Annotated in this window: 437 protein-coding genes, 2 tRNA genes, 12 pseudogenes and 1 other annotated feature (2 of these 452 running past the window's edge); of the genes and pseudogenes, 221 read left to right on the top strand and 230 right to left on the bottom strand. The window is 37.6% G+C overall.

The features are described 5' to 3' along the window. Positions 1–393, top strand: the 3' portion of a protein-coding gene (locus tag K2F26_RS19645; protein ID WP_220609145.1) for a putative toxin-antitoxin system toxin component, PIN family. It extends 12 nt beyond the left edge of the window; the window shows 393 of its 405 coding nt (coding positions 13–405); the start codon falls outside the window, past its left edge; its stop codon occupies positions 391–393. Positions 394–410: 17 nt separating this feature from the next. Here the strand turns inward: K2F26_RS19645 and K2F26_RS19640 are convergent, their stop codons facing one another. The 8 genes from K2F26_RS19640 to K2F26_RS19605 form a co-directional block, all read right to left on the bottom strand. Further along, a complete protein-coding gene (locus tag K2F26_RS19640) occupies positions 411–1,766 on the bottom strand; it encodes a MurL-like N-terminal domain-containing (protein WP_220609144.1) in 1,356 nt (451 codons plus the stop codon). A 190-nt stretch (positions 1,767–1,956) separates the two neighbouring features. Beyond that, complete coding sequence (locus tag K2F26_RS19635) at positions 1,957–2,454, bottom strand: DUF427 domain-containing protein (protein ID WP_220609143.1); 498 nt, start codon at positions 2,452–2,454, stop codon at positions 1,957–1,959. A gap of 124 nt (positions 2,455–2,578) precedes the next feature. Continuing rightward, a complete protein-coding gene (locus tag K2F26_RS19630) occupies positions 2,579–4,108 on the bottom strand; it encodes a radical SAM protein (RefSeq protein ID WP_220609142.1) in 1,530 nt (509 codons plus the stop codon). Between the two features lie 247 nt (positions 4,109–4,355). Then, entirely contained in the window at positions 4,356–5,939 is a 1,584-nt protein-coding gene (locus K2F26_RS19625) for a mechanosensitive ion channel family protein (RefSeq protein WP_220609141.1), read from the bottom strand. An 81-nt stretch (positions 5,940–6,020) separates the two neighbouring features. Further along, positions 6,021–7,136, bottom strand: coding sequence for a mechanosensitive ion channel family protein (locus K2F26_RS19620; RefSeq protein WP_220609140.1), 1,116 nt, complete (start codon positions 7,134–7,136; stop codon positions 6,021–6,023). 151 nt (positions 7,137–7,287) lie between these two features. Then, on the bottom strand, positions 7,288–8,280 hold the full coding sequence (egtD, locus tag K2F26_RS19615; RefSeq protein ID WP_220609139.1) for an L-histidine N(alpha)-methyltransferase: 993 nt from the start codon (positions 8,278–8,280) through the stop codon (positions 7,288–7,290). Positions 8,281–8,395: 115 nt separating this feature from the next. Continuing rightward, positions 8,396–9,760 (bottom strand): 5-histidylcysteine sulfoxide synthase, encoded by a 1,365-nt coding sequence (gene ovoA, locus K2F26_RS19610; protein WP_220609138.1) that lies wholly within the window; start codon positions 9,758–9,760, stop codon positions 8,396–8,398. 298 nt (positions 9,761–10,058) lie between these two features. Then, the gene (locus K2F26_RS19605) at positions 10,059–11,243 is read right to left on the bottom strand and encodes an FtsW/RodA/SpoVE family cell cycle protein (protein WP_220609137.1); all 1,185 of its coding nucleotides are present in this window, start codon (positions 11,241–11,243) and stop codon (positions 10,059–10,061) included. 641 nt (positions 11,244–11,884) lie between these two features. Here K2F26_RS19605 and K2F26_RS19600 point away from each other — a divergent pair. From K2F26_RS19600 to K2F26_RS19575, 6 genes are all read left to right on the top strand, one after another. Next, positions 11,885–12,178 (top strand): hypothetical protein, encoded by a 294-nt coding sequence (locus K2F26_RS19600; protein WP_194051019.1) that lies wholly within the window; start codon positions 11,885–11,887, stop codon positions 12,176–12,178. Beyond that, positions 12,159–12,533 carry a type II toxin-antitoxin system PemK/MazF family toxin gene (locus tag K2F26_RS19595; protein ID WP_194051017.1) on the top strand — a complete coding sequence of 125 codons (375 nt, stop codon included), beginning with the start codon at positions 12,159–12,161 and terminating at the stop codon, positions 12,531–12,533. Before K2F26_RS19600 ends, K2F26_RS19595 begins: the two co-directional genes overlap by 20 nt. A 219-nt stretch (positions 12,534–12,752) precedes the next feature. Further along, positions 12,753–13,505 carry a hypothetical protein gene (locus K2F26_RS19590; RefSeq protein WP_220609136.1) on the top strand — a complete coding sequence of 251 codons (753 nt, stop codon included), beginning with the start codon at positions 12,753–12,755 and terminating at the stop codon, positions 13,503–13,505. 33 nt (positions 13,506–13,538) lie between these two features. Then, positions 13,539–13,943, top strand: a complete 405-nt coding sequence (locus K2F26_RS19585; RefSeq protein WP_367890345.1) for a TerB family tellurite resistance protein — start codon at positions 13,539–13,541, stop codon at positions 13,941–13,943. 35 nt (positions 13,944–13,978) lie between these two features. Next, positions 13,979–14,200: a type II toxin-antitoxin system HicA family toxin gene (locus K2F26_RS19580; protein WP_096567347.1), complete on the top strand. Its 222-nt coding sequence runs from the start codon at positions 13,979–13,981 to the stop codon at positions 14,198–14,200. Next, positions 14,200–14,421: a type II toxin-antitoxin system HicB family antitoxin gene (locus K2F26_RS19575; RefSeq protein ID WP_187040351.1), complete on the top strand. Its 222-nt coding sequence runs from the start codon at positions 14,200–14,202 to the stop codon at positions 14,419–14,421. Before K2F26_RS19580 ends, K2F26_RS19575 begins: the two co-directional genes overlap by 1 nt. Here the strand turns inward: K2F26_RS19575 and K2F26_RS19570 are convergent, their stop codons facing one another. From K2F26_RS19570 to K2F26_RS19525, 11 genes are all read right to left on the bottom strand, one after another. Next, positions 14,422–14,670, bottom strand: coding sequence for a hypothetical protein (locus tag K2F26_RS19570; protein ID WP_194051013.1), 249 nt, complete (start codon positions 14,668–14,670; stop codon positions 14,422–14,424). Between the two features lie 136 nt (positions 14,671–14,806). Next, complete coding sequence (locus tag K2F26_RS19565; protein ID WP_096567343.1) at positions 14,807–15,013, bottom strand: phycobilisome linker polypeptide; 207 nt, start codon at positions 15,011–15,013, stop codon at positions 14,807–14,809. Between the two features lie 328 nt (positions 15,014–15,341). Beyond that, positions 15,342–15,827, bottom strand: a complete 486-nt coding sequence (apcB, locus tag K2F26_RS19560) for an allophycocyanin subunit beta (RefSeq protein ID WP_015213876.1) — start codon at positions 15,825–15,827, stop codon at positions 15,342–15,344. Between the two features lie 68 nt (positions 15,828–15,895). Next, on the bottom strand, positions 15,896–16,381 hold the full coding sequence (apcA, locus tag K2F26_RS19555; protein WP_220609134.1) for an allophycocyanin subunit alpha: 486 nt from the start codon (positions 16,379–16,381) through the stop codon (positions 15,896–15,898). Positions 16,382–16,742: 361 nt separating this feature from the next. Continuing rightward, the gene (locus tag K2F26_RS19550; RefSeq protein ID WP_220609133.1) at positions 16,743–20,132 is read right to left on the bottom strand and encodes a phycobilisome rod-core linker polypeptide; all 3,390 of its coding nucleotides are present in this window, start codon (positions 20,130–20,132) and stop codon (positions 16,743–16,745) included. A gap of 735 nt (positions 20,133–20,867) precedes the next feature. Next, complete coding sequence (locus K2F26_RS19545; protein WP_220609132.1) at positions 20,868–21,470, bottom strand: hypothetical protein; 603 nt, start codon at positions 21,468–21,470, stop codon at positions 20,868–20,870. A 599-nt stretch (positions 21,471–22,069) separates the two neighbouring features. After that, positions 22,070–22,264: a transposase family protein gene (locus K2F26_RS25375; RefSeq protein ID WP_367890312.1), complete on the bottom strand. Its 195-nt coding sequence runs from the start codon at positions 22,262–22,264 to the stop codon at positions 22,070–22,072. After that, the gene (locus tag K2F26_RS19540) at positions 22,242–22,973 is read right to left on the bottom strand and encodes a transposase family protein (RefSeq protein WP_367890311.1); all 732 of its coding nucleotides are present in this window, start codon (positions 22,971–22,973) and stop codon (positions 22,242–22,244) included. Before K2F26_RS19540 ends, K2F26_RS25375 begins: the two co-directional genes overlap by 23 nt. 239 nt (positions 22,974–23,212) lie before the next feature. Beyond that, complete coding sequence (locus K2F26_RS19535) at positions 23,213–25,138, bottom strand: WD40 domain-containing protein (protein WP_220609131.1); 1,926 nt, start codon at positions 25,136–25,138, stop codon at positions 23,213–23,215. 426 nt (positions 25,139–25,564) lie between these two features. Then, the gene (locus K2F26_RS19530) at positions 25,565–26,359 is read right to left on the bottom strand and encodes a PP2C family serine/threonine-protein phosphatase (protein WP_220609130.1); all 795 of its coding nucleotides are present in this window, start codon (positions 26,357–26,359) and stop codon (positions 25,565–25,567) included. A 112-nt stretch (positions 26,360–26,471) separates the two neighbouring features. Next, a complete protein-coding gene (locus tag K2F26_RS19525) occupies positions 26,472–27,128 on the bottom strand; it encodes a vWA domain-containing protein (protein ID WP_220609129.1) in 657 nt (218 codons plus the stop codon). Between the two features lie 224 nt (positions 27,129–27,352). On the opposite strand from K2F26_RS19525, the gene K2F26_RS19520 reads away from it, so the two are divergent. The 4 genes from K2F26_RS19520 to K2F26_RS19510 all read left to right on the top strand — a co-directional run bounded on the left by K2F26_RS19520 (position 27,353) and on the right by K2F26_RS19510 (position 29,500). Continuing rightward, positions 27,353–27,616 carry a prevent-host-death family protein gene (locus K2F26_RS19520; RefSeq protein ID WP_220609128.1) on the top strand — a complete coding sequence of 88 codons (264 nt, stop codon included), beginning with the start codon at positions 27,353–27,355 and terminating at the stop codon, positions 27,614–27,616. After that, entirely contained in the window at positions 27,613–27,741 is a 129-nt protein-coding gene (locus tag K2F26_RS25240) for a hypothetical protein (protein ID WP_302850028.1), read from the top strand. Before K2F26_RS19520 ends, K2F26_RS25240 begins: the two co-directional genes overlap by 4 nt. Next, positions 27,742–28,053: a PIN domain-containing protein gene (locus tag K2F26_RS19515; RefSeq protein ID WP_220609127.1), complete on the top strand. Its 312-nt coding sequence runs from the start codon at positions 27,742–27,744 to the stop codon at positions 28,051–28,053. Between the two features lie 265 nt (positions 28,054–28,318). Next, positions 28,319–29,500: a class I SAM-dependent methyltransferase gene (locus K2F26_RS19510; RefSeq protein WP_220609126.1), complete on the top strand. Its 1,182-nt coding sequence runs from the start codon at positions 28,319–28,321 to the stop codon at positions 29,498–29,500. A gap of 128 nt (positions 29,501–29,628) precedes the next feature. On the opposite strand, the gene K2F26_RS19505 is transcribed toward K2F26_RS19510, so the two are convergent. Both K2F26_RS19505 and K2F26_RS19500 read right to left on the bottom strand, forming a co-directional pair. Then, positions 29,629–30,039 carry a type II toxin-antitoxin system VapC family toxin gene (locus K2F26_RS19505; RefSeq protein ID WP_220609125.1) on the bottom strand — a complete coding sequence of 137 codons (411 nt, stop codon included), beginning with the start codon at positions 30,037–30,039 and terminating at the stop codon, positions 29,629–29,631. Position 30,040: 1 nt separating this feature from the next. Beyond that, on the bottom strand, positions 30,041–30,271 hold the full coding sequence (locus tag K2F26_RS19500; protein WP_220609124.1) for a type II toxin-antitoxin system Phd/YefM family antitoxin: 231 nt from the start codon (positions 30,269–30,271) through the stop codon (positions 30,041–30,043). Between the two features lie 578 nt (positions 30,272–30,849). Here K2F26_RS19500 and K2F26_RS19495 point away from each other — a divergent pair. The 8 genes from K2F26_RS19495 to K2F26_RS19460 all read left to right on the top strand — a co-directional run bounded on the left by K2F26_RS19495 (position 30,850) and on the right by K2F26_RS19460 (position 37,156). Beyond that, positions 30,850–31,311: an ATP synthase subunit I gene (locus tag K2F26_RS19495; RefSeq protein WP_220609123.1), complete on the top strand. Its 462-nt coding sequence runs from the start codon at positions 30,850–30,852 to the stop codon at positions 31,309–31,311. A 51-nt stretch (positions 31,312–31,362) separates the two neighbouring features. Beyond that, positions 31,363–32,118 carry a F0F1 ATP synthase subunit A gene (gene atpB / locus K2F26_RS19490; RefSeq protein ID WP_220609122.1) on the top strand — a complete coding sequence of 252 codons (756 nt, stop codon included), beginning with the start codon at positions 31,363–31,365 and terminating at the stop codon, positions 32,116–32,118. A gap of 187 nt (positions 32,119–32,305) precedes the next feature. Next, a complete protein-coding gene (gene atpE / locus K2F26_RS19485) occupies positions 32,306–32,551 on the top strand; it encodes an ATP synthase F0 subunit C (protein WP_193941814.1) in 246 nt (81 codons plus the stop codon). A 146-nt stretch (positions 32,552–32,697) separates the two neighbouring features. Beyond that, positions 32,698–33,189 (top strand): F0F1 ATP synthase subunit B', encoded by a 492-nt coding sequence (locus K2F26_RS19480; protein WP_096572350.1) that lies wholly within the window; start codon positions 32,698–32,700, stop codon positions 33,187–33,189. Between the two features lie 170 nt (positions 33,190–33,359). After that, positions 33,360–33,917, top strand: coding sequence for a F0F1 ATP synthase subunit B (locus tag K2F26_RS19475; RefSeq protein WP_220609121.1), 558 nt, complete (start codon positions 33,360–33,362; stop codon positions 33,915–33,917). Between the two features lie 5 nt (positions 33,918–33,922). Beyond that, the gene (gene atpH / locus K2F26_RS19470; protein ID WP_220609120.1) at positions 33,923–34,477 is read left to right on the top strand and encodes an ATP synthase F1 subunit delta; all 555 of its coding nucleotides are present in this window, start codon (positions 33,923–33,925) and stop codon (positions 34,475–34,477) included. A gap of 118 nt (positions 34,478–34,595) precedes the next feature. After that, positions 34,596–36,116 carry a F0F1 ATP synthase subunit alpha gene (atpA, locus tag K2F26_RS19465; protein WP_220609119.1) on the top strand — a complete coding sequence of 507 codons (1,521 nt, stop codon included), beginning with the start codon at positions 34,596–34,598 and terminating at the stop codon, positions 36,114–36,116. Positions 36,117–36,208: 92 nt separating this feature from the next. Beyond that, positions 36,209–37,156 (top strand): F0F1 ATP synthase subunit gamma, encoded by a 948-nt coding sequence (locus K2F26_RS19460; RefSeq protein WP_220609118.1) that lies wholly within the window; start codon positions 36,209–36,211, stop codon positions 37,154–37,156. Between the two features lie 177 nt (positions 37,157–37,333). Here the strand turns inward: K2F26_RS19460 and K2F26_RS19455 are convergent, their stop codons facing one another. The 15 genes from K2F26_RS19455 to K2F26_RS19385 form a co-directional block, all read right to left on the bottom strand. Further along, positions 37,334–37,789, bottom strand: a complete 456-nt coding sequence (locus K2F26_RS19455; RefSeq protein ID WP_220609117.1) for a type II toxin-antitoxin system VapC family toxin — start codon at positions 37,787–37,789, stop codon at positions 37,334–37,336. 17 nt (positions 37,790–37,806) lie between these two features. Further along, a complete protein-coding gene (locus tag K2F26_RS19450) occupies positions 37,807–38,145 on the bottom strand; it encodes a hypothetical protein (protein ID WP_220609116.1) in 339 nt (112 codons plus the stop codon). Between the two features lie 82 nt (positions 38,146–38,227). Next, positions 38,228–38,494, bottom strand: coding sequence for a hypothetical protein (locus K2F26_RS19445; RefSeq protein WP_220609115.1), 267 nt, complete (start codon positions 38,492–38,494; stop codon positions 38,228–38,230). Between the two features lie 29 nt (positions 38,495–38,523). Next, a complete protein-coding gene (locus K2F26_RS19440) occupies positions 38,524–38,937 on the bottom strand; it encodes an HNH endonuclease (protein ID WP_220609114.1) in 414 nt (137 codons plus the stop codon). Continuing rightward, the gene (locus K2F26_RS19435) at positions 38,927–39,304 is read right to left on the bottom strand and encodes a hypothetical protein (RefSeq protein ID WP_220609113.1); all 378 of its coding nucleotides are present in this window, start codon (positions 39,302–39,304) and stop codon (positions 38,927–38,929) included. Before K2F26_RS19435 ends, K2F26_RS19440 begins: the two co-directional genes overlap by 11 nt. Before the next feature lie 20 nt (positions 39,305–39,324). Continuing rightward, positions 39,325–39,543: a DUF2281 domain-containing protein gene (locus tag K2F26_RS19430; RefSeq protein ID WP_220609112.1), complete on the bottom strand. Its 219-nt coding sequence runs from the start codon at positions 39,541–39,543 to the stop codon at positions 39,325–39,327. Between the two features lie 125 nt (positions 39,544–39,668). Further along, entirely contained in the window at positions 39,669–40,616 is a 948-nt protein-coding gene (locus tag K2F26_RS19425; RefSeq protein ID WP_220609111.1) for a ribonuclease Z, read from the bottom strand. Between the two features lie 37 nt (positions 40,617–40,653). Further along, positions 40,654–41,583 (bottom strand): sensor histidine kinase, encoded by a 930-nt coding sequence (locus tag K2F26_RS19420; RefSeq protein WP_220609110.1) that lies wholly within the window; start codon positions 41,581–41,583, stop codon positions 40,654–40,656. Between the two features lie 86 nt (positions 41,584–41,669). Continuing rightward, positions 41,670–42,347, bottom strand: a complete 678-nt coding sequence (locus K2F26_RS19415) for a response regulator transcription factor (protein WP_220609109.1) — start codon at positions 42,345–42,347, stop codon at positions 41,670–41,672. Positions 42,348–42,489: 142 nt separating this feature from the next. Then, positions 42,490–43,131, bottom strand: coding sequence for a hypothetical protein (locus K2F26_RS19410; protein WP_220609108.1), 642 nt, complete (start codon positions 43,129–43,131; stop codon positions 42,490–42,492). 234 nt (positions 43,132–43,365) lie between these two features. Beyond that, on the bottom strand, positions 43,366–44,760 hold the full coding sequence (locus K2F26_RS19405; protein ID WP_220609107.1) for an HlyD family secretion protein: 1,395 nt from the start codon (positions 44,758–44,760) through the stop codon (positions 43,366–43,368). Between the two features lie 28 nt (positions 44,761–44,788). After that, positions 44,789–46,939, bottom strand: a complete 2,151-nt coding sequence (locus tag K2F26_RS19400; protein ID WP_220609106.1) for a peptidase domain-containing ABC transporter — start codon at positions 46,937–46,939, stop codon at positions 44,789–44,791. A gap of 136 nt (positions 46,940–47,075) precedes the next feature. Further along, positions 47,076–47,384 carry a hypothetical protein gene (locus tag K2F26_RS19395; RefSeq protein ID WP_220609105.1) on the bottom strand — a complete coding sequence of 103 codons (309 nt, stop codon included), beginning with the start codon at positions 47,382–47,384 and terminating at the stop codon, positions 47,076–47,078. 368 nt (positions 47,385–47,752) lie between these two features. Beyond that, positions 47,753–47,977 carry a CTB family bacteriocin gene (locus K2F26_RS19390; RefSeq protein WP_220609104.1) on the bottom strand — a complete coding sequence of 75 codons (225 nt, stop codon included), beginning with the start codon at positions 47,975–47,977 and terminating at the stop codon, positions 47,753–47,755. A gap of 269 nt (positions 47,978–48,246) precedes the next feature. Beyond that, the gene (locus tag K2F26_RS19385; RefSeq protein WP_220609103.1) at positions 48,247–48,471 is read right to left on the bottom strand and encodes a CTB family bacteriocin; all 225 of its coding nucleotides are present in this window, start codon (positions 48,469–48,471) and stop codon (positions 48,247–48,249) included. 540 nt (positions 48,472–49,011) lie between these two features. Between K2F26_RS19385 and K2F26_RS19380 the strand changes: the two genes are divergently transcribed. From K2F26_RS19380 to K2F26_RS19365, 4 genes are all read left to right on the top strand, one after another. Further along, the gene (locus tag K2F26_RS19380; protein WP_220611956.1) at positions 49,012–52,125 is read left to right on the top strand and encodes a plasmid replication protein, CyRepA1 family; all 3,114 of its coding nucleotides are present in this window, start codon (positions 49,012–49,014) and stop codon (positions 52,123–52,125) included. Between the two features lie 213 nt (positions 52,126–52,338). Further along, positions 52,339–53,241, top strand: coding sequence for a tetratricopeptide repeat protein (locus K2F26_RS19375; protein ID WP_220609102.1), 903 nt, complete (start codon positions 52,339–52,341; stop codon positions 53,239–53,241). A gap of 400 nt (positions 53,242–53,641) precedes the next feature. Further along, on the top strand, positions 53,642–54,724 hold the full coding sequence (locus tag K2F26_RS19370) for a class I fructose-bisphosphate aldolase (protein ID WP_220609101.1): 1,083 nt from the start codon (positions 53,642–53,644) through the stop codon (positions 54,722–54,724). A gap of 254 nt (positions 54,725–54,978) precedes the next feature. Further along, on the top strand, positions 54,979–55,458 hold the full coding sequence (locus K2F26_RS19365; RefSeq protein WP_220609100.1) for a hypothetical protein: 480 nt from the start codon (positions 54,979–54,981) through the stop codon (positions 55,456–55,458). Positions 55,459–55,623: 165 nt separating this feature from the next. Here the strand turns inward: K2F26_RS19365 and K2F26_RS19360 are convergent, their stop codons facing one another. Next, positions 55,624–56,430 carry a hypothetical protein gene (locus K2F26_RS19360; RefSeq protein ID WP_220609099.1) on the bottom strand — a complete coding sequence of 269 codons (807 nt, stop codon included), beginning with the start codon at positions 56,428–56,430 and terminating at the stop codon, positions 55,624–55,626. 157 nt (positions 56,431–56,587) lie between these two features. Here K2F26_RS19360 and cobU point away from each other — a divergent pair, with 157 nt between their 5' ends. Together cobU and K2F26_RS19350 are read left to right on the top strand one after the other, a co-directional pair. Beyond that, positions 56,588–57,136 (top strand): bifunctional adenosylcobinamide kinase/adenosylcobinamide-phosphate guanylyltransferase, encoded by a 549-nt coding sequence (gene cobU, locus K2F26_RS19355; protein ID WP_220609098.1) that lies wholly within the window; start codon positions 56,588–56,590, stop codon positions 57,134–57,136. A gap of 56 nt (positions 57,137–57,192) precedes the next feature. Continuing rightward, the gene (locus K2F26_RS19350; RefSeq protein WP_220609097.1) at positions 57,193–57,621 is read left to right on the top strand and encodes a hypothetical protein; all 429 of its coding nucleotides are present in this window, start codon (positions 57,193–57,195) and stop codon (positions 57,619–57,621) included. A gap of 109 nt (positions 57,622–57,730) precedes the next feature. On the opposite strand, the pseudogene K2F26_RS25490 reads toward K2F26_RS19350, so the two are convergent. Then, positions 57,731–57,931, bottom strand: a pseudogene (locus K2F26_RS25490) (alpha-2-macroglobulin family protein); the annotation flags it as partial. An 883-nt stretch (positions 57,932–58,814) separates the two neighbouring features. Here K2F26_RS25490 and K2F26_RS19345 point away from each other — a divergent pair. The 4 genes from K2F26_RS19345 to K2F26_RS19330 all read left to right on the top strand — a co-directional run bounded on the left by K2F26_RS19345 (position 58,815) and on the right by K2F26_RS19330 (position 61,412). Continuing rightward, positions 58,815–58,964, top strand: a complete 150-nt coding sequence (locus K2F26_RS19345) for a hypothetical protein (RefSeq protein ID WP_220609096.1) — start codon at positions 58,815–58,817, stop codon at positions 58,962–58,964. 220 nt (positions 58,965–59,184) lie between these two features. Next, entirely contained in the window at positions 59,185–60,105 is a 921-nt protein-coding gene (thyD, locus tag K2F26_RS19340) for a thylakoid membrane protein ThyD (protein ID WP_220609095.1), read from the top strand. A 195-nt stretch (positions 60,106–60,300) separates the two neighbouring features. Next, positions 60,301–60,993, top strand: a complete 693-nt coding sequence (locus tag K2F26_RS19335) for a DUF433 domain-containing protein (protein ID WP_220609094.1) — start codon at positions 60,301–60,303, stop codon at positions 60,991–60,993. Continuing rightward, positions 60,990–61,412: a PIN-like domain-containing protein gene (locus tag K2F26_RS19330; protein WP_220609093.1), complete on the top strand. Its 423-nt coding sequence runs from the start codon at positions 60,990–60,992 to the stop codon at positions 61,410–61,412. The genes K2F26_RS19335 and K2F26_RS19330 overlap by 4 nt, the downstream gene beginning before the upstream one ends. Before the next feature lie 6 nt (positions 61,413–61,418). On the opposite strand, the gene K2F26_RS19325 is transcribed toward K2F26_RS19330, so the two are convergent. The 3 genes from K2F26_RS19325 to K2F26_RS19315 all read right to left on the bottom strand — a co-directional run bounded on the left by K2F26_RS19325 (position 61,419) and on the right by K2F26_RS19315 (position 62,738). After that, positions 61,419–61,670 (bottom strand): DUF8620 family protein, encoded by a 252-nt coding sequence (locus K2F26_RS19325; protein ID WP_220609092.1) that lies wholly within the window; start codon positions 61,668–61,670, stop codon positions 61,419–61,421. Positions 61,671–61,784: 114 nt separating this feature from the next. Next, positions 61,785–62,207 carry a tetratricopeptide repeat protein gene (locus tag K2F26_RS19320; RefSeq protein ID WP_220609091.1) on the bottom strand — a complete coding sequence of 141 codons (423 nt, stop codon included), beginning with the start codon at positions 62,205–62,207 and terminating at the stop codon, positions 61,785–61,787. Between the two features lie 174 nt (positions 62,208–62,381). Beyond that, on the bottom strand, positions 62,382–62,738 hold the full coding sequence (locus K2F26_RS19315) for an iron-sulfur cluster assembly accessory protein (protein WP_220609090.1): 357 nt from the start codon (positions 62,736–62,738) through the stop codon (positions 62,382–62,384). Positions 62,739–63,076: 338 nt separating this feature from the next. Here K2F26_RS19315 and K2F26_RS19310 point away from each other — a divergent pair, with 338 nt between their 5' ends. The 4 genes from K2F26_RS19310 (at position 63,077) to K2F26_RS19295 (ending at position 67,695) form a co-directional block, all read left to right on the top strand. Next, positions 63,077–64,711 carry a DUF6930 domain-containing protein gene (locus K2F26_RS19310; RefSeq protein ID WP_220609089.1) on the top strand — a complete coding sequence of 545 codons (1,635 nt, stop codon included), beginning with the start codon at positions 63,077–63,079 and terminating at the stop codon, positions 64,709–64,711. Positions 64,712–65,320: 609 nt separating this feature from the next. Beyond that, positions 65,321–65,494 (top strand): ribbon-helix-helix domain-containing protein, encoded by a 174-nt coding sequence (locus tag K2F26_RS19305; protein WP_194051188.1) that lies wholly within the window; start codon positions 65,321–65,323, stop codon positions 65,492–65,494. Positions 65,495–65,696: 202 nt separating this feature from the next. Further along, complete coding sequence (zds, locus tag K2F26_RS19300; protein WP_220609088.1) at positions 65,697–67,148, top strand: 9,9'-di-cis-zeta-carotene desaturase; 1,452 nt, start codon at positions 65,697–65,699, stop codon at positions 67,146–67,148. Between the two features lie 97 nt (positions 67,149–67,245). After that, positions 67,246–67,695 carry an SRPBCC family protein gene (locus tag K2F26_RS19295; RefSeq protein ID WP_220609087.1) on the top strand — a complete coding sequence of 150 codons (450 nt, stop codon included), beginning with the start codon at positions 67,246–67,248 and terminating at the stop codon, positions 67,693–67,695. A 71-nt stretch (positions 67,696–67,766) separates the two neighbouring features. Here the strand turns inward: K2F26_RS19295 and K2F26_RS19290 are convergent, their stop codons facing one another. From K2F26_RS19290 to K2F26_RS19275, 4 genes are all read right to left on the bottom strand, one after another. After that, complete coding sequence (locus tag K2F26_RS19290; protein WP_220609086.1) at positions 67,767–67,970, bottom strand: hypothetical protein; 204 nt, start codon at positions 67,968–67,970, stop codon at positions 67,767–67,769. A gap of 520 nt (positions 67,971–68,490) precedes the next feature. Next, positions 68,491–68,730, bottom strand: a complete 240-nt coding sequence (locus tag K2F26_RS19285) for a 2Fe-2S iron-sulfur cluster-binding protein (RefSeq protein WP_220609085.1) — start codon at positions 68,728–68,730, stop codon at positions 68,491–68,493. Positions 68,731–68,822: 92 nt separating this feature from the next. Further along, on the bottom strand, positions 68,823–70,295 hold the full coding sequence (gene cobQ / locus K2F26_RS19280; protein ID WP_220609084.1) for a cobyric acid synthase CobQ: 1,473 nt from the start codon (positions 70,293–70,295) through the stop codon (positions 68,823–68,825). A gap of 343 nt (positions 70,296–70,638) precedes the next feature. Then, entirely contained in the window at positions 70,639–71,043 is a 405-nt protein-coding gene (locus tag K2F26_RS19275; RefSeq protein ID WP_194051200.1) for an Npun_F0494 family protein, read from the bottom strand. A gap of 137 nt (positions 71,044–71,180) precedes the next feature. Between K2F26_RS19275 and K2F26_RS19270 the strand changes: the two genes are divergently transcribed. Next, positions 71,181–71,618, top strand: a complete 438-nt coding sequence (locus K2F26_RS19270) for a peroxiredoxin (protein WP_220609083.1) — start codon at positions 71,181–71,183, stop codon at positions 71,616–71,618. Between the two features lie 68 nt (positions 71,619–71,686). Here the strand turns inward: K2F26_RS19270 and K2F26_RS19265 are convergent, their stop codons facing one another. Continuing rightward, positions 71,687–72,082 (bottom strand): hypothetical protein, encoded by a 396-nt coding sequence (locus K2F26_RS19265; RefSeq protein ID WP_194051203.1) that lies wholly within the window; start codon positions 72,080–72,082, stop codon positions 71,687–71,689. 43 nt (positions 72,083–72,125) lie between these two features. Further along, entirely contained in the window at positions 72,126–72,995 is an 870-nt protein-coding gene (locus tag K2F26_RS19260) for an ABC transporter permease (RefSeq protein ID WP_220609082.1), read from the bottom strand. A gap of 413 nt (positions 72,996–73,408) precedes the next feature. Here K2F26_RS19260 and K2F26_RS19255 point away from each other — a divergent pair, with 413 nt between their 5' ends. The 5 genes from K2F26_RS19255 to K2F26_RS19235 all read left to right on the top strand — a co-directional run bounded on the left by K2F26_RS19255 (position 73,409) and on the right by K2F26_RS19235 (position 78,988). Continuing rightward, on the top strand, positions 73,409–74,425 hold the full coding sequence (locus K2F26_RS19255) for a methyltransferase (RefSeq protein WP_220609081.1): 1,017 nt from the start codon (positions 73,409–73,411) through the stop codon (positions 74,423–74,425). A 252-nt stretch (positions 74,426–74,677) separates the two neighbouring features. Beyond that, positions 74,678–76,156 (top strand): Asp-tRNA(Asn)/Glu-tRNA(Gln) amidotransferase subunit GatB, encoded by a 1,479-nt coding sequence (gene gatB / locus K2F26_RS19250; protein ID WP_220609080.1) that lies wholly within the window; start codon positions 74,678–74,680, stop codon positions 76,154–76,156. 656 nt (positions 76,157–76,812) lie between these two features. Further along, the gene (gene argJ / locus K2F26_RS19245) at positions 76,813–78,054 is read left to right on the top strand and encodes a bifunctional ornithine acetyltransferase/N-acetylglutamate synthase (protein WP_220609079.1); all 1,242 of its coding nucleotides are present in this window, start codon (positions 76,813–76,815) and stop codon (positions 78,052–78,054) included. A 197-nt stretch (positions 78,055–78,251) separates the two neighbouring features. Further along, entirely contained in the window at positions 78,252–78,698 is a 447-nt protein-coding gene (locus K2F26_RS19240; RefSeq protein WP_220609078.1) for a VOC family protein, read from the top strand. 8 nt (positions 78,699–78,706) lie between these two features. After that, positions 78,707–78,988, top strand: coding sequence for a hypothetical protein (locus tag K2F26_RS19235; protein ID WP_220609077.1), 282 nt, complete (start codon positions 78,707–78,709; stop codon positions 78,986–78,988). Between the two features lie 233 nt (positions 78,989–79,221). Here the strand turns inward: K2F26_RS19235 and K2F26_RS19230 are convergent, their stop codons facing one another. The 4 genes from K2F26_RS19230 to K2F26_RS19215 all read right to left on the bottom strand — a co-directional run bounded on the left by K2F26_RS19230 (position 79,222) and on the right by K2F26_RS19215 (position 83,593). Next, positions 79,222–79,962: a class I SAM-dependent methyltransferase gene (locus K2F26_RS19230; RefSeq protein ID WP_220609076.1), complete on the bottom strand. Its 741-nt coding sequence runs from the start codon at positions 79,960–79,962 to the stop codon at positions 79,222–79,224. Then, entirely contained in the window at positions 79,926–81,494 is a 1,569-nt protein-coding gene (locus K2F26_RS19225; RefSeq protein WP_220609075.1) for a metallophosphoesterase family protein, read from the bottom strand. Before K2F26_RS19225 ends, K2F26_RS19230 begins: the two co-directional genes overlap by 37 nt. 33 nt (positions 81,495–81,527) lie before the next feature. Then, positions 81,528–82,757 carry a damage-control phosphatase ARMT1 family protein gene (locus tag K2F26_RS19220; protein WP_220609074.1) on the bottom strand — a complete coding sequence of 410 codons (1,230 nt, stop codon included), beginning with the start codon at positions 82,755–82,757 and terminating at the stop codon, positions 81,528–81,530. A 251-nt stretch (positions 82,758–83,008) separates the two neighbouring features. Further along, on the bottom strand, positions 83,009–83,593 hold the full coding sequence (locus K2F26_RS19215; RefSeq protein ID WP_220609073.1) for a Uma2 family endonuclease: 585 nt from the start codon (positions 83,591–83,593) through the stop codon (positions 83,009–83,011). A gap of 239 nt (positions 83,594–83,832) precedes the next feature. Here K2F26_RS19215 and K2F26_RS19210 point away from each other — a divergent pair, with 239 nt between their 5' ends. The 7 genes from K2F26_RS19210 to K2F26_RS19180 all read left to right on the top strand — a co-directional run bounded on the left by K2F26_RS19210 (position 83,833) and on the right by K2F26_RS19180 (position 87,437). Then, positions 83,833–84,969 (top strand): amidohydrolase family protein, encoded by a 1,137-nt coding sequence (locus tag K2F26_RS19210; RefSeq protein WP_220609072.1) that lies wholly within the window; start codon positions 83,833–83,835, stop codon positions 84,967–84,969. Between the two features lie 60 nt (positions 84,970–85,029). Further along, positions 85,030–85,308, top strand: coding sequence for a hypothetical protein (locus K2F26_RS19205; RefSeq protein WP_220609071.1), 279 nt, complete (start codon positions 85,030–85,032; stop codon positions 85,306–85,308). Next, a complete protein-coding gene (locus K2F26_RS19200; protein WP_220609070.1) occupies positions 85,305–85,739 on the top strand; it encodes a type II toxin-antitoxin system VapC family toxin in 435 nt (144 codons plus the stop codon). The genes K2F26_RS19205 and K2F26_RS19200 overlap by 4 nt, the downstream gene beginning before the upstream one ends. A gap of 33 nt (positions 85,740–85,772) precedes the next feature. Further along, complete coding sequence (locus K2F26_RS19195) at positions 85,773–86,123, top strand: hypothetical protein (protein WP_220609069.1); 351 nt, start codon at positions 85,773–85,775, stop codon at positions 86,121–86,123. 64 nt (positions 86,124–86,187) lie between these two features. Beyond that, positions 86,188–86,637 (top strand): hypothetical protein, encoded by a 450-nt coding sequence (locus tag K2F26_RS19190; protein WP_220609068.1) that lies wholly within the window; start codon positions 86,188–86,190, stop codon positions 86,635–86,637. Positions 86,638–86,710: 73 nt separating this feature from the next. Further along, a complete protein-coding gene (locus K2F26_RS19185; RefSeq protein WP_220609067.1) occupies positions 86,711–87,184 on the top strand; it encodes a hypothetical protein in 474 nt (157 codons plus the stop codon). After that, positions 87,126–87,437, top strand: a complete 312-nt coding sequence (locus K2F26_RS19180) for a TIGR02391 family protein (RefSeq protein ID WP_220609066.1) — start codon at positions 87,126–87,128, stop codon at positions 87,435–87,437. Before K2F26_RS19185 ends, K2F26_RS19180 begins: the two co-directional genes overlap by 59 nt. A 49-nt stretch (positions 87,438–87,486) precedes the next feature. Here the strand turns inward: K2F26_RS19180 and murJ are convergent, their stop codons facing one another. From murJ to K2F26_RS19165, 3 genes are all read right to left on the bottom strand, one after another. Continuing rightward, positions 87,487–89,094, bottom strand: coding sequence for a murein biosynthesis integral membrane protein MurJ (gene murJ, locus K2F26_RS19175; RefSeq protein ID WP_220609065.1), 1,608 nt, complete (start codon positions 89,092–89,094; stop codon positions 87,487–87,489). Positions 89,095–89,238: 144 nt separating this feature from the next. Continuing rightward, positions 89,239–89,745: a pentapeptide repeat-containing protein gene (locus tag K2F26_RS19170; RefSeq protein ID WP_220609064.1), complete on the bottom strand. Its 507-nt coding sequence runs from the start codon at positions 89,743–89,745 to the stop codon at positions 89,239–89,241. A gap of 112 nt (positions 89,746–89,857) precedes the next feature. Next, positions 89,858–91,378, bottom strand: a complete 1,521-nt coding sequence (locus tag K2F26_RS19165; RefSeq protein ID WP_220609063.1) for an LCP family protein — start codon at positions 91,376–91,378, stop codon at positions 89,858–89,860. A gap of 257 nt (positions 91,379–91,635) precedes the next feature. Between K2F26_RS19165 and K2F26_RS19160 the strand changes: the two genes are divergently transcribed. The 4 genes from K2F26_RS19160 (at position 91,636) to K2F26_RS19145 (ending at position 96,602) form a co-directional block, all read left to right on the top strand. After that, complete coding sequence (locus K2F26_RS19160) at positions 91,636–92,700, top strand: mannose-1-phosphate guanylyltransferase (protein ID WP_220609062.1); 1,065 nt, start codon at positions 91,636–91,638, stop codon at positions 92,698–92,700. Between the two features lie 195 nt (positions 92,701–92,895). Continuing rightward, a complete protein-coding gene (locus K2F26_RS19155; RefSeq protein WP_220611955.1) occupies positions 92,896–94,539 on the top strand; it encodes an ABC1 kinase family protein in 1,644 nt (547 codons plus the stop codon). 213 nt (positions 94,540–94,752) lie between these two features. Continuing rightward, positions 94,753–95,733 (top strand): ABC transporter ATP-binding protein, encoded by a 981-nt coding sequence (locus K2F26_RS19150; protein WP_220609061.1) that lies wholly within the window; start codon positions 94,753–94,755, stop codon positions 95,731–95,733. Positions 95,734–95,813: 80 nt separating this feature from the next. Beyond that, positions 95,814–96,602, top strand: a complete 789-nt coding sequence (locus tag K2F26_RS19145; protein ID WP_194051303.1) for an ABC transporter permease — start codon at positions 95,814–95,816, stop codon at positions 96,600–96,602. A gap of 81 nt (positions 96,603–96,683) precedes the next feature. Here K2F26_RS19145 and K2F26_RS19140 read toward each other — a convergent pair whose 3' ends face one another. From K2F26_RS19140 to K2F26_RS19130, 3 genes are all read right to left on the bottom strand, one after another. After that, positions 96,684–97,550, bottom strand: a complete 867-nt coding sequence (locus tag K2F26_RS19140; RefSeq protein WP_220609060.1) for an RpnC/YadD family protein — start codon at positions 97,548–97,550, stop codon at positions 96,684–96,686. Positions 97,551–97,605: 55 nt separating this feature from the next. Then, entirely contained in the window at positions 97,606–99,315 is a 1,710-nt protein-coding gene (locus K2F26_RS19135; protein WP_220609059.1) for a serine/threonine-protein kinase, read from the bottom strand. Between the two features lie 139 nt (positions 99,316–99,454). Beyond that, on the bottom strand, positions 99,455–100,291 hold the full coding sequence (locus K2F26_RS19130; RefSeq protein ID WP_220611954.1) for an alpha/beta fold hydrolase: 837 nt from the start codon (positions 100,289–100,291) through the stop codon (positions 99,455–99,457). Between the two features lie 217 nt (positions 100,292–100,508). Between K2F26_RS19130 and K2F26_RS19125 the strand changes: the two genes are divergently transcribed. Then, a complete protein-coding gene (locus K2F26_RS19125) occupies positions 100,509–102,041 on the top strand; it encodes a SagB/ThcOx family dehydrogenase (protein WP_220609058.1) in 1,533 nt (510 codons plus the stop codon). An 85-nt stretch (positions 102,042–102,126) separates the two neighbouring features. On the opposite strand, the pseudogene K2F26_RS19120 reads toward K2F26_RS19125, so the two are convergent. Further along, positions 102,127–102,558 (bottom strand): annotated as a pseudogene (locus tag K2F26_RS19120) (Uma2 family endonuclease); the annotation flags it as partial. Positions 102,559–102,618: 60 nt separating this feature from the next. Next, entirely contained in the window at positions 102,619–105,126 is a 2,508-nt protein-coding gene (locus K2F26_RS19115) for a DUF3769 domain-containing protein (RefSeq protein ID WP_220609057.1), read from the bottom strand. Between K2F26_RS19115 and K2F26_RS19110 the strand changes: the two genes are divergently transcribed. Then, a complete protein-coding gene (locus K2F26_RS19110; RefSeq protein WP_220609056.1) occupies positions 105,105–105,329 on the top strand; it encodes a hypothetical protein in 225 nt (74 codons plus the stop codon). The genes K2F26_RS19115 and K2F26_RS19110 overlap by 22 nt on opposite strands. A gap of 22 nt (positions 105,330–105,351) precedes the next feature. On the opposite strand, the gene K2F26_RS19105 is transcribed toward K2F26_RS19110, so the two are convergent. From K2F26_RS19105 to K2F26_RS25230, 4 genes are all read right to left on the bottom strand, one after another. Further along, on the bottom strand, positions 105,352–105,468 hold the full coding sequence (locus K2F26_RS19105) for a photosystem II reaction center protein I (protein ID WP_013190888.1): 117 nt from the start codon (positions 105,466–105,468) through the stop codon (positions 105,352–105,354). Positions 105,469–105,973: 505 nt separating this feature from the next. Next, positions 105,974–106,666 (bottom strand): acyltransferase, encoded by a 693-nt coding sequence (locus K2F26_RS19100; RefSeq protein ID WP_220609055.1) that lies wholly within the window; start codon positions 106,664–106,666, stop codon positions 105,974–105,976. A gap of 547 nt (positions 106,667–107,213) precedes the next feature. After that, positions 107,214–107,411, bottom strand: coding sequence for a hypothetical protein (locus tag K2F26_RS19095; protein WP_220612025.1), 198 nt, complete (start codon positions 107,409–107,411; stop codon positions 107,214–107,216). Between the two features lie 198 nt (positions 107,412–107,609). Beyond that, positions 107,610–107,741 (bottom strand): hypothetical protein, encoded by a 132-nt coding sequence (locus K2F26_RS25230; RefSeq protein WP_302850027.1) that lies wholly within the window; start codon positions 107,739–107,741, stop codon positions 107,610–107,612. Positions 107,742–107,805: 64 nt separating this feature from the next. On the opposite strand from K2F26_RS25230, the gene K2F26_RS19090 reads away from it, so the two are divergent. Then, positions 107,806–108,135: a hypothetical protein gene (locus tag K2F26_RS19090; protein WP_220609054.1), complete on the top strand. Its 330-nt coding sequence runs from the start codon at positions 107,806–107,808 to the stop codon at positions 108,133–108,135. Positions 108,136–108,889: 754 nt separating this feature from the next. Beyond that, on the top strand, positions 108,890–111,454 hold the full coding sequence (gene glgP, locus K2F26_RS19085; protein ID WP_220609053.1) for an alpha-glucan family phosphorylase: 2,565 nt from the start codon (positions 108,890–108,892) through the stop codon (positions 111,452–111,454). Positions 111,455–111,722: 268 nt separating this feature from the next. Here the strand turns inward: glgP and K2F26_RS19080 are convergent, their stop codons facing one another. Further along, entirely contained in the window at positions 111,723–112,043 is a 321-nt protein-coding gene (locus K2F26_RS19080) for a DUF5615 family PIN-like protein (RefSeq protein ID WP_246605422.1), read from the bottom strand. 12 nt (positions 112,044–112,055) lie between these two features. Then, positions 112,056–112,271: a DUF433 domain-containing protein gene (locus tag K2F26_RS19075; protein ID WP_194051323.1), complete on the bottom strand. Its 216-nt coding sequence runs from the start codon at positions 112,269–112,271 to the stop codon at positions 112,056–112,058. 450 nt (positions 112,272–112,721) lie between these two features. Between K2F26_RS19075 and K2F26_RS19070 the strand changes: the two genes are divergently transcribed. From K2F26_RS19070 to K2F26_RS19060, 3 genes are read left to right on the top strand one after another with little or no spacing between them, the layout of a single operon-like run. Next, positions 112,722–115,628 (top strand): CHAT domain-containing protein, encoded by a 2,907-nt coding sequence (locus K2F26_RS19070; RefSeq protein WP_220609052.1) that lies wholly within the window; start codon positions 112,722–112,724, stop codon positions 115,626–115,628. Positions 115,629–115,634: 6 nt separating this feature from the next. Further along, entirely contained in the window at positions 115,635–116,003 is a 369-nt protein-coding gene (locus K2F26_RS19065; RefSeq protein ID WP_220609051.1) for a hypothetical protein, read from the top strand. Then, entirely contained in the window at positions 116,000–117,409 is a 1,410-nt protein-coding gene (locus K2F26_RS19060; protein ID WP_220609050.1) for a hypothetical protein, read from the top strand. Before K2F26_RS19065 ends, K2F26_RS19060 begins: the two co-directional genes overlap by 4 nt. A gap of 115 nt (positions 117,410–117,524) precedes the next feature. Here the strand turns inward: K2F26_RS19060 and K2F26_RS19055 are convergent, their stop codons facing one another. Both K2F26_RS19055 and K2F26_RS19050 read right to left on the bottom strand, forming a co-directional pair. Then, the gene (locus K2F26_RS19055) at positions 117,525–118,268 is read right to left on the bottom strand and encodes a DUF429 domain-containing protein (RefSeq protein WP_220609049.1); all 744 of its coding nucleotides are present in this window, start codon (positions 118,266–118,268) and stop codon (positions 117,525–117,527) included. 69 nt (positions 118,269–118,337) lie between these two features. Then, positions 118,338–119,777, bottom strand: a complete 1,440-nt coding sequence (locus K2F26_RS19050) for a GTP-binding protein (protein ID WP_220609048.1) — start codon at positions 119,775–119,777, stop codon at positions 118,338–118,340. Between the two features lie 267 nt (positions 119,778–120,044). Here K2F26_RS19050 and K2F26_RS19045 point away from each other — a divergent pair, with 267 nt between their 5' ends. The 4 genes from K2F26_RS19045 to folP all read left to right on the top strand — a co-directional run bounded on the left by K2F26_RS19045 (position 120,045) and on the right by folP (position 122,917). Continuing rightward, positions 120,045–120,866: a class I SAM-dependent methyltransferase gene (locus K2F26_RS19045; RefSeq protein ID WP_220609047.1), complete on the top strand. Its 822-nt coding sequence runs from the start codon at positions 120,045–120,047 to the stop codon at positions 120,864–120,866. A gap of 153 nt (positions 120,867–121,019) precedes the next feature. Then, the gene (locus K2F26_RS19040) at positions 121,020–121,166 is read left to right on the top strand and encodes a hypothetical protein (protein WP_220609046.1); all 147 of its coding nucleotides are present in this window, start codon (positions 121,020–121,022) and stop codon (positions 121,164–121,166) included. Between the two features lie 11 nt (positions 121,167–121,177). Then, positions 121,178–121,903, top strand: a complete 726-nt coding sequence (gene tpiA, locus K2F26_RS19035; RefSeq protein WP_194051422.1) for a triose-phosphate isomerase — start codon at positions 121,178–121,180, stop codon at positions 121,901–121,903. A 156-nt stretch (positions 121,904–122,059) separates the two neighbouring features. Then, positions 122,060–122,917, top strand: coding sequence for a dihydropteroate synthase (gene folP, locus K2F26_RS19030; protein WP_220609045.1), 858 nt, complete (start codon positions 122,060–122,062; stop codon positions 122,915–122,917). An 81-nt stretch (positions 122,918–122,998) separates the two neighbouring features. Here folP and K2F26_RS19025 read toward each other — a convergent pair whose 3' ends face one another. Both K2F26_RS19025 and K2F26_RS19020 read right to left on the bottom strand, forming a co-directional pair. After that, the gene (locus K2F26_RS19025) at positions 122,999–123,841 is read right to left on the bottom strand and encodes an SPFH domain-containing protein (protein ID WP_220609044.1); all 843 of its coding nucleotides are present in this window, start codon (positions 123,839–123,841) and stop codon (positions 122,999–123,001) included. A 236-nt stretch (positions 123,842–124,077) separates the two neighbouring features. Then, positions 124,078–124,518, bottom strand: coding sequence for an NUDIX domain-containing protein (locus tag K2F26_RS19020; RefSeq protein WP_220609043.1), 441 nt, complete (start codon positions 124,516–124,518; stop codon positions 124,078–124,080). 557 nt (positions 124,519–125,075) lie between these two features. On the opposite strand from K2F26_RS19020, the gene malQ reads away from it, so the two are divergent. Beyond that, positions 125,076–126,584, top strand: coding sequence for a 4-alpha-glucanotransferase (gene malQ / locus K2F26_RS19015; RefSeq protein ID WP_220609042.1), 1,509 nt, complete (start codon positions 125,076–125,078; stop codon positions 126,582–126,584). Positions 126,585–126,811: 227 nt separating this feature from the next. Here malQ and K2F26_RS19010 read toward each other — a convergent pair whose 3' ends face one another. Next, positions 126,812–127,630, bottom strand: a complete 819-nt coding sequence (locus K2F26_RS19010) for a helix-turn-helix domain-containing protein (protein ID WP_220609041.1) — start codon at positions 127,628–127,630, stop codon at positions 126,812–126,814. A 180-nt stretch (positions 127,631–127,810) separates the two neighbouring features. Next, the gene (locus tag K2F26_RS19005) at positions 127,811–128,581 is read right to left on the bottom strand and encodes a pseudouridine synthase (RefSeq protein ID WP_220609040.1); all 771 of its coding nucleotides are present in this window, start codon (positions 128,579–128,581) and stop codon (positions 127,811–127,813) included. 176 nt (positions 128,582–128,757) lie between these two features. Here K2F26_RS19005 and K2F26_RS19000 point away from each other — a divergent pair, with 176 nt between their 5' ends. Next, positions 128,758–129,471, top strand: coding sequence for an LmeA family phospholipid-binding protein (locus K2F26_RS19000; protein WP_194051349.1), 714 nt, complete (start codon positions 128,758–128,760; stop codon positions 129,469–129,471). Positions 129,472–129,553: 82 nt separating this feature from the next. Here K2F26_RS19000 and K2F26_RS18995 read toward each other — a convergent pair whose 3' ends face one another. Both K2F26_RS18995 and cbiT read right to left on the bottom strand, forming a co-directional pair. Continuing rightward, positions 129,554–130,441, bottom strand: a complete 888-nt coding sequence (locus K2F26_RS18995) for a phosphatidate cytidylyltransferase (RefSeq protein WP_194051351.1) — start codon at positions 130,439–130,441, stop codon at positions 129,554–129,556. Positions 130,442–130,508: 67 nt separating this feature from the next. Further along, a complete protein-coding gene (gene cbiT / locus K2F26_RS18990; RefSeq protein WP_220609039.1) occupies positions 130,509–131,111 on the bottom strand; it encodes a precorrin-6Y C5,15-methyltransferase subunit CbiT in 603 nt (200 codons plus the stop codon). A gap of 307 nt (positions 131,112–131,418) precedes the next feature. On the opposite strand from cbiT, the gene K2F26_RS18985 reads away from it, so the two are divergent. Then, positions 131,419–132,846 (top strand): serine/threonine protein kinase, encoded by a 1,428-nt coding sequence (locus tag K2F26_RS18985; protein ID WP_220609038.1) that lies wholly within the window; start codon positions 131,419–131,421, stop codon positions 132,844–132,846. A 176-nt stretch (positions 132,847–133,022) separates the two neighbouring features. Here K2F26_RS18985 and K2F26_RS18980 read toward each other — a convergent pair whose 3' ends face one another. Together K2F26_RS18980 and K2F26_RS18975 are read right to left on the bottom strand one after the other, a co-directional pair. Beyond that, a complete protein-coding gene (locus K2F26_RS18980) occupies positions 133,023–134,732 on the bottom strand; it encodes a diflavin flavoprotein (RefSeq protein ID WP_220611953.1) in 1,710 nt (569 codons plus the stop codon). A gap of 290 nt (positions 134,733–135,022) precedes the next feature. Then, positions 135,023–136,771 (bottom strand): diflavin flavoprotein, encoded by a 1,749-nt coding sequence (locus K2F26_RS18975; RefSeq protein WP_220609037.1) that lies wholly within the window; start codon positions 136,769–136,771, stop codon positions 135,023–135,025. Between the two features lie 164 nt (positions 136,772–136,935). Between K2F26_RS18975 and K2F26_RS18970 the strand changes: the two genes are divergently transcribed. Next, positions 136,936–137,691 (top strand): pantothenate kinase, encoded by a 756-nt coding sequence (locus K2F26_RS18970; protein WP_246605621.1) that lies wholly within the window; start codon positions 136,936–136,938, stop codon positions 137,689–137,691. A 1,358-nt stretch (positions 137,692–139,049) separates the two neighbouring features. Here the strand turns inward: K2F26_RS18970 and rplL are convergent. From rplL to K2F26_RS18920, 10 genes are all read right to left on the bottom strand, one after another. Beyond that, positions 139,050–139,442 (bottom strand): 50S ribosomal protein L7/L12, encoded by a 393-nt coding sequence (rplL, locus tag K2F26_RS18965; RefSeq protein WP_220609035.1) that lies wholly within the window; start codon positions 139,440–139,442, stop codon positions 139,050–139,052. Between the two features lie 98 nt (positions 139,443–139,540). Next, positions 139,541–140,086: a 50S ribosomal protein L10 gene (rplJ, locus tag K2F26_RS18960; RefSeq protein WP_220609034.1), complete on the bottom strand. Its 546-nt coding sequence runs from the start codon at positions 140,084–140,086 to the stop codon at positions 139,541–139,543. A gap of 104 nt (positions 140,087–140,190) precedes the next feature. Next, positions 140,191–140,358 (bottom strand) — a sequence feature (ribosomal protein L10 leader region). A 69-nt stretch (positions 140,359–140,427) separates the two neighbouring features. Next, positions 140,428–141,144, bottom strand: a complete 717-nt coding sequence (rplA, locus tag K2F26_RS18955; RefSeq protein ID WP_220609033.1) for a 50S ribosomal protein L1 — start codon at positions 141,142–141,144, stop codon at positions 140,428–140,430. Between the two features lie 158 nt (positions 141,145–141,302). Continuing rightward, entirely contained in the window at positions 141,303–141,728 is a 426-nt protein-coding gene (gene rplK / locus K2F26_RS18950; RefSeq protein WP_096566811.1) for a 50S ribosomal protein L11, read from the bottom strand. A 6-nt stretch (positions 141,729–141,734) separates the two neighbouring features. After that, positions 141,735–142,361, bottom strand: a complete 627-nt coding sequence (gene nusG / locus K2F26_RS18945; protein WP_220609032.1) for a transcription termination/antitermination protein NusG — start codon at positions 142,359–142,361, stop codon at positions 141,735–141,737. After that, positions 142,361–142,582, bottom strand: a complete 222-nt coding sequence (gene secE, locus K2F26_RS18940; RefSeq protein ID WP_190561408.1) for a preprotein translocase subunit SecE — start codon at positions 142,580–142,582, stop codon at positions 142,361–142,363. Before secE ends, nusG begins: the two co-directional genes overlap by 1 nt. A gap of 198 nt (positions 142,583–142,780) precedes the next feature. After that, positions 142,781–142,853: transfer RNA gene (locus K2F26_RS18935), tRNA-Trp, on the bottom strand. Positions 142,854–143,005: 152 nt separating this feature from the next. Next, positions 143,006–143,368, bottom strand: coding sequence for a 50S ribosomal protein L19 (rplS, locus tag K2F26_RS18930; RefSeq protein WP_220609031.1), 363 nt, complete (start codon positions 143,366–143,368; stop codon positions 143,006–143,008). Positions 143,369–143,484: 116 nt separating this feature from the next. Beyond that, a complete protein-coding gene (locus K2F26_RS18925) occupies positions 143,485–146,703 on the bottom strand; it encodes an efflux RND transporter permease subunit (protein ID WP_220609030.1) in 3,219 nt (1,072 codons plus the stop codon). Positions 146,704–146,764: 61 nt separating this feature from the next. Further along, positions 146,765–148,153 (bottom strand): efflux RND transporter periplasmic adaptor subunit, encoded by a 1,389-nt coding sequence (locus K2F26_RS18920; RefSeq protein WP_220609029.1) that lies wholly within the window; start codon positions 148,151–148,153, stop codon positions 146,765–146,767. A gap of 449 nt (positions 148,154–148,602) precedes the next feature. Between K2F26_RS18920 and K2F26_RS18915 the strand changes: the two genes are divergently transcribed. The 8 genes from K2F26_RS18915 to K2F26_RS18880 all read left to right on the top strand — a co-directional run bounded on the left by K2F26_RS18915 (position 148,603) and on the right by K2F26_RS18880 (position 154,270). Further along, a complete protein-coding gene (locus K2F26_RS18915) occupies positions 148,603–149,139 on the top strand; it encodes a phycobiliprotein lyase (protein WP_220609028.1) in 537 nt (178 codons plus the stop codon). 482 nt (positions 149,140–149,621) lie between these two features. Beyond that, the gene (gene rbp, locus K2F26_RS18910) at positions 149,622–149,933 is read left to right on the top strand and encodes an RNA-binding regulator (RefSeq protein WP_220609027.1); all 312 of its coding nucleotides are present in this window, start codon (positions 149,622–149,624) and stop codon (positions 149,931–149,933) included. 164 nt (positions 149,934–150,097) lie between these two features. Beyond that, positions 150,098–151,492, top strand: a complete 1,395-nt coding sequence (locus tag K2F26_RS18905) for a serine/threonine protein kinase (protein WP_220609026.1) — start codon at positions 150,098–150,100, stop codon at positions 151,490–151,492. Positions 151,493–151,532: 40 nt separating this feature from the next. After that, complete coding sequence (tatA, locus tag K2F26_RS18900; RefSeq protein ID WP_220611952.1) at positions 151,533–151,700, top strand: twin-arginine translocase TatA/TatE family subunit; 168 nt, start codon at positions 151,533–151,535, stop codon at positions 151,698–151,700. Between the two features lie 360 nt (positions 151,701–152,060). Continuing rightward, a complete protein-coding gene (locus K2F26_RS18895; protein WP_220609025.1) occupies positions 152,061–152,882 on the top strand; it encodes a dynamin family protein in 822 nt (273 codons plus the stop codon). Between the two features lie 37 nt (positions 152,883–152,919). Next, entirely contained in the window at positions 152,920–153,435 is a 516-nt protein-coding gene (locus K2F26_RS18890; RefSeq protein ID WP_220609024.1) for a hypothetical protein, read from the top strand. A 149-nt stretch (positions 153,436–153,584) separates the two neighbouring features. Then, positions 153,585–153,872 carry a type II toxin-antitoxin system HigB family toxin gene (locus K2F26_RS18885; protein WP_220609023.1) on the top strand — a complete coding sequence of 96 codons (288 nt, stop codon included), beginning with the start codon at positions 153,585–153,587 and terminating at the stop codon, positions 153,870–153,872. Then, positions 153,860–154,270: a helix-turn-helix domain-containing protein gene (locus K2F26_RS18880; protein ID WP_220609022.1), complete on the top strand. Its 411-nt coding sequence runs from the start codon at positions 153,860–153,862 to the stop codon at positions 154,268–154,270. Before K2F26_RS18885 ends, K2F26_RS18880 begins: the two co-directional genes overlap by 13 nt. Positions 154,271–154,493: 223 nt before the next feature. Here the strand turns inward: K2F26_RS18880 and cphA are convergent, their stop codons facing one another. Continuing rightward, positions 154,494–157,196 carry a cyanophycin synthetase gene (gene cphA / locus K2F26_RS18875; RefSeq protein WP_220611951.1) on the bottom strand — a complete coding sequence of 901 codons (2,703 nt, stop codon included), beginning with the start codon at positions 157,194–157,196 and terminating at the stop codon, positions 154,494–154,496. Positions 157,197–157,367: 171 nt separating this feature from the next. Continuing rightward, positions 157,368–158,231, bottom strand: a complete 864-nt coding sequence (locus tag K2F26_RS18870; RefSeq protein WP_220611950.1) for a cyanophycinase — start codon at positions 158,229–158,231, stop codon at positions 157,368–157,370. Positions 158,232–158,987: 756 nt separating this feature from the next. Between K2F26_RS18870 and trmD the strand changes: the two genes are divergently transcribed. The 7 genes from trmD to argH all read left to right on the top strand — a co-directional run bounded on the left by trmD (position 158,988) and on the right by argH (position 165,792). Further along, complete coding sequence (trmD, locus tag K2F26_RS18865) at positions 158,988–159,698, top strand: tRNA (guanosine(37)-N1)-methyltransferase TrmD (protein WP_220609021.1); 711 nt, start codon at positions 158,988–158,990, stop codon at positions 159,696–159,698. Between the two features lie 358 nt (positions 159,699–160,056). Further along, on the top strand, positions 160,057–160,539 hold the full coding sequence (gene ispF / locus K2F26_RS18860) for a 2-C-methyl-D-erythritol 2,4-cyclodiphosphate synthase (RefSeq protein WP_220609020.1): 483 nt from the start codon (positions 160,057–160,059) through the stop codon (positions 160,537–160,539). A gap of 19 nt (positions 160,540–160,558) precedes the next feature. Next, the gene (locus K2F26_RS18855; RefSeq protein ID WP_220609019.1) at positions 160,559–161,104 is read left to right on the top strand and encodes a hypothetical protein; all 546 of its coding nucleotides are present in this window, start codon (positions 160,559–160,561) and stop codon (positions 161,102–161,104) included. A gap of 94 nt (positions 161,105–161,198) precedes the next feature. After that, positions 161,199–162,986, top strand: coding sequence for an ABC transporter substrate-binding protein (locus tag K2F26_RS18850; RefSeq protein ID WP_220611949.1), 1,788 nt, complete (start codon positions 161,199–161,201; stop codon positions 162,984–162,986). 79 nt (positions 162,987–163,065) lie between these two features. Then, on the top strand, positions 163,066–163,851 hold the full coding sequence (gene larB / locus K2F26_RS18845; protein ID WP_220609018.1) for a nickel pincer cofactor biosynthesis protein LarB: 786 nt from the start codon (positions 163,066–163,068) through the stop codon (positions 163,849–163,851). 210 nt (positions 163,852–164,061) lie between these two features. Then, the gene (locus K2F26_RS18840) at positions 164,062–164,295 is read left to right on the top strand and encodes a hypothetical protein (RefSeq protein WP_220609017.1); all 234 of its coding nucleotides are present in this window, start codon (positions 164,062–164,064) and stop codon (positions 164,293–164,295) included. A 108-nt stretch (positions 164,296–164,403) separates the two neighbouring features. Continuing rightward, entirely contained in the window at positions 164,404–165,792 is a 1,389-nt protein-coding gene (gene argH, locus K2F26_RS18835; protein WP_220609016.1) for an argininosuccinate lyase, read from the top strand. 268 nt (positions 165,793–166,060) lie between these two features. On the opposite strand, the gene K2F26_RS18830 is transcribed toward argH, so the two are convergent. Beyond that, the gene (locus K2F26_RS18830; protein WP_220609015.1) at positions 166,061–166,231 is read right to left on the bottom strand and encodes an Asl3888 family RNA-binding protein; all 171 of its coding nucleotides are present in this window, start codon (positions 166,229–166,231) and stop codon (positions 166,061–166,063) included. 393 nt (positions 166,232–166,624) lie between these two features. On the opposite strand from K2F26_RS18830, the gene K2F26_RS18825 reads away from it, so the two are divergent. Together K2F26_RS18825 and K2F26_RS18820 are read left to right on the top strand one after the other, a co-directional pair. Next, a complete protein-coding gene (locus K2F26_RS18825; protein WP_220609014.1) occupies positions 166,625–167,119 on the top strand; it encodes an NUDIX domain-containing protein in 495 nt (164 codons plus the stop codon). A gap of 267 nt (positions 167,120–167,386) precedes the next feature. Further along, positions 167,387–169,258 carry a bifunctional serine/threonine-protein kinase/formylglycine-generating enzyme family protein gene (locus K2F26_RS18820; RefSeq protein WP_220609013.1) on the top strand — a complete coding sequence of 624 codons (1,872 nt, stop codon included), beginning with the start codon at positions 167,387–167,389 and terminating at the stop codon, positions 169,256–169,258. Between the two features lie 816 nt (positions 169,259–170,074). Here K2F26_RS18820 and K2F26_RS18815 read toward each other — a convergent pair. The 7 genes from K2F26_RS18815 to K2F26_RS18785 form a co-directional block, all read right to left on the bottom strand. Further along, positions 170,075–172,000 carry a serine/threonine-protein kinase gene (locus K2F26_RS18815; protein WP_220609012.1) on the bottom strand — a complete coding sequence of 642 codons (1,926 nt, stop codon included), beginning with the start codon at positions 171,998–172,000 and terminating at the stop codon, positions 170,075–170,077. A gap of 130 nt (positions 172,001–172,130) precedes the next feature. After that, positions 172,131–172,751 (bottom strand): 2OG-Fe(II) oxygenase, encoded by a 621-nt coding sequence (locus K2F26_RS18810; RefSeq protein WP_220609011.1) that lies wholly within the window; start codon positions 172,749–172,751, stop codon positions 172,131–172,133. Positions 172,752–172,878: 127 nt separating this feature from the next. After that, positions 172,879–173,748: a fructosamine kinase family protein gene (locus tag K2F26_RS18805; protein ID WP_220611948.1), complete on the bottom strand. Its 870-nt coding sequence runs from the start codon at positions 173,746–173,748 to the stop codon at positions 172,879–172,881. Positions 173,749–173,901: 153 nt separating this feature from the next. Continuing rightward, the gene (locus tag K2F26_RS18800; protein WP_220609010.1) at positions 173,902–175,188 is read right to left on the bottom strand and encodes a M16 family metallopeptidase; all 1,287 of its coding nucleotides are present in this window, start codon (positions 175,186–175,188) and stop codon (positions 173,902–173,904) included. A gap of 167 nt (positions 175,189–175,355) precedes the next feature. After that, positions 175,356–175,943 carry a hypothetical protein gene (locus K2F26_RS18795; RefSeq protein WP_220609009.1) on the bottom strand — a complete coding sequence of 196 codons (588 nt, stop codon included), beginning with the start codon at positions 175,941–175,943 and terminating at the stop codon, positions 175,356–175,358. Then, positions 175,933–177,324 (bottom strand): AAA family ATPase, encoded by a 1,392-nt coding sequence (locus tag K2F26_RS18790; RefSeq protein WP_220609008.1) that lies wholly within the window; start codon positions 177,322–177,324, stop codon positions 175,933–175,935. Before K2F26_RS18790 ends, K2F26_RS18795 begins: the two co-directional genes overlap by 11 nt. A 76-nt stretch (positions 177,325–177,400) precedes the next feature. Beyond that, the gene (locus K2F26_RS18785; protein WP_220609007.1) at positions 177,401–178,123 is read right to left on the bottom strand and encodes a hypothetical protein; all 723 of its coding nucleotides are present in this window, start codon (positions 178,121–178,123) and stop codon (positions 177,401–177,403) included. A 186-nt stretch (positions 178,124–178,309) separates the two neighbouring features. Here K2F26_RS18785 and crtD point away from each other — a divergent pair, with 186 nt between their 5' ends. Genes crtD through K2F26_RS18770 form a run of 3 tightly spaced genes read left to right on the top strand, consistent with a single transcriptional unit; the run spans position 178,310 to position 180,300 of the window. Next, on the top strand, positions 178,310–179,824 hold the full coding sequence (crtD, locus tag K2F26_RS18780) for a C-3',4' desaturase CrtD (RefSeq protein ID WP_220609006.1): 1,515 nt from the start codon (positions 178,310–178,312) through the stop codon (positions 179,822–179,824). An 11-nt stretch (positions 179,825–179,835) separates the two neighbouring features. After that, positions 179,836–180,075, top strand: coding sequence for a type II toxin-antitoxin system HicB family antitoxin (locus K2F26_RS18775; protein ID WP_220609005.1), 240 nt, complete (start codon positions 179,836–179,838; stop codon positions 180,073–180,075). 3 nt (positions 180,076–180,078) lie between these two features. Then, positions 180,079–180,300 (top strand): type II toxin-antitoxin system HicA family toxin, encoded by a 222-nt coding sequence (locus tag K2F26_RS18770; protein WP_194057622.1) that lies wholly within the window; start codon positions 180,079–180,081, stop codon positions 180,298–180,300. Between the two features lie 254 nt (positions 180,301–180,554). Here K2F26_RS18770 and K2F26_RS18765 read toward each other — a convergent pair whose 3' ends face one another. Then, positions 180,555–182,657: a coiled-coil domain-containing protein gene (locus K2F26_RS18765; RefSeq protein WP_220609004.1), complete on the bottom strand. Its 2,103-nt coding sequence runs from the start codon at positions 182,655–182,657 to the stop codon at positions 180,555–180,557. A gap of 160 nt (positions 182,658–182,817) precedes the next feature. Beyond that, positions 182,818–183,723 carry an Hsp33 family molecular chaperone HslO gene (gene hslO, locus K2F26_RS18760; RefSeq protein ID WP_220609003.1) on the bottom strand — a complete coding sequence of 302 codons (906 nt, stop codon included), beginning with the start codon at positions 183,721–183,723 and terminating at the stop codon, positions 182,818–182,820. A 431-nt stretch (positions 183,724–184,154) separates the two neighbouring features. Between hslO and K2F26_RS18755 the strand changes: the two genes are divergently transcribed. From K2F26_RS18755 to K2F26_RS18740, 4 genes are all read left to right on the top strand, one after another. Then, positions 184,155–184,541, top strand: a complete 387-nt coding sequence (locus K2F26_RS18755; protein ID WP_220609002.1) for a hypothetical protein — start codon at positions 184,155–184,157, stop codon at positions 184,539–184,541. 897 nt (positions 184,542–185,438) lie between these two features. After that, positions 185,439–185,747 carry a FitA-like ribbon-helix-helix domain-containing protein gene (locus K2F26_RS18750; protein ID WP_220609001.1) on the top strand — a complete coding sequence of 103 codons (309 nt, stop codon included), beginning with the start codon at positions 185,439–185,441 and terminating at the stop codon, positions 185,745–185,747. Beyond that, on the top strand, positions 185,737–186,189 hold the full coding sequence (locus K2F26_RS18745; RefSeq protein ID WP_246605421.1) for a PIN domain-containing protein: 453 nt from the start codon (positions 185,737–185,739) through the stop codon (positions 186,187–186,189). Before K2F26_RS18750 ends, K2F26_RS18745 begins: the two co-directional genes overlap by 11 nt. Before the next feature lie 71 nt (positions 186,190–186,260). Beyond that, entirely contained in the window at positions 186,261–186,821 is a 561-nt protein-coding gene (locus tag K2F26_RS18740; protein WP_220609000.1) for a hypothetical protein, read from the top strand. Between the two features lie 303 nt (positions 186,822–187,124). Here K2F26_RS18740 and K2F26_RS18735 read toward each other — a convergent pair whose 3' ends face one another. Further along, positions 187,125–187,553, bottom strand: coding sequence for a universal stress protein (locus K2F26_RS18735; protein ID WP_220608999.1), 429 nt, complete (start codon positions 187,551–187,553; stop codon positions 187,125–187,127). 176 nt (positions 187,554–187,729) lie between these two features. Continuing rightward, the gene (hisD, locus tag K2F26_RS18730; RefSeq protein WP_220608998.1) at positions 187,730–189,031 is read right to left on the bottom strand and encodes a histidinol dehydrogenase; all 1,302 of its coding nucleotides are present in this window, start codon (positions 189,029–189,031) and stop codon (positions 187,730–187,732) included. 841 nt (positions 189,032–189,872) lie between these two features. Here hisD and rpsT point away from each other — a divergent pair. The 7 genes from rpsT (at position 189,873) to K2F26_RS18695 (ending at position 203,170) form a co-directional block, all read left to right on the top strand. After that, positions 189,873–190,166 carry a 30S ribosomal protein S20 gene (gene rpsT / locus K2F26_RS18725; protein ID WP_096566773.1) on the top strand — a complete coding sequence of 98 codons (294 nt, stop codon included), beginning with the start codon at positions 189,873–189,875 and terminating at the stop codon, positions 190,164–190,166. An 82-nt stretch (positions 190,167–190,248) separates the two neighbouring features. Further along, on the top strand, positions 190,249–191,043 hold the full coding sequence (locus K2F26_RS18720; protein ID WP_220611946.1) for a TatD family hydrolase: 795 nt from the start codon (positions 190,249–190,251) through the stop codon (positions 191,041–191,043). An 829-nt stretch (positions 191,044–191,872) separates the two neighbouring features. After that, positions 191,873–195,241: a DNA-directed RNA polymerase subunit beta gene (gene rpoB / locus K2F26_RS18715; protein WP_220608997.1), complete on the top strand. Its 3,369-nt coding sequence runs from the start codon at positions 191,873–191,875 to the stop codon at positions 195,239–195,241. 166 nt (positions 195,242–195,407) lie between these two features. Then, positions 195,408–197,285, top strand: a complete 1,878-nt coding sequence (locus tag K2F26_RS18710) for a DNA-directed RNA polymerase subunit gamma (protein WP_220608996.1) — start codon at positions 195,408–195,410, stop codon at positions 197,283–197,285. Further along, positions 197,282–197,431 carry an alpha/beta hydrolase gene (locus K2F26_RS18705; protein ID WP_246605420.1) on the top strand — a complete coding sequence of 50 codons (150 nt, stop codon included), beginning with the start codon at positions 197,282–197,284 and terminating at the stop codon, positions 197,429–197,431. The genes K2F26_RS18710 and K2F26_RS18705 overlap by 4 nt, the downstream gene beginning before the upstream one ends. Continuing rightward, positions 197,424–201,590, top strand: a complete 4,167-nt coding sequence (locus tag K2F26_RS18700) for a DNA-directed RNA polymerase subunit beta' (RefSeq protein WP_220608995.1) — start codon at positions 197,424–197,426, stop codon at positions 201,588–201,590. The genes K2F26_RS18705 and K2F26_RS18700 overlap by 8 nt, the downstream gene beginning before the upstream one ends. A 1,034-nt stretch (positions 201,591–202,624) precedes the next feature. Further along, entirely contained in the window at positions 202,625–203,170 is a 546-nt protein-coding gene (locus K2F26_RS18695) for a GIY-YIG nuclease family protein (protein WP_220608994.1), read from the top strand. A 373-nt stretch (positions 203,171–203,543) separates the two neighbouring features. Here K2F26_RS18695 and K2F26_RS18690 read toward each other — a convergent pair whose 3' ends face one another. From K2F26_RS18690 to K2F26_RS18680, 3 genes are all read right to left on the bottom strand, one after another. Further along, entirely contained in the window at positions 203,544–204,713 is a 1,170-nt protein-coding gene (locus K2F26_RS18690; RefSeq protein ID WP_220608993.1) for a beta-ketoacyl-ACP synthase, read from the bottom strand. A 272-nt stretch (positions 204,714–204,985) separates the two neighbouring features. After that, positions 204,986–205,678, bottom strand: coding sequence for a peptidylprolyl isomerase (locus K2F26_RS18685; RefSeq protein ID WP_220608992.1), 693 nt, complete (start codon positions 205,676–205,678; stop codon positions 204,986–204,988). Positions 205,679–205,839: 161 nt separating this feature from the next. Next, the gene (locus K2F26_RS18680) at positions 205,840–206,409 is read right to left on the bottom strand and encodes a photosystem I assembly protein Ycf4 (RefSeq protein WP_194058234.1); all 570 of its coding nucleotides are present in this window, start codon (positions 206,407–206,409) and stop codon (positions 205,840–205,842) included. A gap of 857 nt (positions 206,410–207,266) precedes the next feature. Between K2F26_RS18680 and psbD the strand changes: the two genes are divergently transcribed. From psbD to K2F26_RS18665, 3 genes are all read left to right on the top strand, one after another. Next, a complete protein-coding gene (psbD, locus tag K2F26_RS18675) occupies positions 207,267–208,322 on the top strand; it encodes a photosystem II D2 protein (photosystem q(a) protein) (RefSeq protein ID WP_096566291.1) in 1,056 nt (351 codons plus the stop codon). After that, entirely contained in the window at positions 208,306–209,691 is a 1,386-nt protein-coding gene (gene psbC / locus K2F26_RS18670) for a photosystem II reaction center protein CP43 (RefSeq protein WP_096566293.1), read from the top strand. Before psbD ends, psbC begins: the two co-directional genes overlap by 17 nt. A gap of 347 nt (positions 209,692–210,038) precedes the next feature. Next, the gene (locus tag K2F26_RS18665; RefSeq protein ID WP_246605419.1) at positions 210,039–211,007 is read left to right on the top strand and encodes a hypothetical protein; all 969 of its coding nucleotides are present in this window, start codon (positions 210,039–210,041) and stop codon (positions 211,005–211,007) included. Between the two features lie 116 nt (positions 211,008–211,123). On the opposite strand, the gene K2F26_RS18660 is transcribed toward K2F26_RS18665, so the two are convergent. The 4 genes from K2F26_RS18660 to fabI all read right to left on the bottom strand — a co-directional run bounded on the left by K2F26_RS18660 (position 211,124) and on the right by fabI (position 215,584). Then, positions 211,124–212,554 (bottom strand): polysaccharide biosynthesis/export family protein, encoded by a 1,431-nt coding sequence (locus tag K2F26_RS18660; RefSeq protein WP_220608991.1) that lies wholly within the window; start codon positions 212,552–212,554, stop codon positions 211,124–211,126. Between the two features lie 438 nt (positions 212,555–212,992). Next, positions 212,993–213,967, bottom strand: a complete 975-nt coding sequence (locus tag K2F26_RS18655) for an ABC transporter ATP-binding protein (RefSeq protein ID WP_220608990.1) — start codon at positions 213,965–213,967, stop codon at positions 212,993–212,995. Positions 213,968–214,112: 145 nt separating this feature from the next. Continuing rightward, positions 214,113–214,709 (bottom strand): imidazoleglycerol-phosphate dehydratase HisB, encoded by a 597-nt coding sequence (hisB, locus tag K2F26_RS18650; protein WP_220608989.1) that lies wholly within the window; start codon positions 214,707–214,709, stop codon positions 214,113–214,115. 98 nt (positions 214,710–214,807) lie between these two features. Further along, positions 214,808–215,584: an enoyl-ACP reductase FabI gene (fabI, locus tag K2F26_RS18645; protein ID WP_220608988.1), complete on the bottom strand. Its 777-nt coding sequence runs from the start codon at positions 215,582–215,584 to the stop codon at positions 214,808–214,810. Between the two features lie 483 nt (positions 215,585–216,067). Between fabI and ntcA the strand changes: the two genes are divergently transcribed. The 3 genes from ntcA to K2F26_RS18630 all read left to right on the top strand — a co-directional run bounded on the left by ntcA (position 216,068) and on the right by K2F26_RS18630 (position 218,999). After that, positions 216,068–216,739, top strand: a complete 672-nt coding sequence (ntcA, locus tag K2F26_RS18640; RefSeq protein WP_096566305.1) for a global nitrogen regulator NtcA — start codon at positions 216,068–216,070, stop codon at positions 216,737–216,739. Positions 216,740–216,918: 179 nt separating this feature from the next. Continuing rightward, positions 216,919–218,409, top strand: coding sequence for a DUF3084 family protein (locus tag K2F26_RS18635; protein ID WP_220608987.1), 1,491 nt, complete (start codon positions 216,919–216,921; stop codon positions 218,407–218,409). Between the two features lie 152 nt (positions 218,410–218,561). Beyond that, positions 218,562–218,999, top strand: coding sequence for a pre-16S rRNA-processing nuclease YqgF (locus K2F26_RS18630; RefSeq protein ID WP_220608986.1), 438 nt, complete (start codon positions 218,562–218,564; stop codon positions 218,997–218,999). 124 nt (positions 219,000–219,123) lie between these two features. Here the strand turns inward: K2F26_RS18630 and K2F26_RS18625 are convergent, their stop codons facing one another. Both K2F26_RS18625 and K2F26_RS18620 read right to left on the bottom strand, forming a co-directional pair. After that, positions 219,124–219,387: a DUF3146 family protein gene (locus K2F26_RS18625; RefSeq protein WP_096566311.1), complete on the bottom strand. Its 264-nt coding sequence runs from the start codon at positions 219,385–219,387 to the stop codon at positions 219,124–219,126. Between the two features lie 292 nt (positions 219,388–219,679). Further along, a complete protein-coding gene (locus K2F26_RS18620) occupies positions 219,680–221,836 on the bottom strand; it encodes a polyribonucleotide nucleotidyltransferase (protein WP_220608985.1) in 2,157 nt (718 codons plus the stop codon). A gap of 383 nt (positions 221,837–222,219) precedes the next feature. Between K2F26_RS18620 and K2F26_RS18615 the strand changes: the two genes are divergently transcribed. From K2F26_RS18615 to K2F26_RS18600, 4 genes and pseudogenes are all read left to right on the top strand, one after another. Beyond that, complete coding sequence (locus K2F26_RS18615) at positions 222,220–225,477, top strand: sll1366 family intein-prone helicase (RefSeq protein WP_220608984.1); 3,258 nt, start codon at positions 222,220–222,222, stop codon at positions 225,475–225,477. 179 nt (positions 225,478–225,656) lie between these two features. Beyond that, entirely contained in the window at positions 225,657–226,583 is a 927-nt protein-coding gene (locus K2F26_RS18610; protein ID WP_220608983.1) for a DUF4351 domain-containing protein, read from the top strand. Between the two features lie 154 nt (positions 226,584–226,737). Then, positions 226,738–227,583 (top strand): SWIM zinc finger family protein, encoded by an 846-nt coding sequence (locus tag K2F26_RS18605; protein ID WP_220608982.1) that lies wholly within the window; start codon positions 226,738–226,740, stop codon positions 227,581–227,583. Positions 227,584–227,657: 74 nt separating this feature from the next. After that, positions 227,658–228,149 (top strand): annotated as a pseudogene (locus K2F26_RS18600) (RidA family protein); the annotation flags it as partial. Positions 228,150–228,263: 114 nt separating this feature from the next. Here the strand turns inward: K2F26_RS18600 and K2F26_RS18595 are convergent. The 4 genes from K2F26_RS18595 to htpG form a co-directional block, all read right to left on the bottom strand. Beyond that, the gene (locus K2F26_RS18595; protein WP_220608981.1) at positions 228,264–228,995 is read right to left on the bottom strand and encodes a Uma2 family endonuclease; all 732 of its coding nucleotides are present in this window, start codon (positions 228,993–228,995) and stop codon (positions 228,264–228,266) included. A gap of 96 nt (positions 228,996–229,091) precedes the next feature. After that, the gene (locus K2F26_RS18590; protein ID WP_220608980.1) at positions 229,092–229,469 is read right to left on the bottom strand and encodes a type II toxin-antitoxin system VapC family toxin; all 378 of its coding nucleotides are present in this window, start codon (positions 229,467–229,469) and stop codon (positions 229,092–229,094) included. Next, the gene (locus K2F26_RS18585) at positions 229,459–229,749 is read right to left on the bottom strand and encodes a hypothetical protein (protein WP_220612024.1); all 291 of its coding nucleotides are present in this window, start codon (positions 229,747–229,749) and stop codon (positions 229,459–229,461) included. The genes K2F26_RS18590 and K2F26_RS18585 overlap by 11 nt, the downstream gene beginning before the upstream one ends. Before the next feature lie 194 nt (positions 229,750–229,943). Further along, positions 229,944–231,911 (bottom strand): molecular chaperone HtpG, encoded by a 1,968-nt coding sequence (gene htpG / locus K2F26_RS18580; RefSeq protein ID WP_220608979.1) that lies wholly within the window; start codon positions 231,909–231,911, stop codon positions 229,944–229,946. A gap of 297 nt (positions 231,912–232,208) precedes the next feature. On the opposite strand from htpG, the gene K2F26_RS18575 reads away from it, so the two are divergent. Beyond that, on the top strand, positions 232,209–232,640 hold the full coding sequence (locus K2F26_RS18575; protein WP_194055476.1) for a DUF29 family protein: 432 nt from the start codon (positions 232,209–232,211) through the stop codon (positions 232,638–232,640). Between the two features lie 869 nt (positions 232,641–233,509). Here K2F26_RS18575 and K2F26_RS18570 read toward each other — a convergent pair. From K2F26_RS18570 to gloA, 3 genes are all read right to left on the bottom strand, one after another. Next, the gene (locus tag K2F26_RS18570) at positions 233,510–234,085 is read right to left on the bottom strand and encodes a Uma2 family endonuclease (protein WP_220608978.1); all 576 of its coding nucleotides are present in this window, start codon (positions 234,083–234,085) and stop codon (positions 233,510–233,512) included. A gap of 347 nt (positions 234,086–234,432) precedes the next feature. Further along, positions 234,433–237,120: an ATP-dependent chaperone ClpB gene (gene clpB / locus K2F26_RS18565; protein WP_220608977.1), complete on the bottom strand. Its 2,688-nt coding sequence runs from the start codon at positions 237,118–237,120 to the stop codon at positions 234,433–234,435. A gap of 146 nt (positions 237,121–237,266) precedes the next feature. After that, a complete protein-coding gene (gene gloA / locus K2F26_RS18560; RefSeq protein ID WP_096566329.1) occupies positions 237,267–237,701 on the bottom strand; it encodes a lactoylglutathione lyase in 435 nt (144 codons plus the stop codon). 152 nt (positions 237,702–237,853) lie between these two features. On the opposite strand from gloA, the gene K2F26_RS18555 reads away from it, so the two are divergent. From K2F26_RS18555 to K2F26_RS18545, 3 genes are read left to right on the top strand one after another with little or no spacing between them, the layout of a single operon-like run. Further along, positions 237,854–238,075: a PDDEXK family nuclease gene (locus K2F26_RS18555; RefSeq protein WP_220608976.1), complete on the top strand. Its 222-nt coding sequence runs from the start codon at positions 237,854–237,856 to the stop codon at positions 238,073–238,075. 59 nt (positions 238,076–238,134) lie between these two features. Next, entirely contained in the window at positions 238,135–238,719 is a 585-nt protein-coding gene (locus K2F26_RS18550; RefSeq protein WP_220608975.1) for a Uma2 family endonuclease, read from the top strand. A gap of 56 nt (positions 238,720–238,775) precedes the next feature. Further along, on the top strand, positions 238,776–239,234 hold the full coding sequence (locus K2F26_RS18545; protein ID WP_220608974.1) for a DUF29 domain-containing protein: 459 nt from the start codon (positions 238,776–238,778) through the stop codon (positions 239,232–239,234). A gap of 272 nt (positions 239,235–239,506) precedes the next feature. Here K2F26_RS18545 and K2F26_RS18540 read toward each other — a convergent pair whose 3' ends face one another. From K2F26_RS18540 to K2F26_RS25480, 4 genes and pseudogenes are all read right to left on the bottom strand, one after another. Next, positions 239,507–239,947 carry a DUF6036 family nucleotidyltransferase gene (locus K2F26_RS18540; RefSeq protein ID WP_220608973.1) on the bottom strand — a complete coding sequence of 147 codons (441 nt, stop codon included), beginning with the start codon at positions 239,945–239,947 and terminating at the stop codon, positions 239,507–239,509. Further along, positions 239,901–240,080: a toxin secretion, membrane fusion protein gene (locus K2F26_RS18535; protein ID WP_220608972.1), complete on the bottom strand. Its 180-nt coding sequence runs from the start codon at positions 240,078–240,080 to the stop codon at positions 239,901–239,903. The genes K2F26_RS18540 and K2F26_RS18535 overlap by 47 nt, the downstream gene beginning before the upstream one ends. A gap of 154 nt (positions 240,081–240,234) precedes the next feature. Then, on the bottom strand, positions 240,235–241,143 hold the full coding sequence (locus tag K2F26_RS25485) for a TaqI-like C-terminal specificity domain-containing protein (RefSeq protein ID WP_437441060.1): 909 nt from the start codon (positions 241,141–241,143) through the stop codon (positions 240,235–240,237). Between the two features lie 90 nt (positions 241,144–241,233). Beyond that, positions 241,234–243,999: pseudogene (locus tag K2F26_RS25480) on the bottom strand (DUF7149 domain-containing protein); the annotation flags it as partial. Positions 244,000–244,438: 439 nt separating this feature from the next. Here K2F26_RS25480 and K2F26_RS18525 point away from each other — a divergent pair. Both K2F26_RS18525 and K2F26_RS18520 read left to right on the top strand, forming a co-directional pair. Further along, a complete protein-coding gene (locus tag K2F26_RS18525; RefSeq protein ID WP_194055465.1) occupies positions 244,439–244,723 on the top strand; it encodes a hypothetical protein in 285 nt (94 codons plus the stop codon). A gap of 5 nt (positions 244,724–244,728) precedes the next feature. Further along, a complete protein-coding gene (locus tag K2F26_RS18520) occupies positions 244,729–245,019 on the top strand; it encodes a type II toxin-antitoxin system RelE/ParE family toxin (RefSeq protein ID WP_220608971.1) in 291 nt (96 codons plus the stop codon). Here K2F26_RS18520 and K2F26_RS18515 read toward each other — a convergent pair. Next, a complete protein-coding gene (locus K2F26_RS18515) occupies positions 245,012–245,317 on the bottom strand; it encodes a DUF433 domain-containing protein (protein WP_220608970.1) in 306 nt (101 codons plus the stop codon). The two genes, K2F26_RS18520 and K2F26_RS18515, sit on opposite strands and share 8 nt — an antisense overlap. A gap of 736 nt (positions 245,318–246,053) precedes the next feature. Here K2F26_RS18515 and eno point away from each other — a divergent pair. After that, positions 246,054–247,343 (top strand): phosphopyruvate hydratase, encoded by a 1,290-nt coding sequence (eno, locus tag K2F26_RS18510; RefSeq protein ID WP_220608969.1) that lies wholly within the window; start codon positions 246,054–246,056, stop codon positions 247,341–247,343. Between the two features lie 129 nt (positions 247,344–247,472). Here the strand turns inward: eno and K2F26_RS18505 are convergent, their stop codons facing one another. The 3 genes from K2F26_RS18505 to argC all read right to left on the bottom strand — a co-directional run bounded on the left by K2F26_RS18505 (position 247,473) and on the right by argC (position 249,344). Then, positions 247,473–247,805, bottom strand: coding sequence for a transcriptional regulator (locus K2F26_RS18505; protein WP_194055452.1), 333 nt, complete (start codon positions 247,803–247,805; stop codon positions 247,473–247,475). After that, entirely contained in the window at positions 247,777–248,121 is a 345-nt protein-coding gene (locus tag K2F26_RS18500; protein WP_220608968.1) for a type II toxin-antitoxin system RelE/ParE family toxin, read from the bottom strand. The genes K2F26_RS18505 and K2F26_RS18500 overlap by 29 nt, the downstream gene beginning before the upstream one ends. A gap of 164 nt (positions 248,122–248,285) precedes the next feature. Beyond that, positions 248,286–249,344, bottom strand: a complete 1,059-nt coding sequence (gene argC / locus K2F26_RS18495) for an N-acetyl-gamma-glutamyl-phosphate reductase (protein ID WP_220608967.1) — start codon at positions 249,342–249,344, stop codon at positions 248,286–248,288. Between the two features lie 510 nt (positions 249,345–249,854). Here argC and K2F26_RS18490 point away from each other — a divergent pair. Then, a complete protein-coding gene (locus K2F26_RS18490; protein ID WP_220608966.1) occupies positions 249,855–250,406 on the top strand; it encodes a hypothetical protein in 552 nt (183 codons plus the stop codon). A 122-nt stretch (positions 250,407–250,528) separates the two neighbouring features. Here K2F26_RS18490 and K2F26_RS18485 read toward each other — a convergent pair whose 3' ends face one another. Beyond that, entirely contained in the window at positions 250,529–250,801 is a 273-nt protein-coding gene (locus tag K2F26_RS18485; RefSeq protein WP_220608965.1) for an AbrB/MazE/SpoVT family DNA-binding domain-containing protein, read from the bottom strand. A 331-nt stretch (positions 250,802–251,132) separates the two neighbouring features. On the opposite strand from K2F26_RS18485, the gene ribBA reads away from it, so the two are divergent. Then, on the top strand, positions 251,133–252,806 hold the full coding sequence (gene ribBA, locus K2F26_RS18480; RefSeq protein WP_220608964.1) for a bifunctional 3,4-dihydroxy-2-butanone-4-phosphate synthase/GTP cyclohydrolase II: 1,674 nt from the start codon (positions 251,133–251,135) through the stop codon (positions 252,804–252,806). 178 nt (positions 252,807–252,984) lie between these two features. Here ribBA and K2F26_RS18475 read toward each other — a convergent pair whose 3' ends face one another. The 3 genes from K2F26_RS18475 to K2F26_RS18465 all read right to left on the bottom strand — a co-directional run bounded on the left by K2F26_RS18475 (position 252,985) and on the right by K2F26_RS18465 (position 255,666). After that, positions 252,985–253,866, bottom strand: coding sequence for an Rpn family recombination-promoting nuclease/putative transposase (locus K2F26_RS18475; RefSeq protein ID WP_220608963.1), 882 nt, complete (start codon positions 253,864–253,866; stop codon positions 252,985–252,987). 251 nt (positions 253,867–254,117) lie between these two features. Then, on the bottom strand, positions 254,118–255,017 hold the full coding sequence (locus tag K2F26_RS18470) for an N-acetylmuramoyl-L-alanine amidase (protein WP_220608962.1): 900 nt from the start codon (positions 255,015–255,017) through the stop codon (positions 254,118–254,120). A gap of 211 nt (positions 255,018–255,228) precedes the next feature. Further along, positions 255,229–255,666, bottom strand: a complete 438-nt coding sequence (locus K2F26_RS18465; protein WP_220608961.1) for a type II toxin-antitoxin system Phd/YefM family antitoxin — start codon at positions 255,664–255,666, stop codon at positions 255,229–255,231. Positions 255,667–255,764: 98 nt separating this feature from the next. Here K2F26_RS18465 and metH point away from each other — a divergent pair, with 98 nt between their 5' ends. Next, entirely contained in the window at positions 255,765–259,286 is a 3,522-nt protein-coding gene (gene metH / locus K2F26_RS18460; RefSeq protein WP_220608960.1) for a methionine synthase, read from the top strand. 71 nt (positions 259,287–259,357) lie between these two features. Here metH and K2F26_RS18455 read toward each other — a convergent pair whose 3' ends face one another. After that, entirely contained in the window at positions 259,358–259,621 is a 264-nt protein-coding gene (locus tag K2F26_RS18455) for a type II toxin-antitoxin system Phd/YefM family antitoxin (RefSeq protein WP_220608959.1), read from the bottom strand. A gap of 51 nt (positions 259,622–259,672) precedes the next feature. Here K2F26_RS18455 and K2F26_RS18450 point away from each other — a divergent pair, with 51 nt between their 5' ends. From K2F26_RS18450 to K2F26_RS18415, 8 genes are all read left to right on the top strand, one after another. Continuing rightward, a complete protein-coding gene (locus K2F26_RS18450) occupies positions 259,673–260,458 on the top strand; it encodes an Rpn family recombination-promoting nuclease/putative transposase (protein ID WP_220611943.1) in 786 nt (261 codons plus the stop codon). Positions 260,459–260,830: 372 nt separating this feature from the next. Further along, complete coding sequence (locus tag K2F26_RS18445) at positions 260,831–261,808, top strand: phosphate/phosphite/phosphonate ABC transporter substrate-binding protein (protein ID WP_220611942.1); 978 nt, start codon at positions 260,831–260,833, stop codon at positions 261,806–261,808. Between the two features lie 79 nt (positions 261,809–261,887). Further along, positions 261,888–262,619: a phosphonate ABC transporter ATP-binding protein gene (locus tag K2F26_RS18440; protein ID WP_220608958.1), complete on the top strand. Its 732-nt coding sequence runs from the start codon at positions 261,888–261,890 to the stop codon at positions 262,617–262,619. Between the two features lie 187 nt (positions 262,620–262,806). Then, positions 262,807–263,601, top strand: coding sequence for a phosphonate ABC transporter, permease protein PhnE (phnE, locus tag K2F26_RS18435; protein WP_220608957.1), 795 nt, complete (start codon positions 262,807–262,809; stop codon positions 263,599–263,601). A gap of 126 nt (positions 263,602–263,727) precedes the next feature. After that, entirely contained in the window at positions 263,728–263,997 is a 270-nt protein-coding gene (locus tag K2F26_RS18430) for a colicin E5-related ribonuclease (protein WP_194055415.1), read from the top strand. 29 nt (positions 263,998–264,026) lie between these two features. Further along, positions 264,027–264,314 (top strand): hypothetical protein, encoded by a 288-nt coding sequence (locus K2F26_RS18425; protein WP_220608956.1) that lies wholly within the window; start codon positions 264,027–264,029, stop codon positions 264,312–264,314. 188 nt (positions 264,315–264,502) lie between these two features. Next, positions 264,503–264,772: a hypothetical protein gene (locus K2F26_RS18420; RefSeq protein WP_220612023.1), complete on the top strand. Its 270-nt coding sequence runs from the start codon at positions 264,503–264,505 to the stop codon at positions 264,770–264,772. Then, positions 264,756–265,142, top strand: a complete 387-nt coding sequence (locus K2F26_RS18415) for a type II toxin-antitoxin system VapC family toxin (RefSeq protein WP_220608955.1) — start codon at positions 264,756–264,758, stop codon at positions 265,140–265,142. Before K2F26_RS18420 ends, K2F26_RS18415 begins: the two co-directional genes overlap by 17 nt. A gap of 435 nt (positions 265,143–265,577) precedes the next feature. Here K2F26_RS18415 and K2F26_RS18410 read toward each other — a convergent pair whose 3' ends face one another. Beyond that, positions 265,578–265,862, bottom strand: coding sequence for a type II toxin-antitoxin system RelE/ParE family toxin (locus K2F26_RS18410; protein WP_194055407.1), 285 nt, complete (start codon positions 265,860–265,862; stop codon positions 265,578–265,580). Then, a complete protein-coding gene (locus K2F26_RS18405) occupies positions 265,862–266,098 on the bottom strand; it encodes a hypothetical protein (RefSeq protein WP_194055405.1) in 237 nt (78 codons plus the stop codon). Before K2F26_RS18405 ends, K2F26_RS18410 begins: the two co-directional genes overlap by 1 nt. Positions 266,099–266,158: 60 nt before the next feature. Here K2F26_RS18405 and K2F26_RS18400 point away from each other — a divergent pair, with 60 nt between their 5' ends. Continuing rightward, positions 266,159–266,305 (top strand): hypothetical protein, encoded by a 147-nt coding sequence (locus tag K2F26_RS18400; RefSeq protein WP_220608954.1) that lies wholly within the window; start codon positions 266,159–266,161, stop codon positions 266,303–266,305. A gap of 273 nt (positions 266,306–266,578) precedes the next feature. Here K2F26_RS18400 and K2F26_RS18395 read toward each other — a convergent pair whose 3' ends face one another. Continuing rightward, positions 266,579–268,750: a hypothetical protein gene (locus tag K2F26_RS18395; RefSeq protein WP_220608953.1), complete on the bottom strand. Its 2,172-nt coding sequence runs from the start codon at positions 268,748–268,750 to the stop codon at positions 266,579–266,581. Positions 268,751–269,280: 530 nt separating this feature from the next. On the opposite strand from K2F26_RS18395, the gene K2F26_RS18390 reads away from it, so the two are divergent. The 4 genes from K2F26_RS18390 to K2F26_RS18375 all read left to right on the top strand — a co-directional run bounded on the left by K2F26_RS18390 (position 269,281) and on the right by K2F26_RS18375 (position 274,698). Then, positions 269,281–273,267 (top strand): magnesium chelatase subunit H, encoded by a 3,987-nt coding sequence (locus tag K2F26_RS18390; RefSeq protein ID WP_220608952.1) that lies wholly within the window; start codon positions 269,281–269,283, stop codon positions 273,265–273,267. Positions 273,268–273,333: 66 nt separating this feature from the next. Further along, on the top strand, positions 273,334–273,612 hold the full coding sequence (locus K2F26_RS18385) for a type II toxin-antitoxin system RelE/ParE family toxin (RefSeq protein WP_220608951.1): 279 nt from the start codon (positions 273,334–273,336) through the stop codon (positions 273,610–273,612). A gap of 74 nt (positions 273,613–273,686) precedes the next feature. Continuing rightward, positions 273,687–273,998, top strand: a complete 312-nt coding sequence (locus tag K2F26_RS18380) for a HigA family addiction module antitoxin (protein WP_220608950.1) — start codon at positions 273,687–273,689, stop codon at positions 273,996–273,998. A 124-nt stretch (positions 273,999–274,122) separates the two neighbouring features. Then, positions 274,123–274,698, top strand: a complete 576-nt coding sequence (locus tag K2F26_RS18375; RefSeq protein ID WP_220608949.1) for a Uma2 family endonuclease — start codon at positions 274,123–274,125, stop codon at positions 274,696–274,698. 32 nt (positions 274,699–274,730) lie between these two features. Here the strand turns inward: K2F26_RS18375 and K2F26_RS18370 are convergent, their stop codons facing one another. Next, entirely contained in the window at positions 274,731–275,876 is a 1,146-nt protein-coding gene (locus K2F26_RS18370; protein ID WP_220608948.1) for a DUF6602 domain-containing protein, read from the bottom strand. A 143-nt stretch (positions 275,877–276,019) separates the two neighbouring features. Next, positions 276,020–276,529, bottom strand: a complete 510-nt coding sequence (locus K2F26_RS18365; protein ID WP_220608947.1) for a heavy metal-binding domain-containing protein — start codon at positions 276,527–276,529, stop codon at positions 276,020–276,022. Between the two features lie 152 nt (positions 276,530–276,681). On the opposite strand from K2F26_RS18365, the gene K2F26_RS18360 reads away from it, so the two are divergent. Continuing rightward, positions 276,682–277,005 carry a hypothetical protein gene (locus K2F26_RS18360; RefSeq protein ID WP_220608946.1) on the top strand — a complete coding sequence of 108 codons (324 nt, stop codon included), beginning with the start codon at positions 276,682–276,684 and terminating at the stop codon, positions 277,003–277,005. A gap of 81 nt (positions 277,006–277,086) precedes the next feature. On the opposite strand, the gene K2F26_RS18355 is transcribed toward K2F26_RS18360, so the two are convergent. Together K2F26_RS18355 and K2F26_RS18350 are read right to left on the bottom strand one after the other, a co-directional pair. Then, a complete protein-coding gene (locus K2F26_RS18355) occupies positions 277,087–277,287 on the bottom strand; it encodes a phospholipase D-like domain-containing protein (protein WP_220608945.1) in 201 nt (66 codons plus the stop codon). Then, the gene (locus K2F26_RS18350; RefSeq protein WP_015212917.1) at positions 277,284–277,583 is read right to left on the bottom strand and encodes a BrnT family toxin; all 300 of its coding nucleotides are present in this window, start codon (positions 277,581–277,583) and stop codon (positions 277,284–277,286) included. Before K2F26_RS18350 ends, K2F26_RS18355 begins: the two co-directional genes overlap by 4 nt. A 104-nt stretch (positions 277,584–277,687) precedes the next feature. On the opposite strand from K2F26_RS18350, the gene K2F26_RS25225 reads away from it, so the two are divergent. Continuing rightward, positions 277,688–277,819, top strand: a complete 132-nt coding sequence (locus tag K2F26_RS25225) for a hypothetical protein (RefSeq protein ID WP_302850026.1) — start codon at positions 277,688–277,690, stop codon at positions 277,817–277,819. A gap of 8 nt (positions 277,820–277,827) precedes the next feature. Further along, positions 277,828–278,073: pseudogene (locus K2F26_RS18345) on the top strand (element excision factor XisH family protein); the annotation flags it as partial. A 51-nt stretch (positions 278,074–278,124) separates the two neighbouring features. On the opposite strand, the gene K2F26_RS25220 reads toward K2F26_RS18345, so the two are convergent. Genes K2F26_RS25220 through K2F26_RS18335 form a run of 3 tightly spaced genes read right to left on the bottom strand, consistent with a single transcriptional unit; the run spans position 278,125 to position 278,833 of the window. After that, positions 278,125–278,247: a hypothetical protein gene (locus K2F26_RS25220; RefSeq protein ID WP_302850025.1), complete on the bottom strand. Its 123-nt coding sequence runs from the start codon at positions 278,245–278,247 to the stop codon at positions 278,125–278,127. An 8-nt stretch (positions 278,248–278,255) separates the two neighbouring features. Beyond that, positions 278,256–278,585, bottom strand: a complete 330-nt coding sequence (locus K2F26_RS18340) for a type II toxin-antitoxin system RelE/ParE family toxin (protein ID WP_220608943.1) — start codon at positions 278,583–278,585, stop codon at positions 278,256–278,258. Between the two features lie 5 nt (positions 278,586–278,590). Then, positions 278,591–278,833, bottom strand: coding sequence for a ribbon-helix-helix domain-containing protein (locus tag K2F26_RS18335; protein ID WP_220608942.1), 243 nt, complete (start codon positions 278,831–278,833; stop codon positions 278,591–278,593). A 225-nt stretch (positions 278,834–279,058) separates the two neighbouring features. On the opposite strand from K2F26_RS18335, the gene K2F26_RS18330 reads away from it, so the two are divergent. The 7 genes from K2F26_RS18330 to K2F26_RS18300 all read left to right on the top strand — a co-directional run bounded on the left by K2F26_RS18330 (position 279,059) and on the right by K2F26_RS18300 (position 282,641). Beyond that, positions 279,059–279,319 (top strand): type II toxin-antitoxin system HicA family toxin, encoded by a 261-nt coding sequence (locus K2F26_RS18330; protein ID WP_220608941.1) that lies wholly within the window; start codon positions 279,059–279,061, stop codon positions 279,317–279,319. Positions 279,320–279,369: 50 nt separating this feature from the next. After that, entirely contained in the window at positions 279,370–279,708 is a 339-nt protein-coding gene (locus K2F26_RS18325; protein ID WP_220608940.1) for a type II toxin-antitoxin system HicB family antitoxin, read from the top strand. 181 nt (positions 279,709–279,889) lie between these two features. Then, entirely contained in the window at positions 279,890–280,156 is a 267-nt protein-coding gene (locus tag K2F26_RS18320; RefSeq protein ID WP_220608939.1) for a type II toxin-antitoxin system HicA family toxin, read from the top strand. Beyond that, positions 280,140–280,352 (top strand): type II toxin-antitoxin system HicB family antitoxin, encoded by a 213-nt coding sequence (locus K2F26_RS18315; RefSeq protein WP_220608938.1) that lies wholly within the window; start codon positions 280,140–280,142, stop codon positions 280,350–280,352. The genes K2F26_RS18320 and K2F26_RS18315 overlap by 17 nt, the downstream gene beginning before the upstream one ends. Positions 280,353–280,374: 22 nt before the next feature. Continuing rightward, complete coding sequence (locus K2F26_RS18310) at positions 280,375–280,950, top strand: Uma2 family endonuclease (RefSeq protein ID WP_220608937.1); 576 nt, start codon at positions 280,375–280,377, stop codon at positions 280,948–280,950. Between the two features lie 87 nt (positions 280,951–281,037). Next, positions 281,038–282,207 (top strand): DNA cytosine methyltransferase, encoded by a 1,170-nt coding sequence (locus K2F26_RS18305; RefSeq protein ID WP_220611941.1) that lies wholly within the window; start codon positions 281,038–281,040, stop codon positions 282,205–282,207. A 200-nt stretch (positions 282,208–282,407) separates the two neighbouring features. Continuing rightward, positions 282,408–282,641: a hypothetical protein gene (locus K2F26_RS18300; RefSeq protein ID WP_220608936.1), complete on the top strand. Its 234-nt coding sequence runs from the start codon at positions 282,408–282,410 to the stop codon at positions 282,639–282,641. Between the two features lie 106 nt (positions 282,642–282,747). On the opposite strand, the gene K2F26_RS24940 is transcribed toward K2F26_RS18300, so the two are convergent. Then, positions 282,748–284,076 (bottom strand): tetratricopeptide repeat-containing S1 family peptidase, encoded by a 1,329-nt coding sequence (locus K2F26_RS24940; RefSeq protein WP_246605414.1) that lies wholly within the window; start codon positions 284,074–284,076, stop codon positions 282,748–282,750. Positions 284,077–284,224: 148 nt separating this feature from the next. Between K2F26_RS24940 and K2F26_RS18290 the strand changes: the two genes are divergently transcribed. Both K2F26_RS18290 and K2F26_RS18285 read left to right on the top strand, forming a co-directional pair. After that, positions 284,225–285,928, top strand: coding sequence for a serine/threonine-protein kinase (locus tag K2F26_RS18290; protein ID WP_220608935.1), 1,704 nt, complete (start codon positions 284,225–284,227; stop codon positions 285,926–285,928). A 1-nt stretch (position 285,929) separates the two neighbouring features. Further along, entirely contained in the window at positions 285,930–286,508 is a 579-nt protein-coding gene (locus K2F26_RS18285) for a Uma2 family endonuclease (protein ID WP_220608934.1), read from the top strand. Between the two features lie 256 nt (positions 286,509–286,764). Here the strand turns inward: K2F26_RS18285 and K2F26_RS18280 are convergent, their stop codons facing one another. Together K2F26_RS18280 and K2F26_RS18275 are read right to left on the bottom strand one after the other, a co-directional pair. Next, on the bottom strand, positions 286,765–287,010 hold the full coding sequence (locus K2F26_RS18280) for a type II toxin-antitoxin system VapC family toxin (RefSeq protein ID WP_246605413.1): 246 nt from the start codon (positions 287,008–287,010) through the stop codon (positions 286,765–286,767). A 14-nt stretch (positions 287,011–287,024) separates the two neighbouring features. Continuing rightward, on the bottom strand, positions 287,025–287,249 hold the full coding sequence (locus tag K2F26_RS18275) for a hypothetical protein (RefSeq protein ID WP_220608933.1): 225 nt from the start codon (positions 287,247–287,249) through the stop codon (positions 287,025–287,027). Between the two features lie 317 nt (positions 287,250–287,566). Here K2F26_RS18275 and K2F26_RS18270 point away from each other — a divergent pair, with 317 nt between their 5' ends. Both K2F26_RS18270 and K2F26_RS18265 read left to right on the top strand, forming a co-directional pair. After that, on the top strand, positions 287,567–287,968 hold the full coding sequence (locus K2F26_RS18270; protein WP_220608932.1) for a hypothetical protein: 402 nt from the start codon (positions 287,567–287,569) through the stop codon (positions 287,966–287,968). Beyond that, positions 287,968–288,324, top strand: coding sequence for an HNH endonuclease (locus K2F26_RS18265; RefSeq protein ID WP_220608931.1), 357 nt, complete (start codon positions 287,968–287,970; stop codon positions 288,322–288,324). Before K2F26_RS18270 ends, K2F26_RS18265 begins: the two co-directional genes overlap by 1 nt. Here K2F26_RS18265 and K2F26_RS18260 read toward each other — a convergent pair. Further along, positions 288,213–288,830 carry a hypothetical protein gene (locus tag K2F26_RS18260; protein WP_220608930.1) on the bottom strand — a complete coding sequence of 206 codons (618 nt, stop codon included), beginning with the start codon at positions 288,828–288,830 and terminating at the stop codon, positions 288,213–288,215. The genes K2F26_RS18265 and K2F26_RS18260 overlap by 112 nt on opposite strands. Before the next feature lie 6 nt (positions 288,831–288,836). Between K2F26_RS18260 and K2F26_RS18255 the strand changes: the two genes are divergently transcribed. After that, a complete protein-coding gene (locus tag K2F26_RS18255) occupies positions 288,837–289,400 on the top strand; it encodes a hypothetical protein (protein WP_220608929.1) in 564 nt (187 codons plus the stop codon). Between the two features lie 80 nt (positions 289,401–289,480). Here the strand turns inward: K2F26_RS18255 and K2F26_RS18250 are convergent, their stop codons facing one another. After that, a complete protein-coding gene (locus tag K2F26_RS18250) occupies positions 289,481–291,121 on the bottom strand; it encodes a WD40 domain-containing protein (RefSeq protein ID WP_220608928.1) in 1,641 nt (546 codons plus the stop codon). A 60-nt stretch (positions 291,122–291,181) separates the two neighbouring features. Here K2F26_RS18250 and K2F26_RS18245 point away from each other — a divergent pair. Continuing rightward, a pseudogene (locus K2F26_RS18245) lies at positions 291,182–292,242 on the top strand (IS630 family transposase). 103 nt (positions 292,243–292,345) lie between these two features. On the opposite strand, the gene K2F26_RS18240 reads toward K2F26_RS18245, so the two are convergent. From K2F26_RS18240 to psaC, 4 genes are all read right to left on the bottom strand, one after another. Continuing rightward, positions 292,346–293,230, bottom strand: coding sequence for a S1 family peptidase (locus tag K2F26_RS18240; RefSeq protein ID WP_246605412.1), 885 nt, complete (start codon positions 293,228–293,230; stop codon positions 292,346–292,348). Positions 293,231–293,259: 29 nt separating this feature from the next. After that, the gene (locus K2F26_RS18235; RefSeq protein ID WP_220608927.1) at positions 293,260–293,784 is read right to left on the bottom strand and encodes a COP23 domain-containing protein; all 525 of its coding nucleotides are present in this window, start codon (positions 293,782–293,784) and stop codon (positions 293,260–293,262) included. A gap of 229 nt (positions 293,785–294,013) precedes the next feature. After that, on the bottom strand, positions 294,014–295,891 hold the full coding sequence (gene glmS / locus K2F26_RS18230; protein WP_220608926.1) for a glutamine--fructose-6-phosphate transaminase (isomerizing): 1,878 nt from the start codon (positions 295,889–295,891) through the stop codon (positions 294,014–294,016). 280 nt (positions 295,892–296,171) lie between these two features. Beyond that, positions 296,172–296,417 carry a photosystem I iron-sulfur center protein PsaC gene (gene psaC, locus K2F26_RS18225; protein WP_010997613.1) on the bottom strand — a complete coding sequence of 82 codons (246 nt, stop codon included), beginning with the start codon at positions 296,415–296,417 and terminating at the stop codon, positions 296,172–296,174. Between the two features lie 784 nt (positions 296,418–297,201). Between psaC and K2F26_RS18220 the strand changes: the two genes are divergently transcribed. Continuing rightward, positions 297,202–297,564: a DUF6464 family protein gene (locus tag K2F26_RS18220; protein WP_220608925.1), complete on the top strand. Its 363-nt coding sequence runs from the start codon at positions 297,202–297,204 to the stop codon at positions 297,562–297,564. A gap of 94 nt (positions 297,565–297,658) precedes the next feature. Here the strand turns inward: K2F26_RS18220 and fmt are convergent, their stop codons facing one another. Further along, a complete protein-coding gene (fmt, locus tag K2F26_RS18215) occupies positions 297,659–298,660 on the bottom strand; it encodes a methionyl-tRNA formyltransferase (RefSeq protein ID WP_220608924.1) in 1,002 nt (333 codons plus the stop codon). A 1,086-nt stretch (positions 298,661–299,746) separates the two neighbouring features. Here fmt and K2F26_RS18210 point away from each other — a divergent pair. Beyond that, the gene (locus K2F26_RS18210) at positions 299,747–301,072 is read left to right on the top strand and encodes a hypothetical protein (RefSeq protein ID WP_220608923.1); all 1,326 of its coding nucleotides are present in this window, start codon (positions 299,747–299,749) and stop codon (positions 301,070–301,072) included. Positions 301,073–301,198: 126 nt separating this feature from the next. On the opposite strand, the gene K2F26_RS18205 is transcribed toward K2F26_RS18210, so the two are convergent. Further along, positions 301,199–301,972 (bottom strand): hypothetical protein, encoded by a 774-nt coding sequence (locus tag K2F26_RS18205; RefSeq protein ID WP_220608922.1) that lies wholly within the window; start codon positions 301,970–301,972, stop codon positions 301,199–301,201. 771 nt (positions 301,973–302,743) lie between these two features. Between K2F26_RS18205 and K2F26_RS18200 the strand changes: the two genes are divergently transcribed. Continuing rightward, positions 302,744–305,701, top strand: coding sequence for a DUF4114 domain-containing protein (locus K2F26_RS18200; protein WP_220608921.1), 2,958 nt, complete (start codon positions 302,744–302,746; stop codon positions 305,699–305,701). A 66-nt stretch (positions 305,702–305,767) separates the two neighbouring features. Here K2F26_RS18200 and K2F26_RS18195 read toward each other — a convergent pair whose 3' ends face one another. Then, positions 305,768–306,187 (bottom strand): NUDIX hydrolase, encoded by a 420-nt coding sequence (locus tag K2F26_RS18195; protein ID WP_220608920.1) that lies wholly within the window; start codon positions 306,185–306,187, stop codon positions 305,768–305,770. Positions 306,188–306,506: 319 nt separating this feature from the next. Between K2F26_RS18195 and K2F26_RS18190 the strand changes: the two genes are divergently transcribed. From K2F26_RS18190 to K2F26_RS18180, 3 genes are all read left to right on the top strand, one after another. After that, the gene (locus K2F26_RS18190; RefSeq protein WP_220608919.1) at positions 306,507–306,719 is read left to right on the top strand and encodes a hypothetical protein; all 213 of its coding nucleotides are present in this window, start codon (positions 306,507–306,509) and stop codon (positions 306,717–306,719) included. Between the two features lie 12 nt (positions 306,720–306,731). Next, positions 306,732–306,893 carry a hypothetical protein gene (locus K2F26_RS18185; protein ID WP_496560035.1) on the top strand — a complete coding sequence of 54 codons (162 nt, stop codon included), beginning with the start codon at positions 306,732–306,734 and terminating at the stop codon, positions 306,891–306,893. A gap of 111 nt (positions 306,894–307,004) precedes the next feature. Then, positions 307,005–307,835 (top strand): SDR family oxidoreductase, encoded by an 831-nt coding sequence (locus K2F26_RS18180; protein ID WP_220608917.1) that lies wholly within the window; start codon positions 307,005–307,007, stop codon positions 307,833–307,835. Positions 307,836–308,186: 351 nt separating this feature from the next. On the opposite strand, the gene K2F26_RS18175 is transcribed toward K2F26_RS18180, so the two are convergent. Together K2F26_RS18175 and K2F26_RS18170 are read right to left on the bottom strand one after the other, a co-directional pair. Continuing rightward, on the bottom strand, positions 308,187–308,648 hold the full coding sequence (locus K2F26_RS18175; RefSeq protein WP_220611938.1) for a cupin domain-containing protein: 462 nt from the start codon (positions 308,646–308,648) through the stop codon (positions 308,187–308,189). A gap of 133 nt (positions 308,649–308,781) precedes the next feature. After that, the gene (locus tag K2F26_RS18170; RefSeq protein ID WP_220608916.1) at positions 308,782–309,570 is read right to left on the bottom strand and encodes a cysteine hydrolase family protein; all 789 of its coding nucleotides are present in this window, start codon (positions 309,568–309,570) and stop codon (positions 308,782–308,784) included. A 92-nt stretch (positions 309,571–309,662) separates the two neighbouring features. Here K2F26_RS18170 and K2F26_RS18165 point away from each other — a divergent pair, with 92 nt between their 5' ends. After that, a complete protein-coding gene (locus K2F26_RS18165; protein WP_220608915.1) occupies positions 309,663–311,060 on the top strand; it encodes an amidohydrolase in 1,398 nt (465 codons plus the stop codon). A gap of 203 nt (positions 311,061–311,263) precedes the next feature. Here K2F26_RS18165 and K2F26_RS18160 read toward each other — a convergent pair whose 3' ends face one another. Both K2F26_RS18160 and K2F26_RS18155 read right to left on the bottom strand, forming a co-directional pair. Further along, positions 311,264–312,349, bottom strand: a complete 1,086-nt coding sequence (locus K2F26_RS18160; protein ID WP_220608914.1) for a hybrid sensor histidine kinase/response regulator — start codon at positions 312,347–312,349, stop codon at positions 311,264–311,266. Positions 312,350–312,382: 33 nt separating this feature from the next. Beyond that, positions 312,383–312,700, bottom strand: coding sequence for a response regulator transcription factor (locus K2F26_RS18155; protein ID WP_220608913.1), 318 nt, complete (start codon positions 312,698–312,700; stop codon positions 312,383–312,385). A gap of 463 nt (positions 312,701–313,163) precedes the next feature. Between K2F26_RS18155 and K2F26_RS18150 the strand changes: the two genes are divergently transcribed. Next, entirely contained in the window at positions 313,164–313,694 is a 531-nt protein-coding gene (locus K2F26_RS18150) for a PM0630 family protein (protein WP_194055303.1), read from the top strand. A gap of 202 nt (positions 313,695–313,896) precedes the next feature. On the opposite strand, the gene recA is transcribed toward K2F26_RS18150, so the two are convergent. Together recA and moeB are read right to left on the bottom strand one after the other, a co-directional pair. Continuing rightward, the gene (recA, locus tag K2F26_RS18145) at positions 313,897–314,973 is read right to left on the bottom strand and encodes a recombinase RecA (protein ID WP_194055302.1); all 1,077 of its coding nucleotides are present in this window, start codon (positions 314,971–314,973) and stop codon (positions 313,897–313,899) included. Between the two features lie 288 nt (positions 314,974–315,261). Further along, positions 315,262–316,434 (bottom strand): molybdopterin-synthase adenylyltransferase MoeB, encoded by a 1,173-nt coding sequence (gene moeB, locus K2F26_RS18140; RefSeq protein ID WP_220608912.1) that lies wholly within the window; start codon positions 316,432–316,434, stop codon positions 315,262–315,264. 44 nt (positions 316,435–316,478) lie between these two features. On the opposite strand from moeB, the gene K2F26_RS18135 reads away from it, so the two are divergent. Further along, on the top strand, positions 316,479–316,634 hold the full coding sequence (locus tag K2F26_RS18135) for a hypothetical protein (RefSeq protein WP_220608911.1): 156 nt from the start codon (positions 316,479–316,481) through the stop codon (positions 316,632–316,634). 101 nt (positions 316,635–316,735) lie between these two features. Here the strand turns inward: K2F26_RS18135 and K2F26_RS18130 are convergent, their stop codons facing one another. From K2F26_RS18130 to K2F26_RS18095, 8 genes are all read right to left on the bottom strand, one after another. Continuing rightward, positions 316,736–317,224 carry a M67 family metallopeptidase gene (locus K2F26_RS18130; protein ID WP_246605411.1) on the bottom strand — a complete coding sequence of 163 codons (489 nt, stop codon included), beginning with the start codon at positions 317,222–317,224 and terminating at the stop codon, positions 316,736–316,738. After that, positions 317,208–317,933: an ABC transporter ATP-binding protein gene (locus tag K2F26_RS18125; RefSeq protein WP_220608910.1), complete on the bottom strand. Its 726-nt coding sequence runs from the start codon at positions 317,931–317,933 to the stop codon at positions 317,208–317,210. The genes K2F26_RS18130 and K2F26_RS18125 overlap by 17 nt, the downstream gene beginning before the upstream one ends. Positions 317,934–318,048: 115 nt before the next feature. Then, positions 318,049–318,276 carry a ferredoxin family protein gene (locus tag K2F26_RS18120; RefSeq protein WP_220608909.1) on the bottom strand — a complete coding sequence of 76 codons (228 nt, stop codon included), beginning with the start codon at positions 318,274–318,276 and terminating at the stop codon, positions 318,049–318,051. A gap of 187 nt (positions 318,277–318,463) precedes the next feature. Beyond that, complete coding sequence (locus tag K2F26_RS18115) at positions 318,464–319,675, bottom strand: ATP phosphoribosyltransferase regulatory subunit (protein WP_220608908.1); 1,212 nt, start codon at positions 319,673–319,675, stop codon at positions 318,464–318,466. Continuing rightward, positions 319,675–320,613: a J domain-containing protein gene (locus tag K2F26_RS18110; protein WP_220608907.1), complete on the bottom strand. Its 939-nt coding sequence runs from the start codon at positions 320,611–320,613 to the stop codon at positions 319,675–319,677. The genes K2F26_RS18115 and K2F26_RS18110 overlap by 1 nt, the downstream gene beginning before the upstream one ends. An 86-nt stretch (positions 320,614–320,699) precedes the next feature. Beyond that, positions 320,700–321,509: an inositol monophosphatase family protein gene (locus K2F26_RS18105; protein ID WP_220608906.1), complete on the bottom strand. Its 810-nt coding sequence runs from the start codon at positions 321,507–321,509 to the stop codon at positions 320,700–320,702. A 124-nt stretch (positions 321,510–321,633) separates the two neighbouring features. Continuing rightward, entirely contained in the window at positions 321,634–322,272 is a 639-nt protein-coding gene (locus K2F26_RS18100; protein ID WP_220608905.1) for a thermonuclease family protein, read from the bottom strand. Between the two features lie 16 nt (positions 322,273–322,288). Continuing rightward, positions 322,289–322,657: a 2Fe-2S iron-sulfur cluster-binding protein gene (locus tag K2F26_RS18095; RefSeq protein WP_194059825.1), complete on the bottom strand. Its 369-nt coding sequence runs from the start codon at positions 322,655–322,657 to the stop codon at positions 322,289–322,291. Between the two features lie 107 nt (positions 322,658–322,764). On the opposite strand from K2F26_RS18095, the gene K2F26_RS18090 reads away from it, so the two are divergent. From K2F26_RS18090 to K2F26_RS18065, 6 genes are all read left to right on the top strand, one after another. Then, positions 322,765–322,851: transfer RNA gene (locus tag K2F26_RS18090), tRNA-Ser, on the top strand. Positions 322,852–322,985: 134 nt separating this feature from the next. Beyond that, on the top strand, positions 322,986–323,573 hold the full coding sequence (locus K2F26_RS18085) for an rRNA large subunit pseudouridine synthase E (RefSeq protein WP_220611936.1): 588 nt from the start codon (positions 322,986–322,988) through the stop codon (positions 323,571–323,573). 445 nt (positions 323,574–324,018) lie between these two features. After that, positions 324,019–325,449 (top strand): dihydrolipoyl dehydrogenase, encoded by a 1,431-nt coding sequence (gene lpdA / locus K2F26_RS18080; protein WP_220608904.1) that lies wholly within the window; start codon positions 324,019–324,021, stop codon positions 325,447–325,449. A gap of 131 nt (positions 325,450–325,580) precedes the next feature. Then, positions 325,581–326,465 carry an indole-3-glycerol phosphate synthase TrpC gene (gene trpC / locus K2F26_RS18075; protein ID WP_220608903.1) on the top strand — a complete coding sequence of 295 codons (885 nt, stop codon included), beginning with the start codon at positions 325,581–325,583 and terminating at the stop codon, positions 326,463–326,465. Between the two features lie 176 nt (positions 326,466–326,641). Continuing rightward, complete coding sequence (locus K2F26_RS18070) at positions 326,642–326,893, top strand: DUF5340 domain-containing protein (RefSeq protein WP_220608902.1); 252 nt, start codon at positions 326,642–326,644, stop codon at positions 326,891–326,893. A 204-nt stretch (positions 326,894–327,097) separates the two neighbouring features. Beyond that, entirely contained in the window at positions 327,098–328,246 is a 1,149-nt protein-coding gene (locus K2F26_RS18065; RefSeq protein ID WP_220608901.1) for a pyridoxal-phosphate-dependent aminotransferase family protein, read from the top strand. Between the two features lie 340 nt (positions 328,247–328,586). Here K2F26_RS18065 and K2F26_RS18060 read toward each other — a convergent pair whose 3' ends face one another. The 6 genes from K2F26_RS18060 to K2F26_RS18040 all read right to left on the bottom strand — a co-directional run bounded on the left by K2F26_RS18060 (position 328,587) and on the right by K2F26_RS18040 (position 334,055). Then, entirely contained in the window at positions 328,587–328,814 is a 228-nt protein-coding gene (locus K2F26_RS18060) for a DUF2949 domain-containing protein (protein ID WP_096566475.1), read from the bottom strand. A 545-nt stretch (positions 328,815–329,359) separates the two neighbouring features. After that, a complete protein-coding gene (locus tag K2F26_RS18055) occupies positions 329,360–329,878 on the bottom strand; it encodes a DUF192 domain-containing protein (RefSeq protein ID WP_096566477.1) in 519 nt (172 codons plus the stop codon). A gap of 339 nt (positions 329,879–330,217) precedes the next feature. Further along, the gene (locus tag K2F26_RS24935; RefSeq protein ID WP_367890309.1) at positions 330,218–330,349 is read right to left on the bottom strand and encodes a hypothetical protein; all 132 of its coding nucleotides are present in this window, start codon (positions 330,347–330,349) and stop codon (positions 330,218–330,220) included. A 278-nt stretch (positions 330,350–330,627) separates the two neighbouring features. Next, complete coding sequence (locus K2F26_RS18050; RefSeq protein WP_220608900.1) at positions 330,628–331,236, bottom strand: class I SAM-dependent methyltransferase; 609 nt, start codon at positions 331,234–331,236, stop codon at positions 330,628–330,630. A gap of 442 nt (positions 331,237–331,678) precedes the next feature. Further along, positions 331,679–332,278: an MBL fold metallo-hydrolase gene (locus tag K2F26_RS18045; RefSeq protein ID WP_220611935.1), complete on the bottom strand. Its 600-nt coding sequence runs from the start codon at positions 332,276–332,278 to the stop codon at positions 331,679–331,681. A gap of 187 nt (positions 332,279–332,465) precedes the next feature. Then, positions 332,466–334,055: a glycoside hydrolase family 57 protein gene (locus K2F26_RS18040; RefSeq protein WP_220608899.1), complete on the bottom strand. Its 1,590-nt coding sequence runs from the start codon at positions 334,053–334,055 to the stop codon at positions 332,466–332,468. 433 nt (positions 334,056–334,488) lie between these two features. Between K2F26_RS18040 and K2F26_RS18035 the strand changes: the two genes are divergently transcribed. The 5 genes from K2F26_RS18035 to K2F26_RS18015 all read left to right on the top strand — a co-directional run bounded on the left by K2F26_RS18035 (position 334,489) and on the right by K2F26_RS18015 (position 339,747). Further along, positions 334,489–334,650, top strand: a complete 162-nt coding sequence (locus K2F26_RS18035; RefSeq protein WP_220608898.1) for a hypothetical protein — start codon at positions 334,489–334,491, stop codon at positions 334,648–334,650. 34 nt (positions 334,651–334,684) lie between these two features. Beyond that, entirely contained in the window at positions 334,685–336,049 is a 1,365-nt protein-coding gene (locus K2F26_RS18030; protein WP_220608897.1) for a sedoheptulose 7-phosphate cyclase, read from the top strand. A gap of 239 nt (positions 336,050–336,288) precedes the next feature. Then, positions 336,289–337,122 (top strand): O-methyltransferase, encoded by an 834-nt coding sequence (locus tag K2F26_RS18025; RefSeq protein WP_220608896.1) that lies wholly within the window; start codon positions 336,289–336,291, stop codon positions 337,120–337,122. Positions 337,123–337,340: 218 nt separating this feature from the next. Further along, on the top strand, positions 337,341–338,669 hold the full coding sequence (locus K2F26_RS18020) for an ATP-grasp domain-containing protein (protein ID WP_220608895.1): 1,329 nt from the start codon (positions 337,341–337,343) through the stop codon (positions 338,667–338,669). Positions 338,670–338,724: 55 nt separating this feature from the next. Beyond that, a complete protein-coding gene (locus K2F26_RS18015; protein ID WP_220608894.1) occupies positions 338,725–339,747 on the top strand; it encodes a D-alanine--D-alanine ligase family protein in 1,023 nt (340 codons plus the stop codon). Positions 339,748–339,896: 149 nt separating this feature from the next. Here K2F26_RS18015 and rsgA read toward each other — a convergent pair. The 5 genes and pseudogenes from rsgA to grpE all read right to left on the bottom strand — a co-directional run bounded on the left by rsgA (position 339,897) and on the right by grpE (position 346,027). After that, positions 339,897–341,086: pseudogene (gene rsgA / locus K2F26_RS18010) on the bottom strand (small ribosomal subunit biogenesis GTPase RsgA). Next, positions 341,083–341,340: a sulfurtransferase TusA family protein gene (locus tag K2F26_RS18005; protein WP_096566493.1), complete on the bottom strand. Its 258-nt coding sequence runs from the start codon at positions 341,338–341,340 to the stop codon at positions 341,083–341,085. The pseudogene rsgA and the gene K2F26_RS18005 overlap by 4 nt, the downstream one beginning before the upstream one ends. Then, entirely contained in the window at positions 341,337–342,464 is a 1,128-nt protein-coding gene (dnaJ, locus tag K2F26_RS18000; protein ID WP_220608892.1) for a molecular chaperone DnaJ, read from the bottom strand. Before dnaJ ends, K2F26_RS18005 begins: the two co-directional genes overlap by 4 nt. A 682-nt stretch (positions 342,465–343,146) precedes the next feature. After that, positions 343,147–344,982 (bottom strand): annotated as a pseudogene (gene dnaK, locus K2F26_RS17995) (molecular chaperone DnaK); the annotation flags it as partial. Positions 344,983–345,280: 298 nt separating this feature from the next. Then, entirely contained in the window at positions 345,281–346,027 is a 747-nt protein-coding gene (grpE, locus tag K2F26_RS17990; RefSeq protein ID WP_220608891.1) for a nucleotide exchange factor GrpE, read from the bottom strand. Between the two features lie 407 nt (positions 346,028–346,434). On the opposite strand from grpE, the gene K2F26_RS17985 reads away from it, so the two are divergent. The 5 genes from K2F26_RS17985 to K2F26_RS17965 all read left to right on the top strand — a co-directional run bounded on the left by K2F26_RS17985 (position 346,435) and on the right by K2F26_RS17965 (position 351,985). Continuing rightward, the gene (locus K2F26_RS17985; RefSeq protein WP_220608890.1) at positions 346,435–348,453 is read left to right on the top strand and encodes a GspE/PulE family protein; all 2,019 of its coding nucleotides are present in this window, start codon (positions 346,435–346,437) and stop codon (positions 348,451–348,453) included. 146 nt (positions 348,454–348,599) lie between these two features. Then, on the top strand, positions 348,600–349,700 hold the full coding sequence (locus K2F26_RS17980; protein ID WP_220608889.1) for a type IV pilus twitching motility protein PilT: 1,101 nt from the start codon (positions 348,600–348,602) through the stop codon (positions 349,698–349,700). 76 nt (positions 349,701–349,776) lie between these two features. Next, positions 349,777–349,848 (top strand): hypothetical protein, encoded by a 72-nt coding sequence (locus K2F26_RS25370; RefSeq protein ID WP_220611934.1) that lies wholly within the window; start codon positions 349,777–349,779, stop codon positions 349,846–349,848. A gap of 15 nt (positions 349,849–349,863) precedes the next feature. Then, entirely contained in the window at positions 349,864–351,081 is a 1,218-nt protein-coding gene (locus K2F26_RS17970; protein WP_220608888.1) for a type II secretion system F family protein, read from the top strand. A 343-nt stretch (positions 351,082–351,424) separates the two neighbouring features. After that, a complete protein-coding gene (locus tag K2F26_RS17965; protein WP_220608887.1) occupies positions 351,425–351,985 on the top strand; it encodes a hypothetical protein in 561 nt (186 codons plus the stop codon). Positions 351,986–352,062: 77 nt separating this feature from the next. Here the strand turns inward: K2F26_RS17965 and bioU are convergent, their stop codons facing one another. Next, positions 352,063–353,058 carry a (S)-8-amino-7-oxononanoate synthase BioU gene (gene bioU / locus K2F26_RS17960; protein WP_220608886.1) on the bottom strand — a complete coding sequence of 332 codons (996 nt, stop codon included), beginning with the start codon at positions 353,056–353,058 and terminating at the stop codon, positions 352,063–352,065. A gap of 452 nt (positions 353,059–353,510) precedes the next feature. On the opposite strand from bioU, the gene K2F26_RS17955 reads away from it, so the two are divergent. Then, entirely contained in the window at positions 353,511–354,488 is a 978-nt protein-coding gene (locus K2F26_RS17955) for a restriction endonuclease (RefSeq protein WP_220608885.1), read from the top strand. Between the two features lie 108 nt (positions 354,489–354,596). On the opposite strand, the gene K2F26_RS17950 is transcribed toward K2F26_RS17955, so the two are convergent. From K2F26_RS17950 to K2F26_RS17940, 3 genes are all read right to left on the bottom strand, one after another. Then, positions 354,597–355,247: an NYN domain-containing protein gene (locus K2F26_RS17950; RefSeq protein ID WP_220608884.1), complete on the bottom strand. Its 651-nt coding sequence runs from the start codon at positions 355,245–355,247 to the stop codon at positions 354,597–354,599. Between the two features lie 360 nt (positions 355,248–355,607). Beyond that, positions 355,608–355,799 carry a hypothetical protein gene (locus tag K2F26_RS24930; protein ID WP_246605410.1) on the bottom strand — a complete coding sequence of 64 codons (192 nt, stop codon included), beginning with the start codon at positions 355,797–355,799 and terminating at the stop codon, positions 355,608–355,610. A 1-nt stretch (position 355,800) separates the two neighbouring features. Next, positions 355,801–356,019 (bottom strand): DUF433 domain-containing protein, encoded by a 219-nt coding sequence (locus tag K2F26_RS17940; protein ID WP_220608883.1) that lies wholly within the window; start codon positions 356,017–356,019, stop codon positions 355,801–355,803. 103 nt (positions 356,020–356,122) lie between these two features. On the opposite strand from K2F26_RS17940, the gene K2F26_RS17935 reads away from it, so the two are divergent. After that, positions 356,123–356,377: a hypothetical protein gene (locus tag K2F26_RS17935; RefSeq protein ID WP_137667314.1), complete on the top strand. Its 255-nt coding sequence runs from the start codon at positions 356,123–356,125 to the stop codon at positions 356,375–356,377. A 3-nt stretch (positions 356,378–356,380) separates the two neighbouring features. After that, complete coding sequence (locus K2F26_RS17930) at positions 356,381–356,758, top strand: type II toxin-antitoxin system VapC family toxin (RefSeq protein ID WP_220608882.1); 378 nt, start codon at positions 356,381–356,383, stop codon at positions 356,756–356,758. A gap of 52 nt (positions 356,759–356,810) precedes the next feature. On the opposite strand, the gene tatC is transcribed toward K2F26_RS17930, so the two are convergent. Both tatC and K2F26_RS17920 read right to left on the bottom strand, forming a co-directional pair. Beyond that, positions 356,811–357,605 carry a twin-arginine translocase subunit TatC gene (gene tatC, locus K2F26_RS17925; protein ID WP_220608881.1) on the bottom strand — a complete coding sequence of 265 codons (795 nt, stop codon included), beginning with the start codon at positions 357,603–357,605 and terminating at the stop codon, positions 356,811–356,813. A 281-nt stretch (positions 357,606–357,886) separates the two neighbouring features. After that, positions 357,887–360,076, bottom strand: a complete 2,190-nt coding sequence (locus K2F26_RS17920) for a lytic transglycosylase domain-containing protein (RefSeq protein WP_220608880.1) — start codon at positions 360,074–360,076, stop codon at positions 357,887–357,889. Between the two features lie 597 nt (positions 360,077–360,673). On the opposite strand from K2F26_RS17920, the gene K2F26_RS17915 reads away from it, so the two are divergent. From K2F26_RS17915 to K2F26_RS17905, 3 genes are all read left to right on the top strand, one after another. Continuing rightward, positions 360,674–361,192: a hypothetical protein gene (locus tag K2F26_RS17915; protein WP_220608879.1), complete on the top strand. Its 519-nt coding sequence runs from the start codon at positions 360,674–360,676 to the stop codon at positions 361,190–361,192. Positions 361,193–361,590: 398 nt separating this feature from the next. After that, a complete protein-coding gene (locus tag K2F26_RS17910; protein WP_220608878.1) occupies positions 361,591–362,355 on the top strand; it encodes a fimbrial biogenesis chaperone in 765 nt (254 codons plus the stop codon). A gap of 200 nt (positions 362,356–362,555) precedes the next feature. Beyond that, a complete protein-coding gene (locus K2F26_RS17905; protein WP_220608877.1) occupies positions 362,556–365,096 on the top strand; it encodes a fimbria/pilus outer membrane usher protein in 2,541 nt (846 codons plus the stop codon). A gap of 285 nt (positions 365,097–365,381) precedes the next feature. On the opposite strand, the gene K2F26_RS17900 is transcribed toward K2F26_RS17905, so the two are convergent. Beyond that, positions 365,382–365,966 (bottom strand): hypothetical protein, encoded by a 585-nt coding sequence (locus K2F26_RS17900; RefSeq protein ID WP_220608876.1) that lies wholly within the window; start codon positions 365,964–365,966, stop codon positions 365,382–365,384. Positions 365,967–366,143: 177 nt separating this feature from the next. Then, entirely contained in the window at positions 366,144–367,409 is a 1,266-nt protein-coding gene (locus K2F26_RS17895) for an FAD-dependent hydroxylase (protein ID WP_220608875.1), read from the bottom strand. Between the two features lie 94 nt (positions 367,410–367,503). Between K2F26_RS17895 and K2F26_RS17890 the strand changes: the two genes are divergently transcribed. Together K2F26_RS17890 and K2F26_RS17885 are read left to right on the top strand one after the other, a co-directional pair. Then, the gene (locus K2F26_RS17890) at positions 367,504–368,127 is read left to right on the top strand and encodes a hypothetical protein (RefSeq protein WP_194054547.1); all 624 of its coding nucleotides are present in this window, start codon (positions 367,504–367,506) and stop codon (positions 368,125–368,127) included. A gap of 93 nt (positions 368,128–368,220) precedes the next feature. Beyond that, on the top strand, positions 368,221–368,667 hold the full coding sequence (locus K2F26_RS17885) for a DUF29 domain-containing protein (protein ID WP_220608874.1): 447 nt from the start codon (positions 368,221–368,223) through the stop codon (positions 368,665–368,667). Between the two features lie 88 nt (positions 368,668–368,755). Here K2F26_RS17885 and K2F26_RS17880 read toward each other — a convergent pair whose 3' ends face one another. The 6 genes from K2F26_RS17880 to K2F26_RS17855 all read right to left on the bottom strand — a co-directional run bounded on the left by K2F26_RS17880 (position 368,756) and on the right by K2F26_RS17855 (position 375,133). After that, positions 368,756–369,514 (bottom strand): YebC/PmpR family DNA-binding transcriptional regulator, encoded by a 759-nt coding sequence (locus K2F26_RS17880; RefSeq protein ID WP_220608873.1) that lies wholly within the window; start codon positions 369,512–369,514, stop codon positions 368,756–368,758. Between the two features lie 21 nt (positions 369,515–369,535). Then, positions 369,536–370,189, bottom strand: coding sequence for a Uma2 family endonuclease (locus tag K2F26_RS17875; protein WP_220608872.1), 654 nt, complete (start codon positions 370,187–370,189; stop codon positions 369,536–369,538). Between the two features lie 47 nt (positions 370,190–370,236). After that, complete coding sequence (locus K2F26_RS17870; protein ID WP_220608871.1) at positions 370,237–370,932, bottom strand: hypothetical protein; 696 nt, start codon at positions 370,930–370,932, stop codon at positions 370,237–370,239. After that, positions 370,922–372,415 (bottom strand): AAA family ATPase, encoded by a 1,494-nt coding sequence (locus K2F26_RS17865; protein ID WP_220608870.1) that lies wholly within the window; start codon positions 372,413–372,415, stop codon positions 370,922–370,924. Before K2F26_RS17865 ends, K2F26_RS17870 begins: the two co-directional genes overlap by 11 nt. Positions 372,416–372,513: 98 nt before the next feature. After that, the gene (locus K2F26_RS17860) at positions 372,514–373,749 is read right to left on the bottom strand and encodes an LL-diaminopimelate aminotransferase (protein ID WP_220608869.1); all 1,236 of its coding nucleotides are present in this window, start codon (positions 373,747–373,749) and stop codon (positions 372,514–372,516) included. Between the two features lie 373 nt (positions 373,750–374,122). Then, a complete protein-coding gene (locus K2F26_RS17855) occupies positions 374,123–375,133 on the bottom strand; it encodes a sodium:calcium antiporter (RefSeq protein WP_220608868.1) in 1,011 nt (336 codons plus the stop codon). Positions 375,134–375,317: 184 nt separating this feature from the next. Between K2F26_RS17855 and K2F26_RS17850 the strand changes: the two genes are divergently transcribed. Beyond that, a complete protein-coding gene (locus tag K2F26_RS17850; RefSeq protein ID WP_220611933.1) occupies positions 375,318–376,034 on the top strand; it encodes a TIGR04283 family arsenosugar biosynthesis glycosyltransferase in 717 nt (238 codons plus the stop codon). Between the two features lie 19 nt (positions 376,035–376,053). Here the strand turns inward: K2F26_RS17850 and K2F26_RS17845 are convergent, their stop codons facing one another. Together K2F26_RS17845 and K2F26_RS17840 are read right to left on the bottom strand one after the other, a co-directional pair. Then, positions 376,054–376,425 (bottom strand): hypothetical protein, encoded by a 372-nt coding sequence (locus tag K2F26_RS17845; RefSeq protein WP_220608867.1) that lies wholly within the window; start codon positions 376,423–376,425, stop codon positions 376,054–376,056. Between the two features lie 155 nt (positions 376,426–376,580). Continuing rightward, positions 376,581–376,811, bottom strand: a pseudogene (locus K2F26_RS17840) (glycosyltransferase); the annotation flags it as partial. Positions 376,812–376,967: 156 nt separating this feature from the next. Here K2F26_RS17840 and K2F26_RS17835 point away from each other — a divergent pair. Both K2F26_RS17835 and K2F26_RS17830 read left to right on the top strand, forming a co-directional pair. After that, positions 376,968–377,675, top strand: a complete 708-nt coding sequence (locus K2F26_RS17835) for a sensor histidine kinase (RefSeq protein WP_220608866.1) — start codon at positions 376,968–376,970, stop codon at positions 377,673–377,675. A 463-nt stretch (positions 377,676–378,138) separates the two neighbouring features. Continuing rightward, positions 378,139–378,852, top strand: a complete 714-nt coding sequence (locus tag K2F26_RS17830) for a rubrerythrin family protein (RefSeq protein ID WP_220608865.1) — start codon at positions 378,139–378,141, stop codon at positions 378,850–378,852. A 1,205-nt stretch (positions 378,853–380,057) separates the two neighbouring features. On the opposite strand, the gene K2F26_RS17825 is transcribed toward K2F26_RS17830, so the two are convergent. Then, the gene (locus K2F26_RS17825) at positions 380,058–380,549 is read right to left on the bottom strand and encodes a hypothetical protein (RefSeq protein WP_220608864.1); all 492 of its coding nucleotides are present in this window, start codon (positions 380,547–380,549) and stop codon (positions 380,058–380,060) included. Between the two features lie 360 nt (positions 380,550–380,909). Between K2F26_RS17825 and K2F26_RS17820 the strand changes: the two genes are divergently transcribed. After that, the gene (locus K2F26_RS17820) at positions 380,910–382,595 is read left to right on the top strand and encodes a potassium channel family protein (protein ID WP_220608863.1); all 1,686 of its coding nucleotides are present in this window, start codon (positions 380,910–380,912) and stop codon (positions 382,593–382,595) included. A 131-nt stretch (positions 382,596–382,726) separates the two neighbouring features. On the opposite strand, the gene K2F26_RS17815 is transcribed toward K2F26_RS17820, so the two are convergent. The 5 genes and pseudogenes from K2F26_RS17815 to K2F26_RS17795 form a co-directional block, all read right to left on the bottom strand. Then, positions 382,727–383,476: a phycobilisome rod-core linker polypeptide gene (locus tag K2F26_RS17815; RefSeq protein ID WP_220608862.1), complete on the bottom strand. Its 750-nt coding sequence runs from the start codon at positions 383,474–383,476 to the stop codon at positions 382,727–382,729. A gap of 681 nt (positions 383,477–384,157) precedes the next feature. Further along, a complete protein-coding gene (locus K2F26_RS17810; protein ID WP_220611932.1) occupies positions 384,158–384,880 on the bottom strand; it encodes a Uma2 family endonuclease in 723 nt (240 codons plus the stop codon). A 173-nt stretch (positions 384,881–385,053) separates the two neighbouring features. After that, a complete protein-coding gene (locus tag K2F26_RS17805; protein ID WP_220608861.1) occupies positions 385,054–386,022 on the bottom strand; it encodes an ROK family protein in 969 nt (322 codons plus the stop codon). Positions 386,023–386,086: 64 nt separating this feature from the next. Further along, complete coding sequence (locus tag K2F26_RS17800; RefSeq protein ID WP_437441059.1) at positions 386,087–386,200, bottom strand: Mut7-C RNAse domain-containing protein; 114 nt, start codon at positions 386,198–386,200, stop codon at positions 386,087–386,089. 157 nt (positions 386,201–386,357) lie between these two features. Then, positions 386,358–386,451: pseudogene (locus K2F26_RS17795) on the bottom strand (Mut7-C RNAse domain-containing protein); the annotation flags it as partial. A gap of 770 nt (positions 386,452–387,221) precedes the next feature. Between K2F26_RS17795 and K2F26_RS17790 the strand changes: the two are divergent. The 3 genes from K2F26_RS17790 (at position 387,222) to K2F26_RS17780 (ending at position 390,570) form a co-directional block, all read left to right on the top strand. Next, positions 387,222–388,205: a ferredoxin family protein gene (locus K2F26_RS17790; RefSeq protein WP_220608860.1), complete on the top strand. Its 984-nt coding sequence runs from the start codon at positions 387,222–387,224 to the stop codon at positions 388,203–388,205. A gap of 325 nt (positions 388,206–388,530) precedes the next feature. Beyond that, the gene (locus K2F26_RS17785; protein WP_220608859.1) at positions 388,531–390,243 is read left to right on the top strand and encodes a pentapeptide repeat-containing protein; all 1,713 of its coding nucleotides are present in this window, start codon (positions 388,531–388,533) and stop codon (positions 390,241–390,243) included. Beyond that, positions 390,244–390,570 carry a hypothetical protein gene (locus tag K2F26_RS17780; protein ID WP_220608858.1) on the top strand — a complete coding sequence of 109 codons (327 nt, stop codon included), beginning with the start codon at positions 390,244–390,246 and terminating at the stop codon, positions 390,568–390,570. Between the two features lie 164 nt (positions 390,571–390,734). On the opposite strand, the gene K2F26_RS17775 is transcribed toward K2F26_RS17780, so the two are convergent. Together K2F26_RS17775 and K2F26_RS17770 are read right to left on the bottom strand one after the other, a co-directional pair. Beyond that, on the bottom strand, positions 390,735–391,601 hold the full coding sequence (locus K2F26_RS17775; protein WP_220608857.1) for a zinc metalloprotease HtpX: 867 nt from the start codon (positions 391,599–391,601) through the stop codon (positions 390,735–390,737). Between the two features lie 294 nt (positions 391,602–391,895). Next, positions 391,896–393,044: a Fic family protein gene (locus K2F26_RS17770; protein WP_246605409.1), complete on the bottom strand. Its 1,149-nt coding sequence runs from the start codon at positions 393,042–393,044 to the stop codon at positions 391,896–391,898. A gap of 378 nt (positions 393,045–393,422) precedes the next feature. On the opposite strand from K2F26_RS17770, the gene crcB reads away from it, so the two are divergent. Then, positions 393,423–393,821, top strand: a complete 399-nt coding sequence (crcB, locus tag K2F26_RS17765; RefSeq protein WP_220608856.1) for a fluoride efflux transporter CrcB — start codon at positions 393,423–393,425, stop codon at positions 393,819–393,821. A 310-nt stretch (positions 393,822–394,131) separates the two neighbouring features. Here crcB and K2F26_RS17760 read toward each other — a convergent pair whose 3' ends face one another. After that, on the bottom strand, positions 394,132–395,736 hold the full coding sequence (locus tag K2F26_RS17760) for a peptide ligase PGM1-related protein (protein ID WP_220608855.1): 1,605 nt from the start codon (positions 395,734–395,736) through the stop codon (positions 394,132–394,134). Between the two features lie 814 nt (positions 395,737–396,550). Between K2F26_RS17760 and K2F26_RS17755 the strand changes: the two genes are divergently transcribed. Further along, positions 396,551–396,808 (top strand): hypothetical protein, encoded by a 258-nt coding sequence (locus tag K2F26_RS17755; protein ID WP_220608854.1) that lies wholly within the window; start codon positions 396,551–396,553, stop codon positions 396,806–396,808. 76 nt (positions 396,809–396,884) lie between these two features. On the opposite strand, the gene K2F26_RS17750 is transcribed toward K2F26_RS17755, so the two are convergent. From K2F26_RS17750 to K2F26_RS17730, 5 genes are all read right to left on the bottom strand, one after another. After that, complete coding sequence (locus tag K2F26_RS17750; RefSeq protein ID WP_220608853.1) at positions 396,885–398,432, bottom strand: mercuric reductase; 1,548 nt, start codon at positions 398,430–398,432, stop codon at positions 396,885–396,887. Positions 398,433–398,573: 141 nt separating this feature from the next. After that, on the bottom strand, positions 398,574–399,323 hold the full coding sequence (locus K2F26_RS17745) for a TVP38/TMEM64 family protein (RefSeq protein ID WP_220608852.1): 750 nt from the start codon (positions 399,321–399,323) through the stop codon (positions 398,574–398,576). A gap of 320 nt (positions 399,324–399,643) precedes the next feature. Further along, positions 399,644–400,843, bottom strand: a complete 1,200-nt coding sequence (locus tag K2F26_RS17740) for a hypothetical protein (protein WP_220608851.1) — start codon at positions 400,841–400,843, stop codon at positions 399,644–399,646. A gap of 278 nt (positions 400,844–401,121) precedes the next feature. Beyond that, positions 401,122–402,390: a proton extrusion protein PcxA gene (locus K2F26_RS17735; protein WP_220608850.1), complete on the bottom strand. Its 1,269-nt coding sequence runs from the start codon at positions 402,388–402,390 to the stop codon at positions 401,122–401,124. 188 nt (positions 402,391–402,578) lie between these two features. Then, the gene (locus K2F26_RS17730) at positions 402,579–403,670 is read right to left on the bottom strand and encodes a nucleotidyltransferase domain-containing protein (RefSeq protein ID WP_220608849.1); all 1,092 of its coding nucleotides are present in this window, start codon (positions 403,668–403,670) and stop codon (positions 402,579–402,581) included. Between the two features lie 426 nt (positions 403,671–404,096). Between K2F26_RS17730 and rplU the strand changes: the two genes are divergently transcribed. Together rplU and rpmA are read left to right on the top strand one after the other, a co-directional pair. Continuing rightward, positions 404,097–404,504, top strand: a complete 408-nt coding sequence (gene rplU / locus K2F26_RS17725) for a 50S ribosomal protein L21 (protein WP_220608848.1) — start codon at positions 404,097–404,099, stop codon at positions 404,502–404,504. A gap of 37 nt (positions 404,505–404,541) precedes the next feature. After that, on the top strand, positions 404,542–404,820 hold the full coding sequence (gene rpmA / locus K2F26_RS17720) for a 50S ribosomal protein L27 (RefSeq protein ID WP_194054445.1): 279 nt from the start codon (positions 404,542–404,544) through the stop codon (positions 404,818–404,820). Between the two features lie 137 nt (positions 404,821–404,957). On the opposite strand, the gene K2F26_RS17715 is transcribed toward rpmA, so the two are convergent. Further along, positions 404,958–405,389 carry a hypothetical protein gene (locus K2F26_RS17715; protein WP_194054447.1) on the bottom strand — a complete coding sequence of 144 codons (432 nt, stop codon included), beginning with the start codon at positions 405,387–405,389 and terminating at the stop codon, positions 404,958–404,960. Between the two features lie 222 nt (positions 405,390–405,611). On the opposite strand from K2F26_RS17715, the gene cruF reads away from it, so the two are divergent. Then, entirely contained in the window at positions 405,612–406,532 is a 921-nt protein-coding gene (cruF, locus tag K2F26_RS17710) for a gamma-carotene 1'-hydroxylase CruF (RefSeq protein WP_220608847.1), read from the top strand. A 151-nt stretch (positions 406,533–406,683) separates the two neighbouring features. Beyond that, positions 406,684–407,853: a 2'-O-glycosyltransferase CruG gene (cruG, locus tag K2F26_RS17705; RefSeq protein ID WP_220608846.1), complete on the top strand. Its 1,170-nt coding sequence runs from the start codon at positions 406,684–406,686 to the stop codon at positions 407,851–407,853. An 87-nt stretch (positions 407,854–407,940) separates the two neighbouring features. Here cruG and rnhA read toward each other — a convergent pair whose 3' ends face one another. Continuing rightward, a complete protein-coding gene (gene rnhA, locus K2F26_RS17700; RefSeq protein WP_220608845.1) occupies positions 407,941–408,849 on the bottom strand; it encodes a ribonuclease HI in 909 nt (302 codons plus the stop codon). Positions 408,850–409,508: 659 nt separating this feature from the next. Between rnhA and K2F26_RS17695 the strand changes: the two genes are divergently transcribed. Then, positions 409,509–409,988: a DUF1499 domain-containing protein gene (locus K2F26_RS17695; protein WP_220611930.1), complete on the top strand. Its 480-nt coding sequence runs from the start codon at positions 409,509–409,511 to the stop codon at positions 409,986–409,988. 79 nt (positions 409,989–410,067) lie between these two features. On the opposite strand, the gene K2F26_RS17690 is transcribed toward K2F26_RS17695, so the two are convergent. After that, positions 410,068–410,631, bottom strand: a complete 564-nt coding sequence (locus K2F26_RS17690; RefSeq protein WP_096572608.1) for a pyridoxamine 5'-phosphate oxidase family protein — start codon at positions 410,629–410,631, stop codon at positions 410,068–410,070. Between the two features lie 69 nt (positions 410,632–410,700). On the opposite strand from K2F26_RS17690, the gene K2F26_RS17685 reads away from it, so the two are divergent. Beyond that, positions 410,701–411,633, top strand: coding sequence for a 1-aminocyclopropane-1-carboxylate deaminase/D-cysteine desulfhydrase (locus K2F26_RS17685; RefSeq protein WP_220608844.1), 933 nt, complete (start codon positions 410,701–410,703; stop codon positions 411,631–411,633). Positions 411,634–411,808: 175 nt separating this feature from the next. On the opposite strand, the gene K2F26_RS17680 is transcribed toward K2F26_RS17685, so the two are convergent. Then, the gene (locus tag K2F26_RS17680; protein ID WP_220608843.1) at positions 411,809–412,231 is read right to left on the bottom strand and encodes a hypothetical protein; all 423 of its coding nucleotides are present in this window, start codon (positions 412,229–412,231) and stop codon (positions 411,809–411,811) included. A gap of 415 nt (positions 412,232–412,646) precedes the next feature. Between K2F26_RS17680 and K2F26_RS17675 the strand changes: the two genes are divergently transcribed. Continuing rightward, the gene (locus K2F26_RS17675) at positions 412,647–413,405 is read left to right on the top strand and encodes a Uma2 family endonuclease (protein ID WP_220608842.1); all 759 of its coding nucleotides are present in this window, start codon (positions 412,647–412,649) and stop codon (positions 413,403–413,405) included. Between the two features lie 193 nt (positions 413,406–413,598). Continuing rightward, the gene (locus tag K2F26_RS17670) at positions 413,599–414,381 is read left to right on the top strand and encodes a Uma2 family endonuclease (RefSeq protein ID WP_220608841.1); all 783 of its coding nucleotides are present in this window, start codon (positions 413,599–413,601) and stop codon (positions 414,379–414,381) included. A 283-nt stretch (positions 414,382–414,664) separates the two neighbouring features. On the opposite strand, the gene K2F26_RS17665 is transcribed toward K2F26_RS17670, so the two are convergent. The 8 genes and pseudogenes from K2F26_RS17665 to K2F26_RS17630 all read right to left on the bottom strand — a co-directional run bounded on the left by K2F26_RS17665 (position 414,665) and on the right by K2F26_RS17630 (position 423,783). Continuing rightward, complete coding sequence (locus tag K2F26_RS17665; protein ID WP_220608840.1) at positions 414,665–415,987, bottom strand: CO2 hydration protein; 1,323 nt, start codon at positions 415,985–415,987, stop codon at positions 414,665–414,667. Between the two features lie 245 nt (positions 415,988–416,232). Beyond that, a complete protein-coding gene (locus K2F26_RS17660; protein ID WP_220608839.1) occupies positions 416,233–417,729 on the bottom strand; it encodes an NADH-quinone oxidoreductase subunit M in 1,497 nt (498 codons plus the stop codon). A gap of 86 nt (positions 417,730–417,815) precedes the next feature. Beyond that, complete coding sequence (locus K2F26_RS17655) at positions 417,816–418,526, bottom strand: carbonic anhydrase (RefSeq protein ID WP_220608838.1); 711 nt, start codon at positions 418,524–418,526, stop codon at positions 417,816–417,818. A 73-nt stretch (positions 418,527–418,599) separates the two neighbouring features. Further along, positions 418,600–420,462: an NAD(P)H-quinone oxidoreductase subunit F gene (locus K2F26_RS17650; protein WP_220608837.1), complete on the bottom strand. Its 1,863-nt coding sequence runs from the start codon at positions 420,460–420,462 to the stop codon at positions 418,600–418,602. Positions 420,463–420,797: 335 nt separating this feature from the next. Beyond that, positions 420,798–420,974 (bottom strand): hypothetical protein, encoded by a 177-nt coding sequence (locus K2F26_RS17645; protein ID WP_220608836.1) that lies wholly within the window; start codon positions 420,972–420,974, stop codon positions 420,798–420,800. Between the two features lie 9 nt (positions 420,975–420,983). Next, positions 420,984–421,307 (bottom strand): annotated as a pseudogene (locus tag K2F26_RS17640) (EAL domain-containing protein); the annotation flags it as partial. A gap of 111 nt (positions 421,308–421,418) precedes the next feature. Then, on the bottom strand, positions 421,419–422,486 hold the full coding sequence (locus tag K2F26_RS17635; protein WP_302850066.1) for an RNA-guided endonuclease InsQ/TnpB family protein: 1,068 nt from the start codon (positions 422,484–422,486) through the stop codon (positions 421,419–421,421). Positions 422,487–422,586: 100 nt separating this feature from the next. Beyond that, positions 422,587–423,783, bottom strand: a complete 1,197-nt coding sequence (locus tag K2F26_RS17630; protein ID WP_220608834.1) for an AI-2E family transporter — start codon at positions 423,781–423,783, stop codon at positions 422,587–422,589. Positions 423,784–423,901: 118 nt separating this feature from the next. On the opposite strand from K2F26_RS17630, the gene K2F26_RS17625 reads away from it, so the two are divergent. Both K2F26_RS17625 and K2F26_RS17620 read left to right on the top strand, forming a co-directional pair. Further along, the gene (locus tag K2F26_RS17625) at positions 423,902–424,285 is read left to right on the top strand and encodes a hypothetical protein (RefSeq protein WP_220611929.1); all 384 of its coding nucleotides are present in this window, start codon (positions 423,902–423,904) and stop codon (positions 424,283–424,285) included. 317 nt (positions 424,286–424,602) lie between these two features. Continuing rightward, on the top strand, positions 424,603–426,018 hold the full coding sequence (locus K2F26_RS17620; RefSeq protein ID WP_220608833.1) for an LCP family protein: 1,416 nt from the start codon (positions 424,603–424,605) through the stop codon (positions 426,016–426,018). A 170-nt stretch (positions 426,019–426,188) separates the two neighbouring features. On the opposite strand, the gene K2F26_RS17615 is transcribed toward K2F26_RS17620, so the two are convergent. Continuing rightward, positions 426,189–426,341, bottom strand: coding sequence for a nicotinate phosphoribosyltransferase (locus K2F26_RS17615; protein ID WP_096566607.1), 153 nt, complete (start codon positions 426,339–426,341; stop codon positions 426,189–426,191). A 370-nt stretch (positions 426,342–426,711) separates the two neighbouring features. Between K2F26_RS17615 and K2F26_RS17610 the strand changes: the two genes are divergently transcribed. From K2F26_RS17610 to K2F26_RS17585, 6 genes are all read left to right on the top strand, one after another. Next, positions 426,712–428,103 carry a nicotinate phosphoribosyltransferase gene (locus K2F26_RS17610; RefSeq protein ID WP_220608832.1) on the top strand — a complete coding sequence of 464 codons (1,392 nt, stop codon included), beginning with the start codon at positions 426,712–426,714 and terminating at the stop codon, positions 428,101–428,103. 100 nt (positions 428,104–428,203) lie between these two features. Further along, the gene (locus K2F26_RS17605; protein ID WP_220608831.1) at positions 428,204–428,767 is read left to right on the top strand and encodes a nicotinate-nucleotide adenylyltransferase; all 564 of its coding nucleotides are present in this window, start codon (positions 428,204–428,206) and stop codon (positions 428,765–428,767) included. Next, positions 428,768–429,514 carry an NUDIX hydrolase gene (locus tag K2F26_RS17600; RefSeq protein WP_220608830.1) on the top strand — a complete coding sequence of 249 codons (747 nt, stop codon included), beginning with the start codon at positions 428,768–428,770 and terminating at the stop codon, positions 429,512–429,514. It begins immediately after the preceding gene. An 84-nt stretch (positions 429,515–429,598) separates the two neighbouring features. Beyond that, positions 429,599–431,272 carry an NAD+ synthase gene (locus K2F26_RS17595; protein ID WP_220608829.1) on the top strand — a complete coding sequence of 558 codons (1,674 nt, stop codon included), beginning with the start codon at positions 429,599–429,601 and terminating at the stop codon, positions 431,270–431,272. A 108-nt stretch (positions 431,273–431,380) separates the two neighbouring features. Then, positions 431,381–431,626, top strand: coding sequence for a helix-turn-helix domain-containing protein (locus tag K2F26_RS17590; RefSeq protein WP_096566619.1), 246 nt, complete (start codon positions 431,381–431,383; stop codon positions 431,624–431,626). A gap of 6 nt (positions 431,627–431,632) precedes the next feature. Then, positions 431,633–432,373, top strand: a complete 741-nt coding sequence (locus K2F26_RS17585; protein ID WP_220608828.1) for a restriction endonuclease — start codon at positions 431,633–431,635, stop codon at positions 432,371–432,373. On the opposite strand, the gene K2F26_RS17580 is transcribed toward K2F26_RS17585, so the two are convergent. The 3 genes from K2F26_RS17580 to K2F26_RS17570 all read right to left on the bottom strand — a co-directional run bounded on the left by K2F26_RS17580 (position 432,330) and on the right by K2F26_RS17570 (position 435,609). Beyond that, on the bottom strand, positions 432,330–433,523 hold the full coding sequence (locus tag K2F26_RS17580) for a DNA cytosine methyltransferase (protein ID WP_220608827.1): 1,194 nt from the start codon (positions 433,521–433,523) through the stop codon (positions 432,330–432,332). The genes K2F26_RS17585 and K2F26_RS17580 overlap by 44 nt on opposite strands. A 103-nt stretch (positions 433,524–433,626) precedes the next feature. Continuing rightward, the gene (locus K2F26_RS17575; RefSeq protein ID WP_220608826.1) at positions 433,627–434,820 is read right to left on the bottom strand and encodes a DUF4336 domain-containing protein; all 1,194 of its coding nucleotides are present in this window, start codon (positions 434,818–434,820) and stop codon (positions 433,627–433,629) included. A gap of 102 nt (positions 434,821–434,922) precedes the next feature. Next, positions 434,923–435,609, bottom strand: coding sequence for a tetratricopeptide repeat protein (locus K2F26_RS17570; protein ID WP_220608825.1), 687 nt, complete (start codon positions 435,607–435,609; stop codon positions 434,923–434,925). 339 nt (positions 435,610–435,948) lie between these two features. On the opposite strand from K2F26_RS17570, the gene K2F26_RS17565 reads away from it, so the two are divergent. Continuing rightward, entirely contained in the window at positions 435,949–436,275 is a 327-nt protein-coding gene (locus tag K2F26_RS17565) for a YbjQ family protein (protein ID WP_220608824.1), read from the top strand. Between the two features lie 223 nt (positions 436,276–436,498). Beyond that, a complete protein-coding gene (locus K2F26_RS17560) occupies positions 436,499–437,134 on the top strand; it encodes a hypothetical protein (RefSeq protein WP_220608823.1) in 636 nt (211 codons plus the stop codon). 147 nt (positions 437,135–437,281) lie between these two features. On the opposite strand, the gene K2F26_RS17555 is transcribed toward K2F26_RS17560, so the two are convergent. The 9 genes and pseudogenes from K2F26_RS17555 to sufR form a co-directional block, all read right to left on the bottom strand. Further along, positions 437,282–437,740: a YbhB/YbcL family Raf kinase inhibitor-like protein gene (locus K2F26_RS17555; RefSeq protein ID WP_246605407.1), complete on the bottom strand. Its 459-nt coding sequence runs from the start codon at positions 437,738–437,740 to the stop codon at positions 437,282–437,284. Between the two features lie 131 nt (positions 437,741–437,871). Then, positions 437,872–438,132 (bottom strand): NDH complex assembly factor CRR9, encoded by a 261-nt coding sequence (locus tag K2F26_RS17550; RefSeq protein ID WP_194054493.1) that lies wholly within the window; start codon positions 438,130–438,132, stop codon positions 437,872–437,874. Positions 438,133–438,324: 192 nt separating this feature from the next. Continuing rightward, positions 438,325–438,723, bottom strand: a complete 399-nt coding sequence (locus K2F26_RS17545; protein ID WP_220608822.1) for a type II toxin-antitoxin system PemK/MazF family toxin — start codon at positions 438,721–438,723, stop codon at positions 438,325–438,327. Next, a complete protein-coding gene (locus K2F26_RS17540) occupies positions 438,708–438,989 on the bottom strand; it encodes a hypothetical protein (RefSeq protein ID WP_220608821.1) in 282 nt (93 codons plus the stop codon). Before K2F26_RS17540 ends, K2F26_RS17545 begins: the two co-directional genes overlap by 16 nt. Positions 438,990–439,027: 38 nt before the next feature. Next, a complete protein-coding gene (locus K2F26_RS17535; protein WP_220608820.1) occupies positions 439,028–439,810 on the bottom strand; it encodes a hypothetical protein in 783 nt (260 codons plus the stop codon). Positions 439,811–439,850: 40 nt separating this feature from the next. Then, positions 439,851–441,272 (bottom strand): serine/threonine protein kinase, encoded by a 1,422-nt coding sequence (locus tag K2F26_RS17530; RefSeq protein WP_220608819.1) that lies wholly within the window; start codon positions 441,270–441,272, stop codon positions 439,851–439,853. Between the two features lie 74 nt (positions 441,273–441,346). Next, positions 441,347–441,589 (bottom strand): hypothetical protein, encoded by a 243-nt coding sequence (locus K2F26_RS17525; RefSeq protein ID WP_220608818.1) that lies wholly within the window; start codon positions 441,587–441,589, stop codon positions 441,347–441,349. A gap of 26 nt (positions 441,590–441,615) precedes the next feature. Next, positions 441,616–441,723, bottom strand: a pseudogene (locus tag K2F26_RS17520) (type II toxin-antitoxin system HicB family antitoxin); the annotation flags it as partial. A 51-nt stretch (positions 441,724–441,774) separates the two neighbouring features. Beyond that, positions 441,775–442,446, bottom strand: a complete 672-nt coding sequence (sufR, locus tag K2F26_RS17515; RefSeq protein ID WP_220608817.1) for an iron-sulfur cluster biosynthesis transcriptional regulator SufR — start codon at positions 442,444–442,446, stop codon at positions 441,775–441,777. Between the two features lie 229 nt (positions 442,447–442,675). Here sufR and sufB point away from each other — a divergent pair, with 229 nt between their 5' ends. From sufB to hflX, 16 genes are all read left to right on the top strand, one after another. After that, complete coding sequence (sufB, locus tag K2F26_RS17510) at positions 442,676–444,115, top strand: Fe-S cluster assembly protein SufB (RefSeq protein ID WP_194054504.1); 1,440 nt, start codon at positions 442,676–442,678, stop codon at positions 444,113–444,115. Positions 444,116–444,206: 91 nt separating this feature from the next. After that, entirely contained in the window at positions 444,207–444,992 is a 786-nt protein-coding gene (gene sufC / locus K2F26_RS17505; protein ID WP_220608816.1) for a Fe-S cluster assembly ATPase SufC, read from the top strand. Between the two features lie 2 nt (positions 444,993–444,994). Beyond that, positions 444,995–446,365 carry a Fe-S cluster assembly protein SufD gene (sufD, locus tag K2F26_RS17500; protein ID WP_220608815.1) on the top strand — a complete coding sequence of 457 codons (1,371 nt, stop codon included), beginning with the start codon at positions 444,995–444,997 and terminating at the stop codon, positions 446,363–446,365. Positions 446,366–446,557: 192 nt separating this feature from the next. Continuing rightward, positions 446,558–447,823: a SufS family cysteine desulfurase gene (locus K2F26_RS17495; RefSeq protein ID WP_220608814.1), complete on the top strand. Its 1,266-nt coding sequence runs from the start codon at positions 446,558–446,560 to the stop codon at positions 447,821–447,823. Positions 447,824–447,873: 50 nt separating this feature from the next. Beyond that, positions 447,874–448,062: a hypothetical protein gene (locus tag K2F26_RS17490; RefSeq protein ID WP_194054513.1), complete on the top strand. Its 189-nt coding sequence runs from the start codon at positions 447,874–447,876 to the stop codon at positions 448,060–448,062. A gap of 13 nt (positions 448,063–448,075) precedes the next feature. Next, positions 448,076–448,333, top strand: a complete 258-nt coding sequence (locus K2F26_RS17485) for a hypothetical protein (protein WP_194054515.1) — start codon at positions 448,076–448,078, stop codon at positions 448,331–448,333. A 38-nt stretch (positions 448,334–448,371) separates the two neighbouring features. After that, entirely contained in the window at positions 448,372–448,971 is a 600-nt protein-coding gene (locus K2F26_RS17480) for a hypothetical protein (protein WP_194054516.1), read from the top strand. Between the two features lie 9 nt (positions 448,972–448,980). Further along, on the top strand, positions 448,981–449,613 hold the full coding sequence (locus K2F26_RS17475) for a Uma2 family endonuclease (RefSeq protein WP_220608813.1): 633 nt from the start codon (positions 448,981–448,983) through the stop codon (positions 449,611–449,613). Between the two features lie 194 nt (positions 449,614–449,807). Next, entirely contained in the window at positions 449,808–450,044 is a 237-nt protein-coding gene (locus K2F26_RS17470) for a hypothetical protein (protein WP_194054518.1), read from the top strand. A 212-nt stretch (positions 450,045–450,256) separates the two neighbouring features. After that, the gene (locus tag K2F26_RS17465; protein WP_220608812.1) at positions 450,257–451,828 is read left to right on the top strand and encodes a CPBP family glutamic-type intramembrane protease; all 1,572 of its coding nucleotides are present in this window, start codon (positions 450,257–450,259) and stop codon (positions 451,826–451,828) included. A 529-nt stretch (positions 451,829–452,357) separates the two neighbouring features. Beyond that, complete coding sequence (locus K2F26_RS17460; protein WP_194054520.1) at positions 452,358–452,633, top strand: TM2 domain-containing protein; 276 nt, start codon at positions 452,358–452,360, stop codon at positions 452,631–452,633. A 653-nt stretch (positions 452,634–453,286) separates the two neighbouring features. Continuing rightward, positions 453,287–455,701 carry a heavy metal translocating P-type ATPase gene (locus K2F26_RS17455; protein WP_220608811.1) on the top strand — a complete coding sequence of 805 codons (2,415 nt, stop codon included), beginning with the start codon at positions 453,287–453,289 and terminating at the stop codon, positions 455,699–455,701. A 634-nt stretch (positions 455,702–456,335) separates the two neighbouring features. Beyond that, positions 456,336–457,913, top strand: a complete 1,578-nt coding sequence (locus K2F26_RS17450; protein WP_220608810.1) for a tetratricopeptide repeat protein — start codon at positions 456,336–456,338, stop codon at positions 457,911–457,913. A 240-nt stretch (positions 457,914–458,153) separates the two neighbouring features. Beyond that, entirely contained in the window at positions 458,154–459,479 is a 1,326-nt protein-coding gene (locus K2F26_RS17445) for an AAA family ATPase (protein WP_220608809.1), read from the top strand. Beyond that, the gene (locus tag K2F26_RS17440; protein ID WP_220608808.1) at positions 459,476–460,075 is read left to right on the top strand and encodes a hypothetical protein; all 600 of its coding nucleotides are present in this window, start codon (positions 459,476–459,478) and stop codon (positions 460,073–460,075) included. Before K2F26_RS17445 ends, K2F26_RS17440 begins: the two co-directional genes overlap by 4 nt. An 82-nt stretch (positions 460,076–460,157) precedes the next feature. Continuing rightward, a protein-coding gene (gene hflX / locus K2F26_RS17435) for a GTPase HflX (protein WP_220611927.1) crosses the window boundary here: on the top strand, positions 460,158–461,373 show its 5' portion. Its footprint extends 521 nt past the window's final position; only the first 1,216 of its 1,737 coding nucleotides appear in the window; it begins with the start codon at positions 460,158–460,160; its stop codon lies off the right edge, out of view.

Raw genomic sequence — 461,373 nt, 5'->3', positions numbered from 1 at the left:
ATAGATACTAATATTCTCATATCTGCTGCTCTGAAAAATAAAGTCCCTGAACAAGTAGTTTTATTTGTTGCCTTTAATTTAGAGTATACTTGGTTAGTCTCAGAAGAAATTCTTGAAGAGTATCAATCAGTATTAAATAGAGAAAAGTTAAACATTAATTTAGATAGACGCAATCTTTTTCTAAAATGTGTAAAAGATGTTACTACTTTAATTAAAGTTGATAATACTATTGAGTTTAAAAGAGATAGAAAAGATGCCAAGTTTCTTAGCTGTGCTATAGCGTCTAAAGCTGATTTACTGATTACTGGGGATAAAGATTTTAGCGAAGCACAAGCACTAATTGAGACTAAAATTATCTCAGTTTCTCAGTTTAAGGAAACATATTTGTCTTGATGGGAATTTACTTTCAATTACAACTGTTCCTTGATTTTCTCAAATATCCAATCTGGTATAGCGTGTTCTGTACTATAAACAAAGTTATATTTCTGTTCTATTTCCTGCCACTTAATTCTCCTATCTGATAAAATTTCTTCAGTAAATATATCTAAAGCTTTACCTGTTAAACCTCGTTCTAAACATCTTTTCATCAATAACCGACTTTCCTCAATTTCTCCAATACATTCAAATGGTGTATGTTCACCTAAACCTACCATTTCTCGGAAAGTAGGAAGTAAGTCTACATCATCAAATAAGTTGTTTTTAAAAACTTCATTAACAATACTTTGTTGAGAAAATGCCATTAAACCTAACCAAACATAAGCACATTTAGGACATTTCTTACACCAAGGTTTCTGCACATTACAAGAATGTATTTTAGAGATAAATTCAGGGTATTTACTAAAGTTTTGAAAGATGCGATAATCATAAATTGGTTGTAAAATACTGAAGTATTTAAAGTTAGTTAATAGATGTTCTCTAATAAATTGATCTAAAATCTGTTCTGCTGCTAAACCTTTACCCCATTGATGATTAACTTCTTTATCTATTTCATCCCAAAATAAATTACCTGTATTTGCACTTTTTTCATGGGCTAAACATAGATAATTATATCCTTGATCTAACATTAAAATCAAAGATTCAAAAATAGAAACTGGTGTTTCTGGTGCAGTAATACCAGAATTTTCAGGAAAATATAGTTTCAGAAATGGAAAGTCTGTAAAATCATCAAAAATAGAGATTTGATGTTTAGAGGTAGGTTTAACACATTCTAAAACTTGGGAAATTAAATGATGTTGAAAATCAGCTTTTCCATAAACACTATGGGAATATTGCATAGAAGCAAAAGGAATACCTGCTTCCTCTAACATTTTCATAGCTAAAATGCTATCTTTTCCACCACCACAACCAGCGAGAATAGTTTGATGATTTCCTAAAATTTCCGCAGGTTGACTTACTCCTAATTTTTGAGAAGTGATAATTTCTGGTTGTTGATAGTCAGTGATATTATTTTCATACCAATGTTGTCCAAATACTCCTTGATAAATTTGCACAAATAAATCTAAAACCGCAGGTTCTAAATATTCAGCAATGACAGAAATATCATAATATTCAGGAAATAAAGAACATAATTTCATACCTTCAAATAAAGCAATATGAGAAACTATGCGCTGGATAAAAGGTTGAGAATATTTTTGCATCAACCCAGAAAAAGAAACATCATGATAGAAAATCTTTGTGGAAAATTGAAATTTATCTGCACTGTAGATAATTTCTAGATGATGTTCATGAACTTTCAAACTGTCAATTTTTATAACTGATATTTTCATGATTATAAAGTTATTTTTGATTTCATAATGTAGGTTGGATTGACATTAGGAAACCCAACATTGATCAGATGATTAACTTTTGTTGGGTTTCACTTTGTTCAACCCAAACTACGAAATTTACTATGGTTTAACCCAACCTACAAAATTAACTTTTGTTGGGTTTCACTTTGTTCAACCCAACCTACGAAATTTACCATCCCCAAGTACCTGGTTCACCTTTAAATGGTCCAACAATATCCGCAGTGATCCATCCGCCATAAAAATCACCAGATTGTGGTTTTACTAGCTCATCATTGACATAACAAGCATCCATTAAAGCTGCGATAAAACCATAGTATTCTTGAATGGGTAGAAAATCTGGTGTGGGGTTAAAATATCGCCAAGATGCAAAATTGATATACTTATCACCAATCTTGATATCATAATATTGATATGCACCTTTCCATTCACAAAGATTTTTCTTTGGTGTTTCTATTAAATGTTCTAGTTTGATGTCTTCTGGGGGGAAGTAATAGGTGGGAGGATGACTGGTTTCTAAAACTCTTTTTCCTCTGGTGGTTTCTGCTAAAACAATACCATTACAAATTACTTTCAGATGTTTGTCGGTATCTTGTAAAATTGCTGGACGGGGATAGTCCCAAACTGATTCTTGTCCTGGTTTTGGTGGTATAGGTTGTGGTCTGATCATTGTTAAATTACTTAATTAATGGGATATTTTTTTCACGCAGAGGCGCAGAGGCGCAGAGAGAAATAGAGTTATTGTTTAATGATTTTATCCCGGAGTTAAGCAACGCCGGAATTTTTATCATTACTTAGTTTACACTAGCAGAAAGTTTTGTGAGTCCTCCATGATAGTTGATGATTTTAGATTCTGCTTTACCGATTTGAGCTAGTCTAAATTGCCAATCGGAAATATCTTCATAGCTGAGATGGTGGGTGTCACAACTAGGAGTCCAGAAACCACCAATGATAGATGGATCATCAAAACGTAGTAGTCCTGATTTACGAATGTTTTCTCCTTGGGGTGTTCCGGGTATGGGAGAAATAGCGTAGGAAGCTACTTGAAATTCTAAGTCTGGGTTAATTTCTCTAAGTTGTTGATGAAGTTCTAATACTGCTTCTTCGAGACGAAGTAAACTATCTTGAGTATCATCAGGAAAACCAATAATTAAACCATAAACGATGACAGGAAGACCTACTCTGACGATCGCTTTCATCATTTCACAATGTTGTTGCCAGGGCAGGAGTTTTTTGTAAGATCCTGTACCGAAAACGGGACGTTCTGCGGGAATATAACCTAAAAATCCGCCAGCTTTGCCATCCCATCCCCACAGTGCTTCGATCAGTTCTTCGTCGGGTGTGAGGTCTGTGTTTTCGTAGTTGCGTCCTCTTCCTAATGTGGCTTTTCTCAGTTCTAAACCGTTAGGCCATAAAAGGGGCATTCCCATTTCTCTCGCTGCTGTGGTGATTTCGATAATTTCTTCTCTTCCGCCTGGAAATAAGACGCGGCCAAGAAATTGATCTGAACCCATGACTGTGCATTTTGCGCCGGCTTCTTTTTGTCGAGCAATCCAATTGATGGTAGTTTGGGGTGACATCCGGCGATAACCTGATGTGTAGGTGGGAGTTTGGCAAAAGTCACATTTGCGATCGCACCCAATGTCAGGATACACCGAACCTATGGGTACGAGGTCTTCTACAAAGGGTTCTTCTGAATATTCTTGTCCTAAACATTGTCTGGCTACATCTACCGATGGTAATGCCCATTCATCGGGACTCATGGCTTGTGGGCGTGTGGGATGATAAGTACCATCGGCTAATATTACTCCTGTGAGTTTTTCCCTGGGAGTTTTACCGAGTACATAGTCAAAAATCGGCCAGTTAGCTGCACCAGATTTATCAATTACTATTGCTGTTGCACCTGCGTCTAAATAATATTTGGGTTCTGCGATCGCATCTGAACCACCAACTACAACGGGTTTTCCTTTACTGGCAAAATGGGCGATCGCCATACAAGTTACTTGACGTTCTTGGGTATAATTAACAGTGATTCCCCAAGCATCATAAGTTTCAGGATCTATATCATAAATCCTTTGACCTACATAGGCTTTAGTCAAATTCATCCCTTTCCAAGTTACTTCTCCAAAGGGTTCTTTTGAATCACCGGCTTTGAGATTTACCAGTTGAGCATCAAAACCACCCGCTTGTAAATCTGCCATTAATACCTGTTTACTTAATAAGGTATTACGTCTATATAATGCCGTCCAATTATGTCCTTCTTCGTCATACAATCCCAAGGCGGGTACTTCAACTAATCCGATGCTTGGATTTTTTAATTTCATAAGAATCCTCTGTTAATCCTTGATAGTTTCAATTATTGATAACGGAGTTTCGCAACAGTGAGATTTATATTTTGATTCAACTTTTGTAGATTATCATTATTTTATACTGTGGGAGGAAAACTAACAACAAAACTTAATTAACTGCTTAATTTGCCTAAAATTCCTAAAAATGAGGTTTTGATATGTCAAGAACTTCAATAATGGACAATTATCAATTATCAATTGTCAATTGTCCATTGATAAAATACTAATCCTCACTCTTGGGAATAGTCGCCGGCAGTAAAATACCTTGGTTTTGAAAATTATCCATATAAAGTTTACGCAACACACGCTGAATATGCAGATGTTTTCCCGGTTTTACCTTAGTTAAGGTTCGTAATAACAAGTGAGATTCACTCAAACTTTCTACACCTTCTACAAAAGTTGCTTCCAGGACATCTAGATCACTGGCTTTTAATTGTTGTCCTATTTCCCCAATTACTTCATATATATGTGATAAATTAGAATCACAAGGTACATTGACTTCCACAACCGCAAATATATACTGTTTAGAATAATTAGTAATTGAACCAATATCACCATTACGAATAATATGTAATTGACCATTAGGATGTCTAATGCGGGTGGTTCTCAGTTCTATTGCTTCCACAGTACCCTCTACTGCTTTTTCTTCAGCTTTCCCAGCTTCAATATAGTCACCTACCAAATAGTAATTTTCAAAAAGAATAAAAAAGCCACAAACTATATCATTAATTAATGTCTGTGCGCCTAACCCCACAGCAATACCCACAATCCCCGCACCAGCTAAGATAGGAGTAGGATTAATATCAAGAATATAGAGAATAGAAACCGCAACACTAAAGTAGATAAAATATTGCAACAAACTCCGAAACAAAGGAATCAAAGTTAAACGTCTACTTCTTTGGGTTTCAGTCAAATTCTGGTTTTTTAACAGCACCTCCTCTAATAGTAAGTAAACCACCTCAAACATCACACGACTGAAGAAGATGATAGCGATGATTTGGATAATTTTTAGACCAAAGGTAGCCAATTTAGCTATTAACTGAACTTGCTGAATAACTAATGTGACTGTACAGACGTAAATCACAAATTCCAAACACCGCTTCAAAAAGGGAATCAGGTGTTGGAGTCGATCATAAAATCTCAGCAGGTTATCAGGACTGGAATATCTGACACTCAGAACATCTAGAGTATCAACAATTGCGGCCACTGCTTTGAGAATGAGTAATCCGACAGCAATAATCAGATAGATTCGGAGTCCAATATATAGATATTCTGAAACTACTGTGGGTAGTTTGAGAAATTGGGTACAAGCAATAATCACCCATAACCAAATTCCACCTCTAATCCTTTGATTGAGGGAGGTAAAAAAAGCATCTATACTTTCATCATCAGCTGTATTTTGGTCTAAGTTCTTGGCGCGATTACTAGCTATTTTTAACCAATGTTTAATAACTTTTAGAGCGATCGCCGCAGCAATTATCACACTAATACTTTGAGCAATACCAATTCCTAATGCCAGCCAAAATCCTGATGGAATACGACGGATCAGGGCTATTTTATATTGTTGGAGGTCTTCACCCTGATAGATCAGAAAACCATTAAAACCAACAATGAAAACACACAATAATATACAAATAAGCAATAACAAACCAGTAATATTGCGGCGCAGAATTTTGATTTTTATATCGTCGCCCTTCAATATTGATAATCTAACCAATAGCTTAAATAACTTACCTACAAGCCATCTGAATATTATAAAAACAATTATTAAAATACTGACTTCAGCTAAAGTAATTAATATGTTCATAATCAGGTAATTTGAGTATTATTTATGATGTCCAAATACCCAAATTTTCACAAAATTCGGGTATATCCATAACTGATTTTTTCAATTATTGCTGTTTGGCATCGGTTTGTATTTTTCTGGTTCTGTTCTCAACTCTACATACAGAGAATCAATACCCTCTTGCTCCAAAAGTTCCAAAATAGCTAAATTTAAGTTTTTCTCAGCATCAAAATACAAGTTATCATCATTTACAAATGCCATCAACTCAATTACACGGGCATTTTTTTCAATGTTTTTGAAACGCACGGTACACTTAGGAGACAAACCAGGAATAGATGTTGGCATTTGTTCAATAGCATCACAAATTCTCTCTGTTTGTTTTGCAGAAATACCATCTATTTTGAGAATTAAATTTAGACCCCACTTTAATTCTTCCCCTGGATTTTGTGACCAATTTTCTACAATTCCAGAAATCATGCGAGAATTGGGCATTTTCATGATTGAACCCCATTTAACTATATGTAATGTTGTGGTTCTAAATCCAATATCCAGTATTTGCACAAAACCATCTACCCCTGATATTCCTACCCAATCACCTTCACGATACAGATTATCAGAGTAGATAATCACTGTACAAAACCAGTCATAAACAATATCTTTGAACAGTAAACCTAAAGTGATACCAGCACCACCGAGTAAACCCACAAGTGCAGCAGCTGATTGTCCTAAAAATATTTCACTGATTTTAATTACTAATACAATAATTGCCGCTGATTGAAAAATTTTCGGCATCAAAGGTCTGAGTAATTCATCAAGCTCAGTCTCGGTTTGCAGGACAACATTAGCAATTAATTGACCTAAAATTGACGAAGCACGATAAACAACATAGCCAACAATGAAAATAACTATTAGGTTCAGACTCTTACCAATAGTATCCGTTAATTTAGAACCTAATTCCTCGGAAAGAATTTCCTTAATCAACCAAAATCCACCAATGAGAATTAGCCAGTTTAAAGCTGGCTTAATAATCGCAATTAATTCATCATCAAGGGTAGTTTCTGTTTTGCTTGTGAACTTTTCAATGGTTTTAATGATAACCGCTAAAACAAATCGTCTTAATGTTTGTGTAATCGTCAGTATGACAATAACAGCAGCAATTTTAGCTATGGGGATATTGGAATAGTTGATACTTTGTAAGGCATTTAATACAGTTTCCATGTGTGCCTCTTTTGGCTAAGTTAAATCTTGGATAAATATTTGAGTCGGTTAATTTTATAACATAGATAAATTCTCAGCACTCAAAACTTTATAAAAATTACAGATATATCTATCTATTTGTAATCTTGATTTATGAGTGCTGATATCAGCCTTATTCAACCTGACAAAGAATCAATCCAAACCATCCCTTTTCGTCTGTACAAGTTTTGATAGTTTTTAATCCTTTACTTTCTAGTTGTTGTGACATCTTTGTTAAATTAAACTTGCGAGAAATTTCTGTAAGTATGCTTTCTCCTCCTTCAAAAAATACTTTTAAATCCAAAGCTTCCAAAGTTACCCAATGGCTTTTTTGACAATGTAAATACATTTCAATTTGATTTTCTACCTCATTGTAAATTGCTTGATGTTTAAACAAACTAATGTCAAAATCACCTTGAAAACGCCAATTTAAATGAGAAAGCATATTCAAATTAAAAGCAGCAGTCACACATTGACTATCGTTATAAGCTGCTTCTAAAATATCCTTGGGTTTTTGTAAATCAATTCCTAACAAAAAGTAATCACCACTTTGTAAAGTGCGAGAAATTTGATTTAAAAAGCGATCGCATTCTTCTGGGTTAAAATTCCCTAGCGAACTTCCCAGAAAAAACAACATCCGCGACTGTAAATAATTACTTTCTAAATGCACCAAAGCTTGATCATAAGTTCCTAATAAACCATGAATTGCAATATCAGGATATTTCTCTTGTAACTGTAAAACGCTGGTTTTGAGAATACCCCCACTGACATCAATAGGAAGATAACGACAATTATCAGCTATTTTTTGATAAGCGTCTAATAAAAGTTGTGTTTTTGTAGAACTTCCACTTCCTAATTCTATCAACTCACAACAATTTGTAATTTCTGCAATTTCATCAGCATATTGTTGTAAAATCCATGCTTCTGTGCGGGTGGGATAGTATTCTGGTAAATCACAAATTTCTTCAAACAACAAAGAACCACGATCATCATAAAAGTATTTTGGTGGTAAAGTTTTTTGTTTTTTACTTAATCCCTCAATCACATCTTTACCATCAATAGCTAACTCTTGATAATGATGATCTAAAACTGTTAAAATTTGTGGGTTCAATGTTTCTGCAATCATGGTAAATATCCTGGGAGTTAACTGTTTACAATTTTTATTTTTCGTAATTTTGCGGTGTTTCAGACATATCTAAACAGTTTTCTATAACTGTCACCTGTCACCTGTCACCTGTCAACTAATTCAAACTTTCAGCAATTCTAAAACCAACGTGCTGATAGAAAAAAGGACGAAACCAATTTCGATAACATGGTAAAGCCATAGTACCATTAGTTGCCCAAGAACCACCTAACATCATTTGATGTCTATTATCAAAAAATGGCGCTGATTGATCTTCATACAGATAGTGGTTTTGAAATCCTGGTAAGGGGTAAAATATACTAGACAACCATTCCCAAACATTCCCCCGTAAGTCAAAAATACCTGATTTATTGTTTTTTGAACACATTCCTACTGGTGAAGGTGAAATATATTGTAAATTGAGATTGTACTTATTTTCTAAACCATCACCCCCAGAAAATTGTAAAGCTTGATTCCATTCTGCTTCTGTCATTAACCGAGTATTACCACCTTTCCAGCAACAGTAAGCTATAGCTTCATAATAATTGACTTCCACAGGCCAATCTAATGGTAAATCTATTTCATCAAAGGTAGCACGATAGCGGTATTTACCATTGTTTTTGTCCATAAAATCTGGTATCCAAAATTTTGGATGTTGCACATTATAGAGTTTCTTCCAATCCCTAGCTTCCAGCATCCAATATTCTAAATTTTCATAACCACCAGCTTGAACAAATTCTAAAAATTCCCCATTGGTGATTAAATTTTGACTGGCTAAAAACGGTTCAACTCCAATTTCTAAACTACCATATTCACTGTCCCAACCGAAAGTTAAATCATCATCTTTTTTACCTAATTTTACCACACCACCGGGAATTTTCATCATTTTATTATTAGGAGTTTTCCCATTTGTAGGCGCATAATTCCAACCTTGGGGGCGTTTTAATTGATCAACAGGTAATTGACGCAGTAACATGGATGAAGTTTCAAAATGAATGCGACTGTGTTCAATTCCCATTAATAAAGCCCATAAAGGATGTTGTTGATCAATGGGCAGATTTAAAGGTGTATTTTTGATAATGTTTGTAATTGCGGTTTTGGCTTTTTCTCGATATTGCCAAACTTGATCTACATCAGGCCAGACGATATCTTTTGTTGCTGCTTCTAGTTCATCTGGTGTTTCTGGATCAACACCAATTTCAAACAGAATTTCAAATTGAGGATGAATGCGCTTTTCTAATAAACCAACCCGAATTAATTTGTTGATGTAAAAAACTGCCGAATGTCCCAGATAAAAGATTAATTTGTTTCTTAAAGGATCAGGACAGCGGTAAAATGTATCTGTGCTAGTTATGCTTTTGAGTAGGGTTGCTTCTAGTTCCCAAGAATTTTCAAAATAGTTGAGCAGGTTTTCGGTACTACAATGATCTAGCTTGGGTATTTGAGTAGATGCTAAGTTATTCAGCCTGGGAATTGTTTGCATTTTATTATCTTGAGTTCTACCAAGGTGCGATGCACAACTTTTTATTATCCTTATTTTTAAATACCGCACATCGGTACATTTTTTTCATTGTTAACCAAAATTTAACTTTTTTGACATTTTTGCTGAAGAAAAGTTAAAATATCTTGTTTTGCGTAACATTTTATGGTCAAGTTTTCCGAATAACTACTAGTATATATACTTATTTGCCAAATTTTGTATTAATTACAAGAATATCTTGTTTCATTTACTCTACTTTTATCTATTAATAATCTGGTGGGAATTACCCACCAAGAAAAATCTAAATTCTTTTTCTACGTTTAGTTTCTGGTGTATTAATTGGTAAAGGTAAAACCTCAGCTTCACTGCTTTCTCTAGCAACACGAATTAATAATCCAGAAGCCACCAAACTAGCAATCATAGAATTACCACCATAACTAAACATTGGCAATGGTAAACCCGTTGTTGGTATCGCCCCCGTAGCCACACCAATATGTAATAATGATTGTCCAATAATCACCACAGTAATACCTATTGCCACCAGCCGATGGATAGAACTTTTTGCTTTCATGGCTACAATTAATCCTAAAGTAGCGAAGACAGCTAAAAGTAACAAAAATAGCATACTACCCACAAAACCAAATTCTTCAGCGAAGATGGCAAAGATAAAATCAGTATCTTGAATAGGGAGATAAAAAAGCTTTTGTTGAGAAAGTCCAAAACCCACACCCCAAGTTTTCCCTGTACCTACAGCTAATAAACTTTGTACCAACTGATAACCATCTCCGCTAGGATCTGCCCAAGGGTTAATGAAAGACATCACCCTTCGGCGTTGATATTCTTTGATAGTAATACTTAATAGGGCTAATAAAAATCCACCAATAGCTGTTCCTCCTAAGTATTTGTATGGTATTCCACCAGCTAGGGCAATTAACCAAACTGTGATTCCACAAAGTGCAGTTGTACTGAGGTTTGGTTGAGCTAAAATACCCAATAGCACCAGACAGAACACACCTAACCAGGAAAAACGAATTTCCCACGTTAATCTTTCCCAATGGCCAAACAGCCGCGCACTTTGCAATACTAAAAAGGGTTTAATCAATTCTGATGGTTGCAGGGGAATAGGACCGATCGCTATCCATCGTGCTGCGTCAAATGCTTTTTTTCCCACTCCGGGAATAAGAGTCACGAAAATTAACAACAAAAACAGAAATAAAAACCAATGAGATACCGCCAAAATTTTCCGTAAGGGAAGATTGACAATGATGTTGAATAGTATTAATGAAACTAATACCCAAATAATTTGACGCTGAAAATAATACATTCCATCACCCTGACGAGCATCAGCCACGGGATAGGATGCAGAAAAAAGTACAATTAAACCAACAGACAACCACACAAAGGTTAACCAGCGTAATAAACGCGCTTCCAAAGCCCAGCTGGCAACGGAACTATCAAAAATAGGGATTAATTGGCGTAAATTCACAAGTTACAGGAATAGCAACATAAGCTATTGTAGGTTTTAAGGTTTCATTTAGTCTAAAATAATTAGGACTTACGCAGGATTGAACTCAACACCTGATTCTTGCGTAGGGGTAATTCATGAATTACCCCTACTTTCGTTTTCTTTTGCGTAAGTCCTGATAATATGTAAAATTATAGGAAAGCTGCGATCGCCTCATCAAAATTGAGTCATCAATTAGACTAATCACCTACCATAACTTTAACTTCTTGCTAATTGCCTTCAATAGACTTCTCCAAAATAGAATGTATTAATTTGTCATAAGTTGTAGGGGCGACGCTTATGGGCGATAATTTAACGGAAAAATCAGACATTTAGATATCCCATAAGCTTCGACCTGCCCCCATAAATAGGTTCCATAATTTCTTTTCTGGAGATATCTAATTACCAATTAGATGGTTTTCGGAGATGTCTAATGTACAGATGTTATTTTAATGTCTGTACATTTTATTTTTTTCTTCCGTCTATTATTGGCGTAGTATAGGGTAAAAGATATCTACGATGAGCTACGCTAAGGCTTATCATTGATACTATAAACTATGCCTACAGTTTTATAAATTTGCTACTATTAAATTATTGAAACTGCTGAAGGGTAATTTTCACCTGTGAAATCAACTTTATATCTCAAAGCCAAAGTTCTGCCAGGAAACAAAATTGAAATTGAAACTCCCAACCTTGTAGTGGGACAAACAGTGGAAGTAGTGATTTTAGTTTCTGAAAATACTCCTGATTCTGGAGAAAATCAATCTCTTTCTTTAGAGCAACGTTTGGCTTTTTTAAAGTTACCAATGGCTGAACGCAGACGCATTTTAGAAAGTCAGGCTGAAACAATGATTTCTCATTATGAAGAAGATTCTGAATGGAAGGAGTTAATGTCAGGTGACATCGTGGACTACTAACCGTGACATACCTAAGCGGGGAGAAATTTGGTTGGTTAATTTTGATCCTACTATTGGTGCAGAAATTAAGAAAGTCCGTCCTGCTGTTGTCATTAGTTCTGATGCAGTAGGTAAACTTCCTATCAAACTTATTGCTCCTATTACAGACTGGAAACCATATTTCTCACAAGATTTCTGGCACGTAAAAATTGAACCTGACACTACAAATAGTTTAGCGAAAGTTTCAGCAATTGACGCTTTACAACTGAGGGGTGTAGATTTACAAAGATTCATTCGCAAATTGGGTAATGTGTCTGACGTTACAATGTCAGAAATTGCTGCTGCCATTCTTGGTGTAATTGAATGGGAGTTTTGATTCTATCGGCGATCGCTCTCTCACCTGCATACCACAAATAATTATTAATCAGTATAGAAGACCATAGGAAGCGATATCTACGATGAGCTACGCTAACGCTCATCATGGATACTTGATGTAATACGTAAACTTTTGTAAATTTGCTACTATTCAATATTGCGACCGAGTAAAATTATACTGAATAAATAAGTAGGTAAGATACAAGCGGGAAAAGTTTTTATGATCAACCAACAAAATACAAGTAATAACGTTATTCAAGAACTACAAAACCAAATCGGTGAAAAAATAATTACTTCTTTTGATATAGTTGCCCAAGATAGAAGTAATTATTTTGCTAAAAATCCTTATCAACATCAAAGACCTTCCATAGAATCAGCTAATTCAATTGTCAATGGCTATGCAAAATGTAATGGAGGGATATCAGTAGCAGCTAATTTAGTACCGGGTCCATTGGGAATGTTAGCAGTTGCTCCAGAAATTATCACAGTCATGCGAAACCAAATTGCCATGATTTATGATGTGGGTGTAGCTTATGATAAGCAGCAATATTTAAACAAAGAACTATTAGCAGGTGTCTTAATTTCTGCATTGGGTACAAAATTAATCACACCCGGCATCAATGCAGTAGCAAATAGAGTTATTATTGCTCAAGGCAGTAAAATTATTGCTCGAAAAGTAAGCACTCCAATATTTCAAGACACGGCTCGTTGGATAGCAGGAAAATATGCCCAACAGGTATTAAAATCAAGCGTTAGCAAATGGTTGCCTGGAGTTGGTGCTACTGCTATGGGTTTATGGTCTGCCTATTCAACTAAACAAGTAGGTAATAAGGCTATTCAAATATTTGAAAAAGAAATTGAGATATTAGATGAGACTCAATCATTAAGTGAATGTAGCATTGAATACACTGATCGTCTTCTTCCTCCATCTGATATAGAAGAAAATAATACAGCACTTTGCACGTCTATCTAGTACAGTTCATATCCTATTTTCTAGCTTGATGTAATAATTCTGTCTTATGTTTTTGTACCTAAACGTTACGCAAAGTGCTGTATAACAGGAGAAAGACTAGAATTATTAAAGATTAAAACCCTGATTAATTTAATGAAAGTTGATGGTAGTATTGAACCTGAAGAGAAAGAATATCTCAAGACGATTATTACCAATGCTAATTTAACAGTGGAAGAAATTAAGGAAATTAAAAATTTATTATCTGCCCAGAGAATAGAAGTAGATTATTCATTAATAGCTAAATATCCCGATGATGCTTTAGGGTTATTAATTGATTTGATCGCTCTTGCCAAGCGTGATGGAGATTTTCACATAACGGAAAAAATGTACATTAAACAAGTGGGAAAATTAATGGGATTTTCTGAGGTAGATATTGCAGAAATGATGTTAGCTTATTAAAGTTCAGACCAAGAATAAATCAATATTCAGCATAAATGCCCAGAAAAATTCGGGAACTAAAAGCCGAGATTGCACGTAAAGGGTTTGTGTATCTACCAAAGCGTGGGAAAGGCAGTCATGAAAGATGGAAACATCCTTTACTGAGGAAAACATTAACAATTCCAGGTAAAGATGGAGATGATGTTCCACTTTACTTAGAAAAGCAATTAGCAAAATTATTAACTGAACTGGAAGAATTAGGAGAGGAGCAAAATTAATGAGTCAATACAGTATGATTATTCAATGGTCAAAGGAAGACCAACTTTTCCTAGTTACAATTCCCGAATTTAGCCATCTTGTGATTATGCCTTGTACTCACGGAAAAACTCGTGAAGAAGCAATTAAAAATGGAGAAGAAGTAATCGAAATGTACCTAGAAGCTTGGGAAGCAGAAGGTGAATCTATCCCTGAACCTAACACATTGCAAATTGCATCTTAATTACCAAATACCCAAACGTTTACGCGCTTCCTCTAAAGATACTCGTTGATCAGATTGAGAACGTCGGGCTAAAAAGTCCATAAATTCCTGATTTTCTTGCAGTGCTTTAACTTCAGCAGCAAAATCATCAACCACACACAAAACAAACTCTCTCCCATCAGCTTTCTTAATAATTACAGTATCATTTTCCGCTAATTCTAATAATTCAGATATTGTTAATGTAGATTGGGAAAGCTCAATAGTTCTCATAAATTTTCATCCTGTTCATCCTTTAATCCTGGACATCCTGATTCAGACATCCCTATTCCCTGCTATCAATAAAAAAAGAGGTCATCACTGACCCCTGAAAAATCTACCAAAATAATCTCTGATGTATGTATAGAAATTAAGCCAAACCAGTGTTTGTACCTTGCTTACCAGTTGCTAATTCTACCTTAACAATCTTACCGCCCATTTTTTGAATCCGTTGTTGTTCACGGAACCAGTTTTCATAAGGAACTAACTTAGTGAAGTAAGTATTTTGTAATTCGCGTTGGGTGCGAGTGCGAGTTAAGCTGGGAACACAAGCAGTCACTTTAAATAAACGAGCCATTTTTTTCTAAACTCCGTATTTGTTTGGAAAAACTTTTTTATCTCAAAAATCTTGAGTACAACTCTTTAATTTATTTGTAAGGATTTAAATGATTTAGCCGTCAGTTGTCAAATCTCCATCTACCAAGCCAAAATAAATAAATAAATATTAATTATTCTGACTCCTGACTCCTGACTCCTGACTCCTTACATTTCAAAGCCTGGAAATCAAACATCAACACTAGACCGCTAATACTCATGTTTAGTAAGCAATAGAACGACCTAGAACTCATGGTTGATTTCCAGACCTTAATCAAGCCGCACCTAAATTATAAGTGCAAAGCTAACTCCTAGCTCAAGCCAGAGGAGATATAGTCGAAGTAAACGCCCATTTCTTTACCAGCGTCAGGACCAACCAAGCTTGCAGTTACTTCTTTCATAGCTTGGATAGCTTGAACGGTAGCGCCTACGGGTACACCCAAGGAGTTGTAGGTTTCTTTCAAACCGTTTAATACACGCTCGTCGAGGATGGAAGGATCTCCAGCCAACATAGCGTAGGTGGAATAACGCAAGTAGTAATCCAAGTCACGGATACAAGCTGCGTAACGACGAGTGGTGTACATATTACCACCGGGACGGGTGATGTCAGAGTACAACAAGGATTTAGCTACAGCTTCTTTAACGATCGCAGCAGCGTTAGCACTGATGGTTGTAGCTGCACGAACGCGCAGTTCACCAGTAGCGAAGTAACCTTTGAGCTTTTCTAAAGCAGCGGTATCAAGGTATTTACCTTGAACGTCAGAGGAATTAATTACAGAGGTAATTGCGTCTTGCATTGTTGTTATTTCCTTATTTCCAGATTGATTGCAACAGTTTTCAGTTTCAGCAGTTAATTAGCTGTAACCTATGACATTGCACCAACAACGTAGTCGAAGTAAGCGCCAGCTTCAGCTGCGTCTTCAGCAGACAACAAGGTAGAAGCAACAGCTTTCATAGCAGCAACGCCACCAGCAACAGCGTCAATGGGAGTACCCAAGGACTTGTACATTTCACGTACACCAACGATACCGATTTCTTCGATGGGGGTTACATCACCAGAAACGATTCCGTAGGTTACAAGACGCAAGTAGTAGTCTAAGTCACGAAGACAGGTAGCTGTCATTTCTTTACCGTAAGCGTTACCACCGGGAGAAACAACATCAGGACGCTTTTGGAACAATTGATCGCCAGCTTGCTTAACGATGCGCTCGCGGTTGTCGGTCAATACTTGAGCGATGCGGAGACGTTGTGCGCCACCAGAAACGAAGCTCTTAATGCGATCTAATTCACCGGGGCTGAGGTAGCGAGCTTCTGCATCAGCATTCACGATGGACTTCGTGACGATACTCATTAATGGATTCCTCCAAAACTAATGACACCAGTTTTTAAACTGGTAAGACTTTGATTTGATTGATAACTGTTTTGCATCTTAGTACAAAGTGAGTCACATTTACTCAACAAAAGTACATAAGTTGAAAAACTTAATTATCCTTCCGCAAAATATTCTCCGGCATTATGTTGAGCATTTATTACTGCTCTTAATACTTTGTAATATTTTCTTTCAGAAATGCTCATTTTGAGGGAACAGGGAACAGGGAACAGAAGGCAAGAGGCAAGAGGCAAAAGGCAAAAGTTAATATTCTCTCCCCCCTGCACCCTGCCCCCTGCACCCCTGCTTTCTTCACTGTCACCTGTCACCTGTCAACTGTCACCTATCTACCACCGCGACCGGTTAAAACAGAAGGAGACAAGCTAGACCAAGATTGTTTTACTAGGTCAGCTTCAGCTTTCACGCTACCCAAGTAGTTACCCGCAGGTAAAGATGGGAAGCGGTTGTAAGGTACAACATCTTCACCGAAGTAACGAGCGTATTCTGGGCTATTCACCATAGTTTCCACAGCCGCCCTTAAACCGCTATCAGCCAATATTTTGTTATATTGACGGATTTCGCCTTGAGTTGCGGGTGCGCGTCCCAAAATGTGACGGAATAAAAATTCAATCACTTTGGTGTTGGGATAGGGTGTGTAGAACCGCTTGCGGTAAATTTCTGAACTTGCCAACTCTAGGACAAACTCACGCACGGTAATTTCACCGTTACGCAGTTTGCTATCTAAATCACTGCGGCGTAAATACTCAGGAATTTGACCACTAAATACGTCCATCACCTGAACATAGATAGCGTTAATTACCTGATTGGTTTCAGTTGAATTTGTACCAGTGGTAGCGCGGAAAATACGGGCAGGTTTGCGGCGACTTGTACCAACACCAACTTCTACCGACTGACCACGACCATCGTTAAAAGAACGACCTAACTCGATGAACAAGGGTTTGGTCTTGTCCATTTGTCTAGCTTGAGCCGCCAAATCTGCGATCGCATTCGCTAACATTGGCGTATTCTCAGTCTTAATCCGGGGCTTCACTGTTTCAAAGCTAGGTACAACCAAATCATCATTTTGCTTAGTTAGCTGGTTGTAAAGCTTCTCGGTATTGGGGAAGTTAGCCGCAGGTAAAGTTGGGAAGCGACGGTAAGGAACAGTATCTTCACCAAAAGCCTGAGCATACTCAGCACTATTCACCATTGCACCGATAAAGGCTTTAATACCTTGAGTAGCCAGAATTTGGTTATACTTACGGATTTCTGCCTGATCCATTGGCGCACGGCCTAAGAAATGCTTAGTACCCATCTCAATCACTTTCGTGTTGGGATAAGGTGTATAGAACTCCTTCAGGTACAAGTTAGAGTAACCCAAACCTTCAATAAATTCCTTAACAGTGATTTCTCCGTTACTCAGCTTACTTTCTAAATCAGTAAACTCGTTACCAGCAACATAAGGAGCAATATCACGCTCGAAAATTTGACGGTAAGCAGCACCAATTAAAGTTTTTACCGCAACCTTATCACCAATACCAGCGATCAGTTTGAAGACCTTGGTTTGCTCACGCTGCTTAGTAACACCTTGGTTAATGCGGAAATCAATATCTGGTTGGGTCCGCATTTCCTTAACTTCACCCAACTCCACAAAGCGAGGAGTTTCTTCCTTCTCAACTTTGTTGATATCTTCGCGGATAGTTCCCACACGCAGTTGACGCAAGGATACACCAGCAGGTGTTAAATAACGCTCATAAGGAACAGTATCTTCACCGAAAGCTTCACTGTACTCTACAGTGTCAAGGATGGCATCAACAACAGCATAAAAGCCTTTCTTAGAAGCAATATCAAAATACTTGTTGTTTTCTTGACGACCATAGGTAGGACGACCTAACAAGCGACGGTGAATGTATTCAATCGCTTTACAAACATACAAGGAAGTCCAGTACATTTTGCGGAATAAATCAGACTTCGCCAACATCCGCACAAACTCGCGGACGGTGATTTCGCCGTTTTCCAGTTTGATTTCCGCAACTTTCAGGCGTTGACCTTCGTAAACATCACGACCGAATACTTGCAGGTAACAAGCTTTGATTACCGCTTGGGTAGAGCTTTCAGAGAATTTGACACTTGTACCCTTACCAGCATTTCTGCTCATAGTACCGGGTAACTGGTCTAATTTGAACACTTTCGCGCCCAAAGTACCAGGAGCAACACCACGCGCACCGGGTTTACTGAGTTGATTATTGATACCAGGTCCTTGGTGAATCAAGATCCGACGGGTATCTTTACCGAAAGGTGCAGGACTGCTGCTGGGGTTGCGGGTTTCTTTCGGGAAAATCGCGCCAAATTGAATTTCTAACGGATCATTACCAGAACCGTAGGGATGTTGATCAGGTAATGGTTGTTCGTAAGCTGCAAAGGTGGTAATAAATTGAGGAACTTTGCGGAAAGGCGCACTGTATTTGAACAGGTCTTGCTGTGGTCCCCAGTTGCGACACTCTTGAGCTTCTTGACCCAGCCCCCGGATGTAGGGAACGGTTTCTTCACCAAAGTAATCTGCGTATTCTTTGGAGTCTACCAAAGCATCTACTAAAGCGGGTAAACCACCGTTAGAAATAATTGCAAAGTATTTTTGCACTTCTTCCCGGCTGCTTGGTCCACGTCCCAAAATGTGACGGAAAGCAAGTTCTATTACCCGGCTGTTAATAAAAGGCTGGTAAAACTGTTTTTGGTAAAGAGGAGATTTAGCTAAACGGCGAATAAACTCCTTCATGGAGATATCGCCATTTTTAACTTTTGATTCTAAGTCAGAGATGGATAAGCTGTAAGCACGGGTAATATCGCGCTCAAATACTTGGCGGTAAGCAGCTTTGACTACTTCAGTTTTTTCGCTAGAAGACAAACCAGGCTTCATAGCGTACTTGGGACGGCGTTCTGCGGCGTTGAAGTAAATTTGAGGTAGTTGTAAACCTTGTTGATCGCCGGAAGGACGTTGACGGACTTTGGTGGATGGTGTAGGTGCTTTGAACTCAGTCAGCAACACATCCATGTACTGAGTCACGATTTCTGTTGCTTCAGGGTCTTTGCGGAAGAATGACAAGGAAGCAGTTTTGATTTCTTGTAAAGCCACAATGGTAGCTTCACCAGAACAAGCATTTTCAATGATTTCCCGCAAACCTCTGGTATTTACAGAGATGATATTGGGGTCGCCGGCAACAATGGCATAGGTAGCATAGCGCAAGAACCAGGACAAGTCCCGCAAGCTCTTGGACATATTGCCAGGACCATAACGAGCAACGTTAATGGGTCTAAAACCAGGAGGTGTGGGACCACCTGCGGAAGTGTTGAAGATGGAACGGAGGTTTTCAAAGAAGCCACCACGACTTTCAACGTAGGTGACTGTTCCTAGTTTCATGCCTTCTTGGACATTAGCACCAGCGCCCACCATTGCCATTTCCGGTTCTTGGGGCTTTTCTAAGAAAGCCATTGGTGAACCACCAACGAAGATCCGGTTAGCCGCACGAGAAACAATGATCTCAGAATTTTCGGTGAGGATCTGGGCGATTTCTAAACGTTTTGCACCAGAAGCAAAATAGCTTCCCAGTTCACTGAGTTCACCTTTTCCCAAAAAGCGGTCTTGTTGTTCTGCTTGGGAAATGGTCGCTACAGGTAAGGTTTGATATAGTTGCGGACGCGCAACTGAGCTTCCACCACTTGCCTTAACACTCATCGGATTTTTTAAACTCCTATAAATAAGTTTATGTGTTAAGTCTGGGTTGCTTTTTGGCTTGACATATTGGTGTATTTATGTATAGTACGCCAGTCAAACTGCCAGTAAATTAACCCAGTTCAGTTTTTAGATTAGAACGTTTTGCGGTAACGCTGCTAATTTATTAAGAAGTATGTCAATTCTGTAATCTAAATCTGCCTATTGGCATAAGTACCTACTGTGGACAGGCTGTGGAATGTTGAAGTTTTGTATCTATATGCTACATTTGCTTTCAGCATATTTTGTAGCTGATTTATCTCTATTTTAGATTTTTTTCATGTTTTTGGGATTAGTAATGGAATGTAAATAAAACTTGATTTGTTTATATGAATTTAAATGTAGAAACAAACGTTAAGGTATGAGTATTGTTGGTATGATAGGTCTAAATAGGCTTTCCTGAAAAAGTCTTTCCAGATTAAGGATTTCAATGATTCAGGAGTTCAAGGATATCAATTGAATGGGGTGAAATGTGGTAGATACCGTAGGCAGCAAGATGCTCCCACTACAGGATGAAAAAATTAAAACCTATCCCATAAGAAAGGATATTCATCAGGAGTAAAGGATATTCATCAGGAGTATTTGATAACCCAGCTTTTACAGGATTTGGCAAAATATATTCTCATTTATTCATAAATTCTTGGTTATAATAGGTTTTATTTTCAAATTGCAGGCAAGATGCCCGCACTACATTAAAAATTATTCCTGCTTAATTGCACTGATTAAAATTCCTAAAATCTTTTTCACATCCTTGATATAATATTCACTTAAATCAATGGAAACAAGTTTATCTTCTAACTTCAAAAATTGCCAAATAGTACCAATAGTTACAGCACCATAAATAGTCCTAATATTATTTTCGTTTTTCTCGTTAAATAACTGAGCAGCAATCATTTCTGCTATACATTGAGCCAAACCTGATTTCAAGTTTTCATTTTTGGTTTCTACCAATGTAATTACAGGTGCGCGAACAAAAAGCTGTTCTTTGGAAAGAGAAATCAGGAAATCACAAAAACCATTTAAACCTTGTTGATTATCAACATTAAAATCTACCCCTGAAAATAGACTGATTTGATTATTTAACTTTCTTCTTACTTCTAGTAAAATTGGACTAATTATCATTTCAGAACGGGCTTTTTCAGTGTTAATCGAAACAGCTAAATCAACATTCTCTTTGAGAATTGTTGTTAGTAAATCACTGGGTTCTTCTTCCGTTGTATCTGCAAATAACGCTGATACTTCATTTAGTGTCAACTCAAATTTCTGGATAATTTCACTTAATTTAAAATCACTGTAAGCCATGTTTATTACCTTTCAAAACAAAATCAACAGTCATCAGTCAACAAACCTCAGTCTCCTAATAAGCTGTTGTGCATTTAATTTGTATAAGTGGAACAGGCAAGATGCCTGTTCCACAAGAGTTCAGAATATTAGGATTATGGTTCTTCAGTACCTAGTACCGCTTCGCGGAAGTCAAAAGTCAAAAGTCAAAACCAAGACAGCATAGGATTGTCGGAGATTTAGAATGGTTGGTTTATTTACGCCGTACTGTACTAGTATGCCAAACTATTAATTAAACATCAAAAATGTGTTTAAAAATCAAGGCAAAAAGCCATATCCCATGAAAAATACTTAAAATGTTAATAAATAATGCCCGTATTTATTATAGCATAAGGGTTTTATGGTTTTTGTGAAGGCAATCTAGCATAATATATAATGAAGACCCAAGATTATACAATAGACCTGTCCGAAAATTAAAAAGGCAGTCTGTGTCGGGCTTTGAGGATGTTTTCATGTGAGCCAGACTTGACGTAATCATCAGGGCTAGAGATAGTTACTGTTAATATAGCCCGGAAAAAATGCCGATGGTTATTTCATCATCTGCATACTTTTAACACATATCATAAATTTGGTAAAACTAGAGAATCAATTCGTAACCTCACCAATCCACAAATCGTCAATATTACTTTTTCATAAGTATCTTTATGAAGACGAAATCTTGATGATGCTATGCGAAATATTTTAATAATTCTGATAATATGCTCTACAAAAATTCGTTTACTAGTCAGCTTTTTATTTGCAACTTTTAAGTTCATCTGTTAATTCTTTATTTCTGGGCTTTTTCTTAGGTGTAGTCATATTATCTCCACCTGTATAAGCTTTATCTCCTTGAAATCTCTGTCCAGAATCAAATTTTTCTTGTTGACCTCTAAACAAAGAAATATCGCTAGTCGGTCCTGGCTTTCCTACCGTCACATCTACTATATCTTTACCTTTTGGCATGGAGACAACTTGATTTTTAAATGAGTGATATTTCTTCTTTCCCGAATAGTATCTTTTTTGCTCATCATTGTCTTCCGGTCTTTCTATAGCTTGCTCAAAGCTATCTACGATTAACTCAAAATCCTGTAATAGTTCCTTAACAATTGCATAATCTCCCTCCTGATTTTCTAATTGTTCTAGCATACTAGATGGTAAAATCTTCCTCAATATTCCTAGCCAGTAATGAAATGTATCATTTGCTTTTGTCTTGGAAATACCAAACTGTAATCCTAATACTTCAAATGTTGGCATTTGCCTGAGATAAAATAGTGTCAGGCATATTTCTTCTTCAATTGTTAATTTTGGTTTACGCCCGCCACCAGGCGCATTAACACGCCTTTTATTTTTTTCTACCTGAGCTTTTTGCTCCTGATGAGTTAACTTAGCCACCTCCATCAATGAAATCAATTTATCATAGCTAATTCCCAGTATACCCCTAGCGCGTTTTGGGTACGAATGTATATAATGGATAATATTTTTCATGTTGGGTAGATTCACGGTATATCTTCAATTTACCGTTCTACCATTTTTTTGTATATATTTCGGACAGGTCTAATGTTAACTTGTGGTATTCCACTCATTATAGATACTTTTTTTGATTTTATCTATCCTTAGCTGAATGTATAGAAGTACAACAGCTTTTTCTGGTATGTTGTTTTTGTCATGTTAGTACAAGTGATGACTACAAGGAAGATTTAGTTAAATTAAATACATTTTATAATTCACCTTAACCGCCATATCTTGATAGTCTTGTCACCACTCCCACTAGCAAGGGTTTGACCATCAGGGCTATATGCTACTGACGTAACCCAGTGAGAATGACCAGTGAAGATTTGTAGGAGGTTTCCCGTTTTTACATCCCACAGTTTGATAGTCGTGTCATTACTTGTACTAGCCAGAGTTTGACCATCAGGGCTATATGCTACTGACATAACCCAGTGAGAATGACCAGTGAAGATTTGTAGGAGGTTTCCCGTTTTTACATTCCACAGTTTGATAGTGTTGTCACGACTTCCACTAGCAAGGGTTTGACCATCAGGGCTGTATGCTACTGACCAAACCGAGTTAGAATGACCAATGAAGGTTTGTAGGAGGTTTCCCGTTTTTAAGTCCCACAGTTTGATAGTGTTGTCATTACTCCCACTAGCTAGAGTTTGACCATCAGGGCTGTATGCTACTGACCCAACCCAGTCAGAATGACCCGTGAAGGTTTGTAGGAGGTTTCCCGTTTTTACAGCCCACAGTTTGATAGTGTTGTCATTACTCCCACTAGCCAGAGTTTGACCATCAGGGCTGTATGCTACTGACCCAACCCAGTAAGAATGACCCGTGAAGGTTTGTAGGAGGTTTCCCGTTTTTACTTCCCACAGTTTGATAGTGTTGTCATTACCCCCACTAGCCAGAGTTTGACCATCAGGGCTGTATGCTACTGACGTAACCAAGTTAGAATGACCAGTGAAGGTTTGTAGGGGGTTTCCCGTTTTTACTTCCCACAGTTTGATAGTCTTGTCACCCCCACTAGCCAGAGTTTGACCATCAGGGCTGTATGCTACTGACGTAACCAAGTTAGAATGACCAGTGAGGGTTTGTAGGGGTGATTCCACAACAAGAGATGGTTTTACCTTAACAACACCAGCAAAAATATCAACACCCAACTTTGTAGAGCGATCGCACCAATAACAACTACCATAAGTTCTACTATAAAAATGACTATCTACCCTATCACATACAGTTAAGTTATCATTTCCTATTCTTAAAACCTCTAACCACTCCTTAGCAGTCGGACGTAAATGAGGATTTTTATACCCATCATTAAAACATCTGAGAAAACATTCCCGAATTGCAGGATGAACAATTATCATAGGAATTGTTCTCTCTACATGCTCAATCAAACTATTTTGAGAATACAACCATATACCATGCTTAATAAGTTCATTAACTTCTGGAGTTTCTCCCCCACCTGTCCATATTCCCTGAAAAGGACTATTACCACCAAATAACAATTGATAAATAATTACTGCTAATCGAAATCTATCATGTATTTCCGTTTGTTCAATCCTAGAAAAATCTTCACCAATTAATTCCGGTGGTGTATATCCTTCTGAACCAACTAAACAACGATAAACTTTACCATTTTTGGGATTTTTCACCTGAAAAGAATCTGTGTCAATAATCGAAGGTAAAGCACGATTATTAACTAAAATGTTTTGTGGTTTAATATCACCTAATACATAACCAGCTTCATGTAATGCTGCAATAATTGAGGCAATATTTAAAGCCGTAGTGTGTAGAAAACGCCAATTAATCTCAAGCTTTAAGCTCTTACGAAGCTGGGGGTTATAAATATTAATAAGCTCTTTTCCACCTTTAACTTCTGGCATTAAAAAACCTACATAATCACCTTGATCATCTCTTAATGATGAATTAGGCCAAGCAAAAGAAATATGATTAAGATGGGAATTTGGCTCTTTTGGTGCGTGCGCTATCATTGCCGCTAATTTTTCCATTCTTTCAGGTGTTGGTGAATGGTAAATTTTAGCTAAATAACCATGATGATTAGTTCGCCAAACTTTAGCTTCTCCACTAGCAGCTATTTCATTTAACAAAGTAATTCTTTCACTCGTACTATCACAAATTAGAAACGTCATATAATTTTTCAGTAAATGGGATGAAATCAATATCAAATAGTATTGTTTACTAGGACAGGCTAGAAGCCCATCCCACAATCAATATATAACCGACTTTCCGCACTTCAAAATGTCATACGTTAATACTTCAATAAATTTTACAAAAAATGTTGATATTATTCAATATTTAAACGTATTAATTATAGCCATTCGGAGATCGCTATTCAACCACCATTAACCGCAATTTTCGTAATCTTCATGTATTACAAAGCGAAGTTCGGAATGTGGGATATACAGCAGATTCCATTGCTATGAGGTACAAATTTTAATAATAAAACTCTTGTGGGGTGGGCATCTTGCCCGCCCGTGGTGTAGCTCATAACACCAGAAAGTGCTGTCACTTTTGTGGGCTGGGCATCCTGCCCGCCCATCATTTAATTGAGTCTACTAAATCTCTTTTTCAAACAAACATAAAACCAAAGTTTTATCATCATCAGTACGAGCATTTAACCTATCAGACTCAAGAAAATCCATAATATAATTATCTCCATCACATCCAGGATTTTCTGTTTCTCGCAAATATGCCTCTAAAGGTTTAAAAAATGGCAGGAAAGGTTGCCAGTCACTAAATCTAATTGCTACTTTTTCTAGTCCATCAGTAGCAGCACAAATAAATTCTTGCTTTCCTGAAAATACCTTTACCTGCATTTCCTCCAGTCCACTAACTGAAGTGACAAAAGTTGTCTCGTTGAAAAATTCCCCCTTATCTGGTTTAAACAACATTTGATATTCTGTATCTTGAGAACTCATGACAATAAACCCGTCTCCAATTTGCATAGCTGCAACCCATTCAGGAGTTGCTACAAAAACCAATAATGTACAAGCTAAATCATTAACAGAATAATCTTTATTTGCTGCTTGTTTTGTTAAATCTGAAATTACATGATTAACGGTTTTAGTAAAAAGCTTTTTTGCTTCTTGTTCTGAAAGTGGTTGAGAAACCTTCTGCCAACATCGTTTTCGCTGCTGAAGATACTCACTAATTGTAGAAAGATATTTGAGCGTAGTTTCTACCGCTACTTTAGAACCAATATGAGAATATTTAGCACTTCCAGCACCATCAGCAACCGCACCCACAATCACATCATTAAAAATGCGATAATGTCCGTAATCTTGACAAGGTATTTTTTGCTCTTGATGACTCGTTCCCACCGCAAAACGCGCTATAGCTTTCCAACCCACAATAAATAAATCCTCAAAATCTAATTTAATAGCTAAGATCCCCGACTTCTTTTTTCATCATGTCAATAAATAATCAACTTATGTTAGAAGTCGGGGATCTGGTTTCTACAAATTAACTTGTAATTTGCCCCCATCCCACTGGAGGTAATGCTACAACTTCCCCAACTTTGCCACTAGAAACCCGTTTCATAGAAGTAGAAAGCCAAACAAATAAAGAACGAAAATCTAAACCATTTAACATCACTAGAGGCCGTCCAGGTGGTGCAATTTCTCTGAGTTTATTCATATACGCACCTTGCACAGCAACAGTAAAAAACAACATTCGGCGCTGTTCTTCTTCTTCCCTCACCCTTTGCGCTGCATTTTGCCAATAGTCTGTAGGCGCACCGTCAGTAATTAAAAATACCCAAGGACGATAATAGAGAATACCATTATCTTTATAAGTCTGTTTACGTTTTTCCACTAAATTTAAAGCATATTCTATCGCCTCACCCATTGGTGTTCCACCATCTGCTTCTAGTTTGGGCGGTGTAAAATGGTCTATGGTGACAAAATCTTGTATCAGTCGCACAGGTCCAAAAGTAACTATAGCCACTTCCACACTTAAAGAAGCATGAGCATCCTTTAATACATCTTCCTTGAAAGCCGCCAAACCTGTATTTAACTCCTGTATAGCTTGACCTGACATTGAACCAGAAGTATCTAATAACAGAACTACCGGACAACGATTTTCAGGGTTTTCAACAAACTCAGGTAAACCAAGCGCCATTATTTATACTCCTGGTTAATCAAATGGTAAATAACAAATGGATGCTAAATACATATTATAGTTTTTTTAGATTTTCAATTATAAACGTCAATATCCATCTTAACATGAGTGGTTTCACGGAATCAACTTAAATTTATGCTATTACGCTGATTATTTAATTTGATTATGATTTATGCTATAGTGTACTCAGGTGTACATATTTTATTTTCACTCAATTTACTATCATGAAAATTCAATCTGTAGGCATCAAAGAATTTCGTGCCAACTTACATAAATACACACAACCAAATTCCGAACCAATCGCAATTACTTCTCATGGTGTACCAATAGGTTATTACATACCGACACAACCAAATCCACAAAAACAAGATTTAATTGCCTTGCAGGAAGCAGTACAAAAAATTAAACATTTACTAGAAACAAAAGGTATTAGTGAAGATGATTTATTAGCCGATTTCCAGAATGCTAAAAATAGTAAGCAACAATGAGAAAGTTAATTATCCTTGATACTAATATTCTCATTCGCGCAGTTTTAGGAGAACGAGTTAGCAATTTATTTGAGAAATACAACTATAACTGTAGTTTTGTGACTCCCGCTTCATGTTATGATTAATTGAATGAACACTTGCCCAAAATTTTAAAAAAGCGGAATATTCCTTTAGAACCATTTTTAAATGCTATTGATAAACTTCAAAAAGTAGTCATGCCAATAGATGAAGAAATTTATCTTGAATATGAGGAAGATGCTAAAAAGCGAATGGAAGAAAGAGATATTAAAGATGGGCAAATAGTAGCTCTCGCTCTAGCGTTAAATTCTCCAATATGGACAGAAGATCAAGATTTTTTTGGGATTGGTATTGCAACATGGAATACTAGAAATGTAGAGATTTATTTAGAGGATGTTTTAAAAGCCCAACTAGGGTGATTAGAAATCACATCTACACAGACAAAACCCAGATGGTGCGTGGGTTAAAAAACCTTAATTTTTCATTAGTCCACGCAGGTGGACTTTACTTGTGTAGTAGCGAATTATATTCGCCCAAAACTTTTAAAACATCCTCTTAGGTAGCAATTAATTTTGTGCTTGTCAGATAGGTATTTTCAACCTAAAATCCAAAATCTAAAATTAAATCACCTTCCCCAAAATCCCCCCATCCGCTAAACTCAGAAATGCTGCGTTAATCCCGATCATGTCCGACTCCCAAGTAAGTGCTGCTGTTGCGAAACTCTACGATACCTACCCTTTCCCCCCCGAACCCATCCTGGACGAACCACCACCAGGATATAATTGGCGTTGGAATTGGTTAGCTGCTTACAACTTCTGCACAGGGAGAAAACCACAAAACCAAAATATCCGCATTTTAGATGCTGGTTGTGGTTCAGGAGTCGGTACAGAATATTTAGTACATCTCAACCCCCACGCGCAGGTAGTCGGAATTGATTTAAGTGCGGGTACACTAGAAGTAGCAAAAAAACGCTGTCAAAGTTCCGGTGCTGATCGTGTAAAATTTCATCACCTGAGTATTTACGATGTGGAACAAATACCAGGACAATTTGATTTAATTAATTGCGTTGGTGTGCTTCATCATCTACCAGATCCCATTCGTGGTATTCCAGCATTAGCGAAAAAACTCGCTCCTGGTGGGTTAATGCACATTTTTGTCTATGGAGAATTGGGAAGATGGGAAATACAACTAATGCAAAAGGCGATCGCCCTTCTCCAAGGTGATAAACGCGGTGACTATCGGGATGGAGTGCAAGTTGGTAGAAAAATCTTTGCCTCTTTACCAGAAAATAACCGACTTGTCAAGAGAGAAAAAGAAAGATGGGCAATGGAAAACCAGAGGGATGAATGTTTTGCGGATATGTACGTACATCCCCAGGAAACAGACTACAATATTGATACCTTGTTTGAATTAATAGACGCTTCAGAATTAGACTTTGTAGGATTTTCCAATCCAGGATTTTGGGATTTAGACAGACTATTAGGTAAAGCACCAGAGTTAATAGAGAGAGCAGGAAATTTGAGCGATCGCCAAAAATACCGCCTGATAGAATTACTGAATCCAGAAGTAGCCCATTACGAATTTTTCCTCACTCGTCCCCCATTAACCAAACACGACTGGACAGACGAAAACAGCTTATTAGCAGCAATACCAGAGCTTAACCCCTGCATAGATGGGTTTCCCAGCAAATGTATATTTAACTACGATTACCAAATCATCAATTTATCAGATGCAGAATTTGAATTTATGCAGAAATGTAATGGTTCTGCCAAAATAGCCGATATTATCAGCCAAACCGAGTTAGACTTAAACGGAGTCAGAAAAATAATAAAACAGCAATTACTCTTATTAACACCTGGAGATTAGGTTTAAAAAGTATGTTGTAGAAATTACTTAGGTTGGGTTGAGGAACGAAACCCAACATTTACCAGGGTTAGTTGGGTTTCACTTTGTTCAACCCAACCTACAAATTTTATTTTAAACTACCTCTTTTCTCAATTAGTGTTCAGCCAGTTTTCCACCCGCAAATTAGGAACACGAGAAAATTCGCGGACATTATTTGTAACAACTGTAAGATTTAAAGTGATAGCATGAGCAGCAATTAACAAATCATTACTACCAATGGGTGTTCCTTGTTGTTCTAAATAAGCACGGATTTCTGCGTAATTGTCATCTACATTGGGTGTTAAGTATAATACAGGAATTATCTCAAAAGCGAGGGAAATACGCTGTTTCAATTTTACAGATTTTTTCTTTTCTGCCCCAAATCGTAATTCACAGGCAACAATGATACTGGTACAAATTTTTTCTTCTCCAACTTCTTGAATTTTAGAAAAAATTTTCCCTGTGGGATGTTTAATAAAGTCTGATAATGTATTAGTATCCAGTAAATAAGAGTAAGACATTTTAAATTTCTATATCATCTAAAGGTAATAAACCTTCGTCAACATCGGGAAAATCTTCATCAATATCTTCCAGATTAGCAAAGACTTCTAGGAGGGATTTTTTCTTAACAGGAGAAATAATAGCCAAGGGAATACCATTGTCAGTGATAGTTAGAGTTTCACCTGTTTTTTTAGCTTGGTTAATTAAAGTTTGTAGGATAGGGGGGAGTTCTGAAAGAGTAATTTGTGTCATAGTTATTTTTGGAGATGATAAGTAAGTAGGCTTAATTAATTGTTAGATAGTGGAACAGGCTTCTAGCCTGTTGACGGGCAAGATGCCCATCCCACATTTTATATTTAATTGCAGCCAGCTACTTAAGACTTTAATTTATATTTTTTGTTATATATTATTCCTATATTTTCAGGTAAATAAAACACATCTTGATTCAGGGCGTAATCTCCGTCAGGAGAACCCCAGAGTAGAGTTCATGGGAAAATGTAACATTTGTGCCAGATTGACCAATATTTTAGCCCAAGTCGAGCTAGACTTAAACGGAGTCAAAACCCTTATAAAAAAGCAACTACTCTTACTAACACTTAGCGAGAGAGTGTAGAAGAGGCAGGGGAAGCAGGGGAAGCAGGGGAAGAATATTAACTTTTGCCTCTTGCCTTCTATTCCCTATTCCCTATTCCCTATTCCCTATTCCCTATTCCCTATTCCCTAAAAAATAAGATAATTGTTTTTTTCTAAAGTATTGTTACCAGAGCGTGATATGATTCAACTGACTGAATGTGCAGTCACCCTATTTAGCTGTACTGGTTTCAAGTCCCGTGAGCTTGTCAGAAGAACAAATTGTACCCACTCCGACAACAGAACAAGATACTCAAGCTAGTTCTGAAGAAAAACAGCCAGCAAGCTCCTCCATGCAGGAGTTTTATCAACTCTACCAAGAGTTGTTGGTAATCACGCTTGTGTTAACAGGGGTCATTTTCATCTCTGTTTGGGTTTCCTATTCCCTCAACATTGCTCTAAATTATTTATTAGGGGCGTGTGCAGGTGTGCTTTACTTGAGGATGTTGGCCAAAGATGTAGAGCGATTAGGCAGAGAGAAACAACAGCTGAGTAAAACCAGGTTAGCTTTATTAGTCATCCTGATTTTGTTAGCATCAAAGTTGAACCAGTTGGAAATCATGCCCATATTCTTGGGATTTCTCACCTACAAAGCCACACTCATCATCTATGTAATTAGAGTGGCGTTTATCTCTGACTCCACAAAGCTCCGGCAACCTTAAAACGCTCTGTTTCTCCAGTAAGATGAGAGAAGCGATCCCACTAACAAGAAAATGCTGAATTTTCTGAACTTTTACTCCCTTCCATTGGCAGAATTGGAAGTGGGTAAACATCTGTACTGGCAAATAGGCAACTTAAAGCTACATGGACAGGTGTTTCTCACCTCCTGGTTTGTAATTGGCGTATTAACACTAGCTTCCATCTTGGCAAGCAGCAACGTTAAACGCATTCCTAGCGGCATTCAAAACTTGATGGAATTTGCCCTAGAATTTATTCGGGACTTAGCAAAAAACCAGATCGGCGAAAAAGAATATCGCCCCTGGGTGCCATTTATCGGCACATTGTTTTTGTTTATTTTCGTGTCCAACTGGTCAGGGGCATTAGTTCCATTTAAACTAATTCATTTGCCAGAAGGTGAACTGGCCGCTCCCACCAGCGACATTAACACAACAGTTGCCTTAGCACTGTTAACTTCATTAGCTTACTTCTATGCTGGATTCAGCAAGAAAGGCTTAGGGTACTTCGGCAACTACGTGCAACCAGTTTCCTTCATGTTGCCCTTCAAAATTATTGAAGATTTCACCAAGCCTCTTTCCCTAAGCTTCCGTTTATTCGGTAATATCTTAGCTGATGAATTGGTCGTAGGCGTGCTAGTGTTGCTAGTGCCTCTATTTGTGCCATTGCCAGTAATGGCCTTGGGATTATTCACAAGTGCTATTCAAGCCCTAATTTTTGCCACCCTCGCAGCCGCCTATATTGGTGAAGCGATGGAAGATCATCATGGCGAAGAGCATGAGGGGCATCATTAAACCCCTCAGATGACAAAAGTCAGAAATAGGGAATAGGGAACAGGGAATAGGGAATAGGGAAAAGAGTAAACAAACAATTAGTTATAAACTCTTGCCTCTTGCCTCTTGCCTTTTGCCTCCTCAAGCTGACTACTAAACAACTCTACAAGTTCAACAACTAACCACTGTAAAAGTAAGGAAAAATATCATGAATCCATTAGTTTCTGCTGCTTCCGTATTAGCTGCTGCTCTCGCTGTTGGTTTGGCTGCAATCGGCCCTGGTATTGGTCAAGGTAACGCAGCAGGACAAGCTGTAGAAGGTATTGCTCGTCAGCCTGAAGCTGAAGGCAAAATTCGCGGTACATTGTTGCTCAGTTTGGCGTTCATGGAAGCGTTAACCATCTACGGTCTAGTAGTTGCTCTCGTACTGTTGTTTGCTAACCCCTTCGCATAATTAGTACACAGTCTGAGTGCTGAGTGACAAAAATTAGGAGTTAGGAGTTAAGAGTTAGGAGTTGAATTAATGACTCACTAACTCATAACTCATAACATCCACATATCATAACTCAGGACTACAACCATAGATAGGAACAAGCAACAATGACACACTGGATCACCTTATTGGCAGTAGAAGAAGTTGCCAAAGAAGGGGGCTTGTTTGACTTAGATGCGACTTTGCCCTTGATGGCAATCCAGTTTCTAGTTTTAGCCCTGATATTGAACGCAACTCTCTATAAACCATTGGGTAAAGCGATTGATGGACGTAATGAATATGTCCGTAACAATCAATTGGATGCCCAAGAACGCTTGTCAAAGGCGGAAAAATTAGCCGAGCAGTATGAGCAAGAACTAGCCGGTGCAAGAAGACAAGCTCAAGCGATTATTGCCCAAGCTCAAGCAGAAGCGCAAAAAACAGCGGCTCAGAAAATAGCTGCCGCGCAGCAAGAAGCCCAAGCACAAAGAGAAAAAGCAGCTGGTGAAATTGAGCAGCAAAAACAACAAGCTTTAGCTTCCTTAGAAGCTCAGGTAGATGCCCTCAGTCGCCAAATACTAGAGAAGCTGTTAGGTGCTGACTTAATAGGCCAACGCTAACTCGCAGAATTGTCATTGTAGGTGACAGGTGACAGGTGACAGATAAGAGGTGACAGGTAAGAGGTGATAGAAAATAGTTAACCAAAAGCTGACCACTGACTACTGACCACTGACCACTGACTACTGACAATAGATTTTGAATTTGGCAGCGCAGTTGTGGATAGAAAAACATGGGGACTTTTGTACTATTGATGGCGGAAGCAGCCGCCGTCGGAAGTGAACTGGCAGAGGGAGCAGAACATAGTGGTTTTGGTCTAAATACTAATATTTTAGAGACCAACCTAATTAACCTTGCCATTATTATTACTGTACTGTTTGTTTTCGGACGTAAAGTTTTGGGTAATACCCTCAAATCTCGTCGAGAAAATATTGAAACAGCAATTAAGAGTGCAGAGCAAAGAGCAGCGGAAGCTGCCAAGCAATTGCAAGAAGCGCAACAAAAGCTGACGCAAGCTCAAGCTGAAGCTACCAGAATTAAAGCTGATGCGGAAGTAAGTGCAAAAGCTGCTGGTGAGGCAATTTTAGCCCAAGCTGCTGCTGACATTGAGAAAATGCAAGCTGCTGGTGCGGCTGACTTGAATGCAGAACTAGAGCGCGTAATTTCTCAATTGCGTCAAAAGGTAGTAGCTCAAGCATTACAAAAAGCGGAAGCTGAACTGAAAGCTGGCATTGCTGAGGATGCTCAAAAAACTATTATTGACCGTAGCATCGCTCAATTGGGAGGTTAGAAACCATGAAAAGTAATGCAGCTACAGCAGAAGTAGCCCAACCTTATGCACAGGCTTTATTATCTGTTGCTCAAGCAAATAATTTGACAGAAGAGTTTGGTGCAGATGCACGGACTCTCATTAGTTTGATTTCTGGTTCTGGGGAATTGCAAAACTTTTTGGATAACCCCTTTATTCAACCAGAAAACAAAAAGAATCTCCTCAAACAATTGTTAGGGGAAGGTGTTAACCCCTATCTGAGAAATTTCATTTTGCTGTTGGTTGATAGAAGACGGATTTCTTTTCTAGAGCCAATTTTACAGCAGTATGTAAACCTGTTGCGGGAATTGAATCAAACGGTTTTAGCGGAAGTTACTTCTGCTGTTCCTTTGACAGATGCACAACTGCAAACAGTAAAAGAAAAGGTTCTTTCTATTACCAAAGCACGGGAAGTAGAAATCGTAACCAAAATTGACACCGATTTAATTGGTGGTGTGGTGATCAAAGTCGGTTCTCAAGTAATTGATGCCAGCTTACGTGGTCAACTACGTCGCCTTTCTTTGCGCTTAACTAATGGTTAATGTTGGATAGGTGACAGGTGACAGGTGACAGGTGACAGTAAAAGTTACTGTACAACTCACTAATCACTAATTACCAGCAACTTATTCCGTCTTGAAAGAACACTGAACAATAGGCATAATGAGCATTTCAATTAGACCTGACGAAATCAGCAGCATTATCCAACAACAAATCGAGCAATATGACCAGGAAGTCAAAGTTGCTAATGTTGGTACTGTACTGCAAGTTGGTGACGGTATTGCCCGGATCTATGGCTTGGAAAAAGCTATGGCTGGGGAACTTTTAGAATTTGAAGATGGTACTGTTGGTATCGCCCAAAACTTAGAAGAAGATAACGTTGGTGCGGTATTGATGGGTGAAGGCCGCAATATCCAAGAAGGCAGCACCGTTACTGCTACTGGTAGAATCGCTCAAGTAGCTGTAGGTGAAGCTTTAATCGGTCGTGTTGTTGACGCTTTGGGTCGTGCTATTGATGGTAAGGGCGAAATCAAAACTGGCGAAAGTCGTTTGATTGAATCCCCAGCACCCGGTATTATTGCACGTCGTTCTGTACATGAACCCATGCAAACCGGTATCACCGCGATTGACTCGATGATTCCCGTAGGTCGGGGTCAGCGTGAGTTGATCATTGGTGACCGCCAAACTGGTAAAACTGCGATCGCAATTGACACCATCATTAACCAAAAAGGTGAAGATGTAGTTTGTGTATACGTAGCCGTTGGTCAAAAAGCTTCCACCGTTGCTAACGTTGTCCAAACTTTACAAGAAAAAGGCGCGATGGACTACACCGTAGTTGTCGCCGCTAACGCCAGTGACCCCGCAACTTTACAATTCTTAGCTCCCTACACAGGTGCTTCTATTGCTGAATACTTCATGTATAAAGGCAAAGCTACCCTGATTGTATATGATGATTTGTCTAAGCAAGCTCAGGCTTATCGTCAGATGTCCTTGTTGTTACGTCGTCCACCCGGACGGGAAGCGTACCCCGGAGACGTATTCTACATTCACTCTCGCTTGTTGGAACGTGCTGCTAAACTCAGCGATGAATTAGGTAAAGGTAGCATGACTGCATTACCTATCATTGAAACCCAAGCTGGTGACGTATCCGCTTACATTCCTACCAACGTAATTTCTATTACTGACGGTCAGATTTTCTTATCCTCTGACTTGTTCAACTCTGGTATCCGTCCTGCGGTTAACCCCGGTATCTCCGTATCCCGTGTAGGTTCTGCGGCACAAACCAAGGCGATGAAGAAAGTTGCAGGTAAGATTAAACTGGAATTAGCACAGTTTGACGACTTACAAGCGTTCGCGCAATTTGCTTCTGACTTAGATAAAGCTACTCAAGATCAGTTAGCTCGTGGTGTACGTTTACGGGAATTGTTGAAACAGCCCCAAAACGATCCTCTATCTGTTGCTGAACAAGTAGCGATTCTTTACGCTGGCATTAACGGTTATTTAGATGACATTGCTGTGAACCAAGTTACCAGCTTTGTTAGAGGTTTCCGTGAATACTTGAAGACTGGTAAGAACTCTTACTACTCAGCAGTACAAGGCAGCAAAGTGTTGGGAGATGCTGAAGAAGCAGCACTCAAAGAAGCTTTAGCTGATTACAAGAAGACCTTTTTAGCTACAGCGTAACAATTTTGGATTTTGGATTTTGGATTTTGGATTAAATCTAAAATCTGAAATCTAAAATCTGAAATCTAAAATCTAAAATCTAAAATCGGATTATGCCTAATCTCAAAGCAATACGCGATCGCATTCAGTCGGTCAAAAATACCAAAAAAATCACCGAAGCTATGCGGCTGGTGGCTGCGGCGAGAGTACGTCGCGCTCAAGAGCAGGTAATTGCCACCCGTCCCTTTGCTGACCGTTTGGCACAAGTATTATTTGGTCTACAAACTCGCTTAAAGTTTGAAGATGTAGACCTACCTCTACTAAAAAAACGGGAAGTTAAATCTGTCGGTTTGTTGGTAGTTTCCGGTGATAGAGGTCTGTGTGGCGGTTACAATTCTAACGTGATCCGTCGTGCAGAAAACCGCGCTAAGGAACTCAAAGCGGAAGGTTTAGATGTAACTTTTGTGATCGTTGGTCGCAAAGCTACTCAATACTTCCAACGTCGTGGTTACAAAATTGATGCTAACTACACTGGTTTAGAACAAATCCCCACAGCAGCAGAAGCTACTAATATTGCTGATGAACTGCTTTCTTTGTTCTTGTCAGAAAAGGTAGACAGAATTGAGTTAATTTATACTCGGTTTGTGTCTTTGGTTAGCTCTCGTCCTGTGGTGCAAACTTTGTTACCTTTGGATACTCAAGGTTTGGAAACCGCAGATGATGAAGTTTTCCGCTTAACTACTCGTGGTGGTCAGTTCCAAGTGGAACGGGAAAAGGTAGCTAGTACAGTTCGCGCTTTACCCCGTGACATGATTTTTGAACAAGACCCTGTACAAATTTTAGATTCTTTGTTGCCTCTATATCTGAGCAATCAGTTATTGAGAGCTTTACAAGAGTCCGCAGCTAGTGAACTGGCGGCGCGGATGACTGCGATGAGTAATGCTAGTGATAATGCTGGTCAACTCATTAGCACTTTGACTCTTTCTTACAATAAGGCGCGTCAAGCAGCTATTACTCAGGAACTTCTGGAAGTTGTGGGTGGTGCGGAAGCGCTTAGTTAATTTGGTAATTGGTGATGGGTGATGGGTAACATTATTACTTATCACTTATTGCCGATTACTTGATGAGGGTTAGGAAGGAACGAACCGCAGAGGCGCAGAGGACACAGAGAAAGAGATTTTGAGAGAGATTTTAAGTTAGCGTTGATAGTTTTTAAGTTTGAAAATTTTATATTCAATTTAATTAATCATTTGCCATTCATGAGCATCTACAAATAAGGATAAATGTTTAACATTAGTAGTAGCAACAATCACTTGATTTCCATTTAATTCTTCTATTTTCGCTTGTGCTGCTAAAATGACATCACCATCAAGAGATTTAGGATCAGCAGTTGCTTTTCCTGTGTTTCTAACTTCTGCCCAAAATTGTGCTGCTAAAAGCATGGTAGCAGTAGTAATAGGTAAGTAAGTAATCGCTTGTTTGAGTTGATCTAAACGTTTAATTCCTTTTGTTTTTCCTGCTCTTAGCAATTCTCGTCTCACTTCATAATCAGCAATTTCTGGTAAAATTACTTGATAATTTTTTAAGGGTATTTCATCTAACCATTCTTTGCACTGTTGACAACTGGAATTAGAACTTTTAGGATTTGTTACCATTCCTAAAATGTTTGTATCGAGAAATATTAATCTGTTCATATCAAGTAAGATTGATCTTAAAAAGGATTATCATCAATTTCTTGTTTTTGGCGTAAATATTCCCAAGTTTCTGTTTGTTCTTCTTCTTCTCCTTCTTCTAACCACTCTTTGGTTAATTCTTTGAGTGCTTGATGTTGTTGATTTAAAATTTTTTGTTGTGCGTCTATTTCTGATTGTGAATGATTAGAAAGTTCGGGTTTAAAAGTAACACTTTCTCGAAATACTCGCATCATTTGTAATAAATTTTGCCAATATTCTTTAGGTGTTGCTTGAATTTCTCGTAAAATTTCTGTGAGATGATTTTCTGCAACATTGTTACTTAATTCTGGTTTATTGATTAAATCAGATTGAGACATAATTATTTATTCCTCATAATGTAGTTGTGATATCATACACCTATACACTCATTAATTACAATTTAAAATATTATTTATTTTATCATATATTAAAAACATCCTGTAAATCCTTAAATCCTGGACTACGATCTCTCAGATTCGCAAAATCTTCATCTGTAAATTCAATTCCTTCTCTTTCAATTGTTTCTCTAAATTTTAAAACTCCCTGCCAAAAACTATCTCCTTTATTCTGTGAGCGTTTTTCCTGTTCTTTGATTTGGAATAATTGAGACTCAATAATTTTCAACAAAGAAGTTTTATCTTCTATAGATAAATCATCCAGAGATTTAATTATTTCTTGTAATGTCATGGTCAAACCTCCTGTAAAACTCATCTAAATTAAGGGTACAAATTTTGAGCAATTAATGATTTACGCGATCGCACTCTACTGGAAGTATTAAACATCAATAACCGTGATGTAGCTCTACCAATAGCAGTAGTACCAATAATTTCTGCATTTTTTAAAGTAAAATGTTCATTCCAAATTTGTAATCTGGGATGAAATAAACGAATAATTTCCCCATTACTTGAATCAAGAGTAGCAAAATCAGATCCTTTATGACGATTACAAGGTAAACAAGATAAAGCCAGATTTTCCTCTAAAGTTTCACCTCCATGTTTAACAGCAATAATATGATCAATTTCGTGTGTGTAAATAGAAAAGTCTTGATGAATTAAACAATATTCACAACGTCCTTTAGCACGTTCTATGACTAATTGACGTAAACTAGCAGAAATGGCATTATTTGTCATTTTTAATTACACTGTAAGCTCTAGCTTTAAGTAAAATCATTAATTGATCTAGCTGTTCATAAATATCTAACTCACTGCTTTCAGTTTCGGAAATTGTACCCCTACGGTTTTTTTCTAATAACTCTTCTAGCCTTATTTGTGCGTGGCTAGAAACTTTGAATTTAGCTATTTGTTCCGGTGTTGGTTGTTTAATTAAAAAGTCCAAAACCTCAGTATAAGTTGCAGGAGTATCGCTAGAATTATTTAAAGTTAATGTTTCTGGTGTATATGTTTCTAGCAGTTGTGAAAGCAGTTCTGGAAGACGATGTAATATAGGTTGTAAACGGGTTGCTAGTTCATCCGGTACTTGAATTGTTAGTTGCGCCATTTTGGTTAAACAGGGTATGTTTATTTATAGGTTAGCGTGAAACACATTTCTTGGCGAATTTCTGTAATATCTTGTTCTGTAATATTTAGATCCAAGTCACTCCATAACCCGTAAAAACTAGGACTTGGTTTTTTTGGTGGTAATTTATGTTTGAGAAATTGAATAAAATCTAAAACTTCTTGTTGTTTATCGGTTGGTAATTCTCGCAAATTTTCTAACACTGCTTGTTCAAGGTTCATAGTTTGACCTCTACTATTAGGAATCAATTATATTAATATTATAAATTGGGTCAGTATTAATTTTAATTTAATGATATCAATCCTGACTCCTGACTCCTGACTCCTGACTCCTGCTGTACTAAATTCTAATTTTTCACAACTTCTCGCCTTCTAGGTATATCATAAATCATAAAATCATGCGCCATGATAGTATTAGGAAAAATCGCACGGGCTTCCTTCAACAAATCTTTTAACTCAATAGCATTACCAGGAGTATAACGAGGACTAAAATGAGTCATAATTAATTGATTTACCCCAGCGACATAAGCTGTTTGTGCTGCCATTGTGCTGGTAGAATGTAATCGTTGAAAAGCCATATCTGCATCTTGATGGGCAAAGGTAGCTTCATGAATTAATACATCTGCATCCTGGGCTAATTTGACAGCACCATCACAATAAACAGTATCTGTACAATAGGCAAATTTGCGGCCAATTTCCGTAGGTCCACATAATTCACTACCATTAATTACTCTTCCATCTTCCAGGGTTACGGTTTCACCACGTTTGAGTTTGCCATAAATAGGACCAGAAGGAATTTGTAGAGTTTTAGCTTTTTCCACATCAAAGCGTCCGGTTCTGTCTTTTTCTTCTACACGATAACCAAAAGCTGTAATGCGGTGATGTAACAAACCACAGCTAACAATAAATTCATCATCTTCGTAAATTACCCCTGGTTGAACAGTATGTACTTTGATGGGGTAAGAAAAATGGGTGTGTGAGTAACGTGAGGCGCTTTGCAGATATTCATTTAACCCAGCAGGACCATAGATATCAACTCGTTCCACATTACCAGCTAAACCACAACTGGCTAAAAGTCCCATCAAACCAAAAATATGATCTCCGTGGAGATGGGTGATAAAAATTCGGGAGAGTTGGCTAATTTTCAGATCACTCCGCAAAATTTGATGCTGTGTACCTTCACCACAGTCAAACAACCATAGTTCTGCCCGTTGTGGTAATCTCAGTGCCACACTGGAAACATTACGTGATCTTGTAGGTACACCAGAACTTGTTCCTAAAAATGTTATCTGCACAGCGTTTTCTAGCCTTCCTCTAACTCAAAATGAGGATTTATTTATCATAACTCACAAGATAACCAGGCCAAGATAACTCACAAATAGTTCCTTGAGGATACATGGGAAGGCGTTGAAATTTACCTTTAATTTGTCGGGCTAAATTTTTAAACTGTTTTGTTCCCTGACCTTCCCTCCTAGATGAGTTAACAGATGAATTAACGCCTAAACCATCATCTACAATACTGAGTGTGTACCAACCCATAGATAAAGAGCAAGTAACTTTGAGACAGGTTGCTCCCATAGCATATTTACCGACATTACACAAAGCTTCCTCCAAAAATCTGCAAATTCCTCGTTTGTCTTCAATAGTTAAACAGTGTTCGTCTATAGGTTCAAAATTACGAATTTTTAATTTGATGGTTCTAAAGCAAGGAAAATCTCTTTCTAAGGTGTGACTATAAACTTGATAGAGAATTTCGTGCAGAGGTTCTTGTAAATTGATAATTATACTGTTTCCTAAGTAAAGGTTTATTTCTTGATGTGTGAGGTTTTCCTGTTGCCAAAATTCATAAATTCCCCTTAATTCTTGGTTTAAATTTTCTAGGTCTTTTTCTAACTCCGGTAGCATTTTCTTAATTGATAAATCTTGTAACTTCACCAATCTTAAAACCCTATTGAGAGTTTGTAGTGGTCCGTTATGGATGGTTTCAAATGCAACTTCAATCATCGCTTTTCTAGCTTTAATTCCCGATTTAACGATTTGGCTATAGTGATATATACCTGTGATAGCTATAGCATTTAAAGCTAAGACTATAATTGCGGAAAATTTTGGAATTAAGCAACCCCAAGTTAATAGTACATAACTGGCACTGACTAAGTTAGAGATGACAATACTAATCACTATAATATTTGTGACTGGATATGTGTTTAACATCCAGATATTTTGCCATCCCGATTTCATTTTCATCCAAAATTTAGACTGCATAAGCTTTAAATATTAATTGACAATTGACAATTGAAAATTGACAGAATTGAAATGGTTATTTGTTAGTATTCAGCTATCAGTAATCATTAATCAATCAACCCTTCTGATCTCGCTTTATTTTCTGTTTGAATACGGATATTTTTACCTTCCTCTGGGTAAACGTTTAAAGCATCTTGTAACTTACTCCAATAATGACGCACCATGCGCTCAGATACACACATTTTTTCAGCAATTGCTTTATCTTGTAATCCTTCTTGAAAAGCCAAATTTAGGACTTTTAACCATTCGGGTTTTACTTCTAATCCTGAGTAAATTCCTTTGATATCTTTTGTATGAGTTAATCCTTGTAATGCCCAATCTACTCTTGTTAACATTTCCTGGGTTGAGAGGCTTTTATCAGCAATAGTAAAACCTCCTTTGTGACTATCAATATCCAAACGAATACGTACCAATGTCCTCGCATGGGCGCTTTGGACAACAATATTTAAGTGAGGATATTTTTGCATCAAAATTTTTAACAGTTGGATACCGTTGTCAGGTCGCGCAGTCAGTCCTTTTTCTTCGGGAATTGAAAGATCCATAACTATCAAATCAGGCTGAAAACTGGTAAGTTCTTCAAGAGTATTATTGACATTAATTGCGGTTATAAATTCAGCACTAGGATAGTTTTTTTTGAGAATGTCAATTGTTCCACTTAACACTGATTCGTGATCATCAATTACCAAAATTTTCAGCAATTTATTGGCTGATAAAATTTGTTCCATCTTCAATACTGAATAAAAATTAGCTTTTCCTAAATTGTATTTATGTTGGTTTAGTTGCTATGAGGGATGTCACCCTTACCCCGGATAATTTTACTGAATTAATATAATTATTTTGGTGAAAATATTGGCTAGACAATAACACTTACCAACAAAAATACCAAGCTATCCTAAGATTGCTACTGTTGTAAAAGCATTGCCCAGACATTAAAAATTCTAGGCTATCACTCAGATAATTTAATTCCGGTAGATAGGAATACGATGTTAGGTTAGATAGATCAGAATAGGTGATTCTGACAGTTAATTTTTTTGTATTTTCTTTGAGTTGTAAACTGATATAAATTGCAATAGGTGTAGAATTTTCTCGCAAAGTTATTATTAATAATTCTTCTAAAGCTCGTAGAATTATGAGACTACTTTCTACAGACTCATGTTGCCAATATGCTGGCATATCAATATGAAAATAGACATGAGAATAAGATGCTACCCAGGGAGCTAATAAGCACTGGATTGAGAGTGGTAAACTCTCTTGAATATACACTGGAGACAAGCGATCGCTCAATTGAACTAAAGAATGATGAAAATTATCAATTTTTTTGGTGTGTTCATAGCAATTCTGAATTAATAAATTTGGATGATCTATTTTTAATACATCTAAACTGCGACGAATGGTGAAAGTTTCTTGTAACAAACTGTCCCGGATTTTTTCTGCTTCCTGAAACAGTTTTATGGATTGTCTATAAGACCACCATTGTAATGCTTCTTTAATTCTTTGTTCATAGGTCATAAACTTGACAATTTTTATGACTTGAGTAACTGTAATGCAATACTGTTCGGTTAACAAAAATTACGTATTTGAGATCCCCCTATATCCCCCTTAAAAAGGGCGGTTGGGGGAATGCACGCTATGCGAACAAAATCTTAACCGAAAAGTATTGGCTACAAACAAATATTCTGACTCCTGACTCCTGACTCCTGACTTCTTACGTTGCATTTTTATTCTTTGCTTCCATCTACCTGCTTATAAATCAGTAATTAATCTTGCTTTTCTCAGCATAAATTGTAATGCTGTTTCTTCTCTGGAAATAATATCAGCTTTTACTTGCATTCCTGATTGGATATAACATTGGTGATTACTATTCCCAAATTGAAGAGTTTCCGGTTCAATTGTTGCCTCAAAATAATTACTAGCTGTTGCTATACCTGTGTTATTATTTTGGGTTGTAATTACGTCAGGAGAAATGGTTTTAACCACACCTTTAAGAGTCCCATAATCAGGATATGGACAGGCATTAACACGCAATTGGACTTTTTGCCCAACGGCGACTTTTTTAATTTCATTCGTAGGAATCATAGCCTTAATAAAGAGAGAAGAATTATTAGGAACAATTTCAGCAATAGATTCACTAGCACGTATTACTTGACCAGGATTGCGTAAATTGAGTTTAAGAATAATACCGTTACTGGTGGCAACAATAATGCTTTTGCGGATTTGATTTTCTATTTGTTGTAGTTCTTTTTGAGATTGCTGAATTTGGGTTTGTAATTGCACTCGACGCTCAATTAATGCTTGTTTTTCTTTATTTAAACTAGCAATATTAGCTTGACCTTTAGCAGTTTCCTGGGCAATACGTTCTTTTGCCATTACTAATATTGCTGGTGTTGGGTTAACAGCAGCTTTCGCTGAAGTCATTTTAATTTTGGCTATGTCAAAAGATTTTTTTTCAGATGCTAATGTTAATTGTGTTTGTTGCACAACCAATTGTTTTTGCTCAAATTCCCGTCGGCCAATTGCACCGATTTGTGATAATTGTTCATAGCGATCGCGGTCTAATTTAGCAAATTCTAAATCAGCTTGAGCTTTTTGTAAACCTGTCTGGGCTTTTTGCAAATTTGCCTCAGCCGCAAGAAATTCACCTTTAGTATTAATTTGCCGTTCTTGATATTCTCTTTCGTTGCGTAACAAATCCGCCTTTGCCGCAGCAACTACTTTTTCTGTAACTTGTTTTTCAGCCAAAATCTGATTATCTAAAATACGGATTTGGGCATTTATTTGCATTATTTGTAAGTTACCTTGTTGTATATTACCTTGCAATTCACTTTTTTTAATGAGCAATTTATCAGTTTCAATATGAGCAATAACATCACCCGTTTTCACAACTTGATTTTCCTTTACAAAGATACTTTTAATAGTTCCTTCCATCTCTGATTGCACCACACGAATTTCTCCTGTAGGACGGACAATAGCATCCACTTTGACCGTAACATTATATTTAATCCATGAAGATAACGTAATCCCAGTAACAACAGTACCAATGAGAAATATTCCTGCTAAAGATGTCCAACGACTAATAGGAGGAAGAAACTCATCATTTTCTCCTGAAGGAATAAATTTTTGATTATGAGTGTAGAGCATAAGTACCTGATAATTTAATTATGTTGAATTAGGGAATTAAAAAATCTAAATGCTCCCCTGTTTTTACTTTTAACTCCTGCAAAAAACCGTGTATTTTTAACCTTCCCTGATCTAGTAAAACAACCCAATCAGCACGATTAATTACCTGGGGACGATGACTAATTAAAATTGTTGTTTTACCCAGGCGATGTGCAAATAATTGATCCAAAACTTGCCCTTCACTCACAGGATCAAGTCCACCTGTAGATTCATCTAAAATTAAAATTGGTGGGTCTGTAACAATAGCTCTAGCGATAGCTAATCTTTGACGTTGACCACCGGAAATATTAGCGCCAAATTCCCCTAAAATAGTTTGATATTTTTCCGGTAATTTACTAATAAATTCATCAGCACCTGCAATTTGACAAGCTCTGACAATTTGCTCAAATGTAACGTAGGGCGAACCTAAACGGAAGTTTTCCACAATAGAACGACTCCAAAAATGGGCATCTTGGGGAACAAGTACCACCTGTTGACGCAGACTTTCTAAAGAAAGGTCTTGGAGGTTATAAAGTCCAATGCGGATATTGCCAGACTGGAGAGGATATAAACCAGCAATTAATTTAGCCAGGGTACTTTTACCACATCCAGATTTACCAATTAAAGCCACAACTTTACCACCAGGAATGGTTAAAGAAAAATCTTCTAAAAGGTCAATTCTTCCGGCATAATGAAAATTAACATTGGTACAAATGATGTCATAATTATCCAGGATTTTCGCAAAAGGCTTTTTACCATCTCCTTCATTTTCTGGAGTGGCATCAATAACTTCCGTTAACCTTTCTACAGAGGTTTTCGCACGAGTAAATTCTTCAACAAAACTGATTAAAGTACCAATCAAACCCAAGAAGTTACCATTCATTGAGTTAAATGCAAGTAGTTTTCCAATACTCAGATTTTCTGCTGGTTCAATAACTAAGTAGCCACCAAACCAAAGTAGAATCACGCCACCAATACCAGCTATAAAACCAGAAAAAGTATTATTGATGATGCCAATTTGGATAGTACGATATGTGAGTTTAGCTAAACGACCAAAACGGCTTTCTAATTCATCCCAAAACTGTGGTGCTGCTGTAGTTGTTTTCAGGGTTAATGCACCTTTAAAGGTTTCTACTAAAACACCTTGATTTTCTGCATCTTGAACTAACAGTTCACGGGTTTTTTGCTGTAAAGTTGGCTGGAAAACGATTGTAGATAAAGTCATTATCACAGAAATCAATAAAGCTACTGTGGTCAGCTTCCAGCTATAAAAAATCATGAAACCCAAGGAAATTAACGCTATAAAAAATTGGCTGGGTAGACTGACAACTAATTGAGTAACTAATTGATTAATTTGCTGAATATCTTGCAAACGGCTGACAATTTCTCCACTGCGTCGAGCTTCGTAATAACTCAGAGGTAAACGGAGAATTTGCCGACCAAAATCTAAAACTAATCCTAATTGTAAGCGTTGAGCAAAGTGAGCAATTAAGTTAGATTGTACAAATGCCAGGCTATTAGAAATAAAGTTCATTACTACTACAGAAATTGCTACAGTAGTAAGTAATTTTGTGTCACCTCTGACTAACACATCATCAGTGAGAATTTGCAGTAAGAAAGGAGAAGCTAAAGATAGCAAACCCAAGAGTAAATTTAGAGGTAAAGCTTGGACTAAAATGGCGCGATAAATCCAAATTCGTCGGAAGAAACGCCAAAATCCTCCAGTTTTATCACTTTCCTGTTCAAAAAAGCGGACTGGATCAGGTTCTAGTAAAAGAAGTAACCAATCTTTCCAACCATCAATTAAGTCTTTTTTAGAAAGATGTCGAACCCCAACTGCGGGATCGGCAATGAGATAATTTTTGCCCTTTTTACCGTATAAAACAACCCAATGATTTCCTTTCCAGTGAATAATGGCTGGTAAGGGTGCTTCATTCATTCTATCTAGAACTTCTGGTGAAGTTTTAACTGGATTAGCTTTAAAACCAAGAGTTTCTGCACCTCGTCTTAAACCTAATAATGTAGTTCCCGTTTGTCCTGTTCCTACCGCTTCACGAATGCGACTGATGGTAAAATTATGACCGTAATATTTAGCAATTGCCGCCAAACAGGCTGCACCACAGTCTTCTTCACTGTGCTGTTTAACAAATTGGATTTTCATAATTTCATTAAAAACTATAGAAAAAATGAGAAATAATATATTGTCATCTTTTCTGAATGTGTGGTAAACACTGGCAAATATAAATAATCAAAATTTTGTGATTACAATAATGTGATCATCATCATTCTGATTTGTATTAGAAAAACCTCAATATTCTTGATAAGAATCCGCCACTGTTTATTAGGTTATTAAACTGAATGCCATCACCCAATAATGAAAATAAAACAAAAGTTGTTCGAGAAAATTGATATTCAGTTTCATTCCTTGAATTACCGCTAAAGTTGTCTTGAGAAATATTCACATCACTCATGCCCTTGGTATAGATATTCGTATCTTCATAAAACATATACAATATAGATGATCTGCCTCCAGATGCAGACTCCATTTCCTTTTCTGAGATACCTATAAATAGGTCTGAGTTGTTGGTTTGTATGTGATCAGACATGGTAAAACCTCTTTTTGATGAAAAATAAGATTTATGTATCACAAAAATCATACATAAATCTTGTTGTAAATTTTTATTAAAAGTGGTAGGGTTAAAACAGTGAACCTCATCTCATATAATTGGATGATTTGATGTTTTTACCACTTCTATTTAACAGGTGAAAAAAGTAAATTCCAGTAGATTTATCAATCGAGAAATAAGAGGATGTCTGAAAACTATTAAGTGTGGTATGCAACACTTGTAGACCACCCTAAATCCTCCTTAAAAAGGGGGAATTTGAGGAGTTAAGCCCCCCATTTTTTAAGGGGTTGGGGGTAGCTCAATCAATTCTGATGCTGCTCAGACATCCTCTAACGAAATAATACACTCTATCCAGGGAAAGGAGCATTAGCTCTCAGAAGAGTTAGAGCATTAGTTCTTACATTCTCATTAGCTTGTCCACCTTCTGCAATGCTACCATCGAAGCCTGAAGCAGCTAGACCAGCTTGGATAGTGCGACGACCACGAAAACGAGTTTCAAAACGTGCAGTTTCCACACCACCAGCTACGATTTCTTGTTGTTCAGCGGATACTGCGGTAAATAAGTTAGCCATGATAGAAATCTCCTTGATCTTGATCTGAATTATCGCGTGGAGTTGGTTTCTTTCTGCTTATTCCTCAACCCCTCGCTTGCTCATACAATATTGAGAAATAAGAGGATGTCTGAAAACTATTAAGTGTGGTATGCAACACTTGTAGACCACCCTAAATCCTCCTTAAAAAGGGGGAATTTGAGGAGTTAAGCCCCCCATTTTTTAAGGGGTTGGGGGTAGCTCAATCAATTCTGATGCTGCTCAGACATCCTCTAACGAAATAATACACTCTATCCAGGGAAAGGAGCATTAGCTCTCAGAAGAGTTAGAGCATTAGTTCTTACATTCTCATTAGCTTGTCCACCTGCTGCAATGCTACCATCGAAGCCTGAAGCAGCTAGACCAGCTTGGATAGTGCGACGACCACGAAAACGAGTTTCAAAACGTGCAGTTTCCACACCACCAGCTACGATTTCTTGTTGTTCAGCGGATACTGCGGTAAATAAGTTAGCCATGATAGAAATCTCCTTGATCTTGATTTGAGTTATCGCTGGGAGTTGATTTGTTTTTGTGTGTTCCTCAACCCCTCGCTTGTTAATACAATATCGAGAACTAACCTTTGAAGTCATGCTCAATTTCTGCAAACTTAATTTCCAAATTTAGAAATCCATATTTCCGAAAAATACACCCATCAATGCAAGAATAATAAAGATAAAAATTCAATCTTATAGACTTTATTAAATGCTTCACTACCCAGCCAACTCCTAAATACTCTATATATTTAACCAATTCCGGTATCTAAACAGTATATGTTTACTATTTAAACCCAAAATTTACTGATAAATAAAAATTAATCATGCACAAATATCACAATACAAAAATATTATTTCTACCATCTCACAAGAAAAATCAGCTATTTCTGTAATCACCGAAGTATTGCCATAAACAAAGTATAAAACTTTTGCCATTTTGGCACAAAGTTTTTATCAAAAATCAGCAGATGCGTGTTAAGGTTTTATTTCCTTACCCCATTTCTTCTTTTAGTGCCTCTGCCCATGTTAGATTATTTACACCCCCAGCACCTTGAAGAATTAGTCCAAAATAGCTGTATTGATTTACACTTAACCCGTCTAAATTTTATATCGCTCCAAGGTACGATCGCCTATCAGTACCTACTTATATCAGAACAAATACCACGCACCAATACTGGCATGGTAAAAAGTTCGTGGTTGCAGCGTTACAGCCATATTACAGCAGGTGGTTGGTGGTGTTCTGGAAGAGATCCCCTAAATAATTGGCAAAAAATGGAATGGGGATGTTTTAAACCATCCCAACCCCGACAAAATAAAAAAGGCAAGTCTATTAAATATGAACATCCTCCCAGCACACCAACGCGGGTATTTTGTTTGCGGGTGACATTGAAAATTTGGCAGCAAGTTGCCCAGCGTTACAATATGGATATGCCTCAAAATATCACCATTGCTGATGATGGTGAAGCGGAAGGTTTTTGGCAATGGGTGACGGAATGTAATATCTCAATAATTATTTGTGAAGGTGTGAAAAAAGCCGCAGCTTTATTAACACAAGGATATGTTGCTATTGCTATTCCAGGAATTACTAGCGGTTATCGCGTTGTTAAAGATAACTCAGGTAAAGTTACCTCTCGTCAACTCATACCTGACTTAGCAGTATTCGCTACCAAAAAACGCAATTTTTATATATGTTTTGATTTTGAAACTCAAACAAATAAAATCGCCGCTGTCAATAATGCTATTTCCCAACTTGGTTGTTTATTTCAACAACAAAACTGTCCGGTAAAAGTTGTGGAACTGCCAGGAACAGAAAAAGGCGTTGATGAATTTATTGCTGCTAAAGGTGCAGCTAATTTTGATAAAGTTTATCGTCAAAGTGTAGATTTAGAAATTTATCTGGCTCAAACTAAACCTCACACTGAATTAACAATTTCTCCCGCACTGAATGTTAACCTGGCTTATTTAGGAGAAATACCTTTTCCCTCCTCTGGTTTAGTAGGAGTAAAATCCGCTAAAGGAACTGGAAAAACTACCGGACTGGAAGCTATAGTTAATCAAGCAAAAAGTCGTAATCAACCAGTTTTATTAATTACTCATCGCATCCTTTTAGGAAAATTTTTATGTGAAAAAATAGGCATTAAATGGGGAATTAACCATGAAGCATGGAGTATAGAAGAACATCCCCTACCAATTACCAAATCTTTCGGTTTATGTGTTGATTCCCTTTGGAAATTAAATCCTCAAGATTGGCAAGGGGCTATAGTAATATTAGACGAAGTTGAGCAATCTTTATGGCATTTACTAAATAGTAATACTTGTAAAAATAAACGGGTGAAAATTCTTGGAGTCTTCCAACAATTAATTGCTACAGTTATAAAAACTGGAGGTTTAATAATTGCCCAAGATGCTGATTTATCAGATGTTTCTCTAGAATATTTACAAGGTTTAGCAGGAACTAAAATTACTCCTTGGGTAGTTGTCAATAAATGGAAACCCCAAAAAGGTTGGGATGTAACTTTTTATGATTCACCTAACCCAACACCACTAATTCATCAATTAGAATTAGATTTAATTGCCGGACGTAAATGTTATGTAACTACTGATAGTCGCACTGGACGTTATAGTTGTGAAACCATTGAAAGTTATCTTAAAGAACGTTTACAGAAATTGAGAAAGCAGTTTCCTGATACTTTGCTTGTTAGTAGTCAAACTACTAATACTCCTGGCCATGCAGCAGTTGATTTTATTGCGGCTATTAATCAAAAAATTACTGATTATGATACTGTGTTTGTTACTCCTAGTTTGGGGACAGGAATTAGTATTGATGTCCAACATTTTGACCGAGTTTATGGCATTTTTCAAGGGGTAATTCCTGACGCGGAAGCACGTCAAGCATTAGCAAGAGTGCGGGATGATGTTCCCCGTGTTGTCTGGTGTGCTAAACGCGGTATCGGTTTAATTGGTAGTGGTAGTACCAATTATCAATTACTATCTCATTGGTATCAAGAAAACCAAAAAGAAAATCTCGCTTTGCTTAGTCCTTTACATAAAATAGATGTAGATTTACCAGCAGTTTATGATCCAATTCATTTAAGAACTTGGGCAAAATTATCTGCTAGGGTAAATGCTTCTATTAGTCTTTATCGTCAATCTTTACAAGATGGATTAATAGCTGACGGGCATAAAATTATTATGCGAAGTAATGCTGTACAAAATAATATTCTGCGGGATTTACGCTTGGCTTTTTTTGCCACTGATGCCCAAGATGTAGAAACTCGTAAAAGATTAATTATGGAAATTTTTAAAGTCCAAAAAGATTGGGCGCAAAGTCGTCAAAAGGCTAAAGATATTAAAGGTAAAATTAAGGAAATTAAACAAGAAAATCAATTAATAGCTGCTAATGCTGTGGCTACAGCTAAGAAAATTGATTATGTTGAATATGAACAGCTATTAGCTAAACATTCTCTCGGTGACGAAGAACGTAATCAAATTAATAAATATATTCTCAGAGATAGATATGGAATTGAAGTAACTCCTTGGTTAAAATTGCAGGATGATAAAGGATATTATGGACAATTGTTAATTCATTATTATCTCACTCATGAAAGTGAATATTTTCATGGTAGAGATCAGGAAGAGTGGCAAAAACAATTATCTTGGGGTGAGGGTAAGGTTTTCTTACCTGATATCAAGACTTATACTCTCAAGGTTGAAGCTATGAGAGCATTGGGTATGTTACAATTCCTGGAATCAGGAAGAGTATTTAGTGAAAATGATAGTGATATTATTTGGTTAAAAAATGTTGCTATTCACAGTAGTAAACATATTAAACGAGCCTTGGGTATTGATGTGGTGAAAGAGAAAATATCTCAAGAGAAAACATCTGTTTCAGGAATTAAGATACTTAATCGACTTTTAAGTTTATTGGGTTTGAAGTTGCAACAGGTAAATAATGTTGATAAACGGGGTTATAAAGTCTATAAAATTGATATGGCAACTCTTAATGATGGGAGAGATAAAATCTTTGCAGTTTGGCAGCAACGTGATGAGTTGAGGTTGTATCATTTACATGGTGTGAATACGGAAATTATTGATTATTCTTTAAATTCTCAGTTTATGGAACAGCCAGTAATGTAACTTATATGTAAGAAGTCAGGATATCAAGGAGTCAGGAGTCAGGAGTCAGGAGTCAGGAGAATGGCTTCGCCACGCTTCGCGAACAACAGAAGTACGTTTTTTGATCAATTATCAAGAATAACTGGAAAACTCTAATTCATACTGAATCCTTTATTCTGTATCCTGAATCCTTACACTTATATTTTGAAATAAAGTTAAAGATAGAAAAATTACATGAATGCTGAAGAGTTGATTAAACAGGGAATAAAGAAGAATTTACAGGGTGATTATGAAGGTGCGATCGCATTTTTTCAGCAAGCAATACAACTAAATCCTAACTTAGCTGAAGCATACCATAACCGTGGTCATGCCTACCTGGGATTAGAGAAATTTGAACAAGCGATCGCAGATTATCAACAAGTCATAAACATCATCAAAAATTCTCTCCCCTTACCGCAAAATCTTACTCAAAATATCACTCAAAATATCAATTTTGACATAGCTAAAGCATTTCATAACCAAGGTTTAGCTCGTTTTAGAGGCGGAGATGATCAAGGTGCTATTGTAGATATCAACCAGGCTTTACAATACTATCCTGATTTTGTTGCCGCTTACAGTAATCGTGGTAATATTCTGCATATTCTTGGTAATTACAAAGAAGCAATTGCTGATTATAACCAAGCAATAAAGTTAAATCCCAACCTAGCAGCAGCTTATCATAACCGTGGAAATAGTCGCTATGCTCTCCAAGACTATCAAGGTGCAATTACAGATTATAATCAGGCATTAGAAATTAATTCCCACTTTGCTGAAGCTTATTATAATCGTGGTTTAGTAATGTCTCACCTGGAAGACTATCAAAAAGCGATCGCTGATTTTAATCAAGCAATAAAACTCCATCCTGATGATGATCAAGTCTATTATCAACGAGGTTTAGTTTATAGCAATTTAGGAAACCATGAAAAAGCAATTGCAGATTATAATCAGGCATTGCAAATTAACCCTATCCTCTCCATAGTTTATGGCTTGCGGGCTAATGCACGTTACCATTTAGGAGACTATGAAGGAGCAATTGCCGACAGCAACATACTACTACAACTCAACCCTCAACTAGCAGAAAAAATTACTAATGGGTAATTGATGATTGGTGATTCAATAGACCTCTCCAAAATAGAATGTATTAATTTGTCATAAGTTGTAGGGGCGAAGTATTTCGGCGATAATTTAACGGAAAAATCAGACATCTAGATATCCCATAAGCTTCGACCTGCCCCCATAAATAAACCATAATTTCTTTTCTGGAGATGTCTAATATAAAAGTTTTGGACATATTTGCTTTTCCCTATTCTCTATTCCCTATTCCCTGCCCCAACAGATATCGTAAGTGTTCCACTGGACATGATATAATTTGTCAACTCTTTCTATTTATATATGTCTTGGGAAAGTAGACAAAATCATCATTTAAAAGCAATAAATAGTAATAGTATTTAACCAAAAATATTTCTAAGTTCTCTGGTTGTGTACGTGAGAAAAAAATATGACTACAACCTTATTACAAACCAATTCCTTGGAATCATTGCTAGGTAAAGAAGCAGAAGATTTGCTAACATATAAAGCCAAGGTTTCTTCAGATTTGCTGCATTTACCAGGAGCAGATTTTATAGATCGAGTGTGGATTAATAGCGATCGCTCTCCCCGTGTGGTACGAAATTTACAACAAATCTATTCTACCGGACGTTTAGCCAATACAGGCTATCTTTCTATCCTCCCTGTAGACCAAGGTATTGAACACTCAGCCGGGTCCGCTTTTGCACCTAATCCAATTTATTTTGATCCCGAAAATATTGTGAAATTAGCAATAGAAGCAGGTTGTAATGCTGTGGCTACAACTTTAGGTGTATTAGGCAGTGTGTCCCGCAAATATGTCCATAAAATCCCCTTTATTGCCAAAATAAATCATAATCAATTGTTGACTTATCCCAATCAATTTGACCAAATTATGTTTGCAGATGTTTGGCAAGCTTGGCATTTGGGAGCAACCGCAGTCGGAGCAACAATTTATTTTGGTTCACCAGAGTCTGATAGACAAATTCAAGAAGTAAGTCAAGCTTTTAAACACGCCCATGAATTGGGTATGGCAACTGTGCTTTGGTGTTATTTGCGAAATAGCAATTTTCAACAAGATCAAGATTATCACCTAGCTGCTGATTTAACTGGACAAGCAAATCATTTGGGTGTCACCATTGAAGCAGATATCATTAAACAAAAATTACCAGAATGCAATCATGGTTATGAAGCAATTGCTAAAGCTACAGGTAAAAGTTACGGTAAAATTGATGAGCGAGTTTACACAGAATTAACCACAAAACACCCCATAGATTTAACTCGTTATCAAGTATTAAATTGTTATGCTGGCAGGGTAGGATTAATTAATTCTGGAGGTACTTCTGGTAAAAATGATTTTGCTGAAGCGGTACGAACTGCTGTAATTAATAAACGTGCTGGTGGTACAGGATTAATTTCTGGCAGAAAGACTTTTCAGCGTCCGTTTGAGGAAGGGGTGCGCTTGTTTCACGCTATTCAAGATGTTTATTTATCACATCAGGTAACTATAGCTTGATTTTGCAGCTTGATTTTTTTTGTTGCAAATACCTGATGTATGAAATGGTTTTTTGATACCGCAGCATGGCGTAAGCCATAAAAGTCTCATCATGGGGATAGCAAACCTGTAGGGGGTTTAGCATTGCTTTACCCCTACCCCTGTATTTACATTACTTTTTATATACATTTAACCAACCCCAGGTAAGACGTTAGTTACAGGATATTTTTTTAATATTTAGGTATTTGTGAAATATTCAAAAGGACATTTGTCTAATGTGGGAAATAAAGAGATTATTTAATCAAATTCACCGCCAACTTGCTATATTCATGTTAGCTGGTTTAATCTGGTTAATTGGCTTACCTATGCTTTCGGCTCAGGCTGCTGGTTATTATTCCCTGAAAAACCAAAAGCCCGAAATAACTCGACCATATTATTCTAATAAAGCTGGGAGATTAGTGAGAACTGATGTTGTTAGACCTTTTTACTCAACTAAAGAAAGGGGGAAAGCCAAGGTATATACAACACCAGAAATAGGTGATGATTATATCGAAAGTGGCAAGCGTGCAGGTGAAGTAATTCCTAAAGATTTGGGAACTGGAAGTAGACAAAAAAATCCTCTTAATATGCTCAAACGTGCGGGGGAAGAGTTGGGTAATGAACCCCTAAAACGAACTTTTGGCGCACAGGATTATGAAAGGAGTGAAATTGAACAGGAGTTAATCAGAAATAAAGCTGCAAGAGGAGATTATTAATTAAAAATTGACAATTGACAATTGACAATTGATAATTGTTTCATTCAACGTTTAAAACCTGCCCTTTCCAGGGTAAAAAAGCAAAAAATTCCGCAGAATAGGCTTCTTGCCTTCTGCCTTCAGCCTCCTGCCTGATCATAACGACAATTTTTAACGCTTACCTACTTATACCTGTTGAATATGGCTGTGTAAAGCCACAAGAGTTTCCGCTAATTGGCTTAAACGAGTTTCTAGGTATTGTTTTCGTCCAAAAAGCTGACGTAATTTTTGGTAACGGGCAATAGCCATACTGACTTGAGGAACTTGATCAACTGGACATTGACGAGACCAGACTTTACCAGTAGCATCAATTCCACAAAGGCGGTAGCCAGTACGGGATGATTGATCAGTTACTTTGTCTCCAGGGGAGCAAATTTCTTGTACATAATCCATCAGTCGTTCAACTTCCCCTTGACGCAGGGTTGCAGTTCCCCCTGGTTCTGGTTCTTGGGGATTCGACTCTAACCAGCCATTAATCACTGGACCTTCTAAATAAATATCCTGAATTTGCTGGAGAATTGATTGTAATTCTGTTTGCCATCCTGCTACAATTTCTTGAATCTCTTGTAAAAGATTCATCGCTAATGCTGGATTTGCACCGTGACGATGGTTACTAAAGCTCGGTGTTTTAAACTTGGGTAAGCTAGGTGTTTTGACTTGAGTTTCTTGGGCTGGGAAAGTTTGTACGGAATTATGTTTAGAAAATAAATGTGGCTGTGATTGGGGATTGGTTTCTTTATTGGTATTTATATCAACTGTGTTAATGTCTTGATTGGCTGAATTTTCTTTAACTTCTTGGCTTTTTTTAGCTCCGACGCTAATTCTAAAGGAGAATGGGCGTTTTGTCCCATCACTGGTTTCTAGTGGTAAGTCGGTACTACGTATCCCTAAATCATGTAGAGTTGCCTCAATGCGTTTTAAACCTGGTTTCATAAACAGATCCTAAAGCTGTGCTGCTGATATGTTTTGACTATTGGGAGTTTGTCAAGAGTGCAAAATTATTGAGAAACCTGTCTTTATTGTATAGGTAATTATAGTAATTGATAAGAATCTTAACCGGAAATCTGGCTTTTTTATTGGCAATATAATTATGAGTAGAGTTATTTTAGTAACAGGTCCAGCACGTTCAGGAAAAAGTGAATGGGCAGAAAATTTAGCAATTCAGTCCGGGAAACAGGTTATTTATATAGCAACAGCTATGGAAAATCCCCAGGATCAAGAGTGGCAAGAACGCATTGAAAAACACAAGCAACGTCGTCCACAAGATTGGGTAACTCTGTGTGTACCTGTGGAACTGGCGCACACTCTCAGCAATGCCAAATCTGATACTTGTATTTTGATTGATTCTTTGGGAACTTGGGTAGCTAATTTTTTGGAAGAGGACGATTTAAGCTGGGAAAACACCTTAGCAGAATTGTTAGAAGTAGTACGTTTAATTGATGCTGATTTGCTGTTTGTTGCCGAAGAAACTGGTTGGGGTGTAGTTCCAGCTTATCCTATAGGTCGAAAATTTCGCGATCGCTTAGGTAGTTTAGTCCGTCAGTTAGGTGCAATATGTGAGACGGTTTACTTAGTAACTGGTGGTCATGTTCTGAATCTCAGTCTTCTCGGTTTTCCCTTACCACCAAGCAAATCTTAATGCAAAATTAAGGATTCATGTCCTCAGATTCCCTCATTTAAATCTACAATTAATATATGGCAAACAAACAAGACGTAAAAAAATATCTTGCTCACTGGTTTCAATTAGGGAAGAAAGTGATAGTCGGTCATAGTAATCAAAGTTTCTTGCCTAACCCAGTGCTAAAGGGCGATAACTATAGTCCAGAGTTTGAAGAGTGTTGGCAAGAAATTCTTGCCTTAGAAACCCGTGATTGTTATTTAGAAGATACTCAAGAAAACATAGCCGAACTGCTAACCCCAACGTGGGAAGTGCTGCCTTGTGGACGCTGCGCGATGCCAGTACCTGTTAAAACTATGGGACTGCCGTCAATATTGTGTCCTTGTTATTATTTGCCTACTTGGCCTAATAATGAACTGCCAGCACCAAGATGTCCAGTTAATACTCAAGAACAATTGACAGAAATTCGCGATCGCTTGCTGGAAAAGGTGTTTTCATCCATGTAACAATTTGTTCACAAAATAAGTTGTTAAATTATTTTTTGAAATTATTTTTGATTTTCACTCATAATTGCAGAGATCCCCGACTTCTTTAAAAAGTCCGGGATCTTTTTGTTTACTTGCTTTCTTCCAAAATCAAAATCGAATCCGCACTGCGTCCAAACTCTTCTGGTGTATATGGCAGATATGCTTTTGCACCAGTCCAAAGAAATGTTTTCAGAGTCACAGAACGAACTAAATAATGTAAACTATAAAATCTAGTTTCCAAATGATCTGCATAAGAAATAATCCGATCTTTATAAATATTTTTATATCCTCATGTAATCTTATTATGTTACATCTATATGAAAATCAGCCCCCCGCAGACTTTTCACCACCAAGAGGGTTTGTGCAATTACCCATCTGTGTCAACCGATTTTGGATTTTGGATTGACTCCACCCTAAAGTGTGGAGCTTGAAAATTTTGGATTTGGGATTTACGTTAGCGAAGCGTACGCAGCGCAGCGAGTATTTTTCCGTCCTGAAGGACGGGGCTTGTACCAAATGTTTTTAATCTAAAATCTAAAATCTAAAATCTAAAATCTAAAATTCCCGGTCAACATTTAGCTTCAAACTACACCTGATGTAATTCAGTATTTCAGGAAGATTTTTCACTAAAAGATAAAATTGCTTACGAAAATTCTACTGATTTCCATTTATCGTCTGTGTATGATGAATGGTTAGCAAAACAGCCAACATCAAATTTTGTATCTGATCAGTTAAGAATTTTATCTCCCCGTGATGGAGATTTATTTCTGATCTATCCTGGTGCAGAAACGCAATAAAAATTAGCATTTAAAGTTACAATAAATTCTCATCAGCCTGTAGAGTCGTAGCTGAATAGGCAAAGGTTATCTTCACCATCAAACACAAAATCAAATAATGAGATTTTTAAATAATGAGATTTTTTGGCATTTACACTCTGGTAATTGTAGACTGTAACCTAGAATTAGTAAGCTTTCTAGCCAAATCAATTTTCAAGTTTTGGTAGGAGATAAAAACCCTATAAGACCAGGTTTTTCTGTAATTAAACCCACCATTTCTCAAGTTTATTATCATTAAACAATTTTGCCAAAAAATAAAATCTTTCTTCCGGAATGTGTCTAAAAAAAAGTGATGTTATAAATTAGGACTGAAGTTTTTATCCAAGGTATCGGACAATGACAAACGCACCAGAAAACAAATCTGCTAAAAAGGCAAAACAGTCTTTTATTCGTGTTGATATTGGCGCTCCTAAAGTGCCAGTCCGTAAAAACAACGCCAAAAAACAGCAACGTGAATTACTCAGTGACTGGGAACACGCCAGTTAATAAGATTTTGGATTTTGGATTTCGGATTTTGGATTTTAGATTGTTGAAGGCTTGCTAGATAAGCTTTTAATCTGTCGCCATCATTTTTTCACCTGGTATAATTTGCAAAATACAGGTGACAGAAAAGAAATTAACTAAACAACAAGACAGTACAGGCGGAAAAATTGTTAAATTAAGTTAACAGTAAAGACTGTACAATGTGCTTGAGTTTAAGTTAACAATGAAAGTAGCAATCACGGGAGCAACAGGTTTTGTCGGTAGTCGTTTAGTAAAACGTCTACAGGATGAAGGTAATAGAGTATTGGTGTTAAGTCGAAATACCAATTCTGCCCATCAGGTTTTTCCTTCTGAAGCTTTCCCCAATGTAGAAATTAGGGCTTATACACCAGGTGTATCTGGTGCTTGGCAAGATGCAGTGGCTGGTTGTGATGGTGTGGTAAATTTGGCAGGAGAACCCATTGCTGAGGAACGTTGGACACCAGAACGTAAGCAAGCTATTCTCAACAGCCGCAAACTCGGTACACAAAAAGTTGTGGAAGCTATAGCTACGGCTAACCCTAAACCATCGGTATTGGTCAACGCTTCGGCTATTGGTTATTATGGAACTAGCGAAACCGCCAGTTTTGAAGAAAATAGTCCTTCAGGTCAAGATTTTTTAGCTCAAGTTTGTCAAGAGTGGGAAGCGGAAGCACGAAAGGTAACTGACGCTGGTGTGCGTTTGGTAATTTTGCGCTTTGGCATTGTTTTAGGTCACGGTGGCGCTTTAGGGAAAATGATTACTCCCTTCAAACTATTTGCAGGTGGTCCCATTGGTAGCGGTCGTCAGTGGTTTTCGTGGATTCACATAGACGATATTGTGAACTTAATTATCCAAGCTTTAACCCAGCCCAAAATGCAAGGTGTATACAATGCCACTGCTCCCAATCCTGTGCGGATGAGCGAGTTAAGTAATACAATGGGACAGGTGATGAATCGTCCTTCTTGGTTGCCTGTTCCTGGTTTTGCTTTAGAAGCTCTTTTGGGTGATGGGGCGGTTGTGGTTTTAGAAGGACAAAAGGTTTTACCTCAACGCACTCAAGCATCAGGTTTTAGCTATCAATATCCTAATTTGCAGTTAGCATTGACGCAAATTTTGAAATAATTGGTAATGGGTAATGGGTAATTGGTAATTGGTAATTGGTAATTGGTAATTGGTAATTGGTAATTGGTAATTGGTAATTGGTGATTAAATTACTATTCCCTATTCCCTATTCCCTATTCCCTGAGCTAACTGATATTATTGATATCCCAAACATGATATAAATAATAAACAAGAACATCTCTGGTAGGTAAGTTTATGAAAAACCTTTATGGAGAAGTTGATCCTAGATATATTCCTGCCTATTCTATTAGCGATGCAGCTAAATACCTACGTATACCAGCAGGTACTATTCGATCTTGGATAGCACCAATATCAAATGGTTCTCAATTCTCCAAACAACTAATTGTAACTCAAGATATTAAACCAAAACTCCTTTCATTTATCAACCTCGTTGAAATTCATGTTCTTAGAGCTATTCGTAAACACCACCAAATGCAACGCGATAAAGTAAGAATTGCTCTTGATGAACTTGAGGCTCAGTTTCAAGTATCACACCCGTTAGCTCATGAAAAATTCCAATCTCATGGAGTTGACTTATTTATAGAAAAATATAGTTCTCTGATTAATAATGCCTCAGAATATTGGCGAACATATTTGAAAAATGCTTTTAATACTCATTTTCAACGCATTGAGTTTGACAAGAATGGACTTGCTATTAAACTTTTTCCATTTACTTATTCTCAAGAAGAAGATAACCCACGCATTGTTGTCATTGATCCCAGAATTGCTTTTGGTCGTCTTGTAATTGCTGACACAGGAATACCTACTACGGTTTTAGCTGAACGATTAAAGGCTGGTGAATCAATTGAGGATCTTGCCTTTGATTATAAGTGCGATCGCCTGAAAATTGAAGAAGCTATTCGCTGTGAATTACCTGTTGTTGCATGACCACACCTGAGTCAATTACCTTTTTTATTGATAGATGTTTAGGTACAGGAACTGTTCCCGAAAAACTACGCAATGCAGGTATTTTAGTGGAAATTCACGATGAACATTTTGGACAAGGAACTCAAGATGTAGACTGGCTACCAGAGATAGGTAAAAGAGGTTGGGTTGTTTTGACTAAAGATGTTAGAATCAGTAGAAACAAGTTAGAAAGAATTGCTGTTGCTCGCGCTCAAATAAAAATGTTTATTTTGACTTCCCAAGGTTTAAAAGGCGAAGAAATGGCAGAAATTTTTATTAAAGCAATTGACAAAATGGAAAAGTTTGTTCGCAAGCATCCTGCTCCATTTATTGCGAAAATTTCTCGTGATGGTAAGATAAATCCTTGGAAAGACAGTCAGATGTTATTAGCAGAAATTTAGTAGTTTTTATCTTAACTCATTTTTACCAAATTTCTTAGACACCCAACCACTAATACCACTAATTAACGCCCCTCCCATTAAAAGACCAATGGCTGGGTTAAATAAGGGTTGCCATAATTTATGCCATAAATCTAAACCTAAGTTAATTCCTGAAGCATCACCGACAACAGCGACAGCAAACCAACCAAATCCTAAAATTACTAGGAAAAAATCAGCAACTAATATTGTGTTTATCCAATTTAATATTTTATCTTTCATAATTAAAGGGAACAGAGAACAGGGAATAGGGAACAGGGAATAGGGAATAGGTGACTGGGGACTGGTGACAGTAAGAGATTTACCAATTACCAATTACCAATTACCAGTCACCTATTATTCTTCAAACAGCCATTTTTTGACTTTAGCCAAACTTTGCCAATCGAGTTTTCTAGTTAAACCGTCTTCAATGCTGTTTTTTACTTCTTCTTCCCATTCTTGATTGACAAAAATCAATTGTTTTGCTATGTCGATATGTTCTCGCAAACCTTTCTGACCGGTTTCTAACATGGCTACAGCGAGATTAATTCGACCTTGTGGATCTTGGGGATTAATTTTTACGGCTTTGCTGGCAGCTTTATAGGCTAACTGTGCTTTACCTTCTAGAAGATATAACCAAGATAAGCAAATCCAAGCTGAACTAGCTCTAGGAGAGCGATCGCATACTTCTTTAAATACAGGGATGAGGGTTGCTGCTGATTCACCGTCTTTGTAGCGTTGTAAACCTGTATCAAATAATTCTTCAACTGTAATCGTCATTTGTTATTTGTCGTTAGTCATTAGTTATTTGTCATTGGTCAGTCGTATGGTAATGGGTCATGGGTAATGGGTAATGGGTAATTGATAATTGGTAAGAATAAACTTTTGCCTCTTGCCTTCTTACTGTAACCTGTCACCTGTAACCTGTCACCAGTCAACTGACCATTGACTATCTTACACTCCGAAGGATTTACCACAACCGCAAGTTTGGGAAGCGTTGGGGTTGGTAAATTGAAAACCACCACCAATCATGGCATCACTGTAATCGAGCATCAAACCATAGAGATATAATAAACTCTTGCGATCGCAAACAATTTTAAAGCCGTCATAATCAAAAACGTCATCCTGGGGAGTGATCTTGCTGATATCCTCAAAATCCATCATGTAAGACATCCCAGAACAACCACCTTGACGAACTCCAACCCGTAAACATAAATCTTGACCTTGTTTAGCTTGGAGAGATTTTACTTGACGCAATGCTGCTTCACTGAGCATAATACCGCGTTCTTGAGTTTGGGTTGCTTGTGTCATCTGCTGTTTACACTCCTTAATTAGTCTAAATATTAACTGGTATATGCCGTTGATAGCCTGGAGGCTGATTTTTTGATTTTTGTTCTATTTTAGCGGCCTTGGTGAGGTGAAGACGCTAAAATCTCAACACTTTGTCAACAGCAGCTAAGGATTTTTATTCTAAAATTGAGAAGTTCGGTGTATTTAGAGATGGGGTCTTGTTCGAGTTTCAGCCACAAGCAGTCTGAGTAGCAATCACTCTTCAGGTACAGCAGGGTTAATTAACAGAAAACTTGAGCCGAATTTTAGCCATTCCCCACATTTGACTTGCAAATTGCTTTTTTTGATTAACTTATTCTATGACAAGTTTTAATCGCTCTACCAGTCGTCGGTTGAAGAAATTAACCCAAATTCCTTCTATATGGGAGGGCGATCGCCGTCCGTTGTCATCACCAGTGTCATCCAGAGATTCCCAAGAGTCCCAAGGGGAATGTATCCTTTGGGTGGATGGCTCTCAAGGTATTGTTAGAGGTATGGATATGGTATCTCCCGACCTTGGACCAGAAGCAATAGTTCGCACCTTAATGCGAGCAATGGAGCATCCCCACAGTCCCGCTAAACCTGCTCGACCTCAAAGAATTGTGGTCAAAGACAGGGAAATTCAATTTTACCTGCGGGGAGTTTTGCAAGATTTGGATATTGCTATTGACTACGCACCAGAATTACCTTTAATTGATGAACTATTTCGCTCTTTTGCGGATATAGTTGATAGTCAAATTCCTAATTTACCTCCACAATATGCAAAAATTCTGAATGAAAAGGCTTTTGCAGTTTGGGAAGCAGCACCTTGGGATTTTCTGGAAGAACAGCAAATCTTGTCTATAGAAATAAATAAATGGGATGTGGGGACACTCTATGTCTCAGTCATGGGAATGCTGGGGATGGAGTATGGTGTTTTGTTATATCGTTCAGAAGAATCTCTCAAGCGGTTCCGTGCAGATATTTTAGAAGATGAAGAATCAGAGCAAGGTTTAGAAGCAGCTTTCTTAAAGCAAGATTGCTTATTTCTCACCTTTGATCAAGTGGATGAAGATGAAGATGAAGATTTAGCGGATTTACCCCTATCGGAAATTGAACCTACTTTTGGTAATATTCACCCCTTAGAAGGATTACGCTCGATTTTATATGAGGAAGAAGCACTTGTAGTATTTGTGGCACTAGAAAGTTTTATCCGTTTTATCCGTGATTATCGTCATAAATTATACGAAGAAGACTTCCCCCCCATCAATCGACGCTATCGCATTTCTCTGCCCCATCCCGATGAAACAACTAAATCAGTTTCTGTCACTGTTTCGACTATGCCAGAATTGGCAGCAGAGTTAGAGGAAATGGCAGGGTTTGATCTTTCAAATGAAGATGAGTTGGATGAGTGGGATGAGGATACCGAGGTTCGCACATTGCGGGATGATTTGATCCCAGAAGATTCATTTTTGAGTTTAGGAGTAATTTCTTGGGAGATGTTAAATTCTCTACGTCAGGAAGTGAATTATCATGCAGGACAAGAAATTCAACCAGTCGGTGATGGCTTACCCGTGATTTTAATTCAAACTTCCCGCCCCAAAGCTAAAACGGTGATTGAAAATATTCAAGCTGCTGGAGGATTGAAAGCTATATGCTTTAATCCAGGTGCTAATCCCTTAGACGGTGAACGATATGATTTAGGTTTGTTACAAACAGAAAATGGGGATCTGTTCCTGTTTGGGGAATTTTCAGAGGATGATCCCACTCACGTTGAAGCCAAGAAAAAATGGAATCAGCGGTGTCAGCAAACTAATGGATATTGCGGTTTGATCATTGCTAAGGGATTGACAGGTGCTGCTCGTGGTAATCCAGGGTTAAAAGATATGATGGCTTTGTTTGAAGCGCGATCGCTCTCTGCTCAAGATTTAGGTATTGGTACTCTCCAACTTATGCCCCAACTGGAATTTGAATAATGCTCTATGTAGGAGGTCAAGGAGATCGAGGAGTCAGGAGATCGAGGAGTTTTAGGAGTTTTATGAGTGAGGAGGAATACCAGCATGATTTAAACCTTGAACAAGTGTTGTAAATATTCATGGAATTTCTAGCCAAATATACTCATAAATGGTAGAATATGCTCACATTTAGGGAATATACATGAAATTAGTTGAACGTCACATCATCAAAAAAACTCATCAATTCTATCAACAGATAGATGAGTTGTATTGGCGTTCCCAAAATCTCTACAATTACGCTAACTGTGTAATATTTTAGGATAAGTCCTTATTCAGCAACCCCTATGTAGTTGCCACAGATAGTCATCAGACCCTAGTCATCAAATCCACACTGAGTTCAATTATTTTGGTTTGATCTGTGGTTTTCTACAATGAAGTCTTATCATAATTGCTGCATAATTTGTTGTTAAAAAGATCAACTTGGTTCGTTTAGTTTATCTATATTCTTGACGACGAATTTTTAGTTATATTTTATGATCTTCCTGTTTATTTGAGGAAATCTCTGATAGTATCATTTTTTCCTTTTACTTTTGGATTCATTTTGACAACCGTTAACACATAGCAAGTTGCATGATAATGACTAATAAAAAATGGGCTGTTAAACGCATAACCGTCAACCTAGCAACTCAGGAAGCGGAAAAATTAGAAAAATATTGTCAACAGACTGGTAGACCCGCTACTGATGTGATTCGTGAGTTGATTAGAAGTTTACCTCTTTCTGAAGATAGTAAGAGTAATGTTTAATGAGGCATTGGGCATTGGGCATTGGGCATTGGTAAAAATCTTTTCCTCCCCTGCCTCCCCTGCCTCCCCTGCTCCCCCTGCTTTCTTCCCAGTCACCAGTCCCCAGTCCCCATTACCCATTACCTATTCCGACACCAACCCAGTTAGAATTTGTAAAGAAACTTATAGCGCAGCTTGGCGTAAGCAATAAAGGAACTTGGGAATGCGTGTTGCAATTGTAGGAGCAGGATTAGCTGGGTTGGCTACTGCGGTAGATTTAGCTGATGCGGGTTGTGAGGTACAAATCTTTGAATCTCGCCCGTTTGTAGGCGGAAAGGTCGGCAGTTGGGTGGATGGCGATGGCAACCACATAGAAATGGGGTTGCATGTATTTTTTGGCTGCTACTACAATCTGTTTGAGTTGATGGAAAAGGTGGGAGCAGGGAATAATTTACGCCTGAAAGAACATACCCACACTTTTATCAATAAAGGAGGACGCACTGGGGCTTTAGATTTTCGTTTTATCACCGGTGCGCCTTTTAATGGCTTAAAGGCATTTTTCACCACTTCCCAACTTTCAGCACTGGATAAACTGCAAAATGCGATCGCTCTGGGAACTAGCCCCATTGTCCGGGGTTTGGTAGACTTTGAAGGCGCAATGAAAACCATCCGCGATTTAGACAAAATCAGTTTTTCTGACTGGTTCTATAGTCACGGAGGTAGTAAAGGCAGCATCAAACGGATGTGGAATCCTATCGCCTACGCTTTAGGCTTTATTGACTGTGATCATATTTCCGCCCGTTGTATGTTGACAATCTTCCAGTTTTTTGCAGTGAGAACAGAAGCGTCTATTTTGCGAATGCTGGAAGGTTCACCCCATGAATATTTACATAAACCAATTATTGAATATTTAGAAGCCAGAGGCACAAAAATCTATACCCGTAGACAGGTGCGGGAAATTCAATTTACTGAATCTAATGTTCTTGGGGAAGCAGAAACCAAGGTGACAGGTATAGTAGTTGCCCAAGGTGATACAGAGGAAGTTATCACGGCTGATGCTTATGTTTGCGCCTGTGATGTACCAGGGATTCAGAGAGTTTTACCCCAAGCATGGCGAAAATGGTCTGAATTTGACAACATTTATAAATTAGATGCTGTACCTGTAGCTACAGTACAGTTAAGGTTTGATGGTTGGGTGACAGAACTACAAGATGCAGAAAAACGGAAACAGTTAAATCATGCTGCGGGGTTGGATAATTTGTTATATACAGCAGATGCTGATTTTTCTTGTTTTGCGGATTTGGCTTTAACCAGTCCCGCAGATTATTATCGTCCTGGGGAGGGTTCATTGTTGCAACTGGTGTTGACACCGGGAGATCCGTTTATTAAAGAAAGCAACGAGGCGATCGCCCAGCACGTTTTAAAACAAGTCCATGAATTATTCCCCTCATCCAGAGAATTAAACATGACTTGGTACAGTGTAGTTAAACTAGCTCAATCTTTATACAGAGAAGCGCCAGGAATGGACGTTTATAGACCGGATCAAAAAACACCAATTCCTAACTTTTTCTTAGCAGGAAGTTACACCCAACAGGATTATATTGACAGTATGGAAGGTGCAACAATTTCTGGACGACGTGCTGCAAAAGTCATTCTAGAAAGTGTGAAGAATTAGGTGACAGGTGACAGGTGACTGGTGACTGGGTAAAGGTTATTCCGAATTACCAATCACCAATTATCAATTATCAATTATCAATTATCAAACAAATCTAATGGCTGACTGGTTAGAACATAGCGTACAGGTAGAAGTAGAAGCTCCCATAGAATTAGTATGGGGGTTGTGGTCTGATTTAGAACAAATGCCGAACTGGATGAAATGGATTGATTCGGTGAAAATTTCCCCCGATGATCCAGAAATTTCTTTATGGAAATTAAGTACAGGGGGTTTAGAATTTACCTGGAAATCTCGGATTCTTAAAACTATTTCTCATCAAATTATTCAATGGGAATCTGTGGATGGTTTACCCAATCAAGGGGCAATTCGTTTTTATGATCGCCATGCAGGTGGTAGTATTGTGAAGATGACTATTTCCTATGCTATTCCTGGTTTTTTGGGTAAGTTGATGGATAATTTGTTTTTGGGAAAAGTGGTAGAGTCAACGATTCAAGCGGATTTAGAGAGGTTTAGGGAATACGCTTTGAATGCGAAGGGTGATGGATAGAGATGGGAAAAATTGGCAGTAAGTTTTTTATTTACTGCTAATTTCGTTTTAAGAAGAAGCGGAAGGAATTTTTACAGGTTCGATAAATTGGAAAGTTTATAAATCAGAATTTCTTCAGATTTTTTCATCATTGTTTGTGAAAGAGAATCCTTTTCTAGATAATCATTTTTCCATTTATTTACAGGTCCAACAATCCAACAATGGTAGTCGTTTTGACTATTATAAATTTCTCCACCATATCTAAACCAAGGTGATTCCTGAGTTTTATCCCACATTCCGCACCCCAAACTGTCCCAGAGGGAAATTACGGAGATGAAAAATCAAAGTTAGCATAAAAACAGACATATACAGTGAAAAAAGGCATTTGAGAAACAGTAAATCACCAAAAATGTCATCAAAACCTATTCTCAATAATAAGCAATAAGAATGAACACCACCTGGAGAAGTCAACAGATAAATAAAAAAAGATATTCAAGAGAAAAATTATAAATTAGACTAATATTTACAGGATAAAAATGAAATTATAGACATAGTAAAATGGAGCTATACATCAAAAGGATTAGCTCATTTTCACTCATAGAAATTGAATTGATAGAGATAATAATTAGGTGACTAATTGATAGTAACGTAAACAATCATCTGGTAAAAGACGCAAGATAAAATCTCTGTCCTTATTCCAATTAGAAATACAGCACTTCCCGGTGTAATGAGGTACACTTTATTTCAAGACAGAAGGCAAAAGTCGAAAACCAAGAAAATTAGACTGTACCTCATAACAAAGGAATCTGCTGTAACTTACCAAGTTGGATCACTAAAAAGATGTATGGTTAATTCCTCTTTGTCAGGAGGAACAGGAGTTAAACAAGCGCGGATCACTTCCCCGTCATCTAATTCCACAGTGCAAGCGTGACAAGTTCCCATTAAACAACCAGTAGGAATTGATACCCCTGCCCTATCTGCTACATCTAATAAAGGTTCTCCAACTTCAGCCTTGACGGTAACATTGTCTGGTAGAAAACGGATCTTCATAGTCATTGCTTATGGATAATTAATGTCAGAAAAAACGTAGATATTCAGATTTTTGCTGAATGCTGAATGCTGAATGCTGAATGCTGAATGCTGACTGCTTACAAAAAAGGCGTTAAATCTAAATGAGTTTCTACTTCGGTAGCTAAAGAATCTAAAATCTGTTCTCGCTGATCCCGATAATTAGCAACACCTGTGGGTAAAGATTTTAAACCTCTTTGTTGACGTAAACGATTTAACCATGCACGTCTCCAAGGACCGTTATCAAAAAGCCCATGTAAATAAGTACCCCAAACAGATTGACAATTATCAACTAAGCCTAAATTAACATCGTCAAATAAAGGTTGACATACGGTTTTATCTGTTGGTTGTTCTATGCGCGATCGCCCTTGATGAATTTCAAACCCATTCACCGGTAAACCCAACTGGGGATAATTAGAAGTCACCTGACGCTGACGGGCTATTTTCTGTCCTGTAATCACAGTTTTCATGGGTAATAAATTTAACCCTGGATATCTGCCGGCTTGCCCCTCTACTCCTTCTGGGTCAGCTACCATTTGTCCTAACATTTGGAAACCACCACAGATGCCTAAAACCGTTCCCCCAGAAGCAGCATAATTTTGAATTGCTTCCGCCATGCCACTTTTTTGTAATAGCATTAAGTCGGCAATTGTGGTTTTTGTCCCTGGAATAATTACTGCATCAGGGTGTCCTAAATTTTGCTTATGACTCAGGTATTTTACTGATACTGTTGGTTCTGATTCCAATGGATCAAAGTCGGTAAAATTGGCAATTCTGGGTAAGCGGATAACAGCAATATTTAATTCAGCTTGACTTTTATAAGATTTTCTCTCTAACAAGTCCAGTGAATCTTCTGCTGGAAATACCTGTTCTAGATAAGGTATGACACCAACCACGGGAATACCAGTCCGTTCTTCTAACCATTTAATTCCAGGTTCAAGGATGGAAAGCTGTCCTCGGAATTTATTAATTACTACCCCTTTCACCAATGCTCGTTCATCAGGTTCTAATAACTCTAATGTTCCTATTACATGAGCAAAAGCTCCTCCCCGGTCAATATCAACTACTAACAGAGTCGGTGCATTTAAATATTTTGCCACCCTCATGTTAGTTAAATCGCGGTGCTTGAGGTTAATTTCTGCTGGACTTCCCGCACCCTCACAAACGAGTAAATCAAATTCTGTCTCTAGCTGTTTTAGGGATTCCTGAATTGTGCGCCAACCGAGTTCAAAATATTGCTCGTAATAATCCCTAGCACTAACTTGACCTACCGCTTTACCTTTAAGAATGACTTGAGAAGTCATATCCCCTTGGGGTTTGAGTAAAATGGGGTTCATTTCCACTAAAGGCGTTACTCCCGCAGACCAAGCTTGCACTGCTTGAGCGTAGCCTATTTCTCCGCCATTGGCGGTGACATAAGCATTTAAAGCCATATTTTGACCTTTAAAGGGAGCCACTCGCCAGCCTCGCCGTGAGAGAATGCGGCAAATAGCTGTGGTTATCAGTGATTTCCCTGCGTGGGATGTTGTTCCCACTACCATAATTGATTTCATAGACTGACTTGTTTGTTTTTTGAGTGTCACTGTAATTTTTGAGTTAAAGGTTTTTCAATAATGGACAATTGACAGTGAACAATTGACAATTACCTCTCTCTGGAAAGGAGAGGGTTGAAAAAGCGGAATTTTTGGCTTTTTTGCCCCTTGAAAGGGGAGGTTTTAAACCGGAAGCCTTGAATGAAACAATTGTCAATTATCAATTGTCAATTATCAATTGATAATCTGCTAATCTACTCATTAAATTGGAAAAAAGCAGATTAAAAAACTAGGTTAGAGCTTATTGTTCCCTTAACCTAGTTTTCACTTTGACTTGCTTATCTAAAGATGTCAATTTTTTCCGCTAAAAAGGTAGTCGAAACCAACGAGTAATGGCATCATTTAAGCGATCGCCCCATGATGGACTAGGTAAGTCTGTATCCAAGAATTTTTCTACCAACTGATAACCCAGGGGTGTGAGGCGAAAACCGTCGGTTATTCCCTGGCCATCGACTTCTCTGCGTAGTATCCCCACTTCGATTAACCAACCTAAAGCGTTATCACAGGCTAATTCTGATAAGGGGCGTTTGCTATAACCTTGCTTAAAGCCATTTTCTGTAGCGATCGCACCCAAGGCAATACTTTGGCTTTGCATAGCTTTCCATAAACTCAGATAGAAGGGTGAACAGATCAGCGATCGCTCGGCTCTTAGGAGTGTTTTCTGAGTATATACAAAAGGTTTAATGTTTGGGGAATTTATTGTACGCATAGGGCATAGGGCATAGGGCATAGGGCATAGGGTGGTGGGGAAGTTAACAACCCAATCACCAATCACCATTCCCTAACAATTGTAAATTATTGTAAAATTTCCAGAGCATCAATATTCTGAAACAGGAAAGGTTAATTATGGCACTAGCAGTTGGTACAGATGCACCTGCATTTACCACCAAAGATACAAACGGCAATACAGTATCATTATCCGATTTTGCGGGTAAAACCGTGGTTCTGTATTTTTACCCCAAAGATGACACTCCAGGTTGTACCAAACAAGCTTGTAGTTTCCGGGATGCTCAACCTGAATATCAAGGTAAAGATGTTGTAGTTTTGGGAGTAAGTGCTGATGATGAATCCTCCCATCAAGCATTCACCGCTAAATATAATCTGAATTTCCCCTTATTGGCTGATACTGATCAAGCCTTAATTAAAGCTTACGATGTTGATGGCGGTGGTTATGCCAAGCGCGTTACCTATGTCATCGATCCTAACGGTAAAATCATTCATGTTGATGGTGCTGTTAACACAACTACCCATGCTAGTGATGTTTTAAATGCACTTGGTTTGTAACTGATAATTTTTCACAACCTCAACTTCAAACCAAACCAGGATGAGAAGTTGAGGTTTTGACTTTTCATTTATTTCTCTGAACCAGGTAAAATCATCAACGGTGCTGCATTTTCACCGGATGTATTTGGTGAAGTAGTAGTTGGTGAATTTGGGTTTGGTTGTTGCTGACTTTGCAGAAGTTTTTGTTGTCTGGCTTTAAACGCTGCTGCTGCGTCATTTAGCTGTTGATTTTGTTGTTCAGAATTCCAGTTGAGAGTGCCGAAATTTGCCTGATGAATCAGGTTAAACATATTGAAATCTGAACCATTACCGAACATTGAATTGCTATTTTTATCAGTCTCCAAAGTAGCAAAAGGTTGATTTGGATCAGCTAAACTCGGTTGTGCTACTAGGAAGGAAGCGAAACTAATTCCTGCGAAAGTGGCAACTAAGATTTTTGGAACTGGTAAAAATGGTTTTTTCATGAGATTTCCCCTCACATTTTGCCAATTTAATCATGCTTCTATATTAAGCCAGTGTCTTGCGTAGTTGGGGTTGAATGCTGAGTAAAGCCACTACAGCAAATCCCAGTAATACTAACAATGCTCCCCCAAAAGTAACATCACCCCAGAAAGCGTGCATGACGACATCACTTAATCCCCAATTACTGTTTAGATATAAGTAGCGTATGGGTTCAATAGCATAGCTGAGGGGGTTGAGGGTAGCGATCGCCTGTAACCATCCTGGCATAAAGGATAATGGTGCTAAAGCTGTGCTGGCAAATAATAAAGGTAGGTTAGTAACGAAAATTACCGCTATCAATTCAATGTGTCCTGGTAATGCAAAAGCTAAACCCAGGGAAATAGCGGTGACACCTAAAGCCAGTAGAAATACTATGAGAGCGATCGCACCTAAACCAGCCGCATCCGGTAAACCTGCACCTAAAAACGCCGCTGCACCCACAATTACAGCCGCTTGCAGTAAACTTTGGCTAATAATAAAGATAGCAGAAGCAAACACAATTGAGAAACGAGAAGCCAAAGGTGCAACCAGTAAACGGTTTAAAAAGCCAAATTCCCTGTCAAACATCACAGGTAAACCAGCATTCAACGCCCCAGCAAAAGCGGTAAATACAATTACACCAGCCGCTAAAAATTGTCCGTAATTTGTCGTACTACCAAATAAACCCTTGGGAGCATTTTGGAATAATGCACCAAACAACACCAACCACATCACCGGTTGAATAATCCCTGCTGCTAAAGTAGAAGGACGGCGTTGTAATTGAATAAATAGACGACGGGTTAAAGCTAGGGTTTCTTGGACGATTTCACCAAAGAAGTTAGGTGTAGTTTCTGTAACTACGGTTGGTGAGTTTAGCCAATTGATATCTGTCTTCATAGGGATTTTCAGATTAGATATACAGTAGATATACAGGGTGTAAAATTAAAGAGTCCAAATTATAAACATTTTTGCACTTGGGAATTAGCCCAGAATGACAATAATATTTATAATTCTTAATATTACATTATATCAAAAAGTGATGTTAAATAATGTTGACATTGATGAGGATTTAGCTATGGATATCCATTTACTCAACGTGGTTACGCCTTAAAAGAAGAAGAGTATGAAAATTAATTACATCAATACCCGCAAAATTCTCATCTTGTTTCATAATAGATAGCAGTGCAAAAACAAAATAATTTAAATGGAAGAATTTAGGATCAGAAGTCACTTAATTCTTACCTACATTGTTTATTTTGGATTCTGACTGATTACCGTCCAACCAATATCAATATAGTGGTAAACTGCAAATGAATGAAACTCAACTTTCCCTACATACTCAATTAACACAAATGATTAGCGGTTATTGGGTAGCTCAAGGTATCTCCACTGCTGCTAAATTAGGCATTGCTGATATTTTGCAACAAGGTGAGCAAACCTGTCAAGAATTAGCTGAAAGTACAAAAAGTGATCCTAGTGCTTTATATCGTCTCATGAGGGCTTTAGCAAGTATCGGTATTTTTCAAGAAACAGATAATCAAAACTTTATCCTCACTCCTTTAGCTGAATATTTATGTAGTGATCATCCGCAATCAGTCAAAGCAACTGCTATTATGCTAGGAGATGCACCCCATTATCAACCTTGGGGGAAAATGTTTTATAGTGTGAAAACCGGAAAACCAGCATTTGATCATCATTTTGGGATGGGTGTATTTGAATATTTTAAATCCCACCCTCAAGATGCTGAAATTTTTGAGCAAAGCATGAATTCTTTTTCTTTAGTCGAGGAAACAGCTATCCTCGATGTTTATGATTTTTCCCCCTTTAAAACCTTGGTAGATGTGGGTGGAGGATATGGAGAAATGTTAGGTAAGTTTTTACAACAATATCCCCATCTTCAAGGTATTCTGTTTGATGAAGAATATGTAATTTCTCATTGTCAACCAACATTAGAAAAACATGATATAGTTAGTCGTTGTCAACCTGTGAGTGGTAGTTTTTTTGAATCAGTTCCATCAGGAGGAGATGTTTATCTTTTAAAGCATATTGTTCATGACTGGGATGATGAAAGAGCAATTAAAATTCTGCAAAATTGTCGAAATGCTATGGATGAGCATAGTAAAATATTGGTTTTAGAAATGATTGTTGAACCTGGTAATATTCCTAGTGCTGCAAAAATGTTAGATTTGAATATGTTGGTGATGTGTCCTGGTGGTAAAGAAAGAACAGCAGCAGAGTTTCACGAATTATTTACGAAAGCTGGTTTAAAATTAACTCAGATTATTCGTACTGCTGATGATATTTGTATCATTGAAGGTTGTAAATAAACTCTCTAAAAATCTCTTACCTTTGTGTACTTTGCACGCCAGTTGCTACAAGTCGGCAGAGCCGCCCAACGCACTGGCTCGTCTTTGCGGTTCAATTAAATTAAGTCTGGGATAATTTTCTATTGTTAGATAAAACGAAACTTTCATCAATCTGCAAATCTAAATTTTTCAGTTAAACCTCATCTCATCCTTTAGCACGACTCCCGACAACGCTAAAATAGTACCCTAAAGCAAAATCATCAAAATGATAATATGACCACAGCTACACCCGTAAAAACAGAATACGAAGCAATTATTGGTTTAGAAACCCATTGTCAACTTTCTACAAACACCAAAATCTTTTCTAGCAGTTCCACCGCTTTTGGTGCAGATCCCAACACCAATATTGACCCGGTGTGTATGGGTTTACCAGGAGTTTTACCCGTACTTAATGCCAAAGTTCTAGAATATGCAGTCAAAGCAGGTTTAGCGTTAAATTGTCAAATCGCTAAATATAGTAAATTTGACCGTAAACAGTATTTTTATCCTGATTTACCGAAAAACTATCAAATTTCTCAATATGACTTACCCATAGCTGAACATGGTTGGTTAGAAATAGAAATGGTAGATGATGCGGGAAACCCCACCCGTAAACGCATCGGTATTACTCGTCTGCACATGGAAGAGGATGCAGGAAAACTTGTACACGCAGGAAGCGATCGCCTAGCAGGTTCTAGTTATTCTCTGGTAGACTATAACCGCGCTGGTGTCCCTTTGGTGGAAATTGTTTCTGAACCAGACCTGAGAACAGGCCAAGAAGCTGCGGAATATGCCCAAGAACTACGTCGCATTATGCGTTATCTTGGTGTCAGTGATGGCAATATGCAAGAAGGGTCTCTGCGTTGTGATGTGAATATTTCCGTCCGTCCTGTAGGACAAGAAAAGTTTGGTACAAAGGTGGAAATTAAAAATATGAACTCCTTTAGTGCCATTCAAAAAGCGATAGACTATGAAATTGAGCGTCAAATAGCCGCTATTGAAGCAGGGGAAAAAATAATTCAAGAAACCCGACTTTGGGAAGAAGGTTCACAACGTACTAGCAGTATGCGGGTTAAAGAAGGTTCTAGCGATTATCGTTATTTTCCTGAACCTGATTTAGCGCCTATTGAGGTTTCTGATACACAGTTAAAAAATTGGAAAAGCGAATTACCAGAATTACCTGCACAAAAACGCCATCGTTATGAAAACGAGTTGGGTCTTTCTGCCTATGATACCAGGGTTTTAACAGAAGATAGTTCTGTCGCTGGATACTTTGAAAGTGCTATAAACGCTGGTGCAAATCCCAAAGCTGCTGCAAACTGGATCACCCAAGATATAGCAGCCTACTTAAACAAACAAAAACTCACCATTTCCGAAATTAAACTGAAACCGGAAAGTCTGGCAGATGTAATTACCAGAATTGAAAATGGTAAGATTAGCAACGCCCAAGCAAAAGAAAAGCTAGTAGATTTACTGAACGAATTAGAACCAGAAAAAGCCTTTGCAGGTCAGGAATTAATCAGCGATCCGGCTGTTTTAGGACAAATAATAGATGAAATCATTGCGGCAAATCCGCAACAAGTAGAACAATACCGGGGAGGAAAAACCAACCTCAAAGGTTTCTTTGTGGGACAAGTGCTGAAAAAGACCAACAAACGTGCTGAACCTAAACTGACTAACGAGTTAGTCGAAAAGAAACTGAACGGAAATTAGTATATTAGGAGTTCAGGAGTTCAGGAGTTCAGGATAATAACAATAAATTTCTTCCCTGTTCCCTGTTCCCTGTTCCCTATTCCCTATTCCCTATTTGTTAAATTTCCTCAAAAAAATCTCAAAAAGGGGTTTCACCCCTCACGGTAAAAATGTTATACTGTGATAAGTAGATGCACCCTGATGATTTGGAGAGCTATGTTAATGGCTCTCTTTTTTAGTTTGATTCTAGGTGACAGGTGACAAGTGACAGTGCTGAAAAGAATGTGAATTTCTTGCTTCTACAGATATGTTTTAGTTTTATGTTAGTGTAATTTTGGTTTTAATCTGTTTAGTATTCAATATTTATAGTAATTCCCATTCAAGTGAGGTACAAGCAATAATAATGGAACGCAGATAGACGCAGATAAACGCAGATGATTTTGTACCTCATGAGACTAGGAAACGCTATATCTATAAAAAAGAACCGCAGAGGACGCAGAGAACGCAGAGAGAGGAAGTAGGTTTGTTTTCTGATATTTTTTGATTGGTAAGACCTGATTACAGATAAACTCACAATAAAGATCAATTCAATACTGACTGATAGTTTATTGATGGTAGCAAACCGTCTGATCTATTGGTTTCATCAATCCAAAATCTAAAATCTAAAATCCAAAATTATGGCAGACTGGAAAGAAATTACAGGTGGTGTGACAGCAGCAAGGGGATATCGTGCAGCAGGTATTAAAGCTGGTTTGAAACCTTCGGGATTGCCGGATTTAGCGTTAATATTATCAGATGTGGATGCGATCGCGGCTGGTGTATTTACCACAAGTCATGTGAAAGCCGCTTGTGTAGATTATTGTCGTCAACGTTTACAAAGCAAGCATACCACTAGAGCTATACTGTGTAATGCCGGTCAAGCTAACGCCGCTACAGGAAGTCAAGGTGTCAAAGATGCGTTAGAAAGTGCAGACTTATTAGCGAAAGAGTTGAACATTTCCCCAGAATCAATTTTACTCGCTTCCACTGGGGTAATAGGTCAAAGAATTAAAATGGATGCTTTGCGAAATGGGATACCTAAGTTAGTTGCAGAACTTTCCGAAACTGGATCGGATGCTGCTGCCGGAGCTATTATAACCACAGATTTAGTCACAAAATCCATTGCTTTAGAAACAACTATACATGACCGACCGGTGCGAATTGGTGGTATTGCTAAAGGTTCGGGGATGATTCATCCTAATATGGCCACCATGTTAGCTTTTGTTACCTGTGATGCAGCGGTGTCATCTACATTATGGCAACAAATGTTAACACGGGCTGCTGATAGAAGTTTTAATTCGATTACAGTTGATGGAGATACCAGCACCAATGATAGTTTAATAGCCTTAGCTAACGGTGCATCTCGTACTCCTGCTATTACCGAACCCGGACCAGAAGCGGAAAAATTAGAAGCAATGTTAACCGCAGTGTGCCAACATTTAGCCAAGGCGATCGCCCGTGACGGAGAAGGTGCAACTTGTTTAATAGAAGTGCAAGTCAGTGGTGCAAACGACGAAACCGCAGCGCGACAAATAGCCAAAACCATTGCTGGATCATCCTTAGTTAAATCTGCAATCTTTGGACGAGATCCCAACTGGGGAAGGATCGCCGGTGCTGCTGGCCGTGCAGGAGTACCCTTTGAACAAGATAACCTGAAAATTAAAATCGGCGATTTTGTACTCATGGAAAATGGGCAACCTTTACCTTTTGATAAAGCTGCTGTTAATGCTTATTTGAAACAAACGTCCGCAGGTGCTTATCTCAAAGAAGACACAGTATTAATTGCCGTTAGTGTAGGTCATGGCCACGGAACAGGTACAGCTTGGGGTTGTGATTTGAGTTATGACTACGTGAAAATTAACGCCGAATATACAACTTAGAGTTTGCTGGAAAAGTCTTTTCGTGAGGATAGGTGACTGGGGATTGGTGATTGGGGACTGGGAACTGGGGACTGGGAACTGGGGACTGGGGACTGGTGATTGGGCATTGGGGGTTGGGGGGATCAATCAGTGTCATTGATGACAATAAAAAACTTTTGAAACAACCTCTAAATTAAAAACCCATAAATTAAAAACCCATGAATAATCAACAAAATATTCCCACCGGCTACCTACGCAAAATCCATCATATTGCTTTAAACGTTGCGGATATGCAAGCATCACGCCATTTTTATGGACATATTTTAGGATTACACGAACTCACAGGAGAAGAAGTTCCCGAAACATTAAAACAACTCGTTGCTGAAGGAAAAGTTGCTAATTTCATCACCCCAGATGGAACAATATTAGACTTATTTGGAGAACCAGAATTATTACCACCAGACCCTGACCCCAGTAAATCCTTTACTAGAGCATATCATTTAGCATTTGATATTGATCCCCAATTATTTGATCAAGCTGTATCCGTGATCAGGGAAAATAATTTAGTCATAGCTTATGGACCCCTTACCCGTCCTACAGGTAGAGGGGTGTACTTTTATGACCCCGATGGGTTTATGATAGAAATTCGTTGTGATCCTCATTAAATAGAAACATGGAAAAAGTTTTAAAATTTATCAACGATGTCATTACAAATCCACCTATTCCCCATGAACCCCATAAACAATCTTTAAAAAATTGGTCAATGTATTGTTTACGGGATAGAGGTTTAATTGTTGTTTATGCCCAAAAAGGTGATTTTGCTGTAGAATTAAAAGGAGGAGAAAAGTTGTATTTTAAAGTTACGAATAATGCAGTTGATTTGGATGATAATATCAATTGGATAGTTTGGGATAGTGCAGCTAAAAAAGCTAGTTTGATTCCGCAAATGTTATAAGTTACAGTAGGTTGGGTTAAGCGACAGCGCAACCCAACAAATTATTTATATTTTTCAGAAACTTCTTTTTAACGTTCGCGAAGCGTGGCGTTAGCCATACCACGAAGACACGAAGAAACGAAGGGAAGAAAGAGAAGAGAGAAAAGAGAGAAAAGAGAGAGATTTTTTTTAATTATATCAAAACTCTTGCGTTCTTCCCCTGTTACTCTGCGTCTCTGCGTGAAATAAAAAAATCATGGTTTAGCAAATACCAGAAAATGCTGCTGCGGTAATGTATTTTTCGTTTCTTGATAAACTAAACCCACTGCTTGCATTTCTTTTTTCACTTGTTTCTGTGTCATTTTGTGCAAACCTTTAATCATAATAAAGGGGTTTTCTCCCCGATATTCGACTAACACGACTCTCCCACCTGGTTTTAATGCTTTAACAATTTCTGTCATGACTTCTTGGGGATATGCTAACTCATGATAAGCATCTACAAAGATTGCTAAATCTATGCTTTCTGGTGGTAAGTTAGGGTTAGTTTCTGTTGCTAAAATTGGTTCTACATTATGGATATTTTTCTCTTGTTTAAAATAGTCAATTATCTCCAACATTTGCGGTTGAACATCAACTGCTAAAACCTTTCCTTGGGTTAATAATGGTGCTATTAAAAAGCTTACATATCCCGTACCAGCACCAATATCTGCAACTACATCATCAGGTTTTAAGTTGAGAAGTGGGACTATTTGACTGGGTTTTTCTTCTGTTTCTCTGCTAGGTCTTTCTAACCAACCAGCACCTGTATAACCCATTACTTGAGCAATTTCCCGACCCATGTAGTATTTACCGATACCATCAGGACTGTGATTTTGTCGCTGTTCGTAAACGGGTAACGCTGCTGCGGGAAGGTTGGAGAAAGTTAGTAATATTCCCCAACCGAGAAAAAGAATGAGTATTAAATGACAATAGGTTCTAATTGGCGATCGCACCATTTTCCCTCTACTTGCTCTGTAACTAATGGTGTAATAATAAACTTAGCCGGAAAACCGTCTTTCACATCAACCCGCAAGCAGGAATAAGGTTTTTTCCTTTCTAAACCGTAACCACTGCGTCCCACATACAGCAGAGACTCAGCGACTTTCTGAGTATAATTACTATTACCATCGGTAAAAGTTTCTACTAATTCTGTTCCTTCTTGTCGTTGCCGACGGGGACGGCGACCACTGCCACCACAAACTATATAATTAATGTGTGAATCGGCATATCCTGTATCCACCGTCCGCAGATATTCCAAACAGTGCGCGTGGCCATTGAAAACCACATCCACAAGCGGTCTACCTTGATTTATATTACCTAAAGCAGCCGCAACTTGCTCAAAAACTCCCCGCAACCGATGACGTACAGCTAAGGTTTGTCCCTGATGCCATTTGGTAGCTTCTGTTACATAGGGAGGATGATGGAAAAATATCACCCGTCCCCGCACTTCTGAATTTTGCCAAGATGCAATTAATCTATCTTTTAACCAGTCAAGTTGCTCAAAATCCACATCTGCACTGGTGTGAATTTCTAATTGTTTTTCAATGTCAAGTTTGACTTCGTTGAGTTGGTCTACCTTAGCACCTAAATCAGCTAATTGTTCTGATTCTTCGGGATTTTCAGAGTTGAGTTTATCACATTCTGCCAAAATTTCTAACTCTTCTTGTTCCAACTTTTGACGACGCTGTAACAACTCCCTGCGAATATCTCCCGCTTGGTTTTCTGGTAACGGTTCTGGAGTATTAAAAGTATTAGAATCCAGGGCAAAAAAATCAATTCCCCCATAATTAAAAGTATAATACCTATTAGGTAAACGGGTAAAATTTCCCGGTTGATAACGCAAACATCGCCCCGTATTACTTTTGGCAGTGTAATATTTATCTAAATGAGATTCTAATTCATGGGGAGAAATAGCGGCTAAATAATCTATAAAAGCCCTTGTATAAGCATCTCCTTGATTTGAACCATGCCAACCAATTTCAATATCTTTGTAACGCAACATTCGCCGTAAAGGTAAAGTCGAACCAGTGATTAAACGATAAACCAAAGGCACATCATAATAGTCATGATTACCTAAAACTGGCAAAATTGGCAACTTAAAAACCATTTGGTCATAAGCAATATTTTCGGGGTTTTCACCACCTACCAAAAATTCCCGATAAGGTTCAATAAAATTAGGCGGATAATACTCACGAGAACCCACCACATAAACAACATCACCAGTATGCAAAATAAAACGGCAATCATCACTATGATTTAACATCATTTCGGCAACTTGACGCTGAGGATGAGAACCATAATGAGACTTAGTACCGCTATCACCGATGACCATAAAGGAGAAATTTTGATTTTTCTCCCTGCCATTATCATCTAAAATCATCGAGGTTTGGTCAATTCCTCGTTGCTGAATACTGGGATGCTGCGATCGCACCCTTTGGTTCATTTTTTGGATTTTTACCGGAACTGATGGTTCAGAAATCAATTTCATAGCTGAAATTAGCTAACGTCTCTACTAAATACCTTAACTTACCAACTGAATTACTCCCCACTGTCCATTTGTCAACCACTTAGGGTCTACTGTTGCTAATTCCTGTAAAACTTCTGCTTTCAGACCTGCGGCAACCTCTGATTTTAATGTGCGTAAAGCTACCATCGGTGCAGGTAAATAAGCAACTATATCGGCAAAATTTGTAGTATAATCCCAGTGTACATCTCCTAACAACCGCCGATAATTAGCATCACCTTTAACAACTATTAAATTCGATTTTCCTAGTTCATCTTTCAGTGATTGGGGAATTTGCCAAAATGGTAAAGGTGAAGTCCAAAAATAATTTTCTGTTAAAATCAATTTTCCTGAATCCAGATTTTTACTTAATCTTTGCACAAATGATTTAACATCAGGATGGCTACCTGCTGCTAAAAAATCTCTAGTTGCATAGACATCCTTAATCATTGCATCTGAGACAAAAGTGGGATGGGGTTTCAAATGTAAATAAACCTGATTTGCAAAACCACTACCTAAGAGAAAATCAACTAAACATAAATCACAAATTAACTCAAAACCTGCATTATCAATGACAAAATCAATGCGGTTATTTTCTGACTTAGTTAATAGCTTAGTAACTGCAAATGAATCATCTATCAAAATATTATTTAATTGAGTTTGAATATCAAAATTGCTTCTGTTATCTTCAAAAGCAGACCATAAACTCAAATCAACTCTATTTCCCCATAATGCGAAATACAATAAAGCAATGAGAGAAGATTTACTAGGTTTACCTGCTTTTTTTGATTCATTTAACCATTGCTGTACTTGAGTACATAAAGAAATAATCGCATCAATGGAAGCTTCTAAACCTTGTTCTTTTTGTGATAAAAATGGATCAACACCTTGCCATTTCCCTGGTTGAAAGTAATTAGTAATATTGAGAATAAGACGATAAAAATAAGTTTCCGCAAAAAACCAAGGTACATCTACCCAACGTTGATTTATATAAGGTTCTAAATATTTCTCCCAGTTATGAAAATCTGCACCTGTGTCATTTTTTAAATGTTGTAAATATCCGTTGGGAAGTTCTGCTGCTAATTTTTCCAAGCTTTGATTTATCTCAGTGGGAAATTTATTTTCTTTAATGACACGACGTGCAATATTTGGCATTCTTTGAGTTACTGTAAACTCAGTAAAAGAACCAACTTCAGAACCTAAAAGCGGTAATGGTAAGGGTAAATTAGGAAGTTGAAAATTATTCATTATAAATATATATTTTTCACTTTGTAGTCATTCTCAGAGGTTGTTTGAAAAGTCATGATTGATGTATCAAATATTTTTTACCCCTCCCTAACCCTCCCCTTGTTAAGCGAAGGGAACTTTATGTTCGTGTTCCCTTGATAAGGGGAGATTAAGGGGGGGTAAAAATGTGATTAAAATCACGGAATACCACTTTTAAAACATCCTCTCAACCTAATTTATCAGAAATACTAGATTTTGTATAGATTAATTATTTATTCATCAACACTTTTCTGAAAATCAACCTGTTCATATAAATCCTGAAAATCAATTTGAAAATCTAGATTTTGCAGTGTTAAAGTATCTGATTCAGATTCCAATTCTGTAAATATCCATTTCCCATCATCTGTTTTTACATAGTGCATGACATGATATTGATATTGATTGATTAAAATATATTCTTTAAATTCAGGAATTGAGCGATAATAAAGAAATTTATCACTTTGGTCATAATTGCTTGTGGATTTAGATAAAACTTCAGCAATTAATAAAGGATTCATCACAGTAGTTGTATTTGCATTTTGATAAATAGGTTCACCTTCAATTACCATCACATCAGAGTAAGTATATTGACGATAACGGGGTATCCACAACCTGACATCACCAATATAAACATCATAATTTTGCTTTTTTAATCCGTATTTTAAAGCCGCAGCAAAATTTAAAGCAATTTTATTATGATTTGTTGTTCCTCCAGCCATAGCTATAATTTCTCCATCACGGTATTCATTTTTATATTCTGCTTTTTCTTCCAGTTCTAGATATTCTTCTGGTGTATAGGTTCGGGTTTGTGTTTGCATAAGATATAATATTGTTAACTATAATTCAAGTATAACAAGATTATCCAAATATTTTGAAAACATAGCATATTTAAAGTAGATTTATTTACAAATTTTTATCAAAAATAGTTAAATATTCTAACTTCATGTTTGGAAAGATCGATATTAAATGTAAAATTAATCCAATGTCAGAAACTGTAAAAAGCTGACACAGAAACCCAGATACCTGAATACTTACATCTCAAAAATCTTAACCATCCATGAATCTCTCCGAAATTCCCCTCATTGAACAACACGCCCACAACATATTAAAATCAGAAGTAGCTGTAAATTATCCATTTGCAGCCGCTTTTACAGAAGGTTATGATCCAGAAATCATTAATTATCACGCCAAACATACCTTATTTTATCGCCGCAGTTTACGAGAAATTGCTACATTATTAAACTGTGAACCCAAAGAAACAGCAATTTTAGCACATCGGCAAAATTTAGGACTAGAAAATTTAACCAGAATATATTTTGACGCTGCTAACTTAGAAGCAATATATTTAGATGATGGCTTAACACCAGAAAATATATTACCAATTTCCTGGCATCAACAATTTACCACAGTCAAAAGAATTTTACGCTTAGAATTATTAGCCGAAAAACTACTTTCACAAATTGACGAATTTCACACTTTTGTTAATGCTTTTATCAAAGAAATTGATCCGCCATCTCCTGATATTGTCGCTTTCAAAAGTATAGCTTGTTATCGTAGTGGTTTAGATATTCGACCAGTTGCACCTGCGGTAGCTGCTGTGCATTTTTACGATTTAAAAAAGCAACATAAAAAAAATGATCTGCCTTTACGATTAAATGATAAACAATTAATAGATTTTATTTTACAACAAACTTTGATAATTGCTGCTAAATATAAAATACCTGTACAACTACACACAGGTTTAGGTGATCCAGATTTAGATTTAAGATTAGCAAATCCTTTAAATTTACGATATTTGATAGAATGTCCTCAATATAAAAACGCGCCTTTAGTTTTACTTCATGCTTCCTATCCTTACATGAGAGAAGCGGGATATTTAGCATCAATGTATCCCCAAGTTTATTTAGATTTTGGTTTAGCAGTTCCTTTTTTAAGTGTATCAGGAATGCGAAATACAATTAGGCAACTTTTGGAATTAATACCCACAACTAAATTAATGTATTCCTCTGATGCTCATTCTATCCCAGAATTGTATTATTTAGGTGCAAAATGGGGTCGTCAATTGTTAGGTAAAGTGTTAGATGAGGCAATTAAAGATACAGATATTACTGTTAAAGAAGCGGAAGAAATAGCATTGGCAATTTTACGAGAGAATGCTTTAAGTTTGTATGGGAGGAGGTTAAAAGGGGAGTAAAAGATTATAATAGTAATATGTTGGTAAAATTATACTGTTAAGCAGTTTGCATTTAATCCTATGAACTTTCCTTTACAAATACAACAAGAGATAGAAAAATTGGCAGGTAGTCAGGGAATATCAACTGAGCAATTTATTTTGCAAGCAGTTACCGAAAAAATTGATGCCTTGACTCAAAAAAAGGTTAAAGCATGTGAAGTAGTTTCTTCTAATCTAGCAAAGGTATATCGAAAAGATGGGATTTTGGTTGTAGATGCAGAATTACCAGAAAACTTTGATGTTAATACCTTCATAGATGAGTTGAGAGAAGAACGCATTGGGGATCAGATGGGTTTATGAAAGTTTTGTTTGATACATCTGTCTTAGTAGCTGCATTCGTTATCAGTCACCCCAAGCATTCTGTATGTTTTTCATGGTTGAAGTCAGCAGAATCTAGAAAAATTCAAGGCTTTATTTCGACTCACAGTTTAGCGGAAACTTATTCTGTAATCACCCGCTTACCTATTCAACCACGTCTTACTCCCGAACAAGCTCAACAAATAATATTAGATATTTCTCAGTATCTTGAAGCTATTCCATTACTATCTAATGATTATCAAACAGCGATCGCACAAATGGCACATTTAAACCTTCCTGGTGGTGGTATTTTTGATGCGTTAATCGCTCAAGCTGCTATCAAAGCAAAAGTAGATGTTCTCCTAACACTTAATCCCAATCATTTTAATCGTTTGGGAGATGAGTTAGCAAAGCTTGTGCAAGTTCCTGAGTAAGTAAAGTAATTATTTAATAACGAGGTAAAAATTATGGTGACAGTTTCAATTAAAGATGAATATATAGAAGTTTTATCAGCACTGGGAGATTTACAAGAGTCAATGGATTTAGCACTTAAACAATATACTCTTGATAAAATTTCCTTAAAAATTGCTGAACTTCGTCAACGAGATGTTAAATATCAAGAAAAATATCAGCTTGATTATGCTACCTTTTGTCAGAAAATATATGAAGATGAAGAATTTATCAAACAAATAGAAAATTCAGTCAGTAAAACATGGGAGATTGATTTAGCTGATTGGGAGTTTTTTCATAGAGGAGTTGAAGATTGGATACAAAAATTACAGACTATTTTGCTTATAACTCTATCAGACTTGGTATAATTAGCAAATATCATGTTATAATAACTCAAAATTATACATTTAAACACGGGACGGGGCTTCACCAATGAATTTACGTAAATTTCAGTCACGATGGTTCACTGAAAATGAGGATGAATCTCTCGAAGACTTGTGGGTAGCAGACTTGACTGATGAGATGCAGTTTCTGGAAAGCCTGAAATACTGGCGTGTTGGTACGGACAATTTTAATCACATTTATTTAGTCAGTCTCGATTCGGATTATCAGGTTAGCTTTTTTGATTTTATTTGCTTAACGGATAGGATTTTTAGCATATACAGATGGACTACACCAGAAGCTTTTTATGAACTTGTAGGATTGGTATTATGTTTATCATCAATACAAAAAAAGTATATATTACATAAGCAAGACCCTGCACGTATTCCCTTGATATCAGAATTACCACAAGAGTTATTAGACGAATTATTACTTGTACATAAAAAGTTATTAAAATTGTCTGAAAAAAAATTATCTGAGAAGAAAAGATCCACCGATTGATATATATATATGATGGCATCCAACCACAATTATTTGAAATAAACACCTATATTTGTGACAGAGTAAAAATTAAATGTATAACTTAACAGAGACACAAAAAATAATAGCAAAGTGGCTAGTCCAAAGTGTTAGAGATAAGAAACTAGAAGAAGAATTTACAATATACTGGATCGAAACATTTGAAACATCATCCCCTCAAGCAGTATTGTTCGACTGGAGGGGAACTAAGGATGAACTTAAAGAAGTAGATTTGAGTCAGGGTGCTTTAAATGCGCTAAATGCCAATGATTTACTATACATTGAAAATATCTCTAAAAACTGGAAATGTACTCTAACAGGAAAAATTTATGAAGCCGTAGATAAAGACTTTAACGCTCCAGATACATCATTTCTAAAGTACCTAAGTCCCTTGACTGATATCAGTGGGTTTGATAAAGAGTTAAAACAAAGATGTTTACCTATTTTAAGTGCTGGAGGATTCAGATCCTATGTTGTGGGATTCTGCTGTAAGAACAGCAGGAGTAATTTTAGAAGAAAGGTTACGTGATGTGGGTTCTATATCTGACCCTAATAAAACAGGTCGTAACCTTGTCAATGATGTATTTGGAAATAATGGAACTTTAGCATTAAAATTTACTGTCTCTTCAGAGAGAGATGGTTATCGAGAACTATATTCTGGTGTTGTAGGTGCTTTCCGAAATCCATCTGCTCATCGTTTAATTGATCCTTCTCCAGAGGAAGGAGGTGCTTTCATAATTTTTGTAAACCTTTTATTAGCAAAACTTGAGGCTCTTAGATAACTTAAAAATAAGATCAATTATCTAACGAGTTAATAAAATTTAAGTACATTTACCTCTTCAAAAACTTCTGCCGCATCTTCACCACAAAACTATTAACCTCCGGTATTCTCATCATCCCCGCAATCACAGAAAATACAAAAATTCCCACCGCACCAGAAACACACAACTCAATTATTAAAATAACTAAACCCTGATTCCCCAACACCTGCTGACAACCCACCAAAGTCCCATAACTCGCAACACCAGCAACCACACTACCCGCAGTTAAACCGAAAATTGGTAAACTCCATTCCCGCAAAGGTAAACCATTTAATTTGCGATTTAATAACCACAATAACATCAACATTGAACTACAATTTACACCCACTGTAGCTAACACTAAACCAGGCGCCCCAAAAGGTTTAACCAAAATAAAATCTAAAACCGCATTCAATAAAATATTAAAAGTGCTAATTTTAAAAGGTGTTTGTCCATCACCTAAAGCATAAAACACCCTCACCAAAACATCACGCCCTAAATAAACAAACATCCCAATTCCATAGGCAATTAATAAGGAGGAAACTAACTCAGTTGCTTCTTGTTTAAATGCTCCCCGTTGATAAACTACCTGGACAATTGGCTTAGATAAAGCTATCATTAATGCCCCTAAAGGTAGCATTGTCACCGCAGTTAATAACAGTCCTTGACGAATGCGTAATTTTAAATCTGGCCAGTTTTCTGGTTCTGCTAATTTGGCAAATATCGGTAATAAAGGCAGTAAAATAATATTAGAAATAATTCCTAATGGAGTTTGTACTAATAAATTAGCATAGTTAAAACCTGCGGCTGCGCCTTTAATGGGACTGGCAAAAAATAAATCTGTTGCCACATTTATCGGCATCATTCCCGAAGAAATTGTTGCCGGAGTCATGATTTTAATTACTTCTTGAACTGCGGGAGATTTAAAATCAAATCTCAGTTTTAATGTTCCTAAACCTAAACGCCATTGTACAATCAATTGTACTGCCCATTGCAAAATTGCACCGGCTAAAGTACCAATTGCTAAAACTATTCCTCCAATAAATGCAAATTCTGGCTGAATTATTTCCTTGCCATATTGTAAAGCTAAAATACCAATACCAATAACAACGGTAACGCTAGATAATAAAGGACTAATTGATAATAACCAATATTGATTTGCTGCATTGAGAGTACCGAACCCAATGCCAATTAAACCGGAAAATAACGCCATTGGGGACATTATTTGTAATTGACGAATGGCAATTTCTCTGGTTTTAGCATCTAAACCATAACCAACAATATCTATTAAAGGTTCTGCTAAGAAAATCTGAGCAACTGTGACTATTAACAACAACCCACCCACTAAGGTTGTGACTGTTTCTACTAAAGGTGCTGCTTCTTCTTTTTTCCGCTTGGCTAAAACACTGACAATGGCACTATGTAAAGGACCATTGACACCACCGAGTAATATTAATAAAAAACCAGGGATAATATAGGCGTAACTGTAAGCAGTAGCAGCAGCACCCACACCAAAAGCAGCTGCGATCGCCTGTTGTCTAATTAAACCAAATACTTTACTAATTAACGTTGCTGCGGCAACTATACCAGCAATACCAGCAAAGGAACGAGAGGGTTTTTGATCTTGTTGTTCAGTCACGAATATCAGTTATCAATTATTAATTAAAATAATATACTTTGAGTTTACATAATTAGAACGGGCAAGATGCCCATCCCACAAAATGTTTATTTTTTAATAATCAGCAGGTTCAATTTTCAACAGATGATTACTGTCACCTGTCACCTACCTACACCCCAAACTATCCCGTGTAGCCACACCAGTTACAGGGTTAACACCTTCAGCCCGTTCACATAATAATGAAACCTGATAACGATCAATCAAAGCGTCTGTAAAATCAGCCCCAGTGATATCCGCATCATAAAAGCGGCTACGGGTTAAAGTCGCTTCTGTGAAAATAGCGTTCTTTAGATTAGCACCATCTAGCGTCACACGATCAACTAACGCACCAGTTAAATTAGCATCTTGTAAATTGGCTTTTAATAACACACCTTTAGTTAACATGGCATTAGTTAAATTTGCTCCTTGAAAATTTGCCCCGCGCATTTCCGCAGCTACGAAATTGACTCCTGATAAATCCGTGTTAGAGAAATCACGATTTTCTAAAGAAGCATTGTTATAGTTAATGGTATTGATTTGCCCGAAAGCAGGTTTAGGATTAATCATTATCCACAACCAAGCTAACAGCAAAATCAACAGTAAACTTAATATTCTCAACAAACTTTTTTTCATAATTTTAATAATCGTTATTTGTAGTTATGTGTAGGGGTTTAGCATTGCTAAACCCTTACCGTCTCATTTATGTTTTACCAATCACCAATCACCAGTTACCAATCACCAATCCTTATTTCCAATCTTTCCCAATGCGAATAGTCAAATCAGCACCTAAATCACCTTGAGCAGAAACTTCAACTTGGCCTAATCCTAGAATTTCTTGCAGTTCCGCCCCTGTTTGGGGATTTCCTTTCTGGGAAATGATCTGAGTTTGCCGCAAAGTATCAGGCCAATCGGGAATTGTGTAAATATTAGTAAAACCTTTGGATTTGAGATAGCTAATAACTTGTTCCGTTAATTGAGGTTGATTGGAAGCATTTTGAATAGCAATTTTGAGGCGAGAAACTGGACGGGAATCTGATTTTAAACCAGGTATATCCACCCCAACATAATCATTCAATAAGCTTTGTTGTCCAGTCAAATTCAACCAGTAACTATCTGGGTCTTTACTAAACTTACTAAACGTACCAGGTAGCATGGCCATTTGGAAATTATCCCGTTCTACATTCACAGAAAAATTCGCCAAAGCCATCATTTCTTCCATTTTCAGGTTAGTGTCAAAATACTTCCGCATAATGCGAGTAATTTGGGGCAACCTGGGTAAAACGGTGGGACTATTTAAACGCTGAACCAAAGCGGTTATTAGTGCTTGTTGTCGTTGCACCCTGGGCAGATCCCCTACATTTGATTCCCGAAAACGAGCAAAAAGTTCTGCTTGTTCACCGTTAAGAGTTTGCCAACCGTTAACCAAATTCATCGACAAACCACCAGCATTGTCTTGATAATTCATCGTTTGGGGTACAAATACATCTACCCCACCCAATTGATCAACTAATTGCCGCAAACCGCTAGTAGAAATGCGAATATAGCGATCTATGGGAGCATTGCTTAAAGTCCGACTAACTACCCGTGCAGCTAATACTGGACCACCTTTAGCATTTGCTTCTGAAACCTTGGTTAATCCCTCATCTGGGAGGGCGATCATTGTCCCTCTGGGGATGGAAAGCACACGAATAGATTTATCACTAGGATTTAACCGAATTAATAACATCGTATCGCTGCTACCAGCAAAACTTTCTGGAGAACCGTCAACAGTACCCTTCACTGGTTCAATGCCCATGACTAAAATATTCATGGGTTTTGATAGTTGGTACTGAGAAAGTTTATTCCATAAATCCCCAGGTACTTTTACCTGATCTTTACTGGTAGTAGATCCAAAATCATCATCTTTGGCTTGCTCTAAATTACTCCAGAGGGGAGTCCATAACGCCAAAGTTGACACCAATAAACCTGATAAAATAATACCAATAACAAAAGTTAATATCCACAATAGCCAGCGGGGCATTGTTAACCCTAAGCGATCGTAGAGTTCATTAGGGATAGCACCTACTGACTCAACGACTTGACGTGGATTATTTATTGACTGTGTTACCGGCTGTTTTGGTTGAACCTCTGTCCCTGATCCTGGTACTGGGGTAGGTATGACCTGATTTTCTACCCTTTGAAATTGTTGCGGTTGTGCCTCTTGATCTAAAGCTGTTGTTTGTTGAGGTATAACTTGATTTTTGGACCATTGAACTTGTTTTATCACAATTGTCTCCCCACTCAACCACTCCCTAAAGGTATGTTAATGCAAGCTACAAATTCTTGTTGCTAGAGTTAGAGCTATCTATGCAGATTTTAGATTTTAGATTGTTGATTTTTAGATTTTGTTTTTCTCATTACCCTCGCATTTTCCACTAAGTTATAAATCCAAAATTCCCCAACACTCAGATTGATCAGTGAAGATTATCCCAAATTGAATGAATGTACACTTAATATTGTTAAGCAGTAAGTGTATATAACAACATGAGTCATTCATTGATCCCTGTTATTTTGGCAGGTGGTAAAGGTGAGCGTTTTTGGCCTCTTAGTCGCCGGGACAGACCTAAGCAATTTTTAAGTCTCGATGGCAGTTCTCGAAGCCTACTACAAGCCACCGCTGATCGACTGCTAACACTCGCAGGTGGTTGGGATCACCTGTGGGTGATTACTTCTAGTCAAATAGCTCAAGGGGTACGACAACAACTACCCGATCTGCCAGAGCAAAATTTGCTGATTGAATCAGAGGGTAGGGATACAGCCGCCGCCGTTGCTTGGACAAGTTTGGAAATTAACAAGCGTTACGGAGAAGACGCTGTTATTGGCTTTTTTCCCGCTGATCACTGGATTGCTGATCAAAAGGTATTTGCAAATACCTTGAGTGCTGCTACCCAGTTAGCGACTAACACAGCAGCGATTGTCACTTTGGGGATCAAGCCTACTTTCCCCTCCACCGGTTACGGCTACATTGAACAAGGTGAAAAGATTGGTAGCTTTAATGAGTTGCCAGCTTATCACGTTCACCGCTTTACTGAAAAGCCCAACCGGGAAACGGCTGAGAATTTTTTAGCAACGGGACGGTTTAGCTGGAATAGCGGTATGTTCGTGTTTCGGGCTGGGGTGGTTCTCAAAGAACTGCATACCCATGCCCCAGAAATTATCCAACCTCTAGAACAACAAGGACCTGATGTTTACCCTCAGTTGCCTAAGAAAAGTATAGATTATGCGCTGATGGAAAAGACAAGTCTAGCATACGTTTTACCGGTGGAGTTTGGTTGGGATGATTTAGGTGATTGGAATGCGATCGAACGTCTACTGAAAAAAGACGATAATCCTAATGTTGAATTAGCTACCCATGTAGGGCTAGACACCCAAGGGGCTATTGTTTATGCTTCTAATCCAGATGATGTGGTTGTTACTATTGGGTTAGAGGATGTGGTGATTGTGCGCGATCGCAATGTTACCCTAATAGTAAACAAGGAACGCACTCAAGAAATTAAACAGATCCTCAAAACCCTGCAAAGTGATCCCCGGTTTACTGACTTGCTGTAAAAGTTAAAACTGTTGGTAGATACCCACAATCATTGTTTTTAATTATAACTGGTGATTGGGGATTGGGGACTCTTGACTGGTGACTGGGTAATCAATTTTATGTTTTATAATCACCAATTACCAATTACCAATTACCAATCACCAATTACCAATCACCAATTACCAATCACCAATTACCAATTACCAATTACCAAAATGTTCTTAACCCAAACTGTGCCTCGACAACGGGAAATTATTGAAGTATTCCTTCGCAATGGTTGGGACTATATGCGAAGGTTGTTGACTGGTGGTAAAACCGATGAACCTCAACTACCTACACCTGCGGTATTAAAAAATGTTTTGGTGGATTTGGGTCCGGTTTATGTCAAACTCGGTCAGCTTCTTTCTACCCGTCCAGATTTATTAAGTGCTGCTTATATTGAAGAACTATCAACCCTGCAAGATGAAGTACCCGCAGTTCCTTGGAGTGAAGTTGAAGTTGTGATCCGCAAACAGTTAAAACGCCCACTGGAAGAAACTTTCCAAACTATTAATCATATACCAGTAGCAGCGGGATCAATTGCCCAAACTCATCGCGCTACTCTCAAAGATGGAAGGGAAGTTGCTTTGAAGGTTCAAAGACCAGGAATTGATGTCACCACTGCCCAAGATATATCCTTAATTCAAGGTATTGCGGATTTGGTGGCGAGAACTGATTTTGGACAAATTTATGACATCAAATCTATTGCGGAAGAATTTACTAAAGCTTTAGAAGCTGAATTAGATTTTACAAGAGAAGCCGGTTATACAGACCAACTGCGGCGTAATTTATCCCAAGGTCGTTGGTATGATCCAACGCAAATTGTAGTTGCAGAAATTTATTGGCATTTGACTACAGAAAAATTATTAGTGATGGAATGGTTGGATGGTGTTCCGCTGTTAACAGCAGATTTAAATCCCGAAAATGCTCAAGATTCTATTGTTAAAAGAAAAGGAATCACTACTTTATTATTTAGAATCTTTTTTCAACAATTATATATTGATGGCTTTTTTCATGCTGATCCCCATCCTGGCAATTTATTTTATCTGACGGATGGGCGTGTTGCTCTTTTAGATTGTGGCATGGTGGGTAGACTTGATCCCCGCACTCAACAAATTCTTACAGAAATGTTATTAGCAATTGTTGATTTGGATGCTCAAAGGTGCGCTCAGTTAACTTTGCAACTTTCTGATTCTGCTCAACCTGTGATTTTATCTCGCTTAGAAAATGATTATGATCGAATGTTACGAAAGTATTATAATGTCAGTTTAACTGAGATCAATTTCAGTCAAATAATCTATGAAATTTTACAGGTTGCTCGTAATAATAAAATTCGCTTACCCAGTAATATGGGTTTATATGCCAAAACTTTAGCAAATTTAGAAGGGGTAGCACGTACCTTTAACCCAGAAGTTAATTTATTTGATGAAATTCAACCATTAATTACTGATTTGTTTCGTCGTCAGTTATTAGGAGATAGTCCTGTTCGTTCCCTTTTACGGACTGCTTTAGATATTAAAAGTCTCTCTTTACAATCTCCCCGGCAAATTGAACTATTATTAGACAGAGTAACATCAGAAACTCTACAATGGAATTTATCATTAAGAGGATTAGACGGTGTGCGCCGCACAATGGATGATGCAGCCAACCGTCTTTCTTTTAGTATTTTAGTAGGTTCTCTGATCATGGGAGCAGCTATTATTTCTAGTAAAGCTCAAACTTCTCAATTATCTTTTCTGAGCAGCTTGTTATTTGCTGCTGCTAGTTTATTAGGTTTATGGTTAATTATTAGTATTTTACGTTCAGGCCGTTTAAAGTAATTTATCTAAAGTGAGCGACATCGGACTGAAAATTGTGAATTTTTTAGGACTTACGCAAAAACTCTCCGACACTCCTATTCCTCAGTCCAGTCAGACCCCAAATTGAATAGACTCAAGTGTACTTTATTAGACTGGGAAACGCTATATTAGTAGTATGCAGCAACCAAAAAGCCGAAAGAATACAATATATAAAATACAAGGAAATAATTTTTTATGTCAATAATTATAGCAGAAAACCTTTGTAAATCCTATCCAGTCGCCATTAAAGAGCCTGGAATTATTGGGACAATTAACCACTTTTTCCGTCGTAAATATCGTAATATTAACGCGGTTCAAGATGTTACCTTTACCATCGAACCAGGGGAAGTAGTCGGTTTTTTAGGACCTAATGGCGCAGGTAAAACCACAACTTTAAAAATGCTCACCGGTTTAATTCATCCTTCTAGTGGAAAAGTCAAAGTTGCGGGTTTAACTCCCTTTCATCGTCAAGAAGCATTCCTACAAAAAATCACCCTAGTCATGGGACAAAAACAGCAATTATTGTGGGACTTACCAGCAATAGATTCCTTAAAAATTAATGCCGCAGTTTACAACATTTCTGATAAAGAATTTCATCGTCGAGTTGGTGAGTTAACAGAAATGTTATCACTAGGAGGTAAACTAAATCAACCCGTCAGAAAACTTTCATTAGGTGAAAGAATGAAAGCAGAATTGTTAGCTGCACTTTTACATCGTCCCCAAGTTTTATTTTTAGACGAACCAACTTTAGGACTAGATGTAAATGCTCAAGTAGGAGTGCGTGACTTTTTACGAGAATATAATCAACTTTATCAAGCCACAGTATTATTAACTAGCCATTACATGGCAGATATTACCGCTTTATGTCAAAGAGTGCTACTAATTCATCAAGGAAAATTAATGTATGATGGTAGCTTAGATGGACTCTTAGAAAAATTCGCACCCTATCGAGAAATTGATGTAGAATTATCCCAACCATTACCAGCAGAAAAATTAACTCCTTATGGTGATATTCAACTTTTAGAAGGGAGAAAAGTTAAATTTATAGTTGAAAGAGAAGCACTGACTCGCACCGTTTCACAAATTTTAGCTGATTTAGAAATCATTGATTTAACAGTCACAGAACCACCAGTAGAAGAAGTCATTGGTAGAGTTTTTCAAGCAGGTGTTGTTTAATAGCTGACAGGTGCTACGCCACGGTGACAGGTGACAGTTTAATAGGGAATAGTTAATAATAAAATTTGAGTAAAATATCTATGAAAAAACCTTTAAAAAAAATCCAAACCTTGCTCACTGTATATTATGCCTATATGGTAGAATATCGCTCAGAACTCATATTATGGATATTATCTGGTTCTTTACCAATTATTCTCATGGGAGTCTGGATAAAAGCCGCCGCAGGAGGAAATTTTAGTTTAAATTCATTAGATTTTGCCCGTTATTTTTTTGCAGTATTTCTAGCTAAACAACTTACAGTAGTTTGGGTGATTTTTGAATTTGAAAAAGAAGTAGTAGAAGGTAAACTTTCACCTCGCTTATTACAACCCATAGATCCAGTATTTCATCATCTCGCTGGCCATATTTCTGAAAGATTCGCTCGACTTCCTTTTGTATTTCTATTAATAGGATTCTTTTTTATCTTATATCCTCAAGCTTTTTGGATACCGACTTTACCTAACTTATTGTTATTTATCTTAGCTGCATTGCTGGCTTTTGCGTTAAGATTTTTAATTCAATATACCTTAGCAATGTTAGCATTTTGGACAGAAAGAGCTACAGCTTTAGAAAACTTTTGGTTTTTATTTTTTCTGTTTTTATCAGGCATGATTGCACCTTTAGAAGTATTTCCCGAAGCGGTGCGAAACATAGCCATGATGACACCATTTCCTTATTTAATTAATTTCCCTGCTAGTATTTTAGTAGGTTTACCTGTAGATTTAACCAGAGGATTTTTATCAATTATAGCTTGGTTTATGATATTTTTAGGTGCAAATCGCTTGTTATGGCGTGCAGGTTTAAAGCGTTATTCGGGAATGGGAGCATGAAAAATTGAAAATTGAAAATTGAAAATTGAAAGTTAAATTAATTGTAGGGTGGGCAATGCCCACCTAAGATATTAAAGACTGCTAAATACTCTGCATAAATTCCCGTAATTCATCAACATTGTTTACAGTCATAATGCCTCTTTGAATATTTTTTAACTGTTCTAAATCAGCAATTTGTGATATTTTTGGCATTAGCTGTAAACCTTCTTGACCAAATTTTATTTCTAAACTTAGTTCAATAGCTGACACAATACCCCTGTTTTCACCCCTTTTTTCACCTCTGATTTCACCTTCTTTCAAAATCTGTTGATACCAGGGAGACTCACGTAATACCACCATATCCCACCTCATAATTTGCTGAACTAAAACGCTATCTAATACGAAGGTAGCAAAAAAAGCCATTACTGTTTCTAATTGGCTTAATTGTTCATCCGCTCGCAGCATTTGTAATGCTTGTCTAACTATTGCTTCTTCACCACCATGTTTGAGAATTGGTACAAAGGGAAGCAGTGAAGGAATGGGTTGACTTAAAGCTATTTCTACATCAACTTCCCAAAGGTTTATCACCCGGTAATCTTGACGTGCTTGTAAACCAGCAAATTCTGATTCATAGCGGTGAGGAATTTCTTCCTCGCTTTCTTTGAGAATGTTAATTAATACGGGGTATGTGGGAAGGTTATATTTTTCCTCCGCTAATGCCGCATAAGCCCGCATTCGTTTGGGCATTTCTAGCTTATATCTTAATTGTAACTCATTGAGTACCAGAAATTCGCCGTACTGTGGACTGGTGGCTTTAACTAATACATCGCTTTCTCGACTTATCCATTGAAATTCTGAATTTATGATTTCTCCGGTAATAATGTCGGGAATTTGTGTCACCCATTTTAGCCAGTTTTCGGGAGCGATGCTGATAAGTTTTTTGGTGCTAATATCTGCTTTTTTGACCATGATATTGATAAGATTTATTTCACGCAGAGACGCAGAGAACGCAGAGGAAGAAAGATTATAAATTACTAGGAACAGTTTTAAATTTATCTGCTGCACCTAATGAATAATCTTCTAGTTTAAAATCAGCAAAGGGTTTTTTCTCTAATCTATCTCTTAAAGCTTCATCTAATATTACTCCCTCGTCTTGTTTTTTGACTCCAATGATAATGATACTGCGTTGATAGGCTGTAGAATCTTGATTTGATTGACAGTCTTTACCTTGAAATTGTCCTAAGTTTAATAGTCTATAACCTTGCACACTTGATGTATTACTAAATAATTGTTTTGCCAATAATTGAATCTGCTTAGAACGTTCTAATGCTCTACTTTGTTCGGTTGTAACATTACCTTCACAGGAAGCAGTACCTACAGAAATAATCTCACTGGGATTTTCCATTATTTTCTGTATTCCTTCTGCTTCTAACCGAGTTTTTAAAGCCTCAAGGTTAATAATTTCATCGTTATGTTTAATTTGATAAGTGCTGCCTAATTGCCATTTATATTCTACTGATAAAACTGCTATGTTAAATTCTGCTACTTTTCCTTGACTATCTTTACCTTCTTCGTAGGGAAAATAATCAACTTGTCCTTTTTTAACTGGTGCTTGTCCATAGTCAGCAGGAACAACGGTAAATTTATTATTGCGGTTTGCTAGTGCTACTGTCCACAATAATAATAAGGAACATATTAAGGCGGTAAATAAGGCTAATAATGGTAATTTTTCTGGTTTTTTTTCTTGCGGTTTAACTGTATTTTTGGTTGTGGTTGTTGGTGTGACTATTGCTGTGTTGACATCACCTCCTACATCTACTGTAGCTACATTACTTCCTGTATTAATATTTTCTAATTCTGTTAATTTATCTAATATTTCTCTAGCATTTTCAGGACGTTGATTAACCTTATTTGCCATTAACCAATCAATAAAATTTAACAAAGATGTAGAAACATGATTTGCTAAATGTCGCCAATTTAAAATATCTAAATTAGGATCATATAATTGAGCAGGTTGACATCCTGTTAATAAAAATACAAAGGTGCGTCCTAATGCAAAAAAATCTGATTGAGGTAAAGCTTGACCATTCATTTGTTCTCTGGGACTATATCCAGATGAAGAAATAGATGTCATCCCACCACTATTAGCGAGATAGGTTTTAGTAATTTCTCTCGCTCTGCCAAAATCAATTAATACTAATTGTCCATCTGGACGAATCATTATATTAGATGGTTTAATATCTCTATGTAAATATTGTTGGTTATGTACTAATAATAAAATTTCCGCTAATTGTTTTAACCAAGCTATAGCTTGTCCTTCAGAAATAGGGCGGTTTTGTTGTTGTTTTAACCATTGTTCTAAATTCGGTCCTTCGATTTTTTCCATTACCATACAATGCAGGGTTAAACCTGCTCTGGTGTGATAGGGAAAATATCCTTCTGCTTGGGGAATACCAGGATGTTTTAATTGTCCTAAAACATTGACTTCTTGTTGAAATAAAGAAACCGCTTTGCTATCGTTAGCTAATTCTTCTTTGAGGATTTTGAGAATTTTTGGTGTGTCTTGTTGGTAAGCTTCATAAACTTTACTAAACCCAGTTTTATCACTTAGTAAACGTAAAACTCGATAACGTCCTAATAATTCTAATTGAGAACCACAACTTTGACAAAAACGGTTTTCATCATTATCTGGGTGGTTGGGTTGAGGACAAACTGGGTTTATACAGAGACTCATGATAGGTGACAGTGAACAGGTGACAGGTGACAGTGAACAGGTGACAGTGAACAGGTAAGAGTTTTTCTTAATGACTAATGACAAATTATCAATTACCCATTACCAATTACCCATTACCAATTACCAATTTGAGATTATCTCATTTTTGCACTGCTAAAAATTCGGCTATGGTTTGATTAAATTCTTCTGGTTTAGTTAGAAATGGCCAATGATTTCCAGGTAATTTTTTAAAGGTGAGGTTTTTCAGGTTGGTTTTGTAGGGTTGAATTTGCCAATCTTGGCGGTTTACTCCTTTTTCTGGTTGAATAAAGAGGGCAGGTATATCAACAGGAGTAATAAAACCTGGTACTTCTAAAACTGCATCAAAAATCCCATCACGGGCAGAAATTGTAAATTTACTACCCCAAGTTCCATCGGGTTTTTGTTCTATTCCCGCTTGAAAAACTTGCTGTTGTAAAGGAGTCCAGTCTTGAAATTGACTTAGTTGTTTGATTTGTTGTTCCGCTTCTTCATAACTGGTAAATGGTCCCATAGTTTTCAAGAATGGTAGAACTTTATACAACAAAGGAAAAGTTAATTTGAGTAAACTGGGCATTTTCCAGATGAAAATTGGATCAACTAAAGTAATACTTTTTAAGCGGTTGGGGTTTTTTCTTGCCCATATAGCAGCTAGTTTACCTGTCCAAGAATGACTAACAACATGAGCAGCAGACCATTCCAGTTTATCCATTAATGCTTCTAGGTCAGCGATCGCACTCTCAAAACTATGATCTTTCTCTGGTTTACTACTCTCACCATGACCACGCATATCCGGGGCTACTATATAGTAATCAGCCGCTAAATATTCTCCTAAGCTAGACCAAACCCAGGCATTATCCGCCATACCATGTAATAACAGTAATGGTTTTTGGCCTTTGTTCCATTCCAAGTAAGAGATTTCAACGTCAGATTTTGACAGTGTTTTGCGTACAGGCATCATTTGGTAATTCATAATTCATAATTTGTAATTCATAATTAGGGAATAGGGAATAGGGAATAGGGAATAGGGAATAGGTTAACAATTGTACCCAATCACCAATCACCAATCACCATCACCAATAACTGATACTAGATTGTACTTGCTAACACGAAATAATAAAGTCAATAAATGTCAAGATCAAAAAATAGAATTTTCTGAGGATATTAAAAATACTATGCCAGAAATATACCAATCAATTGCCCAACATTACCACGAGCGTACTAAATACGACCCGGAGACATTAGCCGGGAAAAATCAGGAGTTAGACTGGGCTAAACAACCAGTACCATTTAAAGAATACAAAATTGGCGCTGATTTTGACCTTAAACCCTATTTGCAAGAACCACCAGAGGCTTTTACCCATAATCCTGATGCTAGATGGTGGCGGAGACTTTCGCAACTGTTATTTCACAGTTATGGACTGACTGCGAAAATTCCTTCTATGGGTAGTGCCGTTTATTTGCGCTCTGCTCCCAGTGCAGGAGGTTTATACCCGGCTGAAGTATATTTAGTTTCCCGTGGTACACCTTTGTTACCTGCTGGACTTTATAACTATCAATGTCGTACTCATTCTTTAAAACAATTTTGGGAAAATGATGTTTGGACAGCTTTACAAGCTGCTTGTTTTTGGCATCCTAGTTTAGAAAATACTCAACTCGCTATTATTACTACTGCGGTTTTTTATCGTTCTGCATGGCGTTATGAAGATCGAGCTTATCGTCGCATTTTTCTGGATACTGGACATCTTTTAGGTAACATTGAATTAGCAGGATCAATCACTGATTATCGTCCTCATTTAATTGGTGGTTTTGCAGATGAAGCTATCAATAATCTACTTTATATTGATCCAGAACAAGAAGGTGCAACTGTAGTGATGGCATTGGCAGATTTATTAGATATTAAACAAAATTTGCCTTTAGGAAAAACCGCCTTACCTTCATTAACAGAAACTAATTATCCTTCGATTCCTGATGGAAAACTCTTAAAATATTTTCATGTTCACACCCAAATTAAATCTGATGAAACCAGTAAAAAAAATGTAGCAGTCACCAAACCAGACAAAACTTTAGATGATAAATATAATTTCCCTTTTTGCGACAAATTTTCTACTGTGACTACACCAATTGACTGGGGTAAAAATTTGGTAGATTTAGAAAATACTATCTATAAACGTCGTTCTACTCGCGCTTATAGTGGTGAAAAATTAACTTTTGATGAACTGAAAGCTTTACTCGATTTTACCTATCAACCACAAAATTATCTGGATCAAAATTTAGATACTGCACCTGATTATTTTGACCTGAATTTAATTGAAACATTTATTGCTGTTTCTGGTGTTAAAGGTTTAGAATCTGGCTGTTATTATTATGCACCAAAAGCCCAAGAATTAAGACAAATTCGTTTTAAAAATTTTCGCCGAGAATTGCATTTTCTCTGTTTGGGACAGGAATTAGGCAGGGATGCAGCAGCAGTAATATTTCATACCGCTGATTTAAAAACAGCTATAGGACAATATGGAGACAGAGTTTACCGTTATTTACATCTCGATGCCGGTCATTTAGGACAAAGGCTTAATTTAGCAGCTATTCGCTTGAATTTAGGTGTGAGTGGTATTGGTGGTTTCTTTGATGATCAAGTAAATGATGTATTAAGTATTCCTGCTGATGAAGCAGTTTTATATATCACGACTTTGGGAAGATCAAGGTAAGGCAATTTTGGATTTTGGATTTTGGATTTTGGATTACAAAAAATTAGACCCCCGACTTACTAAAAAATTGGGGATCTAAATTTCATTAAACTTCCGGTTCAACACCTAAAGCACGCAATTGGGCAATTAAACGTTCATTTTTTAGTCGTTCCTGTTACGCCCTTTGATATTCCTGTTCTGCTCGTTCTTCTCCACTTAATAACAAATTACCATCTAAATCCCACCAACGTAACCAAGGTAAATCTACATTTTGATATTCACTTTGCCAAATTCCTAACTCAACACCTAAAGCTGGAAGAGGATAATGTCCCCGTTCATTTTCTGGTAATAATTGGTATTTATTTTCAACTAAATGATAAACTTCCACACTGGCTTTATTCACTTCATAAATACCATAAAAAGCTGGATGAATTACTTGTTCATAAATCCAAAATTTTCCTTTCCACGGTGTTTGATCCCGTTCTTCATCGCCATTCCCAGAAACAAATTCTAGAACAATTAATGGTGAAATATACTCATCAGATTAACAGCCCAAAAATCCCAAAAATCCCAAAAATCCCAAAAATTTAGCAGTTACCTAATTATCTTGTTGCACTCCACCCACAACAGGTTTCACTTCATCTGAAGAAAATGGATCAGTACCACCTGTCCAGTTAAAATCACTAATACGAATACTAAAACCACCTAATTCTAAAACTGGATTATAACGCAAGGTTATACCATAAGTGCGGCGGTTATATTCCACAATATAATCTGTACTACTTTCTTTACCTGTATCTAGGTTAATTGATGTTTGAAAGCCTAAACGAAACGGTCCATATATTTGTTGGGAAATACCAGCACTCAAAACTTTGTTATCAACAGAACGATCAAACAAAAATGGTGATAATCCGCTGTTGAAACCTTGGGAATAACTCACATTAAAGGCAGTATAATCAAAAAATGGGCGAGAAAAATGACCCACCTGCCCAACTAAACCCACAGTACCAATTAAGGTACTTTGATTATCGCCACTGGTGTAATAACTGGTTGTACCCGTCACACCCGCGATCGCTTGCAAGTAAGGTACTACAGGATTAGGTGTATATTTTAATCCTTCATTAGCAGTAGCTGGTAATGGTTTTCCCTGCCATAACAAAAAACCAGTACCAAGAGAAACACTACCTTGTAACCGACCTAAAGAAACACGGTCATTTTTCCGGTTTGGCTCTAGTAAATCAGCGCGATCTGTATTAGAATTAATATACTGTGCGCCTCCTTGATAGCTAAGATTAATCCCACTTTTTCCCAAAGGAATAATTGGAGAAGTGATCACACCACCTAAACTACTCTGCACAGTTTGAAAACCAAGAGTACCATTGTAAAGGCGATCGCGGTAGCTATATTCTAAATTCAATGTATGGGGATTGATATCACCCAAAGCCTGACGTAACCGTAAACTCCCCCGCAAATTATCTTCTACTTTATTGACATCTAGACTTGTTAATTCTCCCTTACCTTCAACCGTAGTTTTCGGACTCAAAACACTATTCAGCTTGGTTTTTACACCAAACAAATCTGCAAAATTACTACCATCTTCAAAAGCCTTCTGCACAAAAAATTGCGGTGTAATAATCCAGCGGGTTTTGTCTGTATTAACTGCTCTAAAATTGCGTTCCACATACAAACCGCCCCGTTTACCATTATCATAACCAGGAGAAACAATAAAAGGATTAATATCCTTTTCTCGACGGTCAATTTTTTGGTTATCAATGGGGATAGGTAAGACAAAATTCTGGTCAAAAACTAAACGTTGACGCTGAGTAGTTACCCGATCTACCAAAGGTGCTTCTCTCGTTACAGTCACCTTAGATGCTCGTAACTCTAATTCTGGTGGTGAAAAAGGATCATTAGTAATCCGCACATCCTCAGCTTGCCAACCACGGGGATAAAAATCAATGCGTTGGGCTTCAAAACGCAACCTTTTGACCATACCACCTGACTTGGTTACGGGAATATTTCTGGCATCCGCTTGACCTGCAAAATTCACATCAATACCACCGGTACTGCTTACACCAGTAACAGGTTGATTAGCACGAATCCGGTCACTAGGTGGACGACTAGGTACACCACCTGCGGTAATATTTGTACTTGGGGAGGGAGAAAAAGCAAAATCAGTTTGAGTTGTGGGGATGTAAATTTCGCCGCTGCCATTTTCCAGATCCCCACTATCCTGAACAAAATTATAAGTAAAGCGTTCTCCTCGTAATACCTGATTACCCCTAGTTAAAGCCACATTACCTTCACCCACAGCAATTAAATTATCCAAATTTACTTGTAGGCGATCGGCATCTACCACAGCCCCATCAAATCTAACCACCACATTACCTTCTGCGGTAACAATTCGCCTTTGCTCATCATATTCTTGGCGATCGGCAATTACTTCTATAACTCGTTGTCTTACTTGTGGAGTATTCCCAGCAGGTTGATTTGGCGGGGGAAATTCTACAGTAGTAGATTGTTGGTTATTTGAATTACGTGGCTTAAACTCAATAATATTTTGTACTAGAAGAGAACTGGACGTATTTTCTCCCGTCTTTGTAGAGGCAGAAATATTAATCTTTTCCCCTGATTTGTATATATTTACAGGATTTTCATATTGATTTTTATGTTTTACTGGGGCTGAAGTTTTGATAATAACTGGTGACTCAGCCAACCATATATTGTTTGTATTGGTAACTTCACTAGAAATCTGTGGAAATGTAGCTGGCGGTGTGTTGTCAGCATCCGCATTTTCCTCTTGGGAAGTACCAACTGTCAAAGATTTTCCCAAAAGCCCCGCACTTCTAGAAACAGTCAGAGGGGAAAATTTTGGCGGTACAGTTTCTGGAACAGGATTTGAAGATAAGCTTTTGCTAATTACTGCATTATCTTGATTAGTTTGTGTAGGAGTTACCAGACCATTAGCAGTCTCGATATTTCCTGAAGTCGCAAGTTGCTGCGTCCCAGTTTGCTCTTCTACCACAGAAGCAGAAGCGAGAAGATGGCCAGGTTGGATGTATTCTTGAACAGGAGGTGAGTCAGGTGGCAAAACTGGATGAAGCATATCTTGTGGAAAATCGACCTAACAAAAAGCCAGATATGAAAAACCAAATATTCAGCCGGAAGGATGATTTACACTTAACCTTCCGACTTTTGCCTTCTGCTGACTTGCAGCAAGCCGCCAAAAGGATGACACAGTATCATTTTCCAGATTTGTGCCAGTTTTTAGGCATTGAGTGTCTTCCACCTTCCAGCAGTTGCAGTTGATAACAGATGATTTGTTGTGTTCCTATTCTAAATCCCGACGGCCAGGGTTGCGAGCAGGGTCATTTGACAAAAATCCAAACACAAAAATTCCTACAAAGAAGGCAACAACAATATAAACAGCGATTTTTAAAGTCACCATCGAATTATCTCCCAGGGGTAAGACAAAAAACTTTTCAGCAATCTGCTATATAAAACCTAGACAAAACTAGACTTTACTTTCTACTTCAACGGGAGCATGGGAGCAGTTATCCCTCTGTAGACTTTCACGCTGTAGCCCAACGCGATTGTGTTCCAATTAAGTTTCTGAAAAAGACTACCACCATCATTGCTTGGTTTTCGCGTCGGCAATAGTCTCAATTCAATACTTGATATCACCGTATTATATATCAAGTAGTTGATTTTTTCCTGAAAATATATTGATTTTTGTCAATATAAGTATAGTTTTGTCTATAAAATTGTCAACTTAGGACAAGCTCTATCTTACTCACATCTGGTTCTTTTTTGGAGGGCAGTAGTTCAGGAGGCAGGAGTTCAGGTGTTTTTTAGTTTGGATTTTGGATTTTGGATTGTTTTTGTTAACTCCAATCTAAAATCTAAAATTTTTCTCCCCTGTTCCCTATTCCCTACCTCCCTACACCCTAAATTTAAGAATACTGCACCATTTCTGTAGCTGTCCGGCTTTTAATCACTTTTGCAGGTATACCAACAGCGACAGAATAGGGAGGAATATCTTTAGTGACTACTGCTCCTGCACCAATTACGCTACCCTTACCAATAGTTACACCATCTAATACAGTAACTCCATGTCCTAGCCAACAATCATCCTCAATCACAATTCCATGACGGGTAACGCCCTGTCTTTGCATTGGCAATAATGTGTCTGCGAAATTGTGATTATTTGCATATATGCCAGATTGAGATGCAATCATACATTGCTTACCAATTCTAATATTTCCAGGTCCGGCAATACAGACATTTGGTCCAATGAATGTATCTTCCTCAATGTGTATGCAAGTATTTTCCAAACAGCCTATATCTACGTTACGCTCAATTGCTACTCCATTTCCTAAATAAATTTGATTATTTGGGTGTCCTTTGGCATCTAAACGCACATTTTTAAAGATGTGTACTCCATTACCAATTTCAATAGAGGTGGTAGAGAGAAATTCTGCACCATGCTGAATGTACACCCTCTTACCCATAGCTGCAAAAAGATGGCGATATACTAATCTTCTAAGTTGTGGACCAAAAAAAATTGCCGGAATATCACCTAATAAGGTGGTTAATAAAAGTTCTGGTAGTCGCTGTAATTTGTCAGAATATAGTTGGTTAATCATGGCTACAAATATCTCACATAAGTTTTGTGTGACAGGAAAATATTGTCTTGTTGCTTAACAGACAATGTAATTTTTATGGCGAGTATTTAGTAATCAGTTATCAGTTATCAATACCTTCCCCAAAATCAAAAATATCTTGATTTGTAGGTTGGGTTGAGGAACGAAACCCAACAAATACGTTGATTTTACGTTGGGTTTCCACACGGTAAACCCAACCTACGGGAAAATGGCAAAGGTATTGAGTTATGATCTGGAATTTATGAGCATTTTTAGCGAAATTTTTAGAGAATAATTAGCAATTGATTTTGGTATCAGTCTGCTCTAAAAATTACGTAAAATTAGTCTGAAAAGCAGTTTTATCTGACTGCTGATTGCTGAATGCTTACTTTCTAGATTCAGGATTCAGGATACAGAATATACAGGACTTCAAGGATGATGCTGGAAATGTTTGACAAAATCTTGAATCTGTCAATTCTGAATTGTAAAATTTTTCTGAATCCTGAATTTTGACAATAAAGACAATAAATTAGTATTTTTTTATAAAAGTTTATGGTGGAGTATCTCCCACCTCTGCCATGATATTGAAGTTGACCATCGGTGCAAACAAGTAAGCACTTCCCCGATTGCTATGACGGCTTTCTGGTAATGAATTTGTAGAGTATAATGCTCTAATCATGCTGCACACAAAGGACTTATAGGCTAGGGAAATCACGCTTTCAATAACATTAGCGATTTTGAATGACAATTGATCTTCACAATAACATAATTTATTTTTAATGAACAACTTTAAACAAAAAATCCGTTTATTCTCTATGATTTGTATCTGTAAAAATTGTGATATTGCACATTTTTATACTGCTATAAATAGTAATTTATGACTCAGATTTCATGTTTGATAGCTGGCTTTCTGTGGTCTTACTCACTACTATTAATTGATCATCCGCTAGGATTTTTCAACGGCTGACTGCTGATATAGGACTTTTATTTGATTTTGGCGATCGCTAGGTACACCTTGATTGCTTCTTCCCCGTTCTCTTTTCCCTGTCACCTTCCCTAAATCACTTTTTTGCACCATCCACAGGACAAAAATCCACTTACAGAGTAAAATATTCCTTTTAAGTAACACCTACGGTTAAATCATGATTACAATTAAAGAAATTGTGCAGCAAGCTTTAACTACTGGCTATTTGAGTGCTACAGCACAACACCAGATCCATAAACTTCTGCAAAAAAATTATGACTCGGAAGACCTAGATGCATTGATTATTTTACAACGTTCTATTGTGGCGGGTGCAGTTAACCAAGAGTCACTTCGTAAAAAAAATTACTCTGACAGAGATACCAGAAATAATGATACTTCCCCAAACATCAAACTGGCTTATCAAATAGCTGCTGAAATGGCTTTTGCGGCGGCAATAGCCTTAACTATGCCACATAATCCCCAGGATCAGCCTTCTATCGGTACATAGGTAAATCAATGATCACCTAGTTCACTTTTTCCTGAGCAGAATATTAATAAAATATTAATAAAATATTAATATTAATAAAATATTAATAAAATATTAATTTTACAAAGCTGGGTGTACTCGCAGTTGTTCACTCTTGGGAAGAATTTGGTGGAGAAAATTTGTTTGTTCTCTGTTGAATTAGACAAATTTTAGGGATTTATGTGCAAATAAACTAGAAATTACACAAATTACAAATTTTTGTGGTAGATTACTTTACTGCTAAAAATATTAAGAAATAATTAAAAATTATCCGGTTGGTTGATGTGGTGGATAGTATTTTTGGGCTAAAGTGTTGATAAATTTAATGATAACTATCATTTTTTCAAACAAATCGGTTATACAAGTCAATATCTTTGCCATTTTCCCGTAGGTTGGGTTTACCGTGTGGAAACCCAACGTAAACTCAACGTATTTGTTGGGTTTCGTTCCTCAACCCAACCTACAAATCAAGATATTTTTGATTTTGGCGAAGGTATTGACAAGTAGCACTCAGAAAATGAATTTGATGTCAATAGGATATTCAGGAATGGAAACCTATAGGCCAAGAACGTTGTTTGGTGTAAACTTTAGCAAAGTATAAGAAAATTATTCTCAATGCTTAACAAAGTCATCAGACGTTCACAAACATAGTATAAAGAATTGGCAACACCAAGTAAAAACAGTAAACAATAACAGTAAACAATAACCATAGCAGAATTAGAACTTTTGCCATACTATGCAGCCAATTCGCACATTTAACGTTTCTCCTTCACTACCGCAGCGACTAGAACCACTGCGAAAACTAGCATACAATCTACATTTTGATTGGAATGTTGAGAGCAAAGACTTATTTCGCCGTTTAGACCCAGATTTGTGGGAATCTAGCCATCATAACCCAGTTTTGATGCTGGGAACTATTAGCCAAGGGCGATTATTGGAAGTTGTCGAAGATGAAGGTTTCCTGGCACAAATGGATCGTGCTGCTCGACAACTAGAAGATTATTTGCAAGAGCGCACTTGGTATAACAAACAACGCGGATCAACCCAAAAGGAATGTTACGCTTATTTCTCCGCTGAGTTTGGATTAGTAGATTGTTTGCCGATCTATTCTGGCGGTTTGGGTGTTTTGGCGGGAGATCACCTCAAATCTGCCAGTGATTTGGGATTACCTTTGGTTGGTGTGGGTTTACTCTACCAACAAGGTTATTTTGCCCAATATCTTAATGCTGATGGTTGGCAACAAGAACGTTACCCCATCAACGATTTTTATAATATGCCTTTGCACTTGGAACGTAATCCCGATGGGTCTGAGTTACGAATTGAGGTAGATTATCCAGGACGCAAGGTATATGCTAGGGTGTGGCGTGTCCAGGTGGGAACAGTTCCCCTGTATATGCTGGATACCAACATTGAACCTAACAAAGCTTATGATCATGACATCACCGATCAGTTATATGGTGGTGATATTGATATGCGTATCCACCAGGAAATGATGCTGGGGATCGGTGGTGTGCAGATGTTAAAAGCCTTGGGTTACAAGGTGACAGCTTACCACATGAATGAAGGTCACGCGGCTTTCTCAGCTTTGGAACGCATTCGGATGTTAATCCAGGAAGACGGTTTAAGTTATTCTGAAGCTAGACAAGTGGTAGCTTCCAGCAATATCTTTACCACCCATACCCCTGTACCCGCTGGTATTGATTTGTTTGCTCCCGATAAGATTTTGTATTATCTGGGATATTATGCAGATATCTTTGGCTTGCCCAAAGAACAGTTTTTAGGTTTGGGACGGGAAAATACTGGTGATTTATCCGCGCCTTTTAGTATGGCGGTGTTAGCTTTGAAAATGGCGACATTTTCCAATGGTGTGGCACAGTTGCACGGTGTGGTATCTCGGCAAATGTTCCAAGGTTTATGGAAGAAAGTCCCCGTTGATGAAGTGCCAATCACTGCTATTACTAATGGTGTTCATGCTCGCAGTTGTGTGGCTAAATCAACTCAGGAGTTGTACGATCGCTATCTTGGTCCAAACTGGTCATCAGTACCACCAGATAATCAGTTATGGGAACGGATGGACGCGATCCCCGATGAAGAACTATGGCGCAACCATGAACGCTGTCGCCTGGATATGATTTTGTATGTGCGGGATCATTTGGTTAAGCATTTACGCGATCGCGGTGCTTCAGCTTCTGATATTGCCCAAGCTCAAGAAGTTCTTGATCCTAATGTCTTAACCATTGGTTTTGCTCGTCGTTTTGCTACCTATAAACGCGCAACTCTTTGGATGCGTGATTTAGAAAGGATCAAGAAGATTTTATCAGGACATAAACACTGCAAGGTACAGTTTGTCATTGCCGGTAAAGCACATCCGAAAGATATTCCTGGTAAAGAACTGATTCGGGATATTAACCATTTCATCCGCGAAAACCATCTGGAAAAACAAGTGGTGTTTGTTCCCAACTACGATATTCACATCGCCCGCTTGATGGTAGCAGGTTGTGATATTTGGTTAAATACACCACGTCGCCCCCGTGAAGCTTCTGGTACTAGCGGGATGAAAGCCGCTATGAACGGACTACCTAATTTAAGTGTACTTGATGGTTGGTGGGATGAAGCTGATTATGTCCGCACTGGTTGGGCGATCGGACATGGGGAAAATTACGAAGATCCTAACTATCAAGATGAGGTGGAAGCTAACGCTCTCTATGAGTTGTTAGAGAAGGAAGTTGTACCTTTATTCTATGATCACCGGGATGGGGATGGTTTACCCCGTCGTTGGGTAGCAAAAATGAAAGATGCTATCCGGTTAAATTGTCCGTTCTTTAATACAGCGCGGATGGTGCGAGAATATGCAGTAAGAGCTTATTTTCCTGCCAGCGATCGCTATCATACCCTCACCGCTAATAATTACGCACCAGCTAAAGAATTAGCAGCTTGGAAAGCAAATCTTGGTGAACATTGGTTTAACATCAAAATCAAAGATATTGATGTCGGAGCAGCTTCAGAAATTGAAGTTAATCAAACTGTGACAGTGAAAGCTAAGGTTGATTTAGCAACTTTAACAAATGAAGATGTGCAGGTAGAATTATACCAAGGTGCTATTGACGCTAACGGCGAAATTGTTAACGGTGTACCTGTGGTGATGGATTATCAAGGACAAGATGACCAAGGTTTAAGTGTCTATACGGCGGATATCACCTACACTACTTCTGGTTTGCAAGGTTTATCGTTGCGGGTGTTACCACAAAACCAATACCTTTCTAATGCTTATGAACCCAGGTTAATCGCTTGGGCGGAATAAGGTAATTTTGGATTTTAGATTTTGGATTTTGGATTATTTTTCTAAAGTCTAAAATCTAAAATCTAAAATTTTTCTCCCTATTGCCTATTTCTTTCTTACTGTTACCTGTCACCTGTCACCTGTCACCTAATTTTGTCAGAATCAGGATGTCCAGGATTTGAGGATTTCCAGGATGTGATTGTCAAATGTTACCACAGTAAATTAGACTAGATTCTAGTCGGTTTTAACCGACTTTAGCTATTAGACAGGGAATTTATTCCCTGGATTTCTAGATGATAGAAATTTCTTGATAATCACCCAATTTAGTTGTATTGATAACAGCACAAATTTTATCAACTTGTGTCCGAATTTTTGGCCATGAAGTTGACAGTAAAACCACAATTGCAATTTGACGTTCACTCAAATTCTGTTGATAACGCAAATTCTGATCTGTTGTAACAAGTATTTGATATCCTTTAGATTCAGCAGCTTTTAATAAATCTCCATTTGATAAATTAGACCATCCTTCTTCATAAGCTGTCGTTACAGAATGGTCTGTTAAATATTTCCGTAATGGTACAGGAGTTCCCTGATCGAAAAGAATTTTCATCTCTAATTATATCTAAGCAGCTAATTTTTCAAGCTCATAATTAAGTACATCTTCAACTTGTGATCTTTGCACAGGTGGAAACCATTCCAAAAATTCATCTACTGTTGCACCATCACGCAAATTTTCAAATAATGCAGCAACGGGAACTCTCGTTCCTCGAAATACCCATGCACCACTTAATTTATCAGGTTGTCTTTCTATAGCATCTAAATTTTCCCATCCGTTCATTACTTATTCCTCTTTGGTAAATGGAAAAGTTACACTTAGATTAATTATAAACTAGCAATTGTCAGAATCAGGATGTCCAAGATTTAAGGATTTTCAGGATTTGAGGATTTACAGGATGTGATGGTCAAATATTCCCTCAGTAAATTAAACTACAGCAGATTTCATTGCTATGAGGTACAAATCATAATAATAAAACTCTTGTGAGGGGCATCTTGCCCGCCCATAGTGTACCTCATTACACCGGAAAGTGCTGTATATTCCAGTCGGTTTTAACCGACTTTAGCTATTAGACAGGGAATTTATTCCCTGGATTTCTTGGTGATGATTTTCAGGATGTGGTATTTTGTCTGCATCAGGATTTTCGGGATTTAAGGATTTTCAGGATAAAATGATCCGAAATAGGGGAAAATACTATTGAAGCATCTTTTAAAGTCTACCCCACCCTAACTTATGGATAAACAGCGTCTACAGGCATATTATCAGCTAATTCAACAACTACTTAGTTGTGCAGATGGGGAAGAATCGGCAATATTACAAGCTAATACCGAATTACTAGATGCTGACTTTTTACAATTGCTGAAGGAAGGAGTAGCACAAATGTCCACCCAGGAAGGACAAGAAAATCGTGCTAATAAGTTGATGTTTCTAGAATCTCAACTGAGTGAATATCTAAATATATCCCTAGAGGAAAATACTCCAGAAACAGAAACCCCGGTTAATGAAGCAGATATAGAAACTTATTTACCATTTTTACAACAAGTATTAAAAACCACCGCAGAAAGTAGAGGCAACCCCCAGGAAGTTTACCCCTTACTGGCTGCAAATACAGATAAACTCAATCTCACTTTTGCTAAAGTATTACAGGTTTGGGCAACCACAACAATAGCGGAAGCAAAACCAGACACAGCAAAAGATATTTTTAGATTTAGTAATAGAATCCAAGAATTTCCTTTAGGCAACAAAGCCAATAATCTGGAAATTGCTATAACTGGCTATGAAATATGCTCTACTGTTTTTACTCGGAATAGTTCTCCAGAAAGTTGGGCTGCTGTAAAAAATAATCTAGCGACTGCCTACTCTGACAGAATCAGGGGAGATAAAGCCGAGAATCTGGAATATGCGATCGCAGCTTATAAAGAAGCTTTAGAAGTAAGAACCCGCAATGATTTTCCTGTAGATTGGGCAATGACGCAAAATAATCTAGGGAATGCCTACTCTGACAGAATCAGGGGAGATAAAGCCGAGAATTTAGAAAATGCGATCGCAGCTTATAAAGAAGCTTTAGAAGTTTATACCCGCAATGATTTTCCTGTAGATTGGGCAATGACGCAAAATAATCTAGGGAATGCCTACTCTGACAGAATCAGGGGAGATAAAGCCGAGAATTTAGAAAATGCGATCGCAGCTTATAAAGAAGCTTTAGAAGTAAGAACCCGCAATGATTTTCCTGTAGATTGGGCAATGACGCAAAATAATCTAGGGAATGCCTACTCTGACAGAATCAGGGGAGATAAAGCCGAGAATTTAGAAAATGCGATCGCAGCTTATAAAGAAGCTTTAGAAGTTTATACCCGCAATGATTTTCCTGTAGATTGGGCAATGACGCAAAATAATCTAGGGAATGCCTACCTTAACAGAATCAGGAGAGATAAAGCGGAGAATCTGGAATATGCGATCGCAGCTTATAAAGAAGCTTTAGAAGTTTATACCCGCAATGATTTTCCTTTAAATAATGCCGGAACTTTATTAAATTTGGGTATTGCCTATCAAGATTCACAACAATTAAATTTAGCTTACGATACTTTTACTGAAGCTATTATCACGGTTGAAAATATACGCGGTGAAATTATTTCTGGGGAAGAAAGTAAACGCAAACAAGCTGAGGAATGGAATAAGTTATATAGAAGGATGGTAGAAGTTTGTTTAGGTTTGAGTAGAGAAACAGAAGCCATCAGTTATATTGAACGCAGTAAAACCCGCAATTTAGTAGAATTGATTTTCAATCGTGACTTAAAAACTATTTTTCCTGCTGAGATTGTTCCTCAACTAGAAAAACTTCGAGATGAAATAGCCACCAAGCAGAATTTACTGCAAACTGGTAAAGCTGAAAATACCACATCTTTAGTGCAACATCTCCAGCAATTACGACAAAAACTCCAAAAATTGCAAGATGAATATTTACCGATTGGTTCTAGTTTTGAATTCACATCATTACAGAAAATAGTTGATCAGAAGACGACAATTATTGAATGGTATATTGCCATTAATAAATTTTTTGCTGTTGTGATTCAACCAGGAGGTAAACAAATCAAAATTTGGCAATCTTCATCAGCAGATTTTGATTCTCTATTTAATTGGAATGAGAAATATGTAAATGATTATAAGGAAAACAAAGAACTATGGGAAAATGAATTAGATGATAATTTACAGAACCTAGCCCAAATATTACATCTGGAAGAAATATTAAATCTAGTTCCATCAGAATGCGAAAAACTGATTTTAATTCCCCATCGTTTCTTACACCTTTTCCCTCTCCATGCGTTACCTGTAAGAAATTCCTATTTAATGGATTTATTTCCTCAAGGTGTGGGTTATGTTCCCAGTTGTCAATTATTACAACAGTTACAACTGCGTCAATGTAATGATTTTCAGTCTTTATTTGCTATGCAAACACCCACAGAAGATTTATATGAAAAAGATTTAGGTGCAGTTGCAGCAATTAAACAGCAATTTAAAAAAAGTGATATTTTCAAAAAAGACAAAGCCAAAAAATCAGCAGAATCAGCAATTATTCAAAATCCTGAAAACCTGAAAACAGCGCATAATCTCTTTTTCTTCTGTCATGGTTATTTCAATTCCAATTCTCCCCTAGATTCGGGTTTAATACTAGCAGATGAAGTTCTCACTTTAGCCGATATCATTGCTCACATTAAACTAGAAAACTGTCGTTTAGTTACCCTTGCTGCTTGCGAAAGCGGCATGATAGATGGTTATAATATTAGTGATGAATATCTTGGTTTACCTAGTGGTTTCTTGTTAGCTGGTAGCACCAATGTAGTCAGCAGTTTATGGACTGTTAGTATAATATCTACGGCTTTATTAATGGTGAGATTTTATGAAGAGTTGAAAGAGCAAAACAATATAGTATTAGCTTTAAAAACCGCCCAAATTTGGTTAAGAGATACAAGTATTACAGGTTTTAAACAATGGTTACAAACATCATCATTAAGTTTCGTTTGGCAAGTAGAAATAAGCAAACATTTTGATATAATTGAACAAAACAATGGTGAAAATCATCAACCTTTTTCATCACCTGTTTATTGGTCTGCTTTTTGTTGTATTGGTAAAGGAGTTTAATTAATCATGTCAATTAATAAAAAAGCCGTGCTTGCGTTTAACGCAATTCTCAAAAAGCCTAGTGATTTACTAACTAATGAAATTTGGCAAGAATTAGAACAATTATCTAGTGAATTACCAAAAGATGATGATGAAGAAATAACCAAAAAAATAGAAGATTGGTTAAAATCTTATCCATCACTTTTGCAATTATACAACCAAAATTTAGAAGCGATGGATTTATCTCTAACAGCAGATGGTAATATAGGTCCAGGTGGTGCTAAATTGCCAACATCAGCCACCCAACCCAGCGAATCTTCTAAAGAACTGATTCAAAATGCTATCAAAGAAAATTCACCTTTATCTAATGATAAAAAATCCCAACCAAAACCGTGAAGAATTTTAGTATTACCGTCTATCCTTTTCATTTGCGACATACTCTCGCACACACACCTGATCAAGTTGTCAAAGATGCCGATCTTTTATGGGATAAATTAACCAAGATTGGTGTAGATTCATTTCCTTCTACCAGTTTAAAAGATATCAAATCTCAATTAATCTGTTATGAAAATGGTAACTATGCACCTCAAAAGGAGGTAGGAAGAAAAACCGAATGGTTAACTAATTCCAGAGATTTAGATTTAGGAAGTTTATCAACTACAGACGGATTTAAAATTAATGGTAATTTACAACCATTTTTATTTAATGATACCTACACAGTTGATTTAACTTTTGTTCCAGAATCAGCAAATATTGATATTAATGTACCCCAAATCCAACATTTTAAACCCAGTTGTTTTGTACCTTCCCAAATTCAAGCATCTTTAGGACAAACTTTATGGATTTATGGAGAAGTTGACGCAAATGAAGATTGTAATTTATTAGCTGAAAAAATTGCTAATGCTTTAGTTGCTGGTACAAACTTAAATCCTATTTTTACCGACTCAGGAGAATTATTTGCTAGTCAATTATTTATCTATCAAGCAAATGAACCAAATGAACCGAATAATCCTGTTAAACAATGTCAGATTTTGATACTTTTAAATAATCAACCTTTAAATAATCAACAAGCTAACACTGTCCAATTGATTGTAGATGCTTATGAGTGGTTATTAAATTTATTATGCTGTTATCATAAAATCTTATTTATTAATTACCAAGCAAGTCAAAGTTACAGCAATGCAAGAAGCATTTATAGTTATTTAGAGAATAAAATTCAAGAATTTCAAACTTTTACATCTAACCCGAAAACACAGATATCTGATTTAAAGAAACTCTTATCAGAAATTCCGCAAAAAAGCTTTGATTATACCCGATGTTTACAAGATTTACAAACTCATAATACATCAATTCAGACAAATATTAAAAATTACCGAACTTGCTTAAATAAAATTACAGCCATAAATAATCAAACAAGTCCCCAATTTTGGCAAGACTTCCTAGATAAAGAATGTCAAAAATGGCAAGAACAAATTCAAACTGATATTAATTATCTCACACCAGGACAAGAATTATTTAGTCAATTAATTGATACAATTCGTGGTATAGTAGAGGCAGAACAAACAGAAAGAGATAGATCCTTAGAAACAACAGTACAAATATTAGGAATCGGTTTTGGTGGTGGTGCAATAGTTTCCGGTGTCATAGTTCAACACATTGATAAGATTAACCAACCCATACCGATAATATCCCCTCAAACTACCCTAAATCCCTTTTTAGCATCTTTAATTTTAAGCATTATTGCTACCATTGGCTGTACTTTTCTCGCTATGTTAGGTATATGGATTAGTAAACGGAAATAACATGATATTTTTGGCATATTTCCTGACAGATTTATAAGAAATAATATCTCTCAAACTCTCATTACTCTGTGTACTCTGTGCCTCTGTGGTTCGTTTATTCCATAATCTAGAAAACTTAACTACAAATCCTTTCAGGTATAACAATATAACCTGTACTTTCATCTCCTAAAACTAGGTTTTTTTCTGTTCCCCAAAACCACCAATAAGCACCAACATAAGCACAAATTAAACTATCTAATTTATCTTCTGTTTCTTTGAGTTGTCTTCCTGTGTTGGGTATTTGTTCAGGAAATAAACCGCAGATGAACGCAGATGAACACAGATGTGGTGAAATGGAAGGTAGGATTTCTTGGATGTAATTTTGTAGTTTAATTAATTCTAACCGCCGTTCTGGGATTTTTCCTTTTTTATATTTCAAGATTTTTTCTAATCCGAATAAGTTAACTATTGCTGGGTGGGGAAATACTTCTATTTGATATCTTCCGGGTTTTTGAGGTTCAATTTTAGGTGCATGAACAAATTCCCGTGATTCTAATTCTAAACCAAAATTAATAGTGCGTTCTGCAAAAGCTAGGTTTTGATTTGCTGGGTAGCATCCCGCATGATATTTACCAAAGTATTTATGACTGAGTTTATCTGGTAAGCGACTACCTGTAGAATTTGGTATTAATGTGGGTGCATCTACAGCAATTATACCCGGTTCTTCTGGTTTTATAATCTGATCAATCCAAGTTAATATATCTGCAATGGATTCTTGGCGATCTAAATCCAAAAGTTGCAGTTTTTCATCTTTTAATTCTAAACAACATAGTCCACTTGGTTGAGATTTCCAGCCTAAATCAATACCGATAAATTTCATAATTGGTTGATTGTTGATTGGTTTATTTGTATTTCCTCCTGACTCCTGACTCCTGACTCCTGAAAACTTTCACTTTCTTCTAATTTTTATCAACAACTCATCTTTAATGCGGTTTAAAATTGATGTTTCATCTAAGCTGGATAAAATTTTACTAACTACTGCTTTTGGTCCTTCCGGTCCCCAGGTTGCCCCATTGGCTAAATACGCTTTGGTGACTTGGCCAATACCATAGGATGATACCCCCGCTACTCCTGCTTGGGTGATGGCTACGGATAAATAAGGTCCTATGGCTACTCCAGCGGTAGCTGATGCAGAGATACCCAGTAAGGTTTTTAAACCACTTAAACCTAAATTTGCCAGCAGTTCACTAGCACCTATTCCGCCCATACTCAGGGCGATTTTTTGTAGTAGTTGTACTGCTCCCTTTTCTGTCATTTGGATACCGTAGAGTTTAGATAAACCTAAAATCAAAGAAATATCAATAACGATACTGCTAAGGATATCAACTACAGTCACAGGATTAAGGGCGATCGCCAATGCTTTAGTCATCACCCCTTTCCAAATTAAATCATTAGCGTTCTTTTCCCGAATCTCCAATTTTCGCTGGACAACTTGCTCATTCACTGTGTCAGCATAAAGCATGGTGTTGAGCGCCACTAACGCTTTACCTTCTCGTTGCAAAATCTCTAAAATCTTGAGTTTTAGTTGATCTACTTGTGCTTGACCAGAGCGTAATTGTATACCTCTACTACCATCAGCACGAACTACGGCAGTTTTAACTAAAGGTGAAGCCGCAGACATGACTATTTCATCAGGTGAAAGTAATTCTCTGACTCTATCATCGCGGATTTTCTCGTAAATAGCGATCCGGTCTGTTTCTGGATATTGATCTACTTTATTAAACACTAAAATGATTGGTTTACCGACTTCTCGCAACTGAGAAAGCGCCATCTGTTCAATTTTGGTCATATCACCAGAAATCACAAACAAAATTAAATCAGCTTGTTTTGCTACCTGTTGAGCTAACGCAGCGCGGGTTTCTCCATCTACTTCATCCAATCCCGGTGTGTCAACTAATTCTACCTGAGATTGTCCAGTTGAGGGAAAGGTGGCTTTTAATGTACCAATAGCTTCTTGACTAATACTCCAATTTACCTTTTGTTCTGTACGAGTAACTCCGTGTAATGGTCCTGTTTCAAATACCTGCTGGCCTACTAAAGCATTAAGTAGAGAAGATTTACCCCTTCCTACCATGCCAAAAGCTGCTATTTGCACTACCATACTTTCTAGTTTGCCCAGCATGGTTTCTAAGTCGGAAATTTCCGCTTCTAATCCAGATTTTTCTTGGGTGGTAAGATCAAGATTGTTGACTAAATTTCTCAGTGCTGTTTTTGCTTGTGTATAGTTAAGTTCTGCTTGAATATCTTTAAAGGTGAAAATGGCGCTATCTAGTTCTTCTTCCCAGTTGGGTGTATGACTGTTTTCAGGTTGAGGTAATGTCGATGTCATGGGATTTTAGATTTTAGATTTTGGATTTTGGGCAAGGATTCAGAATACAGAATTCAGAATGAATTAGAGTTTTCGAGTCATTGGTTTGAACAATAGCAGTTTTCAGTTCAGCCTAAGTGAGAGTAGTTGCGGGAGGCAGCATTTTTTGAATGAATAATGAATATAGAATATATTTATTTTTAATTTGTGTAATTGCTCTTAAAATAATCGCACTATAATTAGCACGACTACTTAATTTCTCAAATAGTTATTATCATAACATAGATCATGAAAGAATTAGAACAACTCAAAAATTTATATCCCCAAGACTTAGAACTGAGACAAAACTGGTATTCTCCTGTAGCAGCAGCTTATAACAAAGTCAGACCACGTTATCCCAAAGAAATAATTAACCGAGCTATAGAAATAGCTAAACTAACTCCTGAAAGCAAGATTTTAGAACTAGGATGTGGTCCTGGAAATGCAACTGTATCTTTTGCGAAATTAGGATTTTCAATGGTTTGTTTAGATCCCAGTCAAGCAGCTTGTCAGTTTGCTAGAAAAAACTGTGCAGCATATCCCAATGTAGAAATTCAACAAACGACATTTGAAGAATGGAAATTAACACCAAATAAATTTAATGCTGTGTTAGCAGCAACTTCTTTTCATTGGATGAACCCAGAAACAGCTTATGAAAAAGCCGCTGCTGCTTTAAGAGATGATGGGGCTTTAATTTTGTTGTGGAACATGACACCCCAACCTGATTATGAAGTATACCAAAATTTGCATGAAATTTATAAAATTTATGCTCCATACTCAGCCAGATATGAAGATGTAACAGATCAAGAAAAAATAGTTAAATCCTTTGGAGGAAAAGCCATTGATTCAGGAAAATTCACAAACTTAGTTTCTGGTCATATAATCTGTGAAGTAACTTATAGTGTTGACGATTATTTATTATTGTTAGGTACGCTTTCACCTTATTTAAAATTAGAAGCTGGAATCAGAGAAGGTTTATTTACGGGGTTAAAACAAAAGATTGATCAGCTTTATGGAGGAAGGATTAATATTTCTTATATTTCAGCTTTTCAGGTCATGAAGAAAGTTTAGAGGATTTTTGTGTGAGAGGATGTTTGAAAAGTGGTATCCCGTGATTTTAATCACATTTTTACCCCCCTTAATCCCCCATTATCAAGGGGGGAAACAAGAAAATCCAGTTTCCTCCCCTTCACAAGGAGAGGGTTAGGGAGGGGTAAAAAATATTTGATACACTCTCAGGGACTTTTAAAACATCCTCTTATAGCGATTACGCCTTTGCGCGAAACCACAGCACTTTCCCCTATCGGTGGACAAGGAATGTCCGAAAAAGTAGTACAGTTAAAAATTGATCTAGTAGCGTTAGCATCTTGACAAAATCACCTGTGCGAAAAATAGTTATTGCCGGCAACTGGAAAATGTTCAAAACCCAGGCAGAATCAGAAAACTTCCTACGCGGATTTCTGCCTCACCTAGAGGAAACACCCTCAGAAAGAGAGGTAATATTGTGTCCTCCCTTCACAGATTTAAGTGTAATGTCCAAATATTTACACGGTAGCCGTGTCAACTTGGGCGCACAAAACGTTCACTGGGAAGAAAATGGAGCCTACACGGGTGAAATTGCTGCTCCCATGCTCACAGAAGTCGGTGTGCGATATGTCATCATTGGACACAGCGAAAGACGACAATATTTTGGTGAAACAGATGAAACAGTAAATCTCCGCCTCAAAGCAGCCCAAAAATACGGACTTACACCCATTCTCTGCGTTGGTGAAACCAAACAGCAACGAGACGCAGGGGAAACCGAAAAACTGATTAGCACCCAGTTAGAAAAAGACTTAGTAGATGTTGATCAAACTAACTTGATTATTGCTTATGAACCAATTTGGGCGATTGGTACTGGTGACACCTGTGAAGCCACAGAAGCAAATCGAGTCATAGGTTTAATTCGCTCTCAATTAACGAATCCTCACGTATCAATTCAATATGGCGGCTCAGTCAAGCCCAATAATATTGATGAAATCATGGCACAACCAGAAATTGACGGCGCTCTCGTCGGCGGTGCAAGTTTAGAAGCTGATAGTTTTGCCAGAATTGTCAATTATCAATAACCAAGGCAAAAGGCAAAAGGCAGAAAATTTTAGATTTTAGATTTTAGATTTTAGATTTTAGATTGAAGATAATCAAAACAATCCAAAATCCAAAATCCAAAATCCAAAATTGAATCGCCCAATGCCCAATGCCCAATGCCCAATTTTAGGTAAATAATGTTGAATCAATTAATTATTAGAGAACGTTGCTTTACTTGGGGACAACAGACCTATTTAATGGGAATTTTAAATGTCACCCCAGACAGTTTTAGTGATGGTGGTCTATTTAATACAACTTCAGCCGCTTTAGCTCAAGCGCAAACAATGGTAGACGCTGGTGCTGAAATTATTGATATCGGTGGTCAATCAACCAGACCAGGAGCAGAACAAATCACCCTCACAGAAGAACTTGATCGGGTGCTGTCGGTTTTGCAAGTCATTAGACCAAAAATTACTATTCCCATTTCTGTAGACACAACTAGAGCAGAAGTAGCTCAAGCTGCTGTAGAAGCTGGGGCAGATATTGTTAATGATATTTCTGGTGGTACTTATGATCCAGAAATGTTGCCAACAGTAGCCAAATTAGATGTACCAATCATGTTAATGCACATTCGGGGAACTCCCCAAACAATGCAACAACATACAGATTATCAAGATTTGATGGGGGAAATTTATAGTTTTTTATCCCAACAAATAAAAGCCGCAATTACAGCGGGTATTCAACAGGAAAAAATTATTATTGATCCAGGTATTGGTTTTGCGAAAAATTATGATCAGAATTTAGAAATTATTCGCAGTTTGCCAACATTCAAAACCCTAAAGTGTCCCATCTTAGTGGGAGCATCCCGCAAAAGTTTTATTGGCAAAATTTTAAATCAACCAGAACCAAAAGCCAGAGTTTGGGGAACAGCAGCAGCCTGTTGTGCTGCCATTTTTAATGGTGCTGATATCCTCCGAGTTCATGATGTTGCCGAAATGCGTGATGTCTCCCTAGTTGCTGATGCTATCTATAGGAAGGTGACAGGTGACAGGTGACAGGTGACAGGTTACAGGTGACAGGTGACAGTGAGAGAGTGATAAATGATAACTGATAACTGATAACTGATAACTTAATTATTAATTCTTGCCATTACCAGAAGTTTTACCATCATCTTCTTTAGTAATAGATTCAGCAATTAATTCTTGGAACATATCTGTAGAATTAGCTGGATCTACAAACACAATTTTAGCGTTATTACTTTCGCCCAATTTTTGACTGGCTTGTACATAATCTTGAGCTACAAGATATCTTAAAATATCTTTGCTTTCGGGATGGGAACGTATAGCTTCAGAAATAATTTCCATTGAAGTCTTAGTTCCTTCCGCTTTCTTAATAGCTGCTTGTCTCTCACCTTCAGCAGCAGCGATTACCGCCCGTTTTCTAATTTCTGCGGCTCTTTCCTCTTCCATTGACTTCTGTACACTTTCAGGGGGTGTAATTCGCTGAAAATCCAACCGCAGAATTTCGACTCCCCAAGTCCGTGAAGTTGGATTTAATTGATCTAATATGCTTTTGTCCATATCTGCTCTAGACATATTAGTTTCCTCTACAGTTTTCTGGGCTATAATTTCCCTCACTGTAGTTGTAGCTAAATTTGAAAGTGCCTGTTGCAAATCATCAACTGCATAAAAGCTTTTTTCTATCTCGACAATGCGCCAGTAAACGACTGCATCTATTTCCATGTAAATACCATCTTTAGTAATGACATTCTGGGGCTTAACATCTAAAATCTGTTCCCTGGTGGTATCTTCCATGACAATTTGATCAAGAAAGGGAACAATGAAATTAAGTCCTGGTTTCAGTTTTCGATGATATTTTCCCAATCGTTCAACTAGAGCTTCATTACCTTGATTAACCAGTTTTGCAGATCCTAAAGCATAACCTATGAGTGCTAAAACTATAGCAATAATTGGCTCCATATATACTCCTATTTAGGGTTGGAGAGAATTGAGTATAAAACAGTCTGGTAAGGAGTCAGGAGTCAGGAGTCAGGAGTCAGGAGTCAGAATATTTGTTTGTAGCAAGAAACCTCCAGAAGCAAGTTTTTTTATCAACAACCAATAACTCGAAAACTCTCATTTGTTCTGAATCTTGTATTCTGTATCCTTAATCCTTACACAGCATGATATTTTACAATAATTATCCGATACGTGGTTCATTTCCCAAATCCCAACCGTGGACGAATCCCATAATTACGATACCGGAAATAATCCCGCAAAATCCGGTCATGGTCAAAACATAAGTTAATCGGTAGACACCAAGGCTCAAAAACACCTACACCCTTAGCATCATCACCCGCTACAGGTTCACCCGTCGCAGTTGCCAAAAATACAATACTAATTGTATGTTGACGAGAATCACGACTAGGATCAGAATAAACCAAAAACTGCTCAATTAACTCTATTTTTAAACCTATTTCTTCCTCAGCTTCCCTGCGTGCTGCCACTTCCACAGGTTCACCATAATCTACAAACCCTCCGGGAATAGCCCATCCTAAAGGTTCATTATGTCTTTCAATCAGAATGATCGGGCGATGAGGTCGATCAATTAATTCAATAATAATATCAACGGTAGGAGCAGGATTTCTGTAAGTCATTGTCAATTTTTAAGTAGCTTCATCTAATATGAACTACCCCAGCCTCCACGATGTCGGCTGGGGTTTATACATCCCCAGCAGTACGTTTATTGAGATGCTTAGGATTGAATTTCATCTTTTTTTGCCGTTTTTGTCTCAGAAAGGCACTCATTTTTTGATCCTTATCTTTGATGTGATGAATCAGCCAATCTGTCAAAAAATGGGATACGCTTGCCTGTTTCATACTCAGGTCGCCATTGTGCGATTTTAATACTCATAAATCAGTCCTCGACAAAGAATCAATTGTAACTGCTGAGACAGAAACTTAACTGTAGAAATTATTGCTGTGTCAAGCCGACAATGAAAATTTTTCGATTTTTTGATAAGTTGTCTGTTTATTTTATACTCTAATTTTTATGTATTAACTATTATACTACGATATATTTTATTACCGTCCTTGAGATGCAATAAATTGTTAAGAATCAACATATTTTTCCTTGAGTGTCGCTAAAAAATCAATTAAATGTTAAATCTAACATTTATGTAAGTAAACAATCTACTCATCTTGACTATTAACTATGCCTTTTCCTAGATCAAGCGGAATTTTACTGCATCCAACTTGTTTCCCCAGTCGTTTCGGGATTGGGGATTTAGGTGATAAAGCTTATCATTTTATTGATTTTCTCAAAGATAGCTACCAGCAATATTGGCAAGTTTTACCTTTAGGACCTACTGGTTATGGTAATTCTCCTTATATGTGCTACTCAGCAATGGCGGGAAATCACTTACTGATTAGTCCAGATAAGCTGGTAAATGAAGGTTTGTTATCTGAAGAAGATTTTGCTAATTTACCAGAATTTCCCGCTGATAAGGTGGATTTTGAGCGAGTTATTCCCATTAAAACCAATCTGCTCAAAAAAGCTTGCGAAAATTTTAAACATCACGCCACCGCTATTCAAAGAAAAGCTTTTCACACTTTTTGCAACACCAGAGGCTATTGGCTGAATAATTACGCTTTATTCATGGCGCTCAAAGATGCCCACAATGGAGCAAGTTGGTACACTTGGGAACTAGAACTGGCAAAAAGAGAACCCACAGCATTAGCTCGGATGGAACACGAGTTAACACAAGAAATATTTTATTACAAGTTCATTCAGTATGAGTTTTTCCGTCAATGGTCAGAACTCAAGAACTATGCTAATCAAAATGGTGTAGATATTATTGGTGATATCCCCATTTACGTCGCTCATGATAGTGCTGATGTATGGGCAAATCCTGAGTTTTTTGCTGTGGATGAAGAAACAGGTGCGGCGGCTTTAATGGCAGGAGTTCCACCAGATTATTTTAGTGCCACCGGTCAATTATGGGGCAACCCGGTTTACAACTGGGAAGAGTTGCAAAAGCAGGACTTTAAATGGTGGGTGGAACGTTTTGAGGCTATGCTGGATTATGTTGATATCATTCGGATTGACCATTTCCGAGGGTTTGAGGCTTATTGGGCTGTACCCCAAGGAGAAGAAACCGCTATCAATGGAGAATGGATCAAAGCACCAGGGGGAGAATTTTTTGCAGTTATTAAACAAAAACTGGGAAAATTACCCATATTAGCCGAAGATTTGGGGATTATTACAGAAGAGGTGGAAGCACTACGAGATCGCTTTGAGTTTCCGGGGATGAAGGTATTACAATTTGCCTTTGGTTCAGATCCTGGTAATCCGTTTTTACCTTTTAACTATCCCCGTAATGCTGTAGTTTACACTGGCACTCACGACAATGACACAAGTCTAGGCTGGTTTAATACTACGAATGATTACGAAAAGCAAAATTTATTGTTATATTTGGGAAATATCAGCCCTGATGGTATAAACTGGGATTTAATTCGTCTAGCTTTGAGTTCCGTCGCTAATCAAGCGATTATTCCTTTACAAGATGTTTTGGGATTGGGAACTCAAGCCAGAATGAATTATCCCAGTACGGCTGAGGGTAATTGGGAATGGCGTTATCAGCAAGAGGTTTTGACCAAGGAATTAAGCGATCGCTTGAAAATTCTCACCAATCTTTATGGACGCGCTCCCATAAGTTCATGATTAACTTTTCCTGATGAACTTTTTCTGGGTGCGTAGTATAAAGCAGGAATTTCCATTCCGTACTCAAAACCTCATGGTTAGTAGGGATTGGTTTAACCTAATTAGCAGTCTCAAGGAAACATAGCTATTTTTAGTTATGTGTAGTAGATGACATTGGCAGATAACAGCAATGTTTCTTATATTGTGTTGTATGCCACTGATAAATTTAATACTTGGTTAAACCAGCCCTACTGGCGCACGACGTTTCCAGACCTGACCTGAGCGGCAATGCTGACTTCCTGAAATTTCCCTGGTTGTCCCATTTGTTTCGGTTGTTGCTGATTAACGCTCATCAACACACCCCCGGCATTGTCAGTTTTTACGGTCAGTTCTTCAGCAGCTTTCCATTTGCGGTGAGATCCTTTTGGTAGAACTCCCTCAAACGCAGTTTTACCATCAGCGACAATACGAATCCAAGATGAGGACTGCAAGGTAACACCAATTTCTACAGTTTCAGTTTCTGAACTGTTGATATCAGATGGAATTGCCTTTAAATCCTTGGCTTGCAGTTTCTGAGGTGTTAAATTGTCACCTGTTGGCGTTTTTGGTTGATTTTGGCTATTGTTTGCTTCTACAGTAGTTTGATTCAATAACTGAGATAACCCAGTTACAGAGCATACTATGACGAAAATGTAAAGCAGGTAAAGATGAAGAGGACGTAGTTGAAACAAAGGTTGAGGTTGCCAGTTGCTTTGAAAACTGACTTTTTGAGAACCAAGAGGAAAATGGCTGGCAAATTCTGCCCCCTTCACCCCCAGTGCATCAGCAAATTGCCTGATTAAACCCTGAATATAAATAGGTTCTGGTAAATCGGTTAAATCACCTGATTCAATCGCTGTTAATAGTCTGCGAGGAATTCTAGTGGTTAACACAATTTCATCCATAGATAAACCCTTTTGTTGACGTAAAGCGGCGAGTTTAGCCCCCATTTGCGCTAATTTTTCCGCCTGTTGTTGTTCTATGGATGGTTGACTGGGCTGGTTGTCTTTTTTTCTTAACCATTTCATAATTTTTATTCCACTCCTTAACTCAACTTAATCATTAATAGGTATCCGCTTTATCAATTGATAATTAACAATTGACAATTGATAATTGTGTTATTCAAGGTTGAAAATCCCCCATTTCCAGGTTAAAAAAGCCAAAAATTCCGGTTTTTCAAGATTCTGACTTTTAGGAAGAGGCAATTGTCAATTGTTCATTGTTAATTGTCCATTATTGAACTGATTCTTTAAAAAAATAATTTCCTCTGGGGTGAGATGACGATAGTCACCAGCACCGATAAAACCAGCTTTTGGTATTTGTAATTGAATTGAACCGATTGCAGTGCGATGCAGTTGGATTACAGGATATCCTAACTGTTCAGCTACACGGCGAATCTGACGATTTCTACCCTCTTGCAAAATTATTTCTAATTTGCTTTGGTTTGCCAAACGTTCAATCAAACGTACTTTAGCAGGTCGTGTTTTTCTCCCTTCTAGTACAACACCTTCACGCCACATCTTCAGAACTGCTTCTGGGGGATGTCCTTTAACCACAACATGATATGTCTTAGAAATATTATGACTAGGATGAGTTAGCGCAAATGTCAAGTCCCCATCATTTGTTAATATTAATGCCCCGGTAGAGTCAGCATCTAAACGCCCCACTGGGTGAATACCAGTACCCTTGTGTAAATTTTCGGGTAATAGATCCAAAACCGTAGTTCTGCCGTGGGGATCATCACAAGTGGAAACCACTCCAGCGGGTTTGTTGAGTAACAAATAGATTAAAGCTGGGCGATCGCTGTGAGAAACAGGTTTACCATCAATGCAAATAGTGTCTCGTTGGGGATCGACTTTTTGACCTAAATGTGCCACAATCCCATTTATCTTCACTCGTGATTGCTTAATCATCTCCTCAGCTTCACGACGTGAGGCTATACCCCATTGAGAAATAATTTTTTGTACCCGCGCCTCCATGTATAAATTTTGTATAATTTGTTAATTGAGACTATTATTAATTGTTCCAAGTTTTGTGGAGTTGATACCTAAAAGTGAATCTTGCCATGTTTCAGTCAATAGTGATCACTATTACAGTTAAGAACTGTTTAAGATTTCGTGATTTTTGAGCAAATATTAAGCAATAACCTTGTTCAATGACAGATAAAAACCCCCCATCCGCCAATAGTAAGAAAATAAGATTAATTACTCAAGCCCTGACCACAGCAATTAAGCTATGGCTAAAAACACAATTAACTCAAGTATCGCAGATTGAGGTAGAGATTGGAGCAAGCGATCGCCAACTCCTTTCTGGCTGTATTCCTGTGGTATCTATTTTTGCTACTAATGCAGTTTATCAGGGTATCCATGTTACACGCATTCAACTTTCAGCCGAAAATATACAGATAAACATTGGTTCTATAGTCAGGGGTAAACCCCTTAAATTATTGGAAATAGTTCCCGTAGTTGGTGAACTGGTGGTAGATGAAGGGGATCTGAATAAATCTCTTTCATCGGAATTATTGTCAACTGGCTTAAATGATGTACTGTTTAAACTATTACCAGAATCATGGGAAAAATACAAGCCTATTTGTTGGCAGAAAATTACACTTGACAATCAGCATTTAATACTGTACGGACTGGTAGCAACTGACAGAGAACCTATATCTTTAGAAATTTCTTTAGGTCTAGAACTGCTGAACAGTCAAGAACTACAATTAACACAGATTAAAATTCTGTATAATCAAGAACCGATATTAGAAAATCATTCTGGATACAATTTAGACCTTGGCTCAGATGTTGACCTGCAAGAATTAACTTTAGAATCTAGCCAAATCTTATGTCGTGGACGCATCAACGTCAACCCATAATAAATAATTGACAATTGATAATTGACAATTGATAATTGGTTATTTTCACCTATTCCCTGTTGCCTGTTGCCTTATTTACCAATTACTTTAACAAAGGCAAAATTAGAGTTACAAAATAGTAAACTAAAGGGGCGGTAAAAATATAACTATCAGTCCGGTCTAATATACCACCGTGACCGGGTATCAATTGTCCTGAATCTTTTACTCCTGCATCTCGTTTTAACATAGATTCAGTTAAATCGCCTAAAAGACTGGCAATACCTATAAATAAACCCAAGGTTATACCAGTAATCAGGGAGTAAGGTAAATGCAGAAAATAAGCACCGGCTACTGCTACTATGAGACTGCCGCTAATACCAAAAATTGCCCCTTCTACAGTTTTTTTCGGACTGATATTTGATAAAGGAGTTTTACCGAAAAATTTACCAAAAAAATAAGCACCAATATCAGCAGCCCAAATACATAAAAAAGTTAAAACTGTAAATGTTAAACCTTCGGGTAAACCAGTTATATTTTCTGGGGTAAAAATTTGATTCCAGTTTTCAGGCCAATAACCACCAAAGGGAAGATTGCTAATAATATTTGTACTATTGAGATTTCGCAAACGTACCCAGTAACTAGGTAAATAACCGACATAAAACAGCCCCATAATAGAAGCGGAAATATCGGCAATGGTAGCAAATTTGGGTTGAAAAAGCAGGTAAAAACAGATAAAAGTTCCTGCTATGGGCATGATAGCATCCGCTAAACTGGCATTGAGAGTACAAATAGCCAGTAAAATTAAACTGACAAATATAGTAGTTTTAGCTGCGGGAGCAATACCTCTGGATCTAACTAAATTAAAATATTCTTGTTGACCTAAAAAGACAACGATCGCCATAGCTAAGGTAAAGTACCAACCACCTAAAAGGGTAGAAGATAAAGCAAGGGCGATCGCAATAATTCCACTAATAATTCTTGACCAAGGCATAATAATAGTATTTTGGATTTTAGATTTTGGATTTTGGATTGAATCCAAAACCGAAAACCGAATAGATTCAATCTAGTTTTTCACCACTGAGAATAAAAATCGGATCAGTAGCAACAAAGGTTTGGGAAAAACCGCGAGTTTCTAAGCGGTTAACAGCAGACTGTACAACCTCGATATTTCTGGCTCTTAACTGAGAAAAGCTTTGAGAAATAGCATACAGACTTTCTAGATTAGCAGCTGTTGCGACAACTCGACCGGATAAAGGCAAATAAAGCCAGACAGCTTGTAAAATTTCCTGGATAGCTTTTGCTCCTTCTATACAAACCCGATCAGGGGTGGGTTGTATATCATGTAAACACTCTGGGGCGCTGCCCTTAATTACTTTTACATTTTTGACCTCAAAGCGATCGCAGTTACGTTTAATCAAATTAGCCACTTCTTCATCTCGTTCTACCGCAATAACTCTTCCTTGGGGACACAATAACCCCACCTCTACAGGAATTGTACCTGTTCCTGCACCAATATCCCATAATACCGAATCTGGTTGTAGTCGCAGTTGGGAAATTAACAACAATCTTAATTCTCGCTGAGTTAGGGGTATACCTGGTAAGTTCTCAAATAAGTCATCAGGAATACCAGGAGTAACATAAGGCCAAAGTTGGGAAGGCATAAGCAATTAAAAATTCAAAGTTTAAAATTCAAAGTTTAAAATTCAAAGTTAAAATTCAAACTTAAAAATTACAGCGGATTCCTGTGTTATAAAGTACATAATAGCGCCCTCATCGGTTGCGGGGAGGGAGTTGGGGATGGGGTTCTTGTACCTGATGACACTGGGAAGTGCTGCATCAGCAGAAGTAGGAAGTAGTAACAATTAGTAAAACTATTCACCGAAAACTTTTAAAACATCCTGACAGTCAACAGGAATAAAATAGAGAAAGTTTAACAACATAATTTTCTAAGTGATCTAGGTGATGCTGATGAATAGGGAAATATTGGGCGATCGCTACGAAGTTCAACAGCAGTTAGGTAAAAAGTCAGCCCGAAGGACTTTTTTAGCCCGTGACACCATAAATAATAACTTAGTAATTGTCAAGTTACTTGCTTTTAATAGTGACTTTGAATGGGATGATTTGAAACTGTTTGAACGGGAGGCGGAAACCTTACAATCTTTATCTCATCCCTCTATACCCCGCTATCTTGACTATTTTGAAGTAAAAGAATCCAATTATCAAGGATTTGCCCTGGTACAAACTTACATCCCAGCGAAAACCCTAAAACAATACTTACAAACTGGGAGAAAATTTGCAGAAAATGAAGTTCAAGAGATAGCTAAAGCAGTTTTAGAGATATTGGTTTATTTTCATGAGTTACACCCACCTGTGATCCACCGTGATATTAAGCCTAGCAATATTTTATTAGGAGAGCGATCGGGGAATAGTGTGGGAAAAGTTTATTTAGTAGATTTTGGTTCTGTGCAAACTGTTTTAGCCTCAGAAACAGGTACTAGAACCATTGTAGGAAGCTATGGTTATATGCCACAAGAACAATTTGGGGGGCGTACAGTTCCCGCTTCTGACCTTTATAGCTTAGGTGCAACTTTAATTTATTTAATCACAGGTACTCAACCGGCAGATTTACCACAAAAGAATTTTCGCATTCAATTTGAACAAGTGGCAAATCTGAGTCCGGGCTTAACTAACTGGTTAAAAAAGATGATAGAACCAGATTTAGCAAAGCGGTTTACATCTGCAAAAACAGCACTACAAGCTTTAGAAACACCGGAAAAAACTGATATTACAAATTCAACAATTGCTAAACCAGCAGGTAGTCAAATTCGACTAATTGAAGATGAGGAATATTTAGAAACTACCCTTCCTGCTGAGGGATTAACTTTGAATAGTTTATTGGGAATTCCATTTATGATCTTTTGGAATTCCATGACTTGGTTGTTTATCGTTGGCGCGTTTAATACCTTTATTTCTAATCCTTTTGATTGGGGAACAATCAGAAATGCTATATTCTTAGCGTTCCTTCTATCACCTTTTCTTGTCACTGGTTTAACTATGATATATGGTATATTAAGTTCATTTTTTGAATGTAAAATTAGCATAAATCAGCAACAAATATCCCATAGTCTTTATCTTTGGGGTATGAAAATTAAACATACTTCTGCACCGAGAGAAAACATTAATCAATTAGTTTATATACCCCAACATTTGACAAAAGATAGTGAGTGTGGTGAGTCTGTAGTCAAAGCAAAGTTTGTAATTTGGATAGGGGTAGAAAAATTGGAAATAAAAGTTGGTGACTATATCATCAAGTCTGAATATGAATTAAAATGGTTAGCTGATGAGTTAAGTAATTGGTTAGGGATAGAACTTGAAATAACCAAAAACTCAAGTTAATGTTTCAGATATCTGTTGAAAATTATCCTGGAAGCAGAAATAAATAGGTTTAAGTTTTCTCGTTCCTAGTCTCTGACTCCGAATGGAGTTGTTGATTACTAATGAAGCAGAAAACGCCTCTTTATAGCCTAAATTACCCCTCTATTTCATGTTAGAGGGGTTAATGTATGGGGTGATTAATAATAACTTGCCGATTTCCGATGATGCACAGCCGTTACATTATCTTGGTTTAACACTTTGCCATTATCCACAGTTGCATAAACTAACCAATGATCGCCTACTTCCATCCGGTTTTTTACTGTACACTCTAAGTAAGCTAAAGCACCATTTAAAATCACACCACCATTATTAGCTTCTGCGGTGTCTAAACCTTGAAATCTATCCTGTCCAGGGGCGTAAACCTTCATAAAATGTTTACGTATTTCCCGACCTTCTGCCAAAATATTAACGACAAAATTATTACCTGTGTAAGTCATGTTTTCCATTGCCCGATCTTTAGCAACTGCAATGGTTAACCCAGGAGGGCTAAAGCTGGCTTGTGTAACCCAAGATGCTAACATTCCAGTTTTCACTTCGCCTTGAGTTGCTGTAACCACACACAAAGATCCAACAATCCGTCCTACTGCTTGTTCAACATTAGTTGCAGGTTGTCTAGCAACCACGGCTTTTTTAGCAGCGCGTTTTAATGCTTGAGCAAAATCTGTACCTGCTTCCTCACAGGTTTGTAAGGTGACTTCATTAGGTTTGAACTTAACGCGGATGGTTTCAAAACCAAAACGATAACCTGCATCTTTCAGTTTACCTTCAATTAAATCCACTGCTTCCCCACTCCAACCAAAAGAACCAAAGACACCAGCTAATTTATTATTAGTTGCAGTTGATAGAACAATACCTAAAGCTGTTTGTACGGGTGTGGGTGCATGACCGCCTAAAGTGGGCGAACCGATTACAAAACCAGCGGATTTTTCGATCGCCGTTTTAATTTCTTCAGGATCAGCAAATTCGCAGTTAATAGATTCTACGCTAACACCTGCTTTAGTAATACCACGAGCGATCGCACTAGCTAAAGTTGCAGTATTTCCATAGGCAGAAGCATAAATCAAAGCTACGCTCATTTCCGCGTTAGTTTGTTGCTTGATCCATTCTCGGTAAGAGTGGGTAAGTTCCTGTAAAGCATATCTTACCAAAGGACCATGACCAGTAGCATACAACCTGACTGGCAAATCTGCCAACTTATCCAAAGCTGTTTCTACTTGTTTGGCATGGGGAGCCATAATACAATCGAAATAATAACGGCGATCTTCGTTAAAAACTTCCCAACCTTCATCAAATACTTGATCACCACAAATGTGCGCCCCAAATAACTTATCAGTAAACAAGATATTTGTTTGCGGATCGAAAGTACAAAGTTCATCAGCGTAACGGGGGTTAGGAGTAGGAATAAATTGTAAATGATGTCCTTTACCTAAATCTAAAGTTTCATCACCCCGCATTACCACAATCGGTAAATCTTCATTTTCTAAAGCTGCACGTAAATTTATCGCCCCTGGGTTAGAACAAACAAAAGTAATTTGAGGCGCAATTTCTGTTAATATTTTTAATGTTGCTGCCCGGTTAGGATTGACATGACCAAGAATTACATAATCAATATTTTTGATATCTATTCTTTTTTGTAAAGCCTGTAAATAAATTTCCGTAAAAGTTTCCCCAGGTGGATCAATTAAAGCGATTTTATCACCTTGAATAATAAAAGAATTAGCTGTTGTTCCCTTAGCTAAAGCATATTCAATTTCAAATCTTAACCTTGCCCAACTGCGCGATCTGATGATTGTTGTATCAGTACCAATAGGCAATATTTGGACATCACGGGGTTTAGTATTTGACATAACTGACATAAATTTAAGCTCCTGTTTTTAAATAAATTCTTTTTTGTTCCCCAGGCGAAACGCATCTAAATTTTATTGACAAAACACCATTTTTATGTATAAACGAAGGAATCCTTATTTATCGTTTGATTGATTTTTTCAGAGTCATCGTGATGGTTTAAATTATTGTCAATAAGTAGACGTTAATGCGAATTTTCAGGTCATTATTGAGATTAAATTGTCCTTATTGATAAGATGCGTTTCCCCTGTCTTGTTCCCCTCCTCGCTTGCGGGGAGGGGGAAAAGAGATTTTAATAATGGTTTCCTACTTTGCGATGGTGTACTGCTGTTAATGATTCAGGTTTAGATACTCTACCTGCATAAACCGTACTATACACCGCCCAATGATCGCCGCAGTCCATCCGGCTAACTACTTCACATTCCATGTAAGCTAAAGCATCACCCAAAATAGGCGCTCCATTTTCCGCTGGTTGGGTTTTCACTCCTTCAAAACGATCCGCGCCGGGACTAAAACGTTTTAAGAAGTGTTTCATCAATGCTTGATAGTTGCCTTCTTCTAAAACATTGAGAACAAAGCGATCGCCTACTTGCATCAATGATTCTATCGCCCGATCCTTAGCTACTGCAATAGAAAAACCCAAAGGTTTAAAACTCGCTTGACTTACCCAAGAAGCTAACATGGCGCTGGAAACATCGCCTTTTTTGGCTGTGATGATATACAAACCGCCGCTAATTCTTCCTAGTGCTTTATCTAAATCAGCACTTAAAGATTTCATAGCTTTGATACTTTTTTCTTTTGTCACCAACTGTCCCAAATCTGTTCCCGCTTCTTCACATTTTTTATAGGTGTTTTCTGTGGGTGTTTCCCGAATCTCAATCACAGGAAAAGCTACAGTTAAACCCGCAGAGCGGAATTTATTTAACAGTGGATAGGTAGGTTCATCATCTCCACCACCGGTTTCAAAAATACCAATGGCTTGTTTTTCCGTAGCAGATCCTAGAACTGTACTCAATGCTGTTTGAATGCTTGTATTACTAGATATAGGATTCATCCCTACTACCAAGCCTTTACAGCGTCCTACAAGCTCCCGTAACTCTTGTAAATCAACTGTTCCAGATAAATCAACTACTTCCACAGCTACCCCGGTTTTTACGATACCGTTGGTAATAGATTGAGCTAGGCGATCGCTATAACCATATTCAGAAACGTAAAATATACCCACAGTGGTTTCTGCTTTGGTTTGGTTTTGACTCCAATTGAGGTAACGTCCTGTTAATTCTTGGAGATTGTGATATAGTAAGGGTCCGTGACCTGTAGCGATCATTTTGATGGTTTTTAATTCTGCCATGCGCTTCATTGCAGAAAGCACAGAACGGGCATTAGGACCCATCAAGCATTCATAGTAATATTGAAAGTCTTTTTCAATGGCAGATAAATCATCATCAAAAGTGCTATCTGTACAGTAATGCATTCCAAAAGCATCACAGGTGTAAAGAATTTGGGTTTTGTGGTCAAAACTGAAAATAGTATCAGGCCAGTGTAAATTAGGAGCAATCACAAATTCAAACTCATGGCCATTACCGAGATCCAGGCGATCGCCATTTTTCACAATACGACGTTTAAAAGGCTGATGTACCAAATCTTCTAAAAATTGAATTGCTACCTTAGAACCAACAACGGTAATATCAGGAGCTTTTTGTAGTAAATCTTTAACTAAACCACTGTGGTCTGGTTCTGTGTGGCTAATAATTAAGTAATCTATATCTTGCGGATTAATTAAACCAGTCAGTGTATCAAAATATAGCTGACGGAACTTTTCATGGGAAGTATCAACCAGGGCTGTTTGTTCACCGCAGATCAGAAAGGAGTTGTAAGTTGTACCATTTTGCAAACCAAACTCAATATCAAAGCGATCGCGATCCCAATCCAAAGAACGAATAGCCGTGGTATCGTGATCAATTTCTACCGTTTGTATAGTTAGCCGTTTTACTGGGGTTGTACTTTCCTGTCCTTGATTTTTATCGGTGAGCAATACCATAACGCCCCTCCTTAACTTTTATTGAGTATTTATTCCTCTGCCTTATATTGTGACACGGGTTGAATATAACTTTTTATTAAAAAACCTATCATTCAATTAAGAAACTTAAAACTGTGAAACAAAATATCCCACCGCAACAGACAAACAACCCTTGGTTAGCGTTAATGGTTGGTAACTCCCGGCTACATTGGGCTTTATTTATAGATCAAGCTCTCCACTCTACCTGGGATACACAACATTTATCAGAGTCTGATATAGAACAATTAGCAAAAACAAATACTCTTCCTCTTTCCCCATCTTCCTCTTCTCCCATCTTCCTCTCTCCCAATCTGCCTATTACTCTCCTTTTAGCCTCCGTAGTTCCCAGTCAAACACAACTATGGCAAACTTACCCCAATCATTGCCTGATCACCTTAAATCAAGTTCCTATTTTGGGAATGTATCATACATTGGGCATTGATCGCGCTTTAGCTTTATTGGGTGCTGGTAAAACTTATGGTTTTCCCATGCTAGTAATTGATGCAGGAACAGCATTAACTTTTACAGGTGCAGACTCCAATCAGCGACTTATTGGTGGTGCTATTTTACCAGGTTTAGGTTTACAATTTACCAGTTTAGGACAAAAAACCGGACAATTACCATTGTTAAAAACTAGGGAAATTATAGAATTTCCACCACGTTTTGCCATGAACACACCCCAAGCCATTCACAGTGGTATCATTTACACTTTATTATCAGGAATAAAAGACTTTATTGATAATTGGTTGTTGTTATTTCCTAATAGTAAACTTGCCATTACTGGAGGAGATAGTGAGTTATTGATAACTTATTTAAAACAACAATTTCCAGAAATAGGTGAAAAGATAATTTTAGATAATAATTTGATATTTTGGGGAATGCGAGAAGTTAATTTTGTCTGAATCAGGATGTCCAGGATTTGAGGATGTACAGGATTTTTTTTACTGATTTATTTTAATCAATATAGCACTTAACAATTATCTCAACTTCTGATTTATTTTCTCTAAAAAGTACGAACCGCTGAAGACGCAGATAACACAGATCAATTCAATTTTAATCAACAGTTTTTAGGGCATTTTAGTCATCTTTAGATGACTTGTGCTATCAGACTAGGAATTCATTCCCAGTCGGGTTATTAACAATAACGAAAAATGAATTAATATCTCGTTATTTGTCAGAATCAGGATATCCAGGATTTGAGGATTTACAGGATAGGAAAGCAGATTGTCTGAATCAGAATTTCATGATTTAATGATGGTTGGTTACGCACAAGTCACTAAGGAATGAACCGCAAAGAACGCAAAGGACACAAAGGTAAGAGGTTTTAGAGCGATTTAATGATTTCATCCTCTACATTCTCTAATCCTAGTTATCCTGATTCTGACAAAATCTATCTCTGATTTCGCGCAAAGGCACAAAGGCGCGATCGCCAAAATCCTGAAGATCCTGATTTTCACTATCTGCGTCGATCTGCGTTCATCCGCGTTCCCAAAATTCCAACCCAGGCTGTTAAAAACCCTATATATATTGCGCCCACAGATTCCCACTCATAACATTAGTGTACAACAGCATTTACAGCTTGTCAAGTCAAAAAACAAAAAAATCAAAAAAGATGCGATCGCCAAAATCCTGAAGATCCTGATTTTCACTATCTGCGTCGATCTGCGTTCATCCGCGTTCCCAAAATTCCAACCTCAGCAGTTAAAAACCCTATATATATTGCGCCCACAGATTTCCACTCATAACATTAGTGTACAACAGCATTCACGGCTTGTCAAGTCAAAAAACAAAAAAATCAAAAAAGATGCGATCGCTTCCTGTACATTCTTGAATCCTGGTTATCCTGATCATGTATAACTCCCAGTCCCCAGTCTCTGACTGGAAATGTAATTCTAGAGGTTCTACCTCTCACCCAACACCTTAACAATTCTTATTGTAATTTTCCCCCAAAAATCCCAAAAAAGTTTCAACACCGTTTTTTACTCCTAAATTATTGAGAATACTTGCGAATGACTCAACGTATTTTCAAGGGTCTTGACTTCTGACAGGGTTGTATTATGATAGGTTTTAAAATAATCCAAGGGTCAACTGTTTCTAAAAATCAAAATCACCAATAATGAAATATTAAAATATTGTAACTATACGCAAGCAAGAACCTTAATAACAGCCTAACAATTTTGACAAAACATAGAATAATTTTTAACCAATTATTAGGGCAAGCTAAAAGAATAGCTCACCCTAAATAATTCACAATTACGAATTACTTAATGGTTACAGTACCACCAGCTTCAGCAATGCGTTTCTTGATGTCTTCGGCAGCTTCCTTATTAACACCTTCTTTGATGGGTTTAGGAGCAGCTTCTACTAAGTCTTTAGCTTCTTTTAGACCCAAACCAGTGATTTCACGGACAATCTTCAGAACTGCAATCTTCTTATCAGCAGGTACAGATTCGAGAATAGCATCAAATTCGGTTTTCTCTTCAGCAGCTTCAGCAGGAGCAGCAGCACCAGGAGCAGCCATCATCATCATGCCACCAGCAGGAGCAGCAGCACTTACACCAAAAGCTTCTTCAATTTGCTTAACTAATTCCGCAGCTTCTAGCAAAGTCAAAGATTTTAACTGTTCTAAAATTTGATCGGTTGCAGCAGACATTGATATAACTCCTAAAGAATTTTGATTTGTTTTTTGTCAGTTGTCATTAGTTATTAGATACTGGTTTTAACTAACAGCATTTAACTAATGAAAAATTGTTATTCAGCAGCAGTTTCAGCGCCGTCTTTGTCTTTGTCAGAGACAGCTTGAATAGCACGAGCCAAAGAACTGGGAACTTCGTTGATACCCACAGCCACTTTGGTAGCCAAAGCGTTGATAGCTCCAGCAATTTGCGCCATAAGTTGTTCCTTAGATGGCAAGTCTCCTAAGGCCTTGACATCCGCTTCTTTCAACAAGCGCCCTTCCATGACACCGCCACGAAGTTCTGTCTTCTTGGTGGCTTTTTGGAATTCTTGGTAGGCTTTAATTGCTGATAAATCATCTTTAACTAACACAAAGGCTGAAGAACCTTTGAGCAGTTCTGACATTGGTTTCCATTGCTCATCTTCTTGAATGGCAATGCCCATGAAGGTGTTTTTAGTCACCTTACAAACAGCGCCACTAGGACGTAAACGCCGTCTCAAGTCAGTGATTTCAGCAACTGTTAGACCTTGGTAGTCAATTACCAGTGCTAAAGTTGACTCACTTAGCGTCCCTTTGAGGTCAGCTACTATTTCTTTTTTGTTTTCTAACGTTCTACCCATGCTCATTTCACCTCCCAGGGCAAAATCTTAATTAGTGATCAGTGGCAAAAGGCAGGAGTCAGGAGTCACCAGTCCCCAGTCCCCAGTCACTTGTTTACTGACGCGCCAAAAACAACAAACCCCAGCTATTTTTGCCGGGGTGTCACAGTAGTAGTTTTAATGCTGTAGTTCTCAAAAATTTGTTGAGTAAACTTCAGTGACTTAAAATTACAACCTCGGCAGGATATTAAGCTATTAGCACCTGCTGTCTCCGGCTTTATTTAATTTTGGTTATTGGTATTTAGTCATTGGTCATTGGTTTATATTCACCTATTACCAATTACCAATTACCAATTACCTAATTATGCAGCGTCAGTTACTTTTAAATCTCTTAGGGCGTTAATGTCAATTCTGATTGACGGACCCATTGTGGCAGAGACGTAGAATGTACGCCAATAACGGCCTTTTGCTCCTGAAGGACGGTTACGGTCAATTGTCTCTTGCAATGCTTTGAGGTTGACTAACAAATCTTCAGGGGTAAATGATGCTTTACCAAACATAACATGAACAATGCCTGTCCGATCAGCACGAAATTCTAATTTACCAGCTTTAAATTCGGCGATCGCACTGGCAACGTCAAATGTGACTGTACCACCTTTGGGTGATGGCATCAAACCACGAGGACCAAGCAATTTACCTAATTTTGCTACCTGTGGCATCACATCAGGAGTAGCAATTAGCTTGTCGAAGTCCATCATGCCTTTCTGAATGTCGTCAATCAGTTCTTCAGAACCAGCGATATCCGCACCAGCATTAGTGGCTTCTGTTACTTTTTCGCCTCTAGCGATTACTGCTACACGCACTACCTGACCCGTACCTTTGGGCAGTGCTACCGTTGTCCGCAGTTGTTGGTCTGTATACTTGGGGTCAATACCTAGCCGGATATGTGCTTCTGCGGCTTCGGGAAATTTTGCTGTTGCTGTTTCTTTTAACAGAGCTAAGGCCTCTAAGGGCGCATAATCCCTATCTTCTACTTTTTCTAGCAACGCCTGTAAACGGCGTGATATTTTCTTGCCCATTTTTTGCTCCTGGGGTGTTCTCGAAGTTTCTCACCTCTCCCCCGATACGATTTTAGATTTTGGATTTTAGATTTTGGATTTTGTTATAGGTCAGATGCTAGTTATCAGGTTTAATTACTCTTTTTTACTGTCACCTGTCACCTGTCACCTGTCACCTATTAATCTGTGATGGTAACACCCATGTTTTTGGCTGTTCCCGCCACAATATTCATTGCTGCATCAATGTCGTTAGCATTGAGGTCAGGCAGTTTAGTTTGGGCAATTTCTCTTAACTGCGCTTTGGTAATACTGCCAACTTTTTTCTTGTTGGGTTGTTCCGAACCGCGTTCAATTTTCGCTGCCTTGCGAATTAAAACTGATGCTGGGGGTGTTTTGAGTACAAATGTAAAACTCCGGTCTTCAAACACGGAAATTTCTACAGGAATCACCATTCCAGCTTGGTCTGCTGTTTTGGCGTTGTACTCTTTGCAGAACATCATGATATTAACACCATGTTGACCCAGTGCGGGACCAACTGGTGGTGCTGGGTTGGCTTTTCCAGCGTTTAAGGCCAATTTAATGACCGCTACTACTTTCTTCGCCATTTGGATTTAGCTCTGTTTTTGTACCTGATTAAATTCCAATTCTACTGGTGTATCTCGTCCGAAAATCGAGAGTAGAGCTTTTAGTTTACTCCGTTCTGGCGAAACTTCGATCACCTCGCCTTCAAAATCCTTGAACGGACCAGAAAGCACCATTATCTTATCACCTGTAGCCATATCAATTTTGACTACTGGTTCTTGTTCTGTCGTTTGTTTGAATATACGTTCTACTTCTGAATGACTTAAAGGTACTGGCTTGACGTGACCACGACCACGGCCGCTGCCTCGTTTTTGCTCTGCACCGACAAAGTTAATTACATGGGTTGTGTTTCTTACCACTTGCCATGTATCGTCACTCATTACCATCCGAACTAAAACATAACCCGGAAAAACCTTCTCTTCTGATGGCTGACGCTTCCCGTCTTTGCGGATCTTTACCGTTGGTGTATGGGGTATTTCCACTTGGATAATTTTATCAGCTACATCAAAAGTTTGGATACGTTGCTCTAAATTTGTTTTCACGCGCTTCTCACAGCCAGAGGCTACTTGCACTGCATACCAGCGGGCTTCTTTTTGCGCTGTTCCTAGTGCTTCCTCTGTCTGCAAATTTCGTGGTTCGTCTGTTGCAGAATTCATCAGAATACCTGTTTTGCTGCCCAAGCAAACAATCCATCGACCAAATATATCAAAGACGCGGAGAGTGTCACCATTAATAACACAGCTGCTGATTCACTCACCAACTGCTTCCGACTTGGCCAAACTACTTTGTCAAGTTCTTCTTTTGTTCCTTGGAAGAAGTTGTTTAAGCTAAAACCATTGCCTGTTTCTGGCATTTCTGCTTCGTTTTTTTTGGCCACGGTCGTTATACCCCCCGTTTCTTACATCGCTTCACCTTGCTATTTTGCACCAAGGCTGACAATTATTCACCGCTTTGACCCAATTTACAGGAAACAAATTCAGCTATCAGTAAAAAATAATTAGACCCGAAATAATCGACGCTGGCTGCTATGGTAGCAGATGCGTTTTTGTTTCGGGCTATATTTTTTGCTTTTGAGCGCGCCCTGGAGGACTTGAACCCCCGACATCAGGTTTTGGAGACCTGCGTTCTACCAACTGAACTAAGAGCGCACAAGCTATCTTTGTTTCAGGGATTGCGCTGAACTTTTTTTAGTTTAACACAATTCCTTTTTTAGTGTAACTTAATTTTTTCAGAAAGTCAAGTCAGCGGCAGATGCCGCTTTTGGCTTGAGTTTCCTGGTTTTTTCCCAGGATCAACTGCATCACAGGGCGCGGTCAAACCGTTGTTTAATCCGGGTAGCTTTACCAGATAATTGACGCAAATAGTATAGTTTAGCGCGTCTGACTTTACCACGACGCACTACTTTGATGTTATCAATGCGGGGTGAGTGCAGCAAAAATACTCGCTCAACGCCTATACCTTGAAATACACGACGCACGGTAATTGTTTCGTTGATTCCGCCATTGCGTTTACCTATTACCACTCCTTCATAGGGTTGGACGCGGTATTTATCGCCTTCTTTAATTTTCACTCCTACCCGCACTGTATCACCTACATAAATTTCGGGCAGATCGGATTTTAGGTGTTCCGCTTCTATAGAGCGAATTACTTCTTGTACGTTCATAGTTTAGTTATTTTCTGAAAAAAACCCACGATCATCAATCATAAATCTATAACTGCCTGAGAGTCCAGATATTTAGTGTAATTTCCCAGCCAGCAGTTCTGGGAGGTAGGAGAGTGTTAAGCTTTCTTGAAATTTTTTCTCCAGATCCGCAACTTGATAACTACAGGTTTTGCCCAACTGCCACCAATTAAATCATGTAATAGAGTGTAAAAACAGGGAATAATAAACAAGGTGAGCAGTGTTGCTAAAGACAAGCCAGAAAAGACTACTACCCCTAAAGGTTGCAGAAATTCTGAACCTTCCCCAACTCCTAAAGCTAGGGGAAACATCCCTAAAACTGTGGTAATTGTTGTCATTAAAATCGGACGTAACCGTTGAGGTGCAGCTTTTAAAATTGCGGTGCGACGATCAACTTGTTCACGTTCCCGAATTTGATTTGCTAATTCTACCATGATAATGGCGTTATTAACCACAATACCTACTAATAAAACTGCACCCACAATTACTGTTGCACCAATGGCAGTTTCGGTGATGTAAAGTCCAAAAATCCCCCCAGCTAAAGCAAGAGGAATAGTAAACAGAATTACTAAAGGATCAACAAGAGAATTATATTGTACAGCCATGACTACAAAAACTAAAAATATTGCTAACCCTCCTAAAAGTTGCAACGAGTTTTGTAATTGTTGATTTGATTCTGCTGCTGCACTGGGTAAGCGACTTACACCTTCAGGGAAATTGGCATTTTTAATTACTTCATCTACTTGCTCTAATGCTTGACTCAGACTTGCTCCTTCTGCTAAATTACCTGCAATTAAAAAGACTTGACGCTGGTTAATTCTTTGAATTTCTCCTGGTGCTTTTCCTTCAACAATTGTCGCTACATCACTTAATCTAATTTGTTGATTACCTTCTACAAATAAGGGTAATCTTTCTAACTGAGAAGTTGTTTTGACTGCATCTTCATTTAACTCAACTCGCACATCTACCAAGCGGTTATTCCGCTGTAGTTGTGTGGGTACACTACCTGTAATTGCGGTTTTAATTGTTTCGCCAATATCTTGAGTATTTAAACCGACATTTGCTACTCGTTCCCAGTCAGGTACAATCTGAATTTCAGGTTGACGTGGATCTGCATCTGGACGAAATCTCACTGAGGTGATTTTTTCTTCTAAAGTTGCTAATAGTTCTCGTCCTGCTTTTTCTAAAGTATTGGTATCATTTCCCTGCAAAATTATATCAACATCAGCACCACGAATAGGAGAGTTATTAAGAAATAAACCCCGTACTTGTCCAGGTGCTAAACGCAGTCGAATATCTACTAAATTCAGTTTGCTAAATTCTTTGGTGACACGCTCAATATAAGTCTCTATATCTGAGTTTGGTTTGAGGGTAATGGTACTAGAACTTCGCAAAGGATTAGGATTACTATTACCACCAAACAGAAAACCACCAACTGTAGAAAAGACATATTCTGTTTCTGGTTGTTGAAGCAGAATGTCATCTACAACTTGCATAACTTTTTGGTTAGTTTCTAATGGTGTACCGGGGGGAAATTGAGCAAATAAACTCACTTGTCCGGTGTTTATTTGAGGAAGAATTTCTTGGGGAAGTTGGGGAGATATCCATAAACTACCACCACCAAAGAATATGATAGCGATCGCAATTGTTAATAACCGCAAACGCAATATTCCAGATAAGAAACTGCTGTATAATCTTGTTGCTCCCTCAAAATGGCGATTAAATTCTTGGAAAAACCAAAAATTACTTAAAGAACTAGAAAAGGGTAAAGCTAATAATCGTGATGTCAACATGGGAACAACAGTAACAGCAATTAAAATTGAAGCTGCTACCGCAAAACTGATCGTGATAATTAATTCATTAAATAATAATGATATAAAACCACCAATTAATAAAAATGGTAATACTGCAACTAAGTTTGTACTGGTGGAAGCTAGTAAAGCTGATTCAACTTCTCTACTGCTTGTTTCTGCTTGTTGAATAATTGCTGATCTTGATAATTTTGATGTGTGATTTTGGAGTTTAGTTTGATTAATTCCTTCGGCAATATTTTCTAACATAACGATGGAATTATCAACCACAATTCCCACGCCTAATGCTAAACCACCTAAGCTAAAAATATTCAGGGATAAGCCGAACATTCCCATCATAATGATAGCTGCTAATGTGGCTAAAGGTATAGATAAAACAATAATGAATGTTTGACGTAAAGAACCAAGAAAAAGTAATACAGCTATAGCAGCTAAACCTGAACCAATTAAACCAGAAGAAGTCACATTCGCTAAGGAATTACGAATAAATATTGACTCATCTAAAGTTGCTGTGAGAGTTGCTTCCGCAGAAATAATACCCGCTTCTTTCAGTTCTTGTAATCTTTTTTTAACTCCATCAACAACGTTGACACTATTAGCATCTGCTTGTTTTTGAATGCTGACTTTTACTGCTTCTTGACCATTGAGTAAAACGTACAATCTTTGTTTTTCTGATCCGTCAATAACTTGGGCAAAGTCACGCAAATAAACACGATTTTTGATATTTGAATTAGGTGCAGATACTTCAAAGGAAATATTATTAATTTCTTCTGCATTTTTAAAGCGTCCCACTGTCCGGGTTAACGGTTCAGAATTGGGTCCTAAAATTCTTCCCCCAGATATATCTTGATTACGATTTTGCAGTTCGTTTAACACATCAGTCAAACCGATACCAATAGCTTGGAGACGATCTAAATCTATATTTACTCTAACTTCTTCTTGCACTCCTCCTGATACATCTACAACTGCAACTCCTGGTACTACACCTAATTCACGGGCTAATTCTTCTTCGGCAAAAACGCGCAAATCAACATTTTTCAGTGTAGGTGAAGTGAGCGCAAATTCATAAACAGGTAGTTGGGAAGGATCGAATTTAAAGATTCGTGGTTCTTCTATGGTGTCTGGTAATCTATTTCTCGCTCGGTTAAAAGTAGCGGTAGCATCATTTAGTGCTTGATCAATATTTCCGCCTGGTTGAAAATATAAATTTAAACTGACTTGACCTTCACGAGTCTGGGAAAAAACTTGAATTACTCCTTCTGTGGCTGAAAAAGCTTCTTCTAGTGGTTTTGTAATTTCATCAACTGCTACTTCTGGCGAAATTCCCGGTGCTTCTATTCTTACACCAATGCGTGGATAGGTAATAGATGGCAGTAAATCTACAGGTAAACGAATAATGAAAAATACACCAATGACAATTACTGCTAAGGTCAGCATTAAAGTACCGATGTGCTGACGGATAGAAAGGGCGCTGATACTAAAGCCGTTGTTGTTTGTGATTTGCATTTTTATAGCAGGTGACAGTTTACAGGTGACAGGTGACAGAGTTGAAACTGCTAACAAAAACTTACAAGTTATTTCTTTGAGGTTTGTTTAAATCTTTTTCTGACAAAATTGATAATTTGACAACTTCACCATCTTTTAATGGCTTACTACTGCGAACAACATAACTTTCTCCTGGTTGTAACCCTGAAAGAATTTCGACGTTACCATCAACTTTTTTACCCAATGTTACCGATTTTTCTTTTACCTTGGTTTTACCGTCAGTTTCTTGTACAACAAAAATTGTGCCGTTGTTATTTTCTGCTGATGTTTCTTTGTCTTTGCTATTAATTGCTGTTTGTGATACTACTACTCGCTGTGGTGTCTGGGTTGTAAAATTCACTCTTGTTAGTAGTCCGCTACCTATTTTCCCGCCACTGTTGGGAATGACTACTTCTATGGGTACTAAACGGGCTGTAGGATCAGCAGATGGAGAAATACGCGCTACTCTACCAATGATGTTTTGATCGGGGAAGGCATCTAAACGCACTTGTACAGATTGTCCTACTTGAATTTTTGCTAGTTCTAATTCAGAAACTTGAACTACTACTTTAATTCGACTCAAGTCAGCAATTTTTAAGACTTCGCTTCCTGGTTGTAGGAGATTACCGGGTTCTGTGACTTTTTCTGTAACTACGCCGGTGATGGGGGAGATTAAACGAGAGTAGGAACGGCGTTCTTTGGCGGCTTTGACTACTGCTTGTTGGGCAAATACTCTACCTTGGGCGGCTGCTACGGCTTGTTTTTCTGTACGGACTCTTTCAATAGTCGCTTGTAGGGCTTTTTGGGTTGTTTGGGCTTTGGTGCGAGCTTGTTGGGCTGCTTGTTCGGAAATTGCTCCTTCTTTGAATAATTGTTGCTGTCTTTGGGAGTCTGATTGGGCTTGGATGAGTTCTAACTTTGCTTTTTCTACTTCCGCTTGAGCGTTACTTACTTGGGTCATTTCCCTAGCTACTTCTGATTGGCTGGTTGCTAGTTCTGCTTCTGCTTGCTGTAATGCTGTGAGCAATAGAACATCATCTAACTGGCCGATGATTTGCCCTTGTTTGACTGTATCACCAACATCCATATTTAAGGATATTAGTCTTCCTTCTACTTGCGATCGCACGGATACTGTCCTATATGGAGTGGTGTTCCCAATATAATCCGCTGGGGGGCGTAATTCTTGTGTGCGGGCGATCGCTACATCTACAGATGTTTCTCTATTTCTTCTTTCTCCACCACCAGGCCGCTTTGATTGGGCTTCGGCTGATTCTTTTGGTAATGAACCACAACTGGCTGTTAGTAATCCCAGTAACAGCATACAGAATATGAATAAATTATGCTTATTCATCAGCTTTTTCATCACTGGGCTGACAACTATAGGAGTTGATGTTTTCACCTGTTTTTGTGACTTATTTGCGTCCAAAACCATGAATTTTTCTCCAATTGGGCAGTATTTGCACTCTTACAGCCATTTATTAGCCAATACTTTGGAATAGGTATGAATAATAAAAAATAGCAATCAAAATTCAGCTATTTATTTATGTATTCCAAATAACTTTTTTTGCTAAGTAAAACTGACATAATTCTCACCATATCCTGTGGATATAGATGTATAGAATTGCTGACAATTCTAGAAATTATAAAGTTAGTATAAAGATTTTGCCACCAATAAGTAATAGGAAATTAGTCATGATTTATCTCTGGGAGTTTTCCATTACCCAGCCATTTATGAAAAATGTGCTAAAAGAATTGGTATTTTTCAGGTTTTTGTGTATATATTAAGAATATTAAACAAACCTTGCTTTTATATCCCAGATGGAATATGGCAGGTGCAACCACCAAAGCAACACATTGACTTTTAGGTGAGGAAAGTAACAAGTGACATCACTGCTGAAAATTGCCCAAACTGCTGATGAACAGCAAATTGCTGAGTTTTTCCAAGCTTCTGTAGGTGAATGGCGCTCTGAAAGACGCTATTACACCCTACCCCAAGGAGAAACCAAGGAGATGGTAAGTATTATTACCATTCATTTTTTGCAACAAGGGGATGATGAATTGCAAAAGCTGGCTCAGTTACATGATTTGCAGGATTTAGCAAGCTTAACTTGTGGTGCAAAAGTTACTTGGGAAAGTACAAACTTACACAACGCTAAAAAAGAAGCCAGTGGTGTTACCGTGTTTGGTGCTTGGGGAAATATTTTGTATCGCGATCGCGGTTTTGCAACTACTAAACCAGTCACAGCACAATATTATTTCCCCAGTCGGAAAACTCTGTGTTTGCGAACTGAGTACAATAATTCCGTATTTGAGGAAGAAATTAAACTCATTGGTGATAAATATCGCACCAGACAAAGTATAGTTTCCCGTGCTGGTGAGCAGTTGATGATTGGGCAATACTTGGAAAAGCGAGTTTAAACTAATTGATTTGTTGTCGGCTTGGTGATGTCGGGAGCATCCCAAATGTGTAAGTTTATTTTTATCTAACAACAGACAATTATCCCAGGGTATGATATGATTGAACCGCAAAGGACGCAAAGGACACAAAGGTAAGAGAGTGTAAGAGAGTTTTCGCAGTGGCCACGTTGATTTTTTCTTTCATTGGGATGCTCCCGGTGATATCAAGTATTGTAGTCAGGATTTTCTTATAACCATCAGTTATCAGCTTGAAGAACCAGCCTCTACCCAAACTTAAACGGCTGACAAAGGTTTTGATAAAATTTATAAAAATTTTGTAAATTCTTGTCCCAAAAACTTGATTTATGTGTAATGATAAGGGAGAGAGTTAATTCGGCGATTAGTGTTTTGTTGTTAGTATTGACAGGCTTTTTACTTGTGGTATTTACAGACTGCTCTCCGAAATCTAAATCTCTACAAACTCGTGATTTTGGAGACATAATATGTCAGTTTATGTAGGCAATCTTTCTTATGAAGTTACACAGGATGCTTTGACACAAGTTTTTGCAGAATATGGTTCTGTAAAACGAGTTCAAATTCCTACTGACAGGGAGACAGGCCGTGTACGTGGTTTTGCTTTCGTAGAAATGAGTTCAGACGCTGAAGAAACAGCAGCTATTGAAGCTCTTGATGGTGCTGAATGGATGGGTCGTGATTTAAAAGTTAACAAGGCTAAACCCAAAGAAGACCGTGGCGGTTACGGTGGTGGTGGACGCGGTGGATACGGTGGTGGTGGCGGTCGCAATCGCTACTAAGTTTCCTCTAGATTCTTAATTCGTGTTAAATAAAAGTAACCCATTCCAACTGCGGAGTGGGTTGCTTTTTGGTTTTTCGGTTTTTAACTAACATACTTGGCGTTTACCAGTTTCCTAAGCCATGATAGATTTGTTACAACAACTGGGGTGTAAACCATAAAGTTATGGGCGATATCTTAGCCAATCGCTATGAAGTTCAACAACAGTTAGGCAAAAAGTCAGGCCGCAGAACTTTTTTAGCTGGTGACAGAGTTACTGATAACCTAGTAATAGTCAAATTACTGGCTTTTGGTAGTGACTTTGAGTGGGATGATCTCAAACTGTTTGAGAGAGAAGCCCAAACCTTAAAATCATTATCTCATCCATCCATACCTCACTATCTTGACTATTTTGAGGTAAAAGAATCCAATTATCAAGGATTTGCTCTAGTACAAACTTACATCCCAGCCCAAACCCTAGAACAATATTTACAAACTGGAAGAAAGTTTCCAGAAAATGAAATTAAAGAAATCGGGAAAGCAGTTTTAGAGATTTTAATTTATCTCCATGAGTTGCACCCACCAGTTATCCACCGTGATATTAAGCCTAGCAATATTTTATTAGGAGAAAGATCCGGTAATAGTGTGGGAAAAGTTTATTTAGTAGATTTTGGTTCTGTGCAAACCGTTTTAGCAGCAGAAACAGGCACTAGAACTATTGTAGGGACCTATGGTTATATGCCACAAGAACAATTTGGAGGCAGAACTGTTCCCGCTTCTGATCTTTATAGTTTAGGTGCAACTTTAATTTATTTAATCACAGGTACTCAACCGGCAGATTTACCACAAAAGAATTTTCGCATACAATTTGAGCAAGTTGCAAATCTGAGTCCCAGCTTAACTAACTGGTTAAAAAAAATGATAGAACCAGATTTAGCAAAGCGGTTTACATCTGCAAAAGAAGCACTGACAGCTTTAGAACAGCGAGAAAATACTGTTAATATTACAGCTTTAACTGTTGGTAAACCAGCAGGTAGTAAAATTCAATTGATTAAAAATGATGAATTTTTAGAAATTATTATTCCCCCCGCTGGTTTTCAAGCGTCGATGCTGTTCCTGAGTTTATTTGCTATTTCTTGGAATTCCTTTATTTTATTTTGGACTATTGGCGCTCTTTCTGCACCTTTTCCTATAAACTTACCTTTTGCCTTGTTCTCACTGCCTTTTTGGGGTGCGGGTTTGTCTATGATTTATAGCATATTATATGGATTATTTGGTAATATGAGCCTGTCTCTAGATAGTCAGAAAATTTCTGTAATTTATAAGTTATGGAGAGTGAAAATCCGTCCTACTCGTTCAGCACCTAGAGACAGCATCACTAAATTGGTTTATATTCCTAAACACTTGACTAAAAACTCAGATGGTGAAAAAACTCAAGTACCAGCAACATTAGAAATTTGGGCAGGTGTACAAAAATTTTCATTGGCTGTTAATGCTGGTTTAATTAAATCAGAAGCAGAATTGGAATGGTTAGCTCATGAATTAAGTAACTGGTTAAATATGGCAATTAGGACAGAATAAATTGTATAGTTAACCTAAAGTGACTCAAGAGGAAAATGATATGTTTGGATTAGGATGGCCAGAAATAGTGATAATTGCTATTGTAGCAATTTTGATTTTTGGACCAAAGAAAATTCCTGAGTTGGGGGGAGCTTTGGGAAAGAGTTTGAGAAATTTCCAAGAGGGAATTAAAAAGACTGATGAAGATGATAATTCAGAACAATCATAATTGTCTGAATCAGGATTTTCAGGATTTAAGGATTTTCAGGATATAATTTTTTGTCTGAATCAGGATGTCCAGGATTTAAGGATTTACAGGATGTGATTGTTAAATCGTAAATTACACTAGATTCTAGTCGGTTTTAACCGACTTTAGCTTTTAGACAGGGAATTTATTCCCTGGATTATTGGATTATTAAAAAAATTGAATTTTCATGTATTTATTTTAACAAAGTTATCAAAAAATTCATCAAACAAGTATTTGCAATCACACTTAAACATAGTTATAATATTTAGTGTTGTAAGCGTTTTACTTATGACCGTGTTCTCAATCTTGCTTGTTTCTACTTTGTATAGTTAAAGGGTTAATATGTCTTCACAACAATTCCAATCAGCACACAGCAGTATTTACAAACTCGGTACAAGACTTGTAGAATATATTGATGAAATTCGCCAAAGTCGTCTTAAAGAAGGTGATGATACCAAAAGTTTAGAAAGTGTAGAAAATAACATCAAAAAAGCATTAACCGCCCTACAGCAACAAAAATATCAAGTAGCAGTTATTGCAGCTATGAAAGCTGGTAAAAGTACCTTTCTTAACGCTATTATTGGTGCAGATGTTTTAGCTAGTGAAACCGCAGCTTGTACTATTTGTCGTACTGATGTCCGTCACATTCCCGCTAATCAAGTTCCCAGACTGTTAGAATACCAAGCAGGAGTCAGAAAACCCATTGTGATAGCTGAAGGGGATGAAGGAGAAATTCAACACAAATTTTTATTGAGAACTCGTAAAATTAGAGAAACTGGAAATCCTGATAATACCATCCGGTTTGAAATAGAACATCATATAGAAGCAATTAGCGGACTTTCTTCCCTTGATGGTTTTACCTTAGTGGATACACCTGGACCCAATGAATGGGAATCAGCCAATTTTAACACAGTCGCATTAAAACAAACAGCATTAGAAGCATTAAGAACTTGTAACGCTATTTTATTTATTTTAAATTACGAATCTTACAAAGATAGTGCTGTTTCTGACTTATTTAAAGAAGTATTAGAAAATCGCCGAGAAATTTTACAACAGGAAAAAGGTAAGATTTATTTTATTCTCAATAAAGTTGATCAGAGAACTGAAAAAGATAAAGAAATTCCAGATGTAATTCAAGATTTAAAACGGGAATTATCTAATTAATGATATCCAAGAGATATCAAATGAACTATCTGATTATTTGGGGAAAGAATTACAAGTCAAATTAAATATTAATAAAATTCAATTTCCTAAATTTGAATTTCTAGGTATTGACGCAAGAATTAAACAACAGCAAGAAGTATTTACTAGAACAAAAAAAGAGCCAAAAACAGAAAGCCGTTGCTGTAATTCTGATAAAGTCTATTATGTAGATGTTGAATATCAAGATAGACAGGATTTTTATGAAGTAGATTTACGTCAAACAACACAATTAATTCACCAAAAAATTGATGAACAAGTTTTAAATAATCGAGAATTACTACAACGAGTAATTGAAAAACAGATTGCAGATGATTTCAAAAAAGCGGAACAACAAATTAATGATTACATCAAGAAATTTCAAGATGATTTTGATAGTCTGCTAAAAGAAAGAGAGACAAAAGAAGCAGAATCAGATAAAGTCATTAATAGCTTGCATCTGCAACAAGAGAAATTGAAGGAATATCTACAGGAATTAATATCAATTCGTCAATCTCTCAACACTTGGAAACCTTAATCACTAAACTTTTATATCCCCGACTTCTGAGATTAATTGATTCATGTAGTTTTCAGAATCAAAAAAGAAGTTGGGGATTTTGTTAGATAGTTTACAATCTTTTGCAGTTTTATGTGAAAATTTGCTATAATATCTATATAAATCCAGTCATGCACATTATTTCTCGTAAAATCCTGCGTCAATTTTGGGAAAAATATCCTGATAGTGAAACTGCGCTAAGTCGTTGGTTAAAACTTATCAATTCCAGCACTTTTGAAAATTTTGATGAATTACGTTCTGTTTTTCCTAGTGCTGATGTTGTAGGTGATTTAATAGTGTTTAATATTGGTGGTAATAAATATCGCTTGATTACTGCTATTCACTTTAATCGCCAAAAAGTTTACATTCGTTATATTTTAACTCATTCAGAATACGACAAAAATCTATGGAAAAACTAACCACCCTTCCCCCGGATATTAATATTCATTGGAATGCTATTTCTCCTTTACTAACAATTCGTAATGAAGAAGAATATGAACAAGCAATTACAAGATTAAATGATTTAATTGATGAAATCGGTACTAATGAACAACATCCTCTTTATCATTTATTAGATACATTAGGAACAATAATAGAGGCTTATGAAACAGAACATCATCCTCTTCCTAATTGTCATGGAAATGATGTATTAGCTTATTTAATGGAAGAACACAAACTGAGTTTATCAGATTTATCTGAAATTGGTTCACCTGAAATGATACAAGCTATTTTAAACAAAGAAAAACCATTAACATTTAATCAAATTCAACAATTAGCAGAACGTTTTCATGTAAACATTCAAGTATTTCTGAATTAGAATATACCCTAACGTCAATTGGTTACTTTAATTCATATTTATATCCTTTCCCATCCTGTAAATCCTTAAATCCTGGACATCCTGATTCAGACAAACAAATTCTGACTCCTGACTCCTGACTCCTGACTCCTGCTATAACTCAAAAAAACCGACCACCCAACGAACCAAAAACATCAAGAAAAATCAACAGTAGGGACAATTCATAAATTATCCCTACCGGAAATTAGAGTAGGGTATTAACCACGGAAGAAGGTGCTACCCCATTTTGGGAATCATTAATCGTAGTATTTGCACTTTGTGGCTGAATTTCTTCCTGTACACCCCGCACCTTAATTAACCGAATAGCGCGACTCACACTTTCCGGTAAAATTACCACTAGACTACCATCAGGAGCCATATCCAAACCTTTATTAATGGCTTGAGTTTCATCCAGAATTGATTCATAACGGCAATTAGGTTTAGCCTGGTTAATGCCTCTAATAATCAAATCTGCGGCTGATCCCCGTGATCTGCCTCTAGTGTCATCATCTTCCTTAACAATGATGTAGTCAAAAATATCAGCTGCTAATTTACCCAGAGTGACAAAATCTTCATCCCGGCGATCGCCAGGTCCCCCGACTACACCTATGCGCTGTCCACTTGTCCAGTTACGAACAAAAGATCCCACAGCTTCATAACTAGCAGGGTTATGGGCATAATCTACCAAAGCATGGTATTTACCCAAATTAAACAAATTCATCCGTCCTGGTGTCTGACTCACTGAAGCGCGGAAAGTCCTTAACCCAGCACGAATTTGTTCAATACTCACATTCTGTACAAAAGCCGCCAAACTTGCTGCTAAAGCATTGGCAATCATAAATGGCGCTTTTCCGCCCATTGTTAAGGGTATATTTTCTGCTCTTTCTATCCGATGTGTCCAATCGCCTTTAACAATTGACAGATAACCATTTTCATATACTGCGGCTACTCCTCCCTTCTGGATATGCTTACGCACCAGTTCCGAGTCAGGATTCATAGTGAAGTAGGCAATATTAGCTTTTGTTTTTTCTGCCATCGCTGCAACACGATGATCATCAGCGTTGAGAACTGCATAACCATCAGGAAATACAGCTTCCGCAACCACACTTTTCAGATTTGCTAACTGTTCAATGGTATCAATATCACCGATCCCTAAATGGTCAGCAGCCACATTTAACACCACACCCACATTAGCCGCATCAAAACCCAAACCAGAACGGAGAATACCTCCACGGGCAGATTCTAATACAGCCACCTCTACAGTCGGATCTTGCAGGATCACGTGGGCGCTTTGGGGACCAGTGTTATCTCCAGCTTCCACCAAAAAATCACCGATATAAGTACCATCGGTAGTGGTATAACCCACAACTTTACCTGTTTGCTTATAAATATGAGCTAACAGACGAGTTGTAGTAGTTTTACCATTAGTACCTGTAATCGTGAGGATAGGAACACGGCTAGGTTTTTCGTTGGGGAACAGCATATCCATCACCGCACCAGCCACATTGCGGGGAGTACCCTGACTAGGGGCGACGTGCATCCGAAAACCAGGGGCGGCATTAACTTCCACGATCACACCATCCATCTCTCTCAAAGGACGGCTAATATCGGTAGTCACCACATCCAAACCGGCAATATCCAAACCGATAATTTTCACTACCCGTTGTGCTAACCAGACATTTTCTGGATGAATTTCGTCGGTGCGGTCTACAGCAATACCACCTGTACTCAGGTTAGCCGTTGCCCGTAGATAACAAATTTGCCCCTTGGGAGGTACACTATTAACGGTGTAACCTTGCCGTTCTAATAGTTGGTAGCTAGTGCGATCTAGCTCAATTTTAGTCAGCACGTTATCATGACCTTCACCGCGATTGGGGTCTTGGTTGGTTTCTTCAATCAGTTCAGCAATGGTTGATCTACCATTACCAACTACATGGGCGGGAACTCGTTCCGCTACAGCCACAACCTTGCCATCTACCACCAATACTCTATGGTCGCGCCCGACATAATACCGTTCCACAATAATAGAACGGGAAACCTGCCTAGCTGCTTGATATGCTGCTTCAGCATCATCCCAGTTTCTAATGTCAATGGTAATACCGCGCCCATGATTACCATCTAAGGGTTTGATGACAATCGGATAACCACCAACATATTCAATAGCTTCTTCCAAATCATCCAAGAAGTTGATCACCGTACCTCTGGGTACTGGTACACCATTAGTAGCGAGGATGCGTTTAGTGGCTTCTTTATCACAAGCTAATTCTACACCGAGAATGCCTGTGCTATCGGTCATTGTGGCCTGCATCCGTTTTTGATTCACTCCATAACCTAGTTGAATCAGAAACCGGGCGGCTAAAGGCATCCAAGGAATACCTCTTTTTTCTGCTTCTTTGACTATTGCTTCAGTGGAAGGACCAAGGGAAGCATCACGCCAAAAGTCTTTGAGATCTTGAATATCCTGCTCTAACTCGGCTTTAGGATAACGACCCCGATCAACAATGCTTTGACAAAGCCGCACTGCTGCACGTCCGGCATAACGTCCCGCTTCTTCATTCAGGTACTCAATTACAACCTGATAAACTCCAGGAGTGGCAGTTTCACGGGTGCGGCCAAAACCCACGTGCATTCCAGCTAGTTCCTGGAGTTCTAAAGCTACGTGTTCTACGATATGACCCATCATGGTGCCTTCTCGTACACGCATCAGAAAACCACCACGACAGCCCGGTGAACAATAGTGACCTTCCAGACTTGGCAAGGCTTCAACTAATCCTTCATAAAAGCCTGGAATTTGATTTGAGGGTGTTTCGGCAAGGTTTTCCAAATCGAGGCGCATGACGATTAGTTTATGGCGTCGAATGCTCCAATAGTTTGGGCCGCGTAAGGTCTGGATCTTGAGGATTCTCATGGGAATAGGTAGATGGAGATTCGGAACCAAAATTCTAGTTTCTTACTGAAATTGACCGCTAAACTGTTCACGATAAACAGTTTTTTCTTTTTAGATAGTATTTGGCTATTTTTTTTTGCAAAAACAAATAAATGCGCGGTCAACCAGTGTAACCTCAGATACTCTATCCCGTCAGCTGGAGATCCGATGCACAGCGGGTAAAACAGTACGTTGGTAAAGATGGAAGCGATCTCCGTAACTGAGGATATGTAGACGTAAATTATGTACAGTCAGGGGTTCGTTGGCACTGACATGGGGTTCGTTAGTATGGGTGAGTTCTGTAGGATCAACAATTGTGACGCTACCTTTACCTAATACTTGTAACCAACCGTCACGTTCAAACACAGCACAAGTATCTTCATCAATGCCAATACCAAGGCGATCTGGATGGGCTGCGATCGCACTAATCAATCTTCCCATCCGATTGCGGTTGTGAAAGTGTTGATCGACAATCACTTCAGGAATAAATCCTAAACCTGTGGCCATATCAACCAGGGAACGATTGGGCGTTTCCCCACTGCCTCCACCTGCAATCATGTGATGTCCCATAACTGCTGCCCCCGCACTCGTTCCTGCTAGAGTCAGTTGTCCTGCTCGCACCCGCTGGCGGATAATATCCATTGCTGGTGTATCTGACAGAACTCCACAAAGGCGCAGTTGGTCGCCCCCGGTTAAAAAGACCCCGGTACAGGCTTCTAAGGATGCTTTAATTTGAGAGTTTTCGCATTGTTCACGTTCACGAATGTCTAAAATCTCAACTTTTTCCGCACCCATTTCTTCAAAAATGCGAATATACCGACCACCAATGATGGCTGGTTCGCGGGAGGCAGATGGAACAATTGTAATATATGCCTTACTAGCACCAGCACGAGCAACAAAAGTCCGCAGGATTTCGCGTCCGTGAACTTTGTCTTCTGCGCCTCCGATAACTAGAACGGCGGTTTTAGTTGCTTGGGGTGTCCTCATTTCCAGCGATTTAGCTTTTAATTGCTGCATTGTGTTTCTGTGGTCAACAACTTCAGGAGCCATCGCCTTTAACGGTTTCCCCGGCTTGTGGCGAATGGCGTGTGAATTTGATCAGGTTTAGTCACCCGTTTATTTTCGCCCTTTGCTTTTCTTGAGAGGAATCTTTTGATCAGTTTAGAGTGGCTAAATTTGACTCTCCAACTTTTCCTTAAACGCACATGAAGTCTAAATTCTGTCATGTCCGTCACTGTTCCTCATCGCCAACGCCTTGCTTTTCACCTTTGTATTTATTTCAGACTGGCAAAACAAAGTCAAAACAACAAAACAAAATAGTGCTTTCAGGCTAGGTTTACTTGGGATTGGGGGCTAAAGCAGGTCTTGACATTCTCTTTTCTGAGGCTGGCTCGATACATCCTGGAAGTTGTTAACTTTGGTGGGATTATTAATTTAAATTTAGTTGTGACAATATTTAAACATAAATTAAGTAATTAGAAAAACTTTTGCCACACCAAAGAGCCAAGAATTCTGGTACTTTTAGATACTGTTGTTCCGGTTTATCTCCAGTTTTACCTCCTCCTGACTTTCAGATCACTCTGAACGGCGAAAGATGGGGAGATGGGGAGGTATCAAGTCAAAAGTCAAAAGTCAAAAGTCAAAATTAAATAACTCTTTTCTTCCCTGCCTCCTGCCTTCTGCCTTCTGCCTTCTGCCTTCTGCCTCCTGACTCCTTGGCAATTTAGGTTAAATGTTCCAATCCCATCTTAGTGTTATTAAATACGAATTACTGTGCGTTTTGATATAGTTACGCTTTTTCCTGATAGTTTTAGCTCTGTTCTGGGTTCTGGTCTTTTGGGTAAAGCCCTAGCCAGGCAAATTGCTCAAGTCAATTTAGTTAATCCCAGGGATTTTACCACTGATAAACATCGGAAGGTCGATGATGAACCCTACGGCGGCGGTGTGGGGATGCTCATGAAACCTGAACCGATTTTTGCCTCTGTGGAATCATTGCCGATTTTACCGCGTCGAGAGGTAATTTTGATGAGTCCCCAAGGTGAAACAATAAATCAGCCCCTGCTGCGAGAATTAGCAACAAATTATGACCAATTGGTGGTGATTTGTGGACATTATGAAGGGGTAGATGAAAGAGTGCTAAATTTAGTCACTCGTGAAGTGTCTTTGGGTGATTTTATCCTCACCGGTGGCGAAATTCCGGCTATGGCGTTATTAAATGGCGTTGTGCGCTTACTACCAGGGACGGTGGGTAAGGTAGAATCTCTCAAGGCTGAAAGTTTTGAGGAAGGTTTATTAGATTTTCCCCAGTATACCCGTCCTGCTAATTTTCGTGGTTGGAAAGTCCCAGATGTGCTACTCAGTGGTAATCATGCGGAAATTGCCAAATGGCGTTTTCAACAACAAATTCAACGCACCGCTTCCCGTCGTCCCGATTTACTGGAAAAATGGCAACAGGAAAGGGAACAGGGGACTGGTGACTGGTGACTGGTCACTGGTGACTGGTGAAGAAAATTTTAGATTTTAGATTTTAGATTTTAGATTTTAGAGGGTGTTTGAAAAGTTTTGGATCGTGATTTTAGGCACTTCATGATAGCGAAGCGTGGCGTAGCCATTCCCCCCTAACCCCCATTAAAAAGGGGGGAACTAGAGTCAAAGTCCCCCTTTTCAAGGGGATTTAGGGGGATCTATAAATATTTGATACACCATCAGCGACTTTTAAAACATCCTCTTAGATTGGAGTTCACAAAAACAATCCAAAATCCAAAATCCAAAATCCAAAATAAATAACTCCTGACTCCTGACTCCTTGATCTCCTGAACTCCTGAACTTCTATTTTTTTTTTATGAACATCAGAATTGGTAACGGCTACGATATTCACAGATTGGTGAGCGATCGCCCTTTAATTTTAGGCGGTGTTCACATTCCTCATGAACTCGGTTTGTTAGGACACAGTGATGCTGATGTCCTCACTCATGCGATTATGGACGCTATGTTAGGCGCTTTATCTTTAGGGGATATTGGCCATTATTTCCCCCCCAGTGATCCCCAATGGAAAGGCGCTGATAGTCTTGTACTCTTAAAACAAGTTAATCAGTTAATCATTGATCAAGGTTGGAAAATCGGCAATATTGATTCCGTCGTTGTTGCAGAACGTCCAAAATTAAAACCTCATATTGCTACAATGCGAGATAAATTAGCAGCAGTTTTAGAATTAGCACCCAATCAAGTTGGTGTCAAAGCTACTACTAATGAAAAATTGGGTCCAACAGGTAGAGAAGAAGGTATTTGTGCCTATGCTGTAGTTTTGTTGGTAGCAGGTGATTAGTTAATAGGAGAATGGTAAAATGTTTAGTTTAGATAAACCAGAAGAATTAGTTAAAATCAGACTAATTTCTAATATTTGGAATAATCAAGTTAATTCACCAGAAAAAATAGAAAGTTTATTTCAACTACCTTCTCCAGATATTATTGTTTTAGATCCAAATCAGCAAATTGCATTATTAGCAGATGTCAAAATCCAAGAAAATCTAGACAATCATGAAAATAATTTATCAAAAGTCAGCAACCTATATTTACAAAACTCTCAGGAAAACCCTAGATTTGCTATATCAGCAAATTTAACAGAAATCAATATTTTTAAATCTACTAATGGTTTATTTCTCAAACCAGAAATATCATTAAATACAGGAAAAATTCTCAGCCATTATGATTCAGAATTTTGCGATAAAAAAATATTTAAGTTCTATTTGAAAACCGTGATAGTATCTTGGTTAAGAGATTTGAATTATCACTGGAAATCAGAAATACCACCTGCATCTGAAGAATTAGGAAAAATAGGTTTATTAGCAAAGCTAAAAAAGGGAGAAACAGGTTTACTAAATGATGAATAACATTAGGGAATATATTTTGACAATAACACAGCATTGTCTCAACTGGTTTCATTCTAGTTCCATCAACTTAAATAATATTTCTATTAGTGAAATTATGGCATTTACTAAAAACATTATCAATCACACAAAACGCCTTTTATTACTCATCACTATCCTCTCATTTACAGCATTATCAGTCACAGGTTGTAACCCCAGCAACTTCAGAAGTAATGCAACTCAAAAAGTACCACAATTAGTCACCAGTATACTCAGCGATCCCAAAACATTTAACTATCCTCTTAGTTCCGAATCTCCTAATATTTTCGGTTATACTTATGAAGGATTACTGAGTCAAAATCCTCTCACTGGTGAACTAGAACCAAATTTAGCAGAATCCTGGGAAGTTTCCGAAGATAAACTCAAAATTACCTTCACTTTAAAGGATAATTTAAAATGGTCAGATGGTAAACCATTAACCGTTGATGATGTCGTCTTTACCTATAACGATATTTATCTGAATGAAGACATACCCACTGATGTGAGAGATATGTTGAGAATTGGTAAAGAACGCAAATTACCAACTGTGAGAAAAGTTGATAATAGAAGAGTAGAATTTAGTGTACCCGAACCTTTTAGACCTTTCTTACAAAGTGGTGGTGCTGCTATTTTACCTGCTCATGTATTAAGAGAATCAGTAAAAACAAAAGATCAAGATGGTAAACCGAAATTTCTGACAATGTGGGGTGTGGATACTCCACCTGAGCAAATTATTGTTAATGGACCTTATAAACTAGAACGTTACGATACCAGTCAACGGATAATTTTCCGTCGTAATCCCTATTATTGGCGTAAAGATGCTCAAGGTCAATCCCAACCTTATATTGAGCGTATTATTTGGCAAATCGTTGAATCTACAGATACATCTTTACTGCAATTTCGCTCTGGTGGTTTAGATGCTGTAGGGGTGACACCTGATTATTTCTCTTTGCTGAAGGTGCAAGAAAAACAAGGTAATTTCCAAATTTATAATGGTGGTCTTTCCGCAAGTACAAGTTTCATTTCTTTCAATTTGAATAAAGGTAAACGAAATGGTAAGCCTCTGGTAGATCCCATTAAATCACGTTGGTTTAATACTGTGGAATTTCGCCAAGCGATAGCTTACTCAATTGATCGACAAACCATGATTAACAATACTTTTCGTGGTTTGGGTCAAATGCAAAATTCGCCGATTTCTGTGCAAAGTCCTTATTATCTTTCACCAGAACAAGGATTAAAAGTTTATAATTACAATCCTGAAAAAGCTAAGGAGTTACTACTCAAAGCTGGTTTTAAATACAATGCACAAAATCAATTAGAAGATCCACAAGGAAACCGTGTGAGATTTGCTTTACTGACTAATGCGGGTAATAAAATCCGTGAAGCAATGGGTTCACAAATTAAACAAGATTTGAGTAAAATTGGTATTCAAGTTGATTTTACACCTTTAGCATGGAATACTTTTTTAGATAAACTTTCTAATACTTTAGATTGGGAAGCATCGTTGTTAGGTTTAACCGGTGGTTTAGAACCCAATGACGGTGCAAATGTTTGGTCTCCTCAAGGTGGTTTACATATGTTTAACCAAAAACCCCAACCAGGACAAAAACCAATTCAAGGTTGGGAAGTTGCACCTTGGGAAGCGAAAATACATCAACTTTATATTCAAGGCGCTCAAGAATTTGATGAAGCGAAAGTGAAAGAAATTTATGCCGAAAGTCAAAAAATAACACAGGAGAATTTACCCTTTATTTATTTGGTAAATCCCTATTCTCTAGGAGCGGTAAGAAATAAGTTTGCAGGAATTAAATATTCTGCTTTGGGTGGTGCTTTCTGGAACATTTATGAATTGAAAATTCTAAAATAGGGGACTGGAGACTGGGTAATCAATTTTATTTTTCCCTATCACCAATTACCAATTACCAATTACCAATTACCAAAATCGAATGAGTCAACCTGAAAATTTAAAATCTCTATTAGAATCTGTTGCTAATGGTACAATTTCCCCAGATACAGCTTTTGAATCTCTCAAAGATTTAGCTTATGAATCTGTCGGTGAGTTTGCTAAAATTGATCACCATCGTCATATTAGAACCGGTTTCCCAGAAGTTATTTGGGGTCCTGGAAAAACTCCTGATCAAATTGCCCAAATTATGGAAGTTATGCGTCAGCGTGCTTCTGTAGTCATGGCCACTCGTATTCAGCCTGATGTATATTCTATCCTGCAAAAAAAAGTCAGAGGTTTACAATACTTTGAATTAGCAAGGATTTGTGCGATTATTTCCCAGGAAATTCAACCGTGTTTTCACGGAAAAATAGGTATAGTTTCTGCTGGCACTGCTGATTTACCCATCGCTGAAGAAGCTGCCGTCACTGCTGAATTATATGGTTTTCGGGTACAACGTCTTTGGGATGTGGGTGTAGCAGGTATTCACCGTTTATTAAATAATCGTCATTTGCTTAATTCTGTATCAGTGTTAATTGTTGTGGCGGGCATGGAAGGAGCTTTACCAAGTGTGGTTGCAGGTTTAGCAGATTGTCCTGTGATTGCTGTTCCCACTAGCATCGGTTATGGTGCAAGTTTTGGCGGTTTAGCTCCTTTATTGACAATGCTTAATTCTTGTGCAGCAGGTGTTGGCGTAGTCAATATTGACAATGGCTTTGGTGCAGCGGTATTAGCAGGGCAAATTTTGCGAACTTCCGAGAAATTACGCTTGGCATCAGAAACATAGTAAAGTAAGAAAGTAAAAACGTAAGTATTTGGGAAGTATTTAGTCCTCAGCTTTCAAGGTTAAAATACAAAGGATGAAAACCATAGCACAGAATGTAACTTTTCTCAATTGATGGTAATGAATCTTTGCTTTTGTTGTTATAGGCTGATTACTGATTACTGATAGCTGAATGCTTACATAAAAACTGCGTATAATTACGATTTTTATCTTATGGAACACCTTAACGATTCACTATCTCTCATCTGGGGACATTTAGATTTTCATATCAATTTTGTTGTTAGTGATTATGCAGACTATTTTTTAGTTGGTAAAGTCAGAGATGCAGATGTCATGGGACAGATGCAAAATGCTTGGAATAATTTTGTCAAAACAGGTCAAGTTTGGGCAATGTTAATTGGGATGGTTATCGGCTATCTGTTTAAGAGTTTAACAAGTTACGGTTGAATGAATTTTAGATTTTAGATTTTGGATTTTGGATTTTAGATTTTGCATGATCACTATCTAAAATCAGAAATTGTTATTTTTTCTCCTTTCTCTTCTCCTTTCTAATTTATGACCGAAAAACAAACTTGGAGCCAGCGGTTTGAAACAGTCCTACATCCAGCGATCGCTCTTTTTAATGCCAGTATCAGTTTTGACATTGAACTCATAGAATATGACATCACTGGTTCTCAAGCTCATGCTCAAATGCTGTCTCACACAGGAATTATTTCCCCAGAAGAAGGAGAGCAATTAGTTACAGGTTTAGAACAAATTAGGCAAGAATACCGAGAAGGTAAATTTCAACCTGGTATTGATGCCGAAGATGTGCATTTTGCTGTAGAAAAGCGACTTACAGAAATTATTGGCGATGTTGGTAAAAAGCTACATACCGCCCGTTCTCGTAATGACCAAGTAGGAACTGACACAAGACTTTATTTACGCGATCAAATTCAACAAATTCGCCAGTATTTAAGGGAATTTCAAAAAGTATTACTAGATATTGCGGAAAATAACGTTGAAACCCTCATTCCTGGCTATACCCACCTCCAACGCGCCCAACCGCTGAGTTTAGCTCATCACCTGTTAGCATACTTGCAGATGGCACAACGGGACTGGGAACGGTTAGGAGATGTTTACAAACGAGTGAATATTTCCCCCTTGGGTTGTGGTGCTTTAGCGGGAACAACTTTTCCCATTGACAGATATTACACAGCAAAACTATTGCATTTTGACAGTATTTATGCTAATAGCTTAGATGGAGTCAGCGATCGCGATTTTGCCATAGAATTTCTCTGTGCTGCAAGTATGATCATGGTTCACCTCAGCCGACTTTCGGAAGAAGTGATCCTGTGGGCATCAGAAGAATTTCGTTTTGTCACCCTCAAAGATAGCTGTGCCACAGGTTCTAGCATCATGCCCCAAAAGAAAAACCCCGACGTACCAGAGTTAGTGCGAGGTAAAACCGGGCGGGTTTTTGGTCATCTTCAGGCCATGTTAGTAATTATGAAAGGTTTACCCCTGGCATATAACAAAGACTTGCAAGAAGACAAAGAAGGTATTTTTGATACTGTGAACACAGTCAAAGCCTGTTTAGAGGCCATGACTATATTAATGCGAGAAGGTTTAGAATTTCGCCCCCAACGCCTAGCAGAAGCAGTAACAGAAGACTTTTCTAACGCTACCGATGTGGCAGACTATTTAGCAGCGCGGGGAGTACCTTTTAGAGAAGCTTATAACCTGGTTGGTAAAGTCGTGAAAACCAGTATCGCTGCTGGTAAACTGCTGAAAGATTTGACCTTGCAAGAATGGCAACAAATACATCCAGCTTTTGCAGAAGATATTTATGAAGCAATATCACCCCGTCAAGTAGTTGCAGCCCGTAATAGTCACGGTGGTACAGGTTTTGAGCCAGTTAAACAGGCGCTCATTGCTGCACGTACTCAAGTTTTACAACAATAAATAGGTAATTGGTAATGGGTAAAGAAGGGAACAGGGAACAGGGAACGGGGAACAGAAAGAAGGCAAAAGGCAAAAGGCAAGAGGCAAAAGTTAATATTCTCCCCCTGCTCCCTGCTCCCCTGCTTTTTCCCCAGTCCCCAGTACCCAGTCCCTAGTACCCAGTACCCTAAAAAAAACAAGGGCGTACAAATAAAGATAAATGTACGCCCAAACATAGCAAATTAATTCCAGGGTAAATATTCAAAGAGTAAATATTCAAACAGTCAAATTAATCAGCAGCGTCCATTGCTGCTGCCCCTGTTTCATCATCTTCACTCTTAGGTGGTCTTTGTTGGAACCGTCTTTGCATTCTTCCTGTAGTAGTCCGTTTACGGAACTTCCTGGCATAAGCCTGGTTCCGTAGCGCCTTTTCTTTTTTCGGGTTACGGCGCTTGGCCATATTCACCTCATGAATAAACAACACAAAACCTACACTTAGGCAATATCCAGTTACCGATGTTATTGATACACTTTCAGCCTAGTGTAGAAATCAAAATAGTTGAAACAGTATCCTAGTCTACCTTATTTAATGGAGGTATGTCAAGCCGGATTGATCATAATTTTTCTTATTAGTCAGGAGTTCAAGGAGTCAGGAGTTTAAGGAGTTAGGAGTTTAAGGAGTTAGGCAATTACTGACAGCAGATGTTAAAATTGACTGATTCTCAGAATGACCATGAGAATAATAAACCTAATACTTGATAGAGTTGTATAAAAAAAACGAAATTCATCTTTTGTGAGTTACATTTCTATCAAGTGTTCACCAATTAACAATTACAAAAGAAGAATTTGAAGATTGAATATTCTGGCTTTTTTTAGTTCATTAATTAAATCTATAGGTAGCTTATGGCACGTTGGACAAACGGTATTGGGTATTATTTTCCGCCATCCCATTACTGGTACTAGCGTGATTCCCATTTTACCTGATGGTAGAATTGTTTTGATTCGTCGCAGTGATGATGGTTGTTGGTCTTTACCTGGAGGAATGATAGACTGGGGAGAGGATATTGCTAGTGCAGTTTGTCGAGAATTAAAGGAAGAAACTGGACTAGAATTGCTGAATATTCGGCGTTTAGTGGGAGTTTATTCAGCACCAGATCGAGATCCCAGAATTCATTCTATTTGTATTGTGGTGGAAGCAGAAGTACAAGGAGAAATGAAAGTTAAAGATCATTTAGAAGTGTTAGACATTCAAGCTTTTGATCCTAGTTCTTTACCTCAACCTCAAATGTCTCATGATCACGCTAGACAGTTAGAAGATTATTTACAAGGTTTAACAACTTTGGCATAATTGGTAATTAGTCATTAGTTATTAAGTAAGTAGGCTTAATTAATTGTTAGATAGTGGAACAGGCTTCTAGCCTGTTGACGGGCAAGACTTGTACTGAGCCTGTCGAAGTATGCCCATCCCACATTTTATATTTAATTGCAACCAGCTACTCAGTTTTCTTTACCCAATCACCAATCACCACTTCCCCAATCACCAATCACCCATATTGCCTTTATTCAAAAAATGTGACACAATAATTACCGTATCTGCTTTTTCTCTGTAAATCAGATGGTGATAGGTGTGAAACTACGTCAACGCTATCAAATCAGCCGCGTTTTAGGTAGCGGTGCTTTTGGTGATACTTACCTAGCCGAAGATTTAGATTTACCTAACCATCCTCAGTGTGTGGTAAAACATCTACAAATTAAACCACCCAACACCGCAGCAGCTTTACCTATCGCTAGAAGGTTATTTGCACAGGAAGCAGAAACATTACAGAAGTTGGGATCTCATGATCAAATTCCTCAACTTTTCGCTTATTTTGAAGAAAATAATGAATTTTATTTAGTCCAAGAATTTGTTAAAGGTAAAGATTTAAGTCAAGAAGTTTATCCTCAAAATCAGTTACCTGAATATCAGGTGAAAAAATTACTGATCGAAATTTTAGAAGTTTTAACTTTTGTTCATCAACAAAATATTATTCACCGCGATCTGAAACCCCAAAATATCATGCGTCGCAGTGGGGATGGTAAAATTATGTTGATTGACTTTGGTGCAGTGAAGGAAACCATGACGGTAAACTCCCAAGGTCAAACTATTTTAACAGTTGCTATTGGTACTCCTGGTTATATGCCTAGTGAACAAACCGCCGGCAGTCCAAAATTAGCCAGTGATGTTTATGCGGTGGGGATGTTGGGAATTTATGCCTTGACGGGAATACAACCCCATCAATTACCTAAAGATCCTACCACTGAAGAGGTAATTTGGCGCAATTGGGCAAATGTCAGTGAAGATTTTGCCAAGATTTTAATTAAGATGGTGCGTTATCACTTCAGCGAACGTTATTCCAATGCAGGACAAGCACTAAAAGCTTTAACTCCTGCACCAGCACCACCTCCACCACCACCTCCACCACCTCCTCCTGCAAAAACAGATCGTCGCCATTTTTTACAACTTGCTAGTGTTGCTGTGGGGAGTTTTGGTTTAGCGGTTGTTGGTAATAAGTTATTTTCTGGGAGTGGAGAACAAACAACCCCTATTTCTCAGACATCTTCTCCAACATCTTCCCCAGAACCAAGTCCCCAAGTTTCTCAAACTTCTGTTTCTTCAACATCAAATAATTCCAACCTGAAAACTTTTAACTTTGAAGTTGTGAAAACCGACTCCACAGGAAGCATTATTAGTAGAAGCAATTCCTCAGCAAATTACTTCACCGAAGATTTAGGAAATGGTGTGACTTTGGAAATGGTGGAAATACCAGGGGGAACTTTCCTCATGGGTTCACCGGAAAGCGAAGCACAACGAGATTCCGATGAAAGTCCCCAACGTCAAGTGACTGTTCCCAGTTTTTTTATGGGGAAATATCAATTGACACAAAAACAATATCAAGCTATCATAGGAAATAACCCTTCTAACTTTAAAGGTGACAACCGCCCTGTTGAAAGAGTAAGTTGGAATGATGCGGTTAGATTCTGTGAACAGTTAAGCCAACGCACAGGAAAAAACTACACCTTACCCAGCGAAGCAGAATGGGAGTATGCTTGTAGAGCCGGAACTACCACACCATTTTATTTTGGTGAAAGTATTACCCCTGATTTGGTAAACTATGATGGTAATGCAACTTATGGTTCTGCTCCCAAAGGTGAGTATCGTCAACAAACCACAGATGTAGGTTCTTTTCCCCCTAACGCTTTTGGTTTGTATGATATGCACGGCAATGTTTGGGAATGGTGTTGGGATGATTGGGTAGATAACTATAATAACGCGCCTATAGATGGCAGTGCTGCGACAATTAAAAGCGGAAGTAAGCTGCTGCGCGGTGGTTCTTGGTACAACTACCCCAGAGATTGCCGTTCTGCGTATCGTGACGACTACAACCCGGACTACAGGAACGTCAACTACGGGTTTCGGTTGGTAGTTTCCGGCGCAAGGACTCTTTAGTTCTCTACTCTCTTACCCTTTTACCCTCTACACTTTTTCTTTTTTCTCTCTTTCATCGCCGTCAGGCGATCAAATTTTTTTGTAATTTTTAATATGTCTGAATCGGGGTATCTGGTTACTGAGCGAAGCCGAAGTATAGGATTTGAGGATTTACAGGATGGGGATTTTTGTTTGGTGTTATAGATTTAGGTTATTCTAACTTTAAGATATCATATATATTTATTAGATGTCAATATTTGTCTGCATAAGGATTTCGATGATTTGAGGATTTAGAGGATAGGAACGCGGATGGACGCGGATAAACGCAGATTGTTTAATGTGGGATTTTCAGGATTTAAGGATGTACAGGATGGTTTTTGAAGATTGATCTAAATTTTCAGAGATTGTATTTTGTCTGAATCAGGATGTCCAGGATTTAAGGATGTACAGGATAAAATTGTTAAATCTCTCTAAAACCTCTTCCCTTCGTGTCCTTCGTACCTACCCTGCGGGAACACCTTCGGTGAACGTGGTTTATTCTCCTATATCTTGTACATAACCAACCATCATTAAATAACATCCTGAAAATCCTATAATCCTGGTTATCCTGATTCAGACAAAAAATCAAGGATAAAATTGTTAAATCTCTCTAAAACCTCTTCCCTTCGTGTCCTTCGTACCTACCCTGCGGGAACACCTTCGGTGAACGTGGTTTATTCTCCTATATCTTGTAAATAACCAACCATCATCAAATAACATCCTGAAAATCCTTAAATCCTGGATATCCTGATTATGACAAAAAATTGAGAGTATTTTAGAGGTAATTGTTAAATTGCTTTAACATTGGTTAGCTGTTGCAGGATCAACAAAATCATGTAAATCTGCTTCCCAAACACTAATATAAATTGAATCGCAGTTTTGGCGAATTATTTGCCCTTTAACTCCACCTTTTTTGAAGGTAAAATTGTCTGTTTGACGCTGTTGAATTTGTTGCAGTCCTTGTTGAATTTCTGCTGTAGCTTTTCCTGCTAATAAACCATTTAAAGTTGTTTGCATGATTTGATGATCTACAGTTCCCGCAAAACCGACTTCTGTTTGTCTGAGTCTACCAGTATCACGGTCAAATAAATAACCCAGGTCTATTTTATCGGGTACTACTTCATATACAACTGCACGGGTGTTAGGCCATAATCCCCTTAAATCTCTTCTGGGTTTGCCTAATGCGGCTTCTACCGTGCTTCTGGATGTACCTGTAGGAAATGTTGGTACACTTGTCCTGATCTTGGTGGCATTTAATTGGCCTGTTGACTTAGGTTTATTCTTTTCTGGCTTTTTCTGGGTATCTGAAAATACCTCTGATTTGGGCAATAGTTCTGGTTGAGTAGGCGGTTGTTCTGGCTGTTTCTGAGAATCAGATAATACCTCTGCTGAGGGAACTGCTTCTGGCTGTGGTTGCTGTTGTTGTATTTCCGCTTGGGGTGTGGATGTGACTGGAGGAGTGGAAGTATTTTCAATTACAGGCTTATCCGCTGGTTGTGGTGTTATTTCTGGGGAAGAATTGCTTTCTGGTATAGGATTAGAAATGATTTCAGGTTGAATAGGGGGAGTTGGTGTAATTACTGGTGTGGGTGAAACTTCCAAAACCGGGGAATTTGTATGTAAAACAGAGGGAGTTTGTGCTTCTGTTGTTACTGTGGAGTTTGTGTCCACTGAAGCTGAAGGTTGTGGTTGACGGTTAGAAGCCGTTACTAAACCAATTACAATACCAATTGCTACACCACCAAAAATGATAGCGGGTTTCTGCCAGTTATTAGGATTGTTGACTTGTTTGATAACTGGAGTTTTTGCGGGTGAATATATCGGTTGAGTTGGCTGGTTAAGGATTTTTGTGGCGCTGGTGGTGGGAGAATGGGAAGGTTTGTAATTATCATAATTATTTTGACCAGATTTTAAAGCATAGAGCATTTTACTGGCTGTGGTGTAGCGATCGCCTGGACGTGGTTCAATAGCTTGTGTAAGTATCTGTACCATCGCTGGAGATATTCCCGCAGCATATTGTTGCCATAATATTTGTCCGGTTTGCGGGTGAGTTTCTAATTCTTGGGGATGTTTACCTGTGAGTAGGTAAATAGCAGTTAAGCCTAAACTATAAATATCAGTAGCATACACAGGACGACCGATCGCTTGCTCACTAGGCATATAACCAGGAGTACCGATAACTATAGATTGTACAGGACTGCCTGAAGGATTGATCACGGTACGGATAGTTTCTTTCACTGCACCGAAATCAATTAACACTGGTTTATTATCGTGATGACGAAGGATGATATTATCTGGTTTGATGTCTCGATGAATAATACCTTTGCTGTGGACATAATCTAAAACCGACAGCAAACTTAAAAGAATTTCTCTAACAACTGTTTCGTTTAATTTGCCTTTTGATTGGATAATATTGCTGAGGGTTTGTCCTTCAATCCATTCTTGCACTAAGTAAAATTTGCCATTTTCGGGAAAATAAGCGTAAAGTTTGGGAATTTGATCACTGGTTTCCCCTAGATTTTCTAATATCGCGGCTTCTCTCTCAAATCTTTGTTGAATTAATTTAGATGTTTCTGGATCATGGGTAATCGGTTTTAGTTCTTTGATCACAAAGCGACGACGAGAAGGTAAATGGGTATCTTCTGCGAGGGAAGTTTCCCCAAACCCACCAGCACCGAGTACCTGGATAACTTGATAGCGGTTGTTTAAAAGTTTTGTTTTCATGAAACGTTACACGCGAGATCCTTTCCCAATGTATATCAGATACTTTGACGATGTAACTATGGGATGTTTCCTGAAGTCAGGAGTCAGGAGTCAGGAGTCAGGAGTCAGGAGTTTAGGAATTACCCAATCTCTAATAGCCATATTTTCGTTTTTTATGTGCAGATTGACTAGCTCTTGATTCTAAGGTAAATACTGGAATTTCCTCTAATTCATCCTCAGTTAAATTATACTGCTCACAAACTAAACTTAGGCGATTTCCGGGAGTTTTCACAGCGTTAACAGAATGGGTTAAATCGCCTTGAAAGTAAACTAGGGTATTAGCTTGGGGTTTGATTTGTCCAATTTGTCTTTTTGCTGATTTTAAAACTAATTCTCCCCCTTCCATGTTTTCCGGTACTCGCACATAAAGAACACTAACTAGGTTTGGTGGTTCAATGGTTTTACAATAAGAACGCAAAGAACGATCTATATGTGGATCAACACGAGAACCTTCTTTTAACAATAAAGGATTAAGATAAAAAGCATTACAATTAGGTTGCAGTGCTAAATCTAAATAAGGTTTGAAAAAGGGAAATTTGTTTTCCACTGTGGTTAATCCTTGACGTTGAAAAACCACAGAGAATCCTTTAGTGTTGATAAAATCACGGTTGAGATTGTTGATAGCAAAGTAAGGACTAGATTGGATTTCACCCCACAAATCATTGAGGTAATTATTAGGTAAAACATTTGTTTGTAGTTGATAGTATTTCATGTTGTTAATTCATAAATTAATTACCCATATCCCCGACTTCTAAATTCAATTGATTTTATTATTTATTGATTTGATTTGCCAAATCAAAAAGAAGTCGGGGATCTTATTTTTGATGAAAATCTAAATTTTACATATTCCGCAAAATTCGCTCAATCATACTGTTTGCTTGGGAAGCATAACCACCACCAAATAAATTAAAATGATTTAAAATATGATATAAATTATAAAGGGTTTTTCTTTCTTCATAACCCTCCTCTAAGGGAATTACTTCTTGATATCCTTGATAAAAAGCTGCTGGAAAACCGCCAAATAATTCTGTCATGGCAATATCAACTTCTCGATCGCCAAAATAAGTTGCTGGATCAAAAATCACAGGTTCACCATCAATAGTAAATCCAGCATTTCCTCCCCATAAATCACCATGTACTAAAGCTGGTTCAACATGATGATTTGCTAATAATTTTGGGATAGCATCTATTAATTTATCTTGTAAAGGAAAACGCCCTCCCCGTCGCTTTGCTAGTTGAAATTGATAACCTAAACGATGTTCTGTATAAAATTCTCTCCAGTCAGATTTCCAAGTATTAATTTGGGGTGTAGAACCAATAGTATTATTCAGATCCCAACCGAAACCTTTTTTACTAATGGTTTTGTGCATTTCTGCTAGGTTTCGTCCCATTTGTTGCCAAGATTTGTTATTACCACCGTTCATTTCTAGCCATTCTAATACTATATAACTAGAATTATTTGTATTTCCCCAACATACAGGTTTAGGAACACGGATAGTTTTGGTTTCATACATTTGTTGTAAACCCAGCATTTCTGCTGCAAACATTTCTCCCTGAGTAGCTTTGTTGAGTTTCACGAAGTAGGTGATTTTATCATTACTAATGGCATAACCTTGATTAATACAACCACCGCTTACAGATGAATGTTGAGAGGTTTGAAATTTTTGTCCTGTTACTTGACTTATGTGGTGATCTATTTCTTGCCAAATCATAGTTTTGTATTAGTTCTTGGTTATTAGTTATTAGTTATTAGTTATTAGTTATTGATTATTGGTTATTAGTAAGAAGTACAAGTTATAGAATAGAATACTATATTAACAGTTACCAATTACCAATTACCAATTACCAATCACCAATTACCACTAATGTGGTTTGATGACAACTACAGCATAAGCTGAGGGTGAAAGATATTTTTGGACAGCTTGCATTAAATGATTTTCGTCTTGCTTTTGGATGTATTGGGGATAATTAAATGCTGGTTCTAAGTCACCAATTAAAGATTGATAATAACCATATAAACCAGAGCGATCGCTTGGTGTTTCATTGCCAAAAATAAACCTATTTGCCACTCTTCTTTGTACACGGGCAATTTCTGATTCTTTGACTAATTCTGTATGTAGTTTTTCCAAATGTTCAATGATTGCTGTTTCTACTGCTGGTAAATTTTCTACGTCACATTTAGCAGAAATTGTAAATACTCCTTGGAGTTTATAATTACTATTACTCACAGAAATTGAAGAAACTATTCCTTTTTCTTCCCGTAAATCATGGACTAATCTAGATGTCCTTCCATGTCCTAAAATTCCCGCTATCACATCTAAAGCATAAGTGTCATTTAAATCAATTAATCCAGGTACTCGCCATAATATTATTAACCGGGCTTGTTGCAGACTTTCATCAATAAATTCCCGACGCACAATTTCTGTAAATGCTGGTTCTGTAACACCTGTTAAATGTTGATTTTTTGATGTTAAGCTTTGTGCTTTTTGACTATTTTTTTCAAATCCCTCAGCCACAATTTCTATTAATTCTTCCACTGGTAAATTACCCACAGCAACCGCAGTTATAGAAGATGGTTGATACCAAGTTTGATGAAATTCTCGCATTTGTTGAGGTGTAACTTGGGATATTACCGCTTCTGGACCGAGTACCGGACGACGATAGGGTAAAACATCAAAAGCGGTTTCCATTGTGTGCCGATAAATGCGCCTTCTGGGATTATCTTCTGAACGTCTAATTTCTTCTAAAACTACTAATCTTTCTCTTTCAAAAGCTTCTTGAGGAATGCTAGGATTACACACTACATCTATTTGCAGTGGTGCTAATTCTGCAAAATCTTTAGGGGCAGTAGTGATATAAAAATGTGTATAATCTTGGCTGGTGGCTGCATTTGTTACTGCACCTCTTTCTTCAATGCGACGTTCAAACTCACCACTGGCTAGTTTTTCTGTACCTTTAAATACAATATGCTCTAAAAAGTGAGCCATCCCGTTGATAGCATCTGACTCCACAGCAGAACCGATTTTTACCCATACATTTAGGTTAACTGCTTCTACGGGCATTTGCTCGGCAATAATGGTTAAACCGTTGGGTAGAGGATGCACCTTGGGCGCGTGAAGGCGTGGAGATTTTAACAGAGTTGATGTCATAGTGGTGAGGGCTATGTTACTGCTTATATCTTACAACGCCTTTGATGGTGTTAGCAGTGGTCTGGGTTGGGGGAGTTGTGGGGGATGTTTTTAGTTAGTTTCAAAGAAGGAAACATAATTATCCTAATTTTGAATTTGTGTAATTTTTCTTATTTACTAGCTAAAACTTAAACAATATTATCTAAGTTAGCTAAAAATTGTTGTACGTAATAAGTATTGTTACCAGGATTTTCTGAAATTAACAAACCATTTCTATCTTCAAATGTAATTTTTTGCTTTTTAGTTGTTCCTTCATCGGGTGTGCGACGACATGAAAATAATATTCCTCTAAATTCTACTTGGGTATTAATGTCTTTATGAAAAATTTGCATACGTTGTAAAACAAATTCAACAAAAATTTTTGCGGATTTTAATTGTTGCAAATAGCCTTTAGGATTTCCTGATTTCATTTCTATCAAAAAAACATAAGTTATCTTCGATTTTTGTAAAAATAAAATAGCATCATTTTTGTTGCAAATATCTGGATATTGGGGATTAAAAAAAGGATATACAGGATCATGCTTCTCTTCTTGCTTAGGTAAATCCAGGGAAAATCCAAAATAAGGTATTGATGTTTTCCATTTTATTACGATTTGACGACATTTTGCGTCTTTGTGTTTCTCTTCAATTAAGATACAGCCAGCTTCATTTATATTTAAATGTAAGTCTTCTGTAATTACCTGTTTCACTAAATCAATTAATCTTTTACTCTGCATCCCAATCTTCCTCTTCTTGAGAAGCATAGTAAATATCATTGGAAGACTGATTAAGATTGTTAATCACTGCATCAAATGTTTCTGCAATAATACCTTCATCGTGATCAATTTCCATCTGATTAATAGTGTTATCACTAAATAGATAAGCAGATACTTTTTCAGGATTTAAACTTTCATCTGGTTCATAACCATACCGCCTTCTTAATTCATCAGCTTTAGTAAATGATTTGTTTAACATAATCAAGTTATTTAATTCACGGACAAAATAGGGACTATGGGTACTTACTACTACTTTAATACCACTATTCACTAATTTTGCTAACACTCTTGCTAAATTTCTTTGATTATCTGGATGTAAACTTAATTCTGGTTCATCAATCATTAAATAATCTCCTGGTTGAGCAATATGTTCCAGATAAAAAACGAAGCTAAATAGAGTTTTTACTGTTGAAGAAGTAAAATGTAAAGGCATTTTTTTATTTTTACTTCTATGAGGTTTAAAGAAAATATCTCCATAACGATCTATTTCATATTTACCATTGATAATTTTTGTATGAATATACTGGGTTTGTGTTTGAAAATCACTTTTTCGCTTTTTAGTGTTGTTTAAATCATTCAAAAATTCAATATGATCAGAAATGGGTTTTGCATATCGAGAGTGAATAATATCTTTTAATACCTCCATAGGATCAATATTATCCTTCTGTGCATGATGTAAGAGACGGTTACGAATACTTGACAACTCTTTAAAAAATAAAGCTAGTCCTGCACGTTCAGCAGGAAGTAAAAAGCAAGTTTGATTATTTTGGTTGTTGCTTTTGTTAAAAATTAAACGATTGATAGTATTAGAAATTATTTCTATTAATAATTGATGAGGAATTTGAATTCCTTTATCCTGCATTGTCAAAGTTACTTGTGTGTTATTTTCTGGTTTCTGAATGTCTAAAAACCAATCCGATTCTTTCTTTCCTAAACTTAAACGACGTTGCCATTGATAATTAGTAATATTGTTTAAAATTAAATCAGCATCAAGTTCTATTTTAATCCGAGTATTCTGAAATTCATCTGGTTCTGTTGCAAATAAAGTAGGTAGAAATTTATAAAGACCCTGTGATATTTCTTGGGAAATGTTATCTAAGTTTTCAGTTATCAACTGTCCAAAATCATATTGACCAACTTTATCCTCTATTAATTTATTCAGAATGTTCTCAACAAAATTAAACTTGACTTCAAAATCATAATCAACGAGTGAATATAAAGAATACATTACATAGGTTTTAGCTGTATTGTTTGCTCCACAGAGTAATGTTAAATTATTTAACTCTAAGTTACCTTGTTTGATTACTCCAAAATTCTCCAAAAAGACTTTTGTTTTTAACATATTATCCTTACAAAGTAATGAAATATACAAGGGTGGTTTTTTAGTTCCACCCCACAATAACTAGACTAATATCTTATCAGCTTTTCGCCGTTGTTGGAAAAACAGAAATGTTGTTTGGTGCTGCCGCAGAACTTGGGAAAAATTTATCTGACAACAGTTTTTGAAATGTCTTAACTGAATCTTGCCAATTTTGAATTATTGTTTGCAAATCTTGTAATTTCTCAGCCGGAGTATTTCCTAATAAGGAATAGTTGAAGTTACCAGAAAACAAAATTGCCGCTGCTACTTTATCAGGAAACTGCACATTTGCTTGGTTAATACTTAAATTCAGTATTCCTCTTTTTAAAGGATAACTTAACTGCAAGGACGCATTCACTTTTGCACTTTCAAATTCTTGCCATGAACCAGGTGCTAAAAGTTTACCATGAATGTATTGATAGGCTTCTGCATCGGAGTTAAAAATCACAAAGCCTCTGGGGTTAATTCCTACTCGTTCATACTCAACTTGCGAGAGTTTTTCTAATAACTGATGAGTAATTTTAGCAACTTGAATTTCTGCTGCTGGTTTTGTACCTGTAGCCTCTACTACGGTTATACTATTAGGCTGGGCAACTATTCCTACACCAGTTTTGTAAAAAATCTGCACTACAAAATTGTTAAAAACAGGCTCTCTCGCTAATTCCCAATCTGCGGGAACTATACCAGTATATTTCAAAAAGTCAGGGGTAATCACTGTGTGATTCAAATTTTTAGCAGTGATAGCGATCGCTAATTCTTGAATTTCAAAATTTTTACTCATGTTTAATTTTGCCTATTTTTATTAAAACAGAAATACTGTATCACAAAGTCATAGGTGATAGGTGATAGGTGACAGGTGACAGGTGACAGGTGACAGGTGACAGAAATATATTCCACATCACCAGACTGAATTGAAAATTATGTAAAATTATGAGTAGTAATATTAAGAATTGTAAAACAGGTATTCATGCCTAGCTTATCCCTCAACAAAAACCAAACCCGTGTGATCGTCGTCGGTGCTGGTATCGGTGGACTAACCACCGCAGCATTATTAGCGCACAGAGGTTATAGCGTTTTAACCCTCGATCAAGCTTTAGTTCCCGGTGGTTGTGCTTCCACCTTTAAACGTCAGGGTTTTACCTTTGATGTGGGTGCAACTCAAGTTGCAGGGTTAGAACCTGGGGGAATACATCATCGTATTTTCTCAGAATTGAAGATAGAATTACCAGCAGCTACGCCTTGCGATCCTGCTTGTGCGGTGTTTTTACCCGGAGAAAATACACCTATTAATGTTTGGCGAGATCCCCAAAAATGGCAGGAAGAAAGACAAAAACAGTTTCCTGGAAGTGAACCATTCTGGCAATTATTAGCAACTTTATTTAAAGCTAGTTGGGAATTTCAAGGACGTGATCCGGTGTTACCTCCGCGTAATTTATGGGATCTTTTCCAGTTAACAAAAGCATTACGTCCGAATACATTAATTACTGCACCTTTCACTTTTATGACTGTGGGAGATGCTTTAAGATTATATGGTTTAGGTAATGATCAAAGACTGCGGACATTTTTAGATTTACAACTGAAATTATATTCCCAAGTCAGTGCAGAAGAAACAGCTTTACTTTATGCAGCAACAGCATTGAGTGTATCCCAATCTCCCCAAGGATTATATCATTTACAGGGAAGTATGCAAGTATTGAGCGATCGCCTTGTAGAATCCTTAGAAAGAGACGGTGGTAAATTATTAATGCGTCACACCGTAGAAAAAATTAATGTAGAAAATGGTCAAGCTAACGGTGTAGTAATTAGAAATCAAAAAACCGGAGAAGTTTGGACAGAAAAAGCAGATCATGTAATTGCTAACGTCACTGTACAAGACTTAGTAAGATTATTAGGAGAAAAAGCACCATCAGGATATAAACACAGAGTAGAAAAATTACCCCCAGCTTCTGGTGCATTTGTGGTTTATATCGGTGTTGATAAAAGTGCAATTCCTTATGATTGTCCGCCCCATCTCCAATTCATGTATGATATTAATGGACCAATTGGGGAAAATAACTCCTTGTTTGTCTCTGTTAGTCATGAAGGAGATGGCCGCGCACCAACAGGAAAAGCGACAATTATCGCTTCATCATTTGTTGATTTTACCCAGTGGTGGCATACAGAAAACTATCAAGAATTAAAAGAAAAATTTACCCAAGATGCAATTTCTAAACTTTCCCAATATTTCTATTTAAAACCAGAAACCATCATTTATGTAGAAGCTGCCACACCTAAAACCTTTGCCCATTATACAGGGAGAGAAAAGGGAATTGTCGGGGGAATTGGACAAAGAATACCGACATTTGGACCCTTTGGTTTTGCTAACCGCACACCTATTAATAATTTGTGGTTAGTGGGTGACTCAACCCATCCAGGGGAAGGTACAGCAGGGGTAAGTTATTCTGCTTTAACAGTAGTTAGGCAAATTCAAGCTCAAAATTAATGGTGAAGTAAATGCAAACAATAATTAGACTAAAAGTAGAAAAATTTATTGAAGGTGGTCAGGAATATTTTGTCGCCACCAGTGATGATTTACAGGGCTTAGTTGCAGAAGGAAAAACAGCAAAAGAAGCAATAGAAATTGCTGAAGATGTAGCCAAAGTATTATTAGAGTTGGAAAAAGAAAATAATCAAATTTTTCAACTTCAAGATTTGCCATCTCAATTTGAATATCCCCTAATTATTGAGGTATAATAGATGGGGAGATTAGCAGGTTTTTCTTATCGAGAAGTTACTCAGAAATTAGGAAAATTGGGTTTTCAATTTTATCGTTCAGCAAAAGGAGATCACGAAATCTGGTTTAACCCAGCAACCAATCAAAAAACAACCATTCCTCATCATCGAGAGATTAAGGAAGGAACTCTCAGAAATATCCTCAAACAAGCTCAAGTTGATGTTGATATTTTTCTTGATGTTTAGTTTCTGATACTATTGATGTGTGAGGTTGCACCAAATAATTTAAAATAACTTAAATTATTTCTTACTTTGTGTACTTTGCGTACTTTGCGGTTAAATCATCAAAAATTTTGGCAACTACACCAGGAAACGAGTAAACAAAAAAGGGACTAATTTGATACAGTCCCCAAGGGTAATCATGAAAATTTTATCATCATCAATTACCCATTACAACCCATTACAACCCATTACAACCCATTACAACCCATTACAACCCATTACAACCCATTACCAGTTGATGATGGAGATGATTCTATTTCCGGTGATGGTGTGGGTAATGACTCCAGCGATGATGTAGGTAATGTTGTAGGTGATGTCCGAGGAATTAGGAATTGTCTCCAAGTTCTAATTTGTAGTTGAGCATCTCTGTAAGCAGAACTACCACGAGGAATTAATCTTGCAGTTTCAATACTTCTAGGAATATCAAACTCGCTTTGAGAACGTGCCATTTGTAATATTTGCTGACTCCATTGATCAATAGCAACGTTGACATCCATGCGTAAAATGTTACGGTTGGAAACTCGATCAGCTATGCGGATGGCCTCAGCTAAAGCTTCTGGTGTGCCAGCAATAGCAACTTCTCTAGCTTTTTTCCAGTTTTCTCTCGCCCTAATTTGTTCTTGCCAAGTATCGACTGCTGCTTGTGCTTCACTAGCCAGCGCCCTTCCTGATGAAGCGATTTTTTGAGCTTCCCTAATAGCACTATTTAAATCACCACTGTCAGCAATAATTCGTGCTTGATCTAAATAAGGTTGGTCTTGAATACGCTGAATTTTCGCCGTCCAATTACTGATTTTTTTCCGTGCTTCTGGATATAATGCACGACCAGAGCGAATTTGACTAGCTTCTGCGATCGCAGTTTGCAAGGAGTTAATATCTTCTAACAAAGCTATTTGTTCAGCACGGTCTAAATAAGGTCTGTCTTCAATAGTTTCTACTTGGGACTGCCAGCGATTTATTTCCTGTCTTGCTTCTGAAGCGCGGGGATTGCTACCGGGAATCTGTTGAACTTCGGATATTGCTGCCGTTAAATCGTTGATTGTACCTTGACTAGCTAGGGTTCGCGCTTTTTCTAAACGAGAAACATCTTCAATTTCTAGTTGCCAACGAGCAATTAATTCTTGTGCTTTAATATACACTTCCCTAGAAGCATCAATTTGTTGAGCTTGGGAAATGGCGCTCTCTAAACCAGCAACCGTACCTGTCCACGCACTTCTTTGGGCTTCACCTAAAACAATAAAATCATCAATTTCTGATTGTAATTCAGCAATAGGCGGAATTTTTCTAGCAATTTCTAATGCTGTATCAGCATCTCGCCTATCCATGCTGGATTGTGCTAATTTCAGCATTTTGCGCCCAAATTCAGGAATTAATTCCTGAGCTTTTTGATACAGGTAGCTATCCGACTTGATTGATTCAGCTAACTTAATAGCTTGTAAAACCTTATCTACTGAGCTACTTTTTGCCAGACCTTCAGCTTTATCGAGCTTATCACCGTCTTCCCGCGCTGTAACAATAATCCGGTTTAGTTCATCGTACTTGGTCATTGACCAATATTGATTGTTGATGCGGAGCAATTTAGATGACAGCATAAAAGCTGACTGCCAGCGTCTTTCTCCGAGTTCTTTTAATGTTTCGTCATAGATTTCTTCTGCCTTGGACCAAGTAGACTGCCATTTAGTAATTTGCTCTTCTACAATATTACGAGCTTCTAAGTCTTCAGGAACTTGCCTGGCAGTGGCGATCGCTTCTTCTAAATTCCCAGATTGGAAACTTTCCTCAGCCAGCTTTAAAATATCCCTTGACCACTCCTCTAACAAACCATTAATCTGTCCCCTGAGTGGGTGATTTTCTGGTAATTCTCTTACCAGTGCGATCGCTTGCAGTAAGTCGTTCACATTCTGCTTAGAAGCTGCTAAGGAAGCGCAATGTAAACGTACAGAAGCACTAGCTAAAGGCCAAAAGATTTTTGGGCAATTTGGCGCTGACGGCAATTTTAACAGCATCGACATTGATATAAACCCGATACTGCTAGGAATCAATGTTAATAAAATTGACCACATCACCCAGCTTTTCATCCAGCTTGGCAATTTTCCCCATTTTTTCCCAGTATCAAAAGATTCCTCTGAATAGTTATTTACAGGTAATCCTTCTGAATTGTTATCTTGTTGCTGCGTCACTGATTTAAAGTTAGAACCAGTAGGAGGGACACCAGATGATTGAGTTGTCCCGACTTCTGGAGTTCGGGATAATCTTGTATTGGGATCTGGTTTTCTGGCTCTGGTTGGAGACCAACTGTCTGAAATATCCCGATCTGTCATCTCTCACACCAAAGTAATTGAATAGCAGTTTTGATGAAACTGATTATTCCATTTTTGCCATAGTAACTTTCTTTCTCATCATTAAAAAGCTATTTTTTTCATTTTTTATCTTCCTCCACAAATACCATTTATATGTTTGGGCTTTAGTAGTATTTCACACTTATTCTGAAACAGAAGTTTCCCTTTGTAAATCAACTATTAATTGTGCTAGATTATCACTATTTGCTTGATAAACATTGCCACAAAAATCACAAGTAGCTTCTGCGCCATCATCTTTGAGAATCATATCTTGCAGTTCTGCTGTTCCTAGTATCTTCAAAGCTCCCAACACCCGATCAAAGGAGCAACCACAATGGAAACGCAACATCTGACTTTCTGGAAAAATATTCAGTCCCATATCTCCCAGTAAATCATGAAAAATCTCTGTTAACGTCTTCCCAGCTTGCATCAACGGTGTAAACCCTGATAAAGCAGATACTCGTGATTCCAGGGTTGTCACTAAAGCTTCATCTCTAGCAGCTTTAGGCAAAACTTGAATCAATATCCCTCCTGCCGCAGTCACTCCTTCTGCTCCTACAAACACACCCACAACCAAAGCTGAAGGAGTCTGTTCTGAATTTACCAGGTAATGAGCCACATCATCACCAATTTCTCCCGAAACCAGTTCTACTGTACTAGAGTAAGGATAGCCATAGCCGATATCTCGAACTACATATAGATAACCACTACCTACAGCACCTCCTACATCTAACTTACCTTTAGCATTGGGAGGCAATTCTACAGATGGATTTCCTACATAGCCCCTGACTGTCCCATCTAACCCGGCATCTACCAATATACCACCCAAAGGACCATCACCCCTGACCCGGACATTGACCCTAGAGCCTGGACGCTTCATACTAGAAGCCATCAACAAACCAGCGGACATTGTTCTTCCCAGTGCTGCTGTAGCCACATAGGAAAGCTTATGGCGTATTCTTGCCTCCTCTGTTAAGCGTGTGGTAATCACTCCCACTGCTTTAATCCCTCCATTCGCTGCTGTAGCCCGTATTAATTTATCTGCCATGAAAAACCCTTACAATTCTTAACAAGATGACTTTATATATTGTAAGTTTTCTGGGGACTGGGGACTAGGGACCTCACAAGGGTAGGTATTTTACATTGTCGTGAGGGCAAGACTTGGAGGACAAGGAAGGACAGTGGACAAGGGAGTAAATCCGTACAAATAATGTACAATTGGTAACAATGAGGGACGCTCAACAGACCATTTTTTGTATAAAATCTTCCTTGTCTACGTTCCCTCCTTGTCTTCCTTGTCCTGCCTTAACAGATAATATTAAAAACCTACCCCTGTGAGGGACTAGGGACTGGGGACTGGGGACAGTGAATAAGCAGGGGAGCAGGGAGCAGGGAGCAGGGGGAAGTTAATAACCCAATCACCAATCACCAATCACCAATTACCAATTACCAATCACCAATTACCAATTACCAATCACCATGCTAGGTACTTTTCAACAAAGCCAACTGCGAATTGAAATTGAAGCATCCGCTGATGCTATTCACGATAGTATATTAATTCCTGCACAATTGGAAAAATGGCTATCAGGACAAAGTTTTTCTTCGGGAATGCCGGAAAAGTTAACTTCGGGTTTTGATTTTACTACTTCCACCGGACCTGTGAAAATTCATCATCATGTAGATGTAGCCAAAAATAATTGTTTGCGCTTGTTACTCAGTGGGGGTATTGATGGTTTTCATGAGTGGTACTGGGGGGAAGGTTGGGTACAGTCTCGTTTGGAAGGTGTGTCAATTTTACCTTTGAATTTGGGTCATACTGTATCTTTACTGAGTTTGCGGGAGTTTTTGCGGGGTAAAAAGGGGTAATTCTCACGCAAAGGCGCAAAGTTGCAAAGGGTGAGTCATTTATCTGACTCCCTCTGTTAGAAATTACAATTAAAAGCAGATAATTTATTTTTGATAAATTTATTCACAATACATATCTATATATAGGCGATCGCTCTTTCTTGGCTTTTATATAATTTTAAATTATCCAAAACTTCCAATAGTTTAGTATTTTATAACTTTCAAAATTTCCTCCTTTATATTTTCTTAATAATTAATTGAGAATTATTTTTATTTACTAACGGTATTGCAATATTTTCAGGCTTCTGCTATGATTTAGGAGAATTTGTAATTTGCCTTATTGTGCCTATTTTTAAGAAGGCGTTTACAGCAGGGAATTTCAAACCTTTACCCAGTAAGTATTTCAGAACTCGTAAAACTGAACATCTGCAAAAAATCTGAGCAAATTATCAAGATTTCCTGACAAGAGAATTGAGTATTTTTGATGCTGTTGTTTGCTGGTTATAGTTTTTGGTATTGACAAATAAAATATTTTATGGTATGTAAGCCGCTTGAGGGAGAAGACATAGGAAATATTAGAGTTTATTCAGTCAACCCTAATTTAACGCAGATGAACGCAGATAAACGCAGATAATTTTCCACTTCATGACACTAGGAAATGCTATGGTATATAGCAATCCTAAATCATTCTTGAGCAATTGGGCGAATATAATTCGCTACTACACAACCAAAGTCCACGGGAGTGGACTTGATCAAATAACCCGCGCAGGCGGGTTTTGCTTGTGTGGTTCCTCGATTTATAATCGTTAGGCAATGAATCATATTTTACGCGATAAAACATATATACCCTGCGTATTTTCTCAAAATTCAAATCGGATTGCTATATAATATAAATTAATCCCAAGCTATGTATTAAATATGAAAATAATCTTAGATAATTTAGAACCCAAAATAGTTGAAAATTTGAGATATCAAGCCGCAAAAAATGGACATAGTTTAGAAACTGAGTTAGCAATAATTTTAACACAAGCTGTTACCAAAAATCAACCAGAAAATTTTCAGCAACAAACACTAATTCCCCTAGAAATATTAGCAGCACAGGTAAAAAATTCCTTAGATAATTCAGGATATAATTCTTCTGAGCAAATTATTGATTTAATTCAAGATGTCAAAAGAGAAATAGCTCAAGAACATTTATTAAAAGCACAGCATCACCATGATTCATGATATCCCTCAACGTCTATTTTTAGATACTAATATTTATATTATTGGTGTTGCTAATCAGAATAGTTATGAAAGAAAAATATTAGAATCAGTAGGTTTTTTAGAACCTTCATCTGTAGGAATTATCATTTCCGAAGAATTATTAGAGCAAATTTTACGAGTATCTAAACGTTTATATGGTAAAGATTGGGGTAGTCAAATTATTGCTCGGATTTGGCAGCAATTACAACTTATTTATGTCAATTTTACTTCTGAGGAATGGTTAAAAATAGAAGAGTTAGGGTTAATTCCTCGTGAAGATATAGGAGTTTATTTAACTGCTAGTAAGGGTGAAACTCAGTGTTTTGTTTCCGCAAATTATAAACTAATTCGTTGTTTAGTGCAAGAAACAAAAGAGTTTGAATGTTTAACTCCTCCAGAATTTGTGAATAAGTATTTATCATAATTGTTTCTAAAAGTTATTATTAGATAGTTGTAAATATTTAGGACTTACGCACTTGAAAAATTAATCATGGCATGATCTCACTAAAATACGTCGAAAGTAGTTTAATTTTAATCAGTCGTGAAAAATGCCCAGAAATGGAATATTTAGATGCAGAATTATCTCCCATGAAACATTTAGAATTATCTGGTTTAAAGAATATGGAAGTTTTTAAAAACCAAAGTTTACACGATGAGGATAACTGGTTTAAGTTAATTAATTTATATGAAGGTAATCCACTTTATTTAAAAGATATTGCTGTTTTAATAAAAGATGTTTTTGCAGGTTACGTGACTGAGTTTTTAGGTGAAAATAACTTAGTTATTACTAAAAATATGCAAATTTCATTCCATCAAATATTTAACAGATTATCACCCATAGAACAGCAAATAGTATTAGAGTTAAGTAAATCTCATCAACCTGTATCTAGGGAAGATGTCAGAGAGGGTTTAAACCTATCATCAAATTTATCGTCAATGGAATTGATTAACGGTTTACAATCATTAAAACAAAGATATTTACTGAAAACCATTGTACAGGAGAAAGTTTTGTTTCAATTATCTCCTGTGTTTAGAGAGTATTTGAGAATGATATAACATACATCCCCAAACCCAGGAGCATCCCAATTTTGAAAAAATAACCGCAGCAACACCAAAAACTCTCTAAAACTCTCTTACCTTTGTGTCCTTTGCGTCCTTTGCGGTTCAATCATATCAGGACATTGGATCATTTTTACCGTTAGATCAAAATAAATTTACACATTTGGGATGTTCCCTAAACTGTAGATTTATGGGTATTTTTAATCATCTTCAGATGACTTCTGCTATGAGACTGGGAATTCATTCCCAGTCGGGTTATGGATTTTAAGTTAAGATGAATTACAAATTACAAATTACAAATTACTTCCCCGGTTTCACCACCAACACCGAACAATGAGCTTCTTCCATTACCTGAGTGCTAACCGAACCCTGAACAATTTTATTCATCCCCGTTAACCCCCGACTACCAATAACCACCAGATCAGCTTTGTAAATATTGGCCAGTCTAATAATTTCCTCCGCAGGTTCACCAGTTACTAATTCTAACTCGCTTTGAACTGGTAATTTTTCCTGGTAGGATTGCAACTGCTTTTCTATCTGGAAATAAGACAACTTTGGTGAGTCTGGATGAGGACGATCAGCGGGTAATTCTATTTCTGCCTCTGGTGCGGGAAATACATGACAAAGAACAACTTTGGTGTTTGCAGACAGCACCAAATCACCTAAAGTTTCAATTACTCGTTCCGCAATTTCCGAACCATCCAGAGCTACTAAAATAGTTTTTAACACCGCTTTTGTCTACTCAAAAGTAGACCCCTTAAATTATCACATTAAGAATTTTCTTGGTTTCAATACCAACAATTTTCTTAATGTGAACTTTAGTTTGCTAAAATTACAAACTTTCTATTTTTAATTATGGAGTAGCTGCTGTCAACCGCACTCAGTAAAAAAATAAGCGTTCTCAATTACTCTTCTTCCTGTACTCGCCTTCGTACTGAATCAGCATGAGAAGGCAAACCTTCCGCTTTCGCTAAAGTATCAATTGCACCAGCGACTTTCCCCAGTGCGGTTGGTGAGTATTGGATAATACTAGAGTGTTTAAGAAAAGTTTCTACACCCAAGGCAGAAGCATAACGAGCAGCACCGGAAGTAGGTAAGGTATGGTTTGGACCTGCTAAATAGTCACCTACAGCTTCTGGTGTGGAATTACCCAGGAAAATAGCCCCGGCATGACGAATGTGAGAAATTAAAGTCCAAGGATCTTCAACTTCCAATTCTAGGTGTTCAGGTGCAAATTCATTGGAAAATTCTGCCGCTGCTTCTAAAGATTCGACAACAACAATTAACCCATAATGAGCGATCGCTTTTTCTGTGTCTATTCTTCTCGGATGATCTACCAGTTGTCTATCTACTGCTGCCTGGACTTTTTTCGCTAAACCCGCATCTGTGGTTAACAAAATCGCCGCCGCCATTGGATCATGTTCTGCCTGAGCTAACATATCCGCAGCAACATGGGCAGGATTGGCTGTTTCGTCGGCAATAATTAGCACTTCGCTCGGTCCTGCTAAGGAATCAATGCCCACAGTGCCGTAAACTAGCTTTTTGGCCAAGGTGACATAAATGTTACCTGGTCCGCTAATGACATTCACTTTAGGAATTGTTTCCGTACCGTAGGCTAAAGCAGCGATCGCCTGAGCGCCACCAATCCGATAAATTTCTTCGACTCCAGCTTCTTGGGCAGCCACCAAGACGGCTGGATTGATTGTTTTACCTGCTCCTGGTGGTGTTACCATCACTATCCGTGGTACACCTGCCACCTTCGCTGGTATCGCATTCATTAGCACCGTACTGGGGTAGGAAGCTCGACCTCCAGGGACGTATAAACCTGCCCGATCTACAGGAGTATAGCGTTTACCCAGTACCACTTCATCATCGCCAAAGTGTACCCAGCTTTTTGGTACTCGCTGACGGTGAAACGCTTCAATTTGGCGACAAGCCAGGTTAATAGCTGCCAACAAATCCTTTGATACCTGTTGGTAAGCTGCATCCAGTTCTGAACCTGTCACCCTCAGTTCTTCTGGTTGCAAGGTTTGATGGTCAAATTCGGCTGTGTAGTGCAGTACAGCTTTGTCGCCTTGGCGCTTGACTGCTTGCAACACTTCACGTACCGTTGCTTCTTTGTGAAGCACCTGTTCATCCTGGGTGCGATCGCAGATACGTTGTAGTTCGGATATAACGTCTGCCTGCTGAGTAATAATTCGCAGCATGGAGTAAGGACAATGCCAAAATTAAAATTTTCTCGTTTGATCATTAGTCTGGCTTTTTACCCGTAGGATATCAAGCTTTTCCTAATTCTCTTCTCTAGCTTAACCTGCATTTTTTTACTACTCCCAGGATTGCTATAGATATTTTACTTGCATATTAAGAATTTAATGATTTTATACTCACTAAAAAGCAGGTTAGATGCTGGGAGTAGCTGCGTTAGCAATTTGGTTTATTTTATAGGTATCTTATTCTAACCTATTTCCTGAATATAAATCCAGGTCTATTGTTTTCCTACTCGGAGGCAGGAGTCAGGAGTCGTAGGGGCGAAGCATTCGGGCGACCAATTATCAATTTTCTGAACAGGCTATTTTCCTGTAAGGGCGAAGCATTCGGGCAACCAATTATCAATTTTCTGAACAGGCTATTTTCCGAATGCTTCGCCCCTACTTCGCCCCTACTTCGCCCGTACAGGAGTTCAGGAGTCAGGATAAACAATCAATTTACAGCGAAATATCTAGTATTTTCATATCTATATTTCCTTATCTTCTGGTAATTCCCATTTTCTATCCTTTAAAACCATAACTGGCAACTTACGCTACCATCTCATTTATCTAAACCATCGGCTATTAAATCGAACTTCGTCCCGCTACGCTAATGCTTTTGAAGGACAAAAATTTTGGTAGCGGGTATAAATCACCCTGACAAAAACGGACTCCTGACTCCTGCCCTAATATCCCACCGGAAAATTTTTCTGTGAAATTATAACATTGGCAAATTTTGTGCTATGTTAGTAAATCTAGTAGTGTGTGTACATATTAATTAATAGTTTTTTTGGAACTGACTGTGGCGAATACAAAATCAGCACTTAAACGCGCCCAAATCGCAGAACGCAACCGACTGCGTAACAAAGCATATAAATCAGCAGTAAAAACGCTGATGAAGAAATACCTGGCTGCGGTGGAAGCCTATGCAGCTAATCCTACTCCTGAATCAAAACAGGTAGTAGATACTCGAATGTCAGAGGCTTACAGCAAAATTGACAAAGCTGTCAAGCGTGGTGTGCTGCATCCCAACAACGGAGCTAGGAAAAAATCAAGGTTAGCGCAAAAACTCAAACCACTGACACAAACAGCATAGAAGTCATTAGTCATTAGTCATTAGTCATGAGCTAAAAGATTAATGACTTAACCAAACCCCATCAATGACTCCTGACTCCATCATGCAATTAATAGACACCCACGTACATTTGAACTTTGACCTTTTTCAACCAGATTTAGCAGCAGTGCGATCGCGTTGGCAACAAGCCGGAGTAGTGCGTTTAGTCCATTCCTGTGTTCACCCAGAAGAGTTTGCCAGCATTCAAGCATTGGCACAGGAATTTCCCGAAATCAGCTTTGCAGTAGGTTTACATCCTTTAGATGCACATAAATGGCAGGAGGAGACAGCAGAGAAAATCAAAACTCTAGCCAGTTCTGATCCTAAAGTAGTGGCGATTGGGGAAATGGGGCTGGATTTTTATAAGGCCAATAACCAGGAACAACAGTACAAGGTATTTGAGGCACAGTTAGCGATCGCCGCCGAACTGAACCTACCAGTGATCATCCATTGTCGGGATGCCGCACCCCAGGTCAGAGAAATATTGCAAAAATGGCGGGAAAAACAAGGAGAAAAAGTACGGGGAGTAATGCACTGTTGGGGAGGAACACCAGAAGAAACTCAATGGTTTCTGGACTTAGGCTTTTACATCAGTTTCAGTGGCACTGTCACCTTTAAAAGCGCGAAAACCATCCAAGCATCAGCGGCCATGGTGAGTAGCGATCGCCTACTCATAGAAACAGACTGTCCATTTCTAGCACCCACACCCAAAAGAGGCGAAAAACGCAACGAACCTGCTTATGTAGGTTATGTAGCCGAACAAATAGCCAAAATTAGGGGAGAAACAGTAGAGGCGATCGCCCATCAAACCACTACAAATGCTTGTAGGTTATTCGGACTTTCATTAACACACAATTAGCCATGAGTTCAGTGTCCAAAATTCAGAAAAACTGAAAACTGATAAAAAACCAAAATTCAGACTTTCGGAGGACAAAACTGTGCTAATATTATTCCCTCCAAAACATTTTACTTGCGTCATAATGATAAAGGAAGGGAATTTTTAACTAGCTGCTGAAAATTACTGTTAAATACTAGGTATAAAATCTATCTAGTTAATTAGATACTGGTGAATGTTGATCAACACAAAATTCAAGGACATCTAAAAATATCTCCACAAGCAGATGCTCTCAATAAATAACAAACCCTGGAAGCCAAGTTGGATATGGAATTGTACACAGCAGCGGATTTTTGTGTATTGAAATATAGAAAATTATTAAATTCTTTAGACTTAAAAGCCTTGTGACAAAAAAACAGCAAAAGAAATCCATCCTGATTCCCAGCCAACACTCGCGGATTCTTCATTATTTTTGGGTTCTTACTGTGAGTATAGATGAGGTCCCTAAAAGATACAACAGTATGGATGTGCAATTAATGAACAGGCTGTGTGGGAGGACTGGAGAGAGAAAAACCAAAAAAAAACAGCAAGATATAGACCATCTAATCTTGTTTCAAGAGTTAGCACACAGATTTTTAGCCATTCTTACTGATCATCGGATGCGCTTAACCAATTGTAAAAAACACCAATTACAGATTTAATGACTGCAAAAAGCCCACATCAGTAAAGAGTTGGTAGCGTCAGGAGAAGTTCCCCAACAACTTGATCCCTACAAAGTGAGAGTCGGAACACCACAGCAGGGTTTCCCTGCCAGTCCAAGCGAAAGTTTAACCAGGTTGACAAAGGTAGAGGCATGACAAACGAAACATACATGGAACCAGCCTTTCTGTTGCCAGACTTGATTGAAATCCAGCGTTCAAGCTTTCGCTGGTTTTTAGAAGAAGGGCTAATAGAAGAGTTGAACTCCTTTAGTCCGATTACAGACTACACAGGAAAACTAGAACTGCACTTTATCGGACAGAACTATAAACTCAAAGAGCCTAAGTATAGCGTTGAAGAATCCAAACGGCGGGACAGCACCTACGCAGTACAGATGTATGTGCCTACCAGACTGTTAAACAAAGAAACAGGCGATATTAAAGAACAAGAAGTATTTATAGGTGATTTGCCCTTAATGACAGATCGGGGAACGTTTATTATTAACGGAGCCGAGCGAGTCATAGTTAACCAAATCGTGCGATCGCCAGGAGTTTATTACAAATCAGAAATCGACAAAAACGGGAGAAGGACTTATTCTGCCAGTTTAATCCCCAACCGGGGGGCATGGCTGAAATTTGAAACAGACCGTAACGATTTAGTGTGGGTACGCATCGACAAAACCCGCAAACTATCGGCACAGGTACTGCTCAAAGCATTAGGATTATCAGACAACGAAATCTTTGATGCCCTACGCCACCCAGAATACTTCCAAAAAACCATAGAAAAAGAAGGGCAGTTTTCCGAAGAAGAAGCCCTGATGGAGTTGTACCGCAAACTGCGTCCCGGTGAACCACCCACAGTCTTAGGAGGACAACAACTCTTAGACTCCCGCTTCTTCGACCCCAAACGCTACGACTTAGGGCGAGTAGGTAGATATAAACTCAACAAAAAACTGCGCCTTTCCGTCCCCGACACCTTGCGCGTACTTACCCCTGGGGATATCCTAGCCGCCGTCGATTACCTGATCAACCTAGAATATGATATCGGTAGCATTGACGACATTGATCACCTCGGAAATCGCCGAGTTAGAAGCGTAGGCGAACTCCTGCAAAACCAAGTCAGAGTAGGGTTGAACCGTTTAGAGCGCATCATTCGGGAACGGATGACAGTATCCGATGCCGAAGTTTTAACACCAGCATCCCTAGTTAACCCCAAACCCTTAGTAGCGGCAATCAAAGAATTTTTTGGTTCTAGCCAACTAAGTCAGTTCATGGATCAAACCAACCCCCTAGCAGAACTGACCCATAAACGCCGACTCAGTGCCTTAGGTCCTGGTGGTTTAACCAGAGAAAGAGCCGGTTTTGCAGTCCGGGATATTCACCCCAGCCACTACGGACGTATCTGCCCCATCGAAACCCCAGAAGGACCAAACGCAGGATTAATTGGTTCATTAGCTACCCATGCCCGTGTTAACCAATATGGATTCTTAGAAACACCATTTAGACCTGTCGAAAACGGACGAGTGTGCTATGAAAAAGCCGCTGTCTACATGACAGCAGACGAAGAAGACGATCTGCGGGTAGCACCAGGAGACATTCCCGTTGATGAAAATGGCCACATCATTGGACCCCAAGTACCAGTACGCTATCGCCAAGAATTTTCCACCACCACACCGGAACAAGTAGACTACGTAGCCGTTTCCCCAGTTCAGATTGTTTCCGTAGCTACTAGCATGATTCCCTTCTTGGAACACGACGACGCGAACCGGGCGTTGATGGGTTCTAATATGCAACGGCAAGCAGTACCTTTACTGAAACCAGAGCGTCCTTTGGTGGGAACAGGTCTGGAAGCTCAGGCTGCTAGAGACTCAGGGATGGTGATTGTTTCTCGTACCGATGGCGATGTGGTGTATGCAGATGCTAACGAAATTCGTGTTAGAGTCCGAGAGAGAACAGGTGACAGGTCACAGGTGCTACGCCACGGTGACAGTGAAGAAACTTCTTCTTTACCAGTTTCTAAACCCCAAGAAATTAAATATGTCTTGTCTAAATATCAACGTTCTAACCAAGACACCTGTTTAAACCAAAAACCTCTAGTTCGCATTGGGGAAAAGGTGGTAGCTGGTCAAGTGTTGGCAGATGGGTCTTCTACTGAAGGGGGAGAACTGGCGCTGGGACAAAACATCATCGTCGCTTATATGCCTTGGGAGGGCTATAACTACGAAGACGCGATTTTGATTTCCGAACGGTTGGTGCAGGATGATGTTTACACCTCTATTCACATTGAAAAATATGAAATTGAGGCCAGACAAACCAAACTTGGACCAGAGGAAATTACCAGAGAAATTCCCAACGTGGGGGAAGATGCTCTCAGGCAATTAGATGAACAGGGAATTATTAGAATTGGGGCTTGGGTAGAGTCTGGTGATATTCTAGTGGGAAAAGTTACCCCCAAAGGTGAGTCTGACCAACCACCAGAAGAAAAACTACTGCGGGCGATATTTGGTGAAAAAGCCCGTGATGTGCGGGATAATTCCCTGCGTGTTCCCAATGGAGAAAAGGGACGGGTGGTAGATGTGCGTTTATTCACCAGAGAACAAGGTGATGAACTACCACCAGGGGCGAATATGGTGGTGCGGGTGTATGTGGCACAAAAACGCAAAATCCAAGTTGGGGACAAAATGGCAGGGAGACACGGAAATAAAGGGATTATTTCTCGGATTCTGCCAGCGGAAGATATGCCTTACCTGCCTGATGGTTCACCGGTGGATATTGTGCTGAATCCTTTGGGTGTTCCTAGCCGGATGAATGTGGGACAGGTGTTTGAATGTTTGTTAGGTTGGGCTGGTCAAAACTTGGGAGTGCGGTTTAAGATTACTCCTTTTGATGAAATGTATGGGGAAGAATCTTCCCGCCGGATTGTCCACGGCAAATTGCAAGAAGCTAGGGATGAAACGGGGAAAAATTGGGTATATAACCCTGATGACCCTGGTAAAATCATGGTTTATGACGGGCGTACTGGCGAACCTTTTGACCGTCCGGTAACGGTGGGTGTGGCCTATATGCTGAAATTGGTGCATTTGGTGGATGATAAGATTCACGCCCGGTCCACTGGTCCTTATTCTCTCGTTACTCAACAGCCTTTGGGTGGAAAAGCGCAACAAGGTGGGCAAAGATTTGGAGAAATGGAAGTGTGGGCGCTGGAGGCTTTTGGTGCTGCTTATACTTTGCAGGAATTGTTAACAGTGAAATCTGACGATATGCAAGGTAGAAATGAGGCATTGAACGCCATTGTCAAGGGTAAAGCGATTCCTCGTCCGGGTACTCCTGAATCTTTCAAAGTGTTAATGCGAGAATTGCAATCTTTGGGTTTAGATATTGCGGTGCATAAGGTAGAAACCCAAGCGGATGGTAGTTCTTTGGATGTGGAAGTTGATTTGATGGCGGATCAAGGTTCTCGCCGGACTCCTCCCCGTCCTACTTATGAGTCACTTTCCCGTGAGTCCTTGGAAGAAGACGAATAACAATTGACAATTGACAATTGACAATTGACATTTTTTTTAAATATCAATTACCAATTATCAATTATCAATTGAAACTCGTCAATTGTTGGTTATGAATTGGATAATTAACAATTGAAATTTATCAGTTGTTAATTATCAATTATCAATTATCAATTATCAATTAATTATGAGATCAATTCAATCTAATCAATTTGACTACGTAAAAATCGGCATAGCTTCACCAGAACGTATCCGTATTTGGGGTGAGAGGACTTTACCTAATGGTCAGGTGGTGGGTGAGGTGACAAAACCGGAAACTATCAATTACCGGACTTTGAAACCGGAAATGGATGGTTTATTTTGTGAACGGATTTTTGGACCGGCGAAGGATTGGGAATGTCATTGTGGTAAGTATAAAAGAGTGCGTCACAGAGGAATTGTTTGTGAACGCTGTGGAGTGGAGGTAACAGAGTCACGGGTGCGGCGGCACAGAATGGGTTTTATTAAACTGGCTGCTCCTGTTGCCCATGTGTGGTATTTGAAGGGGATTCCTAGTTATATTGCGATTTTGCTGGATATGCCCCTGCGGGATGTGGAGCAAATTGTTTATTTCAATTCTTATGTGGTGTTAGCTCCGGGTAATGCGGATACTCTCACTTATAAACAATTGTTGACTGAAGACCAGTGGCTGGAAATTGAGGATGCGATTTATAGTGAAGATTCCCAACTGGTGGGGGTTGAGGTAGGTATTGGAGCGGAGGCGCTGCTGCGATTGTTGGCTGATATTAATTTGGAGCAGGAAGCGGAAAAACTGCGAGAAGAAATTGAGGGAGCGAAGGGGCAGAAACGAGCGAAGTTAATTAAACGGTTGCGGGTAATTGATAATTTTATTGCTACAGGTTCTAAACCAGAATGGATGGTGATGTCAGCGATTCCCGTGATTCCGCCGGATTTGCGCCCAATGGTGCAGTTGGATGGGGGTAGATTTGCTACCAGTGATTTAAATGATTTATACCGGCGGGTGATTAATCGGAATAATCGCTTGGCCAGGTTACAGGAAATTCTTGCACCGGAGATTATTGTCCGTAACGAGAAACGGATGTTGCAGGAAGCGGTGGATGCGTTGATTGATAATGGTCGCCGGGGACGGACTGTAGTGGGGGCAAATAACCGTCCGCTGAAGTCCCTTTCAGACATTATTGAAGGTAAACAGGGACGTTTCCGGCAAAACTTGTTGGGTAAACGGGTGGACTATTCGGGGCGATCGGTAATTGTGGTGGGTCCCAAGTTGCAAATTCACCAGTGTGGACTACCCAGGGAGATGGCCATTGAATTGTTCCAGCCGTTTGTGATTAATCGGTTAATTCGTTCGGGAATGGTGAACAACATCAAGGCGGCGAAAAAGCTGATTTCTCGTAATGACCCCAGTGTGTGGGATGTGTTGGAAGAGGTGATTGAGGGGCATCCGGTAATGTTAAACCGAGCGCCCACACTGCATAGGTTAGGGATTCAAGCTTTTGAACCAATTTTAGTAGAAGGTAGAGCCATTCAACTGCATCCCTTGGTATGTCCGGCTTTTAACGCAGACTTTGACGGCGACCAAATGGCGGTTCACGTGCCTTTGTCCTTGGAAAGTCAAGCAGAAGCACGGTTATTAATGTTGGCTTCTAATAACATTCTTTCCCCTGCAACTGGTAAACCTATTGTTACCCCTAGCCAAGATATGGTGTTAGGAGCATATTATCTGACAGCAGAAAATCCCGGTGCTACCAAAGGTAAAGATAATTTCTTTGCGTCTCTGGATGATGTGATTATGGCATATCAGCAGGATCAGGTAGACTTGCATTCTTATATTTACGTGCGGTTTGATGGAGAAATGCAAACTGGACAACCTGACAATGAACCGTTAGAGGTAACGACACATGAAGATGGTAGTCGGACTGTATTGTATAAGTTCCGTCGTGTCCGTGAAGATGCCCAAGGAAATTTGATTTCTCAGTATATCTATACCACCCCAGGCAGGGTGATTTATAACAAAGCGATTCAGGAAGCGTTAGACAATTGACAATTGAGGTGATTGGTGATTGGGAACTGTCACCTGTCACCTTTACCGATTATCAATTACCCATTGTCAATTATCAATTATCCATTGTCAATTATCAATTATCCATTGTCAATTATCAATTATCAATTATTACTGACTATGACTGAAAAAATGATTTTCCGTAACCTTGTCGTTAACAAGGGTCAACTGAGAAACTTAATTGCGTGGTCATTTACCCATTACGGGACAGCGCGGACTGCTGTAATGGCAGATAAACTCAAAGACCTGGGTTTTAAATATGCCACTAGAGCCGGAGTATCCATTAGCGTTGATGACTTGATGGTTCCCCCTTCTAAAAAATCCCTCCTGGAAGCAGCAGAAGCGGAAATTCTCAGCACAGAGGAACGGTTTAAACGAGGGGAAATTACGGAAGTTGAACGTTTCCAAAAGGTAATTGATACCTGGAATGGAACTTCTGAAAGTTTGAAGGATGAGGTAGTGACATACTTCAAAAAAACCAATCCCCTTAACTCGGTATATATGATGGCTTTTTCGGGAGCGCGGGGGAATATTTCTCAGGTGCGGCAGTTGGTGGGGATGCGGGGTTTGATGGCTGATCCCCAAGGGGAAATTATTGATTTACCCATTAAAACCAATTTCCGGGAAGGATTAACTGTTACAGAATATATTATTTCTAGTTACGGGGCGAGAAAGGGATTAGTTGATACGGCATTAAGAACTGCGGACTCTGGATATCTCACCCGGCGGTTGGTGGATGTTTCTCAGGATGTGATTATTCGAGAGTTTGACTGTGGCACTACCAGGGGTATTCCTTTGCGGGATATGACGGAAGGGGCTAAGGTGTTGATTCCCATTGGCACAAGATTAATGGGGCGGGTAGTGGCGCAGGATGTGGTGCATCCGACTACAGGGGAAATGCTCGCACCCCGGAATACTCCGATTTCTGATGACTTGGCAGCGGAGATTCAAAAAGCCGGGGTGAAGGAAGTTATGGTGCGATCGCCTCTCACTTGTGAAGCTGCTCGTTCTGTGTGTCAACATTGTTATGGTTGGAGTTTGGCACACGCCAAGATGGTAGACTTGGGGGAAGCGGTGGGTATTATCGCTGCTCAAAGTATTGGTGAACCAGGTACTCAGTTAACCATGCGGACTTTCCACACTGGGGGGGTATTTACTGGGGAAGTTGCCCAACAGGTGCGGGCGAAGGTTGAAGGTACGGTGAAGTTTTCCCGCAAGTTAAAAACCCGTCCCTATCGGACTCGTCATGGGGAAGACGCGCTTTATGCGGAAACCAATGGCACTATGGTTTTAGAAGCTAAGGGTGATGGGGAAAGTCAAGAAATTTCTATTACTCAAGGTTCGACTTTATATATTAATCCTGGACAACAGGTAAAGGTTGCCCAATTAATTGCTGAGGTGGCTTTGGGCGGTAGGACTGCTAGGGCAAATACGGAAAAAGCTGTTAAAGATGTGGCGACTGATTTGGCGGGTGAGGTGCAGTTTGCGGATGTGGTAGCAGAACAAAAAACCGATCGTCAAGGCAATACTACTACTACTGCGGCTAGAGGTGGTTTGATTTGGATTTTGTCTGGGGAAGTGTATAATTTACCTCCTGGTGCAGAATTGGTGGTGAAAAATGGAGATGCGATCGCCTCCGGCACGGCAGAGCCGAACGCTTCTACTGGAGTTTTAGCAGAAACTAAGTTAACTACTGTACATGGTGGGGTAGTGCGGTTGCCAGAAGCCATACCAGGGAAGGCGACGCGGGAAATTGAAATTATTACCGCTTCTGTGGTATTGGATCAAGCAACGGTAACGGTTCACAGTTCCCAAGGCAAGAATAATTACCTTATCCATACCGGGGAAGGGAACAGGGAACAGGGAACAGGGAACAGTGGAGAGTTACCCAGTGGCAAGTCTCAGACTTTTAACCTCCGTGCCACTCCCGGAACAAAGGTACAAAATGGTCAGGTGGTGGCAGAATTAATTGATGACCGTTATCGGACTACTACTGGTGGGTTTTTGAAGTTTGCGGGCATTGAAGTTCAGAAGAAGGGTAAGGCCAAGTTAGGTTATGAAGTGGTGACAGGGGGAACGCTGTTATGGATACCAGAAGAAAGCCATGAGGTAAACAAGGATATTTCTTTGTTGTTGGTGGAGGATGGGCAGTTTGTGGAAGCTGGAACAGAAGTGGTGAAAGACATTTTTTGTCAAACCAGCGGCGTGATAGAAGTTACTCAGAAAAACGACATTCTGCGGGAAGTGGTGATTAAACCTGGTGAACTGTTGATGGTGGATGATCCAGAAGCGGTGATTGGTAGGGATAATACCTTTTTGCAGCCGGGTGAGGAGTTTATGGGAACAGTGGCCACAGAACTGAGATATATTCAGTATGTGGAATCGCCTGAAGGACCAGCGTTGTTGAGTCGTCCGGTGGTAGAGTTTGATGTTCCGGCTCATCCTGATGTACCTTCTACAACATCTGTAAGTCAACAAACAGGTAGATCCATTCAACTGCGGGCGGTACAGCGTTTACCTTATAAAGATGGGGAACGGGTGAAGTCTGTGGAAGGGGTGGAACTGTTGCGGACTCAGTTGGTATTGGAAATTGAACAAGAGGGAGAACAGGATCATGCTTCGCCTTTGGCGGCGGACATTGAATTGGTAGCAGATAGTGAAAATGCTGAGATTCAAAGATTGCAGTTGGTAATTTTGGAATCTTTGGTGATTCGGCGAGATATTGCGGCTGATGCTACCCAAGGTAGTACCCACACCACTTTAGAAGTGGAAGATGGTATGACCATTGCACCGGGGGCGGTGGTAGCACGAACACAGATTTTGTGTAAAGAAGGGGGAACTGTTCGCGGTGTCAGGAGAGATACAGAAGCAGTGCGTCGTTGTTTAGTGCTGCGAGAAACTGACATGATCACGGTGGAAACTACGACAGCGCCAAAGGTGAAAAAAGGCGATTTGTTAGTAGAGGGTACGGAAATTGCTCCTGGAGTGACAGCACCAGAGTCGGGTCAGGTAGTTTCAGTCAAAGCAGGTGACAGTAAAGGTGACAGGTTACAGGTGCTACGCCACGGTGACAGTAAAGGAGAAAGTTCCTCCCCTGCCTCCCCTGCCTCCCCTGCCTCGTACTCCGTCACCATCCGCGTTGGTCGTCCTTACCGAGTCAGTCCTGGGGCGGTGTTGCAAATTGAAGATGGGGGACTGGTGCAACGGGGTGATAATTTGGTGTTGTTGGTGTTTGAGAGGGCGAAAACCGGGGATATTATCCAAGGTTTGCCAAGAATTGAAGAATTGTTAGAAGCTCGTAAACCCAAGGAAGCTTGTATTTTGTGCCGTCGTCCTGGTGAAGTGAAGGTGGTTTATGGGGATGGGGATGAAGCTTTAGGAAGGGAAGCTTATGCTATTAAAGTTTTGGAAGCGGGTGGTGGAGTTACTGACTATCCCCTCGGACCGGGGCAAAACTTGATTGTTCCTGATGGCGCTCATGTAGAAGCTGGTCAACCATTGACTGATGGACCTTCTAATCCCCATGAGATTTTAGAAATTTTCTTTAGTTTGGGTTCAGAAGATGGAATTTATGCCTGTGCTAGTCATGCTTTGCAAAAAGTACAAAGCTTTTTGGTGAATGAGGTACAAATGGTGTACCAGTCCCAGGGCATTGATATTGCGGACAAACACATTGAAGTAATTGTCCGGCAAATGACTAACAAAGTCCGCATTGATGATGGTGGAGACACCACCATGTTGCCGGGTGAGTTGGTGGAATTGCGGCAGGTGGAGCAGGTGAATGAGGCAATGTCCATTACTGGTGGGGCGAGGGCGGAGTATACCCCGGTGTTGTTGGGGATTACGAAAGCTTCGCTGAATACTGATAGCTTTATTTCGGCGGCTTCGTTCCAAGAAACTACCAGGGTGTTAACAGAAGCAGCGATTGAGGGTAAGTCTGACTGGTTGCGGGGTTTGAAGGAAAATGTGATTATTGGGCGGTTGATTCCTGCTGGTACTGGTTACAACACCTATGAAGAACCCAGCACCATAGAAGATTATGGTACTGATTTGGGTAATGGGGTTTTGGATGATGTGGATGATTCACTGGATATGGTTTTGGATGACCGCACTGCCAAGTTATATAGCTTAGATTCTCCTGGTTTGGGTGATGGTAGTTATGGTGGTAGACGCGGTTCGATTTTAGATGATGACGAAGATTTGATTGCTGATGAAGTGATTGCTGGTGTTGAAGAAGAAGAGGAGGATGAATACGAGGAAGAAGACGATGATTATGATGAAGAATAAAACCGAAAGGTAATTTTTGGAAAAAGCAAATGTAGGGGTTTAGCAATGCTAAACCCTTTCTTTATTTAGGGCTTGCTGAATAAACCCAAAACCTATACAAATCAAAGGTTTGAGGCTGATTAACAGGAAATTAGGTGCTTTCGATATAGCGTCTTGTGCCTCAAAAACCTTGCACTTTTATTGAGTTCGAGAGATGGAAAAGAAATTTTCAAATCTCCTCCTGACTCCTGACTCCTAACTCCTAACTCCTAACCCCTAACGGAAAGACTTTTTCAGCAACCCCTATTTATTTTGCGTTTTTCTTTGGCTTTTCAGCCAACCAAAATTCCCCAAATCAAAAATTACTAACTGTCACACTTAAACCTGAATCAAGTCGGGGAACTTTTAAATACTCAATTGGTTCATAATCTTGGTCATTTGGGTTATTGGTAGCAGAACATGATTGAAAGAAGGTTTCGGGATTGTTTAGATATTGCAGTGGATTAATTTTTTTGCATTCTGGATCAGTTACCTTCAAACCAGGATCATTGTTAATAGCTGTGTCACTGACAAAATTCCACTGGCTGGAAATTGTTGCTGTTTTTGTGACTAAATTAGCTGCTTGATTGGGTTTACTTGTGACATTTGAAACTTGTTTGGGTTTAGCTATTTCCCTATTCCCTACCTCAACGGAAAGACTTTTATGCCTACGGCACGCTACGCGAACAGCAAACCCTAATTACTGATATAAAAGCCAATAGGAAGTTTTACCTCTACCCTGATGCTTGACTGTTTGCACACTTGCTGCTTTAGTAAATTAGGGGATGCTGAATAAACCAAAAAGCCTCATAAATCAAAGGTTTGAGGCTCATAAAAAAGACGGTAGGTGCTTTCGTTATAGCGTCTTGAGTCTGAAAAACCTTGCACTTTTCTGGGCAGACAGCAATGAAAAAATGTCTTTAATTCTCCTCCTGACTCCTGACTCCTGACTCCTAGCCCTAACGAAAGGACCTTTTCAGCAAACCCTAAATTAGTAAATCATACATTTAATAAAGATGACTACGGAAATTGATATTCCTGCTTTAGATACTTTAGAATATGTCACTTACATTGATGACAATGGAGAATTACCAGTACATTTTCAGAGTAAAATAGGAGTCTATGCTATTTTTGACAAAGATAAAATTCTACAATTTGTTGGTTATTCCCGTGATGTTTATCTTAGTTGCAAGCAGCATTTAGTCCGTCAACCAGAAAAATGTTATTGGTTAAAAGTTCACACAATTGAACGCCCTAACCGCACGATTTTAGAAAAGATTGAAAATGCTTGGATTGTTGAAAATGGTAGCGTTCCTTTAGGGAATGGAGAGAATCAAGAAAAATGGACTAATCCTATTAATACTCAGGCATTAATGACAGATGAAGAAAAAGCTAATTATCAAAATCCACTAATTGATGACTTGGCCAAAATTAAAATCATCAAAAATGTAGCTCGGCGAGTTGAATCGGAAATTTTGGCTGTTTTAGAATCAAGAGGAGTAAAAACTCAAATTCGTTTTCATCCTAAATTAAAAGAAGAAGGTTTACTAGATTTAAAATAAATGTAAAACCAAGAGGTATCAAAGGTTACATGGTGATAAACACAAAAATAAGTGCAAGGTTTTTCAAGGGTATAGCTGAAAAAGCGTGCATTTTTTGAGATTTCCAGAGAGGGCAAAGAAATTTTCAAACCTCCTCCTGACTCCTGACTGCTATTCCCTTGGATTTTCTATTAAATTAGTAACAACTTCATCGGTGAGATAACGCCCAAAAGTTTTTTGCATATTGGCAGCACTGTAGGCAATATACTCAAGTATAGTAATAGTTGAACCTGTTAAAGCTAAAATTGGTGGTACTAGAGGAATCCACCAACCATCTAAAAATGCTATAAAAATCAGCTGTGTTCGTCTACTAGATTCAAATTTATCACTTGTATCAATATATTGAATTGCTACTACCTAAAGCGATCGCTGCATTTTGTCCACCAAAACCAAAACTCAAGCAGAGCAGTTTTTGTATTTCTGTATTTCTTGCTGTTGTCACAAAATTTAAATCAAATTCTGGCTGTTGCAATCCCACAATAGGAGGTAATATTTTATGCTTAAAACTCAAAAGCGAAAATGCTACACCTAAAGCCCCCGATGCTCCTAGTGTATGACCTGTAGAGCCTTTGGTAGAACTAATGGCTACTTTGGGGTGAAATAAAGACTGTATAATTTTGCTTTCTATTCTGTCGTTGAGAAGAGTAGCTGTACCATGAGCATGAATGTAGTCTATATCTGCGGGTGTTAAATTACTGCGTTCTAAACATTGCTTGATAGCAGCGATCGCACTTTTCCCTTCTGATTCTGGCTTGTTACCATGAAACGCATCTGCTGTCAAGCCAAAACCCAAAATTTCTCCATAAATATTTTCTGGCTTTACTTGACGTTGTTTTGCCAACTCCGCAGATTCCAGAACAAAAACAGCACCACCTTCACCTAATACCAAACCTTCTCGGTGTAAATCAAAAGGATAAGCGCCTGTTTTTGCTAAAGCCCCCATTTGCTGAAATCCACAGATGCTAAGGGGTGTAATAGGTGCTTCCACAGCACCAGCGATCGCCCGTTGACATTGACCGCTTTGAATTAACATAGCGGCTTGGGAAATTGCCCAAATTCCCGTAGCGCAGGCCGCCATCGGTGCTAAAACTGTACCACAAGACCCGATTTGTCTGGCTACAGCGATTGCATTCATCAGCGGTAAAGTATCCAACCAATTTTCCAGATTTAATAATTCTCGGTTGGTATCTTGACCATACATTTGCTGTGCAAACTTCTCCCAAGACGCTTGATAGCTACGACTAGAACCAATTACTACAGCACAATCAGGCAAAGACGCTACTAATTCAGCATTTTCTAAAGCAGAATGAACAACCATCTGAGTGAGGGTACTCAAATCAGAAGGTTGTTGATTAATTAAACCAAGAGGAATTTTTCCCAGTGCTGGAAATAGTTGATGTAATTTAATTCCCGTTTTTAAAGATAGTAAATTTTGCCAGCTATCTTCCAAGCTGTTACCCAAAGCAGAAACTAAACCAATACCAGTAACAACAACCCTAACCAATTTTAGATTTGAGATTTTAAATGAGGAGTCAGGAGTCAGGAGTTCAAGGAGTCAGAAGTTATTAATTTTGAATTTTGACTTGATTTATTCCCTATTCCCTCTATTCAATAATGGACAATTAACAATTAACAATTAACAATTAACAATTACCTCTCCCTTAAAATCAGAGGATTTCAAAAGCGGAATTTTGGCTTTTTCCCCCTTGAAAGGGGAGGTTTTAAACCTGGAATGAAACAATTATCAATTGTCAATTGTCAATTATCAATTGATAACTACTGAGGAACTTTCAAGTTTTCAGCACCTTTAACTACTTTAGCAGAATCAATTTTATCGCCTTGCTGAATTTTATTAACTACATCAAAGCCTTCAGTTACATAGCCAAAAACCGCGTAGTTACCATCTAAAAAGCCCAGATCCGCCAGAGCAAAATAAAACTGAGAAGAAGCAGAATCAGGCATTTGGGATCTTGCCATTGCTACAGCACCAAGTTTGTGAGTCAAAACAGGCTTTTGAGTAATTGTTTGACCGTAAACTGGTTGATCTGCACCTTCAGGTTTAATTTCTAAGGGTATACGGCGTTCGGTTTTCAGTTTTGGATCTATATAACCACCAGTTCCATCTCCTTTAGGATCACCACCTTGAACGACAAAAGGCTGAGGTTCACGCACAACCCGATGGAATACTAAACCGTCGTAAACACCTTTTTCGACTAAATCAACAAAATTTCCCGCAGTAATGGGAGCATTATCACCATCGACTTCAATGGTAATTGGTGATCCTTTAACTGTCATCACTACAGTTGCTTTACCTTCGAGACGTGGTATGGCGCTTGTCTCAGTTGCCTTGGAGGTAGCTGTAGAATTGGGAGATGTACTAGAAGCGACTTGATCAGCCGAACATCCAGTCAACATCAAACCACCAATTATTAACAGAAGCACTAAAAATTGTGAAAATTTTAACCGCATTGAAAGTTACTTACTCAACCAAAGTATCTTAGCAATTTTGGATTTTAGACTGGTGACTGGTGACTGGTGACTGGTGACTGGTGACTGGGTAATCAATTTGATGTTTCCCAATCAACTATCAACTATCACCAATCCAAAATCCAAAATCCAAAATCCAAAATCTAAAGTCCTTCTAAGGGTACACCCAAAAAGCGAGCTAACTGAGCGCCTTGAGTTTCCAACTCAGCCAAAGATAAAGGTTGACCTACTCGTGTCAGGGGAATATCCCTTCTTCCCTTGACTCTCAGGTAAAGTGCGCGTTGAGGATTTAGACCTTCTTTAATAGAGATACGTACAGATTGTATATCTTGGATGCGGCTTTCAATCTCAATTTGGCGGTTTTTACCAGGAAAACCCCAGCGAAAGATTTTGAATTTGCCAGTTTCCTGGTTAAATTCGTTGTAACCGCCGCCTACATCCCATAAAATAACTAGCCACAGGTATAAAGCTAACAGTACGCCAGCTATGCCATATAATCCCATCACCAATCCTTGAGGGACAAATACCAGTTGAGTGGGATCGGTGACAATGAGTAAATTGACTTTGAGATAGCTGGAAATGCCAGCCAATAAAAAGCCGGATGCTCCTAAACTAACAATAGTTGCCCACCAGTAGTTACTTAACCGACGAGAACCGAGAACATTTTGATGCAGGAGGCGATCGCTTTTATTAATCGTTGTTGATGCCGTCATTTTAGCTACCTTAGACCGTTATATATTCTCTGTGAACTGGGGACTGGCTAACCTGGGTAATGAGACAGGTATGGATCTAGATTTTAACTTCATTCACCCAAACCTTAAAGATATATTTTCTCCAGCATCAGCTTAAATCTTTTTATAGAAATTAACGCTATCAGCTTGTATTAGCAGGACTTTCACTGTGTGGTTTGATAGTGAGTCTTCTAGTGGAGATTTTACAGGATTTTACCATTGTCCTGATCAAACTCCCGAATCATTTCCATCTTATCTAGCTGCTTATTATCATGCTAAATTTATGTTATTCAGATAATGTATATGAAAATTTATAAGTTTTATGAGAAAAGTTGTGTCATTTTGTTAAAATTCTGATATTTACAATATTTAACAAAATCGGCACAAAATCGGCACAAAATCGGCGTAAGTCCCCATCTATAAGAATCTTAGGTAAAGGTATAAGCTGAACTAAGACGAATCGAAAAGTAATCAAACTGTATGCGGAAGACGGAGGGCGGCGCTGCTTCTCCCAGTGAGGACTATATTTTTGTTATTCAAAACCCAATACAAAATTAACTTGCGTATCTCCAGCGCAAACCATGAAGAATGTGATAAGTTAAGAATCATTAAGTTACCGCCAACCAAATGACTTGGTAATGGTAACAGATAGTGGCATAATTATGAGAAATGCCCAATTAATCAAGCGGTAAATTCTCAGAGTCTTAACTGCTAATCAGTAGCTAAGAGTGTCAAAAAAACGTTAAATTCCTCCTGGCAGTGGCTAAGGAAAAAAACCTCCAAAAGCATCCTGCCTTAAAAACGTCGCAATTTTAGTAAAAAAGAGGATTTTAGTTCTCATGACCATCGCAGTTGGACGCGCCCCATCAAGAGGGTGGTTTGACGTACTAGACGACTGGTTAAAGCGCGATCGCTTCGTATTTGTAGGCTGGTCAGGTGTTTTATTATTCCCCTGTGCCTTCCTCGCATTAGGCGGTTGGTTAACCGGTACAACCTTCGTTACCTCCTGGTACACCCACGGATTAGCATCCTCCTACTTAGAAGGTGCAAACTTCCTGACAGTAGCAGTATCCACACCCGCAGACAGCATGGGACATTCCCTGTTGTTCCTGTGGGGACCAGAAGCACAAGGTGATTTCACCCGTTGGTGTCAACTCGGTGGTTTATGGCCATTCGTAGCACTGCACGGAGCATTCGGTTTGATTGGCTTCATGTTACGCCAATTTGAAATTGCTAGACTTGTAGGCATTCGTCCTTACAACGCTCTCGCATTTTCCGGTCCCATTGCCGTATTCGTCAGCGTATTCTTGATGTACCCCTTGGGACAATCTAGCTGGTTCTTTGCACCCAGCTTTGGAGTAGCAGCAATCTTCCGTTTCTTATTATTCCTGCAAGGTTTCCACAACTGGACACTCAACCCCTTCCACATGATGGGAGTAGCAGGTATTCTCGGTGGTGCATTACTGTGTGCGATCCACGGTGCAACCGTAGAAAACACCTTATTTGAAGACGGCGAAGGTTCAAACACATTCCCCGCATTCAATCCTACCCAAGCAGAAGAAACCTATTCAATGGTGACAGCAAACCGTTTCTGGTCACAGATTTTCGGTATTGCTTTCTCCAACAAACGCTGGTTACACTTCTTCATGTTGTTTGTACCCGTAACCGGGTTGTGGATGAGTTCAGTAGGTATCGTTGGTTTAGCATTAAACCTGCGGGCTTATGACTTCGTTTCCCAAGAATTACGGGCAGCAGAAGACCCAGAATTTGAAACCTTCTATACCAAAAACATTTTGTTGAACGAGGGTATCCGCGCTTGGATGGCTCCTCAAGATCAACCCCACGAACAATTCGTATTCCCAGAGGAGGTACTACCACGTGGTAACGCTCTCTAATAGATCAGTTATAGCCGGTGGCCGTGACCAAGAATCAAGCGGTTTTGCTTGGTGGTCTGGTAACGCTCGTTTAATCAACCTATCTGGTAAACTGCTGGGCGCTCACGTTGCTCACGCTGGTTTGATTGTATTCTGGGCTGGAGCAATGACTTTATTTGAAGTTGCTCACTTTATCCCAGAAAAGCCTATGTATGAACAGGGCTTAATTCTTCTCCCTCACGTTGCAACATTAGGTTGGGGCGTTGGTGCTGGTGGTGAAGTTATCGACACTTTCCCCTACTTTGTTGTAGGTGTACTGCACCTAATTTCTTCCGCTGTTCTCGGTTTTGGCGGTATCTACCACGCTGTACGTGGTCCTGAAACCTTAGAAGAATATTCTTCTTTCTTTGGTTATGACTGGAAAGACAAGAACAAGATGACCAACATCATCGGCTTCCACCTGATCATCTTAGGATGCGGTGCGTTGCTGTTGGTACTGAAGGCTATGTTCTTCGGTGGTGTCTATGACACTTGGGCTCCCGGTGGTGGTGACGTGCGTGTAATCACTAACCCCACCCTCAACCCTGCTATCATCTTTGGTTATCTCATTAAAGCTCCCTTTGGTGGCGAAGGCTGGATTATCAGCGTTGATAACATGGAAGATGTTATCGGCGGTCACATCTGGATTGCTTTAATTTGTATTTCCGGTGGTATTTGGCACATCTTCACCAAGCCTTTTGCTTGGGCGCGTCGTGCTTTTATCTGGTCTGGTGAAGCTTACCTATCCTACAGCTTAGGTGCTTTGTCCATGATGGGCTTTATCGCTTCCGTCATGGTTTGGTATAACAACACCGTTTACCCCAGCGAATTCTTTGGTCCTACTGGTCCTGAAGCTTCTCAAGCACAAGCTTTAACCTTCTTGATTCGTGACCAACGCTTAGGTGCTAACGTTGGTTCTGCTCAAGGTCCTACTGGTCTTGGTAAATACTTGATGCGTTCTCCTACCGGTGAAATCATCTTCGGTGGTGAAACCATGCGTTTCTGGGATTTCCGTGGTCCTTGGTTAGAGCCTCTCCGTGGTCCTAACGGTCTTGACTTAGAAAAAATCAAGAATGATATTCAGCCTTGGCAAGCTCGTCGTGCTGCTGAATACATGACACACGCTCCTCTGGGTTCTTTGAACTCTGTAGGTGGTGTGGCTACTGAAATCAACTCCTTCAACTATGTATCTCCTCGTGCATGGTTGGCTACTTCTCACTTTGTCTTAGGTTTCTTCTTCCTTATCGGTCACTTGTGGCACGCAGGACGCGCTCGTGCTGCTGCTGGTGGTTTTGAGAGAGGTATTGACCGTGAGAACGAACCAGCTTACTACATGAAGGATCTTGACTAGGTTTTTCTAGTTTTCTTTCATCACTGACAATCAATTAATTTTCTTGCTCTTGCTGTCAAGCGAGAGCTTTTTTTCGTCTGTTTGAAAATTATACACATTAAAATTTACATTAAAATTTGTTACGTCTTTTATGCTGTGCTTGATATAGCTGTACACACGACGGTTAGGACATAAACTAAATCTCAAACTTAGACAATCAAAGGCTTTTAACACTATGAATACTCACCTGCTATAGTTTATGTCCTAATCTTGATGGTTATAGCTATAGTGTTATGTGTAAATTTTTTTTCATAAATAAACAATTATTTATACATTGCTGATAATATACACTATTACAAATAAATTCTGTGAGTAGTGAAATCATGAATAAGTTAGGGTTTGGCACATCTGTACTGACAGTAACAGCTAGTTTAGTGATGGGTACATCAATAAATCAGGTGGTGATGGCTGAAGAAGTGATTGCAGAATCAACAACTCAGCCAGCAGTTACAAATGAAGTGATTGCTACATCAATAACACCAGAAACAAGTGAGACTCGTCCTCAACCTGGTACTTTTTCTTACGATGCTGTAGATTTACTTGCCAAAAGACCATTAGATTTAAACAAGTTCTGCAAAGATTACCCTTTAAATTCTCGCTGCGCTAATCGTCCTGATCCATCAACACAACCGTCACAAGAAGCTAAACCTACTGAGGAAACTAGTAAAACTCCTGCAAAAACCAGCGGTTGGGCAATCACCCCTGAAATTAGTACACTAGGTGTTGGTGCAACAGTCACCAAATCTGTAACACCTAATATCAATGCTAAACTTGGAATTACTGGTTTAGGTATCAGCGCAGATATTGAAGAATCTGATATCAGTTATGATGCTAAACTTAACTTATTCAATGTTTCTACTTTAGTTGACTACCATCCTTGGCAAAAGTCCGGTTTTCGCTTGACTGGAGGGCTGGTGTTTCAAGACAATAATATCGAAGGAACTGGTAAAGCCACCAGTGGTGGTACAACAATTAACATAAATGGAATAGACTATGTCATCGGTTCTGGTGACACAGTAAAAGCCAAGATTTCCCTACCTAATAGCGTAGCACCATATCTAGGTATTGGTTGGGGTAATGCTGTGAAATCTGGTAACCGCTGGGGTTTCTCCGCTAATTTGGGTGTGATGTTTGCTGGCTCACCAAAAGTAGAGTTAACAGCACCTGGTTATATTCCCGCAGGTGATGTAGAGGCAGAAAGGAAACAATTGGAAGACGATTTGGACTGGTTGAGCATTTATCCTGTTCTTTCTCTAGGTCTATCTTACCAATTTTAGATGAAAATTTGCAGGTTTGATTCAGGGCTAACAGCTAGTTACTGTTTTACTAACTCCTGTTAACCCTTTCCCCCTGCTCTTTACCAAAAAGTATGACTTTGATTGTGAACAGTATTTTAGAATCCAAAAAACCTGAGAACATTAAAGATAAGACCCAAAGGACCTGCTACAGTACCTACTGTATCACCAGCCTTGGCAACACCAGAACGGTTGACTACCACAACATCATTATTACGAAGTATGGGATTGGTTTCTTCGTTAATGCCTTTGGAGAAATCTATTTTTACTAACCGTTTAGTAACAGTACCATTGGGATTGAGACGAATCAAATCTACAGCACCACTACTAGCCCTAGCATCATTAAAGCCACCAGCAGCCAGTAAAGCCTGATTTAAAGAGCTATTCGGCTGTAAATTTGTTAATCCAGGTTTTTTCACTTCTCCGACTACCCCTACTTGAATAGTTGACGGTGATAAAGTAGTAGTAGCTAATTGTATTGCTTCCGCTGGATTAATCTCAGTGGCTGTGGGAACAACAATTGTATCTCCATCTTGCAACACCACATCTTGATTTAGATCCCCAGTTTGCAATAATTCCCAGAGATTGAGATTTAATGTTTGTTCTGAGCCAATTCTAGTAGGACGGCGGATTTTAATACTCCGCACATCCGCTTGTGATGTAATTCCTCCAGCTAGTTGAATTGCTCGCATGACAGTTGGTAAGCCTGTTCCTGGCGCTCCACCATCATTTCCACCACCACCACCTGGTGTTACTAAATAAGAACCGGGACGGTACACTTGACCTGTAATAGCTACTGTGCGGGGTGCAGTTTGACTAGCCGCATAATTGGCTGCAAATAAATTCCGAGCTTCAGCAACGTTGAAATCTGTGGCGGTGGGTACAACTATGGTGTCTCCATCCCGTAAGGTGATATCTTGGGGTATTCTGCCTGTTTGGGTGATTTCTTTGAGGTTGAGAGCAATAACCTGTTCACCAGAACGTCCGACCTTACGGCGTAATTGTACTTTAGTCACATCTGCTGCTAATGTTACCCCTTGGGCTGTGCTAAGTGCTGCTAATATTGTGGGATATTGTAAACCGGGATTATCGCCGCCGCTGCCCTGTAAACTGAGAGTGTAAGCGCCTGGTCGTGTTACCTCTCCAGCTACAAAAATGTTAATGGGACGAGGTGATAATAAATTAACTGAAATTAGCGGACGTTTGAGAAAGCGAGCATATCTTCTAGATATTTCGTCTGCTGCCTGTTCCGTTGTTAATCCAAGAACGGATATACTACCAATTAGAGGTAGGTTAATTGAACCACCAGGGGGTACTTGATATTCACCCGTATATTCAGGTACTTCAAATATGTTGACACGAATGCGATCGCCTCCTCCTAATAAGTAATCTGTAGATATGCTTGAGGTGGATGATACTGGTCGTTGTTGTGCTATGCTGACAGATGGTAAAGCAATATTGACACTCGTTAACAAAACTACAGCCGTAGTTGAATGGGTTAGAAATTTCCACAAATGTATATTAATCATATTTACCTGAGAATTTGAGACTACCATCTGTAATGTTCTAAACATTTTTAACGTTGACTATAGTTAATTATTCAAGTTCCCTAACATCCTTATTTTCCTGATTAACTATGATTTTCAGGATATAATTTGATTATGTATTCTGAATTTTTAGTTAACTTAATTTAAATTAAAACTCGGACATATCATCTAATTGTTAACGATTACAGCAAGTTTTTTCAAATTCGTCAATAGTGAAGAATCATATTTTATAGGGTTTAGGGAATAGAAGAAATTTTATTACAAGTTATTACCAGTAATTAGCCCTACATGATTTAAGTTACTTGTCAGTTATAAAAGCAAGTGTTTACACAATGTAGGGATCAGCATTTAGGAAACAGAAGAAGCTCCTGAATCTTGTACAAACGTTACCACGGAACGTATGTACTGAATCCTGAATTATTACTGATTTTGTTTTTGTATTTGTTGAATAAAGAACTCTTCTAAAGATTGACGAGTTAAGTTCATAGTCATAATTTTGCCACCCATTAATCGGAGACTGGCTAGAAAATCATAGTAATCTTCTTGTAAAATACCGTGCCAAGTACCATCAGGTTCAAATTGCAAATCAAGTATTCTTTTATTCAGAACTTCTGTATCGCCTCCTTGACCTTTAACATGATATGTATTCTCTGTACCTAAAAGTTCATTGAGAGAACCAGCACAAATTAATTCTCCTTTAGCCAGGATAGCAATGCGATCGCAAATTTGTTCTACTTCACTCAAAACATGACTGTTGAAAAATATTGTCTTTCCAGCTTTTTTGAGTGAGAGAATAATTTCTCGCATTTGGTAACGTCCCAAGGGATCAAGTCCAGACATTGGCTCATCTAAAAATACCAATTTTGGGTCATTAATTAATGCCTGAGCCATACCAACTCGTTGAAGCATTCCTTTAGAATAACGACGCATTAGCTTTTTGCGAGCATCAGTTTGGGATAACCCGACTAACTCTAACAGTTCGGGAATGCGTTGACGTTGCACCTTTTGAGGTATTTGAAATAAACCAGCAGCTAATTCCAGAAATTCCCAGCCGGTGAGATAGTCGTATAAATAGGGATTTTCTGGTAAGTAACCAATACGCTGTTTTACAGAGCGATCGCCCAATGGCTTACCTAATAATAATCCCCTGCCAGCAGAAGGGCGAATAATTCCCAGCAAAAGTTTTAACAGAGTGGTTTTACCAGCACCATTGGGACCCAATAAACCAAAGGTTTCACCTGGGTAAACTTGTAAAGAACAACTTTTGAGAGATACGACTTTTTGATTCAGCCAAAAACCCGTGCGATAAACTTTTCGCAACTCAGAAGTCAGGACTACTGGAGGCTGATCTACAGGATTCAGTTGAGGAGCGGATGTGTCTGCAACAGAATTCATCTTGTTTCAATTACCAATTACCGACTGGGTGCGATTGATTACAAGTTAAAAGGTAGCATGATAATAAACATGACTATATTGTAGTGTCAATTATCGCCAAGAGAATAGCTTTCTTACACTACCTTCTTACACTACCAGTAGTAACTTATAGCACACCTTTGGAACTAGGAATAGTCTCAGCACGACGAGGATCGATTTCTACTGCCATCCGCATCGCTCTCGCAAAGGCTTTAAAAGTTGCTTCAATAATATGATGAGAATTAATACCATCAAGTTGGCGAATATGTAAGGTCATTTGACTGTGATTCACCAACGCCACAAAAAATTCCCGCACCAGTTGGGTGTCATAAGTTCCCACTCTTTGAGTAGGAATGTCTAAACCATAACTGAGATGAGGTCTGCCAGAAAAGTCCAAAGCCACCTGAATCAAAGCTTCATCTAGGGGTGCAAGGAAATTACCAAAGCGGACAATGCCCTTTTTATTACCTAGTGCTTGATGTAAAGCTTGACCCAAGGTAATACCCACATCTTCATTAGTGTGGTGATCATCAATTTCCCAGTCACCTTTAGCTTGAATATCCAAATCAAATAAACCATGAGAGGCGATTTGATGGATCATGTGATCTAAAAAGGGAATACCCGTGTTAGCTTTGCAGATGCCTGTACCATCAATATTAATGGTTACTTGGACATCAGTTTCCCCAGTAGTACGCTTAACTGTAGCAATGCGGTTGTTAGTCATTAGTCATTAGTCATTCGTTATTGGTGATTAGTGATTGGTGATTGGGCTATTAACTTTACCCTGCTTTCTGTCACCTGTCACCTGTCACCTGTCACCTATTACATTCCCATCATTTCATATCCTGCATCTACATACAGGATTTGACCAGTAATGCCGCTAGATAAATCACTACACAAGAAAGTGGCTGTATTACCTACTTCTAATTGTGTAACGGTGCGACGCAGGGGTGCGATTGCCTCAACATGATGAATCATATCTAAAATGCCGCCTACTGCTGAAGATGCCAAAGTGCGGATGGGACCTGCGGAAATACCATTAACGCGAATATTTTGGGGACCCAGTTCTGCTGCTAAGTAACGAACACTAGCTTCTAATCCAGCTTTAGCTACACCCATGATGTTATAGTTAGGGATAGCTCGCACAGCACCTAAATAGGAGAGAGTAACAATACTACCGCCTTGAGTCATCAAAGGTTTGGCAGCACCGCTTAACTGAATCAGTGAATAAGTGCTAACTTCCAAAGCTTTATTAAAACCGGAACGGGAGGTTTTGCTAAAATCTCCGCTTAAATCTTCTTTGTTAGCAAAAGCCAGACAGTGAATGAGGATGTCTAATTTACCCCATTGATCACGGACAGTTTCAAAAGTGGCTTGAATTTGTTCCTCGTTTTCAACGTTACAGGGAAGAAATAAGCTAGGTTGGAGAGGTTCGACTAATTCTGAGACTTTTTTCTCGAATTTGCCTTTTTCATCTGGCAAATAGGTAATGCCCAAGTTAGCACCAGCTTGGTGTAGTTGTTGAGCAATACCCCAGGCAATGGAGCGATTATTGGCAATACCCGTGACTAAGGCATTTTTACCGGACAGATTCAGCATAGAAATAGTCAATGTGATCAATCATTAGGAGTATATATAACCATACTAGAATCTGACCCTATTTTTACTGAGTTAGGTAGGGGATTTTCAAAATTATCATTCGTTTGGGTGTTGTAAGCCAAAAATTTACGATAAAGCAGATTGCAGATCAATGAGGTACAGCATCTAGCTTGAAACATAGACAGAAAGAGAGTTTTACTCCTGACTCCTGACTCCTGTCTCCTGCTGTAATTGTTTAAGAAGTTATAAAGATATTGCAAATTTTTCTGCAAAAAAACCTTTATAGTTCAGTTTGATAAACGACTGATCAACAATTCTGGGCTAAAAATAACAAAAATTGGGTATCATGATCAACAAATAAAGATAAAATGAGAAATTTGAGTATAGGAAAAAACAAAAAGGTTGACGGTGCTTTATTGAATTTTCAGATGTATTCTTAGGTAATCAGTTTTTGTTTTTCCGGCATTGGGTAGGGGAAGGGAGATGATCGTGACACAAGATAAAGCCCTAGCAAATGTTTTTCGTCAGATGGCAACTGGAGCATTTCCGCCAGTTGTGGAGACGTTTGAACGCAACAAAACGATCTTTTTTCCCGGCGATCCCGCCGAACGAGTTTATTTTCTTCTCAAGGGTGCTGTGAAACTTTCCAGGGTATATGAAGCAGGAGAAGAAATAACGGTAGCATTGCTACGGGAAAATAGTGTTTTTGGCGTGTTGTCATTGCTAACGGGTAATAAGTCAGATAGGTTCTATCATGCAGTTGCCTTTACGGCGGTAGAATTACTTTCTGCCCCAATTGAACAAGTAGAGCAAGCACTCAAGGAAAATCCAGAATTATCAATGTTAATGCTGCGGGGACTATCTTCGCGGATTCTGCAAACAGAGATGATGATTGAAACCCTTGCTCATCGAGATATGGGTTCTCGGTTGATCAGTTTTTTGTTAATTCTCTGTCGGGATTTTGGTGTACCCTGTGCAGATGGCATTACCATTGATTTGAAGCTATCCCATCAGGCGATCGCTGAAGCAATTGGTTCTACTCGCGTTACAGTCACCAGATTGCTTGGCGATTTACGCGAGAAAAAAATGATCTCCATCCACAAGAAAAAGATTACTGTGCATAAACCTGTCACATTAAGTAAGCAATTTACTTAAAATCTGTTGGGGGGAAAGTTGGTACAAGTTGTATTGAAGTTGTGTTTGGAAAAAAATACCCGCAATCGGAGGTAATTGAAAAATTGACTAAATTCTGCTTTTGCCAATCTTCTTTCCCCCACAGACAATGGTTGAAAGTAGTAGGCTGTATCTGGAAGCATTTCTGGCGGTAGTTGAAGATGGCCACCGGGTACATCCTGATAGCAGCAATTTTAATTCTGGGGGGCGTGATTGCCACTGTGGGCGATCGCATTGGCACTAAAGTAGGCAAGGCACGCCTCTCTTTATTCAATCTGCGTCCCAAAAACACGGCGGTACTCGTAACTATTTTTACGGGTGGTGTAATTTCCGCCTCAACTTTAGCAATTTTATTTGCTGCTGATGAAGGTTTGCGGAAAGGAGTGTTTGAGTTAGAGGATATTCAAAAAGACCTAAGAAACAAGCGAGAACAATTAAAAATTGCCGAAACCCAAAAAACTGAGGTAGAAAATCAGTTAATTCAAGCGAGGAAAGAACAAGCTCAAGCACAGCAAGATTTACAGAAAATTAATCAGTCTCTACAAGCGGCGAATGCCAAACAACGGATCACCCAAGCTCAACTCAATCGCACTATTAGCCAACAAGCTAAAACTCAAGCCCAACTTCAAGGCACTCAAAGCCGACTCGGTGAAGTAGTAATTCAGTATAGACAAGCTATAAATGAACTAGAAAACCTTTATCAACAGCGTCAGGCATTGCAGACAGCAGTGCAAGAGTTGAGGGCAGAACGTCAGCGACTGTATGCTGAAGCGAAAAAAGCCATTGACGAAGCTAAGACAGCAATTGAAAAACGCGATCGTGAACTTGCTAATCGGCAAGAAGTTATTAAACAGCGCGATCAAAAAATCGCTAATTTAGATAAACTCATTCAAAATCGCAATTTAGAAATTAAAAAACGAGAACAAGTAATTGCCACTAGAGAAGCTCGGCTCAAAGAATTAGAAAATCAGCGACAATATTTAGAGCAGGAAGTAGCAAGGCTAGAAAAATATTACCAGTCTTATCGTGACCTGCGTTTGGGTAAATTGGCCTTAGTTCGTGGGCAAGTTTTGGCTGCTGGAGTAGTTCGTGTCGATAAACCTACTGCTGCTGGTGAAGTAGTAGTCCAAATTTTGCAAGAAGCTAACCGCAATGCCAACATCCAATTAAGTGAACCGGGAACAAATCCGGGAAATGCAGAATTATTGCGTGTTACCCAAGAGAGAGTTGAACAACTGATCAAGAAAATTCAAGATGGCAGAGAATATGTAGTGCGAATTTTTTCTGCGGGTAATTATGTCAGAGGAGAAAAACAGATAGAATTTTTTGCTGATGCCATGCCCAATCAACTGGTATTCTCCGCAGGTGAAGTTTTAGCTACAACCTCTGCTGATATGAAAACTATGACATCATATCAATTACGGCAACGGCTAGATTTACTAATTTCTGCTTCTCAATTTCGCGCCCGCAATGCTGGTATTGTGGAAACAGTGCAGGTAGATGGAACTTTTCTGCGCTTTTTTGCCCAATTGCAACAATCTGAACAACCTTTGGAAATTAAAGCCATAGCCGCTGAGGATACCTATACAGCTGGTCCCTTGAGAGTCAAGTTAGTAGCAATATCCAATGGACAAATTATTTTTAGCACATGATTGGTGATTGGTGACTGGGGACTGGTGACTGGTGACTGGTGACTGGGTAATAAATTTTATGTTTCCCAATTAACTATCAACAATTACCCATTACCCATTACCCATTACCCATTACCCATTACCTATTCCCTATTCCCTATTCCCTATTCCCTATGACTAATACACAACCTGCAATTTTAGGCTTTGATCCTGGTCGAGATAAATGTGGTGTAGCTGTGATGGGGTTGGATCGGCAGTTGTATTTTCATCAAGTTGTACCTGCGGTTGAGGCGATCGCCCAAATTTCCTTATTGCGGCAAAGATTTCCTGTGTCTTTAATCGTCATGGGAGATCAAACCACTGCGAAAAAGTGGAAACAGCAACTGAATCAGGAATTAATTCCCTCTGTAAATATTGTGTTAGTGGATGAGCGTTATACAACTCTAGAAGCACGCGATCGCTATTGGCAAATGTTCCCACCCACCGGACTCACGAAACTGTTACCAAAAGGTTTGCGACAACCGCCACGCCCCATAGATGATATAGTAGCCATTCTCTTAATTGAACGCTACCTAAATCGTTTAACTTCCAGTGGTATTACTGACAACTAACTACTCCCTTACCACCATAAAATACTGATTGAATGAACCACGAAGGCACGAAGGACACGAAGGAATAAGAGAAGAAGAGAAGAAGATAGATGATATTGCAACGGGAAGCTCGTAATTAAACTGATTACAGTTCTGCGCGAATAGTAAAAGCATAATCTCCCCCTGGTTCTAATTGATAATCTTGTTTTTCTAAAAAGCGGCCGAGAGGTTCTTTAATTAAAGCGCGACCCTGGGAAGGTTTAACAGATAGTTCTCCCCGACGAAAATGCCATTGAAAATGCCATTCAAAATCGCCGGCGCTGACATCACCTTCAAGAAAGCCATGTTGCCAAGATTGGCGGGTGATTCTGACATGGGCGGTAGTTTCTGGTAGACGTTTAGCACTCACTATGCTGGGTGTCCAATGAGGGATTGAGGTAACATAACTTTTATGTACCAAAAATCTCTGAAATTGACAAATTGGGTAATGGGTAATGGGTAATAGGTAATTGTTGATAGTGAGTTGGGAAACATAAAATTTATTACCCAGTCACCAGTCACCAGTCACCAGCCCAAACAGACATGATATCTATTCAAAAATAATTTAAAAAATCATACAGCGATGCCCGCTGAAATAAGGCATCGCGGATTTTAGATTTGCGATTGATCTCTAATCCAAAATCTAAAATCCTTAATCGTTGTTAACGATTCATGGCGGCAGCTTCCCGCGCAGCAGCAGCTTGATCTGGGTGTATACCCAAGCGTGTCAGGTTAATTCTACCTTTATTGTCAATTTCGCGCACTTTGACAATCACTTCATCACCAACGGCTACTTCATCTTCCACTTTACCAACACGATAGTCAGCAAGTTGAGAAATGTGAATCATGCCTTCTTTTCCGGGCAAAAATTCCACAAATGCACCAATAGGTATAATCCGTGTTACACGACCTATGTAAACATCCCCTTCATTGAGTTTACGAGTCATGCCTTGAATGATGCTCTTTGCTCTCTTTGCTCTGCCTTCATCGACTGCGGAAATGGTGACTGTACCATTATCCTCAATGTCGATTTTTGCACCTGTCTCTTCAGTAATTCCTTTGATGGTTTTACCACCGGGTCCAATGACCAGACCAATCATTTCTGGATCAATCTTGATTGTCAACAGACGTGGGGCAAAGGGTGAGGTTTCGGTGCGTGGTTGATCTATGGTCTGGAGCATTTTCTCCAGAATGTGCAAGCGGGCTGCTTTTGCTTGTTCTACAGCTTGTTTAATAACTTCTAGAGACAAACCGGATATTTTCATATCCATTTGTAAGGCGGTGATACCTGTATCAGTACCCGCAACTTTGAAGTCCATGTCTCCCAAAAAGTCTTCAATGCCTTGAATATCAGTGAGAACGCGCACTTCGTCGCCTTCCTTAATCAAGCCCATTGCTGCACCGGTGACAGGTTTGATAATGGGTACACCCGCATCCATGAGGGCGAGGGTAGAACCGCAAACTGAACCCATTGAGGTAGAACCGTTGGAAGAAAGCACTTCTGAAACTACGCGAATCACGTAGGGGAATTGTTCTTTTGGCGGTAGTACGGGTAAAATCGCTCTTTCGGCTAAAGCACCATGACCAATTTCTCTTCTTCCCGGCGCACGCATTGGTTTGGTTTCGCCAACGGAGAAAGGAGGGAAATTGTAATGATGCAGGTAACGTTTAGATTGATCTATTTGTAGATCATCATTGAGATTTTGAGCATCGCCTGGTGTACCAAGGGTACAAGCAGATAATACTTGGGTTAGTCCCCGATTAAATATTCCACTGCCATGTACACGACGGGGTAAAACTCCGACTTGGCAAGATATAGGACGGACTTCATCTAGTTTGCGACCATCAACGCGCACGTTATCCTCAACGATTTGACGGCGCATAAAGTATTTGGTGATATCTTTAAAGGTATTACCAAGTGCTTTACTATCGGCTGTAGCAGCTACGCGAATCGGATCTTCTTCGGGTAGGGCTTCTATTTCAGCCTTGATCTCATCTTTAACTGCATCTAAAGCTGTATCACGCTCGTTTTTGGTTAACTCAAATTGTGCCAATATTTTTTTAATTTCTGCACTGGCGCGATCGCGGATGTAGTTTTCTAATGTTTGGTCTACTTCCGGTGGCTCTTCTTGGATGAGTTTTAAACCCAGTTCTTCAACTAAATCTAGCTGTGCTTGGATTAAATCCCGCACTGCTTCGTAACCAAAATCAATGGCCTCGATGATATCTCGCTCTGGTAACTGATTTGCTCCTGCTTCCACCATGATGACACCATCAGGTGAACCAGCAACAACTAAATCCAAATCTCCCGCTTCAATCTCCGCATAGGTGGGGTTAATAATAAAATCATCACCCACTAAACCTACCCGCACTGCTGCCATTGGTCCATTAAACGGAATTTGGGCAATGAGAGTAGCGATAGAAGCGCCAGTTACAGCTAACACATCAGGCGGTACTTGTTCATCCATTGATAGGGTGAAAGCAATAATTTGCAAATCATCCCGTAACCATGAAGGAAACAGAGGACGCAAAGGACGGTCAATCAGACGGCTAGTTAAAATCGCTTTTTCAGGTGGACGACCTTCACGACGCATAATCCCACCAGGGATTCTTCCTGCTGCATACAGTCGTTCTTCATAATCTACCGTCAGGGGAAGAAAATCAACGCCCTCTCTGGCCTCTGACCTTGTAGCTGTCACCAAAACAGCAGTATCCCCCGATTCTATCAACACCGACCCACCCGCTTGGGGGGCTAACAGTCCTACCTTCAGTCGAATATCCCGTCCATCAAAGGATATTGACTTCTCAAATTCTGCCATTCAGTTTTTTTTCCTTCTATGCACGCTATTCTCTCTCTGTGGCAATCCTAACATTTATGCTATATAGACGGCTTCTTTTAGATATATTAGTTTCACAGACTAGATTTAAGAGGCAGGTGACTGGAGACTGGGGACTGGGGACTGGTGCTACGCCACGGTGACAGGTGACAGTAAGAAGAAAATAGGAGTTAAGGAGTTACATTGAATTGTTGAATGGTCTGATATAAATTCTCAAATATAATTTTTTTTTACATAGCAGTATGCACTTGAATAAGATATACAATTTACACAAAAATTCATACAATACGATACTTCAAGTCTGTTCCCTGTTTCCTATTCCCTATTCCCTATTATTTCCTGAAAACAATTAGCATCTGATAAATATGGCAATTCTACACGGCATTTGGTTAAACAAAGAACAAAATTATACTGATAATTGTTTATTTATTTGGGGAGAAACTTGGCGTACTTCTCAAATTACTCTTGAATCTATTACCGCCGATGAAATCCCACTTAATCCTTTGGCAATGACACCAAATGAGTTGAGGGAATGGTTAGCAGTAAATAATTTAGAAATTTCTAATTATATTCAAGATATTGCAACATCTCCATCTGCTGTTATTCCAATTAAAGGACGTAAAACAGCACCTAAAACAGCACCTAAAACAGAAAAAACTTTACCCACATACTCACAAATTATTGCTTTACCAACTAATTTTATAGAAACTGAATCTGCTATTTCTCCCATAAATTCTGCTAGTTTAGAGATTGATAAAAATTCACAAAAATACTTACAACCTTGGAAAATTGAAGGTTTTTGTCTCCCACCCAGTGCAGCAATTAAATTTCTCTCAAATTTACCCTTGAGTTCAACAGATAATAAAGATGCTTTTTTAGGTGGAGATTTACGTTTTTGGTTACAAATGGCGCGATGGAGTTTAGATTTAATTGCCCGTTGTAAGTTTTTACCGAATATTATAGAAAATCCAGATAATTCTCTAGTTGGTAAATGGCAGGTACTGTTAGATAGTGCTATAGATGCTACTCGTTTAGAAAAATTTGCGGCGAAAATGCCTTTAGTTTGTCGTACTTATCAACCAGATAGAGAAGATTTTAACAGTAAATTAATAGTTGATTTACCTGGAGAACCGCAAGGATTAATTTTGGCATTTCTCAACAATATCATAGATGCCCAAATTCGAGAAATGGTTGGTTCTCAATCTCCCATTGATAATAGATTAATGATGTCCTTACCATCTGCGGTACAGCAGTGGTTACAGTCTTTAACGAGTGCATCAAATCAAGGATTAAATCAAATTAATGCTGATGCAATAGGAGTAGAAAGATTAGAATCTGCAATTAAAGCTTGGACTTTACCTTTACAATATCAATTAACAGGAAAAGCTGCATTTAGAACTTGTTTTCAACTCCATCCCCCAGAAGCAGAAACAACAGATTGGAAATTAGCTTATTTCCTCCAAGCTGCTGATGATGCAGAATTTTTAATAGATGCGAAAACTATTTGGAGTCAACCAGTAGAAACTTTAGTTTATCAAAATCGCACAATAGAACAACCACAGGAAACATTTTTGCGGGGTTTGGGTTTAGCTTCTCGATTATATCCTGTGATTGCGCCCAGTTTAGAAACAGAATATCCTGAATTTTGTTACCTTAACCCTATACAAGCTTATGAATTTATTAAAACTGTAACTTGGAGATTAGAAGATAGCGGTTTAGGAGTAATTTTACCACCAAGTTTAGCAAATCGTGAAGGTTGGGCTAATCGTTTAGGATTGAAAATTAATGCTGAACCACCCAAGAAGAAAGAAGGACGTTTAAGTTTACAAAGTTTGTTAAACTTTCAGTGGCAATTAGCAATTGGTGGACAGACAATTTCTAAAGCTGAGTTTGATAAATTGGTAACTTTAAATAGTCCTTTAGTAGAAATTAATGGAGAATGGGTAGAACTGAGAAACCAAGATATTAAAACTGCCCAAAACTTTTTTGCATCTCGTAAAGAACAGTTATCTTTATCTTTAGAAGATGCTTTAAGAATTAGTACAGGTGATACTCAAGTGATTGAAAAATTACCTGTTGTTAGTTTTGATGCTTCTGGTGCATTACAAGAATTAGTAGCAACTTTAACTAATAATCAAGATATTCAACCTTTACCGACTCCTGAAAATTTCCAAGGAAAATTAAGACCTTATCAAGAAAGGGGTGCAGCTTGGTTAGCGTTTTTAGAAAGATGGGGTTTGGGTGCTTGTTTAGCGGATGATATGGGATTAGGAAAATCGGTACAATTTATTGTTTTTCTTCTGCATTTGCAAGAACAAAACGCCTTGGAAAATCCCACGCTTTTAGTATGTCCTACTTCGGTTTTAGGTAACTGGGCAAAAGAAGTTAAAAAATTTGCCCCTAAATTGAAAGTTTTAGAATATCATGGTGATAAACGCCCCAAAGGTAAAAGTTTTACGGCAATAGTAAATAAATACGATTTAGTAATTACAAGCTATTCATTGGTACAGCGAGATATTAATTTATTAAAAACCATGAATTGGCAAATTGTTGTTTTAGATGAAGCCCAAAATATCAAAAATGCTGATTCTAAACAATCTCAAGCTGTGCGAAAATTAGAAACTACATTTAAAATTGCTTTAACCGGTACACCTGTAGAAAATAGATTGCAGGAATTATGGTCTATTTTAGATTTTCTCAATCCTGGTTATTTGGGTAATAAACAATTTTTTCAAAGACGTTTTGCCATGCCTATTGAAAAGTATGGTGATACCGCTTCTTTATCTCAATTACGGTCTTTAGTCCAACCTTTTATTTTACGAAGATTAAAAACTGATAAATCAATTATTCAAGACTTGCCAGAAAAGCAAGAAATGACTGTCTTTTGTGGTTTAACTGCGGAACAAGGGGAACTATATCAACAGTTATTAGATGAATCTTTAGTGGAAATTGAATCCGCAGAAGGTTTACAACGACGAGGAATGATTTTAGGTTTGTTGGTAAAACTCAAACAAATTTGTAATCACCCTGCACAATATTTAAAAGAATCAAGTTTAGCAAAACATAATTCTGGTAAATTACAACGTTTGGAGGAAATGTTAGAAGAAGTTGTAGCGGAAGAAAACCGAGCTTTAATTTTTACTCAGTTTGCCGAATGGGGTAAATTATTAAAACCCTATTTAGAAAAACGTTTAGGCAGAGAAATTTTCTTTTTATATGGTAGCACCAGTAAAAAACAACGGGAAGAAATGATTGATCGTTTTCAACATGATCCCCAAGGACCACCAATTATGATTTTGTCTTTAAAAGCTGGTGGTGTGGGTTTAAATTTAACCAGGGCAAATCATGTATTTCATTTTGATAGATGGTGGAATCCTGCGGTGGAAAATCAAGCTACAGATCGGGTTTTTAGAATTGGACAAACTAAGAATGTACAAGTTCATAAATTTGTGTGTACAGGAACTTTAGAAGAGAAAATAAATGAGATGATTGAAAGTAAGAAACAATTAGCCGAACAGGTAGTTGGTGCAGGTGAAGAATGGTTAACAGAACTTGATACAGATCAATTACGTGATTTATTATTATTGGATAGAAATGCGATAATTGATGAAGATGAGGAATAGGAGTCAGGAGTCAGGAGTCAGGAGTCAGCTATGTACCTGAAAGATTGAAGGACAAAGAATGAAAAGAAACAGATGTAGATGACATTCCTAAAATTCAAAAGACTGAATCCTTGCTATTGGATGATTACTGATGACTGATGACTGATAGCTGAATACTGACGAGGAGGTTTAAAGAAAATATGACAGAAAATATAGACCATGACCGCTTGTTCAAAGAACTAATATCAACCTTTTTTGTGGAATTTATAGAATTATTTTTTCCTCAAGTTCTGGAATATATAGACACCGAATCAATTACATTCTTAGACAAAGAAATATTTACTGATGTCACCGCAGGAGATAGACATGAAACAGACCTGATAGCGAAAGTTAAATTTTTAGGTCAACCTTCTTATTTTGTGATTCATATTGAAGCCGAATCAGGTGCAAGACCAAAATTTAACCAAAGAATGTTTCGTTATTTTGCTAGATTAGATGAAAAATTAGATTTACCAATATATCCGATAGTGATATTTTCCTATGACTCACCAAAAACCGTAGCCGTTAATAACTATCAAATCAACTTTCCTGATTTTCAAGTGTTAAAATTTAATTATCAAGTAGTGCAACTGAATCAACTCAACTGGCGGGACTTTTTAACCCGTTCAAATCCAGTTGCATCGGCTTTGATGTCAAAAATGAACATAGCATCAGAGGACAGACCAAAAGTTAAAGCAGAATGTTTAAGGTTGTTAGTAACCTTAAAATTAAACCCTGCTAAAATGCAATTGATATCAGGTTTCATTGACACATACTTGAGATTAAATAAAATAGAAAAAGAGAAATTTCAAACAGAAATAGGTACATTAGTAACAGAGGAAAGGGAGGAAGTTATGCAAATTGTCACAAGTTGGATGGAAGAAGGTATTGAACGAGGTATTGAAAGAGGTATTGACAGAGAAAAAAATTTAATTCTCCGTCAAATTAATAGAAAATTTGGAGAAATTGATTTAGATTTAGCAACCAAAATTAGAAGTTTAAATATAGAAACTCTGGAATCTTTGGGAGAGGCAATATTTGATTTAGATACAGTGGCAGATTTGCAACAGTGGTTAGATAATCTTTAATCTCAGGACTTACGCAAAACAGAACGAAAGTAGGGGTAATTCATGAATTAACCCTACGTCATAATCCGGTTTTTAGTCCAATCTTACGTAAGTCCTAAATCTAAAATCTCAATCTAAAATCTCTACAATATCCTCTAACACCAACTTTTTAATTATGAGTCAAGAAACTTTACAAGCAAGCAGAGAATGGTGGTCCCAAAGATGGTTAGATTTACTAGATTCTTATCGTTTTAAAAAGCGGTTAGAAAGGGCGAGAAATTATTCTCGACAAGGTAATGTTTTGAGTATTGAATTTAAAGGGGCGAAGGTTTTAGCAAAGGTACAAGGTAGTGAAGTAGAACCTTATAAAGTTTCTTTATTTCTTGATGCTTTTAGTGATGAAGAATGGGGTTATGTGATTGAAACTATGTCTCATAAGTCGGTTTTTTCTGCTAAGTTATTAGCGGGAGAAATGCCACAAAATATAGAAGATGTGTTTACAAGTAACGGACTTTCATTATTTCCTTTTACCTTGGGTGATGTTCATAGTAAATGTTCCTGTCCTGATAAAGCAGTACCTTGTAAACATATTGGGGCGGTGTATTATCAATTAGGCGATCGCTTTAGTGAAGATCCTTTTGTATTATTTCAATTGCGGGGACGGACTAGAGAACAAATTATTAGTGATTTACGAAATTTACGCAGCAGTAAACTTGTAGAAAAGTCCGAAGAAACGACAAGCAACCAAGAACAAACAGAAGTTCAAAAACCAATTTCTGAACCTCAATTTTCATTAAAGTCAGATAATTTTTGGCAATATAATGAGCCATTAGAATCTTCTTTAGTGGTCATTTCTCCTAGTGTGGGTGAGACGGTGTTAGATGTTTTGGGTAAAATTCCCTTAGCTAAAGATGAGGAAAATTTAGTCAGTTCATCTGCGGGTGATGTGACAATGAATTATTTACAATCCGTTTATAAAGATGTGAGTCAAAAGGCTTTTTTAGCAGCAATGAAGAATTGACAATTGACAATTGACAATTGACAATTGATAATTATTTCATTCAAGGTTGAAAACCTTCCATTTTAAGAGGAAATGCGATAATGCCAGATGGAGAAGTTTATACAACAGATGTTGATTTAGACTTCAATAAACCAGATGCACCTTTACCAAAAGAGATAAAAGAGATTAAAATTATGACTCGTGAAGTTATCCGTACCGATAAAGCACCCGCTCCCGTTGGACCATATAATCAAGCTATTGTCGCTTCTGGGAAAATGCTGTTTGTCGCTGGACAAATTGCTATTGATCCCCGTTTAGGTGATGTGGTTTATACTGATGATGTCACCAAGCAAACGGAACAGGTGATGAGAAATATTGAAGCTATCCTCACAGAAGCTGGTGCTACTTTTAATGATGTGGTGAAAACAGGTGTATTTTTAGCTGATATGAAAGATTTTGCTGCTGTAAATGCAGTTTATGCAAAGTATTTTTCTGAAGATACTGCCCCTGCGCGTGCTTGTGTGGAGGTTTCCCGTTTACCTAAAGATGTGTTGGTAGAAATTGAATGTATTGCTGTGATTAGTTAACAGATTTTTCTCAAGTATACTATTAGCGGGCAAGACTTGTACTGAGCTTGTCGAAGTATGCCCGCACCACAAGAGTTTTATTTTATAATTTGGTGGGTGTTGGCTACCCTACTTTTAGTTTTCTGGTTCGATACCTGCTGCACGTAGTTGTGCTGCTAGTTTGTCAGCACGTTGTTTTTCTACTTCTATTTCCTGTTGTTTTTGTGCTACTAACTCAGAACTCCATAACAATAAATTTCCTTTTTCATCCCACCATCTTAACCATTTAGTGGTGAGATTTTCTCTTGTACCTTCCCAAATACCCAGATAAAGTTTGATTTCTTCTATCCAGTAATGTTGGTTTTGATCAGGTGTTTCTATTTGGTATTGTTCACTATTTTTATCTAAGCGATAAACTTCTAATTCTCCTCTATCTGGTTCAAAAATAATATAGTTAGGAACTTTTAATATTCTTTCATAAAAAAACCATTTTCCAGGAGGATAAGTTGGTTTACTAGAATATTCTGTTCCGTCGGTATCAGAAATAAATTCCATGACAATAACCGGAATGTCTCCCTGTAGTTGGGGTGTATAACTCCGAAAGACTTCTTGCTTAGTTGTGCGAATTTCGGGTATATAAGCCCAGTCAGGTGCTTTAACGACAATTTTGCCATTGAGTGTGGCGCAAATGCCGTAATTGGTCGTTGTCAGGCAATTGGGAGCAAGTTTACCAGCCAGTTGGAGGCTTTCGGTTAGGGCTGCGGCTTGGGTGGGTTGGTAGATGTTATCCACTGGATCGTCGGGAAGGATGTAATCATCGGGTAATTTTTCCCAAGTGATTTGATAGTCTTGGGTGGTGATGATCATGGTGGTTTTTCCTGTTTGCAGGTTTATCAATGATTATATAGCAGGAGTCAGGAGTCAGGAGTCAGGAGTCAGGAGAAAGAATTAATTTTGATGAAATTACCAAGTAATTACAGTCAAAATAGGTATTTTTATTAACTCTTGATCTGCCGTTACCAAACTGGCTGTATTTTGTATTGCTGTTGCTGTAATTACTGCATCAGGTAATTTTAAGCGATATTGCTGACGAATTTTAATAATATTATCAATTAATAACGTATCTTTTGCTGACAAACCAACAACTTCCACACGCTGAATAAACTCTTGAAAAAGCTGATGATCTAATTCCCTTAAACCAGAAAATGCCAAAAATTCAATTTGACTAATCACGGAAATTCCTATCCAATCAGCGTTTTGTAATATTTGCAGCAGTTGAGTATTTCCCTGTAACACAGCCACAACCGCATTTGTATCTAACAGATAACGATCACCATTCATCTCTTAAAGACCTTTGCATTTCAACTGCATCTCCTCGCCAATTTAAACGCCCCATTAAATCAGAGAAATCATACTTTTTCGGTTTATTATCAGTTGAAATAGCTAAACTTTCCACATTCTCACTATCAGAATTTAAAGCATACCGTTTTTGTAGTAATTCTGTCAAATCTGAAGATAAATCTCCTTTAAGTAAGGACATTGCTACCTGTGCTTGTTCATCTGGTGGTAACTGTTTTACAACTGCAATCAGTTGTTCTAGGGTAATAGGAATAGATATCATTGCATCTTGAAATATTGTTTACTTAATTAAATTATAAAGCTATTTAAAACCATTTTGTTGCAAATCCTGTAAAAAATCCTTAAAAAGAAATCATCCTGTAAGTCCTCAAATCCTGGACATCCTGATTCTGACAATTTCCTATGTCAGCAATAACAAGGTAGGGGTTTGCATTGCTAAACCCCTACATATTGTACCTACTGACTCGCTTTTTCTGTTAACTTAGTCAACACATCATTAGACCTTTCCACAAAAGATTTCATCCCCTCAGCATCAAAGCCTTTTTGTGACATTAACGCCAAATCATAAACGTGCTGACAAATCATTTTTGTTAACTGCGCTGTGGGTGATTCTCCATCACCTTGAATAATACTTCCTTGATTCAATGTTAACAAATTTTGAATCAAAGGATGGGCAGTATTTACTAACAAAATATGATCTTCAGGAAACTCTGCATTTTGCTGTTGCATCATGGCGTTCATATCTCGCAGACGACGCAAAATTTCAGGTAACAATACCATTGCTGGTGGTGTTCCTTGGGGATTATCTGATTTTAACGCCTCGGTACGAATATTAACTTTTGGTTTGTTGAGTGATTTTTCAAATAATTCTTTGATAATTTCACTCTTGGTTTTGTTGGTTGTGGGGTCTACAATTTCCCCTGATTTATCATCTAATAAGGTATTATCAATGTCAGAGTCTACCCGTGTAAATTTAACATCCTGATATTCTCTTTCTAGGAAGTTAATAAAGTGGGTATCAATGAAGGAGTCCATAAATAGAACTTCTAAACCTTGGTTTTTATGCAGTTCTACATAAGTCGCTTGACTCGCTTCATCGGTGCAGTAGAAAACTTTATTTTCGTGACGTTCTTTGTTGCGTTCTAAATATTCTTTGAGGGTGGTGTAAGGTAAGCTGGTGGTGTTTTCTGGGGTGACATCTTGCCAAACATCACTCTCAGAAGATTGAACTTCTACTGCGGGGGTTTCTGTTTTTTCTGCTTCTAATTTGGCAGTGGTGCGGAAAACGATGATGTCTTCAACTTGTTTTTTAAATTTGTCGTCGTTGAGAACACCAAATTTAACAAATGTGCCTAAATCTTTCCAGGCATTGATATATTTTTCTTTGTCGGTGCGATATAATTCTTTCAAGCTATCGCCGACTTTTTTAGCGATGTAATCCCCTATTTTTTTAACTGTGCGATCGCCTTGTAATGCACTACGGGAAACGTTCAAAGGAATATCTGTACTGTCAATTACCCCCCGCATTGGTAGTAAAAATTGGGGAATAATTTCATCACAGTTATCACTTACAAAAACCTGATTACAGAATAACTTGGTTTGTCCCTTGGTTACATCCACATCAGGACGCATTTTGGGGAAATACAAAATTCCGTTAATAATAAACGGATAATCTGTATTTAGATGCACCCATAACAAAGGTTCTTCTTGGAAAGGATAAAGATAGCGGTAAAATTCTAAATAATCTTCTTTGGTTAAACTACTAGGAGATTCGCGCCAAGGTGCTTTTTGTTTATTCAAAACTTCCCCATCTAATTTGATGGGAACTGGCATAAAATCACAGTAAGTTTTAACTAAATTCTTGACTCTCGCAGGTTCTAAATATTCTTCCTCATCGGGCATTAATGTTAAAGTAATGGTAGTACCGCGAGAAGTACGAGAAGATTCATCTAATGTAAATTCTGGTGAACCATCACAGGTCCAGTGTACTGCTGTTGCACCTTCTTTATAGGAAAGGGTGTCAATTTCGACTTTTTTCGCCACCATGAAGGAGGAATAAAAACCTAAACCAAAATGTCCGATAATTGGTTGATCGGCTTTTCCTTCATATTTGTGAATAAATTCTTCCGCACTGGAAAAAGCAACTTGGTTAATATATTTCTTGACTTCTTCTGCTGTCATTCCAATGCCATTATCAGAGATAGAAAGAGTCTTTTTATCTTTATCAATGGCAATGGTAATTTCTGGTTCACCGATATCTCCGTTGTATTCTCCTGCACGGGAAACCATTTTGATTTTTTGGATCGCGTCTACTGCGTTGGATACCAGTTCCCGCAAGAAAATTTGATGATCTGAATAGAGAGATTTTTTGATAATGGGGAAAATATTCTCAGTATGGATACTGATTGTACCTTGTTCTAACATAGTTATCCGTGTGTTTGATTTACTTGCAGATAATTCTGAGGATCAATTTTCGACTATATATGTCTTTTGTGAGGTAAGGAATACCTCTAAATAATGATTCGGATTACACTACCATGTGAGGTGGATTGGTGACTGGGAGGAGAATTTTAGTTTTTCGTAGGTTGGGTTGAACAAAGTGAAACCCAACAAACCGTTAGAAACGTTGGGTTTCCTATCGTCAAACCAACCTACATAATTATATTTTTTTGGGTTAACCGAAAAGTATTGGGTTACTATTTGAATCAGGAGGTATAAGTTATGGAAGAATTGCTGGAATTGAAAGAATTGCTGATCAGTGGCAATATTCCTGATGCGTTGCTGCTAGTTGAAGAGATGACGGAAATGAGTAAAGATGACAAGCTGAATAAGATTTTTAGTTTTGGTAAAATTATTCTTCTCCATCTAATTAAACAAGCAGCGGAAAAACGTACCACTAGATCATGGAATTTGTCTATTGCTAATGCAGTGAAAGAAATTCAACGCACAAACAAGCGTCGTAAATCAGGAGGAATGTACTTTACCAGTGAAGAATTGCGAGAAACCCTAGAAGATGCTTATGAATTATCATTGAATGGTGCAGCAAAAGAAGCATTTGAAGGTAAATATGAAACTGAAGAATTAGCAGTAATGGTAGATAAGGAAATGATATTACAACAAGCTATTGATTTAATTTTAGAAAATGCCAAGTAAACAAAATAGCAAGTAAGAGTTTAGCATTGCTAAACTCTTTTATTTATCAAGTATATGAATACTTTTTAAGTGTAATTATCCTATGAACTTTAACAACATTGACAAACAAATAAATATCACGCAAGACGGCGAAGGTAATACCCAAATCAATAATATCTTTCCCTCTCTTCCACCACAACTAGAAGCAAACCCTTTCACACCACCAAAACCCGTGAAGGTCGACTGTTTGGCCGAGAAGAGGAATCACCGGAACAAGTACCAGGAGGAATGCAAGCACAAAGAGGTTTACAAGCTAAATCCTGAATAATTCATGTTTGAGTAAAATAAATATAGTGCGATTTTGTGGGAAATTCTCACTAAACTAATTGTCTGAATCAGGATGTCCAGGATGATAGGATTTACAGGATTATATTTGTCAAAATACTTGATAAATTACTCACATCCTGAATAATATCATGTTTGAGTAAAATAAATGTAGTGCTATTTTGTGGGAAATTCTCACTAAACTAATTGTCTGAATCAGGATGTCCAGGATGATAGGATTTACAGGATTATATTTGTCAAAATACTTGATAAATTACTCACATCCTGAATAATATCATGTTTGAGTAAAATAAATGTAGTGCTATTTTGTGGGAAATTCTCACTAACCTAAGTATGTATAATTTACGTAAAATTCATAATTAACTTACCAAAAACCATTAATAATAACTACTCAACCCATAAATAGAAAACTTCTTAGATAGAAAATGACACAGTGATTCAAGTGAAATCCATAAATCATCCACAATAATCACTATTGTATCTATCATCCTGTAAATCCTATCATCCTGGATATCCTGATTCAGACAATTAGATGCTTTGCCAAATTAAGAGGAAGATTCAAAACTCACATCTTCATAAACATCATTTATAGAACATTGAAAATCTACACTTGCTAAATGTAAATTTTCCTCCTTTCCATAACTATACAATACCCATTGTCCTTCTGAATTACGACGAAAAACATCTACATTGATTTTATTTTGACTGACTAACACATATTCTTGGAGTGTGGTTAAATTACGATAGTCAGCAAATTTATCACCTCTATCAAAAGCTTCTGTAGTAGGAGATAAAACTTCGATAATTAGACAGGGATAACGTAAAAAGTTATTAAAGGCTTTATCTCTTTGATCACAACTAACAATTACATCAGGATAAGAATAAATATCCATTGTTTCAATATGTGCTTTCGTGTCGGAAATATAAGCTTGACAACCTTTTCCGCGCAGATGATTTCTTAACATAGCAAACACATTGCCACTAATAACTACATGAGTATTACTAGCACCAGCCATTGCATAAACTTGTCCCTGTCTGTATTCATGTTTGATAGAACTGGTTTCTTCTAATTCTAAATATTCTTCAGGGGAAATATAGTTATAACTAGGATTTGCAATCATAGAAAATCACCTCAATAAATATATTAGGTAATGCAACACAATCTTGTGGGGTTAATTATCCACTCCCACAAGATACAGCACTTTGCACGTCTATCTAGTACAGTTCATATCCTATTTTCTAGCTTGATGTAATAATTCTGTCTTATGTTTTTGTACCTAAACGTTACGCAAAGTGCTGTATATAAACCTACAGTTAGTAATTTTATGGACAAATGTCCTCAAGCTACTTTTCCCGGTGTTACCCGGAATGGGTAAACTGCAATACCCTCTATCCCTAAGCTAAAAGCCGCAGGGACTACTTTTCTAGCAATATTCAGACTAGCATTAACAAGAAAATCAATGAATATTTACAACACCTCAGAAGATGCTTCTACTAATTTAACTGTTTTTTTCCCCACTGATACTTTGACTGATTGTTTTTTAGAGAATGTCAGTCCGTTTTCACCTTTATCAATGATAATTGTATCTCCAGAAATAAAGGTATTCTCTAATAATTTGGTAGCGAGGGGGTTTTCGACTTCCCGCTGAATAGACCTTTTTAGCGGACGTGCGCCGTAAACTGGATCATAACCAGCTTCAACTAAATAATCACAAGCAGCTTGGGATATTTCAAAGGAGATTTTTTGTTCTTTGAGTAGTTTTTCCACCCGTTTTAGTTGAATACGGATGATATGGCGCATTTCTGAACGACTGAGGGTATGGAATAAGATCAAGTCATCAACGCGGTTAAGAAATTCGGGGCGGAAGTGCGATCGCAAACCTTCCATCACTTTATTTCGCATCAAATCATACTTTGAGTCATCACTGGAAACATCGAGAATATGATCACTACCAATGTTACTAGTCATGACTATGACTGTATTTCGGAAATCTACGCCCCTTCCTTGAGAGTCCGTAACTCTACCGTCATCTAATACTTGCAGTAGAATATTAAATACATCGGGATGGGCTTTTTCCACTTCATCCAGCAACACCACAGAATAGGGATGACGACGGATAGCTTCGGAAAGTTGACCACCTTCTTCATAACCGATGTATCCAGGAGGCGCACCCACTAACCGAGAAACTGAGTGTTTTTCCATGTACTCGGACATATCTAAACGCACCAAAGCGTCATCAGAATCAAAGAGAAATTGAGCTAAGGCGCGGGCGAGTTCGGTTTTACCTACGCCAGTGGGTCCCATGAACAAAAATGAACCAATAGGACGTGAGGGATCTTTCATTCCCGCACGAGCGCGACGAATAGCAGCGGAAACAGCAGCAACAGCTTCTTCTTGTCCAATAACTCTTTCGTGTAAATGGCTTTCTAATTTCAGTAATTTCTGGCGTTCTGACTCTAACAGGCGGTTAACTGGTATACCTGTCCATTTGGCGACTATTTCCGCAATGTCAGCTTCGGTGACTTGTTCCCGTAGCAGGGTAGAACCTTGATTTTGAATTTCTAATAACTGGGCTTCTTTAATTTCCCGTTCTCTTTGTACTCCTTCTAATTTACCATATTTCAATTGTGCGGCTTTGTTTAAATCATAATCTCTTTCCGCTTGTTCAATTTGCACCCGAAGCGCATCTTCTTCTTTTTTTAAAGTGCTGATAGCTTCTAATAATTGCTTTTCTCCTTGCCATTGTTCGTTAAAAGTATGCTGTTTAACGGTTAAAGTGGCAATTTCCTGTTCTATTTTGTCTAAACGTTCCTTAGTTTGCGGTGTAGCTAGTTCTTCCCCTGATAAGGACAGTTTTTCCATTTCTAGCTGCATTAAGCGTCTATCAATGGTTTCCAGTTCCGCAGGTTTGGAGGTAATTTCCATTTTTAATTTCGCTGCGGCTTCGTCTACTAAGTCAATAGCTTTATCAGGTAAAAACCGATCTGCAATATAACGGGCTGATAATGTTGCTGCTGCCACTAAAGCGGAATCGGAAATTTTCACGTTATGGTGTACTTCATAACGTTCTTTTAAACCTCTTAAAATAGAAATTGTGTTTTCTACAGTGGGTTGGTCTACATATACCTGTTGAAAACGACGTTCTAAGGCTGCATCTTTTTCAATATATTTGCGATATTCGTCTAAAGTTGTTGCACCAATACAACGCAATTCACCACGGGCTAACATGGGTTTAAGTAAATTACCCGCATCCATTGATCCTTGTTGGTTAGAACCTGCACCAACGACGGTATGCAGTTCATCAATAAATAGAACTACCTGCCCGTTTGATTCCGTAACTTCTCGGAGAACATTTTTTAAACGGTCTTCAAATTCACCACGGTATTTTGCACCGGCAATTAAACTACCAATATCTAAAGATATCAATTGCCGGTTTTTCAAAGACTCAGGAACGTCACCGTTAACCATTCTTTGGGCTAAAGCTTCGGCGATCGCAGTTTTACCAACGCCAGGTTCACCAATCAAAACCGGGTTATTTTTGCTACGTCTGGATAAAACTTGAATAACTCGCCTAATTTCATCATCACGCCCAATAACTGGATCTAATTTTCCTGCTTTGGCTTGTTCCGTTAAATCTCTACCAAAACGTTTTAAAGCTGGTTCATTAAGATCCGCAGATTCTTTTTCTCCCGCTTTTGTAGAAACCCTTTGAGTCACGCGAACATTTTTAACAGCAGTTTCTAACTTAGCAATATCAACACTTAAACCTTTAAATATTCGTCTGCCAATGCGTTCATCTTCCGCAAAAGCTAATAAAATATGACCTTCCGAGATTTCCCCATCCCTCATTCTCCCACGAATTTCTTCGGCTCGATCTAGCAGCAAATCTAAATTTCTTCCCAGATACAACTGATCACTTTTAGCTACTTTGGGCTGACGTTTAGTATAACCTTCTAATTGCTCCTGTAACCGAATCGGATCAATTTCCGCACGGGCTAAAATACCTGAAGTTACACTGCTAGATTCTTCTAAAAGGGCAAGAATTAAATGTTCTACTTCTAATTGTTGTTGTTGATAAGCGCGGACAATATCTTGAGATTTAATAACAGCATCCCAAGCTGTATCAGTAAATTTATTTGGATCTGTAGGCTGCATTTTTAAGATTTTCGATTTTAGATTTTTAAGATTGACGATTTTAGGTTATAAATTGGTGATTGGCAAATAATCACAAGTTTATACAGACGATGGTGATGGTGGGGCAAAGCCCACCCTACTCTAAGATAAGATACTTCAGACGAGAATTACTGACTAACCAGTTGTGCTGGGGATTTTTCTGTTTCTGTTGTACCGTGAGTAGCCAGTTGAATCAATTCAACTTTATAACCATCGGGATCTTCGACAAAAGCGATCACTGTTGAACCGTGTTTCATTGGACCAGGTTCGCGGACTACCTTACCCCCACGGTTTCTAATTTCCTCACAGGTGGAGTAAATGTCATCTACTCCCAGGGCGATATGACCATAGGCGTTACCCAAATCATATTTTTCCACACCCCAGTTATAGGTTAATTCTATCACAGTGTGGTCGCTTTCATCCCCATAACCTACAAAAGCCAGGGTAAATTCTCCACCTGGGTAATCTTTACGTCGCAGTAATTTCATGCCCAGGATATCGCAGTAAAATTGCAAGGATTTTTCTAAATTGCCTACCCGCAACATTGTGTGTAGTAATCGCATATTCACCATTTTGATTAACTATTATATTTTATATCTCATTAGAATCAGAAATCTGAATTATTCAAAAATTTGGGATATTATCGTTAATTATTAAGTAAATTTTATCAGTGCTTGTGATATAATTTATTTTAATTTAGATGGAGGAAATCATCATGCTTTCATCACCTTTATTGTTGCAAATGCCATCATCAATGACTGATGAACAATTTTTTGAATTTTGTCAATTAAATCGAGATTTGAGAATTGATAGAAAAAATCGGCACGTTTATATTTATCGTCCTGGGGAAGATGTAGAATGTTTAGAAAATCCTGATGTTGTTAATTGTGAACCTATTTTACCGGCGTTTGTTTTAAAAATGGGGAAAATTTGGTAGGTATAGATTTTTGTGAGATTGTGCTAAAATTAATTTCAATTCAGATGGAGTAACTTATTATGCTTTCATCACCTTTAATATTACATTTTCCCTCATCAATGCCCATGACAGACGATCAATTTTTTGATTTCTGTCAAGAAAACCGTGATTTACGCATTGAGAGAAATAAATATGGAGAAATATCAATTATGCCACCAACAGGTTCAGAAGGCGGAAATAGAGAAGGTAGAATCATCCAACAAGTAATGAACTGGACAGATGAAGATGGAACAGGAATAGCATTTTCATCTAGTGCAGGTTTTAAACTTTCCACAGGTGCAGAACGTTCTCCTGATGCTGCTTGGATAAAGTTAGATAGATGGAATAGTTTAACACCGGAACAACAGAAAAAGTTTGCTCCGATTTGTCCTGATTTTGTGATTGAATTAAGATCAGAATCAGATAATTTACAGTCTTTAAAAGATAAAATGTTGGAATATATGCAAGAACCAGGAATACAATTAGGGTTATTAATTGATAGAAAAAATCGGCACGTTTATATTTATCGTCCTGGGGAAGATGTAGAATGTTTAGAAAATCCTGATGTGGTTAATTGTGAACCTGTTTTACCAGGGTTTGTTTTAAAAATGGGGAAAATTTGGTAGGTGTGATGGTTAGCTAAAATATACGATAAAATTAAAATAAACAGCGAGTAGGAAATATGAGTAAAATATCAGTCAAAGCAGTAAAAAATCTATATGAACAAGATTTTTCTCTTTGGGTTGAGGATACAGTCAATAAATTAAAAGCAAGAGACAATGAAAATTTAGATTGGGAAAATTTAATTGAAGAGGTAGAGTCTTTGGGTAAAAGTCAGCGTAAAGCAGTTAGGAGTTTTTTGGTAAGGTTATTGGAACATTTGTTAAAGCGGTGTTATGTACCAATGTCAGACTGTTATCGGGGTTGGGAAATTGAAATTAGAAATTTTCGTCAACGTTTACAAATTGAGTTAGAAGACTCACCGAGTTTGAAAAGTTTTGTTTTAGAAATTCTTGATAAAAGTTATGAAATGGCTTTAGAAAATGTCAGAGATGGTTATCCTGATGTTTATTTTTCTGATGTTTTTCCATTTCCCAGTGATGTAGATGCTTTGTTAAATAGGAAGTTTTGGGAAGAATAATTATAGGGTAGGGGTAAAGCAAAAGTTTATTGGTGTTAATTTAGGTGACAGATGGCTTATTTGTTAGCTTTCACACCCGCCCAGAAATGAATTTCCGGGCTAATAGAGCAAGTTTACTAAAGTAAACTATAGACTTATGGGTATTTTTAGTCATCTTTAGATGACTTATGCTATGAGACTGGGAATTCATTCCCAGTCGGGTTATGGGTTTTACGTTAAGCTAATATCTACACTTAATCAATATTTCCACGTTTTGCTTTTCAAACATCGTCTTAATCTTGTAAGTTCTCTAAATCAGCTAAATCTTGTAATCTACCTGATGCTTGTTTATTTAATTTCAAATTTTCTAAATCAATAAAATTAACAAAAATATTATCAATTTTTATCTCTATTTTGGACTGATAACAGGTTTTAAAATCTATTCCATCTGGTGTAGTAATTAAATCAATGCGATTAGGAGGATAACCTAATTGAATAATTTGATCAGCGCATTGGAAATCTTCAGGAGTTAAACCCAAACTACCAAAACCAAATTCCACTAAAGCTTTCATCAGTTTTTCAGCATTTTCCTGACTCATTTCGATCCAAATATCAATATCTTTGGTATAGCGAGGGTGTCCATGAATGGCTACTGCATAACCGCCAATTACTAAATACTTGACTTGATTATCGTTTAATAATTGTATAAACTCTTTGAAATCTTGGTTCAACATGGTACTGATATTGGTGATATTCCCGACGAATTTGTTCTAGTGCTTCTAAACGTTTTTGATATGATTGCTTCTGCCAATAATAAAAATCGCTTTTTTGTTGTTTTTGATTAACTTTAGTAACAACTTTTTCCATTGTTCATTTCAAGAAAGTGCTATCCATAAAATTATAACTCATGAGTAGCATCTCGCAAACCCCTACATTTTGATTAATCAATATTTCCTCGTTTGGCTGTTTCCACTTTCTCGACTTGCTTGGTTGCTTCCATCCTATGAATTTAGGTTACAATTTATCCTTCTATAATTTTAATTTCTTCCGGTGTTAATTCATAAAGTTGATAAACCATTTGATCAATTTCTCTTTCTAATGCGGTTGTATCTGCATTCGGATCTGATTTTTTAGCATTGAGGATTTGATCTACTATTTTTTCTAGTGATAATTCTTCAATTTCTGTAGGTTCTTTAATGGGTAACATTTCAATTTTATATTTTTTCCATCTATTTGTACCCATTCCTGTGGTAGTTGAAATTTGGTTAAAATACCATGCTGATAGTTGGGAATTTAAAATTGCTAATAAATATTTCAGCTTTTCACCAGTCATCAAAAAAGTAGTAGCTTCAGCATAATAGTTACCATCATCAAAAGCAAATTTAGGTTGATCAGATATTTCACCCCAAACTATTTTAGGTTTTTCAAAATCTTCTAAATAAGCACAATTTCTTAAATTTGTCCAATGTTTACCTTTGTCTTGTCGTTGTTCAATATCAGGAATAAAAGAACTTAAATAATTATAAATAGATGGATAATTTTCTTCAGCTTTAATTCTCTCAATATTCTTTTTTCTAATTCCATTGTGTGTATTAATTAAGTAGAATCCAGAAAACTCATAAGTATATTTTTTTAAATCTCTACCTCTTAAAATTGGTTTAATTATTTCTGATGATTTTTCATTTTCAGAAATTAATTTATTTTTAGTTTCTTCGTTGATAATAAAAGCTGCATTATATCCTGTTTTAATCCCAAAATTAATGGTGATCTTAAAATCTTTTAATTTTTTACCGATTTGTTCTATTCTTTGTTTCAATTTTCCAACTTTTTCGTTTCCTATAATCCATTCTGATGTATTAGGTATTTTAAATTCAAAACAGTTATTAATAAAATATTCATCTAAAGAAGAACCAAATATATAATTACTCATTAAACTAGCTACATTAAAACATTCATTTAGTTGATCTTTTTTGAGAATTATAATATTTGATTCTACGGTTGCTTCTTCAAAAATCTGGGTATCTTCAATATTTAATAAAATATTGGGGTGCATATTATCAATAAAATATCTTTTCAAAGCATCACCATAAATCGTCTTTAACCAAGAATTAGAAGTAATATAACTTAAAAATCCTTGTTTCCTTAAAATACAATTTCCTTGTTCATAAAACAAGCAATAAATATCTGAACCTTTTGTATAAGTTTGATATTTGTTTTCAAAATAAGAAGTTTGATATTTATCTTTAATTTTAGATAGGGAAAAATAAGGAGGATTACCAATAACGACATCAAAACCAACAAAAACACCATCATTATTCAAAACTTCGGGAAACTCAAACCTCCACTCAAAAGCATTTTCATAAACCTTACCACTTTCTATATCTTCAATCTCAACTCGTAACTTATCCATCTCATTATTTAACTTAGTAATCTTTTTCTCCCGCGCTTTTTTCTCAGCTTTAGTTTCCTCAAACAAAGAAGTTTGAGTTTCTAAATTCTCAACTTCACCCTGTAACTTTCTTAACTTAGTCTTATTAGGATCACTTAATCCCAATGTTGTCTTTAAATTACCTTTAATATCATTAATTAACCTTGTCATTTCCCGCTTTTGTTCCTTATTTTCAGCATTGCGGTAAGTTTGTACAGCATTTCTATAAGTTTCAATACTGCAATTACTTCTATTTAAAGCAACACGCAAATCAGCATCTAAAGCAAAACGACTAATTAAAGAATTACCACATTTGATATTAATATCAATATTCGGTAAAGTTTCTAATTCAGTGTAATTACTATCGGTTTTATAATAAGCATTTTTTAAAAGTTCAATCCATAACCGCAACCGACATATTTTTACAGAATTGGGGTTAATATCCACACCAAATAAACAGTTTTCAATAATTGTCTGTTTTTCATGAAACAGCGTTTCTTGTACTCGCTGACTTTCCTTACTTTTAGGATTATATTCAAATAATAACCCATCTTCATCAGTAATAATTAACTCATCGTTGACAACTTCAATATCATATTCCTTTAATCTTTTACCTTCCCTATCAAGTAAAATTTTCAGTTCGCTTTTAATCGCAATAATTTCATTCAAAGCAGAAACTAAAAAATGTCCAGAACCCACAGCAGGATCACAGAGTTTTAAACTATTGATAATAGTGTTAGCTTCTTTTTTATCTTCTATTTTGTCATACAAATCATGAATATTTTCACATTTCCAATCTTTAAGATCATTAAATTTCTGAACAATTGCTTTTCTAATGGTTTCTCGACACATATACATAGTAATGAAACCAGGAGTAAAGAAAGAACCATCTTTATAACCGTTAATTTTCTCAAAGATTAAACCCAGTACAGCAGCATTAATTAATCTTTTATTCTCTTCCTGAATTTCTTCCCCGGTTTCACTACTAAAATCATAAGCATTGAGAAATTCAAAGAGATATTCTAAAGCATTAATTTCACCAGTGCGTTTTTTTCCTTTGCTACCTTTTAAAATAGTAGAGGAGAAAATTTCCAGATTCTCATTTCTGAGATTATTAATAAAAATCGTTACTTGTTCAATATCCGTCGCTTCAAATAGTGAACTATTCAAATAAGGAACATGAGAAAAGCTTTTTTGTACGGTTTGATTTCTTTCGTTATGTTTACGAGCTAATACGCTGAAGAAAAGACTATTCAGATCATCATAATTTCTGACTTTCTGTAAATTCAAAAATCCAAAGGATAAATCATTTTTATGATATTTAATTAATTGCGCTTCTAGTAATTTCAAAAAGAGGATTCTATTGATCCAAGTAATTGCTAATTCTAAACCAAGATTGAAAAGTTGTTCTTGGTAAGTTTCTCCAAATTGTTCTGGTTTCTCTAACCGAGAAATTTTATCTAAACTATCGAGTTGAATAATGGCATTTTCTATTAATGAACCGACATTTCTTTCAGTTTCTTTTTTCCTTTGAATCAGTTTTTTACTACCTTCCTTAATTTCCGTTAAACCGATAATATGTAAGAGTTCGCTATAAAATCCTTTATCAAGAGTATTGCTATCATTTGCAAAAGGTAATTTTAATAAATGTTCTGGTGAAAATAACTTAAATAGTGGAATTAATTTAACATCATTAGCATTTTCTCCAGGTTGTGAATATTCTTGTAAATATTGCTGATATTCTCGAATATCAAAATGTGTAAAGGTGATTTTATCGCTAATTTCATCAATTGCAGGTTTAGCAATCTCTTTATAAAAGAAGTCTGTTTTTTTATTGCTTAATCTTCCAGCTTCAAAATCTGTAAATTGCTGAACTAGGGTTTTATTTTCTATAAATGCTTTCTCAAATATATTAGCATCAAAAATGAACCATTCATAAATATTAGTCGCTATTAAATATTTGATTTATAAATTTTTAGCTGTCAAACGTTCTCGCAGAAAATATAAAACTAATTCTTGAAATGCTTTGGTGTTTAAATTATCAACTTTGAGCATTTCGCTTTTATTTGTTGGTTTTTTAAATTCTAAAATTACCCCTACTGTACTTTTAGCATCTTTACCATTATGAATAACTAAGTCATTTCTATCTTTAGTGTTAATAAAATGATTTGCGCTATGATGGGTACTATAATATGTGTTCTTGAAAAAGTCCCCAATCAGATTTTTATGAAACTCTTCTGATTCAGATTCATTGATCTTATCAATTAATGATTGTAGATTCTTTTTGAAATTCTCAATTTCAGTTCTGTTTGGTTTAACTTTGAGGAATGCTTTATTTAATGATTCTCTAGGTTGCATTTTCTGGATTTTATGAAAGTTTGTGTTGTTCATTTTAGTTAAATCTACCTTTTAGCTAACACTTTTACCTAGCAAGTTCAAAAAAAAATTGATTAAATTAAGTTTCTCTAAATTTCTCTATTGTATATCTAATTTGTATAAGTTTAACAGGCAGGATGCCCGTTCCACAAGACTTGAATGATTAATTTTTAATTATATTATACCATCAATACCCACAAATAATTAGAAAAGCGCGAAAAAATGAAGTATGTAACAAAAAGTAAATATTGCCCCAAAGTGTTTTATCTTCTGACTTCTAGTTTCTGATAGCGATCGCCCTTTAGCCACCTTCACAAGAAAAGAGCGATACCTGCGGTTAGCTAACGCTAACGTTTTTCCGTATCTATAGAAAACAGACTGAGATAACAGTATAATATAAATAGCTTTACCCCTAATTTCTATGACATTAACAGAAATTTTACCCTCACTGCAAAAATTATCTCATCAAGAAAAAATCAAAGCCATTCAATTTTTAGCCACAGAATTAGCTAAAGAAGAACAAATTTCAGTAACAGAATCCCTTGAGTATGGTCAGATAGATACAGAATTAAATTTTCAGCCTCTTAGTGAAAAAGACATGATTGAACAAAGCAAATCTGCCTTAGAAACCTACCTGCGTACAGCTTCAGGAGTCAAACATGAACAAGTCCAGCAATGGGCAAATAGTTTAATAATTAAACAATAGAACTAATGTCAGAGATAGTTTGGACTGAAACTGCTATTAATGACTTAAATCGTCATTACGATTTTATAGCAATTAATAATGCTGATGCAGCAGCCCGCGCCGTACAAACAATTGTTTCTTCAGGTGGAAGTCTACAACAAAATCCGCGTCGTGGTGCGATTGTAGATGAAATAGCAGGATTACGAAAACTTGTAGTTTCTTTTGGTAAGTATGGCTTTATAATTCACTACGTTATTCTTGAGGATGATGTGATTATTTTACGTATATATCATGGCCGAGAGAATAGACCTATTTAGTCAATAGTTTCTGCTGAACTAAAGAAGGAGTTTGTGCTTTCATCTCCCTAGCAAATGCTTCGTCATCTTCTATATCTTTTCTAATTTCTTCCAGATGATCATAATAATAAGCCAATGCTGCATGAACATCAGCTAAGGTAATACTAGGATAATGATAGACGATTTCATCTGGTGACATTCCCATCCGTTCATACCAAATGACGATATTTTGTACTTTAATTCGATGTCCAGCAATACGAGGTTTACCACCACATATACCTGGCGTTATTTCAATATGATTAGTAATTACTGCTGTCATAAATTATCAGTTTATTTTTTAATATATTATATCTAAAAATATCCAGATAGCAGATGTAGCGATCGCATTTAAACCTTCATCTTCCTAACGCTACTCACATACCATATTCCATCTTGTTTGTCAATCCCCATAACTCCTAACCTGCAAATAACAGCCTCAAAATAGTTGAATCTCATGTCAGGAATTTTTGATAAATCACTGGCTTTTTTGCAGGTTCTTATTTTTGTGTGTTCGGAAACTCTTACCAGTGAGGGTTTTCAATTTGCTGCTTAAAACCCTGTCTTGAAAATAGGCACAATAAGGCGACTTACAAATTCTCTTAAATCATACCAGAAGGCTGAAAATATTGCAATACCGTTAGTAAATAAAAATAATTCTCAATTAAATATTAAGAAAATATAAAGGCAAGATTTTTGATAGTTATGTATTTTCAATCAATTTCTTGCGAAACAATAAGATTATTTTATTTTTTCCAGAAATAGAGAGTTAACATTATTAACACTTATATAAATTGACAGAAATCTGCATCCTTATTATTAACTGAGTCTTATTATAGATAAAAGCTGATTACTAATATTTGCATACTTACCAAAAATCAACCTTACACATCAAACTCCCGCATCAATGGAAATCTTCTTTAATCTCACCCAATTTTCCGTTAAAAACGCATAAACTAACGATTGGTTTAGGACTAAACTGGAAAGTCTTAACCATCAAACACAAGGAGAAAGCAGGAATGACCAAATATCTAGACACCGCCATTGAAGCTATTGTAGCCCGCGAAATCCTCGACTCACGGGGTAGACCTACCCTAGAAGCAGAAGTACATCTAGCTGGGGGTGCGATGGGATTAGCGCAAGTTCCTAGCGGTGCTTCTACAGGTACATTTGAAGCTCACGAACTGCGGGATGACGATAAAAGTCGTTATGGTGGTAAAGGAGTCCTCAAGGCGGTAAAAAATGCCAATGAGATATTAGCACCGAAATTATTAGGGTTGGATGCCCTCAACCAAGAACTGTTAGACAGAACCATGATTGCTACAGATGGTTCTCCTAACAAAGCTAATTTAGGCGCGAATGCTATTTTAGGAATTTCCTTAGCAGCAGCTAAAGCAGGTGCAGCAGCATTAGATATTCCCCTGTATCGCTACTTGGGTGGACCTTTAGCAAACTTGCTTCCTGTACCTTTGATGAACGTGATCAACGGTGGAGCGCACGCTGCCAATAATGTAGACTTTCAAGAGTTTATGATTGTTCCCATCGGTGCGCCTTCTTTTAAAGAAGCTTTGCGTTGGGGTGCGGAAGTTTTTGCCACTCTCAGCAAAGTTTTGGATGGTAAGGGTTTGCTAACTGGTGTGGGTGACGAAGGTGGTTTTGCACCTAATTTAGAATCTAACCAAGTGGCGTTAGAATTGCTGGTAGCAGCGATTGAAAAAGCTGGTTACAAACCCGGTGAACAAGTGGCTTTAGCTTTAGATGTGGCTGCTAGTGAGTTCTACAAAAATGGGCAATATGTTTATGATGGTAAACCCCATAGCCCTGTGGAGTTTATTGATTATTTAGGGCAGTTGGTGGATCAATATCCCATTGTTTCCATTGAAGATGGTTTACATGAGGAAGATTGGGCTAACTGGCAGTTATTAACTCAGAAAGTCGGTTCTAAGGTGCAGTTAGTTGGTGATGATTTATTTGTAACTAACGCCACCCGCTTACAAAAAGGCATCGAACAAAAAGCCAGTAACTCGATTTTGATTAAGTTAAATCAAATCGGTTCTCTAACTGAAACTTTGGAAACCATTGATTTAGCAACTCGCAACGGTTTCCGCTCAGTTATTAGCCATCGTTCCGGTGAAACGGAAGATACAACCATTGCAGACTTAGCTGTCGCTACTCGCGCAGGACAAATTAAAACCGGTTCTCTGTGTCGGAGTGAACGGGTAGCTAAATACAATCGTTTACTGAGAATTGAAGATGAATTAGGCGATCGCGCTATTTATGCAGGTAAAGTTGGTTTAGGACCCAAATAGGTTACAGGTTACAGGTTACAGGTGACAGTGAAGAAAGCAGGGGAAGCAGGGGAAGAATATTAAATTTTGCTTCCTGCCTCCTGTTACCTGTTACCTGTTATCTGTTCCCTGCCTCAACTAAAGAAGATTTTAAGACTGATAAGATGAATTTGATTTAGGTGTGATAGAAATTTGAAAACCTATTGTATTTAGTAATTCTAGGAAAGCATAAATTTCGGCACAATTGCTTTGTTTAAGGATGTTCTGAAGTTTCTCATATTGCTGTTTAGTTGAATCAGAAATATGATTCATTTTAGCATAAGCTTCTACTATATTAGATATGGCATTTTGCAGTAGTAATGGTTCATCACTTCCTGCTTCTAAAACTATTTCTAGATAACTTGCAGCTTCTTCAGAGTTTTTCAGAGATTCAATGAGAAATTCCTGATAGTTTCTACTGGTTGGTATTTTCACGTTTTTCATAGTCTAACCAATACTCCTTAGCTTTAGCAATATCTTGTTCTTGGGTGCTTTTATCTCCACCACAGAGAAGAAGTACAATTGTTGTTCCTAACTGTCCAAAATAAACTCGATATCCTGGACAATAATCAATTTTAAATTCAAATACACCTGCTCCTACTGAACGATAATCTCCCAGATTACCTAGTTTAACGCGATCTAGTCTTAATTGAATTTTTTGTCTTGCTTTCCTATCTCGTAGAGAATAATACCAATCTTCAAAAGGACTTTTGCCATCAATTTTCAGGTAGTTTTTAATCTCCCTGGCTTGTGCTTCCATTATTTTATGATAGTGGATTAACAGTTTAAGAATAAGGCGATATTGCTCTGGATTAAAATTACATTAGTCGGTACAAAGTGAAACCCAACAAAACTTGATAAATGTTGGGTTATCCCTTCTGTTCCCTGTTCCCTGTTCCCTGTTCCCTGTTCCCTGTTCCCTTCTTATGGATAAAACCCAACTTTGGGTAAACCCAAGGTTTCATCCCAACCCATCATGATGTTCATACATTGTATGGCTTGGCCTGCTTGTCCTTTGATCAGGTTGTCAATGGCTGACATGACGATCACTCTTCTGGTTCGGGGGTCAACTTCTATACCTATGTAACAGGAGTTACTCCCACAAGCCCATTTAGTTTGGGGATATGTACCACTATTACAAATTTTCACCCAAGGGGAATTACGGTAAAATGCAGTGTAAATTGTAATTAAATCATCACGTACTAAACCGGGATCTCTGAGGGTGGCGTAAACTGTGGCTAATATTCCCCTCACCATTGGGATTAAATGAGGTGTAAATTGGACTGTAACTTCGTGTCCAGCTAAATCACTGCAAATTTGCTCAATTTCTGGGGTGTGACGGTGACGGGCGACGTTATACGCTGCTAGGGAGTTATCTGCTTCCGCTAACAACAAATTAATTTTACCTTGTCTTCCTCCTCCAGAAGTTCCAGATTTAGCATCAATGATAGCTGTTTCGGGAACTATTAAACCTTGTTTTAAAAGTGGGGCAAGTGCGAGTAAACTGGCTGTGGGATAACAACCAGGACAACCGATGAGATTAGTTTCGGCAATGCGATCGCGGTATAATTCTGGTAAACCATAAACTGCTGTTTCGGCAATAGGGCGATCGCTTCTTTCTGTTCCATACCAAGTTGTATAAGTTTTTAAGTCGCTGAAACGATAATCAGCACTCAAATCTAATACTTTACAGCCTTTTTCTATAAGTTTAGGAGCGATGTCACAGGCTAAACCGTTGGGTAAAGAGAGAAATACTACTTCACATCTACTAGCTATCAGTTCTGGATCTACCGCTTCAATTTTGAGGTTAACTACACTCCCCAAGTGGGGATAAAGATCCGCAAATGTTTTCCCGGCGCTGCTTTCGCCACCTAAATATACTATTTCTACTTCTGGATGATCCATCAGGAGTCTGACAAGTTGCACTCCGCCATAACCTGACGCGCCAACAATGCCTACTGGTACGCGCCTTAAATTACCCATGTTATGAAATCCTTATCCGCTTTTGGTTAATCTAATATAGCTATCATCAATCAGGTTGTTAGCCAATTGGTGATAATTGAACTTTCGCTGCATTGTATAGCAAATATTGTCTTTTGGAGAAGGCAGGAGGCAGGAGGTAAAACACCCTTGCAGCTTGATAGTGCAGTGTGGTGTAAGCAATTTTTTGTGTATTTTCTCGCTTTTTAGTTTAACTCAATTGTGGTAGCCACTTAACTTTATTATAAATATTGTGGTATTTACTGAAGTTTTATTGCGGTACTTTTCTATTTAGTAAATAAACTAAACAAAAAATAATCAGGAAAAATCTTTACAACTGGACTTAGATAGAATTATCATTTAATATAAAATCTGATACATCCAGCAATTCATAAAGGACTGTTAATGGTTCATTTGGTAACGCCCAGGAGAACTACCAGCGCACCGTCCTTTTGAAGTTGGGGAATATAAACAAATAGTGGTTAAGGAATTAAACTAAAGGACTGATGTATTATGAAGTATTGGGAATATTGTTGTTTATTTGAAAATGTTATTTCTGCACCATCACATATAACAATAGATGGAGAATTACAAAAATTTGATGAAGATGAGTATGGTTTTATTAAGAGGATATACAATTCAGCTAATTTGTTAATTTTTAAGGTTCCGAGTATAGTAAAAGAAATAAACTACCACCATGATATTGTCCATGTATATGATGATAACACTAATCAATTAATAGGTTATTCTATAACTATAATTACTCTTAATTCAGGAAAAGAAGAAGAGTTTCATTCTCTTAACAACACAGTTGAAGCATTAATAGGACTAGGTGACAGTGGATGGGAAGTAACTGCTACAGATATGTATTATTATGGTAAGGATTACAACGAACATGATATTGAGAAAAGATATTTACTTTTAGATAAATTAGGATTGTCAATTGCTGATGGATTCATTGAAGAAATACAATTAACTAGAACAAAATATTTAATGAAAAGAGAAAAGAATATGTCAGATTCGACACTGAAAGCAATGGAAAGGATGAGAAAAATATTAGGATGAGTGAAAATCATCTTGGTTTTAAAATCTATTCAAACGGTTATGAAATCTCTTCGGAAATTTGGGAGAAGTTCCGCATTTTATGAATAGTGATAGATCAAAAACCAGAAGCATCTAACACAGATTTATTCACTTAAAGACTCCTGTCTACGTTCCTGAATAAGTTCATCTACCAAATTCCTATCAGGTGATTTATCTTTTAATAAACCTCTTAATTTTTTAACTTGTTGTTTGAGACTGATTAATTGAAGTTTACCATTGTCTTCAAGAGTTAAAATTAATCTATCTCCAGATTCTAAATTAAGCATTTCTTGGATTTCTTGGGGTAAAGTTAACCGTCCTTCTGGTTCAATATCAACTGTATAGTGTTGAAGAATTGATGAATTAGCAAGTGTCATATCTTGATATTCCCTTGTTTATAGCTGTTTAAATTTTAGCAAAACTCTAAAGTCTAAAACATCTCAGCTTTTTCTATATTTTTAAATCCTATAATTACTCATTCTTTATTATATTACTTTGATGTGATAAATCATAGCTGTAAACCAAAACAAAAACAAACTCGCTTGATTGTTCTAAATTTCTGTATTACTTGTAATATTATTTACATGGTTGCCATTGTCAGACTGAATGGACAGAAATCATTGTACAGAATCTCTAGTTTCGATAAACAGGCTACAATCTAAAATAAGAAATTGTTAAAAAAATTTACGTTGGTAGCTAGAATTTCCTGTGTCACAGTCCAATAATAACCAAACCTTTAAATTTGATTCTATTGATGCCGCTTTAGCTGACCTTAAAGCCGGTCGTTCTATTGTGGTGGTAGATGATGAAAACCGCGAAAATGAAGGTGATCTGATTTGTGCTGCTCAGTTTGCCACCCCGGATATGATTAATTTTATGGCGGTGGAAGCTAGGGGTTTGATCTGTTTAGCGATGACGGGCGATCGCCTGGATGAATTAGACTTACCATTAATGGTTACTAACATCACAGACACCAACCAAACCGCCTTTACCGTCAGCATTGATGCAGGTCCCCATTTAGGAGTCAGTACGGGGATCTCTGCTGAAGATCGAGCGCGTACCATTCAGGTAACTCTCAACCCTGCCACAAAACCCGAAGATTTGCGCCGTCCTGGACATATTTTCCCCATTCGGGCTAAAGCTGGGGGTGTGCTGAAACGTGCAGGACACACAGAAGCGGCTGTTGATTTAGCGCGACTAGCTGGATTATATCCGGCTGGGGTGATTTGTGAAATTCAAAATCCTGATGGTTCAATGGCACGATTACAACAGCTAGTTGAATATGCCAAGGTCCATAAACTAAAAATTATCAGTATTGCGGATTTAATTAGTTATCGTCTGCAAAATGATCGCCTGATTTATCGAGAAATCGTTACTAAATTACCTACCCAGTTTGGACAATTTAATATTTACGGCTACCGTCACACCTTGGATAATACAGATCATGTGGCAATTGTCAAGGGTGATCCGGCAAATTTCGGTGATGAACCTGTGATGGTGCGGATGCACTCAGAATGTTTAACCGGTGATGCTTTGGGGTCTTTGCGCTGTGATTGCCGAATGCAGTTAAAAGCCGCATTAAAAATGATTGAAAATGCTGGTCAAGGTGTCGTTGTTTACCTGCGTCAAGAAGGAAGGGGTATAGGTTTGATTAACAAGCTAAAAGCCTATTCTTTGCAGGATATGGGACTGGATACGGTAGAAGCAAATGAGCGTTTAGGTTTTCCGGCGGATTTGCGTGATTATGGTATGGGGGCGCAAATTCTCATGGATTTAGGCGTTAAAAAAATTCGCCTGATTACTAATAATCCCCGTAAAATTGCGGGTGTCAAGGGTTATGGTTTAGAAGTTGTAGATCGTGTACCGTTGCTGATAGAATCTAATGATTTTAATTCCCGTTACCTAGCGACAAAAGCCAAAAAGTTAGGACATATGTTGTTACAAACTTATCTGGTGACAGTAGCATTACACTGGGAAGATGAACCAGAGTCAATTACAAAGCGTTATGAACGGTTAGAGAAAATACGGCATTTAGCAAAAAATAATCATTTACTGTTACAGGAAGAAGCGCGACCTTTAGGAATTGCTTTATTTGATCAACCATCATTAACTGTGCATTTGGGATTTGATCAGCCAAATATTGCTGATGCTAATTGGTATCAACAAAAAGGACATCCTTACTTGCAAGCAATAGGGCAGATTTTGGATAATTTACTAGATTTACCCTATGTGCATAAGTTAGAATTTCTGATTTCTGCTGGTAGTGATCCTCTGAGTAATTTACAAGTACAGTTAGATCGGCAGGTTTTTGGGACAGAAATTAAACCTTCGTCGTTAGGCGATCGCTTGGAGACACAACAGATTTATAGTTTTAGTAAGTAAAATTGGTTGTATCCTCACAATAGCTCTGGTTTAATAGCTAGAGCGTCGATTCAGTAATGCTAGGTAATCTGTTTTTACCTTGTAGGGGCGAAGCATTCGGACAGAATATCAATGGTGTCAGCGATAGGTTATGACCCGAATGCTTCGCCCTTACGATTAATGAATCGGTGTTCTAGAGCTATTTGTTTATTCGCGGTTCTAACCAACTTTGCAAATCATCTAAGCTAGTAAAATCTAAAAATGCTTCGCTTAAATCTTCAAGCACAGATAAAGGCAAACTAGAAATTGAAGAGCGCGTTTTCTCAGATATTTCGCCAAATCGCTTGGTTAATAGTCGAATAATCAGATCAATAGTTGCCTCTTCCCTTCCTTCCTCTCTTCCTTCCTCCCTTCCTTCTTCTCTTCCTTCTTCCTTAATTTCTTGGTAAACTCTAGTTTCCTTGAGCGTTATTCCCAGCATAGACTCTACCTCAACTCTGCTTAGTTGTTCAAACTTGTACACCATAATTGTCGTGATCATTTCTATTATGACGCGACTTGATGGTTGAGTAACTTCTTCACGGGTTCTTGTTAATAAATACCTTGCTGCTTCTGCTGCTTGTTCTTCTTCCAGCGTAGTTAATACCATCAGTGCAACCCATAGAGGTAACTGACGAATATCATCTAATTCATCCAAATATACTCGATGCACCTGCTCACTGTTAAGCAAACCCCGATGGGGATAAATTTTACTTTGTTCTGTGCTGCGAGATGGATAAATAATCACTGCTTGCCAATCACTAAATCTATCACAGTTCCGGTAGAAATATAGTAAAGATTCCGCAAATACCCTTTCATAAAGTTTTTCATCTTTTTGGAACTGCACTTCACAGAAATATACAACCCCAGGAATATCATTTTCTGGTGGTAAAAATACCCCATCTATTTCAAATTTAGGTTCTTTGACAGCTACCGAATCAAATCTGTAAGCATCTGCATTTTCCGGTGGATTTGTCAATAGTTCAAACAATAATGTAGGATATTGTTGAAACAATTTATAAAAGATAGTATCTCGACGCATAAAGTATTCTCATTATGAAAGAATTCAGGATATCAAATACATGATTCAGCATGAATTAGATTTTGCGAGTCATTTTAGGCTACAGATGGCTAATAATCAAAGTTTACTAAAGTAAGATATATCATATATATAAATTTATAGTTATTTTCAATCATCTTTAGATGACTTTTGCTATTAGACTGGGAATTAATTCCCAGTCGGGTGATGGGTTTCACTGCTAAACCCCCTAATGACTCCTGACTCCTCCTGTATTACCTTTTCGCATTATTAAAACTCCTCAACTCTCTAAAAGAATGCAACTTATTAAAAAACTTCTCAAAATCAAAACTTAAAGGATCAACCTTACCATTAGCAATATCAACATCACGATGAGTAGTAATTCTCTCATCAGGAACTTGACTTTGAGCAATTAACCAAGCTAAAGAATTATATTGAACTTCAGTATAACCGCTATGTCCTTGAATATTTCTTTTTCCCCAAGCATCAGGAGGAGTTTCTAAAGAAACATGATAAGCAAAATTATTCACAGAAGGCGCTAAAGTAGGATTAGTTTGTACAGTTTCCTCCACACCATTAGCAGCTTTAAAAACTGAATTACCAGCACCAAAAGCCCTTTTATCAGGTGGTACTAAATAAATAACAGTCCCATCCAGAGTAATTAAAGCATGATAACTAGCTTGGACATTTTCATCAACATTATTTTTTTGAAAAAAGTTCACTGCACTAGCAGCAGAATTAGTCGTTTCATGTAAAACAATCAGCGGTTGATTATTTACAGGTACACCATTAACATCATGAGTAAATCTTTCACCATAATTACTAGGATGCACTTTAGCAGCAGCTAAATTAGGTTTATATTCAGCAAAAGCAGCAGTATTTATGTATTGAGTAATAACTTGATTTTTTGGTTTTCTCTCAACAAAAGACTTAGATAAAATTGGTAACTTAGGTAAAGTGATTGGCGGTTTTTCTGCTGTTTTTTCTGATTGATATAAAGCTTGTGGATATTGATTCCAAACAATAGGATTTGGATTTGATATTTCTGTATTATGTGGCTGTTTTCTTGCACCACCAATAAAAAGAGCTAAAATCAAAGTTGCCAGCATCAGAAAAATTAGTATTACTCTAGTCGCCCAGTCTCTAAATCTCATAAATTATAAATGTTTGATCAACTAATTTGATTAAAGGTAAGTATTTAGCTATCAGTAATCAGTAATCAGCTAATAGCAGTAGTAGCAAGGATTCATAAGTTTTAATTTCAGGAATTTTATTGAAATCTATTTCTGTGTATTTCAATATTCCAGGTACATAGCTGACGGCTGACGGCTGAAAGCTGATGATAAATTAAATTTAACTTAATTTTCACTTAATCAGCCAATAATCTGGAATCCAAAATTTATGAATATTCATCAAAATTGCCCCTGGGAGGAAATTCTCAAGATCATCTTCAAAAGAAGCTGTAGGAAAAGTTAACCCAAAGGTTTCATTATTGCATATTACCCGCTCAAGTATGTGATCAAAATTCCATTCTAATTCCTTGATATTAATACATGGTATGCCACACTCATCATCATAATTATATTCTTCATCTATCATAAATTGTCCATATTTGATATCATAGCTGATCCATTCCAGACGTTCAAATTCATCAACTGGAATAATAGCAGCCACATCTTCCTCCCCTTTTACCAAGACGATGCGCTGTTTCTCCAACATTAGATCATTGATGGTTGCCAATAATTTAACCCTAAATACATCTGTTTGTAAGCGGATAAAACCTGCTTCTTGATTTTTTAACATATTCTTTTCTGTAAACCCTGCCTAAAACATCAAAATCTTGGAAAATAGTAAATTAGGTTGCATCTTATCAGACTACACACAATTTTCTTTCATAAAATATGACACATTCATTTCTCCAACGCTTACATAGTCCAGAACTTCCTGTCATCGTCTTTGATGGTGCAATGGGAACTAACCTGCAAACCCAAAACCTCACTGCTGAGGACTTCGGCGGCGCACAGTATGAAGGTTGTAATGAATACTTGGTACATACTAAACCGGAAGCAGTTGCTAAAGTTCACCGTGATTTCCTCGCTGCGGGTGCGGATGTGATTGAAACTGATACCTTTGGTGGTACTTCCATTGTATTAGCAGAATACGACCTCGCAGATCAAGCCTATTATCTCAGTAAAAAAGCCGCAGAACTAGCTAAAAGTGTGGCTGCGGAATTTTCTACCCCGGAAAAACCCCGCTTTGTCGCCGGTTCAATGGGTCCGACTACCAAACTTCCCACTTTAGGACATATTGATTTTGATACCATGAAAGCTGCTTTTGCTGAACAAGCAGAAGCTTTGTTTGATGGTGGTGTGGATTTATTCATCGTTGAAACTTGCCAAGATGTTCTGCAAATTAAAGCCGCATTAAACGGAGTTGAAGAAACTTTTGCTAAAAAAGGCGAAAGAAAACCGTTAATGGTTTCCGTGACAATGGAAAGCATGGGGACAATGTTGGTAGGTACGGAAATTGCTGCCGTTTTAACTATTTTAGAACCATACCCCATTGATATTCTCGGTTTAAACTGTGCCACTGGTCCAGACTTGATGAAACCACACATCAAGTATTTATCAGAACATTCTCCTTTCGTAGTTTCCTGTATTCCCAATGCGGGTTTACCGGAAAATGTTGGTGGTCAAGCACATTACAAACTTACACCTGTAGAATTACGGATGGCGTTAATGCACTTTGTTGAAGATTTGGGTGTCCAAGTGATTGGGGGTTGCTGTGGGACAAGACCAGCACACATTCAACAATTAGCGGAAATTGCCAAAGATTTAAAACCAAAAGTTAGACAACCAAGTTTAGAACCAGCAGCAGCTTCAATTTATACCACTCAAAACTATGATCAAGATAATTCTTTCTTGATCGTGGGTGAAAGACTTAACGCCAGTGGTTCTAAAAAATGCCGTGACTTACTGAACGCTGAAGACTGGGATGGTTTGGTGTCTATGGCCAGAAGTCAGGTTAAAGAAGGCGCTCACATTTTAGATGTCAACGTTGACTATGTGGGACGGGATGGCGTGCGTGATATGCACGAGTTAGTTTCTCGCATTGTTAATAATGTTACTCTGCCTTTAATGCTCGATTCCACCGAATGGGAAAAAATGGAAGCGGGTTTAAAAGTAGCAGGAGGTAAGTGTTTACTCAATTCCACCAACTATGAAGACGGCGAACCCCGATTTTTAAAGGTTTTGGAACTGGCGAAACAGTATGGTGCTGGTGTCGTCATTGGTACAATTGATGAAGATGGCATGGCACGGACAGCAAATAAGAAGTTTCAAATTGCCCAGCGTGCTTACCGGCAAGCCGTAGAATATGGTATACCTGCAACAGAAATATTCTTTGATACGTTAGCTTTACCAATTTCTACAGGGATTGAAGAAGACCGAGAAAACGGAAAAGCTACTATAGAGTCAATTCGCCGCATTCGTCAAGAATTACCTGGTTGTCATGTAATTTTGGGTGTATCTAATATATCCTTTGGTTTAAATCCAGCAGCGCGGATGGTGTTAAACTCAATGTTTTTACACGAAGCCATGAATGCTGGCATGGATGCAGCAATTGTTAGCGCGAGTAAAATTTTACCCTTGGCGAAAATTGAACCCCAACATCAAGAAGTTTGTCGGCAATTAATCTATGATGAACGTAAATTTGAAGGTGATGTTTGCGTTTATGATCCTTTGGGAGAATTGACAACAATTTTTGCAGGAGTCAAAACCAAACGTAATACAGGCGTTGATGAAAGTCTACCAATTGAAGAACGTTTGAAACGTCATATTATTGACGGTGAAAGAATTGGTTTAGAAAAACAATTAGCTACAGCTTTAGAACAATATCCACCTTTGGAAATCATCAATACTTTTCTTTTAGATGGAATGAAAGTTGTGGGTGAATTGTTCGGTTCTGGACAAATGCAGCTACCTTTTGTATTACAATCAGCAGAAACCATGAAAGCGGCGGTTGCTTATTTAGAACCGTTCATGGAAAAATCGGAAGCTGGGAATAATGCTAAGGGAACTTTTGTAATTGCCACTGTAAAAGGTGATGTCCATGATATTGGTAAAAACTTGGTTGATATCATCTTATCAAATAATGGTTATAAGGTGATTAATTTAGGGATTAAACAACCAGTGGAAAATATCATTCAGGCTTATGAAGAACATAAACCTGATTGTATTGCCATGAGTGGTTTGTTAGTAAAATCTACCGCTTTCATGAAGGAGAATTTACAGGTTTTCAATGAAAAGGGAATTACTGTTCCGGTAATTTTAGGTGGTGCGGCGTTAACTCCTAAGTTCGTGAATGAAGATTGCCAAAATACTTATAAGGGTAAGGTTGTTTATGGCAAGGATGCTTTTTCTGATTTGACTTTTATGGATAAGTTAATGCCAGCAAAAGCCGCCGGAAATTGGGATGATTTAAAGGGGTTTTTGGATGAGGTAGGAAGTGAAGAATCTACCCATGAAGTTACAGAAAAAGTATCTAAATCTGTGAAGGTTGCTGTTGAACCCAGAGAGATTGATACTAGACGTTCTGAAGCTGTAGACATAAATATTGAACGTCCTACTCCTCCTTTTTGGGGAACGCAATTATTACAACCTGGTGATATTTCTTTAGAGGAATTATTCTGGTATTTAGATTTGCAAGCTTTGGTGGCTGGACAATGGCAATTTCGCAAGCCCAAGGAACAATCTAAGGAGGAATATCAAGGGTTTTTAAGTGAGAAGGTTTATCCAATTTTGGAAAGTTGGAAAGCTCGAATTATTGAGGAGAATTTGTTGCATCCTCAAGTGATTTATGGGTATTTTCCTTGTCAGTCTGAGGGAAATTCTCTACATATATATAATGTGGAAAATCAATCTCAACAAATTGCCAGTTTTGAGTTTCCCCGTCAGCGTTCTGGAAGAAGATATTGCATTGCAGATTTCTTTGCACCGAAGGAGTCGGGAATAATTGATGTTTTCCCGATGCAAGCGGTGACTGTGGGGGAAGTGGCTACGGAGTTTGCACAAAAGTTATTTGCTGATAATCAATACACTGATTATCTGTATTTTCATGGTATGGCGGTGCAGGTTGCGGAAGCTTTGGCGGAATGGACTCACGCGAGAATCCGCAGGGAATTGGGTTTTGGTGATGCTGAACCGGATAATATTCGGGATATTTTGGCGCAGCGTTATCAAGGTTCTCGGTATAGTTTTGGCTATCCTGCTTGTCCGAATATTCAGGATCAGTTTAAGCAGTTGGAGTTGTTGGGTACTGACAGGATTAAGATGTACATGGATGAAAGTGAACAGTTATATCCTGAACAGTCTACGACGGCAATTATTGCTTATCATTCTGTAGCTAAGTATTTCACTGCTTAGGTTTTTATCCCCCTTCGTTTTTTGATGGAGGGGGAGTTTATATTTTTTTGAGTTTCGAGCAAAGACATTTATCAAAGTCCGAGTTTGAGTTTTGCATCATTCCAACTAATAGTTTCTCCCCTGTCTGCTTGAGCTATACTTTCTTGTAATTGCTGACTAAATTCTTGATCAGATAAAATTGCTAATGTTTCTAGCAAAGATTCATATTGTTCAAAACTAATAGCCGCCATTACCGGTTGACCATGTTTAGTGATGATTATTGGTTCTTCTTGTAAATCATCTGGTAAATTTAAAAGTTGCTCTTGTGCTTCTGTAATTGTTAGGTATTTTAACATATTTTGGTTGTCAATAATTCCCGTATGTCATTATATCACTAATTCAAGTTAATTTCAAAATATGATTTACCTCCTAGTGAAGCAAATGCTTATGATTTTGCCTCAGTAGAACTCAAACAAACAGCATTTAGAATTGATGGTGTATTTGTACCCAAAGATAATAAACCAAAAAGAACGATTTATTTTGTAGAGGTGCAATTTCAAAGAGATGAGGATTTTTATTCTCGCTTTTTTTCGGAAATCTTTCTTTATTTACATCTCTATGCTTCTACTACACCCTGGCAAGCTGTGGTTTTATTTGCTAAACGTAGTATAGAACCCACAGAGATAGAACCCTATCGCTATTTATTAGAAAGTCCTTTGGTAACTCGTTTCTATTTGGATGAATGGGTAGATGTACAAACATCCTTGGGATTAGGTATCATGAAGTTAGTGGTGGAAAAAGAAAAAGCAGTTCCAGCTTTAGCGAGAACTTTATTATCACAAGCAAAATCAGATTTACCTGATCCCCGTCAGCAAAGAAATTTGCTAGATTTAATTCAGACTATTGTTTCCTATAAATTACCCCTTCTTAGTCCCCAGGAGATAGCAAGAATGTTTACTATGAGTGATTTAAAAAACACCAGATATTATCAAGATGTGCGTTATGAATCAGAATTAAATCTGGTAATGCGTCAGTTAGAACGTCGTCTAGGTGGAATTAATCAAGAATTACAGGTAAAAATCAATAAGTTATCTATGGAAGATTTGGAAAATTTAGGTTTAGCTTTGTTGGATTTTACCAGTGTTAATGATTTGGTTATTTGGTTAAATAATCAAAATATTGCAGAGGGTTAAATATTAATGGTGGGTTAGGAACGTAACCCACCTTACAACTTTTAATTTAATTGTTTCATCATCACAGATTTATTCAGTTTTACCAATAAATTTTCTGTGTTATCCGTGCCTGGAGTCGTTAAATATTCCATAAATATTCCATATTTTATAACTTGTCGTAATTTAATGACATTTATTTAAACAATATTAAACACAATGATTTACACACAATTACGATAAAACTTAATTTAGTAAATTTTGCAAATAAATATTGGAAATAATTTTCATCTAGCTTATTGACTTTTATTCCTAAAAGTTTTAAATTGATTTACCGAATTAGTTGAAAGTTATTTGCAAAAATACTGAGAAAACTTACTAATGAATAGCAATAAAGTGAGTGTGACTAAAAAGGGATTATTAGCTGCTAGTGGGGCATTTGCAGCCCTCACAGGTTTAGTTTTCAGCACCTTGGGGGGAATGCAAGTAGGAGTAGCTAACCCGAATCTCAACCAACAAGCACCACGCTTACTTGCTCAAAGAAATCCCAAAACCTTAACAATAGTTTTTCCTACTCGTAAGGATGCACCTAACTTGCAAGATCAGGCGGACAAGGTAGCTAAATTTTTGTCTAAAGAATTGGGAATGACTGTCAAAGCGCAGTTAGCTGATGATACAGCTGCGGTGGAAGCTTTGCGAGCAAACCGCGCTGATGTGGCTTTCTTGAGTAGTCGTCCAGCTTTGAAGGCTGAAAAATTAGCCAATGCTCGCTTGCACTTGGCTGAGGTTCGTGAAAATTATTCCGGTAGATATACTTACAACTCCATATTTGTTGTTCCCAAAAATAGCCCTCTGCAAACCAGAAATACTGCTAAAGCCACTCTGGAACAACTGCGGGGTAAAAGAATGGCCTTTACATCTCCTACCTCCGGTTCTGGGTTTATGTTCCCTGTTACTGAGTTGGTGAAAAATGGTTTTGTACCTGATAAAGACCGTATGGAACGGTTCTTTGGTCAAATTGCCTACGGCGGTAATTACAGTAAAGCTTTAGAAGCTGTAGTGCGTGGTCAAGCGGATGTGGCTGTAGTATCAGAATATGCCATGTACCCCCCTTATATCTCCAATGAAGATCGGGCTAAGTTACGCATTTTGTATAAAATTTCTGGTGTTCCTGCTCACGGAGTTGTTTTTGATGATGATGTTCGAGCAAATGTTCGAGAAAAAATCATTAATGCTCTTCTCAAGTTAAATAGACCAGAAAATAACGAAATGCTCAGGAGCTTGTATAATTCTACAGAGTTGGTGAGAGTAGATCATAATCGTCATCTCAAACCTGTCCGTGAAGCCCTGAAAACTTTAGGAATGGAACCATAATTAATTAGGGGTAAAGCATAATGCTCAACCCCTATCAAAATTTCTCTTTCTATCCAATTACCAATTACCAATAACCAGCGTGAAACAGATTGAATGTCATAATTTAGAAACGGCTTATACTGCATCTTTAAATCGTCCCATCCTCAACAATATTAATCTTGAAATTGCACAAGGTGAATTTGTGGTTTTGTTGGGTTTGAATGGTGCGGGTAAGTCTACTTTGTTGCGATCGCTGGTAGGTTTAGTACCATTGGAAAAAGGAGAAATTCACATTAGTGGTTTACAAATTACTCCTCAAACATTGCCGAAAATTCGCCAGGAAATTGGAATGTTGTTTCAAGGTGGAGGTTTAATTCGGCAATTATCAGCTATTGAAAATGTTTTGTGTGGTCGTTTGAGTGTGAGAACAACTAGACAAACTTTATTTGGTTTTCCTAAACGCGATCGCATTCTTGCCCAAGAATTATTAGGACAATTAGGTTTAAGGGATAAAACATATCAAAAAACGGGTCAACTAAGCGGTGGACAACAACAAAGAGTGGCGATCGCCCGTGCTTTAATTCAATCACCACAAATACTTTTAGCTGATGAACCTATCACCGGTTTAGATGTAGTTGCATCCCAACAAGTAATGCAAACTTTATCTCACCTCAACACAGATCAAGGCTTAACTATTATCACAGTATTACATGATTTAGGCATAGCCGCAGAATACGCCCACAGAGCTATAGTTTTAGATGCGGGTCGTGTAGTTTATGACGGAAAATGTGATAACTTGCAAGAAAAATTTTCTCATGTTATAAGTGTGTAAAAATCTAGATTCACCCCAATAAATTTATAATTAATGTTTCATTTTTGCTGATAAAATTTTTGTTTTAATCCTATAAATCCTTAAATCCTGGACATCCTGATTCTGACAAATTGCCCAATTAGCAACTTACATTATTATTGATTTTATTTTTATATTCTCAAATCAAAATTACGGGTCTTGCGAAAAAATGAAAAAATCCTTTAATTCTAAATTTCTTCACCATTACTCTTGGCTAATTAATATAGTGATTGTATTAGTAATGGTAGTAGCTTATATTTGGGCTTTGCAAGGTTTAAAAGTAGACTCTGCACTATTAAAAGATAGCTGGCCTTATATTATAGATTTTATTAGTCGCTTATTTCCACCAGATTGGAAAGTGGTAGATATAGCAATTAAAGGATTAATTGAAACCGTGCAAATGTCCTTATGGGGAACTTCTATTGGTGCTGTTATTTCCTTACCAATTGCGATCGCCAGTGCTAATAATATCGCTCCCTTGTGGTTACGTTGGTTAGCAAATTTACTGCAAAATGCAGTGCGTTCTGTTCCCTCAATTATTCTCGGTTTAATATTTGTAGCAGCTACCGGTTTAGGCGCACCCGCAGGAACTTTAGCCTTATCCATTTACACAGTTGGTTATCTGGCTAAATTTTATCAACAAGCTATTGAAGCTGTAGATGCTCGTTCTTTAGAATCTTTACAGGTAATTGGTGCATCAAGAATTCAAGTAGTTCAATATGGAATAATACCCCAAGTTTTACCCTTGGGATTAGGCTATACTTTGTGGATGTTTGAGTACAATATCCGTGCTGCTTCCGTACTCGGTGTAGTTGGTGCAGGAGGAATAGGTTTTCAGTTAAAAAGTTATATAGATGGTTTTGAATACAACAAAGCTACAACCATGATGTTAGTGCTATTGGTAGTAGTAACAGTAATTGATGTTATTAGTAGTAAATTACGGCGTTATTTGGATTCAATGTAAAAATTAAGGTGAAAATTAAGGGAGCATCCCAATTTTGTAAAAACAAACCCAGTACCCATGAGAATCTACTAATTGTCTAGTAGCATTGAGATGGTGTTTACTCCGTTGGTATTCCCAGTAAATTATATGCAAAAATTAAATATTGGGGCAAAAATCAAAAAACAAATGAGTAAAAGAGGGTGGACTGAAGAAATGCTTGAATTAGTTTACTTAAATCCTGCCAAAACTGAACACACAAGAGATAGACGATATAATATAGATGGTACAAGGAAAGATGATCCTGCTACTGTATATTACCGTAGTGATGGTGCATATATAGTCTGCAATGATATTACAGGTGATGTAGTTCAAGTCAGTGATATTAATGATCCTAAATGGATTGAAAAACAATACTAAACAGTATCAATGAAATAGGAGTAAAAAATATGAAGTTAATTGACAAATATCAAGCAACGGGAATTATTAAAGCTGGAGAGTTACTATTATCTCCTCCTAATGCACTTGAGTTTATTAAAGAAATTGCCGAAAGGGAAATTTTAATATTAGGTGTAAATTTATGGTGTTATGTTGATAATCAAATTGCTGAAGATCCCGGTTCATTAGATTTAAGTGAAATTGATGATCCTCAAGAGAGTGTGTCTATAGCTAAAAAGTTTATTAGTCAAAATTTACCTGAAAGAACTGCTTTTGTTTCTTTTGTTTTAGATGAGTAATAAGATTGAAAAGTATTTTGTCAGAATCAGGTGGTTATCGAGCGACTTGTACTGAGCGAAGTCGAAGTAAGTCGAGATGATGTCCAGGATTTGAGGATGTACAGGATGTAATTGTTTAGTTATTTGTTGATAGTGAATGTTGTATAATTATGTTATAATAACAATAAATAAGCAACTCAATATAAATTATGATTACTGGAATTAAACAAAAAGCAACCGTTGGTAAAAATGGCAAAATTGAATTACCTACAACTGAGTTACCAGAGGGAACTATTGTAGAGGTAATTGTGCTATCATCTCCCCTACTTTCAAAGAAAAAAGTATTAACTGCTCGTGAGTTACTTGATTCGAGTGTGATAGGTTTATGGGAAGAAAGGGACGATATTACAGATAGTCTTGTTTACGCTCGTCAGTTACGTGAACAGTCCCAAAGGAGAGATTATGATTCTCCTAGATAGTGATATTGTTATTGATTTTCTGCGTAAATATCCACCTGCAATTATTTGGTTAAGTTCTTTAGGAGATGAAGAAATTGCTTTACCTGGTTATGTAGCGATGGAATTGATGCAAGGATGTAAAAATAAGTTGGAATTGCAGGAAATTAAGAAATTTATTGCTAATGTTGAAGTAATTTGGCCAACACCTGAAACTTGTGATCAAGCATTAGAAGTATTTGCAAATTATCATCTGAGTCATAATTTGGGATTAATTGATGCTTTGATAGGTCAAACATCAATCGCTTTCGGTTTACCATTACATACATTTAATGTTAAGCATTATGCTGTTATTCCAGGTTTAATCACAGTTCAACCATATCAAAGGTTATAGGATTATTGACTGTCTGAATCAGGATGTCCAGGATTTGAGGATGTACAGGATGTAATTTTTTTTTTAGTTATTTGTTGATAGTGAATGTTGTATTTTTCTGGATGATGGTAAATAGTCTGAATCAGGATGTCCAGGATTTGAGGATGTACAGGATGTAATTGTTAATTTGTTTGTTGGTGGTTAATATTGTATTTGTATGAATGATGGTAAACAAAATAATCCCCAATTTTTCACCAACAATTATTAAATAATATCCTGAAAATCCTTTAATTATGGTTATCCTGATTCTGACAAATTCATTACTAACTGATTACAAACCAATTCTTGATTATTGATTAATCTGTAATTTTCCTAGTTGAAGAAATAATGAACCACTCCAGACACAGAGGACGCAAAGAAGATTATAAACTGGGTTTAAGATTCCCGACTTCTTCTTTAGTAGACATCATCATGAGAACCTATGTTTAAAAGAACCACTATTTCTTCACCAGTTTCATCATCTTTTTCGATGGAGAAAATAATCCGACAGTCATATCCACAGGAACAAGCACGTAAACCATCAAATTCACCTTTTAACTGATGGGTAGCAAGGTTAGCAGCAAATAAATCTGTTTCCATTTGCTGTAATGTTTCCTCAATACGTGCTTGTAAATTCTGATCATGTTTGATGAATTTTCGCAAGGATCGCTTGAAGCGAGAAGTAAGAACTAGTTTTCTCATTATGTTTCATTAGTATTTAAGTAAGTTCTTAATTCAGTGATCGCTTCAGTTGCGGTTTGAGGTTTAAGATTACCAGTTCTAAATTCAGCTAGTGCTTCCTGTGATGAACTTGCTAATTCTTTTCGTCGCATATCAGCTATTCGACGTTGTAGGATACTAATTAGTAGTTCTTGTTGATCAAGTGGTAGGTCAGTCACTAGATTGAGAACTTCTTCAAATGTGTTAGTTTGTTGCATAAATGCTCTCAACTGAATTACTTTATTTATTTTAGTATTTCTCTTGTAGCTTTGCTAATAATGAAATATCGCACTCCCAACTTATCCCCAAACAGCGATCGCTTAACTCATTTCGCACATAAAAAGAGCGATCGCCTACTTTTTACTATCGCCTATTTTTTCTTGATTCAGGGGAGAACGCAGATGAACGCGGATTATTTTGTCTGAATCAGGATGTCCAGGATTTGAGGATGTACAGGATGTAATTGTTTGGTTATTTGTTGATAGTGAATGCTGTATTTTTTTGGATGATGGTAAATAAAATAATACAATACCCGATTTTTCACCAACAATTATTAAATAACATCCTGTAAATCCTTTAATCCTGGTTATCCTGATTCTGACAATTTCATCCCTAACTGACTACAAACCAATTCTTGATTATTGATTAATCTGTAAAATTACCACACTTTGATAAGCTATCACTAATTCTCATACCTTTCATATATTACCTAAGTAGTTTGTGATGTTTTGAATTGTGCCTTCTTGAGCAATTTTAGCTTTATATAATTCGTCGTAAAATTGAACATCTACTCCTCGCCAACTTATCCAACCAATATTGTGGTATTTATCGTCTGTAAAGCTGTAAGCTATAAATTTAGGAGTACCTTGGATTGAAATAACACAGAAATCATCCTTGCCACCAATTATTACCTGATCTGGAGTGTAAACTATAATTTGTAAGTTAGAATTTTTTAAAATATCTTTAACATTATTCTCTGAAATTTTATTGTAGAAATCTCTAAATTCATTGTCTTTATATTCTATAAAATATCTTTTTCCGACTTTTACTCTAAAGAAATCCTGTAGTTGATTATCTGATAAATTTTTTAAAAAATCTATAGTACATATTGCTTTTACTTCAACATCTTTAGATTGATATACTTCCTGTAAAGTCTGAATCTCTGAGAAAGCAATTCTCCCTTCTTTTAAATACAAACTGTTATGTACTAATTTTTTAAGACTCTCTGTTTGTCTGATAAGTTGAGGTATATTTTGATGTATGCTGTAATTAGTATCCATAACAGGTACTAATTCTTCAGCGTCACTGGTTAATAAATGTTCTCGCAATTGTAATTTAATACTATCCAAATAACTTTCATAATCTTTTTCCCAATATACAGACTTGATCTCTAGCAATTCGTGAAGTTTTTCAGTATCACTAGCTTTCCATGTCACCACAAAATGTCCTATTGTTTGATTGAATAATTTATTACTTGCAGTAAACTTAACCTCCCAAGTTTCAACACGTCTATATGTAAGATTCTGCTGTGTAATATCCAGATTATATTCATTACTTAATTCATAATTATAAGCAAATTCTCGTTGCTGAGTCTTTGTTTGTTTGATTCCAACATTAGCTTGTAACTGATTAAAGTCAATTTTCCATCCTGCTTCTGTTGATGTTTCACTCTCATTTTTTTGTCCAGTCATTCCTGTAATAGTAATCTTGACTGCTGCTATATTGGAACTAGCGTTATATGGTGTCCTTGGATTGCGTTCTACTTTTATTTTCGATAAGTTATTTACATTAAAATTCAACATTCTTAGCAAAATATATTTAGCTTTCATTTCATAAACTAAAAACAGAAATACAGCTAAAATCAGGCTGTAAAGAATTAGAAATAACCAAGGATTATTATCTTCCTCTAGATATAATCCTGAGATCACATATTGTTTTACTAAATCTAGACTTGATTTTGATGAAAATTCACTACTTTTATCAATAAATAAATCAATACATAAGATATACTCTTGTTCTTGATCATCTTTGAATGTGTAAAATAATGTTCTCATAGCGTTTCTATCGTTGATATCTATGTAAACATCAGTAAGTCCTGTTTTTGGATTTTCCTTATTAAAAGTAGCAGTACCATTTGGAGTAGCTGTAAACCACTCTCTCTTCTTAAAATCTACATCTACATTTTGTTCATAGTTTGTATCAGTTAATGGATATGATAGCAGGAAACCTGTTCTCAGGTTAGTGATGTAAATATTATTAATTCTCAAATAAGGCATTGATTTTATATATTTATCATCACCTCCTAAATACATCATGACAGCCTTAGTAAAACTATTTAAATCCTTTTCTTTATTGGAGTTTGTTTTAAAAACTTCATTAACAATATCAATGACTTTATCCGCAAATTTCAGAAAAACTTGATCTGTTTTTACTGTGTTTATTGTCGTTTCACTAGCCAGAGGTTTACCACTAAAATTACTTGCGCCTACATAACCATAATAAACTGCTGTTACTGTCTCTCCTTTCTTTATTTCCCACTTAGCAGAATTATCTGAGGCATCTCCTGGTCTATTCTGTCCAATCTGTCCAATAATTATTTTTTTATGTATATCGTCAACTCTTGTTAGGTTTGGATTTGATATCTTTAATATAAAATCTGATTCTAGCTTTTGTTGAGCTTTTTGGATAAATTCAGATAATTCACTTGAACTCTTATCGTCCAGTTTTTCATACCACGAAGTTATTTTTTTATATTCTTCTATTTCTCTATAACTTCCTACTAAATATCCAAAGACAATGATAATTACAGTTGCCCCTATATAGAACAATAGAAAATTGCGTATTGTGGATAGTTGCTTTTGGCGTTGCATAATATTGCACCCTTAATTATAAGTCGGTCGTCCACTATTAGTAGAGCAGTCCAGATATCAAAATTCTTCTTATTACAAGAATTTACCCTATGTAGTCGGCTTGACGCTAATGGAGAAGGAAATTTAACAGACATAACACATAATCATAATAAATGATACTTAAAAATATGTCTAGGGATTTAAAAAAATAGACTGCTCCTCTGGGTTTCTCTTCTTCCTTCGTGTCCTTCGTCCCTATCCCTACCGGACGCTACGCGAACGTGGTTCGTTCCTATACCGCCCTGTACTCATAAAACAACCATATAGTTAAATAACCAATCGCTTATGTAAATAGAAATTACAAACATCTGAGAAAACCTTGCTAAATTGTTAAGATTTATCAATAATGATTACGTTTTTTATATCATTTTGTTTCAGTTCAGGGAGAAAACCCCCACTGACACAGAGTTTTCTGGTACAAAACTCTTAATTGCCGAAGAAAATGGAAGTTAACTTCCAGTAGAGAACACGCTGCAAAGGAGCTTATCTGAATGTTCACCCAGGTCAAGTCCACAATTAGACATATTGCACCTGACGACCTACGCGGACGCAATCTGATTAAAGTCGTTTATGTTGTGCTGGAGTCTCAATATCAAAGTTCTTTATCTCAAGCAGTACGGGAAATTAACGCCAACCATCCCAGCGTGGCCATTGAAATTAGTGGTTACTTAATTGAGGAACTGCGTGACTCGGAAAACTATGAAGATTTCAAACGCGATATAGCCAGTGCTAATATATTTATCGCTTCCCTGATATTTATTGAAGACCTAGCGCAGAAACTCGTCGCAGCAGTCGAACCCCACCGCGATAACTTCGATGTAGCGGTTGTTTTCCCCTCCATGCCAGAAGTTATGCGCCTTAACAAAATGGGTAGCTTCTCATTGGCGCAGTTGGGACAATCTAAGAGCGTCATTGCCAACTTCATGAAAAAGCGTAAAGAGAAATCTGGCGCTGGTTTCCAAGATGGAATGTTAAAGCTCTTGCGTACCCTTCCCCAAGTGCTGAAATTCCTCCCAATGGAAAAAGCACAAGACGCGAGAAACTTCATGCTCAGTTTTCAGTATTGGTTAGGTGGTTCAGCAGAAAACCTGGAAAACTTCCTGCTGATGCTGGCTGATAAATACGTCTTAAAAGGGGAAGATAAACAAAAATTAGCTGCTGCTGACTATCAAGCACCAGTAGTTTATCCTGACATGGGTATTTGGCATCCCTTAGCGCCAAATATGTTTGAAGATGTGCGAGAATATCTGAACTGGTATTCTGTCCGCAGGGATATTTCCCGAAATCTCAAAGACCCCCTCGCACCTTGCGTTGGTTTGGTTTTACAACGTACCCACCTAGTTACCGGAGATGATGCACATTATGTCGCCATTGTCCAGGAATTAGAATCTTTAGGTGCAAAAGTTCTCCCTGTATTTGCTGGTGGTTTGGATTTCTCTAAACCTGTAGATGCTTATTTCTATGAACCTACAACCAGATTACCCCTAGTTGATGCGGTTATCTCCTTAACTGGATTTGCTTTAGTGGGTGGACCTGCTAGACAAGACCATCCCAAAGCTATCGAAGCATTAAAAAAATTAAACCGTCCCTACATGGTGGCATTGCCTTTGGTCTTCCAAACCACCGAAGAATGGCTGGATAGCGATTTGGGGTTACATCCGATTCAAGTGGCTTTACAGATTGCTATACCCGAACTAGACGGAGCAATTGAACCTATTATCCTATCCGGTAAAGATGGGGCAACAGGTAGAGCGATCGCCTTACAAGACCGTGTAGAAATTGTTGCCCAACGCGCCTTAAAATGGGCAAGTTTACGCCGCAAACCCAAATTAATCAAAAAAGTCGCCATCACCGTTTTCAGCTTCCCCCCCGATAAAGGAAACGTGGGAACTGCGGCATATTTAGACGTATTTGGTTCTATCCATGAAGTTCTCAAAGGACTGAGAAACAACGGTTACGATGTGCGCGACATCCCCGAAACTGCGAAAGAGTTGATGGAACAAGTCATCCACGACGCACAAGCGCAATATGCAAGTCCTGAACTCAACATCGCTTACAAAATGTCAGTACCCGAATATGAAGCACTGACACCATACTCCCAACGCTTAGAAGAAAACTGGGGACCACCACCAGGAAACTTAAACAGCGACGGACAAAACTTACTTGTATATGGTAAGCATTTCGGTAACGTCTTCATTGGTGTTCAACCCACCTTCGGTTATGAAGGCGATCCCATGCGCTTATTATTCTCCCGTTCCGCTAGTCCTCATCATGGTTTCGCCGCTTTCTATACCTATTTAGAAAGAATTTGGGGTGCTGATGCCGTTTTACATTTTGGTACACACGGCTCATTAGAGTTTATGCCTGGTAAACAGATGGGGATGTCTGGAGACTGTTACCCAGATCAACTAATTGGTACAATTCCCAATCTGTATTATTACGCAGCGAATAACCCCAGTGAAGCGACAATTGCTAAACGTCGCAGTTATGCAGAAACAATTTCTTACCTAACTCCACCTGCGGAAAATGCTGGTTTATACAAGGGTTTGAAAGAACTCAGTGAGTTGATAGGTTCTTACCAAACTTTGAAAGATAGCGGCCGGGGAGTTTCCATTGTTAATGCGATCGTTGACAAATGCCGGATTGTGAACTTGGATAAAGATATTGACCTGCCCGAAACCGATGCTAAGGATATGTCCTCTGAAGAACGGGATAATATCGTCGGTATTGTTTATCGCAAGTTAATGGAAATTGAATCTCGCTTGTTACCTTGCGGGTTGCATATCATCGGTAAACCACCTTCTGCGGAAGAAGCGATCGCCACTTTAGTGAATATTGCCAGTTTAGATCGGCAAGAAGAAGGTATACTCGGTTTACCCTCCATCATTGCTAACAGCATAGGCCGCAACATCGAGGAAATTTACCGCAACAGTGATAAAGGCATTTTAGCCGATGTGCAATTGTTACAAGACATTACAATGGCTACCCGTGCGGCTGTAGCAGCTTTAGTACAAGAACAAATTGATGCAGAAGGTCGAGTTTCCTTAGTATCCAAGTTGAACTTCTTTAACATGGGTAAAAAAGAACCTTGGGTAGAATCTCTGTATCAGTCAGGTTTTAACAACGTGGACACCTCTGCATTAAAACCCTTGTTTGAGTATTTGGAATTTTGCTTAAAACAAGTATGTGCAGATAACGAACTCGGTGGTTTATTGCAAGGATTGGAAGGTGAATATATTTTACCCGGACCCGGTGGCGACCCCATCCGTAATCCTGACGTATTGCCCACAGGTAAAAATATACACGCTTTAGACCCCCAATCTATTCCTACCACTGCGGCGGTACAGTCTGCGAAAATCGTCGTTGATCGGCTGTTAGAACGCAACAAGGCGGAAAATGGTGGAAACTGGCCAGAAACTATCGCCTGTGTCCTCTGGGGTACAGATAACATCAAAACCTACGGGGAATCCCTGGCACAAATTATGTGGATGGTGGGAGTGCGTCCTGTTCCCGATTCTTTGGGACGGGTGAACAAGTTGGAATTGATACCCTTAGAAGAATTGGGTCGTCCGAGAATTGACGTAGTAATTAACTGTTCTGGTGTATTCCGCGACCTGTTCATCAACCAGATGAATTTACTGGATCAAGGTGTGAAAATGGCCGCTGAAGCTGATGAACCCTTGGAAATGAACTATGTGCGGAAACACGCTTTACAGCAAGCGGAGGAGATGGGAATTAATCTGCGTCAAGCTGCAACCCGTGTATTTTCTAATGCTTCTGGTTCTTATTCTTCTAATATTAACTTGGCGGTAGAAAATAGCACTTGGGATAGTGAAGCGGAATTGCAAGAAATGTATTTGAAACGCAAGTCTTTCTCCTTCAATTCTGATAACCCAGGGGTAATGGATGAGTCACGGCAGATTTTTGAAACAACGTTGAAAACTGCTGACGCAACTTTCCAAAACCTTGATTCTTCGGAAATTAGTTTAACGGATGTGTCTCATTATTTTGATTCAGATCCCACAAAATTAGTTGCAAGTCTGCGTACAGATGGAAAGAAACCTGCATCTTACATTGCAGATACCACTACTGCGAATGCACAGGTGAGAAGTTTATCGGAAACAGTGCGTTTAGATGCGCGGACGAAGTTGTTAAACCCCAAATGGTATGAGGGGATGTTATCACACGGTTATGAAGGTGTGCGGGAACTGTCTAAGCGGTTGGTGAATACTACTGGTTGGAGTGCAACTGCGGGCGCTGTGGATAACTGGGTTTATGAGGAGACGAATGAGACGTTTATTAAAGATGAGGAAATGCAGAAACGTCTGATGAATTTGAATCCTCATTCTTTCCGCAAGATTGTTTCTACTTTGTTGGAAGTCAATGGTCGCGGTTATTGGGAGACAAGTGAGGAGAATTTGGATCGGTTACGGGAGTTGTATCAGGAGGTGGAAAATCGGATTGAGGGTATAGAATAGGATTAGATGGGCAGGTTTTTTACCTGCCTCCTTAATAATGAGATAAAATTAACCAATAAAAAATAGATGATTCAAACATTTAAAAATAAATCCTTAGAAAGTCTGTTTAAAGAAAATTTTAATAAAGGAGTTCCCGCAAATTTAGAAAAGAAAATTAGAATTAGATTAGAAGTTATAGACTCAGCTTTAATTGTAGATGATATTAGATTACCGGGATATGATTTACATGAATTAAAAGGAGATAGAAAAGGAACTTGGTCTATTAAGGTATCAGGAAACTGGCGAATAACTTTTAAATTTGAAGATGGTGAGGCTTATGATGTTAATTTAGAAGACTATCATTAATGTTGTGTTAACATAGTAGTAAATAGTTGAAAATTGTTAAATAAATTTCACCAAATTATCAAGGAGTATTAACTATGAATAATTGGCAAAATATTACTGATGAGAGATTAGCAAGACCAATACATCCAGGTGAAGTAATTGCCGATATTTTAGATGATTTAGAAGTAAATTATAACGATTTTGCCGAAGTTTTAGGAGTATCTCATCAAACAATTCAAGAAATTATTAATGGTGAAAAATCAATTACAGTAGATATTGCCATTCGTCTTGGGAAAGCTTTAGGTAATGGACCAAGATTATGGTTAAATCTTCAGCAAAAGGTTGATGTTTGGGATGCTTTGGAAAGTCATCAGGAAGAATATAATAAAGTTATGACTTTGGTTTAAGAATTAGCAATATTTAAGATTTGTTAAATATACTATACCAATATCTAAAAAATAGGATTAATGGTATAGATTTGGATATGAGATAGTTAAAATTATTTCCTTAATATTTCTTGAGGGTATGACTATGAATGCTTTAACTGTCAATTTAAAATCAGTGATAGATATGACTGATGATCAGTTTTTTCAGCTATGTCAAAATAACCGAGAATTGAGATTTGAAAGAACAGCTAATGGGGATTTAATTATTATGCCACCAACGGGAGGGGAAACGGGAAATCGTAATGGTAGACTAAATCAACAGTTATTTAATTGGACTGATGTTGATGGTACAGGAATAGCTTTTGATTCTTCTACCTGTTTTAAATTACCAAATGGTGCAGACCGTTCTCCTGATGCTTCTTGGATAAAGTTAGAAAGATGGAATACTTTAACTGATGAGGAAAAACAAAAGTTTCCTCCTATTTGTCCTGATTTTGTGATTGAGTTACTTTCTCCTAGTGATAGTTTGAAAACTACACAGGAAAAGATGAGGGAATATATAGATAATGGTGTGCGTTTGGGTATATTAATTAATCGTAAATCTCGTCAGGTGGAAATTTATAGACCTGGTAAGGAGGTTGAGGTTTTGGAATCTCCTGTTACGGTTTCGGGGGAAGATGTTTTAAAGGGTTTTGTTTTGAATTTGGGGATGATTTGGTAGTTTATTATGTATAACAAAAATTGTTTTTTCAATTAGTTTTTAATTTCCAATTCTGTTAAATTATTTGTCACATCATCTAGTACATAAGCTTCTGGATAATAGTATAATTCTCCATTAATTTCAACACATTTAAATGGAACATTCATTCTTGGATGAAAGATAGGTACTCCCTGTTCATTTAATCTATAAGGTTCTTTGACTTGGTGTATACCTGGTAAGTCTTCAGGATTATAATAGTAACCTGTAGATAACAATTGTTCTTTATCCCATAAAGTGTATTCAATAGCTGGTCCAGATAGAAGAAGAATTTCTTCTAGAGTCTTTTGATCTTCTTTCTGACAATATTCATAAACTCTCTTAATGAAAGATTCACTTAAACTATAAATTTTGTTATTTTGGATTTCAAAAACATGATTTCTAACCAAAAATTCTCCTACTTGACTCTGTAAATCTTTATAATTTCTAACTTTATAATTCCTAATATCTAAATTTCCTAATCGCATAGAAGATAGTAGTGAAAACAAAGCTGCATAAAATTCAAATAAAGTATCCTTTTTGTAAGAAATTCCTATGGGAATATATTTTTCTTCAAAATCTTCTAATTTTAGAATTGGTTTGTTTTTGTATCCTTGATATCCTTGAAATATGATTCCTTCTTCTAAAACTACTACTAAATTGGGACGACACCAAATAGGTTTAGTTCTCTGATAATCTATTAAATTTTGTCTTAAAGAATCTAGCGAGTTATCTTTGAGTTTATATGCAAAAATAATTCCAAATGGCACACTGAAGCAGTTATTGGTAAGCATTTTCCTAAAATTTTCTATCTTATGCAAACCATCATATAACTCATGCTTGGTTAATTTAGACTTTACCTCTATTATACCATATATGCCTTCAATTGGAAAAACTTGTATTCGTTTACTAGAGATCCATGAAGGACACTTATCTCTATCATAAATTATTAAATCGCATTGATTAGATTGTTCCCCTAATGGACTAATAACTAATCCAGACCCTATTGCATATTTTGATGGAAGTTTACAATCTTCTAAAAACGATCTAATACCATCTTCTCTAAAATCTCCTTTTGTGCCATGATGATTCATCTGTGATGATATATCAAACTCTCCTAATAGCCTTTGAGATAGGATTCTAAAAATAGATTGTACATCCATATTTATTTACTGTTGACAACGTTACAAATAATTATCCAAAAACTATTCTACACTATAAATATTAATATAAGGTAGTAAATATGTTTGATTTATCAAGCAAGGAAATACATACCTTATATTAATCTCCAACATATTAAATAAACTTATTTAAAATAGCTATCTATTTCTCTATACCACTCCGCTAAATTTCTCTTTTTGATTTCCTTTAAATGAAAATCTTCTTCCAGATATTTACGTAATTGTTCGTATCTTGTTAAATCCTCACTTGGTTGTATTGCACCTGATGCAACTAAATTATTCCAAAAATCATCCATCTTTTTAGAATCAGCCATCAAATAATTAACTACTTCAGAAGCTTTCTCTTGCGGTGATTTTTTAATTTTCACTGCTGTTCCGTATGCAAATATTTCAAATGCTTGCTTTTTACCTAAAAAACCATCTGCTAAGGCTACACGATACTCAAATTGACAATTAATTACTGCATCACCACCTAAAGATTTACAAATTTGACGTAATTGTTGTTTTACTCCATCAAAAGCTCGTCCTGGATTTGCAGAAGACAGAAAACCTTCAGTATGACTATCTAAAGCAAAAATTGCTTCTAAAATGTCATATTTTTCTTTGATATCTCCAGTGGCAATAATAATGTCCATGATTCACTGCAAGTTAATAAATTAAGTTATGAGAGTAATTATATGATGTTTTTACCTTGAACAAGTTGCTCTTACTGAAATAAGTAATTATGCAAAATTAATTGGTTTTGGGGAAGTGCGATCACTTTTTGCGGGTGTTTGGGGTGTGATCGTTGTATTGGGATGTTGGGAGTGAGATCGCTTTTTGGGGTTTAGAGGATGCGATCGCTCTTTTGGGGTTTTGGGAGTGCGATCGCTTTTTGGGGGTTTGGAGGGTGCGATCGCTGGTTGGGAGTTTGGGGGAAATGCGATCGCTATTTGGGGTTTTGGAAGTGCGATCGCTGTTTGTGGGTTTGGGGATGTTCGGAGTGCGATCGCTTTTGGGGGATGTGGAGGTGCGATCGCTTGTTGAGCGTGTTAGAGGTGCGATCGCTGTTGGGGGGTGTTTGGGATGCGATCGCGTTTGGGGATGTGGAGGATGTGCGATCACTGTTTGAGGATGTGGGGAAGTGCGTAGCGAAGCGCACCGAAGGTATCGCTGTTTGGAGGTTTGGGGAGTGCGATCGCTTTTATTGCTTTTACTGAATACTTTCAATTAATTTAATATTATTTCTCAACCATTCATTGACTAAAATTTGCACATCAATATTTTTTTCTTGAGCGATTTTTTTGAAAAAATTATCAACATCTGGTTCAAGGTAAATCGGATAATGAAACGTTGCATCAGGATGATAAAACTTACCTTGTTCAGCTTGTGAAAAATCATATTCTGCTTTCATAGTTTTCTTCCTTGATAATATTGCTGTTCATTAAAAGTTGCTTTTCGTGCTGAAATAATACGAATCAAACAAGAATCTTCATCTGTTTGTTCAAAAGTATGAATAACAACCCTTAAAATACCTGTTTCATCTAAACCTATAGTAATCCATCTGTCTTCATAATCACTATGTTCCTCATCATATAAACTTAATTGATATTGATCACGAAAAACAGTTGAGGCTAACCGAAAATTGATTTGATGTTTACGAATATTCTGTTTTTCTTTTGCTGGATTCCAATCAAAATTATAACGCAAATTTATAAATTACAGAAAATTAAATAAGTTTACACCATGATTATATCATAATTTTATACTTTGACAGCGTTAGTGGTGGCTTACTGTAGGTTCGCTGTTGGGAGATGTTGGGGAGTGCGTTAGCGAAGCTTACCGAAGGTATCGCTGTTAGAGAGTTTGGAGGTGCGATCGCTGGTTGGAAGGTTTGGGAAGTGCAATCATTTTTTGGTACTCTAATTATAGAATCAGCAATATAATGATATGTATGTCAGCTAAAGATGTTTTTCATGAAGTTGTCAAAATAGCCTTACAAAAAGATGGTTGGCAAATTACAAATGACCAACTTACAATTAACGTAGGAGGAGTTAATCTTTCTATTGATTTAGCCGCAGAAAAGCTGATTGGTGCAGAACGTAAAGGACAAAAAATAGCAGTAGAAGTAAAAATTTTCTTAGAGAAATCTTCCGCTATTTCTGAATTTGACACAGCATTAGGACAATTTACCAGATACTAACAACCTAACACGAGAAAATCAGGTTAACAAAAAAACAATTATTTCTTCTTATAAATCAGCGATCGCTCTTTTGAGGTTTTGGGGTGCGATCGCGTTTGGGGATGTGGAGGATATGCGATAGCGAAGCGCTGCTGCAAGCAGTTCGCTGTTTGGATATGTGGGGATGTGCAATCAAAAAATTAAACTTCCTCATCTAAAAATGGTAATAAGTCCTCTAAATCTCTCGCCCCATGCAAAACCCGTAGAACCTCCACCCTCTCCTCTTGAACTTTATAAAAAATCAAATAGTCGTTAAAATTCTTAATCCGCCACTGACGAATTGTTCCCATATCAGACAAAGACAACACAACCTTACCCATATTAGGAGTTATCGCCAATTGAGCAAAAGCATACTCAACAAACTCCAGAAACTTTTCTCCTAATTCCCGATTGCCATTCACCAAAAGATAATTTGCTTGTTGTCTGATATCTTGAGTAGCACGGTTGCGAACAATTACCTGAAAAGCCATACTCACTACTGCCCCGCACCAAAGATTGATCGGTGCAAATTCTGCCAATATTCAGGAGTTACAGGTTCTGCTTCTGAGTCCAAACCTTCTTGCAACAAACTAGTTAATTTTGCTTGAGCATCCTTACGCTGTTTATCTTGCTGCAACAACATCAAAAAATAGTCCGCTACATTATCATAATTGCCAGATTGAAGTTGAACTTCAAGATAAGACTCCAGTTCTTTTGGTATTGGAAAACTCACATTCATAAGTTTTTAATAGGAATAAAATTTTATTAGTATCTTATCATTTTTTCTTCTGGTGATTTAGGGGTTAGCAAAGTGTACCGAATGTATCGCTCTTTTATGGTTTTGGCAGTGCGTAGCGAAGCGCACCGAAGGTATCGCTTTTGAAAGCGTAACTTTAGGTTGTCTCTTGACATGATATCATATTATGATATCTTATATATTAGCTTCTGTTAAAAGTAAAAAAGGATGAATCTTAATAATAAACAAAGAAAAACTTTAGAATTAATTTTTACAAATCCTGTACCAGCAAACATTATTTGGCAAGATATTGAAAGTCTATTTATAGCTTTAGGTGCTGATATTAGTCAAAGAAGCGGTTCAAGAGTTAGAGTTAAATTAAATGATGTGAGAGGTTATTTTCATGAACCACATCCAGAAAAAGAAACCGATAAAGGAGCGGTAAAATCAGTGAGAGAATTTTTGATAAAAGCAGGAATTGACCCATAAATAGATTGTTAAATCAACCACAACAAAACTGAGTGAGGATTATTAAAATTATGCTGACTTACAAAGGATATACAGCATCAATTGAAGTAGATGTAGAAGCAGGAATACTTTTTGGGCGTGTTCTTGATATTAATGATGTAATTACTTTTAAAGCGAAAACCGTAGAAGAAGCACGTCAAGAATTTCAGACTTCTATAGATGGTTATTTAGCTTTTTGTGAAGAATTAGGTGAAGAAGCGGATAAACCTTTTTCTGGTAAACTACCATTTAGAACTACTCCAGAACATCATCGTAAAATTTTTATCGCTGCTAAAAAAGCAGGTAAAAGTATTAATGCTTGGATGGATGAAGTTCTAATTAATGCTGCTGAAAAATCAGTAAAAGCATAGATTAAATATTTTTATAATTTTTAGGTATGTTTGGATATGTGGGGAAGTGCGATAGCGCAATCGCTGACTTGTCAGTTCGCTGTTTTGGGGTTTTTGGAGTGCGATCGCTCTTTTGAGGTTTTAGAAGTGCGATCGCCGAAATAGTTGATTATAGAGATTTGAAGCAATAAAATCATAACTTGTGAGTCAACAAGACAAACTATTAGCTAAAATTCTATCAGGCGCATCTGATACAAATATATCCTTTGAGCAACTGTGTCAACTATTAATCAAATTAGGATTTGATGAAAGAATTCGTGGTAGTCACCACATTTTTACAAAAGAAGGAGTTGAAGAAATCTTGAATCTCCAACCCAAACAAGGAAAAGCCAAAACATATCAAGTTAAACAAATCCGTGAAGTTTTACTGAAATATCAGCTAGGAGGTCAAGATGACTCTACGGTATGAAATTATTATTTATTGGAGTGAAGAAGACCAAGCATTTATCGCAGAAGTTCCAGATTTACCGGGATGCACTGCTGATGGAGAAACTTATCAAGAAGCACTGCAAAATATAGAAATTATTATGCAGGAATGGATAGAAACTGCTCAAGAGTTAGGTCGAAAAATTCCTGAACCTACACAGCATTTAATGTCTGCTTAATAGTGAATCGGTGACAGATTCTATGAATTATATAACACTGTATCTACCCACATCAATTCAATTAACTGATGATCAATTTTTTGAATTATGTCAAATTAATGAATTAATCAAAATTGAAAGAAATCCTGATAGTAGTCTGATATTAAAACCTTTATTGGGTGGTATATCCAGTAATATTAATGCTGGTTTAACTGCTCAATTAGCAAATTGGAACGATGACAAATCACAAGGTATAGTTTTTGGTTCTGATGTCGGTTTTATTTTACCAAATGCTGCTATTCGTTCTCCTAGTGCTGCTTGGATAAAGTTAGAAAGATGGAATACTTTAAGTGATGAGAAAAAGGAAAAGTTTCCTCCTATTTGTCCTGATTTTGTGATTGAGATACTTTCTCCTAGTGATAGTTTGAAAACTACTCAGGAAAAGATGAGGGAATATATAGATAATGGTGTGCGTTTGGGTTTATTAATTAATCGTAAATCTCATCAGGTGGAAATTTATAGACCAGGTAAGGAGGTTGAGGTTTTAAATTCCCCTGTTACGGTTTCGGGGGAAGATGTTTTAAAGGGTTTTGTTTTGAATTTGGGGATAATTTGGTAATGATTTGGTAATATTTACAATTATTTAATCTATCTATTATGAAAGAGTGATACACTTGAATTTAGAAATTCTTTGGGACTAATAAACGTGATAGATGGTAAAGCTATTTCTATCTCATTATTTACAGGTGCTTATGGTTTAGATTTAGGATTAGAACAAGCAGGTTTTCATACTGTAACTGTAGTAGAAAAAGACCGTGATGCTGTCAAAACAATAGCTCTTAATCGTCCATTTTTACAAGAAAGTGCAATTTCCAGAGAAATACAAAATGTCACATCTCAACAATTATTAGAAGAAGGAGGAAGAGTTTTAAATTTAGGACGTGCTTTACAACCACAAGAAGTTGATTTAGTTACAGGTGGTCCACCATGTCAACCATTTAGTACCGCAGGAAAAAGAGGTTCTGTGATGGACCCTCGCGGTAGTTTATTTATGGACTTTATTCGTATTGTTAAAGAAGTTCAACCACGTTTTTTCTTAATGGAAAATGTTAAAGGTTTGCTTTCTGCTCCACTGCGTCATCGGCCAATTAATCAACGTGGAAAAGATTACCCTATTTTAGAACCTGATGAGATGCCTGGTGCTGCTTTAAAAGTAGTATTATCAGAAATGAAAGAAGTAGGATATCAGGTAGTTTACAATCTTTTAGAAGCAGCAGATTATGGAGTTCCCCAAAATCGAGAGCGTGTCATATTTATTGGTTCAAGAGATGGAGAAACCCCTACATTTCCTATTCCCCAATATTGTAAAAATGGTCAAACTTTACCTAAATGGAGAACATTAAAAGATGCTTTAACTGGTTTAGTTGATGTAGAACCAGAATTTATGTCTTATTCAGAAAATCGTTTAAAGTATTTAAAATTATTAAAAGCTGGACAAAACTGGAGACATTTACCAGAAGAATTAAAAAAAGAAGCTATGGGAGGAGCTTATAATTCTGGAGGTGGAAAAGTCGGTTTTTATAGAAGATTATCCTGGGATAAACCTTCACCAACAATTACTACCAGTCCCCATCAAAAAGCAACAGATATGTGTCATCCTGTAGAATTACGTTGTTTAACTGTGCGGGAGTCTGCAAGAATTCAAACATTTCCAGATGATTGGATTTTTCATGGTTCTGTAAGTTCTAAATATAAACAAATTGGTAACGCAGTTCCCGTATTACTTGCGAAAGAACTTGGTAGTTATCTCTTTAACTTAATTCAAGGAAACAAATTTAAAGGTAAAGAGATAGCCGAACAATTATCACTTTTTTAAGTATAGATCAGCAATTTTCTATTTTGTAGCCAATTCTGCAAAAGCTTTATCAATTTTCTGTAACATACTCGTAATTGAAAATAAACAAGTAAGAAAAAACGCGTTTAGTGCTTTAGCTTCAGAACTGGCAAAATCTGGATATAAAGACAAGGCAAGTGTACTGTTAAGTAGTCTTAGTATATTACAAAACGAAGTGCGGAATGTGGGTTGTAGAAACTGCTGCAAATTCTGATGAATTACAACAACCTGTACGGGTGAAATCTGCTGATAAATTTGGCTTGCTTTTTAGTCAGATGTTAGAATCTCTGTTTGTGGAGAGAGTTGATCAAAATGAAGGGATTTTTGCTCGTTATATGAATGATAGTGATTTTCAGAAGGTGGTTGCAGATTGGTTAGTTGGGGAAGTTTATAAAAGGATAATTAATAGTAAATAGAATTGTTCAATTATCAATATTTATTTCTGTTAGCATCAAAAATAATGAAACTCTTGATTGATCACGGCTTTGGTGTAAATAAGCTCATATTTGGCATAATAGGTACTCAAGATCCAAAAATCATAAACAATCCCCAAAGTCTTTTGATTAATATCTGTGCTTTTTGAGAATCGGCTCTCCTTCCTTGTTGTTCAAAAAGACGCGCAGCTTGCTGTAAGTCAGCTATGGCTGCTTGCCTATCTCCTAAATCAGAACGGACAATTCCTCTTCCATAGTAGGCTTCAGCAAAGTTAGGATTAATATTAATAGCTTGGCTATAATCTGCGATCGCCCCCTGCTTATCTCCTAATTCATAACGGACACCTCCTCTATTATTGTAGGCATCGGAGTTGTTGGGATTAATCTTGATGGCTTGGTTGAAATCTTGGATCGCCCCTTGCTTATTTCCTAATTCATAACGGACACCTCCTCTATTATTGTAGGCATCGGAGTTGTTGGGATTAATCTTGATAGCTTGGTTGTAATCTGCGATTGCACCCTGCTTATCTCCTAAATTTGCACGGGCAGATCCTCGGTTGATGTAAGCTCTATAATAATTTGCATTAAGACTAATAGCTTCGTTATATAAATCTATTGCACCTTGATAGTCTGATTCATTAAACTTATCGTTACCTTGCCTAAACAGTTCCTGGGCTTTCTTTGTTGTTCCTGTCGAAACAGAAACGCCTGTAACTGGTTTTTTATTGGAATTTTGCCCCTGCTGATTTATACTTGATAGTGATCCAAGCTGTTTATAAGTATCAATCGGAATCCCTAAAAAATCCCTTGTTTCTAATCTCGCATCAATTGTAGATAGTCCACTTACCCCTATCAAACGCCCCTGTTCATCTAAAATCGGACCCCCACTCATTCCCGGTTTAACAATATTACTTAAAACCAAAGCATACTCATCAACAGGCTGACTTACCACCCTGGCAGTAGTCTCTAAAGGCACATATTCCCGTCCCTTACTTACCTGGTCAGGTGCAGCCCAACCAAAAGCATAAACCGTACTCCCAGCAGTCACTTGACTAGAGTTACCAATCTCCACAGGACGATAATTTTCATTACTGGTAAACTGGAACTCTGCCAAATCTATCTTACCAATTCGTTTAACTGTGCTGTAATTAATTTGGTAGGTTTTACCATTTCCGGTTTTCACAGTATAATTTCCTCTCTTATCAACTACGTGCCAACAAGTGAGAACAGTGTAAGTATTTCCTTCACCTTTAATAATAATACCCGAACCAGCATTAGCACCATCAATGCGAACTGTAATTTTATCACCAATATCCCGAACTTGCTGAGGAATAGAAGCGATCGCCCTTTGTGACTGAACAACCACCACAGACGCACAGAGTAAAGTTACTGGTAAACTATAAGTAAATTTGATCATATCCATCACCATAGAACTTGTCTAAATCCATACTGACAGGTAAAGTTAAAAATAACCTCCTGATTCAGACAATTTACCCGTTCTCAGTCTCGTACTGGTGACACCAATCAACAAAAATCAATAAAAATTCAATTTAATTAAAACCATTATGTTACCTTCCCTCAACAAAAACTTAGTTGGTAAAATCATTTCTGGCAAAAAAGGACGCTATGAAATTATTAGCGAATTAGGTCATGGTGGCTTTGGAAAAACTTATTTAGCCCAAGATTTAGATCATGATTATCAAAAATGTGTAGTTAAACAACTTCTACCTAACCAGGACAAAAAATTAACCCTTCAGGAATTTAGAAAAATTAAAGAACTGTTTGCTAAAGAAGCTCAACACCTAGAAAAATTAAATCATCCCCAAATTCCTAAATTAAAGGAGTATATCATTATCAATAAAAAATTATCCTTGATAGCTAAACAGGAATTTTATATAGTAGAAGAATATATAGAAGGTCACGAATTACGCCAAGAATTAATTCCTACTCAAAGACTGAGTAATGATCAAGTTTGGGAAATATTGTATAATATTGTTAAAGTTTTAGCATTTGTTCATAGTAAAGCTTTAATTCACAGAGATATCAAACCAGAAAATATTATCATACGTAAAAAAGACGGAAAACTATTTTTAATTGATTTTGGTTACGTTAAAGATATGACTGAACTAAAAAAGATCAAATCCGTCATAGTCATGACTTCTGAACCATATACACCAATGGAACAAAAAGATGGTTTTCCTACCTTTACCACAGATATTTATGCTGTGGGTATGATTGGGATTGAAGCCTTAACAGGAATACATCCTGATGTACGTCATCAAAAATACATTACCATAGATGACAAAACAGAGAAATTTATTTGGCGAGATTCTGCTGGTGAAGAACTCAGTCAGGAATTAGCTGATGTGATAGATAAGATGGTACATCCTGATTGGCAAAAACGCTATAACACAGCTACCCAAGCATTAGAAGCATTAGAAAAAATAAGACCTCTCCATCCTGTACAAAGAATACAACGTAACGAAGAAGTGAATATTATTCCTGTCACCACAGAAAACCCTGGATTAGTATTAGTTTCTCGACAAATGTTAGGAAGTGTATTAAACACAGTCTTAACATTACCAGAAGTGATCACAATTACACCAGAGGTAGAATCATCAAATACTCAGATAATTAATGAAGAACTTCTATCACGAAACGTTGTGATTATTGCAGGAATTTCCACAGCATTAGCTGTTGGTTTTCTTAGTTTTAATATTGTCTCTTCTGGGAAAGCTGATAAACAAAAACCTCAACCCCAAGAAACAATAATCACAGAACCAAAGGATGAGAATTTAACTAAAACCCATGTTGATGATACAAAATACATGAGTTTTAGCATCAAATATTCTGATAAATGGACAGCTACACCAATACAACCAGGAGAAGAGGAAAAAGTAAAATTATCTCCCAATGATAAAACTGCAAATAATAATTGTGCTGTAGAATTAATAGTACATATTGCGGATTTAGGAAAAGCATTATCCCTAGATGAATATAAAAATACTGCCTTAAATAGAATTACTCAAGATAGTAATAATTCATCTATAGTGCTGAATGATAGCAAAAAATTAAGCACTTATGACGCATATCAAATAATGTTCAATCGTCAAGAAGATGGATGTCAATTGAAAAAGTTAGAACGGGGAACGGTGAGTTTTAAAAAAGGGTATTATATTATTTATCAAGCACCAGAACAAGATGATAAGAGGTTGTGGCCTGTAGTAGAAAAGATGATTGATTCTTTTGAAATTAAGGATGGTAAATAATATGACAGCACTAACATTAAATCTCAATTCTATTATTAAACTAAATAGAGAGCAATTTTACCAACTCTGTGCAGAAAACCCGGATTTAAAATTAGAACGCAATACTCAAGGAGAGTTAATTATTATGCCACCAACGGGAGGAGAAACGGGGAAAAGCAATGTTAATTTAATATTTCAAGTAGCATCATGGAATGAAACAACCCAACTAGGAGAAGTTTTTGATTCTTCCACAGGATTTACTTTACCAAATGGTGCAGACCGTTCTCCTGATGTTTCTTGGGTAGAAAAATCTCGTTGGAATGGGTTGACTAAAGAACAAAAAGAAAAGTTTATTCCCTTATGTCCTGACTTTGCTATTGAAATTATGTCACCATCGGATAATTTTAAAAAAGTTCAGGATAAAATGCAGGAATATATATTAAATGGTTGTCGTTTAGGTTGGTTAATAAATCGGAAAAAACAGGAAGTAGAAATTTATCGTCCTGGACAAGAAGTAGAGGTTTTAAAATTGCCATTAACTTTGTCTGGTGAGGATATTTTACCGGAGTTAGTGGTTAATTTGGGTAAAATTTGGGGATAATGTAGGTTGGGTTGAACAAAGTGAAAACCAACAAATTATTATCAATGTTAGTTGCTAACAATATTATGTTTCTCACAATCTTAATTTGATTCTGATAATATTAAAATAGAATCAAATTCCTATCTCCCCATTCTATAACCCATCATGACACAAATTACCCTGAGAGAACTTCCTCAAAATCTACAAAACCTACTTAACCAAGCTCAAAAAACAGGTGAACCTCTGACCATTATTGAAAATGGTATTCCCTTCGCTATTATAGTTTTGCATAAATATGGCTTCCCCTATCATCTATATCATAAATAGAAATATCTGCTATAAAGTCCTCAATAATTATCAAATTTTCTGCTACTTTTTGAGAATTTTCTGCCATATACAGTAACTCTCCCTGGGTGACAACAGAAATGGCTAAATTAGATTCTCCAATGGTTTTAGCATGGTCAATAACGAGAGAATCGCCAAAAATTAAAGCACTACAATGGTTAGTATCAAGTAAATACATGAGTTAATATATAATTAAAATTCAGCTAAACCACGTGAATCATACACTGCTTGTAAACAAACTTTAAGATCATCACCTTGCCACTTACCAACATGACGTAAAATTGATTTACCTGAACCTTGACGTTGAGGAGTTTTTGCTTTTTTGATTTTCATATTTTTAACCATCATCAGAACTTCTGCTATTTGTTCTTCGGTCATTGATTCAATTTCTGTCACCAGTTGTTCTTTAAATGTCATTCTATGTTCTCCTACTTTATTATCTTTCCTGAACTAACCTAAACCTGTTAATTAATGTACTCATAATATATCATAAATCCTGTAAATCCTGTAATCCTGTACTTCGACTTCGCTCAGTAACCAGATATCCTGATTTGTGACAAATGTAAAATTTTGACTTTTGACTTTTGACTTTTGACTTCCCCAAGGGTGTCCTGATTTCTAATAATGTTGGGTTTTCTCAAACCAACCTACTGGATGAGAATTATTTAACCATAATCAATTTGATTGGGTTACAATTGAAGCTATATGTATATGTAAATGAGGTCAGCTTCCCGATGACTGCACCTACAGAAATTCGCCAAAGAGCAATTACACTACTGGAACAATTACCAGGAGAATCTTTAGTCAAAGCAGTTGCATTTTTAGAATCTCTTTCTCATGAGTATTTACAACTATCAGCAACACCAAAAACTCCAAATAGCGAAACTGCTTTATTACAAATTATTCAACGTCGGTTATCTCCTGAAGAACAGGAGAGATTATCTTATTTACGTCAGCAACATGAGAATGAAGAAATTACAGAAACAGAGTATCAAGAACTACTTAAATATATTAACCGCATTGAACAACAAGATGCTGAACGCGCAGAAGCATTGATTCAGTTAGCTCAACTTCGTCAAGTTGATTTACAAGTTTTAATTGATGAGTTTTTACCTACAGATATTAATATAACTTGATGTCAGAGCGAGTTTCAGAATCAATTAGGCGTATTGTTGCTGCTCGTAGTCGTGGTTATTGCGAGTATTGTCGGTGTTCGGAAAAATTTGCCACAGAGAGGTTTACAGTTGAACATATCAAACCCCGGAAAGCAGGTGGTGAGACAGTTTTAGAAAATCTTGCTTGGAGTTGCTTTGGCTGTAATGGTTATAAACATACTAAAACTGAGGGAATTGATCCAGAAACGGGAGAAAAAACAGCAAGTTATTTATTAAATTTTGCTAACAACTCCTCACGAGATAATTGTAAACACAAACGAGTATATTCTTCCGGTGGAAAATTTAGCAAGTTATCAATAACTTTAGATAATTTATGATCTAAATTTCCAAATTTTACCCGCAACAAATTTTCCAAAACTAAACGCTGTCCTTGCTGTAAACCTTCTTGTACAGCTTCAGCCCTTGCTTGTTGATAAGCCTCTGTTAATATCATAATTAACTCCTGGTCATATTCTGTTAATATTTCCTGAGTTTGCACACTCACACGCCAATTAAAAACCAGTTCTAGAATATTATGCCGTAAAGGGTTTTCTGGTGGTAGTGCAACCAACTCTTTCACTGCTTCCTGTTGAACTTTTTCGCGTCCTAATAACCTACATAAAAGTGTCTCCTCAGTTACAGGTAACTGGTTAATTGCTATGATGGCCGTTTTAAAAGCATCAGGCAGAAAAAACACTCCTGGTAGCCAATTATCTAAATCTAGTTTAGCTCCAAAACCGTCCACTAAACCTGTAGAAGCACTATGTAAAATCAAGGAAAAACAAAGCACATTAACATAATCAAAAGTGATAAACTTAACAAATAATCCCATATTTACCATCATTAGATTATGCGTACCATTCGTAACTTTACCAAAGTTAGCACTCTGACAGGTGTAGTTTTAACCAGTCTACTTGTTTCCAGTCATCCAGTAGCAGCACAAAGGGCGTGTGTTGTTACAGATAGTGGTAGTGTTGTATGCGGCAAACTTCAGCAGAACTCTCAAAAACCTAGCAGTGTCAAAAATCAAACTGTAGAACTTGAAGATATCAATGTAACTTTACAAGGCTGTAAACGTTCCTCTTCTACTGTGAATTGTCACTTTCTATTAACTGCTAAACAAGATGGTGAGGTGTATCTTAATTGTTATAGCAGGTCTAGTTCGTATAATAGCAAAATATTTGACACCTATGGAGGAGAGTATTTTTGTAACCAAACACAACTTGGACAATCGAAAAATGAATACCGAGTTTCAACAAAGCTACTCAAAAATATACCCGCAAAGGCAATAGTTACCTTTAAAGAAATACCAACACAAGTGAAAGAGATAGCAGCACTGGAACTCAGCGTTTATCTGAGTAACAGATTAGAATATTATAGTGCGGTTTTCCGCAGCATACCCATATCACAGTAACTAAGGTCTTGTATAGGATTGTATAAACAATCAAAACCCATTTCTTGCATTATTTTTCTTACAACCAAACACAATTGCTTCTACTCAGACACCCGCCAAACTTTAATATTACTTTCCCTACTCGCACTAGCTAAAGTTTTGCCGTCTGAACTAAAAATGACAGAATCAACGGTGTCAGCATAACCTGTCAAAGAGTGGATTTGTGTTCCCGTTGCCACATTCCACAATTTAATTGTATTGTCATCACTGCCACTAGCTAAAATTCTCCCATGAGGACTGAAGGCCACAGAACCAACTCGATTAGAATGACCTGTAAGAGTGCGGATTTCTGTTCCTGTATCTATATTCCATAGTTTGATTGTATTGTCATCACTGCCACTGGCTAAAATTCTCTCTTTGAGGCTAAAAGCCACAGAATTAACTCGGTTAGAATGGCCTGTAAGAGTGCGGATTTCTGTTCCTGTATCTATATTCCATAGCTTAATTGTATTGTCTGAACTACCACTAGCCAAAATTTTGCCATCAGGACTGAAGGCCACAGCACTAACTTTAGTAGTATGCCCTGAGAGGGTAAGTATTTCGTTGGTTGTGGACACATCCCACAGTTTGATAGTCCCGTCACTACTGCCACTAGCCAAAATTTTCCCATTTGGACTGAAAGTGACAGAATAAACTGAGAAAAAACTTCCTTGAAAGCTAATATTTTCTGTTCCTGTAGCTATATGCCATAACTTGATAGTCTCGTCATTGCTACCACTAGCCAAGGTTTTACCATCTGGACTGAAAGCAATGGACTCAATTCGGTCGGAATGTCCTTGAAGAGTGTGGATTTTGCTGCCTGTGGCTATGTTCCATAGTTGAATACTTCCATTGTTACTGCCACTAGCGAGAATTTCGCCATTGGGACTCAAAGCAATAGCTGTTACCGGAAAAAAATCTCCAGGTAAGGTTTTCGCTAGAGTGAAATTAATAGATGATGTAGGTTTTGTCGTTATTTCTGTTGGTTTTTCTGTTGGCTTTTGTATTGCTTGAGAACCAACATTATCAAATTTTTGATATTCATGAATAGGAATAACACCAAAAGATGTAGTATCTTTATCAGGTGTTGTAAATCCAGAACCTAGTCCATTAATTCCCACTAAAAATCCATCTTGATTGAGAACAGGACCACCACTCATTCCAGGCGCAATAATATTACTATAAATTAAACCATAACCATCTTTATACTTATCAAGAACAGAGTTAATTTTTCCCTCTACAAAACGATAACAGGCTTCTAAACATATTGCATCTGGGGCAGCAAATCCCGCAGCATATACTGGAGTTGTTTCTGTTAACTGTCGAGAATTTCCTATAGTTGCAGGAGAATAATTAAGACTACTATTAAATTCAACTATTGCTAGGTCTAATTCACCTAATTTCTTTTTATTATTAATAGCATATTTTTGATTATCATTAGTATATAAATTATAGTTACCAGGAACTTGGACAACGTGCCAATTTGTGAGTACAGTATATTGATTTCCTTGTTTTTTAATAATTATTCCTGAACCATAAGTTTTACCAAATTCTTGTGTATTTCCTTCAATACGGACGGTGATTTTTTTAGCAATTGTATTAATTTCCGATTGTTGTAAGGCTGTAGCTGAGGGCGTTTGTACTACTATAATTACAGCAGTCATCACAGTGGCGGTTAGTTGATATACTCGATTTAGTATCATGTATTTATATCATGTCCGGCTAATCGCTTACGATAAAAGAGGTGAGTGCAAAGATGACCAATGCCGAAACGAATTAGTGTAGCCACACATCTGAGTATTGAAGAGTTAGAAAAACGTTACCGTCAAGCTAAAGACGGGATAGAAAGCCGTCAGTACCAGATTATTTGGTTAGTAGCGCAAGGCAAAAAAACGGAAGAAATCGAGGAAATCACAGGCTACAGCAGAACATGGATGTACGCATTGGTAAAAAGATACAACGAGTTAGGGATCGAAGGATTAGGCGATCGTAGACAGTTAAACCAAGGTACACAGCCGCTAGTAGATGATATCCAGCAGGCACATTTATGGCAAGCGTTACAAGAAAAAGCACCAGATGGAGGATTATGGAATGGGAGAAAGGTAGCAGATTGGTTGAGTGAAGTCACAGGAACAAAGATAAGCAGACAGAGGGGATGGGAAATATTGCGGCAGATGACTTTCAGGCTCAGAGTACCCCGTCCGTCTCATACAAAAAGCGACCCTTTTGAACAACAAGCCTGGAAAAAAAAATTGCTACAGAAGTAGAACAACTGCAAACCAGCTACCCAGATGCGGAAATTCAGTTGTGGTGCGAAGATGAACATCGCTTGGGACTTAAACCAGTTTTACGACGAGTTTATGTACCAGAAGGAGAACAACCAATTGCTGATGTGAATTGGCGGTTTAAATGGCTATGGTTGTATGCTTTTGTACATCCTAAAACTGGAGAAACCTATTGGTGGATTCTTCCTTATGTGAACACAGAGCTATTCAATCAGGTTTTAGCCGATTTTGCTCAAGAATTTGGCTTAGGTGCTAATAAACGTATTCTTTTAGCCGTTGACCAAGCCGGATGGCATACCAGTAAGAGTTTACAGATTCCCGAAGGGCTGCATTTAACATTATTACCATCTCACTCACCTGAATTACAACCCGCAGAAAGGCTTTGGACTTTGGTGGACGAACCAATTGCTAATCAATCTTTTGAGACACTCGATGATTTAGAGGATGTCTTATTTCATCGGTGTCAATCTTTACTCCAACAGCCTGATTTAATTCGTGGTTTGACGGGTTTTCATTGGTGGTTGCAAACTGGCGCTTAATCGTAAGTCATTACCCGGACATGATATTATATGTAAATTCTTAATCAATAAGTTAATCATAATCCTGTAAATCCTTTAATCCTGGAAATCCTGATTCAGACAATTAAAGTTTACAACTTTTAGCCGTTACTGCATCCACCTGCATTTGCAAATTATTAAGATAATTATAATTAATAAACCTCCCGGAATCATCCGATAAAATTAATAATTGAGGCGGTTTAATTTGCACAAATTGCGGTGCAAGTTGCGCTACAGTTTCTATAGGTATCCCCCAACTAGAATTAACTATCATATCCTGCACAGGTTTACAAGGTTGTGAACCATCAATATATAAATCTGGTGCTTCCCATAAGGGGTTTTTGTGTAAACCATTAATACCCACTAATTCACCTTGAATATTCAACACTGGTCCCCCACTCATGCCTTTATTAATATCATTGCTATATCCCAGTTGATAACTTCCCTCTAAAGGTTTATCAAGCACTAGAGATACATTTCCTTTAGTGAAAATTATCTCTTTGCTTTCGCTGGTAAACCCATTGACAAAAACTTCATCTCCTACGGTTAACCTAGATGAATTTCCCATAGTGGCAATTTGATAAATTTGTTCAGAACTAAATTGTAATAATCCTAAATCATGATCTCCAAATTTCACAATTTGGGAAATTTTAGCTGGATAAATTCTACCATCAGGAGTTTGAATTTGATACGGTGGATCAGCAGCATTCAATACATGATCGTTGGTGATAACAGTATAAATTTCTCCTTGTTTTTTGATCAGTGTTCCTGTTCCTAAAAAACCATTCGAGAGAATTTTCACTGTGATCAATTTTCCTGTTTGTTTTACCTGATGATCTGACAATTGACTGCTATCAGATGACGGTAAAAATCTTGTTTGTTGTGCTGAAAGAGAAATAACTACTCCTCCTAAACAAGTGACAAAAAACAGTGTAAAATTAATTCCTGACAGTAGATATTTACCAATCATTGTTCTATGAAAATTATAGGTAATACATTTTAATCTTCTTCCTCTAAAATTTCATTCAGGTTGATATAAACTTCCCCATCTTCATAAAACGCTGTTGTGCTATTACTTAATGGTACAGGTCTTGCACCAGCAGCACCTCGACGAAAATAGTTAATTTGTTTCAAAACTCTACCAGGATCAGTACCAGGTTTAAGAGTAACTACCACATCTTCTTTTAAGCAATTACCACGCACTCGATCAACTATACACAATACAGGATAACCATTAATATTCTTTTTCGATGCGAGATAGGGCATCATTTGATTATCGTAGTATCTCTGTAATCTGTTGCTAACTATTTGACAGCGTTCTTTTGGTGACTTAATAAAAGAGTTACTAACCCACAGTAACATAGGTTCTTCACCGCGACCTGTACGAACACGGGTAATAGGGTGTTTTCCACTGGTGTCACACCTATATTTTTGACCTGCGTAACTGGGTTGTTGTAAGATTAAGGCTATTAGGGAAGCAATAGATGACCCTAAAAGTATTTGTGACAGTAGTTTGAGTTGCATAAGTTTGTGACTAAACCCTGAAGGTAAAATTGATGGATAAGTCTATTTGGGGAGATTAATTATATTATATCGCAGTATAATTTTGTTTGTGTGAAAATACCTTAAAGTTTTCTCACGGATGTTTTCAGTATTAGTCTTATCTTGTGCTATCATCAGTGACTTGATTCAGGTGCGATCGCTCATCAACAAAAAAAATAGGCGATCGCACAAAATTAACCCTATTTTCCTATCATTCAACTGTCACCGACTTAGCCAAATTACGAGGTTGATCCACATCTAAACCTCGCCGTGCCGCAATATGATAAGCTAACAATTGTAACGGAATTACTGTGAGAATAGGCGAAAGAATTTCCTCCACTTCTGAAACAGGAATTAAATCATTAAAAATTTCCGCCGCTTCCCCATCATTTACAGATGTCACTCCTATTAACCGTGAATCTCTTGCTTTCGCTTCTTGGGCATTAGAAATCACCTTTTCATATACACTACCAGGCATAGCGATCGCCACTACCGGAACTTTATTATCTAATAATGCGATCGGTCCATGTTTCATCTCTCCTGCTGGATATCCTTCCGCATGAATATAGCTAATTTCCTTTAACTTTAAAGCCCCTTCTAACGCAATAGGAAAATTAATTCCCCTCCCCACAAAAATGAAATCTTTTGTTTCTGTAAACTCATGCACTAACTGTTCAATATACTTTTCTTGCGTCTCTAAAATCGCCTCAATTTCTATCGGTAACTGCCTTAAACCAGCAATAATTTCTGTTAACCTTTCAGAAGAAATTGTTTGCCGACGATAAGCTAAATCTAAAGCTAAACCATAAAACGCCATCAACTGAGCGATAAAAGTTTTCGTCGCGGCCACACCAATTTCAATCCCCCCATGAGTATTAATAATATTACCCACCATTTGCCCCAAACTACTTTCCGGGCGGTTAGTAATCCCTAAAAGTCGCGCTTGATACTTGGACTCTTTTCCTTGTCTGCGGTCTTTTTCCATACTTAAAGCTGCTAAAGTATCCGCAGTTTCCCCTGATTGAGTCACTCCAATAGTTAAAGTATTAGCAGTTAAAGGTGCTGGTGCATAACGAAATTCAGAAGCATATTGTACTTGAGTCGGAATATCTGCCAATTGTTCTAATAAATACTTACCTACCAACGCCGCGTGCCAACTTGTACCACAAGCAACAATTTGAATTTGTTCTAAATCTGCGTAAAATTCCCCTGGTAAATTCAAAGTAACAGGAGTTTCCCCACTTCCCGGAAAATAAGCTTCTAAACAAGCTCTAACTACACCCGGTTGCTCATAAATCTCCTTGAGCATGAAGTGTTTAAATCCCTGCTTTTCCACCATAATGGGATTCCAATTCAAAGTGCGGGGATGCTTCTTTAAACGATTTCCAGCAAAGTTGTACACCTCAACCCCCAAAGGAGTCAAACGGGCAATTTCCCCATTTTCTAGGGGCAATACAGCGCGGGTATGGGGAACAATTGCCGGGGTATCCGAAGCACAGAAAAACTCACCTTGTCCAAAACCAATTACTAAAGGCGCTTGCTGACGGACTACAATCAATTCATCCGGGTAGTCAGCAGAAATAACTGCGATCGCATAAGCCCCTTCTAACTTTTGCACGGCTTCCCGCACCGCTTCTAAAAACACAGAAGCAGAATTACTATCTTCAGGAATATGCTTTAAACATTCAGCGATGAGATGGGGAATAACTTCTGTATCTGTGTCTGAACGAAATTCATGACCTAATGCTTTTAAATGTTCCCGCAATTCACGATAATTCTCAATAATTCCATTCTGCACCACCGCTATCCGCAAAGCAGTATCCTGATGGGGATGGGCATTATATTCTTCAGGTTTACCATGAGTTGCCCAACGAGTATGACCAATACCAATTTGAGCCTGGTTTTCTACTTGTTCGAGTTTAGAACGCAAATTTAGTAATTTTCCCTTAGCCCGCACGCATTGAATATCACCTTCCAATATAGTAGCAATACCCGCCGAATCATAACCTCTATACTCTAACTTTTCTAGTCCAGATAATAAAATATCTGTCGCCGCCTGAGTTCCTATATATCCCACAATTCCACACATTTTTTATACTACTCCGGTTATTAGTTAACAATTATCAGTTAACAGTTATGACTATAAAGCGGTAATTATATCAAATCAAAAGGCAGGGGTAATGGGTAATGGGTAATTGGTAATTGGTAATTGGTAATTAAAAAAAACTCTTTACTGTCACCTGTCACCTAAAATTAAGTGCTGAAAACTGAGAGAAGAAGCAAGAATCATGTTAGGTGATGGATTTCTTGTTTCTCCCTAGCTCAGTCCTCAGCACTATTTTACTGAGTATTTTAAAATACTAGCAGTGTTAGTATGCTAGACCCATGCTGCGAGTTGTTTCAGCACCCAAATAAACGCGGATGCTCAAAAAATCGGTGGGGCAAGCTGTTTCACAGCGTTTGCAGCCTACGCAGTCTTCTGTGCGGGGTGAAGATGCCACTTGAGCAGCTTTACAGCCATCCCAGGGAACCATCTCTAAAACGTCAGTGGGACAAGCGCGGACGCATTGGGTGCAGCCGATGCAGGTATCGTAGATTTTTACGGTATGAGACATTGAAAAAACTGCTCCTTTCGAGTTCTCTTCTTTGGGAAGGAATCATAATCAACGCATAGTTTACCGCAGTGCTGGATGGGCTGTAAGTAAAAGGCTACATAACTTCAAACAATTTAATAAGCCCTATGAACATTTTATTTGCCAAAATCGCTGCTATTCAGCTTTAATCAGCAACATGGGCATCAAGTGTTTACTCTATTGACTGTCTCCAAATATGGCAAATTGTAAAGATGTGTAAATTTAAATTCAATTTCTCTTGGTTATCTATAGTACCTATAAATTGGTCGCTGGTAACTCTCAAGTTCCATCAATTTGTTAAGAAGTATTAACTAATCAGATACAAAAATACACAAATTTAAATGCGCTGCAATTTTATAGCAATCATCAAATATGTTATGGTTTTTTGACTTATTTTACGTAATATTACTGGAGGATAAGATCAAAATTTTATCTCAGGAGATCAAGGAGTCAGGAGAAAGAACTATAGCAAAGTAGGAATTGTGCTTCGCTATCTATCTCTGTTACACTTCAAAAGAAATTGTTAAATTTTTTATTAAGATGCAAATTGCTCAAAAATATAGTAAATCATTAATGATAATCCAGCCCTAGTACAACACGGCGTAAATAAACCAACCATTCTAAATCTCCGACAATCCTATGCTGTCTTGGTTTTGACTTTTGACTTTTGACTTCCGCGAAGCGGTACTAGTCACCTATGGTAGAGGTTAATTCACCGATTACGATACCATTTTTAATAATGTAAATCCCATCACATAAACTGATTATGCAGCCAGACTCTTTACCAACTGAGTTGATTTTAACAAACCCGCGTCAGTCTCTTGGTAGATTACAACTTGATTGGACACCCCAACCAGGAAACTATGTTGATTTTGAAGGTAAAACCTATGCAGTATTAGAGCGTCGTCATAGGTATCAGTTTAAAGCAGGGCGCTACCGCTTACATAATATCGCTATTTATGTCCAAAAAGCTAAACGACCATCAGAAAAAAGTTTAGTAGCTGGACGTTGGGTTATAGGTGATGCTAGTTGTGATTACAATGCTCATTCAGAAATCATCCGCTGTGCAGTCAACCCAGATGGTCCTTGTGAGTCTTGTCGGTTCTATGAAAACTTAGGTGACAGGTGACAGGTGACACTAATAAGGCAAGAGGCAAGAGGCAAAAGTTTATTCTTCCCAATTACCAATTACCCATTACCCATTACCAATTACCAATTACCCATTACCCATTACCCATTACCTCCCCTATACTTAAACGAGTACCATTAACAAAGTCCCATCCTGACTGAAGCTTTTTACCTGTTGGTTGTAATTCTCTTAACCATAACAACCCTTCCCCAGTTTGAACAATTGCTCCTATACCTTTGGCAATGTTTACTACTTCACCAGGTTGGGCAGATACAGTTGACAAATCTGGTAGATTGTGTATTTTATCTCGAAATTGTTCTGGGAGTTCTTGAATATAAGCACGTTCAAGAGGAACTGTAGCAGTAATTTTCAAAGGTTGATTGCGAAAGGTTGTGACGCAGTTAGGATACAAACCTCTAATTTGATTATGTAATTCAATGGCACTTTTTGACCAGTCCAGATTATAATCATCTTTTTGAATCAAAGACGCATAAGTGGCCAGAGAATTATCCTGGGGAATAGGTGTAATTTCCTGGCGTTCCAATTTTAGTAAAGTTTCCACTAATAAATCTGCACCTATAACCGCTAACTGCTCGGCTAAAATTTGGGCATTGTCCAGTAAACCAATCGGTATACTTGCTTTTAGGAGCATATCTCCTGTATCCATGCCCGCATCCATTAACATGGTCGTGATACCAGTGTCTTTTTCACCGTTATAGATACACCACTGAATAGGAGCAGCCCCCCGATATTGGGGTAAAATCGAACCATGTACATTAATGCAACCAAACTTGGGCATATTTAAGATTTTTTTAGACAAAATTTGTCCATAAGCAACCACTACAAACGCATTCGCATCTAATTTTTGTAGTTGGTTTAAAGTTTCAGCATCTTTTTTAACTCTCTCAGGTTGCCATACTGGGAGATTGTGAGCATTAGCAAGTGTTTTGACAGGAGAAGGTGTCAGTTTACTCCCACGTTCCCGGCGTTTATCTGGTTGGGTGACAACTGCTAAAACTTGAAAATTTGGGTGATGCAGTAATTTTTCCAGAGTGGGAACAGCAAACTGGGGAGTACCAAAAAATACAACTTTCATGAGGAATTTGTTGCGAGTTTTTAGCTAGGATTTACTAGTTAATAGTAAATGCGTCACGAATCTCTGACAACAGATAGCCCGTAACTAACCAAATCACAATCACCATGAAAAAACTTCAAGCAATTTTGCTATGAGGATATTAAATTTTCGCTATTTAATGGTAAAGTGTTGATTATAGGTGCTACAAAAAATTCCTGAATAAAATACTATGCCTTGGCAAGCAGGTTAGCTGAGATCAATTAGTGATTGTATCTAATGTTTGTCGGTATACATATTCTTGTTTGTCGGTATACATATTCTGTTTTGTGTCACGGTGCGACAATTCAGCATCTACTCACCCTATTTTTTATATGACAATGAACAAAATTCATCTGTTTTACAGTTGATACTTTCCAATAGATATTGTATTTGTTGGCAAGGGAATTTATGAATTTGGTAGAGTAGATGGTGAAGGTTTTGATGTTTACCAGAATGCGCCAGAATATTCAAGGAATAAATCAGTTTTAGATAGATACTTTGGAATCGTATCGGAGTGAGAACTGTGATAAAAGATTATACAAAGGTTTAACTGAGTTTAATGAGTTAGCTCTTGCTAAAACATTTTTATCAGAATATAGCAGAAGGCTGTCTTGCTGGAGGCAGGAGGTGAAACACCTTTGCTGCTTGAGTGTTGGTTTTTCAGTTTGTACCTGATAGACTTGTCATCTGCTGTAAATGAATTGAAGCACTAAAATTAGTTACCTAACAGCCTAGTTTCTATCCTTTTACAACCTACCTATATTTAGTTATAGGTGTATTTTATTAAACCTCAGTATAGGCATATTTGATGCATAAATATAATGACAGAGAAATCGACAATTAAAAATTTCGGTATTCATTGTGATTATATTGACCTAAAAATATAAACAATTAAAGGAATGTAAAGGTGTGAACAATTATGAGGAAAGTTTTGTAAATTGATGCAAAATTTGTGAAAATAATTTTGTTAGAGCTTCTAGTTTGTTGTTATACATATAATTATAGCTTTTCCTCTTCTCCCATAGACATTGCTCCTCACACAGCCACCGCCCCTTAGAGAGTCGACTCATGCTGAAATCCCTTTTGCTATCAGGATGGTTTCGCGTACAACCATGTTTTAAGTACGTTATCGTTTTTATATTAATTGCTCCCTTCGTAGGGGTATCAATTCACTCTAGCGTAGCCAAACAATCACAATTAAAAGTAGGAAAAATTACCACAGAAATGGGAAAATCTGATATAAATTCCCCAGAAAAGAGTATAGCTAGGGAAAAAGATTTAAACACAGGTGAAGTCAAATCCTTAGAAGCAAAATTTGGGAATTTGGTATCAGAAAACAAGCCTGTGAGTCAAGGAAGACAACAATTACAGCCTCATCAAGCTGAGAAAATTGATTCTGGGGTAAGACAAGAAAAAAACCAACAGTCCATTAATATCATTGCTGTGAGCGATAACTTGGTGGTAGTTAAACAGGGAAATGTAGCAAATATACCTGTTAGTCAGACTGATTTAATCCAGAGATTAAAAGATGCTAAAAACCAGGCTTTAAGGGGTGAAGTAAATTATGTAGCCAGTGAGAGTTTGGATAATCAAGTATTAAGAACAGCTACAAGTACATCCAATATTGGAGAATCAAAACCTTCCAAAATTACGGAAATACCTGTAGATGAACAACAAAATCAGTTTGATGGAGTACCAGAAGATCCCATAAATAGTCCTCATCCAATTCCTTGGAAATGGATCATGACGACTCAAGAAGTTATAGGTGGTAAAGGAGGTTCTGGAGTGCGGCACTACCGGAGTATACCAGTAGTTTCTCCTGATGGTAGATATGCAGTTTATAGTCGAGTGCAACTAGAAGTACAACCGGAAATGCACAACAGCCGAGTTACCAGCTTGTTGTTTATTGAAGATAGACAAACTAAGAAATTGCGGGTGCTGGCTACAACTGCGGACGTGAGTGATCCTTTGCTGCAACAAACAGTGATAACAGAACAAACTGATAGTCAAGGGAAAATAGGGGTGTTAGTTCCGGTTAGCTGGTCCCAAAAAGGCGATCGCTTTTTAGCCCGCAAATTTGTAGGTATGTTCAACACAGCAGACCTGACAGATCATGCAGTAATTTGGGATCGGCAAGAAAATCAGACTCAAACCGTTGCTCCCGCCCAAGCTGAAGATGACCATGAGAAAATTGCCATATTATTAGGTTGGAGTAAAAAACAACCTGATCATGTGCTATTCCGTGCCGGTGAACTAGGGGAAGAAAATTGGCCTTTGGTACAAGTTGCCAGTGATGGCAAAACTATCAATGTCAGCAACGACGGTGATCAACCTGTGAGGTTTGGGACAAGAGATAGACAGGTTTGGGCAGAACCTCAAGTTGCTTCCAGATAATAGTTAGTCAGGAGTCAGGAGGTCTTAATTTTGGATTTTGGATTTTGGATTTTGGATTGTGTTTGGTTGACTCCAATCTAAAATCTAAAATCTAAAATCTAAAATCTACAATTTTCTTTCCCTGTTTTAAGCTGATTTAAAAAATCTAATAATTTCCCGCACATGATCCAGAAATTGCCCATCAGTAGAAAGTTGAGCGATCGCATTTCTGGCTTCTCGTGATAGTCGTTCATGTTCAGTGTGGTTTGTCGCCTTTAATTCTTCTAAACTAGCGACAATACGCGCTAATTCTCGACGGGTTTCTTCACTAAACCTTTGGTTATTTGCTACTAAAGAATAAGGTTGTTCTGGGTTAAGTTGATCTTCTAAAGATTGGACTTTTTGCTCTATTTCAGCAAAACGGTTACGCAGTTCCAAAATATCTTCACGAGGATAAGTAAACGCTTGACGAATCATTGTTAACCGAGCATATAAATATTCATAGGCGCTAATAGCTGGACGCAGTAAAGTTAATAACAAAGCTGCACCAGAACTGATATATCCCACAGCACTAATACCAGTAGCAGCCAAAATATAAAGAGCGACGGCTGAAACTAAGTGTAAAGCAATAGCCAACCAGAGCGATCGCTTGGCTAAAACCTTGACATAATTAACTTGTTTTTCATCTACAGGAATATTTTTTGCTATTGATTCTGCCGCTTCAGCTAAAACTTCCTTAGCTTGAAAATGGACATTCCAAGGAACTGTCACAATCACCAATAACCACCAAAAGCTCGCACCTCCAATGATCCAATCAAGAAAATTACCTGCGGGTATATGGAACCATTGTAAAACACCAAAAGCTACTAGGAATGTAACTACAATTCCTACAACAGAACTGATAAAAAAGTTTAAATACATTCTTCTTTGTTTCCAATAAAACTGTTACCTCCATCATGTTCACAAGTTCCTAGTTATACCCAAAACATTGTGCTGGTTTTTCTACTAGCACATCATCATCAAAATAAATCAAAAGTCAAAATTGATGATAAACCTTCTAGCATCAGCTTGATAAAATGTGAATATTTGTGGAAATCAACCACCCAAACCAGAAAAATTCAACTCAGCATTTTATGTATTTCTTGCCCATCATTAATGGAGACTTGACAATTAATTGAACGGGATATAGGCTATGATTATTGCGGGCGTTTAATGCGAACCTTTTTATATCAATCAAAAATTAAACCCCTCAAAGTCAGTCAAAACTTCAGCATCTTGGTAAGTTCGTTTTGGTAAGTTCGTTCGGGTGTCATCGGGAAAAACCCCAAGTCTGAATAGACATGGATTTTATTAGTATGCAGTTGTGGTTAAATGAACTGAATAGAATCAGGGTTTAATTTGCAAAGAATTGAACCTAGATTATTCATATACCTACTGCAATTTATATCAACATCAACTCTGGCTAGTTACAGTACAGAGCAATTTCCTTACGCAGATTAACAGCAGGATTCCTATGATTCTGACTGGTCAAATCAACTCTGTCTGTTTACAGAACAGACTAACTTTTTAATGCAGATTAACAGCAAAAATCTACAAACTGCTGGCAATTACCGCTATCACATCAGATGAGTAAATGACATAGCAGTAGCAGCAGTTAGCAAAAATTGGCACAACCAAAAATATTACAGAATTATGAGCGAAAAAGTTTTTGAATTTTCCAGACTTAATGGCACAGAAGGTTTTACCATCATCAATGGTAATGAAGATGATGATCATTTAGGCTACTCAGTTAGCAATACGGGAGATATTAACGGTGACGGTATTAATGACATAATTATTGGCGCTTTTCTCGATGATCCCAAAGATGTAGCTAATGCTGGTAGCACTTATGTAGTTTTTGGTACTAAACAAGGGTTTCCTGCAACCATAGATATCTCTACTCTCAATGGCATCAACGGCTTTACTCTAATTGGGAGTATAGAAGGTGAGGCATCAGGCCGTGCTGTTAGTGCATCTGGAGACATTAATGGCGACGGTATCGACGACCTAATCATCGGCGCACCATTTGCGGATATAAATGGTCAAAATACTGGCAGAGCTTATGTAGTCTTTGGTCAAAAAAGTTTCAGTTCCACCCCCACCATCAACCTCTCCACTTTGAATGGTGGTAACGGCTTTGCTATCAACGGTCTGAATGCAGAAGACCTGCTAGGCCATACAGTCAGCAACATCGGAGACTTTAACAAAGATGGCTTTGATGATGTAATTATCACCGCTCCCAATGCCTTCACAGAACCCAACGGTCAGCCGGGAAAAGCTTACGTCATCTTTGGTAAGAGTAACTTTGATTCCTTCGTTGACCTCTCCAGTCTTAACGGTAGCAACGGCTTTGTCATCAATGGATTGAGTGTTGGTGACTACTTAGGTTTTAGTACCAGCAGTGCTGGAGATGTGAATAAGGACGGTATTAATGACCTGATTATTGGCGCACATTTAGCCGCCCCTCATGGTAGTGGATCTGGGCAAGCATACGTATTATTTGGTAGAGAGGGAGGATTTTCACCAACCTTTGACCTCTCCAGTCTTAACGGTAGCAACGGCTTTATCATCAACGGACAAGATGATAATCAATTAGGTTTCTCTGTTAGCAGTGCAGGAGACATTAACGGAGATGGTATTGATGACGTAATTGTTGGCGCTCCCTTTGCAAATCAGGGTAATATAACTCATCCTGGAATCACTTATGTCATTTTTGGTCAAAATGGTGACTTTGATCCCATTATTGATCCAACCACCTTTAATGGTAATGATGGTTTTGCTATCAAAGGCATCAATGAATTTGACAACTCCGGTTGGGTTGTTAGTGGAATAGGAGACATCAGTGGTGATGGTCTGGATGACCTCCTTGTTACTGTCAGCAATTCAAGTCCCAATGGACTGTTTTCTGGACAGAGCTATGTAATATTTGGCAGGAATAACTTTACTTCAGTCATCAGCCTGGCGGAGATTGATGGTACTAATGGTTTTGTCATTAACGGTAAATCTGAATGGGATAATTTAGGTGTCTCAGTAAGTAAAGGAGGAGATATCAACGGTGATGGTGTCAGTGATTTAGTTGTTAGCGCACCGCTTTCCGGCGCTGATACTGGGGAAGCTTACGTAATTTTTGGTATCAACAGCGCCCCTACAGATGTGTTACTGAGTAACAACACCATTGATGAGAACGTTGCGGCTGAAACAGTAATTGGCAAATTTACCACCGTTGATCCTAATGTAAAAGTTCAGAAGTTCACCTACACCCTAGCGCCTGGTGTTGCTGATAATGATGCTTTTATCATTGATGGTGATCAACTCAAAATTAAGGTCTCTCCAAACTTTGAAGCCAAATCAAGTTATGTGATCCGAGTCATAACTACAGATCAAGGGGGACTATCTTACGAGAAAGAATTGACTATCAATGTTAATGACATTGATGAAACAATAGAAAACCCTGGTGAAAACCCCGGTGAAAACCCTGGTGAAAACCCTGGTGAAAACCCCGGTGAAAACCCTGGTGAAAATCCCGGTGAAAATCCTGGTGAAAATCCTGGTGAAAACCTTGGTGAAAACCTTGGTGAAAATCCTACAAACGGAGGAATTTCTTCCCTTCAGCTAATCAATGTTAGTGGTGATATCTTTAGACTTGTAGGAAATACTAATAAAGTCACACTTCAAGTTTCACCACCAAGTAAGATTTCTACATCTGTCTATGAAATCGGATTATTTACCGTTGATGATACTGATGGAACAATTGATGATATCAAACCTGGTGAAGCTGGATATTCTGAAGCTGCATTGTCCAGAAGTAAAGTAATTTACTCAGTTATATCTAATCTTCCTAACCAATTTGATATTAGCAGTATCAATAGATTATTAGGATTTGATCAAACCAGTGTTAATTTCAGATTCTATGCAGTAGAGAACGGAACAACTGACTCTATAAAAACTGGAATTACTTCTATTGAGAACTTCAATATTCTTCAATCCACAGATGTCCAGATTACAAACTTAGGTGCTAATAATTTCTCTCTTGCTTGGAAGGATCTGATTGTCAATATTAATCCTACAGAGAATACTTTACCGTTAGGTACAAGTTTACAAAATAGTTCACAAGGAGAAAATCTTGATTTACGCAATGTAACTGGTTCAGTAAACGCTGAGTTTACAGTCTATCGAGAAGCAGCATTTGATAATTATATCGGCTTCTATAAAGTTGTTGATGAAAATGGTGGAATAGATATTGATGGTAATGGTACTGCTGATATTCTGCCTGGACAAGCTGGTTATACTCAAGCTGCGGTGAATCAGCATTTAAGCAATTTTGGTTTGACTGTTGGTAATGGACAAAAAGCGACTTTTACCGGCACTTTAGAAGGTGGTCATATCTACGTACCATTTTTAATTGTCAATGGTAGACCCGATGCTATTCTTGATAGTAATACCAACAATGATCCAGCAGTTTACTTTACATATTTAGGTGCTAACCCTGGTGGTGTAGATCACGTTCGACTGTTGGGAGATAACACCTTTGGCTTTGAAGATTTACCAAATGGGGGAGACTTGGATTACAACGATATGGTTGTTAAAGTTAACTTGTCATCCATAGTTTAGAGATATCAAATATAGAGACGTTTAATGCAACGTCTCTATAATCATGATAAAATTGCTAAATAAATATTAAACTTTTACCTGCTCTTTTGAAGTTTGCAAAATTCTTTTGAGAGAATTTTCTTTGACTATCATGGCAGCGTGATTAATATCTAACCATATCCTTTCTCTTTGAGATGCTTCTGGCCAGTCTTCTAATACTTGATCTACTGGCAACCAAAATAAATGAACCCGGTAAATATTCCCTCGTTTACGATATTTATAAGCACCGATTTTTTCAGTATTCACCTGACCAATCACCCCTGCTTCTTCCCAAGCTTCTTTAGCTGCTGAATCAGGTGGAGTCATCCCTTTGCAAACTCCTCCTTTGGGAATTACCCAACTTTGCCGTTTACGGTTAGTGATTAATAAAACTTCTACTTTTCCATCTCGGACCCGATATGGAATCACTCCTGATTGTTTACAAATTTTATTGGTTTTTCTTCTCATGGGAGTACATTCCTGATAAATTAACCTTTAGATTGTAATTACTGGCATATCTACAAGGCGATCGCTATGGTCATGTTGACAATTTTTACTATATGTCTTTGGTTACATCTTTCACTCTGTTAACTGGTTATTCCGTATAATTTTCCACTAAGTTTGATTATTACTCCTTTTTGATGGTATTTCATATCCAATTAACAGGATAATTATATGGTCATGAAAGCACAGCCTTGAGGGTATTACTCGACTATATTAATTAAAACCAACTCCGTAAAAAAGCCATATTGGCAATAAAATAGTGTCATTATAGTTAGTATCAGTTATGCAAACTAAAACGCCAACATTTTGGTTAATTGAACCAGAAAAACCGCCATTACAGCAGATTATCGCTGGGGGTGTGATTTTGCCAGATGGACAAATTGCGATCGCTCGCTGTTTACCAAATTCTAGTCATGCTACTTTCCCATCTTTCAACTCTTTTCAACAGTTACAAGACAAAAGAGGTAGGCAAATAATATTTAGTCATCATTCCTGAGATGGATATTATATCAAAACTTTTAAGTTAGTGACAAATAAGGATGTTACTGGCATTAGTGGAACTGGTATAGTTGCTGTAGGTTGTTATTTTCAAAGTTTTGGTGGTCTGGCTGTGATGCAATGGTTAACAGAATTTGCTTCAACTGCTTGGTATATTGGCGGTTGGAAATAGAATTAATTCATGGACACAATGGTAAAACTCAAATTGTGATAGATGTTTAAATTCATATAAAATTATATAGGATTGTGATTTGATTTATGAAATCTACCATATTCAAAAATTATGACTAACATAGAAAATTCCAGTGCAGATTTTGTCCTCATAGTTGGTGCAACTGGTGGAGTAGGACAACTTGTAGTTAGCAAACTTTTAGAAAAAGGTTTGTCAGTTCGCATTCTCACACGGGATGCAAACAAAGCTGCAAAAATGTTTAATGACAAAGTAGAAATTTTTGTTGGTGATATCCGCGAACCCAATACCCTCCCACCAGCAATGTTAAATATCACTTCTATTATCTGTTGTACGGGAACTACTGCTTTTCCTTCTGCTAGATGGGAGTTTGATTCATCTGTGAATCCCATTGATTTTGGTTTAGCTTTGTTTGATACTAAATCACTTGAAAATAAAGCTAAAAATACACCTTTAAAAGTTGATTCCCAAGCTGTAAAAAATTTAGTTGCAGCAGCACCGAAAATTTTAAATAGATTGGTGTTTATTTCTTCCTGTGGTATTCTCAGAAAAAATCAGTTTCCTTTTAATATTCTCAACCGTTTTGGTGTGTTGGATGCGAAAAAGGAAGGTGAAGACGCTATCATTAATTCAGGTATTCCCTATACAATTATCCGCCCTGGTAGGTTAATTGATGGCCCTTATACTTCTTATGATTTGAATACTTTACTCAAGGCAAAGACAGAAGGTAAATTAAATGTAGTCTTGGGTAAAGGTGATCAACTTTCTGGTGATGCTAGTCGTATTGATGTAGCTGCTGCTTGTGTGGAAAGTTTGTTTTATTCCAGTGCTGCTAATCAGGTTTTTGAGTTAGTTAATCAAGGAATAAGACCAAATGTAATTGACTGGAAAAAGCTTTTTTATCAATTGATAATTGACAATTGACAATTGATAATTGTTTTATTAAAGGTTTAAAACCTCCCCTTTCAAGGGGAAAAAAACAAAAAAAAATCCGCTTTGTCATTGTCAATTTTTAATTGTTAATTGTCCATTATTGAAATATCCCCAAATCCTTGATTTTTCTGAGACTTTGAGGATATATGGATTCCAATACTGCTCGGTTAAGGATTTTCGTAGGTTGGGTTGAACAAAGTGAAACCCAAAGAACCCTTGTAAATGTTGGGTTATGCCTTCGGCACACTGCGTGTTCACGTAGTGTCCCGAAGGGATACGTTCCTTAAAGCAACCTACATAATTTATTTTTTTGAGCTTAACCGACAAGTATTGATATGGATTCTAGTGTTCAACGAATTTCAAAGAATCTAATCTTCCTAAAACCGCCATATCTTCAGCATCCAATTCTACAGGTATGCCACTACGAATTAGTTCAGAAAAATCTTCATTAGGGACCATAATTGTCAGTGTGTAAAGACGATTTTTACCTGTATTTCTAATCAAATGAATGCCATTTGGTGGAACTAATAAACTATCTCCGGCTTTGATAGGTACTTTTTTTCCATCACAAATTGCAACTCCTTCTCCTTTGAGAATAAAAAACATTTCTACCGCCCATTGATGGCGATTTGGTGGAGTTTGTCCCCCAATATCAAAGATTTCCACACAACAAGTTAAGGAAGTATTTGCAGTTGTGGAATCAAAGATAATTGCTAACCGATTAGTATCACAGGGATTGATACGGTATGCTTGATAATCTTGGGGAGATTTGATAACTGGAATTACACAACTTGTAGTAACCATATATTTGGTAATTTGGTGATTGGTGATTGGTGATCGGTAATTGGTGATTGGTAATTGGTAATTGGTGATTGGGTATTAATCAATCCAAAATCCAAAATCCAAAATCCAAAATCCAAAATCTAAAATCTAAAATCTAAAATCTAAAATTATGCTGACTACTGACTCCTGCTATAATTGCCGATGAATCAGTAACAAAACCAAAGCATTGTTTAACGTTGTACAAAGTTGCTAACCAACAATATTCTGGTGAAGTTGTGGCTGTACAATCTTGGACTAAAATGCAGTCGTATCCTAAAAAATTAGCATCACATAAAGTTGTGAGAACACATTGATCAGCATTGACACCCGCAAATAATATTGTCGTTATTCCCAAGTTTCTGAGAATACTATCTAAGACTGTATCCCAAAACCCACTCATGCGATATTTATCAATGCAAATATCTGTCTCAAGTTGTTCTAATTCCTCTACTACCGCCGCCGCCCAGCTATCTTTCATCAGCACTTTTGCACCGTTTTTAGGTAGGCTATCACCTAATCCTACACCTTCACCGGTGGGATTATAAACATGAAGCAAACCTGCACTAATATTGAGTAAGTCTGGTCTATTTCCCCAATTTAACCAAATTATTGGCACATTAACAGCCCGCAATTGTGGTAATAGTTTTTGTAAAGGTGTAATGGGTTGACGTGCAGGGGTGACATCCACACCGATATGCGCTAACCAACCGTCAGGATGACAGAAATCGTTTTGCATATCAATAATGATAATGGCGGTTTTTGCCAAGTCGATACGCAAAGTTTTGGTTTCTGTTGTTAAAATAATGGGTTGTGGGGTTTTTTGCGGACGAGTAATATCTGCAAAGCTTTCATTGACTTCCCAAGCGTTGGGGTAAAATCCTAGTGTTCGTAAGGGTAGATTCATAATTGTTGACACCCAAGATCATTGATTCTTTTGTAACTTGAAATAATCATAATTGTGCAATTGCTTAATCAACGTTAAAAAAGGTAAAAATCATGAACTTTACTATTAAAAAAGCTTTAATTGCTGTTACAGATGGTTACACAACTTCAGATGTTCAGGTTGTTAATGGTATCATCGCTGCTATTGGTGAAGATTTGGATGTGATTGGTACTGCAATTGACGGTGAAAATAAACTGCTGCTACCTGGTTTTTTCAACGCCCACACCCATTCTTCAGAAAAGTGGCAACGGGGAATAATTCCACCTTTACCTTTAGAATTATGGTTGGCGCATTTGTATGATTTTGCTCCTCTGGATATTGAACAAGTTTATCTCAGCGCCTTGGGAACAGCGGTAGAAACTTTGCTGTCTGGGGGAACAAGTGTTGTAGATCATTTAGTGTTAATTCCTGGTAAAGAGTTAGAAACTATTTCTACTGCTGTTCGTGCTTATCAAGAAATAGGAATTAGGGCTTTTATTGCTCCTTTAATTCAAGATGAATCTTTAACTGCGGGGATGCCAGAAGGTAAATTTTTAGAAAATCATCAACCTTATTTTCGTTCTCCTGCGGAAACTTTAGCAATTATTGAAGAAGCTGTTATTAAGTTTCATCGTCCAGAGGAAGGAATAAATATTTTAGTTGCACCGACGGGGATTCAATTATGTACTGATGCTTTATTTACGGGTTGTATTGAGTTAAGTAACCGCTACAATCTTTGTCGTCATTCGCACTTGTTGGAAACTAAAGCCCAGGAAAAGTTAGCATTAGAAAAATATGGTTGTAGTGCGGTTGAACATTTAAATAATATTGGTTTTTTGCATGAAAAAACCAGTTTAGCTCATTGCGTTTGGTTAACTGATGCTGATATTCAAATTTTGGCAAAAACGAAATCTACTGTTGTTCATAACCCGTTAAGTAATTTGCGTTTAGGTAGTGGTATTGCACCAATTTTAAAATATATTCAAGCAGGGGTAAATGTAACTTTTGGTTGTGATGGTGCTTCTAGTAATGATTCTCAAGATTTATTAGAAGCAATTAAAATAGGTTCTATTTTACATAACGTCACTGATTTTGATTATCAATCCTGGATTACACCACGTCAAGCGGTAGAAATGGCGGCTTTAGGTGGTGCAAAAGGATTAGGAATTGATGAAAAATTGGGTTCTTTAAATGTGGGTAAAAAAGCAGATTTAGTGCTTTATGATTTAACCAGTTTATCTTTGCTTCCTCGGACAGATCCCATTGGTTTATTAGTTTTAGGTCGTCCTGTGAATGTTGTTAATAGTGCTTGGGTAAATGGTAAACAAATTATTGCTAATGGGAACGTGACAACTATTAATGTTGATGAGTTGCGAACAGAATTATTTAACCGTAGTCAGTGGGAAAGTAGAGGAAAATCACCAACTGTAGAACAAATTGAGGTTCATTATCGTCGAGTGATGGGTTTATAGGTGCAATTAAAATTTTAACTCATCTGTAATTTAGCATCCCAACTGCTGACGAGATTCTGGATCATTATTGGGAAAACACAGACCACTAGGGATTTTTTCTGGGACATAACGTATTAAGTTAGGATCTCTTTTTAGCGCCCACCTACTTATTAATTGTCAATTATCAATTATCAATTATCAATTATCAATTGATAATGGTATTATCACTGGGGAAGCATAATTTTAATAATAGTTTCTGCTCCTGGTATACTCTCAATTAAAAACTTTCCTCCATGCAGTTCCACTAACCTCTTAGCAATTGATAATCCCAGTCCAGAACCTTGTTGTTCATACATTTTCCGTTCAAACTGGACATAAGCCCCAACTCTAGAAATTTGCTCTTTGGTCATTCCTCTTCCGTGGTCAATCACATATAAATGATAGGAATTATTACTGCTATACCCGATAATTTTTACTGGTGTATTAGGTAGAGAAAATTTCAAAGCATTATCAATTATTTCCTCAGCAATTTTACTGAGTCTGACAGGAGAAACTTTGACTATTGCATCAGATATTTCTATACTCAAATCTGCTGTTCTATGTGCTTTTTCAGCAATTTGTAAAGCTACATTTTCCATAGTTGATTTGACAAAACTTTTGACTCCATTATTACGAAGCCGTTCCACTTTTTCTGGATCAGATGCTATTAATTCCAAGTCTGCATACATCAGGAAGTTAATAGTTAGTCTATGTAACCTCAGAGCAGCTTGATGAATGGATCCTAAAATTTCCAGATTTTCATGGGAAAGGCTTTCCTCAAGCATCAATAAATTTGATAATCCTAAAATATGATTCAGAGGAGTATTGATTTCATGGGGAAGTGAATGACTGATAGAAATGCTTAAATCATTTAATTTTTTTTGAGTTCGTTCATCTACTATTGCTTGTTTATCCAATCGAGTATTAATTGCTTGTAGTAATTCATCTGGATGAAAAGGCTTAGTTAGGTAATCATCTGCACCAAGTTCCATCCCTCGACGTAAATCTGATTTATCCGCTCTAGCAGTTAAGAAAATTAAAGGAATGGTTGCAGTAGAAAAATCCTGACGAAGTTGAGTTAAGACACTATAGCCATCTAACTCGGGCATCATCAAATCACAAATAATCAAATCAGGATGTTTATCTTTAGCCAATTGCACACCCTGTAAGCCATTTTCTGCAATTAGTGTATCAAAATCTGAGAGTTCTAAAATTTCTTGGATATTGTTTCTGATTTCAACTTCATCTTCAATAATTAAAATGTTTTTCATTTTTTTGTTTCCCTGATATTGGTCAATAAATAATTATTGGAACTCAAATGGCTTAGTTAAATAATCGTCTGCACCCATCCCCATACCTTGACGCAGGTCCTTTAGCGGTGAAAAAATGAACGGAATTTCCGCTGTAGCTGGCTTTTGACGCAATCTTTGGATTAGTTCATATCCATCTAAATTGGGCATCATCCAATCGTAAATAATCATATCCGGTTGATGTTGCTCCGCCATTTGTAATCCTTGCAATCCATCTTCTGCGGTGATGGTAGCAAACCCCTGGATGTCAAGAATTAGCTGGATATTTTCTCGTATTTGAGGCTCATCTTCAATGATCAAAATTGTATTCATATAGATAGATTTGGTAGATGGATTAAAAATAAGGATAACAACTCAGATTGCCTTTTGCTTTAATCTTGATACTTGATTATGACTAATTGTAAGCTATTTGCGCTTCGTGATAAATGAGGAATAACTGACTTAATATAATTTAGCTGATTCTACTGTCCACTTAGAAAGTCTTACCGTAGATATACTTACAGTATATCAGTAGGTTGCAGGGATTGAATATTCAACTTACACAAGTTAGGACTTACGCAATATTGTACTAAAAATATTGTACTAACAACCTGATTCTTGGTTGGGGGTAATTCATGAATTACCCCTACTTTCTTTCTATTTTGCATAAGTCCTGCAACTGTGAATGTGAACAATTTACGAACAATTTACAGTCCCATAATTTTCACATCTTCAACCGGACTAGGGCTAAAAATAATAGAATTAATGACTAATATAATATCTGCCAAAAATGCTTATGAGAATTTCGTTTTTTAGGTTTTTGCTAACTTCTCTGTGGTTGATGGTTGCCTTTTTAGCTACAAATTTGCAAAATAGGAATACAGTTTTAGCGGAAGCACCCCCAGAAGTTTCTCAATTAGTTAATGGTAAACAGATTAATGTTAGTAAATCTGAATTTGGAGTGAGAATAGTAGACTCCCAAGGTAAAGCTAATTTTTTTCCCACCACCAAAGTACCTTTAAAAAAAGGTGATGCTTATGGTTGGAGAATGACACTACAAAATTACCAGGGTAAAGTCAAATGGCGGGAAGTTTTAAGTTTACCAAAAGCCCCAGAAACTTGGGCTACACCGGAGAAAGATGAGAATTTTTCCCTATCTGCGGATGGTAGTACAGCCATCACAACGCGGACGCAAACAGTTAAAAATGGTGTGATTGAAAATTACTGGAAAATAGCTCCTGGTGATCCTCTGGGTAAACACAGAATAGAAGTTTATGTTGATAATCGTCTGATTTCTATTTTTGAATTTGAAACTGTAGAATTTTAGCAAGAGTTTTCTCGTTTTCTCGTTCCCATATTCTGTCTTATCAATTGATAATTGATAATTGACCATTGTTTCATTTCAGATTTAAAACCTCTCCTTTCCAGGGAGGAGAGGTAATTTTCAATTGTTAATTGTTAATTGTCAATTGTTGATAGTATTCCCAGTCTGAGACTGGGAACGAGAAGAACGAGAAGAAAATAGGGTTTTATTCTTCGTCTAATTCCATATCCTCTTCTTCTTCATCTTCATTTGTTTTCGAGACAGAGTTAGCAGAAACAACCGCACCTTTATCTAGTTTTTCCCGCACTTGCTCTTTAATTTTTTCTGCAAAATCTGGTTTTTCTTCTAGGTATTTAATGGCGTTATCTCGACCTTGGGAAATGTTATCACCGTTGTAACTGTACCACGCACCTTTACGCAGTAAAATGCCGGTTTCTTCTGCTAAGTCCACTAAACAACCAAGGGTAGAAACTCCTTTACCAAAGATAATGTCAAATTCGGCAATTCTAAAGGGTGGTGCAACTTTATTTTTGGCAACTTTCACTTTTACTCTATTACCAAATTCATCAGAACCTTTTTTCAAAGTTTGAATTCTGCGAATATCTAGACGCACGGAAGCATAAAATTTCAACGCATTACCGCCCGTTGTGGTTTCTGGACTACCGTAGGTGACACCGATTTTTTGCCGTAATTGGTTAATAAATATAACTGTGCAACCAGATTTACCAATATTACCTGTAATTTTCCGTAAGGCTTGGCTCATCAATCGTGCTTGTAAACCTACGTGAGCATCACCCATATCACCTTCGATTTCCGCACGGGGTACTAGGGCGGCTACGGAGTCAATGACAACTATATCAACTGCGGCAGAACGTACTAACTGATCAACGATTTCTAAACCTGCTTCACCAGTATCCGGTTGGGAAACCAGTAAATTTTCAATATCTACACCTAGTGCAGCCGCATAGGTGGGATCTAATGCGTGTTCTGCATCTACGAAAGCAGCTATGCCGCCATTTTTTTGTATTTCTGCGATCGCATGAAGGGCTACTGTAGTTTTACCAGAACTTTCCGGTCCATAAATCTCAATTACCCTTCCCTTGGGTAAACCACCACCCAAAGCTAAATCCAGTGTTAGCGCCCCTGTGGAAATTGTTTCTACACGCATCCGGGTAGCATCACCCAAACGCATAATCGCCCCTTTGCCAAAGCTGCGCTCAATCTGGTTTAGTACCATATTCAGTGCTTTTTGCTTGCCAGTATCCGCTGTGTTGGTTGCCATTAGAGCCTCTAAATATAGGATTTAACAAAGTTGCGTTGGGTTCTTGATTAGAACAGATATACTATTTTAATCGGAAAAAGTGCAATTGGTAAGGTGTGGGAAAAAGTTTTTGATTAGGTGACAGGTGACAGGTGACAGGTGACAGGTGACAGTAGTTAGAAGTTAGAAGTTAGAAGTTAGAGGAGTTTCAGGAGTTAGGCGGTTAAATTTCTTTAATTGTGCCTCTTACCTTTTGCCTTTTGCCTTCTGTTCCCTGTTCCCTGTTCCCTGTTCCCTGTTCCCTATAACTTAATACTGTGGCACAGAAGGATCTACTTCCAAACTCCAAGCATTAATTCCACCTTTAACGTTAGTTCCCACTATACCCGCTTCTTTGAGAATAGCCAGAGCTTTGGCAGAACGTCCACCCATTTTACAATGGGCAATTAAACGGTGTCCGTTAAGTAATTCTTTTACCTGAGTAACACCATCACCATTTTCAATATCTGGTAATGGTACCAACACAGAACCAGGAATTTTCGCAATTTCATACTCGTGGGGATTACGTACATCCAACAGGACAAAATCCTGCGTCCCATTATCAATTAATGCTTTTAATTCCGTAACGGTCATTTCTTGAATGTCCATTTGTTGCTTCGCTTCTGCTGCTTTTGCTTGGGGAATACCACAAAATTCTTCGTAGTCAATCAGTTTTTCAATTACCGGACGGATGGGGTTAGGACGTAATTTCAACTCTCGGAATTTCATATCTAAGGCGTTGTACAACATTAACCGCCCACTGAGAGTAGTACCTTTACCAATAATAATTTTTACCGTTTCCGTCGCTTGGATCACGCCAATGATTCCCGGTAAAATTCCTAACACACCACCTTCTGCACAGGAAGGAACCATTCCTGGTGGTGGTGGTTCGGGATATAAATCACGATAGTTAGGACCACCTTCGTAGTTAAAGACGGTTGCTTGTCCTTCAAAACGGAAGATTGAACCGTAAACGTTAGGTTTGTTTAATAATACGCAAGCGTCGTTAACTAGATAGCGTGTGGGGAAGTTGTCAGTTCCATCAACGACGACATCATAAGGACGAATGATATCTAAAGCGTTTTCCGCACTGAGACGAGTTTCGTATAAGTCAACCTGACAATAGGGGTTAATTTCGTGAATGCGGTTTTTTGCGGATTCAATTTTCGGTTTACCTACCCAGGATGTACCGTGAATAACTTGACGTTGCAAGTTGGAAAAATCAACCACATCAAAGTCAACAATACCGATGCGGCCAATACCTGCGGCTGCTAAGTATAACAGCAATGGTGAACCGAGTCCACCAGTACCTATACATAATACACTGGCAGCTTTGAGGCGTTTTTGTCCTTCTAACCCGACTTCGGGCAAGATTAAATGACGGGAGTAGCGTTCGTAGTCGTCTTTAGTTAACTGGATGTCATCCAGATTAGGATTTAGCATAGTAAGAAAATGCAGAATCTCAGAGTAATAATACTAACTCAAAGTTGGTTCAGTTTATAGGTTCTATTTTTTTGGCTGGGGGAATTATATCACGTTGGGGGCTGGGAAGGGGCGATTGGCTTCGCCAGCGCCGTAGGCGATCGCACTTTTTGGCAGGAATGATTTTAGCTCACGCAGAGGCGCAGAGGCGCAGAGAGTAAAAGAGTGTTGATATGTCATTGATCTAAATTAAATTGCTGAATAATGGGTTATAAAATCACTATTTTCATCCTGTACATCCTAAAATCCTGGACATCCTGATTCAGACAATCTCTATTATTTCCTGTTGAAACTGATGACTATCATCCAAACAAAAACTATTTAATTCACCTGCTTTACCCTTGGTAACTGATACAATAATATAAGAATATTCTGCCCAAGCATAGATTCTATCCCACTCTGAAGGAATAGCAGGATAATCAGGATGGGAATGAAAAATACCAATAATATTTAAATTACGGTTTCTTGCTTCCTTTTGTATTTGTAACATGAAAAAAGGAGCGATCGCATATCTTTTTCTGCTACTATATTCTTCTTGAGTTTCTGGAAAATTAACCTTTTCCGTATTCCAGACATTTTCTGTAGGAATGACTTCTACTACTGTTTTAAATTCACTATTAATATCACCTAAAATTAGTCCACAACATTCATCAGGATAGCTTTTTTCAGCGTGGTTTTTAATGATTTCTAGATCATTATCTGACTCCTGACTCCTGACTCCTGACTCCTCGCTTTTAATGTCCTCCCGCACCTAAATATAATTCTCCCACTTTTGGATCATTTAATAATTCCCTACCAGGTCCAGACATTGCATCACGTCCTGATTCTAAAACATATCCTGTATCAGCCATTTCTAACGCTTTTCTAGCATTTTGTTCTACTAAAACTATCGCAGTACCAGCTTGATTAATTTGTTTGATTTGTTCAAATACCTGTGTTACCAAAATCGGAGATAAAGCCGCAGAAGGTTCATCTAATAATAATAAACTGGGTTCTAACATCAAAGCTTTACCCATCGCTAACATTTGTCTTTCTCCACCTGATAAAGTTCCTGCACGTTGACGACGGCGATCGCTCAATCTGGGAAACATTGCAAATATCTTATCTTTCAATGGTTTCAAGGGAACATTCCGTACAAAAGCCCCCATTTCTAAGTTTTCTTCTATTGTTAATGATGGAAAAACGTTAGCTATTTGGGGAACATAACACATTCCCTTTTTCACAATTTGATCTGATTTTAAACCATTAATCTTTTCCCCTTTAAAAGTAATAGTACCTGTGTGGGGTGTTAAAAGTCCAAAAATTGTTTTTGCTAAGGTAGATTTACCCGCACCATTAGGACCAATTACAGTTACTAATTCTCCTCGTTCAACTCGAAAATTAATACCCTGTAATATATCGACATCTTTAATATATCCAGCATGGACATTTTCAACTTCTAATAAATAGTTATTAGTCATAAGAAATAGGGAACAGGGAACAGGGAACAGGGAACAGGGAATAGGGAATAGGAAACAGAGAATAAGTAAACAGTAAAAATGATTTACTGTCACCTGTCACCTGTCACCTCTCCACCTATTCTGCAATTTTTTGCAAGTCGGGGCGTTCTTCTGGCAAAATTGCCCCTTCTACTGGGCAAACTTGTAAACAGATACCACAGTCGATACAGGTAGCAAAGTCTATCCAGTACCAATCTGTACCTTTGACGTTTTTACCAGGTCCTTCATGAATGCAAGCTACAGGACAAGCATTTACGCAGTCAGCAACGCCTTCACAAACTTCCGTTACTATTGTATGTGGCATTTTCTCGTTCCCCTCTCTTGATTGAATCAGCAGTTTCTAAGTTAACAATTTGTAATATTACCGCAAGTAATTAGCTTTCAGTCATTAGCTTTCAGTAATCAGCTTTTATTAATCAACAAATAACAAGAAAAGAACCGCAAAGGTAAAGATTAACATTAGCTGACGGCTGATAGCTGACTGCTACTTGTTAACGAACTGCTTCAATTGTGGGTCTACCATCGGAGTTAATCCAGGCGATTTGGGCAATAGAGCGATCGCGTGCATATTGGCGAATTTCTTCTGCATCCCTTCCCCCCAAGTCCATTTCTACCCGCACTAAATGGGCAGAATCTCGTAACTTTTGGGCATAAGCAAAAGCAGCAGCATCAGCATTTTGATCTTCTCGAACTACTAACCAGTTACTCGCGGGTATACTTTGCGGTAATTGCTGACTCGATGCTAAAATTTGGTATAAATCATCAATGCTTAATTCAAAACCAATCCCAGGAATATTTTGCCCTTGGGGATGATATAGCCCTAAAAGCCGGTCATAACGACCACCACGCCCTAAAACTAAAGCCTGACCTTCAGTATCACTAACTACTTCAAACACAATTCCTGTGTAGTAGTCAATAGTTTGAATCAAACTGAGATCCAAAATCAAAGAAAATTTACCTTCTGATTCTAGTAATTCTACCAGGGATTTCAGGTTATTTACCGCTGCTTGTTGGTCCGCATCCAAATCTAAACTGCTGACTTTTTGCAGCACATCAGCACTTTTACCGCGTAAATCTAACATGATTCTAGCGCGTTGGAGCAATTCTTCACTCAGAGGTAAAGTATCGAGAGTCACACGATCCAAATTTGCGATCGCATTTCTCACTTCACTTCTGATATTAGCGGGAAAAGCATCCAGCAGAGATTTAGTAATTCCCGCTTCACCTAAAATTAAATGCCATCCGCGCAAATCTAAAGCTTCTAAACAATTGGCTACCAACAAAAGCACTTCTGCATTTGCCAGTAAACCGCCCGCACCCAGCAACTCCACCCCAGCTTGAAAATACTCCTGTTGCTGGTTATGGCGCTTTTCCCAGTTACGGCGAAATACATTAGCATTGTAATACAACCGTTGGGGATAGCTTGCTTCAGCCATGCGAGTAACCACAGTCCGAGCTATAGAAGCGGTGAGTTCTGGACGCAAACCCAATTCTTCATCTTGCCCATTTTGTAATTGTATGACCTTATGGCGCTGAATTGCTTCACCTGCCATCAGCGTATCCATCCGTTCCAACGTTGAGGTGATAATCCTGTGATATCCCCAACGATGAAAAACCTGTTGTAATCTATCTTCAATCCAGCGTTTTTGCGCCACATCCAAGGGTAATAAATCCCTAGCTCCCGCTGCTGGTTGATACACCATTATTTTTTCTTCCCACCAAACAAACCACCAAATAAACCACCATTTCCAGACTTATCGGGTTGGGTATCTCCATTATTGGCAGGTTTCCTTCCCTGATTAGTACCAGATTGATTTCCTAAAACTTTATCAAGTTTAGGCTTCCATTCCAAAGCTAATTTTTCATTTGGATCTAATTTCAGTGCATTTTCAAAGTAAATCTTAGCCATTTTTAGCTGATTTTGCCGTAAATATATCATTGCCATCCAGCTATGACAGTGACTATTTTTAGGAGCAAGCTTCAAAGCATCTTGTATTTCTAATTTTGCTTGGACAAACTGATTATTTTCAATAAAAGTTTGAGCGCGTCGCAGATACTGTTCTACCACCGCATCTGTTTTTGGTGTAGGAGGAGGTGGTAGGGGTGGGCGTGGAGTGCTAGAAGTACCAGAGGCTTTAATAGATTGGGGCGTAGTCATTAACCGTCCTGCACGCCGCATCAGGTAAACTAAATTCAATTCGCTAACTTGGGCAATGATTTGGGGAGTTTGCAGCAAATCAACAAATTGAGTTTCGGCAATTTTAGCCAATTCCTGTTTATACAATAGTTCAATATTGGGAGCGATCGCTAATTGCTTGGCTGCCTCTGTAGTCAGTACCACCTCTACTGGTTCTTGTGCCAGACGCTTGCCAATTTGCGACAAAATTAAAGTATATTCGGCTCTATTGCGTTCTAATGACAGTTTTTCATAAGCAGGATTAACCAGTTTAGATAATAATTCAGTGGCTATCTCTTTTTCATGACTTTTGATCACAGCAGCACTATCTGGGTGCAAGCGACGGGCGATTTTGAGATAGCGTTTACGTACTTCCCCAGCACTCGCATCAACTGGAATACACAAAACTGCGTGATGATCTACAAAATCATATTTGAATAATCCGCCATCTATTTTAAAAGACATATAGAAATGTTGCACCCAAGCAGCAATTTTTTTAAGTTTACCCAGTCTGTAATCTTGAGTTAACAGTTATTACCAATTTTCCCATATTACCAAGTTGACAAAGGCTGAACTTGCATAAGTTCCTGACTGAGATTGTTATGAATAGAACCATTAGTAGCCAGGATTCTGCCAGAATCAATTTGTAAATCTCCACCATTATAAGCGGTAACTTTACCACCTGCTTCCTGAACTAAAATTATACCAGCTGCAATATCCCAAGGTGCAATACCTCTTTCCCAATAGCCATCAACACGACCACAGGCCACATAAGCTAAATCTAGAGCAGCAGAACCGCCCCGCCTTACACCTTGGGTCAGATGGGTAAGATGACAAAATTCTGCATAGTTATTATCCTTGGTTTCCCTACGATCATAAGCAAAGCCTGTTACCAACAAACTTTTACTCAGTTCAGAAGTTTGAGAAACCTTAATCGGTCGGCGGTTGCGTGTTGCACCTAAACCAGCAGCAGCCCGGAATAATTCATTATGGAAAGGATCATAAATTACACCGACTTTTGGCACTCCCTGAATAAACAAACCAATGGAAACAGCAAAACAGGGATATTGATGGGCGTAGTTAGTTGTACCATCTAGAGGATCAATAGCCCAGAGATATTCACTGGTTTGATTTCCCAATTTTCCTGATTCTTCCGCGAGAATAGAATGTTGGGGAAAGTGACGGTTGATAATTTCCAAAATCACTTTTTCAGAAGCTTTATCAGCAGCGGTAACTAAATCACCAGGTCTGCCTTTTTCGGTAGTCGCGTCTTCTACTTTACCTAAATAATCTTGCAAAATTACACCAGCAAATAAGGCAGCTTCGGTAGCGATATCGAGAAAAATTTGTAAGTTAGTCATGAGAAGGAGATCAAGAAGTCAGGAGTTTTTTTATTTTGGATTTTGGATTTTGGATTTTGGATTTTGTTAACTCCAATCTAAAATCTAAAATCTAAAATCTAAAATTTTTTTCACCAATCACCAATCACCTATTCATCCTCCGATACTCACCAGGAGTTTGACGCATGGGGTTTTCTGGGTTCCAGATACCTTGTCCCATCAATCTTGCCCAATGTTGGGCATTTTCTAGGCGTTCATCGTATTTGTGATTTGGCGATCGCCCTATAAATAGAGCATACCCTTGTTTGAGGACTTGTTCATTCAAAAACACCTGATCTTTCCACACATAAGCCAAGGTTCGCCCAAATTTGTCTTTGGTTTCTAGATCAAACTCTAGTTTGATAGTTTTTTCAGGTTGTTCAGGTTGTTCAGGTTGTTCAGTTTTTCCAGTTTTTTCACTATCACCAATTAAGTTTTCTAGTAGTGCTTTAGCATCCTCTCCCCACGGACGCTGACGTAAATCAGGCGCATCTAAACCAATTAAGCGGACTTGGGAAGTGATATTTGGTTGTTCTCCCAACCCCAGCACTTCTAAAGTTTGTCCGCTGACAACCCGCGCTAATTTTACCTCAGTGATGATATTTGCTGGCTGATTTTTGCCTTGACAACTGACCAACAACAACAAACAAGATAAAATTGCTACTTTTTGCGCCCACATACCCAAACAAGATACTAAAGCAGCAATTTTAGCCTGTAAGTAGCTGCACCTTGGGACAATCTTCATTGTTTATTATTTGCCTCTAATCTTCATCTAAGGGTAAACCCGCTTTAACTTTGCCCTTACCAAAAAAGCGCCCAAACTGAAGTTCATAAACTTCGTCTTCGTCTTGTGTTTCTACTTCTAAATCCGAACGGGCATAACTCACACACAACAAAGCGTAACCTTGACGGCGTAAATCTGGGGATAATCCAATAGCTTCTGGTTGGTAAATTTCTCCTGAGATTACCCTGACAGCGCAGGTTGTACAAGCCCCGTTACGGCAAGAAAAGGGCAGTTCTATGCCATGATTTTCCCCTGTATGCAGGATATAACGGTCTTCTGGAACTTGCAGGGTGTGTGATGCGCCTGTTTGGCGGTTGTGAACTTTGACTGTGTGGGTCTGAACCATCTTGATTTTTGCTAAAGAATGTGAGATTGTAGATTTATTGTAAAAATCTTTGATCTAATCATTGCATTTTTTACAGTTTTGGTTTAGAATAAAAATTCATGACACCTGGAGAGGTGGCCGAGTGGTTTAAGGCGCAGACCTGGAAAGTCTGTTTGGGGGAAACTTCAACGAGGGTTCGAATCCCTCCTTCTCCGTTTTTTTTCAAGATTATTTGGCAGCACCAGGGCGATCGCCTTGCTGCCTTGCTGAAATCTTTCCCAAGCCTGTTTTAAATGTGTAGGGGCTGGATTTTTAGCATCATAACTAATAACTAATGACCAATGTACCAATGACCAATGAATTTAAGTATATTATTTTTCATAAACCCTATGGTGTCCTGAGTCAATTTACCGAAGAATCTCCGCAACACATTACATTGAAAAACTACATTGATGTACCTGATGTTTATCCTGTGGGGCGTTTAGACTGGGACAGTGAAGGTTTATTGTTGTTAACTAATGATGGACCGTTACAGCATCGTCTTTCTCACCCCCGGTTTGGGCATAAACGCACCTACTGGGTGCAGGTAGAACGTATCCCAGATCAAGAAGCTATCAACAAATTATGTACAGGGGTAGAAATTCAAAATTACCGGACTCGTCCTGCCCAAGTTAAGCTATTTTCAGAAGAACCTATAGTGAGTGAGCGCAACCCCCCGATTAGATTTAGGAAAAATATTCCTACAGCTTGGCTGGAAATGACTCTCACAGAAGGGAAAAACCGCCAGGTGCGACGCATGACTGCTGCTGTAGGATTTCCCACTTTAAGATTAATCAGGGTCAGTATTGGTCAATTACAATTAAATGGTTTACAACTAAGTGAATGGCGCAACCTCACACCCTCAGAAATCCAAGGTTTGAAAAAGTCACGAATTTAACTAATTAGGGTTTGCTGAAAAAGTCTTTTCGTTAGGAGTCAAGGAGTCAGGAGTCAGGAGTCAGGAGGAGGTTTGAAAATTTCTTTACTATCTCTAGAAATCCAAAAAAATGCACACTTTTTCAGGTATACCCTTGAAAACCCTTGCACTTTTTTCCTCTTTATCAGCCTGTAACCTTTGTTCTATCTGGGTTTTACATTTATTCAGCAAGCCCTATTTAGGGCTAGTAACTGTAACTAATTAGGGTTCAGTGTGCTGTAAGCATAAAAGTTTAGATGATCGGGAAATCAGCTAAAATGGCAAAATGTCATGAAAAACCCATCATCCAAATATAACTATAATTTTAAGGTTATCCCCATTCTGAACACGATCGCACTAAGTGAAATGTTTTAGCGGGGGGAATGAAGTTAAAAATAAGTAGGTTAAAAATAACGGGGAAACTAACGTGAGTTCTGGATTTGATTACGATTTAGTGATTATTGGCGCGGGTGTAGGTGGTCATGGTGCTGCTCTACACGCCGCTCATTATGGTTTGAAAACGGCGATTATTGAAGCTGGAGATATGGGAGGGACCTGTGTTAACCGGGGTTGTATTCCTTCCAAAGCTTTGTTAGCTGCTTCCGGTAAGGTGCGGGAGTTACGTAACGCTCACCATCTCAAGTCTTTGGGAATTGAAATTGGTGGTGTATCATTCGAGCGAGAGGCGATCGCTAATCATGCTAATAATCTTGTCTCGAAAATTCAAGGTGACTTAACCAACAGTCTCAAACGTTTGGGAGTCGATATTATCCGGGGTTGGGGAAAAATCGCTGGTTCACAAAAAGTCAGTGTGATGACGGATAGTGGTGACAAAACTATCACGGCGCAAAATATCATTCTTTCTCCTGGTTCTGTTCCTTTTGTTCCTCCCGGAATAGAAATAGATGGTAAAACAGTCTTTACCAGTGACCAAGGTGTAAAGTTAGAATCTTTACCTCAGTGGATAGCTATTATTGGTAGTGGTTACATCGGTTTAGAATTTTCTGATGTTTACACTGCTTTGGGTTGTGAAGTTACCATGATTGAAGCCCTGGATGTATTAATGCCAGGATTTGATCGGGATATTGCTAAACTGGCAGAACGGGTTTTAATTACTCCCCGTGATATTGAAACCAAAGTGGGAATATACGCAAAAAGGGTAATTCCTGGTTCTCCTGTTGTCATTGAGTTAGCAGACTTCCAAACAAAAGAAGATTTAGAAGTTTTAGAAGTTGATGCTTGTTTAGTAGCTACAGGTCGCATCCCCGCTACTAAAAATCTCGGTTTAGAGTCTGTGGGTGTAGAACTGGATAAACGGAATTTTATCCCTGTGAATGATAGTATGGAAGTGCTTTCATCTGGTGAATTAGTTCCTAACCTCTATGCCATTGGTGATGCTAACGGTAAAATGATGTTGGCTCATGCCGCTTCGGCTCAAGGTATCATTGCTGTAGAAAATATCCTGGGTAAAAACAAAACAGTAGACTATCGCAGCATTCCCGCAGCAGCTTTTACCCATCCAGAAGTGAGTTATGTGGGTTTAACAGAAACAGCAGCCCAAGAATTAGGTTTAGCAGAAGGTTTTGAAATTGGTACTGCTAAGAGTTACTTTAAGGGTAATTCTAAAGCTTTGGCAGAAAACGAAGCCGATGGCATTGCTAAAGTAATTTATCGTTCAGATACAGGCGAAGTTTTAGGTGTGCATATTTTCGGCGCACACGCTTCTGATTTAATTCATGAAGCATCAGCCGCAGTTGCAAACCGTCAATCTGTAAAAGATTTGGCTTATTTGGTTCACGCCCATCCTACACTATCAGAAGTGTTAGATGAAGCCTACAAACGAGCGATCGCTAGTTAGGTAATGGGTCATTGGTAATGGGTAATGGGTAATTGGTAAGAATAAGCTTTTGCCTTTTGCCTTTTGCCTTTTGCCTTTTGCCTTTTGCCTTTTGCCTTTTGCCTATTCCCTGTTCCCTATCCCCTACAGTAATGCAAATTCGTCGTCGTTCCCCAAGTCCAGCTATTGATGTCTCTATTGTTCGCTACCAAGCAGTATTAGAGGATGCTGAACCAAATAATGTTCTTGAAGAAATTGTTTGGTATAAAGAAACAGAAGTTGAACAAATGCGGGAAAAATTGCCGTTAAAAGAACTGCAAAAAAAAGCCCTTTCTGCACCTCCTACCCGTGATTTTGTCGCTGCGTTGCGTCAAGGGAAAACTAAACCCGCACTGATCGCCGAAGTTAAAAAAGCATCACCAAGTAAGGGAGTGCTACGGGCAGATTTTGACCCGGTAGAAATAGCTAAAGCTTATGAAGAAGGTGGTGCAAGTTGTCTTTCTGTTCTCACCGATAAAAGGTTTTTTCAAGGTGGTTTTGAAAACTTATCTCTAGTCCGTGCTGCCGTAGATTTGCCATTGTTATGTAAGGAATTTATCATTTATCCTTATCAAATGTATTTGGCGCGAGTGAATGGCGCAGATGCAGTTTTATTGATAGCCGCAATTCTCAGTGATCAAGATTTACAGTATTTCGTTAAAATTGCTAATGGACTAAAAATGGCGGCTTTGATTGAAGTCCATAGTTTAGAAGAACTTGACCGAGTTTTGGCTTTAGATGGTATTTCTTTAGTTGGTATCAATAATCGCAACTTAGAAGATTTTTCTGTTGATTTGCAAACTACTTGTCAATTACTGAAAGACAGAGGTAGTCAATTACAAGAAAGAAATATTTTAGTAGTAAGTGAATCAGGACTACATACACCAGAAGATTTAAGTATAGTAGAAACAGCCGGTGCATCAGCTGTACTGGTTGGTGAGTATTTGGTAAAACAACCAGATCCCAAACTAGCAATTAATCAGCTTTTTAGTAAATAAGACTGGGGACTGGTAACTGGTGACTGGGGATACAATTTTGGATTTTGGATTTTGGATTTTGGATTGTATTTCATGAATCCAATCTAAAATCTAAAATCTAAAATCTAAAATTCTCCTGACTCCTGCCTCCTGTTCACTGGTATAAAATCTTAAATTGGTAATCTCATATAAATTTCATGGAGCAACTTCCTTTACCTGCGCCTATCCACTACGAACTTATACTGCAACTGTTAGAAAAGCAAACAATGGGTGCTGTAAATAACAATAAGGATTTACGGCACGAAGTTAATCAGCTAATTATTACCCTGAGAAAAGCTGCGGCACAACAAAAGCGATTAGAGGAAATTTGTCAAGCTTCCTCTTTAGCGGTGGATCACCGGTGGTCACTTAATCATCTGGGTGGAAAAGTGGTTTCCGATCAAAAATAAAGAGGAAAGGTGAAAAGGAAAGCCGAATGCTGACCTTTTTGCCTTTAATTTTTAAGTTTATGCCTAGAGTAGATGTGACTCTCTCAGGTACTATAATCTTCTGATGACAGACTGATTGAATTTGTAGATGAATATCTAAAATTTGCCATCAGAATTAAATCATCCTCAAAGGATTTTGAATCTTATTGGATTGGGATAGAGATAATGGACGATAAGCTAATGTTGATGATTCCTGGACCTACTCCGGTTCCAGAAGCTGCTTTACTAGCTTTGGCTAAACACCCCATTGGACACCGTACCAGTGAATTTAGTAACATGATGGGGGAGGTGACAGAAAATCTGAAATGGCTGCACCAAACCCAAAATGATGTACTGATGCTGAATGTTAGCGGTACTGGTGCGGTAGAAGCGGGAATGATTAATTTTCTGTCTCCTGGCGATCGCATTTTGGTCGGTTCTAATGGTAAGTTTGGTGAACGTTGGGTAGAAGTCGGTCAAGCTTTTGGTTTAAATGTGGAAGCTGTCACCGCAGAATGGGGACAACCTTTAGACCCTGCTAAGTTTGGAGAAATTTTACAAGCTGACACCAACAAGGAAATTAAAGCTGTCATTATCACCCACAGCGAAACTTCCACAGGTGTAATTAATGATTTGGCAGCTATCAACAGTCATGTAAAAGCACATGGGGAAGCTTTAATCATTGTTGATGCTGTAACTAGCTTGGGTGCTTACAATGTTGCGGTTGATGCTTTGGGTTTGGATGTAGTTGCTTCCGGTTCTCAAAAAGGCTATATGATACCCCCCGGTTTAGGATTTGTGTCTGTAAGTCCTAAAGCTTGGGAAGCTTACAAAACTGCGAAGTTGCCAAAATATTATTTAGATTTAGGTAAATATCGCAAATCTACAGCTAAAAATACAACTCCTTTTACTCCCCCAGTGAACTTAATTGTGGCACTACACACCACCTTGGGGATGATGAAAAAAGAGGGTTTAGAGTCAATTTTTGCCCGTCATGAACGCCAAAAAAATGCGACTCGTGCAGCGATGAAAGCTTTAAATTTACCATTGTTTGCAGCGGATGAATGCGCTAGTCCAGCTATTACCGCTGTATCAGTACCGGGAATGGAAGCGGATAAAATTCGGTCTTTGATGAAAAAGCGGTTTGATATTGCTTTAGCTGGTGGTCAAGACCATCTGAGTAATAAAATTTTCCGTATTGGTCACTTAGGATTTGTGAGCGATCGCGATATTCTCAGTTGTATCGCATCATTAGAAATTGTACTGGCAGAAGTTGGGTATGAAAACTTTACCCCTGGTGCTGGTATCGCTGCTGCTGCTAAGGTTTTTGGATAAGGTCAGTGACTGGGGACTGGGGACTGGGTTATCAACTTCCTCCTGCCCTCTGCCCTCTGCCTCCTGCCTTCTGACTCCTGCCTCCTGACTCCTGACTTCTAACAATAAAAGGGCAAGTGATTTGATCAACTTGCCCTTTTAATTTGGATGTCAATAATTCAAAATTCTCAGCATCAATTTTTCGATCTATCAAACTTTGCCCAGGGCAGAGTTGACTTGACATACCTTATTTCTCCTGAATTAGCTCAACCGTTTCATATTGAATTTGCATACAGTTAGCCGCCAGAATATTGACCAGAATAGTTACCAGCAATGGATTTTCTAGTATTCCATTGCTTACCTATGCAGTCTCCAACCAATCATAAATTTGTTCTAACTGCTCTAGGGTAATCAACCCATACTGCCACAGGATCATGGTTAAAGAGCCTGTATCCTGCTCCCGATGACGCAAAGCCACAGACAGAGAAGCGGCTGAGATCGCCAAATCTTCTTGGAGAAAATTAATCAAACGAGAATATCTTGATTGTGCCATTTGTATCTCACCTCCTTGAGTAGAGTGTATTATCATATATCCTTTCCTCTTTTCTCAGTGATCTAAAGCCAGTATTTTATGTGTCACTGTGCTATGACTGAATAAATCCTCAAACACTTTCACCATCCAAAATCCAAAATCCAAAATCCAAAATCCAAAATCCAAAATCCAAAATCCAAAATCCAAAATCCAAAATCCAAAATCGTATAACTTTCGTACTGCTTGTTTCCCCCAATCTCAAGTAACAGGAACTATAAGTTAAATTGGCTTGATTCTCTTGAGTTTTTTGTGCTTAATGTAATTACATCTGAAGTATCCAAGATTCCATAGCCTATAGTCCTCTATTGATTACTATTTACACTTATGTCAAAAGAAGGATTTTTCCAGTGAAACTTTGAAGTCGGGTTTTTCATTGGGGAAAAGCGAGATCCGATGTTATGATAACTGCTGCTAAATATTAACCTCTATATTTTACGGAATAGTTTTTTTACCAAAATATCTTCATACAAAATTGACAGATTCCTCATAGGTGACTGGTGACTGGTGACTGGGGACTGGTGACTGGGAAGAATAACTAATGACTAATAACTTGGGTTGAAAAATTCAATTTTTACTTTGTCACCTACCTGTAAACCTAATTCTGTAGCTCGTTTGGATCTCAGTTCAATTACTTGGTCTATTGGTACGTTAGGACCATAGGTGGGACAAGGTTCACTTTTACAGGGGGGTGCAGCGGTCTCAATGTACTTGATTACTCCATCCTGAAGAAAGACCATATCTAAAGATACGGGGACATTCAACATCCAAAAACTGACTGGTTGGGCTGAGGGAAATACAAATAACATTCCCCTGTCATCGGGTAAAGCTGGTCTATACATCAACCCCATAGCCTGTTGTTCTGGTGTTTTTGCGACTTCTAGGTTAATTTTTGTGCCGTTGGGAATGGTAGCTTGAGCAGAGATTGGCAAATTTTGACCTTTAGGGGTTTGTAATTGGACTTGAGAGGTTGATGTAGTAGTGGGTTCGGCGGTGGTTGGGGGTGAACAGCCAATGAGTAAAACACTCAGGAGTAGATACAATACAGTTTGCCGACGCAACATAAGCTGTTGAAAATTTAAGTTTCTAAATGGACTATTGCTTTTATCATAAGTTCCCTAACTAGGCTTTGCTGTTCGCGTAGCGTGCCGTTAGGTATAAAAGTCTTTTCGTGGGGCAGGCAAAAGGAAAGGTGAACAATGGCAAAATAAAGAGCTATTCACTTAATAATGTGGTTTTTTTTATTTAGATTTCGATTTTACAGAAATTTATGCAAAATAGCCCGCTATTGGCAATTATTTTTTTTCAGGAGATTTTTCTGTGATGTGGCCACAAGTTAGATCCCCCCAACCCCCCTTAGAAAGGGGGGCTAATCAGGGGTTTTGCTGACTACTGACTACTGACTAAAAAGGTCTATATTCAATGGAGAAGTAAAGACCATTTTCTTGTAAGGTATTACCGGTTCTATCAACGCTGACTAAGGGAATACCCCAGTCAAATCGAGCGTTAAAATTTTGACTTACTAATAAACGCAAACCTACACCGACTCATGAAAGCGATCGCCAAATCCTAAAAGATTGGCGAACAATTAAGCTGTTACGCAGCTAAATTGTATAATCCTAATATTCTTAGCTCTTGTGGAACAGGCATCTTGCCTGTTAAACTTATGCAAATTAAATGCACAACAGCTTATCAATTTTTATCTCAGGTTATTTTCCTGTAAGGGCGAAGCATTCGGAGGAACAATTATCAATTTTTGTCCCTGGTTATTTTCCGAATGCTTCGCCCCTACTGACTCCTGCTGTATGTTGATCTATTCAGGTTTTGCGAAAATAGTCAGTAATACTGGACCTAATAAATAATAATGACCTAAACACAATAAACCAGCATCAGATCCTAGTTTTTCACGTTGTTCTTGATGATAAAATTTAACTCCAACCGGAGAATTTACCATTAATTGAAAAGGGGATTTATGAGCAGTTATATCAACTAAATAAAAGCGTCCACCGGGAACAAGTACCCTGGCAATTTCACTTAAAACTTGTTCTGGTTGAGGATAATGTAAAAAACTGATAGTGTTAAAAATTGCATCAAATTGACCTTCAGCAAAAGGAAGTGATTCCGCATTCCCTTCAATATAAATTAAGCGTGGACGGTGCTGATTACTTTGTCTGGCAACCCGCAACATTTGGGGAGATAAATCTAAACCAGTACCGCGTAAGTCAGGAAATTGACTGGCTAATCTATTTAATAAGCGTCCAGTTCCACAACCTAAATCTAAAACATTGGCATTTGCTGGGATTTCGATATGGGAAATTAATCTTTTATGAATAGCTTGGTAAATAAAAGAAGGAAAAGTCCAATCGTAACTTGATGCCCAACGATCAAATAGTTGTTTTTTACTATTGATAAAATTATTCATAGATAACTAATTTAGATAGGGAATAGGGAAGAAAGAATATAAGAGGATGTTTTAAAAGTCGACAGAAGGAGAAACAAAAAAAAAAAGAACCCCCAAAAACCCCCAAGAAAAGGGGGACAAAGACACAAGAACCCCCCAAAAAAAGGGGGGAAAGGGGGGAACAGGGGGGAGCCAAAAAACACGAACCAAAACAAAACAAACACCCACAAAAAGAAAAACAAAACAAAACCTTTGCCATTTTCCCGTAGGTTGGGTTGAACGAAGTGAAACCCAACGTAAACTCAACGTATTTGTTGGGTTTCGTTCCTCAACCCAACCTACAAATCAAGATATTTTTGATTTTGGCGAAGGTATTGCTATTGTAATTGTAATTTGCATAATCACGAAAGCGGCGAAAATACCCAACTTTTCCCAGAAGTCAGGTATCTTGTTGAATTACGGATCAAAAAGTGGCTACAAGTTCTTTTAATCTTTCATTTCCGTCCCGAAATACTGACCACCCATCACCGACTAAAACAGCTTGCACTTTTGTTAATGTAGCTAATCTGTGAACGGAAGCAATAGCTTGTTTTCGATTTAACAGCTTGTCATCGGATAAAATAGTTAAAGTACCTGCTGAACGCGATCGCACTAAATCACCGATAATCAAAGTGGTGTCCTCTAGTAGTAAAGCTAGTTCACCGGGAGTTTTTGAACCTTGAAGTTCCATGACTTTCATTCCTGGGACAAATTCTTCACCATCACTCAACCAGCGATCGCACGCTATTGGGAAATTTTCCTTTTCAGCTATCGGTGCTGCAATTTTCGCATAAGTTTGACTAGCAATTTCCTTAGCTGCTCGCAGATGATCCGAGTTTGTCAGGATAATCCAAACCACACCACCGAGAGATTCCAGATGATGCCAATCATGATTTGATAAAGCTACTGGATCAATTAATATATTACCCTCTGGACGAATCCAGGCGAACCCATTGAAATCAATATTTCTTGTCGGGTTAAAACAAGACCAGGTATATAAATCGGTACGGTGCAAAGATTTCATGATGATTCTGACTTGAGAACCTGCGATAGTTTGTGTCAATTAGGTAACATCAATAATAATCTATAATAATCTATCATTGATACTCACCTAATTGCGAAAATTTTGCAATTTCTCTTTTCACAACCACCAGTAACAGAACTTGATCATCTCCGGGCTGGAAACCCAGAGATTGTCAAGCTACGAAAAACTAAACGGGACGATAAACGCGATAGTTGATGCTGGGGAAAATATTATCCATTAATTCCACTTTTTCCAACCAACCACTATCAACTTTACCGACTTTTACATCTTCATAGAGTTTATTAAATCTCATTAAGTGCGATCGTGTTCTTCTCACAGCATAAGGGACCATTGTTCCCGTCCGCATAATAAACGCCCAGTCAGAAGATTGAGCTAACAACAACTCCCGCGCTGCTTGGTTTAAAGCTTTCCATTGCAACTCATCCTCTGGTTCTAACTGGGAAATTTCAATCATCCGTTCCGCAGCTTTATGTAAATGCGGGTAAATCCAAGCATTAGTGTCATTTAACCAATATTCATGGAAACCCTTATAACCCCAACTGGACTGAGAAGGACGACAGACTTGTTGATTTGGGTTAGCTCGTAAATAATCAGCTAAATGGGTCATTTCATAAGTTCCCTGATCGTACCATGACTTACGGAACAGGTAATCAATAAACCAAGGACCTTCATACCACCAATGACCGAACAACTCCGCATCATAGGGAGAAACAATAATCGGAGGCCGTCCCATGATCCCGTGTAAATGTTCAGCTTGTCTTTCTCGATTATACATGAAGTTAGCAGCGTGTTCTGCGGATTTTTCCCTTGCCCAGTAAGGATCATATAAAGCCTTATCAGAAAGACCTAAACCACGTCCGGTAATTTTATGATATTTAATCCCCGTATTTTTACGCTGTCCATTGGGCATGATATAAGGTTTGATGTACTCATATTCTGCTTCCCAACCCAAATCTTTATAAAACTCCCGATATTCAGCAGCACCGGGATAACCCACTTCTGAAGACCATACTTGTTGAGAAGATTCATGGTCACGACCAAAAGCAGCAACACCTGTTTCTGTAAAAATTGGCGCGTAAGTACCAAATCTGGGACGGGGACGAGCGTATAAAATCCCATGTCCATCGGTGAGGAAATAACGCAAACCAGCATCCGCCAGCATCCGTTCCAAACCTTCATAGTAAGCACATTCAGGCAACCAAATACCTCTAGGCGCTTGACCAAAAGTTTCTGCGTAATGTTCACAAGCCACCTGAAGTTGCGCCCATACAGCTTGGGGATACATCTTCATTAAGGGTAAATACCCATGAGTAGCACCGCAAGTAATTATTTCTAGGTTGTTGCTATCTTGATATTGTTTAAAAGCTGTTACTAAATCACCCTTGTATTTTTCCCAAACCTGACGAGCTTCATTAAACTCAGCGGCGTAATGTTCAGCCAAATAACGCATATGTCCATTATGGATATTGCGTTCCGCTTCCAATTCTATCAGTTCTTCTAATTTGGCTAAATGTTCATCATAGCGTTCTTGCAACAGAGGATCACGCAGCATAGACACGAGAGGCGGTGTCATACTCATCGTGATTTTAAAGTCGATGCCGTCTCGCTTTAATCCTTCAAATACTTTCAATAAAGGAATGTAAGTTTCTGTGATAGCTTCATAGAGCCATTCCTCTTCTAGCACATAGTCACTTTCCGGGTGACGAACGAAGGGTAAATGTGCATGAAGTACAAGTGCGACGTAGCCTATAGCCATAATAGTTTTGGGGTGGTTTGTAAATTGAAGGTCGAGAGTTTGGCAGAAATTAACAATATTTTAAGACGATATCGGGATCGTGAAGGAAGTTTTATCAGTCAAGGGTAACAACTGAATTTGAAAACCAAATATCCAACCGCAGATAGTTGTTTTCTAGCAATCCTAAGCAACTATCCTGATTTATACTATTAGCGTTGATTTACATATCATACAAAAATAAACCTGTCAATAATATATATCACTAAAAAGAATATATTTTTTTGAATTTAAATCAATTCTGATTAATTTAATAAATACATAAACTTTACATAAACCACAAGCAACCAAGAAATGTTACTCTTTGTTAAGAACATTAATTAAGTTTCAAAATTTACTCGTAAACCACCGCAGAAAATGAGAAAAATTAACGTTTAGTTATATTATCGGTGAATAGATGAGTAAATTTGCTACCCAGCCCACTGGTTGGCAAGATGCAAATGTTAAATCTGAAACATCGGTTTCTCTGATTAATGTTGTTGAAGCTTTTGCAAAAAAAAGGACTGTTCAAATAGATCCAATTTCTACAAGAACAGAACTTTTTGATATTCGATATTGACCAAATTACAAAAATCAGAAAAAGGCCAGTTGAAATGACTCCACAAAGCATATTACCAACCCCAGAGATTGCAGATAACGTATTAGTAGATAAAGAAAAAATTGAAAATTCCCTACAAACTGACACCATTAAATTCACACATGGAGAAAAGTATCTCACATCTCAGTGGTATAAAGGGTCTGGGGAAATAGCACATAAAAAAGATGGTCGTTCCTTTGAAGTTGCTGCTACCTTCACATTAACAGCAGAAGTCAAAGTAGTAGAAGGAATTTTTCAGTTAGAAAACGAGATTTTAGCTAACATATATAATAGTCGTGGTCGCTGTGTAGCAGTCATAGACCAGACAGTTAACGAGTTGTATGGTGAGCAAGTTAGAAAATATTTTGATGCTCATGAAATACCATTGGAAATGATGGTATGTCGCGCATGGGAAGCAGACAAAACCCCAGAAACAGTACATAAGATATTAGGGTTTTTAGGAAAAGACGGTTGCGATGTTTCACGCAACGAACCTGTATTAATTATAGGTGGTGGTGTGTTAAGCGATGTTGCGGGTTTAGCTTGTGCCTTACAACATCGTCGAACACCTTATATTATGGTGGGAACAACAGTAGTAGCAGCTATTGACGCAGGTCCTTCACCCCGCACTTGTACCAACGGTAAACAGTTCAAAAATAGTATTGGTGCATATCATCCCCCCGTACTAACCTTAGTAGATCGGAGTTTTTTCCGCACCTTAGCAACTGGACATATTCGTAATGGGATGGCAGAAATTATTAAAATGGCCATTACCGATGATGCGGTATTGTTTGAGATGTTGGAGAAATACGGACCGCGTTTGATAGAGACACATTTTGCGACTGTAGACGCAGATGAAGAGTTAGCAGAAATAGCAGACGAGATTATTTACCGTGCGTTGTTCTCTTACATGAAACATGAGGGAACAAATATGTTTGAAGCATATCAAGATCGTCCCCATGCTTATGGGCATACATGGAGTCCTCGGTTTGAACCAGCGGTGAAGATGATGCACGGACACGCGGTGACAACTGGAATGGCCTTTGGTGCGACATTAGCGGTAGAGATGAACTGGTTAGAACCGGAACACCGCGATCGCATTATTGCATTATGTCAGTCTTTGGGTTTAACAGTGTATCATCCCATTTTGGAAGACATGGAGATCATGATCGAAGGTCAGAAAAATATGCGTCGGAAGCGTGGAGATGGTGGACTTTGGGCCCCTGTTCCCAGAGGTGGGATAGGTGCGTGTGACTATATTCAAGAAGTTGAACCAGAATTATTGGAAGCAGCAGTAAAAGCGCATAAAGCTGTTTGTAGTAATTTAGCAAATCACGGTGCTGGTGTGGAAATGTATTTGAAAGATTTGGGTTTGGAATAATAGTAATTAGCTATCAGCTATCAGTTATCAGCTATCATTTTGAAACGTCCAAAATCTAAAATTTGCTGATGGGGTTTTCGTTGGTAGCATGACTTTTTTAAATTTCACGCAGAGACGCAGAGAACGGAGAGAAAAGAGAAGGTTAATTTTTTAATTTTTGCTCTTGTTTTTTGAGTTTTCTGTTCTCTATGTGATGAAATGTCGGAATCTAAAATCCAAAATCTAAAATCTAAAACAGAATGACTGAAACACTAACAAAAATCAACAAACCTAGACCTGTTACCCCTTTGGGTATTTTGGTGGAAGAACTAGAAAGAACATTGAAAATAGCGAAACAAGAAAATGTTTCTGTTGAACTTGCGAACTCTTTAGAAAAGGTGTATGAATTAGCAGCAGGAATAGATCCATATTTGGAAGATAATACTACAAAAGAATCTCCAGAATTAGCAGCACTAGCGAAAAAAACTGCTGAAGAAGATTGGAGTAAGAGATTTAGTAATGGTGAAACAGTCCGTCAGTTAGAAAAGGAAATGTTATCTGGTCATATTGAAGGACAGACATTAAAAATGTTTGTTTCTATGACTAAAGCGAAACGCATTTTAGAAATAGGAATGTTTACCGGATATTCTGCATTAGCAATGGCAGAAGCATTACCGGCAGATGGTGATATAATTGCCTGTGAAGTAGATGAATATGTTTCAGAATTTGCGAAGAAATGTTTTGAAAAATCAGAACATGGTAAAAAAATTAAAGTGATAACAGCACCTGCAATAGAAACATTAAAAAACCTGATAGCATCAGGAGAAACATTTGATTTAGTATTCATAGATGCTGACAAACCGGGATATGTTGATTACTTCAAACTGTTAATAGAAACCAACCTATTAGCAGAGGATGGATTTATATGTGTAGATAACACCTTATTACAAGGACAACCATATTTACCCAAAGAAAAAAGAACAGAAAACGGAGAAGCAATAGCGAAATTTAATCAAACAGTCACCCAAGATCCGAGAGTAGAAAAAGTCATCTTACCATTAAGAGACGGTTTAACAATCATCAAAAGAAAATAGAAAATTGAATATTCAAATCCCCGAATTATCAGAAAAAATCATCATAAAATAAGATAACTAAACAAAGAAGTCGGGGATCTTAAACCCAAACAGAAAAACCCTCTTAAACCTCTTACCTTCGCTTGCTTCGTGGTTCAATCAAAAAAAGACAGAAACACCAAACAGAAAAACCCTCTTAAACCTCTTACCTTAGCGTCCTTTGTGGTTCAATAAAAAACATGAAAAAAATAAAATCCATATTTCAAAACATAGGAACATTACTATTATTACTACTAATGTTCCCCATCAACCTCACCCTAGTCATCACCGCATTTATTACCAACCTTATCACCCTACCATTTCAAAAAAAAATCACCTGTGAAAACCCCAAAAAAATCCTATTAACAGGTGGTAAAATGACAAAATCATTACAACTTGCGAGGTCATTTCATCGCGCAGGACATCAAGTATTTATGGTAGAAACCCATAAATATTGGTTATCAGGACATCAATTTTCTAACGCAGTTAAAAACTTCTTCACAGTACCCGCACCGGAAAAAGATCCAGAAGCATATTGTCAAAGTTTATTAGAAATAGTAAAACGAGAAAAAATAGATGTATTTATTCCCGTTTCCAGTCCCGTTGCAAGTTATTATGACTCCTTAGCAAAACCAATATTATCACCTTATTGTGAAGTATTTCATTTTGATCCAGAAATGACAAAAACCCTAGATGATAAATTTAGTTTATGTGAACAAGCGCGAGTTTTAGGTTTAACTGCACCCAAGGTATTTTTAATAACTTCCCCTGAAGAAATTATCAACTTTGGTTTTTCCCAAGAACAAAATCCTTACATTATTAAGAGTATTCAATATGATTCTGTGACTCGTTTAGATATGACGAAATTTCCCTTTGAAGGAATGGAAGAATATGTAAAAAAATTGCCTATTAGTAAAGAAAGACCTTGGGTAATGCAGGAATTTATTAAAGGTCAAGAATATTGTACCCATAGTACAGTCAGAGATGGAGAAATTCGTTTACATTGCTGTTCTCAATCTTCACCTTTCCAGGTAAATTATGAACAGGTTGACAACCCAGAAATATTTAATTGGGTGCAAAAATTTGTCAAAGAATTAAATTTAACTGGACAAATTTCTTTTGATTTTATACAAACCGCAGATGGCAAAGTTTACCCCATTGAATGTAACCCTAGAACTCATACTGCAATTACAATGTTTTATGATCATCCAGGGTTAGCGGATGCTTATTTAAAACCTGGTAAAAATCAACCTCATATAGAACCTTTACCAAGCAGTAAACCAACTTATTGGTTATATCATGAATTGTGGAGATTAACAGGAATTAGGTCTTTTAGTGATTTAACAAACTGGTTAAATAAAGTGATTAAAGGTAAGGATTCAATGTTAGATAAAGATGATCCTTTACCGTTTTTGATGGTGCATCATTGGCAAATTGTTTTGTTATTGTTGCAAAATATGGTAAAATTAAAAGGATGGGTAAGAATAGATTTCAATATTGGGAAATTGGTTGAAATTGGTGGAGATTAAATAATTCGTAATTCGTAATTTGAAAACTTCGGAAATTTAGAACTTCTCAAAAAATATGTCAAAACTCAATCTTTTGTATTTAACAGGTTCAGGAGAAAGTGATTTTTTCTGTAATTTATCACGACTTTATGCTCAAGATTCAATTCAGGCGATCGCCAATAACCCAAACTATGATATTCTGATTGCATATGTCACACCGGATGGTAACTGGAAATTTCCCAACTCCTTGAGTTTTGAAGATATTGCAGACAGTCAACCCGTATCCTTACCGGATGCGATCGCATTAGTAATAACAAAAAATATTGATGTAGTCATACCCCAGATGTTTTGTATACCGGGAATGACTCATTACCGCGCTTTATTTGATGTCTTGAAAATTCCCTACATAGGTAACACCCCGGAAGTAATGGCCATAACAGCGAATAAAGCAAAAGCTAAAGCCATTGTAGCAGCAGCAGGGGTGAAAGTTCCTCACGGTGAAGTTTTGCGTCTTGGAGACATTCCCACCATTGCACCCAAAGCGGTAGTAAAACCCGCAACCTCAGATAACTCATTAGGAGTGAGTTTAGTAAAAGACATTCAAGAATACGAAACCGCATTAAAGGAAGCATTCAAATATGCAGAACAAGTGATAGTAGAAGAATATATAGAATTAGGTCGAGAAGTGAGATGTGGGATAATAGAAAAAGAGGGAGAATTAATAGGTTTACCCCTAGAAGAATATTTAGTAGACTCCAAAAATAAACCCGTGAGAGACTATGCTGATAAACTGAAATTAGGGGATGATGGTAACTTACATTTAACAGCGAAAGATGGTATAAAAGCATGGATTTTAGATACAAAAGATCCGATCACAGAAAAAGTGCAAGCAGCAGCAAAAAAATGTCATCAAGCATTAGGATGTCGCCATTATAGCTTATTTGATTTTCGCATAGATCCAAATGGAGAACCTTACTTTTTAGAAGCTGGTTTATATTGTTCATTTTCTCCTAAAAGCGTCATTCCTTGTATGGCCAAAAATGCAGGAATTTCTCTAGATGAGTTATTAGAAATAGCAATAAAAGAAACATTAAAATGAGGAGTCAGGTGACAGGTGACAGGATAGAGAGATAGAAAAAAGTCTAACAAACCCTAAAAAACCTCTTACCTTCGCGTCCTTTGCGTTCTTCGTGGTTCAATAAAAAAAGAAACAAACACCAAACAGAAAAACCCTAAAAAACCTCTTACCTACTCCTCACCATCTAAATCTAAATCTTGTAAACTTTGCACCTGAACCCGACGAGAAACCCGACGGTATTTCTTACTTTCCAACTTAGGTTCATACTTACTTTCACCCTTACCCTTAGCTTTCACCTTAACAGTAGACTCAGGATCAGCTTGTTCTTTAAGATAAGTTTGATAAGCGATCGCATCATTTAAAAAATCCAAATAATGCTCATATCGTTCCCAATCACTACCCACCATACACCCTGGTTCATCTCGATGTAAACAATCACTAAAACGACAACTTCCAGCTTCTAAACGTCTTCTCGCTTCCGGGAAATAATAGATCAAATCTTCAGGAAGACAACTTAAATCAGGTTGATTAAAACCAGGAGTATCAGCTAACAAACCACCATCAGGAAGTTCAAATAATTCCACATGACGGGTAGTATGACGGCCGCGAGCTAACTTACCAGAAACCTCACCCACACGCAAATTAATATCAGGAATTAACATATTAATTACACTGGATTTTCCCACACCAGAAGGACCAGCAATCACAGTAATTTTATTGTTTAAATATTTCGCAACTTCATTAATATTAATTTGATTTTTGACACTAATAAAAATAGGTTTATACCCCCAACTTTCGAGGCGATCGCTAATTTCTCCTTGTTCCGCTTCCGTAATCAAATCACACTTATTCAAACACAGAATTACATCCAAACCCGTAGATTCAGCCTTAATCAAAAACCTGCTCAACTGGAAAGGTTCTAAGGGTGGATCAGCAACCGCAAAAACCAAAAGAATTTGATTCACATTAGCGATCGCCGGTCGATCCAACTCACTTTGTCTGGGTAAAACATCAGCGATCGCCCCTCGTCCCCCAGTCCAGTCTGGTTCTTCAACAACCACGCGATCGCCAACCATCACCTGTTGACCGATTTTTTTCAGGCGAGTCCTGCGGGTACACAAGAGGAGGGGGGGCGGGGGAGACCGACCTCAGCGTGGGGAGAAACAGATACTTACTCGCTGCTTTTGCAATCTCGGTCCGTTCTGCCTTCTGCCTCCTGCACTCCAGCCTCCTGGCTCCTGCCTTCTGCCTCCTGCCTCCTAGCGCTTCCTGCCTCCAACTGCACCCGATAAAAATTAGCCTGTACAGCTAACACCGTACCCAGTAACTCCCCTGTAGTAGAAACACTATCTTCCATCATGCAGCAGTTACCGGACGACGCACTAACAGAGAAAAATAGCCAGAACAGTCAGTAATTTTTTCCACCTGATAACCAGCCATAGTTAAACTATCGGGGACTTGTTCAATGGGTTCACCCCCATCTAACCAGACTTCCAACAAACTGCCATCTGGCATTTGTTCCAGACGTAACTTAGTCCGTACAAAATTAATTGGACAAGGAGTACCACGCAAGTCCAACTGAGCATCAGGAGTTAACAGAGAAGATAGACTCATGACTTAAACAGATTTTCAAAAAATCCCCCACCTTTACCAGTTTTATCTCCCTTGAGTTTAGCCAGTTTTTCTAGCAATTCTCTTTCCTCTGGAGCCACCTTAGTAGGAATATCAATCAATACCGTGAGTAAATGGTCGCCCCGACTCACCGGGTTGCCCAAACGAGGTACACCACGATTTTCCAACCTCATCACCGTATTTGGCTGAGTTCCCGCGGGAATAATTAACTCTACCGGACCATCTACAGTATTCACCTCTATCCGGCAACCCAAAATAGCTTGTAAGTAACTAACTTTAATTTCCGACAGGACATTAATACCATCCCGTTGAAATTCTTCATCCTCATTGACAAACAAGTAAACATACAAATCCCCAGGTGGTCCACCCCGTTGACCCGCATCACCTTCTTGGGAGATCCGCAAGCGTGTACCATTATCTACCCCAGCAGGAATAGTAATTTTTAGCTTTTTCGTGACCTGATTTGCGCCTTTACCATCACAAGCATCACACTTATCTTCCACTACCGACCCAGTACCATTACAGGTAGGACAAGTAGAAACTTGGGTAAAGCTGCCAAAAGGAGTTCTAGTCACACGGCGCACCTGACCAGAACCGCTACAGGTTGAGCAAGTCCGGGGACGAGTTCCTGGTTTAGCACCAGAACCACTACAAACTTCACAAGTTTCTAGATGAGAAATGCGGATTTCCTTTTCACCACCAAATACCGCTTCCCGAAAATCTAACTTCAGGTCTAGACGTAAATCATCACCCCGTACAGGACCGCTACGCCGTCTTTGCTGTGTAGGTCCACCCATACCGCCAGCAAAACCACTGAAAATGCTTTCAAAGATATCGGCAAAACCGCCCATATCTCCCATATCTTGGAAGCCAGCACTAGCAGCACCAGAAACGCCAGCTTCACCAAAACGGTTGTAACGCTCGCGGGTTTCTGGCTCAGACAGCACTTCATAAGCGCGGTTTATTTCCTTGAATCGTTCTTCCGCACCCGGTTCTTTGTTCACATCAGGGTGATACTTCCGGGCTTGGCGGCGATAAGCCTGTTTAATTTCTTCTTTGTCGGCATCACGAGAGACACCTAGAATTTCATAATAGTCGCGGGCCATAGAGCAAGGGTAAAAGTTAGAAGTAAGAAAGCAGAAGTACCTAAAAGACTAAGGTAAAGGAATAGAGACAACACTTAATTTTTGTTTATAAATTTATTTTACCTTTTACCTTTGACAAAAATTACCAGCCAATCTTGTTTAACAGATACTTTTTTTGCCGTCAACGACAAAAGCAAAGAAATTATCTGTGAATTTTCGTTGCATCAATTTGAGACGGACTCAACCTATCTCTTTTACAATTGTGCTACTTAGATCGACAAAACTACGCCTATCAAATAGAGGGACTAGCCGTACCTTATGGTGTGGAAATCCACCATATACTTTTAGTTGCATATTTGATATGAGAGCATCTACTTCACACCTAGCAGGAGTCAGGAGTCAGGAGAATTTTAGATTTTAGATTTTAGATTTTAGATTGGATTCATGAAATACAATCCAAAATCCAAAATCCAAAATCCAAAATTGATTCACCAATTACCAATTACCCATTACCCATTACCCATTACCCATTACCCATTACCTAATCTATAGCTTCATAATCAGCCGCAGCAGTATTATCCTCATCAAAATCAAAATTGAATTGTGGTATTGAAGTTTCTGCGGTAGAACTTTCTTCTACCAAAGTCAAGGAAATATCAGCCAGGCCTTCCTCTTCCTGTTCCTGTACCTGTTATTGTGCCTGTTCCTGTGGGCTGTTAACTGGGCTATTACCTCGTTTGTAAACATCTGCACCGATAGCAAATAGAGTTTGTTGGAAGTCCTCTAATATTGGCTGAAAAGTAGATGGGGAGATATGGGGGTCACTCATAGCCTCTTGCAGTTTAGCTAATTTCTCATCTGCCAGTGCTTTAATTTCTTCACGAATGAACTCTCCATTATTTTTTAACGTAGATTTGTAACTGAATAACAAGTTATCACCTTGGTTTTTCAGTTCAATCAATTCTCTACGTTTTTTGTCTTCTTCAGCATATAATTCTGCTTTTTTTCGCATCCGTTCCACTTCAACTTGACTTAAACCACCTGTATTGGTGATCCGAATACTCTGCTCTCGACCAGTACCCTTATCTTGAGCAGAAACTTTGAGGATACCGTTGACATCAATATCAAAAGACACTTCTATTTGAGGTACACCACGGGGAGCAGGGGGAATCCCAGCCAAGAGAAACTTGCCCAGGGACTTATTATCTTTTGCCAAAGCCCTTTCCCCTTGGAGAACGTGAATTTCCACAGAATTTTGACCATCCACTGCGGTAGAAAAGACTTGGGATTTGCTAGTGGGAATGGTCGTATTCCGTTCAATAATTTTAGTGAATACTTCCCCTAGAGTTTCCAGCCCCAAAGACAGAGGAGTCACATCTAAAAGCAGGAGTGTATCAACTTCTCCACCCAACACACCAGCTTGAACTGCCGCTCCCAGTGCCACCGCTTCATCAGGGTTGACAGAGCGATCAGGGGTTTTGCCATTATAAAATTTAATCACAGCATTCTGTACAGCGGGAATGCGGGTAGAACCACCAACCAAAATAATCCGATCAATATCTTCAGGTTTGAGATCAGCATCTTTAAGTGCCTGAATCATTGGCTCAATGGTAGCTTCAATTAAGTGGGCTGTGAGTTCTTCAAATTTAGCACGGCTCAGTTCCATTTCCAGATGCTTGGGACCTGTATCATCAGCGGTAATAAACGGCAAATTAATGGAAGTATTGAGCATACTGGAAAGTTCAATTTTTGCCTTTTCCGCAGCTTCCCGCAGGCGTTGCAGTGCCATTTTATCTTGGGAAATATCAATATTCTCTTGTTGCTGGAATTTTTCTAGCATCCAGAGGACAATACAATTGTCAAAATCATCGCCTCCCAATTGATTATTACCACCAGTGGCTTTAACTTCAAAAACGCCATCTCCTAGTTGCAGGATAGAGACATCAAAAGTTCCCCCTCCCAAGTCGAATACTAAAATTAATTGTTCTTGGGCCTGCTTGTCTAAACCGAAAGCTAAAGCAGCAGCGGTTGGTTCATTGATGATCCGCATCACTTCCAAGCCAGCAATTGTTCCAGCATCTTTAGTTGCTTGTCTTTGGGCATCAGTGAAATATGCTGGTACGGTAATCACTGCCTGAGTCACTTCTTCACTCAAAAAGTTTTCCGCCTCTTGTTTGAGTTTTTGCAGGATCATGGCAGAGATTTCTTGGGGTGTGTAATTGCGTCCGCGAATTTGTACATCAACAGTATCGTCTCGACCTTTAACACAGTTATAGGTTACACGAGCGCGTTCTGATTCAGTATCGTCCCAACGACGACCGATAAATCTTTTGATACTGTAGACTGTGTTTTCTGCATTAGTAATAGATTGCCGTTTGGCTAGTTCACCAACCAGAAGATCGTCACTTTTGCCAAATCCGACAATACTAGGAGTAGTGCGTCCCCCTTCGGAATTGGCAATCACTATCGGTTGACCACCTTCCACAACAGCCACGCAACTGTTAGTAGTGCCTAAGTCGATTCCAATAACTTTTCCCATACTGTCAGTATTTTTAGTGAGTGCTATTATTGTAGTAATTTTGTACGGACTTATAGTTTTTAGCTCAGGGGCTAGAGGTTTAAGTTAAGGTTTGAATAAATCTTGTTGTCAAAAGTGGAATTACATAAAGCTATAGCATATATCTGCTACTAATAATAACGCCTAGTCTTGGATTAAACCCGCTTGCGGAAGGGCTGATTAACTTCAGTCAAGAGTCAACAGCCCTATCCTGTGTGAGAAAAGTAATTTCTACCGCAGAATTTAGAATTTTTCAGTCAGTAGGACGAGTGAATACAGCTTAACTGTTTTCCTGAGTAGACTCATCTTCCTGTTCTGTAGGTGTATCTTCCTGGGGAGCAGCAACTTTCACCATTGCATGGCGCAGCACGCGATCGCCCAAAAAATATCCGCGTACTAATTCTTCTAAAACTGTTCCTTCGGGATGTTCATTGGTTGGTTCTCGCATCACGGCTTCATGCAGGTTAGGATCAAATTCTTGACCTTCAGGACGCATTGGTGACACACCTAATCTTTTCAGACAATCCACTAATTGTTTATACACTCCTTGATAACTTTTGTGAATTGTCATCTCGCCATCATTTTGTGGTTTAAGGTGCGCCCGCGCCCGCTCAAAGTTATCAACTACAGGTAACAATTCCATAATTGTGTTTCTCTTCACCTGTGTTTCCATCTCTTCTTTTTCTTTAGAGACGCGTTTGCGGTAATTCTCAAAATCTGCGGCGATTCGCATATATTGAGTGCTACGTTCTTCAACTTGCATTCTCAAAAACTCAATTTGTTGAGTCAATTGTGTTAAAGCCGCAGTATCTACTTCTGTTGTTTCTGCCGCAGCGACACCATTTTCTTCTGTGAAAGCAGGTTCTCCCGATACATTGGTTTGCTCTGGGGTTTGCTCAGTCACATCGCTGCCAGATTCATGAGAGTTAATTTCGGCTGGTGAGTCGCTGTTCATTGCTTGGTTTACCTCTATTGGTTCGCCCAATTGCTGGCTTGTATTGTTTACTTGTTTATTTTCATCCATCATGATCTACTCATCCCAGATGCTTTTGAAGGCTTTGCTGGAAGCAATTGTAGATTTGTGATTCAATCTGTGTGAAACATTTAAACTGTACAATTTAAACATTATTCATGAAATTGAACACAGGGAGTCAATGTCACCATTTTATTATTTTGGCAAATGGTGAACATATTGACTGGATGATTCTCTGATTTTTTGGCAGGTGCGGAGTGCTAGGCAAAATTCATCAACTGTTCCCTGTTCCCTGTTCCCTGTTCCCTGTTCCCTGTTCCCTGTTCCCTGTTCCCTGTTCCCTAGAAATAAAAATTTTTAAGAAGAAAAATGTTTAAACTGAAATTTAATACACTCACTATGAGAATTATTGACTACAGTGTGGGAATACTGGAACAAGAGGTTTCCCCAACTCATTGCTTATGACTTACTCATCACCACAACGGCGCAGTACCGCTCTTACCACCAGAACAGAGTTTTCGCCTTTCGGCAACAAGCTAGTACAAGCTGGCTATGTCAACAGTGAACAGATGAGACAGGCTCTGGCTGAAAGCCGCAAATCTGGCAAAATGCTGACAGATGTATTAGAGTCTATCACTGGGCAACAACTAGCACCTGAGTTTCTTAGGGAGTACAAGAAACAGCATTTATTTGAACTAAAAATACTCTACGGTGTTGAATCCCTCGATCCAGAAGTCAATCAAATTGGCAACATGAGCGTGGGAAAATTGATTGAAGAGTTAATACCAGTAGATGTCTGTCGTCGTCATCGTTTAGTACCACTGTCGAAACGGGAAGACCAAAATCCTCCTTATGTTTTGGTGGCAATGGTTAATCCAGAGAATCTAGAGGCTTGTGATGAACTCAACCGCATCTTGCGATCGCAAAACTTGTCTCTACAGCGGATAGTTATTACCCAGGAAGATTACCAGCAGCTGATTAACCAATACTTGGATGAGTTTGCGGCTCGCCAAGAAAAAATGCAGCAAGCAAAATTGACAGACATTAGTTCGGATCTAGAAAGTCTGACTCAAGATATGGTTCAGGAAACTGTAGAAGATTCAGAGGTAGATCTGACAGCAGCCATGAAGGATGCTGATGATGCGCCTATTATCAATCTTGTCAATAAAATTCTTTTTGTCGCCTTGCGAGATGCTGTTTCTGATATTCATATTGAACCCCAAGAAGAATTCTTGCGAGTTCGCTACCGGAAAGATGGGGTATTGCGTGAGTCTGATGCTATCCGACCGATGCCCAAGCACATTGTGCCGGCGGTGACTGCTCGATTTAAAATTATCTCTAATTTAGATATTGCTGAAAGGCGTTTACCTCAAGATGGACGTATCAGCAGGGTTTTTAATGGTAGAAAAGTAGACTTTCGGGTAAATACCTTACCCAGTCGTTATGGTGAAAAAATCTGTTTGCGGATTTTGGATAACTCATCTACCCAACTGGGGTTAGATAAGTTAATTACTGATCCAGAGACTTTGCATATAGTCCAGGATATGGTTAGCAAGCCCTTTGGTTTGATTCTGGTGACTGGTCCTACTGGTTCTGGTAAAACTACTTCGTTGTATTCTGCACTAGCAGAAATCAATGATCCGGGTATTAATATTAGTACCGTAGAAGACCCGGTTGAATACAGTTTACCAGGGCTGACTCAAGTACAGGTAATTCGACAAAAAGGGCTAGATTTTGCTACTACACTACGGGCGTTTTTGCGACAAGATCCTGATGTGTTACTGGTGGGTGAAACACGAGATAAGGAAACAGCGAAAACAGCGATTGAAGCGGCGCTAACTGGTCACTTGGTATTAACCACTTTACATACTAATGATGCTCCAGGGGCGATCGCTCGTTTGGGTGAAATGGGCATTGAACCTTTCATGGTTTCCAGTTCTCTGATCGGTGTATTGGCACAACGTTTGATGCGCCGTGTTTGTTCAGAGTGCAGAATTCCCTATACTCCCACACCTGAAGAACTAGCTCGTTATGGTTTATCAGCTTCCCAAGAAGGTGCTGTCACCTTCTACAAAGCCAATACCATACCACCGGAAGTAATAGCCGAAAATAACGGCAAAATCAAGGTTTGTCCCAAGTGTAATGGTATTGGTTACAAGGGGCGTTGTGGTGTTTATGAAGTGATGCGGATTACGGAAAACCTGCAAACTCTGATTAACCAAGAAGCACCTACAGAACGGATCAAGGAAGTAGCCATCGAAGAAGGCATGAAAACTTTGCTGGCTTACAGTCTTAACTTAGTGCGGCAAGGTGCAACCACTCTGGAGGAAGTAGAGCGGGTAGTATATACAGATACAGGTTTGGAAGCTGAATTAAAAGCTAAACGTAAGAGTGGTTTAACCTGTAAAACCTGTGATGCTACTTTACAACCAGAGTGGCTAGATTGTCCTTACTGTCTGACACCTCGGTTTACAGATTAACAAGAGTCAGGAGGCAGAAAATTTTAGATTTTAGATTTTAGATTTTAGATTCCAGTGGGTTGGATACAATCCAAAATCCAAAATCGAATCTCCTGTCACCTGTCACCTGTCACCTATTTCCTAATTTTTCATCTGGGAGATAAACTATGGAATTCATGATTGAAGATTTGATGGAACAGCTAATAGACATGGGCGGTTCGGATCTGCACTTATCAGCAGGTTTGCCTCCCTATTTCCGCATCAGTGGTAAACTCACCCCTATAGGTGATCACATCCTGACGGCTGATCAATGTCAAAGGCTGATTTTTAGTATGCTCAATAATACCCAGCGTAAAACCCTAGAACAAACCTGGGAATTAGACTGTTCCTATGGCGTGAAAGGGTTGGCTCGCTTCCGGGTAAACGTCTATAAAGAACGTGGTGCTTATGCTGCTTGTTTGCGAGCTTTAAGTTCTAAAATTCCTAACTTTGAAAAATTGGGACTGCCAGATATAGTTCGAGAAATGTCTGAAAAGCCTAGAGGTTTAATTCTCGTTACAGGTCCTACAGGTTCAGGTAAAACTACTACCCTGGCGGCAATGATTGACTTGATCAACCGCACCAGAGCCGAACATATTTTAACAGTTGAAGACCCGGTTGAATTTGTTTATGAACCCATCAAAAGCTTAGTCCACCAACGTCAAGTAGGCGAAGATACAAAGAGTTTTGCTAATGCTTTAAGAGCAGCTTTACGGGAAGATCCAGATATTATTCTGGTGGGTGAAATGCGGGACTTGGAAACTATTTCTTTAGCAATTTCAGCCGCAGAAACAGGTCACTTGGTATTTGGTACACTACACACCAGTTCTGCTTCCCAAACTGTTGACCGGATTATTGACGTTTTTCCATCAGAAAGACAAACACAAGTGCGGGTACAATTATCTAACTCCTTGGTGGCAGTTTTTAGCCAAACTTTAGTACCTAAGAAAAACCCCAAACCAGGTGAATATGGACGGGTAATGGCTCAAGAAATTATGATTGTTACACCTGCTATTTCCAACCTGATTCGGGAAGGTAAAACAGCCCAAATTTATTCTTCTATTCAAACAGGAGGTAAATTAGGGATGCAAACTCTAGAGAAAGTTTTAGCTGATTTATATAAAGCTGGAACTATATCTTTTGAAGCTGCAATGTCTAAGACTTCCAAACCTGATGAAGTTCAACGTTTGATTGGTGCAACAGCACCACCAGCAGGTGCAAAACGTTAAACAGGTGACTGGTGACTGGGTAATCAATTTTATTTTTCCCAATTACCAATTACCAATTACCAATTACTAATTACTAATTACCAATTACCAATTACCAATTACCAATTACCAATTACCAATTACCAATTACCAATTACCAATTTACTAATTTTGAGTACATATTATGCCTACCTATCTTGCCCGTGTTCGGGACTCTCAAGGAAAAACCCGAACTGAAAAATTTGTTGCTGATTCCTTAAAGGATGCTCGTACTAATCTTAGAGATAAAGGTTTTATAGTTCAAGACCTAAAAGAATCTAAAAGTTTCAGCTTTGATTTAGAGAAAATTCAGAACTCCTTTGTTAAAGTGGCAGTCAAAGACAAAGCGGTTTTTTCCCGTCAATTTGCTGCTTTGGTGAATGCTGGTGTGGCAATTGTGAGAGCTTTGGGTGTACTGTCAGAACAATGTAGTAATCCGAAACTCAAGAAAGCTTTAACTGAGATTTGTCTTGATGTGCAAACAGGTGTTAACCTTTCTGATTCTATGCGTAAGCATCCAGACTGTTTTGATGGTTTGTATGTAAGTATGGTGCAAGCTGGAGAAATCGGTGGTGTACTTGATGAGGTTTTAAATCGTCTAGCTAAACTGTTAGAAGATATGGCACGATTACAAAATCAAATCAAATCTGCTATGTCTTATCCAGTGGTAGTAGGTTTTTTGGCAACTGCTATCTTTGTGGGGATGACGGTTTTTCTGATTCCTATTTTTGCCAACATTTTTGAAGATATAGGAGTAGAATTACCAGCACTTACACAATTTTTGATGACTTGTAGTAAAATACTCAGAAGTTATTGGTCTTTGGCGATTATTGCTGGTTTGATTGTTGCTCAAATTGCCTTTAAGCAATATTACAAAACTCCTGTAGGCAAACTCACAGTTGATCGCCTTTCTCTGAAAATGCCTCTGTTTGGTGATTTGATTCAAAAATCTTCTGTTGCTAAATTTAGCCGTACTTTTGGTTCTTTAACTCGTTCTGGTGTACCCATTATTACTTGTTTGGAAATTGTGCGAGATACATCAGGAAACCAAATTATTGCTAACTCTATAGACGCTGCTCGTAAAGAAGTTCAAGAAGGGGGTATGATTAGTACCGCTTTGAACAAAAGCCAAGTTTTCCCAGCAATGGCTATTCAAATGATGATGATTGGGGAAGAAACAGGGGAATTAGATGGTATGTTGATGAAAGTGGCTGATTTCTATGAAGATGAAGTAGAACAGGCTGTGAAATCACTCACCAGCATTTTAGAACCATTAATGATTGTGGTACTTGGGGGGATGGTTGGTACAATTTTGCTGGCAATGTATTTGCCAATGTTCAAGGTATATGAAACCATTGGTTGATTATTGCAGAAAAGTAACATTTTCCAGGTAAAAGGTTTTAGAATCTGTAAGCATTCAGTAATCAATAATCAGCTTAAACCTATAATACAGATAGGTTTTGTATCAAATTAAAAGATTGCCCAATGTCACAATAGACATTTACAAATTGGCATTTATCTTTTTTTCAACAACAGTGCTGACTGCTGAATACTTACCAGGATCTTAACAAGTTACAAGACTTGTTACTTGAGGGTAGAAGGGATAAAAACTAATAAAAAACTTTTAAATTTGAACTTTTACCCTTTAACCTTTTCCCTTTTGAATGTTGAATGTTGTATTTGGAATGTTGGATTAATATAATAATATGTCTGTACAAAAATCTGTTTATGAAGCTAGTTTAGCAGAATATAGTAATCATATAGCAGCGATCGCACTTCTCAAAAACCATCGTCCTTACTGGGAAATGATTCCTAGTCTACGTCGTCCATCGGAAAGTGTTATTACTATCACTTTACCTGTTGTCAGACTGCGTGATCTAGAAGCTAAAACTTCACAAACAATGGCTTTACCTTGTGATATTGCCATGATTATGTGTGATCCAGAATGGAAAATCAAAACAGATGTAGAAATTTTATTATTTATTCATCGTCCTGATGAGGATTTTTCTGATTTTTTGGGAAGATGGAGACAAACTCAAGTTTTGTTGGATAAACAATATGAATGGATCATGCACCCCCGTCATAGTCATATTTTGAGTGAGGGTGCAAATAGTGTTTATCCTTTGTTTGTGATTTTTCCTGAAACCCCGCAACGCATTCAACGAGGTTTAATAGGTGCAAATTTACCTTTTGTGATGCAAACCCCAACTATTTTGGATGAGGAAAAGGAAGAACAAGAAGAATATCAAGAATCTTATAGGGAATAGAAGGCAAAAGGCAACAGGCAACAGGCAAGAGTTTTTTATTACCAATTACCCATTACCAATTACCAATTACCAATTACCTATTTTACAAATTTAGGCATTATTTCCGCTGCGGTAAATAGGCCGTTAATGCATCTTTGATGTAGTTCCTGACCAGCTTTTAAATAACCAAAGGCAGGACCGCACACATTAGCCGCCATGCTGGTTTCATCGCCTAATGTAAAGGTGTGGGTGGAAATTTTCCCCTCAAAAGTACGACCGGTAATTTTCACATTGGTACTTAAAGGCTTTTTGGGGTTGCGGGTATCAACTACACCACCAACTGTCACTCTATCCCGTGAACAAATTCCGGCTATTTCCAACATTACATCATCGGCGTGTTCCATGTTTTCTAAGGTCAACACACCGTTAGTTTTATCTAATAATGCTTCTACCTCTGCATCAGTCATCGCCCTAGCAGCTTCTACAGTATAACCGGGTATATGTCCGATGTCTTCCCGAACTGTAGCGCGGTATGCTTCCCAGTTAGCAATACCTACACCAAAGGTAATAACTACATTGTGAATTTCAGCGTAACTTTGGGCAGCTAAAGCGGCGGCGGCGGTTAATAGTCCAGGGGTTGCACCACAACCGGTCATGTAGGTAATACCTGCTGCTTGCAGTTCGTCTTTCATGGCTAACAGTTGTTCTACTGCGCTGGTGCGTTTGATGGCATCAACTAATACACCTTGCCAACCAGCTTGGATAAATTGTTTGGTGACGTTGGGGATAAAGTCGTTAGGTAGGTTGGGTAAGGCGAGGAAATAACCATCTACAGCGTCACCTGTGGCTTGAATAAGGTCTTGAATGCTGTTATTGCTTAATGTGCCGAAGGGTTCTAAATAACCGACTGTTCCTTGTTTTTGGTAGGTGGTGATGCAAGCGTCGGTGTTTAAGCCTTCTGTAGAGTATGCGTAGCCTTTTTGATCTGCGGCGGCTACGAGGATCATTTCGCGTTTGCTGGAGAGGAGTTTTGCTGCTGCTTGGCCGAGTCCACCAAAACCAAGGACTCCGATGCGGATGGGTTGTTTGTTCATGGTGTTTTTTCCTGTATGGTTAATGGTTAATTATGCTTTATTTTTAGGGGTGATGAGGGGAAAGATGGGTTTTTTTACTGGTAACTCAGAATATGGTAATTGCAATTGCAGCGATCGCATACTAGGTTAATTATATGATTAATTTTTATATAGTAAGTATATGACTTGTGGTAACTTTTATATTACAATATAAATTTAATCCATATAAACACTTACTAAGTGAAAGTTATGATTTATCAATTTATTTTAGGGTTTAAAGCGCCTGAAGTTAGGAAATATACGGAGCTTGCTGTTTGTTAGGTAAAATTTTGTTAATTAAGGTTGAGTTAAACCTTAGAGTTGATACTGTTCAAATAAGCCTTTTTGTATTGTTAGTGTAATATAGATACCCTGAAGCATTGGTTAAAAATACAAGCTATAATTGAATCGTTGTAAAGTTATTTTCAATATTTATGAATCAGTCTCCTATTGATCTACTATTTGAGTCAATTTTTGGTTATCTACCAAATAAAAAAGGTACAGCTTATGAAATTATTGCTGCAATTGTGACACAAATTTTAGAAGAGAATGCATCAGTGGTTCACGATAGTAGAATCGAAGGAGTATTTAGCCAAACTCTATATCAAATTGATGTCTTGAGTGAGAAAGACAATAGAAAAGCATTTGGTGAAGCTAAGGATTACACCATAAAAGATAAAAAAGTTGGACGTGATGATATTCAGAAAATGGCTGGAGCTTTAAGAGACGTTAATATGGATGAGGGTTTATTTTTTTCAGCAACTGGGTTTACAAAACCTGCTAAGGACTATGCAGAAGCATCAGAAAAAATCATAGGAAAGCCAATTCAATTATTGCATCTTCGCACTACTATAGAACAAGATGAGAAAGGACGTATAAAATCTATTCAGGTTGATATTCCAGGATTAGTTCCCAAATGTCAAGACGGTAAATATAAACCTATTTGGACTTCTGATGGAGATTCTTTACTAGAAAAACTCATTCAAGAAGATGTAGTCAAAGAAAATACTACAATAGGTGTCTTTTCTATTTATGATGCAAATGGGAATATTATATACACCATACAAGAACTTACTCATGAACTTATTAATATATATTGGGGGAGTTCTATTACTCAAGAAGCTATTGGTTGTATTCCAACTCCTAATGGTCATATAAAAATTCAGGATAAGTTTGTACCTATACATGGAATTGATTACTCAATTCCTTTGTATGAAATAGTAGAAACTGTGATTGTTCAAGCTGATGGTAATGTAAAATTGTTGGTCAAGTCTGAAGATGGAAAGGTAAATAAGCTGATTACAGATACTCAGTTATCAAACTACGTTTTAGATAATAAGACAGTTCAAATGCAGACCAAAAAAACGAACAATTTCAATAATATATACATTAAGGATTCTCAGACCAAATAGATAATTCAGATAAATTTTTACAACTGTAACTGAACAGCGATCGCATTCCTGATGTAGAGTGAAAGCGATCGCTCAAAGTAAAAATCTCTATTTCTGAATCTAAACACTTTATATAATTCTAATAAAAGAACTGGTAGCAGGATCATACCCAACTTTGCGAACTTCATCAGAATGTTCCTTAAAATCAGAATAAATATTAGAATTTCCCATTGAAATGATAACAACCTGCACTCCTTCACGACGTGCAAATTTCATAGCCGGAATAAAGTCGCTATCTCCTGTTACAAGTATCAGTCGTTCAACAGTATGCTTGAGAGTTAATGAAGCTACATCAAGTCCAATTTTAATATCTACACCCTTTTGTTGAAGATCAGCTTGAATATCAGTGTCTAAAATACTTCGTCCAGTTTTGATAATATCTTGAGTAGAATATTTCTTGATAATCCATCCTTTAAAAAGAATATTTCCTTTTCTGAAAGCTACCTTGCTGCTTTGTGATAACGCATTTTGTAAAGATTTGCTTCTACTACAGGCTGAAGTAGCACTAAAATCAATACTTGTACCTGAAATTGGGTTAGTTTGTGTTTGCTCGTAAGGTTGACAGTCGTAATAGTATAATCGGAATAGATCCTCATCACTATCCAAACATACTTGAGAAAACTTGATAACATCTTCAGCAGTAGCATGGTTATTACCTAGCATTGCATACAGTTTTTTCAAAACAAAGCCACCATCTAGAAGAATTGCAACTGATTTCATTCAAGTTCCTTTGGATACAAAACTAACAACTTGACATATTAAACTAAAACTTGTTATTATGTAAATATCCGAACGCCAGTAGGCTGGCAAAGCTTATAACGCCCTTCCTCTAAGAATTTATAGATTACGGAGGAGGGGCATAATATTTTGAAATATACAGTGAATAGTTATATCTTCTTTGAGAGATGCGATCGCATTTCCGATATAGAGTTAAGAGCGATCGCCTGATCATTCAAGACCAATAACCACAGCTTGACCTTTCACCACTGTAGATAAAATATCTAAAATCTTTGGAACTAAAGGTTTAAGATCCATTAATCTATTAGACTTTGCTTACAAAACAACCACAGCAATATTGAACTAAGATAAATTTTGCTGAAAAGATAAATTCCTATCAACTGTAATAAAAATATCCAATTCTGTTTCTATTAAAGCCAATAATTTACCATTTTTAGTTCCCGCCCATCCCATCTGGGGAACAGTTTTAATTTCATAACCTATAAATTCTTTGGTTAATCTGCGATCAATACATTCATCTAAAATCAATTTCATTTTATGCTACCTTACTAATCATTGCTTTTTCTACTTCCTCCAAAAATGTAATTACTTGTTCTTTAGTAACCGTAGGAAAACCTTCTAAAAAATCATCTATTGAATCTCCTGCTTTTAAATAATCTAAAAGTGTTTGAATAGGAACTCTTGTTCCAGTAAAAACTGGAGTACCACTCATAACTTCAGGAGAAACGCTGATAATTGAAGTATTGTTAGACATAGTTTTTTATGTGTTCAAGTAATATTTTTATTTTAACATTGATGTGAATGTTGCTAGTAATGACTTACAGAAGTAATAATACATATAGAGTAAAGATGAAATTATGCTAAAAACATTTAGAGCTTGGTTAAAAGGAAGTCGTTTAGAGTGGATTGATGATGTACCTGCATTGGGAGAAAAACTAACCCCAGTTCATGTTACATTGCTAGAAAATGAACAAGTTATAGATAAAAAAGCACGGGGACAGAGAATGGCTGAAATTTTAGAAAAACTAGCTATGAGTCAAACTATGACTGATATTGACCCAATTCTCTGGCAGCAAGAAACCCGTCAAGATCGTTCACTTCCAGGAAGATAAAACGTGCTGCTAGATAGTAATATTATCATCTACTCTGCTCAAGCAGAACACAATAAATTGAGAGAATTAATTGCTGAATATGCACCTGCGGTATCAGCACTTAGTTATTTGGAAGTTTTAGGCTATCATCAGCTTACCAAAGATCAAATTCAGTATTTTGAGGAGTTTTTTCAAATTGCTGAAGTTTTACCCATCTCTCAAGATGTTTTAAACCAAGCAGTCATTTTGCGACAACAGAAAAAAATGACTTTAGGTGATGCGATTATTGCCAGCACTGCTTTAGTGTATGGGTTGATTTTAATAACAAGAAATACAGATGATTTTCGCTGGATAACTCAACTAAGATTGTGGAATCCATTTGAATCTGATAAACCTAGTTGAGGGATGAGTTTGATCTGCGATCAATAAATTATTACCCATTCCCCATTTCCTATTACTTACCCGTTAATTTCACCAACCCAATACCACCAAAATACAACCCTAAAACCGCACCTGCTAATAAACTTTGAGTTAAAGGATCAGTAGAAGGTGTTAACACCGCACCTAAAACCACTGCAAACATAATCACAAACCGCCAACCGGCTAACATTTGATTTGAAGAAACAATACCTAAATTACTTAACAATAATTGAATAACGGGAACTTGAAACGCTAAACCGGTACTAAATAACAGCAATAGTACAAATTCAAAATATTTCTCAATTGACCATAGTTGTTCTACCACATCAGCACCGTAGCTAACAAAAAAGTTTAATGCTGCGGGAATAAGTAGAAAATAAGCAAATACCAACCCAGCCAAAAATAGAAAACTCGAACCAAAAACCACCGGTGCTAATAAACGACGTTCACGACGAGTTAAACCGGGTAATACAAATTGCACAATTTGGTAAAGTATAAAAGGAGTGGCCAGCACTAAACCACTGTAACCCGCAACTTTGAGGGAAACAAAGAAATATTCTCCCGGTGCTAGTTGCAGAAATTTAATACCGTTTGCAGGAACTTCTAGTATTTGTACAAGTGGTTTAACAACGACAAAGCAACTAACTACACATACCGCTACAGCTATTAAAGAATAAAAAATGCGCGATCGCAATTCTTCCAGATGATCGAAAAACGACATTTCTACTTCATCTGGTAACTCATCTAAGGGATCAACTGCTGAGTTATTGTATCCTTCTTTGTCAACATTGGGAGAATTAATAGTATCTATGTCTGGTGATGATGTCATGAGTCAGTTTCTAGGCAACATTCCTTAACTATTTTATCTTCCAGGGCGACTAGCAACAGAGGTTTTCTTGGTTTTGGGAGATGGAGATCAAGGAGTCAGGATATCAAGGAGTCACGATATCGAGGAGTCAGGATATCAAGGAGTCAGGAGATCAAGGAGTCAGGATATCAAGGAGTTGTGAACTACCCAAACCCGCTTACATTTTGGTCTTATCAGCAATCACCAATCACCAATCACCCATTACCCATCACCAATCACCAATCACCAATCACCAATCACCATTACTGCTGCGGTAATTTCGGTTGTTGTTCTGAGTATTTAGCTACTAAAGCAGAAATTGACGGATTATACAACCGCAGATAATTCCAATAGTTGCCAAATACCAACCGCACATAGTTCCTAGTTTCACCAAAAGGAATTTCTTCTACAAACTCATCTGGATCTTGTTTGGGTATGGTTTGTAACCATTTGGCTACGTTGCCCGGTCCTGCGTTGTAGCTGGCGATCGCTAACATGGAATTATTACCATATTGCTGATGGGTATGATCCAAATACCATGTACCCAACATAATATTATCATTGGGGTTTTCCAAATTGAGGTTTTTGATATCCATACCAATTTGTGGTGCTATCCATGCAGCGGTACTGGGCATTACCTGCATTAAACCCGTCGCACCAACCACGGATTTAATTTTTGGTTGAAACATTGACTCTTGGCGCATCAATGCTGTAACTAGCAAAGGATTAAGTTGACGTGATATAGACCATTTTTGTATTTCTTGAAAATAGGGAAACGGATAACGGGCTTGCCAATAGGTGATTTCTTTACTTAAAGCTGCAAATTCTGCTTGTTCCTCTGGTGTTTCCCGATCTTCTAATTTAGATATCTTAGCAATACCAATCAGATTTTCACCTTTTGCTAACCGCATCAACCCTTCCGTAAATTCTTCCGCTACGGTAGGTTGACTGTTATTTTTAAATGCTGTTTCCCACTCATACCAAGCATCTCGATCTTGTCCCAGTAAATACAATTCTTTAAAGGTATCAGAACCCGCTGGAGGTACGGGACGTTGGGGCGGGATAATTTCTGGATTGATCAACCGCAAGTTACTAAAATCACCTACATCTAAACCTAAAATACTAGCAGCCCGCCAAGCATAATAAGATTGGGGAAATTGACTCAGTACATACTCGTAGGCTTTCCGTGCATCTTCCTGTTTACCTAGTAAAGTTGCCCATTTTCCTACCCAAAAACTGGCTCTGGGAGCTAAAATACTCCTGGGATTCTCTGTAGCGATTGGTTGCGCCCACTGCCATGCACCTACATAATCTCTATTTTTGGCTTTATTGAGGGCATTTTTCCAACGATATTCTGCTGCTTCTTCAGAGTTGCTATATCTACCTAACAATAATTTCCAGGTTTCTGTAGCGGCCTGATTATCTTTAAGCGACTCTAGCAGTTTAGCTTTTTGTTCCAGTGCCTGGGGTGCTTGTTTCGGAAACTTATTAATAATTTGGTCAAGATAAGATATGGCAGCTTTACCAGGGGTGATTTCTGCTAATCTTAATAAGGCTGTTCCCGTTTCTTCATCATCGGGAAATTGTTGGATTTGTTGCTTATAAATAGTAATTGCTTGATCTCGTTTTTTATCTATTTGTAAACCTCTAGCCCTACGATAAATGTTTTTAGCTGATTTTGGAGCTTTAGCATAAGCACTGGCAGCCTTAGCAAATTGGTTATTTTCCCAATATACTGAACCGATGAGATCCCAATCTGCGGCTGTGAGTTGGGGCTGTTTAGCTAACTGATCTAAAATACCAGTAATTCCTGGCTCATCAGAGGCATATTTAGCTAGGATTAATTTTAACTTGGGTTGATTGGGGTTTTCTCGTAGGCGTTTGCGGATAATTTCCCAGGTGAGGGGATGGGAAGGAAATTGAGCGATCGCCTGTTCATGTAGCTTTGGCAACCCAATCAAATATATAGCTTTAACTACCACTGCATCTTGAGGATAATCTTTTAACACTTTTTGCCGCAGATCCGAAGCTTTGCCTTTTTCACCCAGAATATCTTGTGCTTGGGCTTGTTTGAGTAAAATGTATGGTGCTAAAACAGGATAGTCTTTCTCTAGACCTTCTAGCAATGTCAGGGCTTTTTTACCTTGATTAGTTTCTATATAATCACTTGCTAACAGATAACGCGCTCTTTCTCTTTCCGGTGAACTGCCATTCTCCGCAATTTCCGCCAGTTTTGCCGCCCGTTCCGGTAAAGATTGTGATACCAAACGAAATACAACTGACTGGGATTTATTAGCCTCAGATAATTTCTCAGGCTGACTCTGACTCAAGTTTAACCATTTACTCAAGGTTTTTCCAGCTTCTGGGGCTGATATCATACCCCCGACTAAAAAGGCACATAGCCCTGCACCAGCAATCAAATAAATTTGCTTGTTTTGTAGTTTCTTTAGCATGGATACCCGCTTTTAGTCTAGCTTCTGGAAAAGAAAGATTCCGATCAGTTTCTTGCCACTTTAACACTATTGGCTGGAAATGTTATGGGAGATAGGCAAGATATGACTAAAAACTTGATTTTTGCCTAAGGGTAATTCATGAATATTGACAAAGGCTGTTTTGGTTTGAATTGTTACCAATTACAATCGCGGGTTATTCTCTTAAAGTATTTTCAGCATCTTAATAGACATCTCCGAAAAAGATGTAGGGTCTCATGAATTGTCCCTAAGAATGGGTTTCAGGTTACGCATATTTAATTTTCGGACAGGTCTAATGAATGTCAATAACTTGTACAATAAAATACGTAAACTTTAAAATAAATACAGTATTTATACTATTTTGCGGGGGGGGGGTAGGTGATATTATGCATTTGTAAAAAAATTACATTTAATTGACAATACCTTAGCCATTTTCCCGTAGGTTGGGTTGAACGAAGTAAAACCCAACGTATTTGTTGGGTTTCGTTCCTCAACCCAACCTACAAATCAAGATATTTTTGATTTTGGCGAAGGTATTGATTGACTTCTACCTTTTGTAAAAAATAACTCGGAGTTACAATGTCTTTACGCCACTCTTTAATTGCTTCCAGCTTAATTCTTGCCCCCATCACTATCCTCGGTTTTGGATCTGCTGCCTTTGCTAATAACCCCAATGATAGTGTAATTGCTACCGGCAATGTCCCATCAATTATCGCCATTGACACTACCGCCACTGCAGCAGCTTCTGCCTTACCGATGGCAGCAGGTGCGCAAACTGCTCACATCGCCAATGTTTATATCACCAGTAACAACACTGCGGGTATCACCATCACTGCCACATCCACCAACAGCGGTGAGTTGGTATCTGATAACAATCCAGCAGATAACATTAACTACACCGTTGCCATCGTTAATGATGGTGCAACTGCACCATCTTCAGGTACTGCGATTGGTAGTTTGAGTCAGAGTGAAACAACTGGTTTTAATGCCACCACAGGTGTCAAACCTATGGACTTATACATTATCTATACTGTCCCAACTCTGCCCAAAAAAGGTGGTTATAGTGATACCATTACACTCACTGTAGCTGATAATTAAATCTAACCCTAGCTATAGCCCTCTGCAAACGTATATTACTTGTTGAAAAAACTTGTGGAGGGCTAATAAGTAGGTAGGCGTTAAAAATTATCGTTAGGGCAAGGCAGGAGGTGAGCCACTGCGGTGGACGGGTTTCCCGGCATAAAGCAAGTGGCGAACCCGAAGGGCAGGGGGCAGGAGGCAGGAGGGAAGAGGTTTTTAGCCATTTTACATTTTTGTACTTGCTTTGGTTTTTTCGTGCCTACTTACTTAGTTAGTTAGCTCAATAATAACTTCACTCTAATATAGCAATCCTAAATGATTCATGAACACTTTCTGTTCCCTGTTCCCTTCCCTCACCCATACATAAGTTCTCAACTCAAATAGGATCGCTATAGATAATTAATATTTCATATCCTATGAAAACTTTGATATATCGTTGTTTTACTGCTGCTATTTTTCTGTTAATTAGCACTATTTCACCTGCATTAGCTTTCAAATTAGATCCGATTTCCAGGGTATTTGCACCGGCAGGAACAGGCGCTACCCAGTCTTATCAAATTATTAATGATAGTGCAGAACAAATCGCCGTTGAACTGTCAATGGTAGAGCGAAAAATCAGCTTAGAAGGTGAAGAAACCACCGAAAAAGCTGATGATGATTTTTTAGTTTTTCCATCCCAAATCATCCTACCACCCCAAGGTGTACAATCTGTGCGTGTCACCTGGTTAGGTAATCCCAACCCAGAAAAAGAACTTGCTTATCGCCTTGTGGCTGAACAATTACCAATTAACTTAAAAAAACCAGAACCATCAGCACCAGAAACAGCACAAGGAGCGGTAAAAGTGATGTTTCGTTACATGGGTTCAGTGTATATTCGCCCCAAAAATGCCCAGACCAAAGTAGTTTTAAATAGCATTAATCATGAAAAAGGAAAAGACGGAAATGATTTGTTAGTAATTACTTTTGATAATCAGGGTACTCGCCGTGCTGTATTATCAGAATTAAATTTAAACTTAACTAGCGAAAAAGGCAGTCAAATTAATCTCAAATCAGAAGAGTTACAAGGTGTGAATAATGGGGTAATTTTGGCAGGAAATCAACGACGGTTTTCTATTCCTTGGCCTAAACAATTACCTGTGGGAAAAGTCACAGGCACATTTACATTTAAAGATGTTGAATAATCACCCCTACCTAAGAGGATGTTTGAAAAGTATTAGATGAAACCAATAATCTCGAAAAACCTAACCCCCCTTCCCTACCTCTCCCTAACCCTCTCCTACAAGGAGAGGGAAGCGGAAAAACTTTTGTTGCTGGAATGGGGGTTTCAAAGCCTATCCCCTTGTAGGGGAGAGGTTTGGAGAGGGGTTAATTTATCTCATCAATGAAACTAAAATTCAAGGTTAATAATTTACAATTATTGCTGTTTTTTGGGTGCAGTTCAATTTTCTTTAAGTCTTCACCCAGTTTAGGGGAAGATTCACCTTCTCCATCGCCAAATGTACCTCCCGCAACGCAAAACCAAGACCCAACATTTGAGGAAATTTTTAAGAAACCCCGGAACGAAAACCAGAGAGTCATTGTTCCATTTTTTATTGATGGACAACAAAGAGGACAAGTATTGCTGACCTTGGGAAATAGTCCCGCAGTTCGCATTCAAGCAGCACCTTTGTTAGCAGAAACAGAAAAAGTTATTCGTCCAGATATCCAAGGAAAACTGACAAGTGCGGTTGATAATGAAGGTAATTTAAGCCTAGAAATTTTGCTAGAAAATGGCTTACAAGCAACTTTTGATCGCTCTAAATTAGAATTACAGATTCAAGTTCCTCCTGCTCAACTTCGCACTAATGTAGCTAATTTAAATGCTGGCAGATTACCCCCTGGTAGTGAAAAAGCTTTGCTTCCTAGCACTTTTAGCGGTTATGTCAATTTTCGCGCTGATAAAGATTATATTTGGTCTGGTTCAGGACAAACAAATATAGGATTGCAACCTTTACGTTTAGCTGTAGATGGTACATTGAATTATAAAAACTGGGTGTTTGAGGGACGGGGCAATTTTACAGAAGCAAGAAAACCTGCTTTTATTAGGGGAGATTTGCGAGTAGTGCGGGATGCACCAGCAGAAGCTTTACGTTATGTAGTGGGGGATCTTGCTCTTCCCATTACAGGTTATCAAAATAGTAAGCCTCAACTGGGAATTTCGGTGGCTAAAAATTTTAGTTTACAACCTTATTTAGTCACTCGACCTATTAGCCAATTTGAGTTTTTCTTAGAAAAAGATTCATTAGTTGATGTATTAGTTAATGGGAGATTACAACGAACTTTACAGTTACCAGCAGGACGACAAGATATTCGGGATTTGCCTTTGAATACGGGAGCTAATGATGTAGAATTAGTGATTAAAGATGATGTGGGTCAGGTGCAAAGATTGAATTTTTATAAACCAGTGGCGGGGGATTTATTAGCACCTGGAGTACAGCAATTTGCCTATAGTTTGGGTGTTCCATCTATTGAAAGTAATGGCGATCGCACTTATGATTTTACTCAACCAATTTTGACTTTATCCCACCGTTTAGGTCTAACTAATCAATTCACCGCAGGTACTTATATACAAGCAGATTTTCAACAACAACTTGCTGGTTTGGAGGGAATTTTTGCTACCAATTATGGTAACTTGGGCTGGGATCTTGCCCTCAGTCACGATCAGCAATTAGGAATTGATTATGCTGGTAAGTTACGTTATGAATATTTGCAAGTTGGGGACAATAATCCATCTCAACGTTCGTTGCAATTAACTGTAGAATCTAAAGGACGAAATTTTGTTAGAGTGGGAGAAGCGAAACCACGTAACGATTTTTTATATGATATTACTGCTAATTATAGTCAAAAATTATTCGGAGATATGAGAGGAAATCTGAGTACCAGATATCAATTTGGGCGAGATATTCCTAATACTTATAGATTTTCTCTTGGTCTTTCTAGAACTTTCCGCAATGGGTTAAATGTAAATCTCAATCTCAGTCAAAATCTTGATCGGACTGGTTTTGCAGAACAACGTGCTGACATTAATTTTTCTTGGACTTTACCCCGAAGCCGTCAATCAATCCAAGCATCATCTAATATCAATAATAAAGGAGAACCTACTAATCGTCTCAACTGGAATTATAACCCGTTGCGAACTATCGGCACGCCCAAACCTTCCCTGAGTTTAACCCAAAATGATCGGAGTTATAATTGGAATGGGCGATTATCTTATACAGGTTATCGTTTTGATGGGAATTTATCTCATGATGCGGTTTTTCCTAGAAATGGAAATAATGCGATCGCTAATACTACTAAATTCAATTTTGGTACTGCTTTAGTATTTGCCGATGGTTATTTTGGCTGGTCTCGTCCTATTAATAATAGTTTTGCTTTAGTAATTCCCAAAGACGGTATAAAAGGTCAAGAAATCGGTATTAATCCTAGTTCCGGTGGTTATACTACCCGCATTGATAATTTAGGATTTGGTGTAGTGCCAAATTTAAGTCCTTATAATATTTCTACTCTTACAATTGATGCACCTAATTTACCTGTGGGAATGGATTTAGGCGATCGCGTCATCAAAGTTTTGCCAAGTTATAACAGTGGTACATTGGTACGAGTGGGAACAGATGCTACCGTTTTCTTGCGAGGGGTATTATTGAATGCTAATGGTGAACCTATTTCTCTAGGATCAGCAGAGATTGTTGCTGTGGGCGATCGCAATTGGCAACCAGTTACTATATTTACCAATAAATCAGGTAAGTTTGCTACTTCTGGATTAAAACCAGGACGCTATGAAATTCGCTTATTTACCAATCCTCCAGCGGTGATTCCCTTTGCAATTCCATCTGATGCTAAGGGCATATATGATACTGGTACACTGAAAATTACTCCCAAGTAAAGTTTAGATATCAAATTTTTACCCCCCTTAGAGGATGTTTGAAAAGTTTTTAATGTATAAATAAACCCCTCTCCAAACCTCTCCCCGCGTCGGGGAGAGGCTTTGAAACCCCCATTCCCTTGTAGGGAAGGGGGGTTATGTTTCTAGAGATTATCGGTTTCATCTAATACTTTTCAAACAACCTCTTAATCCCTCCTGAATCAAGAGGGAAAACCACAAAATCCGATTCCCTCCCCTTGTCAAGGGGAGGGTTAGGGAGTGGTTAAAACATCTTTTCAGTAAACCTTATTTTGGTAACAACTTGAAAGAATCACAAAAACCACTGATACTCTTAGTTAGAAATTTTTGCATTTTTGTAGTGGTTTCTGCACTGACTTGATATAATCTTCTATCAACTAAAAAGATTCTCTGTTTAATAATTTTATCACCAGGTTTAGTATAGTTAACTTCTTTGCCAAAATGACCTTCTAAACTCATTTTTTCTTCACTAATTAAAGTTGCTTTGGCATTTTCTAAAGCTGTTTTCTTGCCAGTATCTATCGCTGCTTCAACCTGATTATTACGTTTTAATAGTTCAATGTATTCTTCTGGATAATCAATATAAGCAACTGTGTATTTTACCTCTTCCTGTGGGCGTTCAACGGTAAATAAATTCACCTCAACTTCGCCATTTTTACTTTTGATTTTTTGTTTTGTAACTGTGGGTGTCCCAGGAAATAAAATACTAAATCCTCCTTCTTGAGAAGAAAAGACTTGCCATATAGATTTTACTGTTGTTTGTGGTTGATTGGCTAATGCGGGTGGAGTAATTGTGTAGCCGCTGCATAAAATCAACGCTGCCAAGGAGTAAGGTATGATTTTAAAGTTCATATCTAAATTTAGTAATTCCATTGATTGAGAATAACAAACTGATTGGCAAGTGTAAAGTTTGCTATTTGGATATTAGCAATAGCTTAACAGGAGTCAGGAGTCAGGAGTCAGGAGTCAGGAGTCAGGAGAAAGAATTTATTTTTCCCCTGTCACCTTATTTCCCAATTATAAATCATTTTACATTTTCCCTAATTCGGGAGTTCTACCTTTTAAACCGATCATTAATTTCAGTGCAAAGATTTTCAACATTGGAACTCGCTGCATTAACCATAAACCTAAACGTCGGATAATTACCACGGGTAAGATGTTATTAGAAAATACCCGATCTAACAAATCAGTAAAACCTAAAATTGCCAGATTTTCTTTTTTTCGCCATTGTTCATATTGTTTGAGAACTTCAATTTTACCAATATCTGCACCGTTTTGGTGTGCTGTTTGGATAACTTCAGCTAAAGCAGCAGCGTCACGAATACCTAAATTTAAACCTTGTCCACCGACGGGATGACAGTTGTGTGCAGCATCACCAACTAAAGCTAAACGGGGGAGAACATAGCGATCGCTCTGCATTAATTGTACCTGAAAAATAAAGCGATCGCCTAATAATTCTAATTTACCCATTTGACTACCATACCGCTTGGTTAGTTCAGCTAAAAAATCCTCATCACTTAAAGCACATAAAGCTTTTGCTTCTTCATGGGGTGCTGTCCAAACAATGCGACATCTGTTACCAGGTAAAGGTAAAATTGCAAAAGGTCCACTTTGCCAAAATTTCTCATAAGCTGTATAGTTATGAGATTTTTCAGGTCTGACAAAAGCGACAATACAAGATTGCCAATATTTCCAACCTTTAGTTTTAATTCCCGCAGCTTCTCGAATTTTGGAACGTGAACCATCAGCAGCTACTAACAATTTAGTTTTAATTTTCTGCTGTTCACCATCAACTTTAATATTAACAGTAACTATATCTTTTTCATTCTGTGTACTAACAACTTCTGCTGGACACAAATAAGTTACATTTGCACAATTTTTCACAAATTCTTGTAAAGGTTCTAACAGTGCAAAATGTTCTGCTACATAACCTAATTCTGGTGTTTGTGTGTCTATATCAGCAGTTTGAAATTTCACCACATCGGGATAGTTAGCATCAGATAAAAACACCTGTCTATATTTAGCGATATTAGGGAGAATTTTATCCCAAATGCCAATTCCTTGAAAAATGCGGGCTGATAACATATGTACAGCATAAGCTTGGCCTTTAGCCACTGCGGCTGATGTCATCCTAGCTTCGATTAGCAGTATACTTAAACCAGAGTTCTTTAAAGCAGCAGCCAAAGTTAAACCAACAATACCACCACCGACTATCACCAAATCATAATCATATCCTGGTTTGTCTGTGGTTGTTTGGGGGGGAGTGAGAGTTTGAGTAAGCTGAGTAAGTGACATTGTGAAGATAGATGAAGATGTTTTATCTATTATTTTTACCCAAGTCCTGAAATCAGGCAAGTTGACTAGGAAAATTTTACCCGAACATGAGTTTATGTCTTACAGCGAGTTTAGTTTAGCTAAAGCCAAACAAGAGTTTGAATTAACTACTTTTGAAAAACGCGATATTTTTGCTGCTGTTCCCGAATTAGCAGCTAGTAATTTACTGACAGAAATTCTTAACTATAACCTGCCAATTGCTTTAGGAAGTAATAGTGAAAAAGCTCGTTCTGAACTAATTATTTCTCCTATTTTAGTAGATTTAAGGCGACAATTACAAGAGCAAGTGAGTTTATTTTCTGGTGTTGATTTCACTGTTGATGATAGTAAAGGATTAAATGGTACTTGCGATTTTATTATTACTCAATCACCGGAAATTTTGATTTTGACTGCACCAGTTTTAATTGTTGTAGAAGCCAAAAAAGAAAATATTAATGCTGGTTTAGGTCAGTGTGCAGCGGAAATGGTAGCAGCGCAAATTTTTAATCAACAATCTCACAGCGACATTAAAACCATCTATGGTGCAGTGACAACTGGTAGTATTTGGCAATTTCTTAAATTAGAAAAACAAATATTAAGCATTGATTTGAGTGAATATTATCTCAAAGATGTGAATAAAATTTTGGGAATTTTAGCTAGTAGCATTTCTCAAGATATACAGGTGACAGGTGACAAGTGACAGTTTTTTATAATATAAAATAATATTGTTTGATGATGTGGTAGAATAATTGCTAATTAGTCATTTAACAAGTAGATTCAAGTGAGTAAAGCAATGAATCCAATAAGTGATTTGTATTCTATTTATGAAGTTGATAATGAAAAATGGTTAGAACAAACTCTGCAATTATTAAAAGAAAAGCGACTAGATGCTCTGGATTTAGAGCATTTAATTGAGGAATTAGAAGCTATGATTCGTCGAGATAAACTGACGGTTGAGAGTTTGTTAGAACAAATAATTAGACATTTGTTACTGCTGCAATATTGGGAAGAGGAATATCAATATAATGCCAATCATTGGCAAGCAGAGATTATCAGTTTTAGAACTCAAATCAATGAATATTTGACTAAAAATCTAAGAAATCATTTACAAGAAAATAAAGATAAAGTTTATCAGAAAGCCTTAAAATATGTCAGTAAAAAAACAGGTATGATGATTCAATTTCCTTTAGAATGTCCTTATACTCTGGAACAATTATTAGATGAAAATTGGCTACCATAACGAAAGCAGTAGGGGCAAACCCCCTGTGGTTGCCCTCTTGAGTCAGGAGGTAGAAGGTAAACATTTCTTCCCAGTCCCCAGTCACCTATTAAGCCATACTTAAAGCCATTAAATTCTCAGACATTTCAAAATTAGCGGTGACATTTTGGACATCATCTAAGCCTTCTAAAGTATCAATTAATTTGAGCAGAGATTTAGCCTGATCAGGATCTATGACTTCAACTTGATTTCCCGGAATCCAACGTAATTCTACTTCTGTAACATGAAAATTTTTTGCTTTCAATGTTTGACTCAGTTTCTCTAAATTTACTACTTCAGTAAAAACTTCAGCCGTGTTATTTTCAATCATTTCATAAGTATCAGCATCAGCTTCTAAAGATGCTTCCAAAAGTTTTTCCTCATCAACCACATCTTCAACAACACATACACCTTTTTGGGAAAACATCCAACTCACACAACCTGTTTCCCCCAAATTTCCGCCATTTTTACTAAAAGCAACTCGGATATCAGCAGCGGTACGATTACGATTATCTGTTAAAGCTTCAATTAAAATTGCTACACCACCGGGACCATATCCTTCATAGCGAATTTCTTCTAAATTGGTGTTATCACCTGCAAAAGTACCTGCACCTTTGGCGATCGCTCTTTCAATGTTATCATTAGGAATACCCGCAGCTTTCGCTTTATCAATCGCTGTCCGCAACTGAAAATTTCCCGCCGGATCTGGTATTCCACTCCTAGCAGCAACTATAATCGCCCGCGATAGTTGGGTAAAGATACTTCCCCTTTTTGCGTCTGCAACTGCTTTCTGACGCTTGATATTTGCCCATTTACTATGTCCAGCCATAACTTTAAAAAGTTTAACACTCTATTCCAAGATAGAATATAACGTCGCGGTAAATTCTTCCAAAGCCTGAAAACTCCCCACCTGCCAACTACGCTCAACAGTATCAGGTATAATCTGAATAATATCTAAATCTCCCAAATAGGGACTTTTTTCAGATTTGATATATTTTCCATCTTGCAACAAATAAATAGACAACTTCCCACTATCAAAAATCCATAATTCAGGAACACCAATTGCTTCATAAGCATCAATAGTTGTTTTTGATGTCACATCAGTTTCTATTGCTAAATCTGGTGGTGGATCATCTGGTTGTAAACGTCGTTTACCTATCATTTGTTGATAATTTTGAATATAAAAACAAGCATCAGGTTCAACACCTGCTACACCTTGTTTTTTATAAGTCGTTGATCCAAAAGGTTGATATTTAATTCCTTTTGCTTTCAATAATATTTTCACGATATCTGAAATTAAATCTTTGGGAATTTCATGTTCAGGTGACGCAACTTTAATTTCTAAAATACCCTGATGATAAGCAATTCGTGAATTTCTTTTTTCTCCCAGTTCTTGTAAAATACATTCAAATTCATCCCATGTAACATCAGGAATAGTAACTTTACTACCGGGTGTTAGTTGTATTTGACTAACGGGTTTGAAAACGGGAATAGCTACATTCATAGAATACTAGGGATAGTAGTAATTTAAGACTAGTCATTAAGTATTTATTATAACAAATCTTTTAAATTTATTCTAATTTCTATTTTACTGTCAATATCTGAGTGACAAAAACACTTAATTTTGATTTGATCTTGATCTCTCAAAATTGTCTGAAAAATTAATGTACCAGATTTATTATCACTTTTAATAATTTCGGAAAATTTACTGTATTTATTTTCCTCTAATGTCTTTCTTTCAGAAAATGTTTGATAAAATAAAATTCCTTGAAAATCTACATATATTTCTTCCTCATGATAACCTTGTTTGGGATTTAAGTGATTATTCAAAACGAGTAACATATATACTCTAGACATTGCACAACTAAACTTTTCGGAAATTCTCTCTAGTTCTTTGTTATCTATGCTAGATTTTAACTCAATTAACAAAATATTCAATCTATAGCTACTTTCATATTTTTGTAAAACTACAATAGCACATTCTGTAGTTTTGCTGCTAGTTGCTATACCAGGTATGGGTTTTTCTAAATTTATTTTCCAAATTCTTTCTACTTGTGATTTATTATCAATATAATTTAATCCTTGAATACATACCTTCTTCAATTTTGCATTAGAACTTTTTTCTTCAATTTCAATTATTTCATTTTCAGCTACAGGAATTTCAACAATAAATTCTTGTTTTAATAAAGCTTTGTGAAATTCATCTCTTAAATTACGCACATCGCGTTTATTACGTTTACTCATCATCTACCTCATCTTCTTGAGTGTAGATATAATCAGTCAGAATGCGAAGTGATTTATCTAAGTTATTTTCAACTTCTCTAAAGTTTCTAAAATAGATACCAGAATCACCGCTTTCATAGTCTATAATTTTATCACCTGTGAAGAAATAAACACCGACTTTTTCCTTTGCGATAGATACAGATGAATCAACATAGTATAATTTATTATCTTCGATAATTTTCTCTACATTTACACCATGTTGATTTTTCAGAACATCCAAATATATATAGTTATTAATAGCATTAGCTAAAATTGAACTATGGGTTGTGATTAATACTTTATTTCTGGTTTCGTTTTGGATAAACTGGATCAAAATATTTAATAATTTAATCTGATTTTCAGGATGTAAATTCACTTCTGGTTCATCTATCATTAAGAAATTATTTTTTTCTTCAGCCCAATATTTAAAATATGTATCCAAAAGTGTTAACTGGTTGACAGAAGAAGAAGCTAAATACATTGGCAAAAGTTCGTCAACAGAACTTATTTGAAAATAAAATTCTGCTGCTCCAATTCCTTCTCGACGAATAATTTTTATTTCACCTCCAAGAATTTCTTGTAGTTGTTCAGAAAGATGTAAATAATGATCCTCAATATTTGCATCATACATTTCTAACAGTTTTTGAATGACTTGATTAATAGGTTTTGTATATGGTCTTTGAAAAACATCTAATTCTTCTAATTCAGCTAATTTAATCTTCTCTTTATTACGAGATCGAGGACGTTCTAATAAATCTACAAGTTTTTTGATATCTTGTTCACGTTTTTTTCTTTCAAAGTCAATAATATAAAGATAGAAGTTAGGAAAGAAAATTCTGCTTGCAGGTAAGAAAAAAGTCTCATGCTTGTGTTTTAGCATAGTTCTAATTATTATGTCAATGAGAATAGACTTTTTTTGGTTGAGTAAATTTCTGTCCAAAAATCTCTTAGGAAAGATTTCCTGAAAACTCTCTGGTAAGTCCTTTTCTTCAAAAGAGTATATCAAATCACCTTGATCTTTTTTGATTTCTATGTACTCTAATGAATTTTCTTCCTCATATTTTTTTATATAGACAGTAGCTTCAATTTTCTCATCTTTTAATTCAGATATTTCATAATCAAAATTAATGGCAATTTTATTAAAAATTGTTGCTTCTTTTCCAGTATTGAATATTTCTTTTTTTGTCTCTTCTTGTAAAAAGTTGCTGTATCTACTTAATATTTTTCCTATTAGTTCAGGAGTAACTTCAACCTTATTAACATTTTCCACTATTTCATTATCAATAATCTCTAAATTTTCCAATGCAAATTTATTAATTATATCTTGATTAAAAATCGCCCACAATAACTGAGCCACATAACTTTTACCACTATTATTTCTGCCAACAAATACAAAAAAATCCTTATCTAAATCAATGGCTTGAGTATTATTTTTAATAGGTCCTAAATTTTTGATGATCAATTTCATATAAGTTCACCTCTCAACTAACATACTCATAACTCAAGTCTACCAAATATTCAGGTGGGCATTGCCCACCATGAGATTTTAAAGGTATTTACAACCTACTAAACCTTAAACTTCTCAGTGATCCGCTTCATTGCTTCTTCCACATTTTCCCGACTGTTAAACGCGGAAATGCGGAAATAACCTTCACCCGCAGCACCAAAACCAGATCCAGGTGTTCCCACAACATTCACTGTTTGCAGCAATTTATCGAAAAATTCCCAACTGGTTAAACCATGAGGTGTTTTCACCCATACATAAGGTGCATTCACACCACCATAAACTGATAAACCTGCGTTGGTGAGTTGTTCACGGATAATTTTGGCATTTTCTAAGTAGAAACTTACCAAAGCTTTGGTTTGTGCTTGTCCTTCTTCAGAATAAACCGCTTCCGCACCACGCTGTACAATGTAGGAAACACCGTTAAATTTGGTAGACTGACGACGATTCCATAATTTCCACAATTCTACATCAGTACCATCTGCGGCTTTTGCAGTTAGGGTTTTGGGAACGACAGTTAACGCGCAACGAGTTCCAGTGAAACCCGCATTTTTGGAGAAAGAACGAAACTCAATCGCACAATCTCTCGCACCTTCAATTTCATAGATAGAATGGGGAAGACTAGGATCGGTAATAAATGCTTCGTAAGCAGCGTCAAAGAAAATAATTGATCCGTTGGCTTTTGCGTAGTTTACCCACTCTTGTAAATGTTCTTTGGTTGCAGTTGCACCTGTGGGGTTGTTGGGAAAGCAGAGATAAATTAAGTCTACTTTCTCTTTAGGTATTTCTGCGGTAAAGTTGTTTTCAGCAGTGACAGGGAGATAAACTAAACCGCCATATTCGCCTTTTTCGTTAGCATCTCCGGTATTACCCGCCATCACGTTAGTATCTACGTAAACGGGGTATACAGGGTCAGTAACAGCAATTTTGTTATTTTTGCCAAAAATCTCTAAAATGTTGCCTGTATCGCATTTAGAACCGTCAGAGATGAAGATTTCATCGGCTTCTATAGCAGCGCCTCGTGCTTGGAAATCTTGAAGGGCGATTTTTTCCCGTAACCAAGCATAACCTTGTTCTGGTCCATAGCCTTTGAAAGATGAGCGATCGCCCATATCTTCCACTGCTTTAATCATTGCAGTCCGGCAAGCCTCTGGCAAGGGTTCAGTCACATCACCAATACCCAAACGGATAATTTTCCCATCGGGGTTAGCTTGGGCGAAAGCATTTACCCGTCTAGCAATTTCCGGGAATAAATAACCAGCTTTTAGTTTGAGATAGTTGTCGTTAACAGTAGCCATTCTAGATTTTGAAGATACGCATTAAAATAGCTTACTGTAATTTAGACAATGCCAATTTGACTTTTAACGTAGTTCACACTACATAGACATCCATTGTAATTAAACCAATTCCTCCAATTTCAGAGAGCCACCTTGAATAGCATCAAATAATCCTGAATTTACTAGCCATTCCATATCTGATCCTAGCAAATCTGCTGATAGTGCAGTCAAGAATATTGCTTAACTCTATCTTGAACTAATATCAATAATTCGACAAGCTTTGTTACCACTGACGCTCACGGCGAAGCCTTGCACAATTTTAATTTTCATCATCCTCAATTCCTTGATTTATCTATGCAAATTCCCTTAGAGTATCATTGTCTTTAACATTTCTTTACAATAGGTTCTGGTAAATCACGTACATACCACCTAAGTAAAGGATAATCAGAGCTAATCCATCCCAGGTAATATACATACGTGAACGACTAACAGCATGATAAATTAATCCTGTGATGGCCACGGAAGTCATGATCATCCCAACAACGGCAGTGAAAATATGTATCTGACTGATATTTGCCCAGATGCTCCCCTGTAAATATACGAAATCATAAAAGCCCAAAATTGCTAAATTAGTGATATTTGAGCCAAAAACGTTAGAAACTGCTAAATCTACGGCATTAAGGCGTACTGCTGCCAAGGATGATACTACTTCTGGTAATGATGTGGCTGTTGCCAGCAAAAGAGCGCCAATAAAACTTTGTCCTAAACCTGTGACTGCGGCAACGCGATCGCCTAAAAACGCCAACCACACACCCAATATGACAATCATTGCTGAGAGAATGATAAATCTGCGATATGCTTGCACAGGTGTAATGTGTTGATATTGAAAAACCTCTGCTTCTTCTTCTAATACTTCTGCACGTCTTCTGGTTTCAAATTGGGCAATCGTCCGGGCGCTGACAAAATAAAGTAATAGTAAAATCACACTGGGAATACCCACCCATCCCACAGTTAAATTAGTCTCTGTTTTTCCCAACAGCATTCCCCCAGCGGCAATACCCAGCATTCCACAACCCAAACTTGCTGCTAAACCGTGACTAATTTGCGCTCGTTTCAATAATGGGGCTAGACCGTTGTAAATATCGAGCAATGCTAAAATTAGCAAATTAAAGAGACAACTGCCCAAGATACCGCCCACAGCAAGGTCTGGAGAGTTAAACATGACTATGGCACTTGTCCCTGTGGCTAACTCTGGCAAAGAGGTAACACCCGCTAACAAAATTGTACCTACCCAAGTCCGCCCTAGTCCGGTTTTTTCTGCCAACATATCAGCACTTTGGGAAAGCCATGTTCCCACAGCAATGACTAAAGCGATGCACACAATAACTTGAAGGAATAGCAGCATAGTTCACTAAAATATTTGCAGATACAGCAGGAGTCAGGAGTCAGAAGTAAAACTCTCTTTCTTTCTAAGTTTAAAGTTATATTCTGTACCAGAATAATCTGCAATCTGCTGTATGAGTGTTAAACTTAATGTTTTACAAAAATTTTCAATTTTAATTTTTAACGTGGTTCATCTGGTATTTGATATGGTGCATCAAGATATTAAAACTCAACGCATTTCCATTATTATACCTACTCTCAATGAAGCGAATAATATTAAAACAGCAATTACCAGCACTCAATCAAGTGCAAATGTGGAAGTCATTGTTGTTGATGGTGGTTCAAGTGATGATACACCTACTATTGCTGAATTTTTAGGTGCAACTGTGATCTCTTCTGCTCCTGGTCGTGCTATACAAATGAATACAGGTGCAGCGATCGCTAGTGGTGAAATTCTCCTGTTTCTCCATGCTGACACTCGTTTACCTCAAGGTTTTGATACTATGATTCGTACCGCATTACAACAACCTGGAATTATAGCTGGTGCTTTTGCTTTGCGAATAGATGCACCTCATTGGGGTTTGCGTTTGGTAGAGTGGGGTGTAAAGTTGCGATCGCATTTCTATCAATTACCCTACGGTGATCAAGCTATTTTTTTAACTAAAATTGCATTTGATCAAGTTGGTAATTTTCCCCAAATGCCTATTATGGAAGACTTTGAACTGATTACCCGTTTAAAACGTATAAGTAAAATTAAAATAATTGACGTACCTGTAATTACATCACCCCGGAGATGGTTAAAAAAGGGAATTTTTAAGACTACCCTACTTAACCAAATTATCGTTATTGCTTATTTATGGGGTGTTTCACCAGAACGCACCCGAAAATGGTATAACAATTACCGAACCCCTACTGAACCCTGAATCCTACTTTCATATTAGTTCATTCTTCCATTGATTTGGCGGGAATTTCAACTGCTGTCACATCAATTGTACCTTCTGGTGCAAAGCGGCTCAATTGACTATTTTTTACTAATAGTTGTTCTCCGCAATTTGGACATTGTAATTGGCTATTATTTAAACTTGTTATTTCAAATCCACAAACCGGACACTTATCAGTAACTAAGTTACGTTGTAGCCACCAGCGGAAACCAAAGAATGCTATAACTGGTGCTATTAACAACAGTCCAAAAATAATTAGTAAGGAATTTACCAACCAGCCTAAGCCTAATGATGCTAATAACCAGGCTACTGCTAATAAAGTCAGCCAAGGACGCAGTTTATCAAGATTTTGTTGGAAGTTATTCAGGTTCATTTCTTAAATTTTTTCTACTCTACTTTTATTTTAGTTATCGTTATCAGTGGGAACAGGTAATTGGTGATTGGTGATTGGTGATTGGTGATTGGTAATTGGTAATTGGTAATTGGGAAAAATAAAATTTATTACCCAGTCCCCAGTCCCCAGTCTCCTTACAATTGTAACATTTGTCCTAGACGCTGTTGAAATGCTTCTATCCCAAAAATAGCGATCGCCTGTTCTCGCAACCATTTACCATCACAACGTTGATCATTACCCTGGAGAATTTCTCTACAAGCTGCTGCCACTGCATCGGGGTTGCGGTGTGGTACTCTCCATCCTAGTTTACCATCTTGCAGGGGGTCAACAGAGCCATCATCATCTCCAGATAATACTGGCACAGGAGTCAGGAGGAGAATTAAAAACATTTTTTCATCTCTGGCTGCCCACAAAAGTGCCAGGTTTTTCAGACTCAAGACGCTATAACGAAAGCACCTACCGTCTTTTTATGAGCCTCAAACCTTTTATTTATCAGGCTTTTGGGTTTTCAATACGATCAGGTGCAGGAATTACTCCAGTGGCGACAGGATATGGTGAATATGATGGTACACGACTTGCGAAATTCTCTTACCAGCATGATTCTATCGGCTCATATACTCAAATATCCCAATTTACCTCTAGAGAAACAAAAGTTAAAAGTTAATCAAATTATCAGTGCGGGAGAAGAACTACAATCCATGATTGATGGTCTACTGATCATGGCTAAGTTAGAATCTGGTAAGATGGTTCTCAATTATTCTGAAGTAGACATTTATAGTTTCTGTCAATCAGTAGTGGAAGAATTTACTGCGATCGCAGAAAATAAAAATATCCAATTTATCAGCGATCTACCCAAACCTGGTAGTAGTATAAAAGTAGATGAGCCTATCTTTCGTCGCATTATCAATAATATTGTTTCTAATGCAGTTAAATTTTCTCCTGCTAACAGTAAAATCATTTTACGTGCCAATTATCTAGCAGATGATTCGGCAAAATTCGAGATTATTTACTTTAGACCTGGAGTTAAAAAAGAACTGCAAGAAAAGATTTTTAATAAGTATGAAATAGGAACTAAGATCAATAATACTAGTCAAACTGGTTTAGGATTGGCATTTTGTAAAATGGCGATCGAAGCTCATGGAGGCAAAATAACATTGCAGGATAACCATCCTCAAGGCTCTATTTTCACAGTTGAAGTTCCAGCAATTTGTACATCTACATCTGTATAAAAGACAAAATACTGCAATCAATTGAGAATTGAGAATTGACAATTGATAATTGTTTCATGGCAGGTTTTAAATCTACCCTTTCATATCATGTCCGGTTGAATACTTATCATTAAGCCAGCAGGGGGGCAGGGAGCAGGGGAAAAGAATTTTCCTATTTTTGCACACACAAGTTATATCGCAAGTGATTATGCGGACATGATATCAAGGGTAAAAAGCCTGGATCTAATAATAATTATTGTCAATAAACTACTTTGACAGAAAAAATATAAAATATTCATCATATTCATCATCTAAGATTGATAATTATCCTGAAGCGGCTAAGAACAAGGGTAATTAAAGATGGGCGAAAACAGGTTTTATAAAATCTGTTTAAAGATTGTAAAAATATTTTGGCGGCCTCATCTCCCCTAGTTTATAAGTCTGTTTTTCCCATGAAATATCACTTAACAGGCAAGTAAAAATTATGGATTTGTCAAATTTTACGACACTACAAAACTTAGAAGCAGCTTTCGGTGGAGAATCGATGGCAAATCGCAAATACCTGTTTTTTGCAAATGTGGCACGTAAACTGGGTTTTACAGACTTAGCGAAACTTTTTAAAGAAACAGCAGATCAGGAAACTGAACACGCTTTTGCACATTTTGAGTTATTACATCCAGAACTGGTTGTCAAAGATGCTGCTAGTTTAACTGATGAACAAAAACGGGAAATTATGTCTCGTTGTTTGTCTTTGGCAATTGAAGGGGAAACCTATGAATACACTACCATGTATCCTGATTTTGCTGCTGCTGCTCAAAAAGATAGAGATAATCCCGCAGCGGAAGAATTTTTCAAACAAGCACAGGAATCTAGTGAACACGCTAACACATTCCGCGCCGCAGCACATCGGTTTGGTTTGCTCAAATTCATTGAAAATTATCATGCAGATCGCTACACTGAAGCTTTAGAAGTATTAAATGGTGGACAAGCTGTAACTAGAGTAGCAGGTGAAGATCCGGCAACTCAAAAATGGATTTGTAGACAATGCAGCATGATTTATGATCCTGTTGTTGGTGATCCAGATTCGGGTATTGCACCTGGTACACCTTTTGCAGAAATTCCTGATGATTGGAGTTGTCCTATTTGCGGTGCTACTAAAAAGACTTTTAAACATCTTGAGGAAAAAGTTGCTGCTTAAATTAAACTTAAAATAGAGATTGAATAGATCCCCGACTTCTTGAAGAAGTCGGGGATCTGGATAACAGTTCTGATTTTACGGTTAAAAATAGGTTTGGTAAAGATGTGGAAATTAATAACCAAACATATTGGATTGTTTTAGTATTATATTCTGGTGAACATCACCGCTTAACTTATTATGAAACTTCTTTATTTAGTAGTAAGCAAAAAATAGTGGATTATATTTTGTTTTTGAAAGAGAATACATAGGGTTTACTGAAAAAGTCTTGTCGTGGAGAAAGGGAACAGGAAACAGGGAACAGGGAACAGTTTCAAGTATTTATGGACAAAAAATTTTCCCCAAAAATACCCCAAAAAAGAGAGTGGGAGGAGGCATTACCAAGCGCCATTCTCTCCCACTCTACTATTTGCTGCTGAAGCGATTCGGGAATATACACATAACGATTATCGTTAAATTAGGGGGGTAATTTATATAACGATAACGTTTGTACTCAGTGAGTATTCCTATTGCAGCAAACGATCATTTTATTTAATTTTCCAACAAACTTAACAAGAATCAGAAACTAATTTTTTTAATTTTTTAGCAACCGCCTTGTTTTCGTTTGTCTAATTTAATTTAACTTGCTTCTCTAGCTTGTGGTTGCCAATTTGGCATTTTTCTAGCTAGAAATTTAGAAATTTTTGCTCGTTCATTGCTAACACTTGATCAGAGAGACTTTGAACCATACACCTGATAAAAGTTATAGCTAAAAACTAAGATAATGTGAGTAAAGCACTAGGGGGTAATACCCATCATCCGCATTTGTGTTTGGTTTCCGTCGTTTTTAAAACACTTAATTTGTGATTTGATAACTGACTTGTAAATCATTTTACCATGCAAGATTTATTGTTTTGTCTGAGGGGTTTAACCCTTCATTTACAGAGAAACCCGACTGATTTAAGTATGTGAGTAGTGGGGAATATGGATATTATCTAATTTAGGACTTACGCAAGATGGGACTAAAAACCTGATTGTTGCGTAGGGGTAATTCATGAATTACCCCTACTTTCGTTCTGTTTTGTGTCAGTCCTGTAATTGATCAGATTGATGATATACAGCATATTTAATCTGAGTGATATATACATCTTACAGGCAAGATGCCTGTACCACAAGAGTTTTATTATTCCAGGTTGTACCTGATTGATCTGCAATCTGCTGTATGTTATCTAATCAGCGATCGCCCACCGCACATAAGGACGAGAGGCCGTAATAGTTTTGTAGGTAATTTCCTGAGCAGGAGCGTTAATTTTTCGCAAATCTACCCGAAAATAAGCTTTTTTATTTTTAAATTGTACCGTGTAGAATTTATATTCTTGATTGCGAGTTTGACCAACACAGGAAGCGTAGTTACTGCGTAAAGGTGCAACAAATTCTACAAATTGCTGATTATTAGAAGCAACTAATTTAACTGAATCTGCAAAAGCTTTAGTATCTGCAATTACTGTATGTTCTGCACCTCCTTCATAGGGTAGAGTTATCCACCATAAACCAACTGTTTGCGGACAAGTACCGCTGGTGCGTTGTACATTGAGTTTAACATTAGGTTCAGCTATTGGACCGGGTGTGGTTTGTGCTGAAATTGGATGAGAAACTGTTGCTGCTGCTAATAAAGAAGCAACAATCACAGCAAGTTTTTTAGGTTGTAATATATTTTTCATCTGCTTTGTTACTGGCTTATAATTATCTAGACGGAGTATTTCAATCATTTGTGTCTGGAATGTTTAATGTTTAATTTTTAATGTTTAATTTCCTTGCTATCGTGTGTTCAGTTACAGTTCTATTTAGAGAAATCAGGCAAAAATAGAGATTCATACAGAGTATTACAGGTAAATGAAGTAAACAAGCCAGTGAAAAATATTTACATCAAAAAATTTTACTCCTGACTGCTGTAAGGGCGTTCGCGAAGCGTGCTGGAAGCATCAGTATTTGGGCGATAAATTATCAATTTTTATCACAGGTTATTTTCCGAATGCTTCGCCCCTACGACTCCTGAATTATTACAATTATGCTGCTGTTTCATGAAACCTCGAATTATTGTTTGTGGCTTAGGACGGACTGGATATAAAATCTTTCGTTTGCTGAGACAACAGGGTGCTTTAGTTGTTGGTATTCATCGCAGACCCATAGCTGGTGAAGCAACGGGAGATGTAATTATTGGTGAATTTTGTGCAGCTTCTACCCTGCAAGCAGCAGGAATTGACCAGGCACATACTTTAGTGATTGCTACTGCTGATGATGCGGTAAATTTGTCAGTGATGATGCAAGCGCGGGTATTAAATCCCAATATTCGCATTATCAACCGTTTTTATAATACTAATTTAGGTGAACGTTTAGATCACACTCTTATAGATCATTTAAGTATGAGTGTTGTGGGGTTGGCTGCACCAGTATTTACATTTGCAGCTTTAGGAAATAAAGCCATAGGACAAATCAAATTATTTGAGCAAACTTGGCCAATTCAAGAAGAATATATTAATGAAAATCATCCTTGGCGCGGGCAAAAAATCAGTGATTTGTGGGAAGATAAATCACGGATGCTGATTTATTATTTACCCGTAATTGGGAAGATGAATTTAGTGTCAGCGGTGTTAGCAGAACAACATTTAAAAGTAGGCGATCGCCTCATTATTGGTACTCAACCCCGCATCAATCACACCCGCAAATCATGGGCAAGAAAACTGATTAAAATTTTCACCAGTATTCGCCATTTTCAAAAACACGCCAAATCAGTAATAGCAATGGCTATAGCATTAGTAGTCATTATTTTGATCGCCACTTTTACCTATGTTTATGCTAAATTAAATATTTCCTTTGTTGATGCCTTATATTTTGCTGTGGGCATGATTACTGGTGCTGGTGGTAATGATAAAGTTGTAGAAGAAGCACCAAATAATATTAAATTATTTACCATTTTTATGATGTTGGCAGGAGCAATAGTTTTTGGTATTTGGTATGCTATGCTAACGGATTTTGTCTTAGGAACTCGTCTCAAACAATTTTGGGATGCTGCCAGAATTCCCCAACGTCATCATTATATTGTTTGTGGTTTAAGTGGCATTGGCATTAAAATTGTGCAACAACTTCATACAAGTGGACATGAAGTAGTAGTAATTGAAACAGATGCTAATAATAGATATGTCAACACTGCTAGGGGAATGGGTATTCCTGTAATTTTGGCAGATGCGAGTTTTCGCACAACTTTACAAACCAGTAATATAGATACCGCGTCCGCAGTTTTAGCTGTTACTAATAACGATGCTATTAATTTAGAAATTGCCCTCAAAGCCAAAAGTTTAATATCAAGAATTCCAGTAATTGTTCACTATGCTGATCCTGATTTTGCCAGGATAGCACAACAGGTATTTGATTTTGAAGCTGTATTAAGTCCCGCAGAATTAGCTGCACCGGCTTTTGCTGCTGCTGCTTTGGGAGGGAGAATTATTGGTAATGGAATTATAGGTGATAATTTATGGGTGGCTTTTGCAACTTTGATTACTCCTAACCATCCTTTTTGTGGTCAATGGGTGAAAGATGTAGCTAGATATGCGGATTTTGTACCTTTATATGTAGAGACAAATCACCAAACTTTACACGGTTGGGATTTATTAGAAACTAATTTAAGTGCGGGTGATATTTTGTATTTAACAATTCCTGCAAATCGGTTATATCAATTATGGCGTGAAGAACAGGAAATAGCAGGTTAGACTGGACGAGGTGACAGTTGACAGGTGACAGGTGACAGGTGACAGTGAATAGAGTGAAGGGATAATCAATAATTATCTGTTCCCTGTTCCCTGTTCCCTGTTCCCTGTTCCCTCTTTAAGGACAGGTAATATTACAAGCTAATCACACCATAATAGGAGAGAATTACATAAACTATGAATGCAAAAAAGACGAGATGTTCTATGAAAAAAAGAGGTGATGACATCAATAAAGAAACTGGATTATAAGGAGGTTTGTGCTGCTTCCACCAATGTCCTACAGGTGCTTTAGCTTGGAAATATCCAAAGTCCTCTAGTTGTTGACGATGGTATTGATCATAACGAGGAAATTGGCTAAAAGGTAACTCTCCTATACTATGTTGTGCAATAATTCTTCGACGTTGATAGGGAACTGTATTATCACCAAAATTACTTTGATACTCCTCACTATTTAGCAGTGCATCAATGAAACCTTGTAAACCCTTAGTCCCAATCACAATAGACCAGGCCATTGTTTCTTGTTTACTGTAAACATTCCTGCCCAAAACTCGTTGTATACACATTTCCACGAATCTATAATTGTTATTCGCGTTGTAGTTACGTAAGCGGAATGTTTCCGATAATAACAATCCTCTAATAAAATCCCGAGCAGTAATACTTTTGTGTTTTAATTGGGATTCTAGAGCTAATTGACGGTTGCTAACTAAAATTTGTTGTTCGTTGAATATTTGACGATAAGCAGCCCAAATTAACTGATCAATTTCTGCGGTGTCAGGTGTTCCTTCTGTGGTGTAAATTCTTGGATATTCTTCTCCAGGAATTTCAAAACTTTTAACTCTTTGGTTTTGGCTGGATGGAGCGTATTTTAGTAGAGGAATAGTCATGGGGATCCTGTTTAAGTTGTAAAAATGATGTTTTCAGGATTTACGCAATAACTTTGATTTCTAACGTTAGTTGGTATATCTGCACTTACCAACTTCTGTTAAATCTAAAAGTTAAAATTCTGATTCAATTTTGAAAATCATTGTCTACTTTTACAACTAAATAATTATTAAGAAATCAAAGATGGCAGAAAAACTTAAATAATGATGAGCATGATTGTCTTCCTAACCACAAAGTAGCATAATATCTAATTTGATGTTCTTCTGTATCTAAATTAGCTGTTTGATTTATCAAGGTGTTAATGATTGATTAAAAAATATAGCCGTAGACAAGGCGATTAGGGGAACATCCCAAATGTGTAAATTTATTTTTATCTATGGAAATAATAATATGCCCCAAGGGTATGATATGATTGAACCGCAAAGGGCGCAAAGGACACAAAGGAAAGAGAGTTTAAGAGATTTTTTAGTGTTGCTGCGGTTATTTTTTCTTTCATTGGGATGCTCCCACGATTAGGACATTAACGAAAAATAAAACTTAAACACTCTAAGGTTTTTAACACTGTCACCTGTCACCTGTCACCTGCTATAAAAAATCCCCTACTTTTGGCAGCAGTCGGGGATTTAATATTTTTGAATTTATGGTTAATTTATGTGAACAATGTGAACACATTTAAAACAAATTTAATCAGAAATGCCAGCATCTCGCAGACGTTTTTCTAATTCTTCAAGGCGTTTTAAGGCGGCTTCTTTAGCAAGTCGTTCTTGTTGCACTAACTCAGAACCCCAAAGTAACAAATTACCATCTTGATCCCACCAGCGTAACCAGTAACCTTGACGGTTTTCGCGCTTTCCTTGCCATACACCTATAAATAGTTCCATTTCTGCTAACCAATAACGGTTATTATCATCAAGGGAACGTAATTTATAAGATCCGGTTTCCTGCAAATTATGTACTTCTAATTCTCCGGTTTCTGGTTGAAAAATGATGTAGTTAGGAACTTGTAAAACTTGTTCATAAAAAAACCATTTTCCTGGGGGATAGGTGCGTTTACTGGAATATTCACTTCCTTCTGTATCGGAAAGAAATTCCATGACCACTGTAGGAATTTGTCCTTGTTTATGGGGGGTGTAACTGCGCTGAATTTGCTCTCTAGGTACGGTAATTTGCGGCACGTAAGCCCAATCAGGGGCTTTGATGACAAATTTGCCATTTACGGTGGCACAGATGCCATAATTAGTGGTAGCTAAAGCTGTTGCTGGCAGTTTACCAGCGAGTTCTAAACTTTCGGTTAATGCTGCTGCTAGACTGGGTTGATTGACATTATCCACAGGTTCATCGTCTAAAATGAAGTCTTCGGGTAGGAGTTCCCAGGTAATATTGGTGGTGGAAGCACTTACAACCATAGGAAACATAAATAAGGGATTAAATTTTAGTATAGCTTGTGATTGATCTGACTGAATTTGAGATTTGAAATTGTGAATTTTGGCGTAAATAATTCAAAATCTCAAATTTAAATAACAGGTAAATAATAGGCGATCGCCTAAAAAATTCTGAAAATAATTACTTCACAAAATAATTACCTCATTACATCCAAACCCAAAGCCACCGCCCCCCACAATGGCGCATCATCTCCCAAAACCGCCCGCACAACTTCAAAATTCACCTCTGGTAATGCGGTTTCCTGGGCTATTTTGCGTACAGTCGCCCAAAAACTATCACCGGCTTTTGTCACTCCACCACCTAATACAAACCTCTGTGGGTTCATTAAGTTAGCAACATTACCAATACCCACTCCCAACGCCCAAGCTGCTTTGTATAATACCGCTTTTGCTAGTTCATCTCCATTTGATGCGGCTACACTGACTATTTGCCCGGTAATTAAGTTTAAATCATTACCTACTAACTGTCTAAGTATATCACCTCTTGTACCTCCCCCAGAATTAGGAGGTTGTTTTTCCAAGAGTTCTTTGGCATTTTGGGCAATATAAGGACCAGATGCGAAACGTTCTACACATCCCCGTTTTCCACATAAGCACACTGGACCTGCGGGATCTACTACTATATGGCCAATTTCTCCGGCCATTCCTCCTGCACCTTGCCAGGGTTTATTGTTGAGTATCCAACCACCGCCTACTCCTGTGCTAATGGTAATGTAAAATAAGCTGTCGTATCCTTGACCTGCACCAAAGCGATGTTCACCAATAGCGGCTACGTTAGCATCATTGTCTATGCTGACTGGGGCGTGATATTCTTCTTCTAGCAAGAGTTTGAGGGGAATGTTTTCCCAACCAGGTACATGATGGGAAAGTCTCACCATACCTGTGTCTGCATCTACTGGTCCACCAAAGCTAACACCAATGGCATCTGGCTTACGTTGATCTAATACATAATCAATGAGCGATCGCATAATTTCTATATCACTTAAAGCATCCGCATTGGCAGGTGAAAGTTTATTTTCATGACGCAACCATTCTCTAGAACCTGCTTCTACTGTCGCTGCTGCTAGTTTAGTTCCACCAAAATCAAGAGCTAATATTAATGCCATAATTGATAATTGATAAGTGGTAATTGGTAATTGGTGATAGAAAAACAGTTTGACTCATTACCGATTAACTATGACTATTCATCATTATCTCATTAATAAAGTTTTGCAATCGTGTATAGTGTGACCCTTTCCAATAAATTTGGGCGCAATTTTCACAACGATGAAATTCATTTATCAATTGATAATTGACAATTGACAATTGATAATTGTTTCATTCAATGTTTAAAACCTCCCCTTTCAAGTGGAAAAAACCAAAAAAAATCCACTTTTTCAATCCTCTTCCTTTCAGGGAGAGGTCATTGTCAATTGTTCATTGTTAATTGTCCATTATTGAAAATATACCGTATCAAAACCCAACAATCTTAAAGATGTGGCTAATTTACCCAAATGAATATCTAGTACAAAACGAATTACACCAGGTAATTTTGGTATCTTGCCTTTTTCCTTGCCACAACGATAAATTTTAATGCCCACCTACTTATTTTTTAATATAACCTCTTGGTTATTTATGTGATTGAAAAATCTAATGAAAAATTTAATGATTATTATATTAAATCATGATTCGCTTGATGTAAGCTAGATATAATGAGAAAAATTAGCAAAAAATAAAGATGTGAGCAATTACTTGCTTTTTTATTTAAATTCTGTTACTGTTGATACATAAACTCAAAAATCAAGCATCACAAGGCTTTCAGCATCTTTGTTTTTGATGAACAGCAAGTACAGCACCACGGGAGAAACAACAGATGAAAACTGCCATAACTTCCTTAAATTCTACCTTTGGGGTGATGACAGGCGCATTTTTACCATACCCGTTGCCATAACTTGCTTTTTTATATTTTTGGTTGTTTGTTGAGAATTTTTAGCATTATGAAGACACTGATTGATACAATAGGACTTGTTGACAGTATATTTTTATGTATACATATAAATATATATACATAAGCAAGTTATTAATAAAATACAAAACATTAAGATTTAAGCGATTTAAACCCAATCAAATAAATAGATGCTGAGTTTTGTAAAGAAAGGATTTATTAACCGGAAAGACTGGAAAAAACCAGAAGCTTATAAAGTGGCAAGATGTCTTAAATTGCTAAATCTATGAACATCAAAAAACACTGAAAGTAGTAGCTAGAGGCACAATTTTACTGTTTATTTATCTTTGTCCATACAACAAATTCTTGGGAAAAAATGATATGAATAAGTTTTTTTGCTCAGACTACTCAAGACAAATAGGAGAAGAAATAATTGGTAGTGCAACCAACTACCAAACTTATATTTTAGTAGAATGTCCTACTCCTTGGATGTCAGAAGCATTTACTTCTAAATGGGTTCCTGATAATTTGCGGGTTTTAGTTTCTGAGGTGCAGCGTAGTAAATTACCGATTAGGTTTTTGTTAATTGCTAATGATGATTCACATAGAGTGAAAGAAACTACATTATTAATTTATCAAAAACAAGAAGGTTTAAGTCATGGCTACTGCAAACAAGAATTTAAATTACCAAATATTGAACAAGTAGCGGGAGTTGTGCGGAAATGGTTATCCGGTGGAAATCCTGATTTTCAAGTAGAAAATAATTTCACCAGAGATATTTTAATTTGTACACATGGTAGCCATGATCAATGTTGTGCGAGATATGGCAACCCTTTTTATTTTCATGCTAAAAATACTATTGCCCAATTGCAATTTGATCATGTAAGAATTTGGAGATCCAGCCATTTTGGCGGACATCGTTTTGCACCGACAGCTATAGATTTACCAGAAGCAAGATATTATGGTGTACTGGATCAAGAATCTTTCAGATCAATTTTAACTCGTACTGGTGATATTCAAATTTTGCATAAAGTTTATCGGGGTTGGGGAATTTTGCCCTATGTATTACAGGTTTTAGAAAGAGAAATGATTTTTAGTCAAGGATGGAATTGGTTTAATAATAAAGTAGCAGGTAAAATTTTAGAGCAAAGCATGGATAATAATACAATGTTAGCAGAGCTAACTTATGAAAATCCTGCTGGTTCTGTTTATACTTATCAGGCTAAACTGGTGAAAGATGCAGTGAAAACTCAAGTTTTAAAGAGTTCTTGTCATGCTACACAAGAATCATTAGTTGTGAAATATGCTGTAGATAATCTTGTTTTGGTTGATAGGAAAGTGGCTAGTTATGCGAATAATTATTAGTGCAAGAAGGTAGAAAGTAGGAGTAAAAAAAGTTTATTTTGGTAGGGGTTGAGCAATGCTCATTGGTGTAAATTTAAGCTAGAAATAGTTTAAGAATTAGCTTCGATATCCGCCCTGAAATCAATTTCCTTGCAGGAGTGGGGTTTTGCGTAGCTGCTAAACCTTTATTTATTGAATCTCAGGATTAAGTATTTTTCCAAAGGTTAATTTTTGAGCAGCCAGGAGTACAGCAGACAGACGAATTTCTGCGAATTTCGCCAAAAACAGGAATAAAGACCAGCAAGTATGTATATTATCTAATAGATAAACTCTTGCTGACGCTATTATGCCACCAGATTACTCCGGTCAAAATCTTCGGGGACGCTCTTTTAAAGGTCAAGACCTGACAGGTGCGAACTTTAGTAAAGCTGATATTAGAGGGGCAAATTTTACCAATGCTATCCTTAAAGATGCTGATTTTACAGGCGCTAAGGCTGGACTACAGCGACGTTGGGTAATTGGTTTGCTCATAGCTACGTTACTAATGTCAGCACTATCAGGGTTTTTCTCAATCATCATTGGTACATTGATAGCATTGATTTTGAATCCCGAAAACTCTGAAAACTTTATTATTGGAATAGTTTCTCTAGTTATAGTAATAGTCTTTTGTATTGTCACTATTTCTAAGGGTTTAACAGCCGCAGCATACGCCGGAGCCATAGTCTTCGCTTTCACCGGAACCATAGCCTTCGCTTTCACCGGAACCGGAGCCGCCCCTATAGCCGTGGCTGTAGCTGGAGTCACATTTGGAACCGCTGCTCTAGCTGGACTTGGAGCCTTCGTCGGAGCCGGAACCAGAGCCGAAGCCGCCGCTATAGCTGGAGCCTTTATCGGAGCCACAATTGGCTTCCTAGTTGTAGTTGTAATCGGAGCTAGAACCCTAGCAGTGGTTGTAGGTGGAGCCGTAGCTATAGTTTTACTTCTTTTTATTGCTTATATAAGCTGCCTTAGTTTTACTGGGGATGAAAGATATGCTTTGATTGGCTCATTTGCCATTGCCTTCGCTGCAACAGGTGGTACGAGTTTTCGTGGTGCTGATTTAACTGATGCTGATTTTACTGGTGCAACTCTAAAAAACACGGATTTCAGAAAAGCCAATCTAACGCGCACTCGTTTTTATAAAGCCAAAAAACTTGATTTTGCTAGACCAGGTAATACTATACTAGCTAACCCCGCAGTTCTCAACTTGCTTGTTACTCTCAATGGTAGAAATAAATCTTATGTTGGTGCAAACCTCAGAGGTGCAAACTTGATAGATGCAGATTTGAAAAATGCTAATTTGAAAGATGCTGATATTGTTGAAGCCACTTTTAAAGGCGCTTGTTTAGAATGGGCTAACCTGTCTCTTACTCAAGCGGTTGGTACTAATTTCACCAATGCTCAAATGACTGGTGCTTGTGTGGAAGCTTGGAATATTGAAAGTACGACTATATTAGATAATGTTGATTGTCGTTTTGTCTATCTTTTAGAAAATCCCAAACCAGGAACAGATGACCGTGAACGTCGTCCCAGTAGTGGGGAATTTCAACCAGGAGAATTTACCAAATTATTTGAAGAAGTTTTAAATACTGTTGATTTAATTTTCCGTAATGGTATTGACTGGAAAGCTTTTGTTAATGCTTTTGGCAAGGTGCAGAACCAAAATCAAGATACTGAACTATCTATCCAGAGTATTGAAAATAAAGGTGATGGGGTAATTGTCGTTAAGGTGAATGCACCTGAAGGCGCTGATAAAGAAAAGATTCACAGGGATTTTACAGAAAATTATCAATTGGCATTACAAGCTGTAGAAGAAAAATATAAAGCCCTATTACAAGCAAAAGATGAACTTTTAGAAGAGAAAAACAAGCGAATTGAGGATAATAAACAACAATACTCAATTTTGGGTAATATAACTGAGATATTAGCAGATAAACAGATTAATGTTCAACAGCAAATCATACAGGAAATTAAACAGATGACTAACAGTAGTGATTACAGTCGCAATGTCGAAGTATAGATGAATATTAAAGAAGCTACAGGAGTAGCAGGTAAGGTTATGGGAAATCAGATTGTTAATCCCAAGCAAAACCTAGCGGAATCTGCTAGTGAGATTCAACAACTACTCCAAATCCTCAATCAATCCTATCCTGCTGATATACCTACAGATACTCAAGCGGAAATCGAGGTGGCAGTTAAGGGTATCAATAAAAATCCAGAACTAAAGGAACGGGTAATAGGTGCATTAAAAGCGGGTGGCATTGAAGCAATTAAAGAACTTACTGATAATATTTATGTAAATGTTCTCATTGCTGCTTATGATGGATGGAAAAACCCCCAATCATAAACTTTTACCTTTAGTTTCTGGTTTTTTGGGTTTAGGTTAAAAGTACCGATATGATGGGAGGTAGAACCTCCCGGAAAGCATTCCCAGTCTGAGACTGGGGACGAGATAAATTACTCAAAGTCCCCTTTTTAAGGGGGATTTAGGGGGATCTATTTTCTATTCTATTAATAACTACCTGCCAATTCTCTTTCTATTTTCAGCAATGCTTCTACACGGGCTTCTGTAGCAGGATGACTAGAAAACAAATTACCTAAAAATTGCCCAGAAATAGGATGAATAATTAATAATGGTTCAAAGGCAGGATTAGCATTTAAAGGCATTTGTCTAGCGGTTGCTTCTAGTCTTTGTAAAGCCCTAGCTAAAGCGCGGGGATTACCTGTTAATTTGGCAGCACCAGCATCAGCAGAAAATTCTCTAGTGCGGGAAATTGCTAATTGAATAATTGTGGCTGCTATAGGTGCAAGCATGACTGTTACTAGCACTCCCAAAGGATTACCACCTCTTTGATTATCTCTTGAACCACCACCAAACCACAGGCTATAACTTAACATTTGGGCGAGGAAAGATATCGCACCGGCGACAGTAGCAGCAACGGCTTGAGTGAGGGTATCACGATTAATAATGTGGGTGAGTTCGTGGGCAATTACTCCTTCTAATTCTTCCTCTGGTAAGATGTTTAAAATGCCTTCAGTAACGGCAACAGCAGCGTGTTCTGGATCTCTTCCTGTAGCGAAAGCATTAGCAGTTTGACTAGGAACAATGTACACTCCTGGCATGGGAATATTAGCACGGTTTGATAGTCTTTCTACCATGCGATAAAGTCCTGGTGCTTGGGCTTCGCTGACAGGTTGGGCGTTATAAACTGCCAAAGCAATTTTATCAGATTGATACCAAGAAAATAGGTTGGTAACTGCTGCTAATCCAATGCCGATAATTACACCGCTAGTACCACCAATGACCCAATAACTAATGGCAATTAATAAGCCACTAAGGGCAGCTAATAAAGCAGCAGTTTTGAATTGATTTCCCATAGTAGTTTTCTCCTGTTAATGCTTCATAATTTTGTTTAATTTCTACTAAATAATAGCTGTGGGTTAGCTTCAGCAGATTTGAGGTAAATGAGGTAGAAACTTTAGGAACAAAGCCTGATGAAAAGACATTTTCAAAGCTGTTCCCTGTTCCCTGTTCCCTGTTCCCTGGTGTATGTTTTGATTGTATCGAGTTCAACTATGGTGTACAGTGATGAAAACCTCTCCCAGCAGTACGGGTTTCACGCTGTAAATGTAAAATTAAAATTGAGTTTAATTGCTAGGGATAAGATATCATCAATAATCCTTAAATACATCTAGAAACGGTTGATAAGCAAAGACTCGATTACGCTTTTGCCCTGTAATTTCTTTTAGCAAACCTAAGTCACACATTTCTTTTATGAGTGTGTTTGCATTGGGATAAGATAATTGAATTATTTCCTGAACGTTTTCCACAGCAACAATAGGTTTGAAGTAAAGGCTTTCTAGTAGAGTTATTGCTTTTCCTGATTTACGACCCATTGTATTTAACACTAACTGTCGGTGTTCTTCTTTCATACTAACTATTTTTCGAGCAGTTGCAGATGCTTCTTGAGCTACTTCACAAACTCCACGTAAAAAGAATTTAAGCCAACCTTCCCAATTACCAGTATCTCTAACAGCTTGAAGACGATCATAGTATTCTGTACGGTGTTTCTTGAAATAGTAAGAGATATATAATAAAGGTCGTTTGAGTATATTTTGTTCACAAAGCAAAAAAGTAATTAGTAAACGCCCTGTTCTGCCATTACCATCTAGAAAAGGATGAATTGTTTCAAACTGAGCATGAGCTAATCCAATTTTAATCAAAGCCGGTATTGGTGTTGAATCATGGAGGAACTTTTCTAAATTATCCAGTGCTTGATTCATTTCATAAGGAGGAGGAGGAACATAGGTAGCATTGTTTAAAGAACAACCACCAGCACCAATCCAATTTTGAGTACGGCGAAACTCTCCAGGATCTCGCTCAGATCCCCGGACTCCATTCATTAACTTCTTGTGAATTTCTCGGATTAGTCTTAGAGATACAGGTAAATCTGCCAACCTTTCAAGACCATAATTAACAGCTGCTATATAGTTAACTACCTCAGCTACATCTTGAGGATTATCTGGTTCTATTGCTTGAGCTTCAAACTCTAAAACATCCATTAGTGAAGCTTGTGTACCCTCTATCTGACTAGAAAGAACGGCTTCTTTACGAACATACATAAATACAAATAAATCTGGGTTAGGTAAGGCATCCGTAGAACCATCTAGGCGACCTAATGCCAAATCTGCTTGAGATAATATTTGCCACATCTCCTGATCCATATTAATTCCAGGTTCAGGAGGTAATGGATTAGGTATAAAAGCTTTATATTTTCCGGGTTGCTCTATGTAGCGACCGGCTCTAGCAGCGTTGCTCATTATTATCGGTTTCGTTAACACAGCATGATTTATATAGCTATATTATCAGAAAATATCTTTTTTCGTTAATACAGTCATACCGAGCCAAATCTAGGATATAATTATATGCTTTAAAATTTAATTATTAGTGTTGATTTAATGCTGTTTTTTGCTAGACTCATGATTTTAAATTACACTATTTTATATTGTAGGCAGTAAATTTGGGGAAGATATAGCACTCCTATTTGATTATTGAACAAAACTCCGTACACCCAAATCCTCTAAAACCCTATTCCCTATTCCCTATTAAGAGCCTCTACGAAAAATTCATAAATCAAATCGGAACACTATAGGAGATAATTTATCATCTAATTAACTCATCAAAAATTTAAATTAAATATGTTACAAGATCCTAATTTGCGTCAAGCGTTAGCTATTAGTTTTGGGGCGATCGCTGGTGCTTTAAGTCGTTATTATTTAACATTATGGTTTGCATCCAGATTTGGTACAAGTTTTCCCTATGGCACGTTTTTTATTAATGTTAGCGGTTGTTTAGGAATGGGATTTTTTTCAACTTTGGCAGTGGAAAAGGTAGCGATCATTTCTCCAGAATTACGTTTAATGGTGGCTACTGGTTTTTTAGGTGCTTACACAACTTTTTCTACTTATGGTTTAGAATCTCTGGCTTTAATGCGTGGTGGTAATTTATTAACTGCAACTGGTTATTGGTTTGGTAGTGCAATTTTGGGAGTTTTTAGTGTGCAGTTAGGTGTAATTGTTGCTCGGTTTTGTAGGTAATTTATAAAAATTAATTCTGATTACTGTAAGGGTTTAACACTGCTCATTGGTGTCAATTTAAGCTACAGATAGCTTATTTGTTTGGCTTCCGCACCCGCCCAGAAATGATAGCGTAGCGTGGCGTTAGCCATATTTCCGGGCTAATAGCTAAAGTTTACTAAAGTAAACTAAATAATTGCAAAATTTTGTATTTATTTTAGTCATCTTTAGATGACTTTTGCTATGAGACTGGGAATTAATTCCCAGTCGGGTTATGGGTTTTAACGTTAAGTTGACACCTATGAACACTGCTAAACCCCTACTGAATACTTCAATAACCAAAAGTATCTCCAGAAATAGGGAAAGCATAATCTGAAAACAGATGATAACTATTATGTTCTTCACTGGTTTCTTGATCTAAAACTTGAACAACTTGGTTATAAATGTCTTCTGCTTGTTGGGGAGAATCTCCAATACTTGTTAATCCCAATTTACCAAATTGAGAAAGACAACCCATGAGATGAAATACTGTTCCTGTTTCTGTTCCGCTATCAAAATGTAATCTATGATGGGCAATAATATCCATTAAATCATTAGGTAATAATCCCCGATAGCGGTCTTTTTGTAAGTTGTCTGTAGCGACGTAATATTTAGGTTTTCCTTGTTGACTATAAAATAAACCTGTGGACAAGTCATAGCGTCCATTAGTTAATAATTTCAAAGTCATAAAAGGGTGAGTAGTTCCACCTTTGCGGAGGTTAATTTCTATCGCTTGAATATCCCATTTACCATTTCCTTGATCAACAACAACAAAATCAACGCCAAATCTTTCTAATGCTCCTTTTTCTGCTAGTTTTTTACCTACTTGTAAACCTAAAGTTTGTAATTGTACTCGATACTTTTCATCCGCAGGAAACCGACAACCAAGATAAATTTGTCCGTCAGGTCCGCCGAGAATTTGATCATGGGTGGAAAGTATTTCTACTTTTCCATCAGGTGTGATCCGTCCTTGAACACTAGGAGAAAATTTGATTTCACCTTCTATAAATGATTCTACTATTGCACCTAATTCTGGGATTCTTTGAGAGAAATTATCCCAAGTTTCTTGTGTAGCTTGAAAGCGCAAATTTGTAAAGTTACTACTGATTTTTTCTACTCTTTCACTGTGGGAACTTTTCCCTGGTGCAACATCTAGCAATGGACGGAGATCCAAAATTGCATTTCCTTCTCCAGAAATACCTTCATTTAGTTTCACAACCATCCTTTTTAATGTCGGTTGACTTTCCCATAAATTAGCTGCTGCTGTGGCTAAATCTTGGTAGTTCCAAACTAATTTGCTACCTTCTGGATGGGGTACATTGCTTTGATTAAAAATTTCTCTACTCCCGCTTTTTGTCCCCCAAATTTGTAAATCTGGTGCAGCAGCATACAAAGGAACATTCAATTTCAGTGATAATTCTGCTTCCCAAAATGTGGAATTGTAACAAGTCATAAAAGCTTTATCTAACCGCAAAGCTTGACGAATTCTTTCTATCAAACGCGGACGTTCTAAGATTTTTTGACTGAGAGGTTTTAGGGAAGAATCATAAGTAGAAAGTAGTAATAAACGATGACGAGCATGGGAAAATGGTATTCCTGGTAGTAGTTGTAAATAGTAGTCAATGATGCTAGGGTGTAGGGGCATTGATGTTACATAAATTAACCTATTGCGGGGATTTCGCAACCGGATTAAAGAAAATAGTAATCTTTCTTCATAATGTTCACAGCCTTCAATTTTTTGTAGTTCTCGTTGATCGATACTCAAAGAAGGAACAATTAAAATATCCGCTTCACTGTTGTCAAATAATTCGCTAGTTTTCCAGCGATCGCGCAAAGTTAACTGTAAGTTACGAAACTTATCAATCTGCTCTAGCTCGGAAATATTCATTTTTACCATAACCGATACCCCACATTTGTACCAAAATATATCTCTCTTCAGTCTTTCTATCTCAGGTATATCCCAAGGAAGACATGAGATGATGATTGTGTATGTATCTTTTTGTTAATTGAGTAAATAATTTGCAATGGTTATTTGAGTTATGTTCAGTTTAAATATTGTCACCAATGAGTTTTTAAATCTACTGATAAGGTATCAAATCTGTGAAATCACCCATATTCATCATCAGGCAAAATCCATAATTTACAATTAATTCTAACTACATCTTAGGGTTGATAAAATTAACATTTTCTTTATTTCTTGGGAACGATAAACAACCAGGAAATAATAGTTAAATTAAGAGCAGATGTAAAGGATAAATCCTGCATCAACAGAGAGTTGTGTACTTGTTTTCAGTGGTTGGATTAAGAGCGTGTGAGATGTGAGGAGGAAGCTTAAAAATCCGCGCTTATTTGCCATAAATGAGCGCATTTTGCAAATATTAGTTTGCAAATATCCGGGGTATAAAAGTCGGAAATTGCCAAAGACGAGTGGAAGCTTGATAATTGATAATTGACAAATTTTTCATTCCCGGTTTTAAAATTCTCTGTTTTTTCACTTCCAGGGAAGGAATGAGAGGTAATTATCAATTTTCTATTGTTAATTGTCCATTTTGTTAATTGTCCATTGTTGAATCACTCATCCCTAGATCCTTGACTTCTTTGAGAGGTTGGGGATCTATATTCTCTATATTCTGCCATTAGAGGGATGACTGAAGCTGTCATGATTGATAATCTATCTAGGGAAAATTGTATAATCAATAATAACTAAATATATGGTATCGCCAACACAATTACATGGTACAGAATTAGTAGATTGTGCTAGAGCAAATGCTAAACAAGGCATTAAAATAGCTGCTTATCAATGTGGCTATGGTGATGATATTAAAACATTTGCTGAAGAATTACGTATAGCTTGTGAACTGATGAATTTAAAAGTTAAAGAACTTAATGAACTGATTACCGACCAGGATATGATTTTAAAAATGGGTACTGGGGAAATAATTGCTCCTGAAACGGAATCAGAACTTTAAAAAAGTCAGGAGTCAGAAGTCAGAATAATTTTAATAATAGGAAAAAAATAGACGCTCCTGATTAAATTTTTACCCATCAAGAAAACTTAGTTAAAAATTTCAAAAGTCTTTTAGTTCTGGGTGTTAGTAGTGTACGACGATAAGCGTCTGCTGCTTTTTTAATTGCTTCCGCTTGAGTGGGGTAAGGATGAATTACATTAGTTAATTTACTTAAACCAATTTTATTCACAATAGCGGTGGTAAGTTCTGAAATCATTTCTCCTGCATGACTCGCAACAATGGTTGCACCGATAATTTCATCAGTTCCTTTTTTGTGGTAAATCTTTAAAAATCCCAATTCTTCACTATCAGTTATTGCTCGATCTACATGATTAAAATCAATTTTAATTGTCGCCACTTCTAAACCCATTTTTTCCGCTGCTTCTGCATACATTCCCACATGGGCAATTTCTGGATCAGTATATGTCACCCAAGGTATTACTAATTTACTGAGTTGAGAACGTCCTAAACCAAAAGGTGAAAAAAGCGTATTTTTAATAACTATTCTAGCAGCAGCATCTGCCGCATGAGTAAATTTCCAATTCATACATATATCACCTGCTGCATAAATATTAGGGTTGGTAGTTTGTAGATAATCATTTATTTTCACACCATGCTTTTTGTCATACTCTACACCCACCGCTTCCAAATTCAAACCTTCCACATTTGGCGCTCTTCCTGCACCTACTAAAATTTCATTAACAGTTACAGAATCTCGATTTCCATTAGCTGAAAAATACAGCCGTTTGCCTTCCGTTACTGTCACCACTTCTTCTAACTGACAATTTAAAACTAATCTAATTCCTTCATCACTAAAAACTTTTTGTAAAATTTCCGCTGCTTCCCGATCTTCTTTATTTAAAATATGCGAACCTTTATGAAATAACGTCACTTCACAACCTAAACGCCGGAAAGCTTGCGCCAATTCACAACCAATAAGACCGCCACCAATTACCGCTAATTTATCAGGTTTTTGAATCATAGAAAATACATTTTCATTAGTTAAAAATCCTGCCTCTTCAATACCTCTAATTTCCGGTTTTACTGCTCTTGCACCTGTGGCAATTACCGCTTTTTTAAACTTGAGAATTTGTCCATCAACTGCTATAGTATTATTACTAGCAAATTTACCACTTCCTAAAAAAACATCTACTCCTAAATTTTTGAATCTTGCTGCTGAATCATGATGACTAATACCTGCTCTAATTTTACGTAATCTAGCCATAACTGTGGCAAAATCAACATCATAATTTTGGGAAATATTCACACCTAAATTTTTAGCTTTGCCAATTTCACCAACCACACGAGAAGAACGAATTAAAGCTTTCGATGGTACACAACCAACATTTAAACAATCTCCACCCATGAGATGTTTTTCAATTAATGCTACTTTTAAACCCAAACCTAAACCCGCAGCACCCGCAGCAACAACCAAACCCGCAGTACCCGCACCAATTACTACTAAATCATAACATTCCGCAGGTTGGGGATTGACCCAATTTTCTGGATGTACATTAGCTACCAATCTTTGATTATATTCATCCATTGGTAAAACTGTGATTCTTTCAAATTCTGAATTAGACATTAATATTGCCTCTAAAAATGTAGTATAAATTATCTTGTGATTGTCGTTTTAATTTAATCCGGTGTTGTATTTACAATACATATAGTCTTCAGAAAATTTTGTGAGTTTTGTATTTAACATTTTTGAAAAAATTATCAATTATCAATTATCAATTATTTCTAAAGCTTTTTTAGCTATCTTAGTTACATAAATTGTGACAGCAACAGTGGCAATAAAACCCACAATTCTAATAATCCATGTGAAAGTAGAATTAGTAGGTTGATTTTCCGTACCAATTAAAGCCAAATTACCAGCCAAAGAACCAATATAAACATACATAATTGTACCAGGAATCATCCCCACACAACCAAGAAAATAATCTTTAAGAGAAACAGCAGTAACTCCAAAAGCATAGTTTAATAAATTGAAAGGAAATATCGGAGAAAGTCGCGTTAACAACACTATTTTTAAACCTTCTCTTCCTACAGCTTTATCAATAGCAGCAAATTTTTTATTATCTGCAATTTTTTTAATTACCCAATTTCTCGTTAAATAACGCCCTATCAAAAATGCTGCTGTTGCACCTAAAGTAGCACCGATAAATACATAAACCGAACCCCAAAAAACATCAAATAAAACACCCGCACCTAAAGTTAAAATCGAACCTGGTAAAAAAGCAACAGTCGCCACAATATAGATAGCAATAAAAGCTATTGCTCCCACTGTACCAAGACTATCAATCCATTGTAAAGCATCTTTTAAAATAGCTTGGGGATTGACAGCAGATATATTCACATTTTCCTGTGCAAAAACTACATCTGGTTGCAATATCAAAACAATAGTCAGTGCTAACAAATTTAATGCAACAGGTTTTAAAAATTGATACATAAAATTTCTTTCAGTTTCTTTCATTTTTTTGATTTATTAGCCAGTAACTTTGAGTATATTAACTGTTATAATTATACAATAAATATTAAAAATTAGCAAGAAAAACTACATATATTTTTTAGGGTTTTAGCACTGCCATAGCGATATCAATTGATAATTGTTTTATTCAAAGTTTAAAACCTCCCCTTTCAAGGTTAAAAAAGCAAAATATTCCGCTTTTTCAATCCTTTTGCTTTAACTGGAGAGGTAATTATCAATTAATAATGGACAATTGTTAATTGTCCATTATTTCAGTTTTTTGTGTCTCTTTTTGACTACTTATGGCTGAATGCTAACACTTTTTTTCACTTCTTTACCAAAATATATGCAGTAGCATATTCTGGTAATTTGCGGATATACCGCCTAAATTCTGCCTGATTTTTAAAAATACCTGCCAGGTAATCTAATTGATGTAAATTGGGTAAAAATGCGCCACCTGTATCTGCTATTACCCCCATTTGTAGGCGCTTACTTCCACCTTGATTATACTCCATCATAATAACTCTTCCCAAGCCAATGTTTAGCACATCTCCCGCAAAAGTTACACCAGGTTTAATGGAAATTTTCGCATCAATCTTATATCCATAACCTTTAATTGCATCAACTTGTCGAAAATACCAATAACGCTTTTGTGCTGTGGCTTTTAATCCTCTAACATAAGAAATTCCATTGTTTCTGTCTACATTAAAAAATGCCTTTGTTCCATCTGTAAAATTAATCAAAATTGTTCCCTGCATTAATGCTTCTTCTAAACCTTCACGGGTGAGATATGCCAAAGGTTTGACTTTACCAAATTCTTTACCACCTGGTTCATAAATCCCCGACAAAACATCTTGTTTTGTATATTTTGTGTAGAATTTATCACCAGCTAAATCGTCTTTTAAGCTATAAATTGGGATATTATATTTAGCTGTTTTGGTATGAGAACCAGTATGAGTAAAAACAGCATATTTGGTAATTCTCAGTTGTTTTTGTCCGGGTTTTTCGGGATTATAAGCTGACCATTTAATCACACGAAAATTAGCATTGATAAAATTAGGATCTTGTAACCGAGTCGGGCGATTCTTGCTAATATCCTCCTCTAAAACAGTAATCATAAAATCCAATGTTTTGATCACTTCTTCAACTGTAACTCCTTGACTTAATAACAGTCCATTGCGGGAAATATTTGGATCTTGCTCTTTGTAAGTTTGAAAATATTTTCTCGTATTAATGAGAACAGTTAATAAATCATTTTGATTGAAATTCACCTTAGCTGTTGGTAATTTCACAGGTTTTAAAATGTGTTGACCATTAACACTATATTTATATTTTCGCCATTCATCAATGACAGAATAAAATATAGATTTATCTTGTTTATTAGGTTGATTTTGTGTAGTTGGTTGTTGTGATATTAGTTGCTGAGTTTCTGACTGTGCATATAGATATTGATGAGTGGAAATGACCAGAAAAAAAGCAACAATACCTGCTAAAAGTTGGAATTTACGATTGAATAAGAGATTCATAAGTCTAAGTCGGGAACTACACTTCTAAATTGATTTTTATCCTAGAGTTAATGCTGAATATTAACATTCAACTGTATGAATAATCACTTTTTTTTCAAAAACAAAGCAATTATTAACCTCAATTATTAGCAGAAAACTGGAGTTTATGCACTAAATCTTTTTATGTATTCATGAAAAATTTTTGGGATCTTGACAAAATGACTAAGATCACCAAACTCAGATCATCAAGATCCCCGACTTCTTGAAGAAGTCGGGGATCTTGACTCATGATTTATAAATTATTCATCCATTTCTTTTAATGTTGCTAATGCTGAAGGTGACAAGCGACTCAAATAACGGAATATCCAGTATTTAAATATAGTATTTAATATGACTGGAAATGTCGCAATAAACAAAAATATCGCGTTTCTACTTGCTGGTAAACCTAAATGTTGAGCAACACCTTCTAAAAGAACTTCCCAACCATGTGGAGAGTGGAAACCAACGAATATATCTGTAATTAAAATAATTAAAAATGCTTTAGCACTGTCACTTAAACCGTAGACTATTTTATCTAGAAGTGACTGAATAAAAACAATATCTTTTTTGCTCAAAGCAATAACCATAGCAAAAGAAATTAGTGATATCACATCAGCAAATACATTACTAATAGCACTGCTACTCTGATAGCGAAACTCTTCTGATATTTCGATGGCTTTGTTTTTTACTTCAGCTTTAATTTCTTCTTGTGAAAGTTCTGGTGCTTGACGCAGTAGTCTTTCAAATTGCAATTTTTTCTCAAAAACCTTTAATTCATTCAGTGCTTTTTCCTCCATTTCTAAATTCAAAAAAATTGTCGGTGTATTTTCACTCTGAAAATGCTGTAATATCGGTTTTAATAATAATTGTTTAGAAAAATGTTGCGTTAAAAGTGGTATAATAATTAGCAGTAATAAAAATCTCACCGCTCTCCTTGTTCTCGTTCTAGAAGTTCGATAATTTCTAACAAACTCTTCTTCTGCTGTTGGTGTAAAATCCTTGGCAATTTTATTAAATGTTCTACCAATTGAACGGGGCAATACACCTTTCTTTTGAGTTGCAGATGGTTCTTTCATAATCTCAGCTTCTTCTGAATCTGCCTGATTGGTAACAGTTTCAATTTCAAGATTAATGCTTAACGTTTCTGTAATTGCTTCTTCTTGTGTGCTATACTTAGAGATAATTTCATCAATAAAATTGAGCTTTTCTACTAAGTTGGAATCGGCAGTATCAGCAAAGGTAAAACCTAATTTAAATTCTGCTAGTCTCACTTTGATAATAGCCAAATTTCTATTTAAATCTCCTCGCCAAAAAGCCATCACGTTTTCACTATAATTACCTGATTCGGGAGAAATTTTTTTACCGCCAAATTGCTCTATTTCTATCTTTTGAATAGCTTGAGCAGCTTGATAAGCTTCTAGTATAGCTCTTTCTGGAGTTGTGAAAAACCAATGATTAAATGAATCCCAGGATGCTATAATTTTTTGGCTGATTAATCTGGTGTTACGACTAAAAAATGATCCTTTCATTGCTGATTATTTACAGGTTTTACAATTATATATTTTAAGTCAAATTGTCTACGCTAGGCTACTGAATCAAAGAAAATAATTACAAACTGCTTTTTAAATTATTTGCATAAATAACTTCTAAAAGCCAAAAAATCAAACTGTCAAGTAGTTTTAGTTGACTGCTGATAGCTGATCACTGAATACTCCCTTTATTCCCATCCTTGCATTTCTACTAATTCCATACATAAATTATTAATTTGCTCTAAATCAGGTTTATGTGGTAAAGTTGATTCTTGATAAAAAATATCCATTTGAGCAACTAAATCTTCAGCCATTTTCATCAACTCTTCATAAGTGTATTCACCTCTAAGAATAGCTTTTAAATCATCAACATCACCCGCCATTTTTCTATCTACAATTACTTCTCCTCTCTGCAAAATTTCTAAACCACTACGCAGCAATCTAATACAGTGCATTCCGTGTTTTAAATCATAACCTGAATTTCTTTCCATTTCTGCTCTAGCAGGATTTCTATTTTGCTGCCAAGATATATAAGCTTTCCATTCTCTTAAAGCAATTTGGTAACTTTGACTTTTTTGCAATAAGCGAATAAAATCTTTACGTCCATGAGTTAAATTTTGAGTATATGCCAAAGTTTCATCATTTAAAGCATATTGTTTTAATATCCCTTTAAAATCAATATCTGCTGTCAGCAATTTATATAATTTCTCGGATTCTTCTAAAAATTCTATCTTACCACGAATTAATAAATAAAGATATTCTAAAAAAGCATTGAGTTCATCTTTGCTCAATGGTGCTTCATCTTCAATCCCAAAATCTGAGGGGATGGGTTTTTTCGCAGGTGGATTTAATAACCATTTGCGATGAGTTTCCATTTTTTTGATTTGTGCGAAAGCATAACCAGAATAGGTATGCTTAACTTTTTTACTCAAAAATATTTTTCTGTGATTAATTAAATGTTGTCCCACATCTGTTAAAATAGGATAGGTGGGCAACCATAGTAATTCTAAAACATTGGGATTTGCACCTGCTAATAAATGTAATACTTTCCTTAATTCATAAATAACTGTATCTTGATTACCATCAATAAAAGGAAATATTCCTGGTTCATCCCAACCACTATCTTTTTGTTCTATACTATCAAAACCCAAATAGTAACGTTTAGGTGCAATAAATACACCCCGATAATCATAATCAGAATCAGGGCGATTTAAACCATACCCGTGACTACCTGCTAAACCAATAAAAATCGTTCTTTGTTCAACTTCGATTCTTTGCATAATTACTTATAAAATTACTTGCTGATTGGTTGAAATCTAATTTTAAGAATTTACTATCTCAATGTCTTAACTATAATTTTAGTTTCATCTGAATTTATTAAATGCTAAATCGTATTATATCTGTAGATCACAAAAATCCTAGCAACTCTGGCTATTGCCTCGATGGGTAAATTTTTCCTGTCTGTTTCTGAACTAGCTACACACCCAGATATCAATATTCCAGCAATCAGGTTAAATTTTCCTAACAAATTTATATTCAGACTAAAGCTTGACTTAATGGCATCGAATGAGATAATATACTAGATTGTCTGTCTTATTCCTGCTCGGATCAGGTAGACACACTGCAAAAGCTGGCAAGAGCTATAAATCAAGTCTCTACAAGAGATGAAAGCCAGCTACCTGTACGGCAACTTCAAGGACAATTTCATGACCTACGCAATTATTGAAACTGGTGGCAAACAAGTAAAAGTTGAAGCAGGTCGTTTTTACGACATTGAACTGCTGAGTGCCGAACCAGATGAAAAAGTTACCATAGACGCAGTATTACTGGTGCAGCACGAGGGCGGAGTCTCTATCGGACAGCCACGAGTAGCAGGTGCAACTGTAGAAGGGACGGTAATGCGACATTTTAGAGGTCGTAAAGTCCTGGTTTATAAAATGAAACCCAAGAAGAAAACCCGCAAAAAACGGGGACATCGCCAGGAAATTACCAGACTTTTGATTAACTCCATCAACCTCAATGGTGAAGTTTTGGCGCACGCAGAAGCACCAACTACCCCAGAATCTCCTAATCTGGTAGATAGCACACCTGCTGAAGAAGCTGCTGCTGAATAATAAACAGAAGTAGATAAATTAAAGAGAAGAGGAAATCATGGCTCATAAGAAAGGAACAGGTAGTACACGCAACGGTCGTGACTCTAATGCTCAACGTCTGGGTGTAAAGCGTTTTGGTGGTCAAACTGTGCTTGCAGGAAATATTCTTGTCCGTCAGCGCGGTACTAAGTTTCACCCTGGTAACAATGTCGGTATTGGCAGTGATGATACTTTATTTGCCTTAGTTGATGGCGTTGTTACCTTTGAAAGAAAAGGCAAAAGCCGCAAAAAAGTCAGCGTTTATCCCGCAGTCGCTGCTGAAGCGGTAGCAAGTTAAGTCTTAGGGAACAGGGAACAGGAGAGAAAAATTTTAGATTTTAGATTTTAGATTTTAGATTCGAGATAACAAAAACAATCCAAAATCCAAAATCCAAAATCCAAAATCCAAAATTAATAACTCCTGACTCCTGACTCCTAAATTAAAATAAACCTGTGTAATAAAGCACCTGCGCCTAAACCAGAGAGTGCAAATATAGATGTCAGCCAAAAACATAGACCTTCTTTGAAATCAGCCGACTGAAAGTCTATCTTGGCTAAGATAGTCGCTGAGAGGATAAGTAAAAGATCAAGAAATATACGAAACCAAGCCAGCATTAAAAAGAATAGAAAAGCTGCTAAAACGGTGATACCAAAATTCCTGATATTAGATTTGGACAATATACTGTAATACTGTACCATTTTAGACCAGGGAGTTGTCAAGCTGGCTAGTAATACCAAGATACCAAATACAACTATTAACCACATAAACAAAGTGGGTTTGGTTTCTGATATCACCCAGCCTAATGTACTATAACTTAGAAGTAATAGTGTGAGGGAAAACCAGGGAATTCTTTGCAAGTTTGACATAAAGGTGACTGGGGACTGGGGACTGGGAACTGAGAACAGGTAAAGAATTTTCCTATCTCCCGACTTGTGGGTATTTATACTTTTTTGAGCATGAAACCAAATTAACTTTCAATGTTCCCGGATTTTTTCTTAAAAATTAGTTAAATTATGATCTTAAACATTTGTAAACTATTAGCAGTCGAGTAGCCGTATGTCATATTTTAGGAAGGTTAAGGACTGATCATGAGACAACTAGTTATTGTTGAGCGCGTATGCCTGATTGGTCATATCGTGTCTATGGTTTTTGGACTAGCAGGGATATTACTAGTGATTCCTAATGCTGAACTGATTTTTACTGACGTATTGAATTTATCTGAGGCGGGACAAACAGCTATGCAATGGAGCATGGCTGGTGGCGGTGTAGCCTATATGATTTTAGGTGCTTTGGGTGTGTTCCTGTATGCTAAACGGAATTTGGGATTAGGACGGACTTTGTGTTTTATGATCCCTGCTATTTCCATTTCTTTGACGAGTGAGTTACTGGGAACTAGCACAGGTTTTCCTTTTGGTCACTACAGCTATTTGAGTGGTTTGGGTTATAAAATTGCGGGTTTAGTACCTTTTACTATTCCTTTGTCCTGGTTTTATGTGGGATGTGTTTCTTACCTGTTGGCGCGTGTAGGTTTAGAGGTAGATAAAAAACCCAGTTTATTACGTCATGTAGGGGCGATCGCTCTCGGTGCTTTATTGCTCACTTCTTGGGACTTTGTACTTGATCCGGCAATGAGCCAAACTTCTCTTCCCTTCTGGTATTGGCAACAACCTGGTGCTTTCTTTGGAATGCCTTATCAAAACTTTGCCGGTTGGATGGGTACTGGTTCAGTGTTTATGACAGTAGCGGCGCTGTTGTGGAGAAACAACCCCATTAAATTAGAGCGATCGCAACTCAATATTCCTTTAGTAGTTTATTTGGCTAACTTTGGTTTTGCCACTGTCATGAGTTTAGCTGCTGGCTTCTCTATCCCTGTATTGCTGGGTGTGTTACTTGGCGTTGCACCTGCTGTAGCACTGTGGTTAAGAGGACCCGATGCATCCACTTCCGTAGCTGTGGAAGCAGCAACACAGGAAGTTTCCGTTGGTAATGTGAAAGTTGCTCTAAAGTAACTTCAATAGTGCTGAGTCAATAATTAATTAATTACACTCAGCACTAACTTGGTAATTGGTAATGGGTAATTGGTAATGGGTAATTGGTATAAATTTTATATTTTCTGCCTCCTGCCTCCTGCCTCCTATATTTTTAATTGGTATAAATATTTTGATTACAGAAAGCATTATTTCACTTCTACTATTACTGATCCAAGTACCAGCAACGGCACTGTTATTGTCACGTTTGCTCAAGGGTCCCAGAAGACATCCACCTTTGCAACCACAAAAACCAACCCCGGATATTTTGGGTAGTGTGAGTGTGGTTGTTCCCACTTTAAACGAGGCTTTGCGTATTAGTCCCCTGTTAGCTGGGTTAAGTCGCCAAAGCTATGAAGTCCGAGAAGTTATTGTTGTGGATAGCAGATCCCAGGATGGTACACCTGACTTGGTAAAAGCTGCACAACACAAAGATCCCCGCTTTCGGGTGATGAATGATGATCCTTTACCTCCTGGTTGGGTAGGCCGTCCTTGGGCTTTACATAACGGCTTTTTGTTTAGTTCCCCAGACAGTGAGTGGTTTTTGGGGATGGATGCCGATATTCAACCTCATCCCGGTTTGGTAGCTAGTTTGGTGAAAACAGCCCAAACAGAGGGTTATGATTTGGTTTCTCTTTCTCCTCAGTTTATTCTCAAATATCCGGGGGAATGCTGGTTACAACCGGCGTTATTGATGACGCTGTTATATAGATTTGATCCTGCCGGTATTCACACCGAACAACCAGAACGGGTGATGGCTAACGGACAATGTTTTTTATGTCGGCGCTCGGTTTTAGCGGCTGTAGATGGTTATAGCAGTGCCAAAGGTTCTTTTTGTGATGATGTTACCTTAGCGCGAAATATTGCGGACGCTGGTTTTAAGGTGGGGTTTTTGGATGGGGCTAAAGTTTTCAAAGTGCGGATGTATGAGGGAGCAAAGGAAACTTGGAAGGAGTGGGGGCGCAGTTTAGATTTAAAGGATGCTTCTAACCGCGCTCAAATTTGGGGTGATTTATGGTTATTGTCCTCTGTACAGGGTTTACCCATATTGATTTTACTGGGCTTTCTTCCCCTGCTTCCCCTGCCTCCCCTGCTCCCCCTGCGCCTGTTATTGGGACTGAATATATTTTTACTGGTAATTCGCTTTGCTTTGTTATTGGCGATCGCTCCTTCCTATGACCGGAAAAATGCCCAGGGAGGTTGGTTGTTCTGGCTTTCTCCTTTAGCTGATCCCCTCGCTGTGCTGAGAATCTTTTTATCTGCACTCCGCAAGCCCAAGGAATGGCGGGGGAGAAAGTATTGAGTAGGTGACAGGTGACAGGTGACAGGTGACAGGTGACAGAAAAGAGTTTTTACCAATTACCCATTACCCATTACCAATTACCATGATTTAGTCATTTTCATTTACCACTTGATCCCCTCTTTCTAGTTCCCAAAGAATTTGATTACCTTCCCGTCGTACCCGTGAAACTATCCAGTTGCGCCAACGCCATTGATCTCCCCGACTGGTGACAGCACTTGCATGGACATCCATCAAGTCTGCTAGTTCGGAACTGGTGATTAAATAGCCTTTTTCGGCGATTTCGTCAGCAACCCGCAAAGTTTCAACTAGGTTGCGGAGGTGTAAAACCCTCATCTCAGGTGGTTTTTCGTCGTTTGTGGTTGCAGGTGACGCTGTAGATGGTTCCATAGTGCTTGTGTCTGATAAAAAAGTTCTGCTTTCCGAAATGTTTTCTTTGATTTGTGTAGAGTTGATTGGAGAATCAGATACTTTTGTGAAATTTACATTGTTTGTATTGGTTAAGGTTGCATCAAGATTTTCCGGGGATAATTGTTGAAGAGATGGAATTTTGCCGCTGGCAAAGGAGCGAGCAATCACATCACACCTTTCGTTACCTATGTTACCAGAATGGCCGCGCACGTGCTGCCATTTTACAAGTCGGCTGTTGAGTCTATCCAGGGTTTCTAACAGGTCTTGGTTTTGGACTGGTTTTCCGTCTGCTTTTTTCCAACCTTTCTTTTTCCAACCCTGCATCCATTTGGTAACACTGTTAATGAGATATTCGCTATCGGTGTACAGGGTGATGGGTTGGGTTTGTCCAGATGTAGCAAAAAATTCTAGGGCAGCGATCGCCGCTTGCATTTCCATCTTATTATTTGTGGTGTACTTTGAACCGTCCCCCATTTCATAAACTGAACCATCATTAAAGTAAACAACAACACCCCAACCACCAGGACCAGGGTTGCCAGTGCAAGCACCATCGGTATATATGCTTTGAATTATGCGTTGTGTAGACATGATGAGTGATTAAAAATTCAAAATTAAAAATTAATAATGAGTTGCACACAGAGATTAGCAAAAAAGTGTTTTATAAATCAAGTCATCAAAGTTGCACCCTCAGTCATCAGTTATCAGTCATCAGCCAATAGTATTATTAGTCAAAATTAAGAATTTTTAATTTCCAGAATGTTAAGTAGGTAGGCGTTGAAAATTATCATTGTGGCAAGGCAAAAGGCAAGAGGCAAAAGGCAAGAGAGAAGAGACTTTTAGGGATCTTACATTTTTGTACTTGCTTCGGTTTTTTCATGCCAACTTACTTATTTACATCTATTTCTGTTAATTATGTTTATTTTATATGTTTATTTTATATAGGACTCCTATTTGATTATTGAAAAAAACAGTACATACCGAAACTCTTATTACCTGTTCCCTGTTCCCTGTTCCCTGTTCCCTGTTCCCTGTTCCCTGACTTTACGAGAAATTTATAAATCAAATCGGATCACTATATGTTTATTTTAGATAACTAAAACTATTCTCTATTCCCTATTCCTTCTTCACTATTTTCTACGTCCATAAAAATACTTTCAACAATATTCCCAATTTATATTAATATTTTATTGTCATTTATTGTCAAATATCAAACAATGATTCAATTAACTGTAGTCAAGAAAATCATCATGCAATATCTAAACACATTTCCACAAAGGATAAAGAGTATTACATTAGCAATACTCTTAACCTTATTTATTGGTTTAATGCTTCCTGCTGTTACATGGGCAACTGGTTTAGGAGTGACATCAGGTTATTTGAGTCCTTGTCCCAATACAAATAACTGTGTTGTCAGTCAAAATGCAGATGCTAAACACGCCATTGATCCAATTATTTATCATGTAGACCGTGAGCAAGCAAGAGAAACCTTACTGAAAGTTCTCACTGTTGTACCACGTACAGAAGTTATAGAACAAACAGATAATTACATTCATGCTATTTCTAAAAGTCGGATCTTCAAATTTGTTGATGATGTAGAGTTTTATTTACCAAATGATGAACCAGTAATTCATATCCGTTCAGCTTCTCGTGTGGGAGAGTCGGATCTTGGTGTCAACCGCAGACGTATGGAACAAATTCGTTTAGCTTTGCGTGATTTAAACATTTGATTTTTCTTGATTTCTATTGATTTACATGGAAATAAAATCAAATCAAATATTGAGTTTATAGCATCATCTATTCATCCAATTACCTTTGATTGTGAACCTGAGACAAGGGAGTTAACAAACCATCAATACTGACAAAATTTTTCTGTTGATGATATTCTTTAATTCCCTGTTCACCTTTCTTAATAGCCCAGTTAACTAAAGTGTCTCTTTGTCTTTTATATTCATAAAATGGCACAGCAAAACCACAGGAAGTTTGCACCCTGTCAATATCAGCAACAATTATTTGCCGAGTTCCGTTAATCGGAGGAAATAAAGAATACAAATAATCCCATTCAGCAGCATTAGGTAATATTGTTTTTCCCTGTCCATAAAGCCGCAAAATAGAAGGTGGTTCTTGAAAAGCGCAAAACATAAATGTAATTCTGCCATTTTCTAACAGATGGGCAGAAGTTTCATTACCGCTACCTGTGACATCTAAATAAGCAACCCGATGGGGTGAAAGAATACGAAAGCTGTCTAAACCTTTAGGAGAAATGTTAACATGACCAGTAGGACTTAAAGGGGCAGTCCCAACAAAAAACATCTGCTGATTTGCAATAAATTTTTGCAATTCTTCGGTGATAGATTCAAAAACTTTAGCCATAAACAGTTTGATAGTTTTTGCAGATTTGTTATTTTCTACCATTCCCACAAAGCTTAACTTGTGTTTGAAATGTCGTCAATATTTTTATCTCCACCTCTAGAAAAAATTAATCATCAAATAGCTGATAGTGCTGGTGTTGAGTTATATGTATTCCGTCTTGATCTCATGCACCCCCAAATTAATGGTAACAAATGGTTCAAGCTGAAATACAATTTATTAGAAGCTCAGGAAAAAAAATACTCTACCATTCTTACTTTTGGTGGTGCTTATTCTAACCATATTTTTGCTACCGCTGCCGCAGGTAAGGTTTTTGGTTTGCGTACTATTGGGGTGATTCGTGGAGAAGAAACTTTACCACTGAATCCTACTTTAAATTTTGCCATAAAACAAGGCATGGAGTTAGTATATTGCGATCGCATAACCTACCGCAAACGCCACACAAACCAACTACAGGAAGAATTAAAACAACGCTTTGGTGAAGTATTCATTATTCCCGAAGGTGGTGGTAATTTAAATGGTGTGCGTGGTTGTACAGAAATCATGGAAAACCTACAATATTTTGACACAATTTGTCTCGCCTGTGGCACAGGTACAACCCTGGCTGGAATTGCTTTATCATTACATTCAAATCAGAAAATTATCGGTTTTCCTGTACTAAAAGGTGGAGAATTTTTAGCACCAGAGATTACAAATTTAACACAAGATTATATTCAATCCGGTTTACCTGTACCAGTTAATAATCCGGCACATTGGCAATTGCTACACAATTACCATTTCGGAGGTTATGCAAAAGTTAACCAAGAGTTAATTAAATTTTGTCACGCATTCCAACAGCAAAATAACATACCCCTAGATTACGTATATACGGGAAAAATGTTTTATGGTGTCATGGATTTATTAAAAAAGGGATTTTTTTCACCAGGTAAAATACTATTAATACATACTGGTGGTTTACAGGGAAATTGTGGTATCGAAGAAAAATTAATTACAAAAAATATTTAATGAAAGTAGCTTTTCATAAATCAGAACCAATTTAGCTGATAAATATAGAACATGAAAATTTTACTGAATAAAAGATATTATTTGACTAAAGTATTTATCAGCAGTCAGCATTCAGCAGTCAGCAGTAAAATATTTCCAGTATTCTGACTCCTGACTCCTGACTCCTGACTCCTTACTAAAAAGCTACACCATGTTTTTTAGCAATTTCAGTAAGTTGATCATACTGATGTTGTGCTGCTTTCGTTAAAATTGCATCTGCTTCTGTGGGATCAGTACCATCTTTAGGAATTAAATACTTCACATAAAGAGAAACAAAATCAACAACAGCTGCTAAACCAGACAAATTATGTTTATCAGATTGTTGTCCAGCAATAACAGCAACTAAACCAGCACGAATAGGATCAGGTTTCAATTTCATAAACTGATCAATTAGCTGTTTTAAATAATCTGCTGGTGCTAAATTTTGCAACTTACTTTGATCAGGTTTAAATTCCAATCCTGCGGACTTTGACTGTTCTAAAACACACCATTCTGTAAATTCTTGCAGTGCAGCATCAGGAAGTTTAGGAAGATATTGGTACAGTTCTAAATTAGACACAGGGTGACACCAAATTGAGGTTTTTAATTGCATCAAGTCCACCCTAACCTACTGTTTGATAGAGTTTTGTAGTGCAACTGACAATTATTAAGACGCAATTTAAAGTTGTTTCAAGTATTTAGTTTAAATAAAAAATATAATTGGTAGGTTGGGTTAAGCGATAGCGCAACCCAACAACAGCCTATCAATGTTGGGTTTCCTATTGTCAACCCAACCTACAAAAACTCTTAACCGAGTTGATGCTGCTTTTGGTATTCTTGAATTTTGGCGTTATAATGGTAGCAAATTAAGAATCTATACTCTCACAAAAACACATTAAAAATTAAAACATTAAAAAGCATTGTTGAAAAACATGATTTGTTTTTTGAACCTAAAATCTAAAACCTAAAATCCAAAATCCAAAATCTAAAATAAAATGACTTACTCACCACCTTTACCCCCACAAACAGAACCACCCCTTCCCCCAAGGGAAACCTTACCCACAATGTATGATTTACCAAGCGAAAACCAAGAGGAAAAAGGTTTGCCAGATGATTTTCATTTTTTACAACCCTTACTTTTATATTTAACTTTTCAACCCTTAAACTGGAATCCAGAACTAGTTTATAGTGCTGCGGATCTCAATCTTTATTATGATCTACAACATCCTTTATGGTATAAAAGACCTGATTGGTTTGGTGTAGTTGGAGTTTCTAAATTATATAATCATCAAGATTTGCGTTTAAGTTATGTCACTTGGCAAGAACCAGCTAACCCTTTTGTAGTAGTTGAATTATTATCACCAGGTACAGAAGAAGAAGATTTAGGAATTAAAGCAAATCAAGCAGATAAACCCCCTACAAAATGGGAAGTTTACGAACGCATATTAAGGATTCCTTATTATGTTGTCTTTAGTCGTTATACCAACGAAGTACGCGCATTTCAGTTAGTAGGTGGTCATTATGAATCAGTAAATTTCCAGGATGAACGTTTACCTATGCCAGAAATAGGTTTAAGTTTGGGGTTATGGGAAGGAACATTTCGCGGTATTCCTAAACTTTGGTTGAGGTGGTTTACATTGGATGGGGAATTAATTTCCGAACCTTCAGAAGAAGCAAATGCAGCGAAAATCAAAGCGGAAAAATTAGCGGAAAAATTGCGTCAATTGGGTATTAATCCTGATGAAATCATGTAATAGCAAATCATTGCTCAATTGCGTGCTTTAGGTGTTGAACCAGAATAAAATAGATACCGTACTTCTTCAAGAAATCCGGTGTCCCGATGTTTATTTACCTAAAAATATCTATAATAATACAATAAAGTATGGGTAATTCATGAATTAACCCTACAAAAACCACACCAAAAAATACCACAAGCGCGGGGAGTATATGACCTCGACTACAGATTTTACTACCACTCCAATTAGTCTCCCAGACCATACCCAACTACCTTGTGAAGATGGTACATTTGTGAAAAACTTTCAGGAACACCCCCAAAGCATTCTACTAACAGAATCAATTAAACCAATATTACAAAAAATCCATCCCGATGGACAATATTGTATAGGTCAAGATAGCGGTATTTACTGGCGAATTACCGAACCTTTAGAACGGGGTGCAGAAGCACCTGATTGGTTTTATGTGCCGAATGTTCCGCCTAGTTTAAATGGACAAGTGCGCCGTTCTTATGTTTTATGGCAAGAATATATTTCACCATTAATTGTCTTAGAATTTGTTTCTGGTAATGGTGATGAAGAAAGAGATAAAACACCCTGGAAAGGTAAATTTTGGATTTATGAACAGGTGATACATCCAGCTTTTTATGGCATTTATGAAGTGAATAAAGCTAGTGTGGAAGTTTATCATTTGTTGGAAAATAAATACCATTTATTACCTGCTAATGAAAGGGGACATTATCCAATTCCCGCTTTAGGAGTAGAGTTAGGAATATGGCAAGGTGAATATCAAAATTTAGATTTACCTTGGTTACGTTGGTGGGATTTAGATGGTAATTTATTATTAAGTGGAGAAGAAAGAGCAGAACAGGAATATCAAAGAGCAGAAAGGGAAAGTCAAAGGGCAGAAAGGGAAAGTCAAAGGGCGGAAGAGGAACGCCTAAAAAATGAACGGTTAATTGCTCAATTGCGTGCTTTAGGTGTTGAACCGGACTAAACTAGATAAGCCAGTGGTTGTTTGAAAGTTTCTGTTCTGACATCACAACTCGCTGTAATAATCGTCAATGAATTGGGTAACAGCAGATACCGAACATCTTTACGAAGTCCGGTATCTTTAGCCCGGATTTCTCACCAAAATCCTCAAACCCTTATAAAATCTGGATTCTCGGTTTTCACACTGTGTCAAAAATCAGCAACATGAAAAATACCCGAAACTGGTTCTCCATAAGGATTATATAGATGGCGATCGCATTGTTTGTGAGAAATGCGGGTTTAGCTGATTAACGATAATCCTGACTTTGAACACTCCGCAATTTCGCCGCATCTCTCATACCATAATCAGCACGGGTGAAGCGATTCAATTGCATTTCAAAAAACTCCCGATTTGCCTGTAAATGCTTAGGATTAGGATCATCTAAAGGATATAACAACGCAGTTCTTAAAGCCTGAATTACCGCAGATGTGACATTGTACATTGAACGTTGGAAAGTTACACCCAACTGAATCAACATATCATCTTCACCCCGACAATGTTTTTTGTAATAATCAACTAAATATTGGGGAAGAAAATGCAACATATCCTGCATTAATAATGTGGGTGGAATACCCGCAGTACCTACAGGGAATACGTCAGCGTAAAGAATGCCATAATGGAAGTCTTTTTGATCTTCTGGTACTTGTCCTGCTTGGGCATTATAAGACTTTGTACCTCTAAATGGTGCAGTCCGATAAAATACAGCTTCTACATAGGGTAAAGCTGCTTCATATAACCAAGTAAAACCTTTAGATTTGGGGATGACTTCATAACATTCACCATCAACATAAACATGATGATAAATAGGACGACCGGCGATCGCAAAAATACCATTCACTAAAAAATTCATGGCATCAGGAACACCTTTAAAACCGCCTTCATCATAAATATCCGACATTTCAAAAAATACCGGTGCCATTACTTCCCAGAAAAGTCCTAAATTGGCATAATAAGACATCATCCGGCACTGTTCCAAAAACATATCAGGGAACAGTTTATAAAGTCCCAACATTAAAGGATTTTTCTTAAAGTAAGCTTTAATTGCTTTATCAGCATTAGCTTTATATTCATCCGAATCTAAATAGGCATCAAATTGATTTACAGGGGCGTACATTTTCCGATGCCATAACATCGCTTGCATACAAGCTTCCGCAAATTCCATGTTAATTCTGTCATGGAATAAATGATGTAATAACTTTGGCATTTTGCGAGTTTCACCCTTTTCCATAAATGCCAAAAGTTCAGGATGTGCTGTTGCTTCACCGCGCCAAATTCTTAAATCAGCATCATCCCCTGCATAATGATTATGTAAGTCTAAATATTCTTGAGGTAAGAAATATTTAAAAGCAGGAAGAGGATTTAAAAAGACTCTTTCCCCAATATAAAGCAAGTCGCGCCAGTAAAAATCCATCGGTACTGCGTAAGCTTTATAAATACCTATGATTTGCATTAAGTTTTCTGGTGTATCTGGCAGCATTGAACCACCAGCTTCTAGACGATGAATGACATCGGCAAATTCGTGATTTGATGGTGGTAGTTTAGTGATTGGTTTATCGGGAGTTTTTACCATTTTGATTTCCTATATTTATGAATTTATCACGCAGAGACGCAGAGGCGCAGAGAGATTTAAGAGGTTAATAAATGTACTAGATTATCTATCTTATTCCTTCTTATTCCTTTTCTTCTTCTCATTCTTCTCTTCCTTCGTGTTCTTCGTGCCTTCGTGGTTTTTCTGGTTTTTTTCTCGTTCCCATACAGAGTATGGGAATGAATTTTAAAAGGCTCTGCCTTTTAGTTTTTTGACAGCTTAAAAAATTACTTCAATGCCACTTGAGAAATTACGGTTTTTTCAGGAATAGCAGCTACCATTGCTGTAGTTGTGGTTTCACTCCAGCGCACTAACCAGGTAGGTTGTACTCCCAAGAAAATGATCAGGGAAGCTAATATTAATGCGGGAATTTTTTCCGCCCAAACCACTCTAGGATAATAAGCTAAGTCGTTATTGAGTCTACCGAAACAGGTACGGTTGAGAAGAATAACGAAGTAAACCGCAGTTAAACCAGAAGAAGCTACACACAATAATGTGGGGATGGGGAAGGTGGAAAAACTACCTTGGAAAACGATAAACTCGGCAATAAAACCTGTTAAACCAGGGATACCGGCGCTGGCCATACCACCAAGAACGAGTAAAGCACTGACGATAGGTAAACCGCGAATAGGACTCATTAAACCATTGAGTTTGTCTAATTCTCTTGTGCCTACTTTGGTTTCTACAAGTCCAACTAAATGGAAGAGAATAGCCAGTATTAAACCATGACTGAACATCTGCGCTACTGCACCAACTAAGGCCAGTTTGGTACTAGCTGCGGCTGCAAGTAAAATATAGCCCATGTGTCCGATTGAACTATATGCTACCATGCGCTTGATGTCTTTTTGGGCGATCGCAACTACCGCCCCATAAATTGCACTAACAGCACCCCATATTGCTAAAGTTGGTGCTATTACACTCCAAGCTTGGGGAAATAAACCAAACCCAAATCTTAATAGTCCATAAGTTCCTAACTTGGCTAAAATTCCACCTAATAAAATGGCAATAGGTGCAGAAGCTTCAACGTAAGCATCAGGTAGCCAAGTATGGAAAGGAATTAAAGGAATTTTAATCCCAAAACCTAAAATTATTCCGATTAATAAAATTAACTGCATTCCCGCAGATAGGTTTTGAGTGTTAACAGTATCTAAGGCAAAACTATGAGAACCACTTAACCAAACTATGCCCAGGAATGTTGCTAAAATAAATGCCCCGGAAACTGCTGTGTAAATCAAAAATTTCATCCCAGCATAGGCGCGTTTTTCTCCTCCCCAAATGGAAATTAATAAATAAAATGGTATTAATTCCAACTCGTAAAACAGGAAGAACAGCAATAAATTTTCTGCCAAGAAAGCACCAGCAACTCCACCATTCACTAATAAAATCAGCGAATAGAAAAGTTTAGGACGTTCAGTATTTTGGTTACTGCTATAAATTGCTATCCAAGTTAAAAAGCTATTCAATATCAACATTAAAATTGATAGCCCATCAATACCTAATTGATAATTTAAACCCAAGGTTTCATTCCAAGGTAAATATTCTTGAAACTGCATTCCTGGTTTATTTATATCAAATTTCAGCAGGATTAAAATATTCCACAATAGAACTACAAAGGAAAGAGTTAAAGCTACCAGTCTAGTTCTCGTTTTAGGAATGACTGTATCTGGTAAAAATCCGATAATTGCAGCGCCAATAATTGGCAACAAAATTAAAACACTTAACATAATTGGGGATTGGGGATTGGGGATTGAGGATTAGTAAAAGGTAATTATTTTATATATGAAAATTACCAGTTACCAATTGAGTTAAATTAACTAACTAAGCTGACTTTACCAGTGTCTAAGTCGTAATAACCACCGACTATTTTGAGTTTATTAGCCTTGATTAATTCTGATAGAACTGGTGAAGATTTCAATTTTTCAACTTGTACCAAAATGTTGGCTTTACAGGCATTCTCTAATCTATCTCCTGGTTTTCCTTCAGATTTTTCTACACCTGGTTTAATTGCTTCTAATAAGCTACCAATTTGTCCTGGTACTTGAGCGCCTTTAATAGTGGCATCTACAGCACCACATCTTTCATGGCCTAGTACCATAATCACTTTTGAACCTAATACTAAGCTACCAAATTCCAGACTACCAATTTCTTCAGGTGTGGCAATATTACCCGCAACCCGACAAACAAATAAATCTCCTAAACCTTGGTCAAAAATTATTTCTGATGGTACTCTAGAATCGGCACAACCAAGAATAGAAGCAAAGGGTTTTTGACTTTTAGCAACTTCTTGTAAGCGTAAATAACTCTGATTTTTATAGCCACGCTTTCTTGTGGTAAATCTTTGATTACCATCCAATAATGCTTGTAGTGCTTCATCGGGTTTACTAACAGTTTTTGCTTCTACTGCTTCAGATGTAACTAAGTTGGAAGCCAAACTGACAGCGACTCCTGCACCAATGACACCTGTTCCTAATTGGAGTAAATTTCTGCGAGAAATATTGTTTTTTTGATGTTTGTTGTTCACTTTATTATTCTTCAATTCCTCAAAAGTTCAGTTCTTATTTTAGATTGATATTGTCTATTTAAATCATAAAGATTTAAAAAACTAAATCCATGAACTGCACACCCCAAAAAGGCCATGTTACCCAAGCACCTAAAACGCTAACTCCTAACAAAACAGTGAACGCGTAAAATTGGGTTTGTCCATTGTTGCTATATTTCAACCCTTCCCCACCTAATAAGGAGAATAAACCGACAAAATTAACAATGCCATCAACGACAAATCTATCCACCATGTCAGCTAATTTAGAAAGTTGGGCAACGCCAAAAATGATGGTCATTTTGTAAAGTTTGGGGGTGTAAAAATCGTAAGCAAGTAAATTTTGTAAACCTTGGAAGGGTAAGCGAACTGGTTTAGGAATAATGTTTCCTAAATAAATTACAGCACTAATACTGCAACCAAAAATACTTGACCAAATAAATAACAATGCCACATCTTTGTTTAATGTTGCCCAACTAGGTAATAAAGATAAACTTTCCAACACTAAAGGCAGATGTAAAACGAAGCCAAATAAAACCATCATCGGCATTACCAATAACCAGAGTGCTTCCGGAGAACGTTCACTCATTTGTTTGGGTTTACCACCAAAGATTAAACAAAATTCTCTGGTTAAACTAAAGGCTGTGAACACATTGACAGCAATTATTATTCCCACTAACCAAGGGTGTGTTCCCCATAAACCATCAGCTAATTTTACTAATGCCCAAAAACTGCCTAAAGGGGGGAAACCAATTAATCCCAATGTGCCAACAATAAATGCTAAACCGGAAATGGGACGACGTGACCATAAACCACCGAGTTGGGTAACGTCTTGGGTGACACTATTCCAAACTATTCCGCCGGTACTCATGACTAAAAGTGCAGCTGATAAAGCATGAGTGAGGACTAATAATAATGCGGCTTCATCCTGTTGTGTGCCTACGGCGATAAACACCAAGCCCATGTAAGCACTGACAGAATAAGATAAACAGCGTTTGATGTCAATTTGGGCGATCGCAATTAATGAACCACCAATAGCTGTAACAGTACCAATAGCTACCATTGCGGATGAAGCTATGGGAGATAAGCTAAATACAGGTTGTAATTTAATCAGCACCCATGCACCACTAGCGACTACCACTGAGTTACGTAAAATGGTACTGGGAATAGGTCCTTCCATTGCTTCATCTAACCACAAATGCAAGGGAAATTGAGCGCATTTACCCATTGGACCAGCAATTAAAGCTAAACACACTAAAGTAATAATTGTTGGGTCTACTTTGGCAGTTTGCGCCCAAATTGCTAAATCTTGATAATCCCAAGTTCCTGCTAAAGTCCAAAGTCCCAAAACTCCCATCAACAGGAATAAGTCACCAACCCGCTTGGTTAGAAACGCATCTCGCGCACCTGTGACTACTAGAGGTTGACTAAACCATAAACCTACTAATAGGTAAGTCCCTAAAGTCAGAACTTCCAAAACTACATAGGTGAAAAATAGGTTATTACATAAAGCTAAGGCACATAAACCAGCTTCAAATAAACCTAATAAAGAATAGAAACGTCCCCAACCCCAGTCCATTTCCATGTAACCCACAGCATAAACTTGGGCAAGGAAATTTAAACCAGTGATGACGATTAATGCACCTACGCTAATGGGAGATAATTCTAAATTAATAGTTAGGTTTAAACCTGCGGTGGATAACCAAGGAATTAATACTTCTTTGGCGGGATGATTCCAAGTGGCAGGAAAGGCAATGACAGAATGTAAAAATGCCAAAAATGTCATCACTAAATTGACATAACCTGCCGGTCTTGGTCCGGTTTTCCTGATTATTCCCGGCGACCAAGGTAAAGCTAAAACACCACCTAATAAAGCATAGCAAGGGACCAGCCAAACGGTCTCTAGCAGGTACTGAGACATGAACTCACCTCTATATTTGCACTGAATATTTTTGCTTGTTTGTCAACAAGCGTTGATACCTGATGATGTTAACGAGGAAGAATAAGGCAATTTTATTTTTGCTTAATATTGTTAGATATAGCTTACCGTTATCTCTGCCAAAAGGGAATTACTTAACTAGATAAATCCACGATATTTTATCTAATTTTTTCTTATAGTTCTATGGATTGGTTTATCTGATAGTATCTATCATATATAATCTATGAATATAGCAAGCAACAGGAAATAGCGGGAGCAAGGTCAAAAAAATTAATTCTTGCTCCTGACTCCTGTACAGAAACTGCGCCAGAAAGTTTCTACTGACTTCTAGAAATTTGCAATTCTGCTATAATTGGTGTTGATGCGTTTATGTAACTAATAGGGGCGGGTTTCATATCTCGGTAGTCGAGGATTTGAACGACAATTAGGTAAGCTATAGCTAAAAGTATAGAAATTGCACCTGTAATAATGGCGACTATTTTTGAACGGTTCATCAGAATTTCCTAAAAGTTAAAATTTGATAGTTGATAGTTGATAATTGATAGCCTATTCCTGATCTCCTGACTCCTTGAACTCCTGACACCTTCTTTAATGAGTTCTGTAGCTGGTTGGGCAGAAAGAGGTTTATAGAACAGATATCCTTGCACATCATCACAATTAATAGACTTTAAGAAATCTAGTTCTTCAGGCTTTTCTACTCCTTCTGCAATTAGTCTTAACCCCAAGCTGCGTCCCAAGTCAACTATAGCCTTGATGATATGAGCTACTTTAGCATCTCTGGCCAATTCTTTGATAAAAAACCGATCAATTCCATGCAGATGAAAGGGTTTTTCCAAGGTTTGTAAAATTCTGAAAGCTACTTGAGCTACTTCTTCCTGATGATTCAATACAGCAAAATAACTATGAGATACAGTTAGTAGTTTTATGGACAAATATCCTCAAGCTACTTTTCCCGGTGTTACCCGGAATGGGTAAACTGCAATACCCGCTATCCCTAAGCTAAAAGCCGCAGGGACTACTTTTCTAGCAATATTCAGACTAGCATTAACATCCGCATGAATCAGCTTACCATCTTGAGATTTGTACCAAGCGCGTTGTATTCGCTTACCACTGAAAGTGTATGTTTCTCCTTGTTTGTATACAGGAATGGGGTCTAAGTCCAAAAATGAAGCAGCAGAAGTATAAGATTCTTCATGAATAAAAACGGTAATTCCTACCAATTCAGCTTTGTATTTCAATTGCTCTATAAACCGAGCATGAGGGATACTAACGAAGTTCTGATTTGTGGTCTTACCTAAATTGAGTTCTTGCTTCCATTGCTCATTTTTGCCAATAACTAGCGTCCCTATTCCGGCTTTAACTAAATAATTAATAATCCATCTACTAGCATTATGCAAGTAATTATCTATTTGATTATTCCGTTGACAAGTGAGTGCATTTATCCGGTGAGATGTGTGAGCATTTTCCCCTAGTTGAGATTGAAGTTTAGCTTTAACTTTATTGTAATGACGATTGATTGATTTTAAAGGTTTTCCGTTGATAAGTACAGGTTTAAATCCTGCTATATTAGCAGTTAAGGCTGCTAAATTATCTAATCCAATATCAATACCTGCCACACTGTTAGGGTCTAATTGCTGTGGTTTAGCCTCCCTTTCATAAACTACTTCAATGACATATTGCCCACATCTGGGGACAATTCTTACTTGTTTAATATTGCTTGCTGATGTGGGAAATTGTATATTTGTTTGCGATAGTTTAATGATGCCTTTTCTCAAAGCCGGTTTAGAAATTGCACCTAATTCATAAATCAGAATATTCCGTCCTTGAGTTTTATCCTTGTATTTTGGTAATTTTGGTCTACCTAAAAATAGAGATGGGTCTTGATGATAAACTGCGGTAGCATGGAGAAAAGATTTCCAATTATGATGCAAAACTATCAAAACTTGATTGCTGACTTTACTTGGCAGTGCCTTGTATGATTCATGCTGCTTTACTTGATGGTATATTTTTGTATTATCTAAATAAAGGCATTCAAGGATAAATGATTGCCTGACTAATGTTCACATTAGTTAGGGCTTGTCGAATAAATGTAAAACCTAGATAGAGTTAGCTGTTTTGTATCGGCTGACGGCAAGGAACACCATCAGAAACACTGAGAGAATTATTGCCTGGAGGTGAAGGAGATTCCTCTGGTGTCATGGGTGCAGCTAACTCTCCAGAAACAGAATTTTCTTGATCATCACTCATGATCGGTGGACGAATGGCGCTAATAACCGTCTTGATGACAACAGCACAAGGAACCGCCACAATCACGCCTAAAAGTCCGCCGATTCTTGCCCCAGTCAAAACGGAAATGAGTATCCAAACTGGATTTAAACCTGTAAAACTGCCTAAAATCCGAGGTGCAATGATATTTTCAAGAATTTGTTGCACGATGACTGCTGCGGCCAAGACTCTAGCACCCATCCAAAAATCTTGTAGGGAGACTAATAAAGTTGTGATAGCGATACCCACAGAACCACCAAAGGGGATAAGCGCCATAATGCCGATAGTTAAGCCAAACAACAACCCAAATGGCACTTTCAACCACAAAAAGGTGGGAATCAGAGCCGATGCCATACAAGTAGATAAAATTAATTGAGTGATAAAAAAGTTTTGAAAACTCAGGCGTACTGTTCTGGAAAAAGGCTCACGAAATTTAGTAGGTAGCCATTCTACCAAGCTTTGCCAAAGTTCACCGCCATGTTGCAATAGATAAAAGGTCAAAACCATCGTTAGCAGAAAGTCTAACAAGCTGGTAAAGGTGACGACAGCAAGATTTAATACTTGTCCGGCTATAGCTTGTAGTTGACTCTTGACGCGATCATTAATTTGCACGACGATAGCATCAAGATTTATAGGTAAACCCATCATCTCGGCTTTCTCGTTTAAAATCATTAACTGCGATCGCCCAGAGTCAATCAACTCTGGTAAACGGTTTACCAGTTGCTGGGCTTGAGTCAGGGCTAGAGGAAAGAGGGTGACACCCAGCGCCAATAAAATTGATAAAGCTGATAAAAATACCAAAATGGCGACTTGTTCTCGTCTTGCACCGTGCTTTTCCATCCAACTTACTGGGTAGTTAAGCAGAAATGCCAGCACTGAGGCTCCGACTAAAATTACTATCAAAGAGTGGAAATAATGAAAAATTGCCGATATCGCCCAACCATTGAGAACTAATAGAGGAGCGAATAGCGCGATCGCCCCGATTCGCGCTACTGGTGTAAATGTTTGCCACCAGTCAAGTAGCTTTCGTGTCTGCATTTTTAGCTGATTGGGGATAGAACTAAATACAACTTAAGCTAAATTCTTGTTTACAGAATATTATCTCTAACTATATGAATCTTATGTCTTCCTCTAGTTTATGATTAGACCCTCCACAATGGAAAATCTACCACCTATTGATAATTACCCACCTCCTCCAGAAACTGCCACTTCTAAAAGATTGCTGCTTTTATACTTGATTCCTGTGATCGGCTTTTTTCCTTCTCTTTGGACTCTCTATCGCCGTGAGGGTAGTCGGGAACAACTGGCCGTGAGTCGTCTGTCCATTACCTTGGGCTTTACATGGATGTTAGGGTACTTGCTGTTAGCAACTGGGGCAGCTACTTCAGATTTTTTTACACTCCGTTTGTTAATTCTTAACAGTTTTCTCACATCTGGTTACTTTTTAGTGAGTGTTTGGTTAATTTTTCGTGTCATTCAAGGCAGGTCTTATCGTTTGCCTGGATTCAGTAGTTTTGCCGAGGGAATACTGCGTAAATAGTAAATTTACATTTGTTCATGTTTTTAACAATCTGAGGATTGATACCAGCATTTATAGGTAATCTACCCACCAAGATCATCAAATAATCAAATTTGGTTTATTATTGCCATACTTGGATCAACTACTTCCATCAACTTCCCGGATGATCAAAAAATCAACAGAAATGCAGGTAAAGGTCTTGTAGTATCTACGATAGGTAAGTAAGTAGACAATACCAAGAATTATCCATTATGGTCTAATTTATCTACGTATATTGTATTGAGTTGGTATTGAGTAGACAAATTTACGGTATTTTAGCAGTCAGTGTGAGGAAATCTGTGACTAGTCAAAGAACATCAGCAGCAGGTAAAAAATCAGCGAAAGCTAAAGCTAAAGGCAAAAACTCTCGCAAATCAAAATCAGGTCGCTGGCTATGGTTTGCGGTGGGTATGGGCGGGATAGCAATGGTGTCAGGTATGGCAGGAGCTTTGTTGGCTGTTTCTTGGGATAGTACACCTTTGCAGCAAGCTCAGTTAAGTGCTAAGGAGGCAGCAGTTTTTGATAGCGATCGCATTTCTGGTAATGGCTTCCAATTTTCTCAATTAACTCGCCCTGTGAATATCTTGGTTATGGGGATGAGTGTACTGCCTCCAGATGTCCAAAATCCACCTATTGAAACCCAAGGACTTAGATATCTACCCCAAGTTAATTCTTTTGACGGTCTTGCAGATGTTATGCTCTTGATCAAGTTTGATCCAGAGACCAAAAAAATAGTTATGCTTTCCATTCCCAGAGATACCCGGACAGAGGTTGAAGGGTTTGGGGTGAAAAAAATTAACGCCGCCAATGTCGATGGTGGTCCGGCTTTAACTGCTCAAACTGTCAGCAATCTCTTGGGAGGCGTGGGAATTGATCGTTATGTCCGCATTAATGTCTTAGGTGTTGCCAAATTAATTGATGCCTTGGGAGGGGTGACAGTCTACGTTCCCAAAGATATGAAATATAAGGATGATTCCCAACATTTATATATTAATTTAAAGGCTGGTAAACAGCATTTGGCAGGTGAACAAGCACTACAATTACTCCGGTTTCGCCATGATGAACTGGGCGATATTGGCAGGATTCAACGCCAACAAATGGTATTACGTGCCTTGATTGAACAAAGTCTCAATCCAGCAACATTAACACGATTACCAGAAATTCTAGAAACAGTGAGAGAACATATTGATACTAATTTGTCGGTTGAGGAACTTGTGGCGTTGGTTGGGTTTGGGGCGCGGACTAATCGTTCTAATATGCAAATGTTAATGCTTCCTGGTCGGTTTAGTGAGAAAAATGAGTATGAGGCTAGTTATTGGATACCTTATGAACGGGCAATTAATAAATTAATGGTGCAAAATTTTGGTTTAGAATCAATATCATTTGATCCTGAAATCATTGATCCCTCTCGGCTACGGATCGCTATTCAAGATAGTACAGGTGGCGATCGCTCTCAAATTCGTCCTTTAATTGCAGCTTTAGAACAAGCTGGATATCGTAATATCTTTATTTCTCGACCTTGGGGTGAACCTTTGGATACTACTCACATTGTTGCTCAACAAGGTGATAGTGATAGTGCTGAATCTATTCGTAATACTTTAGGTTTTGGGGAAGTGCGGGTTGAAAGCACTGGTAATATCGCCTCTGATATTAGTATTCAAGTAGGTCAAGATTGGTTACTACATAAACCAGTGTTTGAAAATATGGTTAGGTGATAGGGAATAGGTAATAGGTAATAGGTAATAGGTAATAGGGAACAGGGAACAGGGAACAGGGAACAGGGGACAGGTGACAGAGGTAAGAAAAATTAGTTTTTTCTCCTGAAATCCTCAAATCCTGAACTCCTGACTCCTGACTCCTTAATATCCTGACTCCTGAGAAAAATCTACCAAGATGCAGCTTTACGTCTCTTATAGGGAACGCCGGTAAAAGGTTGAAAACCAGTGACAGGATAAGCGTCATCTGTAGGGCTAAAAATTCGCATGAAGGCTTCAGAAATAAATTGGGTCATACTAGCAAGCATTCTGGAGATAAACATAATCTAAGACTCCTTTTTTATGCCCTTTATCTGAGATATCTATTACTTTAATGCTGATATTTGTTGGTTGCTCATATTTGCAATATATTGATATTTTACGCAATGTTTTTTTAGATAGCTTTGCAATACTTTATCTAATTGAAGATTCAAACTTTTCCATTTAATTATAATTGTAACTTCTTACCGCCGAATAGGGTATTTTAGAGGCATAATTATTCCTATTACCATTAAAAACTGTGAAATAATAGATATATGAAGATTAATTTGCCTTGATTGGCAAGCTTTTCAGCAATCTTCATTCCCATACTTGACATTAATTATGGTATAATTTACCATAATAAGAGAAGCACTCTTAGTAGGACGCTCTCAGATGACTGCTTTTGCAGATGTTGATGATGACAAGAACAGCTACCACAACCCAGAATTGAATCTTTGTCCTGAAAATTATAGTTTGCTGACAGACCTTTACCAGCTAACAATGGCAGCTTGTTACACAGGTGAAGGAATAGAACAAAAACGAGCCAGCTTTGAATTATTTGTCAGGCGCTTACCTGAAGGTTTTGGCTATTTAATAGCGATGGGTTTGGCACAAGCTTTGGAATATTTAGCTAATTTTCGCTTTAATTCCGCCCAAATTGCTGCTTTACAAAGAACGGGTATATTTGATCATGCACCTGAGCGTTTTTGGTCATTATTATCTGAAGGCAGTTTTACTGGGGATGTGTGGGCAGTACCAGAAGGAACTGCTGTATTTGCTAATGAGCCATTATTAAGAATTGAAGCGCCTTTATGGCAAGCACAAATAGTAGAAACTTATCTTTTAAATACACTTAATTATCAAACTTTAATCGCTACCAGGGCGGCTAGATTACGTGATATTGCGGGGGAAAAAGCAACACTTTTAGAATTTGGCACACGCAGAGCTTTTAGTCCTCAAGGCTCTTTATGGGCTGCAAGGGCGGCTTTAGCAGGTGGTTTAGATGCCACTTCCAATGTGTTAGCAGCATTACAACTAGGTGAAAAACCCAGTGGTACAATGGCTCACGCCTTAGTCATGGCATTATCAGCTTTAGAAGGAAGTGAACAACAAGCGTTTACAGCTTTTCATCAATATTTTCCAGGTGCGCCTTTATTGATTGATACTTTTGATACTGTTGCTGCTGCTGAAAAGTTAGCTAAAAAGGTAAATAGTGGGGAAATGACATTAACTGGGGTGCGTTTAGATTCTGGTGATTTAGTTAGTTTATCAAAACAAGTGCGATCGCTCCTACCACAAATTACAATTTTCGCCAGTGGAGACTTAGATGAATGGGAAATACAAAGATTAAAAAATCAAGGCGCGGAAATTGATGGTTATGGTTTAGGCACAAAATTAGTTACTGGTACTCCTGTAAATGGAGTTTATAAACTTGTGGATATTGATGGTATTCCCGTGATGAAAATGTCTAGCGGTAAGTTTACTTATCCTGGAAAAAAACAAATTTTTAGGTCTTTTGTTGATGGTAAATTACAATCTGATAGATTAGGTTTATTAGATGAAAATTCTGGAAAAGAAAAACCTTTATTAGAGTTAGTGATGAAATCAGGTAAGCAGATAAAACCAACAGAAAGTTTACAAACTATTCGAGAAAGAAGCTCATTTTCTGTGGCAAGTTTACCACAGGAAACAATAAGTTTAGAAAATCCAATTTCTGTAAAAGTAGAAATTTCGGAAATGCTGCAAAATTTAACTAATAAGACGAAATCACAATATGAATCATGAACGCAGATAAACGCAGATGAACACAGATAATAGGAATTATTAATTTATTACTGTCACCTGTCACCTGTCACCTGTCACCTATTTCCTGAACTCCTAAATTATGAACATTGCATTATTCGGAACAAGTGCTGATCCACCAACTGCGGGACATCAAAAAATTATTAAATGGTTATCTCAACATTATGATTGGGTAGCGGTTTGGGCTGCTGATAATCCTTTTAAAGAGCAACAAACTCCTTTACCTCATCGTGCAGCAATGTTGAATTTGTTAATTACAGATATTCAAGCACCATTAGGTAATATTAGTTTGGAACAAGAATTAAGTAGTTGGCGAACTTTGGAAACATTGGAAAAAGCAAAGTTAAGATGGGGCGATTATATGGAATATACTCTTGTAATTGGCTCAGATTTAGTGAATCAATTACCACGATGGTATCATGTTGAAGATTTGTTAAAACAAGTGCAATTATTAGTGATTCCGCGCCCAGGATATGTCATAGATAATATTAGTTTAGAGAGAATTAGAGAGTTAGGAGGAAAAATTGCGATCGCTAGTTTAACAGGTTTAGATGTTTCCTCTACCGCTTTTCGTCAACAAAAAGATCATCAAACTCTCACACCCCCTGTTATAGATTATATTTATCGGGAGAAATTGTACGTTTAAATGCCACTACGTAACCATAAGAAAATCTCAAATTCCACACTTCAACAAACTTTGGCTGATTTTAAAGTTGGTGTGGATAATGTCATATTTTCTGTAGATACTACCAAAAATCGGCTGTTAGTTTTATTAGTAATGCGACAACAAGAACCATTTTTAAATTCTTGGAGTCTTCCCGGTACTTTAGTTAGACAAGGAGAATCTTTAGAAAATGCTGCTTATCGCATTATGGCAGAAAAAATAAAGGTTAATAATCTTTATTTAGAACAACTTTATACTTTTGGTGGTCCAAACCGTGACCCCAGAGAAGAAATTAATAGTTATGGAGTGCGTTATTTATCAGTTAGTTATTTTGCTTTAGTTCGGTTTGAAGAAGCAGAATTAATTGCTGATAAAGTTGCAGGTATTGCATGGTATCCCGTTAAACAAATACCTCAGTTAGCATTTGATCATAATGAAATTATCACCTATGGACACAGAAGACTGAAAAATAAATTAGAATATAGTCCCGTAGCATTTGATGTTTTACCAGAAACTTTTACACTCAACGATTTATATCAGTTGTACACCACAGTTTTAGGGGATAACTTTTCTGATTATTCAAATTTTCGAGCGCGTTTATTGAAACTTGGTTTTTTATTAGATACAGGAATTAAAGTATCAAGAGGTGCAGGTCGTCCCGCGAGTTTATATAAATTTGATGCAGAAGCTTTTGCACCGTTTAAAGATAAACCTTTAGTTTTTATTTAAGTTAGGTGACAGTTGACAGGTGACAGTTAAGAGTTTTTCAGCAATTACCAATTACCAATTACCAATTACCCATTCCCTTGATTTATGAAAATTGCAATTGCCCAACTTAACCCTATTATCGGTGACTTAACAGGAAATGCTCAAAAAATCCTGGAAACTGCACAACAAGCAGCAGCAAATAATGTCCGTTTATTATTAACACCAGAACTTTCTTTATGTGGTTATCCACCACGGGATTTATTATTAAATCCTAGTTTTGTGAAATCAATGGATATCACATTAAAAAAACTAGCTCAAGATTTACCACCTAATTTAGCTGTTTTAGTAGGAACTGCTGTTAAAAACAAAGATGCTCATATTACAGGTGGTAAAACTTTATTTAATAGTATTGCTTTGTTAGAAGCAGGAAAAATTAAACAATATTTTCACAAGCGACTATTACCAACTTACGATGTATTTGATGAAAACCGCTATTTTGAACCAGGGTTACAAGCTAATTATTTCGCTTTAGATGATATCAATATTGGTGTGACTATTTGCGAAGATTTATGGAATGATGAGGAATTTTGGGGTAAACGTCATTATCCAGTTAATCCCATTTCTGATTTATCAATTTTAGGTGTAGATTTAATTGTCAATTTATCTGCTTCTCCCTATACCGTTGGTAAGCAAAATTTACGGGAAGCTATGTTAAAACATAGTGCAGTAAATTTTCAGCAGTCAATTATTTATACTAATCAAGTTGGCGGAAATGATGATTTAATTTTTGATGGGCGCAGTTTTGCTGTAAATAATCAAGGTGAAATTATTTGTCGTGCTAAAGGTTTTGAAACAGATTTTTTGACTGTTGAATTTGATAAACAAACGCGAGATTTGCAGTTAAATTATGTTGGTAACTTGTATGAATCGGAAGATGAGGAAATTTGGCACGCTTTGGTTTTAGGTGTGCGAGATTATGTGAAAAAATGCCGTTTTTCTCAAGTTGTTTTAGGGTTAAGTGGTGGTATTGATTCCGCTTTAGTTGCTGCTATTGCGACGACTGCATTAGGTAAAGAAAATGTTTTAGGTGTATTAATGCCTTCTCCTTATAGTTCCGAACATTCTGTTAGTGATGCTTTAAAATTAGGGGAGAATTTAGGAATTAAAACGCAAATTTTACCCATTGGGGAATTAATGCAAAGTTTTGATCATACATTATCTGAATTATTCACAGGTACAGAATTTGGTATTGCGGAGGAAAATATTCAATCTCGCATTCGTGGTACTTTATTAATGGGGATATCTAATAAATTTGGACATCTGCTTTTATCTACTGGCAATAAATCAGAAATGGCGGTTGGTTATTGTACCCTTTATGGTGATATGAATGGCGGTTTAGCTGTCATTGCAGATGTACCAAAAACCCGTGTTTATTCTATTTGTAATTGGTTAAATACTCATAATCAAAAAGAAATTATTCCCCAAAATATCATTACTAAAGCGCCTAGCGCAGAGTTAAAACCTGGTCAAGTGGATCAAGATTCTTTGCCAGCTTATGACATTTTAGATGATATTTTGGCACGGTTGATTAATAAACATCAATCAGCAGAGGAAATAGTTAAAGCAGGTCATGATCAAGAAATAGTAAATAGGGTGTTAAAACTGGTTTCTATTGCTGAATTTAAACGCCGTCAAGCAGCACCAGGTTTGAAAATTACTGATCGTGCTTTTGGTACTGGTTGGAGAATGCCTATTGCTGCAAATAAAAATGGATCATGATTAGTATTAACCAATAAGTAGCAAGCAAATTAATAGTTAGGTGATGATGCCTGGCAATGTGACACATAGTCCGTAGACTGATAGTCCATAGACATTGAAAATTGTCAGATGGATAAATCAAAACAAAAGATTCTTAATGCTTTAGGTTATCTAGTCAGACAACGCAGAACAGAGCTAGGAATTTCTCAAGAAGAGTTAGGACTACGTGCTAACTTAGACCGCACATACATTTCTGGTGTAGAACGTGGAGTGAGAAACCCCTCTTTAACTGCGCTTGTTAGTCTTGCAGATGGCTTAGGTATTAGTGTTTCTGTTCTGCTACAAAATCTCGAAATTGAAGCTGATAAAAGATAAAATAAAGTGACAAACCAAAGAAATCTAGTAGAAACTATTAAATCTCAATTCAGACAAAACTCAACTCAGTTAAAAGTTTTTAATCTTCTATCAGACCAAAAATGGCATTGTCGAGAATGTGAAGGAAAAAATATAGGATCAACTCAATATGCAGGTGGTGGAGGTATTCAAGGTTTACAAAGGGGTACAAGAAGTCGTCCTGGTTTAGTAATTGAAACAGAAAGGAATTATTGCTTAACTTGTCAGCAAATACGTTTAGGAGATCGTTGGACAGGAGAAATAAAATCAGCTAATTCATCTGCTAATATACCTGCTGCTTTAGTTAAGAAAATTCTTGACATTTATTCATATACAGATGTCATAGAACAAAGACAAAGAGAAAAGCATGAGTTAGTCATTGACCATCGTTTTCCTATGGAACGTTGGGGAGAAAGTGAAGCTCCACATTTAACGTCTATGAGTGAAGAAGAAATTAGAAAAAAGTTTCAATTACTCAAAAAAGATGCTTCTGGAAATCACAATCTTTTAAAATCAAGAAGTTGTGAACGCTGTATTAAAACTGGTAAACGTGGTACACCTTTTGGGATTAAATTCTGGTATCAAGGAAGTGAAGATTGGCCTTCCCAACATCAACGAGGTGATGAAGCTGAGGAAGGTTGTATTGGTTGTGGGTGGTATGATTTTGAAACTTGGCGTAATGCACTTAACCAAAAACTATCTCAGATTGTTCAAAATGATGTAAATTAACAGGTTTTTTGGTGTTAATCGCAATATCATTTAAGTAAGGAATTAGTGCATAACCAATACATTCAGCTAAACGTGGTGGAACAGCATTACCAATTTGCCACATTGCTTTTTTCATAGTACCTGCAAAAATAAATGAGTCAGGAAATGTTTGTAATCTGGCCATTTCTCTAGCGGAAATCACACGGTTTAAATAAGGGTGAATATGTGTACCACCATGATTTTCTTTTACAGTCATACTAGGTTTACCAGGATATTGTCGTTTGAAAGCATCAGCGTATTTTTCATATAAAGAACTACCAGGAGGAACTTTTGCTAAACGTTCCATGTATTCCTGTGAATGTTTAGTCCATTCATGATTAATTTCTGGTATGGGAGTATATTCTGGTAAATCAGAAATTCCTGATTCTATAGGTTTATATTCTTCTGGTTTTAATTGTGCTTGAGGATAGGGATTTGGCATTCCAAATCTGTTAGCAATAAAAATTGCTCTTGGGCGAATTTGTGGTACTCCATAAGCAGCAGATTCTAAAATCGCTACAGATACATGAGGATAACCAATAGATTCAAAAGCTTCAATAATTGCTGTTTTTACATCCCCTTTTTGTATTGTTAAAATCCCTGGTACATTTTCCATGACTACATACCAAGGACGTATTTCCGAAACTACCCGGACAAATTGATAAAATAACCTATTTCTAGGATCATTAGGATCGCGTTTTCCTGCTACTGAAAATCCTTGACATGGTGGACCACCAACCACAACATTAATTTCAGGTGAACCTATTTTTTGCAGCCATTCTTGGGGAGAAAATTGTTCAATATCTCCACAGAAATGATGACAGTTAGGGAAATTTTTTTGATGAGTTGCAGAAGCAATGGGACTAATTTCTACACTAGCTAAGGGTGTAACTCCTGCTTGGAATAACCCTTGGGTAATTCCCCCTGCACCACAAAACAGATCCACAAAATTATATTGAGATAATGAAATTTGTGGGGTATTAACATCAATAAATATTTTATATGGATCAGAATTATCTTCATCTAGTTGACGCTGAATACGCTCATAACGTCCTAACTTCGGTTTTTTTTGTTTTTTGTTAGGATGACTATTATCCTCGTTAGGTAAAAAAGAAAGTTGTGTTCCTTGCATTGAATAATTTATATAAAGTTTGTCTTCATTGTGACATATAGTCTACAATAAATCAAGCTTCATACAAAATAATAATTACTTAATTGCTAATTTACGAGATTTATTACACCCTTTCCTTTTGAGGTGTAGCAATACCACGTTTAACTAAACTAGCTTCTAATTCTTGAATAAAACGCAAATCTTCCTTTAATAAAGGTTGCTGATAACTTGCTTTTGGTTGCTGTTCTAAAAAACTAAATGCTTGTCGAAATTGTTCAGGAGTAGCTTTAATAGGTGCATCAAAATGACAAGAAATTATTTGTTGAAAATCCCAAGTTGCAATTTTATCAGCCCATTCTATTGCTTCTCTTGCTCCTTGAGGAAGGATGAGAATTTGTAAAATTGGGGCAACAAAAGGACGACCATTACCAGATAATGCTGTAAAGGTATCTTGCCAATTTTCATCCCATTTAAAGGGGAAAAAACCAAAGTATGCTTTATGTGAACGATCAGGTGCTTGTTTGGCATCTTTCCAAATTTCCCCAAGTTGAGAAATTTTGACTGCACTGGGACGAAAATAAATTGCAAATAAAGCTATTCTTTGCCAACCACGATGACGGTTTTCAGCATTATCTGTAATTGTTTCTTGTGCATTTTCCCTAGCATGAAATAGTAAAGGATAGGGATCTATTTGTAAAATTTCTGGTGGTTCTTGAGTAATAGAAAGTATGGTATCTGTTAATAATAAAGTGCGAGATGGTTTATGTAATAATGCAACTTCTTGGAAAGAACCTTTACCTAAATTGATATCTAAAATAGCATATTCAAATTCATTACCAAAGGGGTTATTTTGATGATTTACTGATAAAAATAATGTCCGTTTTTGCGGAAAACCTAACCAACTGAGGGGAAGATTAAAAGGAATACTCCATTGATGGGGAGCAACATAAACTAAAGCCTGGGGAAATTTTCTGGCAAAAGGACCGACAAATATTTTATGTTCTAAACCGGAACTAGTAGGTAAAATTATATATTTTACTTCCCCATGTTTTTGTTCCAATTCCTTTACTAAATTGATACATTCTGGGGTGGGTGCTACAGGTGCATAAACTAAAAGTCCGCCTTCCTGTAGCTTAATTATGGTCATACGAACTGGTACAATTGTGTACAAAATGCCTTGTAATTGATCAAATATCCATAGGGTATCTTTGATAATTTCTCGGCATAAAGTCTTTCTTTTTCCGTAGGGATACAGAGGTAAAATAGGCCAAAAAGACCATGACAAATTTTGCTGATTTTCTATTCCCTGAGTATTCATAATTTTGGTAATTCACCAGAGTCTATTTCTTATTTTTAGCATTGGTTAGAGTTCAGCAATCATTTAATTTGTCAAGGAATTTTTTTCTGCTACCTACTAACATTAACCTCCGATCTCTCTGAGCATATTTTCTACTCTGTTTGCGCCTTCTGCATCATTACTACTGCGATATAAACTAAGAGCTTGTCTTAAAGCAGTGCTGGCCTGTTGAGTTTGTCTACGTTGTTTGAACATTGAACCCATCAATTCATAAGTACGTGGATTGTTACGGTTTAATTTAATTGCTTCTTCAAAAGCCCACATCGCTGAAGTATAATCACCTAAAGCAGTTTGTGTGACACCTAAACCTAAATAAGCATTAAAATTGCTACGGTTTAGCTGGATAGCTCGACGATAAGCTTCTTTTGCTCCGTTGGTGTCTCCTAAATTACCTTTGATATAACCTACAGCGTAATAAAAGTCACTATTATTACCATCTAGGGCGATCGCACGACGATAAGCAGTTAAAGCTAACTGAAAATTACCTTGTTGAGCATATAAGAACCCAATTCCAGAATGAATTCTCGCATTTCTGGGAGCTAATTTTGCTGCTTCCTGATAGACAGCGATCGCCCCATTATAATCCCCCGTATCCACCAGTCTCCGCCCTTCTTCCAACAATTGCCTTAACCTAGCATCATTAGCTTGTGCAACTAATACTTCCGCACTTTCAGCCTTTACAGGAACAGCAGTCACGAAACTTCCTAATAATAGAACAGCCACTAAAAATGATGTTTGTTTGTGTAGCATATATTTCCTTAAATTTTAGTGAAGTTTTGTTTGTACATTAAAACAAAAATATTTAGTTTTGAAAACTGTATTTATTCACATTGACAAAATCTTATAAAATTGGTAATTGTTAGAACCCTGTCCTGTTGCTGTATATAGGAATTCAGGCGAGCATCTATACTCATCTGATAAGTGGCAAGACTATGAACTAGATGCAATTCAATTGGCATTTACAAGTGTGGCAGGATGAAAATATAGGATGAAAATAAGATCCAAAAAGTTCCAGCAATTCTGGCAATCTGTATCAGAGGCACCTAAAAACCCAAACTTTAAACTATTGGCTGTCAATAAGGAAATATTATGCTTTTAAGTACAACCGATGTCATTCAAGGCGCTGTCATTGATTCATATTTGGGCATTGTCACAGCGGAAGTTGTCTATGGCAGCAATTTTTTGCGGGACTTTTTAGCCAGCATCAGGGATATTGTTGGTGGACGTAGTGGCAGTTACGAGCGTTTATTTGAAGAAGGACAACGGAAAGCACTAGAACAACTACAACAAAGAGCGCAACGTTTAGGGGCGGATGCTGTCATCGGTATAGAAATTGATACAGGAACAATAAATGTTGATCAATCTGGAGTTTTATTATTAATAACTGCCACAGGTACGGCTGTCAAGATGCGTTAGAATTTTGTCTTTTTTAAATATATAAAAGTCTGAAAAATTAAACATTTCTGCTATATTTCAAAACTGCATTTCACAACGTTATCTTCTCACTAAAGACATAGTGATTAACTCTTTCCACTGATAGATAATAAAAACACAAAATAGCAATTTAATTGTAAATAAAAGCATAAACCATAAATATACCTGAGCAACTTTACTGAAATAGCAAGGGAGAAAATAAACTATGTCTTATGTAAATAGAGTAGGGGATGAAATTATTGCTCCTGAGTCTGCGGTAGCAACAAGAGTCACAGAATACCGGGATCGGGTGCGTTGGGGTCCAATAATTTCTGGTGTTTTAGTTGCTCTAGCTACTCAATTAATATTAAGTTCCTTTTTTGGGGCGCTAGGTGCAGGTAGAATAGCTGACTCATTAGCACCAAGAACAATCGCCGCCGGAATTATTAGTAATGTAGGAATTTGGTCAACTTTAGCTTTATTACTTTCCCTGTTTCTGGGTGGTTGGATAGCAACCCGTGGCTGTGGACCAATGCACCGAGACACAGCTTTACTTAACGGATCAATTCTGTGGGCAACAACTTTAGCAATTAGCTCTTTTCTATTAGCAAATGGTGTATGGGGTGCATTTGGAGTAGCGGCTTACAATGCAGCAGCCGTAATGAATCAAATTCAAGGACAAGGTACTACCATACCACAAAATTTACCTGCTTTAACTGCTGAACAAACTCGTGAAATTGCCGCCGCAACTTCTAGAACTTTATGGTGGTTTGTTCTTGGTTCTCTATTGAGTTTAGCAGCAGCATTGATGGGTGCAGTTGCAGGTGCGCGTAGTCCTCGATCTAATAATTACAATCATTGATATTACCTGTGTTGAATAGTTATCATATCTGTTTGGCTGGTAATGGGTAATGGGTAATTGGTAATTGGTGATTGATTAGATCCCTGATTTATTATTTATTCAATAAATAAATCGGGGATCTGATGATTATTTTTATGATCAAATAATTTAACCCTGACGTTGATATTTTCCCATTAATTCGGCTTTTGCTAAAACATGACCTGCCATTGCTGTTAAAATTTGATTTTTACTAACACCAGGTTCTAAATTCAACTTTTTATCTAAAGCATAAAGATGGAAAAAATAACGGTGAGTTCCACTAGGAGGACAAGGACCACCATAACCTAATTTGCCAAAATCATTTTTACCCTGTATTCCACCAATAGCAATAGTTTTACCCGCAGGAATTTTTTCCGCTAATTGGTTAACTGATGGGAGAATATCATAAATAACCCAATGCACAAAGGTCATTCTTGGGGCATCTGGATCATCAACAATTAATGCTAAACTTTGAGTATTTGGAGGAATCTCATCCCAGCTTAAAGGTGGTGAAATATCTGCACCATCACAGGTATATTTTGCAGGAATTAAACCATTATCTACAAAAGCACTGCTGGTTAATTTCATGGTTGTTGCTACCTTGGGATTACAACTAATTAGAGATAGTCCTAATAATCCAAAAATAGCAAAGGACTGAGTTATAAAAACTCGCCTTTTAGTAATATATATCAAGATAATGTCCCCTTTTTAATTATTCCCTACCACTTCAAAAATGCTTCTTCTACTCCTTTTTCTCTTCTAATTTTAGCATCAAGTTCAAACCAAGTGATAATTTGTTTTACTGTTAACTCTTCAATGGGTACATCATATTCTGTAGCAATATGTTGTAAAATCCGTAAGGAGGAAATTGTCAACCTGGTTAAGAATTTTTCAGGGGAAGATAACAAAGCTGCGTCAACTTGTGCAGATTCGTCAGTGGTTAAAAACTGGGTTGATGATTGATTGGGGGAGATATCCATAGGGTTTAAAGTTGTGTTTAAGTGGGAAGTTTTTTTATATTAAATCATATTGTGGTAATTTTTGAGTAGTTGTTTTTTCTCACGCAGAGACGCAGAGAACGCAGAGAAGTTAGCAAATATCCCCGATTTCTGAGTTTAATTTTGGGTGAATAATGGGAGTTTATCAAAGAATTCGGGGATCTGGGTATTTCATCATTTTGGTTTTTTGCTTCTTTCCCATGCTTTTGATGCTGGTGGTGGTGATGATGGTTTTTCTATAATTTCAATAATTGTACTAATCACTTGATTAATTTTATCATCTTTGAGTTTTCCAATGTACCGAATTACGTTACTTTTATCAACTGTAGCAATAATATTAGGGCGAATATAACAAGGACTTAAATTTAATTTACCTACTCTAAAATCTTGATCTTCTAATTTAATTTCATAATCTCGTCCTGGTTTACTGGTAATAGGACAAATTATAATATTATTATTGTCTGATTCTGCTATCACTAAAGCTGGTCGTTTTTTTGTGGTAGATGTATCAGAGAAAGGAAAAGGAATAGATATCACATCACCTTTAATTAAATGTTCTATAGATCCTTCCATGCTTCGTCTTCCTCTGGATCAAGCCACACTTTATTTAATGATGATTCACTCATTTCTAAAAATTCCTTAACTATTATTTTATCATCATCTATATCAACAGCTTGTAAATTTTTAACTACTGCTAATGGCAGTCCAGTTAGTTTGACGATAAAATCTAATTCAATACCTTCTCGTAACATATTTACAGCAACTTTGGTTAAACCTTGCTGTAAACCCTTTTCCCATGCTTCTTGTAATGTTTGCGCTGGAATTGATAGGTTATTCATATTTTTTATATTTATGTAGTTAGATTTTTGGAACTCGATTATATTGTATCACAGTCTTTATCACAGACAATTTCAATTCTTTCAATTTCTTGGATCAGGATATCTTTAGTTTTATCATAATCAAAATTATCATCCAGTTGAAACTTTGTTTTACATAAAAATAGTAGTTCATCTATTTGGAATTCTCGCTTTGCAAAACATTTCGTTAGCAATCGTAAAATTTGACTATCTTCCTGATCATGAAATATTGTAACGCCACCTTTGTCGTACACATAATCATAACTCAATGCCTTTAGAATCTTAACTTCTTTACAGCACCATGTTGTAATGCGAGAAATCGCTGTTGGAGGAATTACACCAATATAACAACAGTTACCCATTTCTTGAAGGCTATCTTTCAAATAATCCTGGTAGGATTCCAAATTTTCTTTAAAATAATTTGTGCGTTCTTTTACCGTTTCTCCTATTTGATACAGCAGGTTTGACGAATGTGCTAAAAAGTCTTCATCAGGGTAAAACTTGTATTGTTCTAAAGAATCAATATCTATTTCAATTAAAGCTCCTTTCGAGCTTACTGTAGTCAGTTCAATTGATGGTTTTGTCAATTGTGAGCAAAGCTGTTTCATCAAAGGATCATAGTATTGATAGAAAGCATAGTATGGTGCATAAGCATCACTTAAATAAACAGCGTCATTTCTTGATTCATAATCATTTAACTCAGACACAGAGCAATTGCTTTTTTTGGTTTCTCTGGGAGGTAAAACTCCTTGACTCCGAATTCTCTCAATATTTTCAAAACTTGTACCGTGGTAAAGTAACATTAGCCTACTCCTAGAAAAATTATCTCATTATTTTATAATATCAAGATAATAATGTAAATACTGGGAAGAGTTGATAAAATAACCAGCCTAAAAATATGCCTAACCAAGAAGTGCTAAGTAAAATTAAAAATTGATGCAATTTGCTTAAATAATTTTCTAACTTTTTAGTAATTGGAACATAAATGAAAATCAATACAATATTAATACAAAAAATAATAATACCAGCTAAACCAGCAATAGAACCCTCTCCTTTACCTTCAATTGATCCAATAGATAAAAAAATAGGTCCCAAAATAGCTAACATCATAGGTAAACTCAAAACCATCTGCAAAGCAAACTTTAAAAGCAAAGCTATGTACCAAGTTGATGAAAAATAGGTCAATGGTTTATTTAACACTAAAATCAAAGCAGAGATAAAAGCCAAATTCAAACCTAAGAAACAAGCGAAAGCTGAATAATACCAAGGAGAAGATGCTAATAAAAATCCCATTATTGAATAACATAAACCTATTAATTTTAAGAAATCCCAAGGAATATTATTGATTTTGCCATTTTTATTAACACCTACAATGACAGGAAATGTTTTCTCAGTCCTAATAGTTTGATGTTCTATTTTCTGACTAACCTGATAAACCTGATGACTAAAATCAGGCAATAACTTTAACCATTCTCTCATAGACTGCGGACGATATTCCGGCTCTAAATTCATACCTTTAAGTATTGCCAAATTCAACTCATCACTAATACCAATAACATATTTATTAGGAGAAATTAACGGTTTATTATACAACTTTCTATCTAGCGAACTTTCAGGACGTTTACCTGTAACCGCATAATATAAAGAAGCAGCAAGAGTATAAACATCAATCGTTACTTGTCTATTACCTCCCATTTGTTCATAAGGTGCAAAAGCAATATTAGCAGGATGATGAGAAGTAAAATATCCATCGTGGGGAATTATTTCCCCTGCAATTCCAAAGTCAATTAATACAGCTTTACCATTTTTTTGTACCATAATATTACCAGGGTGTGCATCCCGATGAACTAAACCCTGATGATGAACAAAAATTAAAGCCCCTCCAATTTGTTTTATATATCCTACCGCTTCTAATTCTGGTAATGCTCCCTGTTTTTGGACTAAATTAAATAAACTTTCACCGGGTACAAAGTCCATTACTAAACAATATGTTTTACCTTCTTCAAATAATTCAGTTACACGGACAATATTCGGGTGTGGTTGTTGAGAAAGTTTTGCTAATTTGCGTCCTTCTTGAATAAATCTTTTGACATAATTGGGGTATTCAGAATCATTTTTTAGGCTTTCATTGGGGGTTTTTATTACTACCCACTGTTTTAAAAGTGTATGTTGTGCTTGATATGTAATCCCGAAACCACCTTCTCCCAGGACTTTTTCTATCACGTATCTCCCACCCTGTAATTTATACCCCTTTTGCCAAACCATAGGTTACAGATGCCTAAAATATTGTTGTGTTCATTTTGGCACAGTCAGGTATGATTTGGGTAGTTTGGTGATGTTTATTGCAGAACTTCCCAATCTTCTAAACCAACGGGTTCTGTAGGTTCTTCATAAGAGTATGGCTGTGTATTTTGCAATGGGTAAAGATTTGTATTTGATTGTGGTTTTATTGACACTTGTTGTTGTGGATGTTTAGCTTCTAAAATAATCACTTCCACTGCTTCACCTGCGTGAAATGGTAAATCCCGCAGCGTCAGAGTTCCATCTTCAGTTAAAGTTATTTCTATTTTGTGAGCGTTCATATTTTTATTTATAATATTAATCGTTAATCAATCGTTTCTCCCTGAAAAAAACAGGCTTGAAGTTGAGGAACTTCACCAATATACATACCATCTTCATCTCTTTCAATTACCACATAAAATTCTTTATTATTCATAGTTGTTGTTTCCTTATCTGCGTCCATCCGCGTTCATCTGCGTTAAACTACCTACCTTTTCTGCACCAAATACCCACAACGATGCTCACCATGAATTAACCAATGCGTCCTCTCCACACTACAATCTGGTAAAATCGCTGCAAACATTTCTAACTCATGACCACACACACTAGGAAACGACTCAGCCACATTAGAAATAGCGCAGGTGTGTTCCATAAATAAAAACCTATCACCACCGCTAGTATCTGCTTCTACATGGTGAAACTCAGCCATAAAACCTTCAGCTTTTCGCAACTCCACCAAAGCGGCGACCCGTTCCTTTAAAGAACCATTACCCACCCTTTCCCGATATTCCAGTGCTTTGCGTTCCCACTGCTTTTGTAAAATCGTTTTAAATTGCTCACGTCCTACAGTTTCCGCTAAAGTATCTAATAGCGAAACCGCAAACTCACCATAACCACCACCGACACCGCTAACACTCTTTTGTAAGTGTTCTCTTCCCCGTTGACTTAAATGATATATATGTTGGGGTCTACCCATACCAGAATTTTCCGGTATAGAATATATCACTAATTCTTCAGCCTCCAAATCCTTTAAATGGCGACGAATCGCTTGGGGGCTAACTTTTAATATTTCCGCAAGTTCAAGAGCCGTAGCTTGTGAGTGTTTTAAAAGATACTCTAGGATATCCTGCTTAGTAGAGGACTGCTGGGTAGTGGCCATGTTAGTCCCAATAAAAATTTCCAAAAATTCAAAAAATCTCTAAAAAAATTTGACTTAAACAACATTGTTGTTGTTAATCTATCGTACAATAGATTTAGATTAAACAACAGCCGAGTTGTTTTAGTGTGTAAACCTATTCTAACAGCCCTGTTAGCGATCGCTAACAAAAAACGGGAATCAGCTTTATAGAACCCGTCGCCTATCCTTTAAAGAGAACACAAGAGAACCGATGAGCGCATCCGTCAAAACCTTAGTTAACCAACCTTACAAGTACGGTTTTGTCACCGACATCGAAACCGACACCATCCCTCGTGGACTAAATGAAGACGTTATTCGCTTAATTTCCGCGAAAAAAGAAGAACCGGAATTTATGCTGGAATTTCGTCTTCGTGCCTACCGTCAATGGTTGAAGATGACAGAACCTACATGGCCTCATGTCAAGTATCCACCTATTAATTATCAGGATATCATTTATTATTCCGCACCGAAACAAAAGAAAGAAAAACTCAACAGTTTAGATGAAGTTGATCCCACTTTATTGGAAACCTTCGAGAAATTAGGTATTCCTTTAAATGAACAAAAAAGATTAACTAACGTTGCTGTTGATGCAATTTTTGACAGTGTTTCTGTAGCGACTACTTATAAAGAAAAACTCGCTAAAGATGGCATTATTTTCTGTTCTATTTCTGAAGCATTACGGGAACATCCAGAGTTAGTGAAAAAATATCTGGGTAGTGTTGTTCCTATTGCTGATAATTATTTCGCGGCTTTAAATTCCGCAGTATTCAGTGATGGTTCTTTTGTTTATATTCCCAAAGGTGTAAAATCACCAATGGAATTGTCAACTTATTTCCGCATTAATTCCGGTGATACAGGACAGTTTGAAAGAACCTTAATTATCGCCGAAGATGATAGTTATGTTTCCTATTTAGAAGGTTGTACAGCACCCATGTATGACAGCAATCAATTACACGCTGCGGTTGTAGAATTGGTAGCTTTAAATAATGCGGAAATTAAATATTCTACTGTTCAAAACTGGTACGCTGGGGATGAAAATGGTAAAGGTGGAATTTATAATTTCGTAACCAAGCGCGGTTTGTGTCAAGGTGTCAATTCTAAGATTTCTTGGACTCAAGTAGAAACCGGTTCTGCTATTACTTGGAAGTATCCTAGCTGTGTGTTAGTTGGTGATAATTCTGTGGGTGAGTTCTACTCTGTTGCATTAACAAATAATATGCAGCAAGCTGATACTGGCACTAAGATGATTCATATTGGTAAAAACACTCGCAGTACAATTATTTCTAAAGGTATTTCTGCTGGAAAATCTAGTAATAGTTATCGCGGTTTGGTGAAGATTAATCCCACTGCGACGGGTGCGAGAAATTATTCTCAATGTGATTCAATGTTGATTGGTGATAATGCACAGGCTAATACTTTTCCTTATATTCAAGTTCAGAATAATACTGGAAAGGTTGAGCATGAAGCGTCTACTTCTAAGATTGGTGAAGATCAATTATTCTTTTTTGCTCAACGTGGTATTTCAGCAGAAGATGCTATTTCTATGATGATTAGCGGTTTCTGTAAGGATGTTTTTAATCAGTTACCAATGGAGTTTGCTGTTGAGGCTGATAAGTTGTTGAGTTTGAAGTTGGAAGGTAGTGTTGGTTAATCTGTTTTCTTTGAGGTTCTTTTTTTGAATGAACCACGAAGAAGCGAAGAACACGAAGGAAGAAGAGAAGAAGAAAGAGAGGATTTAGAAGATGATTGTTGAGAATAGTGAGTTGATTTTGTCTGTTAAGGATTTGAAGGCTGATGTTGATGGTACTCCTATTTTGAAGGGTTTGAATTTGGATGTTCGCGCTGGTGAAATTCACGCGATTATGGGTCCAAATGGTTCTGGTAAGAGTACGTTTTCTAAGGTTTTGGCTGGACATCCTGCTTATTCTGTGACTGGTGGTGAGGTGATTTTCCAAGGTGAAAATTTACTGGAAATGGAGGCGGAGGAAAGAGCTAGAAGTGGTGTGTTTTTGGCTTTTCAATATCCTTTGGAAATTCCTGGTGTGAGCAATTTGGATTTTTTACGGGTTGCTTATAATTCAAAGAGAAAAGCGCAGGGTTTGGAAGAGGTTGACGCTTTCGATTTTGATGATTTGGTTGAGGAAAAGTTGGATGTTGTGAAAATGAATCCTGCTTTTCTGAATCGCAGTGTGAATGAAGGTTTTTCTGGTGGTGAGAAAAAGCGGAATGAAATTCTGCAAATGGCTATTTTAGAACCTAAGTTAGCTATTTTGGATGAAACTGATTCTGGTTTAGATATTGATGCTCTGAAAATTGTGGCTAATGGTGTGAATCAGTTAACTAATGCTGAAAATGCCACAATTATGATTACTCACTATCAGCGTCTTCTTGATTATATTGTCCCTGATTTTGTTCATGTGATGGCACAAGGACGGATTATTAGAAGCGGTGGTAAGGAATTGGCTTTAGAGTTAGAATCTCGCGGTTATGATTGGGTATTGGAAGAAGCTTTAGGTGTAGGTGTGTAATCATGACTATTGAAGTTAATGTAGAGACGTTTCATGAAACGTCTCTACAACCAAATTTGTTAGACAGAGATGCTTTTTTAACTGGTTTATTAAATCAGTTTTCTGCATCTGAAAAAAGCGGTTGGGTACAACAAAGTAAGAATGATGCTGTTAAGTGGGTGCGCCATTCTGTTATTCCCAACACCCGCGATGAAGAATGGCGTTTTACTGATTTATCTCCACTGAAAAAGGTAACATTTAATAGTGTAGGGACAATTCATGAATTATCCCTAACAGATGATTTTGTTTTACCTGAAGTTGCTCACCGTTTGGTTTTTGTGAATGGTGTTTTTGCAGCGAATTTATCTAATACTGAAAATTTACCTGCTGGTTTAAAGGTTGGTAATTTGGATGTTTTAGGTGATGATGTTGCCGAAAAATATCTAGCACAGTCTGAGGGTACACGGGATGTTTTTACTGCTCTGAATACTGCTGGTTTAAATGATGTCGCAGTGGTTTTGGTGGGTAAAAATGTAATCGTTGAAAATCCCATTCATTTGTTATTTATTTCTGTTGCTGCTGAAGGTGCTATTATTTCTCAACCTCGTTGTTTAGTGGTTGCTGAAAGTAACTCTCAGTTGAGTTTAATTGAAGAGTTTATCACAGGTAATGGAGAATATTTAACAGGCAAGATGCCTGTTCCACAAGAGCAGCAAGTTTACTTTAATAATAGTGTGACAGAAATCTGGGTAAATGAAAATGCTCAGGTTAATCACAATAGAATTGTGTTAGAAAGTAATGCTGCTTTTCACATTGGCAAAACTGCGGTAACACAAGCGCGGTATAGTCGTTATACTTGTAATGCTGTGACAGTTGGTGGTAAAATTTCCCGTCATAATTTGGATATTTTACAAACTGGTGAGCAGACAGAAACCACACTCAATGGTTTAACAGTTATTGCTGATAAACAGTTAGCTGATACTCACAGTGCTATATCTTTAAATCATCCTCATGGTGTGAGTAAACAACTACATAAGTGCATTATAGGCGATCGCGCTCATGGAGTTTTCAACGGTAAAATTTTCGTACCCAAACCCGCACAATTAACCGACGCAGCACAATTAAACCGCAACTTATTGTTATCATCAAAAGCCAGAATTGACACCAAACCCCAACTAGAAATTACCGCAGATAACGTCAAATGCGCTCATGGTGCAACAGTCAGTCAACTAGAAGACGATGAAATCTTCTATTTGCAAAGTCGCGGAATAGATGAAACCGACGCACGCAAACTATTAGTTAACGCCTTCGCAGCAGAAATTATCAACCTAATTCCTGTTTCATCCTTGCGAGAAAAACTAATAAAAACCGTCATCACCATCACCAACAAATAACCAAAAACCCCACCTTCAAAAAGTGGGGAAACACCACCAAAAAACCCTCAAAAACCTCTTACCTTTGCGTACTTTGCGTACTTTGCGGTTCATTCCTCTTAAAATAGGGAAACTCACCAACAATCTCTCTAAAATCTCTTACCTTCGTTCCTTCGTACCTTCGTGGTTCATTATTCTTAAATTCTTAAAAATATGACATTCACATCCACCAAAACCCTAGCCGAAAAAGTTCGTAAAGACTTCCCAATTCTTAACGAAAAAGTCCACGACAAACCCCTTATTTACCTCGACAACGCCGCCACATCCCAAAAACCAACAGCAGTATTAAACGCATGGCGTGATTATTACGAAAAATACAACTCAAACGTTCATCGCGGCGCACATTATTTAAGTGCCAAAGCTACCGACGCTTACGAAGCAGCAAGAGACAAAGTAGCTAATTTTATTAACGCCAAATCTCGCCAAGAAATAGTTTACACCCGCAACGCCAGCGAAGCAATAAACCTAGTCGCTTACAGTTGGGGAATGAACAACTTACAACCGGGAGACGAAATAATTCTCTCAGTAATGGAACACCATAGCAATATAGTTCCTTGGCAATTTGTCGCTCAAAAAACAGGTGCAGTTTTAAAATTTGTCGAACTCACACCAGAAGAAACATTTGATTTTGAACAGTTTAAAAAACTGATTTCTGAAAAAACAAAACTTGTTTCTATAGTTCATATTTCTAATACATTAGGCTGCATAAATCCTGTTAAAGAAATTGCCGAAATTACTCACAAATACGGTGCGAAATTCTTAATGGATGCTTGCCAAAGTGTCCCCCATACTCCTATTAATGTCCAAGAAATTGACTGTGATTGGTTGGTAGCTTCTGGACATAAAATGTTAGCGCCCACTGGTATTGGTTTCTTATATGGGAAATTAGAATTATTAGAAGCAATGCCGCCATTTTTTGGTGGTGGAGAAATGATTGCAGAGGTGTATTTAGACCATTCCACCTATGCAGAATTACCCCACAAATTTGAAGCCGGTACACCTGCTATTGGGGAAGCGATCGCCCTGGGTGCAGCCATAGATTATTTAACTAATATAGGTATGGATAAAATTCATGCCTACGAAGCCGAATTAACAGCCTATTTATTTGAGCAATTAGCCCAAATACCTCAAATTAGAATCTACGGACCAAAACCCGATGTTAACGGCGAAGGTAGAGCCGCTTTAGCCGCTTTTACAGCTTCCGAAGTTCACGCCAATGATTTAGCAACTTTGTTAGATCAAGAAGGTGTAGCGATCCGTTCTGGACATCATTGTACACAACCTTTACACCGTCATTTAGGTTTAGCGGGAACAGCAAGAGTGAGTTTATCTTTTTACAATACCCGTGAAGAAATTGATGTTTTTATTAAGGCTTTGAAGGAAACTTTAGATTTCTTTGCAAGTGTGTTTGGTGAATAGATAAATAATATTTTGGGTGGGTAATGCCCACCTTTTTTATCTACATATATATGGGTAATAAAAATCACAAAAAATCAATTAGATCATTAAATACACGCATTGCTGAACATCAAGAAAAGATTAGGCTAGAATATGAAAAGGATTTTCCAGACCAAGGTTTAATTAGACATTGGGAAAATGAGATTAAAGCCTTTGAAAAAGCAATTCAGCAAGCCCTTAAAAGATTGGGTAAATCTTAGGTAAATAATTATTATGCAAATTATCAATCGTTCTCTTCCTATTGCTAATTCTACTTTAAGAACATTAATTAATGAATTAGGTATAGAATGTCAAAATATTACCGCTTTAATTCATCAACTGCAATCACCGCATTTAAGTGATAGACAACAAGCGGAAATTTTGGCAGAATTACTCACTGCTACAATTCATTTGAATGTTCATTGTGGAGAAGATTTTCAGGAATTAATTGCAGAAGAAATGGAAAAATTACCAGATGATGATGAATTATAAATTTTGGTTGCATAATTTAATTTATAGGAATAAATCAAATGTCCTACAGTGATTTTACTTTAGAGAAAGTGAGAAAGTCATTTAATTTAACCATATCAGATAAAATTGATATTTTTGCTTCTATTCCAGAAATTGAATGTCCAGCTTTATTAGCAGAGTTATTACAAGAAAATGTCCCTTTAGCTCTGGCTAGTAATACGGAAAAATCCCGTTCTGAAATGATAATTGCACCGATTTTAATAGCCGCTAGAAAATATTTAAACAATCAAATCAGCTTATTTTCAGGGATTGATTTTACTGTAGATACCGCACAAGGATTAAACGGTAATTGTGATTTTATTATTAGTCGTTCCCCAGAGTTATTAATTGTTAATGCTCCCGTGGTGACAATTGTAGAAGCAAAAAAAGAAAATATTAATGCAGGTTTGGGACAATGTGTAGCGGAAATGATTGCTGCTAGAATATTTAATGAACGGGAGGGTAATAATATTCAAACAATTTACGGAACTGTGACTACTGGAACTAACTGGAAATTTTTAAAACTTATTAATCAAGTGGTAGAAATTGACTTGAGCGAATATTATATTAATAATATCGGTAAAATTTTAGGTATTTTATCTAGTATCGTGACAGAATAGGTATTGTATATGCTACTCCAATCAACACCCGCAGAACAAAGAACAGTTTTATATGACGTTAGTTGGGATACCTTTGAATCCTTGCTCAAAGATACAGGTGAAAATAGAGGTTCTCGTTTTGCTTATGACTGCGGTACTTTAGAAATTATGACTCCACTATTTGAACACGAAAACCCGAAAGGCAATTTTAGTAATTTTATCGTTGCTTTAGCTGAAGAATTAGATATAGAACTTAGAAGTGCTGGTTCTACAACATTAAAACGCAAAATAATTAAAAAAGGCATTGAACCAGATACTTGTTATTATATCCAAAATGAACCAGCAATTAGAGGTAAAGAAACTTTAAATTTAGAAACAGATCCACCACCAGATTTAGCAATTGAAATTGATATTACTAGCAGTTCTGTAAATAAATTAAATATTTACGCTGCTTTAGGTGTATTTGAACTTTGGAGATATGACGGTGAGGTTTTGCAGTTTTATAAATTATTAGAAGGTAATTATATTGAAATTAATTTTAGTGTTGCTTTTCCTGTAATTTCTGTTAGTGATATGACTAGATTCATTCAGCAGAGTAAAAATATGGGTGAAATTGCTTTGTTAAAATCTTTCCGTGCTTGGGTGAGGGGGAAGATAGGTTAGCTCTTAATCCAAAAAACCGAGAAAAAGATTGATTTTATCTGTATCAATAATACTCTACCTCTTGTATTAACCAAAAGGCATAATAGAAATTCTCCCATCTGACACATGAATTACCTTCAAAAACCACTTATTGTCAATTAATAAAGGGGACACAACCCTTAACTAAATCAATAACGTAAGTGAGGTAAATTTCAATGTTTAATTTACTGGAAGAACTATCCACAAATGCACAAGAGTTGTTAGTTGGAGGACAAGGACAAGAACAACAAATGCCACAAATACCACAAATACCAGGACAACAAGGACAAAGTAGTCCTCCTAGACCCCCTCAGACATCAGGAGGAGCAACTGGGTTTATAGTTCCTGATAACAACCCAGAGAGCTACTTCACCTGGAGACTAGACAAAGCACCACAAATGTCCGGTCAGTAAATCTACTCCATACTAAACTAAGGTAAACGACATTTTTGATCACAAATCCCCCGCATCTTGCGGGGGTAATTATGTGTCAATTTCCTGCACCCCTGCTGTCATAAAAATTAGATATTTTTTGATTTGGAAATCCCTTATCTCCCCAACCTGCCAGATTATCTTATAATTGCCAAGGGGCGATCGCTCTCTACAGGTAAGTTCAAGGGGGATAAATGTCACTTAAACGGTTGCTGTTAACTGCGCTAACATTGTTAGCGATTATGTTGTCCGGCTTGTCTTTATTTGCTAGTTGGCAAAAACCTCAGTTTCAAAGTCGTTTGGAACTGTACCAAACTAATATTGTCTTGCAAGCCCAAGCATGGCAACCAGAAGATAGCAACGACGAGAGTTTGCAAGCTCTTCGGGCAGCAATAGTAGGTGATAAACCCCTAGAAAGTGCAGCCAAGCAATATCTAGAGGCGCGTGAGTCTGTAAAAACAAACTTGGACAAAGCCGAAAACAAACTTGCAAAACTTCGCGCTCAAGATATCACCGCTGTCACACCTGCCAAACCCCTACCAAATGAACCCCTGGAAACCAAAACCTCTCCCCAACAACAACAAAAAGAGCTAGAGAAGTCTATCAGCAAACTGCAAAAATTGCGGCATGAATTAGACTTACGCTTAGGAATATTACAAGCACAGCAAGGGGAAACAAATAAAGCCCAAAAAACTTGGAGTCAAGTACAAGAACCCTCTGAAACCGAATTTACCGCCACCGCTAACGTCCTCAGTGGACTATGGAGCAACCCGCCGCGTCTACTCCCAAATGCTCAACCACTGATACAAAAAAATTTAGAAGGTTGGTTTCGCTACACAGCCTTAACTCAGCTTTACCAAATTCAACAGCGTCAAACTGCTTTATCAGATGTTCAAGCTGCACAACAAGCATCCGCTACCGATGCAGTATTAAAATTAGCCTTAATTGCCACTATTCCCAGCTTAACAGCCTTTATAGGTCTAATCTTACTAATAGCTTTAATTATTCAGCTTTTACTCAAGGGCAGAGCGTCTATCTTAGCTACAAATGCCCAAAAGCCTTGGTCAACTCCTTGGAATGTGGAAACAATTTTACAGGTTTTTGTCCTGGGATTTTTTTTGATGGGACAATTATTTATACCTGAATTGTTAACCCTCCTCCCTATCTCCCGTTCCTCGGATAATGTGCGAGTTCAGGCTTTTTCTGTCTTGGTGAGTTATGTACTGGTTGCCTTGGGTGCGTTATCAGTGCTTTATTTTTCTATTAAACGTTATTTTCCCTTACCAGAAGATTGGTTTCGCTTCCGGTTTTTCAGTAATTGGTTTTTCTGGGGACTGGGAGGCTATTGCACAGCTTTACCCATAGTCGTCATAGTATCATTAATTAATCAACAACTATGGAACGGACAAGGCGGAAGCAACCCCCTGTTACAATTGGCGCTAGAAAGCAGAGATGATGTAGCATTGGGAATATTTTTCTTTACTGCGGCCATAGCAGCGCCATTTTTTGAGGAATTTCTATTTCGTGGGTTTTTATTACCCTCCCTCACTCGTTATTTACCCGTTTGGGGTGCAATTTTTGTTAGTAGTTTGTTATTTGCTGCTGCTCACCTGAGTTTATCGGAAATTCTGCCATTGACAGCATTAGGCATGGTTTTAGGAATAGTATACACGCGATCGCGCAATCTTCTCGCTCCCATGCTCCTCCACGGACTCTGGAATAGTGGTACTTTGCTCAGTTTATTTCTTTTGGGCAGCAATAATTAAAACCGACAATTACAGTTGAAAAAATCAAAAATATTTGATTATATCGACATATAAATCTGAAATTCTCAAATTTCCAGCAGCGCAACATCACCGCTATAGCAGGTAATAGGTGACAGTTGATAGGGAAACCCAACTTATACCAGACCTTGAGGTTTTGGGTTTCTTACCCCCACCTACATCTGTAAAATTAATTTTGCAGATGGGTATAAATCAAAAAAATTCCCGGACATAATAACTATCAACCCGTAAACACTAAAGTAGTATCAGAGATGCTGCCGATTATTCAGGTTAATGATATTCAACTTTGCTGAAGTTGAACATATAAATCTGTAAACAATCTGCACCGAAATTTATCAACTAAATCACTAAATTTTAGAGTGGAAATTTGGGATTTTTGCTTTGAAATTCAAGATTCAAAATCAAATTTGTTTATCTAACCTTCAGAATTCTCTTCTGTGGGTAAATTTCTCATTTACTTAAAATAGAAATATTCTGATAATTACATACATATACAGGAGCTTAACTAAATATGACTAATCTTAACCCATCTCATGCTACCAAACAACTTTTATCTGGGTACTGTGGCATTATTTTGGGGGGATTTGGAATACATAAATTTATTCTGGGTTATGCCCCAGAAGGCTTTATCATGCTAGTTATTTCTGTAGTTGGTGGTTCTCTCACTTACGGATTTACACTCATAATTATGCAGCTTGTAGGGTTAATTGAAGGCATGATTTACTTGAACAAAAACCATGAAGATTTTGTTAATACCTACTTTGTTAATAAACAGGGTTGGTTCTAAAAAGTTTCAGGAGTCAGGAGTCAGGAGTTTTTTATTTTGGATTTTGGATTTTGGATTTTGGATTTTGGATTGTTTTTGTCAAATCCAATCTAAAATCTAAAATCTAAAATTTTTCTCCCCTATTCCCTATTCCCTATTCCCTATTTTCTGAAAATATGCCAACACTCAAATCTAAGCATCTAACTTCCCTAATCTTATTAACACTATCTATGGTGTATTTCACCACTACATCCCATTGGGAAATTAACTATTTCTACAAAAGTATAATTTTCATGTTGCCTATACAACTTGTATCTGTGATATATTTGACCTATGGGCGCTGGATTCGTTGACAGTCTGTGACAAATCTCACTAAATATTTTAAGTAAGCATTCAGCCATCATTTTCCATCGGTTTCCGTCAGTACCTGAAATATTGAAATACCAAGAGTAAAAAGAAACAGATGCAGATAACATTCCTGAAATTAAAATTTCTGAATCTTTGTTATTACTGCTATTAGCTGATTACTGATTACTGATAGCTGAATGCTTACTATTTTAATTTCTTAAATAAATACTATCACAGTTGGTCATAGTTCCAGATTTCGCCTACTCTCAAAGTAGAACTGCCTTTTTTTAGGCATTGCATTTTTGTAGCGAATCTCATAACTTGTCATGCAACTTGTTCCTGAAACTAAACTTACCCCAGAAACCGCCCTCTCCAATAGAGATACCAACTCAGAGAAAATTATTTTAGATGTAGGGGGTATGAAGTGCGCTGGCTGTGTGAAAGCAGTAGAAAGACAGCTAACCCAACATCCAGACGTTAAAAATGTCTGCGTCAACCTAGCTACAGAAGTGGCAGTTATAGAAGCAGAAGTTGGTGCTGTAGATGCCGATGCACTGGCACAAGCATTAGCACAAACATTAACAGCTACAGGTTTTCCTTCTCAACCCCGCACAGCGAAAACTCAAGCAGGGAAGGAAAAATCTGATCCAGACGCAAAACAGCGTCAGGAAATGCAAGCGGCTTTCCAACAATTAGTAGTTGCTTTTGTATTATTGTTATTTTCAGGAATAGGACATTTTGGTGGTTTTATTTTCCCAATATTGAATAACATCTGGTTTCACTGTGGACTAGCAACAGTAGCATTACTCATTCCTGGTCGTCCCATTATTATAGATGGCTGGCAAGGTTGGCGACGGGGAGCGCCAAATATGAATACCTTGATCGGTTTGGGAAGTCTCACAGCTTATATTGCTAGTTTGGTGGCGCTGTTGTTTCCCCAAATGGGTTGGGAATGCTTTTTTGATGAACCAGTGATGATGCTGGGTTTTATTTTGCTGGGAAGAACTTTAGAAAAACAAGCTAGAGGACGCGCTGCATCTGCATTTCGGCAATTATTAGCACTTCAACCTCAGATAGCTAGATTAATTGTTAACCCAGACTCAGAGAAATTAGTAGCAGGGGCAAATATTATTGAAATACCAGCCGAACAAGTGCGAGTTGGTGAATGGTTACAGGTGTTACCAGGTGATAAAATACCTGTTGATGGCGAGGTGCGCTTTGGACAAACAACGGTAGATGAGTCAATGTTAACTGGTGAAGCAGTACCAGTGATGAAGCAACCAGGAGATGCTGTTGCAGCAGGAACTATTAACCAGTCTGGTGCGATCGCTATTCAAGCAACCAGAACCGGAGATGATACTACTTTGGCGCACATTGTCGCTTTGGTAGAAACTGCCCAAACTCGCAAAGCACCTGTTCAGAAATTAGCAGATACGGTTGCTGGTTATTTTACCTATGGAGTTTTAACAGCTTCTTTGCTGACATTTTTGTTTTGGTACTTTTTTGGTACTCACATTTGGCCAGAGGTGAATATTCTTTCCAATGGTATGGAAATGATGAGTCATGCAGCACATCATCAAGCCGCCAACATCCAACATTCTTCAGTTTTAATCAGTTTAAAATTAGCGATCGCTGTGATGGTGGTTGCTTGTCCCTGTGCTTTAGGACTCGCTACACCCACAGCTATTCTCGTCGGTACTGGTATGGGTGCAGAACGCGGTTTATTAATTAAAGGTGGTGATGTGTTAGAAAAAGTCCACCAACTAAATACCGTAGTCTTTGATAAAACCGGCACTCTCACCACAGGCAACCCCACAGTTACAGACTGTTTACCATTTACAGACTTAGAACCATCCTCACTTCTGCAACTAGCAGCAGCAGTAGAAAGCGGTACTTATCACCCCCTAGCTAAAGCAATTGATCAAGAAGCAAAGCGGCTAAATTTATCCATTCCCCACGCAGTAGACTTTCATACTGAGCCAGGAATGGGTGTATCTGCTGTCGTAGAAGGAAACAACGTACTCTTAGGTAACTGGGAATGGTTAAACTGGCATGGAATTACTATCAGTGAAACTACTCAAGAACACGCACAAAGATTAGCGGAACAGGGGAAAACCGTGATTAGTGTTGCAGTTGGTGAGAATTTAGTTGGATTAATTGCCGTCAGTGATACACTGAGACCAGATGCAAAAGCAACAGTAGACAAACTGCGTCAGATGGGTTTGCGAGTAATTATACTGAGTGGTGATAGATTAGAAGCAGCGAATGCGATCGCCCAACAACTCGGACTCAACAGCACCGATGTCATGGCAGGTATTCCCCCAGCTAAAAAAGCCAGCACCATCCAAGCTCTTCAAACCGGAGAGATCAGTAAAACCACTAGCGTTGCTATGGTAGGAGATGGCATCAATGACGCTCCCGCATTATCTCAGGCAGATGTCGGCATTGCTTTACATTCTGGAACAGATGTAGCTATGGAAACAGCCGAAATTATATTAATGCGTGATAGTCTTTCTGATGTTGTGGAATCAATACAACTGAGTCGTGCCACTTTCAACAAAATACGCCAAAATTTATTTTGGGCTTTTGCATATAATACAATTGGTATTCCCTTAGCAGCCGGTGTTTTACTACCCCATTTTGGCTTTGTTCTTAGCCCTTCCAGCGCCGCTGCCCTCATGGCTTTTAGTTCAGTTAGTGTTGTCACCAACTCCATTTTATTACGACGCTTTACCCATTGACTGTAAAATTACCACTGGGAGGTAGTATGTCAGGACAAAACTTCAGTAGCTGACATATAAATTAAACTACACTTAAGTACTCTGCTTTTCCATAAACCTGAATCCTAACTCCTCTTACGTAGAATAAAGAATTTGGTTTAAAATCTACTTAAATGAATATACTAATATGAACAGAGACAAACCCCTATTATTGAAATAATGATGTTTAAAGTATTCCTCATTTATTACGATGTACAAAAAGTCTGGAATGGTCATAACTAAGTCATCAAGATTGACTAAGAGGTTGTTTGAAAAGTCTAAATTCATACATCCCTTGGCGATTATAAATCGCGTCTACACAGACAAAACCCACCTTCGTGGGTTCAAAAGCCTTGATTTTTCATTAGTCCACTAGTGGACTTAGTTTGTATAGTAGCGAATTATATTCGCCGATAGCGTAGCGTGGCGTTAGCCATAAACTTTTAAAACATTCTCTAAGTAAAATCCCTAAAATTTTTAACCCCAAACTTTACCTGAACTTAAAGAACAGGATTATGATGATTGAAGATGAGGCTCAAATACTAAAAAATAACCATAGTGTAAAATTTATATCTAATTTGGGAGTTTTTACGCAAGCATCTACCATCAAATCTATATGATACTCAATACCAGTAGCTGGGATGATGATTTACCACCAGATCCCGAAGAACTATATCAAGATTTACTCTGCGCCCTGGACAGAAAATTAGGATTTGGTTTATATTTTGTACAATGTACTCCTGTGGAATCAGATCGTTTTATACATAAAATTCCCCAGGATCTTCCCCATAAAAAAATAGCTGTATTACGCTTGCTAGAACCAGTGGATAAGCTATATCAGCAAATAGCTAATTACATTCAAGGTCAAACAGTTGACATCTTGTTAATTAAAGGTTTGGAATATTCCTTGTATAAATATGAAAAAAGAAACTTTGGTGAAATAACTGAAGGTGAGTTTATCAATTTAACTAAAGTACCACCCATACTAAATCATCTCAACCAACAAAGAGAAAGATTTAGGGATGATTTTCCATTTTGCTTTGTATTTTTATTGCGTTCCTTTTCACTGAGCTATTTAATTCATCGCGCTCCTGATTTCTTTGATTGGCGTTCTGGAGTATATGAATTACCAACTACACCAGAATTAGTGGAAGAAGAATCTCGTCGTCTTTTACTAGAAGGAGACTATGAAAAATATCTACAACTTACTTCTGAGGAAAAAATTGAAAAAGTTCTAGAAATTCAAGAACTTCTCGCCGAAAAACATCAAACAGATAGTAATAAAGCAAGTTTGCTTTTTGAATTGGGAAATCTACTTTATTCTGCTGGTGAATATGAAACTGCAATTACATTCTATGAACAAGAATTAAAATTGAACTCTAATGATCATTATGCTTGGTACAACCGAGGTCATGCACTCTTGAATTTAGGATGCAACGCAGAAGCGATTTTATCTTATGAAAAAGCTTTAGAATTTAAGCCTGATGATCCATATTTTTGGTACAATCGAGGTAATGCTCTGCTGAACTTAGGACGTAATGAAGAAGCACTTTCTTCTTATGAAGAAGCTTTAAGATTTAAGGTGGACGACCCATATTTTTGGTACAATCAAGGTAATGCACTACGGAATTTAGGACGCAATCAAGAAGCAATTTCATCTTATGATCAATCTCTCAATTTAAGACCCAATGATTGTTTTACTTGGAATAATCGTGGTATCGCGCTGCGGAATTTAGGCAGATATGAAGAAGCAATTTTTTCTTATAAACAAGCTTTAAAAATTCAACCTGATGACCACTATGCTTGGTACAATTTGGGTATCGCACTCCGCAAAATAGGAAATAATGAAGAAGCTGTTTTCTCTTATGATCAAGCTCTGAAAATTCAACCTGATGATCACTATGCTTGGAACAATCGAGGTAATGCACTGGATGATTTGGGACGTATGGACGAAGCTCTGTTCTCTTATGATCAAGCATTAAGAATAAAACCTGATGATAAATATGCTTGGTACAATAAAGCTTGTTGTTATGCTATTCAAGGTAGTATTGAGCAAGCACTAGAAAACTTGGAGCAAGCAATTAATCTCAGACCTGAAGAGTTTGCAAAAATGGCCAACGCTGATCCTGATTTTCATTGTATTCGAGAAGATGCACGTTTTCAAGATTTAATACGTAGGGGTATGATTAATTAAGTATGATTAATTGAAAATTAAAATCTTTTTATGAATTGATTATGGAAATAACTTCTACTCAGGTAATTGCATCTGTGAACCATATATGTATATACCTTTTGGCTACAATTTTCACTGTGGAGATTTTAAATATCTGACATTTTTAACTTCTGACATTAAAATTATATTGCTTGTTTTTTATGGCTGATTTCATCTAACTTTTTAGCATCATCAGAACCGCATCAACTAAGTTGTTTACCTATGTCCAACAATACTGAATTACTCAAAAACCTCTATAATGCTTTTAATCCATTCCAACCCTTACCCGCCGGTGATCCCAACTATGTAGACTGTCAAGATGTGCGGGGAGAAGCAGATATTTTAGAAGAATTAGGAAATCGTATTCAGTTAGCAAATCAAAATACTTGTCAATTATATTCTGGTCATAGAGGAGCAGGTAAATCTACAGAATTACTGAGACTCAAGGAATATTTGGAAGCAAGACAATGTTATGTAGTTTATTTTGCTGCGGATGAAGAGGATATTGATTCAGAAGATGCCCAATATACAGATATTCTCTTGGCTTGTACTCGGAGGTTACTCAAAGATTTGCGAACAATTGGCAATCCTCAACCAGTGCTAAATTGGCTCAAAGATCGTTGGCAAGATTTGAAAGATTTGGCGCTAACTGAAATTCACATCGAGGATATGAATGTAGAAATGCAAATTAGTCAGTTTGCCAAATTGACAGCAAATTTAAGGGCTGTTCCCGAATTACGCCAACAAATCCGAGAAACAGTCAATCCTCATACTGTGACTTTGATTAAAGTCTTAAATGAGTTTATCGCTGATGTGAAAAAGCGTTTACCTGCTCACTGCACCCAACTGGCAGTAATTGTTGATAACTTAGATAGAATGGTGTTAGTCAAAGATGGAGATCGCACCAATTATGAAGAGGTTTTCTTAGACCGTTGTGAACAACTTAAAGCCTTAGATTGCCATTTAATCTATACTCTACCCATTGCTATGGTCTATTCTACCAGAGCTACAGACCTGCGTGATATCTATGGTGATCCACAAATTTTACCAATGGTGATGGTACGCACTCCCAAAGGCGAAATCTATCAACCCGGAATCAAGAAAGTGAAAGAGGTGATTTCCAGACGAGTTAAGCAGTTTGCACCAGATAAACCCTTAGAAACGGCAATTTTTGACAGCGCAGAAACCCTAGAACGACTTTGTTTGATGAGTGGAGGTCACGTCAGAAATTTGCTATTGTTGACTCAGGATGCTATTGGACGTACTCAAGATTTACCAATTTCCGAAAGAGCAGTTCGACGCGCCATTACTCAAGCCAGAGATACCTACCGCCGCGCTGTGGAAAACCATCAATGGAGTTTGTTAGCAGAAGTATCCCGTTCTAAGCGTATCATCAACGATGATCAATATCGGAGTTTGATGTTTAATCGCTGCCTGTTAGAGTACCGCTATTTGGATCAAGAAGGGGAGATGCAGCGTTGGTATGATATTCACCCACTGATTCAAGGTATTCAGGAATTTAAAGAAGCTGTAGAAAATCTCCCATGAATTTAGATTTTAGTGACTGGGATCAAGACGTACCCCCAGAAGGATACGAAGAATATCAAACTTTGCTCAACGCTCTGAAACGCAAAAAAAACAATGAGTTTGGCTTATTGTTTGTTGAGTGTAAACCCCTGGAGGCTGAGAAACTTTTTTCTCGGATTCTCCATGATATACCAGAGAAAAAACTAGAAATTTTACGTCTAGTTGAACCAGTTAATACTTTATATGAGCGAGTTTTGAATCTCTACATCCATCAGCAATTTGATGTCTTATTTATCAAAGGTTTAGAATATTCGATCTATCAGTATGAAAAAGAAAAGTTTGGCGAAATCACAGAAACCCGTTCTCATGATTTAAGCAGTGTTCCCCCAATTTTAGATCACTTAAATAAACTGCGAGAGAGTTTTAGAGATAATATTCCCATTACCTTTGTTTTTTTGGGGAGACCTTTTTTAATTGATTATTTTATTCATCGCGCCCAGGATTTTTTTGATTGGAAATCATTAAATGTCTTGAAGTTAACAACAGTCCCAGATTTCAATCCAGAAGAATCAGCTAGTAGTTCTGGGCGTAAGTCAGAAATATCCCTTTCCCCTTAACCAACAAGTATTTCCATAGTATTGGGTTAAAATAAAAATATACAATAATTCGGGGGGGCCAGTTAACTGGTCATAAACGCCTATAGAGACTATCTTCGGAAATCTCCAAGGTTTAAAGTCCAGCCAGCTAAAACAACTACAGCGGCTGTACCACCAGCGTATATCGGGCGATCGCATGACAACACCGGAGTTCGCCCAAAGGCTGGCAGCAATTAGTACGGAAATAAATCAACCTGTATGTGCCTACCTCAACCGTCGCGGACAAGTGATCCGGGTAGGGGTAGGCAATCCACGTCAAACCCAAATCCCACCCCTAGAACTGCCCCGTTATGGTGCAGAACGGTTGAGCGGTATTCGTTGTATAGCCACCCATCTCAAAGCAGAACCACCGAATGAGGCGGCACTGACAGCAATGGCGCTACAACGCTTAGATGCTCTAGTAATGCTGAATATTACCGGCACAGGATTTACCCGTCGGGGTGGGGGAGCAACTGGGTACGTGAAAGAAGCTTATTTGGCGCATTTGGTAGCCAATAGCAGACAGTTAGTTTTAACTCAGTCATCAGGAATGAGTATTCCAGACTCCGCCTTATATTCCAGCGTATCGCCACCTTTGAGTTTAGAAGCGATCGCCGAACAGGATTTTCTGGACTTGGTAGAAAGTCTAGAAGAAGAATTTCAGAGAGAATATATCGCTCAGGAAGTAGACGCTGACCATGATCGGGTGGTCATTGTTGGGGTACAAACCAATGATATGACACCCCAACAATTTGAAGACACCATCGCCGAACTAGCAAGGTTAGTAGATACGGCTGGGGGTGATGTCTTACAGACCTTACAACAAAAGCGATCGCGCATTCATCCCCAAACCGTAATAGGTGAAGGTAAAGTCCAAGAAGTAGCTTTAACCGCCCAAACCTTGGGAGCAAATCTTGTGGTTTTTGATCGTGACCTTTCACCCGCTCAAGTCCGCAATCTAGAAGCGCAAATTGGTGTCAGAGTTGTTGATCGCACAGAAGTAATATTAGATATCTTTGCCCAACGCGCCCAATCAGGTGCTGGTAAATTACAAGTAGAACTAGCGCAGCTAGAATATATGCTGCCACGACTCACAGGACGAGGCAGAGCCATGTCCCGACTAGGGGGTGGGATCGGGACTCGTGGACCCGGTGAAACCAAACTAGAAACAGAACGGCGAGCTATTCAAAGGCGAATTTCCCGACTACAACAAGAAGTTAACCAACTGCAAGCTCATCGTTGTCGGTTACGTCAGCGGCGACAACATCGGGAAGTTCCTT

The organism is Sphaerospermopsis torques-reginae ITEP-024, assembly GCF_019598945.1.
Lineage (GTDB): Bacteria > Cyanobacteriota > Cyanobacteriia > Cyanobacteriales > Nostocaceae > Sphaerospermopsis.
This window is presented reverse-complemented; position numbering and strand designations above follow the sequence as displayed.

What these genes read in the sequence shown, in the direction of transcription:
- K2F26_RS19640 (WP_220609144.1), bottom strand. Translation starts at nt 1,766, where the DNA reads ATGAAAATATCAGTTATAAAAATTGACAGTTTGAAAGTTCATGAACAT.
- K2F26_RS19635 (WP_220609143.1), bottom strand. Translation starts at nt 2,454, where the DNA reads ATGATCAGACCACAACCTATACCACCAAAACCAGGACAAGAATCAGTT.
- K2F26_RS19630 (WP_220609142.1), bottom strand. Translation starts at nt 4,108, where the DNA reads ATGAAATTAAAAAATCCAAGCATCGGATTAGTTGAAGTACCCGCCTTG.
- K2F26_RS19625 (WP_220609141.1), bottom strand. Translation starts at nt 5,939, where the DNA reads ATGAACATATTAATTACTTTAGCTGAAGTCAGTATTTTAATAATTGTT.
- K2F26_RS19620 (WP_220609140.1), bottom strand. Translation starts at nt 7,136, where the DNA reads ATGGAAACTGTATTAAATGCCTTACAAAGTATCAACTATTCCAATATC.
- egtD (WP_220609139.1), bottom strand. Translation starts at nt 8,280, where the DNA reads ATGATTGCAGAAACATTGAACCCACAAATTTTAACAGTTTTAGATCAT.
- ovoA (WP_220609138.1), bottom strand. Translation starts at nt 9,760, where the DNA reads ATGCAAACAATTCCCAGGCTGAATAACTTAGCATCTACTCAAATACCC.
- K2F26_RS19590 (WP_220609136.1), top strand. Translation starts at nt 12,753, where the DNA reads ATGATCAACCAACAAAATACAAGTAATAACGTTATTCAAGAACTACAA.
- K2F26_RS19580 (WP_096567347.1), top strand. Translation starts at nt 13,979, where the DNA reads ATGCCCAGAAAAATTCGGGAACTAAAAGCCGAGATTGCACGTAAAGGG.
- K2F26_RS19575 (WP_187040351.1), top strand. Translation starts at nt 14,200, where the DNA reads ATGAGTCAATACAGTATGATTATTCAATGGTCAAAGGAAGACCAACTT.
- K2F26_RS19570 (WP_194051013.1), bottom strand. Translation starts at nt 14,670, where the DNA reads ATGAGAACTATTGAGCTTTCCCAATCTACATTAACAATATCTGAATTA.
- K2F26_RS19565 (WP_096567343.1), bottom strand. Translation starts at nt 15,013, where the DNA reads ATGGCTCGTTTATTTAAAGTGACTGCTTGTGTTCCCAGCTTAACTCGC.
- apcB (WP_015213876.1), bottom strand. Translation starts at nt 15,827, where the DNA reads ATGCAAGACGCAATTACCTCTGTAATTAATTCCTCTGACGTTCAAGGT.
- apcA (WP_220609134.1), bottom strand. Translation starts at nt 16,381, where the DNA reads ATGAGTATCGTCACGAAGTCCATCGTGAATGCTGATGCAGAAGCTCGC.
- K2F26_RS19550 (WP_220609133.1), bottom strand. Translation starts at nt 20,132, where the DNA reads ATGAGTGTTAAGGCAAGTGGTGGAAGCTCAGTTGCGCGTCCGCAACTA.
- K2F26_RS19545 (WP_220609132.1), bottom strand. Translation starts at nt 21,470, where the DNA reads ATGGCTTACAGTGATTTTAAATTAAGTGAAATTATCCAGAAATTTGAG.
- K2F26_RS25375 (WP_367890312.1), bottom strand. Translation starts at nt 22,264, where the DNA reads ATGAACTTAAAAGTTGCAAATAAAAAGCTGACTAGTAAACGAATTTTT.
- K2F26_RS19540 (WP_367890311.1), bottom strand. Translation starts at nt 22,973, where the DNA reads ATGAAAAATATTATCCATTATATACATTCGTACCCAAAACGCGCTAGG.
- K2F26_RS19535 (WP_220609131.1), bottom strand. Translation starts at nt 25,138, where the DNA reads ATGACGTTTCTAATTTGTGATAGTACGAGTGAAAGAATTACTTTGTTA.
- K2F26_RS19525 (WP_220609129.1), bottom strand. Translation starts at nt 27,128, where the DNA reads ATGGCGCTTGGTTTACCTGAGTTTGTTGAAAACCCTGAAAATCGTTGT.
- K2F26_RS19520 (WP_220609128.1), top strand. Translation starts at nt 27,353, where the DNA reads ATGAAAATTCAATCTGTAGGCATCAAAGAATTTCGTGCCAACTTACAT.
- K2F26_RS25240 (WP_302850028.1), top strand. Translation starts at nt 27,613, where the DNA reads ATGAGAAAGTTAATTATCCTTGATACTAATATTCTCATTCGCGCAGTT.
- K2F26_RS19510 (WP_220609126.1), top strand. Translation starts at nt 28,319, where the DNA reads ATGTCCGACTCCCAAGTAAGTGCTGCTGTTGCGAAACTCTACGATACC.
- K2F26_RS19505 (WP_220609125.1), bottom strand. Translation starts at nt 30,039, where the DNA reads ATGTCTTACTCTTATTTACTGGATACTAATACATTATCAGACTTTATT.
- K2F26_RS19500 (WP_220609124.1), bottom strand. Translation starts at nt 30,271, where the DNA reads ATGACACAAATTACTCTTTCAGAACTCCCCCCTATCCTACAAACTTTA.
- atpB (WP_220609122.1), top strand. Translation starts at nt 31,363, where the DNA reads ATGCTGAATTTTCTGAACTTTTACTCCCTTCCATTGGCAGAATTGGAA.
- atpE (WP_193941814.1), top strand. Translation starts at nt 32,306, where the DNA reads ATGAATCCATTAGTTTCTGCTGCTTCCGTATTAGCTGCTGCTCTCGCT.
- K2F26_RS19480 (WP_096572350.1), top strand. Translation starts at nt 32,698, where the DNA reads ATGACACACTGGATCACCTTATTGGCAGTAGAAGAAGTTGCCAAAGAA.
- K2F26_RS19475 (WP_220609121.1), top strand. Translation starts at nt 33,360, where the DNA reads ATGGGGACTTTTGTACTATTGATGGCGGAAGCAGCCGCCGTCGGAAGT.
- atpH (WP_220609120.1), top strand. Translation starts at nt 33,923, where the DNA reads ATGAAAAGTAATGCAGCTACAGCAGAAGTAGCCCAACCTTATGCACAG.
- atpA (WP_220609119.1), top strand. Translation starts at nt 34,596, where the DNA reads ATGAGCATTTCAATTAGACCTGACGAAATCAGCAGCATTATCCAACAA.
- K2F26_RS19460 (WP_220609118.1), top strand. Translation starts at nt 36,209, where the DNA reads ATGCCTAATCTCAAAGCAATACGCGATCGCATTCAGTCGGTCAAAAAT.
- K2F26_RS19455 (WP_220609117.1), bottom strand. Translation starts at nt 37,789, where the DNA reads ATGAACAGATTAATATTTCTCGATACAAACATTTTAGGAATGGTAACA.
- K2F26_RS19450 (WP_220609116.1), bottom strand. Translation starts at nt 38,145, where the DNA reads ATGTCTCAATCTGATTTAATCAATAAACCAGAATTAAGTAACAATGTT.
- K2F26_RS19445 (WP_220609115.1), bottom strand. Translation starts at nt 38,494, where the DNA reads ATGACATTACAAGAAATAATTAAATCTCTGGATGATTTATCTATAGAA.
- K2F26_RS19440 (WP_220609114.1), bottom strand. Translation starts at nt 38,937, where the DNA reads ATGACAAATAATGCCATTTCTGCTAGTTTACGTCAATTAGTCATAGAA.
- K2F26_RS19435 (WP_220609113.1), bottom strand. Translation starts at nt 39,304, where the DNA reads ATGGCGCAACTAACAATTCAAGTACCGGATGAACTAGCAACCCGTTTA.
- K2F26_RS19430 (WP_220609112.1), bottom strand. Translation starts at nt 39,543, where the DNA reads ATGAACCTTGAACAAGCAGTGTTAGAAAATTTGCGAGAATTACCAACC.
- K2F26_RS19420 (WP_220609110.1), bottom strand. Translation starts at nt 41,583, where the DNA reads ATGCAGTCTAAATTTTGGATGAAAATGAAATCGGGATGGCAAAATATC.
- K2F26_RS19415 (WP_220609109.1), bottom strand. Translation starts at nt 42,347, where the DNA reads ATGGAACAAATTTTATCAGCCAATAAATTGCTGAAAATTTTGGTAATT.
- K2F26_RS19410 (WP_220609108.1), bottom strand. Translation starts at nt 43,131, where the DNA reads ATGACCTATGAACAAAGAATTAAAGAAGCATTACAATGGTGGTCTTAT.
- K2F26_RS19405 (WP_220609107.1), bottom strand. Translation starts at nt 44,760, where the DNA reads ATGCTCTACACTCATAATCAAAAATTTATTCCTTCAGGAGAAAATGAT.
- K2F26_RS19400 (WP_220609106.1), bottom strand. Translation starts at nt 46,939, where the DNA reads ATGAAAATCCAATTTGTTAAACAGCACAGTGAAGAAGACTGTGGTGCA.
- K2F26_RS19395 (WP_220609105.1), bottom strand. Translation starts at nt 47,384, where the DNA reads ATGTCTGATCACATACAAACCAACAACTCAGACCTATTTATAGGTATC.
- K2F26_RS19390 (WP_220609104.1), bottom strand. Translation starts at nt 47,977, where the DNA reads ATGGCTAACTTATTTACCGCAGTATCCGCTGAACAACAAGAAATCGTA.
- K2F26_RS19385 (WP_220609103.1), bottom strand. Translation starts at nt 48,471, where the DNA reads ATGGCTAACTTATTTACCGCAGTATCCGCTGAACAACAAGAAATCGTA.
- K2F26_RS19380 (WP_220611956.1), top strand. Translation starts at nt 49,012, where the DNA reads ATGTTAGATTATTTACACCCCCAGCACCTTGAAGAATTAGTCCAAAAT.
- K2F26_RS19375 (WP_220609102.1), top strand. Translation starts at nt 52,339, where the DNA reads ATGAATGCTGAAGAGTTGATTAAACAGGGAATAAAGAAGAATTTACAG.
- K2F26_RS19370 (WP_220609101.1), top strand. Translation starts at nt 53,642, where the DNA reads ATGACTACAACCTTATTACAAACCAATTCCTTGGAATCATTGCTAGGT.
- K2F26_RS19365 (WP_220609100.1), top strand. Translation starts at nt 54,979, where the DNA reads ATGTGGGAAATAAAGAGATTATTTAATCAAATTCACCGCCAACTTGCT.
- K2F26_RS19360 (WP_220609099.1), bottom strand. Translation starts at nt 56,430, where the DNA reads ATGAAACCAGGTTTAAAACGCATTGAGGCAACTCTACATGATTTAGGG.
- cobU (WP_220609098.1), top strand. Translation starts at nt 56,588, where the DNA reads ATGAGTAGAGTTATTTTAGTAACAGGTCCAGCACGTTCAGGAAAAAGT.
- K2F26_RS19350 (WP_220609097.1), top strand. Translation starts at nt 57,193, where the DNA reads ATGGCAAACAAACAAGACGTAAAAAAATATCTTGCTCACTGGTTTCAA.
- K2F26_RS19345 (WP_220609096.1), top strand. Translation starts at nt 58,815, where the DNA reads ATGACAAACGCACCAGAAAACAAATCTGCTAAAAAGGCAAAACAGTCT.
- thyD (WP_220609095.1), top strand. Translation starts at nt 59,185, where the DNA reads ATGAAAGTAGCAATCACGGGAGCAACAGGTTTTGTCGGTAGTCGTTTA.
- K2F26_RS19335 (WP_220609094.1), top strand. Translation starts at nt 60,301, where the DNA reads ATGAAAAACCTTTATGGAGAAGTTGATCCTAGATATATTCCTGCCTAT.
- K2F26_RS19330 (WP_220609093.1), top strand. Translation starts at nt 60,990, where the DNA reads ATGACCACACCTGAGTCAATTACCTTTTTTATTGATAGATGTTTAGGT.
- K2F26_RS19325 (WP_220609092.1), bottom strand. Translation starts at nt 61,670, where the DNA reads ATGAAAGATAAAATATTAAATTGGATAAACACAATATTAGTTGCTGAT.
- K2F26_RS19320 (WP_220609091.1), bottom strand. Translation starts at nt 62,207, where the DNA reads ATGACGATTACAGTTGAAGAATTATTTGATACAGGTTTACAACGCTAC.
- K2F26_RS19315 (WP_220609090.1), bottom strand. Translation starts at nt 62,738, where the DNA reads ATGACACAAGCAACCCAAACTCAAGAACGCGGTATTATGCTCAGTGAA.
- K2F26_RS19310 (WP_220609089.1), top strand. Translation starts at nt 63,077, where the DNA reads ATGACAAGTTTTAATCGCTCTACCAGTCGTCGGTTGAAGAAATTAACC.
- K2F26_RS19305 (WP_194051188.1), top strand. Translation starts at nt 65,321, where the DNA reads ATGATAATGACTAATAAAAAATGGGCTGTTAAACGCATAACCGTCAAC.
- zds (WP_220609088.1), top strand. Translation starts at nt 65,697, where the DNA reads ATGCGTGTTGCAATTGTAGGAGCAGGATTAGCTGGGTTGGCTACTGCG.
- K2F26_RS19295 (WP_220609087.1), top strand. Translation starts at nt 67,246, where the DNA reads ATGGCTGACTGGTTAGAACATAGCGTACAGGTAGAAGTAGAAGCTCCC.
- K2F26_RS19290 (WP_220609086.1), bottom strand. Translation starts at nt 67,970, where the DNA reads ATGTGGGATAAAACTCAGGAATCACCTTGGTTTAGATATGGTGGAGAA.
- K2F26_RS19285 (WP_220609085.1), bottom strand. Translation starts at nt 68,730, where the DNA reads ATGACTATGAAGATCCGTTTTCTACCAGACAATGTTACCGTCAAGGCT.
- cobQ (WP_220609084.1), bottom strand. Translation starts at nt 70,295, where the DNA reads ATGAAATCAATTATGGTAGTGGGAACAACATCCCACGCAGGGAAATCA.
- K2F26_RS19275 (WP_194051200.1), bottom strand. Translation starts at nt 71,043, where the DNA reads ATGCGTACAATAAATTCCCCAAACATTAAACCTTTTGTATATACTCAG.
- K2F26_RS19270 (WP_220609083.1), top strand. Translation starts at nt 71,181, where the DNA reads ATGGCACTAGCAGTTGGTACAGATGCACCTGCATTTACCACCAAAGAT.
- K2F26_RS19265 (WP_194051203.1), bottom strand. Translation starts at nt 72,082, where the DNA reads ATGAAAAAACCATTTTTACCAGTTCCAAAAATCTTAGTTGCCACTTTC.
- K2F26_RS19260 (WP_220609082.1), bottom strand. Translation starts at nt 72,995, where the DNA reads ATGAAGACAGATATCAATTGGCTAAACTCACCAACCGTAGTTACAGAA.
- K2F26_RS19255 (WP_220609081.1), top strand. Translation starts at nt 73,409, where the DNA reads ATGAATGAAACTCAACTTTCCCTACATACTCAATTAACACAAATGATT.
- gatB (WP_220609080.1), top strand. Translation starts at nt 74,678, where the DNA reads ATGACCACAGCTACACCCGTAAAAACAGAATACGAAGCAATTATTGGT.
- argJ (WP_220609079.1), top strand. Translation starts at nt 76,813, where the DNA reads ATGGCAGACTGGAAAGAAATTACAGGTGGTGTGACAGCAGCAAGGGGA.
- K2F26_RS19240 (WP_220609078.1), top strand. Translation starts at nt 78,252, where the DNA reads ATGAATAATCAACAAAATATTCCCACCGGCTACCTACGCAAAATCCAT.
- K2F26_RS19235 (WP_220609077.1), top strand. Translation starts at nt 78,707, where the DNA reads ATGGAAAAAGTTTTAAAATTTATCAACGATGTCATTACAAATCCACCT.
- K2F26_RS19230 (WP_220609076.1), bottom strand. Translation starts at nt 79,962, where the DNA reads ATGGTGCGATCGCCAATTAGAACCTATTGTCATTTAATACTCATTCTT.
- K2F26_RS19225 (WP_220609075.1), bottom strand. Translation starts at nt 81,494, where the DNA reads ATGAAATTGATTTCTGAACCATCAGTTCCGGTAAAAATCCAAAAAATG.
- K2F26_RS19220 (WP_220609074.1), bottom strand. Translation starts at nt 82,757, where the DNA reads ATGAATAATTTTCAACTTCCTAATTTACCCTTACCATTACCGCTTTTA.
- K2F26_RS19215 (WP_220609073.1), bottom strand. Translation starts at nt 83,593, where the DNA reads ATGCAAACACAAACCCGAACCTATACACCAGAAGAATATCTAGAACTG.
- K2F26_RS19210 (WP_220609072.1), top strand. Translation starts at nt 83,833, where the DNA reads ATGAATCTCTCCGAAATTCCCCTCATTGAACAACACGCCCACAACATA.
- K2F26_RS19205 (WP_220609071.1), top strand. Translation starts at nt 85,030, where the DNA reads ATGAACTTTCCTTTACAAATACAACAAGAGATAGAAAAATTGGCAGGT.
- K2F26_RS19200 (WP_220609070.1), top strand. Translation starts at nt 85,305, where the DNA reads ATGAAAGTTTTGTTTGATACATCTGTCTTAGTAGCTGCATTCGTTATC.
- K2F26_RS19195 (WP_220609069.1), top strand. Translation starts at nt 85,773, where the DNA reads ATGGTGACAGTTTCAATTAAAGATGAATATATAGAAGTTTTATCAGCA.
- K2F26_RS19190 (WP_220609068.1), top strand. Translation starts at nt 86,188, where the DNA reads ATGAATTTACGTAAATTTCAGTCACGATGGTTCACTGAAAATGAGGAT.
- K2F26_RS19185 (WP_220609067.1), top strand. Translation starts at nt 86,711, where the DNA reads ATGTATAACTTAACAGAGACACAAAAAATAATAGCAAAGTGGCTAGTC.
- K2F26_RS19180 (WP_220609066.1), top strand. Translation starts at nt 87,126, where the DNA reads ATGTTGTGGGATTCTGCTGTAAGAACAGCAGGAGTAATTTTAGAAGAA.
- K2F26_RS19170 (WP_220609064.1), bottom strand. Translation starts at nt 89,745, where the DNA reads ATGAAAAAAAGTTTGTTGAGAATATTAAGTTTACTGTTGATTTTGCTG.
- K2F26_RS19160 (WP_220609062.1), top strand. Translation starts at nt 91,636, where the DNA reads ATGAGTCATTCATTGATCCCTGTTATTTTGGCAGGTGGTAAAGGTGAG.
- K2F26_RS19155 (WP_220611955.1), top strand. Translation starts at nt 92,896, where the DNA reads ATGTTCTTAACCCAAACTGTGCCTCGACAACGGGAAATTATTGAAGTA.
- K2F26_RS19150 (WP_220609061.1), top strand. Translation starts at nt 94,753, where the DNA reads ATGTCAATAATTATAGCAGAAAACCTTTGTAAATCCTATCCAGTCGCC.
- K2F26_RS19145 (WP_194051303.1), top strand. Translation starts at nt 95,814, where the DNA reads ATGAAAAAACCTTTAAAAAAAATCCAAACCTTGCTCACTGTATATTAT.
- K2F26_RS19140 (WP_220609060.1), bottom strand. Translation starts at nt 97,550, where the DNA reads ATGGTCAAAAAAGCAGATATTAGCACCAAAAAACTTATCAGCATCGCT.
- K2F26_RS19135 (WP_220609059.1), bottom strand. Translation starts at nt 99,315, where the DNA reads ATGAGTCTCTGTATAAACCCAGTTTGTCCTCAACCCAACCACCCAGAT.
- K2F26_RS19130 (WP_220611954.1), bottom strand. Translation starts at nt 100,291, where the DNA reads ATGCCTGTACGCAAAACACTGTCAAAATCTGACGTTGAAATCTCTTAC.
- K2F26_RS19125 (WP_220609058.1), top strand. Translation starts at nt 100,509, where the DNA reads ATGCCAGAAATATACCAATCAATTGCCCAACATTACCACGAGCGTACT.
- K2F26_RS19115 (WP_220609057.1), bottom strand. Translation starts at nt 105,126, where the DNA reads ATGCTTCATCCAGTTTTGCCACCTGACTCACCTCCTGTTCAAGAATAC.
- K2F26_RS19105 (WP_013190888.1), bottom strand. Translation starts at nt 105,468, where the DNA reads ATGGTGACTTTAAAAATCGCTGTTTATATTGTTGTTGCCTTCTTTGTA.
- K2F26_RS19100 (WP_220609055.1), bottom strand. Translation starts at nt 106,666, where the DNA reads ATGATTAACCAACTATATTCTGACAAATTACAGCGACTACCAGAACTT.
- K2F26_RS25230 (WP_302850027.1), bottom strand. Translation starts at nt 107,741, where the DNA reads ATGGTGCAAAAAAGTGATTTAGGGAAGGTGACAGGGAAAAGAGAACGG.
- K2F26_RS19090 (WP_220609054.1), top strand. Translation starts at nt 107,806, where the DNA reads ATGATTACAATTAAAGAAATTGTGCAGCAAGCTTTAACTACTGGCTAT.
- glgP (WP_220609053.1), top strand. Translation starts at nt 108,890, where the DNA reads ATGCAGCCAATTCGCACATTTAACGTTTCTCCTTCACTACCGCAGCGA.
- K2F26_RS19080 (WP_246605422.1), bottom strand. Translation starts at nt 112,043, where the DNA reads ATGAAAATTCTTTTCGATCAGGGAACTCCTGTACCATTACGGAAATAT.
- K2F26_RS19075 (WP_194051323.1), bottom strand. Translation starts at nt 112,271, where the DNA reads ATGAACGGATGGGAAAATTTAGATGCTATAGAAAGACAACCTGATAAA.
- K2F26_RS19070 (WP_220609052.1), top strand. Translation starts at nt 112,722, where the DNA reads ATGGATAAACAGCGTCTACAGGCATATTATCAGCTAATTCAACAACTA.
- K2F26_RS19065 (WP_220609051.1), top strand. Translation starts at nt 115,635, where the DNA reads ATGTCAATTAATAAAAAAGCCGTGCTTGCGTTTAACGCAATTCTCAAA.
- K2F26_RS19055 (WP_220609049.1), bottom strand. Translation starts at nt 118,268, where the DNA reads ATGAAATTTATCGGTATTGATTTAGGCTGGAAATCTCAACCAAGTGGA.
- K2F26_RS19050 (WP_220609048.1), bottom strand. Translation starts at nt 119,777, where the DNA reads ATGACATCGACATTACCTCAACCTGAAAACAGTCATACACCCAACTGG.
- K2F26_RS19045 (WP_220609047.1), top strand. Translation starts at nt 120,045, where the DNA reads ATGAAAGAATTAGAACAACTCAAAAATTTATATCCCCAAGACTTAGAA.
- folP (WP_220609045.1), top strand. Translation starts at nt 122,060, where the DNA reads ATGTTGAATCAATTAATTATTAGAGAACGTTGCTTTACTTGGGGACAA.
- K2F26_RS19025 (WP_220609044.1), bottom strand. Translation starts at nt 123,841, where the DNA reads ATGGAGCCAATTATTGCTATAGTTTTAGCACTCATAGGTTATGCTTTA.
- K2F26_RS19020 (WP_220609043.1), bottom strand. Translation starts at nt 124,518, where the DNA reads ATGACTTACAGAAATCCTGCTCCTACCGTTGATATTATTATTGAATTA.
- malQ (WP_220609042.1), top strand. Translation starts at nt 125,076, where the DNA reads ATGCCTTTTCCTAGATCAAGCGGAATTTTACTGCATCCAACTTGTTTC.
- K2F26_RS19010 (WP_220609041.1), bottom strand. Translation starts at nt 127,630, where the DNA reads ATGAAATGGTTAAGAAAAAAAGACAACCAGCCCAGTCAACCATCCATA.
- K2F26_RS19005 (WP_220609040.1), bottom strand. Translation starts at nt 128,581, where the DNA reads ATGGAGGCGCGGGTACAAAAAATTATTTCTCAATGGGGTATAGCCTCA.
- K2F26_RS19000 (WP_194051349.1), top strand. Translation starts at nt 128,758, where the DNA reads ATGACAGATAAAAACCCCCCATCCGCCAATAGTAAGAAAATAAGATTA.
- K2F26_RS18995 (WP_194051351.1), bottom strand. Translation starts at nt 130,441, where the DNA reads ATGCCTTGGTCAAGAATTATTAGTGGAATTATTGCGATCGCCCTTGCT.
- cbiT (WP_220609039.1), bottom strand. Translation starts at nt 131,111, where the DNA reads ATGCCTTCCCAACTTTGGCCTTATGTTACTCCTGGTATTCCTGATGAC.
- K2F26_RS18985 (WP_220609038.1), top strand. Translation starts at nt 131,419, where the DNA reads ATGAATAGGGAAATATTGGGCGATCGCTACGAAGTTCAACAGCAGTTA.
- K2F26_RS18980 (WP_220611953.1), bottom strand. Translation starts at nt 134,732, where the DNA reads ATGTCAAATACTAAACCCCGTGATGTCCAAATATTGCCTATTGGTACT.
- K2F26_RS18975 (WP_220609037.1), bottom strand. Translation starts at nt 136,771, where the DNA reads ATGGTATTGCTCACCGATAAAAATCAAGGACAGGAAAGTACAACCCCA.
- K2F26_RS18970 (WP_246605621.1), top strand. Translation starts at nt 136,936, where the DNA reads ATGGTTGGTAACTCCCGGCTACATTGGGCTTTATTTATAGATCAAGCT.
- rplL (WP_220609035.1), bottom strand. Translation starts at nt 139,442, where the DNA reads ATGTCTGCTGCAACCGATCAAATTTTAGAACAGTTAAAATCTTTGACT.
- rplJ (WP_220609034.1), bottom strand. Translation starts at nt 140,086, where the DNA reads ATGGGTAGAACGTTAGAAAACAAAAAAGAAATAGTAGCTGACCTCAAA.
- rplA (WP_220609033.1), bottom strand. Translation starts at nt 141,144, where the DNA reads ATGGGCAAGAAAATATCACGCCGTTTACAGGCGTTGCTAGAAAAAGTA.
- rplK (WP_096566811.1), bottom strand. Translation starts at nt 141,728, where the DNA reads ATGGCGAAGAAAGTAGTAGCGGTCATTAAATTGGCCTTAAACGCTGGA.
- nusG (WP_220609032.1), bottom strand. Translation starts at nt 142,361, where the DNA reads ATGAATTCTGCAACAGACGAACCACGAAATTTGCAGACAGAGGAAGCA.
- rplS (WP_220609031.1), bottom strand. Translation starts at nt 143,368, where the DNA reads ATGAACGTACAAGAAGTAATTCGCTCTATAGAAGCGGAACACCTAAAA.
- K2F26_RS18925 (WP_220609030.1), bottom strand. Translation starts at nt 146,703, where the DNA reads ATGCAAATCACAAACAACAACGGCTTTAGTATCAGCGCCCTTTCTATC.
- K2F26_RS18920 (WP_220609029.1), bottom strand. Translation starts at nt 148,153, where the DNA reads ATGGTTTTGGACGCAAATAAGTCACAAAAACAGGTGAAAACATCAACT.
- rbp (WP_220609027.1), top strand. Translation starts at nt 149,622, where the DNA reads ATGTCAGTTTATGTAGGCAATCTTTCTTATGAAGTTACACAGGATGCT.
- K2F26_RS18905 (WP_220609026.1), top strand. Translation starts at nt 150,098, where the DNA reads ATGGGCGATATCTTAGCCAATCGCTATGAAGTTCAACAACAGTTAGGC.
- tatA (WP_220611952.1), top strand. Translation starts at nt 151,533, where the DNA reads ATGTTTGGATTAGGATGGCCAGAAATAGTGATAATTGCTATTGTAGCA.
- K2F26_RS18895 (WP_220609025.1), top strand. Translation starts at nt 152,061, where the DNA reads ATGTCTTCACAACAATTCCAATCAGCACACAGCAGTATTTACAAACTC.
- K2F26_RS18885 (WP_220609023.1), top strand. Translation starts at nt 153,585, where the DNA reads ATGCACATTATTTCTCGTAAAATCCTGCGTCAATTTTGGGAAAAATAT.
- K2F26_RS18880 (WP_220609022.1), top strand. Translation starts at nt 153,860, where the DNA reads ATGGAAAAACTAACCACCCTTCCCCCGGATATTAATATTCATTGGAAT.
- cphA (WP_220611951.1), bottom strand. Translation starts at nt 157,196, where the DNA reads ATGAGAATCCTCAAGATCCAGACCTTACGCGGCCCAAACTATTGGAGC.
- K2F26_RS18870 (WP_220611950.1), bottom strand. Translation starts at nt 158,231, where the DNA reads ATGCAGCAATTAAAAGCTAAATCGCTGGAAATGAGGACACCCCAAGCA.
- ispF (WP_220609020.1), top strand. Translation starts at nt 160,057, where the DNA reads ATGAACATCAGAATTGGTAACGGCTACGATATTCACAGATTGGTGAGC.
- K2F26_RS18855 (WP_220609019.1), top strand. Translation starts at nt 160,559, where the DNA reads ATGTTTAGTTTAGATAAACCAGAAGAATTAGTTAAAATCAGACTAATT.
- K2F26_RS18850 (WP_220611949.1), top strand. Translation starts at nt 161,199, where the DNA reads ATGGCATTTACTAAAAACATTATCAATCACACAAAACGCCTTTTATTA.
- larB (WP_220609018.1), top strand. Translation starts at nt 163,066, where the DNA reads ATGAGTCAACCTGAAAATTTAAAATCTCTATTAGAATCTGTTGCTAAT.
- K2F26_RS18840 (WP_220609017.1), top strand. Translation starts at nt 164,062, where the DNA reads ATGGAACACCTTAACGATTCACTATCTCTCATCTGGGGACATTTAGAT.
- argH (WP_220609016.1), top strand. Translation starts at nt 164,404, where the DNA reads ATGACCGAAAAACAAACTTGGAGCCAGCGGTTTGAAACAGTCCTACAT.
- K2F26_RS18830 (WP_220609015.1), bottom strand. Translation starts at nt 166,231, where the DNA reads ATGGCCAAGCGCCGTAACCCGAAAAAAGAAAAGGCGCTACGGAACCAG.
- K2F26_RS18820 (WP_220609013.1), top strand. Translation starts at nt 167,387, where the DNA reads ATGGTGATAGGTGTGAAACTACGTCAACGCTATCAAATCAGCCGCGTT.
- K2F26_RS18815 (WP_220609012.1), bottom strand. Translation starts at nt 172,000, where the DNA reads ATGAAAACAAAACTTTTAAACAACCGCTATCAAGTTATCCAGGTACTC.
- K2F26_RS18810 (WP_220609011.1), bottom strand. Translation starts at nt 172,751, where the DNA reads ATGAAATACTATCAACTACAAACAAATGTTTTACCTAATAATTACCTC.
- K2F26_RS18800 (WP_220609010.1), bottom strand. Translation starts at nt 175,188, where the DNA reads ATGACATCAACTCTGTTAAAATCTCCACGCCTTCACGCGCCCAAGGTG.
- K2F26_RS18795 (WP_220609009.1), bottom strand. Translation starts at nt 175,943, where the DNA reads ATGCAGAGTAAAAGATTAATTGATTTAGTGAAACAGGTAATTACAGAA.
- K2F26_RS18790 (WP_220609008.1), bottom strand. Translation starts at nt 177,324, where the DNA reads ATGTTAAAAACAAAAGTCTTTTTGGAGAATTTTGGAGTAATCAAACAA.
- K2F26_RS18785 (WP_220609007.1), bottom strand. Translation starts at nt 178,123, where the DNA reads ATGAGTAAAAATTTTGAAATTCAAGAATTAGCGATCGCTATCACTGCT.
- crtD (WP_220609006.1), top strand. Translation starts at nt 178,310, where the DNA reads ATGCCTAGCTTATCCCTCAACAAAAACCAAACCCGTGTGATCGTCGTC.
- K2F26_RS18775 (WP_220609005.1), top strand. Translation starts at nt 179,836, where the DNA reads ATGCAAACAATAATTAGACTAAAAGTAGAAAAATTTATTGAAGGTGGT.
- K2F26_RS18770 (WP_194057622.1), top strand. Translation starts at nt 180,079, where the DNA reads ATGGGGAGATTAGCAGGTTTTTCTTATCGAGAAGTTACTCAGAAATTA.
- K2F26_RS18765 (WP_220609004.1), bottom strand. Translation starts at nt 182,657, where the DNA reads ATGACAGATCGGGATATTTCAGACAGTTGGTCTCCAACCAGAGCCAGA.
- hslO (WP_220609003.1), bottom strand. Translation starts at nt 183,723, where the DNA reads ATGGCAGATAAATTAATACGGGCTACAGCAGCGAATGGAGGGATTAAA.
- K2F26_RS18755 (WP_220609002.1), top strand. Translation starts at nt 184,155, where the DNA reads ATGCTAGGTACTTTTCAACAAAGCCAACTGCGAATTGAAATTGAAGCA.
- K2F26_RS18750 (WP_220609001.1), top strand. Translation starts at nt 185,439, where the DNA reads ATGAAAATAATCTTAGATAATTTAGAACCCAAAATAGTTGAAAATTTG.
- K2F26_RS18745 (WP_246605421.1), top strand. Translation starts at nt 185,737, where the DNA reads ATGATTCATGATATCCCTCAACGTCTATTTTTAGATACTAATATTTAT.
- K2F26_RS18740 (WP_220609000.1), top strand. Translation starts at nt 186,261, where the DNA reads ATGATCTCACTAAAATACGTCGAAAGTAGTTTAATTTTAATCAGTCGT.
- hisD (WP_220608998.1), bottom strand. Translation starts at nt 189,031, where the DNA reads ATGCTGCGAATTATTACTCAGCAGGCAGACGTTATATCCGAACTACAA.
- K2F26_RS18720 (WP_220611946.1), top strand. Translation starts at nt 190,249, where the DNA reads ATGCAATTAATAGACACCCACGTACATTTGAACTTTGACCTTTTTCAA.
- rpoB (WP_220608997.1), top strand. Translation starts at nt 191,873, where the DNA reads ATGACAAACGAAACATACATGGAACCAGCCTTTCTGTTGCCAGACTTG.
- K2F26_RS18710 (WP_220608996.1), top strand. Translation starts at nt 195,408, where the DNA reads ATGAGATCAATTCAATCTAATCAATTTGACTACGTAAAAATCGGCATA.
- K2F26_RS18700 (WP_220608995.1), top strand. Translation starts at nt 197,424, where the DNA reads ATGACTGAAAAAATGATTTTCCGTAACCTTGTCGTTAACAAGGGTCAA.
- K2F26_RS18695 (WP_220608994.1), top strand. Translation starts at nt 202,625, where the DNA reads ATGACTACGGAAATTGATATTCCTGCTTTAGATACTTTAGAATATGTC.
- K2F26_RS18685 (WP_220608992.1), bottom strand. Translation starts at nt 205,678, where the DNA reads ATGCGGTTAAAATTTTCACAATTTTTAGTGCTTCTGTTAATAATTGGT.
- K2F26_RS18680 (WP_194058234.1), bottom strand. Translation starts at nt 206,409, where the DNA reads ATGACGGCATCAACAACGATTAATAAAAGCGATCGCCTCCTGCATCAA.
- psbD (WP_096566291.1), top strand. Translation starts at nt 207,267, where the DNA reads ATGACCATCGCAGTTGGACGCGCCCCATCAAGAGGGTGGTTTGACGTA.
- K2F26_RS18660 (WP_220608991.1), bottom strand. Translation starts at nt 212,554, where the DNA reads ATGATTAATATACATTTGTGGAAATTTCTAACCCATTCAACTACGGCT.
- K2F26_RS18655 (WP_220608990.1), bottom strand. Translation starts at nt 213,967, where the DNA reads ATGAATTCTGTTGCAGACACATCCGCTCCTCAACTGAATCCTGTAGAT.
- hisB (WP_220608989.1), bottom strand. Translation starts at nt 214,709, where the DNA reads ATGACTAACAACCGCATTGCTACAGTTAAGCGTACTACTGGGGAAACT.
- fabI (WP_220608988.1), bottom strand. Translation starts at nt 215,584, where the DNA reads ATGCTGAATCTGTCCGGTAAAAATGCCTTAGTCACGGGTATTGCCAAT.
- ntcA (WP_096566305.1), top strand. Translation starts at nt 216,068, where the DNA reads ATGATCGTGACACAAGATAAAGCCCTAGCAAATGTTTTTCGTCAGATG.
- K2F26_RS18635 (WP_220608987.1), top strand. Translation starts at nt 216,919, where the DNA reads ATGGCCACCGGGTACATCCTGATAGCAGCAATTTTAATTCTGGGGGGC.
- K2F26_RS18630 (WP_220608986.1), top strand. Translation starts at nt 218,562, where the DNA reads ATGACTAATACACAACCTGCAATTTTAGGCTTTGATCCTGGTCGAGAT.
- K2F26_RS18620 (WP_220608985.1), bottom strand. Translation starts at nt 221,836, where the DNA reads ATGGCAGAATTTGAGAAGTCAATATCCTTTGATGGACGGGATATTCGA.
- K2F26_RS18615 (WP_220608984.1), top strand. Translation starts at nt 222,220, where the DNA reads ATGGCAATTCTACACGGCATTTGGTTAAACAAAGAACAAAATTATACT.
- K2F26_RS18610 (WP_220608983.1), top strand. Translation starts at nt 225,657, where the DNA reads ATGACAGAAAATATAGACCATGACCGCTTGTTCAAAGAACTAATATCA.
- K2F26_RS18605 (WP_220608982.1), top strand. Translation starts at nt 226,738, where the DNA reads ATGAGTCAAGAAACTTTACAAGCAAGCAGAGAATGGTGGTCCCAAAGA.
- K2F26_RS18595 (WP_220608981.1), bottom strand. Translation starts at nt 228,995, where the DNA reads ATGATCATCACCACCCAAGACTATCAAATCACTTGGGAAAAATTACCC.
- K2F26_RS18590 (WP_220608980.1), bottom strand. Translation starts at nt 229,469, where the DNA reads ATGAATGGTGATCGTTATCTGTTAGATACAAATGCGGTTGTGGCTGTG.
- K2F26_RS18585 (WP_220612024.1), bottom strand. Translation starts at nt 229,749, where the DNA reads ATGATATCTATTCCTATTACCCTAGAACAACTGATTGCAGTTGTAAAA.
- htpG (WP_220608979.1), bottom strand. Translation starts at nt 231,911, where the DNA reads ATGTTAGAACAAGGTACAATCAGTATCCATACTGAGAATATTTTCCCC.
- K2F26_RS18575 (WP_194055476.1), top strand. Translation starts at nt 232,209, where the DNA reads ATGGAAGAATTGCTGGAATTGAAAGAATTGCTGATCAGTGGCAATATT.
- K2F26_RS18570 (WP_220608978.1), bottom strand. Translation starts at nt 234,085, where the DNA reads ATGATTGCAAATCCTAGTTATAACTATATTTCCCCTGAAGAATATTTA.
- clpB (WP_220608977.1), bottom strand. Translation starts at nt 237,120, where the DNA reads ATGCAGCCTACAGATCCAAATAAATTTACTGATACAGCTTGGGATGCT.
- gloA (WP_096566329.1), bottom strand. Translation starts at nt 237,701, where the DNA reads ATGCGATTACTACACACAATGTTGCGGGTAGGCAATTTAGAAAAATCC.
- K2F26_RS18555 (WP_220608976.1), top strand. Translation starts at nt 237,854, where the DNA reads ATGCTTTCATCACCTTTATTGTTGCAAATGCCATCATCAATGACTGAT.
- K2F26_RS18550 (WP_220608975.1), top strand. Translation starts at nt 238,135, where the DNA reads ATGCTTTCATCACCTTTAATATTACATTTTCCCTCATCAATGCCCATG.
- K2F26_RS18545 (WP_220608974.1), top strand. Translation starts at nt 238,776, where the DNA reads ATGAGTAAAATATCAGTCAAAGCAGTAAAAAATCTATATGAACAAGAT.
- K2F26_RS18540 (WP_220608973.1), bottom strand. Translation starts at nt 239,947, where the DNA reads ATGTTGAACCAAGATTTCAAAGAGTTTATACAATTATTAAACGATAAT.
- K2F26_RS18535 (WP_220608972.1), bottom strand. Translation starts at nt 240,080, where the DNA reads ATGGAAAAAGTTGTTACTAAAGTTAATCAAAAACAACAAAAAAGCGAT.
- K2F26_RS25485 (WP_437441060.1), bottom strand. Translation starts at nt 241,143, where the DNA reads ATGAGTAATTATATATTTGGTTCTTCTTTAGATGAATATTTTATTAAT.
- K2F26_RS18525 (WP_194055465.1), top strand. Translation starts at nt 244,439, where the DNA reads ATGACATTAACAGAAATTTTACCCTCACTGCAAAAATTATCTCATCAA.
- K2F26_RS18520 (WP_220608971.1), top strand. Translation starts at nt 244,729, where the DNA reads ATGTCAGAGATAGTTTGGACTGAAACTGCTATTAATGACTTAAATCGT.
- K2F26_RS18515 (WP_220608970.1), bottom strand. Translation starts at nt 245,317, where the DNA reads ATGACAGCAGTAATTACTAATCATATTGAAATAACGCCAGGTATATGT.
- eno (WP_220608969.1), top strand. Translation starts at nt 246,054, where the DNA reads ATGACCAAATATCTAGACACCGCCATTGAAGCTATTGTAGCCCGCGAA.
- K2F26_RS18505 (WP_194055452.1), bottom strand. Translation starts at nt 247,805, where the DNA reads ATGAAAAACGTGAAAATACCAACCAGTAGAAACTATCAGGAATTTCTC.
- K2F26_RS18500 (WP_220608968.1), bottom strand. Translation starts at nt 248,121, where the DNA reads ATGGAAGCACAAGCCAGGGAGATTAAAAACTACCTGAAAATTGATGGC.
- argC (WP_220608967.1), bottom strand. Translation starts at nt 249,344, where the DNA reads ATGGGTAATTTAAGGCGCGTACCAGTAGGCATTGTTGGCGCGTCAGGT.
- K2F26_RS18490 (WP_220608966.1), top strand. Translation starts at nt 249,855, where the DNA reads ATGAAGTATTGGGAATATTGTTGTTTATTTGAAAATGTTATTTCTGCA.
- K2F26_RS18485 (WP_220608965.1), bottom strand. Translation starts at nt 250,801, where the DNA reads ATGACACTTGCTAATTCATCAATTCTTCAACACTATACAGTTGATATT.
- K2F26_RS18475 (WP_220608963.1), bottom strand. Translation starts at nt 253,866, where the DNA reads ATGCGTCGAGATACTATCTTTTATAAATTGTTTCAACAATATCCTACA.
- K2F26_RS18470 (WP_220608962.1), bottom strand. Translation starts at nt 255,017, where the DNA reads ATGAGATTTAGAGACTGGGCGACTAGAGTAATACTAATTTTTCTGATG.
- K2F26_RS18465 (WP_220608961.1), bottom strand. Translation starts at nt 255,666, where the DNA reads ATGTTAAAAAATCAAGAAGCAGGTTTTATCCGCTTACAAACAGATGTA.
- metH (WP_220608960.1), top strand. Translation starts at nt 255,765, where the DNA reads ATGACACATTCATTTCTCCAACGCTTACATAGTCCAGAACTTCCTGTC.
- K2F26_RS18455 (WP_220608959.1), bottom strand. Translation starts at nt 259,621, where the DNA reads ATGTTAAAATACCTAACAATTACAGAAGCACAAGAGCAACTTTTAAAT.
- phnE (WP_220608957.1), top strand. Translation starts at nt 262,807, where the DNA reads ATGAAAAAATCCTTTAATTCTAAATTTCTTCACCATTACTCTTGGCTA.
- K2F26_RS18430 (WP_194055415.1), top strand. Translation starts at nt 263,728, where the DNA reads ATGCAAAAATTAAATATTGGGGCAAAAATCAAAAAACAAATGAGTAAA.
- K2F26_RS18425 (WP_220608956.1), top strand. Translation starts at nt 264,027, where the DNA reads ATGAAGTTAATTGACAAATATCAAGCAACGGGAATTATTAAAGCTGGA.
- K2F26_RS18420 (WP_220612023.1), top strand. Translation starts at nt 264,503, where the DNA reads ATGATTACTGGAATTAAACAAAAAGCAACCGTTGGTAAAAATGGCAAA.
- K2F26_RS18415 (WP_220608955.1), top strand. Translation starts at nt 264,756, where the DNA reads ATGATTCTCCTAGATAGTGATATTGTTATTGATTTTCTGCGTAAATAT.
- K2F26_RS18410 (WP_194055407.1), bottom strand. Translation starts at nt 265,862, where the DNA reads ATGAGAAAACTAGTTCTTACTTCTCGCTTCAAGCGATCCTTGCGAAAA.
- K2F26_RS18405 (WP_194055405.1), bottom strand. Translation starts at nt 266,098, where the DNA reads ATGCAACAAACTAACACATTTGAAGAAGTTCTCAATCTAGTGACTGAC.
- K2F26_RS18400 (WP_220608954.1), top strand. Translation starts at nt 266,159, where the DNA reads ATGAAATATCGCACTCCCAACTTATCCCCAAACAGCGATCGCTTAACT.
- K2F26_RS18395 (WP_220608953.1), bottom strand. Translation starts at nt 268,750, where the DNA reads ATGCAACGCCAAAAGCAACTATCCACAATACGCAATTTTCTATTGTTC.
- K2F26_RS18390 (WP_220608952.1), top strand. Translation starts at nt 269,281, where the DNA reads ATGTTCACCCAGGTCAAGTCCACAATTAGACATATTGCACCTGACGAC.
- K2F26_RS18385 (WP_220608951.1), top strand. Translation starts at nt 273,334, where the DNA reads ATGATTCAAACATTTAAAAATAAATCCTTAGAAAGTCTGTTTAAAGAA.
- K2F26_RS18380 (WP_220608950.1), top strand. Translation starts at nt 273,687, where the DNA reads ATGAATAATTGGCAAAATATTACTGATGAGAGATTAGCAAGACCAATA.
- K2F26_RS18375 (WP_220608949.1), top strand. Translation starts at nt 274,123, where the DNA reads ATGAATGCTTTAACTGTCAATTTAAAATCAGTGATAGATATGACTGAT.
- K2F26_RS18370 (WP_220608948.1), bottom strand. Translation starts at nt 275,876, where the DNA reads ATGGATGTACAATCTATTTTTAGAATCCTATCTCAAAGGCTATTAGGA.
- K2F26_RS18365 (WP_220608947.1), bottom strand. Translation starts at nt 276,529, where the DNA reads ATGGACATTATTATTGCCACTGGAGATATCAAAGAAAAATATGACATT.
- K2F26_RS18355 (WP_220608945.1), bottom strand. Translation starts at nt 277,287, where the DNA reads ATGAAAGCAGAATATGATTTTTCACAAGCTGAACAAGGTAAGTTTTAT.
- K2F26_RS25225 (WP_302850026.1), top strand. Translation starts at nt 277,688, where the DNA reads ATGTTGGGGAGTGCGTTAGCGAAGCTTACCGAAGGTATCGCTGTTAGA.
- K2F26_RS18340 (WP_220608943.1), bottom strand. Translation starts at nt 278,585, where the DNA reads ATGGCTTTTCAGGTAATTGTTCGCAACCGTGCTACTCAAGATATCAGA.
- K2F26_RS18335 (WP_220608942.1), bottom strand. Translation starts at nt 278,833, where the DNA reads ATGAATGTGAGTTTTCCAATACCAAAAGAACTGGAGTCTTATCTTGAA.
- K2F26_RS18330 (WP_220608941.1), top strand. Translation starts at nt 279,059, where the DNA reads ATGAATCTTAATAATAAACAAAGAAAAACTTTAGAATTAATTTTTACA.
- K2F26_RS18325 (WP_220608940.1), top strand. Translation starts at nt 279,370, where the DNA reads ATGCTGACTTACAAAGGATATACAGCATCAATTGAAGTAGATGTAGAA.
- K2F26_RS18315 (WP_220608938.1), top strand. Translation starts at nt 280,140, where the DNA reads ATGACTCTACGGTATGAAATTATTATTTATTGGAGTGAAGAAGACCAA.
- K2F26_RS18310 (WP_220608937.1), top strand. Translation starts at nt 280,375, where the DNA reads ATGAATTATATAACACTGTATCTACCCACATCAATTCAATTAACTGAT.
- K2F26_RS18300 (WP_220608936.1), top strand. Translation starts at nt 282,408, where the DNA reads ATGTGGGTTGTAGAAACTGCTGCAAATTCTGATGAATTACAACAACCT.
- K2F26_RS24940 (WP_246605414.1), bottom strand. Translation starts at nt 284,076, where the DNA reads ATGATCAAATTTACTTATAGTTTACCAGTAACTTTACTCTGTGCGTCT.
- K2F26_RS18290 (WP_220608935.1), top strand. Translation starts at nt 284,225, where the DNA reads ATGTTACCTTCCCTCAACAAAAACTTAGTTGGTAAAATCATTTCTGGC.
- K2F26_RS18285 (WP_220608934.1), top strand. Translation starts at nt 285,930, where the DNA reads ATGACAGCACTAACATTAAATCTCAATTCTATTATTAAACTAAATAGA.
- K2F26_RS18280 (WP_246605413.1), bottom strand. Translation starts at nt 287,010, where the DNA reads ATGTATTTACTTGATACTAACCATTGTAGTGCTTTAATTTTTGGCGAT.
- K2F26_RS18275 (WP_220608933.1), bottom strand. Translation starts at nt 287,249, where the DNA reads ATGACATTTAAAGAACAACTGGTGACAGAAATTGAATCAATGACCGAA.
- K2F26_RS18270 (WP_220608932.1), top strand. Translation starts at nt 287,567, where the DNA reads ATGACTGCACCTACAGAAATTCGCCAAAGAGCAATTACACTACTGGAA.
- K2F26_RS18265 (WP_220608931.1), top strand. Translation starts at nt 287,968, where the DNA reads ATGTCAGAGCGAGTTTCAGAATCAATTAGGCGTATTGTTGCTGCTCGT.
- K2F26_RS18260 (WP_220608930.1), bottom strand. Translation starts at nt 288,830, where the DNA reads ATGATGGTAAATATGGGATTATTTGTTAAGTTTATCACTTTTGATTAT.
- K2F26_RS18255 (WP_220608929.1), top strand. Translation starts at nt 288,837, where the DNA reads ATGCGTACCATTCGTAACTTTACCAAAGTTAGCACTCTGACAGGTGTA.
- K2F26_RS18250 (WP_220608928.1), bottom strand. Translation starts at nt 291,121, where the DNA reads ATGATACTAAATCGAGTATATCAACTAACCGCCACTGTGATGACTGCT.
- K2F26_RS18240 (WP_246605412.1), bottom strand. Translation starts at nt 293,230, where the DNA reads ATGATTGGTAAATATCTACTGTCAGGAATTAATTTTACACTGTTTTTT.
- K2F26_RS18235 (WP_220608927.1), bottom strand. Translation starts at nt 293,784, where the DNA reads ATGCAACTCAAACTACTGTCACAAATACTTTTAGGGTCATCTATTGCT.
- glmS (WP_220608926.1), bottom strand. Translation starts at nt 295,891, where the DNA reads ATGTGTGGAATTGTGGGATATATAGGAACTCAGGCGGCGACAGATATT.
- psaC (WP_010997613.1), bottom strand. Translation starts at nt 296,417, where the DNA reads ATGTCTCATACCGTAAAAATCTACGATACCTGCATCGGCTGCACCCAA.
- K2F26_RS18220 (WP_220608925.1), top strand. Translation starts at nt 297,202, where the DNA reads ATGCAGCCAGACTCTTTACCAACTGAGTTGATTTTAACAAACCCGCGT.
- fmt (WP_220608924.1), bottom strand. Translation starts at nt 298,660, where the DNA reads ATGAAAGTTGTATTTTTTGGTACTCCCCAGTTTGCTGTTCCCACTCTG.
- K2F26_RS18210 (WP_220608923.1), top strand. Translation starts at nt 299,747, where the DNA reads ATGCTGAAATCCCTTTTGCTATCAGGATGGTTTCGCGTACAACCATGT.
- K2F26_RS18205 (WP_220608922.1), bottom strand. Translation starts at nt 301,972, where the DNA reads ATGTATTTAAACTTTTTTATCAGTTCTGTTGTAGGAATTGTAGTTACA.
- K2F26_RS18200 (WP_220608921.1), top strand. Translation starts at nt 302,744, where the DNA reads ATGAGCGAAAAAGTTTTTGAATTTTCCAGACTTAATGGCACAGAAGGT.
- K2F26_RS18195 (WP_220608920.1), bottom strand. Translation starts at nt 306,187, where the DNA reads ATGAGAAGAAAAACCAATAAAATTTGTAAACAATCAGGAGTGATTCCA.
- K2F26_RS18190 (WP_220608919.1), top strand. Translation starts at nt 306,507, where the DNA reads ATGCAAACTAAAACGCCAACATTTTGGTTAATTGAACCAGAAAAACCG.
- K2F26_RS18180 (WP_220608917.1), top strand. Translation starts at nt 307,005, where the DNA reads ATGACTAACATAGAAAATTCCAGTGCAGATTTTGTCCTCATAGTTGGT.
- K2F26_RS18175 (WP_220611938.1), bottom strand. Translation starts at nt 308,648, where the DNA reads ATGGTTACTACAAGTTGTGTAATTCCAGTTATCAAATCTCCCCAAGAT.
- K2F26_RS18170 (WP_220608916.1), bottom strand. Translation starts at nt 309,570, where the DNA reads ATGAATCTACCCTTACGAACACTAGGATTTTACCCCAACGCTTGGGAA.
- K2F26_RS18165 (WP_220608915.1), top strand. Translation starts at nt 309,663, where the DNA reads ATGAACTTTACTATTAAAAAAGCTTTAATTGCTGTTACAGATGGTTAC.
- K2F26_RS18160 (WP_220608914.1), bottom strand. Translation starts at nt 312,349, where the DNA reads ATGAAAAACATTTTAATTATTGAAGATGAAGTTGAAATCAGAAACAAT.
- K2F26_RS18155 (WP_220608913.1), bottom strand. Translation starts at nt 312,700, where the DNA reads ATGAATACAATTTTGATCATTGAAGATGAGCCTCAAATACGAGAAAAT.
- K2F26_RS18150 (WP_194055303.1), top strand. Translation starts at nt 313,164, where the DNA reads ATGAGAATTTCGTTTTTTAGGTTTTTGCTAACTTCTCTGTGGTTGATG.
- recA (WP_194055302.1), bottom strand. Translation starts at nt 314,973, where the DNA reads ATGGCAACCAACACAGCGGATACTGGCAAGCAAAAAGCACTGAATATG.
- moeB (WP_220608912.1), bottom strand. Translation starts at nt 316,434, where the DNA reads ATGCTAAATCCTAATCTGGATGACATCCAGTTAACTAAAGACGACTAC.
- K2F26_RS18125 (WP_220608910.1), bottom strand. Translation starts at nt 317,933, where the DNA reads ATGACTAATAACTATTTATTAGAAGTTGAAAATGTCCATGCTGGATAT.
- K2F26_RS18120 (WP_220608909.1), bottom strand. Translation starts at nt 318,276, where the DNA reads ATGCCACATACAATAGTAACGGAAGTTTGTGAAGGCGTTGCTGACTGC.
- K2F26_RS18115 (WP_220608908.1), bottom strand. Translation starts at nt 319,675, where the DNA reads ATGGTGTATCAACCAGCAGCGGGAGCTAGGGATTTATTACCCTTGGAT.
- K2F26_RS18110 (WP_220608907.1), bottom strand. Translation starts at nt 320,613, where the DNA reads ATGTCTTTTAAAATAGATGGCGGATTATTCAAATATGATTTTGTAGAT.
- K2F26_RS18105 (WP_220608906.1), bottom strand. Translation starts at nt 321,509, where the DNA reads ATGACTAACTTACAAATTTTTCTCGATATCGCTACCGAAGCTGCCTTA.
- K2F26_RS18100 (WP_220608905.1), bottom strand. Translation starts at nt 322,272, where the DNA reads ATGAAGATTGTCCCAAGGTGCAGCTACTTACAGGCTAAAATTGCTGCT.
- K2F26_RS18095 (WP_194059825.1), bottom strand. Translation starts at nt 322,657, where the DNA reads ATGGTTCAGACCCACACAGTCAAAGTTCACAACCGCCAAACAGGCGCA.
- K2F26_RS18085 (WP_220611936.1), top strand. Translation starts at nt 322,986, where the DNA reads ATGACCAATGAATTTAAGTATATTATTTTTCATAAACCCTATGGTGTC.
- trpC (WP_220608903.1), top strand. Translation starts at nt 325,581, where the DNA reads ATGCAAATTCGTCGTCGTTCCCCAAGTCCAGCTATTGATGTCTCTATT.
- K2F26_RS18070 (WP_220608902.1), top strand. Translation starts at nt 326,642, where the DNA reads ATGGAGCAACTTCCTTTACCTGCGCCTATCCACTACGAACTTATACTG.
- K2F26_RS18065 (WP_220608901.1), top strand. Translation starts at nt 327,098, where the DNA reads ATGGACGATAAGCTAATGTTGATGATTCCTGGACCTACTCCGGTTCCA.
- K2F26_RS18060 (WP_096566475.1), bottom strand. Translation starts at nt 328,814, where the DNA reads ATGATAATACACTCTACTCAAGGAGGTGAGATACAAATGGCACAATCA.
- K2F26_RS18055 (WP_096566477.1), bottom strand. Translation starts at nt 329,878, where the DNA reads ATGTTGCGTCGGCAAACTGTATTGTATCTACTCCTGAGTGTTTTACTC.
- K2F26_RS18050 (WP_220608900.1), bottom strand. Translation starts at nt 331,236, where the DNA reads ATGAATAATTTTATCAATAGTAAAAAACAACTATTTGATCGTTGGGCA.
- K2F26_RS18045 (WP_220611935.1), bottom strand. Translation starts at nt 332,278, where the DNA reads ATGAAATCTTTGCACCGTACCGATTTATATACCTGGTCTTGTTTTAAC.
- K2F26_RS18040 (WP_220608899.1), bottom strand. Translation starts at nt 334,055, where the DNA reads ATGGCTATAGGCTACGTCGCACTTGTACTTCATGCACATTTACCCTTC.
- K2F26_RS18035 (WP_220608898.1), top strand. Translation starts at nt 334,489, where the DNA reads ATGAGTAAATTTGCTACCCAGCCCACTGGTTGGCAAGATGCAAATGTT.
- K2F26_RS18030 (WP_220608897.1), top strand. Translation starts at nt 334,685, where the DNA reads ATGACTCCACAAAGCATATTACCAACCCCAGAGATTGCAGATAACGTA.
- K2F26_RS18025 (WP_220608896.1), top strand. Translation starts at nt 336,289, where the DNA reads ATGACTGAAACACTAACAAAAATCAACAAACCTAGACCTGTTACCCCT.
- K2F26_RS18020 (WP_220608895.1), top strand. Translation starts at nt 337,341, where the DNA reads ATGAAAAAAATAAAATCCATATTTCAAAACATAGGAACATTACTATTA.
- K2F26_RS18015 (WP_220608894.1), top strand. Translation starts at nt 338,725, where the DNA reads ATGTCAAAACTCAATCTTTTGTATTTAACAGGTTCAGGAGAAAGTGAT.
- K2F26_RS18005 (WP_096566493.1), bottom strand. Translation starts at nt 341,340, where the DNA reads ATGAGTCTATCTTCTCTGTTAACTCCTGATGCTCAGTTGGACTTGCGT.
- dnaJ (WP_220608892.1), bottom strand. Translation starts at nt 342,464, where the DNA reads ATGGCCCGCGACTATTATGAAATTCTAGGTGTCTCTCGTGATGCCGAC.
- grpE (WP_220608891.1), bottom strand. Translation starts at nt 346,027, where the DNA reads ATGATGGATGAAAATAAACAAGTAAACAATACAAGCCAGCAATTGGGC.
- K2F26_RS17985 (WP_220608890.1), top strand. Translation starts at nt 346,435, where the DNA reads ATGACTTACTCATCACCACAACGGCGCAGTACCGCTCTTACCACCAGA.
- K2F26_RS17980 (WP_220608889.1), top strand. Translation starts at nt 348,600, where the DNA reads ATGGAATTCATGATTGAAGATTTGATGGAACAGCTAATAGACATGGGC.
- K2F26_RS17970 (WP_220608888.1), top strand. Translation starts at nt 349,864, where the DNA reads ATGCCTACCTATCTTGCCCGTGTTCGGGACTCTCAAGGAAAAACCCGA.
- K2F26_RS17965 (WP_220608887.1), top strand. Translation starts at nt 351,425, where the DNA reads ATGTCTGTACAAAAATCTGTTTATGAAGCTAGTTTAGCAGAATATAGT.
- bioU (WP_220608886.1), bottom strand. Translation starts at nt 353,058, where the DNA reads ATGAACAAACAACCCATCCGCATCGGAGTCCTTGGTTTTGGTGGACTC.
- K2F26_RS17955 (WP_220608885.1), top strand. Translation starts at nt 353,511, where the DNA reads ATGAATCAGTCTCCTATTGATCTACTATTTGAGTCAATTTTTGGTTAT.
- K2F26_RS17950 (WP_220608884.1), bottom strand. Translation starts at nt 355,247, where the DNA reads ATGAAATCAGTTGCAATTCTTCTAGATGGTGGCTTTGTTTTGAAAAAA.
- K2F26_RS24930 (WP_246605410.1), bottom strand. Translation starts at nt 355,799, where the DNA reads ATGAAATTGATTTTAGATGAATGTATTGATCGCAGATTAACCAAAGAA.
- K2F26_RS17940 (WP_220608883.1), bottom strand. Translation starts at nt 356,019, where the DNA reads ATGTCTAACAATACTTCAATTATCAGCGTTTCTCCTGAAGTTATGAGT.
- K2F26_RS17935 (WP_137667314.1), top strand. Translation starts at nt 356,123, where the DNA reads ATGCTAAAAACATTTAGAGCTTGGTTAAAAGGAAGTCGTTTAGAGTGG.
- tatC (WP_220608881.1), bottom strand. Translation starts at nt 357,605, where the DNA reads ATGACATCATCACCAGACATAGATACTATTAATTCTCCCAATGTTGAC.
- K2F26_RS17920 (WP_220608880.1), bottom strand. Translation starts at nt 360,076, where the DNA reads ATGCTAAAGAAACTACAAAACAAGCAAATTTATTTGATTGCTGGTGCA.
- K2F26_RS17915 (WP_220608879.1), top strand. Translation starts at nt 360,674, where the DNA reads ATGTCTTTACGCCACTCTTTAATTGCTTCCAGCTTAATTCTTGCCCCC.
- K2F26_RS17910 (WP_220608878.1), top strand. Translation starts at nt 361,591, where the DNA reads ATGAAAACTTTGATATATCGTTGTTTTACTGCTGCTATTTTTCTGTTA.
- K2F26_RS17905 (WP_220608877.1), top strand. Translation starts at nt 362,556, where the DNA reads ATGAAACTAAAATTCAAGGTTAATAATTTACAATTATTGCTGTTTTTT.
- K2F26_RS17900 (WP_220608876.1), bottom strand. Translation starts at nt 365,966, where the DNA reads ATGAACTTTAAAATCATACCTTACTCCTTGGCAGCGTTGATTTTATGC.
- K2F26_RS17895 (WP_220608875.1), bottom strand. Translation starts at nt 367,409, where the DNA reads ATGTCACTTACTCAGCTTACTCAAACTCTCACTCCCCCCCAAACAACC.
- K2F26_RS17890 (WP_194054547.1), top strand. Translation starts at nt 367,504, where the DNA reads ATGTCTTACAGCGAGTTTAGTTTAGCTAAAGCCAAACAAGAGTTTGAA.
- K2F26_RS17885 (WP_220608874.1), top strand. Translation starts at nt 368,221, where the DNA reads ATGAATCCAATAAGTGATTTGTATTCTATTTATGAAGTTGATAATGAA.
- K2F26_RS17880 (WP_220608873.1), bottom strand. Translation starts at nt 369,514, where the DNA reads ATGGCTGGACATAGTAAATGGGCAAATATCAAGCGTCAGAAAGCAGTT.
- K2F26_RS17875 (WP_220608872.1), bottom strand. Translation starts at nt 370,189, where the DNA reads ATGAATGTAGCTATTCCCGTTTTCAAACCCGTTAGTCAAATACAACTA.
- K2F26_RS17870 (WP_220608871.1), bottom strand. Translation starts at nt 370,932, where the DNA reads ATGATGAGTAAACGTAATAAACGCGATGTGCGTAATTTAAGAGATGAA.
- K2F26_RS17865 (WP_220608870.1), bottom strand. Translation starts at nt 372,415, where the DNA reads ATGAAATTGATCATCAAAAATTTAGGACCTATTAAAAATAATACTCAA.
- K2F26_RS17860 (WP_220608869.1), bottom strand. Translation starts at nt 373,749, where the DNA reads ATGGCTACTGTTAACGACAACTATCTCAAACTAAAAGCTGGTTATTTA.
- K2F26_RS17855 (WP_220608868.1), bottom strand. Translation starts at nt 375,133, where the DNA reads ATGCTGCTATTCCTTCAAGTTATTGTGTGCATCGCTTTAGTCATTGCT.
- K2F26_RS17850 (WP_220611933.1), top strand. Translation starts at nt 375,318, where the DNA reads ATGGTGCATCAAGATATTAAAACTCAACGCATTTCCATTATTATACCT.
- K2F26_RS17845 (WP_220608867.1), bottom strand. Translation starts at nt 376,425, where the DNA reads ATGAACCTGAATAACTTCCAACAAAATCTTGATAAACTGCGTCCTTGG.
- K2F26_RS17830 (WP_220608865.1), top strand. Translation starts at nt 378,139, where the DNA reads ATGGATTTGTCAAATTTTACGACACTACAAAACTTAGAAGCAGCTTTC.
- K2F26_RS17825 (WP_220608864.1), bottom strand. Translation starts at nt 380,549, where the DNA reads ATGAAAAATATATTACAACCTAAAAAACTTGCTGTGATTGTTGCTTCT.
- K2F26_RS17820 (WP_220608863.1), top strand. Translation starts at nt 380,910, where the DNA reads ATGAAACCTCGAATTATTGTTTGTGGCTTAGGACGGACTGGATATAAA.
- K2F26_RS17815 (WP_220608862.1), bottom strand. Translation starts at nt 383,476, where the DNA reads ATGACTATTCCTCTACTAAAATACGCTCCATCCAGCCAAAACCAAAGA.
- K2F26_RS17810 (WP_220611932.1), bottom strand. Translation starts at nt 384,880, where the DNA reads ATGGTTGTAAGTGCTTCCACCACCAATATTACCTGGGAACTCCTACCC.
- K2F26_RS17805 (WP_220608861.1), bottom strand. Translation starts at nt 386,022, where the DNA reads ATGGCATTAATATTAGCTCTTGATTTTGGTGGAACTAAACTAGCAGCA.
- K2F26_RS17790 (WP_220608860.1), top strand. Translation starts at nt 387,222, where the DNA reads ATGAATAAGTTTTTTTGCTCAGACTACTCAAGACAAATAGGAGAAGAA.
- K2F26_RS17785 (WP_220608859.1), top strand. Translation starts at nt 388,531, where the DNA reads ATGCCACCAGATTACTCCGGTCAAAATCTTCGGGGACGCTCTTTTAAA.
- K2F26_RS17780 (WP_220608858.1), top strand. Translation starts at nt 390,244, where the DNA reads ATGAATATTAAAGAAGCTACAGGAGTAGCAGGTAAGGTTATGGGAAAT.
- K2F26_RS17775 (WP_220608857.1), bottom strand. Translation starts at nt 391,601, where the DNA reads ATGGGAAATCAATTCAAAACTGCTGCTTTATTAGCTGCCCTTAGTGGC.
- K2F26_RS17770 (WP_246605409.1), bottom strand. Translation starts at nt 393,044, where the DNA reads ATGAGCAACGCTGCTAGAGCCGGTCGCTACATAGAGCAACCCGGAAAA.
- crcB (WP_220608856.1), top strand. Translation starts at nt 393,423, where the DNA reads ATGTTACAAGATCCTAATTTGCGTCAAGCGTTAGCTATTAGTTTTGGG.
- K2F26_RS17760 (WP_220608855.1), bottom strand. Translation starts at nt 395,736, where the DNA reads ATGGTAAAAATGAATATTTCCGAGCTAGAGCAGATTGATAAGTTTCGT.
- K2F26_RS17755 (WP_220608854.1), top strand. Translation starts at nt 396,551, where the DNA reads ATGGTATCGCCAACACAATTACATGGTACAGAATTAGTAGATTGTGCT.
- K2F26_RS17750 (WP_220608853.1), bottom strand. Translation starts at nt 398,432, where the DNA reads ATGTCTAATTCAGAATTTGAAAGAATCACAGTTTTACCAATGGATGAA.
- K2F26_RS17745 (WP_220608852.1), bottom strand. Translation starts at nt 399,323, where the DNA reads ATGAAAGAAACTGAAAGAAATTTTATGTATCAATTTTTAAAACCTGTT.
- K2F26_RS17740 (WP_220608851.1), bottom strand. Translation starts at nt 400,843, where the DNA reads ATGAATCTCTTATTCAATCGTAAATTCCAACTTTTAGCAGGTATTGTT.
- K2F26_RS17735 (WP_220608850.1), bottom strand. Translation starts at nt 402,390, where the DNA reads ATGAAAGGATCATTTTTTAGTCGTAACACCAGATTAATCAGCCAAAAA.
- K2F26_RS17730 (WP_220608849.1), bottom strand. Translation starts at nt 403,670, where the DNA reads ATGCAAAGAATCGAAGTTGAACAAAGAACGATTTTTATTGGTTTAGCA.
- rplU (WP_220608848.1), top strand. Translation starts at nt 404,097, where the DNA reads ATGACCTACGCAATTATTGAAACTGGTGGCAAACAAGTAAAAGTTGAA.
- rpmA (WP_194054445.1), top strand. Translation starts at nt 404,542, where the DNA reads ATGGCTCATAAGAAAGGAACAGGTAGTACACGCAACGGTCGTGACTCT.
- K2F26_RS17715 (WP_194054447.1), bottom strand. Translation starts at nt 405,389, where the DNA reads ATGTCAAACTTGCAAAGAATTCCCTGGTTTTCCCTCACACTATTACTT.
- cruF (WP_220608847.1), top strand. Translation starts at nt 405,612, where the DNA reads ATGAGACAACTAGTTATTGTTGAGCGCGTATGCCTGATTGGTCATATC.
- rnhA (WP_220608845.1), bottom strand. Translation starts at nt 408,849, where the DNA reads ATGTCTACACAACGCATAATTCAAAGCATATATACCGATGGTGCTTGC.
- K2F26_RS17695 (WP_220611930.1), top strand. Translation starts at nt 409,509, where the DNA reads ATGCAATATCTAAACACATTTCCACAAAGGATAAAGAGTATTACATTA.
- K2F26_RS17690 (WP_096572608.1), bottom strand. Translation starts at nt 410,631, where the DNA reads ATGGCTAAAGTTTTTGAATCTATCACCGAAGAATTGCAAAAATTTATT.
- K2F26_RS17685 (WP_220608844.1), top strand. Translation starts at nt 410,701, where the DNA reads ATGTCGTCAATATTTTTATCTCCACCTCTAGAAAAAATTAATCATCAA.
- K2F26_RS17675 (WP_220608842.1), top strand. Translation starts at nt 412,647, where the DNA reads ATGACTTACTCACCACCTTTACCCCCACAAACAGAACCACCCCTTCCC.
- K2F26_RS17670 (WP_220608841.1), top strand. Translation starts at nt 413,599, where the DNA reads ATGACCTCGACTACAGATTTTACTACCACTCCAATTAGTCTCCCAGAC.
- K2F26_RS17665 (WP_220608840.1), bottom strand. Translation starts at nt 415,987, where the DNA reads ATGGTAAAAACTCCCGATAAACCAATCACTAAACTACCACCATCAAAT.
- K2F26_RS17660 (WP_220608839.1), bottom strand. Translation starts at nt 417,729, where the DNA reads ATGTTAAGTGTTTTAATTTTGTTGCCAATTATTGGCGCTGCAATTATC.
- K2F26_RS17650 (WP_220608837.1), bottom strand. Translation starts at nt 420,462, where the DNA reads ATGTCTCAGTACCTGCTAGAGACCGTTTGGCTGGTCCCTTGCTATGCT.
- K2F26_RS17645 (WP_220608836.1), bottom strand. Translation starts at nt 420,974, where the DNA reads ATGAACCGTTCAAAAATAGTCGCCATTATTACAGGTGCAATTTCTATA.
- K2F26_RS17630 (WP_220608834.1), bottom strand. Translation starts at nt 423,783, where the DNA reads ATGCAGACACGAAAGCTACTTGACTGGTGGCAAACATTTACACCAGTA.
- K2F26_RS17625 (WP_220611929.1), top strand. Translation starts at nt 423,902, where the DNA reads ATGGAAAATCTACCACCTATTGATAATTACCCACCTCCTCCAGAAACT.
- K2F26_RS17615 (WP_096566607.1), bottom strand. Translation starts at nt 426,341, where the DNA reads ATGTTTATCTCCAGAATGCTTGCTAGTATGACCCAATTTATTTCTGAA.
- K2F26_RS17610 (WP_220608832.1), top strand. Translation starts at nt 426,712, where the DNA reads ATGACTGCTTTTGCAGATGTTGATGATGACAAGAACAGCTACCACAAC.
- K2F26_RS17605 (WP_220608831.1), top strand. Translation starts at nt 428,204, where the DNA reads ATGAACATTGCATTATTCGGAACAAGTGCTGATCCACCAACTGCGGGA.
- K2F26_RS17600 (WP_220608830.1), top strand. Translation starts at nt 428,768, where the DNA reads ATGCCACTACGTAACCATAAGAAAATCTCAAATTCCACACTTCAACAA.
- K2F26_RS17595 (WP_220608829.1), top strand. Translation starts at nt 429,599, where the DNA reads ATGAAAATTGCAATTGCCCAACTTAACCCTATTATCGGTGACTTAACA.
- K2F26_RS17590 (WP_096566619.1), top strand. Translation starts at nt 431,381, where the DNA reads ATGGATAAATCAAAACAAAAGATTCTTAATGCTTTAGGTTATCTAGTC.
- K2F26_RS17580 (WP_220608827.1), bottom strand. Translation starts at nt 433,523, where the DNA reads ATGCAAGGAACACAACTTTCTTTTTTACCTAACGAGGATAATAGTCAT.
- K2F26_RS17575 (WP_220608826.1), bottom strand. Translation starts at nt 434,820, where the DNA reads ATGAATACTCAGGGAATAGAAAATCAGCAAAATTTGTCATGGTCTTTT.
- K2F26_RS17570 (WP_220608825.1), bottom strand. Translation starts at nt 435,609, where the DNA reads ATGCTACACAAACAAACATCATTTTTAGTGGCTGTTCTATTATTAGGA.
- K2F26_RS17565 (WP_220608824.1), top strand. Translation starts at nt 435,949, where the DNA reads ATGCTTTTAAGTACAACCGATGTCATTCAAGGCGCTGTCATTGATTCA.
- K2F26_RS17560 (WP_220608823.1), top strand. Translation starts at nt 436,499, where the DNA reads ATGTCTTATGTAAATAGAGTAGGGGATGAAATTATTGCTCCTGAGTCT.
- K2F26_RS17555 (WP_246605407.1), bottom strand. Translation starts at nt 437,740, where the DNA reads ATGAAATTAACCAGCAGTGCTTTTGTAGATAATGGTTTAATTCCTGCA.
- K2F26_RS17550 (WP_194054493.1), bottom strand. Translation starts at nt 438,132, where the DNA reads ATGGATATCTCCCCCAATCAATCATCAACCCAGTTTTTAACCACTGAC.
- K2F26_RS17545 (WP_220608822.1), bottom strand. Translation starts at nt 438,723, where the DNA reads ATGGAAGGATCTATAGAACATTTAATTAAAGGTGATGTGATATCTATT.
- K2F26_RS17540 (WP_220608821.1), bottom strand. Translation starts at nt 438,989, where the DNA reads ATGAATAACCTATCAATTCCAGCGCAAACATTACAAGAAGCATGGGAA.
- K2F26_RS17535 (WP_220608820.1), bottom strand. Translation starts at nt 439,810, where the DNA reads ATGTTACTTTACCACGGTACAAGTTTTGAAAATATTGAGAGAATTCGG.
- K2F26_RS17530 (WP_220608819.1), bottom strand. Translation starts at nt 441,272, where the DNA reads ATGGTTTGGCAAAAGGGGTATAAATTACAGGGTGGGAGATACGTGATA.
- K2F26_RS17525 (WP_220608818.1), bottom strand. Translation starts at nt 441,589, where the DNA reads ATGAACGCTCACAAAATAGAAATAACTTTAACTGAAGATGGAACTCTG.
- sufR (WP_220608817.1), bottom strand. Translation starts at nt 442,446, where the DNA reads ATGGCCACTACCCAGCAGTCCTCTACTAAGCAGGATATCCTAGAGTAT.
- sufB (WP_194054504.1), top strand. Translation starts at nt 442,676, where the DNA reads ATGAGCGCATCCGTCAAAACCTTAGTTAACCAACCTTACAAGTACGGT.
- sufC (WP_220608816.1), top strand. Translation starts at nt 444,207, where the DNA reads ATGATTGTTGAGAATAGTGAGTTGATTTTGTCTGTTAAGGATTTGAAG.
- sufD (WP_220608815.1), top strand. Translation starts at nt 444,995, where the DNA reads ATGACTATTGAAGTTAATGTAGAGACGTTTCATGAAACGTCTCTACAA.
- K2F26_RS17495 (WP_220608814.1), top strand. Translation starts at nt 446,558, where the DNA reads ATGACATTCACATCCACCAAAACCCTAGCCGAAAAAGTTCGTAAAGAC.
- K2F26_RS17490 (WP_194054513.1), top strand. Translation starts at nt 447,874, where the DNA reads ATGGGTAATAAAAATCACAAAAAATCAATTAGATCATTAAATACACGC.
- K2F26_RS17485 (WP_194054515.1), top strand. Translation starts at nt 448,076, where the DNA reads ATGCAAATTATCAATCGTTCTCTTCCTATTGCTAATTCTACTTTAAGA.
- K2F26_RS17480 (WP_194054516.1), top strand. Translation starts at nt 448,372, where the DNA reads ATGTCCTACAGTGATTTTACTTTAGAGAAAGTGAGAAAGTCATTTAAT.
- K2F26_RS17475 (WP_220608813.1), top strand. Translation starts at nt 448,981, where the DNA reads ATGCTACTCCAATCAACACCCGCAGAACAAAGAACAGTTTTATATGAC.
- K2F26_RS17470 (WP_194054518.1), top strand. Translation starts at nt 449,808, where the DNA reads ATGTTTAATTTACTGGAAGAACTATCCACAAATGCACAAGAGTTGTTA.
- K2F26_RS17465 (WP_220608812.1), top strand. Translation starts at nt 450,257, where the DNA reads ATGTCACTTAAACGGTTGCTGTTAACTGCGCTAACATTGTTAGCGATT.
- K2F26_RS17460 (WP_194054520.1), top strand. Translation starts at nt 452,358, where the DNA reads ATGACTAATCTTAACCCATCTCATGCTACCAAACAACTTTTATCTGGG.
- K2F26_RS17455 (WP_220608811.1), top strand. Translation starts at nt 453,287, where the DNA reads ATGCAACTTGTTCCTGAAACTAAACTTACCCCAGAAACCGCCCTCTCC.
- K2F26_RS17450 (WP_220608810.1), top strand. Translation starts at nt 456,336, where the DNA reads ATGATACTCAATACCAGTAGCTGGGATGATGATTTACCACCAGATCCC.
- K2F26_RS17445 (WP_220608809.1), top strand. Translation starts at nt 458,154, where the DNA reads ATGTCCAACAATACTGAATTACTCAAAAACCTCTATAATGCTTTTAAT.
- K2F26_RS17440 (WP_220608808.1), top strand. Translation starts at nt 459,476, where the DNA reads ATGAATTTAGATTTTAGTGACTGGGATCAAGACGTACCCCCAGAAGGA.